This window comes from Methylobacterium sp. 88A (genome assembly GCF_000376345.1).
Taxonomy (GTDB): Bacteria; Pseudomonadota; Alphaproteobacteria; order Rhizobiales; family Beijerinckiaceae; genus Methylobacterium; species Methylobacterium bullatum.
Genome location: NZ_AQVT01000001.1, coordinates 56539 through 422500, shown reverse-complemented (window position 1 = coordinate 422500; position 365962 = coordinate 56539). Strand labels below are relative to the sequence as shown.

Genomic DNA, 365962 nt, shown 5'->3' with positions numbered 1-365962 from the left:
TGCGAAATTTCCGAGCCGGCTCGTCATGCCGTCTCCCCTCCCCTTCGGTGCCCTCGATCCGGCCTCATCCGTCGATTGGCCCGGCCGGGCGTCCGCTCAGCGCCGGTTCGCGAACCGGCGTCGCGCCCATTCCCGGAGCAGTTCGCGTTCATAGGGAAAGCTGCCCGATTGTGCGGAGCGGGCACCGAGCAGGAAGTTGATATCGCTCACCCGCTCCTCGTTCGACGCTATGCGCCGACCACGCCGGTCCGTCAGCGTGTAGCGTAGGCGAAAGGACGGCGGGGTCGCATCGGTGACCACTCGCAGGCCGTAAGGGAAATTGGCACCCGGATTGGGAAACCCCGCCAAGTCCACATCCAAGATTTCGACGACAAGACGCTCGCCGGGGGCAAGGAAGGGTGACGTCACCTGCTCGATGACTCGGCGTAGCTCGGCCAGTGTCGCCTCGGACCCGAGGCCGGAACTGAACCGGTTATTGGCGTCGACGTATTTGTCCGGCTCGATGAAGCGGACCTCCACCGATCCGATGGGGGCGGCGATCGCGGAACCGGCAAAGCCGACGAGAACGAGGGCGAGTTGCAGGAGCAACGGGGGCAAACCTCAGTACCCCCTCTTCACATCCGCCAGTGCCCGCGTCAGTCCCTCGGCGATCCGCTCACGGACGGGGGGCGATGCATCGCGGGCCACCACCACGTATTCCCGGCGCGAGACCAGCGTCAGGGTCTGGAGGCCGTACTCCTCGTCCTCGACCTTGGTCAGCTTGGTCCACAGGGGATTGAAGCGCCATTCACGCCGCTCGCCGCGATGGGTCACGCGGGCGAGCATGACCTCGATGGGCGAAATCATCACTTCCTCGAAGGAGCGCCCGCGCCTGATGCTCGTTTTCAGCGCCACGTAGAGGGCGATCATATCGAGGCCGAAAAAGCCCGCCACCGGCCAGAACCCCGCCTGGACACAGGCGATCGACGTCACCAGCGAGACGACGCCGCAGCCGATCATGACGTTCCGAAAGCCATGATAGGTCAGCGATTGATGCGGGCGAATGGTTGCCTGAAATACCGGGACATCGATGCTGTTCGGGTCGAGCCCGTCGGGATGGGATGGGATCATGTCGCGAACCGTGTTGCCGCTCTCCGTGGGACACATATAACCCACCGATGAAGACCCGACAGTCGAAGCCCCTCAAGAAGTCCGTGACCGCGACGACATCGCCCGCGCCGAAGGAGGCCACACGGGCGGCGACCCTCGCCGCCCCCCTCATAGTCGGGGTGAAGACGGTCCCCTCCCCTGCCGATGCAGAGACGGTCACCGAGATCTTTTCGCGGCTGCGTGCCGCCAACCCGGAACCTCGGGCGGAACTCGACTATCTCAACCCGTTCACGCTTCTCGTGGCGGTGGTACTGTCGGCCCAGGCCACCGACAAAAGCGTGAACCTCGCCACCGCACCCCTCTTTGCCATTGCCGATACGCCGGCGGCGATGCTGGACTTGGGAGAGGAACGGGTGCGCGGCTTCATCCGCACCATCGGCCTGTTAAACACCAAGGCGAAGAACGTCATCGCCCTGTCCCGCATCCTGCTGGAGCAGCATGGCGGCGAGGTGCCGGCCTCGCGCGGGCATCTCGAGATCCTGCCGGGTGTCGGCACCAAGACCGCGAGCGTGGTCATGAACGTCGCCTTCGGCGTGCCCACCATCGCCGTCGACACCCATATCTTCCGGGTCTCGAACCGCATCCCCCTCGTGGTCGCGGCGACGACGGACAAGGTCCAGGCGGGACTGGAGGCGATCGTGCCGGAGCCGTTCCGCCTGAACGCCCACCATTGGCTGATCCTGTTCGGCCGCTACGTGTGCAAAGCGCGCAAGCCCGAATGCCCGACCTGCCTCATCGCCGATCTCTGCCGCTATCCGGACAAGACCGTCGCGGCCTGACGGGACGGCGCTTGCCTCGTCATGCGTATCCGACTCGTACCGCAAGGCCGGGCTGCGGGCGGACGCGTTGTACTGCAAACCCGCTTCGGGTAGTTTGCGCCACGGTCGTCGAGGCTTTCGACAAACGATGTGTTCTCGCGGCCCGGTCTCATCGAGGCCGCCACGCCGCGGATTCCGCACATCGACTGTCCGAAGGAGTCACGGCCCATGGACTTCCTCAAACCACGGTATACGCCTATGAACCGCCGCCGTCGCATCTACGAGGGCAAGGCGAAGGTCCTGTACGAGGGACCCGAGCCGGGAACGCTCATCCAGCATTTCAAGGATGATGCCACCGCCTTCAACGCGCAGAAGCACGAGGTCATCGACGGCAAGGGTGTGCTGAACAACCGGATCTCCGAGTTCGTTTTCCAGCACCTCAACGATATCGGCGTGCCGACCCACTTCATCCGCCGCCTCAACATGCGCGAGCAGCTGATCCGCGAAGTCGAGATCATCCCCCTCGAGGTGGTGGTGCGCAACGTCGCCGCCGGCTCGCTCGCCACCCGCCTCGGCCTCGAGGAAGGCACGCAGCTGCCGCGCTCGATCATCGAGTTCTATTACAAGAACGATGCGCTCAACGACCCGATGGTGTCGGAAGAGCACATCACCGCCTTCGGCTGGGCGACGCCCCAGGAGATCGACGACATCATGGCTCTGGCCATCCGCGTCAACGATTTCCTGTCGGGCCTCTTCCTCGGCGTCGGCATCCGTCTCGTGGACTTCAAGATCGAGACCGGCCGCCTCTGGGAAGGCGACCTGATGCGGATCGTCGTGGCCGACGAGATCTCCCCGGATTCCTGCCGCCTGTGGGATATCAAGAGCCAGGACAAGCTCGACAAGGACCGCTTCCGCAAGGATCTCGGCGGCCTGATCGAGGCCTATACGGAAGTGGCCAAGCGTCTCGGCATCATGTCCGAGAACGAGAAGGTCCAGTCCGGCGGCCCGCGCCTGGTTCAGTAAAAGACTTCACCGAGACGACCTAAAAAAGGGGCCCCGCGCGAGCGGAGGCCCCTTTTTCGTGGCGCATCGACGGGAGAGTGCATGGCGGAGCGCTATTGCGACGCCTCGGGTGCCGCCTCTGCGGGGGCGGCGGCACTTGTCGGAGCGGGCTTGCGCTTGCGCTTCGCCGCAGCCTTGCCAGGCGCTCCGTGCAGCGAGACGCCGATCTCGTAGCTCTCGCTCAGGGGGCGCGGCACCACGAGGTTCTCCTCGATCACCGTGAACAGGCCCTGCGCCTCGCCCGGTCCGATCGACACCGCCACCTTGCGCGCCCGCGCGACGATGGTCTGGTCCCCGGCCTTGATCGTGAAATAGACCGGGGCCTCGAACCGTCCGGGCCGTCCCTGCGGCCCCAGCAGCACCTGCCCCTCGACGCCGACCTTCACGCTCACCGAGCCATCGGCCAGGCGCACACATTCGCGGGCGAGACGACCGAGAGTGATTTGGCTGCGCAGGCTGGCATTGTCGTCGGCCCGGCCGCCATAGCTGCGCAGGGCGGCGCCGTTCTCCGCGACGTCGACCGTGGGGCAATAGACCTCGCCGAGGTCGGCGGGCTGAGACGGCGGAACCGTGGTCCCGCCGTATTTCAGCATGTTGGTGAACCAGTTCCCGTCCTCGGCCAGGGCAGCCCCGGGCATCGTGGCCGCCAAGGGCAGGAATCCCGCAATCAGGGCGATCCCGACCGTTTTCGCGCGTGTCCGCATCCTCAGATCCCGCTGAATCGCCGGCGCGGGGCGCCGGAACAGGCCTATTTCAAGCTGGCGAACCCGTCGCCGAAGCCCTTCATCGACAGGGGGATGCCGACCCCCTCTTCCGGGGTCTGGAACACGATGAACGTGGCCTGCACCCCGGCGCTGAACTGCTTGATGAGGTTGTCGTCCATGACCACCTCCGCGACGCAGCCCGTGGTGAGGCAGCGCACGAACCCGGCCCGGCCGACATCGGTCTTGTCGATCTTCAGGCCGAGCCCGGAGGGCAGCAGCACGCCCAGCGGCGCCACCACGCGCAGCAGGTAGCCGCGATTGTCCGCCGTCTTGAGGACGATGACGACGAGGGTGAGGTTGGGCCGGTCCTCGGCGGCGAGGTACTGGACCAGGGCGCATTGCTCGGCCTTCGCCCCCGCCGGCGTCTCGCAGCGGAGCTGCCAGTCCCCGAAGGTGTTGCGCACCATGCCCTGTGCCTCGGCACGGCCGCCCCCGGCCAGCCCCATGCCGGCGAGTGCGGCCATGCAGATCAGACCGATCCGCGCCGGACGCCCGAGAGAGGTCGCCCGATCCTCGGCGACCCGCCTCGCACGCCCCAGCATTGCTCGAAAACCCACGCGCCGATCCCTCTCGCCTCACCCCTCATGGCTGGGGGGCACCCGATGAAACCCGCGGTGTTCCGACCATGCGCGGCTATTCTGTGTCAAGCGTGACCACTAGTTTACTCTCACGGACTATCGTTACCCAGGATGACGCCCTAGTTCACGGGGCAAAGCCCCAAGCGCCAACGGACCGAGCCCATGCGATTTCCTGCTACCGCCGCGTTCCTGATCCTCGCCGGGATCGCTCCCGCCTCGGCCGAGTCCCTGCCCGTCGACGAGACCACCTATGTGGAGCGGTCGCTCAACCGCGACGGGCCGCTCGTGGTCGAGCACCGGCCGATCCGGCGCATGCCGGGGGGCCGGATCAATTCCAATTCGGCCGAGATCGCCGGCTTCTGCCGCGACGGCGGGTATGTCCGTCGCCTCGACGAGTTCGGCAACCCGACGATCCTGCGCCAGCGCGAAGTCTGCGACAGCGTCGCCCCCCGCACCTTGCGGCCGGGGGACGTGGACGCCCGTCCCACCTGGCCGGTGGAGCAGGTCGAGCGCCGCCGGGTTCTGCGCGCACGCGGGTAGGTCACGATTGGGCAAGGGTCGGACCCGGCCCTTGCCTCAGCCGTAGCGGTGGAGGCTGGCGCCGTTGCGCTTGAGCCAGCGCTCGGCCTCGTCCACATGCGGGCACAGGGATCCCACCAGCGACCAGAACCGCTGGGAATGGTTCATCTCGCGCAAATGGGCCATCTCGTGGGCCACGAGGTAATCGAGCACCAGGGGCGGCGCCAGGATCAGGCGCCAGGAAAAGTTCAGCTCTCCGCGCGCGGTGCAGGAGCCCCAGCGCGAGCGGGTGTCGCGGATGGTGATCCGTTTCGGTCCCTGACCCAACTTCTCCGTATAGACCGACACCGCCTGGGCGAGATCCTTGCGGACCTCCCGCTCCAGGAAATCCCTGACCCGGCGCGGCAGGTGGGGCGCCTCGCACGCCACGGAGAGGACCGGACCGCCCTCCTCCTCCGTGACCAGGGTCACGCCGCCGCGCTCGCTCCGGTGGACGATGCGATGGCCGACACCGCGAAGGGGGAGTTCCGCCCCCGCCTCGAACGCCACACGGTCCGGAACCTTGGCGAGCCGCATGGCGATCCAGCCGCCATGGCTGACCGCGAAGGTGCGCGCCACGGCGAGGGACGTCCGGGCTGGCAGGGTCATCACCACCTCGCCGGTGGCGCTCGAGACGCGCAGGGTCAGCCTGCGGGCCGCCGGGCGGCGGCGCAGGGAGACGCGGAGCTTCGCGCCCTCGTGAAGGATGTCGATATGGTCGGGATCGGACCCGCGCAGCAGGGCGACTCTCATGGCGTCAGCTTAGCGGCAGCCTCCCGCCGCCGCCATCGGGGCGTGGGTCACGTCCAGAACTTTTGCGGGGGCCGATCCCGCACTACGCCGCCGGTCGTCGCTCCAGAGCCGGCAAGGCCTGCATCTCGCGGATGAAGGAGGCGATCCGCGGGGCGATGACCGTGCGATAGCGTGAGCCGTTGAACACCCCGTAATGGCCGACGCGCTCCTGCAGGTGATAGGCCTTGCGCTCGGGCGGCAGGTTCGGGGTCAGGTCGAGGGAAGCCTTGGTCTGGCCGACACCGGAGATGTCGTCGTTCTCGCCCTCGATGGCGAGGATCGCGCAGGTCCGGATCGCGGTGAGGTCCACCCGCTCGCCGCGATGGAGCATCTCGCCCTTCGGCAGGGCGTGGTCGACGAAGACGGTCTTGATCGTCTGAAGGTAGAATTCCGCCGTCAGGTCCATCACCGCGAGATACTCGTCGTAGAAGTCCCGGTGCTTCTCGGCGGAATCGCCGTCGCCGGTGACGAGATGATCGAACATCTCGGTATGGGCGTTGACGTGACGATCGAGGTTCATCGCCATGAATCCGCCAAGCTGGAAGAAGCCCGGATAGACGCTGCGCAGGGCACCGGGATACGCCAGCGGGACCATGGTGATGCAGTTCCGCTCGAACCATGCGGTGCCGCGCTCCTGCGCCAGGCAGTTGACGGCGGTGGGCGAGCGGCGGGTGTCGATGGGGCCGCCCATCAGGGTCATCGAGCGCGGCACCGGCATCGTGCCTTGCGCCTCCATCAACGCCACGGTGGCCAGCACGGGCACCGCCGGCTGACACACGGCCATGACGTGAAGGTCCGGACCGAGGGCGACGAAGATCTCCTTCAGGTAGTCGATGTAGGTGTCGAGATCGAACCGCCCCTCCGTGATCGGCACGAGGCGCGCATCGGTCCAGTCGGTGATGAAGACCTGATGATTGGGGAGCATCGCCTCCACGGTGCCGCGCAGGAGCGTGGCGTAGTGCCCCGACATCGGCGCCACGATCAGGAGCTTGGGCTGCGGCTCGGAGGGGCCGCGCGCGAAGGAGCGGTCGAAGGTCACGACCCGGCAGAACGGCTTCTCCCACACCACCCGCTCGCTCACGGGCACGCTCGCCCCGTCGATCCAGGTTCCGGTGAGCCCGAAGGCCGGCTTGGCGTAGCGCCGGGTTCCGCGCTCGAACATCTCGCAGGCCGCGGCCATGGACTTCGCATAGGGCGAGTAGGCGAGCGGGTTGGCGGGATTCTCCAGGCTGTGCTTGACCATGTCGGCCGCGAGGCGCGCCGGCGCCGTCATCATACGACCGAACTCATACCAGGTGTAGGCCAAGCTCATATCCGCCCCTCCCTCGTCGTCCCGCGTCTCGACTACCAGCGCGACCCGGCGCGGTAGAGAACGCCGCGCCTCGCGAAACGTTCGGTTCGGGACATTCGTACAGGTGCGGAGTGCGCAAGGATGGGCGCAATCGGCGGGCGAACCATGGATTCGCAGCCGTCGAGCGCTATCGTTGAGCGGACATGATCGACATGAGCACCAATGGCTTCGTCCGCGATGCCCGGCACCTTCGGCTCGACACCTTCGTGCGCCTGCGCTGGCTCGCGATCACCGGGCAGAGCGCGGCTGTCGTCGGCGCGCAGTTCGGCCTCGGCCTGCCCCTGCCCTTCGGCTGGTGTTTCCTCGTCATCGCGGCATCCTCCTGGCTGAACCTCGCCCTGCGGATCCGGTTTCCCGCGAGCTACCGCCTGAGCGACGATTCGGCGGCCCTTCTCCTCGCCTTCGATATCATCCAGCTCGCCGCCCTCCTCTTCCTCACCGGCGGCCTGCAGAACCCGTTCTCGCTGCTTTTCCTCGCCCCCGTGCTGATCTCGGCCACGGCCCTGCCCCCGGAGCGGACCCTGGCGCTGGGGCTCCTGGCGGTGGGGCTCGCGACCATGCTGGCGCTGATCCACCGGCCGCTGCCGTGGTTCGCGGACGGGCGGCTCGAACTCCCGTTCCTCTACGTCTCGGGAGTGTGGACGGCGATCCTCCTCGGCACCGCCTTCACCGGGGTCTATGCCTGGAAGGTCTCCGACGAGACCCGGCAGCTCGCCCAGGCCCTCGCGGCCACGGAACTCGTTCTGGCGCGCGAGCAGCACCTCTCGCAGCTCGACGGGCTGGCGGCGGCGGCGGCGCATGAGCTCGGCACGCCTCTCGGCACGATCATGCTCGTCACCAAGGAACTCACGCGCCAGCTCGCCGCCACGGCCTCACCCGCCGTGAAGGACGACCTCGACCTCCTGCGCGACCAGGTCGACCGCTGCCGCGGCATCCTGTCGAAGCTTACCTCCCTCGACGGGGACGAAGCCGGTATCCTCCAGACCGTGACACTGAGCCATCTCGTGGAGGAGTTGGTGGCGCCCCAGCGCGCCATGGGCATCGCGCTCGACGTCACCAGCCGGGGCGACGGAATCGAGCCGGCGTGCCGGCGCAATCCGGGGGTGCTGTTCGGCCTCGCCAACATCGTCGACAACGCCGTGGACTTCGCCACCAGCCGCGTCGTCATCGAGGCGCGCTGGACCGCCGAGCGGGTCTCCCTCGAGATCAGCGACGACGGCCCGGGCTTCTCCAGCGAGATCCTGCTGCGGGCGGGCGAGCCCTACGTCACCACCCGAAGCCCCGACAAAACGCGCGGCGGGAACAGCGTCGGCGCCGGCCTCGGCCTCGGTCTGTTCATCGCAAAGACCCTGATCGAACGCTCCGGCGCGCAGCTTACGCTCTCCAACGTGTCGGGCCACCAAGCAACCGGAGCCGTGGTCCGCGTATCCTGGGCGCGCCACATCTTCGAGCGGGACACGCTTCCCCGGCGCGGCACGGAATTCAACGCCGAGGTGCCCCTGACCGAACGCAGTCCGGCCCCTATATAAGTTGCCAACAACTCGGTTTTGGAAAATGGAGGAGCGTCGGATGCTGACGCAGAGTGTAAGTCCGGGGCTTGCCGCCGATGCGCTGCAGACGTCGGAATCCGATCCGCTGGCGGCCTATGCCGACCGCACCTTGCTGATCGTGGACGACGACAGGCCGTTCTCAACCCGCCTGGCGCGGGCGATGGAAGCCCGCGGCTACGAGGTTCAGGTGGCCGAGAGCGTGGCCGAGGGCGTGTCCCTGGTGGAGAACCGTGCACCCGCCTTCGCGGTCATCGACATGCGCCTCGGCGACGGTAACGGCCTCGACGTGATCGCGCGGCTGAAGGAGAAGCGGCCCGAGGCCCGGGGCGTCATCCTCACCGGCTACGGCAACATCGCCACCGCCGTCACCGCCGTGAAGCTCGGCGCGTTCGATTACCTCGCCAAGCCCGCCGATGCGGACGAGATCCACGGCACGTTGATGGCGCAGCCGGGCGAGCGGGCCGACCCGCCGGAAAACCCGATGTCGGCCGATCGCGTGCGCTGGGAGCATATCCAGCGGGTGTATGAATTGTGCAGCCGCAACGTCTCGGAGACGGCACGCCGCCTCAACATGCACCGGCGCACGCTCCAGCGTATCCTCGCCAAGCGCGCGCCGCGCTGACCCGTCCCTGACGACGACCCCGGCGCCGCGATGTTGCGCGGGACCGGACTGGCGCTGTAAAGCTCCGGCCGCCCGCCGCAATCGCTGCTCCGGGGTCGACGGAGATGCATCCCCGTGAATACGCGCAACCTGATCACGATCGTCAGCATGATGGTGCTGGTGGGCACCGAAGTCTTCGCCGTCGCCATCGCCGCAGGCTGGGCGCTCGCCGGCCTGCTCGATCTCGGCGATACCGTGGGCCATGTCCTCATGGTCCTGTTCAGTGCGATCGCCGTCTGGATCATGGTCCAGCTCTGGCGCCGTGCGGTGAGCATCGAGCCGATTCGCGCCGCCGCACCGGCCGCCCGTCGCTGATCCACGACATAATCCCGAATCGCTCTTGCGGCTGACGGAGCTGGAACAGGCTGGGAAACATCCCCGCCGCGATGGGGCAGCCGCGTTGCATGGTCGGCATTTCCCGACTATCGCCTGACGGGTCGAGCCACAGCACCGAGTCCGAGACCATGAAAGCCCGCATCATCGTCACCCTGAAGACCGGCGTGCTCGACCCTCAGGGCAAGGCGATCGAATCCGCTCTCTCGTCCTTCGGCATCTCCGGCATCGAGGGTGTCCGCCAGGGCAAGGTGTTCGACGTCGAGATCGCCGACACGGATCCGGCCAGCGCCGAAGCGACGCTGAAGAGCGCCTGCGAGAAGCTGCTCGCGAACACCGTTGTCGAGAACTACGAGATCGAGATCGTCTGATGCGCGCCGCGATCGTCGTCTTCCCCGGCTCCAACCGCGACGGCGACGTCGCCCGCGCCCTGCGCCTCGCCGGCGCGGAGGTGGTCAAGGTCTGGCACACCGAGACGGCGCTGCCGGCCGGCACCGACCTCGCGGTGCTTCCGGGCGGCTTCTCCTACGGAGACTATCTCCGCTGCGGGGCCATCGCCGGACGCGCCGCCGCCATGGATGCCGTCCGCGACCACGCCGCCCGCGGCGGTCTGGTGCTCGGCATCTGCAATGGCTTCCAGATCCTGTGCGAATCCGGCCTCCTGCCGGGCGTGCTGATGCGCAACGTCGACCGGCGCTTCATCTGCCACCGCCAACTGCTCCGGGTAGAGCGTGCCGATACGCGCTTCACGTCGTCCTATGCCAAGGGCCAGGTGATCGACGTCTGCGTGGCGCATGGCGAGGGCAATTACTTCGCCGACGCCGACACGGTCGCCCGCCTCGAAGGCGACGGCCGCGTGGCCTTCCGCTATTCCGACGCCTCGGGCGACCTGACCGTGGATGCCAACCGGAACGGCTCGCTGAACTCCATCGCCGGTATCTACAGCGAAAACCTCAACGTGCTCGGTATGATGCCGCACCCGGAGAACTTCGTCGAAGGTCTCATCGGCGGGGTCGACGGGCGCGGATTGTTCGAAAGCCTCGCGGCGTAGTGCGAAAAACCCTCTCCCCCCTGCAGGAGAGGGTGCCTGCAAAGCAGGCGGGAGAGGATAAGACCTCTCCGAAGGTGGCGCTCCCCTCATTCGACCCGCTGGCGCGGGCCCCCTTCTCCCGCACAGGAGAGAAGGACGCGTCGTGCCTTCAATGCCCGTCGAATTCCATCAACGTCCGCACCGGCACATTGAGGTCGCGCAGCTTCTGCGCTCCGCCGATCTCGGGCAGGTCGATGACGAAGCAGGCAGCCACCACCTCGGCGCCGATCTGGCGCAGCAGGTTCACCGCCGCGCAGGCGGTGCCGCCGGTGGCGATGAGGTCGTCCACCAGCAGCACCTTGTCGCCCGGCTTGATGGCGTCCACGTGGATTTCCATCTCGTCGGTGCCGTATTCCAGCGCGTAGGCGATGGAGACGGTCTTGTGGGGCAGCTTGCCCTTCTTGCGGATCGGCACGAAGCCCGAGGAGAGCTGGTGCGCCACCGCGCCGCCGAGGATGAAGCCCCGCGCCTCGATTCCCGCTACCTGATCGATCCGCCCGCCCGCGAAAGGATGGACCAGCGAATCGACTGCACGGCGAAACGCGCGCGGATCGCTCAGGAGCGTGGTGATGTCGCGAAAGACGATACCGGGCTTCGGGTAATCCGGAATCGAGCGGATCGAATCCTTCAGCGCGGAGTGGCGGCGGGCTTCCATTCGGGCGGCTTTCGCGAGGAGATGTCGGGATCGGAGCGGGTTAGGATATGCCGCGCCCCGGCTGGAAAGCCGGGGCCTCGGGCTTCAGGCGTTGGCGCGGCGCAGGAGCTTCACGAGGTCGCCGTGCAGGCTCTCGTTGCCGGCGGCCACCGAGCGTGCGGCCAGGGGCTCCGCACCGCCATCGGCGCTGGTGACGAAGCCGCCGGCCTCGCGGACCAGGATGATGCCGGCCGCGATGTCCCAGGTCTGCAGGTCACGCTCCCAGTAGAGGTCCGAGCGGCCGCAGGCGACGTAGGCGAGGTCGAGGGCGGCCGAGCCGAAGCGGCGGGCACCGCCGGTCACCGCCATCACCGCCGCCACTTCGCGCAGGAGCTTCGGGTGATCGCCGCGCCCGAGATAGGGCGAGCCATAAGCGACGAGAGCGTCGGCGAGATCGGTCCGGCCGGAGACGCGCAGGCGGCGGTTGTTGAGATAGGCGCCCTTGCCGCGCTCAGCCACGAACAGTTCGTCCTTGGCCGGATCGTAGATGACGCCGGCGACGATCTGGCCTTCGCGCTCGAGACCCACCGAGATCGCGAAATGCGGGATGCCGTGGAGGAAGTTGGTGGTGCCGTCGAGGGGGTCGACATGCCAGGTATGGCTCTTGTCCTGTCCTTCGATATTCCCGGATTCCTCGAGGATCAGGCCGTAGCCGGGACGCGCCTTCATCAGGGCGTCGCGCAGCACCTCCTCGGCCTTGCGGTCGGCGGCGGAGACGAAGTTGCCGGGGCCTTTACGCGAAACCTGGAGGTTCTCGATCTCGCCGTAGTCGCGCTTGAGGCCACGGGCGGCCTTGCGGACGGCGTCGACCATGACGGTCATGAGGGGTGAGCTGATCATCGATGCAAAGGTCCGGGTCGATTCAAAGAACGGTCTTGCGCGGCCATAGCATGTTTGCCGCCCGCCTCACCCCTCGCCGATGCGGGGCAGAGGAGAAACGCGCGCAGGCGCCCATGGATGCCGCATCGTCCGCACCAAGCCGCGCGCGGGAAGTCGACGATGAGGTCTCCCCATCGTCGACTGGTATCACTCCACCTTCATCCGCGCCTCGGCCAGTCGCTCGGCCCGGCCGCGCTCCTCGGCGGTGAGGCCGGCGAGGGTCTCGTCGAGCTTCGGGTCGGAGCGCCCCTGGGCGGCGGCGGCGAGATTCCAGGCCGCCGCCTCGACAGGGTTTTTCTGCATCCCCCGTCCGAGGGCATAGAGGATGGCCACGCGATTCTGCGCGATGGCGTTGCCGCGCGACGCCGCGTGGAGGAAGTAGCGGGCCGCGCGGGCCTCGTCTTTCTCGACACCGATGCCGTTGAACAGCAGGATCGCGAACTCGACCTCACCGGCGAGATCGCCGTTATCGGCGGCGCGCCGGAACCACTCGGCCGCCTGTTTAGGATCCTTCGGTACCCCCCTCCCCTGGAGGTAGAGCACGCCGAGATCGTGCTGGGCGGGGCCGATCTCGCCCTCGGCCGCCTTGCGGAACAACTCGGCCGCCTTGGCTTCGTCCGGCTCGGTTCCCGTGCCGATCAGGATCAGGGCGAGGTTGTAGGCGGCCGTGGTGTCGCCCTTGGCGGAGGCCTGTTCGAGCCAGCGGCGCCCGGCCTTCGGGTCCTTCGTGCCGCCACGGCCATCGATCGACATCAGGCCGAGGGAGGCCATGGCGTGGGTGTCGCCCTGGTTGGCGGCCAGACGGTACCATTCGGCCGCCTTCACCGGGTCCTGCTTGACCCCGAGGCCCTGGTTGTAGAGCTCGCCGAGCAGCGTCATCGCCGCAGCGTCCTTGTTGTCGGCGGCGATCCGCTTCGTCGCCTCGCGGAAGGCGGTGGTATATTGGCCGCGCTGGTAGGCACCGAAGGCGATGTCGGGTTCGGTCTTCGAACGGGGCGGCACCGCGCCGGTCGCGCCGATGGAATACGGCGTCGGGAGTTCTCGCAGCTGCCCCTTCAACGTCTCCTTGGGGCGAGGCGTCAGCGATTGGGGGCCGGCCGGGTCGGTCGGCATCACCTTCGGCGCTTCGGCACAGGCAGCGAACGCCAGTCCCTCCGCCAGGGCGAGGGCGAAGGCGGCCCGGCGGACCCGCCTCACGTATCGGCCTCCGACGCCGCGACCAAGGCCTGGATGGCGGCGATATCCGCCCCTTCTCCCATCCACAGGTGGCTTTCCAGCCCGAGGAACTCGGCCCCCGTCGCCAGGAGACCGTCCACCTGGGCCAGATCATGGGCCACGGCGATGCACGGAGTCTCGAAGATTTCGACCCACCATTCCGCGCGCTCGCGCACGGTATCGGCATCGGGCGCGATCCCGTCCGAGTAGATCCCCCCGAACATCACGTAATCGACACCGGCCTCGCCGGCCTCCATCGCCGCGTGCTTCTGCTCATGCCCGCCGGCTCCGAGGATTCGACCGTCGCTGAGGCGTTCGCGCAGATCCTGCAGGGCACCGTCCCGCGCCTTGTCGAGATGAACCCCGTCCGCCCCGCCACGCGCGGCCACGCTGACGACGTCGCCGGCGAAATCGGACACGGTGATGACCAGGGCGGCGCCGGTCGATTGCGCGGCCGGAGCGAGCCGCTTGACGAGGTTCACGAGGCTGCGCTCGTCGGCCGGGGCGAGCCGCAGGAGCACCGCCGCCACGTCCCCCGCCGCGCAGGCGGCGGTCAGCGCTTCGGCGAGGGCATCGGCCCGGTCGGAATCCACCCGATGGGGGGACAGGAGTGCGAGGCGGGTGCGGGGTTCGGCCATTCTTGTCGTCCTAACGGCATCATCCCGAGGCGCGGGCTCCGCGTCTCGGGGACAGGCGATGCGAGATCACCGCGTCACGGCATGGTTCCGGATGCGATCCGGTACCACGGAACAGGGTCTCAGGCGGCGCCGATCTTCGGGTCGAGCGAGCCGTTGGCATAGCGCTTGGCCATCTCGGAGACCGAGATCGGGCGGATCTTCGAGCCCTGACCGGCGGTGCCGAATTCCTCGAAACGCTGGCGGCAGAGCTTCGTCATCGCATCCATGGCGGGCTTCAGATACTTGCGCGGATCGAACTCGGCCGGGTTCTCGGTGAGAACCTTCCGGATCTGGCCGGTCATGGCCATGCGGTTGTCGGTGTCGATGTTGATCTTGCGCACGCCGTGCTTGATGCCGCGCTGGATCTCGGCCACCGGCACGCCCCAGGTGGGCTTCATCTGCCCGCCGTAGGAATTGATGATGTCCTGCAGGTCCTGCGGCACCGAGGAAGAGCCGTGCATGACGAGGTGAGTCGTCGGCAGGCGGCGGTGGATCTCCTCGATCACGTTCATGGCCAGCACGTCGCCGTCCGGCTGGCGGGTGAACTTGTAGGCGCCGTGGCTGGTGCCCATGGCGACGGCGAGCGCGTCGACCTTGGTAGCGGTAACGAACTTCACCGCCTCTTCCGGGTCGGTGAGGAGCTGGTCGTGGCTCAGCACGCCCTCGGCGCCATGGCCGTCCTCGGCCTCGCCCTGGCCGCTCTCCAACGAGCCGAGCACGCCGAGCTCGCCCTCCACCGAGACGCCGGCCCAATGGGCCATGCGGGTGACGTTGCCGGTGATCTCGACATTGTAGGCGTAGTCGGCGGGGGTCTTGCCGTCGGCCTTGAGCGAACCGTCCATCATCACCGAGGTGAAGCCGTACTGGATCGCCGTGGCACAGGTGGCTTCGTTGTTGCCGTGGTCGAGATGCATGCAGACGGGGATGTGGGGGTAGATCTCCACGAGGCCGTCGATGAGCTTGGCCAGCACCACGTCGTTGGCATAGGCGCGCGCGCCCTTGCTCGCCTGCAGGATCACCGGCGAATCGGTGGCATCCGCCGCCGCCATGATGGCCAACCCCTGTTCCATGTTATTCAGGTTGAAGGCCGGAACGCCGTATTCGTATTCGGCGGCGTGATCCAGGAGCTGCCTCAGGGTGATACGTGCCATTGGTGTCTCCTAAAAACGATGGGGCCGACCCGTGGGCCGCCATCCGCTGACAATTCGTCTGCCTTGTCGGACCTTACCGGGTCCGCCGCAACTCCATCGCGAAGACTTCGGCGACAGAACGCTGTGTCGTCATCCCAAGATCCCAGCCAAACACCTCATCCCGAGGTGCCCAAGCGCAGCGAAGGCTTCGAAGGAGCCCTCCGGTTCGCCCGGAGGATGCCGGACCCCTCGTTCGAGGCCCGCTGCCTCAGGCGCCTCAGGATGAGGTGATGGGACCTGGGATGGAGCCGGTCACCCCTTGACGCGCAGGGCCTCGACGCCGGGCAGGACCTTGCCTTCCAGCCATTCGAGGAACGCGCCGCCGGCGGTGGATACGTAGGAGAAGTCGTCGGCGACGCCGGCATGGTTGAGGGCGGCCACCGTGTCGCCGCCACCCGCCACCGAGACGAGCTTGCCGGCCTTGGTGCGTTCGGCCGCGTGGCGGGCCGCCGCCACCGTCGCGGCGTCGAAGGGGGTCAACTCGAAGGCACCGAGCGGACCGTTCCAGACCAGGGTGGCGGCCTCGTCGATGGCGGCATCGATCTCGGCCACCGAGGCCGGGCCGGCATCGAGGATCATGCCGGTCTCCGACACGGCGTCGACGCCCACGGTCTCATGTGCCGCGTTGGCCTTGAACTCGGCGGCGACCACGGCGTCCACGGGCAGGATGATGCGGCACTTGGCGGAAGCGGCGGCGTCGAGGATGCGGAGCGCCGTCTCGGCGAGATCCTTTTCGCACAGGGACTTGCCGACGGCTTTCCCTTGAGCGTGCAGGAAGGTGTTGGCCATGCCGCCGCCGATGACGAGCATGTCCACCTTGGCGACGAGATTCTGCAGGAGGTCGATCTTCGAGGAGACCTTGGCGCCGCCGACCAATGCGATGACCGGGCGGCTCGGCGCCTCCAGCCCCTTGGTGAGCGCGTCGAGCTCCGCCTGCATCAGCCGGCCCGCATAGGCCGGCAGCACATGGGCGAGGCCCTCGGTCGAGGCATGGGCGCGGTGGGCGGCCGAGAAGGCCTCGTTGACGAAGACGTCGCCGTTGGCGGCGAGCGCCGCCACGAAACCGGTCTCGTTTGTCTCTTCGCCGGAGTGGAAGCGGGTGTTCTCCAGGAGGAGGACGTCGCCGTCCTTCAGCGCCGAGACGGCCGAGGACGCGGCCTCGCCGATGCAATCCTCGGCGAAGGCGACCGGGCGGCCGAGACGGTCGGACAGGGCGGAGACCACCTGCTTGAGCGAATCTGCCCCCACCGGCTTGCCCTTGGGGCGGCCGAAATGCGCCAGCAGCACCACACGCCCGCCGCCATCGGCGATCTCGCGGATCGTCGGGACGATCCTCTCGATACGGGTGGCGTCGGTGACGCGTTCCCCCTCCATCGGCACGTTCAGGTCGACGCGGAGAAGCACGCGCTTGCCCTGGAGGGAGCCGGCATCGTCGAGGGTGCGGAAAGCGGTCATCCTGGCCTTCAGTGTCGTCGAGAGAAATGTCAGCGCGGGGTGATGAGCCCGTCGAGATGGAAGCGCTGGGCGGCGATGGTCAGCACCACGGTGAGCACGGCGGTGATGATCGCCGTCAGCACCAGGGCCCCGGAACCGGGCAGCCGGCGCGTGCGGTCGGCGACGGCGCGGACTTCGCTGCGCAGGGCGGCGAGGTCGGACTGGCGCGCTGCCTCGCTCATGCGCGTGGTCGCCCCCTCGATCTTCTCCTCGACGCGGGAGAGCAGGGCCTCGGAGCGGGCGTACTTGTCCTCGATCCGCGCGCACTTGTCTTCGATGCGGGCGAGCTGGTCGCTGCCGGGCGAGGATGGGGCGGGCGCGGATTGAGCCAGGGGCTCGGCCTTGACGACCACGAGCGGCGGCGTCGCCTGCTGGTTGGCGATCGCCTGGGTCTCGGGTACCGGCGACGGCGCCGCACCCGAGAGCGCGGTGCTCTCGGAAGTCTTACTATCAGAAGTCTTGGCGCCCGGGATGAAGCTGGTTCCGGTCGACGGGGTCGGCGAAGGCTCGGTCATGTCGGACGCACCAGTGCTGGTCGATCAAAGGGTGTCGTTCACGAGGCATCCCGGGCGGCCCACGGGCCGCCCGGAAGCGCTGCTCTCAGAGCAGCTTTCCCATCGCCACGGCGGTGTCCGCCATGCGGTTCGAGAAGCCCCACTCGTTGTCGTACCAGGAGAGGATACGCACGAACGTGCCGTCCATCACCTTGGTCTGGTCGAGGTGGAAGGTGGACGAATGAGGATCGTGGTTGAAGTCGATGGAGACGTTGGGCTGGTCGGTATAGGCCAGCACGCCCTTCAGCGGACCGTCGGCCGCGGCGCGGATCGCGTTGTTGATCTCCTCGACGGAGGTCTGGCGCTTGGCGGTGAACACGAGGTCGACGGCCGAAACGTTGGGGGTCGGCACGCGGATCGAGGTTCCGTCGAGCTTGCCCTTCAGCTCCGGCAGGACGAGGCCGACGGCCTTGGCCGCGCCCGTGGAGGTCGGGATCATCGACAGGGCAGCGGCACGGGCCCGGTAGAGGTCCTTGTGCATCTGGTCGAGGGAGGGCTGGTCGTTGGTGTAGGAATGGATCGTCGTCATGAAGCCGCGCTCGATCCCGACGAGATCGTTGAGCACCTTGGCCACCGGCACGAGGCAGTTGGTGGTGCAGGACGCGTTCGAGATCACGAGGTGATCGGCGGTCAGCTGATCGTGGTTGACGCCGTAGACCACGGTAAGGTCGGCGCCGTCGGCGGGGGCCGAGACGATGACGCGCTTGGCGCCGGCGTCGAGATGGGCCTTGGCCTTGTCCTTCGAGGTGAAGATGCCGGTGCATTCCAGGGCGATGTCGACGCCGAGTTCGCGGTGCGGAAGCTCGGCCGGGTTGCGCACGGCGGTGACCTTGATGCGCTGACCGTCGACGACGATGAAGTCGCCGTCCACTTCGACCTTGGCGTTGAAGCGGCCGTGGATCGAGTCGAAGCGCAGCAGGTGGGCATTGGTCTCGACGGGGCCGAGATCGTTGATCGCGACGACCTCGATATCCTTGCGGCCGGCCTCGTGGATGGCGCGCAGGATGTTGCGACCGATGCGTCCGAACCCGTTGATGGCAACCTTCACCGACACGGCGTGAATCCTTCTATGTACCGGGCGCCGACCTCGCGGAACCCGTAAGCAGCAAGAGCGAGACAGCGGGCCGGAGGGGCGGAGCCGCCATTCGGCGTCGCTGTGTCATGTGCACCGTTGAACGTCAGATGAACCGATTGGCCCATCCTCGGACCCTCATGCGTCCGCGAAAGGACCGATGCGGGATCGATGGCCGAACGGGTCACAGGCTCGAATTTCCAATCCGGCGGTCGGTTCGAGGGGCGCGCGGTCTCTAACATGGGGGAAACCGCTGGCAAAGGTTTTGCCCGATCGATTCGTTTTCCTTCCCCGCATATGATGGCAAAGCGTCGATTTCGCGCGCGGATCGACAGAGGTTTGGCTACAAATCCGCGTTTCCGAAACAGATGCGCCAGCTCCTTCATGATCCGGCGGAAGGTAGAACGATGAGCCAGACGCCAGACCGGCCGAACGTGGACCATGCCCTTGCTCGGCTCGATACGGTCCTGACCCGCCTCGAGGCCTCGGTGGCCCATCGCCTCGAGGCCGAGCGCGAACCGGGCGACCTGGAAACGGAGCTCGCGATCATGGCGGAGGATCGCGCGCGCCTCGCGGCGGAACTCGACGCCGCCAGCGCGCGCCTCGCCACGGTGGAGGCGACCACGAGCGATGTCGGCCACCGCCTGGGGCGGGCGATCGAAGCGGTGGAGGGCGTGCTGGCCCGCCCCCGCGTCGCACGCTAGTCTGCCACCTCTCACACCAGCCCTGTCGGACATGCCCCAGATCAGCGTCACCATCGACGGCAAGAGCTACCGGATGGCCTGCGCCGAAGGCGAGGAGGCGCATCTCTCGGCTCTGGCCGCAGAACTCGACACCCGCGTCACCGACATGAGGAAATCCTTCGGCGAGATCGGCGACATGCGCCTGCATGTGATGGCTGCCCTCACCCAGGGGGACGAACTCGCGGAGCTCAAGCGTCGCCTGGCGGATCTCGAGGCCGAAACGGTCACGCTCCGGAAGCGCGTCGAGACTGCGGACTCCCTCCGCGCCAACGAGGAGGCCCGTATCGCCGAAGGGCTCGGCCGGGCGGCGGACAGGATCGAGCGGCTGGCACATGCGCTGGCGGCGGGATGAGCGTTCCGCGAACGATTGCCCGCCCCTCCCCCCTGGCGCGAAACGCCCGCCGACGCTACATGAGTCGAGCGGTGCTGCGGGGTTCGTCAGGAGTACTTTTCCCCGGGGCCTTATCGACTCCCCAGGGAGCTGTCCCTGGCCCTGTCCCTGGACTTGGCCAACACGGCGCCCACCTACACTGTAGGTTTCCCGGGATCGCAACTCCAACGGCTCACGTGGCTCCGCACTCTGATTTCTCCGCCCTGAAAGCCGAGCTTCGCAAGCACGCCCTCGCCCGGCGCGACGGACTCGATCCCGAGACCCGCCGGGCCGGCGGCCTGCGGATCGCGCAGAGCGTCATGCGGGTCGAGGCCCTGGCCGATGCGGCGGTCGTCGGTGCCTTCTGGGCGATCCGCAGCGAGGTCGATCCGCTTCCCCTCATCGAGATGCTGTTCGCGCGTGGCCAGCGGGTCGCCCTCCCCAAGGTGACGCCGGATGGCCTCGTGTTCCGCGAATGGCGGGCGGGAGAAGCGCTGGTGCCGGGCTCCTTCGGCCTCAGCGAGCCGCGCGACGACCTTCCGCCCCTCGATCCCACCGCCCTCATCGTGCCGCTGGCGGCCTTCGACCGGCGCGGGCATCGCATCGGCTACGGGCGCGGCTATTACGATCAGGCCATCGAGCGGCTCTCCCGCAACGGCCCGGTCCTGACGATCGGCATCGCCTTCTCCGTCCAGGAGGTGGGGACCGTGCCCTCCGAGCCGCACGACCAGCCCCTCGACCATCTCATCACCGAAGCGGGACCGGTCCCGCTCGTCCGGGACTGACACCGACACATGCGACTTCTCTTCCTCGGCGATGTGGTGGGCCGCCCCGGCCGCAATGCGGTGATGGACCGGCTGCCGAAACTGCGCGAGCGCTGGCGCCTCGATTGCGTGGTCATCAACGGTGAGAACGCGGCCGGCGGCTTCGGCATCACCGAGGCGATCTGCGACGAACTCCTCCAGGCGGGCGCCGATGCGGTGACGCTGGGCAACCATTCCTTCGACCAGCGCGAAGCCCTCGTCTTCATCCAGCGGCAGACGCGCCTCGTCCGCCCGGCGAACTACCCGCCCGGTACTCCGGGTCGCGGCGCCACCGTGGTGGAGACGCGGGGGGGCGGCCGCGTCCTCGTCCTCAACGTCATGGGCCGCATCTACATGGACGCGCTGGACGATCCCTTCGCCTCCGCCGAGCGCGAACTCTCCGCCTGTCCCCTCGGCGAGGTGGCGGACGCCGTCATCGTCGACGTCCATGCCGAGGCGACCAGCGAGAAGCAGGCTTTCGGGCACTTCCTCGACGGCCGCGCCAGCCTCGTCGTCGGCACTCATACCCACACCCCCACCGCCGACCACCGCATCCTCCCCGGCGGCACCGCCTACCTGTCGGATGCTGGCATGTGCGGCGATTACGATTCGATCCTCGGCATGCAGAAGGACGAGCCCCTGAGGCGCTTCCTGCAGAAGACCCCCGGCGCGCGCCTGGAAGCGGCCCAGGGCAAGGGCACGTTGTGCGGGATCGCCGTCGAGACCGACAATGCGACGGGACTCGCCACCATGGTCTCGGCGGTCCGCCTCGGCCCGCATCTCGAAGAAACCTGGCCTCGCTCCTGGGATTAGGCCCCTTGAGCTGGTGATGAGCCTCACTGCGGCTTGATCGCAGCGGGGCATGAAGCCAAGGTGCGGGCACGGTCGACCCGCCCGTTTCGCGAGCCCGCGCAGAGAGAGTCCCCGACATCCCATGGCGACCCGCTCCGCGACTGCCCCCCTGAGCCGCCCGGGCATCTACCTGATCCGGATGTTGGTCTTCCTGACCCTGGTCGGGTTTCTCGCCTTCGTCCTGTTCCGACAGATCACGCCGGCCTTCCGCGCCAATGCCGGGTTGAACGGGCTGATCCTCGGCGTCCTCCTCATCGCCATCCTGCTCGCCTTCGGCCAGGTGATCCGCCTCTTCCGCGAGGTCGCCTATGTCAACGCGGTCGCGGCCGGTGAGGATTCGGCCAAGCCGCCCTCGCTCCTGGCGCCCCTCTCCCCGGCGATCCTGGCGCGGCGCGAGGGCACGACGCAGGCCGGCATCCGCTCCTATCTCGACACCGTGGCGGCGCGCCTCGACGAGGGCCGCGAGATCCTGCGCTACATCGCCGGGCTGCTGATCCTGCTGGGCCTGCTCGGCACTTTCTGGGGCCTCATCGACACGCTGAGCGCGGTGGGCAGCGTGATCCAGAGCATGCGCGGCGGCGGCGAGGCCAGCGCGATGTTCGACGAGTTGAAGAACGGCCTCGCCAAGCCGCTCTCCGGCATCGGCCTCGCCTTCTCCGCCTCGCTGTTCGGCCTGTCGAGCTCGCTCGTCACCGGCTTCCTCGATCTCCAGGCGGGCCAGGCCCATGCCCGTTTCCACAACGAACTGGAAGATTGGCTGGTCTCCGGCGAGGAGCAGGCCGCGGCGGCGCCTCCTGTGGCGGCGCAGGAGCCGGCCTCGGCCCGTGAACTCACCGAGGCGGTGGACAGGCTGTCGGCCATCATCTCGGAGGGCGCCAACGGCCGCGTGGCGACCCAGGCGATGACCAACCTCGCGGAGGGCATCCAGGGGCTCGTCCAGCACATGCGGGCCGAGCAGCAGATGATCCGCGACTGGGTCGAGGCTCAGGCAACGCGGGAACGTGAACTCAAGCAGGTGCTCGACCGGCTCGGCCGCGAGAAGACCTGATGGCCTCGCTGCGCACGCGCCGGGACCGGAGCCTCAACGTCTGGCCGGGCTATGTCGACGCCCTGGCGACGCTGCTGCTCGCCGTCGTCTTCCTGCTGACGATCTTCGTCGTCGGGCAGTTCTTCCTGTCCCAGGAGATCACGGGCCGCGATTCGGTGCTGAACCGGCTCAACCGGCAGATCGCCGACCTCACCGACCTCCTGGCGCTGGAACGCTCCACCCGCCGGGCGCAGGAGGAGAAGGCCTCGAACCTGCGCACCACGCTGCTGGGCACCGAGGCCGAGCGCGACAAGCTGAAGGAACAGGCCGGCGCCGCCGCGAGCGGCGACAACCGCCAGGGCGAGCTCGACAAGCAGCTGGTGGCCGAGCGCGCCACCAATGCCCGCGCCGCGTCGCAGATCGATCTCCTCAACGAGCAGATCGGCGCCATGCGCCGCCAGCTCGCCGCCCTGGAGGACGCGCTGGCCGCCAGCGAGAGCCGCGACCGCGAGAGCCAGGCCCGCATCGCCGATCTCGGTAGCCGGCTGAACGTGGCCCTCGCCCAGAAGGTTCAGGAACTCGCGCGCTACCGCTCGGACTTCTTCGGCCGCCTGCGCCAGATCCTCGGCAACCGCAGCGACATCCGCGTGGTCGGCGACCGGTTCGTCCTGCAATCGGAGGTGCTGTTCCCGGCGGGTTCAGCGAGCCTGAAGCCCGAGGCGGCGCCCGAACTCGACCGGATCGCTACCGCCATCCTCGATCTGTCGAAGCAGATCCCGGCGGACATTCCCTGGGTCCTGCGTGTCGACGGGCATACCGATGCCCGTCCCATCGCCAGTTCGCAATTCCCGTCGAACTGGTCGCTTTCGGCCGCCCGCGCCATCGCCGTGGTGCAGTACATGGCGGGAAGGGGCATCCCGCCCCAGCGCCTGCTCGCCGCCGCCTTCGGTGAATTCCAGCCCATCGAGGCCGGTACCGGTGACGACGTCTACGCCCGCAACCGCCGCATCGAGCTGAAGCTCACCGAACGTTAAGGCAGGCCCCCTACCGCAGAGGTGCCAGCGCCACCGCCCAGACGACGAACGCGCCGGAGAGCAACCCGAAGGCCATGAATTCCACCGCGCCGGTCAGGATCATCCGCTTGAGCATTGTGATCGCCTCTCGTTGACGTGACGATCTTTGTTCTTGTTTTGTTCTGTGTAAAGCGGTTGTTACGGCCGGCTCGTGATGTGGTTAGCGCGCGGTTAACAAGCGGACTCGGCGCGGCGGCTGCCGCCATGCTTCCGGCCTCGACGGTCTCCTCCGCCCCCCGAAATGCTCCCCTCACACCGGGCGGGGGACCCTCACGATCGCCCGCCGGGCTTTGTGCGAAAGGAGACAAATAGTCCTCCCCGCGCAACCCATGCGAATCTGAAGCACTTGAAAGGTCAATCAGGGCGAAGAACCGCGGACAGCACCCCATTCTTGGCCATTTTCGCTATCCTATGTGAATGGTCGAATGCGAATACACCTGGTCGCAATCGGTTCCCATGGCGACATCCTTCCGTTTCTGGCCATCGGCGCTGAATTTCTCCGTCGTGGACAAGATGTGATCCTGGCCGCCCCCGCCCCCTTCGCGGATCATGCGGCGCGGATCGGCCTGCCCTTCCATTCCCTCGGGGACGATTGCGACTATCGCCGCATCACCGCGGATCCCGAGCTCTGGCATCCGCGCCGGGGGGCCGCCGCCCTGTTCGGAAACATCGCCGCCGCCACGGAGCAGACCTATCGCTGGATCGCCACGAACGCGCGCAAGGGCCACTCGATCGTGGTCGCCTCGACGCTGGCCTTCGGCGCACGCGTGGCACAGGAGAAGCTGCGCCTTCCCGTCATCACGATCCACGCGATGCCACTGCTGATGGAGAGCCGCTACGCCTCCCCGATCCTGCCGGGCGTGCCGCTTCCCGCCTGGACCCCGTCCCGGGTTCGGCACTGGGTCGGCCGGGGCGCCGACAAATACGTGATCGGTCCGGCCGCCCTGCCGACCGTCAACGCGTTTCGGCAGGAACTCGGCCTCAAACCCGTGCGTCGGCTGCGCTACTGGTGGAACAGCCCCTCCCGTGTCCTGCTGCTCTTTCCCGACTGGTTCGCGGCATCGCAGCCGGATTGGCCCCGGCAGGCCATGCATGTGGGCTTTCCCATCGCGGATCGCTTCGGCGATACGGACTGCCTCGCGCCCCGCCTCACGCGGTTCCTGAGGGGCGGGGATGCCCCCCTGGTCTTCACTTACGGATCGGCCATGCGCCAGGCATCGGGCTTCTTCCGAACCGCCCTCGCCATCTGCAAGCGTCTGGGTCGGCGGGGCGTGCTCCTCGCTCCTGAGCATGGTCAGGTTCCCGAGTCCCTGCCGGAGCCCCTGATCCATGTCCCCTACGCGCCGCTCAGCGTCCTGCTGCCCCGGTCGGCGGCGTTGATCCATCATGGCGGGATCGGCACCGTGGCGCAGGCCTTGGCCGCCGGCACGCCGCAGATGATCGTGCCGGTGGCGTTCGACCATTTCGACGAGGCGGCGCGGGTGAAGCGCCTCGGCGCCGGGACGAGCCTGAGCCGTCGCCGTTTCACGCCCGCGCGCGGCGCGCGGCGACTTCGCCGTCTTCTGGCCTCGGCCGAGGTGGCTCGAGCCTGCGGAGATCTGAGGATGCGTCTCGACGGGCTGGACGGGGTCTCCGCCGCCTGCGACGCGATCGAGCAAATGGCGCCCCGCCGGCGGTGACGGAGGCAGGGCGGTCCGGCCTTAGGCCAGCTGCTCGATCAACCCGTCCCGGATGGTGACGCGCCGGTCCATGCGGGCGGCGAGCTCCATGTTGTGGGTGGCCACGAGCGCGGCGAGGCCCGAGGCGCGGACCAGCGAGACGAGGATGCCGAAGACATGCGCCGCCGTGTGCGGATCGAGGTTGCCGGTGGGCTCGTCGGCCAGCAGCAGGCGCGGGCCGTTGGCGACGGCCCGCGCGATGGCGACGCGCTGCTGCTCGCCGCCCGACAATTCGGCCGGGCGGTGGACCAGACGCTCCTTCAGGCCGAGGAAGCTCAGGAGCTCGGTGGCGCGCGCCTTGGCCTCCTTGGCCCCGAGGCCTCGGATGAGCTGGGGCATCACCACGTTCTCCAAGGCCGAGAATTCCGGCAGGAGGTGGTGGAACTGGTAGACGAAGCCCATCTCTTCGCGGCGAAAGCGGGTGCGCTCGGCGTCCGGCATGGCCGCCGTGGGCTGGCCGCCGATATAGACCTCGCCCCCGTCCGGTCTTTCCAGCAGTCCGGCGAGGTGGAGCAGCGTGGATTTACCCGCCCCCGAGGGTGCCACCAGGGCCACGAGTTCGCCGGGCCAGATCGCGAGATCGGCGCCGCGCAGGATGTCGAGGGCTCCCGTTCCCTGCGCGTAGCGGCGTTCGACTTTGGCGAAGAACAGGGCCGGGACCGGCGGCGCACCGGCCTCGTCGGCAGAGGTGGTCATGATGGTTGAATCTCCCCTCAGCCGTAACGCAGGGCCTGCACCGGATCGAGCCGGGCGGCGCGCCAGGAGGGATAGAGCGTCGCCACGAGCGACAGGGCGATGGAGGTGAGAACCACCACCGTGATCTCACCGGAATTCATTTCGGCGGGGATCTCGGCGAGGAACCGCACGGTCGGGTCCCAGGCGGAGGGGAACAGCACCCGCTGGATCGGCTTGATGTTGAGGGTGATGAGCGTGCCCAGTGCCAGCCCGCCCAGCGTCCCGACCACGCCGATGAGCGCCCCGTTGATGAGGAAGACCCGCATCACCGTCCCGGGGGTCGCCCCCATCGTCCGCAGGATCGCGATGTCGCTCGACTTGTCGCGCACCAGCAGGATCAGGCCGGAGACGATGTTGAGGGTCGCCACCACGACGATCAGGCTGAGGATGAGGAACATCACGTTCCGCTCCACCTCCAGCGCCCCGAAGAAGGTTCGGTTACGCTGGCGCCAGTCGGTGAGAAGGACGGGCCGCTCTGCCGCCATCTCGAGATCCGGCCGCAGCTGCGCCACCGCATCGGCATTGTCGAGATAGACCTCGATCAGGCTGACGTCGCTGTCACGGTTGAAGAAGGCCTGGGATTCGGCCAGCGGCATGAACACGAAAGTAGCGTCGAACTCGGTCATGCCGATCTCGAAGATCGCCTTGACCGTATAGGCCTTGGTGCGCGGCGCGGTGCCGAACGGTGTCGTCGCGCCCTTAGGCGTGGACAGGGTGATCTGGTCGCCGGCCTGAAGGCCCAGCGATTCGGCGAGCCTCCGGCCGATGGCGACCCCGGTGCCGTCGTCGAACCCGTCGAGCGTGCCGCCCCGGATGGTCTTGGCGATGGACCCGATGGAATCGATGTCCTCGCCCCTGATGCCGCGCACCAGGACGCCGCTGCCGCCATAGGGCGATGAAGCGAAGGCCTGACCTTCCACAAGGGGAATCGCCGAGCGGACGCCGGCGACCTTGGAGAGGCGGTCGGAGAGATCGACGTAATCGGTGAACAGCTTGTCGATGGGCGTGACGAAGACGTGGCCGTTGATACCGACGATCTTCGAGAGCAGTTCGGTACGGAACCCGTTCATCACCGAGAGCACGATGATGAGGGTGGCGACCCCCAGGGTGATGCCGAGGACGGAGAAGAAGGCGACGACGGAGACGCCGCCGCCGCGCCGCCGGGCGCGGAGATAGCGCCCGGCGATGATCCACTCGAAGGCCGCGAAGGGCGGCGTGCTGCCGCGCTTGAACAGGCCGGAGAGACCCGCCAGCCGTTCCTTCACCGTCTCTGCCAGAGCCATACCGGCCTCAGCTCCGCTTCAGGCGCGAGATCAGATCGATGGGAGCCACGCTCTCGCGCTCGCCGCCGGAGCGCCGCTTGATCTCGACCTTGCCCTCGGCGAGGCCGCGCGGCCCCACCACGACCTGCCAGGGCAGGCCGATGAGGTCGGCGGTGGCGAATTTGGCGCCGGGACGCTCGTCACGGTCGTCGTAGAGCACCGTCAGGCCGCTGGCCTCGAGGTTGGCCTGGATCTCGGCACAGGCCGCGTCGGTGGCCGCGTCTCCGGTCTTGAGGTTGATGAGGGCGACGTCGAAGGGCGCCACGGAATCCGGCCAGATGATGCCGGCCTCGTCGTGCGAGGCCTCGATGATCGCCGCAACCAGCCGGCTCGGGCCGATACCGTAGGAACCCATATGCACGGGGCGGTCGACGCCGTCCGGCCCGGTGACCTTGGCGCCCATGGCCTCGGAATACTTGGTGCCGAAATAGAAGATGTGCCCAACCTCGATGCCGCGCGCGGCCATCTGCTTGTCCTCGCCGACTTCGGCGAAGGCGGCGGGCTCGTGCATCTCTGAGGTGGCGGCGTAGAGCGAGGTCCAACGGTCCACGGTGCCCTGGAGGCCGGCGACGTCGTCGAAATCGGTGGTCACCGGCGGGACATCGAAATCGAGATACTGCTTGTCGCAGAACACCTCACTCTCGCCGGTTTGGGCCAGGATGATGAATTCGTGGCTGAGATCGCCGCCGATCGGGCCGGTATCGGCGCGCATGGGGATCGCCTTGAGGCCGAGGCCGGCGAAGGTGCGCAGGTAGGCGACGAACATCTTGTTGTAGGCGTGCCGGGCCGCCGCCTGATCGATATCGAACGAGTAGGCGTCCTTCATTAGGAACTCGCGCGAGCGCATGGTGCCGAAGCGCGGCCGCACCTCGTCACGGAACTTCCAGGAGATCTGGTAGAGGTTCTTCGGCAGGTCCTTGTAGGAGCGCACGCTGCCGCGGAAGATCTCGGTGATCACTTCCTCGGCGGTGGGGCCGAACAGCATCTCGCGGTCGTGCCGGTCGGAAATGCGCAGCATCTCCTTGCCGTAGGCCTCGTAGCGGCCGGATTCCTTCCACAACTCCGCCGACTGGATCGACGGCATCAGCAACTCGATGGCGCCGGACCGATCCTGCTCCTCGCGGACCACCGCGCAGACCCTGTTGAGCACGCGTAGGCCCAGGGGCAGCCAGGCATAGATGCCCGCCGCTTCCTGACGGATCAGGCCGGCTCGCAGCATCAGGCGGTGGGAAACGATCTCCGCCTCCTTGGGCGTCTCGCGCAGGGTCGGCAGGAAATAGCGGGAGAGACGCATCGGGAACCCTGGATCGTTTTGGAGCGCGATCGTACCGCGCATCGTTGCGGGGCACACAACACATTGCATCGAGAAAAGACAAGCGCCGTGCGGCTTAGCGAAAGCCCCGCATGGTCACGGAACCGGGTCGCAGGCGAAAATGGAGCCCAAACCCTCCAAGTCTTGCAAAAAAACGCCAGGAATCATCTCCGGAGGCGTGACAATGCGCAATCCAGTTCCTATAAGCGCCACCGTGATGGTCGCGACGCCCGGAGAGGCAGCGCGAGGTCCGAGTCTCGGGAGGAAATTTCAGCCGCCACGCCGTCAGAAATGCGTGAGATAAAATAGGCTGACACGTCATCTGTCGTCTCAAAAGCAAGGCTCGCGCCTTGCTTTTTTTATGGCCGAAGCGGACTCGCGGATATGGGGGCAGGCCGAACCGGTCCGCCACCCGATCGCGGCGCTACAGCCCCGACAGCTCGAAGATCGGGATCACCACGAGAAACACGAGGCTGGCGAGCAACGTCGTCCAGATCGCCTTCTCGAGCAGACGCGGCGCCGCGGGCGCCCCCGGATCCTGCCCCGGCACGATCCGCGACGGATCGGTCTCGACCTGATTGCGGAGCGGCAGGATGACGAAGAGCAGCGTCCACCACACCACGAAATACAGGGCGAAGGCCCCGAACACCGTCAGCTTGAACAACACCACGGCCAGAGCCGCCACGGCCGAGACGATGACGACCATGGTGGCCAGCGTGCGCCAGACCGTCGCCGAGACGGTCCGGACGAGGGCGTTCACGCCGCTCACACCTGCTCCAGCTCGACGAGGGTACCGAGGAAGTCCTTCGGGTGGAGAAAGAGAACCGGCTTGCCATGGGCGCCGATCTTCGGCTCGCCGGTGCCGAGGACGCGGGCGCCCTGGGCCTTCAGCTTGTCGCGAGCGGCGATGATGTCGTCGACCTCGTAGCAGACATGGTGCACGCCGCCATTCGGGTTGCGCTCCACGAAGCTCTCGATGGGCGAGCCCTCGCCCAGCGGCGACATCAGCTCGACCTTGCTGTTGGGCAGGTTCACGAACACCACCGTGACGCCGTGCTCCGGCTGCGGCAGGGGCTCGGTGACCGTGGCGCCGAGGGTGTCACGATAGATGGCGCAGGCCGCATCGAGGTCACGCACGGCGATGGCCACGTGGTTCAGGCGTCCGATCATGGTCTGCTCCCTCTTTTGGTTCTTGTGATCCTACCCATCCCCCTCATCCTGAGGTGCCGCGCCAGCGACCTCGAAGGAGCCCTTCAGTGATCGCAACGCGCATTGGAGGGCTCCTTCGAGGCCTTCGCTACGCTCCGGACACCTCAGGATGAGGGTGTGGGGCGGAAGGACGGGTTCATCCGCCGTTCCGCCCCTGCTTGTCTCACACCTCCACCACCTGCACGTGGCAGGCGGGCTTCTTGCCCCAGGCCTCGTTCACGGCCGAGCGGATCGCGCGGTCGACCGCCTTCTCGACGGCCTCGGCATCCTTGCGCTTCTGCTTAGAGAGGCCACCGAGCGTGCGCGTCACCGCCTCGACGGCGACGTCGAGCATCGGCTGGCCGTTCTTGCCGCGATTGGGCAGGCCCATGATGTCGATGGCCGGCTCGCCCAGAACCTCGCCCTGGACATCGATGGCGATGGCGACGGACACGACGCCGGATTGCGACAGCTTGCGCCGCTCGGGGATGGCGCGGTCCTTGGCGTCGATCAGGATGTTGCCATCCTTGAACAGGCGGCCGGCCTTCACGTGCTCGACGATCTCCGGCGTGCCGGGGGCGAGGCGCACGACGCTGCCGTTGCGGGCCTTGACCACGTTGCCGACGCCCTGGGCCAGGGCGAAGCGGGCGTGCTCGTCGAGATGCAGCGCCTCGCCGTGAACGGGGATCGCGGTCCTCGGCCGGGTCCAGGCATACATCTCGGCCATCTCGTCGCGGCGCGGGTGGCCCGAGACGTGGACGAGCTTCGTCCGGTCGGTCACCACCTCGATGCCGGCATTGATCAGGTCGTTGATGATCGCGCCGACCGCCCGCTCGTTGCCGGGAATGGCGCGGGACGAGAAGATCACGCGGTCGCCCGCAGCCAGCGTCACGTCGGGATGATCGTCACGGGAGACACGGGCCAGCGCCGCGCGCTCCTCGCCCTGCGAGCCGGTGAGCAGGCAAACCACCTTGTCGCGGGGAAGGTAGCCGTAGCTGTCGGCGGAACGGAAATCGGGCAGGCCGTCGAGGAAGCCGCATTCGCGGGCGACGCCGATGACCCGGTCCATGGCCCGGCCGACGGCGATGACCTCGCGGCCGCAATCGCGTGCCGCTTCGGCCACCGCCCGCATGCGAGCGACGTTGGAGGCAAAGGTGGTGACGGCGACCCGGTGAGGTGCTTCGGCGATCAATTCGCGCAAGGTGGCGGCGACCTCGGCCTCGCTCGGGCTGCGGCCCTCGCGCACGACATTGGTCGAATCGCTGATCATGGCGAGGATGCCCTCGTCGCCCAGCTTGCGGAACGAGGCTTCCGAGGTGACGTCGCCGAGGATCGGCGTGGCGTCGAGCTTCCAATCGCCCGTATGCAGGACGAGGCCATGCGCCGTGCGGATGGCGACCGCGTTCGATTCCGGGATCGAGTGCGAGACCGGAACGTACTCGATCTCGAACGGGCCGACGGTCACCGGCTTGTGGGCCGCGATCTCGCGCAGGATCACCTTCGGCGCGCCCGGCTCGCTGAGACGGCGCGCCTCGAGCAGGTTCTTGGCAAAGCGCGTGGCGTAGACCGGCGCCTTGAGCTTGGGCCACAGCTCACCGATGGCGCCGATATGGTCCTCGTGCGCATGGGTGATGAAGATGGCGAGGAGGTCGTCCTTGCGCTCCTCGATGAAGCTGAGATCGGGGAACATCAGGTCGATGCCCGGGAAGCCCTCTTCCCCGGCAAAGCCCATCCCGCAATCGACCATGATCCATTTCCGGCGCTTCTCCGGCCCGAAGCCGTAGAGCGCCGCATTCATGCCGATCTCGCCCACGCCGCCGAGCGGCACGAAGACGAGTTCGTCTTGCCCTGTCGTCATCACTGTCAAACCTCAAGCCGCCGTCGCGGCCGAACCCAAATGCACCTCGCCCGCCGTCACGGTCCGTCGCGTCCCATCATCCGATCGGACGACGAGCCGCCCCGCCTCGTCGATCGTCTCGAAAATTCCTTGCACGATCTCGCCGCCGATCCGCACCGAGACCGGTGCGCCGATCCCGGCGGCGTCGTCGAGCCAAAGCCGGCGGATCGTTGAGAATCCGCCGCCCCGGCTCCAGAGTCGCGCTGCAGCGACGATCTCGTCCGACAGGTAATCGAACAGATCCTCGGCGCGCGTTTCGTACGAACTCTGACTGAGGCTTGTCGCGGGATAAGGCAAGTCCTGCGGTGACGCGGCGACGTTGACGCCAAAGCCGATCACCGCCGATCTGCGCCCGCCGGCATGAGTCTCCGCTTCCAGAAGCAGACCCGCGAGCTTCGCGCCGGAGACCAGAACGTCGTTGGGCCATTTCAGCCGGAAGGGGCTCGCACCACCAACTTCCCCACCGCCGACCTCATCCTGAGATGCCGCGCCAGCGGCCTCGAAGGAGGGCTCCAGTGGATCGCGCGAGAACTGGCGTCCTCGTTCGAGACCTCCTCTGCGCTCCGGCGCCTCAGGATGAGGTAATGTGATCGTTCGCTTCAGAGCGGCGATCAGCGCGACGCCTGCCACGAACCCCAAGCTCGGCACCTGGACCGGATCGACGTCCGAGACCGGCCAGAGCAGGCTGGCAGTGAGGTTGCCGGGCAGGGAGGCCCAGGTGCTTCCCCTGCGGCCGCGCCCCGCCTCCTGCCGGAGCGCGACGACCCAGAGCGGCCCCCTCTCGCCCTGGCGCGCGAGTTCCATCGCCTGGGTGTTGGTGGAGCCTAGGCTCTCGTGAACGTGAAGACGATGCCCGGCGGCCTTGGCCGCCGGGCCGAGGCGATATCCCGACACAATCCTAGAACAGCGACTTGGCCGCGGCCCCCGCCGCGCTGACCAGAGGAGACGGCACGAGGAAGAACAGCACCACCACCGCGCTCGACAGGCCGAGCACAATGCGCAGGCCCGGCGCCATGGTCTCGTACGGGGCCTGGGGCTCGTCGAAATACATCACCTTGACGAGGCGCAGGTAATAGAACGCGCCGACCACGGAGGTGACGACACCGATCACCGCGAGACCGACGAGATCGGCCTTTATGGCGGCGGCGAAGACGTAGAACTTGCCGAAGAACCCGGCCAGCGGCGGAATGCCGGCAAGCGAGAACATCATCGCGGCGAGGCAGAAGGCCAGGACCGGATGCGTGCGCGAGAGACCGGAAAGGTCGTCCACGGTCTCGTACATCTGGCCGCCGCGCCGCAGGGACAGGAGCACGGCGAAGGCGCCGAGCGTCATGGCGAGATAGATGATCATGTAGATCACCACGCCGCGGATCCCCTCCTCCGAGGCGGCGGCGAGGCCGATCAGCGCGTAGCCGATATTGCCGATCGAGGAATAGGCCATCAGGCGCTTGATCGAGCGCTGGCCGATGGCCGCGAAGGAGCCGAGCGTCATCGAAGCGATGGCGACGAAGACGATGATCTGCTGCCAGATCGACGTCACATCCGGGAAGGCGCCGATGAAGACCCGCACGGTCATGGCGACGGCAGCCATTTTCGGCGCCGAGGCGAAGAACGCCGTCACCGGTGTCGGCGACCCTTCGTAGACGTCCGGCGTCCACATGTGGAACGGCACGGCGGACATCTTGAAGGCGACGCCGGCGGCCACGAACACGATGCCGAGCACGATGCCGATGCCGGCATTGTCGTTGAGCGCGGAGACGATGCCGGGGAAGGAGACGGTTCCGGTGAAGCCGTAGACCAGCGACGAGCCGTAAAGCAGCATCCCCGACGACAAGGCGCCGAGGACGAAGTATTTCAGCCCGGCTTCCGTGGATTTCAGGTTGTCGCGGTGGAAGGCGGCGATGACATAGGCCGCCAGCGACTGCAGTTCGAGGCCGAGATAGAGGGCGATCAGGTCGTTGGCCGAGGCCATCACCATCATGCCGATGGTGCAGAGCACGATCAGGATCGGGAACTCGAACCGGTCGATGCGCTCGCGCTGGAAATAGTCGCGCGACAGCAGGATCGTGGCCGCCGAGCCGAGCAGGATCAGCGCCTTCATCACCTTCGAGAAATTGTCGACGATGAACGACCCGTTGAGGGTCGTGACCTTCGCGCCCGACTGCGACACGACCACGAAGAAGGCGAGGATCAGCAGGATGAGCGCGCCGACATTGACGGTCTCGACAGAGCGCTCGCCCCGGAAGGCGCCGTAGAGGATCAGCCCCAGCACGCCGATCGCGAGGATCAGCTCCGGCATCACCGGCGAAAGCGAGGGCAGGACGGCCTGGATAGCGGTCATCTGACGTAGACCTTCAGCGCGCCACGGGCGGGATCACCGCCGCGGTCTGCGTGTTCGAGAGCGCGGTCTTCATGCTCTGCATCAGCGCCTCCGTGGAGGGGGCGAAGGTGTCGAGGATGGGCGCGGGATGCACGCCGTAATAGATCGTCAGGGCGACGAGCGGCGCGATGATGATCTTCTCCCGCAGGTCGAGATCGAGGATACCCTGGAGGTTGGGCTTCTCGAGCTTGCCGTAGATCACCCGGGCATAGAGCCACAGGGCGTATCCGGCCGAGAGGATGATGCCGAAGACGGAGAAGAAGGCGACGGTGGGGTTGGCCTTGAAGGCCCCCATCATGGCCAGGAACTCGCCGACGAAGCCCGACGTGCCGGGTAGGCCGACATTGGCCATGGTGAACACCATCATCGCCGCAGCATAGAGCGGCATGCGCTTCACGAGGCCGCCATAGGCCGCGATCTCGCGGGTGTGCATCCGGTCGTAGACCACGCCGACGCAGACGAAGAGCGCGCCCGAGACGATGCCGTGCGAGATCATCAGGAACAGGGCGCCCTGGATGCCCTGCTCGTTGAGGGTGAACAGGCCCAGGGTCACGAAGCCCATATGCGCCACCGACGAATAGGCGATGAGCTTCTTGATGTCGGTCTGCATGAGCGCGATCAGCGACGTGAAGATGATCGCGATGACCGAGAGGGCGAAGACCATCGGTGCGAAATAGGCGCTGGCATCCGGGAACATCGGCAGCGAAATTCGGATGAAGCCGTAGCCGCCCATCTTGAGCAGGATGCCGGCGAGGATCACCGAGCCGGCGGTGGGCGCCTCCACGTGGGCGTCGGGCAGCCAGGTATGGACCGGCCACATCGGCATCTTCACCGCGAAGGAGGCGAAGAAGGCGAGCCACAGCCAGTACTGCATGCCCACGGGGAAGCGGGTGTGCAGCAGGGTCGGAATGTCGGTGGTGCCGGCGTGCCAGTACATCGCCATGATGGCGAGGAGCATCAGCACCGAGCCGAGCAGGGTGTAGAGGAAGAACTTGAAGCTCGCGTAGATCCGGCGCTTGCCGCCCCAGATGCCGATGATGAGGAACATCGGGATCAGTCCGGCTTCGAAGAACAGATAGAACAGCACGAGGTCGAGGGCCTGGAACACGCCTATCATCGTCGTCTCGAGGACGAGGAAGGCGACGAAATACTCCTTCACCCGCGTGTTCACCGAGAGCCACGACGCGCCGATGCAGAACGGCATCAGGAACGTGGTCAGCAGGATCAGCGGCATCGAGAACCCGTCGACGCCGAGCTTGAACTTGATCGTCTCGGCGAGCCAGCCGTGGGTCTCCACGAGCTGGAAGCTCGATGTCGACGGATCGAACCGGCCCCAGGCCACGAGGCTGAGGAGGAAGGTGACGATGGTGGTCGCGAGCGCGGCCCAGCGGGCGTTGCGCTTCACGCTCTCGGATTCATCGCCGAGGGACAGGATGAAGGCCGCGCCGCAGAGCGGTACGATCAGCAGGCCTGAGAGAATGCCGAGGCCGAACATCTAGCGGGCACTCCGATACGGGTTGGCGACCGTCTTTGCGCGAGACATCAGTGTCCGACCTTCGGAAGGCCGGTGAGCATGTACCAGCTGATGATCGCGGCGACGCCGATGAGCATGACGAAGGCGTAGTGGTAGACGTAGCCGGTCTGGAGCCGGACCACGCCGCGGGTGACATCGAGCACGCGGGTGGCGATCCCGTCGGGGCCGAGCCCGTCGATGACGCGCCCGTCGCCCTCCTTCCAGAGGAACTTGCCGAAGTTCTTGGCCGGCCGGACGAAGATGCGGTCGTAGAGCTCGTCGAAATACCACTTGTTGAGCAGGAACCGGTACAGGCTCGGCTGCTGCGCGGCGAGCTGGCCCGGCAGTTCCGGCCGGCGGATATACATCCAGAAGGCCAGCAGGAAGCCGATCACCAGCATGATGAAGGGCGAGTAAGCGACCAACGCCGGCACCGAATGGATGTCGTGCATGATGTGGTTGTCGGGGCCATGGCCGAGGGCATGTCCCCAGAACGACTCCATGCCCTCGCCGATGAAGCGGTTCTTGAAGATCAGACCGGCGAACAGGGCGCCGAAGGCGAGGATCGCCAGCGGGATCGTCATCACCAGCGGGCTCTCATGCGGCGTGTGCGCATGGTCGTGGTGCTCGATGGCGCTCTGCGAGGCGGGCTCGACGTCGTGGCCCTTGTCGTCATGGGCGACGCCTTCGTGATGGCCCGGCGCACCGTCCGCCTGGACCGCCGCGTGCGCCTGCGCCGAGGCCGGTGCCGCGTGATGGTCGTCATGATGGGCGGCGCCGTGGCCCGCCCAGCGCGCCGGTCCTTCGAAGGTCATGAAGAACAGACGCCAGGAATAGAACGAGGTCATCAGGGCAGCGACGACGGTGGCCAGGAAGGCGAGCGTGTGGCCCGGCCGCGTCGAAGCGTAGGCCGCCTCGATGATCGCATCCTTCGAGTAGTAGCCGGCGGTGAAGGGGAAGCCGATCAGAGCCAGGGTGCCGATGGTCATCATCGCCGAGGTGAAGGGAATGTAGCGGCGCAAAGCGCCCATGTTCCGCATGTCCTGCTCGTGGTGCATCGCGTGGATGACCGAGCCAGCGCCGAGGAACAGCAGCGCCTTGAAGAAGGCATGGGTGAAGAGGTGGAAGACAGCGGCCGAATACGCGCCGACGCCGAGCGCCACGAACATGTAGCCGAGCTGCGAGCAGGTCGAGTAGGCGATGACCCGCTTGATGTCGTTCTGCACCATGCCGATCGTGGCCGCGAAGAACGCGGTGATGCCGCCGATGACGGTCACCACGATGAGGGCATTGGGCGCCACCTCGAACAGGGGCGACAGGCGCGCCACCATGAACACGCCGGCGGTGACCATGGTCGCGGCATGGATCAGGGCGGAGACCGGGGTCGGCCCCTCCATGGCGTCGGGCAACCACGTGTGGAGCATGAACTGCGCCGACTTGCCCATGGCGCCCATGAACAGGAGCAGGCACGCCAGGGTCATGGCGTTCCAGTCGTAGCCGAGGAAGTGGAAGGTGGCGTCCTTGAACTCGGCGGCGCGCGGCAGGATGCCGTCGAAGGCCACGGAACCGAACAGGACGAAGACGAGGAAGATGCCGAGCGAGAATCCGAAATCGCCGACGCGGTTGACGATGAAGGCCTTCATCGCCGCCGCGTTGGCCGAGGGCTTCTCGTACCAGAACCCGATCAGCAGGTAGGAGGCGAGGCCGACGCCTTCCCAGCCGAAGAACATCTGCACCAGGTTGTCGGCCGTCACCAGCATCAGCATGGCGAAGGTGAACAGTGACAGGTAGGCGAAGAAGCGCGGCCGGTGCGGATCCTCCGCCATGTAGCCCACGGAGTAGAGGTGGACGAGGGTCGAGACCGTCGTCACCACCACCAGCATCACAACGGTGAGCGTGTCGATCCGGAAAGCCCAGTCGACGACGAGGTCGCCGGCGGTGAACCACGTCGCCACCTGCACGCGGGTGGCGTGGTCCGAGCCCGGTACCTCGAAGAAGGCGCCCCAGGACAGGAGGGCGGAGAAGGCGAGGAAGCCGGTGGTGATGTACTCGCACACGCGAGGGCCGAGCTGGCGGCCGAACAGGCCCGCGAGCAGGGCGCCGATGAGCGGGAAGAAGACGATCGCGTGATACATCGCTGGCTGGCCCGGCCTCCGGAAGCGTGCCGGATGACCGGCCTCGCTCCATTCTCGTCAATGGGATCGCGCGGGGTGCCGCGCGGCTCGGCTTGGGGGAAGATCAGCCCTTCATCATGTTCACGTCCTCCACCGCGATGGAGCCGCGGTTTCGGAAGAAGACGACGAGGATGGCGAGCCCGATGGCCGCCTCCGCCGCCGCCACCGTGAGCACGAACAGGGCGAAGACCTGGCCGGTGATGTCGTTGAGATGGGTGGAGAACGCCACGAGGTTGATGTTCACCGCGAGCAGGATGAGCTCCACCGACATCAAGATGACGATGATGTTCTTGCGGTTCACGAAGATGCCGAGCACGCCGAGCGTGAACAGGATCGCCGCCACCGTGAGGTAATGGCTCAAGCCGATCATGAGCGCTGATCCTTCTGCAGAGCCGACATCAGACCTCGACACCCTGGCGCGAGGGCACCTTGCGGGTCTCCACCGCCATCTCCTGCGTCCGCGCGTTCTGCACGGAGATGTTCTGGCGCTTCACGCCCGGCCTGTCGCGCAGGGTGAGCACGATGGCACCGATCATCGCCACCAGCAGGATGAGCCCGGCCAGCTGAAAGTAGAAGACGTAATCCGTGTAGAGCACGCGCCCGAGCATCTGGGTGTTGGTGACGCCCTCGACATTGGCGAGCGGACCCAGCGGCGCCTGCATCAGGCCGGGATCGATCGTCCAGGAGCCCACCACGAGCAGGAGCTCGATGAGGAAGACGGCCCCGATCAGCGCTCCCACGGGAAGGTATTGCTGGAAGCCCTGGCGCAACTGCGCGAAATCCACGTCGAGCATCATCACGACGAAGAGGAACAGAACGGCGACGGCGCCGACATAGACCACCACGAGGATCATCGCGAGGAACTCGGCGCCCATCAGGACGAACAAGCCCGCCGCGTTGACGAAGGTCAGGATGAGGAAGAGCACCGACGCGACCGGATTGCGCGAGGTGATGACCATGAACGCGGACGCGATAGCGATGCCGGCGAACAGGTAGAAGAAGGCTGCGGCTGCACTCATGCGACTATGGAGATCAGCCGTCCCGAGGACGGCCCCTTCTGCCGAAATTCAAACCAGCCCGTGCAGGCCGCCCGTCTATAGAACCCACCCCTGCGGCGCACAACCGCCGGGGCTCCCGTCATCACCGGTATGGCGCGTCCACCGCGATGTTGCGCGCGATCTCGCGCTCCCAGCGGTCGCCGTTCAGGAGCAGCTTGTCCTTGTCGTAGAGAAGCTCCTCGCGGGTCTCCACGGAGAATTCGAGGTTCGGCCCCTCGACGATGGCATCCACCGGGCAGGCCTCCTGGCACATGCCGCAATAGATGCACTTCACCATGTCGATGTCGTAGCGCGTGGTGCGCCGCGTGCCGTCGTTGCGGCGGGGCCCGGCCTCGATGGTGATGGCCTGCGCCGGGCAGATCGCCTCGCACAGCTTGCAGGCGATGCAGCGCTCTTCCCCGTTGGGATAGCGGCGCAGGGCGTGCTCGCCGCGGAAGCGTGGACCGCGATGCCCCATCTCGAAAGGGTAGTTGATCGTGGCCTTGGGTTTGAAGAAGTAGCGCATGGCGAGGGCGAACCCCGACACGAACTCCTTCAGCAGCAGACCCTTGGCGACCTGATCGAGCTTCATGGCGCGATCTCCCTTATGCGTTGCATCATGCCCCCGGCGCGAGGCCGGTGAGCTTGAGGACGAAGGCGACGACGACGACCGAGACGAGCGAGAGCGGAAGGAACACTTTCCAGCCGAGGCGCATGAGCTGGTCGTAGCGGTAGCGCGGCACCATGGCCTTCACCATGGCGATCATGAAGAACAGGAAACTCGCCTTCAGGGCGAACCAGATCAGCCCCGGCACCCAGGTGAAGGGCGCGAACGGGATCGGCGAGAGCCAGCCGCCGAGGAACAGCACCGTCCCGAGCGCGCACATGGTCATGATCGCCACGTACTCGCCGAGCATGAACAGCAGGTACGGCGTCGAGGAATACTCGACCATGTAGCCCGCCACGAGCTCCGATTCGGCCTCCGGCAGATCGAAGGGCGGGCGGTTGGTCTCGGCGAGCGCCGAGATGAAGAACACCACGAACATCGGGAACAGCCAGAGCCAGTACCAGCCGAGGATGCCCAGCGAGGTGTCCTGCGCCATGACGATGCGCGAGAGGTTGAGCGATCCGGCGCAGAGCAGGACGCAGATGATGACGAAGCCGAGGGACACTTCGTAGGAGATCATCTGCGCGGCGGAGCGCAGCGCGCCGAGGAACGCGTATTTCGAGTTCGAGGCCCAGCCGCCCATCAGCACGCCGTAGACGCCCAAGCTCGAGATCGCGAAGATGTAGGTGATGCCGACATTGAGATCGGCGATGGCCCAGCCTTCGGCCAGTGGGATCACTGCCCAGCCCGCCAGGGCCAGGGTGGCGAAGACCAGGGGCGCCAGCAGGAACAACGCCTTATTGGCGCCGGCCGGGATCACCGGCTCCTTCAGCACGAACTTCAGGAGATCGGCGAAGGATTGCAGCAGGCCCCAGGGCCCGACCACGTTGGGGCCGCGCCGCAGCTGCACCGCCGCCCAGATCTTGCGATCGGCCAGCAGCGCATAGGCGATGAAGACGAGAAGCAGCGCCAGGAGCACGAAGCTCTTGAGCACCAGAAGCAGGACGGTGCCGACGATTTCCAGCATGGTCGGCAGCCCCTATTCCGCCGCTTCGAGCCCGCGCGTCCGCGCGAGGCTCGAACATTCGGCCAGCACGCGCGAGGCGCGGGCGATGGCGTTGGTGAGATAGAAGTCCGGTACCGCCGAGGCGAAGGCCGAGCGGCTCGCCTCGCCGCCGAGGCCCGCCAGGGTCTCGACCGTGTCGGCGACGTCGGCCGGAGCCACCGCGTCGAGGGCGGCGAAATGCGGATATTCCGCATAGAGCGCGCGCCGCAGGGCGCCGAGGGAATCGAAGGCCAGGCGCTTGCCGAGAACGTCGGACAGGGCGCGCAGGATCGCCCAATCCTCGCGGGCGTCGCCCGGCGGGAAGCCGGCGCGGTTCGTCGTCTGCACCCGACCTTCGAGGTTCACGAAGGTGGCGTTCTTCTCGGTATAGGCGGCCCCCGGCAGGATCACGTCGGCGCGGGTGGCGCCACGGTCGCCGTGGGTGCCCTGGTAGATCACGAAGGCGCCGGCACCGATCTCGACCTCATCGGCGCCGAGGTTGAACAGCACGTCCAGGGCACCCGGCTCGGCCATCGCGGCGAAGTCGAGCCCCCCCTCCCCCGGCACGAAGCCGAGATCGAGGGCGCCGACACGGGCGGCGGCGGTCTGGAGCACGGCGAAACCGTTCCATTCCGACGTGACCGCTCCGACGTCCTTGGCGAGCCTGGCTGCCGCCGCGAGGATGGCGGCCCCGTCCGGACGGGACAGCGCCCCGGTCCCGACGATGACCAGGGGACGGCTCGCCCCCTTCAGCACGTCGGCGAAGCTGTGCCGGCCGGCGGCGATGTCGGCCAGGGTCTCGGGGCCGGCGCCGAGATAGGTGTGGGGATAGGTGAGATCCACGGCCTCACCGATGAGGCCCACCGCCAGCGGCGCCATCCGCCAGCGCTTGCGGATGCGCACGTTGAGGAGCGAGGCTTCCAGACGCGGATTGGTCCCGACCAGGAGAATCGCGTCCGCATCCTCGATCCCCGGGATGGTGGGATTGAAGGTGTAGGCGGCACGGCCCCAGGCGGGGTCGATCGCCTCGCCGGCCTGACGGCAATCGAGATTGGTCACGCCGAGCGACCCCATCAGGGTCTTCAGGGCATAGATCTCCTCCACGGCGGCGAGATCGCCGACGATGGCGCCGACGCGCTTCGGATCGGCGGACTTCGTCTTCGCGGCGATGGCCGCGAAGGCCTCCCCCCAGGAGGCGGGCCGCAGGCGGCCGTTCTCGCGCAGATACGGCCGGTCGAGGCGCTGGGCGCGCAAGCCGTCCACTGCGTGGCGGGTCTTGTCGGAGATCCACTCCTCGTTGATGTCCTCGTTGACGCGCGGCTCGATCTGCATGACCTCGCGGCCACGGGCATCGACGCGGATGGCGCAGCCGACCGCATCCATCACGTCGATGGATTCGGTCTTCGACAGCTCCCAGGGCCGCACTTCGTAGCTCTGCGGCTTATGGACGAGCGCGCCTACCGGGCAGAGATCGGCGACGTTGCCCTGGAGCTCCGACCCCATGGCGCTCTCGAGATAGCTCGTGATCTCCATGTCCTCGCCGCGCCCGATGGCGCCGAGATCCGGCACGCCGGCCACTTCCGCCAGGAAGCGGACGCAGCGGGTGCAGTGGATGCAGCGGTTCATGGCGGTCCGCACCAGCGGGCCGATGTATTTCTCTTCGACCGCCCGCTTGTTCTCGCCGTAGCGGGTCGAATCGACGCCATAGGCCATGGCTTGATCCTGCAGGTCGCAATGGCCACCCTGGTCGCAGATCGGGCAATCCAACGGGTGGTTGATGAGGAGGAACTCCATCACCCCCTCGCGCGCCTTCTTCGTGGTTCCCGACCGCGTCAGGATCTCCGGCGGCTCGCCGTTGGGGCCGGGCCGGCAATCCTTCACAGCGTAGGCGCAGGAGGCCACGGGCTTCGGAGCGCCCTTCAACTCCACCAGGCACATGCGGCAATTGCCGGCGATGGACAGCCGTTCGTGGAAGCAGAAGCGCGGGATCTCCGCTCCCGCGACTTCGCAAGCCTGCAGCAGGGTGTACTCGGCCGGAACATCGACCTCGGTGCCGTCGACGATGAGCTTGGTCATGCGTGCTTCTCGGTGTCGAACATCGGTCCGAAAGACATGGCGATCACTCCGCCGCGATCCGCACAGGATCGCTGTGCGGGTTGGCGCTGTAGCGGTCGATGCGCTTCTCGATCTCGGGGCGGAAGTGACGGATGAGGCCCTGGATCGGCCAGGCCGCCGCGTCGCCGAGGGCACAGATCGTGTGGCCCTCGATCTGCTTCGTCACGTCGAGGAGCATGTCGATCTCGCGGCGCTGGGCGCGGCCCTCGGCCATGCGCAGCATCACGCGCCACATCCAGCCGGTGCCCTCGCGGCAGGGCGTGCACTGGCCGCAGCTCTCGTGCTTGTAGAAATAGGCGATGCGGGCAATGGCCGAGACGATGTCGGTGGAGCGGTCGAGAACGATCACCGCCGCCGTGCCAAGGCCGGAGCCGAGGCCGCGCAGGGTGTCGAAATCCATCTTGGCGTCGATGATCTGCTCGGCCGGCACCAGGGGCACCGAGGAGCCGCCGGGGATGGAGCAGAGCAGGTTGTCCCAGCCGCCACGCATGCCGCCGCAATGCTTGTCGATGAGCTCGCGGAAGGTGGTGCCGAGCTCTTCCTCGACGTTGCAGGGCTTGTTGACGTGGCCCGACACGCAGAACAGCTTGGTGCCGGTGTTGTTCTTGCCGCCCAACCCTGCGAACCAGGCGCCGCCCCGGCGCAGGATGGTGCCCGCCACCGCGATGGACTCGACGTTGTTCACCGTGGTGGGACAGCCGTAGAGGCCCATATTGGCCGGGAAAGGCGGCTTCAGCCGCGGCATGCCCTTCTTGCCCTCGAGGCTTTCCAGCAGCGCCGTCTCCTCGCCGCAGATATAAGCGCCGGCACCGTGATGAACGTAGATGTCGAACGGGTAACCGTGGACGTTGTCCTTGCCCACGAGGCGGGCCGCATAGGCCTCGTCCACCGCCTTCTGCAGGGCGTGCTTCTCGGCGACGTACTCGCCGCGGATGTAGATGTAGCAGGCATGCGCGGCCATCGAGAACGAGGCCAGCATGCAGCCCTCGATCAGGAGATGCGGATCGTGCCGCATGATCTCCCGGTCCTTGCAGGTGCCCGGCTCGGATTCGTCGGCGTTGACCACGAGGTAATGCGGCCGCCCGTCCGACTTCTTGGGCATGAACGACCATTTCAGGCCCGTCGGGAAGCCGGCACCGCCGCGCCCGCGAAGCCCGGACGCCTTCATCTCCTCGATGATCCAGTCGCGGCCCATTTCCAGCAGGAACTTGGTGCCGTCCCAGGCACCACGCTTCCTGGCCTCTTCGAGACCGGGGGAATGCAGGCCGTACAGATTGGTGAAGATGCGATCCTGATCGGAGAGCATGTCAGTTCCCCTCCGTCTTCGGAGCGCCGGCGTTCGGGGTCGTCTTCCTCGGCTTGGCGGCCTTCGGAGGCGAAGTCGCATCGTCCGGCCCCAGATCGTCGCTGGCACCCGAGGCGAGAGGCTGCTGCGGCGGCTCGTCCCGGGGCAGGCCCGATTGCGTTCCCGCTTCGGCACCGGCGGCTTCGGCGCGCGCAACCGCCCCCCCGGCATCGGCCGTGGGATGACCCGGCTGGGCCTTGGAATCGTGCGGGTCGGCCGCGTCGGCCTTGTCGCTTGTCTTGACTGGCTCCTCGCCGCCGGCGGAGCGCTGGGCGGGTGCGTCGGTGGGCGGCTTGGCGGAGGCCCGCCCCGCATCCGGCTTGGCCGGCTTCGGATCGGTGGCCGCACGCTGCTCGGACGACGCCGCCTCGGATTTGCCCTCGGTCGTGGTGTCGTCGGCCGCGTGCTCCTCGAAGCGCTTGCGCCAGGCGCCCACGCGGGAGCCGTCGAACAGCGTCGCGTCTGTGAGGGTTTCGGCGCCGCCCTTCGGCTCGGACGAGGTGCGCCCCACCTGCGAACCGACTTTCACCGGGCGGCCGGCCGCCAGATCGTCCATCAGCGTGCCGAGGAGATCCGGCGTCAGGTCCTCGTAGTAATCCTGGTTGATCTGCGCCATCGGCGCATTGCAGCAGGCGCCGAGGCATTCGACTTCGAGCCAGGAGAAGTTGCCGTCGGCGCTCACATGGCCGGGCGCACCGAGGCGTTCGTGAAGGTAATCCTTCAACTCGCGCGCGCCGCAGGAATCGCACGGCACCGTCCCGCAGAGCTGGATCCAGAACCGGCCCACCGGCTCGAGGGCGAACATCGTGTAGAAGGTCGCGACTTCGAGCACGCGGATATGCGGCATGCCGAGTTCGGCGGCCACCGCCTCGATCGCCTTCTGCGGCAGCCAGCCGCCATTCTGCTCCTGCGCCTTCCACAGCAACGGGATCACGGCGGAGGCCTGACGCCCTTCCGGATATTTCTCGATCTGCCCTTTGGCCCAGTCCGCGTTCTCGGGCGAGAAGGCGAAAGAGGCCGGCTGCTCGGAAGCGGGGGCGAGTCTGCGGTTGGCCATCAGTAGGAAACCTCGAATACCGTCACCGGTCCACCTCGCCGAACACGATGTCGAGCGTGCCGAGCACGCAGGACACGTCGGCCAGCATGTGGCCGCGGCACATCCAGTCCATGGCCTGGAGATGGGCGAAACCCGGAGCGCGGATCTTGCAACGGTAGGGCTTGTTGGTGCCGTCGGCGACGAGATAGACGCCGAACTCGCCTTTGGGGGCTTCGACTGCCGCGTAGACCTCGCCGGCCGGGACGTGGAAACCTTCGGTGTAGAGTTTGAAGTGGTGGATGAGCGCTTCCATCGAACGCTTCATCTCGCGGCGCGGTGGCGGGGCGAATTTGCCGTCGGTGGCCGCGATCGGCCCCTGTCCGGCGGGTTCGCGCAGCTTCACGCAGCATTGCCGCATGATCTTGGCCGATTCCCGCATCTCTTCCATGCGGATGACCTGGCGATCGTAGGTGTCGCCGTTCCTGCCCACGGGGACATCGAACTCCATCTCCTCGTAGCACTCGTAGGGCTGCGACTTGCGCAGGTCCCACGGGATGCCGGAGCCGCGCACCATCACCCCGGAGAAGCCCCAGGCCATGGCCTCGTCCACGGTGACGATGCCGATGTCGACGTTGCGCTGTTTGAAGATGCGGTTGCCCATGACGAGGTTGTCGAGGTCGTCCACCACCTGCAGGAACGGGTCGATGAAGGCCTCGATATCGTCGATCAGCGCCGGCGGCAGGTCCTGGTGCACGCCGCCGGGCCGGAAGTAGTTGGCGTGGAGACGCGCACCCGACGCGCGCTCGTAGAAGATCATCAGCTTCTCACGCTCCTCGAAGCCCCAGAGCGGCGGCGTCAACGCGCCCACATCCATGGCCTGCGTGGTCACGTTGAGGAGGTGTGAGAGGATGCGGCCGATCTCGCAGAACAGCACGCGGATGAGCTGGGCCCGGCGCGGCACCTGCAACCCCAGCAGCTTCTCGATGCCGAGGCAGAAGGCATGCTCCTGGTTCATCGGCGACACGTAGTCGAGCCGGTCGAAATACGGCGTGGCCTGCAGGTAGGTCTTGTGCTCGATCAGCTTCTCGGTGCCGCGATGGAGCAGGCCGATATGCGGATCGACCCGCTCGACGATTTCGCCGTCGAGTTCCAGCACGAGGCGCAGCACGCCGTGCGCCGCCGGGTGCTGGGGCCCGAAATTGATGGCGAAGTTGCGGATGTTGTGCTCGGTCATGGCCTCGCTCCGCTGTTCAAGCCGACTTCTTCTCATCGCCCGGGAGCACGTATTCGGTGCCCTCCCAGGGCGAGAGGAAGTCGAAGTTCCGGAATTCCTGCGCCAGCTTCACCGGCTCGTAGACCACGCGGGCCTCGTCCTGGTCGTAGCGGACCTCGACGAAGCCGGTGAGGGGGAAGTCCTTGCGCAGGGGATGCCCTTCGAACCCGTAATCCGTCAGCAGGCGGCGGAGATCGGGATGTCCGGAGAAGAGGACGCCGTAGAGGTCGTAGGTCTCGCGCTCGAACCAGTTGGCGGCCGGGAACACGTCGATGACGGAGGGGACCGGGGTCTGGTCGTCGGTCTGTACCTTCACCCGGATGCGGGCGTTATGGCGCAGGGAGAGCAGGTGATAGACGACGTCGAAGCGCTTTTCGCGGTTCGGGTAATCCGCGCCGCAGATGTCGATGAAGCAGCGGAAGGCGCAAGCGGGGTCGTCGCGCAGATAGGTCAGCGCATAGACGATGTCGCTCGCCTGCACATTCAGCGTGAGTTCGCCGAAGGCGATGGTCCGCGAGACGATGGCCGGTCCGAGCGCCGACCCGACATGGTCGCTGAGCGCCTGGAGGGAGCCGTCGGCCGGGGCCGCGGTATGGGCGAGGATCGATATGCCGTTGCTCATGCCGGACCCTCAGCGCTCGATCGTGCCGGTGCGGCGGATCTTCTTCTGCAGGAGGAGCACGCCGTAGAGCAGCGCCTCCGCCGTGGGCGGGCAGCCGGGCACGTAGATATCCACGGGCACCACCCGGTCGCAGCCGCGCACCACCGAATAGGAATAGTGGTAATAGCCGCCGCCATTGGCGCAGGAGCCCATCGAGATGACGTAGCGCGGCTCCGGCATCTGATCGTAGACCTTGCGCAGGGCGGGGGCCATCTTGTTGGTCAGAGTCCCCGCGACGATCATCACGTCGGATTGGCGCGGCGAGCCACGCGGCGCGAAGCCGAAGCGCTCGCAATCATAGCGCGGCATCGACATCTGCATCATCTCGACCGCGCAACAGGCGAGGCCGAATGTCATCCACATCAGCGACCCGGTGCGGGCCCAATTGATGAGATCGTCCGTCGAGGTGATGAGGAAGCCGCGGTCGGCGAGTTCGCTGTTGATCGACAGGAAGGTCGGATCGTCGGCGCCGATGGGCCGGCCGGTATTCGGATCGATGATCCCCTTCGGCGCGGGTGCGACGGCGGGGATCCGGGTCATGTCGGGACTGAAGGCCATCGGTTTCTCGGGATCCGGCTTCGGGCAATGCGATTGTCAGGTCGACGGGACGGCTAGTCCCATTCGAGGGCGCCCTTGCGCCACTCGTAGACGAACCCGACCGTGAGCACGCCGAGGAAGGCCATCATCGACCACATGCCGAACCAGCCGAGTTCGCCGAATGTGATCGCCCAGGGGAACAGGAACGCGACTTCGAGGTCGAAGATGATAAACAGGATAGCGACGAGGTAGAACCGCACGTCGAACTTCATGCGGGCGTCGTCGAAAGCATTGAAGCCGCACTCGTAAGCAGAGAGCTTCTCCGGGTCCGGGCTGTTGTAGGCGACCAGGAACGGCGCGACGAGCAGAGCCACGGCGATGAACAACGACACGCCGATGAAAACGATGAGGGGCAGGTAATCCGCCAGCAGGCTTGTCATGCGACACCTCTCGTGTTCGTGGCGGGCGAAGCGCCTCGCGAGCGCCGGGATGGTATGGAATTGCTCCAATGCCAGACTGCGCAGGCGCGAGGCTTAGACGACCCCCTTGAGCGAAACAAGGGCGTCGTGCGTCGCACAAATCCGGCCATGCTCAGGAAGTATGGGGCGGATCGTATCCGACAACACGACCGATCCGCGCAGGTCCCCCGACCGGCAGTCCCGCGGTCGCCGCCAAGGCCCGATCTGGCCGGTTTCCTGCATGGCCCCGCCCCTGCTCGATGACCCCGTCCGGGGAGATGGAAACGAGGATTTCGGGGACATCCGGGCGGAGGAGATAGCGAGGAACGGCACTCATGGGGCACACGGAACCAGAACCTTGGCCGTGAGTTCCGTTCATGTCCCACTCAGGCCGGATGGCGTTAGGTCGTCGCAATATTCGACCTTACAGGAGACGTTTCGTGCGCATTGCCCAGATTGCTCCGCTCTCGGAGGCCGTGCCTCCGAAGTTCTACGGCGGCACCGAGCGCGTCGTATCGTGGATCACGGAGGAACTCGTCCGGCAGGGACATGACGTGACCCTTTTCGCCAGTGGCGATTCCGAGACGTCCGCCAAGCTCGCCGCCTGCACGCCCGAGGGTCTTCGCCTTCTCGGTTACCGCGATCACACCGCGAGCCATCTGGCGATGCTGCATACCGTCCACAAACGGGCGCATGAGTTCGACGTGCTGCACTTCCACATCGATCTGCTGCAGTATCCGATGTTCGAAGACCTCTACCACAAGTGCGTCACGACCATGCACGGTCGCCTCGACGTGCCGGATTTCATGCCGGTCTACCGCACCTTCACGGGCATGCCCCTGGTGTCGATCTCCGACAACCAGCGCGAGCCCATGCCGTCGAACTCGAACTGGCAGGCGACGATCCATCACGGCCTGCCGTCCGAGAACTGCCCGTATTATCCGGAAGCCAAGGGCGGCTACCTCGCCTTCCTCGGACGCATCTCCCCCGAGAAGCGCCCCGACCGGGCGATTAAGATGGCGATCCAGTCCGGCGTGAAGCTGAAGATCGCCGCCAAGGTGGACAAGGCCGATCAGGATTATTGGGACGAGGTCATCGAGCCGATGATCCACCACCCGCTCGTCGAGTTCATCGGCGAGATCAACGAAGAGCAGAAGAAGGACTTCCTCGGCAACGCCCTGGCCCTGGCTTTCCCGATCGACTGGCCGGAGCCCTTCGGCCTCGTCATGATCGAGGCTATGTCGGCCGGCACGCCGGTGATCGCATTCCGCAACGGCTCCGTACCGGAGGTCATCGCCGACGGCGTCAGCGGCGTCCTGTGCGACACGATGGACGATGCCATTGCGGCCGTACACAAGGTCAAGACCATGAGCCGCGCCGGCGTGCGCCGCCACTTCGAGACGCAGTTCACCGCCGAGTGCATGGTGAAGAAGTATGTGGCGGTCTACGAGCAGCTGATCGAGAACGAGAAGACCATCATCAAGATGCCGCGCGCCGGGGCGTTCACCCCGCATTACGGCGATCTGAACGGCTCGGCCCGCCCGTCGCTCTCCGCCGCCGCCATGCCGGCCTGAAAATCCTTGCAGAAAGGCTGGTGCCATACGGCATCAGCCTTGCTAACCTCCTCCCGAGTCGGCGGCCCTCATTCGTGAGATCCACCGGTACCGGTTATCGAAGGCCGCTGGATCGCCCTTTCGCGACCGGCGGCCTTTTGATTCGCGATAGACGATCCAGCGCTTCGGGCCAGAGAGCGAACGTCGCTTCATCGAGCCCGTCGACGCGCCCGAGACGATCTGCGACATCGGGCCGGAGAGGCCCGGCTTCGATACCGCGGGTCCGACAGTCCACTTCCCGGAGACGTTCAGGCATGGCGGCGAACACTTCCACGGCGACGACACAGGACGGTCACAGCGGCACGAACGGGCTGGGGCAGGGTTTCCAGGATGCCGACGAGGTGCTGCCGCAATACCATATCGAGGCACAGACCTCGCTGGTGGAGCGCCCCTTACGCTCCCTGAAATACGGCGAGGCCTTCGCCGTCCTCGACAGCTACGGCGATATCGGCGTGCTGCCCGGGCCCGAGGGCCTGTATTTCCAGGATACACGCTACCTGTCGCGCCTCGGCTTCACCATCGAGGACCAGCGCCCGCTGCTGCTCTCCTCGGTGATGCAGGACGACAACGGCGCGCTGAGCGTCGACATGACGACGCCGGACATCCGCATCGATGCCCATGACGAGACCACGATCCCCCGCGAGCTGATCGCCATCGAGCGCACCAAGTTCCTGTTCAAGGGTGCCTGCTACGACCGGATCGGCCTGCGCAACTACGATTCGCGCCATTGGAAGCTCAAGATCGGCGTGACCTTCGACGCCGATTACCGCGACCTGTTCGAGGTGCGCGGCATGGACCGGCCGGTCCGCGGCAAGCGCAGCGTGCAGGTGGCGAACGAATCGGAAGTCCAGTTTCGCTATGTCGGTCTCGACGAGGTGGTGCGCACCACGAGCCTGCATTTCGGTCCGAAGCCGCACCGTATCGAGCCGGGCCGCGCCGAGTTCGAGGTCTCGCTGCCCCCGGGCGGCCGGACGTCCCTGTTCATCCGCGTCGTCTTCGAATCGCACCGCGCCTTCACCAGCGCTCCGGCTGCGGAGAAGGTCGGCGAGGACGCCGCCGCCGGCCTGTCACACGCGGCGGGAAGCAGCGCCGGCGCACGCCATCCCAAGGGCCTCGGCGAGGGCGTGATCTTCGCCCGCGCCTATCGCGACGCGCGCCGGGACCTGCGCCAGCTCACCGCCGGGATCACCACGATCATCTCGTCGAACGACCAGTTCAACGAAGCGGCCTGCCGCGCCACCGCCGACCTCTACATGCTGGCGAGCCGCACGCCCGAGGGCATCTACCCCTTCGCCGGCATCCCCTGGTACTCAACCGTGTTCGGCCGCGACGGCATCATCACCGCGATGATGGCGCTCTGGATCGACCCGAACTTCGCCAAGGGCGTCCTGCGCTACCTCGCCTCGACACAGGCCAAGGCCGTGGACCCCGCCGCCGACGCCCAGCCGGGCAAGGTCCTGCACGAGACCCGGCGCGGCGAGATGGCGATGCTCGGCGAGGTGCCGTTCCGCCACTATTACGGCACCATCGACGGCACGCCGCTCTTCGTCATGCTGGCCTACGAGTATTACGCGGTCACCGGCGACATCGAGACGATCAAGCGCATCTGGCCCGCCCTCGAACTCGCCCTCACGTGGATGAACGAGTACGGCGACCGGGACGGCGACGGCTTCGTCGAATATGCCCGCGACACCGACAAGGGCCTGGAGAACCAGGGCTGGAAGGACAGCCACGATTCGATCTTCCATACCGATGGACAGCTCGCCAAGGGGCCGATCGCCCTGTGCGAAGTCCAGGGCTACGTCTATGCCGCCAAGAACGGCATGGCCAAGCTCGCCACACTGCTCGGGCACGACGACCTCGCCACCCGCCTCGGCAAGGAGGCGCTGGCCCTTCGCGAAAACTTCGACAAGGCCTTCTGGTGCGAGGAGATCGGCACCTACGCGCTGGCCCTGGACGGGGCGAAGAAGCAATGCGCCGTGCGCTCGTCCAATGCCGGCCACGCCCTCTTCACCGGCATCGCCCTGCCGGAGCGCGCCGCGAGCGTCGCCGCCAACCTGCTGTCGAAGGACGGATTCAACGGCTGGGGCGTCCGCACGATCGCGCGCGGCGAGGCCCGCTACAACCCGATGTCGTATCATAACGGCTCGATCTGGCCGCACGACAACGCCCTGGTGGCCATGGGCCTCGCGCGCTACGACCTGAAGCCAGAGGCCTCCCGTATCTTCCAGGGCATGTTCGACACCGCCCTCTACCAGGACCAGAAGCGCCTGCCGGAGCTGTTCTGCGGCTTCATGCGCCGCAACCAGCGCGGCCCCGTCTCTTACCCTGTGGCCTGCTCGCCCCAGGCCTGGGCGGCGGCGGCTCCGTTCGCCTTCCTCTCGGCCTGCATCGGTTTGGAGATCCAGCACGACCGCAACCGCATCCGCCTGCGCAACCCCACCCTCCCGGACTTCCTCGAAGGCGTTTCGATCTTCAACCTGAAGCTCGGCGACTCACGGATCGACCTGCGGGTGCAACGCTACGGCAGCGACGTCACGGTGAACGTGCTGAGGCGGGTGGGCGACGCGCAGGTGTCCGTGGTGAAATAAATCCTGGGACTTGGGGGCGGCTCCCAGGCTGCCCCCTACCCTCGCGGCAAGCACGAAGCTGCCCCGAATCACACGACATTCGAGACCGGCTGTAAGGCGATAAAAAAAAGCCGCCTCCCCGAGGAAGCGGCTTTCAGAACGTCCATGTCCCGTGGTGGGACGAAAGCGACCTCAGCGCGGCGCCAGGATCATGATCATCTGGCGGCCTTCGAGCATCGGCTCGCTCTCCACCTTGGCGATTTCCTGGGTCTCGTTCTTCACCCGTTCGAGCAGGCGCAGGCCGATATCCTGGTGCGCCATCTCACGGCCACGGAAGCGCAGGGTGACCTTCACCTTGTCGCCCTCCTCGAAGAAACGGATGACCGCCTTCATCTTGGTGTCGTAATCGTGCTTGTCGATACCTGGGCGGAGCTTGATCTCCTTGACCTCGACCGTCTTCTGCTTCTTGCGGGCCTCGTTCTGCTTCTTCTGTTCGTTGAAGCGGAAGCGGCCGTAATCGAGAAGCTTACAGACGGGAGGGACGGAGTTCGGCGCGATCTCCACGAGATCGAGGCCCGCCTCTTCGGCAAGGGCGAGCGCGTCGAAGAAGGCGACGACACCGCGGTTCTGCCCGGTATCATCGATGAGCTGCACCTCGCGGACGCCACGGATGTCCCGATTGGCGCGCGGCCCGTCCTTCTGCGGGGCCGGCATGGCTCTCATTGGTCTACGAATGGCTTCAATCTCCTAGTGAACGACGAAACGGCAGCCTGCGGACATCGCCCGGAGGGCTAGACCTGCCACCAATCGCTCCGGCAATCCGGTTGCGGACACCATGTCCGAACTGCGTCCCGTGTCAACAGGCAGGAGCGGGTTTGGTTCACGAACCGGCTCATACAGTGTCAGCGCGGGCGTCGGGCGAGAAGCTCCGCATAGATGTCGAGGGTGGCGCCCACCATGCCATCGAGGGAGAAATGCGCCTCCACATGGGCGCGGCCCCGCCGGGTCATGGCGTCCCGCGCGCTGGCCCCGAGGGTGAGCGCTTCGAGCAGGGCCTCGGCCAGAGCCGGCGCGTCGCCGGGCGGCACCCGCCAGCCGGTGCGCTGGGCCGCCGGCACTTCCGGCGGGGCGAGCACCGTTTCCGGCACCGCGCCGAGATCCGAGACAACCACCGGGGTCCCGAGGGCCTGGGCTTCCACCGCCGAGCGCCCGAAGGCCTCGGGCTCCACGGACGGGACGGCGACCACCGAAGCCGCCCGGAAGGCGGCCGGCATGTCGGTGCAATGGCCAACCCGCAGGACGATGTCGCGGAGGCCGCGTGCCTCGATCAATGTGTCGAGTTCCCGCTCGTAAGCGGAGCGGCCCTGCGGGTCGCCGGCCAGGACGAAGACGACATCGGTGATGCCCCGGTCGCGCAGGAAAGCGGCGGCCTCGATCAGCACGCGCTGACCCTTCCAGGCGGTGAGCCGGGCCGCGAGCAGGACGACGCGCTGGTGCGGCGCCACCCCCCAGGATCGGCGCAGGGCCTCGACGCGGGCGGGCGCCACGGCGCCGGGCGAGAACTGGGCGAGATCGGTGCCGCGATGGACGACCCGGACACGGTTGCCGGCCTGATCGGGGTGAAGCATCCGAATGAGGTCGGCGGTGTAGTGAGAATTGGCGATGACCACGTCGCCGCGCGCCATCACCGAATTGTAGAGCACCTTCACGCCGGTCCGGCCGGAATAACTGCCGTGATAGGTGGTCACATAAGGAATCTTCAGCCGCCGGGCGGCGCCGAGGGCCACCCAGGCGGGAGCGCGCGAGCGGGCATGGACGATCTGGACCCCCTCGCGCCGGCAAAGGCGCGCGAGGCGCCCGACATTCAGCGCCATGGCAAGGGGATTCTTGGAGGCGGCGGGGAATGGAAGCCAGGTTCCGCCCTTGGCCTGCATCTCGCCGACCAGGCGTCCGCCTTCCGTCGCCACGAGGGCCCGCGCGCCCGCGGAGGCGAGGGCTGCGGCCACATCCACCGTGGTACGCTCGGCCCCACCGGCGTCGAGGGCCGGAATGATCTGCAGCACCGTGGCGCCCGCCAGAGGTTGCGCCTCGCTAGGGAATCCGGCCCCGAATCTTTCCTCGCCGCTCATCGAGCCCATCCTTCCGGAGACGGCCGGATCGACGGAAGATGGTCTTCGAAGGGGCGACGGGACTCGTCTCGTGTCTCGATCATGGTCTCCAGCATCGGGGGCACGCTTTACGGCTCGGTAAACGAAATGCGACTGCATCACAGTCAAATGTCGGTTTTACCGGATAAAAGGGACTACGCATGGACTCAGCGCTCATCCAGGCCCCGACCTTCATCACCGTGGGCAAGGGAGACGCCGCCCGTCGCATCGCGGTGCGCAGCCGCGCGGGAGACGGACCCGCTCTGGTCTGGCTCGGGGGCTTCCGCTCCGATATGGGCGCCACCAAGGCGATGGTCCTCGACGCCTATGCGCGGGACCATGGCCGCGCGCTCGTCAGGTTCGACTATACCGGGCACGGCGAATCGGAGGGAGAGTTCGCCGAATCGACGATCTCGACCTGGCTCGAAGACGCCATGGCGGTCCTCGGCGCCACCGTGACGGGGCCGGCCATCCTCGTCGGCTCGTCGATGGGAGGCTGGATCGCCTGCCTCGCGGCGCGCGCGCGGGCGCTCCGGGGCGACGCCCCCCTGGCCGGCATGGTGCTGATCGCTCCCGCCCTCGACTTCACCGAGACCCTGATGTGGGAGCGTTTTCCACCCGATATCCGCGCGACGATGGAGCGGGAGGGCGTGTGGATGCGGCCCACCGACTACGGGCCGGAGCCGGTGCCCACCACCATGGCGCTGATCGAGGACGGGCGCCGGCATCTTCTCCTCGGCGGTCCGATCGATCCGGGCTGCCCGGTGCATATCCTGCAGGGCATGCGAGATCCGGACGTGCCCTACACCCATGCCCTCGCGACGGTGGAACGGCTGCCGGCTCCCGGCACCGTCCTCACCCTCATCGCCGATGGCGACCACCGCCTGTCACGGCCGCAGGATCTCGCACGGCTGCTGGCGGCGGTGGCGGAGATCGGCTGAGCCGCGAGGCGGGTCGTTCTTCAGTGCAGGCTCACGGCGTGCAGATCGTTCGCCACCGCGTTGGCGACGATCACGTCCCGCGAATCGGCCAGCAGGATCGGGCTGCCGCTGGCCGAGAGCAGGGCGAACAGGTCCATGCCCGGGGTCAGGTCAGGCGCCTGCGGAAACAGCCGCTTCACCTCGTCGGAGCGGATCGGCCGGACATAGGCGATGTGCCCTTCGCCGAGGGCCGCGAGATCGGCGGCGTTGAACTCGGCGGGGTCGAGATCGGCCGGGGTGATCGGATTCGGGTTGAAATCGGTCATGATGCCCTCCTTTCGAGGCAGAGCTTGGTCCGGTGCGGTTCCGTTCGCGGGCCGTCACCGGGTGGATAGGTCGCGCTCCTAGACGTCGTCGCGGGATGCGATGGCGATCTTCCGGACGATCCGTTCCGGCTCCGGGCGGGTGAGGTCGATGGAGAGAAGTCCGTTCGAGAGGTCGGCGCCCACCACCTCCATGCCGTCGGCGAGAAGGAAGGCGCGCTGGAACTGGCGCGCAGCGATGCCGCGATGCAGGAACTGGCGCGATTTGTCGTCGACCTGGCGGCCCCGCACCACGAGCTGGTTTTCCTCCAGCATCACGTCGAGTTGGTCCCGCGTGAAGCCGGCCACCGCGAGGGTGATGCGAAGTCGCTCGGGTTCGTCGTCGGAGCGCTGAATGCGCTCGATGTTGTAGGGCGGGTACCCGTCATTGGCCGCCTTCGACACCCGGTCGAGGGCCTGCTCGATCTCGTCGAAGCCGAGAAGAAACGGATGTCCGAACGGAGAAGGCCGTGTCGTCACGTGATCTTGTCCTTCGCGAAGCCCAAGGGTCGATAGAATGAGGCACTTCGAACTGTCGGAGCCCGCCTGCTGCAGCACTCCTCCCGGCGGTCGCCTGCCGGTCATCGCGATATGGAGATGTGGAAAAGCGGCATCAAGGGTTCGGCTCACCGCCGGCTCCTCGCACCGTCCGCCCCCCCAACGGGAGAGGTCCGCCCGGAACACCATCGCATCCGGTGGAGAGGATGATTGCGGTTCGGGAGTAAGCGCGAGAGGTCGGGACGATCAGGCAACTTATTTGGGACGTTTAGGAAATCGACGATGCCCGCGTGGAGCGTCGCAGTAACAGTTTGGAACTGCTCTGATTTTTAGCCCAAAGCTTGATCTTGCCGGATCAATTCGGATACTCCGCGCCACGTCGAACGATGCGGCGGTGCGCAAGCCGGGCGCCACGGGTCAGGCTGGAGCGACACCGGAACGCGAGCGTCGCGCTCATTGCCCGAGGAACCGCCGAAGACGAGCCCTGTCAGGGGTCTCGGCGCTTCCCGTTTGCCATGGCGTTTCGACGCAGGCGACCAGGGACTGCCGCAACCGAGGAGAACCGGACCGTTATGAAAGAGGCGCACTGCGTGATCGACTTCCCAACTCTTTCTCCCGTCCGGGCCGTCGGCGCCGCCCTGGTGGCCACCGCCCTCACGCTGGGATGGGCCGGCTCCGCCGTCGCCCAGGATGCGAAGCCTCCCGCCCTGAAGCTCGAACTCAACCGGCTCGAGCCGGCGGGCGAGGCCTGCCGCACCTATCTCCTCGTGGACAACAGCCGCGGCACCGCGCTGAAATCCCTCAAGCTCGATCTCTTCGCCTTCGATACGGAAGGCGTCGCGCAGAAGCGCCTCGCCGTCGAACTCGGCCCCATCCAGGACCGCAAGACCATGGTTCGGCTGTTCGACTTCCCGTCCCTCGCCTGCCCGAAGATCGGCCGCATCCTCCTCAACGACGTCCTCGCCTGCGAAGGCGGCGAGGCCAGCCGCGAGAGCTGCCTCGACCGGATCGAAACCGAGAGCAAGACGAGCGCGACGTTCACGCGCTGACCCCGCGGGCGGGCCGACGGCCCGTCCGAACGCCGATCCGGTCGCCCCTCGGCGATCGCCACCCAACGAAACCCGAGGAGCCCGCCATGGATCCGACTTCCGCGCCGGCCGCTGCCGCCCACGACTTCTCCTTCATCGGCCTGTTTCTCCAGGCGGACCCGATCGTCAAAAGCGTCATGATCCTGCTGGTGGTCGCCTCGATCGCCTGTTGGACGGTGGTGTTCGAGAAGCTCGTCCGCTTCGCCGCCGCCAAGCGTCAGGCCAAGGCCTTCGATGCCCTGGTCCGCTCCGGCGGTTCGCTCGAAGCGACGGGATCGGGGATCGATGCAGGCATCGTTCAGGCCGGTCTCGATGCCTGGCGCGACCAGGATGCCACCGAGACCCGTGCCGAGCGCCGCGACCGTATCGAGCGCGCCATGCGGGCCGCCCTCACATTGCGGGTCAAGCGCCTCCAGAGCGGCCTGCCGCTTCTGGCGACCTCCGGCTCCACCGCCCCCTTCATCGGCCTCTTCGGCACGGTCTGGGGCATCATGAACTCGTTTTCGTCCATCGCCCAGAGCCAGGACACGTCGCTCGCCGTGGTGGCCCCCGGCATCGCCGAGGCCCTCTTCGCCACGGCCATCGGCCTCATCGTCGCGATCCCGGCGGTGATGGCCTACAACAAGCTGACCAACGATCTCGGCCGGGTGCAATCCGCCTTCGTCGCGAGCATCGGCACCCTCGGCAACCGACTCGCGCGGGACCGCAAGAGCGTGCCGCACGCCGCCGCCGCCGAGTAGCACGGCTCTCTCGACGCTCTGAACATTCCATGGCCGGCGCGGATGCGGCGGCCCGGTGACGACATGCGGCGGGCCATCGAGCCGGCCGCCGATGCCCCGGAGGGCGAACGATGGGTATGGGTTCGGTCCGCGCCAGCGGCGGCGGCGACGACGAGGACGACCTCGACTCGGCGCCGATGTCTGAGATCAATGTCACTCCGATGGTGGACGTGATGCTGGTGCTGCTGATCATCTTCATGGTCGCGGCGCCGCTGATGACGACGGGCGTGCCCGTGCAACTGCCGAAGACCACGGCCGCCAAGGTCGCTCAGGCGAAGAAGCCGCTTGAAATCTCCATCGACAAGGAAGGCAAGCCGTTCCTGGCCAAGGACGAGCTGACGCCCGAGACGATCGTGCCGCGCCTGAAGGCGCTGGCGGCGGAAGACCCGACCCAGGTCATGCTGGTGCGCGGCGACAAGGACGTGCCCTACGGCAAGATCATGGAAGTGATGGGCCTCGTCGGCCAGGCCGGCTTCACCAAGGTGTCGCTCATCGCGCAATCCCCGGGCGGAGCGCTTCCGGCGGCTCCTGCGGCGAGTGGAGCACCGCGGTAGACCCGATGAGCGCCCTCGTTTCGACACGTGAACCCGGACCAAAAGGTCCCACGGGACTCACTGCCGCCTTCCTCGTGGCCTTCGTCCTGCACCTGGCGGTGCTGGCCGGCATGATGCTGTTCGGTCAGCCGCCCAAGGCGCCCCCCGGCGAGAACACGATCACCATCGATCTGGCGCCGCAATCGACGGAGGCCGAAGCCCCGTCGGCTCCCGCCATGACGGAGGCAGTGCCTCCCCCTGCGCAGGAGACCCCGGTCGAGACGCCGGACGTGGTGGAAGAGGTGCAACCGCCCGACATGGCAGAGGTGACGCCGCCCGAGACCGCCGAGATCCCCCCCGACGAGACCCAGCCCGTGGTCACGCCCGACACGATCACGGAGGTGCCGCCGGAAGAGCAGGTGGTGACCTCCACCGCCGAGGTGGCCGAGCCCCTCGTTCCCCCGCCGCCGGTCGTGGCCAAGCCGCCCGAGCCGGTGAAGCCACCCAAGCCCGTCGAGATCGTCAAACCGAAGCCGAAGCCCGATCCCAAGATCGAGGCGAAGCGCCGGGAGGAACTGGAGGCCAAGCGCGAGGCCATCCGCGAGGCGAAGCTGAAGGCGGCCAAGGAAGCCAAGCTCAAGGCCGCGCGCGAGACCAGCAGGCGCGCCGCTCAGGAAGGCGGGCCCAGTAGTTCGGCCTCCTCCGCCCGGCAGGCGAGCACGGGCTCGTCCGCCTCCGGCAACGATCCGAGTGCCCTGCGCCAATGGCAGGGAGCCCTGGCCTCGGCCATCAACGGCCGCATGAATCGCAACGCGGCGGCGGGGACTGCGGGGGGCACCGCCGTGGTGCGCTTCACCGTCTCACGCTCGGGTCAGGTCCTCAGTGCCGGGCTTGCCAGCAGCAGCGGCATCAGCGTCATCGACGGCGCAGCGCTGGCCGCCGTGCGCGGTTCGCTGCCGGCGGCTCCTCCCGGCGTCTCCGTGAGCAGCCTCGCCGTCACCGTTCCCATGCGCTTCCGGCCCGGCGGCTGAGCCGGTCGGGGTCGTGGCGGTTTGGTTCACCAGCGATACGCATTTCGGCGACAGGCGTGCGCTGAACATCGACCGGCGTCCCTATCCGGACCTCGCGGCCCACGATGCCGGTCTCATCGCCAACTGGAACGAGAGGGTCGCGCCGGAGGACACGATCTGGCATCTCGGCGACGTGGCGGTCGGCCCCTCCGACGCGCGCATCGCCGAGATCGTCGGCGCCCTCAACGGCGTTAAGCACCTGATCGTCGGTAACAATGACGGTCCGGGCACGCTCGCCCTGCGGGACTGGGCCTCGGTAGCCCATTATGCCGAGATCGACGTGGAGGGGCGGCGGCTCGTCCTCTGCCATTACGCGTTCCGGACCTGGAACGGCATCGGCCGCGGCGCCCTCAATCTCCACGGCCATTCCCACGGCAAGCTCACGCCGGCCCCACGGCAATACGATGTCGGGGTCGACGTCCATGCCTGTGTACCGGTGCGCCTCGACCAGATTCTGGCCTCTCGCAAGCGCAAGAAACCTGCGGAACCTTCGCCGTGAGTTCGCCGTTTGAACGGCAGACTCGACGATGACGACCGATCACTGGCCTCGAACTTGATCAGGGACCGACCGGACCGAGTCGCCGGGGTCGAAAGACGGACAGCCCACCTTCAACGAGACGCACAATCGGATTTTCCCATGCGCTTCGCTCCTGCAACGCCCATCGCCGCTTTTGGCTTCGTGCTGTGCATGATCGCCCCCACCCTCGCGGCTCCCTCCTGCCTCAAGGGTGAACGGAAGATCCAGGAGGCCGCGGCGCTGCGATACCAGGCTCGTGAGGAAGCACGTCTCGGCAACCGTGACCGGGTCTGCGACACCCTCGACGAAGTCGGCGACCGGTACGAGGACGCGAAGGAAGCCTTCGAGGATTGCGGTGCCGGCATCGTCGCCATCGATCTTCGCAGCGAAACGCGGGCTTTGCGGGCCGCCAAATCGGTGAATCGCTGCGACTGAACGGTGAGGCCGGATGCGGATACTGCGTTCTGGCCTCTTCCAACTGACAATTCGAACTCAAATCGGCATCCGCTCTACTGCGGAGTGCTTCTGTATTCGCCTGTCCGGTGCGGCGACGCACAGCCGCACCGCCATCCCCACGTCACAGCTTCACGAACGACGGAAAGCTTGTCCGTCGGGAGACTTCCGTCATGAACGCGTCCGCACAGCACAGCGATCTCACCCTGCTCTCGTCCCACGCCGCCCACTCGTCGGCGACCGGCCCGTCTTTCGCGGCGGCTCTGTGCGGGTTCCTCTCGACCACCGTGGCGACGACGATGGTGATGTTCCTCCTCAGCAGCCTGTGATCGTCGCCCCCATCACGGGGCCACGAACCAGAAGCGTCGCTTGGAGAACAGCATGTCCGGGTGGCCGATGGTCTGGTCACTCTGAGGACGGGCGGGGATGAGACTGCAAGGGGGCTCGATGCGCGGGGGAGCCGCCGGGAGTAGCAGCGCCGACGAGACGGGATAGAGGCCGAGCTTGGCCTGGACCTCGGGCTGTCGGACGGCGACGATGGTGACGACCCCGGCGATGAGCCCTCCGGCGAGCGTACCGAGCAGAAAATTCATCATGTCTGTGAAAAGTCGTGCCCGCCCGCAGCGCGGCTCTGCTTCGACGCAGCATGACCGCAAAATCTAACTGATACGTTGCACAATGCCGTCCGGCGTCGTTCCCTTGCTGCAGCGCACGCCATCGTGTTGGTCGATCCAGTCGGACAAGGCGAGGTCATTCACCTCACTCCAAGTCCTCCGCCAGCTTATCGGCATGATTGGGGCGAAATCCGTCCGCTACCAGATTTTAACCTTACCCCGTCAACGTCTGCCTCCAGCGGCCCGAATCAGCTCGGCCGCTTCGGGAGAAGGATCGACCATGTCCTACGGAGCCAGTGCCTATGCACGGGTCGCGCAGACCGCGTTGTCGCCTCGGGAGGCGGAGGCAGCCGTCCTTATCAAGGCAGCGGGCCGGCTCCAGACGATCCAGGAAGATTGGCAGAACCAGTCGGGAGCGTTGAACGAGGCCCTGAACTTCAACCAGAAAGTCTGGACGATCATTGCCGGTGCCGCGACGGCTCCCGAGAGCCAGTTGCCGATCGAAATCAAGACGAGCATTGCCGAACTCTCGACCTTCGTCTTCAAGCGGATGATCGACACGATGATCGACCCGAAGGCGGAGAAGCTATCGGCCCTCATCAACATCAATCACCAGATCGCCGCCGGGCTGCGCACCTGACGCACGAGGGTGCCCCTCTGGAAGCGTGCGTACGCCTCGCGACGCATACCGGCACGCTGGATCGGCTGTCGCGATACCATGGCCGCCGGGCAAACCAGTGCCGGTTTCCTCGGCTAACCCGCTGGAGGGGTCTCTCAGCTTCCTGTAAACAACGACGCCGGCTCTACGGGCCAACCACGAAAAGGTCGTAGCCCGAGCTACGACCTTGCTTGCCCACCCTCCCTCGGCTTGTGCTTCCGGCCCCAGTTCCCGTCAGGCCGTTCGATCGAGGGGGTGCTGATCTTCCTTCGCCCGCATCGCCGTCGCCTCCGCATAGGCGCGGGCTCGAAGGATCGTGGCCTCGGGCAACTGAACGACGACATCACCGGAATTCGGGTCCACCACCTGATAAACGAGGCTCTTGGTGTCCTGATCCACCGTTATGCGGCGCTCATCGGCCGTCGGCGCCTCTGTGTCGGGCTTCGGCGCCTGATCGTCGGCGACGGGTGCGTCGTCCAGCCGAACATCGAAGCGCACGGGTGGATCCAACGGCGTGCCGACCGTCGTCGCCGGGCCGGCTTTACGCACCGGAGCCGGGGCATTCACGATCGGAGCGACTGGCGCGACGGTGGGCATCGACATCGGAGAGATACTGAGGATCGTCATTGCACGCCCTTTCGAAGGTGGTCGTGGCATGCAACCAAAAACGACGGCGAGGGTAAACCAGTCTTTAAAACCCGCCGATTACCCACCACTGTCCACGAAGATGAGAAAGGAATTCTCAAGGGGATAGATAGTTTTTTAAGAATCAGGCCGGCGCGCGGTCAGATCTCCACCGCCTCCGGCCTCGCCGTGCCGACGCTCTGGGGATCGAAGGCGACGCTTTTCACCACGGCGTAGACGGCGCGGCCGGGCGCGAGGGCGAGATCGCGCACCGAGGCGCGGGTCAGGCGGGCCGCCAGCAGGGCGCCGTTGCAGTCGATCTCCACCATGGACGCCGCCTCGCCGAGGGCGTGGATCGAGACGACGTGCCCTTCGAACAGGTTGCGTGCGCTCAAACCCAGCGGCGGCTGCGTGGCGAGGAGGACGTCACGCGCCGGCACGCGGATGCGCACCGCCGTGCCGGGGCTCCGCGTCAGGCGGGGAACGGAGAGCCGACCGGCACATCCGCTCAGGCGCGTCAGGCCGGTCTCGGGATCGGTCTCGCCCACGACCATGTCGAGGAGCGCGCCGGCCTCTCCCCCCTGCGCGGCAAGGAGGTCCGCCCGGCGAAGCACCGCATCGGCCGTGCCGACGGCGGCGACACGGCCGGCCTCGAGCACCACGACGGTGCGCGCCAGCCGCGCCACCTCCGAGACCGCATGGCTGACATAGACGATGGGCAAGCCAGCCTCGTCGCGCAGGCGCTCGATATAGGGCAGGATCTCGGCCTTGCGGGCCTCGTCGAGGGCGGCGAGGGGCTCGTCCATGAGCAGGAGCCGGGGCCGGCTGAGCAGGGCCCGGCCGATCGCCACCCTTTGCGCCTCGCCACCCGACAGCCCCGCCGGCCGCCGGTCGAGGAGATGGCCGATGCCGAGGAGATCGACGACGCCGTCGAAGGCGATCCCGTCGCTGCGGCTCCGCGCGAAGGCCCGGCCGTAGCCCAGGTTCCGGCGCACGCTGAGATGCGGCAACAGCCGCGCCTGCTGGAACACCACCCCGATGCGCCGACGATGGGCCGGAACGGCGATCCCCCGCTCCCTGTCGAGAAGCGTCTCGCCCGACACCGCGATGCGGCCCCGATCGGGCCGCGCCAACCCGGCGACGAGATCGATCACCGTGGTCTTGCCCGAGCCCGAACGGCCGAACAGGGCGGTGAGACCGGGGCCGGCGGTGAAGGCGACGTCGAGGCTGAAGGCCCCCCGCGTGAGCGACACGTCGATGTCGAGGGTAACGGAGTCCTGAGTGGCGGAGTCGCGGGTGGCGGACATGGGCCTCCTCACCCCGCGCCGAGGCGGCGCGCGAGGCGCCGGGCCAGCAGATCCGAGACAAGGAGGGCCGCCATCGACAGGGCCACCGAGATCAGGGTGAGGCGCAACGCGGCCCCCTCCCCGCCCGGCACCTGAGTCAGGCTGTAGATCGCGGAGGGCAGCGTCTGTGTCTCGCCGGGGATGTTGGAGACGAAGGTGATGGTGGCGCCGAACTCTCCCATCGCCTTGGCGAAAGCGAGCACCGAACCGGCGAGGATGCCGGGCATGGCGAGCGGCAGGGTGACGGTGAGGAAGACCGCGCTCGGCCTTGCTCCGAGGGTGGCGGCGGCCTGTTCGAGGCGCCGGTCCACGGCCTCGATGGACAGGCGCATGGCCCGAACCATCAGCGGAAACCCCATGATCGCGCAAGCCAGCGCCGCTCCGGTCCAGCGGAACGAGAACACGATCCCGACCTCGGCGAGCGCCGCGCCGAAGGTGCCGCGCCGCCCGAATGACAGCAGCAGGAGATAGCCCGTCACCACGGGAGGCAGGATCAGGGGCATGTGGACCAGACCGTCCAAGAGCGCGCGGCCGGGGAAACGTCCGCGCGCCAGAAGCATGGCGATGCCGAGACCGGGAAAGAGGCTCGCCAGCGTCGCCACGGAGGCGACCTTCAAGCTCAGGCCGATGGCGCTCCATTCGTCGGGGGTGAAATCGAGCACGGGATGCGAATCAGACGCCGGTCTCGGAGGAGCGCATGCCCTTGCCTCGAATGCCGCTAGCCTGGATCATGGAGACGCGCATCCCTCTCGCGGCAATCCGATCCTCGCGAACCGCACCGGCCAATCACAAGCGCGGATAGCACGAATCGCGGCCACCCATGAGGGCATGCGCTCAGGGCGCGGGCGGCTCGTCCTCCGGCTTGATCCGGCGTTCGGCGCGATGGAGCCGGCTCAAGAGAACCAGCATCGAACCCGGAATCGGTTCGAAATGCGGCTCGGAATCGAGCAGACCCGAGGCTCCGCTCGCACGGAGGCGTCTGGCGGTCCTCCTGCCGACGATGGCCACGGGGGCCCGGGTTATGTTTTTCTTCTGGTTCGTACTCAACACCGCACCCTCGAACGCCGCAGGGACGACAGGAGAAGCGCAGAAAAACGCGAAGGTTCGGGTTCGGTTCCGCGACGGTGGCGGGCAATCCCCGCGGATGCTAGAGCCCGCACCATGCTCGAAGGCCTTCATCCCAACCGCCCCACCCATGTGCTGCGCCTCCTCACGGACGAGCGGTCGGCGCGCGCCATGACCGACATCCTCGGCGAGATGTTCGATCCGACGGAGACGGCGGTGGCCGCCTTCGAGGCGGAGGACGGCAAGACCTGGCGGCTGGAGGCCTATTTCGCCGACGCGCCGGACGAGGAGATGGTCCGCGACCTGATCCGCCCCCTGGTGGGCAAACAGGCCGATGCGGCCGTGTTCGAGACCATCGATCAGCAGGATTGGGTCCGCGCCTCCCTGGAAGGATTGAATCCCGTCCGCGCCGGGCGGTTCCTCGTCCACGGCGCGCATGACCGCCACACTGTGCGGCCCAACGATCTGGCCATCGAGATCGAGGCGGCCCTCGCCTTCGGCACAGGCCACCACGGCACGACGCTGGGCTGCCTCAAGGCGCTGGCCGGCATCCTCAAGCAGGGCCGTCCCGCGCATGTGCTCGATGTGGGCACGGGCACCGGCATCCTCGCCTTCGCGGCGGCCAAAGCCCTGCATCAGCCGGTCCATGCCGGCGACCTCGACCCCGAGGCGGTCTCCACCGCCAAGGGCAATGCCCGTTTGAACGGTCTCGGCGGCCTCGTCCGGCTCTATGTCGGACCCGGCGTGCGGCACGCGAGCGCGAACCGGAGCCGGCGCTTCGACGTGGTCTTCGCCAACATCCTCGCTCGGCCCCTGAAGCGCCTCGCGCCGACCCTCACGGCGACGGTGGCGGATCACGGCGTGCTCATCCTCTCGGGGCTGATCGAACGCGACGTGCCCGGCGTCCTCTCCACCTATCGCCATCGCGGCTTCCACCTCGCCCGGCATGGCTTGATCGAGGGCTGGGCGACGCTGGTGCTCAAGCGCGGCGGAGCGGCACCGCGCCCGCTCTGAGGGCGGTTGCCGCCTCGTCCGGCGGCGCGTAACTCTCGGCGCCATGAGCCGCGCCCGCTTCCAGACCTTCGACGATCCGAGCCACCGGGAGGGCGCGACGCGCATCGCCGCCCTGAGGGAGGCGATGCGGCGGGCGGGGATCGACGGGTTCGTGGTGCCCCGCGCCGACGAGCATCAGTCGGAATACGTGCCCGCGAATGCCGAGCGCCTCGCCTGGCTCACGGGCTTCACCGGCTCGGCCGGCACCGCCGTGATTCTCGCCGACGAAGCGGCCCTGGTGGTGGACGGGCGCTACACGCTCCAGGCCCCGGCCCAGGTGGACACCACGATCCTCACCCCGGTTCAGCTCGCAGAGACCAGTGTCGAGGCCTGGATCGGCGAGCACCTGAGGCAGGGCGCCGTACTCGGCTACGATCCCTGGCTCCACACCGCCGAGGGCGTCGCCAAATTGGAGAAGGCGGCGGCCAAGGCCGGGGCCAGCATCTCACCGGTTGCGGAGAACCCCGTCGATGCGGTCTGGGCCGACAGGCCCGCCGCCCCCGCAGGCGCGGTGGTGGCGCATCCCCTCGAACTCGCCGGAGACTCCGTCGAGGCCAAGCTCCGCCGCATCCGCGAAGCGCTCGGGCGCGGCGGCTGCGACGCTCTTGTGATCTCCGATCCGCATAATCTCGCCTGGGCGTTCAACCTGCGCGGCGGCGACGTGGCGCATACGCCCCTGGCGCTGGGCTATGCCGTCGTCCCCCGAACCGGGCGTGCCGCCCTGTATCTCACCTCGTCGGCCATCGATCCCACCATGCGGGACGCGCTCTCGCCCGCTGCGGACATCGCCGGGCGGACGGATTTCGACGCCGCCCTCGCCGCTCTTGCTGCCGGAGCGTCCAGGATCAGGCTCGATTCCGCCACCGGCGCGTCGGCCCTGGCGACACTGGTGGAACAGGCCGGGGGCCGGATCGATCCCGGCCCGGATCCGATCACGCTGATGAAGGCGGTGAAGAATGCGGGCGAGATAGCCGGATCGCGCGCGGCCCATCATCGCGACGGGATCGCAGTCACCCGCTTCCTCGCCTGGCTCTCGCGGCAGGCGCAGGGTGGCCGCCTCACTGAGATCGCCGCCGTGGAGACGCTGGAGAATTTCCGCCGCGAGACCGGCCTTTTGCGGGACATCTCCTTCCCGACCATCTCGGGCAGCGGTCCCAACGGCGCCATCGTGCATTACCGCGTCACCCGCGACACAGACCGGACGGTCGGCGAGGGCGAACTGTTCCTCGTCGATTCGGGCGCGCAATATGCGGACGGGACCACCGACATTACCCGCACCGTCGCGATCGGCACGCCGACGGAGGAGATGCGCGACCGCTTCACGCGCGTGCTCAAGGGCCATGTCGCCATCGCGCGTGCCATATTCCCGAAGGGCACCACCGGCGCGCAGATCGATTCCTTCGCCCGCGCGCCGCTCTGGCAGGCGGGGCTCGATTTCGATCACGGTACCGGCCACGGCGTCGGCGCATTCCTCTCCGTCCATGAAGGCCCGCAGCGCATCGCCAAGACCGGCACCACCGCCCTCTCGCCCGGTATGATCCTTTCCAACGAGCCGGGCTATTACCGGGCCGGCGCCTACGGCATCCGCATCGAGAACCTCGTCCTCGTGGAGGAGCGCGCGGTCCCCGGCGGGGACCGGCCGATGCTCGGCTTCGAGACCCTGACTCTCGCCCCCTACGATGCCAGCCTCATCGACCTCTCGCTGCTGGACGAGGCCGAGATCGCCTGGATCGATTCGTATCACGCGCGGGTGCGGCAGGCCCTGAGCGCCGATCTCGACGGGGAGACGCGGGCGTGGCTCGAGGCGGCGACGCAACCTTTGCAGGCCAGCGGGCGCCGCGCTTGAGGACGAGGCTAACCGACATATCCACACGGGAACAGAACGGATGACCGTCCAGACGGACCTCCACGTGGTCGTCATCGGCTCCGGCGCGGTCGGGACGGTGAGCGCCATCGAATGCCTGCGGGCGGGCCACCGGGTTACCGTGGTCGATCCCGGCCCGCCCGGCGGCGAGCAGGCGTCGAGCTATGGCAATGCCGGCTGGCTCTCGTCGCATTCGGTCATCCCGCCGGCGGAGCCCGGCATGTGGAAGCGGGTGCCCTCCTTCCTCCTCGATCCGCTCGGTCCGCTCTCGATCCGCTGGGCCTACCTGCCCAAGGTCATGCCCTGGCTCACGCAGTTTCTGCTCGCGGCTGCCACCACGCCCCGGATCGAGCGCACCGCCCGCGCCATGCGGACACTCCTCCTCGATGCACCGAAGCTCCACGCGACGCTCGCCGAGGAGGCGGGTGTCCCGCAGCTCGTCGAGCGGCGCGGCGTGCTGCACGTCTATCCCGACCGGGCGGCCTTCGAGCGCGAGGCGCGGTCCTGGGCAATCAGGCGCAAGGTCGGCGTCACGTGGCTCGAACTCTCGGCCGATGAGTTGCGGCAGAGGGAACCCTCCTTGCATCGGCGCTACACGTTCGGCCTCGTGGTCGAGGAGGCCGGCCATTGCCGCGATCCCGGCGGCTACGTCGCCGCCCTGTCCGAACTGGCACAGGCGCGCGGCGCCACCCTGGTCGCCACCCGTGCGACAGGATTCCGACTGGAAGGCGGACGCCTCGCCGCCGTGACGACGGAACAGGGCGAGATCCCCTGCGACCGCGCCGTCGTCGCGGCCGGCGCCCGGTCGAAGCCCCTCGCCGCATCCCTCGGCGATCCGCTGCCTCTGGAGAGCGAGCGCGGCTACCACATCATGGTGGAGGGCGCCGAGGCGGGGCCGCGCACGCCGGTCATGGCATCGGATGCCAAGATGATCGTCAACTTCATGAATGGCGGCCTGCGTGCGGCCGGTCAGGTGGAGTTCGCGGGGCTGGCGGCGGCTCCGAACTGGAAGCGCGCCGAGATCCTGCGCGACCACCTGATCTCCATGTTTCCCGGATTGCCGAACCCGATACCGGCCGATCGCCTAAAAGTCTGGCTCGGCCATCGCCCGAGCATGCCGGATGGGCGGCCCTGCATCGGCCCGGCGCGCAAGACCTCGGATGTCGTCTACGCCTTCGGCCATGGCCATGTGGGCCTCGTCGGTTCGGCGCGAACCGGACGCCTCGTCGCCCAGCTCGTTGGCGGCGCGACACCGGAAATCCCCCTCGCGCCCTTCGACCCCCGGCGCTTCCTGTGAGCCTCGCCGACTCGCGTGAGGCACTGCACCGCGGCGATTCCGTCGCGGGCAATCGCGTGCCGCCGGTTTTACCGCGGCACCAAACGGCCATATCTAGGCGTCAGGGTGCCATGTCCGGTGCCCCGCTCCTCCGCCTCAAGGTTTCGATGATCCGGCCCCTCGCCCTCCTGCTTCTCGCGCTGATCGGTGCCACGGGGGCCTCGGCGCAGGGGCTCAAGCCGCCGGCCGATCTCGTCAAGGCGAACCTCGTAGCCGAGCCGGGGGCGATCCGGGCCGGGGAACCCTTCACCATCGGTATCCGCATGGTGATGCGCCCGCTTTGGCATGTGTACTGGCGCAATCCGGGCGATTCCGGCCTCTCGCCGGAGGTGGCGTGGTCGCTGCCCCAGGGCTTCACGGCGGGCGCGATCCAGTGGCCGACGCCGAGCCGGATCCCGGTGGCGCATCTGGTGAATTTCGGTTTCGAGGGCGAGACGGTGCTGCTGGCGGAGGTGACCCCCCCGGCGGTGCTTCCGCCCGGCAAGCCCGTGACACTGACGGCCAAGCTCACCTACCTCGTCTGCGAGCGCGAATGCATTCCGGGTTCCGCCGATCTGAAGCTCAGCGTGCCGGTGGCCGCTCCGGGCACCAGCGTGAGAAGCTCGGCCGCCAATGTCCTGCTGTTCGAGGATGCCCGTGCGGCCCTCCCCGTTCCCTCGCCCTGGCCGGTGACACTCACGAGCGAGGGCGACAGGCTGGTCCTCACCGCCGACGCGCCCGGCCTGAAACCCGAGGCGATCCGCCAACCGGCCTTCTTCCCCTATTCGGAGACGGCGATCGAGAACGCCGCTCCACAGACCCTGACCATCGACGACAAGGGGTTCCGTTTGAGCCTTGCGCGGGCGACACCCGGCGAGCCCGCGCCAACGGAGCTTCCCGGCGTCCTCACCTTCGACGAGCAGATCGCCGATGGCACGGTCCAGCGCTCCTATGCCATCGGCGACGCGCCGGCCGCCGCACCCACCGGGGTGATTCCCACGGCATCGGACTCCGCATCGCGAAACACTTCGTCGGAGGAGAGCCTGACCCTGTGGAGTGCGGCCGGCCTCGCCTTCCTCGGCGGGCTCCTCCTCAACCTGATGCCCTGCGTCTTTCCCGTGCTGTCGATCAAGGTGCTGAGCCTCGTCAAGCATTCGGGCGAGCCGGCCGCCCGGGTGCGCCTTCACGGCCTCGCCTACACCGCCGGCGTCCTCGCCGCCTTTCTCTCCCTGGCGGGGCTGCTCATCGCCCTCAAGGGCGCGGGCGCCGGGATCGGCTGGGGCTTCCAGCTGCAATCACCCCTCGTGGTGGCGGGCCTCGCCTACCTGCTCTTCGCCATGGGCCTCAGCCTCTCCGGCGTGGTCCATCTGGGCGGCGGCATCGTAGGGCTCGGCGATGGGCTGACCCGGCGGGCGGGGCTCGAAGGGTCGTTCTTCACCGGCATCCTGGCGACGGTGGTGGCCACCCCCTGCACCGCCCCATTCATGGGCTCGGCGGTAGGCTTCGCACTGACGCAGGCACCGCTGGTGAGCCTCACTGTGTTCGCGAGCCTCGGCCTCGGCCTCGCTTTGCCCTTCCTCGTCCTCACCACATGGCCGGCGGCAGTCCGCCGCCTGCCACGGCCGGGGGCCTGGATGGAAACGCTGAAGGGGGCGCTCGCCTTCCCGATCTACGCCACCGTGGCCTGGCTCGTCTGGGTGCTGTCGCAGCAGGTCGGCTCGGCCGGCCTCCTGGCCGCGCTCATCGGCCTCGTCCTCGTAGGCCTCGCCGCCTGGGCCTGGGAGCGGGCCCGCCACGCGGGTGGCATCGGCGCCGGGCTCGCCCGCCTGACCTCCGTCGCGGCCCTGGCGGCGACCCTCGCGCTGACCTTCGGCCTCGACCAGGACCGGGCCTCGGCGGATAGCAAGAATGCGACGGCCGAGGGCATCATCCCGTTCACCCAGGCCCGCCTCGATTCCCTCGTGGCCGAGGGCAAGCCGGTCTTCGTCAACATGACGGCGGCCTGGTGCATCACCTGTCAGGTCAACGAACGCACGGCGCTCCGCACCCAAAGCGTGGAGGCCGCGTTCAAGGCGCGCGACGTGACCTATCTGAAGGGTGACTGGACGAACCAGAACCCCGAGATCACCATGCTTCTGGAGAAGCATGGCCGCAGCGGCGTGCCGCTCTACCTGCTCTATACCGGCACGGGCGAGCCCATCGTGCTGCCGCAGATCCTGACGTCGGGCATCGTCCTCGACGAACTCTCCAAGATCCCGGCGAATGACGCCGACCGCCGCGCCACCCTCGAGACCACGAAAAGGTGACAGCCATGGCCCTGCCCCGCCGGATGATCCTCGCAACCGCGTTCGCCGCCGGGCTCGTCGGGCTCGTCGGGCTCTTGCCCATCGGCGAGGCGATGGCGGCGGGGCCGCAAGTGGGTAAACCCGCCCCCCTCTTCACCGGCACGGATGCCGATGGCCGCACCGTCCGGCTGGAGGATTACAGGGGCAAGACCGTCGTCCTCGAATGGACGAACCACGATTGCCCGTTCGTGATGAAGCATTACGGCGGACAGGCGATGCAGGCCCTGCAGAAAAAGTGGACCGAGGCCGGCATCGTCTGGCTGTCGGTCATCTCGTCTGCTCCCGGCGAGCAGGGCGCGGTGGATGGACAGGCCGCCAACCGCCTGACCCAGACCCGGGGGGCCTCCCCCACCGCCGTGATCCTCGACCCCGCCGGCACGATCGGCCGCGCCTACGATGCCAAAACGACGCCCCACATGTTCATCGTCTCGGGTGACGGCACCCTGCTTTATCAGGGCGGCATCGACGACAAGCCTTCCGCCAATCTCGACGACCTGAAGTCCGCGAAGAACTACGTGGACCTTGCCCTCACCGAGATCGCCGCCGGCAAAGCGGTGAGCGTCAGAACCGCGAAGCCCTATGGCTGCACGGTGAAATACGCCTCGTAGGGACGGCGCCCCGTTACGAGAAATCCTCGGTGACGATCCGGGCCCAGGTCTCGCCTGCGATACCGCCGAGAAACACGTTACCGCCGCGAAGCGTCGCCGCCACCTCCGGATCGCGCGTCCAGGCGATCGTTCCCATGACGTGGTGATAGAGAAGGCCCTTCTGGCGGAAGAGCCCCTTCATCAGGTCGGGTGAGGTCGCCCCGCGCACGGCCACGGCCCCGAATTCAGCCGCATCGGCGAACATCTGGCCGACGACGAGTTCCTCACGGTTGGGCAGTGCCAAGATCTGGAGCGCATAGGCGACGCCGTCCCGGCGGGCGTAGAGGAGATACAACCCGGTCCGGCGGCCGATCCGGTCCACCACCTCGCGGATCCGCAGGGGGCCATACTTGGTCTGGAGACCGGCCTGGTCGACGAACCAGCCGAGTTCGGCCGGGTCCGGCTTGAGATCGTAGTGAGCGAGGAAGGGACGGGCGGCCTCCGCGAAATCGGCGGCGGCGATGGGGCGCGAGACGATACCGTCGGGGCGCGGGGAGCCGGAGGGCAGGAATCGCCGGAGCACGCGATCCGCCGAGCGGGCGATCGGAACGATCCAACGTGCGAGCCGGGGCAGACGCTTGCCGAGGAAATACGCCGCCGTCCCCGCGGGCCGGTGGATCTTCACCCATTCGAGGCTCTGTGCCGGGAGGATCACGAAGCGGGTGGCACGGGCAATATCGAGGGACGTGCGGTTGGCGGTGTCGGTGAAGAGGAGGTCGAAATCGCGGGCGGTGACGCCCCGGATGAGGCTGACGCCGATGCCGGGGTTGTTGTCGGGATCGGCGGCCATGTAGGCGCTGAGGATGCCGGCACGCAGGGTCCGCTCCCCGACGACCATGGTCATGGCGATGACGCCCATGAAGCCGTCCAATACCCCGTTCCGGTCCAGGTGGACGATGGATCCGGTGGCTTCGGTATAGCCCGGCGAATCGAAATAGGTCGCCTCCAGGCAGGCGGCGAGCTTGGCCGCCCGATAGCTCTTGCCCAGGCGGAAGGTCTGCGAAAACAGGTGGCAGACCTGCGGAATATCGCTCCTGTGGAATGCACGGATCGAGCCGCGTGAAGACGAAGCCACGATATTTTGAACGTCAGCCGGAAGCTGAGCTTGGCCTTCCGGGTTCAGCCCAAGGCTAGTTTGGTTCATGCTGGCACAATCCGATGACGCTCCGTACCGACCAGCAATTATTCGGCCGATAGATTAGCAATTCGACAAGGCGGCACTTCGCATGCGGCGTAGCTGCGGCATCACTGTCGCACCCTCGGCCGTGTCGAGACGATGCGGTGCGACTCTCCCTTCACGCCCTTGGCCCATCCCTCATGACAGAACCTGCCGCCCCGCGCTGGTCCGTCTTCCGCAACGGCGATTTCCGCCTTTACGGCGCCGCGCGGTTCCTCACGGGGCTCGCCTATCAGATGCAGGCGGTGGCGGTGGGATGGTTCGTCTACGACCTGACCCGCTCGGCCCTCGCCCTCGGCCTCGTGGGGCTCGCGAGCTTCTTCCCGGCGATGCTCTCCGCCCTGATCACCGGGCATGTGGCCGATACCTACGACCGGCGTCTGGTGACGGCGATCGCCTATGCGACCCTGGCCGCGGCCGATCTCGGCCTCGTCGCCATCGCCTTGTCCGGCACCGGTTCGATCTGGCCCATCTATGCCCTCGTCGTCGTCATCGGCACGTCGCGCGCCTTCGCCAACCCGGCTCTGCAGGCGCTGCTCCCGACCCTGGTCCCGCGCTCTCTGTTCGGCTCGGCCATCGCCTGGAACGCCTCGCTCTGGCAGAGCGCGTCGATCCTCGGCCCGGCCGCCGGCGGATGTCTCTATATGCTGGGGCCCGCCGCCGTGTTCGGGGCGGCGGCGGCGAGCTTCGCCCTGGCGAGCGCCCTCGTGGTCGCGATCCGCTTCCGCCCCGCTGCCGTGACGGAGCGCCCGCCCGTCACCTGGGCCACCCTCTCGGCCGGCCTGTCCTACATCCGCTCGCAGCCGGTGGTGCTCGGCGCCATCAGCCTCGATCTCGTGGCCGTGCTGCTGGGCGGCGCCACCGCCCTGTTGCCGATCTTCGCCGCCGAGATCCTCCATGTCGGCCCCCTCGGGCTCGGCGCCCTGCGCAGCATGCCTGCGGCCGGTGCGGTCGTCACCGCCATCCTGCTGGCCTATCGCCCCCTCGAACGCCATGCCGGTAAGCGGATGCTGCAGGCGGTGGCCGTCTTCGGCGTCGCCATCACGGCGTTCGGCCTGTCCACCTCGCTGCCGCTCTCGATGGCCTGCCTGTTCGTCACGGGGGTGGCCGACATGATCAGCGTCTACGTGCGGCAGACCTTCGTCCAGGGTGAGACGCCCGATGCCATGCGCGGACGGGTCTCGGCGGTGAACACGGTGTTCATCGGCGCCTCCAATGAACTCGGCGAGTTCGAATCCGGCACGCTCGCCGCTCTTGTGGGCGCGGTGCCGGCCGTGGTGGCGGGCGGGCTCGCGACGATCCTCGTGGCAGTGCTGTGGGGCCGCCTGTTCCCGGCCCTCAAGGCGCGGGACCGGCTGCTGCCGGCGGAGTGATGAAAGACAAGATGCAACGGAGCGTGAGCGATGATTCCTTGCCGGACGAATGTTCGTCGCGGAATGAATAAACGCAGTCGGACCAATGGCTTCTCCAGCGCCATCGGCGCATTATCCCTCCGAAGACCGAAATCGGACGCTTGAGGGATAATCTCATGTTTTTCAGAGATTTAAGCGGGGATCAGGCACGACAGACTATCGATGTCGAACAGGTCTTCTCCGGATACGCGATGACGCAGGGAGAGTTGGACCGGCGGTTCTCAGGCTCGATGTCGTGGAAGACGGTTGGCGGACGGGACTATCTCTACCGCAAGCGACGCGACGCATGGAAATCCCTGGGGCCGCGCGGAGCGGAGACAGAGGCGATCGCCCTTCAGTTTCATGATGGCCGCACGAGACTGCAGGAGAGGATGGCCGGTCTTGCCGCACGTCTCGACGCCATGGCCCCGGTCAATCGAGCCCTCAACCTCGGGCGTCTGCCCCTTATCGCAGCGCGCATCCTGCGTGCCTTGGGCAGGGCGAACCTGATCGGCTCAGGTATCGAGGTGGTGGGGACGAATGCCCTGTTCGCCTATGAGCGCTTTGCCGGGGTCCAGATCGCCGGAGCACACCTCGCAACGGCCGATGTCGACCTGCTGTTCGACGCACGCCGCTCCCTCCGATTGATGGCCCCGGAGGTGTCACTCACGGGCGTGGCGGGACTCCTGCGCAGGGTCGACCATTCCTTCGAAGTCATGGGACAGGGCGGTTTCCGCGCCATCAACCGCGATGGCTACATGGTCGACCTGATCACGCCGGCACCGAAAGACCTCATGGTCAAGCGGGGACGGAGCCGGATCGGCGCGGAGGCGACGGACCTGGAAGCCGTCGAGATCGAGGGGCTGGCCTGGCTCGTCAACAGCCCCAAAGCGACAGCCACGGTCATCGATGCCCGCGGATATCCGCTCACGATGATCGTCCCAGACCCGCGCGCCTTCGCTCTGCACAAGCTCTGGCTCGCTGGACGCCAGGACCGTGATCCACTTAAGCGCGAACGCGACCGGGCTCAGGCCCACCTCGTCGCGTCCCTCGTGACGAGCCGCCTACCGCATCTGCGCTTCGACGATCCGGCCCTGGCCGCGCTGCCGCGCGCCCTGCGCAAACAGTCGGCTCTTCTGACAGAGGCAAGACGGGATACGGGTTCCGGTCCGTCTCGCCTCGAACCCGATTGGTAGCCCCTACTTCCCAGCCAATAGCGGTGACCAGGTCGGGTCGGAGGCGTAGGACGGCGTCGGGACGGGCTGTTCCACCTTGCCGGTGATATCGACCATGTAGAGCTTGCCGCCGCCCTGGCCGCCGGGATCGCGGAAGAACAGCACGTACTGGCCGTTGGGCGCGAAGGTCGGCCCTTCGTTGTGGAAGCCTTCCGTGAGCACGCGCTCGCCCGAACCGTCGGGCTTCATCACGCAGATGGCGAAGCCGCCCTTGCGCTGCCGAGTGAAGGCGATGAGGTCTCCCTTCGGCGACCAGGCCGGCTGCGAGGCCGAGCCCTCGCCGAAAGAGATTCGGGTCGGGTTCGAGCCGTCGGCCCCCATCACATAGATCTGCTGCGAGCCGCCGCGATCGGATTCGAACACGATCTTGCCGCCGTCGGGAGAATAGGTCGGCGAGGTGTCGATGGCGTTGCCGTTAGTGATCGGCGTCTGCGCCTTCGAGCCGAGATCCATCTTGACGATGTCGGCGTTGCCGCCCTGCTGCACGCTCATGACGAGGTGGTGACCGTCCGGCGCGAAGCGCGGGCTGGTGCTCATGGAATCCATCCGGCCGATGGCCTGACGCGCGCCGGTCTCCAGGTTGATCACTTGGACACGCGGCTGCTGGCCGGTGGCCTGGGTCATGAATGCGATGTCCTGAGTCGAAGGCGAGTAGCGCGGTGCCACCACGGCGGATTCGCCGTTGGTCAGCGCACGGACATTGGCGCCGTCCTGGTCCATCACCATCAGGCGCTTGCGGCGATTCTCCTTCGATCCCGATTCGTCGACGAAGGCGATGCGGCTGTCGAACCAGCCGCCGAGACCGGTGATCTTGGTATAGACCACGTCCGAGATAAGGTGTCCGGTGCGGCGCGCGTTGGCGACGTCGGCGCCATACTGCTGACCGGTGAGCTGCTGGCCGGAGGTGACGTCCCAGAGCCGGAACTCGACCTTGAGCTTGCCCGAAGGATCACGCCCGACCCGGCCGGTGATGAGGGCCTGAGCACCGGCGGCACGCCACTTGTCGAATCCCGGCACCGCATCGAAGCCGGGATTCTCAGGGAACTTCCCCTTCTCCAGGGGCACGAAATAACCGGACCGGCGCAGATTGTTGGTCACCACGCTCGACACCAGCAGGCCGAGGCTCGGATCGCCGGAGAAATCGGCCACAGCGATGGGCATCGGCTGGAACGAGCCGCCGCCGATCCGCAGGTTCAGCTGCGCCTGTGCGGGCACGGCGAAGGCGAGCACGAGGGCCAGCACCGCGAGGAGCGACGCCAGGGGCGAGGCGGGCCGCCGGTGGAAAGTATCGGTCATGAAGAGATTCCGAAAACCTTGAACAGGGATTCTGGGAGCGTCGGTTCTTCCTATCCTCGACCTCATCCTGAGGTGTCCGCGTCAGCGGGCCTCGAAGGAGGCTTCCAGCCGGCACGAGGGCCCTGGAAGCCTCCTTCGAGGCCTTCGCTCACGCTTCGGCACCTCAGGATGAGGGAGAGGGATTGGACGAATCCGAAGGAAGGATCACCGACCTGTATCACACCCGCGAGAACTCGAATTCCGCGTTGATCGCCTTCCAGTCGTCATAGTACGGCGCGAACTGGGGCGGGATCTTGTAGGGCGCACAGCGCTTCACCGCACGGAGCGCGGCCTCGGCGAGGGAACGGTCCACGGCGTTCGCGCCGCCGCGCATGATCCGCGGCTCGGTGCTCAGCGAACCGTTGGCCGAGAGGCGGATATCGAGCATCGGCAGCACCACGCCCTGCGACGCGCCGGGGGGCGCCGAGTAGCAGCGCTCGATCTGCTGGGTCAGCATCCCGATCAGCGAATCGCGCATGGAGGGCGAGAGGCGCTGCGAGGTACCGCTGGCGGCTCCCAGCGAGGCCGTGCGCTGGACCTCGTGGCCAGTCGCGCCGGTGGATTGCGAGGGTGCCCGCGAGGCGAGCAGCTGCTTGATGTCACCGGAACTGAACTTGTCGGCGAGCTCGGCCTGCTTCTTCGCCTTGGCCTCGGCATCGGCCTTGGCGCGCGCATCCGCCATGGCTTTCGCCTTGGCCTTCGCGGCGGCATCGGCCCTGGCCTTCGCCTCGGCCTGGGCCTTGGCATCCGCAGCGGCTTTGGCTTCAGCGACGGCCTGCTGACGTTCGGCCTCGGCCTTCGCCTTCGCTTCGGCCTTGGCTTCCGCCTCGGCTTCGGCCTTCTCCGCTTTGGCGAGTGCTTCGGCCTTGGCCTTCGCATCGGCCCGCGCCTTCGCTTCCGCCAGAGCTTTGGCTTCGGCCTGGGCCTTGGCTTCCGCCAGGGCCTTGGCCTTCTCGGCCTTGGCGGCCTCCGCCTTGGCGATGGCCTCGGCCTCCTGGCGCTCGATGAGCTCGGCGAGTTTCTCGCGCTTCTCGGCCTCGACCTTGGCGGCCTTCACCGCCTCGGCCTTTGCTTCGGCCTTGGCCGCCTCAGCCTTGGCGGCGGCCTTGGCCTCTGCCTTGGCCTCCGCTGCAGCCTTGGCTTCCGCCGCTTTGGCGGCCTCGGCTTTGGCAGCCTCCTTGGCGAGCTTCGCCGCTTCGGCCTTGGCGGCAGCCTCCGCCGCTTCCTTCTCGGATTCGTGGTCGGGCATGCGCAGGGGCATCTCCTCGGCGCTGGCGACCTTCATGTCGGCCGGGCGTTTCGGGGGCGCGGGCGCATCGACCTTCGCGTTCTCGGGCTCGCGCTCCTCGACCTTCTCCGCGACCTTGTCGGCGCGGGGCTTGGCATCGGGCATCGGCTTGTCGGCGTTCTTCTCGCCCTTGGTCAGTTCCGAGAATTGCTGCTCTGTCATCACCTCCACCGGCACGCCTTCCTGGGCGTCGGGGAGGGCGGGAGCGGCGACGGACATCAGCGCCACGGTGAGCACGGCGACATGCACGCCGCTCGACACCCAGACGCCCGGTTCCCGGAATTTGGAGGGAAGCTTCACGATCCGCCGGGCCCGTTACTTCTGGTCCGGCTCGGTGACGAGGGCGACCTTCTTGAAGCCGCCTCCGGTCACGATCGCCATCACCTGGGCCACGCGGCCGTAATCCACCCGCTTGTCGCCGCGCACGAAGACGCGCTCCTCGAAGCCGGACTTGGAGGTCTCCACGAGCTTCGGCACGATGGTGTCGTCGGTGAGCTCGGCCTCGCCGAGGAAGACCTGGCCGGTCTGGCGGATAGACAGGGTCACCGGCGTCGAATCGGAGTTGAGCGGGCTCGCCTTGGATTGCGGCAGGTCGAGGGGCACGCCCACCGTCATCATCGGCGCGGCCACCATGAACACGATCAGCAGCACGAGCACGACGTCGATGAACGGCGTCATGTTGATCTCGTTGATGGCACCGCCGCGCCGCGCGCGACGCCGCCTGCTGCCACCCTGCGCCGCTCCGTGGGCCATGCCCATGATCGTGCCTCGATGCTTCTAAGAATGCGGGATCAGGCGGCGAGCGACAGGCGCTCGTCGATCTGACGCGAGAGGATGGCGGAGAACTCGTCGGCGAAGCCCTCGAGCCGCGACTGGGCCTTCGACACGTTCGACTGCAGCTTGTTGTAGGCGAGCACCGCGGGAATCGCCGCGAACAGACCGATGGCGGTGGCGAACAGGGCCTCGGCGATGCCGGGTGCGACCACGGCCAGGGACGTGTTCTTCGACGCCGCGATGGCGGTGAAGGATGTCATGATGCCCCAGACCGTGCCGAACAGGCCGACATAGGGGCCGGCCGAACCGATGGAGGCGAGGAACAGCAGGCGCGACTCGAGGCGCTCGACCTCGCGCTGGATCGTCACGTCGAGCACCTTGTCGATGCGCTGGGACAGGCTCTGGATCTGCCGGCCGGAGCCCTCGAACGAGCGCTTCCATTCGCGCATGGCGGCCACGAACAGGGCGCCGAGATTGGTGGCTGGCCGGTCGTTGAACGAGCGGTAGAGCTCCTCCAGGGAGCGGCCGGACCAGAACGCCTCCTCGAACGCATCCATCTCGGTCTTGGTGCGGCGGAACAGCAGGGTCTTGTCGACGATGATGGCCCAGCACCAGACGGAGCAGCCGAGCAGGCCCACCATCACCAGCTTCACCACGAAATGAGCGTGCCAGAACAGGTTGAACAAGCTCATGTCCGGCGGCGGCAGCGCCTGCATGGCATCGGCGGGATTCATGCGTTCGTCCTCGTCCCGGGTCGACCGGGAGGTCGACTCCCGCGCTCCACCTGACCCGGGCGGTATGTTCCCCAGATCGCTGGTGAATCTGTCGAAAGTATGAGGTGCATCGCAAAATGCACGCCGCACCTTCCTCGGCCGTCAAGGTTAATGAACCATGAGGAAGTGCCGGATTCTCTCTCGCCGGACGTCTCGCTGTCCTGGGCACATCGCTTTGCCGACCGAAAGCCGGGCCGGCCCTGCCGGAGCCTAAAGCGACGGAGTCGCGAAACGCTGCGCCATGGCCCGGCGGAGGCTGTCCGGAAGTCGCACGGCGCGGCCATCCCGCACCGCCGCCACGGTGACCTCGGCCTTCAGCAGGACCTCGTCGCCGCGCCGCACTTCCTGGATCATCGGCATCGAAGCGCCGCGCAGTTCGACGACGGTGGTCATGATGGCGAGCATGTCGTCCATCCGCGCCGGCTTCAGAAAGTCGAGCACCATGCGCCGAACGACGAAGATCAGTCCGGCATCGCGCGCGAGGTCGACCTGCTCCATGGCGAGAGCGCGAAGCAGCTCGGTGCGGCCGCGCTCCATGTAGCGCAAGTAATTGGCGTGATAGACGAAACCTGAGAAATCGGTGTCTTCGTAATAGACGCGGATATCGATGCGATGAGAGGTCATGCGATGGCTTCCGAGGATAGGTCGACCACGACGATCTCGGGGGGAACGCCGAAGCGAACCGGCGCGATGCTGTTGCCGAGGCCGCCGGAGACGACGAGATCCGCCTGCTCGCGGACATGGCCGTAGGCGTAACGGTTGGCGTAACGCGACGGAACCACGGGAGAGTAACCGAACAGCCGCACCTGGCCGCCATGGGTATGGCCGGACAGGATCAGCGCCACATGGGCCGGAACCTGCGGAAAGATGTCCGGCTCGTGCGCCAGCAGGACCGTCGGCGCACCCTGAGGTACGGCAGCGAGCGTCTTGTCGAGATCGTCGACCCCGATGCGGGCATGGCCGTGGCGCTTGGCGCCCGGCAGCAGGGCGAGTTGGTCGCCGAGTCCCGCGAGCCAGAACCCGCGCCCGTCCTTTTCCAACCGGATCGCCTCGTTGTCGAGGACACGGATGCCGGCCCGCGTCAGGGCCTGTCCAGCGATGGTTGGGCCGGCCCCTCGTGCCTGCGCTGAACGGTCCTCCCACCAATCGTGATTGCCGAGGATGGCGAAGGTGCCCAGCGGCGCCTTGAGGCGGCCGAGTTCGGGTGCCCATTCGGCTGCCTCGACATAGCGTGTGACGAAGTTCTGCCCGGTGACGTAGTCGCCGAGGAGCACCGTCAGGTCGCCGCCGAGCGCATTGGCGGTCTCGACGATGCCGGCGATGCGGGCGGCACTCATCCACGGCTCGCAGGCATGGATGTCGGCCAGCGCCACGATGCGGAGCTTCAGCCCGGCGGGCCAGTGGCCCTTCGGCGTGATGGCGTAGCGCGTCACCGACAGGCGCATGGGCTCGATGCCGACGCCGTAGGCGGCCGTCGCACCTCCCGCGAGGGCCATGCCGCCGATGCCGGCGAGAACCGTCCGGCGCGTGATCCTCACCGCTCGTGTCCTGGAGGGCAGAGCCTCCTCGCCGATCCGATCGTCACCCGGGTTCATGCCATGGGCTCCTTGGACAGGTCGACCACCACGATCTCGGGGGGAACCCCGAAGCGCACCGGCAGGCCGCTCATGCCTAGGCCACCGGAAACCACGAGGTCGGTCTGCTCGCGCACATGGCCATAGGCGTAGCGCCGCCCATACCGGGAGGGGACGACGGGGGCGTAGCCAAGGAGCCGGACCTGTCCGCCATGGGTATGGCCCGAAAGGGTCAGCGCCACATGGACGGGCACCTGCGGGAAGATGTCCGGCTCATGGGCGAGAAGGATGGAGGGCGCGCCGTCGGGGATCGCCGCGAGGGTGGCCGGCAGGTCGTCGCTTCCCTTCCGGGGGAGACCGTAGCGCCACCATGTGCCCTGGAAGCTCAACTGATCGCCGAGCCCGGCGAGCCAGACCTCGTGTCCCCTCACCCGCAGGGGCAGGGCCTCGTTCTCGAGGAGGCGGATGCCGGCGCGGGTCAGGGCCTCCCCGGCGAAGGTCGGGCCGTGCCCGCGCTCGCAGGCGGCGCGATCGGCCCACCAATCGTGATTGCCGAGGATGGCGTAGGTGCCGAGCGGCGCCTTTAACGCCCCGAGGACGGGTGCCCAATCGGCGGAGTCCACGATGCCGGTGAACCGATGCATGCCCCTCACATAATCGCCGAGCAGCACGATCACGTCGGCGCCAAGGCCATTGGCCGCCTCGACGATCCGCCGGATGTGCTGAGGCGTCATGAAGGGATCGCAGGCATGGACGTCGGAGACGGCAACGATCCGCAGGGTCAGTCCCGCTGGCCACGGCGCCATCGGGGTGATCCGGTAGCGCGTGATGGCGAGACGCATCGGCTCGATACCGATTCCGTAGGCAGCCGTACCGCTGCCCGCGAGCGCCACGGCGCCGAGGCCGAGCACGACGGTGCGGCGGGTGATCCGGACCGGGGAGGATGCGGAGCTCATAGGACGGATGTCGACTTGCGCACCACCCATCCTGTTTCGGCAAGGGCTATTGCGTAGGATCTGATTTTCCGACCGACATCAGCACCCGGCTCTCCCTGCATGCGGGAAGAGGGGATGCGTACACGCCGGCTCGCCTCCGCGGGGAGAAAACCTCCGCCGCCGCCGAGCGACTCAGCCATCGGGATCCTCCGACCCGAACAGCCCGAACTGCGAGGCCGGATCGCGCCGGGGCACGGCAAAACCCATATGCTTGTAGGCGTGTGGGGTCAGCATGCGCCCGCGCGGGGTGCGCTGGACGAATCCCTTCTGGATCAGGAACGGCTCGATGATGTCCTCGATGGCGTCGCGCGGCTCGGAGAGCGCCGCCGCGATGGTCTCGATCCCCACCGGGCCGCCACCGAAGGAAGTGGCGATCATGGTCAGGTATTTGCGGTCCATCACGTCGAGGCCGGCCGGGTCCACGTCGAGAAGCTGGAGCGCGCGGTCGGCGATGGCGCGGGTCACGGTGGGGGCATCCGCCACGATGGCGAAGTCGCGCACCCGGCGCAGGAGGCGCCCGGCGATGCGGGGCGTTCCCCGTGCCCGTTTGGCGATCTCGTTTGCGCCCTCCGCCGACATGCCGATGCCGAGCACCCGCGCGCCACGGGAGACGATGAGTTCGAGCTCGTCGACATCGTAGAATTCGAGGCGGATCGGGATGCCGAATCGATCTCTCAGGGGGGTGGTGAGCAGGCCGGCGCGGGTGGTGGCGCCCACCAGCGTGAATTTCGGCAGCTCGATTTTCACCGAGCGCGCCGCCGGCCCCTCGCCGATGATGAGGTCGAGTTGGTAATCCTCCATCGCCGGATAGAGGATTTCCTCCACCGCCGGGTTGAGGCGGTGGATCTCGTCGATGAAGAGCACGTCGCGCTCTTCCAAGTTGGTGAGTTGCGCCGCGAGGTCGCCGGCCTTGGCGATGACCGGGCCGGAGGTGGAGCGGAAGTTCACCCCGAGTTCGCGGGCCACGATCTGCGCCAGGGTGGTCTTGCCGAGGCCAGGAGGCCCCACGAACAGCACGTGGTCGAGGGCCGAGCCGGTCTTTTTCGCGGATTCGATGAAAATCTGCATGTTTGCCCGCGCCGCGCGCTGCCCGATGAATTCGGGAAGGCTGAGCGGGCGGATCGACTGCTCCACATCGTCCGGCCGCCGCTCCGGCGTCAGGAGCGATTCTGGTAGCGGATGAAGGGTCGGAGATTTCGGCGATCTGGGGAGCTTGCTCACACGGGCTCTCGGTCGGGGCCCGGCACAGGGCCTGCTCCTGTGGGTGGGCGTTTCGCCCGATGTCGCACAACGCCGCCGCGCGCGCTACTTCGCCGGCCGGCAACCGGTGCCCGCCCCCACGAAGGTGGATGCGTGGCCCGAGGGTCCCACGGTGACCCTACTCACCTGACTGCATGACGGATCGGGATCATCTCGCCCTCTCCCCGCAAGTACGGAGCAGAGTGGCCTTGGCCCAGCCCGACCTCGCTCCACGCATCAACGACTAGCAACACCCATGACGGACCCGAACCTTTGGAACGATTATCTTATGTAAACTCAATGCTTGATCCAGGTTAACACCGATTGTTGTTATGTCTGATGCCTGACACAGCGACAGATTTCTGGAACTCTACGTTTCAAAAAGATTTATCAAGCTAGAACAGTGGCGATGGCGACAAGGCAACATGGTCTTGTCCGCAACAACCATGGCAGTTCTGGAGATCGTAGCCGCAGCGGCAATATCTCCGACACATCCGCTCGCGACGTGATGCCAGGAGACCGTCAGCGCTCCGGCCAGGGTCGTGGCTAACGGATTCACCTCTGGCTCAAGGCCGGCCGAACGATTTTACGGTCGCATATATGACTAAATTCCTATTTCTACGACCATTCGTCGGTCAGTTCGCCGATGACTGCTCTATCTCGCTCGAAAGGACCAATCGGCATGTTCTATCTCGACAAGCGCCTGCAATATCCCGTTCGCGTGGAGACTCCCGATCCGGTCTATGCCCGCATGCTGCAGCAGGCCATTGGCGGCATAGAAGGTGAGATCCGCGTTTGTATGCAGTACTTCTTCCAAGGCTGGGGCGCGCGCGGCCCGACGACGAAGTATCGCGACATGCTCCTCAACACCGCGACGGAAGAGATGGGGCATATCGAGATGCTCGCCACCGCCGTCGCCCTCAACTTGGAGACCGCCCCGACCAAGTTACAGGAAGCGGGGGTGAAGGATGCGGTCGTCGGCGCCGTGATGAATGGCGAGAACCCACGACACGTAGTGGAGGGCATGCTCCACCGCCACATTCTCTCCACCGGCATGGCTGCCTTCCCGGCCAATTGCGATGGCGTTCCCTTCGACATGTCCCACATCTACGCTAGCGGAAACCTTGCAGCGGACATGTATTGCAACGTCGCTGCCGAGACGACCGGACGAACCCTCGCCGTGCGCCTCATGACCGCGACCAACGATCCGGGCATGCGTGACATGTGGAGCTTCCTCATCGCGCGCGACACGATGCACCAGCAGCAATGGCTCGCCGTCATTGAGGATATGGGTGGCATGGAAGCGAACCTGCCGATCCCCAACAGCTTCCCGCAGAGCGAGGAAAGTCAGAAGCACAGCTACAGCTTCTTCGTCTCCACAGCAGACGATTCACCTCTCCCCGAAGGACGCTGGACCAGCGGGCCGTCGCTCGACGGCAAGGGGACGTTCAACGTCGTCAAGAATGCCCCCATGGGTGAGGAGCCGGTCCTCGGCCCGGCACGCCCGGATAGCGGCGCCCAGACACAGCAGATGTCCTGAAACACGGGAAAGGCCCGCCCCTCTCACGGCAGGCCTTTCTTTCATCGTTCACGAAGCCCCCGGGAATGCCGCCCGCATTCCCGGACGTTGGCGTGGCGCTAGTCCTTCTCGGGAGCGATCGCTTCCAGGCCGCCGATATGCTTCTGGGCGTAGAGCGCCAGGCCGATCTGAGCGATCAGGGTCTGCTGGGTCTCGAGGAAATCGATATGGCCCTCCTCGTCGGCGGCCAGCTCCTCGAACAGGATCTTCGACACGCGGTCGTTGATCGAATCGCAATACTGCGCGGCTTCGAGATAGAGCGCGCGGGCCTCGGTCTCGGCCGCGAGATCGGAGGCAATGATCTCTTCGATATTCTGACCGATCCGCAGCGGATCGAGCTCCTGCAGGTTCGGAAACCCGTCGAGAAACAGGATCCGGTCGATGAACCGGTCGGCATGGTTCATCTCTTCGATGGATTCCTTACGCCAGAACTTGGCGAGGTCAATGTAGCCCCAGTCGTTCAGCATGCGGAAGTGGAGCCAGTACTGGCTCACGGCCGTCAGTTCGCTGCGCAGACCTCTGTTGAGGTACTCGACGACCTTCGCATCACCCTTCATAAAACTCACTCCCGTCCGGCTATTTCAAGCTCGAAGGGGAGCGTGGGGCCTCGCACAGGCCCTCAGGCGGCGATCCCCTCCCCCGCAGTTTGGAATTGAACCAAACTACAGCTGCTTGCGCAACCCGTTCCGCACGCATGGCCGGCCTCCGCCACCGCGTCTTGCAGAGCACCCTGCAGAGCCGCCTGCATGATCGAACGAATGGTCCGGGCGCAGCGGCCGCATTTCGGGCTGCAGCCGAGGCAGGCCTGGACCTGCGCCGGGGTTCTCGGGCAATCGGGCCCGTCCTTCAGGCAAGCGCGAACGGCACCGTCGGACAACACGTTACAGGAACAGACGATCATGGGAGCTCGCTGAACGAAACAGGAAGCGTCGATCGCGGACGAGACAATTGCGTCATCGGCAAATTCCCCTCCCCGATCATTGGCTTGCGCGCCTCTTTAGAACTTTTAAAATCTACTGCTATCTCAACAACTTAACCGCCATGGGACGAATGCGCAAGGCGCGCGGACGCGTCCTGTGGCCAGAAGGCTCGATCATGGCGAGGCGGGCTCAGAAGACGTGGAACGCGATACCGGCGAGGAAGCTCTTCTCTTCCGTGCCCTTCAGGGTCGCCGTTTCAAGGTTCCCGAACTTGTTCAGCCAGTACTGGAAACCGATGAACACATCGACGCGGTCGGGCCGGTCGTAGACGAGCTTGCCGAGGTCGAGCACGAGATTGGTGCGGAAGACGAATTCGAGCCCCGTCTCCCGGTTGAAGGCGAAGATGACCGGATTGCGGACACCGCGCCCCTTGGGCAGGACGATGTTGTTGATTCCCGTGACGCTGAGCGGCAGACCGGTGAAGGCCAGGGGAAAGTTGTAGGCGATCTCGATCTCGGGGACGGTGTCGTAGCTGATGTCCCGGTTCGAATAGGGATTGAAGCCGTTTCGGTTCCACTCCTTGTAGGCGTGGACCGAGGCGCTGAGGAAACCAGCCGGCACGTCGAAGGCGAAGTTCAGGCCGCCGACGACGTTGCGCTTGCGCGGGCCGAAGGCGGTGTCCTTCGTGTTGGCGTCGAACCCGTAGGAGAGGGAGACGTCCTTGACGAGGCCGGGCACTATGAACGCCTTGGTCCCGGTGAGGGCATTGAGGCTGAGGGTGCCGCGGTAGAGGCCGTAGACCTCCGTCGCGCCATCATCGCGCAGGAAGAGCCCGCCCGGGGCGTTGGTCGTGCCAGCGCGTTCCTGCGAGCCGGATTTCAGGATGTCGAGGGAGAGGAGATTGGTGCCGTAGGCCCAGGCATTGGCATGCGAGAGGGTGAAGATCTGCTTGGGGATGCCCCGCGAGCGGAACGACCCGTCCGCGTTCCGGACCCGCACGCCCGGCTCTGCGGCGGGAAACTGATAGTGGTAGCCCACCTGGGTGTCGGTGAAGAGGAAGAACGGCGAGGGCGCATCCGGAACGGGCGGCGGCGCGCTCGCCGGATCGGCCGCCAGCGCCGGTGCGAGCGCCGCGCCGGAGACCAAAGCGGTCGCCAGGGATGTCCAAAAGCCCGTCATATTCAATCCCGGAGAGCGGTCCGCCCAGTCGGGGCTCAGGTCGATAGCGGATTTGACAGGTCGCCGGAAGGACGAAAGCCGATCCGCCCAGTCAAAGCAGGGGGGGCCATAACGTAGACCATTGATACAGGCGCCGGGCCGGATGGGATTCGCCCGTGGCAGCGCCCGGACTCAGCGGGCGAGTTCGCGGAGCCCGAGGCGGATCAGCGTCTTGGCCTCCGCCCCCTCCCCGGCGCCCTTCATCGCGGCGGCGATGGCGGCGGAGGCCTGGACCGGGGCGTAGCCGAGATTGACCAGGGCTGAGATCGCATCGGCGGCGGGTTGCGGCGCGGTGCGGTCCTCCACCGCGCCGGACAGGGCGAGCACGGCGGGGTCGATGGGCGCGAAGGCCGGCGCCTTGTCCTTCAGTTCTGCGGTGAGGCGGGCGGCCAGGCGCGGGCCGACACCCGGCGCGCGGGCAATGGAGGTCTTGTCCCCCATGGCGATGGCGGTGGCGAGGGCCTCCGGCTCCAGCACCGAGAGCAGGCCGAGGGCCACCTTCGAGCCCACCCCCTGTACGGTCTGGAGCAGGCGGAACCACTCGCGCTCCGCATCCGAGCGGAAGCCGTAGAGCCGGATCATGTCCTCGCGGACATGGGTCTCGATGGCCAGCGAGGCCGCCTCGCCCGCTTCCGGCATCCGCTGCAGGGTGCGGGCGGAGCAATGCACCACGTAGCCAACGCCCTGTACGTCGAGGATCACGAAATCCTCGCCGTAGGAATCCACCACGCCCTTCAACTTGCCGATCATGCGTCATCCCGTCATCACGGACGGGTCTTTACCAGGGACAGGCCCGCCTGTCCGACACGCCACCGAGAGAAAGTGACCGCCCGATGCGCACACCCCTCGCCGCCCTCCTCATGGTGATGGCCACCGCCCACGCCCATGCTCAGACACCGGCCCAGAACCCGGCCCAGGATGCCGCCCCCACCACCGACCCCACCCAGGTCCGGGCCGGCAGCTACGTGCTCGACGCGGCCCACGGCAAGATCACCTGGTCGGTGAGCCACCTCGGCTACTCGACCTATTACGGCCAGATCACCGACGTGTCGGGACAAGCCGACCTCGACCCCAAGGATCCGGGCAAGAACCGGCTCACCGTGACCATCGGCATGGGAAGCATCAACGCCCTGAACGAAACGCTCAACCGCCATCTCCAGGGGCCGGACTTCTTCGACACCCAGAAGTTTCCCACCGCCACCTTCACCGCCACCCTGGTGGAGCCCACGAGCCCGACCACGGCCCGCGTCGCCGGCAGCCTCACCCTGAAGGGCGTGACGAAGCCCGTGGCCTTCGACGCCACCTTCAACCGGGCCGGCCTCAATCCCATCGACAAGCGCTACACCGTGGGCTTCGATGGCTGGGCCGTGATCAAGCGCTCGGATTTCGGCGTCAACGCCTTCCTGCCCGCGATCGGCGACGACGTGTCCCTGCGGCTCGAGGGCGAATTCAAGGCGCAGTGAGCGGTCGCCTCCCCCCGAGCGGGGGAGGCGTTTCAGGTGGTGCGGCCCCCGCCTCTTCCCGCGAGATGGGAGAGGAGAATGCTCACCCCTTCGCCAGGGCCGCCGCGATCCGCGCGGCGGCAAGCCCGCTCACCCCGGCGACGGGGGCGTGGAGCTTCTTCAGGGCATGCGCCCCGCGATGGTTGGCATGGGTGACGGCGATGGCCAGGGCATCCGCCGCGTCCGCGGTCTTGAACTCGGCCTTGGGCATCAGGAACTTCACCATCGCCTGGATCTGCACCTTCTCGGCGTGGCCGGAGCCGCAGACGGTCTTCTTGACCAGGTTGGCGGCGTATTCGGAAACCGGCAACCCGGCCAGGGCCGGCACCAGCAGGGCGATGGCGCGGGCATGCCCGAGCTTCAGGGTGGCCTGCGCATCCTTGTTGACGAAGGTCTCCTCCACGGCGACCTCGTCGGGCGAAAACCCCGACACCACGCGGGTGATGCCCTCGTGCAATTCCCGCAGGCGCAGGGCGAGCGGCAGATCGCCGTCCGAGGTCACCACGCCGCAATCGACGTAAGTCAGCTTCGCCCCGACGACGGAGATCAGACCCCAGCCGGTACGGCGCAGGCCGGGATCGATGCCAAGGATGCGGATGGGGGTCATGGGGGCCTGTATCGCGGTGACTGCCTATGGCGCGCCATCATAGGCCAGACGGCCGGCCGCGGATGCCCCCTCCCTCGCCGACCGCGGCCTTCCGGCCGCCGACATGCTCCACGGCAACACCGGCTTCCAAGCCCGACCTTCGGCATATGTCGCGGCGGTACCCAGCGTCAGGCCCTGACCACTGAGGAGGTTTTTGCCGCAGAACCGGGGGCCGCTTCTGCGAAACCTGCTCAGGATCTGAAAAGGTCCTCCAGCGCTCTCAGCACCGTCGCGACCTCGACCGGCTTCTCCAGGCGGCGAATGTGAGCGTAGGCGTCCGGGACGTCGGCCTGGTCGTATCCCGTGGTAAACACGAACGGCACGGCGCGTGCGATCAAGGCGTCCGCGAGCGGGTAGACGTTATCGCCGCCGAGATTCACATCCAGGCATGCGGCGTCCGGCGCGGCGCCTCGTTCCAGCATGCGCAATCCGCCCTCCACGGAGGCGACCGGACCGAGCATCTCGGCTCCTACCTCCCGCAGCGCGCTGCTCAGCTCGTCCGCGAGAAAATACTCGTCCTCCGCGACGAGGATGCGTCGTGCTTGGAGCGTGTCCTCAGGCATCGGCCATCTTCCCGGACATCATGCGTCCCGATACGGGCAGCGCAATGGTGCAGTGAACCCCATCGGATTCCATCACGTAGGTTGTCCTGGCACCGAGCTGGTAGGGCAAGGCCCGCTCGATCAGCTCGCGGCCCGCCCCATTCCGTTGCGAGCCCGTCTGCAACGGCATGACGACGCCACGCTCGCGCCAGTCCACGTGCAGCCAGGGCCCCTGCTCCGGTTCGGCATGCTCCAAGTGCCAGTTGATCTCGAGGCGCGCTTGCGGTTGCGCGAGGGCGCCGTACTTGACCGCGTTGGTCGCGAGTTCGTGCACGGCCAGCGCGAAAGTCTGCAACGTCGATGAGCGCAGAGCCACGCCGGACGGCCCCTTCAGAACGATCCTCGCGCCCTCCCCGTCGATGGCGGCGACCTCGCTGCGGATCAACTCGTCGAAGGTGATGCGCGCGCCCTCGGCGAGGCGGGAGAGAAGGCCCTGTACCCGGGACAGGGCGGCCAGACGCACGATGTAGCGTGCCTTGAAGTCCGCCAGATCCACGCTGTTCCGCAAGGTCTTTTCAGCCGTGGCGCGCACGATACTCATGAGGTTGCGGGTGCGATGCTGCAGTTCGGCGACGAGCACGCTCATATGCTCGGCCCTCTCCTTCTCCTCGGTGATGTCCCTCCCGACGCCGCCGATCCAACGCACCGTTCCGGACGCGTCACGCATCGGAAAGGCGGTATCGCGCAGCCAGCGGATCTCATCGTTGGTCGGCCGCCGGATGCGGTACTCGAAGCTGACCCGCTCTCCCATCGTGACACGCTGAAGATTGGCGACCGCACCTTCGCGGTCCTCCGGCACGATGAGATCGGCCCAACCCACCATGTTGTCGCCGGAGAGGGCCGCCGTTCGGTCCAGGCCGTAGATCGTTTCGAAGGCGGGAGTGAGATACATCCATTGGAACGTCGCGGCATCGCGCATCCAGAGCACGTCGGAAGAGGCCTCGCCGAACTGGCTGAGGCGCGCCTCGCTCTCGCGCAGGGCCGCTTCAGTACGCTTGCGTTCGGTGATGTCTGAGAACAGAAGCGCCACGGTGCGCGCATTCGGATCGCCGATGCGATAGGCATAGACCGACCACCACCGCCCGAGCAGCTCGGACCCGGCCTCGAACCGCGTGGGTTCTCCCGTCAGGGCGACCCGACCGTAGGCATCGAACCAGAACTGGTCCAGGCCGGGCGTGATGTCACGCATCCACCGGCCAGCCGCATCCGTGATGCCGGTCTGCGCCTCGAAGGCGGGGCTGACTTCCTCGAACCGATAGTCGGTCGGGGTGCCCTCGCCGTCGAACGCTACCCTGATGGTGCAAAAACCCTGGTCAAGGGCATTATAGAGACCGAGATAACGCTCCTCGCTCTCGCGTAACGCCGCCTCCGCGGTTTTCCGTGCCGTCACGTCGCTGGCGGCCCCGAACCACTCGACGATCTCGCCGTTGCCGGCCAGGATCGGAACGGCGCGCGAGTGCGTCCAGCCGACGCTGCCGTCGGTCCGTCGGACACGATGCTCCAGTTCGAAGACCTGCTTGCCACGGATCGCTCCGTCGATGGCAGCGTCGATGGTGGGGCGATCCTCCGGCAGGATGGTGCCGTTCACCCAGCCCTGGCCCAGGCTTCCCTCGTCCGCGAGGAACCCCGGTCCGTCGAGCCGACGCATCTCCGACCAGTCCGGGGTCATTCGATAGATCACGTCCGAACTCGCCGTAACGAAGGCACGGAATCGCTCTTCGCTCTCCTGAAGCGCCACCTCGGCACGGGCACGCTCGATCGCCGACCGCACACGCTCGCCGACGCTGCGGATGAGGAACCGCTCGGCGTCGGTCCATGAACGAGGGATCGCGTGTTGGGCGCGGAGAATGCTCGTCCGCTGACCGTCCCCGAGCAGAACGACATCTGCGAAGGAAGCGATGCTTCGTGACTGGAGTTCGGCTTTCGCGGCAGCGCCGAGACGTGCGTCCGTCTCGACGTCACACACCGCCACGACTTCGCCGATACGGTAGGCCGCGAGAAACTCGGGGTCGAAAGCGTCCAAGGAATACTCGCCGACGATGGAGGAGACACCGCGGCCATGCTCGCGCTCAATCGTCAAGCGGCCCTCGCTGATCTCACCGTAGCAAGCGCGGCTGATATCGAGGTGATCGCCGAGTTGCCGGGCCGCAGCCTCTGCGATCTCGGCCGATGCCTTGAGCGGTCGGAGAATGTCGCTCAAGCGGAGCAGGAACGCATGGTGCTCCTCGCTTTCCCGCAACGCCTTCGTGCGGTCGGTGACGCGCCGCTCCAGATCTTCCCTCGCAGCCTGCGCCTCATCGAGGGCCCCGGTCATGACGTAGGCGGCGGAGGCAAAGCGCGTCAGGCGCGTGAGCAGCCTGAGATCCTCACCATCGAAAGCACGCTCCCCGTCATGGGCACTGACCCACAGGGTACCGACAGGCTCGTCGCGGGCAGGGAAAGGGATCAGTAGAACCTCGTGGATGAAAGGTTCGGCGGCGGCGGGGACGTGGGTGTGCGGACGCGAGAACAGCAGGGGGGTGTTACGGGTCACCACGATGCCGCATGGATTCGCTTCGTATGGCATGATGCCGCCGAGACGCGCCGCCCATAGCCCGGCGACAGCATCCCATCGGAAAGCGCTCACTCCGTTGTGGGATCTCAGGATGCTGATGCCGGCCGATCCGGCGATCCCCCTCTCGACGATCAGGTCGACGAGGCGCTGCAGGATGCTGCCGGGACTGACGGTCAGTTCCAGCGCCAGTTCGGAGAGGACATGGGCTTCCGCCTCGAAGTCGGGAGGGCGGGTGGGACGTCCTGCCAACGCTTCGGTGATCGGGACCTCGTTCAAGTCCAGAAGAACGTCGGGCAAAACCGCCGGTGTCTTCTCTTTACGGTGCTCGACGGTCATTCGCGCCTGACGCTATTGGATGACGCGACGCATGCAACGTCGGCCCGCATCACCGGACTTCATTTACGACCCGGGCGGAGACACGAGCGCAGTATCGTCGCATGGATCGGGGGATGGATGCGGATGTCGTCGTTCCATACCCGTCCGATCGAAGACGAACCAAACCACGTTCGCCTGCCGCCGGACGTCCCGTTCCGGTCCGCGATTTCCCCGCAGCGGTCGGGCGACACGCCACCATGACAGTCCTTCCGGCCGATCCCAGACCTCTGCCCGGTCCGACGATCACGGTCGGGCCGGCCTGACGAGGAGAGGCGGCGAGGCGATGCCTCACGTCGGTGCCGTCGCGCGCGGAGACGAAGGCGTGTGCATCCCCTCGCCCCGCACGCGGGGAGGGTGAATTCCCTCCTCGGTTCGAGGGCGAGGCCATGGACGATCGCTCTTCCCCGACCCAATTCGGATCGATCCGTCTCGGGCAATCCTCAGATCGAGAGGAAGGGTAACGGTGGCCCTTCAGCCTTCGAGCTTGGCCACCAGCGCGTCGGAGAGGGCGAAGTTGACGTAGACGTTCTGGACGTCGTCCTGGTCCTCGATGACCTCCACGAGGCGGATCAGCTTCTCGCCGGTCTCGTCGTCGACCTCGATGGTGTTCTGCGCCTTCCAGACCAAGGCCGTGCGGCGCGGTTCGCCGAACCGGGCCTCCAGCGCCTTCGAGACCTCGCCGTAGGAATCCTGGGCGCAGGTGATCTCGTGGCCGTCCTCGGAGGAGCGCACGTCGTCGGCACCGGCCTCGATGGCGGCTTCCAGCATGGTGTCGGCATCCGCCACCGAGGCGTCGAACTCCACCACGCCGACATGGTCGAACATGAAGGAGACGGCCCCCGTCTCGGCGAGGCTGCCGCCGGACTTGGTGAAGGCCGAGCGTACGTCGGAGGCGGTGCGGTTGCGGTTGTCGGTCTGCGCCTCGACGATGAGGGCGGCGCCGCCCGGGCCGTAGCCCTCGTAGCGGATCTCGTCGTAGCTCTCCGCGTCGGCGCCCGAGGCCTTCTTGATGGCGCGCTCGATATTATCTTTGGGCACGTTCTCGGCCCGGGCCGCGATGATGGCGGCGCGCAGTCGCGCGTTCATCGCCGGGTCGGGCATGCCGAGCTTGGCCGCCACCGTGATCTCTCGGGCGAGCTTGCCGAAGATCTTGGAGCGGACCGCGTCGACGCGGCCCTTGCGGTGCATGATGTTCTTGAACTGGGAATGGCCGGCCATGGCGTGACCTTGGATCGATACGGAGGTGGAACGGAGGGGCACGCATGCGTCGCCGCAGCGGCATTTGGCCGGGTTATAGGCCGGGTCCGCCCAAGGAGGCAACGCGAGCGCGCCCGCCGCGTTGGCGGGACAGGGCTTTTCCGACCCCGGCGGATACGAACATGGCGACATCCCCCCGAGACGACGGGGCCGGGCGACCCTGGTGGCGCCTCGCCCTCACCGCCGGCCTCGGTCTTCTCGCCGGGGCGACGCTGTTCCCCCGGCCGGCGAAGGGGGTCAGCCCGCCCGCCCGTGCCAGGCCGCCAGCCCCACGAGGGTGACGACGCCTCCTGCCCATGGAATTCCCGAGAGGTGGGTATGGGGCGTCCCCGGCTCACCGAGATCCGACACCGCCGAGAAAGCGCCTTCCAGGCTGTGTCCGCCGGTGTAGCGGCTTCGCGTGGCCACCACGGGCAATCCCGCATCCAGCGCCGAGCGGATGCCGGCCACCGAATCCTCGAAGGCGATGGCCTCCCCCGGCGCCACGCCGAGGCGCGTCAGGGCCAGGACGAACACGTCCGGATGCGGTTTCTTGCGCTCAGCCTCGTCGCCGCAGGCAACCACGTCGAAGGGGCTACCCTCGGGAAAGTTGACGGCGAGGAGCGCGTCCACGTTGGGGCGGCTCGTGGTGCTCGCCACCGCGAGGAGCAGGCCTGCGCGCTTGGCTTCCCCCACGAGCCGCGCGATGCCGGGGCGCAGTTCGAGGGCTCCTTTCGTGACGAGGTCACCATAGATCCCGGTCTTGCGGTCGTGGATCTCGCTCATCTGGGCGCGGCGTTCGGCGTCCGGCTCGCCGTGCTCGGTGGCCACGTAATGGGCGAGCCGCTCCTTGCCGCCCATGACGGTGAGGAGGTCGGCATAGAGCTCCGGCGACCAGTGCCAGTCGAGCCCCAGTTCCGAGAAGGCGCGGTTGAAAGCCTGACGGTGCAGGTCCTCCGTCTCGGCCAGCGTCCCGTCGACGTCGAAGATCAGCGCCTTCAACATGCGACGGTGCCGCCGGCGCCCGCCCGGATCGCAGCGATGCGCTCGGCATATCCGGCCGGCCCGCCCTTGAACACGGCGCTGCCAGCCACGAACGCGTTGGCTCCGGCGGCTGCGGCGAGGCCGACATTCTCCGCGGTGATGCCGCCATCCACCTCGATGTCGATGGCACGGCCGGCGGTCATGGCCTTGATCCGGGCGATGGTCTCCAGGGTCGAGGGGATGAAGCTCTGGCCGCCGAAGCCGGGATTCACCGTCATCACCAGGACGAGATCGACCATGTCGATCAGGGGCTCGATAGCGCTCGCAGGGGTGCCCGGATTCAGCGCGATGCCGACGCGCTTGCCGAGGGTTCGGATGGTCTGAAGCGAGCGGTGGATATGCGGTCCGGCCTCCACATGGACCGAGATCGCATCCGCGCCCGCCTCGGCGAAGGCCGCGAGATACGGGTCGGCGGGGGCGATCATCAGGTGGACGTCGAACAGCTTGGCGCTGTGCGGCCGGAGCGCCTTCACCACGTCGGGGCCGAACGTGATGTTGGGCACGAAATGCCCGTCCATCACGTCGAGATGGATCCAGTCCGCCCCGGCCTCGGAGACCGCACGGACCTCCTCGCCGAGAGCCGCGAAATCCGCCGCGAGGATGGAGGGAGAGATGATGGGGCCGGCCGTGCGGGTCGTCATACGGTCTATCTCGTTCACTCTGTCGGTCCGGCAAGTGCCGTCGCGCGGACGTCGGGTCGTTTCAGGCGAGCCGGCGCTTGCGCTCCACGAGCTGCATGATGATCGGGGTCAGGATGAGCTGCATCGCGATGTCGAGCTTGCCGCCCGGAATCACGATGGAATTGGCACGGCTCATAAAGGAGCCCTGGATCATCGAAATCAGATAGGAAAAGTCGATGCCCTTCGGGTCCTTGAAGCGGATCACCACCATCGATTCGTCGGCGGTGGGAATCCAGCGGGCGATGAAGGGGTTGGAGGTGTCCACCGTGGGCACGCGCTGGAAGTTGATGTCCGTCCAGGTGAATTGCGGGCAGATCGTCTGCACGTAATCCGGCATGCGCCGCAGGATCACGTCGGTGACGGCCTCGGTGGAATAGCCGCGGAACGAGCGGTCCCGGTGCAGCTTCTGGATCCATTCGAGGTTGATCACCGGCACGACGCCGATCTTGAGGTCGGCGTAGCGGGCCATGTCGACATTGTCGTCGACGACGCAGCCGTGAAGGCCTTCGTAGAACAGCAGGTCGGAGCCCGGCGGAAAATCCTCCCAGGGCGTGAAGGTGCCCGGCTCGGCGCCGTAGGCCTGCGCATCGGCGACGTCGTGGACGTAGTGGCGCGTGCGCCCGCCGCCGGATTCGCCGTAGCTGCGAAACACCTCCTCCAATTCCAGGAGCAGGTTGGCGCGGGGCGCGAAGTGGCTGAGGGTCGGCTCCTCGGCCATGGCCTTGCGCATGGCGTTGCGATCAAGGGCGTGGAACGCGTCCCCCTCGATGTAGACCGCGCTCACGTCCTCGCGGCGAAAGATCTGCTCGAACGTGTTGCGCACGGAGGTCGTGCCGGCGCCCGACGATCCGGTGACCGAGATGATGGGATGACGCGCCGACATGAACGATACCCGACCGGTTCCAGCCTGTCCCCGGTCAGCTGCGCATCAGCCCGCGCTGGCCGAACAGGGGTGAGCGGCCGGCGGCGGCGTTGCGGCCACCGTAATACTTGGCGACGCAGGCCACGTCCTCGCTCGAACCGAACACCAGCGGCACGCGCTCGTGGATGCCGGTGGCGGAGATGTCGAGGATGCGGTTGGCACCGTCGGTGGCCGCGGCACCGGCCTGCTCCATCAGCATCGCGATGGGCGCGGCCTCGTAAAGGAGGCGCAGGCGGCCCTGCGCGTAGCCCTTCCGGTTGTCGCCGGGATAGAGGAACACACCGCCACGGAGGAGGACCCGCTGCGCGTCGGCAACCAGGGAGCCGAGCCAGCGCATGTTGAAGTTCTTGTCCAGCGGTCCCTCGGAACCGGCCAGACAATCCTCGATATAGGCCTTCACCGGGGTGTCCCAATGCCGGGCATTGGAGGCGTTGATGGCGTATTCCTTGGCGGCGGCCACCACTTCGATCCGCGGGCTGGTGAGGCGGAACACGCGCTCGGCCCGGTCCAGGGTGAAGATCTGTGTGCCGAAGCCGAGCGTCAGCACCAGGGAGGTCGCCGGGCCGTAGGTGACGAAGCCGGCGGCGAGCTGGGCGGTGCCTGGGCTCGTGAACGAGCCGAGGGGGTTCTCCGCCGTCGCGCCCACGGGCCGGATGCCGAAGATCGATCCCACCGCCATGTTCACGCCGATATTGGACGAGCCGTCCAGAGGATCGATGGCGACGGCGAGGGGAGCGCCTGCGTTGAGGAGCATGACGCCCTCGGCTTCCTCGGAAGCGACCTCCGCCACCGGTGCGCCGCGCAGGGCCTCGGTGAAGCGCTGGTGCGCCAGAACGTCGAGGGCCTTCTGCACGTCGCCGTCGCTGTTCTGCTCACCCTGCGCGGCGAGATCGCCGCCGCCCAGAGCGCCGCGGCCGATCACCTCGCTCACATCGACAGCCGCCTCGGCACAGGCTGCGATGACCGCCGCAACGTCGGCGAGTCCCTGATCGGCGGCGACCGCCTGGGCGAGGTACGCGTCGAGCCGCGACCCAATTTCCAGAGACCCCAACGACATCGGCTCACGTCCTCTTCCACAGACCCGCCGGAGACCATCCGGCCGCTCATCTTCCGTCTCGGTTCCGGGCCTTCGAAAGGCCGGAGCACCGCCCTTTGCACGATAGCGCCGGGTTCAACCAGAGCGCCAGACGGGCATTCCCCGTGCAAAGAAGGAATTCTGAAAAAACTTGCGGGCGGTTCCAAAAAAACTAAAAACGCCGGATGCGCAACCTCTCGCTCAAGCAACTCCAGGCCGTCGCAGCGGTCGCCCGCCTCGGAACGATGACCCGTGCGGCCCAGGAACTCAACGTCACCTCGGCGGCGCTCTATGCGCGCATCCGCCAGTTGGAGGAAGAGGCGGGGCTGCTGCTGTTCGACCGGACACCCACGGGCCTGAAGCCCACCGATGCCGGGCGCGAGATGCTGTGGGCGATCGACAGCATCAACACGGTCCTGGAGACCTGCGCCGACCGGCTCCAGACCCTCAAGGGTGGCAGCGGCGGGCGGGTCGCCATGGGGGTGGTGTCCACCGCCAAGTATTTCACGCCCCAGATCATCGCCGGCTTCGTCGACCGTTACCCCGCGGTGGAGATCAACCTCGTCGTCGGCAATCGCGGCGCCATGGTCGAGGCCCTGCGCAACTACGAGATCGATTTCGCCATCATGGGCCGTCCGCCGCGCGACTTCGCCATCGAGGCCGAGATGTTCGGCGCGCACCCACTGGTGATCATCGCGGCGCCAAGCCATCGCCTCAGCACGCGGACCAACCTCACGCGGGCGGATCTGGCCGAGGAATCCTTCCTGGTGCGCGAGGAGGGGTCCGGCACCCGCACGGTGTTCGAAGAGTTCATGTCGGGCATCATGATCCAGCGCGCGAAACTCGGGATCGACTCGGGTTCGAACGAAACGATCAAACAGGCGGTGATGGCCGGGCTCGGCATCGCCCTCATCTCCGGCCATACTGTGGCGGCCGAGGTCGAGAGCGGGCGCATGATCCTGCTCGACGTGCAGGGATTGCCGATCCGTCGCGACTGGTACGTGGTCCGCCGCGCCGACAAGGTGCTCGGGCCGGCGGCGGCGGCGTTCTGGGATTACACGGTGAAGGAAGGCGGTCGGAAGCTGCCGCGCCTGGCCCTGACACCGGCCGTCAGTTCGGTCACCGCGGAGTTCGAGGCGTGAGCGAGACCGGGATCGTCGTCGTCGGTGCCGGTCAGGCCGGCTTGCAGGCTGCGGCCTCCCTGCGCGAGGCGGGCTACGGCGGACTCCTGACGATGATCGGCGACGAGCCGAGCCTTCCCTATCAGCGTCCGCCGCTCTCGAAAGCCTATCTCGCCGGCAAGGTGGATGCCACCGGCCTGTTCCTGCGTGCGCCGGGCTTCTACGCGGACCACGGCATCGCCTGCGAGACCTCGGTCGAGGCCGTTGCGATCGACCGGGCGGCCCGCCGAGTCCGCCTCAGCGACGGACGCGACCTCGGCTACGATCATCTCGTCCTCGCCACGGGATCGCGAAACCGGCCTCTGCCGGTGCCAGGGGCGGAGCTCGCGGGCGTGTATCAGCTGCGCTCGATCGCGGATGCCGACCGGATCCAGGCGGCCATCGGCGAAGCGCGCAGCATCGCCATCGTGGGCGCTGGGTTCATCGGGCTCGAATTCGCCAGCATCTGCGCCGCGCGCGGTCTGTCCGTCACCGTCATCGAGGCCGCCGACCGCCCGATGGCGAGGGCGGTGTCCGAGCCGATCGCCACCTTCTTCCGAGAGGTCCACGAGAGCGCCGGCATCCGTTTCCTGTTCGGCTGCGGCGTGCAAGCCATAGAGGGCTGGGCCGGTCGGGCCGCGTCGATTGTCCTGTCGGACGGCGCCACCTGCCCGGCGGATCTGGTCCTGATCGGGATCGGTGTCCTACCGAACCAGGACCTCGCGGCCGAGGCCGGCCTTCACGTGGAGGACGGCATCGTCGTCGATTCCGTCCTTCTCACCGACGATCCGTCGATCTCGGCCATCGGCGATTGCGCCCGGTTTCCCACACGCTTCGCCGCCCATGGTACGGCGCGCGTCGAATCCGTCCAGAACGCTATCGACCACGGCCGCTGCCTCGCCGCCCGCATCACCGGGCGCCCCGCCCCCTACGATGCCGTCCCCTGGTTCTGGAGCGATCAAGGCGGCCACAAGCTGCAGATGGTGGGATTGCCGGTTCCGAGCGACGTCTCGGTGCGACGCGCCACCGCCGGGGGCTTTGCGGTGTTCCGATATCGCGGTCCGCACCTCACTGGCATCGAGACGGTGGATTCGGCGGCCGAGCATATGGCTGCTCGCCGGATCATCGCGCGCGGTCTATCGCCGACCCAAGACGAGGCCGCCGATCCGACCTTCGACCTGAAGGCCCTCGCGATGGGACGCGGCGGTGCCTGAAGAGGTTCAGAAACGGCCTCGTAACCTCAGTGATCGTTTTCCGTGGTCAGCGAGCCGAGGCGCGTACCCTCGTCTCCGCCCGTCGCGCGCAGGCCGACCCCGCTCTCGCTGCCTTCGTGAAAGACGATGCCGGCGGTCATGAGGACGCTTCTCAAAGCCTCGATCCGGCCCGAGGCCGGATCGCCGGTGCCATTCTCGAAGGCCTTCACGTCCTGCTCGGCCAGACCGACCTTGGCGGCGAGATCCGCCTCCGACCAGCCCAGCATGCCGCGAGCGGCCCGCGATTGCGCCGGGCTCATCGTGTTCGGCCCTGCCCCGCCGCGTCCGTTCTCGTCCAATCCCGACACAGGAAGCTCTCCGTCATGCAATGGCGCTCAACGCACGCCCGCTTCTAAGCTGCTTTAACGAGGCTCGCAGGGGGATTGTTCACGTAGAGTAAGCGTGGAGCGACGTTTGGAAGGGGATGACAAGGAAAACCTGGGATAGACAGTCTTGACCATATTTGTGCTGGAATCTTATCCGAAGGGCGTCCGTACGCCGTCCGCGCGAGCTTCGTCCGACACGGAGCTTCGCATGGAACGCGCGGCCCGAACTCTTGCAACCGGGACGCGGTGCGCGACCATGCGAGTTCGAATGATGATGACGAAGGAGGGCCTGACGATGAGAGCGATGCTGTTCGCCGCGATGGCTTGTGCCGCGACGGCGGGGATGCTGGCGACGGGCGCAATGGCGCAGGGATCCAACGTCACCGGCTTCGGCAAGGACAACCGCGAGAAGCCCGAGAAGAAGCAGTACGTTCCGGCCGCCAAGCCCCAGGAGAAGATGTTTCCCCTCGATGCGACCTGGACCGCCGTGAGCCTGAACGGCAAGCCCTTCAACGGCACCGACCGCCCGAGCTTCATCATCGACAAGCAGTACCGCGCCCGCGGCTACGGCGGTTGCAACACCTTCGCCGCCACGGCCTTCCCCCTGCGCGAGCAGCACCTCGCCGTCGGCCCCCTCGCTCTCACGAAGAAGCCCTGCGACAAGGGTACCGGCGCCAGCGAGCAGGACTTCTTCATCGCCCTGCGCACCGCTGCCCAGTGGGACCTCGTCGGGTCGCAGCTGGTGATCAAGAGCCAGAAGGGCGAGCTGAAGTTCGATCGCGCGCTCTAGATTTCGCTGCAACGCGGCCGGCTACCGGACGCACTCCCTCGGGCGAAGACGCGCTACGATGACCGTTCGCGTTAGACGGACGACTCGACCGGTCGCGAGGAAACCGAGGTCGGAAGGACAGCGATGACGGCGCAGGCGGGGCGGCCCGACGCCCTGCCCACCCCCTCGGTGCAGATTCGTCGGGCGCACTGACGCCGACTGCTTGGAGAAAGTCGACCTCGCTTTAAGACTGCGTTGACGACGATCCGAGGTCTCCGGCCCGGCTTTACCCCTCGTTCAATGCCCCCGTCGCCTTCTGCCAATCGCGGTTGAGGCGAGGGGAAGCGAAATGGTGAAGCGACTGGAATGGGCGACGGGGAGCGTCGTCCGCAGCGGCGTCCGCGAACAGGCCGTCTATACCTGCCCGCCGAGCCTGCATCCGGGAGCCTTCCGGATCGCGCTGTCGACGCCGCTTTGCGCGACTCTGCTCGTGCTGTCCGCGATGGTCCTGTTCTCGTGAACGCCGCCCGATCCCGTCATTGATCGGCACTCGACTGCGCGGAAGATCTGGGATGACAGGCCGCTCGCGGCATCGCGAGAACAACATTCTCCCGATGCCCCACCAAGCAAATCAATATTTCTACTGATGATTCAGACTGTTGAAGACAGAGAAGATTTGTCTTTGACCTGCGGCCATTGCCGATTGCCTCGCCTAGAGCGACGCGATATCCCGGCGCACACCGAGCGCAGGGCCTGTCGAGGCCTTCGCAATGCGTAAGAGCCGATCAGGAGATCTCGTCATGGCCGACACCAGCCCCTCGCAGTCCCGCAAACCCGGCCACGGCCACATCTACGGCTCGATCACCGAGACGATCGGCAACACGCCCCTGGTCCGGCTCAACCGGATCACCAAGGAGCGCGGCGTCGATGCCGAGATCCTGCTGAAGCTCGAATTCTTCAACCCGATCGCGAGCGTGAAGGATCGTATCGGCGTCAACATGATCGACGCCCTCGAAGCCTCCGGCCAGTTGAAGCCGGGCGGCACCCTGGTCGAGCCCACCTCCGGCAATACCGGCATCGCCCTGGCCTTCGTGGCGGCGGCACGCGGCTACCGCCTGATCCTCGTCATGCCCGAGACCATGTCCCTGGAGCGCCGCAAGATGCTCGCTTTCCTCGGCGCAGAACTGGCCCTCACCCCCGGCCCGCAGGGCATGAAGGGCGCGATCAGCAAGGCCGAAGAGCTTCTCAACGAGATTCCCGGCGCGATCATGCCGCAGCAATTCTCGAACCCGGCCAACCCCGAGATCCACCGCAAGACCACGGCCGAGGAAATCTGGAACGACACTCAGGGCCAGCTCGACGCGTTCGTGGCCGGCGTCGGCACCGGCGGCACCATCACGGGCGTCGGCAGCGTGCTGAAGCCCCGCCTGCCCAACCTCAAGGTCGTCGCCGTGGAGCCAACCGATTCGCCCGTCATCTCCGGCGGCCAGCCCGGCCCGCACAAGATCCAGGGCATCGGCGCCGGGTTCATCCCCGGCAACCTCGACCGCGAGGTCATCGACGAGGTGATCACGGTCTCGAACCAGGAAGCCTTCGACACCGCCCGGCTTCTCGCCAAACTCGAAGGTATCCCCGGCGGCATCTCCACCGGCGGCAACGTCGCCGCAGCTCTGAAACTGGCGGCGCGGCCGGAGTTCCAGGGCAAGCGCATCGTCACGGTGGCCTGCTCGTTTGCCGAGCGCTACATTTCCTCGGCGCTCTTCGAGGGGATCTGACCTCCGACGGCCGGCCCTGCCACGGGGCCGACTTTTCCAGGACGACGGCGCTTTCTCCCTGTGGCTTTCGAGCCCCTTTCTGAAGGCCGCCCTTGTCCTCGACTGCCCTGTATCGGATCCGCCGCGCCACCCGCCGCCCCTGGCTGCGGGTGGCTGCATTCTGCGAAGCCGGCGTCGCGGCCGCGCTAGCCTCGGCCTTCGGCGCGCCGCTGATCCCCATCGAGATAGCCCAATCGATCGGCGCCGACGCCGTCGACCAGATCCTGTCCGTGCTCGCGACGAGCATGTTGCCGGTGGCGACATTCTCGCTCTCGATCATGGTGCAGGCCTATGGCGGCGCCACCAGCAACGTGACGCCCCGGGCCGTGACCCTGCTGATGGAGGATACCCGCGCGCAGAATGCGGTGGCGAGCTTCATCGGCGCCTTCGTCTACAGCGTGGTCGGACTGATCGCGCTCAAGACCCATTTCTACGGCGATCAGGGCCGGGTCATCCTGTTTGGCCTCACCCTCGTCGTCCTCGCCTCGGTGGTCGTCACCCTGGTACGCTGGATCGATACCCTGGCCCATCTCGGCCGGGTCGGCGAGACCGTCGACGCCATCGAGGAGGCGGCCTGCGCCGCAATCAGGCGGCGGGCCGAGGCACCCTATCTCGGTGGGCTGCCCTGGTGCCCCGCGCCGGAGGACGCGATCGCCGTGCAAGCGCAGAGCACGGGATACATCCAGCACGTGGATTCCGGGGCGCTGGAGGCGCTCGGCGAGGCGTCGGACCTCGTCCTGCACCTTGCGGTCCTACCAGGCAGCTTCGTCCATCGGGGCCGACTCCTGGTAGAGATCGACGGCAATCCCGACGCCGCGACCCTGGCCGGCATCACCAAGGCCTTCGTCATCGGCGACAGGCGCAGCTTCGACGATGATCCGCGCTTCGGTATCATCGTCCTTACTGAAGTCGCCTCGCGCGGGCTGTCTGCGGCTATCAACGATCCCGGCACGCCGATCGACGTCATCGGGACGCAAGTGCGGGTGCTGACGCTCTGGGCCGAATGCCGGGCCGCCCCGACACGGGGCGAAATCTACCCACGCCTGCGGGTGCCGGGCATCGAGGTGGCGGACCTGTTCGCCGACGCGTTCCGTCCCATCGGCCGCGACGGTGCCGCTTGCGCCGAGGTTGGGGTGCGCCTGCAAAAGGCGCTCGCCGCCCTTCACGCCATTGGCGGCCCCGACTTTCAGGCGGCCGCACGCCGGGAGGCGGACAATGCACTCGCGCGGGCGGAGAAACTCCTCGACTTGCCCGACGATCTCGAAGTCCTGCGAGCCGCTCACGCCCTCGTCGGCCATCGAGGCTGACGCAACCTCGCGGCCCATGGAATGGTTGAACCTCCAACATTGGAGGACACCATGACGGTTGAGCCGCGCCAGCGCCCTTCGCTGAAGAATTTCGACACCTATACCGATCGAAACGGCCAAAATCCCGGCCAGGACAATGCCCGTGATGTCGGCATCCCGTCGCGCACACAAGCCGATCTCAAAGGCGATCCCTCGGGAGAGGCGGAGACTGCCCGTATCGCGTCCGGGACGCCGAGTGAGGACGCCACCGACCAGACGGAGATGGAAGTTCCGGCCGAGAACATCCGGGCCATCGGTGATGCTTCGCAGAAAGCCGAGCCTCAGAGCGCGGCGGCGAAGGATTCCATCGATCGCGCCACCGCGAGCGTCGGCAAGGACGAGGAGAGCTAGATGTCGGATTTTGACAAGCAGCCCACCGATGCCGCGACGCGCAAGCCCAACGATGTCGGATCCCGGGGCGAGCCTGCGTTGGAGGGTGGACACCAGACCGCGCAACAGGCGGCCATCACCGGCATCGATCCGGGCGGCCTCAGCGATGACGACCGGAAGGCGAACTGGAACAAGGACGCCGACAAGGCCGGGCGCAACCCGACTCCCGTGGGCGGTTCGTCGAATGGCCAATCGGACCGCAAGCGGTGAGACGCATCGTCAGGGGACGACGTGACGCTTCGAATAAGGAGAGCAACACCCATGGTGGACGATGTGGACAAGAACGATAAGCCACCGCAGGGAAAGCCGGCCAACTCGGCACCCGATGCCGTGATGGATCCCAATGAGAAGACCGAAGGCAAACCGGGACAAGGGCCGCAGGGCGACAAGTCGTCTGATGACGAGACCGATCCCGGCGGCGGCTGAAGCGTCATGACGATGAAGGGCGTGGTCTTCGATCGAAACATGCCCTTCGTCCACAAATCGCGAAGACCATTGAGCGCACCGGTGAGGCGGGTACTGTGTTCCAAAGGGAGACAGACGCCATGAATGCCCCCGATTCGGTCACCGGAGACGCGACGTCGATCTACGATCGGGACCTCGACCGAAACCCGGCCAATCACCAGCCGCTGACACCGCTGAGTTACCTCGATCGTGCGGCCAGGGTGTTTCCCGACCATGTGGCGGTGATCCACGGTGACTTGCGCCGAACCTATGCCGACCTCTACGAGCGCAGCCGACGTCTCGCGGCGGCGCTCAAAGCGCGCGGCATCGGCCGGGGCGACACGGTGGCTGTCATGCTCGCCAACACCCCCGAAATGATCGAGTGCCATTACGGGGTGCCGATGACAGGCGCCGTGCTCAACACCTTGAACACCCGTCTCGACGCGGCCGGCTTGGCCTTCTGCCTCGACCACGGTGAGGCCAAGGTACTGATCACCGATCGGGAGTTCAGCCGGGTCGTCGGCCCCGCACTGGAGCAGGTCGAAGCAAAGCCCCTCGTCATCGATGTGGACGATCCGGTGTTCACCGGCGAAGGCACCGCCATCGGCACCGTTGACTACGAGGCCCTGCTGGCCGGGGGCGACCCGACGTCCGATTGGGCGATGCCAGCGGACGAATGGGACGCGATCTCGCTGAACTACACCTCGGGCACGACCGGCGACCCGAAGGGAGTGGTCTATCATCACCGCGGCGCGGCGCTCCTGTCTCTCGGCAACGCCATCACCGGAAATCTTGGGCAGCACCCGGTTTATCTCTGGACCCTGCCGATGTTCCACTGCAACGGCTGGTGCTTCCCCTGGACCCTGTCGGTGGTGGCCGGCACCCATGTCTGCCTGCGCCAAGTCCGGGCCGGCGCACTCTACCAGGCACTTGCCGAGCACAGCGTCACCCATCTCTGCGGCGCGCCGATCGTGATGCAGTTGCTGCTCAACGCCACCGATTCCGAGCGCCGCCCCCTGCCCCGGCGCGTCGCCTTCCTGACGGCGGCGGCGCCCCCGCCCCAGGCGGTGCTCGGCGCCATGGGGGCCGCCGGCTTCGACGTCACCCATCTCTACGGCCTCACCGAGACCTACGGCCCGGCCGTCGTGAATGCCTGGCACCGGGACTGGGACGCCCTTGATGCGGACGCGCGTGCGGAGAAAATGGCGCGCCAGGGCGTGCGCTACCCCGTTCTCGAAGGCTTCGACATCCGCGACCCCGAGACCTGCGAAACGGTGCCCGCCGATGGGCAGACCATGGGCGAGGCGATGTTCCGCGGCAACGTGGTGATGCGTGGCTACCTGAAGAACCCCACCGCCACGCAGGCCGCCTTCAAAGGCGGCTGGTTCCGCTCCGGCGACCTCGGGGTCAAGCACCCGGACGGCTACGTCCAGTTAAAGGACCGCTCGAAGGACATCATCATCTCGGGTGGCGAGAATATTTCGTCCATCGAGGTGGAGGACGCCCTGTTCCGCCACCCCGCCGTCTCGGCCGCCGCCGTGGTGGCCAAGCCCGACGCGAAATGGGGTGAAACTCCCGTCGCCTTCGTAGAGCTGAAGCCCGATGCGAGCGTGGAGGCCGACGCCCTCATCGCCTGGTGCCGCGAGCGGCTGGCTGGCTACAAGCTGCCCCGCCACATCGTGTTCGGAGAGTTGCCCAAGACTTCGACGGGCAAGGTGCAGAAGTACCTGCTGCGGGAGCGGGCGAAGACCGAGTGAGGGCGCCGGCTCCGCTCAAAAAAGAAAAGGCCGGGCGATGAGCCCGGCCTTCGTATGGTTCAAATCGTGGGCGCCCCTCAGGCGACGCCGCCCGAGCGCTCGAAGCGCTTGCGCTCGTTCGGGTCGAGGTATGTCTTACGCAGGCGGATCGACTTGGGCGTGACTTCCATCAACTCGTCGTCCTGAATCCAGGCCAGCGAGCGCTCCAGGGTCATGCGGATCGGAGGGGTGAGGCGCACGGCCTCGTCCTTCGAGGTGGTGCGGATGTTGGTGAGCTTCTTGCCCTTGAGCACGTTCACCTCGAGGTCGTTCTCGCGGTTGTGCTCGCCGATGATCATGCCCTGATAGACCTTGGCGCCGGGCTCGATCATCATCGGGCCGCGATCTTCCAGGTTCCACATGGCGTAGGCCACGGCCTCGCCCTTGTCGTTCGAGATCAGCACGCCATTGCGGCGGCCGGGCATCTCGCCCTTGTAGGGCTCGTAGGCCTTGAACAGGCGGTTCATGATCGCGGTGCCGCGCGTGTCGGTCATGAGCTCGCCCTGGTAGCCGATGAGGCCACGGGTCGGCGCATGGAAGACGAGGCGCAGGCGGCTACCGCCTGAAGGCCGCATCTCGATCATCTCGGCCTTGCGCTCGGACATCTTCTGCACGACGACGCCCGAGTATTCCTCGTCCACGTCGACCACGACCTCCTCGACCGGCTCGAGGACGTTGTCGTTCTCGTCCTTGGAGAGCACCACGCGAGGACGCGACACGGCGATCTCGAAGCCTTCACGGCGCATGGTCTCGATCAGGATGGCCAGTTGCAACTCGCCGCGACCGGAGACGAAGAACGAATCCTTGTCGGCCGCTTCCTCGATCTTGAGCGTGACGTTGCCCTCGGCCTCCTTGAACAGGCGGTCGCGGATCATGCGGCTCGTCACCTTGTCGCCCTCGGTGCCCGCCAGAGGCGAATCGTTGACGATGAAGGACATGGTGACGGTAGGCGGATCGATCGGCTGGGCCTGGATCGGGGTCTCGACCTGCGGGTCGCAGAAGGTGTCGGCCACGGTGCCCTTCACGAGGCCGGCGATGGAGACGATGTCGCCCGCCTCGCCGATGTCGATGGGCGCGCGCTCCAGGCCGCGGAAAGCCAGGATCTTCGAGACGCGGCCAGTCTCCACGAGCTTGCCCGTGCGATCCATGACCTTGATGGCCTGGTTCGGCTTCACGGTACCGGACGCGATGCGGCCGGTGATGATGCGGCCGAGGAAGGGGTTGGCTTCGAGCAGGGTGCCGAGCATCCGGAACGGACCCTCTTCGACCTTGGCCTGGGGCACGTGGGAGAGCACGAGGTCGAAGAGCGGCGCGAGGCCATCTTCCTGGGAACCGTCGGGCGACGTCGCCATCCAGCCGGCACGGCCCGAACCGTAGAGGATCGGGAAATCGAGCTGGTCGTCGGTGGCGTCGAGGGCCGCGAAGAGGTCGAACACCTCGTTCACCACCTCGGTGATGCGGGCGTCCGGACGATCGACCTTATTGATCGCCACGATCGGCTTCAGACCGATCTTGAGGGCCTTGCCGACCACGAACTTGGTCTGGGGCATCGGACCCTCGGCGGCATCGACGAGGACGATCACGCCGTCCACCATCGAGAGGATACGCTCCACCTCGCCGCCGAAATCGGCGTGGCCGGGGGTGTCGACGACGTTGACGCGGGTATCCTTCCAGACGACCGAGGTCGCCTTGGCCAGGATGGTGATGCCGCGCTCCTTCTCGAGGTCGTTCGAATCCATCGCGCGCTCTTCAACGCGCTGGTTGTCTCGGAACGACCCCGACTGGGACAGGAGCTTGTCGACGAGCGTCGTCTTGCCGTGGTCGACGTGGGCGATGATGGCGATGTTGCGAAGCTTCATAAGGTATCCGGCAGCGAGAAGAGCCCGTCACGCGACGGGCCGCAGGGATGCGGCCGGCAGCGCCGGGTCACGGGATCGAGCTATCGCGTCGCAATATAAGGTGTCGGGCGTTCCGGCAAGGGGCATGGACCGCGTGTCTGCCACTCATCTCACGCGCACCCGCGTGCCGCAGCAGCGGGGCCGTCGCTTTGATGCGCAAAAACGGCGAGGGCCGGTGACACTGTCCTACGGTCCACATGCAGTCTGCCGCGCAAGAGCAAGACGACCTAAGGCAACCGTTCGCCTCCGGCTCGGCATGAGCAAAGGCGTCGACGACACGAGGAACGCCGGTAGGCCGAAGGACAACGTCCTGCGTCCGTCAGAGAAAATCGGCATTCGCGACGCGAGGTGAGGCGAGGCCCTGGCGGTTACTCGCCTGTCCCGCACGCGCTCGCGTCGATGCTCGATGCGTAGGCGGCCATGATCGCTGCCAGCAGACCCGGAAAGCGAGACTCCACCTCGGCGCAACGCGAGCGGTTCCGCATCTCCACGCCGTGACGTTCGCAGTGGATCAATCCGGCCTCGCGCAGCACCTTGAAATGGCTCGAGAGCGAGGATTTCGGGATGATCTGGTCTCCCATTGCGGACAAGGCCGAGCAAGCCTCGACGCAGCCCGCGCTCCTGATCCGCGCGAAGATCACCGCGCGGCGAGGATCGGACAGGGCGTGGAGGATCGCTTGCGGCTGGACATCCTCGATCGCGGGGTGAAACAGGGGCCTCATAATTTGTCCATATGGGGACTTGATCTTCGTTCGTTTAGTTCCGAAGTTCCGAACTATGGGATAAAGACAGCCAGTCGGCAGCCGGTTCCCGACGAAGGATAGCACACATGTCGAAGCTTGACGGAAAGGTCGCTGTCGTGACCGGCGGATCGAAGGGCATCGGTGCGGCGATCGCCAAAGCCCTGGCGAAGGAGGGTGCGACCGTCGTGGTCAACTACGCATCGAGCAAGGCCGGAGCCGAAACCGTGGTCGCGGACATTACCTCGGCCGGGGGCAAGGCCATCGCAGTCCAGGCGGACGTCTCCAAGGCTGCTCAGGCACAGGAATTGGTCGAGGCAGCAGTGAAGCGGTTCGGCCGGCTCGACGTGCTGGTCAACAATTCCGGCGTCTATGAATTCGCGTCGATCGAGGAAATCACCGAAGAGCATTATCGCCGTCTCTTCGACGTCAACGTGCTCGGCGTCCTGCTGGCGACTCAGGCGGCGGCCAAGCATCTTGGGGAAGGCGGCAGCGTCGTCAATATCTCCTCGGCGATCACCCATGTGCATACGCCGAGCGCGGCGGTCTATTCCGGCACCAAGGGCGCCTTGAACGCGATCTCGGACGTCCTCGCCAACGAGCTTGCCCCACGCAAGATCCGTGTGAACGTGGTCAGCCCCGGCTTCGTGGTGACCGAGGGCACCCACACAGCCGGCATCGTCGGCTCCGATATGGAAGCCGGGTTCGTCGCGCAGACACCGCTCGGCCGGGCCGGCCAGCCGGACGATATCGCCGAGGTCGTCGCCTTCCTCGCTTCAGACGATGCCCGTTGGTTGACCGGCGAGAACATCACCGCCAGCGGCGGCATTCGCTGACGCGAGGCAACACGGCCCGCGCGTGCCCCCTCGCCAGGAGCACGCCCGGGAACACGGGCCGCGACGCCCGCGCCTATCGCCCGAGCGCCTCGGTCCCGCACCATTCGGCCACGAACAGCGCCATCGCGGTGGTGATCCGCTTGACCGAAGCGAGGCTGACGCGCTCGTCGAAACCGTGGATGTTCTCGCTGATCGGCCCGTAGCAGAGGGCCGGAACCCGGTCGTAGAGGGCATGGACGCGGGTATCGAGATAGCTCGGCGACATGAAGCTCCGAAGGTCGGTCCCCGTGGCCCGCCTGTGCGCGGTGGCGAGCACGGCCTCGGCCTCCGAGCCTTCGTCCAGCTCGTAGCCTTCGGAGAAGAAGCCGTTGAAGGCCACCACCGGCGGCGTCTTCGCCAGGAACGCGTCCGTCCGGGCGAAGTCCGCTACCGCCGCCTCGATCTCGCGTGCCGCATCCGCCGCGCCGACGCCTGGATAGATCGCGATCCGGCACGCGATCCGACACCAGGCGGGCACCGACGAGGCCCAATCGCCCCCCTCGATCCGGCCGACATTGAGGTTGATCGGATGCGCTTCACCCTCGAAATGGCGGCGTCCCGTCTTGCGGGCGTTCCACGATTCCTCGAGTTCGCGCAGGGCCCCGATCACCCGGTAGGCCGCGTCGATGGCGTTGGCTCCCGCCCCCATCTCGCGGACATGGACAGGCGTGCCCCGCACCTCGACCGTGAACCACAGCACGCCGGTATTGGCGCGCACGAGCTTCTCGTCCTCGGGCTCGGGGATCAGCACGGCATCGGCCCGGTAGCCATGCAGATGGGCCATCAGAGCACCGTTGCCGGTGGATTCCTCCTCGACCACGGACTGGACCGTCACGGTGGCAGCCGGCTGAAGCCCGATCCGGGCCAGCGCATCGAGAGCGAAAAGGTTGACGGCGTGGCCGGCCTTCATGTCGGCCGCACCCCTTCCGTACATCCAGTCGCCCCGTATCACGGGATCGAAGGGTGGGTGGCTCCACAGGTCGAGGGGACCGGGGGGTACGACGTCCACATGCGCTTGCAGGATCAATGAGCGACCGGTCTCATGCCGGGGCCGGTGGATGCCGACGACGAGGGGCGCATCGGAATGCTCCGGCGTGATCCGCCCCCCGCCGGGATGCGCGCTGATGGCCGCATGGTCCATACGGACCTGCTCCATGGCGTAGCCGCGCTCCCTAAGGCAGCGGAACACGTGGTCCTGGATCGCGTGCTCGGCGCCCCGGACCGAGCCGAACCGGACGAGGGCCTGGATATGGGCCACCTGCTCGGCGAAGCCCAACTCCACCGAGGTGGTAATACGGTCCGCGAGAGCAGGGTCGAGCGCCATCGATCGTCCTCGTGAAAGCCTGTCGAACAGCCCTTCACATAGGCCCATCCGATCGGGCTGGAACCCGCCGCCAGCTCAGATGAAGAAGGCAATGGCCATGGCGAGAGGAAGTGCGGCGATGGCCGCCGGGCGGATCCAGGCCGGACGATAGGACATCAGCGCCACGACGATGAGTGCGGCCCCGGTGAGCGAGCCGAGCCATTGTACCGGACCGAAATTCCAGTCCGCCGTGATGATGGCCGCGGCGAAGGCCAGGGCGATGAAAAGCCAACCCGCCACGCGGAACGCTCTGTCCCGCCGCCGGGAAGGGCGCCCGTGGAACAGGGTCCGGCCATGCCGGTCCATGCTCAGGCAGAGGCAGGCGAGACCGGAGAAGCTCAGGAGTGAGGTGAGGGATACGGCAACGGGCGTCATGCTCGGACGAAATCTCCGGTGGTACGGGCGGCCTCTCTCCGCGTCCCCTCGTGGCGCCCGAGCTTGCGCGCGCCGAAGAGGAAGACCAGCGCGAGCGCCACCATGGCGGCGTCGAAGCCCAGGAAGTCGGCTCGCCATCCCGTCTGCACCCAATCGACCAGAGGAACGGCGAGGAGGAGAAGCGCGGCGGCATAGCTCATTTCGCCCCATGCCCGGCGATGCGGGCGAGCAAGGGGGATCAGTGCGGCGAGGAGCCAGATCCCGAAGAACACGCCGCTTTCCCAGGATTCCCTCGCGGCCCATTCTACCGGAACGAGGCGGTTGGCGAGGAAGAGCGCCGCCATGCCGATGGGTAGGCCGAGGATGGTGCCGATGTTGAGCGCATGAACGAGGCGCCAGCCGGCGGCGGGACGGACGACGCCTTTCGGCGCCCGCGCCACGGTCCACAGGACGAGTCCGGTGGCGATGGCGGCACAGCCCATCAGGCCGGACAGGAAGAACAGGATGCGCAGGGCCGGCCCGGCGAAATGCGCCTCGTGCAGGCCGACGAAGCTCGTATAGGCATGCGCCGCCGGTTTAAGCGGTCCGGTTCGTTCGACAACCTCCCCGGTCACCGCATGGAAGGCGATCTGCGGATGGCGATGGGCGAGCCCATGGGGCTCCTCGAACACCGCCACCACGGTGGCATTGGCATCGCCGGGATTGTTGACCGAGACCATCTCGAGCGGTTCGCTCACCTCGGCCTGGGCGCGGCGGATGAGAGGACCGAGCGGCGCCGGCTCGGCCGGCTTGCCCTCGGCGGCGCGCCAGGCCGGCATCTGGCCGGACTCGACGTAGAAGCGCATCTCGTCGCCCTTGTAGGCGCTCACCATTCCCCACGGCATGTACATGAGCGCGAGCGAGACGATGCCCGTATAGGTGATCATTAGGTGGAACGGCAGCGCCAGAACGCCGGTGACGTTGTGCGCGTCGAGCCAGCCGCGCTGGGCGGATTTCGAACGCCGGAAGGTGAAGAAATCGGCGAAGATCCGGCGATGGGTGACGATGCCGCTGATGAGGGCGACGAGCAGGACCATCGCGCAGATGCCGACGATCCAGCGGCCGAGGGCCGGGAGCATCTGCAATTCGAAATGGAAGCGGTAGAAGAAGTCACCGCCCTGTGTCGCCCGGGCCTCTGTCGGCGCGCCGGTATCCGGATCGAGGAGCGCCTTGCCGAACTCGCCGTCCGGCGTGACCATCCAATAGGCGCCGATATACGGCTTGTCGGGCTGCGGCACGCCCACATACCAAGCCATCGCCTTTGGGGCATGGACCTTGAGATACGCGACCCCGAGTTCGGTCGCCCGGACCACGTCGTATTCCGCCTGCGCGCGTAATTCGGGCCGCATCCAGAGGGAAATGTCGGACTTGTAGTAGGTGGCGGTGCCGGTGACGAAGACGGCGAACATCACCCAGCCGGTGACGAGCCCCGCCCAGGTGTGCAGCCACGCCATCGATTGGCGAAACCCCTGCTTCATGCGGGCTGCACCGCGCTGCCGAGGGCGAGCCAGAGACCGGCGCCCAGGCACAAAGCCGGAAGCGCCAGTCCTATCGCCGCGCGGGCGAGGGTACGGGCGGAAAAGACCCAGATCACCGCACCCGCCATGATCGCGAAGCTCGCCAGAGTGGCAGCGGCGACGGCCTCCGAACGATCAAGGGGCAGGGTCAAAGACAGGAAGGCCGTGGCGATGGCCGCGAGGGCATAGCCTCCGAAGATCGCCAGGAGGGTCCGGCCCGCCACCATCAGACGGTAGCGGCCCTGCGATGGCCGTGCATTCGGCTTGGTCGTATCCGTCATCGGCAGGCAGCACCGGTTTGCGAGGAACGAACGGCAGGCGGGCTCGGCAAGGCAACGCCAGCGAAACGGATGGCCTCGACGCCGTGACGACCAGTATCTTGGCCGAGTTGCCGATCACACAACGCTATACAAAGCCTCGTCTTGCCCGGGCAATCACTATGTTGTGGAACGATTCCAAGTACGCCGAACCACGGGAGTTCAGGCAAACCGTGAGCCCGACGAGCTTCGGTGCGGTCGGCGGGCGAGTCTTGCGGGTGCGAACGCCACGCCTGTAGAACCCTTGCCGAATGGCGGGGAACCGGGCGCGATGGACGATACGCTCGAAGCGTCGGAGGGGGCTCGCACGCGTTGCGGTCTCGCCTGCACGATCGCCGATCATGCCAGCGTCGCATCCTGGCAGAACGGGATTCCCCTCATCCGGGACATCACCGTGACCCATGGCGGCGAGGCCGACCTGTCCGATGTGACGCTCCGCATCTCAGCGATTCCGCCGCTGTTCCGCCCCCTTACCCTGCCGATCCAGCAAATCGGGGCTGGGGGCCTCCAACGTATCGATGCGCCGGATCTGCGGATCGACGGAGCGGTCCTCGCCGGATTGCGGGAGAGCCGGCTCTGTACCGTCACGCTGACGTTGACGGCTCCAACCGAGGGGAGCGATCGGGCGGGCGAGCTCGCCCGGGAGGAGTTCGACCTGCGGCTCCTGCCGCCCTCCCATTGGGGAGGCGCGGATGCGGCGCCCGAACTGCTCGCGGCCTTCGTCAGGCCCAACGACCCGGCCGTGGACGGCATCCTGCGCTCCGCCGCTGCGATTCTGGAACGGGCAAGGCGGAGCACCGCCTTCGACGGCTATCGCAGCGGAAGGAGGGCCAGGGCCTGGGAGATGGCGGAAGCGATCCACGCGGCGATGGCGGCCCTGCGGATCACCTACATCCTACCGCCCGCGAGTTTCGAACGGTTGGGACAGAAGGTCCGCGAGCCCACCGCGATCGTGGAGCGGCGGCTCGCCACCTGCCTCGACCTCACCCTGCTCTGGGCCGCCTGCTGTGAACAGGCCGGGCTCAATCCGCTCCTGATCCTCACCCGCGATCACGCACTTCTCGGGCTGTGGCTCGTGGACGAGACCCTGCCGGAAAGGGTCGGTGACGACGCCCAGGCCTTGCGGAAGCGCCGCGACCTGCAGGAACTGATCCTGATCGAGACCACAATTCTCACCGCCGATCCGCCGGGGAGTTTCGCGGATGCGGTGGCGGCCGGCGCGCGCCTGATCGATGCGGATGCCGAATCCCCCCTGGAGATGGTCCTCGATCTGCGGCGCGCCCGGCTATCCGGCATCTCCCCCCTCGATACGGGCGGGCCCGGCGCGCAGGCGCCGGCTCCGGAGATGGCAGCTGCGCTCGCCCAGGCGCTCGGCGCGCCGCCGTCCTTCGTCGAGGATCTCCCTGCTCCCCGCCTCGATCTACCCCGTCGCGAGCCCCGCGACCGGCTGGAAGCCTGGAAGCTGCGGCTCCTCGACCTGACCCTGCGGAACAAGCTCCTCAACTTCAAACCGGGCAAGGGATCGCTCACCCTCGATTGTCCTGAGCCGGGCGCGTTCGAGGACGCTCTCGCGGCGGGCCGCGCCTTCAGGCTCGTCGCCCGTCCGCCTTCCGAGGCACCGCTCGGCGCGTTGGACGACGAACGCGGCGAGATCACCGTCGATGTCGGATCGGAGGAAGTCGAGGCGCGCCTCACCGACCTGTTCCGGCTCGCCCGCGGCAGCTTCGAGGAGGGCGGTGCCAACGTCCTGTTCCTCGCCTTCGGCTTCCTCACCTGGACACGGGGCAACGGCATGCCGCCCGCCCGCGCACCGCTGCTGCTGGTGCCGGCGGCCCTGACCCGCGCCAGCGTCCGCGCCGGCTTCCGCCTCGTCCGGCACGACGAGGAGGCGCGCCTCAACCCGACGCTGCTCGAGATGCTGCGTCAGGATTTCGACCTCGACATGCCGGATTTCGCCGAGGGCTTGCCGGGCGACGAATCCGGCCTCGACGTCGAGGCCGTCTGGCGGATCGTGCGCACCCATATCCGCGACCTGAAGGGGTTCGAGGTCACCACCGAGGTGGTGCTCTCGGCTTTCTCCTTCACCAAGTTCCTGATGTGGAAGGATTTGAGCGAGCGCACGGACCTCCTGAAGCGCAGCCCGGTGGTGCGCCACCTCCTCGACACGCCGAAACAGGCCTACGGCGACGGGACGGGCTTTCCCGTGCCGGAGCGCCTCGACGCGGAGCATCCGCCCTCCGGCATCTTCACGCCGCTCCTCGCCGATTCCTCCCAGGTCTCGGCGATCCTCGCGGCGGCCTCGGGCAAGGATTTCGTGCTGTTCGGCCCGCCCGGCACCGGCAAGAGCCAGACCATCGCCAACATGATCGCGCAGTGCCTGGCGCTGGGGCGTACGGTGCTGTTCGTGTCGCAGAAGAGCGCCGCCCTGGAGGTGGTGCGCCGGCGCCTCGACGCGGTGGGGCTGGGCGCCTGCTGCCTCGAAGTCCATGCGGCCAAGGCCCAGAAGACGCACGTCATCGCGCAACTCCGCGAGGCCTGGGCCGCGAGGAGCGGCGAGCCCGTCCCCTGGGAGGACGCAGCCACCGATCTCCAGCGCCGCCGGGAGGGCCTGAACGGTGTGGTGGAGAGCCTGCACGCCACCCGGCCGAACGGCCTCAGCGCCCACTCGGCCATGGGGCGGGTCATCGCCGACAGGCAGGCCGGCCGGGACGGGCTCAGCCTCGTCTGGCCGAAGGACGCAGCCTCCGCGCCCGGCCACCGGGATGGCCTGCGGGCCCAGTGCGGTGAGCTTGCCGCCCTTCGCCCCATCGTCGGGGACATCGCGAACCATCCCCTCCGGGGCATCGGTGCCATCGCATGGTCGCCCCTGTGGCGGGCCGAGATGGAGCAGGCTGTTCCCGAACTCGCCCGCACCCTGCCGGACTTCGCGACATCCGGCCAGCGTCTCGCCGAGGCGATGGGCCTGACGCCCCTCGGCCGGACCTATGACGGCCTGCGCGCGCTCTCCTCCCTCGCCGCCGCCCTGTTCCGGCTGGAGGCGCGGATGGGCCTGCGCTTCCTCGGCCCCGGAGGCGCGCCCTTGCGCCAGGCCGTCGAGGCCCGCCGCACCCGACAGGACGCGCTCGCCCGGCTAACCACCCGGCTCTTCGTCGCCTATGCCCCCTCGGTGTTCGGCAGCGATTTCGACCGCCTGCTGGCCGAGTGGCGCGAGGCGAAAGCCTCGAACTTCTTCCTGCGGGGGCGGCGTCTGAGCCGAGTTCGCGACCTCCTCGCCCCCTTCGCGCAAGGGCGCGTACCGGAGGATATCGGGCCGGACCTCGTCACCCTCGCCGAGATCAAGTCCCTGCAGGCGACAAGACCCGCTCTGGCGGAGATTCTGGAGAGCGCCACCGCGGAACTCGGACATCCGTGGTCGGATCCGGCGGCCCCCGCCGACCTGTTCACCGCTCCGATGGCCTGGGCGACGCGGCTCGCACCGGTCATCACCACCATGGCGCCGCTCGTCGGAGGCCCGGACATCGTCCGCGCGAGGCTCGCCGCGTTCCTCGACACCGAGGATGGCAGGCTCGAACCTGGCGGCAGCCTGGCCTTGGCAAAGGAGGATTTCACGACGCGGAGAAGCGCCGCCGTGAAGGCGATCGAGACGCTCGGGCGTCTGGCCGGAAGGGCCAAGCCCGACCGCCCGGTGGAGACGGAGGGCGATTGGGTGGCCGGCACCCTCGCGGTGGCGGAACGCTGGCGGAGGGCGCTACCCAAGGCGCAGGCCTGGGCCAGCTGGCAGAGGGCGGTGAGCGAGGCGACGAAGGCGGGCCTCGGTCCTCTGGTCGCCGAGATCGAGGCGGGAACGCTGCGGGACGACGCCATCCTCCCGGCCTTCGAGGGCGCCTATGCGCGCTGGTGGATCGACCATGCCGTCACCGATGACATCCGCCTGCGCGATTTCATGGGCCAGCGCCACGAAGAGGCGATCCGGGGCTTCGGCGAAGCCGATGCCCGGCTCTCCGGCCTCGCCGGGGCGGCGGTGCGTGCCCGCATCGGCGGCGGCGTGCCGCTCGCCGGCGCCTTCGGCAGCGACCCCGAATGGGGTACCCTGGCGCGCGAAATCACCAAGCGCGCCAGGCACATGCCCCTGCGCCAGCTCTTCGCGCGGATGCCGAACGCGCTGACCCGCCTCACGCCCTGCCTGATGATGAGCCCGCTCTCCATCGCCCAATACTGGCCGGCCGAGGCGAAGCCCTTCGACATCGTCATCTTCGACGAGGCCTCGCAGATCGCCCCCTGGGACGCCATCGGCGCCATCGCGCGGGGCCGGCAGGTGGTCATCGTCGGCGATCCCGAACAATTGCCGCCCACCAATGTGGGCGATCGCGGCGTCGACGAGATTTCGGACGGTCTCGACGTCGCCGATCAGGAGAGCATCCTCGATGAGTGCCTGGCGGCGAACCTGCCGCAGAGGCGCCTCGCCTGGCACTACAGAAGCCGGCACGAGAGCCTCATCGCCTTCTCCAACCGTCACTATTATCGCGGCGGGCTCGTCACCTTCCCATCCCCCGTCACCGAGGACCGGGCGGTGCGGCTTCAGCACGTGGCCGATGGGGTCTACGAGCGCGGCGGGGCGCGGGTGAACCGGCCCGAAGCGCGCGCCCTGGTGGCAGAGGTGGTCGCCCGTCTCTCGGACCCCGCCTTCGCGGCGGAGGAGCGCTCGCTGGGCATCGTCACCTTCAACGGCGAGCAGCAGCGCCTGATCGAGAACCTGCTCGATGCCGAGCGGCGGGGAAGGCCGGAGTTGGAGCGGTTCTTCGACGGGCGGGCCTGGAAAGAGCCGGTCTTCGTGAAGAATCTCGAGACCGTGCAGGGCGACGAGCGCGATGCGATCCTGTTCTCGGTGGCGGCGGGTCCCGACGCGACGGGCCGGATCACCGGTCAGATCAGCTCGCTCAATCGCGAGGGCGGCCACCGGCGCCTCAACGTGGCGATCACCCGCGCCCGGCGGGAGCTCGTGGTCTTCGCGTAGATGCGAGCCGATCAGGTGGATCTCGGCCGTGGCAGCGCCCGCGGCGTGCGCGATTTCAAGCACTTCCTCGCCTTTGCCGAACACGGCGCCCGCGCCCTCGAAACGGCGGCCGCGCCGACGGGGGGCGACATCGAATCGCCGTTCGAGGGCGCGGTGATGGCGGCCTTGGCCGCGCGGGGGTGGAGAATCGTGCCGCAAGTGGGCGTTTCCGCCTTTCGGATCGACCTCGGCATCGTCCATCCCGACGCTCCGGGGCGCTACCTCGCGGGCGTCGAATGCGACGGGGCGACCTATCACCGGGCGGCGACCGCGCGCGACCGTGACCGTCTGCGCGAATGGGTGCTCACCGACCTCGGATGGCGCATCCACCGGGTCTGGAGCACCGATTGGTGGAACGATCCGCAAGGCGCCCTCGACCGGCTCGACACGGCGTTGCGGGCCGATCTCGACGCCGACAGGGCGAAGCCGGAGCCGGAGCCGGTCGTGATCGCGCCGCCCGCCCCCGATATCCCGCAGGTGGAGCCCCCCGGCCTCTATGAACCCGCCGACCTGTCGGGCTTCTCTCCCGATGCCGCGCGGTTCCACGAGGTGGGTTACGAGGCCACGCTGGCGGCGATGGCGGCCGAGGTGGTCGCGCGCGAAGGTCCTGTTTTCGCTGACGTTCTCGCCGAGCGCCTCCTGCGCGCCCACGGCTTTTCGCGGATCACGGCCCGCCTGCGCCAGCGCGCCCTGGGGGCCGTCGATCCCCGCTGCCCCCATACCGGCGAGGGTGAGCGCATCGTGCTCTGGCCGGAGGCCGCCCCTGCCGGGCCGGTGAGGTTTCGGCCGGCTGAAGGAGAGGGGCGAGCCCCCGCCGACATCCCGCTCCAAGAGCTCGCAGGCCTCGCCCGCGACCTCGATCCGGCACCCGGCGTCGAGGGGCGGATGGCCGCGCAGCTGAGCCTCGGCCGGATGAGCGAGGCGGTCCGCGCCCGGTTCGCCGAGGCCGCCTCGCTGGCGCGGGAGAGCGAAGCACCGGCCCCGAAACCCGTCGGATGAGACAGGCGGATCGACCGCCACGCGACCCCCGTTTCGACCGCCATGCGCCGGGATTTATGGCGGTACGCGACGTGAAAAAGCCCCGCCTGGTAAGGCGGGGCCGATGGCGGTGACTGTGAAGCCGTGCGACGTGGATCAGGCGGCGAGCTTCAGGGCTTCGGGAGCGTTGTCGTTCACGAGGACGAGCTCACCGGCCGTGACGGTGGAGGTGCTGGTCGTGGGGGTCAGGCGATCGGCGACGAAGGCCACCAGGGAGATGTTGGCGGCAGCGGCGACGGCGACGGCGGTGAGAATGAGAGCGGTCATATCGGTGTTCCTCGGGGCGATGCGTTTGCGTTGCAGCATGTATGACAGCCTCCCCGCCTTGCTGGTATACCAAACGCCAAATACCACTCATGCAGCCCGCGCATGGAATGCACACTATCCCGCGAAGCCCTGCATTTAACGCACTATGATGCATGTCGGGCAGCACGCCCGATCCACCCTTTTCCTGCCCGAAGGTCCCGGCCCGATGCCCCGCCCCACCTCAGCCGTCCTCGCCCTTCTGCTCGCGGCATGGTCCTTCGACGCACGAGCACAGGATGCGAACCGGGTGCGTGCGATGAACGCGGTGAGCGACCTGGCGCGGGCGCACCGCGAGCAGACGGAGACGCTCCGGCGTATGGAGACGGTCCAGCGCGACCGGGCCAGAGCGGATGACAGGACCCGGCGCAACGCCGAGCGGGACAGCCGTTCGATGCGACGCTTCGACCGCTGAGCCGGCATCGACGGGAAGCCTCCGCCCTCCCCCGCACCCTCCAGTCGTGGGAAGCCGGCGGATGGTCCCGACCTGAGGGGCAGAGCCGGGTGGCGAGGGGACCCTGACGTTTCGGCCCGAAGCCGACGTTTCGCCTCCGACGCGAGAATCCTGAGACATCCGATTGCGGAAGTTTTCAAAGCCGACGCTCGTGCATCTCGCCAGCGCGGGGACAGACTAAACAGCAACATCGTAGCAAGACGCGACGCGATGAGACGCTGCGCCAAGGGTTTCGGTCACCTGGATAGCGTCCGCCCCTATGCGGAAGGTCGAAAAATGGTCAATTGCCCTTAGAATTTTTTTACCGAGGGAAAACTTACAATGGGCAACGGAAAGACGCTTGGCTATTTCGGCGATGTTCTGACAATCGCTAATACAGCCGTCAATTTGATTGGCATGATTCCCGGCCTCGAAATTCCAAGCGAGTTAAAGGCGATCTTTGGCGAAGAAGAGGATCCGACGCAGGCATTTCTTGAGGGAATGGATCAGAAGCTCGATTTGCTTTCTCGGCAAGGCGATGAAATCCTCGCGGAAATCAATCAGCTCGGTGAAGGTATCAATTACGATAATAAGATGGAGATTTCGTCGCTTGCTCAGGCATCGAAATCACATCTCGACCAATACATGAATACGAGCCCCTCCGATCCAAAGCACGCTGATTATCGATCCTTGGCGATCGATAAATCGACCGATGCGCTCTCCATGGCGATCGAGTTCGCCGGGAAACCGGGTGCCGACGCCGGGCTCGTCATGCCAGCCCTCCTGTCTGCGCTGGCCGCTCGGATCAACGTCATTCGCGAGATCGAAGACGGCGCGACATCGGGTGACTTCAAGGAGACACTAAATGCGGGAATCAATGCACTGCATGAAACAGTCGCCTCGTATAAGAATGAAGTTTTAGAATTTGCAAAACAACCCGATCAGGACAAAATCGGTGCCAAAGTCTATTTAATCAATGGCAATGTTCTCCTCGATGTTTGGTACGATAACGGTGAGGCGGGCGGCCTTCGAACATACCAGCAGGAAATTGTGATCGGCGCGCAAGGATCGGCGGATCATAAACTCATGGATACGGCCTTGACGCCCGCGGTACCAATCCCAGGCGCCCCCGGACACTATTATGACCGCGATATAACAAATTACGACGTTATAAAAAGTCTTTTTACGAGCCGCGGATTGGAACAACAATTCAACGATAAGGAAAGCAGCTGGCTGAATGAGTATTTTTACCCACAAAAAGGGGTCACAAACCTTGAAAAGGCCGTCGATACCCTGCGACAGCTGACGAGCGGCCAGCACAAGTTCGATGTCGCCGACTCGATCGGGAGGACGATCGAGATCGATCACCCGACATATGACAAGGCGCCCAACACGCTGGAAGGTTACGCCGGCAACGATACGCTCATCGGGGGTGATGGCAACGACACGCTCAAGGGCGGCGGTGGCAACATCGATTATACGGTCTTCGGCGCCAATGGTGACGGCCACGATACCCTCTACGGCAAGGGTGGCGACGACATCATGCTCGGCGGCACCGGCAACGATGTGCTCGACGGTGGCGCGGGCAACGACCGTCTCGATGGGGGCGCCGGCAGCGACACGGCGAGCTACAAGTCGGCGACCGTTGGCGTGACCGTCTCCCTCGATTTGCAGGGCTGGCAGGAGATCGTCCCCGAAAAGGTGACCGTGTTCCAACCGGACCCTTACCCCGGCGAGGGCCCCGGAGGCATCGTCACCCCCCCTCCCGTCATAACGACGATCCGGGCGGAAAAGGATCGCCTCCTGAGCATCGAGAACCTCGAAGGCAGCAGGTTCAACGACCGTCTCACGGGCAACGTCCTGAGCAACACGATCCACGGCGGCGCCGGCAACGACGACATCGACGGTCATCTCGGTGCGGACCGGATGTACGGCGAGGCCGGCAACGACACCTACGTCGTCGATCAATCCGGCGATCGCGTCTTCGAAGCGAAGGATGCCGGGCAGGACACCGTCAAGACGAGCGTCAGCTACGTCCTCGCCGCCGGACAGGCGATCGAGACCCTGGCCACGGCGAAAGCGACGGGCACGGGCGCGATGAACCTCACCGGCAACGAGTTCGCTCAGGCGCTTGTCGGCAACAACGGCGCCAACCTCCTCGATGGCAAGGGCGGCGCCGACACGATGACCGGGTATGCGGGGAATGATACCTATGTCGTCGACAATGCCGGCGACGTTGTCGTCGAGGCGGCCGATCGCGGCATCGACGCCGTCCGCTCGTCCATCAGCTTGACCTTGGCGGCCAACGTCGAAAACCTCACGCTAGTCGGCACGGCTGCACTCAACGGCACCGGCAACGCTCTCGCCAACACTCTCACCGGCAATGCCGCCGCCAACCTCCTCGACGGCAAGGCCGGCGCCGACATCATGGCCGGCGGCGCGGGATCGGACACCTACATCGTCGACAATATCGGCGACAAAGCCGTCGAAGTGAGCGGCGGCGGTGACACCGACCTCGTCAAGGCATCCGTGTCCTTCTCGCTCGGGGGTTCCTACGTGGAACACCTGACGCTGACCGGCACCGGGAATCTCAGCGCCACCGGCAACTCGCTCGACAACGTCCTCAGGGGCAATGCCGGCGTCAACGTCCTCGACGGTAAGACGGGCGCGGACACGATGATCGGCGGTGCCGGCTCCGACACCTACATCGTCGACAACATTCGCGACAAAGCCGTGGAGGGGAGCGACGGCACCGGCATCGACCTCGTCAAGGCGTCGGTGTCCTTCTCGCTAGGGGGGTCCCACGTGGAGAACCTGACGCTCACCGGGACCGGATCCCTCAACGCCACCGGCAACACGCTCGTCAACGTGCTCAAGGGCAATGCCGGCGCCAACCATCTCGACGGTGGCCTCGGGGCGGATACGCTGACGGGTCTGGCGGGCGAGGATACCTTCGTGTTCAGCACGAAGCTCGGCGCGACCAATATCGACCACATCACCGATTTCTCGGCCGGGATCGACACGATCCAGTTCTCGAAGAGCATCTTCGCGGCGCTCTCGGCCGATGACCTCGCGGCGGCGTTCAAGGACCTGGGTGTGGCCGGCGCGAAGATCGATGCGGACGACCGCATCCTCTACAATCGCGACACCGGTGCCCTGTCCTACGACGCCGATGGCAGCGGCACCACGGCCAAGGCGGTCCAGTTCGCCATCATCGACAACCACGATAAGGCGACGCTGACGCACCTCGATTTCCTGCTGGCGTAAGCGTCCCGACACGCCCTGGCCGAATGAGACTCATTCGGCCAGGGCTGCTCGGACGTTCAGGCCCCATGGTGCCCCCGAGATCATGCCGAAGCGGCCCGTAAAGAGTTCCGGGGTCGAACTCCCGGCCTCGTTGCCCGGTGGCAGCCCGCAGCCGCGGCGACCTCCCGTCGTCGAGATCCGGGCGCTCGTTCCAGGCGGAGCGGCGCGAAGCCGGACCCGCTCTCACTCGTCCGTCGAGAACATCTCGTCGAAGGAATAGCCGGAGCCGCGCACGGTGCGGATCGGGTCGCTTTGGCGCGGGCGGTTGATGGCCTTGCGCAGGCGGCCCACATGCACGTCCACCGTGCGCTCGTCGATATAGACGTCGTGGCCCCAGACCCCGTCGAGGAGCTGCTCGCGCGAGAATACCCGGCCGGGGCTCTGCATCAGGAATTCGAGGAGCTTGAACTCGGTGGGGCCGAGATGGATCTCGCGGCCCTGGCGGCGGATGCGGTGGCTGACGCGGTCGAGTTCGATATTGCCGGCGATGAGCAGGTCCGCCACGTGGCTCGGCTTGGCCCGGCGCAGGAGCGCGCGGACCCGGGCGAGCAGTTCCGGCACCGAGAACGGCTTGACGATGTAATCGTCGGCGCCGGTGCCGAGGCCGCGGATGCGGTCGCCCTCCTCGCCGCGCGCCGTCAGCATGATGACCGGCAGCCGCTCGGTCTCGCGCCGGGCGCGGATGCGGCGGCAGAGCTCGATGCCGGAGAGACCGGGCATCATCCAGTCGAGGAGGACGAGGTCGGGCACCTGCTCCTGAAGGCGCAGATCGGCCTCGTCGCCGCGGGCGGCGGTGTCGACGACGAAGCCCTCCGCCTCGAGGTTGTAGCGGAGGAGAAGGGTGAGGGCCTCCTCGTCCTCGACGATCAGGATGCGCGTACTCATGCGGGTGTTTTCAGGGTGAGGGCGGCCGTCCCGTCACGCACGGGACGGCCGCGCGACGATCGTGCCGGAATGGCCCGACCGGAGGGACGGTCAGGCGCTGGCGGGCAACGACACGGTGGCGTAGTTCGATGCGTCGTTCTTCGGGCGATCCTGTTCGGCCAGTTCGTTCGTGCCGGTGACGAGGTAGTGGATCGTCTCGGCGATGTTGGTGGTGTGGTCGCCGATCCGCTCGATGTTCTTGGCGCAGAACAGCAGGTGCGTGCAGAACGAGATGTTGCGCGGGTCTTCCATCATGTAGGTCAGCAATTCGCGGAAGAGCGAGTTGTAGAGCGCGTCGATGGCGTCGTCACGCTCCCAGACGTCGAGGGCGGCCTTCACGTCCTGGCTCGCATAGGCGTCGAGGACGTCCTTCAGCTGCTCCTGCACCAGGTCGCCCATGTGCTGGACGGCGATGACGATCTTCTGCGGCTGGATCTGCTCGGCGATGGCCACCACGCGCTTGGCGACGTTCTTGGAGAGGTCGCCGATCCGCTCGAGATCGTTCGAGACGCGGATGGCCGAGACCGTCTCGCGCAGGTCGATGGCGAGGGGCTGACGCTTGGCGATGAGCAGGATCGCCCGCTCCTCGATCTCGTGCTGGAGGGCGTCGAGGCGCTTGTCGGCGCCGATCACCGCCTGGGCCAGGGGCACGTCCCGGCGCACCAGGGCGTTGCCGGAATCGGTCATCATCTTCTCGGCGATCCCGCCCATCTCGGAAATCGAGCGGCGCAGGTTTTCCAGTTCCGTGTCGTAGGAACTGACGATGTGGTTGGGCATGCTCGCACTCCTCGACCGAGGCCGCCTCGGGCGGCCTGCATCGCGTAGGATCGGGATCGGGTCCGGTGCCGCGGAACGCGGCCCCGGCGGGCTCAGCCGAAGCGGCCGGTGATGTAGTCCTGGGTCTGGCGCTTCTCGGGGTTCATGAAGATCCGCGTGGTGGGGCCGAACTCCACCAGCTCGCCGAGATACATGAACGCCGTGAACTGCGAGATGCGTGCCGCCTGCTGCATGTTGTGCGTGACGATGACGATCGTGAACTCGGAGCGCAGCTGCTCGATCAGTTCCTCGATGCGGCCCGTGGAGATCGGGTCGAGGGCCGAGGTCGGCTCGTCGAACAGGATCACCTCGGGACGCTGGGCCACGGTGCGGGCGATGCAGAGGCGCTGCTGCTGGCCGCCCGACAGGCCCATGCCGGACTGCTTGAGCTTGTCCTTCACCTCGTCCCACAGGGCGGCCTTGCGCAGGGATTCCTCGACGCGGACGTCGAGATCGGCCTTGGGCAGCTTCTCGTAGAGGCGCAGGCCGAAGGCGACGTTGTCGTAGATCGACATCGGGAACGGCGTCGGCTTCTGGAACACCATGCCGATGCGCGAGCGCAGCTCGTTGAGATCGACCTTGGCGTCGAGGACGTTCTGGCCGTCGAGGAGGATCTGCCCCTCGGCGCGCTGCTCGGGGTAGAGGCTGTAGATCCGGTTGAAGGTGCGCAGGAGGGTCGACTTCCCGCAGCCGGACGGGCCGATCAGCGCGGTGACCTGCCGGTCGTGGAAGTTGAGGTTGACCGACTTCAGGCCGTGGAAGGAACCGTAATAGAAGTTCAGGTCCTTCACGGCGATGCGCACGGGGGCCTGCTCGTCGGCCTTGTGGCGGCCGGTCAGCTGAGCTTGCGTGATCGCGGGAGCGGCGTTCATCGGGTGCGTGTCCTTGTCGAGGGCTGGATGGGACGGGGGCGCGGGGTCAGCGCGCCCGCTCGCTCTTGATGACGAAGCGGGCCACGATCGAGAGGGCGAGGATCGTGGCGGTGATGAGGAGGGCGCCGGCCCAGGCGAGCTGCTGCCAGTTCGAGTAGGGCGAGAGGGCGAACTGGTAGATCATCACCGGAAGGTTCGGGATGCCGCCCATCAGGTTGGGCGAGAACCAGCTGTTGTTGTTGAGCGCGGTGAAGAGCAGCGGCGCGGTCTCGCCGGCGATGCGGGCGAGCGCCAGGATGATGCCGGTGACGATACCGGCGCTGGCACCGCGCCAGGTGATGCTCTTGATGACGACGGAGGGCGGTGCGCCCAAAGCCGCGCCGGCCTCGCGGAGCGTCGAGGGCACGAGGCGGAGCATGTCCTCGGTGGTGCGCACGATCACCGGGGTGGCGATGATGGCCAGCGCCACGCCGCCGGCCCAACCCGAATAGGTCCCCATCGGCCGCACCATCAGGGTGTAGACGAACAGGCCGATCAGGATCGAGGGCGCCGAGAGCAGGATGTCGTTGAGGAAGCGGATCACGTCGGCGAGCTTCGAGTGGCGGCCGTACTCGGCGAGATAGGTGCCGGCCATGACGCCCACCGGCGTCGCGATGACGATGCCGATCAGGGTCAGGACCAGGCTGCCGAGGATGGCGTTGGCGATGCCGCCGCCTTCCGATCCGGGGCCGGGGGTCGGTTCGCTGAAGAGCAGCGGCGAGAAGCCCTTCACGCCCTCGACGATGAGCATGAGCAGGATCGAGCCGAGCACGACGATGCCGATCAGCGTCGCCACGGTGCTTCCGACGATGAGCAGCTTGTCCGCCACGCGGCGGCTCGACCGGACGCGGCTGGCCTTGAGCGGCGGCGCTGCGTTGGTGGTGAGGGTGTTCACGGCGTCCATGGTTCGGGCTCCAGAGGGCTCAGGCGACCTTCACGCGCCGGACGAGCAGGCGTGCGACGATCAGGACGACGAAAGTGATGACGAAGAGGATGCAGCCCAGCGCCATCAGCGAGTTGAGCTGCAGGCCGTCGGCCTCGTTGAACTCGTTGGCGATGCGCGAGGCGATGGTGGAGCCGGGATCGAAGATCGAGCCGGACAGGCGGTTGGCGTTGCCGATGACGAAGGTCACCGCCATGGTCTCGCCGAGCGCGCGGCCGAGGCCGAGCATCACCGCGCCGATGATCGACACGGACGCCTGCGGCACGAGCACGTGGCGGACCACCTCCCAGGTGGTGCAGCCGATGCCGTAGGCGCTCTCGCGCAGCACGGTGGGGATCTGGTCGAGCATGTCGCGGGTGATCGAGGCGACGAAGGGCACGATCATGATGGCGAGGATGATGCCCGCCGTGAGGATGCCGACGCCGGAGGGAACCCGCGCGTAGAACAGCGTGCCGACGATGGGCAGCCCCTCGACGAGGCTCGACACCGGCATCTGCACGTAATGGGCGAAGAGCGGGGCGAAGATGAACAGGCCCCACATGCCGTAGATGATGCTCGGGACCGAGGCGAGAAGCTCGATCGTCATCGAGACGGGCTTCCTCGCCCAGCCGGGGCAGAGCTGGGTCAGGTAGACGGCGATGCCGATGGAGATCGGCACGCCGATGACGAGGGCGAGAAGGGCCGAGACCAGGGTGCCGACGATGGCCACGAGGGCGCCGTACTGCTCCTGGCCGATGTTCCAGGCGCTGGAGGTGACGAAGCCGAAGCCGAACTCCCTGAAGGCCGGCCAGCCGCCATAGGCGATGGAGGCCAGGATGCCCGCGAGGAAGAGGAGGACCAGCAGCGCCGACGCGTAGGAGGCGGCGCGGAAGAGCTGGTCGCCGAGGCCGCCCGGCTTCTTGCGAGCGGGGGAGCCCGTGCGGGCCAGCGAAATCTGTTCAGTCAAGGCGGCCATCCGACGTCTGCTTCTTCACCTTGAGGGCTCGTATAGTGCGAGGTAGCGAGTGGCGAGGTGGAACACCGCGTCCACTCGTGGCGCAGGCCCGGCGTTTTTGCCGGGCCTGCGCGGTTTTCGGAGTTCAGCTGGAAGGCTGCCTTAGAAGACGGGCTTGCCGTCCTTGCCCTTGATCTCTTTCCACTCGGTGTGGACGAGGGAGACGACGTTGTCCGGCAGCGGCACGTAGTCGAGGTCGGTGGCGAGCTTGTCGCCGTTCTTGTAGGCCCAGTCGAAGAACTTCAGCACGTCGGCGGACTTGGCCGGATCGGCCGGGTCCTTGTAGACGAGGATGAAGGTGGCCGCCGTGATCGGCCAGGCTTCGTCACCGGCCTGGTTGACGAGGGAGATGCCGAAGCCCGGGGCGGCCTTCCAGTCGGCGGAGGCGGCGGCGGCCTGGAACGCCTTGTCGTCGGGTGCCGGGAACTTGCCGGCCTTGTTCTGGATCAGCGCGTAGCTGAGCTTGTTCTGCTTGGCGTAGGCCGATTCCACGTAGCCGATGGAGTTCGGGACCTGCTTGACGGTGGCGGTGACGCCCTCGTTGCCCTTGCCGCCCTGGCCGGCGGGCCAGCTGACCGTGGTGGCCGCACCGAATTCCTTCTTCCAGCTCTCGGAGACCGCGCTGAGATAGGTGGTGAAGATGCTGGTCGTGCCGGACGCGTCCGAACGGTAGACCGGGGTGATCGGCGAGTCGGGGAGCTTCAGCCCCTGGTTCACCGCGGCGATCTTGGCATCGCTCCACTTGGTGATCTTGTTGGCGTAGATGTCGGCGATGAGCTCACCGGTGAGCTTGAGCTTGCCCGGCTCGACACCGGCGATGTTCACCACGGTGACGACGCCGCCCATGACGGTGGGGAACTGGACGAGACCGTCCTTCTCCAGGGCCGGGCCCTTGAGCGGCGCGTCGGTGGCGCCGAAATCGACGGTCTTGGCCTGGATCTGCTTGATGCCGCCGCCCGAGCCGATGGACTGGTAGTTGAGGCCCGTGCCGGTCTCCTTGCGGTAGGCTTCCGCCCATTTCGAATAGACCGGGAAGGGGAAGGTCGCGCCGGCACCGGTGATGTCGGCGGCCTGAGCGACGGCGCCGAACTGCGCGGTGGCGAGCCCGATGGCGAGGGCGAAATGGAAGGGTTTCACGGTGGCTCTCCGTAATCTGTCCGGGCGCTGTAGGTGCCGCGCTGCAAGAGCGATCCTGCTGCAGCGCACCGTTACCCGCCCGATCATGCTGGCTCTATGACGGAGCCATGACAGATCGATGACAGGGGCTACCCGTTGACCGCATGAGCGGTGTGGGACAGGGAGAAAGCGGGGTGTGGACCGATGCCCGGACGAGGCGGCACGGTTTTGCGGCCTCGTGCGTTATACGATTCGGCGATGGCGACGACGGAGCAGCCCGTTTCGCCAGCCGTCCTGGAAGGTCAGCACCTTGGAGAACGAATCGAGTGTGACACCCACCGGGGGTGATGGCGATGCCGATTTCCTCGCCCTGCATGCGCGCAGGGAGGATCTGGAGCTCGAGCTCACCCGTGCCGAGCAGCGACGACAGTTCGGGACCGATCCGGACGAGGTCGCGAAAGCCGCCGAGGACGAGCGCGCCCTGCTGGCGGAGCTCGACGCGGTGATGACCCTGATCCGTGGCGCCGAATACCAGCGCATGCCGGGGGCTCGCCGCTGGTAGCGGCGACGGGCCGGCCGGGGTGAAGGAACCGTGACCGTCTCAGCCCACGCGGCGGCGGTCGCGTTCCTTGTGCCGGAGGCGCAGCAGGAGGTCGATCTGGCTGTCCGGAATCGGCTGCGTATCGAACGTGTCTTCGTAGATCGCCCGGAGGGTGCCGCCGAGATGGTGGCGGGTCGGACTCGTCAGAATCGGCATGCCGTCCGACTCGTTCACAGGCCGGGGATCGGTCTCACCGTCTCCCAGATCCATCACGCGAACTCCCGATGTGCCGACGCGTTTCCATAAGATTCTCTGCGTCGTACCCATACCATCGCGCAAGATGGTTAACCGAAGGTTAAGATCGCGCGTCAGGCATCCGTAGATTGAAGCAGGCGTGCGGCCGCCGCTCGGGCCTCGTCGGTCACGGTGGCGCCGGCCAGCATGCGGGCGATCTCCTCCCGGCGGGCGGGCGCTTCCAGGGCGGAGACGCGGGTGGCGACCCGGTCGCGGCCCTTCACCGGGTCCTTGGCGATGAGGAAATGCGTCTCGGCCCGCGCGGCGACCTGGGGCGCATGGGTCACGGCCACGACCTGGACGCCGGCCGCGAGACGGGCGAGGCGGGCGCCGATGGCATCGGCCACGGCGCCGCCGACGCCGGTATCGATCTCGTCGAAGATCAGGGTCGGGGCCGAGCCCTTGTCGGCCAGCACCACCTTGAGGGCGAGCATGAAGCGGGAGAGTTCGCCGCCCGACGCCACCTTCATCATCGGGCCGGGCCGCGTTCCGGGGTTGGTCTGCGCCCAGAACTCGACGCGCTCGTAGCCCGCCGGGTCGCGCGATTCGGGGTCGGTGACGATCTCGGTGATGAAGCGGGCGCGCTCCAGCTTGAGAGGCGGCAACTCGGCCTTCACCGCGAGGTCGAGGGCCTTGGCGGCCTTGCGGCGGCCTTCGCCGAGCTTGGTCGCAGCCTTGGCATAGGCGGCCTCGGCCTGGGCGAGGGTCGCCTCCAGGCCACCGAGCGCCTCCTCGCCGGCATCGATGGCGGCCACATCCGCCTCGTAGCGCTGGCGCAGGGCGGCGAGGTCGTCCACCGGCACCTGATACTTGCGGGAGGCCGCGCGGAGCGCGAAGAGCCGCTCTTCCACCTGCTCCAGTTCGCGCGGATCGAACTCGGATTCGCGCAGGGCCGTGTCGAGGACCGAATGGGCCTCGTCGAGGGCGGACAGCGCGGCGTCGAGGGCGGCGATGCAGGGCTCCACCAGGGCCGGGATCTGGCTCGCCCGCCGCTCCAGCTTGCGCATGGCCGAGGACAGATGGGACACGGCCGAGTTCGGGCCGCCCGCCGCCTCGATCGCCTCGGAGAGCTCGCGGGCCACCTTCTCGCTCTGCTGCATGACCATGCGGCGCTCGGCCAGCGAGGTTTCCTCCCCGGCCTGGGGATCGAGCGACTCGAGTTCCGAGGCCGCATGGCGCAGGAAATCGACCTCCTTGCGGGCGGCCTCCACCCTGGCGCGGTGCTCGGCGAGAGCCGAGCGGGCGGCGCGCACGCGCTTGGCCGCCTCCCCCACCGCCGCCAGGGGAGCCTGCAGGCCGCCGAAGGCATCGAGGATGGCGCGGTGAGTGCCGGAATCGGCCAGCGCCCGGTCGTCGTGCTGGCCGTGGATCTCCACCAGGGTGGCGCCGATGGCCCGGAGGACCTGCACGCCCACGGCCTGGTCGTTGACGAAGGCGCGGGTGCGGCCGTCGGCCATCTGCACCCGGCGCAGGATCAGGTCACCCTCGGTATCGAGATCGGCCTCGGCCGCGAGGCGGCGGGCGGGATGGTCGAGGGGCACGTCGAACACGGCGGTGACGCCGCCCTGCCCTTCGCCATGGCGCACGAGGCCGCCATCGCCGCGCCCGCCCAGGGCCAGGGCGAAGGCGTCGAGCAGGATCGATTTGCCCGCACCCGTCTCCCCGGTCAGGACGCTGAGGCCTTCGCGGAAGTTCAGGGCGAGCTTATCGATGAGAACGATGTCGCGGATCGCGAGCTGGCTCAGCATGCCGCGGGGTGGGCCTCGTTGGATACGGTGGCCACGTCTTACGGCGAAGCGGCGGCCGCTTCACCCGAAAAATGGCCCGCGACCGATATGCGTGTCGTCGCGGGCTGGGTCGATGCGCTTTAGCGCGCGTCCGCGGTGCGGCCGATGACGCCGCGATAGACCTTGCTGAGCCAGGAGGATTTCTCCTCGCGGGGCTCCAGGCCGCCGTTCTGGAGGAGCGCGAACGCATCCTTGTACCAGGGGCTGTCGGGGAAGTTGTGGCCGAGCACGGCGGCGGCGGTCTGCGCCTCGGCTGTGATGCCCAGCGCCATGTAGGCCTCGACCAGACGCTCCAGCGCTTCCTCGGCGTGGCGGGTCGTCTGGTACTTGCTCACCACATCGCGGAACCGGTTGATCGCGGCGGGGAAGTTGCGGCGCTCCAGGTAGAAGCGGCCGACTTCCATTTCCTTGCCGGCGAGCTGGTCGCGGGTGATCTGGATCTTGGCCTTGGCGTCCGCCGCGTATTCGGAGGTCGGGTATTTCTGGACGAGCTCCTGCAGACCGGCCAGCGCCTTCTCGGAGCGGTCCTGGTCGCGGGTCACGTCGGGGATCTGCTTATAATGCGACATCGCCATCAGGTACTGGGCGTAGGCCGCGTCCTTGCTCGCCGGGTGGCGCTGCAGGTAGCGCTTCGAGGCGTTGATGGCGTCGTCGTATTTGGCGCCCTCGTAATTCGAGTAGGCGGTCATCAGCAGCGCTTTGCGCGACCAGTCGGAATAGGCATAGGCCTTGTCGAGTTCGCCGAATTTCTTCGACGCGCCCTCGAAGTCCTTGTCCTCCATCTTGGCCAGGCCCTCGCTGTAGAGCTTGTCGGCCGGGACGTCGGGAATGACCTCGGGCTTGTACTTCTCGGCGAAGGGATTGATCGAGTCGAGGGCGTCGCAGCCGCCGAGGCCGAAGCCACACAGCGTCAGGAGCACGGCTGCCGTCGCCCCGCGGTTACGATCGTTGAGACGCATTCCGGTTCCCCCAACAGATGCGCCCGGCAAGGGGGCCGCATCGTCAAGCCATCACAAATGTCGGTCGAGCGGCTGACGGCACGGTGCCACGGCCCATGTGCCTCGATGGGGCACACGCGACCTCGCCTCTTGTCACGGACGATTTACCAGTGGCGTCCGATTTGGGCGTGAAAGCGGCGGCCGAGCGGCGGACGCATTCGAAGCGAGGATGTTGCTTGTCGGTTACAGGTCGCTGGCGAAGGCGGCGAGGCTGAGGCCGACGCCGAATTCCGGCCGGGTGGTCTCGCGGCGGGCGCCGGGCGCTTCGACGATCGTGTAGTTGGCGCGGTCGGCGAACAGCGCGTCGAGGACGCCGACATTCATCCGGTGGCCGCCGCAATAGGAGCGGTAGGCGCCCTGGATCGGCAGGCCGGCGAGGGCCAGGTCGCCGACGGCATCGAGATACTTGTGACGCACGAACTCGTCGGCGTAGCGCAGGCCCTCGGGATTGACGACGGCGTTGTCGCCGACGGCCACGGTGTTCTCGAGGGAGGCGCCCAGAGCGAAGCCGGCTTTCCAGTAGCGCTCCACGTCCTTCATCATGCCGAAGGTGCGGGCGCCGGCGATCTCGCGGCGGTAGGAGGCGGGGTTCAGGTCCATCGCCTTGCGGCTGCGGCCGATCACCGGGTTGTCGAAATCGATCTCGACGTCGAGGCGGAAGCCCCGGTCGATGGGGCGGAGCTCGGCGAAGGCACGTCCTACCTCGATGCGGACGGTGCGGAGCACCTTGATCCAGCGGCGGGGAGCCCCGCAGGTGGCGATGCCGACGGCGTCGATGGCTTCGACGTAGAGGCGGGCGCTGCCGTCCAGGATCGGCATTTCCGGCCCGTCGATCTCGACGAGGACGTTGTCGATGCCGAGCCCGAAGAGGGCGGACATCAGGTGCTCGATGGTGGCGACCGCGCCGCTCTCCACGTCACCGATGACGGTGCACAACTCGGTGGCGGAGACGCAGGCGTGGTGGGCCTTGATGAGCCGATCGTGGCCCGTGGGCATACCGGTACGGAGGAAGCAGATACCGTGATTGGCCGCAGCGGGGTGGAGAGTGATCTCCACCGGCTTCCCGGAATGGACACCGATGCCACGCAGCGTGGCCGGGCCCTTGAGAGTGATCTGTTGGTTCGTCCGCATTCCCTAGCCCTCGGCCGTGATCAGGCTCGCTCTCCCTGGATTACGGGATTGCGCCGCCTCTTTGACCCGTCCGCTGCTTGAAGCCCCTGCGAGCGCTGACGGCGAAACCGCCGCGCCTTTTTCGTTCCAAAAATCGTATACGCGGCGGCCGAAGCGTTAGCCAAATCACGCTTTCTTACGCTCTGTTACAGACACGCTTTCCGGAGACGTTCTGGATAACCGTTTCCGGACAAGGACTTAAAACGACGTTAAGCCCGGGGTCCTGAGACCCCGGGCTTGTTGCATAAAAACCTCAGCGGCTGTCCGGCGTGGCGTTTCAGTTCGCCTGACGACGCAGGAAGGCCGGGATTTCGAGCTGGTCGTCATCCATCAGACGGGGCTGGGGCGCCACACGTCCCTGTGCATCGAGGTTGCCCTGGGCCGGACGATAGGCCGGGGGAGCCGCCACGGGTGCCCGCTTGGCGTATTCCGGCTGGGGGGCCGGCTGCGGGGCGGGAGCGCGCATGGGCGGCAGCGGGGCGGCCTCGGCCTCCTCGCGGCGTCCGCCGAAGCCGACGGTGGCGAGGCGGCGCAGCAGGGTCATCCGCTTGGAATCCCCGGCCGGCTCGGCCGGCTCCTCACCGCGCTGGGCGCGGAGCTGGGCCTGGCCGGGCATCGGCAGGTCCTGGATCTGCGGCATGCGCGGGGCGCGGGCCACCGCCACGGCCGGACGCGGCGGCACGAACGGGCCGGCGGCCTGCTGCACGGGGGCCGGAGCCTGGACCGGAGCCGGAGCGGGCTCGTAGGCCATGGCGGTGCGCGGCTGCGTCTGGGTCAGGACGACCTCGTCGCGAGCCATCGGGGCGGCGGGGGCGTCCATGCGCAGGGGCTCGGGGGCCATGGCCACCGGCTCGGAGGCCGCGGGGCGCGGGGCCTGCGGCTGGATCTGCGCCTGGGGCGCGGGGGCCTGGGACATGGGGGCCTGGGACATGGGGGCCGGAGCGGTCAGCGGCTGCTCGGGGGCACGAAAGGTGGGGGCGGGCTGTGCCGCCCTGGCCCTCGCTTCCGCACGCAGGCGCTCGGCCACTTCAGCGATCCGCTGCTCGGTCTGGACGATCTCGGGGTTGTTCTGCGAATGCGCGGTGATCAGCGCCGGCTCGATGCCGGTGGCCACCACGGAGACGCGGATGATGCCGTCGAGGCTCTCGTCGAAGGTGGCGCCGAGGATGATGTTGGCGTCCGAATCCACCTCTTCGCGGATGCGGGTGGCGGCTTCGTCGAGCTCGTAGAGGGTGAGGTCGTTGCCGCCGGTGATCGAGATCAGCAGGCCGCGCGCGCCCTTCATCGACACGTCGTCGAGGAGCGGGTTGGCGATGGCGGCTTCGGCGGCGCGGTTGGCGCGCTTCTCGCCCGACGCCTCGCCGGTGCCCATCATGGCCTTGCCCATGCCGCGCATGATCGCGCGGACGTCGGCGAAGTCGAGGTTGATGAGGCCTTCCTTGACCATCAGGTCGGTGATGCAGGCGACGCCCGAATAGAGCACCTGGTCGGCCATGGCGAAGGCGTCGGCGAAGGTGGTCTTCTCGTTGGCGACCCGGAACAGGTTCTGGTTCGGGATCACGATGAGGGTGTCGACGGCGGCCTGGAGCTCCTGGATGCCGGCCTCGGCGGTGCGCATGCGGCGCACGCCCTCGAACTGGAAGGGCTTGGTGACGACGCCGACGGTGAGGATGCCCATGTCGCGGGCGGCGCGGGCGATGACGGGGGCCGCACCGGTGCCGGTGCCGCCGCCCATGCCGGCGGTGATGAAGCACATGTGAGCGCCCGAGAGCTGGTCACGGATCTCGTCGATGACCTCGTCGGCGGCGGCCGAGCCGACCTCGGGGTGCGAGCCGGCGCCGAGCCCCTGCGTCACGCCGAGGCCCATCTGGATCACGCGCTCGGCCTTGGAGGAGGTGAGCGCCTGGGCGTCCGTGTTCGCGACCACGAACTCGCAGCCCAGCAGGCCGGATTCGATCATGTTGTTGACGGCGTTGCCGCCGGCGCCGCCGACACCGAAGACGGTGATGCGGGGCTTGAGTTCGCGGATGTCAGGCGCCTGGAGAGAGATGGCCATGGTGTCGAGCCCTTCGTGCCGTTTTCGCGTTGCCGATGAGCGCCTCCGCAAAGGCGCCGATTGTGTCGTCGCCCCACCCCCTTCCGGGGGCGGGCCTCGTCTCTAGAAACTCTCCCGCAACCAACGGTACACGCGGGGGATGTAGCCGTCGGTTCCGGTGCCCAGGAGGGCGCTGTGCCCCCGCGGCTCGAAATGTTCCGCATGCGCCACCTGCGGGTAGACCAGCAGGCCCACCGCGGCGGAGAAGGCGGGTCCCTTGGCGGCTTCCGGCAGGCCGCGGATGCCCAGCGGCCGGCCGATCCGCACCTGGCCCTGCATCACCCGGCGGGCGACCTCGGGCAGACCGACGAGCTGGCTCGCGCCCCCCGTCAGCACCACCCGGCGGCCGGCCTGGGCGGCGAAGCCCGCGTTGCGGAGACGATCGCGAACGAGTTCGACGATCTCCTCCACCCGCGGCTTGATGATCCGCACGAGCTGCGAGCGCGGCACGTGGGTGGGGGCGTCGCCCTCGTCCTCGCCGACCCCGTGGACCGCGATCATGTCGCGCTCGTCGGAGGCGGTGGAGATCGCCGAGCCGTACAGGGTCTTGAGCCGCTCGGCCGCTACCACCCGGGTGGAGAGGCCGCGGGCGATGTCCATGGTGACGTGGTGGCCACCCACCGCCAGGGCGTCCACGTGGACGAGGTGCCCGCCCTCGAACACGCCGAAGCTGGTGGTGCCGCCGCCCATGTCGACGACGCAGACGCCCATCTCGGCCTCGTCGTCGACGAGGGCGGAGAGCCCGGCGGCATAGGGGGTGGCGATCACCGCCTCGACGCCGAGATGGCAATGTTCCACCGCCAGCATCAGGTTGCGGGCGGCGGCGGCCTCCGCCGTGACCACGTGGAGATCGACGCCGAGGGACTCGCCGATCATCCCGGTGGGGTCGATGACCGCGCCCTGCCCGTCGATGGCGTAGCCGGTGGGAAGGGCGTGGAGCACGGTGCGGCCGGGGCTGACGCCGTGGGCGCTCGCCGTCTCCAGGGCGCGCTCAACGTCGGCGCCCATGACGGTGCCGCTGCGGACGCCGACATGCGCCTCGAAATGCTGCGAGCCGAGGCGGCCGCCGGAGATGTTGACGATGACCGACTGGACCTCGACCTTGGCCATCCGCTCGGCGGCGTGGACCGCCTGGCGGATCGCCCCTTCGGCGGCCTCGAGATCGACGATGGCACCGCCCTTGAGGCCGTGCGAGCGCTGATGCCCGATGCCGATGATGCGGGCGAAATGGGTCCGTCCGCGCAGGGTGGTGAGGGCCTCGGCCGGCTGCAGCTCGGCGATGAGGCAGACTACCTTGCTCGTGCCGATGTCGAGCACCGAGAGGATGGTGCTCCGGCGCGCGGAGAGCGGTTTCATACGCGGCGTGAGGCCGTGTTGCGCGTGCATCGGATTACCGGGCGAAGGAGGCGGGAAGGGCGGGCTGGCGGGACGCGAGAGGCGCCGGACGGATCGTACGGCTCATGTCTCGGTCCCCTTGCCCTTCGGCTTCTTCTTCTGGGATTCGGCGCGCGTGGCGGCCGCCTCCTCCGTGAGCCGCACCACCACCCGGTCGGGCAGCCGCAGGTCCACGGCGATGATGTCCTTCTCGAGGATGCGGCTGTCGCGCTCGAGCTTGACGAGGCGGGCCAGGGCCTCGGCGGCCCCGGTCTCGGGCAGGCGGATGTCGACGCCGTCGAGCTTCAGGGTCCAGCGCCGGCCGGATACGTAGGTGCCGGCCTTGACCCGCTCGCCGAGCTCGCCCGCCGCCTCGATGAGGGCGAGGTAGTCCTTGAGGCGCTCGTTGGCCTCTTCGCCCACCACCAGGGGGAGCGCGGCGTAGCGGTCGTCGCGCATCTCGTCGATGACGGTGCCGTCGGCGGCGATGACCGAGATCTCGCCATTGCGCTGCCACAGGGCGGCGGGCTCGCGCTCGACCTGGTTGATGACGATCTCGTTCGGATAGACCTTGCGCACCGAGACGCTGGAAATCAGCGGCACGTCGAGGAGGCGCTGGCGCGCTTCGGCGACGTCGAGGAAGACCACGGACGAGTGGCCGTCGATGCCGGCCGCCTGCAGCACTTCCCGCTCATAGAGACGGGAGATGCCCGAAATGGTGACGCGCTCGACGCCGAAACCGGCCAGCCGGGCCAGGACGTCCGAGACGTGGCCGTTCTCCAGCACGAAGCGGTCGTAGCGGCCGCTGGCGACGAAACCGGTCACCGACAGGACGGCGAAGGTGACCGCGAGGGTCAGCGTGCCCGCGTGCCGCGGGATGCGCCGCTCGATCGGCTGCCCGAGCCGCGAACGGCGCGAGCGCAGCATGGGGCGCACCAGTCGCGGCAGGCGCGCCGCCAGACCGGCGACGAGCGAGCCCGGACCGGGCGCGGGGGTTCCGTCGACGCCAGCCTGACCGGCGGCGTTCAACGACCCAGAGTAGCGTCCTCCACCATCCATCGGACGAGCTCACCGAAACTCAAGCCAGCGTAGGCTGCGATCTCCGGCACAAGGCTCGTCTTGGTCATCCCGGGCTGCGTGTTGACCTCCAGGACGACGAGGGCACCGGTTCCACCCGGTGTGTCGTCGTATCGAAGGTCCGCACGGCTGATGCCCCGGCATCCAAGTGCTTGATGCGCCGTTAACGACAACTCTTGGACACGCTGGTAAATTTTTGGTTTAATTTCTGCCGGGAGGACGTGGATCGACCCCCCCTCGGCGTACTTCGCATCGAAGTCGTACCACTCCCCCGAGGCGGGCTTGATCTCGATGACCCCGAGGGCCTTGTCCCCCATCACCGCGCAGGTGAGCTCGCGGCCCGCAACGTAAGTCTCCGCAAGGACTTGCTCCCCGTAGACCCACTCGTCCGAGGCGAGAATCTGGGGCGGATGGGAGCGCCCGTCCCGGACGATGATGACGCCCATGGAGGAGCCTTCGGCGATGGGTTTGATCACGTAGGGCGGAGTTAACGGGTGTGACTTCGCGGCATCATGACGGTTAACGACCAGCCCCTCCGGAACGCTCACCCCGGCGGCCTTCATGATCGTTTTGGCACGTTCCTTATGCATCGCCAGGGCCGAGGCCAGGACGCCCGAATGGGTGTAGGGAATGCGCAGGATTTCAAGCAGCCCCTGGATCGTGCCGTCCTCGCCGGCCGGACCGTGCAGGGCGTTGAGGGCCACGTCCGGGCGCAACTCCGTGAGCACGGTGGCGATGTCCGGCCCGACATCGACCTGCGTGACGCGGAACCCCTCCCCTTCGAGGGCGTCCGCGCAGGCGCGGCCCGAGTTCAGGGAGACCTGACGCTCGGAGGACCATCCGCCCATGAGGACGGCGACGTGCTTGGACATGGGCGAAGCTCCAGAATCGGGCGGGGAAACGAATGTGCGGGTGAGCGTCACGCGCCGCCGATCAGCGCGCGGATGCGTGTGAACACGATGTCCGCCGAATCGGCCCGGAGGGAGCCGATCCGGCGAAGGATGCGGGACGGCTCGATGCAGGCGATCTTGATCGGACGCACCACCGATGCGGCGACCAGACCGGCCTCGTCGAGATCCTCGATCGCGAGGTCGCCGGGCATGGCGGCGTTGCGGGCGCTGGTGATCATCGCGACCCAGACGAACCCGGCCCGCGCGACATCCGCGCCGGAGACGACCAGGGCCGGCCGGCGCTTCTCGACGAGGCGATCCGCATAGGGAAAGGGCACGACGATCACCGCTCCGGGCGAGAAGCCGCCCGGATCAGAGGTCGGCATAATCTTCGTCGTCCGCCCTGCCCGCCCATTCCGTGAAGGTCACGAACGGGTCGTCCCCCTCCGGAGGAGCCTTCTCGATGCGGACGCCGTCCTCGGTCAGGACGTAGCGCAGACGATCCCCCGGCCCAACCGCCAGCCGCTCGCGGACTTCCGCGGGCAGCACCGTCTGGCTCTTGACCGAGATCTTCGAATAGGCGGCGCGAACGCTACGATCCAGCATGCATCCCTCCGGCTCTCGCCTTACGTCTTACCGGCTTACGCCCCTGCGTTCAAACCGATCCGCTTGATCTCCCAATGCAGTTCGACGCCCGACGTCTCGCGCACCCGGCGGCGGACTTCCTCGCCGAGTCCCTCGATATCGGCGGCGGTGGCGCCATCGCGGTTGATCAGGAAGTTGCAGTGCATCTCCGAGACCTGGGCGCCGCCCATCGTCAGTCCACGGCAGCCGGCGGCATCGACGAGTTGCCACGCCTTGCCACCCGGAGGGTTCTTGAAGGTCGAGCCGCCGGTGCGCTCGCGGATCGGCTGGGCCGCCTCGCGGGCGGCGGTGACGCGGTCCATTTCCGATTCGATGTCCTGGCGATTGCCGGGACGGCCCCGGAACAGCGCGCTCGTGAAGATCACGTCCTCGGGCGCCTCGCTGTGGCGGTAGGTGAAGCCCATCTCGGCATGGGTGAAGCGCCGCAGCCTGCCCGTGCGGTCGATGCCGCGCGCCTCCACCAGCACGTCGGTCGTCTCCCCGCCATGCGCGCCGGCATTCATGCGCAGCGCGCCGCCGATGGAGCCGGGAATGCCCCGGAAGAAGGCCAATCCGTCGAGGGACGCCTCGGCCGCGGCCTTGGCGAGGCGCATGTCCGGCACCGCGGTCCCGGCCCGCAGGGTCTCGCCGTCGATCTCGACGGACCCGAAGGCCTTGCCGCCGAGCCGGATGGTGATTCCGGGAATGCCGCCGTCGCGGACGATCAGGTTCGAGCCGAGGCCGATCACGGTCACCGGAAGCGCGGGGTCGAGGGCGCTGAGGAGATGGGCCAGATCCTCCTCGTCGGCCGGCGTGAACAGCACCTGCGCCGGCCCGCCGACGCGGAACCAGGTGAGGTCGGACAGCGACGGGTTGGCCAGCAGCCGCCCGCGCAGGGCGGGAGCGGCGGCGCGGATCTCAGGGGTGATGTCGGGAAAGGCGGTCATGGGGATTCTCCTCCTCTCCCCGCACGCGGGGAGAGGGCTGTGCCGACCTCGTCGTCGGCACAGCGAGGCGGCAGCCGAGGGTGAGGGGGCGATTCCTGGGGAGGCTCATCCGGAATCGCCCCCTCACCCTCGCCCTCCGGGCTCACGCCGGCCCCGACGAGGGGGCCGACGTCCTCTCCCCGCGTGCGGGGAGAGGGGGGAAGCGCGGCGATGATAGTGTCTAGGACACCGACGATGTTGTCGTTGATGTCGGAATTCCAAAACCGAAGGACGCGGTAGCCGAGGCTCGTGAGATACGCATCCCTGACTGCATCATAGGTGCTTTCGGCATGCTGGCTCCCGTCGAGCTCGATGATCACCTTGGCCTCGCGGCAACAGAAATCGGCGACATACGGGCCGAACCCCTCCTGGCGGACGAACTTGAAGCCACCTAGGCGCCGGTTGCGCAGACGGGTCCACAATCTCCCCTCGACGTCGGTTTGATTGTGTCGGAGCCGCCGCCTGAAGCCGGTGCGCTCCTCGTCTGCCGAACGCATCCCAAGCTCACCCCTGCAACGCCGCCAATTCGCCCGGCAGGGCGTAGGCCCATTGCGTGATGTTGCCGGCGCCGAGGCACACGACGTAATCGCCGGGCTTGGCGCGGGTCGCCACGAGACCGGCGAGATCTTCGGAGCGCTGCAGCGCGATGGCGTCTCGGTGGCCGCGCGACTTCAGGCCCGAGACGAGGCCGTCGCGGTCCATGCCCTCGATCGGCGCTTCGCCCGCCGCGTAGACGGGGGCGACGATGACCGTGTCGGCATCGTTGAAACAGGTGCAGAAATCGTCGAACAGCGAGGCGAGCCGGGTGTAGCGGTGCGGCTGGACGATGGCGACGACGTTGCCCTCGGTGGAGGCGCGGGCGGCTTTCAGCACCGCCTTGATCTCCACCGGATGGTGTCCGTAATCGTCGAAGATCAGCGCGCCGTTCCATTCTCCGGTCTTGGTGAAGCGGCGCTTGACGCCGCCGAACCCGGCCAGCGCCTTGCGGATCGCCTCCGGCTCGACGCCGAGCTCGTGTGCGACGGCGAGGGCCGCGGTGGCGTTCAGGGCATTGTGCTTGCCCGGCATGGGAAGGACCAGATCCTCCATCTCCATGCGGAAGCCGGGGCGGCGGTCGCGGATCATGACGCGGAAGCGGCTCTGGCCGCCGCGCAGGTCCACGTCGATGAGGCGGACATCGGCCTGCGGGTTCTCGCCGTAGGTGATGATGCGGCGATCCTCGATATGGCCGACGAGATCCTGCACCACCGGATGGTCGATGCACATGACGGCGAAGCCATAGAAGGGGATGTTGTCGATGAAGCGCCGGAACGCGTCCTTCACCGCCTCGAACGAGCCGAAATGGTCGAGATGCTCGGGGTCGATATTGGTGACGATGGCGACATCGGCGGGCAGCTTCAGGAAGGTGCCGTCGGATTCGTCGGCCTCCACCACCATCCACTCGCCCTCGCCCATGCGGGCATTGGTGCCGTAGGCGTTGATGATGCCGCCGTTGATGACGGTGGGGTCCATGTTGCCGGCGTCGAGCAGCGTCGCCACCAGCGACGTCGTGGTGGTCTTGCCATGCGTGCCGGCGATGGCGACGCAGGATTTGAAGCGCATCAGCTCGGCCAGCATCTCGGCCCGGCGCACCACCGGCAGGCGGCGCTCGCGGGCGGCGATGAGCTCGGGATTGTCGCGCCGGATCGCAGTGGAGACCACCACGAGGGCGGCCTCCTCCACGTTCTGCGCGGCGTGCCCGATGAAGGTCTTCATGCCCTTCTCGGCCAGGCGCCGGACGTTGGCGTTGTCGTTGGCGTCCGACCCCTGGACGGTATAGCCGAGGTTCGACATGACCTCGGCGATGCCGGACATGCCGATGCCGCCGATGCCGATGAAATGGATGGGGCCGAGCTTGTCGGGCAGCTTCATGGTGTGAACCAGTCTCGTCGTGTCGCGGAGCGCGTGAGGGCGCCCCGGCTCGGAATCAGGTGCGGGCCGCCGTCTCGAGGACGACATCGGCCAACCGCTCGGCGGCATCGTGGATGCCCGCGCTTTTGGCGGCTGCGGCCGCTTCGGTCAATTTTGCCGGATGGGTGAAGAGATCGAGAAGCTCGGCCGTGAGGCGGTCGGGGGTGAAGGCGCTCTGCTGGATGGCGAGCGCGGCGCCGATGCCGGCGAGGGTCGCGGCATTGGCGGCCTGGTCCTGGTCGAGGGCGCCGGGCAACGGCACCAGGATCGACGGCCGGCCCATGGCGGCGAGTTCCGACACGGTGGAGGCGCCGGAGCGTCCGATGACCAGATGGCTGCGGGCCATGCGGGCGGGCAGGTCCTTGAAGAACGGCGCCGTCTCGAGACCGGCGAGGCCGAGAGACAGGTAGAGGTTCTGGACCTCGGTGAGGTCTTCCGCCCGCACCTGCTGCACCAGCGTCAGCCGGGCGCGGAGGTCGGCGGGCAGCTGGGCGATGGCTTTGGGCACCACCTGCCCCATCACCGCCGCCCCCTGGCTGCCGCCGAAGACGAGGAGATGCAGGCCGTCGGCCTCGCCCAAGGGCGGATAGGGGGTCTCGGCCGCCGTCAGCACGGCGGGGCGCAGGGGATTGCCGGTATGGGTGCGCGGGGCGGTGGCCTTCGGGGGGATGCCGCGCACTTGCCTGAAACCGGTGGCGATGGCGCGCGCACCGCGCGCCAGGAAGGCGTTGGCGCGCCCCATCACGGCGTTCTGCTCGTGCAGGATGGTCGGCACGCGCAGGATCTGCCCGGCGAGAACCGGCGGCACCGTGGGATAGCCGCCGAAACCCACGATGGCGGCCGGGTCGATGCGCCGGATCTCGCGCGCCGCCACGCCGAAGCCGCGCCCGAGGGTGAGGAGCGCCCCCGCCCGCTTGACGATGGAGCGGCCGGACGGCGTCGCCGAGGCGATGGTGACGATCTCGGAAGCCGGAAACTCACTCGCGATGGAATCGACGCGGGCATCGGTGGCGAGCACCACGCGCACACCCCGCGCCCGCAGGGCATGGGCGAGGCTCTCGGCCGGGAAGAGGTGGCCGCCCGTGCCGCCGGCACAGAGCAGGATGGTGGCTGTCCGCACGGTCACCGCATCACTCCGGCGACCGTGGCGGGCGCGGTGCCCGGGGGCTTCTGGCTCAGGGTCGACATGCGCGGCCGCTTGCGGGTGAGCGCCACGAGGAAGCCCATGCCCAGCGCCAGGGAGATCAGCGAGGAGCCGCCATAGGAGACGAAGGGGAGGGTCATGCCCTTGGCCGGCATCAGCCGCACGTTCACCGCCATGTTGATGCAGGCCTGCAGGCCGAACAGGGTGGTCAGCCCGGTGATGGCCAGGCGCGAGAAGGTGTCGTCGGTGCGTCGCGCCAGCTTCAGCCCGCGCATGACGATATAGGCGAAGAGGCAGACGAGGCCGAGGCAGACGAGGACGCCGAATTCCTCGCCGGTCACCGAGAAGATGAAGTCGGTATGGGCGTCGGGCAGGTGGCGCTTGGCCACGCCCTCCCCCGGGCCGGTGCCGAACCAGCCGCCGGAATTGAAGGATTCGCGCGCCCAGTATTCCTGGAAGCTGTCGCCGGAATCCTTGTCGAGGAAGCGGGTGATGCGCTCGCGCACGTGGTGCAGGAACTGGTAGGCGACGCCGACGCCGACGAGGCCGGCGACGCCGAGGCCCGCGACCCAGAACCAGTGCAGGCCCGCCACGAAGAACAGTGAGCACCAGACGATGGTGATCAGCATGGTCTGGCCGAAATCCGGCTGCAGGATCAGCGGCACGATGGTGACGGGCAGGAGCAGGATCGCCAGCAGGCCGCCGGGCATGTCGCGGCGCTGCGCACCCTCGGAGAAGGCCCAGGCGGCGACGACCACGAAGGCGGGCTTCACGAATTCCGAGGGCTGCAGGCCGAAGGGGCCGAACTGGATCCAGCGATGCGCGCCCTTGATCTCAGGCCCGAACTTGCCGGCGAGGATGCAGAGGGTGACGCCGACGATCCACGTGGCCAGGGCCACGCGCCGGATGTGGCGGAGGGACAGGAACGACACCGCGACGATGATGAGGATCGTCGGGGCGAGGTACATCGCTTGGCGGTTGAGGAAGTGGAAGGTCGGCAGGCCGATCTTCTCGGCCACCGGCGGTCCGCCGCCCATGAGGAAGACGAGGCCGGCCACCATCAGGGCGGTGAGGCCGGCCAGCAGGCCGCGATCGACGGTCCACCACCAGTCGGTCAGGGGCGTGCGTTCCGCGCGGGACATCATGGGGCGTCGCTCTCCGTGAGCCTTACGGCGCCCGGAACGAGCAGCCGACAGCCGCCGGCAGCGTCAAGCCGGCTCGGATTCGATCCTGTGCCGGAATGGTAAACCAAGTCTTTCACGACGCTCGACTGAGCGACAGCCATGTGTCGCCGAACGTGGGGCTAGGCGGGACGCGAAGGTTCGCCGCGCTCACCGCCGCATCGACTTGAACCCGCAGGTCGAGCCGTTGTCGCGGAAGCCGGCGGGACAACGGCGGACGCAGGCGCCGGCCGCGAATTTCAGCGGCGGGCGGCAGGCGGTGCGGACGCTCCGCGGCCGGAACCCGTAATCCTGCGCCGGACCGGCCATCGCCTCTCCGCCGAGGGTGAGAGAAGCGGCGAGCAACAGGGCGGCGCGAAGGGCGAGACGCGGGGTCATGGCGGTTTCCGGTCGAGGGAATATCCGCGCACCCCGCCGCGACCTCGCCGATTCGGTCGAGGCCGCTTTGGCGATACGATTGCGGGATCTCAGCGGTTCATGTTCTTGAAGCGGCAATAGCCCCGGCCGGTGTCGCGATAGCCGGCGGGGCACCGCTTGACGCAGGCCCCGGCCGCGAATTTCAGCGGCGGCTTGCACATCCCGCCGAAGCGCTTCTCGCGATCCATGGAATATTTCGCCGCCCCCGGTGTGGAGAGCGCCACGCTTCCCAAGGGAACCGCCACCGTCAGCGCGAGGAGGGAGGCGAAGGCGAAGCGCAAGGTCATCGGGACATCCGGGCGAAAAGGAGACGGGCGGACAATGCGCCCGCCCCCGATCGGTTCGATTCCGGACGAGGCCCGTCAGGCCGCCTTGCAGTCGTAGAACCCTTCGCGGATCGCCTCAGGGTCGAGCTTGCGGCCGATGAAGACGACGCGGGAGACGCGGGCCTCGCCGTCCTTCCACGGCCCCTGGAGGTCGCCGTCGAGGATCTGGTGGACGCCCTGGAAGACGAAGCGCTGGGGCTCGTTCGGGAAGGCGACGATGCCCTTGCTACGCAGGATGTCCGGCCCCTGGACCTGGGTCAGGGTCGAGATCCAGGGCATGAACTTCTCGGGGTCCACCGGGCCGTCGATCCTGGCCGAGACCGACTGCATCTCGTCGTCATGGTGATGGTGGTGGCCTTCTTCGAGGAAGTCCGGCTCGATATCGAGGATGCGTGAGAGGTCGAAGGCGTTGCGGTCCAGCACCTGATCGAGGGCGACGTCGCAGCGGCTGGTGCGGTGGACCTTGGCATAGGGGTTGATGGAGCGGATCAGGCCCTCGACGCGGTCGAGGTCGGCGGGCTCCACGAGGTCGGCCTTGTTGAGCAGGATCACGTCCGCGAAGGCGATCTGGTTCTTGGCCTCGGGCGCGTCCTTGAGCCGGTCGGCGAGCCACTTGGCGTCGGCCACCGTCACCACCGCGTCGAGGCGGGCGGCGGCGCCGACATCCTCGTCGATGAAGAAGGTCTGGGCCACGGGCGCCGGATCGGCGAGGCCGGTGGTCTCCACGATGATCGCGTCGAACTTGCCGCGCCGTTTCACGAGGCCGTCCATGATGCGGATGAGGTCGCCGCGCACGGTGCAGCAGACGCAGCCGTTGTTCATCTCGAACACTTCCTCGTCGGCGCCGATGACGAGGTCGTTGTCGATGCCGATCTCGCCGAACTCGTTGACGATGACGGCGTAGCGCTTGCCGTGGTTCTCGGTGAGGATGCGGTTGAGCAGCGTGGTCTTGCCGGCTCCGAGATAGCCCGTGAGCACGGTCACGGGGATTTTTTGCGAGGCGGTGGTCGGGCTGTCGGACATGCGAGGCTCTTCGGGTTCGCGGGGGGGGCCGCGTCAGCTGTATGGTGGCTGTTATATTGTATCACCCCGCTCCGATGAAAGAGCGTTCGGTCCCCCGATCCGAGGGGGCCTGAGACTCTCGCACAAGGCCGCCAGGGTGAGGCGGAAGCCGGCCGATCCGGCCAGCAGCCGCTCCAGCATGAGCGCGCCCTCCAGGGTCGCCACCACCATCCGGGCCGTGGCGGCCGGATCGAGACCGGGGCGCAGGCTCCCGTCGGCGCAGCCCTCGGCCAGAACCCGCTCCAGCCAGGCGATGTGCTTGTCGAAGAACCGGGCGAGCTCGGCGCGCAGGGCGTCCGGCAGCGTGTCCCTCTCGATGGCGAGCACGGCGCAGAGACAGCCGAGCCCATCCTCGACCCCGGTGAGATAGTGCCGGCCATAGGCCTCGATCCGCGCGATCGCGTCCGGCTGGGCCGCGACGATGGCGGCGAGCGCCGCGTCGTAGCGGGCGTCGTAGGCCTCCACCAGAGCGAGGGCGAGGTCGGTCTTCGTGCGGAAATGGTGATGGATGCTCGCCTTGCGGATGCTCACCGCCTCGGCGAGGTCGCCGTAGCTGAAACCGGAATAGCCCCGGCCCCGTACCAGGATCTCGGCCTGGGCCAGCAGCTCCGCTCTGGTGTCTCTCATGGTCGGTCGATCATGGTCGGGGGCTTCGCGGAACCGGGGAGAGGGGCACGAAGGCGTGATGCGTGCACTCCGCGCGTCAGCACTTATGCCGTTGACGGCGGCAAAAATCTACCTACTAGATGGTAGCCATAAAAACGGGAGGATAATTCATGAAAGGTCGCTTCGCCGGGCGATCGCCGCAGGATATGCCATGATTTCGCAGCCTCTGCGGAGCCTGGCCACGCGCCGTGCCGCTCTGTTCGGCGGGCTGTGCCTGTGCTGTGTGCCGAGAATCGGCCGGGCGGCGGACTCCTTCACCATGGAGGAAGTCGGGCCGGGCATCTTCATGCGGCGCGGCCTCGATGCCGAGGCGACGCCTGAGAACGGCGACGCCATCGCCAATATCGGCTTCGTCGTCGGCGAAAACTCCGTGCTCGTGACCGAATCCGGCGGCAGCCTCGCCGATGGGGAATGGCTGCGCGCCGAGATCGGGAAACGCACGTCGAAGCCGGTGAGCCACGTGGTGCTGACCCATGTCCATCCCGACCATTGCTTCGGCGCGCAGGCCTTCGCGCAGGACAAGCCGGTCTTCATCGGCCACCACGCCCTGCGGTCGGCCCTCGATTCGCGGGGCGACTTCTACAGGACGCGCCTCGTGGAGATCCTCGGGGCCGACAGGGCCGGATCGGTGGTCTACCCGACGATGGAGGTGGCCGACACGGCCGAGATCGACCTCGGCGGACGGAGCCTGCGCTTCACGGCGCACGGCACCGCCCATACCAATTGCGACCTCTCCATGGTCGATGCCCGGACGGGCATCCTGTTCCCGGCCGATCTCCTGTTCGTCACGAGGATTCCGTCCCTCGACGGCAGCCTGCTGGGCTGGCTGAAGGAGGTCGAGACACTGACCGGACTGGGGGCGACGAAGGCCGTGCCCGGCCATGGCCCGACCCTGGTCGATGCCGCGCCCGCCTTCGCCGACCTGACGCGCTACCTCACAATGCTCCGCGACGAGACCCGCAAGGCCATCGCCGCCGATCAACCCATCGACAAGGCGATCGACAGTATCGGCCGGTCGGAGCGCGAGAAATGGGTCCTGTTCGACACCTATCACGGCCGCAACGTCACTCAGGCCTACAAGGAGCTTGAGTGGGAATGAGCCAACGCCACATCATCACGACGAGGAGAGACGCCATGACCACCCACGCGCCGACACCGATCTCCGCGACCAAGCGGTCCTTCACCGCCGCCCTGTGCCTGTCCGCCGCCATGCTGATGGGCGGCTCCGCCCTCGCCGCCGGCGCCAGCGACACCGATACGGAGCGGCTGGAGCGCTGGCGGGACATCGCCAAATCCATCTTCGGCGACCGCACGATCGAGCCGACCGACGCGCTCATCAAGGTCGACGCCCCGCCGCGCGCCCTCGACGCCTCCCTGGTGCCGATCACCCTGATGATGCCGGAGAAGGACAGGATCGCCGCCGTTCATCTCATCATCGACGACAATCCCTCGCCCTATGCCGCCCACATCACCTTCGGCCCCGCCGCCGACCCGAGCGAGGTCAAGCTCCGGGTGCGGATCAACAACTACACCAACGTCCATGCCGTGGCCGAGACCAAGGACGGCAAGCTCTACGAGGCCGTGAAGTTCGTCAAAGCCTCGGGCGGCTGCTCCGCCCCCATGGGGATGAGCGACGAGGAGGCCCTGAAGGGGGCCGGCGACATGAAGATGAAGTTCGCCGACGGCGGCCAGGGCAAGCCGACTGAGGCGACGCTGATGGTCCGGCACCCGAATTTCAGCGGGATGCAGATGAACCAGATCACCCGCGATTACACGCCGGCCCGCTACATCAACACGCTCGACGTCTCCTCGAACGGCAAGCTCGTCTTCTCCATGAACGGCGACATCTCCATCGCGTCGAACCCGGTGATCAATTTCGCCCTCGCGCCCGACGCCAAGGGCCCGATCAAGGTGGTGGCCACGGACAACCAGCAGAGCCGCTGGGAACACAGCTTCAACACGCCGACCCCGAGCAACTGACGATGAGGATGCCGCGCATGATTCAGTCGATCGGAATCGCAGCCATCGCCCTCGCCGCTCTGTCGGGAGCACCGGCCTGGGCGGCGAGCCCCGCCGATTCGCCCGTGAACGTGCCGGAGCCCGATGGGTTCTGGACCGGGCCGCCGAAGGCCTACACCCCCAAGACCCTGACGGGGGCGACGGTGGTCGATATCGACGCCCTGGACAGGCTGGTCGCCGCCGAGAAACCGGTGATGATCGACGTGGCCATGGCCGACCAGAAGCCGGTGGGCTTCCCCACCGACCGGCCGTGGCTGCCCGCCCACCGCTCGATTCCCGGCAGCGTCTGGATGCCCGGCGCCGGCGCGGCGCCCATGGCTCCGGAGCGCGAGGCGCAGTTCCTCGCCCGCGTCGCCGACCTCACCGGCGGCGACAAGACGAAACCGGTGGTGACCTTCTGCCATCCCGAATGCTGGGGGAGCTGGAATGCCGGCAAGCGCCTCATCCAGAACGGCTATACCCGCGTCTACTGGTTCGCCGACGGGGTCGAGGGCTGGCAGGACAGGCACGACACCACGATCCTGAAGGTCGATGCCGCCTGGGCCGCCAAGCCCGCCGGCGAGGCACAAAGGTAGACGCCCGCCGGCGAGGCGCAGCGATAAAGACGGGCGTGAGGAACCGGCCTCGGTAGCGAGGCCGGTTCCTCACGCCGCGCACACCTCACTGTCGAGACAGTCCCGATGATCAGCCGTCGCGCCCTCCTCCTCACGACGGCTCTCCTCGCCGCCGCCCCCTACGGTGCCTCGGCGGCCGAACCGTTCGACGAGGCGGCCTTCGCCGCCGCTCAAGGCGCCGGCCGGCCGGTCATCGTGGAGGTGACCGCCCCGTGGTGCCCGATCTGCAAGGCGCAGCGGCCACTCCTGAAGGCTCTCTCCGAACAGCCGCGCTTCAAGGATCTGGCGGTCTACGAGATCGACTTCGACACGCAGAAGGCGCTCATGCGCCGGTTCGATGCCCGCATGCAGAGCACGCTCATCGTCTTCAAGGGACGCGAGGAGGTCGGCCGCTCCGTGGGCGAGACGCAGGCCGAATGGATCGAGGCGCTGGTGGAGAAGGCCCTTTAGAGCGGCGCCGGGAATCCAGCGGGCATCCCTGTCATGAACACGTCCCTTCCATGAATGCCTCGCTCGGCCTCGCCTTCCTCGCCGGCCTGCTCACCATCCTGTCCCCCTGCGTGCTGCCGCTGCTTCCCATCGTCCTCGGTGCGGCGGCTTCGGAGCACCGTTTCGGGCCGGCGGCCCTGGCGGGCGGGCTCGCCCTGTCCTTCGTGGCGCTCGGCCTGTTCGTGGCGACGGTGGGATTCAGCCTCGGTATCGATGGCGACGTCCTCCGCCCGGTGGCGGCGCTCCTGCTCGTACTCGTCGGAATCGTCCTCATCGTGCCCGCGTTCCAGACCCGCCTCGCCGCCGCGGGCGGCCCTCTCAGCGACCGGCTGGAGCGACGCTTCGGAGGCATCGCGACCACCGGCCTCACGGGCCAGTTCACCGTCGGCCTTCTGCTAGGGGCGGTGTGGAGCCCCTGCGTAGGGCCGACCCTGGGCGCCGCGTCCCTCCTCGCCGCGCAGGGAAAGGACTTGGCGCAGGTCGCCCTCACCATGCTGGTCTTCGGCCTCGGCGCGGCCCTGCCCCTGCTCGGCCTCGGCCTGCTGTCGCGACGGGTGCTGATGGCGTGGCGGGCGCGGATGATGCGGTTCGGCACGGGCCTCAAGGCCGCGCTCGGACTCGTCCTCGTGCTCACCGGGCTCGCGATTCTGACGGGGCTCGACAAGCGTCTCGAGACGGCCCTCGTGACGGCCTCGCCGGACTGGCTGACCGCCCTGACCACCCGTTTCTGAGGTATACCACGCAGTCCGATGCGGAAGACCGCGATGTGCCGACGAATTCAGCACCATCAGGGGCTTATGGACTAAAGTCACCCGTTGACACGGCTCCGATTGTGGCAGAATAAAGCCACCGGAGACGGCCCGACGTCTAGGGAGGAAACGCCCGGCAAGGGTTGCGACGACAGGCGACGCCATCGCCACGTCGTCAGCATAAGATCAGTCAGCCTCTCCGAATTCTTTGCATACACTCGCCCGCGACCGTCATCTCGGCGCGTGATTTCGGCATTCCGAGCGTATAGACATCCCCGACATGCCCCCGGCCTTCGCGCCGCCGGCGAACCGGGTTGAGATCGATGTCGCAAGTCGTTCAGTCACGCCGCATCCGCGCTGTCGACCTCGCCAAGCGCAAGGCCGAAGGCGCCAAGATCATCGCGCTGACGGCCTACCACGCTCACACCGCCAGCATCCTCGATCCCCATTGCGACTTCATCCTGGTGGGCGATTCCCTTGGCATGGTCATGCACGGGATGGAGACGACCCTGCCGGTGACCCTGGAGATGATGATCGTCCAGGCCCAGGCCGTGATCCGCGGCACCTCCAGGGCTCTCATCGTGGTGGACATGCCGTTCGGCTCCTACGAGGCGAGCCCGCAGCAGGCCTTCATGAGCGCCGCCCGCGTGCTGAAGGAGACCGGCGCCGGCGCGATCAAGATGGAGGGCGGCGCCCGTTTCGCCGAGACGGTCAGCTTCCTGGTGGAGCGGGGCATCCCGGTGATGGGCCATATCGGCCTCACCCCCCAATCCGTGAACACGATGGGCGGGTTCCGCGTGCAGGGACGCGGCGAGGACGGCGAGCGCAAGCTGATGCAGGACGCCCAGGCGATCAGCGACGCGGGCGCCTTCGCCATCGTGCTCGAGGGCATCGTCGAGCCGGTGGCTCGCGCCATCGCCACGACCCCCTCCATCACCACGGTGACCATCGGCATCGGCGCCTCCACCGCCTGCGACGGCCAGATCCTCGTCCTCGAAGACATGCTGGGCCTGAGCGACAGGGTGCCGAAATTCGTCAAGCGCTTCGGCTCCCTGCGCGGGCAGATCGAGGGCGCCGTGGAGGCCTATGCCGAAGAGGTCCGCGCCGGCCGCTTCCCGGCGGACGAGCACACCTACCAGCCCAACTGAGCGAGATCGGCACACCGCCTCGGGCTCGCTCGTTGCCGGACGCCTGCGAGCGGGGCCGATGTCGCGCCGAACCCGTTGTCGAAGGCTCACGGGCAGACGGCGTCAGGCTGTGCCGCCGCCCGTTTTCCCATGACGCCAAATTGACGCAGAACACTTATTGTTCATCGCCTGAACGAGCGTTTTTAGAAGATTATAAGCAATTTGCATAGAGTTTGAGCGTCTTGAATGATGCTGTGGACCAATTTGTGGATCCGCGACACCCAATCTGCATAATTTGAAAGCATTCACAATGAAGATGACGATCAAGCTGAGGCTTGTAGCACTTCTAGCTTGTATCGGGCTAGTTCTCCTCGCGACGTCGGGCATCGCTAACCTTGCTTTGCATTGGAGTCACCAAAGCCTCAAAACCACCTTCGACGATCGTGTCATCCCCCTCCGGCAATTCATCGTCATCCGGGATTCCTATGACGACCTGACCAACATCTCGCGCGCGTTGCGCGGCCGGCAGATCGACCCGGCCCAGGCCAGGGAGAAGATCGAGCGAGACCTCTCGAACATCACCACGCAATGGTCGGCCTATCTGGCGACCTACCTCACACCGGAAGAGGAGATCCTCGCCAAGGATCTGCAGGGGCGGATCGACGGGAACGCCGTCATCATGGCCGAGATCCTCAAGCGCATCGCTGCCGGGGGCGGTTCGGAATTCGAGACGACGCATGTGGACTTGCTGAAAGGCCTGCAGGCCACCAACCCGATACTGACGAAACTGGCCACGCTGCAGGTGCATGAGGCGGAGGCGGAATACCAGCGCTCCGAGGCGACGTCCGGTTGGACGCGGCTCACCTTGCTGGCCGCGCTCGGTCTGGCCGCCGTGACCATTGCGTACGGTGTCTATACGATCATCGCGCATGTCATCCGCCCGCTCGGCAACCTCGTCAGCGTTCTTCAGCGCATGGCCCGGGGTGAGATCGATGCGGAGATCAGGGAAGCCGCCCGTGGTGACGAGATCGGCGCCGTCGGCAAGGCCGTCGAGGGCATCAAGGCCATGGTCGCCCGCAAGGCCGCCGAGGAATTTGAGATCAAGCGCCGGGCGGACGAGGCTGCGGCGGCCGAGCGCAAGCGCACGATGATCGAGCTGGCGGACGGCTTCGAGCGTGCCGTCGGCGGTATCGTCGGGACCGTGTCCTCATCGGCCACCGAACTCCAGGCCACTGCCCAGCAGATGACCGCCAGCGCCAACGAGACGGCGGCCCAGTCCTCCACCGTCGCGGCGGCCGCCGAGGAGGCCGCCACCAACGTCAACACGGTCGCGGCGGCGGCCGAGGAATTGGGCTCGTCGGTGCAGGAGATCGGTCGCCAGGTGTCCGGCTCGGCCATGCTCGCTCAATCGGCCGTGGGCGAGGCCGACCAGACCGTGCATCTGGTCCAGGCCCTGCAAACCACGTCGGCCCGGATCGGCGACATGGTGGGCATGATCTCGACCATCGCCAGCCAGACCAACCTGCTGGCGCTCAATGCCACGATCGAGGCGGCGCGCGCCGGCGTGGCGGGGCGGGGCTTCGCGGTGGTGGCGAGCGAGGTGAAGGCCCTCGCCGCCCAGACCGCCAAGGCGACCGAGGAAATCGGCCGCCAGATCGGCGAGGTGCAGGGCGTCACCGCTCAGGCCGTGATGGCGATCGGCGGCATCACCGGGCGGATCCGCGAGATCGACGACATGGCGGCCTCGATCGCCGCCGCGGTGGAGCAGCAGGGGGCGGCGACGCAGGAGATCGTCCGCAACGTCGCCCAGGCCTCGGCGGGCACCAACGAGGTGACCGGCAACATCGCCGGTGTGGCGCAGGCCTCGGAGGAGACCGGGATGGCGGCCGGACAGGTATTGTCCGCCGCCTCCGAACTGTCGCGCCAGTCCGAGCATCTCGGCGCGGAGGTCTCGCGCTTCCTCTCGACCATCCGCGCCGCCTGACCCGACAGGAATGGAACGCGGACCGTCGCCCATCTACTCGGAGCGGCGTTCCGGAGTGAGACCGGGCGCGGGTGTCCCTATCGGACCCCGCCTCCGAAGCCCGCGGCAATCTCAGAAGTGCCGCCGAGCAGGATGTCGAGGGCCAGGATGAGCCCGAGGACCGCGATATAGACGACCGTGAACAGGTCCCTGTCCTCTTTGCCGGCCAGTATCAGGCCGGCGAAGGGAACGGTCTGGAGCGCCAGGATGGCGGGAAGGTGCATGACGGTCCTCGAAGGGTCGGGGGATAGTCCCGGCCCCTCCCCGGGGGCCGGGTCTGCTGAGGCCGGACCGGTGACGCGATCCGGACGGATCAGACGGATGTCCGTGCGAGGTGGGCGGGGCCGGATTCCTCCATCGTGTCCGAAGCGGCCGCCGGGCCTTGCGCGAGGTAGCGCGCCCGCATCGGACGGAGCACGAACATCGCCAGGGCCGCCGCCGCCACGTTCAGCCCGATGATGATCGAGAACACCGCCGACCAGCCGTAGGTTGCCGAAATGACGCTCGCCACCGGCACGAGGAACGAGGCCGTTCCCTTGGCGGTGTAGAGCAGGCCGGCATTGGTGGTGGCGAAGGTGGAGCCGAACGTGTCGCCGCAGGTGGCCGGGAACAGCGAGTAGATCTCGCCGAAGACGCCGAAATAGATCGCCGTGGAGAAGACGAAGACCAGCGGGTTGGTGCCGTAGCCGAGGAGCAGGACGATCGCGGCGGCGGCCGTCGCGAAGGCGATGAACATCGTGTTCTCGCGCCCGATCGTATCCGAGACGAAACCGAAGAACGGACGCCCGAACCCGTCGAAGATCCGGTCGAGCGAGATGGCGAAGGTGAGAGCCGCCATCTGCAGGCCGAACAGGCTGACGGGCACGTCGGCGACCTTGAAGTCATGGGCGATGGGCGCGATCTGCGCCGCCGCCATCAGGCCGCCCGAGGCCACCATCACGAAGATCGCGTACATCACCCAGAAGACGGGGGTGCGCACCACCTCGCGCGGCGTGCGGTCGACCTTGGTCTGGGGCAGGCGCAGGCTCTTGCGCTGCATCGGCACCGCGACGGAGGGCTTGCGCAGCAGGAACGACAGCAGGACCACGATGGCGCCCTGGCCGAGGCCGAAATACAGGAAGGCGTCCTGGTAGCCGCTGCTGGCGATCATCTTGGCGATCGGCACCACCGTCACCGCGGCGCCGGCACCGAAGCCGGCCGCCGTGGCGCCGGCCGCGAGGCCGCGCCGATGCGGAAACCATTTCAGGGCGTTGCCGACGCAGGTACCGTAGACTGACCCGGCCCCGATGCCGCCCACCACCGCCGCGCCGTAGAGCATCCACAGGGACGAGGCCTGGGAGTTGATGAGCCAGGCGAGCGCGATCATCACGCCGCCGAAACACACCACGATGCGCGGGCCGTAGCGGTCGACGAACCAGGCCTCCACCGGCACCAGCCAAGTCTCGGTGGCGACGAAGATCGTGAAGGCGAACTGGATCGCCGCCCGGCCCCAATGGAACTTGGCGTCGATGGGATCGACGAAGAGGGTCCAGCCATATTGCAGGTTGGCGATCATCGCCATGCAGAGGACGCCGAAGGCGAGTTGCCGCCATTTGGCCGACGGCGGGTCCTGACGTTCCGTCGCGGTATCCATTGGTGCCATCCCTGAATCCATTCTTGCTTGGTGATGCGTGGCGTCGCTCCGGCCATCATGCATCAAAATTCAAGGCATACAATATACCAAGGATTAAAATTCAGGCTCGCTCGTACGTGGAGGGCGACACCAGGGCAGCGATACGGGAATGTTGCACGACGGTCACGATCCACATCGAAACGGCGATCCCGCTTCATCACCGAATCGGGGACGGCCGTCCGGACACGCAATCCGCGGTTGGTCCCACAAGCCAGCCGAAGCAGAGCGCAGAGCCTCGATCAGGGTCGAAAATCACTTCACCGGGGCAGACGACTCAGTACCACTGAAAGTATAAAATCGTACTTTAGATCCATACTAATTCCAGAAGATAGCACTTGCGTGCATATTACCTTCTTCGCCAGAAGAATGCAGAACACGAATTAGAGATCAGTCGTTCTTTGTAACGCCTCTGAACTCATCAAGTCCTGGCAAATTGGGTTCCGCCTTGCATCAACTCTCGCTCAATCATCGCGGCCAAGCCGCGGTCTCGTCCGTTCGCGGTCGTGTCCTCCTTGCCATGCTGTCGAGCGTGGCCGTCCTGGCGGTTCTGTCGAAACCCGTCATGGCGCAGGTCTCGGCGCAGGGCGCGGACCACGCGGTGACCCTCGATACTTTGTCGGTCGATGGCGCCGGTGGACGTCCGAGTGCATCGGGCGCGGATGCCGGCGGCCCCGTCGGCCCGGTGAGAGGCTATACAGCCACGCGAAGCGTCGTCGGAACCAAGACGGACACCCCTATTCTCGAAACCGCCCAGTCGATTTCTGTCATTTCCCGCAAGCAGATCGAGGATCAGAACGCGCTCACCGTCAATCAGGCCCTGCGTTACACGCCGAGCGTGACCACCGAGCAACGCGGCGGCTCCGGCTCGACCCGCCTCGAACAGTTCCTGATCCGCGGCTTCCAGGCCCCCCTCTTCCTCGACGGCATGCGCCTACCCGGCAACCGTGACGCCGGCCCGTCCGTCGATCCGTTCCGGCTGGAGCGCGTGGACATCATCAAGGGGCCGGCCTCGGTCCTCTACGGGCAGTCGGGTCCGGGCGGCATCGTCAACCTCGTCAGCAAGGTGCCGTCCTTCGTCCGCCACGGCGAAATCTTCATCCAGGGCGGCGATTACAACACCGTGCGCGGCGGCGTCGATGTCGGCGGCCCGATCGAGGGCCACAGCGTCCTCGCGGACCAGTTCGCCTACCGCATCATCGCGGCGGGCTGGAACGCCGATGGCCCGGCCAAGACCACCTCCATCGAGCGCAGCTTCATCAACCCAAGCGTGACGTGGCGTCCGTCCGCCGACACTTCGCTGACGGTCATCGGCCTGTACCAGCGCGACCCTTATTCCGGCTATTACGGCGCCCTGCCCGCCAAGGGGACGCTGTTCCCGTCGAATTTCGGCGTCGCCAACGGACCGCTCGGCCGCCTGCCGCGCAACTTCTATGACGGCGACCCGAACATCGAGCGCTCCGACCGCACCCAGGCCTCGGCGACCTATATCTTCGATCATCGTTTCGACGATGGGATCCGCGTCCATTCGTCGGGTCGCTTCCTGCGCACCCTCGGCGATTACCGCAGCCTCTACGACGCCACCACGAACAACCTCGCCTGGGGCGGTCGCTTCCTCGGACGGGCCGCCGGCGGCACCAACGTGGCCATCGACGCTTTCACCAACGACAACAACCTCGTGGCCAATTTCGACACCGGCCCGGTCGCCCATACCGTCCTCGTCGGGCTCGATCACCAGACGCTCTACACCAAGACGTTCAGCACCCCGTTCCCGCCCGTTCCCCAGAGCCTCGACTTGCTCAACCCGGTCTACGGGCTGCCCAACATCCCCTTTCCGGCTTTCTCGGGCTATTCCGATATCACCGCGCAGCAGACCGGCATCTACTTCCAGGACCAGATCAAGGTCGATCGCCTGACCTTGACGCTGGGCGGACGGTACGACTGGGCAAGCCAGACCGGGCCGACGAGAGATATGGCCGGCAAGTTGGTGAGCGAGCAGAACGCGCCAAGCGAAGCCTTCACCGGTCGGGCGAGCCTGCTCTACCTCTTCGATAGCGGCGTCGCTCCTTACGTGAGCTATTCGGAGGCCTTCGAGCCCCTCGTCTCCGGGCAGATCTACAACGGTGACCCGACGTTCGGCCGTCTGCCCGACCCGGTCACGAGCCGGCAGTTCGAGGTCGGCGTCAAGTATCAGCCGCCGGGAACCGACATCCTGCTCACGGCCGCCGCCTTCGACATCAAGCGCCAGAACTCGCTTACTCCAGACCCCAACAGACTGAACTTTTCGGTCCAGACCGGCGAGGTGAGCATTCAGGGCGTCGAGTTCGAAGCGCGGGCCAACGTCACCGAGAACCTGACCGTCATCGGCGGATTTTCCCTGATCGACGCCATCAATTCCGGAGGAAGCCCCGAAGTGATCGGCCTGCGCCCGATCCAGGTGCCGGACACCACGGTCTCCCTCTTCGGCAACTATCAGGTCCGCACGGGCATGTTCGCCGGCCTCGGCTTCGGTGGCGGCTTCCGCTATCTCGGGGGCTCGCAGGGTGACGCCGCCAACAGCATCAAGGTGCCGGCGAACCTCGTCGTCGACGCCGTGGCATCTTATGACTTCAGCTACCTGTCGCCGAACCTGAAGGGCGTGCAGTTGCAGGTCAACGCCCAGAACCTCCTCGACGAGACCTACGTGCAATCCTGCGCCTTCCAGGCCTGGTGCTGGTACGGCGCGCCGCGCACCGTGCTCGCGACGCTCCGGTATCGCTGGTAGACCATGGCTTCGCGCCCGCCCGCGCCTCGGCCGAGACCACTCGAGAACGACATGCCTGGAGGATGTGCGGCATGAGGAACGGCCTTCGCCAATCCATGGCCTGGCTGCACGCCTGGTCCGGCCTCGTGGTCGGCTGGGTGCTGTTCGCCGTCTTCGTCACCGGGACGGCGAGCTACTACCGCACCGACATCACGGCCTGGATGCAGCCGGAACTGCGCCGGGAATCGGCGCAGACCGCCCTCGACCTGCCCCGCGCGGCCGAGATCGGGATCGCCCATCTCCAGGCCCATGCCGTGGGCGCGCGGACCTGGTCCATCGGCCTGCCGCAGCCGGACCGGCCGATCATCGACCTGTTCTGGCGGACGAAGCCGGGGGCGCCTCCGAGCATCGTCCAGCTCGACGGGCACACCGGCGAGCCGGCCTCCTTCCGGAAGACCAGGGGCGGCGACTTCCTCTACCGCTTCCATTTCGAGCTGCACATGCCGCCGCTCTGGGGGCGCTGGATCGTCGGCATCTGCGCGATGGTGATGCTGGTTGCGCTCATCAGCGGCATCGTCACCCATCGCCGGATCTTCGCCGATTTCTTCACCCTGCGCCGGGACAAGTCGGCCCAGCGCGGCTGGCTCGACGCGCACAACGTCACCGGCGTGCTGGCGCTGCCGTTCCACCTGATGATCACCTATACGGGCATCGTCACCCTGGCGATGATGTACATGCCCTGGGGCGTCACCGCCGCCTATAAGGGCGATGCGACGCGCTTCTACGCCGAAACATCCCAGATCACGACGCAGCGCCCGCCCCTCGGCCGGCCCGGAACCCTGGCACCCATCGCCCCGATGGTCGCCCGTGCCGTGGCGACGATCCACGAACCGCTGGAGCGCCTGTCCATCGTCAATCCGGGCGATGCCGGGGCCACCGTCATCGCGATCTTCGAGGAGCCGCACGGGCTCGCGCACCAGCACCCGCAGATCGCCTTCGACGGCACCACCGGCGAGATCGTCGAGATCCTGCAGGGCGGGCTGAAGCCGGCGGCCAATACCTTCACCACCATGGTCGGCCTGCACGAGGCCCATTTCGCCGGGCCGGCCCTGCGCATCCTGTTCTTCCTCTGCGGCCTGATGGGATGCGTCATGGTGGCGAGCGGCCTGATCCTGTGGTCCGTCGCCCGGCTGCCGAAACCGGGCGAGACCGCGTTCCTCGGCCTTCGCGTGGTGCAGGCCCTCAACATCGGCACCGTCATCGGCCTGCCGGCGGGAATCGCGGTGTATTTCCTCGCCAACCGGATCCTCCCTCCCGGCCTCGAGGGCCGCCTCGACTGGGAGGTCCGGGCCTTCTTCGCGGCCTGGATCGTGATGGCCGTGGTTCCGCTGTTCCGGCCTCATCGCGCCGCGTGGCGGGAGATGGCCCTCGTCACCGCCGCCCTGTTCCTCGCCGTGGCCCTGGTGGACCTCGCCGCCGCCGCCGCGCCCGGCCCAAGCGCCCTGCTGCGGCACGACCCGCGCTTCCTCTGGTTCGATGCGGCCATGATGGCGCTCGCGGGGCTGTTCGCGCTCGTTGCCCGCAAGGTCGCGCGGTTCCAGACCCGCACGCGCGCGAAATCCGCCCCCGTCGGCGCGCCTAGGACCGCCTGACACCGGATGAGCGAAAGCCGGAGCAAGAACCGGGATGCGATCCCCGGCGCTCCGGGCCAGGATGACGGGAGGAGACGGCGCCCCATCCGCGCACGCCTCGCCCGATGAGGAGATCGCCCCCGTGCCCGTCCGCGAATCCACCTCCTCTCCGGAGGCCCTCTCCGTTTCCCATGCCGGCGACGCGGAGAGATGGGCCGCCCTCGCCGCCCGCGACGGGACTGCGGACGGCCGCTTCGTCTATGCGGTGCGCACCACGGGAATCTATTGCCGGCCGAGCTGCGCGGCGCGTGCGCCGCGACCCGAGAATGTGAGCTTTCACACCACCTGCGCCGAGGCGGAGGCGGCCGGCTTTCGCGCTTGCCGGCGCTGCCGCCCCGACGCGCCGAGCCTCGCCGCGCGCCGGACGGAGGCCGTTGCCCGCGCCTGCCGCCTCATCGACGAATCCGAGACGGTGCCGAGCCTCGGCGCCCTGGCGGAGGCGGCCGGTCTCAGCCCGTTCCATTTCCACCGGGTGTTCAAGGCGGTCACCGGCGTGACGCCGAAGGCCTATGCGGCGGCGCGGCGCGCGGATTTCCTCGCCTCGGGCTTGAGCCAGGCCGGATCGGTGACGCAGGCGATCTACGAGGCCGGCTACGCCTCGCCGAGCCGCTTCTATGCGGACGCGACGGACCGCCTCGGCATGGCCCCGAACGTCTACCGCCTTGGCGGCAAAGGGGTCGCGATCCGGTTCGGCATCGGCCAATGCGCCCTCGGCGCCATCCTGGTGGCGGCGACAGCCAAGGGGCTCTGCGCCATCCTGCTCGGGGACGATCCCGACATCCTCGTCCGCGACCTCCAGGACCGATTCCCGAAGGCCGAACTCTCCGGCGGCGACCCGGCCTTCGAGGCGTGGATGGCGCAGGTGGTGGGGTTCGTGGCTCGCCCCTCGGGCGGTCTCGACCTGCCGCTCGATATCGGCGGCACCGCCTTCCAGCAGCGGGTCTGGGACGCCCTGCGCAAGATCCCCATCGGCACCACCGCGACCTATGCGGAGATCGCCCGCGCCATCGGCGCACCGGCGGCGACCCGTGCGGTGGCGCGGGCCTGCGGCGCGAACCCCATCGCCATGGCGATACCCTGCCACCGGGTGGTCCGTTCGGACGGGTCGCTCTCCGGCTACCGCTGGGGCGTCGCGCGCAAGCGCGACCTCCTCACCCGCGAGGGCGCCGCCCCCTGACCGCGACATTCGCGCACCGATACCGATGACCGCGCTACCCCATCCGGAGGATGTGGCGCGGACCGTCCCATGGCATGACCGTTCCCGGAGAGGGAGAATGCCGTGACGAGCGCCGCGACGCCGGATTTCTACTGGCTGGGTTTCGAAGCCTACGGGCGTGGCGAGACCATCGACCGCGCCCCGGGCGGCGAGGAATCCGCCGAGCGGCTGGATTGGATCGACGGCTGGGAGTTCGGCAAGTTCGCCTCCGCCGCCGACCCCGATCCCGACGATCTCGACGCCGCCGAGCCACCCCTGCTTGCCGCAGCGCATCCGTCGACGCCGCAGGATCGTTTGTTTTGTCGAACGATTTCGGCGGAACGCGCGCGCGGCAGATGACGGCCGGAGCGGGACAATACAGGCCTTCTCCCCTCGCCCATCAGCCTCGGGGAAACGATTTCCGGACCGGGGTGTGGCGGCAGTAAGAGCCTTCTCCGATCAGTCGTTCTTAAAAAAGAACGTTCTCGTTGACAGGACAGGGTTTCGGCGGGACCATCCCGGCACTCGGCCAGGGCCGTCGAGCGGGTCTGTCCCGTGCGCCCGGCCCTCCGATCCGTCCGAAGAATCCTGTCTCCCCCATGATCCTTTCCCCGCCTCTGCGCGACACCGCCGAAGGGCTCGCCCGGCTTTTCGCCGAACGGGCCGAGGGGCACGACCGCGCCGGCCGATTCGCGCATGACAACATCGCAGACCTCCGGAATGCCGGCCTGCCGGGATTGATCGTGCCGCGCCGGCTCGGCGGCGGCGGCGCGGGGCTCGGGGCGGCCGCGATGGTGGTCGGCACCCTGGCGCGGGGCGAGCCCTCCACCGCCCTGGTGGTCACCATGCACTTCCTTCAGCACGGGCTGATCCATGCGCGGGAACACTGGCCTCGGGCGATCGCCGACCGGCTCGGCCGCGCGGCGGTGGAGGACGGCGCGCTCATCAACGCCCTGCGGGTCGAGCCCGAGCTCGGCACCCCCGCCCGGGGCGGCCTGCCGGAGACGGTGGCGCGGGCGACAGTCACGGGCTGGCGCATCAGCGGCCGGAAGATCTATTCCACCGGCAGCCCGGCCCTCACGCACGGCCTCGTCTTCGTCCGCACCGACGAGGCGGAGCCGCGCATCGGCAACATCCTCGTGCCCATGGCCTCGCCGGGCGTGCGGATCGAGGAGACCTGGGACCATCTCGGCCTGCGCGCCAGCGGCAGCCACGACGTCATCTTCGAGGATGTGGAGGTGCCGGCCGACCATGCGGTGGACCTTCGACCGCCCGAAGGCTGGCGCAAGGCCGATACCGACCAGCAGGCCTGGAGCACCACGATGCTGTCGGCCCTCTACGACGGCGTCGCGCGCTCGGCCCAGGCCTGGTTCATCGCCTTCGCCAAGGACCGCAAGCCCGGAAGCCTCGGCCAGAGCCTCGCCACCCTCCCGCGGTTCCAGGATGCCATTGGCGAGAACGAGCGGCTGCTCAGCCTCAATGCCCGCCTGATCCGGAGCGTCGCCGCGGAGGTGGACGGGGGCACCTGCCCCTCGGTCGCCGAATCCGGGTTCCTCAAGGCCACCGTCACCGAGAACGCGATCCAGGTGGTGCAGCGGGCCGTGGAACTCGCCGGCAATCCCGGCCTGTCGCGGGCGAACCCGCTGGAGCGGCACCTGCGCGACGTCCTGTGTGGGCGCATCCACTGGCCGCAGGCCGATTCGGTCCGCGTCTCCGCCGGCCGCACCGCCCTCGGGCTCTGACATCACCGCCCCTTCCGACACGGACAAGGAGATCGCAATGAGCTTCCTTCCAGCCGACGCCGTCGAGTTCATCGGCTTCGCCGCCCCGCGCTACACCTCCGAGACCCATGCGGCTTCGGGACCGGCCATCGACCGCGACTACCTGCGCCTGCTCGCCCAGGCGCATGAATGGGGCGGGTTCGACCGCATCCTGGTGGCCTTCTACGCGACCCAGCCCGACGCGCTGCTGCTCTCCGCTCAGATCGCGGCGGTGACCGACCGGATCGGCCTGATGATCGCCCATCGCACCGGATTCACCGCGCCGACGGTGGCCGCGCGCCAATTCGCGACCCTCGACCAGCTGACCGGCGGGCGGGTCGCCATCCACGCCATCAGCGGCGGCGACGACAGGGAGCTGGCACAGGACGGCGACCACCTGACCAAGGACGAGCGCTACGCCCGCACCGACGAGTTCCTCACCATCGCCCGGCAGGTCTGGACCTCCGAGGCGCCGTTCGACTTTACCGGCGCGCATTACCGGATCGACCGGGGCTTCTCCGAGGTGAAGCCGGTGGACCCGCGCGGCATCCCGGTCTTCTTCGGTGGCGCCTCGCCCGCCGCCATCGGCGTCGCAGGCCGCCACGCCGACACCTACGCCCTATGGGGCGAGAGCCTCGATCAGGTCCGGGAGGCAATTTCCAGGGTCCGGGCGGCGGCCGCCCCCCACGGCCGTGACCCGCGCTTCAGCCTGTCGTTCCGGCCGATCCTGGCGGCGACGGAGGAGGAAGCCTGGGCCAGGGCCGAGGACATCCTGGCCCGCACCCGCGCCACCCGCGCCGCCAGGGGTCTCGGGCCGGCGCCGGTACCGGAGAACGAGGGTTCGCGCCGCCTGCTCGCGGCGGCGTCCCAAGGCTCGCGCCTCGACAAGCGGCTCTACACCGCCATCGCCAGGGAGACAGGTGCTTCGGGCAATTCCACCGCCCTCGTCGGCACGCCGGAGCAGGTGGCCGACGCCCTTCTCGATTACCACGACCTCGGGGTGCGGACCTTCCTGATCCGCGGGTTCGACCCGCTGGAGGACGCCATCGCGTATGGCCGTGACCTGATCCCCACCTTCAAGCGGCTCCTCGCCCGGCATGGCAGGCGGGCGGAGGCAGCCTGATGCGCGCCCTCATCGCCCTCCTCGCCGTGCTGGCGTTCACCGGCATCGCCCGTGCCGACGAGACGGTGCTCCGCGTCGGCGACCAGCGCGGCAATGCCCGCGCGCTCATGGAATCGGCCGGCGTCCTCGCCGACCTGCCCTACCGGCTCGAATGGAGCGAGTTTCCCGCCGCCGCCCCGCTGCTCGAAGCCCTCAATGCCGGGGCGATCGATGCCGGCGGCGTCGGCGACGCGCCCTTCACCTTCGCGGCCGCCGCCGGGGTTCCGGTGAAGGCCTTCGTCGCCTTCCGCAACAAGCAGGACGGCCTGGCGATCCTCGTCGCCAAGGATTCACCGTTCAAGACGGTGGCCGACCTGAAGGGCAAGAGCATCGCCACCAATCGCGGCTCCATCGGCCATCAGGTGGTGCTGGCCGCCCTGGAAGAGGCGGGCCTGCCGGCCAATGCCGTGACCCTGCGCTTCCTGCCCCCGGCGGATGCCAAGATCGCGCTCGCCAGCGGCAGCGTCGATGCCTGGGCGACCTGGGAGCCCTACACCTCCACGGCGGAGCTCGCCGGCCTCGCTCGTGTCGTGCGCGACGGCAACGGCATCACACCGGGCCTGAGCTTCGCAGTGGCGTCCGACGCGGCCCTGAAGACCAAGCGGGCGCAGCTCGCCGATTTTGGCCGCCGCCTCGTGAAGGCACGCGAATGGGCGCTCAAGGACCCTGCGCCCTACGCGGCGGTCTGGTCGAAGCTCATCGGCCTGCCGGAGACCGTGCCCCTGCGCTGGTTCTCGCGTGCGGAGTATCGGGCGGTGCCCATCGACGACGCGGTGATCGCCGACGAGCAGCGCAACATCGACCTCTATGTCCGTTCCGGGCTGATCCCCGCCGCGCGGGCGCCGCGCGCCGACCTCATCCTCGATCGGAGCTTCGAACCGGCCACCGCTGCGGTACGTTGAACCGATTGCCGCCGAGGACCGGACCCATGCACGACCCTTCCGACCACGATCACGCCCATTCCGACCACGCGCACACGCACGACCACGAGGCGGCGCCCGCGACCGAGCGCTGGAAGCATGACGGCGTGCGGGTGATTCCCGGTGACAAGCTCGATTCCAACACCGCCCAGACGCCGGGCATGTTCCGGCAGGCGGCGATCAACCATGCCCGCGTCGGCGCGCAGAAGATCTGGGCCGGCACGGTGGCGATCGCCCCCGACGCCAAGACCGGCGTGCACCATCACGGCGCCCTGGAAAGCGTGATCTACGTGGTCTCCGGCCGCGCCCGCATGCGCTGGGGCGACAAGCTCGAATTCGTGGCCGAGGCCGGCCCCGGCGACTTCATCTTCGTGCCGCCCTACGTGCCGCACCAGGAGATCAACGCCGATCCGGACCAGCCCCTGAACTGCGTCCTGGTGCGCTCCGACAACGAGGCGGTGGTGGTCAACATCACCGATGTGGAACCCGTGGAACGCCCCGAGACGGTCCATTGGGTCGACCCGATCCACAAGCATCCCTGATTCCGCGCCCTAGCGAGAGACGCCGCTCCATGATCCATCGTCGCCACGCGCTGCGGGCCGCCGCCGCGCTGAGTCTTCTCGCCCTCGCTCCGGGACGCGCGCTCGCCGCCGAGCCGAGGACGCTGCGCATCGGCTACCAGAAATCCTCGACGCTGATCGCCCTGCTCAAGCAGGACGGCAGCCTGGAAAAGGCGCTGGAGCCCCTCAAGGTCGGGCTCACCTGGCACGAATTCACCAGCGGCCTGCCGGTGATGGAGGCGCTCAACGCAGGCCAGATCGACCTCTCCGCGGACGTGGCCGACACGGTGCCGATCTTCGCCCAGGCCGCCAATGCGCGGATCACCTACGTGGCGCAGGAGGCCGCCTCGCCGGCTGCGCAGGCCATCGTGGTCGGCGCCGATTCGCCCATCAAGGCGGTGGCCGACCTCAAGGGCCGCAAGGTCGCGGTGACGAAGGGTGCCGGCAGCCACTACCTCCTCCTCGCTGCCCTGAGGGCGGAGGGGATTCCGTTCAAGGCGATCACGCCCGCCTACCTCACCCCCGCGGACGGACGCACGGCGCTGGCCAGCGGCGGGGTCGAGGCCTGGGTCGCCTGGGACCCGTTCCTGTCGGCGGCCGAACTGCAATCGGGCGCCCGTATCCTGAAGGACGGCACCGGCCTGTCGCTCTACAAGCGCTATTACCTCGCCTCGGACGAGTACGCGGCCAAGCACGGCGACATCCTCGACATCGTCTTCGCCAAGCTGCGCGATACCGGAACCTGGGTGAAGGCCAACCCCGACGAGGCCGCCACCCGCCTCGGCGCCCTGTGGAAGCTCGACCCGGCCATCGTCGCCAAGGCCAATGCCCGCCGCACCTACGTCGTCGAGCCGGTGACCCGCGAGGGGCTCTCCGAACAGCAGACCATCGCGGACGCGTTCCGCGCCGAGGGCCTGCTGCCGCGCGCCGTCGATGCCTCGGCGCTCGGCATCTGGGCGCCGACCAAGTCCTGACCGGTGAACGAAAAATCCCGATGAGCCCGGCTCATCGGGATCGGAGCGTCCCTCAGTTCAGGAGAGACGAACTCACCACTTGTAAGAGACGCTCGCGACGATCTTGCGCTGGGTGCCGTAGAAGCAGGAAAAATCGGTCGAGCAGGACGAGACGAAGCGGCGGTCGCCGACATTCAGGATGTTCACCGCAGCGCGCCAACCGACATAGTCGTAATGAACCGACGCATCGAAAGTGACATACTCGGACACTTTCAATGTATTCGCCACGTCGGCGAAAGATCGCCCGACATAGTTCACGCCGCCACCGAAGCCGAATCCTTTCCAATCGCCGAGCGGGATCGTGTAATCGGCCCAGAGAGAGGCCAGCGTCTCGGGGATACCTACGGGTACCTTGCCGAGTTCATCGGCATTGTCGGTCTTGACGTTCTTGAGATCGTAGATGGTGTAGGACGCAACGAGGTTCAGCCCTTCGGCGAGATTGGCCGTCGCCGAAGCCTCGAAGCCGCGCGACCGCACCGCCCCGATCTGACGACCGGTAAGAGCCGTCGCGGGTGTCGGAACATTCGACCGCTCGAGGTCGAAGGCCGCGACGGTGAAGAAGCTGTTCCAGCCGACCGGCTGGAACTTGGCGCCCACCTCGACCTGCTCGCCACTCTCCGACTTGAACGGCTTCTGCGCCGCATCGAAGCCCGGCGTCGGATTGAATGAAGTGCCGTATGTAACGTAGGGCGCGAACCCATTGTCGAAATTGTAGATTAGACCGAGCCGTCCCGTGAACGCGCTCTCGTTTAGGCTCGGCGTGGAAGCGCCGAAGAGCTTGTCCTGGACGTCGGACCTGACGAAATCCTGACGACCGCCGATGAGGAAGGTCAGCCGCTCCGTGAGTGCGACCTGATCCTGAGCATAGAGGCCGGTCTGCTGCAGCTGCTGGTCCATCACGAGATAAGGCGTCGGCCTCGCACTCGACTGATAGTAGCGCGGAGACAGGACGTTGAGCGATGAGACCGGGAAGGTCGAAGCCTGATTATCCGACAGGCTGTAGCGCTTGTAATCGACGCCCATCAGCAGCGTATGGCCGAAATACCCGTCGTTGAAGCGCGCTTGAGCTTGATTGTCGACCGTGAAGAGCCCGGCGCGCGGCGTCGTCAGGAAGCCGTAACGGGAGAGGTTCGTCTGAGCCGCATTCCCGTAGGCAAAAGGAATGTAGCGCTGGTCTGTCACTTCCAGGAAGGAGAAGCGCAGATTCTGGCGCACGGTCCACACATCGTCGAAGTGATGCTCGAACTCGTAGCCGAGATTGGCCTGGTTCCGGGTGTAACGGTCGATGAGCGGGTCGCTGGCGTTGAGCTTGCGGTCGATGCGGAAGCCCGAGGCGTTGTTGCGCACAGTGCCGGCATAGGGAAGGAACTGGCCGGCCCCGCCGGTCTCGTCGCGCTGGAAGCTCGTCAGCACCGTGAAGGTGGTGGCACCGTCGGGCTTATAGGTGAAGCTCGGCGCGATGTAGTAGCGGTCCTCCGGCGCGAAGTTCACCTGGGCGTTGCCGTTCTGGAAACGGCCGGTCAAGCGGTAGAACCAGTGGCCGGACTCGTCCACCGGGCCACCGAGATCGAAGGCGGCGTAGCGCTGGTCGAACGAACCGCCGCCGAGTTCGAGATAGCGCAGGGGCTCGAGAGTCGGACGCTTGGAGACGATGTTGATGAGGCCGCCCACGGGGCTGCCGCCGAACAGGGTGGCGGCGGGGCCGCGCAGCAGCTCGATGCGCTCGGCGCCGAACGGGTCGATGCGGAAATTGGCGAACGATGTCTGGAACAGCTGGAGCCCGTCGCGGAACAGGCCCGTTCCGGTGGCCGAGAAGCCGCGGATCAGGAACCAGTCGAGGCGCGTGTCGGGGCCGAACTGGTTGGCGTAGATGCCCGGCGTGTAGCGCACGGCCTCCGACAGGGTCTGGGAGCCCTGCGCCTTGATCTGATCGGCACCGACGACGCTGATCGATTGCGGCGTGCGGATGATCGGCGTGTCGGTCTTGGTGGCCGTGGCGCTGCGCGTGGCGACGTAGCCGTCCACCGGGCCACGGGCGGTCTCGGGCGCGCGACGACCATTCCCGACACCCGTGCCGTTCCCCGCGCCCGATCCTTCGACGCTCAGCGTATCGAGGGTCACGGCCCGTTCCTGCGCCGAACCGGCTCCCGTCAGGGCGAGGACCATGATCGACACCCCGGCCGCGAGGACGGCGGAACGGGGGAATGGGGACGACGGCATGGACGGCCTGGCTCCGGATGACGGGCAGCAGAACGGGCTCGCGCAAGTGGCGAGACGTGGCCTGCAGTGCTCTTTAGAATTATGATAAACTACTGTAATACAACATGTATTCGCCCTTCCGCCGTAGCTTTCGGCTCAGGCGGTGGCAAGATACCGAACACTCTTCGTCACTCGCCGTTGCTGCTTCGACACAGGCCGCGCAGGTTGCAATGCTTGTTCGCACTCAGCCTGCTGGAGATGCCGGTGGCGGCAACGATGCGGGATTGGGGCGTGAGCCAGCGGATCGAGGGTGTGGACCGGATGAGGGCCGGGGCTCGTTCTCGACGCGACGCTTTGCGTGGCGGAGTGCGGCCTGTTCTGATGACGGCCGACGGAGCCCATCCCCGGCGCGACGGGCCGGGGATGGGGTGACGGGTGAAGACCTTACTTCAGGCGGTCGGCGGCCCAGGCGATATGGTCGTCCATGAAGGTCGAGATGAAGAAGTAGGAGTGATCGTAGCCCTCGCGCATGTTCAGCGTGAGGGGGATCCCGGCCTTCTTGCAGGCCTCTTCGAGGAGCCAGGGGCGCAGGCCGTCTTCCAAGAAGCTGTCGGCCGTACCCTGGTCCACGAGGAACTCCGAGAAGCGCTTGCCGTCCTCGATCAGCGCGGTGGCGTCATGCGCGCGCCAGGCCGCCTCGTTGGTCCCGAGATACTTCTCGAAGGCGGGCTTCGACCATCCGGCCGTGGAGGGCTGGGCGATGGGCGCGAAGGCCGAGCAGGACTTGAAGCGGTCGGGATAGGTGAGCGCGATGGTCAGCGCGCCGTGGCCGCCCATGGAGTGGCCGAAAATGCCCTGGCGCGCCATGTCGGCGGGGAAGTTCTCGGCGATGAGGGCGGGGAGCTCCTCGGTGACGTAGCTCCACATCCGGTAATTGGCGGCGTAGGGCGCCTCCGTCGCGTCGACATAGAAGCCGGCGCCCGAGCCGAACTGCCAGTTGCCGGCCTCGTCGGGGATATCCGCGCCGCGCGGGCTGGTATCGGGCGCCACGATGATCACGCCATGCTCGGCGGCGGCGCGGCGGTACTCGCCCTTGTCCATGACGTTGGCATGGGTGCAGGTGAGGCCGGACAGGTACCAGAGCACCGGCACCGGGCCGTTCTCGGCCTGCGGCGGCACGAACACCGCGAAGGTCATGGGACAGCCGGTGGTCTTGGCATCGTGCTTGTAGACGCCCTGCGTGCCGCCATGGGCGCGGGCCTTCGAGATGGTTTCCATGCGGTGATCTCCTGATGGGGGTGAGTGGATCGTATTTAGCGAATCTCATCGGAAGGTGCGCATGCCCCCTCTCCCCGCACGCGGGGAGAGGGTCGCGGACACCTTGCCGTGTCCGCGACGAGCGGAGGCGAAGCCGAAGCGATGGTGAGGGGGCGGTGTCGGAGGAGTCTCATACGAAGGCGCCCCCTCACCGTCGGCTGCCGCCTCGACGCGCCGACGACGGGGTCGTCGCGTCCCTCTCCCCGCAAGCGGGGAGAGGGGATGCTCACTTACTCAGTAAACCACCACCGAGCGGATCGACTTGCCCTCGTGCATCAGGTCGAAACCGTGGTTGATGTCTTCGAGTGGCATGGTGTGGGTGATCAGGTCGTCGATGTTGATCTTGCCCTCCATGTACCAGTCGACGATCTTCGGCACGTCGGTGCGGCCGCGGGCGCCGCCGAAGGCCGAGCCCTTCCAGACGCGGCCGGTGACGAGCTGGAACGGACGGGTGGAGATTTCCTTGCCGGCCTCGGCCACGCCGATGACGATCGACTCGCCCCAGCCGCGATGGCAGCATTCCAGCGCCTGGCGCATGACGTGGACGTTGCCGGTGCAGTCGAACGAGAAGTCCGCGCCGCCGCCGGTGACGTCGAGGATCGCCGAGACCACGTGATCGTTGCCGACCTCCTTCGGGTTGATGAAGTGGGTCATGCCGAATTTGCGGGCCATCTCCTGCTTGTCCGGGTTGATGTCGACGCCGATGATCTTGTCGGCACCGACCATCCGGGCGGCCTGGAGAACGTTGAGGCCGATGCCGCCCAGACCGAACACCACGACGTTGGCGCCGGGCCAGACCTTGGCGGTGTAGATCACCGCGCCGATGCCGGTGGTGACGCCGCAGCCGATGTAGCAGATCTTGTCGAAGGGAGCGTCTTCGCGGATCTTGGCGAGCGCGATGGCCGGCAGGACCGTGAAGTTCGAGAAGGTCGAGCAGCCCATGTAGTGGAACAGGGTGTTCGCTCCATTCGGGCTGCCGCCGGTGGAGACGCAGGAGAAGCGCGAGGTGCCGTCCGGCATCACGCCCTGGCCCTGCGTGGAGCGGATCGCCGTGCAGAGGTTGGTGCGCTGCGACAGGCAGGACTTACAGCTGCGGCATTCCGGGGTGTAGAGCGGGATGACGTGGTCGCCGACCTTCAGGTCCGTGACCCCGGCGCCGAGCTCGCGGACGATGCCCGCGCCCTCGTGTCCGAGGATCGCCGGGAACTTGCCCTCGGAATCGAGGCCCGACAGCGTATAGGCATCGGTATGGCAGATGCCGGTGGCCATCAACTCGATGAGGACTTCGCCGGCCTTGGGGCCTTCGATGTCGATGGTCTCGATGGTGAGGGGCTTCTTGGCCTCCCACGCGACCGCAGCGCGCGTCTTCATGTCATTATTCTCATGTCTGGACGATCACGGACGGTGTCGAACTGCCGACTCTTCGACTTCGCCTCATCCAGGGGAGGGCAAGCCGAACGGCCCGAAAATCTGTTTCGTGCAATGATGGTTCTGGAGACGAGATGCAACGCCCTCGGGCCGCGCGGGAGGTCGCGTCGCCCCTGTGTTGTCGCGGAAGCATACCCGCCGGCGCCTCAGCGATAGCCGGCGGCCTGCAGTTCGAACAATTCGGCGTAGCGCCCGCCCCTCGCCTGGAGTTCCTCGTGGGTTCCGGCCTCGATGACCCTGCCGCCGTCGAGGACGAGGATGCGGTCGGCCATGCGCACGGTGGAGAAGCGGTGCGAGATCAGCACGCAGCTGCGCCCCCGGCTGAGATCGCGAAAGCGCTGAAACACCTCGAACTCGGCGCGGGCGTCGAGGGCCGCGGTGGGCTCGTCGAGGATCAGGATCTCGGCCTCGCGCATATAGGCCCGGCTGAGCGCGATCTTCTGCCATTGGCCGCCGGAGAGGTCGACACCGTCGGCGAAGCGCTTGCCGAGCGGCTGGTCGTAACCCAGCGGCAGGCGTTCGATCACGCCGTCGGCGAGGCTGCGCCCGGCGGCACGGGCGATGCGGGCGGCGTCGTCACGCTCCTCGATGCGCCCGACGGCGACGTTCTCGGCGGCGGTGAAATCGAAGCGCACGAAATCTTGGAAGATCACGCCGATTCGGGCGCGCAGGTCGTCGAGGTCGTAATCGGAGAGCGGTCGGCCATCGAGCAGCACACGGCCCTCGGTGGGGTCGTAGAGCCGGGTCAGGAGCTTGACGATCGTGGTCTTGCCGGCCCCGTTCTCGCCCACCAGGGCGAGCACTTCCCCGGCGGCGAGGCGGAAGCTCAAGGACCGGACAGCCCAGGTCTCGGTGCCGGGATAACGGAAGCCGACCTCCTCGAAGACGATGCCCTCGGTGATCGGCTGCGGGAACGGCACGGGCCGCTCCGGCGAGCGGATCAGCGGCACCACCTCGAAGAACGAGAACAGGTCTTCGAGATACTGCGCCTGCGAGGAGATCTGCGAGAAGCCGAGCAGCAGGCCCTCGATCAGGCCGCGCAGGCGCTGGAACGAGCCGGCGAGGAAGGCGAGATCGCCGATGGAGAAGGCGCCCGCCACCGTGCGCCAGACGATGGTGGCATAGGCCGCGTAGTAGGCGAGCGTGCCCAAGGCCGCGAAGAGGCCGCCCCAGCCGGCCCGGCGGATGGCGAGGGAGCGGTTGTCGGCCAGGAGCTTGGCGGCCACGATCCGGTAGCGTTCGGCGATATAGGCGTTGAGGCCGAAGAGCTTGACCTCCTTGGCCGATTCCACGCTGGCCCCGAGATAACGCAGATAGTCGATCTGGCGCCGCTCCGGGGTGCGGGTCCAGGCGAGGCGATAGCCCTGCCGGTTGAAGTAGAGCTCGTTGAGGAAGGCCGGGACGAGGGAGCCGGCGAGCAGCAGGATCAGCCAGGGAGCGTAGGCGGCCAGACCGATCCCGAAGGCGACGAGCGTGATGAGATCCTGCCCCTGCCCGAAGAGCTGGAACAGCAGGTTGGAGCGCCCGGTGACCTGCCGGCGCGCGCGCTCCAGCCGGTCCTGCTGGGCGCTGTCCTCGAATTGCTCGAGGTCGAGGGCGGCGGCGTGGCACATCAGCCGCAGGGTGGCGGCATTGGCGTAGCGGTCCGCGACCAGCCCGTCGGTGAGGGTGCTCAGCCGCCCGAGCAGATCGGACAGGATGGCGAGGCCGAGCTCCACCGCGACGAGGCCGGCGAGACGCCTGAGGGCCGGATCCGCCATCCAGCCGGCGATGCCGGTTCCTGCGGGATGGGGCCGGGCGTGTTCGGCGACGATGGCGTCGAGGATGAGCTTGCCGAGATAGAGCATCAACACCGGCAGGCTCGCCCGCGCGAGACGCAGAGCGACGCTCGCCATCAGCAGGCGCGGGCTCGCGGCATAGACGAGGCGAAACAGCGCCGGCAGGTAGCGCAGGGCGCCCACGCGCTCGACGACGAACCGGTTCAGCGAGGCAGCGAGGGAGGCGGTGGACATCGCGGCGGACCATGACCGGAGCGGCCCCGTCCGTCGATGCGTCGTAGAGTGCTCCGTCACCGTCCCCGACGGCGATGCCGCGACCGCCTCATGCGATGCGTGGTTTCAGACGATGCGCTTCGTGACGCAGACGCCTGAGGACATCGGCCAGGACGGCAAGACTTTGGTTTCTCTCCCATGTTAGCGTCTCGCGTGTATTGTGCGCGTGAGGCGGGTTGGATGCTCAGCGGTTCGACTCTTCTACGGGTGGTGGTGCTCTTCGTCGTGGCGGCGGCGCTGGCGGGCCTGGTCCAGGCCTTCTGGCCGCAGGGCAGCGACGATCCGGCGCCGTCGGTGCAGCGCATCGAGCCGACCAAGGTGACTCCGCCACAACCCGCGCCCCCGCCGCCCGAGCGTCGTGCGGAGCCGGCGCCTTCCGCTCCGCAGCCCGCCGCTCCCGCCCCGCAAGCCGTGCTGCCGCCGTCTCCGATCCGGCCGCTGCCGCGGCAAACGCCGCCCGCCCCTCCGGAGGGAGCGAATTCCGCGCTCGACCCGGCCCCCCTCCCCTATGGCGGCCCGGTGACGCCCCTGGCCGAGAGCCCTCCCCTGAACGCGGCCCGGTCCGAGACGCAGCAGGCCAGCGACAATTCGGGTCCGGCGGCGGTCTCCGTGGTGGATCTCAACACCGCCTCGGTGGCGGAACTCAACGGCCTCAAGGGTGGCGGCATGATCGGCCGCGCCATCGCCCAGCGCCGCCCCTATGCCTCGGTGGATCAGCTGCTCTCGAAACGCGTCCTCAGCCGGTCGACCTATGAGCGGATCAAGAACCAGGTGACCGTGCGTTGAGCGATGGAGGCCGGCTTCGTGCTGGCATCGGACGCCGCCGCTTCGTAAGATCGGCGAGAGGGTCGTGGGCGCCAGCCCTGCGATCGACCGAACAGACAACGAGGCGTCGGGGCCGGATGGGTGAGATGCGTGCCACCACGGCTCGGCGAGGAACGGCCCGGTTCGCCGGCATCGCGCGGACCGTTTTCGCAAAGCCCGCTCCGCCAGCCACGGGACAAAGCCGCATCCCACGCGCCCGATGCACCGGAAACGCTTGAAAGGACCCGATATGTTGACACAGCCCAGCAACATCACCCTGCGCGACGATCTCGGGGTGACGGAGACCTCCGAGACCGACAACGTGGTGCGGTGGGACGGCGAACGGCTCTATGTGGAGCACGACATCTATCACAACGGCCAGCTCGTCCATAAGAAGTACCGCAAGAACGTCACCGAACCCGTGGCGAGAGCGCTCCAGGCGCTGATCAATCGCGCCAAGCAATAGGCGGCGACGGGCACGAGCCCGCGTCGGGATCGACGATTTGGTAAGACCGATTCCGTGCATCCCTGGACGACCGTGGAATTCTGCACGATGGTGCGACCGATCGCGCACCGGTCGTCCGCGATGCTCCGTATGATGTCGCTCGCAGCGTGATGCGGTGACGGAGGTTCCCGGCGATGGTCCTGTCTCGATGTGTCGCCGTCTTCGCGGCCCTGTTCGCCGCCCTGCTGATATCCGTTCCGGCGACCGCGCAGCAGGCCGAGACGCGCATCGCCCTCGTGGTCGGAAACGGTGCCTATGAGGGGGCGCCCATCGCCACCGCCGCCAACGATGCCGGCCTCATCGCGCAGACGCTGCAGGCGGCGGGCTTCGACGTGGTGGGGGCGCGCGACCTCGACGAGGATGCCCTGCGCAAGGCCTTGCGCGACTTCCTCGACAAGGCGGCGGCCTCGGGGCCGGACACGGTGGCCTTCGTCTATCTTGCCGGATACGGGCTGCAGCTCGAGGGCGAGACCTTCTTCGCCCCGGCGGATGCCCGCATCGCCACCGCCGTCGATGTTCCCGTCTCGGCCCTGCGCGTGTCGGACTACATCAAGCGCCTCTCCACCGTCCCCTTGAAGGCCCGGTTCGTGGTGCTCGACGCGGCCCGCGCCAACCCGTTCGTGAAGACGGGCGACCCGCTCGCCGGCGGTCTCGCCCTGGTGGAGGCCGAACCCGGCAGCCTCATCGCCTACAACGCGGCGCCCGGCACCGTGGCGCCGCCCGAGACGGGAGCCTATGGCGCCTATGCGCAGGCCCTGGTGGAGATGATCCGCGAGGGCGGTCTACAGCCGGCGGCGTTGTTCGACCGGGTGCGCCTGCGGGTGAGCGAGACCACCGGGGGCGCGGCCATGCCCTGGGACGATTCCAAGATCGAGGTGCCGTTCGTGTTCTTCGAGCGCAACGCCGACGCGCCCGCCCCGGCGCAGCCCGAGCCGATCGCGGCCCTCCGCGACCGCCCGTTAGGCGAGATCGGTGCGCGGGACGCCTATTCGGTGGCGGTCGAGCGCGACACGTTGCAGGGGTACCAGGATTTCCTCGGAGCCTATCCCGATGACCCGATGGCCAAGCGCGTGCGCGCCATCGTGGCCGCCCGGCGCGAGGCGACGACCTGGCGCCGCGCCCTGTCGTCCGGCACGCAGGACGCCTACTGGTCCTACCTTTCGCGCTACCCGCGCGGACCGCACGCGGCGGATGCGCGCCGTCGCCTCGCCCGCCTCTCCGCCCCGCCGCGACCGCCCGAGGCCTTCACGGCGCTCTCCTTCGACCTGCCCCCGCCGCCGCCGGAGGAGGAGAGCTATTTCGACAGGCAGGTCGTCGCCTTCGACGACCCGGCCTATGCCCTGCCCCCGCCGCCCCCCGGCGTGCTGGCACCCCGCCCCGCCTATATCGTGGACATCGCGGCGCCGCCGCCCGAGGACGAGTCGTTCGCCCTCCCCGTCCCCCTCTTCGAGCCGGTTCCGGCCTATGTGAGCGCGCCCGCCTATATCGTCGCGCCGCCGGACAACGTCATCTACCAGAACATCCACAACAGGGTGGTGATCAACGAGATCAACCGGCGCGTCATCGAGCGGCCGCGCGGACCTTCGGCGGCGGCCCTCATAGGCGGTGCCGCCGGTCTCGGAGCGGCGGCTCTCGCCCCTCGGGTGGCGCTGCCGCCCTCCCTGTCGCACCGCGCCGACCGTCACGACGCCGGTCACAACGCCGACGGCCCGCGCCGCGACCGCCCCGGCCTGCCGCCGGGTGCCCGCGACGAAAGACCGAACGGTCCCCGCATCGGCCGCCCGCTCCCCGCGGTGGGCGCCCCAGACCCGAAAGCTTTGCCCGAGCCGAGGCCGGTGGCGAACACGCGCCCATCCGGTGACGTCGGCGGACCGCCCGACCGCGTGCGCCCGGGGGACGGCAAGACCGGGCCCGACCGCAAAGCCGCCATCGACCGTCGTCCCCCGCCCGATGCGGCGAACCCCGCCGGACCCGGAGCCGGACGCGGCAACGCCGATCCCGCCGACCGGGCGGCCTTGCGCCGGGAGCGGATCGAGCGCCGGGAGGCGGCCCGCGCCGCCGCCAAAGCCGAACGACCGCAGCTGCGTCCCGCCCTCGACCAGCCGCAAAGCGACCGCGCCCGCGAGGGGCGTCCGGGCCATGATCGGGTGGCCCGGCCGGGATTCGAGCCGAACGGCCCCGAGCGCGCCAGACGGGAGCCGGCCAATCTCAATCGCGAAGCGGCTGGCCAGCCGCCGCGACGCGGCCCGGATTCCGATGCCCTGCAGCGCCAGCAGCAGAGGCTTCAGATCCAGGAGGCCCGCCAGCAACAGCGGATGCAGATGGAGCAGCAACAGGCCGCCCGGCGCCAGCAGGGGCAGGTCCAGCAGCAGCAGATGATGCAGCGCCAGCAGATCCAGGAGAACCGCCAGCAACAGCGCATGCAGATGGAGCAGCAGCAACAGGCCCAGCGCCAGCAGATGCAGCAGCAACAGATGATGCAACGTCAGCAGATGCAGGCCCAGCAACACCAGCAACAGGCCGCCCAGCGGCAACAGATGATGCAGCAACAGCAGCAGCAACAGGCGGCCCAGCGCCAGCAGAGGCAGGCTCCGCCTTCGGGCGGGAACCCGAACTGCCATCCGGGCCGGCCCTGTCGCTGAGGCGGCTTATCCCGGGAACGGGAGGATGAGCCCGGACCTCGGTGTCGGGCCTCGCTGAGATCGCCTTGCATCGAGCGGCGCCGATCCCGGCCGATGGTCGTCCTCAGCGCGTTCGGCGGAATCCCGCCACGCCCGAGGTCAGTCGAGGTCTTTCGAGAATGCGCGCGCGAGGCGCTCGACCGTTGCATCGTCGACGCCATCGGCGACGAAGTCGGTACGCCAGGAGCGCATGCGGATGGCGAGGGTGGCGACGATGTCTCGGGCCTCGTCCCGCGAGAGGTCGAAATCCTCGACCCGTGTCAGGCAGTTGCCGGTGGTCGGGTAGCTCCCGGATCGACCGACGCCGATGGCTTGCTGGGGATCCATATCCGGTTGGGGGACCACGTCGAAGGCCGGGGACAACCGCCACCCGTCGCCGCATCGGAGGAAGGCGTGGTTCTTGAGGTGATCGTCCCGGTTGCCGCACAGGACGTTGAACACCATGCGGCGGAACAGTTCATGGCGGTCGGACACGTGACGCGCGCCGTGCCGGAGGAGGAACATGGCGAGGTCGGGGTAGGAACCGAAATCGGAGGTTTCATCCAATCCGAGAGCGGTCAATCCGCTCATGTAGTGGCATGTCGGGTGGTAGGGGGCCGCATCGCGGTCGAAGCGCTTCACCAGGACGACCTTGCGAGGCCCGACCGCGAGAACCCGGGTTTCGGCGGCGTCGATCCCGCAACGGAATGCCATACGCATCGTCGCGTGCTCCGCGCCGCATTGGTCGTAGGTGTCGTCCCGCCTTTGGAACTTGGCGATCCATAAGGCACCCTCGTAGTCGATGACGGCCTTCGGTCGGGCGCCGCCCATGCTCATGCCCGCCGTCCAGAGGCGGGCCGCCAGCCCTTCGACCGCCTCGCCTCGTTCGAGACGCTCGAACCCGTCCGCGATGCCGTCGAGATCGGCCGTGGCCGCGTAGCTCGGACGCGGTGACGGGGGAGCCGGGGTTTCGGAGAAGGCGAGGCAGCCGACGCGCTCGTCTCCGGGGGCGAGCAACCAGTCAGACGGCATCATCGGCGGAGAATCGTGAGGCCGACGATGTTCGACGAGCCGTCGCCCCCAACGGTCCGGCGTGGCATCCGCCAGGACGCCCGGAAGTCGGCCACGGATGGTGCTCCTGAATGGCCCCGGCTGAAGCGGCAAGTGTTCCGGGTCCAGGGCGAAAGCCCGGCCATGATTGTTCTTCAGCCAGGACCCGACATAGGCGAATTCGCCATAGGACCGACCGGCCGCCGGCATGACGAGCCGGTAACGGCCGACGAGGTCCGTGGCCCCGTCCTCGCGGCGGACATGGACATAGACGTCAGAGGTCATCGAGATTCAGTTCGCGCGGGCGGCGCACGCGGCTGGGAAGGCGGCTGGTTTCGATGGAAGCGGCCAAGTGGTCGTTCTCGGGGCTGACCGCGCGCCGGACGGCCGGGAACAGGCCGAGGGTCCAGACGGCCCTGGCGAAGACGCCGAGCGACACCGAAGGATCGCCTTTCTCGAGCTTGCGCAAGGTCGGGAGGGAGACCCCCACGCGGGACGCGAGGTCGGATGCGGGCTGACGTCGGCGCAATCGCGCGACCCTTATGGCCTGCCCGATCTCGCGAAGACCCTCCGAAACCTCGAAGGGCGCATGTGCCGAGCGTTCGTTCGTCATGCCGCCATCCTTGCATCTCAGGCGGCCTAGATGAAAGTATGTTTTCTATCTTGGGTCGGTTTTCCTGCGGAAGGGGGATCTGGCGTCTCTCTCGACGGGGAACGAACCGGCATAGGTCCATGCCGCCAGGCTAGGGCGGGGAGACGGTCGGTCAAGTTCGGATCGGTGGCATCGGCTGCGGCAACGTCCGCAGGTCGCCGGGCTGGCTCGGGTCGATCTCACCGACGAGGGCCGGCTTCATGTCATAGAGACCGGAAATGGCTTCGAGGGCGGCGATCGCGTCCTGATTGATGCCCCAGCGCGTCACCGTCGCCACGAAGGCGCGCGTCGTCATCAGCGTCACGGGGAACTCCACGTCGAGGAACAGGGTCGCGACCTTCCGATCTTCGTAGAGCACGACCGCCGAACTCGCCTCGGTCGGGTGCCAATGCGCCACGAACTCGCGCAGAGCCTGCTCGCCGGAATCACGCAGGGCTGACTTGAGCAAGGCATCCCCCGCTGGAGTCCGCGGCCGGGCGCGCAGGGCCGCGACACCGATGCCGACCACGGTCTCGACCCGGAGCGCGGCTTCGCCGAGGCCATCGATCCAGGCGGCGATCTCGGCAGCAAAGGGCTTGGAGAGATCACCGACCACCTCTTCCTCGACCCGGTCCACCAGTACGATGCGCCGGTTGAGACCGCGCAGCGTATCGAGGATGCCCGCTGCGGCGAGTCGGATCAGAGGCCCCGCATCGGCCACGACGATCGGCTGGCGGTCCGAGGGGGCGATCATGGCGACACCGTCCAGGTGGTCGTGCCGTCCTTGTTGTCCTTCACGGTGACGCCCATGGCGGCGAGGGCGTCGCGGGCGCGGTCGGAGGCGGGCCAGTCCTTGGCGGCGCGGGCGGCGCGGCGGGCCTCGATCGCGGCTTCCACCGCCGCCACGTCGACGCCGGCGGCGGCGATGGCACTGTCCGCCCGCGCCGACTGCGTCCGCCCGAGGAGGCCGAGGAGGCCCGCCCCGGCCTTCAGCGTCGCCGGGTCGTCGAGGCGGTGCAACTCGGCGAGGGCGGCGGCGGTGTTGAGATCGTCGAGGAGCGGCTCCACCACCGAGGCCGGCACCTCGGCACCGGCGGCCACGTCGCCCACGATGCCGTACCAGCGGTCGATCATCTTCGCCGCCTCCTCCAGCCCACGTACCGTCCAGTCGATGGGCTGGCGGTAATGCGTCTTCAGCATGGCGAGGCGCACGACCTCTCCGGGCCAATCCTTCAGCACCTCGCGCAGGGTGATGAAGTTGCCCAGCGATTTGGACATCTTCTGCCCCTCCACCTGGAGGAAGCCGTTATGGAGCCAGACATGGGCCATGACGTCGGTGGCAAAGCAGCAGCGGGACTGGGCCACCTCGTTCTCGTGATGGGGGAAGATGAGGTCGAGGCCGCCGGCATGGATGTCGAAGGTCTTGCCCAGATGCTTCCATGACATGGCCGAGCACTCGATGTGCCAGCCCGGCCGCCCCGGCGCGGCGATACCGGCCGGCGAGGGCCATGACGGCTCGCCGGGCTTGGAGGGCTTCCACAGGACGAAGTCGAGGGGCGAGCGCTTGTAGGGGGCGACCTCGACGCGGGCGCCGGCTTCCATCTCGTCGAGGGGCCGCTTCGAGAGCGCGCCGTAATCGGGCATCGAGGGCACGTCGAACAGCACATGGCCTTCCGCCACATAGGCATGGCCCGATGCCACGAGCCCGTCGATGATCGTGTGCATCTCGGCGATGTGGTCGGTGGCGCGGGGCTCGACGAAGCGCGGGCGCTCGCCCGCCACGTTCACGTCCTCGGCCATCAGCACGCCGAGGTCGCGTATGTCGCCGTGGAAGGCTGCGAGCGTCCCGTCGGTGAGTTCGCGGATGGTGATGCCGCGCTCGGCCGCGCGGGCGTTGATCTTGTCGTCCACGTCCGTGACGTTGCGGGCATAGGTGACATGCGCCTCGCCGTAGAGATGGCGCAGCAGCCGGAACAGCAGGTCGAACACGATGATCGGCCGGGCATTGCCGATATGGGCGGCGTCGTAGACCGTCGGCCCGCAGGCATACATCCGCACATGCGTCGGATCGATCGGCACGAAGGGCGCCTTCTCGCGGGTCAGCGTGTTGTAGAGCCGCAACATCGGCGCCATGAAACCGTCTTTCGTAACCCTGGGACGCGACCGCTCCGCCGCCTGCGGATGCCGCCTGTCCCCATGCCCTAAATCCCGAGAACCGATCAACTTTTACGAGTCGCGAGGCACGCGCACCGCAACTGCGACGACCGGATCGGCCGGACGCCAAGCACCCTGCGTGTTGCACGGAGGCGACGGACCCTGCCGACCAACTGGGCTACCCCAAAACGGTGATGAATTCGAGAACGACGCCGGGAGAGCTTCGGTCAAGGTCGCGACGATCCGGAAAGGATTTGTTTACCGACGAGGCCGAGATTTTCCCAAACGCGAATCCTCCCATCCGGTGAATCCAGCCTTTCGCGGATCCCGTCATCAAGGTCACTGCCCATGCGACGCTCGGCTGCCGGTCTCGGCGCTCTCTGCGCCCTCGCGCTCATTTCCTCCGCCGCCCTGGCCGTCGATGACGGCGAGAAGCCCGCCCGCGCGCCGGCACAGGTAGAGAAGACGTTCCTGATTCCCGCCGGCGAAGGCTACGGCGTCGGCGAATGCCTGGTGGCGGGCAGCGGCTCCTGCGGGCAGGTGGTGGCCGATGCCTGGTGCGAGGCGCAAGGCTTCGCCGTCGCCGGCTCCTTCGGCCTGGCCGCTCCCGAGGACTATACCGGCGCGATCGACCAGCCGCCCGCGCCGAAGCCCGTCGAGCCGCCGATCCGCATCACCTGCAAGGACTGATCCGCAGGACTCACACCCGCTCGTTCGAGGCGGCCCGGCCCGATGCCGGCGCCGCCCCCGGGCCGGATCAGCCCTTGAAGAAATCGCCGCAGCGGGGCGGCGCCTCGGCGGTGCCCCACGGCATCAGCGGCACCGCCGTGGTGGAGTTCTTGGGCGAGCCCTGGATCACCTTGTCCGAATAGACCATGTAGATCAGCGTGTTGCGCTTGGCGTCGCAACCGCGGACGATCTGCATCGACTTAAAGATCAGCGACCGCCGCTCGCTGAACACGACGTCGCCCTGCTTGAGCTTGTCCTTCGGATTCTTGAACGATACCGGGCCGACCTGCCGGCAGGCGAGGGAGATGTCGGAGACGTCCTCGGCGAGGCCGAGCGTGCCCTTGATTCCCCCCTTCTCGGGCTGCGTGTACCAGCAGGCGATGCCGGAGACCTCCGGGTCGTCGATGCCGTAGACCACCAGCTTGTCGTTGGGGGTGAGCGGACGCCACACCGTGGATTTGTCGAAGATCCGGTCCGTGTCGTCGGCGCGGACCGCCGTCCCGCCCATCACCAACGCCGCCAATCCGGCCGCCACCGCGCGGCTTGTGAGACTCCGAAGACACATCATCACATCATTCCCCTCAAGTTTGCCGATGGGCATGTGGGAACACTGTCGCGCTCTGGCGAGGGCGGTTAGACACCCTTTGCAAAGGCGTTCTTCCGTACCCTGCCCGAGGGCCGGAACCGCCCAGCTTCACACCCGTTTCTGACAGGTCATGCCGCTGATCCCTCCACAGATCCGCAAGCTCGTCGCAACGCTCGGCGCCGCCATGGCCGCCATCGCGTTCGGGACAGCCGTCCAGGCGCAGGCACCCAACGCCCAGTGCCAGCGATACCGCTTCGAACTCGCGAATCTCAGCGACGGCGCCAACACAGCCCGCGCCCTGCAGAACGAGATCGGCCGGCTGGAGGCCTATTACCGGACCCTGAGCTGCGAAGGCGGCAAGTTCCTGTTCTTCGATTCGCGCCCGCCGCAATGCGGCGCGGTGGAGCAGCGTATCCGGGCGCTCCAGGCCGGCTACGGCGCCGAGAACGGCGAAGTCACCGCCGCCCGGCGGCGCCAGCTCACGGCCGCCATCGCCTCCTCCTGCGCCGAGACCGGTCCGAAGATCGTCGAGGGCGTGGTCGGTGAGCAGCGCGGACGGGGCGGGCCGCAGGTGGTCTGCGTCCGGACCTGCGACGGCGCCTATTTCCCGATGAACAATTTGCCCGATGGTCGCGAGGGCGCCAACGAGCTGTGTCAGGCCCTGTGCCCCGGCACGGAGGCGGTGGCCTATTCGATGCCCAATGGCGATGACGGGCTGAAACAGGCCGCATCGATCAAGGGCAGCCGGGCCTACGTGTCGCTCGCCAACGCCTTCAAGTTCCAGAAGAGCTTCACGCCGGACTGCTCGTGCAAGAAGGCGAACCAGACCTGGGCCCAGTCCCTGGTGAAGGCCGAGAGCATGCTCGTCCGGCACAAGGGCGACATCTTCGTGACACCGATGCAGGCGGAAGCCATGTCGCGGCCGAAGGTGCGCGTCACCCTCGCGGGCCGTGCGGACAAGACCGTGGCGGCCATCGCCGCCGATGCGGCGACCCGGAACGGGGCCATCCTGTCCGATGGGGGCGTGGTTCGCGACGGGGCGGCCACGGAAGCGTCCGCCACCGGCCGCGACGAGCGCGCGGCCATCCGCATCATCGCGCCGAGCATGATCGCGGTCCCGGCTCGCGCCGCCGCGCCCTAGCGGACATTCACGGCGGGCGAGGGAAATCGTCGGTCCCGCCGCGATGTCACGAGCGACCCGGGCGACACGTCCCCTAACCGGTTGAGGGCGAAGGATTTCCTTCGCGCTCGCCTTCGATTCCGCGTCGAGATGGCGGATCGCGGGCGCACGATCCGGGAATGAATTCGGAACCATCCCGGCTCCATTCGGTTCCGATGGCCACATCAACGTTTGTGAGTGACCATCGATGCGGAACCTCCGCCTGCTCTTTCTGACCGGCACCATGTTGCCGGCCTTGATCCTATCGGGCCCCCTTGCGGCCAGCCCCGACAGAGGCGGGCCGGGCGTGATGCTGCTCGCCCAAGCGGGTCCGGGAGCCGAGCGCGGCGACCCGCGCGGAGGCGGCGATGCCCCCCGTGGCGGCGCGGCCAGGCCGGAAAGAGCCGAGCGCCCGGAAAGGGCTGAACGCCCCGAGCGCGCAGAACGGCCGGAGAGGGCCGAGCGCCCCGAGAGAGCGGAGCGTCCCGAACGTCCCGAGCCGCGCCAGGAACGGGCTCCGGTTGAGCGGCCCGAGCGGCCTGATCGTCCCGAGAAGCCCGACCGCGCCCCGGCCGAACGGCCGACCCCTCCGGCCGCGCGCGAGCGCAATCCGGATCCCGCTCCCGCCAAGCCGGCACCGAAGGAGGCTCCGGCCCCGCGCGAGCGTGCCCCGGCCGCTCCCGAGCGCGACGCGACACCCGACCGTCCCGCCCGCCCCGAGCGTGGCGACAGGCCGGACCGGACCGAAAAGCCGGACAGGCCCGACAAGCCCGACCGCGGCGAAAAGCCGGACAGAAGCGCCAAGCCCGAGCGTGGCGAAAGGCCCGATCCGAGCACCAAACCCGAGCGCGGGGACAAGCCCGAGCGTGAGGGCAGGCCGGACCGGAACGAGAAGCCGGACCGGAACGACAAGACCGACCCCGCCCGTCGCGGCGCACCGGACGCGACTCCGGATGCCAAGAAGCCGGATGCAAAGACGCCGGATGCCAAGACGCCGGATGCCAAGACGCCGGATGCTAAGACACCCGATACCAAAGCCCCCGACGCGAAGCCGGCTCCCAACACCCGGCCGGGCGTTCCGGGTAAGCCCTTCGTCCCGCCGGGTCAGGCGCAGGAGAAGAATGACCGTGACGACAAGCGCGGTGCGGACGACCGGCGCGGGCCGGACGACAGGCGTGGCGCGGATGACCGGCGCGGACCGGACGACAGGCGTGGCGCGGATGACAACCGGCCCGGCGGCGCCAACCGCCCGGCGGCGGGCGACACCGAGCGGCGTGGCGAAATCGAGCGCCGCGACCGCGAACGCCGCGAGGCGTTCGAGCGCAAGGACGAGCGGGACCGCCGCGACGTCTTCAACCGTCCGGGCCGGCCCGGCTATGTCGAGGGCGGCTTCCGCGGCAACGACGTGCGCAGCTACGACGAGGTCCGTCGTGACCGGCGTGAGTTCAACGAGGGCGGACGCACCTATATCCGCGAGCCCGGCCGCATCATCGTGCGGGATCGTGACAATTACTTCATCCGGCACGACGAGAACGAGCGCTTCCGCTATCTCGACCGCGGCGCCTACCGCAGCGAGCGCCGCGGCGGCGACACGATCACCTATCTCGACCGTCCGGGCGGCATCCAGATCGTCACCGTGGTGGACGATGACGGCCGCCTCGTGCGCCGTTCGCGCCGGTTCCGCGACGGCCGCGAAGTCGTGATCATCGACAACGGCTTCGGCGGTCCCCAGCGTCCGATCTACGAGGACGTGATCGACCTGCCGCCGCCGGACATCCGCATCCCCCGCGACCGCTACGTCGTGAATTACGAGGGCGCCGACGAGCGGCAGGTCTACGAGGCCCTGTCCGCTCCGCCGGTGGCGGCGGTGGACCGCCGCTACACCCTCGATCAGGTGCGCTACAGCCCGCAGCTGAGGGCACGGATGCGCAGCGTCGACATCGACACGATCACTTTCGATACCGGATCGTTCGACGTGACGCCCGACCAGGCCTCGCGGCTCGGCAACATCGCGGCGGCGATCAACCAGGCTGTGAAGGCCAACCCGCAGGAAGTGTTCCTCATTGAGGGATACACCGATGCGGTGGGCAGCGAGGTCGACAACCTGTCGCTCTCGGATCGCCGCGCCCAGTCGGTGGCGACGGTGCTCAGCCAGAACTTCCAGGTGCCGCCGGAGAACCTGACCACCCAGGGCTACGGTGAGCAATCCCTCAAGGTGAACACCCAGGAGGCCTCGCGCGAGAACCGCCGGGTCACGGTGCGCCGCATCACCCCGCTGATCCAGCAGCAGGGCGAGGCCGCGGAAGCTCCGCCCAAGTGAGCGGGGCAAGTAAGCCGGGCAAGTAAGGCGGCTTGGCCGCATTGTCGTGACGTCACGGGCCGCATGTCTCGAAAGAGGGGTGCGGCCCGCGTCGTTCCGTGCTTCTGCAACACTCCCGCGAGCGCGCGACATCGAGGAGACCGGCGAGCATGGCCGAGGAGAGCGACCGCCTGATCACGGCCGGGACGCCGATCTTTCGTCGGACCACCCTCGCTCTGTTCGCCGCGGGCTTTTCCACCTTCGCCGTGCTCTACGGCGTGCAGCCGCTGATGCCGGTCTTCGCCGACGAGTTCCATGTCTCGCCGGCCGAGAGCAGCCTGTCGCTGTCGCTCCCCTGCGCGATGCTGGCCCTGGCGCTCCTCGTGGTCAGCCCCCTCTCCGAAGTGTGGGGGCGCAAGCCGATCATGGTCGCCTCCCTCTTCGCCTCGGCGATCCTCACCCTCATCGCCGTGATCGTACCGAGCTGGCACGGCTTCCTGGCGTTGCGCGCGCTCACGGGGTTGGCCGCGAGCGGCCTGCCGGCCGTCGCCATGGCCTATCTCAGCGAGGAGATGGATTCCCGCGCCATCGGCCTGTCCATGGGGCTCCTCATCGGCGGCAACGCCATGGGCGGCATGGTCGGGCGGCTGATCGCCGGCATCATCACCGACCATGCCTCCTGGCGCGTGGGTCTCGGCACCATCGGAATCCTGGCGCTCGTCGCCGCCATCCTGTTCTGGCGCGGCCTGCCGCCGTCGCGGCGCTTTCTCGCCAACCGGATGCGCTGGCGTCAGGTGCCGGGCACGTTCGGCCAGCATTTCCGCGATCCCGGCCTGCCCTGGCTCTTCGCCGAAGCGTTCCTGCTCATGGGCGGCTTCGTCAGCGTCTACAATTACGTGGGCTTCCGCCTGCTCGATCCGCCCTACAACCTCAGCCAGTCGGCCATCGGCGCGATCTTCGTGGTCTATCTCGCCGGCACGTTCAGCTCGGCGGTGACGGGCGAGATCGCGAGCCGGCTCGGGCGGCGCCGGGTGCTGTGGCTCGCCATCCTGCTCGGCCTCGTGGGCATCCTCATGACCCTGTCCGAGCGCCTTCCCCTCATCATCGCCGGGATCGTCGTGGTCACGGTGAGCTTCTTCGGCGCCCATTCGGTGGCGAGTTCCTGGATCGGGCGGCGCGCCCTGCGCGACCGGGCGCAGGCCTCCTCGGTCTATCTGTGCCTGTATTACCTCGGGTCGTCGGTGCTCGGCACGGCCGGGGGCTGGTTCTTCGAACATGCGGGATGGTCGGGGGTCGTCGCCTTCTTCGGCGCCCTCTACGGTCTGGCATTGGCCATCGCGCTCCGACTTTCGCGCCTGCCCCCCCTCGTTCCGGGTCCATCGTCCGACCCCGACCGTTGACCAGCCCGGTTCGACAGCCCATCTAGGCGCTCGTCGTCGCTCACCGGAGCGACAGGCGAGCGATCGCCGCAAACTAGGAAGTCCGGCACGCTTGGTCCAAGCGGCTCCGGCTTACGGAACCGAACGTGTTCGAGCTCGCCGTCGCCGTCGCCCTGATCGCCCTCAACGGGGCCTTCGCGCTGTCCGAACTCGCCGTCGTCTCGTCGCGGAAGTCCCGGCTGCGGATGATGGTGGAGGCGCGCCGGCCCGGTGCCCAGGCGGCACTGACCCTCGCCGAAGATCCGGGACGTTTCCTCTCCGCCGTCCAGATCGGAATCACCCTCGTCGGCATCCTGTCCGGCGCCGTCTCCGGCGCGGCGCTCGGCGAACGCCTCACCGAGATCCTGTTCGAGGCGGGCCTGTCGAAACCCGTGGCCGATCCCCTCGGCTACGGGATCGTCATCGCCATCATCACCTATCTGTCGGTGATCATCGGCGAACTCGTGCCCAAGCACGTGGCCCTGCGCGACCCTGAGGGCATCGCCTGTTTCGTCGCCCGGCCGATGCGGCTGATCTCGCGGATCGCGCTTCCGGCGGTCTGGCTCCTCGACGCCTCGACCCGCGCGGTGTTCCGGCTGGTCGGCCAGGAAGCCTCCAGCGCCAGCGCGGTGACCGAAGAGGAGATCCGCACCATCGTGGCGGAGGCCGAGACGGCGGGGGTGATCGAGACCGACGAGCGCAAGATGATCGCCGGCGTTCTGCGCCTCGGCGACCGCGCCGTGCGGGGCGTCATGACCCCGCGCACCGACGTGCACTGGATCGACCTCGACAAGGCGCCGGAGGAGATCCGCGCCATGCTGGTCTCGAGCCCGCATTCGCGCATCCCGGTCGGCGAGGGCAACCCGGACAACATGCTCGGCGTCGTGCAGGTGCGCGAACTGGTCAAAGCGCTCATCGAGAACGAACGGTTCGACCTGCGCGCCTATATCCGCAGCGCCCCGGTGCTCCCCGACACCCTCGACGCCCTCGACGCGCTCACCGCCCTCCAGGCGGCCGACGTTCCGATGGCGCTGGTCCACGACGAGTATGGCCATTTCGACGGGCTCGTGACCCCGGCCGACATCCTCGACGCCATCGCGGGCGCGTTCCATTCGGAGGATTCGGAACCCGAGGCGGTGCAGCGCCAGGACGGGTCCTGGCTCATCGCCGGCTGGATGCCGGTGGACGAGATGGCCGACCAGCTCGGCATCAAGCTCGAATCGAGCCGCGACTACGAGACCGCCGCCGGCCTCGTCATCGCCAAGCTGCAGCGCCTGCCGGAGACCGGCGAGACCTGCGACATCGCCGGCTGGCGCTTCGAGGTGGTGGATCTCGACGGGCGCCGGGTGGACAAGATCCTGGTGTCGCGGATCGCCTGAACATCATCGCCGGATCAGGATGACGCCGCCGATCAGGAGCGCGATGCCGGCGAGGCGCGGCATGTCGAGGGAGCGCTGGACGAGGCCGAGCCAGCCGAAATGGTCGGCCGTCACCGATGCGAGCATCTGCCCGGTGACGAGGAGCGCGATAAAGGTGGCGGCCCCGAGCTTCGGTACGAGGACGATGGAGAGCCCGATGAACAGGGCTCCGAACACCCCGCCGCTCCAGCCCCACCATGGGATGCGCGCTGCGACCCCGAGGGACGGCAGGGGATCGCGCAGGACGACGGCCAACACCGCCATGCAGCCCAGGCCAAGGGCATAACTGACGAAGCCGGACCATGCCGCCGAACCGAGAGCCGCCCTGAGATTGGCGTTGAGAACCTGTTGCGTGACGACGCTGGCCCCGGCCGCCAGGGCCAGGGCCGTGAGGAGGAGGTGTTCAGGCATAGCGCTTGGCCCCCGCCACGCAGAGAACGACGATGCCGGTCACCGCCAGCATGCTCGGGTCGACGGGCTCGTGGAGCAGCAGGCCCGCGAGAGCCAGGCCGAAGAACGGCTGCAGCAGCTGGAGCTGCCCGACGCCGGCGATCCCCCCCAGGGCCAGCCCGCGATACCAGAACACGAACCCCACCAGCATGCTGAAGACCGAGACGTAGGCGAGGCCGATCCAGGCCGGCAGGCCGATGCCGCTCCAGGCCGGGGGCAGGTTCACGAGGGCGATGGCAGCCATGACCGGTAGGGACAGGAGCAGGGCCCAGGAGATGACCTGCCATCCCCCGAGCCGGCGCGACAGGGTGGCGCCCTCCGCGTAGCCGAGGCCGCACAGCACGATCGCGGCCACCATCAGGAGGTCGCCCGTGAGCGAGCCGCCCCCGCTTTGGAACAGCGCGAAGCCCGCCACCGTGAGACTGCCGATGCCGGAGAACAGCCAGAAGGCCGGGCTCGGACGCTCTCCGCCCCGGATCACGCCGAAGATGGCGGTGGCGAGCGGCAGCAGGCCGATGAAGACGATGGAATGAGCCGACGTGATGTGCTGGAGCGCCAGCGCCGTCAGGAGGGGGAAACCGACCACGACACCCACGGCCACGATGGCCAGTGACGCGAGATCGGATCTTTCGGGACGCTTCTGCCGCAGAGCGAACAGCATAGTCGCGCCGAGCAGGGCCGCGATCACCGCCCGCGCCGAGGTCAGGAAGAGCGGCGTGAACCCGCCGACCGCCACCCGCGTCGCCGGCAGCGAGGCGCTGAAGATGATGACGCCCAGGAGGCCGCTGCCCCATCCCGCCGTAATCCGTTGCATCGCGTCGTCTCATCCCGGTTGGTGTCGCGGGATCGAATGGGACCCGGCTCGGGCGCCTTGACAATCATCCCGCGCCCATGTCGTCAAATACCGATTCCTTCAATATCCATGCGAAACAGGCATGATGAACCCAGCTCATCTCGATGTTTTCCGCGCCGTGCTGCGCCATGGTGGGATGACGCGGGCCGCTGCCGCCCTTGGCATCGGGCAACCCCATGTCAGCCGCGCGATGGCGCAGCTCGAGGCCGATCTCGGCTTCGCGCTGTTCGTGCGTGGACATGGCAGCGCCGTGCCGACGCAGGAGGGTGAAGCTTTCGCCCGTGAGGTGGAGCGGACCTATGCGGGGCTCGACCACCTGTCCCAGGCGGCCCGCCAGATCCGCGACCTCGGCACGGGGCCGCTGCGCATCGCCTGCCAACCGTCCCTGGCCTCGCGGCTGCTGCCGCGGGCGATCCGGCGGTTGAGCGAGGAGTTACCGGGCGTCCGGGTCGCGGTCCATGTGCCGGCGCCGGAGACGATCTGGTCCTGGGCCGCCTCCGGTCAATGCGATCTCGGCCTGGTGCGGCCCCGGTCCGGCTATGCGGGCGTGATCGGCGAGCCCTTCCTCGCCATCGATGCGGTCTGCGCCCTGCCCCGGGGGCATTCCCTCACGGCCAGGCGGGCGATCGAGGTGGGCGATCTCGCCGACGAGCCCCTGATCGCGGGTGGAACCGGGGTGTTCCAGCAGGCGATCGAAGCGGCCTTCGCGGCGGCCGGCATCGCCCCGCGCTTCGGCCTCATGGCGCAGTATACGTCCGCGCGCTGCGGCCTCGTGGCCGAAGGGCTCGGGATCGCCATCGTCGATCCCCTTCCCGCCCGCGACCTCGGCGGCCTACCCATCGTGCTGCGACCGTTCCGGCCGCGCCTGCCCATCGAGACGATGCTGATCCGCCCTGCGGGACGACCGCCGGGCCGGGCGGCGGAACGGCTCGTGGGACATCTCCTCCGGGAACGGGACGCACTCCTGCCGAAGGCGGTGGGCGGAGGCGACTGAACCCGAGCCGCGCTGGATCGGGACGGGGCAACCTGGCTGAAGACAGTCGGCGGGACGGAACGCTTCGCCTCCTTGCAGGCTCCCCCATGAGCGACCCCATATCGAGAGCTTAGCTCGGTGACGTTCGCCCGAACGACAAGATCGCTCGCGTCGGACCCAAGTCACGACATATCCCGGTCTTGATATCCGGCATAATCCTGCCGATTGACACAGTGATTCCTTCTCACTTGCTTGATGGATACGGCCGGCGACAAATCGCTTGCCCACAGATGCGCGCTTAAGCTTATCTTTAGACGATCTCTTGTAATCTTGCTTCGCATTCTGCTGCGCCTGAGCGCATATCAATCCGGGGTTTGAGATGAAGGTCGTCAGGCAAGCCAGCGTGATGCTGAAGATCGCCATCCCGCTGGCCCTGATGGGCCTGATGGCTATTGGGTTGGTGGTCTATTCCCGCATCACCCTGAACAGCGTCGCGGAACAGACGAAGTATTACGCGGAAATTCTGAGTGTCCGGCAGGAGACCTATCTGCGGATTCAGATCAAACTCGGCGAAGCAGCTCTCCTGAGCCGCAATATCCTCTTGGTGACCGACAAGGATAAAATGTCCGATTACAAGCAGCGGTATGAACAGGCGGAGAAGGAGACGTTCGAGTCTGTCGACAAATTGATCCAGCTGGCCGAAACGCCGGAGCGTCGCAAGATTGGCCAGGATCTTCGGCAGATGACCGAATCATATTTTGCCGTTGTCCACCGCGCGACTGCGCTCGCTATGCAAGGCGAGACACCCAGGTCGCTACAGATCGTCCAGCAGGAAGCCCAGCCGGCACGGAACAAGCTGAACGGATTCATCGGGCAGCGCACCCAGCGAATCACGGAGGAAATGCAGGCGGGCAAGCTGGCTCTGGAAGCGCAGGTGACCGATACCGTCCGGAGCCTGATCGCCATCGCGGCCATCGGCCTCACCGCCGCCGCGATCCTGGCCGGCCTCATCGTCACGTTCGGCATCACCCGCCCGCTGGGCCATCTCGTCTCGGTCCTGCAGCGGATGGCGCAAGGCGACATCGACGCCGAGATCGAGGAGGCCAAGCGCGGCGACGAGATCGGCGCGGTGGGCAAGGCCGTGGAAGAGATCAAGGCCATGGTCGCCCGGAAGGCCGCCGAGGAAGCCGACATCCGGCGCATCGCCGAGGACGCCGCGCAGGCGGAACGGAAGCGCACGATGATCGCGATGGCCGACAGCTTCGAAGGCGCCGTTGGCGGCATCATTGAGATGGTCTCGGCTTCGGCCACCGAACTCCAGGCCACCGCCCAGACCATGACCTCCACCGCCACGCAGACGGCGAGCCAGTCCATGACTGTGGCGGCCGCCGCCGAGGAAGCCGCCACCAACGTCAACACCGTGGCGGCAGCGGCGGAGGAGCTCGGCGTCTCCGTGCAGGAGATCGGACGGCAGGTCAGCGGGTCGGCCGATCTCGCCCAGGGTGCCGTGACGGAAGCCGACCGGACGGCGGCCCTGGTGCAGACCCTGTCCCAGGCGGCCTCCCGCGTCGGCGACGTCGTCGGCCTGATCTCGAACATCGCCGCCCAGACCAACCTTCTTGCCCTCAACGCCACCATCGAGGCGGCGCGGGCGGGGGAAGCCGGCCGGGGCTTTGCCGTGGTGGCCACGGAGGTCAAGGAACTGGCCAGCCAGACGGCGCGGGCCACCGAGGAGATCTCCAGCCAGATCGCCCAGATCCAGGGTGCCACCGGCGAGGCGGTGTCAGCCATTGCCTCCATCACGTCCCGCATCCGCGAGATCGATTCGGTGGCGACCACCATCGCCGCGGCGGTGGAGCAGCAGGGGGCCGCGACCCAGGAGATCGTCCGCAACGTGGCCCAGGCCGCGACGGGAACGAGCGAAGTGACGAGCAACATCTCCGGCGTCGCGGGGGCCGCCGAGGAGACGGGGGCCGCCGCGTCCCAGGTGCTCGGGGCGGCGGGCGAACTCTCGCGCCAGTCCGAACACCTGAACGGCGAGGTCCGCCGCTTCCTCGACACCGTGCGCGCGGCCTGAGGCCGTCTCCGGCTGCTGCATTCGCTGCCCGGCGAGCGCGCCCCCCCTCTCTTGGAAGGAAAGGGCGCCTGCTCCGGCCATACTGACCGAAGCGATCGACCGGAGGGGAATGAGGCCGGCCGGCATCGGTCTGATACCGGCCGACGATGAGGGGAACTTATCGTCGGCTGCCCGCACGACTGCGCGGCGGCGGCCGTCCGCCGAACCCGCTGAGGACGACCATCGGTCGGGATCAGCGCCTCTTGGTCTGAAAGTCGGAATCCGCTTTTCGGGCCGAGGCCTTCAGTCTCGACCGCCGAGCCGCGCCGCCACGATGTCCCGGCCGATGAGGGGCAGCAGGCCCGAGAGGTCCGGCCCGTGCTCCAGCCCTGTCACCGCGAGGCGGAGGGGCATGAACAGGGCCTTGCCCTTGGCGCCGGTCCGCTCCTTCACCGCATTGGTCCAGGCCTTCCAGGTCTGACCGTCCCAGGGCTCGGGCGGCAGCACGTCCAGGGCGGCGGCGGCGAAGCCCGCATCCGTGATGATGGGAGTCACCTCCCCGGCCACGATCCGCCACCATTCGGCGGCGTCCCCGACCTTGGTGAGGTTGGGCTGGATCACCGCCCAGAACGCTTCCGCCCGCGCCTCCGGGATGCCCAGGGCGAGGAGGCGTTCGCGCGCCTCGTCATAGGGCATGGCGTGGATCAGGCGGGCATTGAGCCCGTCGAGCTCCTGCGGGTCGAACTTCGCCGGCGCCCGCGAGATGTGGGAGAGATCGACCAGGGCAGCGAGGTCGTCGAGGCCAGGCACCGCGCGCACCGCCTCGGCCGAGCCGGTGAGCACGGCGAGCGAGCGCACGGCGCCGGGCTCGTAGCCCGCCTCCCGCAGGCCCCTCAGCGAGAGGTGGCCGAGGCGCTTCGACAGACCTTCGCCGTCGGCGGTGGTGAGCAGATTGTGGTGGCCGAAGATCGGCACCGGCTGATCCAGGGCCTCGAAGATCTGCACCTGCACGCCGGTATTGGTGACGTGGTCCTCGCCGCGGATCACATGGGTGATCCCCATTTCGGCATCGTCCACCACGGAGGGCAGCGTGTAGAGGTAGCTGCCATCGGCGCGGATCAGCACCGGGTCCGAGAGGGAGGCGCAATCCACATGCGCCGGCCCGCGCACGAGATCGTCCCAGGCGACGGTGCGGGCATCGAGCTTGAAGCGCCAATGGGGCGTGCGTCCCTCGGCCTCCAAAGCCGCGCGCTCGTCATCGGTGAGGCTGAGCGCGGCGCGGTCGTAGATCGGCGGCTGGCCACGGCCGAGCTGGCGCCGGCGTCGACGCTCGAGTTCCTCCTGCGTCTCGTAGCAGGGATAGAGCCGGCCCGCCGCCTTCAACCGCTCGGCCGCCGCGTCGTGGATGGCGGAGCGGTCCGACTGGCGGACGAAGAGATCGGGGACGATACCGAGCCAGGCGAGATCCTCCTCGATGGCTTTGGCGAACTCCTCCGTCGAGCGTTCCCGGTCGGTGTCGTCGAGGCGCAACAGGAAGCGCCCGCCATGCGCCCGCGCGAACAAGGCGTTCAAAAGCGCCGGACGGGCATTGCCGATATGGAGATACCCCGTGGGCGAGGGCGCGAAGCGGACGAGAGGGGCAGATGTCATGCCTGCCCTCTAGCCGATTTTCGAGTGTCTGGGGACTGTCGGCCCCGAGAGACTGTCAGTTCAGACGGGCCCGTCAGCTCCAGGCGTGGAACGGCGGGTTCACCCCGTTGAGGGCGTGGTTGCCGATGATCGCGTATTTCCAGCGCACCGGGTCGTGGAGGGTGTGGGTGCGGGCGTTGCGCCAGTGCCGGTCGAGGTTGCTCTCGGCCAGGGTCGAGCGGGTGCCGGCGAGCTCGAACAGCTTGCTGCTCGCCTGCACGGCGATCTCGGTGGTGAGCACCTTCGATTCGGCCACCGCGAGCTGGGCCGCAGCCACCGTTTCGGCACTCGGGTTGGCGACCGCCTCGTCCAGCGCCAGGCCGGCCCTGTCGAGGATGGCCTCGGCCGCATGGAGCCGGATCGTCAGCTCGCCGATGGCCTGGATCGTGTAGGGGTCGTCGGAGGCGCGGTCCTGGCCGCTATCGACCCAGGGGCGGGTCTTGGTGCGGACGAAGGCGATGGTGTCGTCGATGGCCTCGCGGGCGATGCCGGCATCCACCGCCGCCTGGATGATCTGGAACACGGCGCCGTCCGAGCGTGGCTGCTCGTAGCCCTTCCAGGCCGGGACGAGATGGGTCTTGGGCACCCGGACGTCGTCGATGAGAACGGTGCCGCTCGCCGTCGTCCGCTGGCCGAAGGCCGACCAGTCGTCGATGACGGTGAGGCCGGGCGCGCCCCTGTCGGCGATGGCGTACCAGGCGCGGCCCTCGCCATCGAGGGCGACGATGGGGACGAGATGGGCGAGCAATGCCCCCGTGGAATAGAACTTCTTGCCGCGCACGATGACGTGGTCGCCGTGATCGATGAAGTGGGTCTTGAAGTCGGTGGCGCGCGGCGTGCCGATCTCCGAAAAGGCATTGCCGAAGCGGGTGCCCTTCAGGACCTCGCCGAACAGCAGCGCCTGCTGATCGGGGTCGGACACCGTGCGGATCGCCGCCACGATGCCGAGATGGTTCTGAGAGATCTGGCCGATCGAGGGGTCCGCCGCCGAGATGATCGCGACGACCTGTGCCAGGGTCTTGTAGGAGACCTCCGGCCCGCCGAAGGCCTTGGGCACGTTGATCGACCAGAGCCCGCTCTGCGAGAACGCGTCGAGCTCGGCATAGGGCCGCCGGTTGGTCCGGTCGCGTTCGGACGCGCCCTCGCGGAACTCCCTGGCGAGGCCATGGGCGACGCGGATCGCCTCGGCATCGTCGCGGATGACATGGGCGGGGGATGCCGGACGGGGAACCGGCGGCGCGCCCCGGGCGGTTTCGAGCGACTGGGCGCTGACGGCGATGTTCATGGATGGCTCCAGGGTACCGGGCAGACGATGGGCTGGTTTGAACGGGCGTTTGAAGACCTCGGCCGGATCCCCCCTCTCCCCGCCCGCGGGGAGAGGGCCGAGCCCCCCTCGTCGGGGGCGAGGCAAGCGGAGGCGAAGCCGAAGCGAGGGTGAGGGGGCGATTCCGAAGGAGTCTCATCCGGACGAGCCCCCTCACCGTCGGCTGCCGCCTCGCCGCGCCGACGACGAGGTCGTCGCGGCCCTCTCCCCGCGCGCGGGGAGAGGGGAATGCGCGGCTCTCGTCAGCGGGCGTTGAAAGAGGCCGCTCAGGCGGCCTCGGCCCGGCGCTCGCGCGCGGCCTCCAGCGCCCTCACCTTCGGGATGATGTGGGCACCGAAATAAGCGACGTCCTCCTGGAAGTGCAGGAAGGCGAGGAGGGCGAGGTCGACGCCGGCATCCTTCAGGGCGACGATGCGCTCGGCGATCTGGTCGGGCGTGCCGATCAGGTTGGTCTTGAAGCCGTCATTGTACTGGACGAGGTCTTCGAAGCTCGATTTCGCCCAGTTGCCCTCCCCTTCCGGGGAGGCCTTGCCGGCGTTCTTCACCTCGTGGCCGAAGGCCTTCACCGCATCGGGATCGGCGTTGTCGATGATCTCCTGGAGGACGGCGCGGGCCTCTTCCTCGGTGTCGCGGGCGATGACGAAGGCGTTGACGCCGACCTTCACCGAATGCCCGTTGGCCGAGGCCTTGGCCTGGATGTCGTCCACCTGCGCGCGGATGCCCTCCGGGGTGTTGCCGTTGGTGAAGTACCAATCGGAGACGCGGGCGGCCATGTCGCGCGCGGCGCGGGAGGAGCCACCCTGGAAGATCTCGGGCTGCGGGTCGGCCGGCTTCGGCTTCAGCGTGTAGTTGGTGTAGCGGTAGAAATCGCCGCGGAAGGTGAAGTCGTCCTGGGTCCAGATCCCGCGAAGCGAGCGGATGAACTCCTCGGAACGGCGATAACGCTCGTCATGGTCGAGCCAGGGCTCGCCGATGGCGCGGAACTCGCCGGAGAACCAGCCCGACACGACGTTGATGGCGATGCGCCCGTTGGTGAGCTGGCTGATCGTGGCGATCTGCTTGGCGGCGATGGTCGGGTTCCAAGGGCCGGGCAGAAGCGCGGCGATGACCTTGAGCTTCGTGGTCACCGCCAGCAGGGCGTGGCTGAACGCCACCGATTCGTGCTGGAACTCGGCGCCGTAGCCGGCGGTGAAGCGAATCTGCGTCAGGGCGTAGTCGAACCCCGCCGCCTCCGCGATCTGGGCGAGCTTGCGGTTGTAGTCGGCATCCCAGCTGGTGCGCTGCTCGATCTTGCTGATGACGAGGCCGCCGGACACGTTGGGCACCCAATAGGCAAAACGGATCGGCTCCGGGGCGAAATGGTTCGGGAGAGTCATGCATCTATCCGCGAATTCGAGACATCGTGCGGCCCAGTCGACGCCGCGACCGCAAGTGAATACATTATGATATCAAGCATACGACGAAGCTAAGCTTGCGTTATAGCTTTGGTGTGCCGAATGTCTTACGAAGACGAGGCATAGTCAAAGGAAGAGAAATACCTTTTCTTGCGCCATGTCGGGACAATCTTCCGGCAAACCGGCCTCGAACGACACGATCGTGTTCCGGCAGGACCGGGATCGGCGGGGGCGCGGCATCTCGGAAGGGCCGGTCCGCGAGATTTTCCCGGGCGTCGACCTTTCCCGGTCACCGGAGCCTCCCGCACGGCGGCAAACGGCCCTAGCTATCGATGCGCCAGCGATGGTAATCCCCGCACTCGGAGGGCTTCACACACTCCCGGTCACGGTCGTTTCTCGTGCGGAGCACGACTGCGCAGGGGAGTCGTGTGAGAGACGCTCGATGGTGACGGATACGGGCTCCGCCCCGCCCCGAACGGGGCATGGCGGGGCATCTCGGATGACAGGTGGAACCCAGGCGATGACCGGCTTCGACGCTTCGACCTCTCCTTTCGCCGGACCGTCCTTGCCGCGTCCGTCATCGCAGCTCGTCACCGTCTTCGGCGGCTCCGGCTTCCTCGGGCGCCATGTGGTGCGGGCGCTGGCCAAGCGCGGCTATCGCATCCGCGTCGCCGTCCGCCGCCCCGACCTCGCGCTCTTCCTGCAGCCGCTGGGCAAGGTCGGGCAGATCGTCGCCGTCCAGGCGAACCTGCGCTACCCCGATTCCATCGCCCGGGCGGTGGAGGGCGCCGACGTGGTGGTGAACCTCGTGGGCATCCTGCAGGAGAGCGGCAAGCAGAGCTTCCTGGGCCTCCAGGCCGAGGGGGCGGGCGAGATCGCTCGCGCGGCGGCAAGCGTCGGCGCGCCGGTCGTCCATGTCTCGGCCATCGGGGCGGACGAGACGTCCGGGTCCGAATACGCCCGCTCCAAGGCCTTGGGCGAGGCGAACGTCCTGGCGGCCCAGCCCCGCTCGGTGATCCTGCGCCCCTCCCTGGTCTTCGGCCCCGGCGACAGCTTCTTCAACCGCTTCGCGTCGCTCGCCCGCGTACTCCCGGTCCTGCCCCTGGCCGGCGCCGGCACGCGCTTCCAGCCGGTCTTCGTCGGCGACGTGGCCGAGGCGGTCGCCCGCGCGGTTGACGGACAGGCCGAGGCGGGCCGGGTGTTCGAACTGGGCGGTCCCGAAATCGAGACCCTCGACGCCCTCGTCCGCTACATGCTCAAGACCACCATGCGCCGCCGCCTCGTGGTCGACCTGCCCAAGCCCCTCGCCATGCTGCAGGCCCGTGTGATCGAGACCGTGGACACCCTGAGCCTCGGCCTTCTGCCGGACAGCCTCAAGCTCACGCGCGACCAGGTCACCCTGCTGCAGACCGACAACGTGGTCTCGGAGGCGGCCAAGGCAGAGGGGCGGACCCTCGACGGCCTCGGCATCCTGCCCACCGCCATGGCGGCCGTCGTGCCGGGCTATCTCTGGACCTTCCGCAAGGCCGGCCAGTTCGCCAAGGAGACGATCACCATCTCCGAGGAGGAGGCCGCGGAGCCGTCATCCCCGCCGGTCACACGCCCGAGCGGTCCTCCGATCGGCCCCGACGCGACGGCCCCGAGCCGGATGGGCGTGCGGTGGGGGACGCGGGGCTGAGGCGGGCCGCGCTCAACCGATCCGCTTGCGCACATCCGGTTCGGCCAGGGCAGCCTTGCGGCTCAACCCCTTGTGGACATGGACCATCAGGGCGATGCCGAAGAGCGGCGTCAGCAGGTTGAGGACGGGGACCACCATCAGGCCCGCCAGCATGGCACCGGCGGTCATGGTGGTCAGGCCGAAATGGCGGCGCATGGCGCCCGCTTCCTGCATGGGCCGGAAGCGCCCGGCGGCGAGTTCGAAATACTCGCGCCCGAGCAGGTAGGTGTTGGCGAGGAAGAACGCCACGAGGTTCACGCCCGGCACGAAGAACAGGATCAGCGCCACGAGGTTCACCAGCAGGGCGAGGCCCGCGAAGCGCAGGGCGTAGAGCATCGCCGATCCGATCGGCAGCGCCGTGCCCGGCGCGTCTTGGGGAAAGTCGGTGCGCTCCACGATGGCGGCGGCATCGTCGAGGAAGTAGCCCGCCACCAGGATCGAGACCGCCGGCATGACGTAGGCGAGGCCGATGAACAGGCCGGCGCCGGCGAAGAACACCGCCAGGGTATCGAGGAAAGGGTAGCTCGCCGACAGGTGATGGTTCGCGAGGAACCAGTCGATCGCCTTGGTGAGGCCGGCCCAGATCAGGACGAGGAGCCCGAGGGTCAGGGCCAGCGACTTCCACAGGATGGCGCGCAGGGGCGGCGAGAGCACCTGCTTGACCGCAGCGTAGGCCGCCTGAATGAGCATGGCGCCCGAATCCTTGAGTTCCGCGCGAGGGCGGGCGAGCCCCCGTCCGGGAGCCGCCGTCAGCGCCGGGTTCTGGCGGCGCCGGCGTTGCGGCGCAACCCCGGCCGGCCGTACCGCGCTGAACCTTTTTGCCGCTGCCGCGCGTTCCTGCAAGAGATCGGCGACGTTTGAGAGCGTGCGATCCCTTCTCCCGTAACCGTCGGTAGAGACTCGCGGGTCACTCTACCGGCCCTTCGGCCCATCACGACCCGCCCTCCCGGATGCCTGCCCACCGCATGATGCCGACACCCCGTCCCGCCCACGCGCATTTCCGGCCGAGCATCGCCCCGCGCCTCGCGCCACTGCCCGACCACGCGGATGTGATCGTCGTCGGCGCGGGTGCCGCCGGGATCGCCGCGGCGCGGACGCTCATGGAGCGCAGCATCTCCGTGGCCGTGCTGGAGGCGCGCGACAGGGTCGGCGGGCGGCTGATCACCACGATGCTGCGGGGCCATCCAGTGGATCTCGGCGGGCACTGGCTCCATGCCGGCCCGATCAACCCGCTGGTGCGCCTGGGCGAGATCCGGGGCGAACCCTTGAGGATCGCCGCGCAGGAGGGGCATCTGCTGGTATCCGGGCGGAAGGGGCGCCCGGCCGAGGCCGCCGCCCATGCCCGCGCCTTTTCGGTGGCGGATCGCGCCCTGACAACCCAGGCCGGGTTCAGCGGCCCCGACCGCCCGGCTTCGAGCGCACTCCCACCCGGCCTCGGCCCCTGGGCCGAGCGCATCGCCCTCGTCCACGGCCTCGTGTCGGGTCGCCCCCTGACGGACATCTCACTCCATGATTTTCCCAGCATGGAATACGGCGACAACCGTTTCATCGCCGGCGGCTTCGGCGGCTATCTCGCCCGCCTGGCGCAGGGGCTGCCCATCGCGCTGAACACGCCGGTGGTGCGCATCGACTGGTCGGGCGCGGGCGTCACCGTCGAGACGGCGGACGGATCGGTGCGGCGGGCCAAGGCGGTGATCGTGACGATCCCGATGATGGTGCTGCGCGCCGCGCCGCTCTTCACCCCGTCCCTGCCGCCCGAGACGCGCGCGGCCATCGACGGATTCTCCAGCGGGATCTACGAACACGCCGTGCTGCACTGGCCCTCCGCGCCGTTCCTCGGTCGCGACCGCCTCGCCGCCCTGGTCGGCGGACGCCACAAGCCCCCCGGACTGCTCACCCGCGTGGACGGGACGCCGTTCCACTTCTTCGAACTCGACACGCCGATGATCCGGGCCCTCGATGCACGGGGCAGGCACCCGGATACCACCCGCCGCCTCGTCCGCGCCGTCCTGGCGGAGCATCTCGGCCACAGCGCCCTGCACGACCTCGCCATTCCGGCGATCAGCGAATGGCGCCACGACCCCTGGTCGCTCGGTTCATGGGCCGTCGTCCCGCCCGGACACGCTCCGGCACGCGGACAGCTACAGGCCCCGCTGGCCGACAAGGTCTGGTTCGCCGGAGAGGCGCTGTCCCGCCTGCAATGGGGAACCGCCGGCGGAGCCTATCAAGAAGGCATGAGAGCGGCCGCGGAGGCTGCGCATGTCGTTCAGACTTATCTCAAGTTGCGCGAACAGTAACGCCGAGCCTGACAAATGCCACATCCCGATGGTAGTAATCCACCCGGAGATTGGATTAAGCTTCCTTCCATATTTCCAATTTATCACGAACATGCCGAAATCGTGGGACCTCAGGCTTACTCCGAATGTTAGATGGGACAGTCATTCTCATTACGGATCGGCCCGACAGCAGTGAATTGTTGCGACACGAGCTGAGCCTCGTGGCGGACTGCAAGGTCATGAGATTCGATGCGGCAATGGACTTGAAGTCCGTGCCCATCGGTGCGGTGTCGGATGTGACCCTCGACCGGCGCGACGCCGCCTCCGCCATGCGCCGGGCCTTCGCACGGCTGAGGATCGCGGACGTTCCCGTCATCTGCCTCCTTCGGAACATGAGCGAGATCGGCATGCGCAATGCCAGGAATCTCGGTGCGACCTGCTGCCTCTCGGCTCTGACGAACCCCGTCATGGTCGCCCGCACGATGATGACGCAGGTGATCCAGAACCGCGCCGAGAGGCCGGCCCGGAGCATCGAGCGCGGCGTGGCTCGGGCCACCGAAGTCCTGACCCGCCTGTTCGACGTGGCGCGGTCGAACGATCCGGTCTCCCTGACGCGGGTCGATGCCAGCCTCGAACCGATCATCGCGGCGGTTCGCGAAGGTGGGTTGACCCGTTGGCTCGACCGGGTCTGGACGCATGACGACGCCACCTATCAGCACTGCCTTCTGGTGGCGGGCGTGGCCGCCAAGTTCTCGCTTCACCTCGGCTTCTCGGCCAGCGACCGACATCACTTCGTCCGTGCCGCCTTGCTCCACGACCTCGGGAAAGCCCGGATTCCGCTGGAGATCCTCAACAAGCCTGGCCGGCTCGACGATGCCGAGATGGCGATCATGCGCACGCATCCGGTCATCGGCTACGAGAAGCTGAAGGAATCCGGCTGCGATGCCCTCACCCTCGGCGCCGTTCGGCATCACCACGAGATGCTCGACGGTTCGGGCTATCCCGACCGGCTCAGTGGGGATTCCATCGGCGACACCGTGCGGCTGATGACGATCTGCGACATCTACTCCGCCCTGACCGAGAAACGCGCCTACAAGCCGGCCATGCCGAACGCCGTCGCCATGGCGATCCTCTCGGACATGAAGGGTCGGCTGGAGGACAGGCTGGTCCAGTCCTTCGGCGAGGCCATGGGGAACGGCTCGTGACGAAGCCGAAACGAATCCCGGACGCGGCTCGGGACAGGGCGAAGGTCAGCCGAAGCCGCCCCGCTTGAGCCGCACGACGGTCCGGTCGAGCGCGCCGAGATAGGCGGAGCGGTCCCGGGCCGAGAAGGGTCGCGGGCCGCCCGTGACCGTGCCCGCCTCGCGCAGATCCTGCATCAGGTTGCGGGTGGCCAGAGCGAGACCGATGCCGCTCTCGCTGAAGGGCTTTCCGTTGGGTGCCAGGACCTCGGCGCCCGCCTTCACGCAGCGGCTGGCGAGCGGCACGTCCGAGGTGACGACGACCGAACCCGGTCTCGCCCGTTCCGCGATCCAGTCGTCGGCGGCGTCGAAACCGTCGCTGACGACGACGCGCTCGATCCAGGGCTCGCGCGGCAGGGTGATGAAGCTGTTCGCCACCACGTAGACATGCAGGCCGTAGCGGCCGGCGACCCGGTAGGTCTCGTCCTTCACCGGGCAGGCATCGGCATCGATGAAGACGACGATCGAACGGTCGGCGGCCGGCTCGTTCATGCGGACGCCGCCAAGGGCACGGCCGAGGGCGCGGTCACGGTCCGTCCGCCCTCGCTCACCTCGAGCGCCGGAGCCGTGCGCTCCAGGGTCGAGACCGCGAGGGGCTGGCCCCGGCCGCGCAGGGCATGGGCGCCGAGCGAGCGGGCATGAATACCCTCGGGCAGGCGCGGCAGGCGTGCGAGGAGATCATCCGAGATCAGGATCTCGGTGCCCAGGGGCCGGCACAGGGCCTCGATCCGCGAGGTCACGTTCACCGTGTCGCCGAAATACGCGATCTTGTGCCGGTCGACCCCGACTTCCGCCGTGACGATGGAGCCGCCATGCAGCGCCGCCCGCAGGCGGGGCACCACACCGAAACGGGCTTGCCAGGCCGCTGCCTCGGCCTCGATCCTGTCGAGGACGTCGAACACGCAGGCGACGCAGCGGGCGTCCTTGAGGCCCCGCTCCATCGGCCAGGTGATCATGGCCATGTCGCCGATGTAATCGTCGGTGGAGCCGTGATTGCGGCGCACGGGCTCGGCGAGGGCGGCGAAGACCGCGCCGAGATAGGCCTGGGCCTTGAGGTCGCCATGGGTCTCGGCGAAGGCGGTGGAGCCGACGACGTCGAGGAAGAGGAAGATGCGGTCCTCGCGCACCGGCCGATGATAGCGGCCGACGAGGAAGTTCACGAACACCTCGCCGCCGATGAGATCGCGCATGCGGATCACGAAGACGAGCATCGCCGACACCGCCAGCGAATAGGCGAGGACCCGCGGGGTGATCTTGACGGCGTCCCTGAGCGCGTCCCCGGTCAGGCCGAGTGCCCAGACGACGAGGCCGCCGAGCGCGATGCCGCTGGCGATCATCAGGACATAGGCGAGCTCGGCCGTGAGCACGTAGATCTTGGCCGGCAACTGGCGCAGGCGCGCCTGAAGGCCGCCGAAGATCAGTCCACGGTCGAAGGCGAGGGTGGTCGACCCCACCGCGAGGCCATAGATCACCCCGGCCAGCGGCGAGGCACCGTTGGCGAACAGCAGGTCGTAGAGGAGCCCGGCGCCGCTGCAGGCGACGAGAATGAGGATCCAGAACCAGCGGTGCGGCGGCAGCATCAGACACCACCCCGGTCTGGCTCGTCACGAAGACGATGGCGGCGCGCGGGGAGAAGCAAGGCGTGGCATCCTTCGGAAGGCCATCGTCGGAGGGCGCGGACGAGGAACCGCGCCGAGACGACCGGCCCACCCTGAACAACGGTCCATGATGGCGCGATTAAGGCCATGGGCCGTTAAGCCTGCCCTCGAAATTCATTGGCCGCCCGGAAGACCGTGAGATCTCCGTAACCGGGTACGCTTTAGGCTCGTTGTCAGACAGGCAGCCCTCACCGCTGCAATGCGGCTCAACCGCTTCAGAAGGCGCGCATCGCGATGAGCATGACCAGTGCGAACTCAGACCCGACCGCTTCCGGGACGCCGGCCATACGCCCGCTGGTCGCCCCGCGCGACATCCGCGCCATCACGCGCGACCTCGGCTATTCGCCGGACTGGAACTGGAGCTGGGAGAACTACAAGAACACGATCGTCGCCCTCACCAACGAGTACGGCCTTCGCGACCATCTCGAGATCGGCGGCGGGCGCGACCCGGTCTTCCAGCCGCCGGAACTGGTCCGGCATGGGATCAGGGTGACGATCAACGACATCTCGCAGAAGGAACTCGACCTCGCGCCGCCCGAATTCTCGAAACTCTGCTGCGACATCGCCTCGCCTTCCACCCTCGACACCATCGGCCGAAACCGGTTCGACTTCGCCTATTGCTCGATGGTGATGGAGCACGTGCCGGACGTGGCGCAGATGTGGCGCAACATCCATGGCCTCCTCGCGCCGGGCGGCGCGGCGCTGAGCTTCTTTCCAACCCTGTTCGCCCCGCCCTTCGTCGCCAACCAGCTCATGCCGGAGGCCCTGTCGCGCGCCGTGCTCCACACCCTGTTCCCGGACCGCAGGGACGATGGCGGCAACCCGAAATTCCCGGCGCATTACAATTACTGCCGGGGCAGCGAGGCGGCGATCGTGCCGCTCCTGAAGGAGATCGGCTTTCGCGAGATCGTCGTGCTGCCGTTCTACGGCTACAGCTACTTCCACAAGCTGCCCGGCCTGCGCCAGATCGACGACGCGTTCACCCGCCTCGCCCGGAGCCGGGACTGGCGGACCTTCACGAGCTTCGCCTTCGTCATCGCGCGCAAATGACCACCCCCCGGTCCGATGCGGTCATGACCATCATCATCGTCGCCGATCACGCCTTCATCAACGGCGGGCAGGCGAAGGTCGCCATCGAGAGCGCGCTCGGCCTCGCCGGGCGTGGCCATCGGGTCGTGTTCTTCGCAGCCGTCGGCCCGGCCGATCCGCGTCTCGCGGCCGCCGGCATCGCGGTGATCGTGCTTGGCCAGACCGACGTGGCGCTCACCACCTCCCTCGCCAGTTTCGGCGTGCAATGGCTTTGGAACCGGCCGGCGGCGCTCCGCCTCCAAGCGCTCCTCTCCGGCTACGACCCGAGCGACAGCGTCGTCCACGTCCATGGCTGGGCCAAGGCCCTGTCGCCCTCCATCGGACCGGTGCTGAAGGCGACGAGGGTTCCGGTGGTGTTCACCATGCACGAATACTACCTCGCCTGCCCCAATGGCGGCTTCTACGATTACCCGATCTCGGCCGCCTGCCACCGGACCCCGCTCTCGCCCGCCTGCATCGCCTACAATTGCGACTCGCGGAGCTATGCCCGCAAACTGATGCGGGTCGGCCGTCATGCGTTGATGCGGGGGTCGGGGCTGGTGGGCAGCGCGGCCACCGTCATCACCATCAGCCGGCTGCAGAAGACCGTTCTGGCCCCCTACCTGCCGAAACGGACACGCTATTTCGAGGTCTCCAACCCGGTGGACGCGGAGCCCCTCGGCCGGAAGGCGGATCGGCCGCTGGGCGACATCGTCTTCGTCGGGCGGGTCTCCCCCGAGAAGGGCGCGAACGTCTTCGCCGAGGCCGCCCGCCTCGCCGGGCAGACGGCCGTCTTCGTCGGCGACGGCCCGCAGCGGGCGCAGCTGGAGTCGGACTATCCGGAGGCCCGCTTCCTCGGCTGGAAGAACCCGGCCGAGGTCAAGGCGCTGATGCGCGCGGCCCGCGCCCTCGTCTTCCCCTCGGTCTGGTACGAGGGCCAGCCCCTCACCGTACTCGAGGCGCTGGCAGCGGGGACGCCGGTGATCGTCAGCGACATCTGCGCCGGACGGGAGGCGGTGGAGGACGGCGTCAACGGTCTCTGGTTCGCGTCCGGCAAACCGGATTCCCTCGCCGCCGCCCTCATGCGTCTTTCCGACGACGCGGAGGCGCGCCGGATGTCGGATGCGGCCTACGACCTGTTCTGGGCCGATCCGCTGACCCTCGACCGGCATCTCGACGGGATCGAGGCGGTCTACCGAAGCAGCCTCGCTTACGCGCGCTCCCCCTCGACCATCCGGGCCATCCACGCCTGAACCGCCGTGACGTCGGCCTGGCCGAGCCCGTGCCCCGCCGGCTGGATGTCGTGCGCCACATCCGCCCCGGCCCGGCCGAGGATTCCGGCGAGACGCGCGGCGTTCTCGGCCGGCACGATCGGATCGGCCATGCCCGACAGCATCAGCACGGGCGTGCCGGTCAGGTCGGGAACGGGCGGTTCCGCCAGCGGCATCATCGGCCGGAGCAATGCCGCTCCCGCCAGCACGCCCGGATGGAGCAGGAGAAGGGCGGCGGCGATGTTGGCGCCGTTGGAGAAGCCGAGCGCCACCGGTGCGGCGATGCCGTAGGCCTCACGGGCCTCCGCGATGAAATCCGCGAGCTCCCGCGCACGGCGCCGGAGGTCGGCCTCGTCGAAGACCCCCTCGGCGAGACGCCGGAAGAAGCGCGGCATGCCGTTCTCCGGGACGGGTCCGCGCGGCGACAGCAGGGCGGAGCCCGGCGAGACGGCGCGACCCAGGGGCAGCAGGTCGCTCTCGTCGCCGCCGGTGCCGTGGAGCAGCAGGAGCGGAGGCGAGCCGGCCACGGTCGCGGGCTCGAAACGGTGAGTGAAGGACAGCTTGGTCATGACGGCCTCGCGAAGAGTGCGTGGGAACCGCCCCTCCTCGCGGAGGGGCGGCCGTGTCAGGCGATGACGGGGAGAACCTCCTCGATCCGCGCGCGGTGCGCTTCGAGGAAGGCGGGGAGCTTGAGCGCCTCGCCCAGGGCCTCGGCCGGCTCGTCGACGGCAAAGCCCGGGATGTCGGTGGCGATCTCGAACAGCACACCGCCGGGCTCGCGGAAGTAGACCGAGCGGAAATAGGCGCGGTCGCGCTGCTCGGTCACCTGCAGGCCGTGGGTGCCGGTGAGATCGGCCACCATGGCGGCCTGCTCGGCATCGTCCTTCGCCCGGAAGGCGATGTGATGGACCGAGCCGGCTCCGGGCCGTCCGCGCAGGAACTCGCCCACCGCCCGGAGGGTGACGAACCCGCCGAGAGCACCGCCATTGGCGTAGCGGGTCATCGCCCCGTCGCGTCCGGCCTCGGAAAAGCCGAACACCCCGGTGAGGATCCGCGCCGTCGGCTCCGCCTCTTTGAGGAGCAGGGTGACGCCGTGGAAGCCCCGGATGGCGTGCTCGGCCGGAACCTCGGCACCGGTCCGGGAAGACGCCCCCTCGGTGGCGTCGTCGACCCCGACCAGGGCCAGCACCATCCCGTCGGGATCGCGCAGGCGGAGGACCGGCTCGCCGAAGAGCTGAACCAGGGCGTCATGGTCGACGCCCTTCTCGATCAGCCTGTGAGTCCACCAGCCGATGGAGGCGCGGGGAACGCGGAAGGCGGTCTCCTGCGTCTCGCCGATCCCGACCCGTCCCCGCGCGGCATGGGCGACGGGAAAGAACGTCAGGATCGTGCCGGGCCGTCCGGCCTCGTCGCCGTAATAGAGGTGATAGGTCGAGGGATCGTCGAAATTGACGGTCTTCTTCACCAGGCGCAGGCCGAGGACGCGTCGGTAGAAATCGAGGTTGCGCTGGATGTCGCCGGCATAGGCGGTGACGTGGTGCAGGCCGTTATCGGACATGGTCGTGTCTCCCGGACGCGCTGGCCGGTGGATGACCACCGCGCCGCTTCGTGATGACGACAATCTGGGGCTTGGCATGCCGCATGAAAACAGAAACGATGGAAACCTATCGTTTCTGGAACTGCGCCTATGAAACTGCCGGATTTCGAAGCCTGGGCAATCTTCGCCAAAGTCGCGGAGACGGGTGCGTTCGGGCGGGCGGCGGATGAACTCGGCCTGTCGAAGGCCACGGTCTCCAAGGCGATCACCCGCCTCGAAGGCCGGATCGGCGGTCGCCTGTTCCATCGGACCTCACGCAAGATCGCCCTGACGGAACTTGGCCATGCGGCGCGGGAGGGGGCCGCGCGCATCCTCGCGGAGGGTGAAGCGGCGGAAGCCCAGGCCACGGCCTCGTCATCGGTTCCGCGCGGCATGGTGAGGCTCGCCGCCCCCATGTCGTTCGGGATTCTCCACGTCGCCCCGATCCTTCCGGATTTCCTGGGCCAGTATCCGGAAGTCTCGGTGGATCTCCATCTCAGCGATGCGTTGGTCGATCTCGTGGGCGGGGGCTTCGATATCGGCCTGCGCATCGCCGCGCTGGCGGATTCCTCCCTGCGGGCGCGGCGCCTCTGCCTCGTGAACCGCGCCCTCGTGGCATCGCCGGAGTATCTCGACCGGCATGGCCGGCCGGAGCATCCGCGCGACCTCGCCCGCCATCCCTGCCTCGGCTACGCCTACCTGCCGAGCCCGGACCGCTGGATCTTCACCAGCCGCGAGGGCGAGGAAGCGGCCATCGTCCCTGCCGGGCCGCTGCGGGCCAACAATGCCGACGCCCTGACCCCCGCCCTTCGCGCCGGACTCGGTTTCGCCGTCCAACCGGATTTCATGGTCTGGGAGGATCTTCGGGCCGGGCGGCTCGAACGGGTGCTGCACGGTTGGGACCTGCCGCCCATCGCCCTGCATCTGGTCACGCCGCCGGGCGACCCGCGCCCCGCCCGCGTCCTCGCACTCATCGCCTTCCTGGCGGCCCGGTTCGCGGCGGCCCCCTGGTCGAACGGCGCCGCCGTACAGCCCTGAGGCCGCGATCAGAGCACGACATGCGGGCCGACCGCGTCCGCGTGGAGCGGCGAGAGGAAGGCCGCGCCGATGCCGTTGTCGAACCGGCGGGCGACCTTGGCCCTGGTCCTGCCGATGACGATCAGCGTGCCGACGTCGAGGGGCTCTTCCATGGAGACGGCGACCCCCGATGCCGAGATGTTGATGACACGGCCCGGCAGCATCGATCCGGCCTCCGTCGTGACCAGCACGTCCTGGATCTCCGGCACGATGCGCGGAAAGGCGCGCGTCACCAGGGGCGGGGGATTTTGCGATTTCGCGACGCTGAGGAGGCTCTGCACCACGAGCCCGAGGGGATGGTCGGCGCTTAGAACCCGTATGGCGAAGGCGGATGTCTCCGCTCGCACGACGATGGCTTCGATAGATCCGGCATGGCGGATACTGCAGGTCAGTCGCTCATCGACGGCGGGCACGACCGAGGACTTGAAACGAATTCCGTCCGAGGAGAGATCGTCGGTGACCGCATAGAAATTCTGCCGATGCCGCCCCCAGCAAAGAGCTGGCAGGATGACCTTGTATCGCGCCTCCGACCGCCTGTCGCTCATCGCATTCCTTGTTGCGTTGAGCCTTCCTATGCTGGCGAGTCTTCAGGCGAAGCTTTCACGATCGAGAGAATTCGATTCAATATCCTGCATCAACAACTCAGTCTACAGCCATTACACGTAAGGCGAGTGAAGCGGATCGGATCAGGCTCCGCCGCCCGACCGGCCGACCCCCGTCAGGCCATGCACTTTGATGCGGGAGGCGAGCGTCGTCGGCTTGACGCCGAGCAGTTCGGCCGCCCCTCCGGCCCCGAAGACGCGGCCCTTGCTCAAGACCAGGGCGGCCGAGATGTCGGCCCGGTCGCGTGCCCTTCGCTCGGCCTCGGTGGCGGGGGTGGCGCCGGCCGCGACCTCGCCCTGCGGGCGCCGCCCCTCGACGGGACCGCTGCCCTCGGCCTCGGGCAGGTCGAACCGCAACCGCCCGCGCACGGCCAGGATCGCCGCCCGCTCGACGATGTTCTCCAACTCGCGGACATTGCCGGGCCAGTCGTAGCGCGCGAGGCGGCGGACATCGCCTTCCGTGAGACGCAGGTCGGGCATGGCGAGGCGCCGGGCCACGCCCTTCAGGAAGTGCTGGGCGATGAGGGGAATATCCTCGGGCCGCTCGCGCAGGGGCACGGCCGCGATGGGGAAGACGTTGAGGCGGAAGTAGAGATCCTCGCGAAAGCGCCCCCGCTTCACCTCGGCCTTGAGGTCGCGGTTGGTGGCGGCCACGAGGCGGACGTCGACGAGGCGGGTGCGCTCCTCGCCGACCCTCTCGAATTGCCGCTCCTGCAGCACCCGCAGGAGCTTGCCCTGCAGGTCGATGGGGATTTCGCCGACCTCGTCGAGAAACAGGGTGCCGCCATCGGCGAGCTCGAACCGCCCGACCCGGTCGCGCAGGGCGCCGGTGAAGGCGCCCTTGGCGTGGCCGAAGAACTCGCTCTCGAACAGCTCGCGCGGGATCGCCGCGCAGTTCACCCGGATCAGCGGCCGGTCCCGGCGGCGGCTCGCCTCGTGGATGGCGCGGGCGATGAGCTCCTTGCCGGTGCCGGATTCGCCGGTGACGAGGACGGTGGCGTCGGTGCCGGCCACGAGGTCGATCTGCCGGAGGGTCGCCTCGATGGCCGGAGAACGGCCGATGATGCCCTGGTGGTGCCCGCCCTCGCGGATTTCCTCGCGCAGATAGGCGTTCTCGAGCTCAAGGCGCTGGCGCAGGGAATCGACCTCCGCCAGGGCCTGGCGCAGGCGCTCGTCGGCCTCCCGCCGCTGGCTGATGTCGCGGAACACGATGACCGCGCCGAGGAGCCGGCCCCGGTCGCGGATCGGCGTCGAGGTGTATTCCACGAAGATCGGAGTGCCGTCCCGGCGCCAGAACACCTCGGTGTCGACCTGATGCACGGCCCCGTCGCGGAAGGCGGCGTAGATCGGGCAATCCTGGTGCGGGTAATGGCAGCCGTCCGGGTGGCTGTGGTGGACGGTGGCATGCATGTCGCGCCCGACGAGATCGGCCGCGTCCCAGCCCAGCATCCGCTCGGCCGCCGGGTTGATGAAGGTGGTGATGCCCTCGGCATTGACCCCGTAGATGCCCTCGCCGGCCGCGCGCAGGATCAGCTGGTTCTCGCGCTCGATATCGCGAAAGATCCGCTCCATCCGCTGCCACTCGGTCAGGCCGGCGCGCATATGCGCGTCGGCCTCCGTATCCACGAGGCGGCGGCGGCGCTCGTCGAGGTCGAACAGGCTGACGAGGAGGAGCGCCGGCTCACCCGGCAGGATCGTCCCGCTATATTCCACATGGAGGCCGTGCCCCTCGGCGTGCCTCGGCGAGAGGGCGTGGGTCCAGTCGCGGCCCCGCGCCTGCACGGCCTGGGTGAACACGATCAGCGTCGGCACCTGGTCGGAATGAAGGCCGGTGACGCGCATGCCCCGCAGGACATCGGGATCGTAGCCGAGCAGCCGCGCGGCGGCCGGGTTGGCGTCCCGGATCTCGTCGGCCACCGGATCGAGCACCAGCATCGCCTCCGCCGCCCTGTCGAAGGCGGGGCCATAGGGCGAGGCGGTCGGCGCGTCTGATCTTTCCATCACGATATTTCGTAGCACAGGTCACGAAAAACCGTAATCGACGATATTTCGTAGCATGCATCCTTATCTCAAGCCATTGTTTCGGTTGTACTTTTTATTGGAATGGTGGCTGGCACAGCGTTTGCCATGAGAATGGCGTCTCCGCAGAAAGGTCCGCGACATGGCGCTCTTCGACGATCCGTTCAACGCCCGGCTGACCTTGAAGCGCGGGGGCTGCTCCTGCGGAAACCATCGCGATCAAGCCGCGCACGATGCCGAAGCTCCGTCCGGCGACGCCGCGGTCACGCGGGCCGTCGAAGGCGCGGTGATGCGGGCTCTGTTCCCCGAGGATGCGCAGCGGCGCGCCTTCCTCAGGAGCGTAGGAGCGGCGACAGCTTTGGCCGCCGTGAGCCAGTTCTTCCCCACCAAATTCGTGGCGGAGGCCTTCGCGCAAGGGGCGAAGCCCGAGAAGACCGATCTGAAGGTCGGCTTCATCCCGATCACCTGCGCCACGCCGATCATCATGGCGAAACCCATGGGCTTCTACGAGAAGCAGGGGCTGAACGTGGAGGTGGTGAAGACCGCCGGCTGGGCAGTGATCCGCGACAAGACCCTGAACAAGGAATACGACGCCGCCCACATGCTGGCGCCGATGCCCATCGCCATCTCGCTCGGGGTCGGATCGACACCCGTCCCCTACACGATGCCGGCGGTGGAGAACGTCAACGGCCAGGCGATCACCCTGGCGATGAAGCACAAGGACAGACGCGACCCGAAGAGCTGGAAGGGCTTCAAGCTCGCGGTGCCCTTCGACTATTCGATGCACAATTACCTGCTGCGCTACTACCTCGCGGAAGCCGGGATCGACCCGGATACCGACGTGCAGATCCGCGCCGTCCCGCCACCGGACATGGTCGCCAACCTGCGCGCCGACAATATCGACGGGTTCCTGGCGCCCGACCCGGTGAACCAGCGCGCGGTCTATGACGGCGTCGGCTTCATCCACATCCTGTCGAAGGAGATCTGGGACCGGCACCCGTGCTGCGCCTTTGCGGCCTCGCAGGATTTCGTCACCCAGACCCCGAACACCTACGCCGCCCTGCTCCGCGCGGTGATCGAGGCGACGGCCTATGCCTCGAAGATCGAGAACCGCAAGGAGATCGCCGCGCAGATCGCGCCGGCCAACTACCTCAACCAGCCGGTGACGGTGGTGGAACAGGTGCTCACCGGAACCTTCGCCGACGGCCTCGGCAACGTCCGCAAGGTGCCCGACCGCGTCGATTTCGACGCCTTCCCGTGGTCGTCCTTCGCGGTCTGGATCATGACCCAGATGAAGCGGTGGGGTCAGATCAAGGGCGATGTCGATTACAAGGCTGTGGCCGAGAAGGTCTATCTCGCCACCGACGCCGCCCGGCTGATGAAGGAGGCCGGCCTCACCCCGCCGACCGCCACGTCGAAATCCTTCTCGGTGATGGGCAAGGCCTTCGATCCGGCCAAGCCCGAGGAGTATCTGAACTCCTTCGCCATCAAGCGGGCGGGCTGAGCCATGAAGGCCTCCCTCTCGCTCCGCGCCGGCATCGTCTCCCTGGCCGTCCTCGCCGCCTTCCTGCTGCTCTGGCAGATCGCGGTGGGCGGGATCGCCAAGACCGAGGTCATGGACCCGGAATACGCGGCCCTCATGGGTGCGAGCGCCACCACCGGCAAGTCGGCGATGCCGGGGCCTCTCGACGTCGCCGCCACCGCCTGGAAGCACCTGAGGGACCCGTTCTACGATCGCGGCCCCAACGACAAGGGTCTCGGCATCCAGCTCGCCTATTCCATCGGCCGGGTGGCGCTGGGCTACGGTCTCGCGGTGCTGGTGGCCATCCCCATCGGCTTCCTCATCGGCATGTCGCCGCTGATGGGCCGGGCGCTCGACCCGTTCATCCAGCTTTTGAAGCCGGTCTCGCCCCTCGCCTGGATGCCGCTCGCCCTCTACACGATCAAGGATTCCAGCCTGTCGGCGATCTTCGTGATCTTCATCTGCTCGCTCTGGCCGATGCTGATCAACACCGCCTTCGGCGTCGCCGGAACGCGCAAGGAATGGCTGAACGTGGCCCGGACCCTGGAGGTCGGGCCGATCCGGCGCGCTTTCACAGTCATCCTGCCGGCGGCCGCGCCCACGATCCTCACCGGCATGCGCATCTCCGTCGGCATCGCCTGGCTCGTCATCGTGGCGGCCGAGATGCTCGTGGGTGGAACCGGCATCGGCTACTTCGTCTGGAACGAGTGGAACAACCTCTCGATCACCAATGTGATCGTCTCGATCCTGGTCATCGGCCTCGTGGGCATGATCCTCGACCAGCTGCTGGCGCGCGCGCAGCGCCTCGTCACCTTCCCCGAGTGAGGCCGCGCCATGAGCCAACTCCTCCCCTTCGCGCGGCGCTCCGCGAGCGCCGCTCCCGACCCCGCCGCCGGGACCAGCCGCATGTCGTCGTCTGAGAAGTTCATCTCCATCGAGGGGATCGCCCGGCGCTATCCCGCCCCCGGCGGCAAGCCAAACACCGTGTTCGAGAACCTGTGGCTGCCCATGCGGCGGGGCGAGTTCGTTTGCATGATCGGCCATTCCGGCTGCGGCAAGACCACGGTGCTCAACATCCTGGCCGGGCTGGAGGCGCCGAGCGAGGGCGTCGTCATCGTCGACGGGCAGGCGATCGAGGGAACCAGCCTCGACCGGGCGGTGATCTTCCAGGGCCATGCCCTGCTGCCCTGGCGCACGGTGCTCGGCAACGTCGCCTATGCGGTCTCCTCACGCTGGCGCAAGGCGTCCCGCGCCGAGGTGGAGGAGCGCGCCCGCAAGGCCATCGCCACGGTGGGCCTCGCCGGCTCCGAGCATAAGCGCCCGTCCGAACTCTCGGGCGGCATGAAGCAGCGTGTCGGCATCGCCAGGGCGCTCGCCATCGAGCCCAAGATCCTGCTCATGGACGAGCCGTTCTCGGCGCTGGACGCGCTCACGCGGGGCACCCTGCAGGACGAGGTGCGCCGCATCTGCATCGAGACCGGCCAGACCGTCTTCATGATCACCCACGATGTCGACGAGTCGATCTACCTCGCCGACCGCATCGTGCTGATGACCAACGGCCCCGAGGCCAAGGTGGCGGAGATCGTCGAGAACCCGCTGCCCAAGCGCCGCGAGCGCGCGAACCTCCATCACGCGCCGGGCTACTACGCCCTGCGCAACCACCTGATGGACTTCCTCGTCAGCCGCTCGAAGAGCCTGCGGGACGCCATGCCGGCCGGCTACGACCAGCGCCACCCGCCAGTGGTGCGGCCGGGTTCGGACGGGCCGGAGCCGATCCCCGTCCCCGCCGCCTCGTGAATCCGCGGCTCTCGGATCCGCGCGCCGCCTCTCACCCACGTTCCTTCATCGGAGACCTCACATGAAGCGCGAAGACCTCACGGAAAAGCTCCTCGACATCAAGCGCGAGAAGGGCTGGACCTGGAAGCACATCCAGGCCGAGATCGGCGGACTCTCGCCGATCCTCATCACCGCCGCCTGCATGGGGCAGATGAAGCTGCCCAAAGCCCAGGCGAAGAAGGCGGCGGAGCTGTTCGGCCTGACCGAATCCGAGGAGCGGATGCTGAACGAGGCGCCCTATCGCGGCTCGATCCCGCAGATGCCGCCCACCGACCCGCTGATCTACCGCTTCTATGAGTTGGTGATGGTCTACGGCACCACCTGGAAAGAACTGATCCAGGAGGATTTCGGTGACGGCATCATGTCGGCGATCGATTTCAACATGACCATGGAACGAGAGCCAAACAACAAGGGCGACCGGGTGAAAATGAACTTGTCCGGAAAGTTTTTGCCATATAAATATTATGACAACGAAGAAGGCGTGCCGGATTACGGCTTCAAGGAGCCGTAAATCTGGGGCCATGCTTCGCAAGCGTTCTGGACTGTAGCGGCACCGCGGCTTCAAAAGAGGCCGCGGTGACTTTTCTCACGCGCGGCGAGTCGACGGCGGAGGGGGTTTCGTGCTGATTGCGGAGGCTTGGCCGCACGCACGGCCCTCCCCCTCGGAGATTGTTTCCGCATGAACCTCAACGCGATCTCGGCCAACTGGGCACCCCGGCTTCTCAGCGTCCTGCGCATCGTCGCCGGCGTGCTGTTCTTGGAGCACGGCACGCAGAAGCTGTTCGGGTTCCCCGTGCGCATGGACGGCGGGGCGGCACCGGCGCTGTTCACACTCTTCTGGTTCGCGGCCGTCCTCGAAATCGTCGGCGGCGCGCTGATCGTCCTCGGCCTGTTCACCCGGCCGGTGGCGTTCATCCTCTCCGGCCAGATGGCCTTCGCCTATTTCATCGCCCATGCGCCGAAGAGCCAGTTCCCGGCCTCGAACGGCGGCGACGCGGCCATCCTGTTCTGCTTCCTTTTTCTCTACCTCGCCGCGGCCGGCGCCGGTCCGTGGAGCCTCGACGCGCGGCGCCGCGGGCGGTTCTGAGCCGGGGCTCGGGGCTCGCGCCGGCGATGCCCGGCCGGATCGATCGGAGGAGCCGCGCTCCGTCCGATCCAGAGACGATTCCTGCCATACGGCGCCCCCTGAAGCCGGCGGCTGTGTCGCCTTCACGGTCGCACCGGTCGCAGCCGATGCCGGGTCGTAGAGGTGACGGAGGCGGGTCGCATGGCGCCTGACGACACTCCGGGGCCGCGCGTCGGGGGGCCGGCGTGATGACGGAGGAGCCTACCGACGACCGCCGCATCCGCGTCGTCGCCGTGGCCGTGCAGAAGGGCGGCACCGGCAAGACGAGCCTCGCCGCTTCCCTGTCCGTGGCGGCGGCGGAGGACGGCGAACGCGTGATCGCCTTCGACCTCGATCCGCAGGGGTCGCTGGCCGGCTGGGGCGCCCTGCGTCGCAAGGACGGAGTGACCGTCGAGCGCATCCAGGCCTGGGAGATCGGGCAGATGCCCGAGATCCTGGAAGGCTGCCGCGAGAACGGAACCACCCTCGTCGTCATCGACACCGCCGGCACCGCCACGGGTCTGGCCCCGGCCCTGCGCACGGCCGACCTCGTGGTCGTGCCGGTGCGCCCGTCGCGGCTCGACCTCGTGGCCGCGAGGCCGACCCTCCAGACCCTCGTGGGCCTCGGGATGCGGAGCCGGCTGGCCCTCGTCCTCAACCAATGCCCGCCCCCGCCCTCCCCGCGCACGGATGCCTATGCGGCGCAACTCCGCTCGCTGGGCGTGCTTGCCGAACCCAGCATCGTGCACCGGGTGGATCACCAGGACGCCGTGGCCTCCGGCCTCGGCGTCACCGAATACGCGCCCTGCGGCCGGGCCGCCGAGGAGATCCGCGCCCTGTGGGGCTGGCTCGACGCGAAGATGAGCCGATCGGGTGCGGAAGCATCCTGACCGGATTCGCATCGGCGAACCGACCCGTCACAGCGCCTTGATTTTTTTTGAAGCCTGCCTGATCGGCTCGCGGCGGATACTCATGGCAGAGTCGATCATCCAAGCAGACCTCCTCATCCTGAGGCGCCGGAGCGTAGCGGAGGCCTCGAAGGAGGCCTCCAATCGGCGCGCAATCCCTGGAAGCCTCCTTCGAGGCCGCTATGCGGCACCTCAGGATGAGGTGAAGCCTTGGACGAACACCGCAAACGAGCTCTGTCGATGTCTCGGGTTTCAGGACGCGAAACCCGCTCAGCGCTCCCCGAATGCCGCCAGGATGCGCGCCCAGGAGCGGGTGCCCTTGTGGAAGCTCTTGAGGTCGTACTTCTCGTTGGGCGAGTGGATGCGGTCGTCGTCGAGGCCGAAGCCGATGAGGAGCGTGTTGCGGTCGAGCAGCCGCTTGAAATCGCCGACGATGGGGATCGAGCCGCCCGCACCGATGGTCACGGCCGGCACGCCCCATTCCTCGGCGAGCGCCCCCCTCGCGATGTCCAGTTCGGGCATGTCGAAGGGCAGGCTGATGGCGCGGCTGCCCTTGTAGCAGATCACCTCCACCGAGCAGTCCGACGGGATGCGCTCACGCACGAAGGCCTCGAAGGTCTTCGCGAGTTGCTCGGGGTCCTGATCGTCCACGAGGCGGAACGAGACCTTGGCACTGGCCTCTCCCGCGATGACCGTCTTGGTGCCCTCGCCGGTATAGCCGCCGATGATGCCGTTGACGTCGCAGGCCGGGCGCGACTGGATCAGCTCGATCAGCATCCGACCGCGCTCGCCGGCAGGCTCCTTGAGGCCGATTGGGCCGAGGAACTTCTCGGCCGTGAAGTCGAGCCCGCGCCACTGCTCCAGAATGTCGGCGGGCGTCTCGCGCACGCCGTCGTAGAAGCCCGGCAGGGCCACTCTTCCATCCGAATCGTGCAGGTCGGCGATGATTGTCGACAGGACGTGGATCGGGTTGCGCGCGGCACCTCCGAAGAAGCCCGAATGCAGGTCACGGTCGGCGCAGGTGACCTTGACCTCGAAATAAGCGAGCCCCCGAAGCGACGTGGTGATGGCCGGCGTGGTGGAGTTCCACATGCTGGTGTCGCAGACGAGGACGATGTCGGCGGCAAGCTTGTCGCGGTTGGCCGCGACCCATTCGGGCAGGCCTTGAGAGCCGTTCTCCTCGGCGCCCTCGATCAGCAGGGTGACGCCGCAGGGCAGTTCGCCCTCCATGGCGATGAAGGCGCGGCAGGCCTCGACGAAGGTCATGACCTGACCCTTGTCGTCCGAGGCGCCGCGCGCCACGATCTGCTTCTCGCCCTTGGCGTTCAGCGATAGGCGCGGCTCGAAGGGCGGCGTCTCCCACAGGTTCAGCGGATCCACCGGCTGCACGTCGTAATGGCCATAGAACAGCACGTGCGGCTTGCCGGGTTTCGGCGCATGCGCCAGCACCACCGGATGCAGCGAGGTCTCGTGGATGGCCGTCTCGAACCCGAGCGCCGTCAGATTGCCCTCGAGCCACTGCGCCGCATCGCGGCAATGCCCGGCATAGGCTGGATCGGTGGAGATCGACGGGATCCGCAGGAAGGCGAACAGCCGCTCCAGGGCATTGTCGAGGTCGCGGTCGATATCGTTGAGAACCGGGTCGAGGGCGGCCATCGCGCGTCCTTGTGGCAAGCGGGGATGGCGACAGGGTTAGCCGAGGGGATGGGTGGGCGCAAACCGCGGACATGGCCGTTCAGGGCTGCAAACTGGGCTGGAAGGCGTTCGGTTAAGGAGAGTTCAAGGGTCGACACCCCCGAAACCGCAATTTCCGGGGGCATCGAGCAGTGCTCGGACCCGTGTAGACGGCATCTGAGGCCAAGGCGTCGGCCCTGCGTCCGCACCGTCCCGCATGGCTATGAAGCCGTCGGTCGCGGCGCTGGACAAGGATCTCCCCGCTCGCCGAGAAGGCCCGCGCGTCACGCGTGCTGAGCGCAGCCGCATCCCGAAGCGTGGGCCCCGGTAGGCCAACGCGAGCGACGGATCAGGTCGCAAAAGTTGCCCTTGCGGAAGCTCGGTTCCTTGTCGGCGATGACGTCCGCCTTGACGTTGCCGAACGTCGTATCCGGCTTGTGTCGGATGCCGTCGTAGAAGGCTTGGATGATGTCCTCCTTGAATTCGGGCGTCCGCGGGAACGCGGACACCACCGCCTCACGCTCGGCGTCGGAGTATTCTCCGTAGGTCAGGCCGAGCACGTCCATCTCGACGCCGGCGGTGACGAGCGCCACGACCGGATGCATGTGGACCGGGATGCCGGGCGTCGTGTGCAGGGCGATGGCGGTCCAGACCGTGTAGACGTCCGCCTCCGGTACCCCGTGCGCTGTCAGGAAGTCGCGCGCCGCGTTGGCGCCGTCGACCTCGAAGCGCTCCTCCGCGCTGCTGTGGTCCGGCATGAGGCCGACATCGTGGAACATCGCTCCCGCGTAGAGAAGTTCGCGGTCGAAGGTCAGGTCGCGGCGGATGCCTGCCAGGGCGCCGAATTGGTAGACCCGGCTCGAATGATTGAAGAGGAGTTCGGTTTCCGTGTCCCGGACGAACTCCGTGACGGCACGGGCCAATTTGCTGTCCGGAACGGTTGCCAAGGTGGGAATGCTCAAGATCGGGGTTCCTTTGCGCTGAGCCTCCCATCGGGCTACAAAACTCCATAGTTGGCATCAATCGTCGTATGGCGGCGTTTTCTGCCATCGTTCATGCATCTTCAGCCACGGAGCTCCGATGGCGCCCCGCTCCATCGCCATCCTCGCCCTTCCCGGGGTCCAATTGCTCGATGTGGCCGGCCCGCTCGACGTCTTCGCCGAGGCGAACGTCCAGAGCGGCGAGCCCATCTACGATCTCGCCATCGTCGGGACGGCCGCCGATACGATCCTCACATCGTCGGGACGCCGCCTCGTCGCGGATCTCGTGGCTCCCGGTTTCGATCCGATGGGCTTCGACACGCTGCTGGTCGCCGGAGCGCCCCGCATGCACGAGACGGACGTCGATGACGGTCTGGTGGACTGGCTCGTGACGGCTGCGGCGCAGTGCCGGCGCTACGGTTCGGTCTGCAGCGGAGCGTTCCTGCTCGGTCAGGCAGGCCTGCTGGACGGCCGGAGGGTGACGACGCATTGGGCCGTGGCGGAGGTGCTGGCGGCGCGCTACCCGGAGGCGTCGGTCGAGGCCGATGCGATCTGCCTCTTCGACGGCCCGCTGAGGACGGCGGCCGGGGTCACCGCGGGGCTGGATCTCGCGCTGGCCCTCGTCGAGGAGGATCTCGGCGCGGAGATCGCGCGCCGGGTCGCCAGCCAGCTCGTAATGTTCTTTCGACGCGGCGGCGGGCAGATGCAGTTCAGCCGCCGCGGGCTGAGTGCACCGGCCGGCCGCTCGGCCTTGCAGGAAGTCCAGCGCTGGGTGGCCGCATATCCCGCGGAGGATCACGCGGTCGAGAAGCTCGCGGGGCGAGCGGGGATGAGTCCGCGCCATTTCGCGCGCCTGTTCAGGACCGAGACGGGACTGACACCGGCCGCCTACGTGGAGAACGTCCGGATCGAGGCTGTCCGGCGCCTTCTGGAAACGGACGACATCGTTCTCAAGCAAATCGCGAACGCTTGCGGGTTCCTCGACGCCGACACCCTCCGGCGGGCCTTCATGCGGCGTGTCGGGACGACGCCCGCGGAGTATCGTCGACGGCATCTGCATCGCTGAGCCGCCCGCGCATCCGGAGCTGCACGCCCGCTCTACCGTTCAGGCTCCGCTGAATCGGCGCTCGTCCATTCACAAGCCCCACCGAGCACCCGACACCCTTCCCGCAGGAGGAAACCACCCTTCCGGGAACAGGCACAGATTGGAACGGTTATCGAGTGGACCGGCGCGGGGCGTGGACGTTTCTTCCCCTCGTGCCTCCGCCCATTCGAGAAACGCGGCCGGTGCTCTGCCCGGCCCCTGATCCTTCAGGACACGCCCATGCTCATCGACAGCGGATCGCCCGGCGCTCCGGCCACCATCGGCATCAGCCTGACCATCAACGGCGAGGTTCGTGAGCTTCAGGTGGCGCCGTGGACCACCCTCCTCGACCTGCTGCGCGAGGATCTCGACCTCACCGGCACCAAGAAGGGCTGCGACCACGGCCAGTGCGGCGCCTGCACCGTGCTGGTGAACGGCACGCGCATCAATTCCTGTCTCGCGCTCGCCGTGATGAAGGACGGCGCCGAGATCGTCACCGTCGAGGGGCTGGCCAAGCACGGCGGCCAGGATGGCGCGATGCATCCGCTCCAGGCCGCCTTCGTGGAACGCGACGCCTTCCAATGCGGCTATTGCACCCCCGGCCAGCTCTGCTCGGCGGCCGGCATGATCGCGGAAGGTCACGCCACGTCGCGCGAAGAAATCCGCGAGGCCATGAGCGGCAACATCTGCCGCTGTGGCGCCTACACCAACATCGTCGATGCCATCGAAGACGTGATGCACGCGGGAGCCGCCCGATGAACCGCTTCGATTACGTTCGTCCGACCACGGTCGAGGAGGCGGTGCGGGCCATCGGCTCCGCCGCCAATGCCCGCTTCATCGCCGGCGGCACCAACCTCGTCGATCTGATGAAGTACAATGTCGAGCGGCCCGAGCGCCTCGTCGACATCACACGCCTGCCCTTGGAGGCCATCGAGGACCATGACGGGGGCCTGCGCATCGGCGCCCTCGTCACAAACTCGACGGTGGCCTACGACGAGCGCATCAGGAAGCGCTACCCGCTCCTGTCGAGCGCGATCCTGGCCGGTGCCTCGGGCCAGCTGCGCAATGCCGCCACCACGGGCGGCAACCTCAACCAGCGCACCCGCTGCTATTATTTCTATGACGAGGCGACGCCCTGCAACAAGCGGGAGCCGGGCTCGGGCTGTCAGGCGATCGGCGGCGTCAACCGCATCCACGCCATCTTCGGCACCAGCGAGGCATGTATCGCCACCCACCCGTCCGACATGTGCGTGGCGCTGGCGGCCCTCGAGGCTGAGGTCCGCGTCACCGGACCGGGCGGCGAGCGCCGCATCCCCTTCGCCGAGTTCCACCGCCTGCCGGGGGACACACCGCAATACGACACCACCCTGAAGGCGGACGAGATCGTCCTCTCCGTCGATCTTCCAGACGCGGATTTCGCCGGCCACCACACCTACCTGAAGCTGCGAGACAGGCTCTCCTACGCCTTCGCCCTGGTTTCGGTGGCCGCCGTGATGAAGCTCGACGGCGACACAATCACCGAGGCCCGCTTCGCCCTCGGCGGCGTCGCGCACAAGCCTTGGCGCAATACCGAGGCCGAAGCCTCCCTCAAGGGCAAGTCCGCCACCCGCGAGAGTTTCGAGGCCGCCGCCGAGATCGTGATGCGGGAGGCCAAGCCCCAATCCGAGAACGGTTTCAAGATCGAGCTCGCCCGGCGCGCCATCATCCGGGGCCTGACCCAGGCCGCTGCCGGCACGCCCCAGTCGCAATCCGACAAGCGCATCGCCTGAGGACCCGTCCAGACATGGCAAACAGCATCTCCTCCACCGGCACGGACAGCTTCGTCGGCACCGCGCGTAGCCGCGTCGACGGCCCCGCCAAGGTCACCGGCCTCGCGAAATATGCGGGCGAATTCACCGCGGCCGATCTCGCCCATGGCTACGTCGTCTCCGGCGGCATCGCCAAGGGCCGCATCACCGCCATCGACAGCGCAGCGGCGGAAGCCGTACCCGGTGTGCTCAAGGTCTTCACCCACGAGAACCGGCCGCGCACCGCTTGGCTCGACTACAATTACCAGGACGCCGTGGCGCCCCCCGGCTCGCCGTTTCGCGCCCTCTACGACGACAAGATCCATTACAGCGGCCAGCCGGTGGCCCTGGTCGTGGCCGAGGATTTCGGCACCGCCCGCTATGCCGCGTCCCTGGTGAAGGTCTCCTACGAGGCCGAGGAGCCGCTCACCGATGTCGAGCGCCAGCGCGAATTCGGCTACGAGCCGCCGAAGAAGCGCGCCGGCATCAAGCCGCCGCCCAAGCCCTGGGGCGATGCCGATGCCGCCTTCGCCTCAGCCCCGATACAGCTGCGAGGCGACTACACCCTCGCCGTCGAGCACCACAACCCGATGGAGCCACATGCCTCCACCGTGGTCTGGGACGGCGACGGCGCGATCACCGTCTACGACAAGATCCAGGGTGTCTCGAACAGCCAGGGCTACATCGCGGGCGTGTTCGGCATGGACAAGGACAAGGTGCGGGTGCTCAACCCGTATCTCGGCGGCGGCTTCGGCCTCGGCCTGCGCCCGCAATACCAGCTCTTCCTCGCGGTCATGGCCGCGCGTGAGCTCGAACGTTCGGTGCGGGTGACGCTCACACGCGACCAGATGTTCACCTTCGGCTACCGCCCCGACGTGCGCCAGACCATCTCCCTCGGCGCGGACGAGGGGGGCAAGCTCCGGTCGATCAAGCACGATGCCCTGTCGGGCACCTCGCGGTTCGAGGATTACCAGGAGGTCGTGGTCAACTGGTCGGCCATCCTCTACGGGGCCTGCGAGAACGTCTCCCTCGACTACAAGCTGACGCAGATCGACACCTACACCCCCGCTGACATGCGGGCGCCGGGGGCGGTGACGGGGGTGTTCGCCCTCGAGATCGCCATGGACGAACTGGCCCATGCCACCGGCCAGGACCCGATCGCGGTGCGCCTCAAGAACTACACCGACCGCGACCCCACCGAGGACAAGCCCTTTGGCTCGAAGGCCCTGCGCGCTTGCTACGAGCAGGGCGCCGAGCGCTTCGGCTGGTCCGAGCGCAATCCCGAGCCGCGTTCCATGCGCGACGGCAAGGAACTCGTCGGCTGGGGCATGGCCACCGGCGTGTGGGAAGCGCTGATGCAGAAATCCTCGGCCCAGGCGACGCTCACCGCCGACGGCAAGCTGGTGGTCGGTAATTCCACCGGCGATATCGGCACCGGCACCTATACGATCCTCACCCAGATCGCCGCCGATGCCCTCGGCCTGCCGATGGAAGACGTGACGACGAAGCTCGGCGACACCGACCTCGCCGAGGCGCCCGTGGCCGGCGGCTCGTGGACGGCGGCCTCCTCCGGCACTGCGGTGATGAAGGCCTGCCGCAAGATCGCGGCGGACGTCTTCGCCATGGCCCGCGCCATGGACGACTCGCCGCTCGCCAATGTCGATCTCGAGCGCGTCGTCTTCACCGGCGGCCGGATCAAGCTGGCCGGCGACCCGTCCCGTAGCGTCTCCCTCGTGGACGCCATGAAGGCGGCCGGCGTCGACAAGGTGGAGGCGACCGAGAGCGCCGGTCCGGATGCCGGCCACATGAAGGAGTTCTCCTCCTACACCCACTCGGCCGTGTTCGCGGAAGTGAAAATCGACGAGGAGTTGGGCCAGGTTCGCCTGACCCGGATCGTCTCGGCCATCGCGGCGGGCCGGATCATCAACCTCAAGACCGCGCGCAGCCAGATTCTCGGCGGCGTGGTCATGGGGATCGGCTCGGCGCTGGAGGAAGAGTCCATGCTCGACCATACGGTCGGCCGGTTCATGAACCACAATTTCGGCGAGTACCATGTGCCGGTGAATGCCGACATCCACGACATCGACGTGATCTTCGTGGAGGAAGACGACAAGGCCAACCCAATGGGCGTGAAGGGGCTGGGCGAGATCGGCATCGTCGGCACGGCGGCGGCGATCGCCAACGCGGTGTTCCACGCCACCGGCAAACGCATCCGCGACCTGCCGATCACCATCGATAAGATCATCGGGTGATTCGCAGCGGGGCGGCCCGAACCTGAATGGTTCCGGCCGCCCCGTTCGATGGTTTCGGTACGTTTAGACGATAACGAAGTCGGACGCTGTCAAGAGCGGGTGCGTGTCGAGAATGGCGAACACGACGGCTTTGACCGCCCCGCTGCCGTCCGCGTCGTAAGCGATCTCGCCTGTAGTGTGATCGTAGAGGATGCGGTCATTCTTATCGGTGGCGCCACTGGTGACGTCCTTAAATAGCGCCGCCTTGAGGGTGCCGGTGGCGATTCCTTTGAAGACGGCGTCGTCCAGCCTGATCGTGTCGTTGGCGGCGATGAAGTCCATGATCCGGTCGACGTTCTGCGGCCCAAGCTTCGTGTCGAACACGAACGTGTCGTTGCCAAGTCCACCGTTCAAGAGATCGAGATTCAATCCGCCGTTGAGGATGTCGTTACCGCCGAGGCCATAGACGACGTTCGCGCCTGTGTTTCCTGTGACCGTGTTCGCTAGGGCATTGCCGAAGGCGCGCAGGTCATCGGTGCCCGTCAGCAGGATGGTGTCGACATTGTCGTCGGCCGTGTAGTTGACCGATGCCTTGACAAGATCGGCCCCCTTGTTGCGCCCCTCAATGATCGTATCGCCCATATTGTCAAGGACAAAGATGTCGTCTCCGGCACCGCCCTCCATCACGTCGGCTCCCTTGCCGCCATCGAGGATATCGCTGCCGCTGCCACCGAGGAGTTTATCGTTGCCGGTATAGCCGTACAGTTTGTCGTTGCCGTCCAATCCGCTGAGCAGGTCAGCCCTCGCCGATGCGCCGGCGCCCTTCAGAATGTTGTCGCCTGCCGTTGCCCCGGCGACGGCAAAGTAATCCGCCGCATTCGTGGAATACACCTGGACGATCTCTTGCGAGTTAGATCCGTTCGATCCGTAGGAATAGTCAGAGCTGACGATGGCGAACTGGCCATTACTGAGGGCAACGGCATAGCCGCCATCGCTGAAGTAGTTCGATGTGGCCGCATCGGAGAAGAACTCGTATTCGTCGCCCGTCGCCTTGCCGTTCTCGTCGTAGAGGTAACCGTGGAGGCTGGCGAGAGTCACGCTCTGGTCAAGCTCTTGGAAATCGCTCACGACTTGGAGGATCTTCCCGTTCGATAGGGCGATCATGGACTCGAAGTAGGGATCGGTCAGATCCGTGTGCTGAACGAGGTCCGGTCCGTGGGTGAACCCCTTGCTGCCGGCCACCCAGATCGACGATTCGACGGGATTCCGGATGTGCTGAAATGGCGCCTGACCGGTGGGATCGAAATAGTTCTCGGAGGCCTGGAAGCCGAAGACGAAATTCCCGTTGGCGAGGGCCGTCGTCGCGTATTTCACATCGACATCTGCCGGTGTCGCCAGATCGTCGGCATGGCCGAGCACGAACGCGGCGCCTGAAACCTTTCCGGCAGCGGTGATGACCCGCGCCATGATATCGATGCCGGTGGCATCTGCTTCAGCCCATGTTGCGAGATAGCGTCCGTCCGAGAGTGCGGTGACCTTGGTACTGCCATGCACGTCGCCGTTCATGGATCGGTCGATGAGGACAGAGGCCTTCAGATGATGTGCAGCATCGAAGACGTCGACGACCCGGTCGTTGTCGCCATCCGTCGTGGTGGCGGTGATCCGGGCCAGGGCTAGCGTCCCAGTCGAGCCGTGGGCAATGCCGTAATCATTGTGGAAACTAATATCGTTGCCGTCAACCGAGGCGAGCGCGGTCGTGTAGAAGGTCGCGAGTTTCCCTGATGCGCTCATCGTCGCGAGAGCGATCTTGCCGTCGATGTGGAAGCCTGTGTCGTCGAAGCGCTGGGTGCTTTTGTCGATGCCAACGAGGTACGAACCATCGCCAACGGCATGAACGTCGCGCACGAGCGTGGTACCGAGCTTGATTGGATCCCCGACCGCCACTCCGAATGCATCGAACGTCTTTTGATATAGTGCTCGCGTCACGACGCCGGTCGTGAAATCATAACTCTGATCGTATTGTAGTGTCGAGTATCCGCCCCGCGCCGTCAGCACGACACCGTTAAAGAAACTATTCCCGTAGGGACCGCCCGTCTTGACTGGCTCACCAACGTTGACCAACATCGCTCGTACTATCCCTGCTCAAATATGAGATGGCAGAAATAGAAGCGGTTAGACTTTCCGACAAGCGGCGACGGACATGCATCCACCCATTCCGTCTGCGAGTGTTAATTTTCGACCCGCGCTTACTTTCGGGTTGCACCAATTACTGATGTGATTCTTAACCATTAGATCATTTAAAACTATGATCCACCAACATTAAAAAATCTTACATACTAATTGCCTATCAATACAACGATGTGGAAATTCAGGTTAGACGAAAATATCAAATCTACTACAAGTACATTACTGAGCACCCTATTTGACTGTCGAGGCCGCTGAGCACTCATGCTTTCGATCGAAGGCCTCAACTCGCCAGCGACAGCTTCCCCCCGGCTGAGCGTTTCGCCCGCATCTCCACCACCCTCTCCGCCAAATACTCCGTATCCCGCGCAATCCCGGAGAAGCGTCCCGAGCCCCAGGTGTGGAGCCATGGCAGGCCGACGACATAGAGGCCGTCCACCGGGGTCACGCCGCGCGTGTGGATCGGGAGGCCGCGCCCGTCGAAAGCGGGGGCGTCGATGAAGCCGTAATCGGCGCGGAAGCCCGTCGCCCAGATCACGCTGCCGATGCCGGCCGCCTCGGCATCGAGGCTCGGCGCGTGAGGTCCCGGCGCCCAGAGCGGGGTGTAGTGCGCCTGCTCGGGAGCGGCGATCCCCTTGGCGGCGATGTGCCTGTCGATGGCGCCCTGGATGCCGGTATAGACCGCGTCGGCATTGTCGAGGTTCCGGCCCAGGTCGTCGGCGAAACGCAGCACCGGGCCGTCGATGGATTCGAGGCGGCCGTGGAGGCTCATGCCTTCCAGGGCGAAGCGGCGCAGGTCGATGTCGCGGCCGCCATCGCGGCCGGTGAGGTAGTGGTTGGCCTTGCGCCGCACATCCTCCTTGAGCGGATGGTCCTCCACGGGGAGGTCGTACTGGCCCATATCGGCGAGCCAATCGACGGCGTCGCGCCCGCGATGAACGCGCGGGCAGCGCGGAGCCGAGCCCACCACGAGATGGACCTTGCGGCCGGACAGATGAAGGTCCTCGGCGATCTGGCAGCCGGACTGGCCGGAGCCCACCACCAGCACCGCGCCGTCCGGCATCTGACTCGGATTGCGATAGGTCGAGGAGTGGATCTGCCGTAATCCGGCGGGCAGGCGTGCGGCGAAGGCCGGGATCGCGGGCACGTGATAGCCGCTGATCGCCATCACCACCTGATCGGCGGTGTGTTCGCCCCGGCTCGTCGCGACGGTGAAGCCGCCCTTAGGCCTGCGCCGGATCGCGGTCACCGCCACGCCCTCGACCACGGGCGCCTCGATCGCCCTTGCATAGGCCTCGATATAGCCGACGATCTCGTCCCTGGGCATGAAGCCGTGCGGCTCCTCTCCCGGATAGGGGAAGCCCGGCAGCTGGCACTGCCAGTTCGGCGTTACCAGGCAGAAGCTGTCCCAGCGCTGGGTCTTCCAGGCATGGGCGATGGTGTTCTTCTCGAACACGATGTGGTCGATGCCGTGCCGGCGGAGCTGGTAGCTCATCGACAGGCCGGCCTGGCCGCCGCCGACGACGATGACCGAATGGTGCGAGGGGAGCGTCGGGGTCTGGTTCATGGGGGCGTCCTTCCGGCTCGGGCCGCTATTCCTCGAAGGCTTCGACGGTGACGCGGGCGTCGGGCGTGGCGGAGAGCGCCGTCGCGCGCGCCTCGATCCGGGCGAGCTGTCCCAGGGCGAGGCTGCAAGGAAAGCCGTAGCGGGCCTCCACGCGCGCGCTGGCGATGGTCAGCGCCGCCCGGCTGCGGGCGACGAAATCGACGACGGCATAGGTCTCGCCGACCCCGAAATGCTCCTTGATCACGAGGGAGGGCGAGTAGCAGGCCTCGCGTTGGCCATCAGGCCAGCGCACGTGAAAACGCATTTCAGGCATCCGACATCTCCTGTTTGCGGGCGGCGAGGGAGGCGTAGGCGGGCCGGTGCTTCTCGGCGCAGGCGCGCCAGGAATGCGCTTCGGCGACGGCGAGGCCCGCTTTGGCCAACCGCTCCCTGGCGGAGGGCCGGAGGGCCGCGCGCATGCCGTGGAGGACCGATCCCTCGTCCTCCGGGTCGACGAACACCGTGTCCGCGGCCGTGAGATACTCGGTGAAGGGAGCCCGGTCGGAGACGATGGTCGGCGTGCCGCTCGCCATCGCCTCGAGCACGCAGAGGCCGAATCCCTCCCTGAGGGAGGGAAAAACCAGGGCGTCGGCGAGGCGGTAGAGGGCCGGCATCGCGGCCTGGGGCACCGGCCCCGTCTGCACCACCGGACGGCCGGGGCCGACATCGAGGCCGTTGCGGTCGAGGGCCGCGCGGCAGCGGGCCTGGTAGCCGGAATGGTCGAGGAGCGAGGCGCCGCCGACGACGAGGAGCTGCGCCGCCGGCCGCTCCTGCCTCAGCCGGGCGAAGGCCTCGATGATGGCGAGGCTGTTCTTGCGCTCCTCGAACCCGCCGACGCTGAGGAGGATCGGCCCCACGCCGAGGCCCCACTCGCTCCGCAGGGCGGCGTCCCCCTGCCCCGGCTCGGGTCCGAAGGCGCCGGTATCGACACCGTTGCCGACATTGAGGGCGGCGAGCCCGTAATCCCGCGTGAGCGCGCCCTGCCACAGGCTGCTCACGCAGAGCAGCGCGGTGGCGTCGAAGATCGCCCGGTCGTGCCAGTAGGCGAGCTGGGGATCGGAGAAGAGGTCGACGTGGTGGACCGTGCGGACGAAGCCGGGGATCAGGCGGCGGCGGGTGAGGGTGGCGAGCGCGTTGCCGCTGATCGCGTCCTGGGCATGGAAGACGTCGTAATCGCAGGCCGCCGGCGACGCGAAATGGCGCAGGTAATCCTCGATCCGGGTGCGGACGAGGTCCACCGTCGATCCCGAGACCGGCCGCGCCGCCACCGAGATCACCGGACAGGACGTCTTGCGGAAGAAGCCGGTCCCCGAAGGATCCGGCGCATGGACCGTCGCGCTGTGGCCGAGGGCGGCGAGCGCTTCGCCCAGGGCCAGGGCGTGGACTACCCCGCCGCGCGGATGGGTGGAATGCGCGAGGATCGCGATGCGCAGAGGCCCGGTCATTCCCGTCACGTCTCCTGCCCGCAGCCGATGAGGGGGCTCGCGGCGAAGTCCCAGACCACGGCCTCCTCCGTCCCGTCGGACACCGTCGCGATGCGGCCCGCATCCACGCCGCCGATGACGGAGGCGGCGATCCCGCGATCCGTGAAGCGCCGGAGGACCGGCGCGACGTTCGACGGCGACACGCTGAGGAGGTAGCCGAAGCTCGGAAAGGCGGTGAGCCAGCGGGCGAGATCGATCCCCTCGGGGCGCGGGATGCGGTCCAGCCGGATGGCGGCGCCGACGCGGGAGCATTCGAGCAGCATCAGCGCCGTGCCGACGAGGCCGGCCATGCTGATGTCCTTGGCCGCCTTGGCGAGGCCGTCCTCGGCGATGCCGGCGAGGATCGCGGTGTCACAGCGCAGGCGCTCGGCCGGGGCACCGGTGGCCGCATCCCAATAGGGATGCGGATCGCGAAAGCGGCCGCGCAGGTCGATCGCCGCGACGAGGCTGTCGCCGGGCATGGCGTCGAAGCTGGTGAGGAGGCGCTTTGCCCGGCCGAGGATGGCGACGGCGAGATGCTCGCCCGCGTTGCGGGTGTTGCTGTGCCCGCCGACCACTGGCACGCCGAAGGTCTCGGCCCCCGCCCTTAAGCCGGCCAGGACCGGATCGGCATGGGACTGGTCGCGGCTCCACAGGGCATCGACCACCGCGATGGGGCGGCCGCCCATGGCGGCGATGTCGCTGACATTGACCATCACCCCGCAGAACCCGGCGAAATACGGATCGTCGGCCACGAACCCGTCCATGAACCCCTCAATGGCCAGGAGCAGGTAGCCGTCCCCGTCGGGGATGGCGGCGCAATCGTCGCCGAGCGGTACGGCGGCGGCGCGCCCGCCGAGGCCGAGCCGGCCGATCACGGCGTCGATGTCCCGCTTGTGGGCGAGGCCGCGCCCGTGGCGGATGCCGTGGGCGATCTCGGCGAGGGAGGGGGGCAGGGTCATGGTCAGGCCGCCCGCCGGAGGAGCGTGACGAGGCCGCGCTCGGGGTCGGCCATGGGCGGGTAATGCCCGAGATCGGCCTGCATCAGGTGATGGACGCGGCCATGCAGCTCGACCTCGGCGAGGCTCGTCCAGTGCAGCGCCTGGAACAGGGGCGCGTTGGCGCTCTGCACATGGGCGAGGAAGCGGGTGCAGCCCCGCGCATGTGCGGAGGCCACAGCCACATGGATCAGGCCGGCGCCGAGCGCCCCGACCCGGCGGTAGTCGCGGGCCACCGCGAGGCGCGAGCCCCACCATTCGCCGGGCCGGTCGGCGGTCTCGTGGATGCGCACGGTGCCGACGACGGCATCCGGGGCGCCGCCGAGGGTCGAGAGGGCACAGATCGGGATCGCCACCGCGTCGACGGCATCGCGGTCGTCGCCCTCGAAGATCCCCTGCTCGGCGCAGAAGACCTGCCGGCGCAGGGACGCCGTGCCGGCCCGCTCCCAGGGCGCGGTGGCGAACTTGATCCGGAAATAGCTCGACCGGTAGGCGGGAACGGGCTCGAACATCGTCCCGCTCACCGCTCGTAGGTGGAGAGGGCCGAGCAGGCGCCGCAGCGTCCGCAGCCGGCCTTGATGTCGGTGGAGCGCAAACCCGCCCCCGCCAGCATCGCCGCGAGCGGCTGGAGCACGGAATGCATGAAATCCGGCGAGGGGGCGGGATGGTCCTCCAGCGGCGTGCCGGAAATCGGCACGAACGGCACCACGAACGGGTAGACGCCCATGCCGATCAGGCGCTCGGACATCGTCAGGATGGCTTCCGCCGTGTCGCCGAGACCGGCGAGGATGTAGGTCGAGACCTGACCCTTGCCGAAGACCGGCACGGCGGCGGCGAAGGCCTGGACGTAGCGCTCCAACGGCACGCTCGCCTTGCCGGGCATGATCGCGGCGCGCACCTCCGGCGTCACCGCCTCGAGATGCAGGCCGAGCGCATCGACGCCCGACGCCTTCAGCCTGGCGAACCAGCGGTCGTCGTCCGGCGGCTCGCACTGGGCCTGGATCGGCAGGTCGACGGCCGCCTTCACCGCGAAGGCGCTCTCGCACAGGACCGCGGCGCCGCGGTCGGTGGCGTTGGGCGTGCCCGTGGTCATCACCATGTGCTTGACGCCGTCGAGGAGGACGGCGGCGCGGGCAACCTCGGCGAGTTGCTGCGGCGTCTTGTGGGCGATGGTGCGGCCGGCCGCGAGCGACTGCCCGATGGAGCAGAACCGGCAGGTCTTGGTGCGGCTCTGGTAGCGGATGCAGGTCTGCAGCACCGTGGTGGCGAGCACGTCGCGCCCGTGCAGCACGGCGATCTTCGAATAGGGCACCCCGTCGAGGGTCTGGAGCCCGTAGAAGCGCGGCTTGCCCGGAAACGTCACCCGGCCGATCACCGTGCCGTCATGCTCGATCACGCTCGACCCGTCGGCATCGGGCCGGCGCACGAGGTAGGGTGAATCGAAGGCGCCCGCCGTATGGACCGGCACCATCACGGTGCGGCCGGCGATGGTCATCGCCTTGTGGTCGGAGGGCCCGGCCCCGCCCCGGCGGCTGGCGACACCGGCGCGGGTGTCAGCCAGCCTGACTCCGTAGGATTGCAGGGCGTTGATCAGGTGCTCCGTCGGCATCCCCTGGTAGACCGGGGACGGCGCCGGCGAGGAAGCGGCCGGGGAGGTCAGCAGCGGAGAGTCGCTCATGGTCGGTGCTCCGGGGATGCGGGATGTCCGATGCGGGCGTGGTCACCACCGTGCGGGCGGGACGCGCGTCGTGGTTGAGGCTGAGGAGTTCGGGGCGGGCGTAGTGGCCGACCGAATCCATCATCCGCTTGCGCTTGGTGACGAGCGCCATGTCCATGTCGGCGACGAGGATGCCCTCGCCCTCATTCATCGGCGGAACGAGGTGCTTGCCTTCCGGCGAGACGATGGCGGTGCAGTTGCCGCCGCGCAGGGCCCCGCGCATCCGCTCGTCGGGAGAGATCGTGGCGATCTGCGCCTCGGTGAGCCAGCCGGTGGCGTTGACGACGAAGGCGGCGGCCTCCAGGGCGTGGTGCCGGATCGTCACCTCCATCTGGTCGGCGAAGATTTGACCCACCATGGAGCCGGGGAACTGGGCCGCGTGGATCTCCTCGTGCTGCGCCATCAGGGCGTAGCGGGCGAGCGGGTTGTAATGCTCCCAGCAGGCGAGAGCCCCGACCCGGCCCACCGCCGTCTCGACCACCGTGAGCCCGGCGCCGTCGCCCTGCCCCCAGATCATGCGCTCGTGATAGGTCGGCGTGATCTTGCGGCGCTTGAGCAGGAGCGTGCCGTCGGCGTCGAAGATGAGCTGCGCGTTGTAGAGCGAGCCGTGGTCGCGCTCGTTGATGCCGAGCACGATCACCGCGCCATGCCGGCGGGCTGCCGCCGAGACTGCCTGCGTCACCGGCCCCGGCACCGTCACCGCGCCCTCGTAGAGCCGCAGGTGCTCCGGCCCCTGCGCCGCCGGCGGGGCGATGAAGGAGAAGTACGGGTAGTACGGCACGAAGGTCTCGGGGAACACGATGAACCGCGCGCCCTTGCCCGCCGCTTCGTCTGTCGCGGCGAGCACTCTTTCCAGCGTCCCGCCCGGCCGCTCCAGATCGGGGGAGATCTGGACGGCGGCGGCGCGCACGATGCGTGGCTCGGACAAGCGTGACTCGGACATGGGTCCGTTCCTTGGGGATCAGTGGTTGCCATGCCGCCGCAGGGACTGGCACGCCCGACACTCAGCGCAGCGCCCCCTCTCCCCGCCCGCGGGGAGAGGGGGCGGGCGAACCTCAAACCGTCCAGGTGTCGATCACCACGGCGTTGTCGCGCTTGTGCAGGAGGACGAGGTCGAGGACGTCGGTGGGGGCGATGGGGCGGATACCCTCGATCAGCGAGGGTTCGCCGTGGCCATAGAGGGCCTGGAGCGCGAAGCGGCAGGCATAGACCTTGCCGCCTTCGGAGAGGAACTTCACGATCTGATTGTTCATGTTCATGTGGCCTGGGAAGGCCTCGTCGCCGAGCGTCGGGAAGCCGCGCTGGACGCCGAGCGTCACGCCCGGCCCGTAGAGCAGGACGGAGGTCTCGAACCCCTTGCGCAGCAGACGGGTGGCCTGCAGCAGGTTCACGAAACCGATGGAGCCCTCGAACGCCACCGTGTGGAAGGTGACGAGGGCCTTCTGGCCCGGCTCGGCCTTCACGTCCTCGAAGACTTTCTCTTCGTAATCGACGAAGTAATCGCCTTTCTTATGGTGCTCGGCACTGACGGCTGGCATCGGAAACACTCCCTGATATCGCGATGTCCGCCGCGATCATTGCCGGCGACGGCCTATCAGGGGATGGCAATCCGTGTGCCAGCGTCGAAGACAATGCGATCCAGCCAATTCCACGCTGGGCAATTCATACAATCATGCAGTCAATACGCAGCGAGATGCGCCATCTCTCTCGCTCGCGACGATGCCTAAAAACCGAACACCGGATGCATAGATGCTGGACACATGCATCCGGATACTGCCGACTTATTTGACTGTATTGACTGGAATTCCATGCGGAACCAACTCAGAGGTTCGGCGGCACGACGATTGCTATCCATACAATCCAACATGGGATGGACATTGACTGGATCTGCGATGGCGACCGGACGAGGGACGAGGAAGCCGGGCCGCCGCGCCGGGCCGACGACGAGCCCAGCCCCGCCGCCGGACGGCTGGACGCCGGATCTCGGACGCTGGGGCAAGCCGCATTACCTCGCCATCGCCGAGGCCATCGCCGACGATATCCGCACCGGACGGCTCGCGGTCGCCGAACGCCTGCCGCCGCAGCGCGCGCTCGCCGAGCGGCTGGAGCTGAACTTCACCACCGTGGCGCGCGGCTATGTGGAGGCGCAGCGCCGTGGCCTCGTGGAGGCGAGGGTCGGCCAGGGCACGTTCGTGGCCGGTCCGGCGATGCCGGTGCCGGCACCCAGGATCATGGCCCCGCGCCGGCACGGCCCCGTCGACTTCACCATGAACCTGCCACCCGAACCCGACGACCCGGCCCTGCTGGCACGGATGCAGGGCGGCCTCGCTTCGGTCTCGGAGGACCTGCCGAACCTGCTGCGCTACCAGGGCTTCGGCGGCACCCCCGAGGACAAGGACGCGGCGATCGAATGGCTGCGCCGCCGCGGCCTCGAAGCGTCCCGCGACCGCCTGCTGATCTGCCCCGGCGCCCATGCCGCCATCGGCGCCGTGATGAGTCTCGTGGCGCAACCGGGTGACACGATCTGCTGCGAGACGTTGACCTATCCCGGCGCGCGGGCGCTCGCCGCCCATCTCGGCATGCGCCTCGTCGGGTTGCCCATGGATGCGGAGGGGATCGACGCCGCCGCCTTCGCGGCCACCTGCACCCGGCACGCGCCGAAGGCGCTCTACCTCAACCCGACCCTGCAGAACCCGACCACGATCACCATCTCGCCGGCGCGGCGCGCGGACATCGTCACCGTGGCACGACGCTACAACGTGGCGATCATCGAGGACGACGCCTACGGTTTCGTGCCGGTGACGGCGGCGACGAGCTTCTACCATCTGGCACCGGAGATCACCTATCACGTGGCCGGCCTCGCCAAATGCCTCGGCGCCGGACTGCGGCTCGCCTACATGCTGGCGCCCAGCGCGCGGGCGGCGCTCCAGCTGACGGCGGCCCTGCGCGCCTCCACGGTGATGGCCTCGCCGATCACCACGGCCCTCGCCACGCGCTGGATCGGCGACGGCACCGCCGAGGCTATCCTCGCCTTCGTCCGCTCGGAATCCCGGATTCGCCAAGGCATCGCCACCGGGATGCTGGGGCGGCACGGCGCGACCGCCGACCCCGCCGGCTTCCACCTCTGGCTATCCCTGCCCGAGGGCTGGACCCGCTCGGCCTTCGCCAGCCAGGCCCGCGCGGCGGGGATCGGCGCGGTGGCGAGCGACGCCTTCCTCGCCGCCGGCGAAGCCCCGGAAGCCGTGCGGATCTGCCTCGGCGGCCTGGCCGGCCGCGCGGAGATGGCGCAATCGCTGGAAATCCTGGCCCATGCCCTGTCGCACTCGCCTGCGCTGGCTTCGGCTTACATCTAGCGGATCATCTCGGATGCCCCGCGCCCATCCGGAATATCCGTGATGGTTGTTGATGGAGAATCAGTCGCCGGGCGGCTCGAACCATCCGACGAGCGCGGCCCATGCGTTGGCGCCTTCGACAATGATATCGAACACGGGGTCCTTGATATCGTAGTAGGCGTCGGCGTCAGCCGGAAAGCGTTCTGCTAGACGCTGCTTCATCAAACCGTAAGAAGCGGCGGCAACGGGCCGGGCGCGTAGAAAGTCTCGACAAACCAAGGCGAAACGCTGGTTGAAGCGGCCCTTCTGTCGGACGTGCACGTTCGCGGCTCGACCCAGGCCTCGATAGAATCGCTTTTCCAACTCCCGAGCAGGAAGGTCGAGTCTCGGAGGGCAGTGATCGTTGAGGATGCGCGTACTTTGGAAGCCCTCTCGCTCGAATGCCGCGTCTTCCACCCGTTCAAGGTCGTCTACTGTCAGTTGAACGTCGATCACATCCTTTGCCGCCAGCCCTGGCACCGCCGTCGAGCCAATATGATGGATGTACGACCCGGCCGGTGCCGCCCGAAGCAGAGCAGGCTTCAAAGCAGCAAATTCGGCCGACCAGCTGGCCTGAGGAGGGACGATGACGATCTGCATGGCCTGCCATGGTGGAACTGGTGGCTTTGTTCCGCAATCGGAATGTCGTGGTCCAGCTCCGTCGGCTTCCGACCGCCAGCCAAAGCGGGGTCTCGGCAAATCTGCGGTAAGTCGCGCTCAAGATGTTCCTAGCGGATCGCACGATGAGTTCGGAGCAATGTATGAAACAAGACCGATCGGCCCAAATCAGAGCCGGCAACGGATCGGCCCTCATCTTGGCTGATCTCGGGAAATCCTGTGGACAGCGACGACCTGTCCCTGCACGGGGCGGAACCTCCCCGGCGGCGATCGGTTTGCCATGTCCTCCTCGGGGCCAGCCTCGACCGACGACGATCCGGAGCCTCATGCTGTTTCCCACCGACGATTCCGCGCATCCCCTCGCGTTGAAATTCCACGCCTTCATCAAGGATCAGCCCTTCCCTTGCGTCGGCGCGAAATCCGCCCTCGCCAAGGGGCAGCTGAAGGTGCTGGTCGCCCGCGACGTCGCCTCGGGCTGGGACGACACACGGATCTATCCGGCGCTCCTCGCCTTCATCTGTCGCTATCGGGCGAACCCGAAGCTGTTCCAGAGCTTCGCCGTGGTGTTCGAGGACGCGTCGCCCCTGTCGGAGGAGCGGTTCGAGGGGCACCTCTGGGACCGCGTGCAATCCCTGTCCGACAAGGATGCCTTCCTCGGCCAGCGCTACGACAAGCGCGTGCAGGCCGACCCGGACGATCCGCATTTCGCCCTGTCTTTCGGTGGCGAGGCCTTCTTCCTTGTTGGGATGCATCCCGGCGCGAGCCGGCCGGCCCGCCGCTTCTCGCATCCCGTCCTCGTCTTCAATGTGCGCGCACAGTTCGAGCAGCTGCGTGAAGAGGGCCGCTACGAGGGGCTGCGCTCGGCGATCCTCGCCCGCGACGAGGCGCTGGCCGGCTCGATCAACCCCATGCTGGCCCGGCACGGCGATGCCTCCGAGGCGCGCCAGTACAGCGGCCGCGCCGTCGGCGGCGACTGGGTCTGCCCGTTCCAGGGTCGGGCCAAGGGCGACAACGACCGCCTCGCCGAGGATGGCCGCGATGCCGCCTGACACCGCCCTCCCCCCGATCCGTCGCCACGAAATCGCGCCCCGCAGCGGTGTCGCCTTCGAGCTCGCCAAGGGCGACCGCCTGACCATCATCGACCCGAAGGGCGAACAGGTGGCAGACCTCCTCGCCTTCTCCGTGGCCGACCGCGACGAGGTGATCTCGTCGGGCCGCACCCTCGACTACGCCAGCCGCATCTACCTGACGACGGGCGATCCGATCTATTCGAACCGCTCCAACGTCCTCCTGCGCATCGTTGAGGACACGGTGGGGCGGCACGATTTCCTGCTTACCCCGTGCTCGGCCGACACGTTCCGGATCATCTATGGCGACACGCATCCGCACCACGGCTGTTTCGGCAACCTCGCCGCCGCACTCGCGCCCTACGGCATCGAACCGGACCGCATCCCGGTGGCCTTCAACGTGTTCATGAACGTCACAGTGAACGGCGAGACCGGGGAATTGAAGGTCGAGCCGCCCCTGAGCCGGGCCGGCGATCACGTGACCTTCGAGGCCGAGACCGACCTCATCATCGGCCTCACCGCCTGCTCGGCCCTGCAATCGAACAACAATGCGTTCAAGCCGATCCATTACGAGATCCGGCCCGCAGGTGCGGCGCCGCAATCGCCCTGACCCTGCGCCTCGTGCTAGGGGCCCCGCTGCCCCGGACACGAGACCAGCGCCATGACGACCACGAAGCCCGCCCTCGCCCGCGCCGTCGCCTATGCGGATGGCGGCTGCGATCCCAATCCCGGCCCCGGCGGCTGGGGCGTGGTGATCGAGGGTCCGGAGGGCAAGGTCGAGCTCTGCGGCGGTGATCGTGCCACCACCAACAACCGCATGGAACTGACGGCGGCGATCAAGGCCCTGTCGCATTTCCCCCCCGGCTCGGCGATCGAGATGCGATGCGACAGCCAGTACGTCATCAAGTCGGTGACCGAATGGATGCGCGGCTGGAAGGCGAAGGGCTGGCGCACCAGCACCGGGCCGGTGAAGAACGTCGAACTGATGCAGGAACTCGACGCCCTCAACGCCGCCCGCGACGTGAAATGGACCTGGGTGCGGGGCCATACCGGCAATGTCGGGAACGAGCGCGCCGACCGGCTGGCGGCGCAGGGCCGACGGCAGGCTCTGGGACTGGCTCCGGCGAGCGAGCCGGTTCCGTCCCCCGCCGTCCCGGCGGTGGTGCCTCCTCCGGGCGTGGCGGCGGAAGCACCGGCTCCTGCCCCCCGCACGACGCAGGTGGCGATCGATCTCGGCCTCGGCCTCGACGTGTCGCGGGGGGCCAAGCTCGCCGGCCTGACGCCCCAGGCCTTCGTCGAACGGGCGATCCGCGTGGCGCTGAAGCTCGGGCCGGACGGCATCGCCCGCGTGCTGGATGGTGGTTCCGCCAAGCCGTGAGCCTCGGGGCGGATTTCTATGCGCGGCCGGCGGCGGCGGTCGCCTCAGACCTGATCGGATGCCGCCTCCTCGTCTCCGGGATCGGCGGGCTCGTGGTCGAGACCGAGGCCTATGACGGGAGCGACCCCGCCTCCCATAGTTTCAACGGCCCGACCCGGCGCAATGCGAGCATGTTCGGGCCGCCGGGCCATGCCTATGTCTACCGCTCCTACGGCATGCATTGGTGCCTCAACCTCGTCTGCGAACCGGGGAGCGCGGTACTGATCCGCGCGCTCGAGCCGGGGCAAGGGATCGAGACCATGCGCGAGCGGCGCGGGCTCGACGCGCTCCGCCTCCTCTGCGCGGGGCCGGGCCGCCTGTGTCAGGCCCTGGCGGTGACGAACCTGCAGGACGGCCTTCCCCTCGACCGGCCGCCCTTCGAACTTGAGCGGCGAGACGCGACGCCGGAGATCCTGGCCGACCGTCGCATCGGCATCACGCGCGGGGCGGATACCCCGTGGCGCTTCCTCCTCGCGGGATCGGCCTATCTCAGCAAGCCGGTATCGCGCCGGCGGGAATAGGCCGGCCATCGAGAGACACCGGAGCGCGGGGTTGCATCGGTCTCAGTCGGGCGTGGCGGCGGAGCGCCGCCGATAGGCCTCGGCATTCTCGAGATCGGCGATGGGAGACAGGAGCGCGCCGTCGAACTCATCGAGGGGAAGTCCTCCCGCTACGCGGCGCGGCCAGTCCGGATTGGCGAGAGCTCCGCGTCCGAGAGACACGAAGTCCGCTTCGCCAGCAGCCATGAGACCGGCCGCCCGCGATGGCCGGTGAAGACCACCATTGGCAATCACAGGTCGACGGCCGTGGCGCTTGGCCAGAGCCGCCAGACTTGCCGTCGCCTCGAAGGCGGGCTGCCATGCCTCATGCTCTGTCGTGTGCAGATAATCGATGGGCAGGCCGCCGAGGGTACCGAAGATGGCAGCGGCCTCGTCCTCGCCCCCGCTCCATTTATGCGTGAGGTCGTTGACCTTGCCCTGGGAGATGCGGAGGCCCACCACGAAATCGGGCCCCACGGCCTTCCTGACGGCATCCACGACTTCGACGATGAGGCGCATCCGCCGGACGACGTCGCCGCCGTAGCGATCCTGGCGCAGGTTGGTTCCCTCGCTGAGGAACTGGTCCAGGAGGTAGCCGTTCGCCGCGTGGATCTCGACACCGTCGAAGCCCGTATCCCGTGCCCGAACCGCCGCCTCGGCAAAGCCGATCACGACTGCCCTGACGTCCGGTTCCGACATGGCATCGGGGATCGGATACTCGCCGCTTCCGCGATAGAAGATCATCTGCCGGCCCTTGGGCCTCACCGCCGAAGGTCCCCTGGTCCCGGTCCGGAACGCGTTCCCCTGTGAGAGGGCCCCGGCATGCATCAGCTGTGCGATGATCCTCGCACCGTGCCCATGCACGCCCTCGACGATCGGCTTCCAGGCATCGCACTGTTCGGTGTCGGTAAGACCCGGCTGGAACAGGTAACCCTGAGAATGCACCGTGTCGGTGTAGAGGCCCTCGGTGATGACGAGGCCGAAGCCACCGGTCGCGAAGGCGGCATAGTAATCCGCCATGCGCTGCGTCGCACGGCCATCCGACCCGGCGCTGACCCGCGTCATCGGGGCGACCGCCATTCTGTTCCGAAGCGCCATCTGGCCGATGGCCGACGGCGTCAGGAGACGGCGCAGGCCGTCGGGATCCGGCATCGTCGCCAGCGCATCCACCTCAAGCACTCCTGACGCTGACGGCCGCGATGGCCTCGATCTCGATCATGGCCCGGGGATCGTAGAGCGCCTTGACCTCGGCGATGGTGTCGGCGGGATAGGGCGCGGTGAAGTACCGGCCGCGCAATGCCACGACGTCCCGGAAGTGGTCCATGTCGGTCACGAAGATCGTCACCTTCACCACGTCCTTCAGGCTCGATCCGCCAGCCTCCAACACCCTGCGGAGGTTGGAGAAGGCCTGCTCGCCCTGCGCCATGAAGCCACCATCGACGATCCGCCCGTCATCATCCGCCCCGGCCTGGCCGGAGATGAAGAGAAGGCCGCCATACCGAATGCCCTGCGACAGCAGGAAAGGCTCATAATTGTCGGGCTGCGTGATGATGCGTTCCAGCATGGTCGTCTCGCTTTCGATGGACGGGAAAGCGGCATGAACCGATCTTGCCCCAGCCGCTCCGATGGCGGAGAGGTGGGCTCGAATCCGGAGCGCGACAAACTCCAAATCCTTGGGTGATGGATGAGCGGATCTCATCTCGGTCTGCGACGCCGCCTACCGCCTCTCGGCGCTCTGCGTGCTTTCGAAGCCGCGGCGCGACACGGGAGTTTCAAGCTTGCGGCGGCCGAACTCGCGGTGACGCCAACCGCGATCAGTCACCAGATCCGCGGCCTCGAAGAGAATATCGGACTGAGCCTCTTCGAGAGACGGGTCCGCCAGGTGATGCTGACCGAGGCCGGTCTCCAGCTATACCCTGTCCTGCGCGAGGGGTTCGATGCCTTCGAAGCCGCCATTGCCCGCCTGACACGGGTGCGGAACCGCGTACAGATCACCATCACCGCCACGAGCGCGTTCACGGCGAAATGGCTCGTCCCGAGGGTGTTCGGCTTCCGGGCTCTCCATCCGGATATCGACCTGCATCTGCTGGCCTCGGATGACGCCATCGATCTCGATGCCGCCGGCGCGGACCTCGCCATTCGCTACGGGCGCGGCCCCTATCCGGGCCTCTCCGCCGAGGCGATGTTCGCCGATCGTTTCGCGCCTGTGGTCAACCCTCTCCTCCGCAAGATCGCCTTCGACGACCTAACGGGCGACGATCCTGAAGCCGCGCCGCTCATCCATTTCCGTTGGCGAAGGAAGCATCCGCTGAACCCGACCTGGGAAACCTGGTTCGATCGCGCGGGATTGCCCTGTCCATCCCGGCCCGGCCAGATCCGCTTCTCCGACGAAGGGCACGCGATCCAGGCCGCGGTGGCGGGCCAAGGGGTCGCCCTGTTGAGCCTCGCCCTCGTGGAAGCGGAACTGGCGGCGGGCCAACTCGTCCAGCCGTTCGGGCCGGTTCTGGACGGCCATATCTACCATCTCGTCACCAGCGAGGCAGGCCTCTCGAAACCCAGCGTACAAGCCACGACCGAATGGCTGCGCGCGGAGGCCGCCACGTTCCGGGCGCGGATGGAAGGCCATCCTTCGACCTGACATACCTGTCCTCGCGATATCGGGCATTGAACGAGCAAGGCTCTATCTCGGCAGGGCCAGACCATGACCGGGGAGATGTCGCGGGGATTCGACGGAATCTCGGCGCTCTCCGCCCTCGCCACGTCTGATGTTGCGTCCTATACCGCACTCGACCCGCGCGAGCGCCCCGCTTCTGGTTTCGCCGGACGCCCCCGCACCCCATGGAGGGCGCTCCCGCCCAACGAGGGTATTGCCCGAGCCGATGCCGCCCCACCTGCTCCTCGCCATCGCCGCCATCCTGCCCTTCCTCGGCAGTGTCGTGGCGATCTGCCTGCCGGGCCACGCACGCAACGCCGCCGCGATCGTCGCCGGTGTCGTGATGGTGACCTGCCTCGCCTGCATCGGGCTCCTCTACCCCGCCGTCGCCGGCCCAGCCCCCATCGTCTGGGCGGTGGACTGGCTGCCGACGCTGGGCGTCCGATTCGTGCTGCGGCTCGACGGGCTGTCCTGGCTGTTCGCCGTCCTGGTGCTCGGCATCGGCGCGCTAGTGGTCCTCTATGCGCGCTACTACATGGCGGAAGCGGACCCGGTGCCGCGTCTGTTCTCGTATTTCCTCGCCTTCGTCGGCGCGATGCTGGGCATCGTGCTCTCGGGCAACCTGATCCAGCTCTTCGTCTTCTGGGAATTGACGAGCATCGTCTCGTTCCTGCTCATCGGCTATTGGTCCGACAACGCCTCCGCACGGGACGGCGCGCGGATGGCGCTGACCATCACGGCGGCGGGCGGCCTCTGCCTGTTCGTCGGTCTGGTGCTCATCGGGCAGATCGTCGGCAGCTACGACCTCTCGGCGGTGCTCGCCTCGGGCGACGCGATCCGCAACAATCCGCTCTACCTGCCGGCCCTGGTCCTGGTACTGGCCGGCGCGCTCACCAAATCGGCGCAGTTCCCGTTCCACATCTGGCTGCCGCGCGCCATGGCGGCACCGACCCCGATCAGCGCCTACCTGCATTCGGCCACCATGGTGAAGGCCGGCATCTTCCTGATGATCCGGTTCTGGCCGGTGCTGGCCGACACCGAGGCCTGGTACTGGATCGTCGGCACCGCCGGCATGATCACGATGCTGGTGGGCGCGTGGAGCGCGATCTTCCAGCACGACCTCAAGGGTCTGCTCGCCTATTCCACCATCAGCCATCTCGGGCTGATCACCCTGCTCCTCGGCCTCGATTCGCCGCTGGCCGTCGTGGCGGCGATCTTCCACACGGTGAACCACGCGACGTTCAAGGCCTCGCTGTTCATGGCGGTGGGAATCATCGACCACGAGACCGGGACGCGCGACATGCGCCGCCTCAGCGGCCTGTGGTGGGCCATGCCCTATACGGCGACGCTGGCGATGGTCGCCGCCGCCGCGATGGCGGGTGTGCCGCTCCTCAACGGCTTCCTGTCGAAGGAGATGTTCCTGGCGGAGGCGGTGGACAATGCGGACGGCCACCTGCTCAATCTCGCCTTGCCGGTGCTGGCGACGTTGGCGAGCGCCTTCACCATGCTCTATTCCGTGCGCTTTATCCGGCAGGCCTTCTTCGGACCCGCCCCGCACGACCTGCCGCACGCGCCCCACGAGCCGGTCCGCTGGATGCGCATCCCGATCGAGCTGCTCGTCCTCGTCTGCGTCGCCATCGGCCTCGTGCCGAACCTGACGATCGGTCCCCTCCTCGCAGGCGCGGTCCGGGCGGTCCTGGGTGAGCGGACCCCCGATTACGACCTCGCCATCTGGCACGGCTTCAACGCGCCGCTGGCGCTCAGCATGGTGGCGCTGCTGGGCGGCATCGCGCTCTATGTTGTGTTCGGGCGGCGGATCAACACCAACCCCCGCGGCGGACCCTGGCTGATGGACCGGATCGACGGCGGCTGGCTGTTCGAGCGGACCATGACCGGCCTCGTGAACGGCGCGCGCCGCCTGGAAGCCGGGCTCGGCGCCGAGCGCCTCCAGGCGCAGTTGCGCATTCTTTTCCTCACCGTGCTCCTGGCCGCCGTAGCGACGGGAGCGACACGGGGGCTCGACCTGTTCGCGCCGGGCAAGACCACGGAGTTCGACCCGGCCTTCGCGCTGATGTGGCTCGTGGGCGCGGCCTGCGCCATCGGCGCGGCGGAGCGGGCAAAGTACCACCGGCTGTCCGCCGCCATCTTCGTCGGCGGGGCGGGGCTCGTGAGCAGCCTCACCTTCCTCTGGCTCTCCGCCCCGGATCTCGCGGTGACGCAGATCCTGGTGGAGATCGTCACCACCGTGCTGCTGCTGCTGGGCCTGCGCTGGCTGCCCAAGCGCGACGCGGCGATTCCGGCGCCGGCTTGGGAGAAGACGCGGTCCCGCCGTCGACGGATGATCGATCTCGGCATCGCCGCCTTTGCCGGCCTGGGGCTCGCCGGTCTGGCCTACGCGGTGATGACCCGGCCCGCCGTCGACGGGATCGCCCGCTGGTTCATCGAGGAGGCCTACCCGCAGGCGGGCGGACGCAACGTCGTCAACGTCCTGCTGGTGGATTTCCGGGCCTTCGACACCCTGGGCGAAATCTGCGTGCTGGGCATCGTCGGCCTGACGGTGTTCGCGCTCCTTCGCCGCTTCCGACCCGCCTCCGACAGTCTGGGGCCTCCCAAGCAGCAGGTGAACCACGACGCCTATGACGATGCCCGCGAGGGCCGCGAGCTCGGCGACACCACCGCCGATGCTCTCCTCGTCCCACGCGTGGTAATGACGTGGCTGTTCCCCTTCATCGTCCTCCTCGCCCTGCACCTGTTCCTGCGCGGCCACGACCTGCCGGGCGGCGGCTTCGCGGCGGGCATCGCGCTCACCATCGCCTTCATGCTGCAATACATGGCCCAGGGCGCGCAGTGGGTGGAGGAGCGGCTGCGGATCCAGCCGATCTCGTGGATCGGCATCGGCCTGCTGGTCTCCGTCTCGGTCGGCGCCGGCTCCTGGCTGTTCGGGCGTCCGTTCCTGACCGCCTATTTCGCCTATTGGAAGCCGCCCCTCCTGGGCAAGGTCCCGATGGCGAGCGCGCTGCTGTTCGATCTCGGGATCATGGTGCTGGTGGTGGGCGCGAGCGCGCTGATGCTCGTCGCCCTGGCGCACCAATCCCTGCGGCGCACCCGCCCCGCCGAGACGGCGGCGGAGCGGGCCGTCGAGAAGGAGCCCGCCTGATGGAGATCGTGCTGTCCCTGGGGATCGGCGTCTTCGCCGCCTCGGGCATCTGGCTGATGCTGCGTCCCCGCACCTTCCAGGTCGTGCTCGGCATCTCGCTGCTGAGCTACGCCGTCAACCTGTTCATCTTCGCCATGGGCCGGCTGACGGTGGGCGCGCCGCCGGTGCTCGGGGCCGGGGCCGACATCGTCTCCGTGGACGATCCGGTGCCGCAGGCCCTGGTCCTCACCGCCCTGGTGATCGGCTTCGCGCTCACCGCGCTCTTCCTCGTCGTGCTGCTCGCCGCCCGCGGCATCACCGGCAGCGACCATGTGGACGGCCGCGAGCCGCACCTGGCGGAGCCGAATCCAGAGAACCCGCATCCATGAACGCCACGGTTCTGAATGCCCCTCTGGTCAGCGACTGGACCGACCATCTCGTCGTCCTGCCCATCGTTCTGCCGATCGCGGTGGCCGGGGCGATGTTCCTCATGGACGAGCGCCGGAGTCGGCTGAAAGGGGCACTCAGCCTCGCCACGGTGCTGGCCCTCCTCGGCATATCCCTCATCCTCGTCTGGCGCGCGAGCGAGGCGGCGCAGATCTACCGCCTCGGCAACTGGGCCGCGCCTTACGGGATCGTGCTGGTGGCCGACCGGCTCTCGGCCCTGATGCTGGCGCTCGGCAGCGTGCTGGGCCTGTGCGCCCTGGTCTTCTCCTTCGCCCGCTGGGGCCGGGCGGGGCCGCGCTTCCACGGCCTGTTCCTCCTGCTCCTGATGGGCGTGAACGGCGCCTTCCTCACCGGAGACCTGTTCAACCTCTTCGTGTTCTTCGAGGTGATGCTGGCCGCCTCCTACGGTCTCGTCCTGCACGGATCGGGCGAAACGCGGATAAGGGCCGGCCTCGGCTACATCGCGGTCAACCTCGTCGCTTCGCTGTTCTTCCTCGTCGGCGTCAGCCTCATCTACGGCACGATGGGAACCCTCAACATGGCCGACCTCGCCCGGCGGCTCGCGGCGCCGGAGGCGGGGGAACTCGCCCTGTTCGAGATCGGCTGCGCCGTCCTCGGCATCGCCTTCCTCATCAAGTGCAGCGCCTGGCCGCTCGGGTTCTGGCTTCCCACCACCTACGCGGCGGCGAGCGCACCCGCGGCCGCGATTCTCGCGATCCTGAGCAAGGTCGGCATCTACGTGGTGGTGCGCCTGAGCCTGCTGCTGTTCGGGGCCGGCCTGTCGGAGGGGTTCGGACAGACCTGGATTCTCGCCACCGGGCTCGCGACGATGGCCTATGGCGCCATCGGCATCCTGGCCGCGCGCGACCTCACGCGGGCGGCGGGCTATGCGGTGATGATCTCGTCGGGCACGGTGCTGGCGGCTTTGGGGAGCGGCAATGACGGGGCGCTCTCGGGCGCCTTGTACTACCTCCTCGGCTCCACCCTCGCGGCGGGCGCCCTGTTCCTGCTGGCCGAGATCCTCCAGCGCGGCCGCGACCCGCTGGAGGCCGCCCAGGCCGTCTTCGCCGACGAGTACCGCGACCCGTTCGACGATGCCGACGCCACCGAGATCGGCCGGGCGATCCCGGCGGCGGTGGCGCTCCTCGGGAGCGGCTTCCTCGCCTGCACGCTGATGTTGGCGGGGGTTCCCCCGCTCTCCGGTTTCGTCGGCAAGCTCGCGATCTTCACGGGGCTCACCACGGGCACGATGACCGCGTCCGCCTGGTGGCTCATCACCGCGCTGACCCTGTCGAGCTTCGCCACGCTGATGCCGATGGTGCGGCTCGGGATCAAGAACCTTTGGGTTCCGAGCGACGACCCGCCGCCGGTCCTGCGCCTCTCGGAATTCACCGCTCTCGCCGGCCTGCTCGCCGCCTGTGTGGCCCTCGCCGTCTGGGGCGGCCCGGCCCTCGCCTATGCCGACGAGACCGTGCGCTGGCTGGCCCAGCCGCAGGATTACGTTCGCGCCGTCCTCGGGCCGACGCGGGAAGGCGGTGGATCGTGAGCCGCCTCCTGCCCTACCCCATCCTGTCGGCCTGCCTCGCCGCGACCTGGCTCTTGCTGAACGCGCCGCTCTCCCCGGGCAACGTCCTTCTGGCGCTGCTGGTCGGCCTCACGGTTCCCGCCGTCATGCTGGCGCTGCGGCCTCCCTCGGTGCGGGTGCGGGCGCCCGGCATCCTCGCGCGGCTCGCCGTGATCGTGCTCTACGATATGGTGCGCTCGAACATCGATGTCGCCCGCATCATCCTCGGGCTTCGCGGGGGCGAGCGGCGGACCGGTTTCGTCACGATCCCCCTCGACATGCGCGCGCCGTTCGGTCTCGCGATCCTGTCGATCATCCTCACCGGCACGCCCGGCACCCTCTGGGTCCAGTACGATTCCGACACGGGCTGCCTGCTCATCCACGTGCTCGACTACACGGATGGCGAGGAATGGGTGCGGCGGGTGAAGGACCGCTACGAGCGCCCCCTGATGCAGATTTTCGCCCCATGATTTTCTTCATCCCATGAGGTTCCTCCCATGAGCGCCAACACCGTTCTCGACTGGGGGCTCGGCTTTGCCCAGGGGATGCTGGTTCTCGCCATGGCGCTCGCCGCATGGCGGATGCTGCGCGGCCCCCGCGCGCAGGATCGCATCCTCGGTCTCGACACCCTCTATCTCAACGGCATGCTGGCGGTGGTGGTCCACGGCATGCGCACCGGCAGCGGCCTCTATTTCGAGGCCGCCCTGATCCTCGGCATGATCGGCTTCACCGCCACAGTGGCGCTGGCGAAGTTCCTGATGCAGGGCGAGGTGATCCAGTGAACGGCGCCGAACTGCCCGTCTGGGCCGCGTGGCTGGTGGTGGCGCTGGCGATCGTCGGCGCGGGTTTCTCGCTCACCGGCGCCTTCGGCCTCATCCGCCTCCGGACGTTCTACGAGCGCGTCCATGCCCCCACCCTGGGCGCGACACTGGGCATGGCGCTGATCCTCATGAGCTCGATGCTGCTCCTGTCCCTGATCGAGGGCCGCCTCGTCCTGCGCGACGCGCTGATCGGCGTGTTCCTCACCGTGACGACTCCGGTGACGTTGCTGCTCCTCGCCCGCGCGGCGGCGCAGCGCGACCGCCAAGAGCGCAATCCCGACGCTCCGCCGGAGGTGTGAGACCCCACGCCTCAGGCCTCCACCGCATTCCCCCGGATCAGGTCGCGCCCGGCATAGATCCCGCCCACGATCTCCATATCGAGCCGCTCGGCGTCGCGGCGGCGGACTTCGGCCATGACCGCGCTGGCGGAATCCGGCTCGTCACCGATGGCCAGGAGCGCCTGCTCGCCGAAGGCCAGAGCCGATTCCAGCGTTTCCCGGAGCTGGTAGGCGACGCCAGCATGGATGAGCTCGATCGCGTGCTCGCGGTCGCGGGCGCGGGCGAGGACGGGCACGAGGGGGAACTCGGCCTTCGCCAGTTCGGCGATGCGCCGGGCGGCCTCGCGGTCGTCGATGCAGATCAGGATCGCCCGTGCCGTGGCGGCCCCGGCCGCGTGCAGGATGTCGAGGCGCGTGCCATCGCCGTAATAGACCTTGAAGCCGAATTGTTCGGCGACACGGATATAGGCGGGGTTGGTGTCGATGATCGAGACCGAGCAGCCGCGCGAGATCAGCGGCTGGCTCACCACCTGCCCGAAACGGCCGAAGCCGATGATGAGGGCGCTGCCCACGAGGTTCTCCGGCACCTCGACACCCTCCGTGGAGACCGAGGCCTTGGGACCGAACCGGTCGAAGGCCATCACCATCAGCGGCGTGAGGGCCATGGAGAGGATGATCGTCGCCGTCAGGATGGCGTTGGTGGTGCCGTCGATGATGCCGGCGCTCGCGGCGGCGGCATAGAGCACGAAGGCGAACTCGCCGCCCTGGGCCATCAGGGCCGCGCGCTCCATCGCCTCGGGATGCGAAGCGCGCAGGAGGCGGGCGACGGCGTAGATGACGACGCTCTTCACCACCATGTAGGCGGCGACGCCCGTGAGGATGAGCGCCCAGTTCGCGGCGATGACCGTGAGGTCGAGGGACATGCCCACGCCGAGGAAGAACAGGCCGAGCAGGATGCCCCGGAACGGCTCGATATCGGCCTCCAGCTGGTGCCGGAAGCTCGATTCCGAGAGGAGGACGCCCGCCAGGAACGCGCCCATGGCCATGGATAATCCGCCGAGCTGCATGGCCAGGGCCGAGCCGAGCACGACGAGGAGGGCGGCGGCCGTCATCACCTCGCGGGCCTTGGCCGCGGCCAGCAGGCGGAACAGCGGGTTGAGCAGCCAGCGCCCCGCCGCCACCAGGGCGGCCACCGACCCGAGGGCGACGCCGATGCCATAGACGCGGTCCATCGTGCCGGTCGCCTGCCCGCCGGGGGCCAGAAGTGCCACGATGGCGAGGAGCGGCACGATGGCGAGGTCCTCCAGCAGGAGGATCGCCACGATGCGCTGGCCCTTCGGCGTCGAGAGCGACCCGCGCTCTTCGAGAAGCTGCATGACGATGGCGGTGGAGGTGAGGACGAAGCCGGTGCCGGCCACGAACGAGATCGCGGGCGAGAATCCCATGGCGATGCCGACGAGCATGAGCGCGGCGATGCAGACGCCGACCTGGGCGAGGCCGAGGCCGAAGATCTCGCGCCGCATGCCCCAGAGCCGGGACGGCTCCATCTCCAGCCCGATGATGAACAGGAACATCACCACGCCGAGTTCCGCCACGTGCAGGATGGCGTGCGCATCCGAGAACAGGCCGAGGCCGAACGGGCCGATGGCGAGCCCCGCCACGAGGTAGCCGAGGACCGAGCCGAGGCCGATCCGCTTGAACACAGGCACCGCGACGACGCCGGCGGCGAGCAGCGCCACGACCTGGACGAGTTCACTCGCGGCGCCGGATGCTTCAACAGCCATGATGTCGACATGTCCTCTCGGAGGGGATTCGCGGGCGAGGCCCCATCGGCCCCGCCCCGTTTTCACGCATCAGGGGTAGCGCACGGGCGGGGGTGATTCCGGCAAGGGGATGAACTCGGATTCGCCGGGCACGGTGTCGAAACGGGCCTGGCGCCAATCCTCCTTGGCCTGCTCGATCCGCTCCGGCCGCGAGGAGACGAAGTTCCACCAGAGATGGCGCGGCCCGTCCATGGGCTCGCCGCCCAGGACCATGAAGCGCGCGGCCTCGGTGGCCCGCACGCTGATGCGGTCGCCGGGATTGAAAACGAGGAGCTGGCCGGGGCCGAACCCGTCGCCGGCGATGTCGATGGCGCCGGAGACGGTGTAGATCGCGCGCTCGTCATAGGTCGGGTCGAGGGGCAGCACGGCGCCGGCCTCGAGCATCACGTCGGCATAGACCATCGGGCTCGACGTCCGCACCGGCGATCTGGCGCCGAAGGCCTCGCCGGCGATCAGACGGACGATCTTGCCCTCGCCGGAAAGGATCGGCAGCGCATCCGCATCGTAATGTTCGAAGGCGGGGGCGGTCTCCTCGTCCTTGCCGCTGAGCGCGACCCAGGCCTGAATGCCGAACAGCTTCGAGCCGGTCCGGCGCAGCCCGGCGCCGGTCCGCTCCGAATGGGTGATGCCGCGACCGGCCGTCATCCAGTTGAGCTCGCCCGGACGGATCGGCAGTTCGGTGCCCAGGCTGTCCCGGTGCATGATCTCGCCGTCGAACAGGTAGGTGACGGTGGAGAGGCCGATATGCGGATGCGGCCGCACGTCCATGCCCTGGCCGAGGAGGAACTCGGACGGCCCCATCTGGTCGAAGAAGATGAAGGGACCGACCATCCGGCACTCCGTCGACGGCAGAGCCCGCCGGACGGAGAACGAGCCGAGATCCCGCGAGCGGGGAACGATCAGGGTCTTGATCGCATCGCAGGAAAAGTGATCGCCCGGAACCGGGTCGTCCGCACTGTGCCAGCTCATCGCCCGTTTCCCTTCTGCTCGGTCCGACTGAAATGTATCGCGGCTCCCGGAGCAAGCTCGGCCCGGATCCACGCGACCGTCTCCATCGGCCCTCACGATCGGGCCGGGAAATACGCTCGCATGGGGCACCAGGTCTTGAAGAAAGCCGGCATGTCCGCACCGGCATCGTTATCCGGCCCATCCGGACGGAATCAAATAGAAACGATGGAAACCGATCGTTTCCAAAAACGTACTCTTCGATCACGACCGTGGAAACGGTGGGTGAGGTTCAGAGAGCGGCAATCGCGATTCGAGCCGCCACGGCAGAGCGATTAACATTCCGCCATGATCTCAAAACCCGAAAACGATCTGGGTTAGGAACCCTTAAACCCGCCGTATTTACCGTGCGGTACCTGAGCCTCTCGGATCACGGGACGCTCACAGGTTCAGACGAAACGCATGGCGAACGGACGCAAGGGACGCGGGCGGGAGGAGCCGAACTTCGACGTGCCCGAAGGGCGCATCGGTGGGCGCGGCGACCTCGACCTGCGGCTCAGCGGCGACGATCGCGCCGGAGGTGGTGTGGGCAGACGCGCGACGAGCAGCAACGGCCAGGGCGAAGCCCCCCGGCGCCCCTCGGCGCGGGCCAAGACAACGGCCCGCAAGCCGCGCCGGCGCTCGTTCCTGGGCGGTCTCTTCTATGGCACCCTCGTGCTCGGCCTGTGGGGCGTCATCGCCATCGCGGGGCTGGTGGCCTACCACGCCTCGCAACTGCCGCCGATCGACCAGCTCGCCGTTCCGAAGCGCCCGCCCAACATCGCGATCCTCGCCAGCGACGGTTCGCTCCTGGCCAATCGCGGCGAGACCGGCGGCCGGGTGGTGAGCATCGCCGAGCTGCCGCCCTATCTGCCGCGCGCCTTCGTGGCGATCGAGGACCGGCGGTTCTACAGCCATTTCGGCGTCGACCCGGTGGGCATCGCCCGCGCCGTGGCCCAGAACGTCACCCGCCGCGGCGTCTCGCAGGGCGGATCGACCCTGACGCAGCAGCTCGCCAAGAACCTGTTTCTCACGCCCGAGCGCTCCGCATCGCGAAAGATCCAGGAGGCGATCCTCGCCCTGTGGCTGGAGCATCGCTACACCAAGGACGAGATCCTCGAACTCTACCTGAACCGGGTCTATTTCGGCGCCGGCGCCTATGGCATCGAGGCCGCCGCCCAGCGCTATTTCGGCAAGCCCGCCAAGGCGGTGACGCTGGCCGAAGCCGCCATGCTCGGCGGCCTCGTCCAGGCGCCCTCGCGTCTCGCCCCCAACCGCAACCTGCCTGCCGCCCAGGCGCGCGCGGCCCAGGTGCTCGCGGCGATGGAGGAGCTCGGCTTCGCCAAACCCGCCGAGGTGAAGCTGGCTCTGGCGACACCGGCACGTCCGGCGAGCAGCCGTGGCGGCGGCTCGGCCAATTACGTGGCCGATCTCGTCATGGACGTCCTCGACGACTTCCTGCCGAAATTCGACACCGACATCGTCGTCACCACCACCGTGGACACCCGCCTCCAGGGCGCGGCCGAGAAGGCACTGGTGGACGAGCTGAACCAGAAGGGTTCGCGCTACAACGTCGCCCAGGGAGCCGTGGTCTCGATGAGGCCGGACGGCGCGATCCGGGCGCTCATCGGCGGGCGCGATTATTCCCAGAGCCAGTTCAACCGGGCCACCACCGCCAAGCGCCAGCCGGGCTCCTCGTTCAAGCCCTTCGTCTACCTCGCCGCCGTGGAGCGCGGCCTGACCCCGGACACCGTGCGCGACGACGCGCCGATCAGCATCAAGGGCTGGAACCCGGAGAACTATTCGCGCGACTATCGCGGGCCGGTCCCCTTGCGCGAGGCGCTGGCGCTGTCGCTCAACACCGTGGCCGTGCGCCTCGGCCAGGAAGTCGGCCCGAAGGCGGTGGTGCAGGCGGCCCAGCGCCTGGGCATCTCCTCGCCGCTGCAGGGCAACGGCTCACTGGCGCTCGGCACCTCGGAAGTGACCCCGCTGGAAATGGTGGGCGCCTACGCCGCCTTCGCCAATGGCGGCATGGGCGTGAACCCCTACGTCATCGCCAACGTGAAGAGCACGACGGGCAAGGCGCTCTACCAGCGCAAGGACACCAATCTCGGCCGGGTGATGAATGCCGAGACCGTCTCGATGATGAACGCGATGATGCACGAGACCTTCGTCTCGGGCACCGCGAAGAAGGCCGAGGTTCCGGGATGGGACCTCGCCGGCAAGACCGGCACCAGCCAGGATTTCCGCGATGCCTGGTTCATCGGCTACTCGTCGACCCTCGTCACCGGCGTCTGGCTCGGCAACGACGACGGCGAGTCCACCAAGAAGGTTTCCGGCGGCAACCTGCCCGGCGAGATCTGGAAGACCTACATGACCGTGGCCCTCAAGGGCCAGACTCCGACGATGCTGCCGGGCGCCAACCATTGGCGCAACCGCGCCCCGGCGGAGGTTCCCGCCACCACCGGCACCGCACCGGGAGGCCTCATCGGCGCCCTCCTCGGCGAGCCGCAATCCGCCGCCCCGCCGCCCCGCGTCGCCGCCAACCAGCGCGCCCGCGGGCCGAGCCAGGACGACCGGAATTTCCTGGAGAAGCTGTTCGGCGTGGGGGAATAGGCTCTTGGTCGTCTACTCCCCCACGCTTCGATCAGACCGTTTTGGGAATTACCTTGTTTCTAAAGAATGAGAAACGAGTCGTGATCGGATCGGCGTTCCCACCGACATCCGGCGCGCCGGGCCGGCGGACCAGAGGTCCGAACGTATTGTTCGGCGCTCCAGGAACGTTGGGAACATTGGTTGCCTCGACTCTTGTGATTGCCGCGTTGGTCGCACCAATGATGACGTTCTCGCTGACTTCTGCATACCCTCTGGGATCGTCGTCAGCGTAGCCGATGCCAACCGGGCAATTTTTAAGTAGATTACCATACACCAATGCCGCGACCGTATTTTGATCGCGCACTACTCCCGTCGTCGAATTATATGACCCGGAGATCGTCAATGCGACACCGCAGAACGCACAATTTTCGATAGTGTTTCCGCTGACTACGACGTCACAACTCACTGTGATGCCGTTCCCTCCAGTGGTGATCGTGTACTGCGTTGCAGGATCGCGCGATGGCGATGCCCACTGGTCAAACGTTTTTTGAGTCACATTTTTCAGTGTATTTCCAGAAATTGTAGTGCGGCGACTCCCTTTGTTGGGATTGACGACCGTAATACCTTGTCCGGCATCGAAGATCGTATTTCCCGACACCACGATGCCCTCATAAAGCGCTCCGCTTTCGTCGGGCGCCTCGACGAAAATTGCGGTTTCTCTAGCAAGACTTACTTGATTGTTGCAAATAATTGAATTCGAGCTTTGACTAAAGCGCATTGCAGAGTAGTTGCATCCAATCACGTTATTTTCACTTGCGGTAACGTTGTTGCTTTGATAAACAAAGATTGCGTTTCCAAATTCACCTGATCCGCCGCTACTGTTTTGCACGCCAAAAATTTTATTGGATCTCACGATGGTGCCGTCAAACGCTTGATCAGCCCGCCAAATTACAACACCATTGTCTTTGCTATCGCGTATATAATTATCAGAGACGATCAGCCCTGCGGATTTGTTGGAATATACCGAGACCCTACAATCATAAAACTCGTTATTGTTTATCAGCCCCGCGGTTTGAACAAGATCGATGCCAGATCGTTCCGATCGACTGATGAAGCAATCCTTGATGGTCAGTCGGTCAGCATTGACACAACGGATAAGGCCCGGCCGCGTAAGGCCATTAGAAAAAGGTTTAGAGCGCCTAACAGAACGGCACCGAGTCGGATGTCGAGCGTTGGTTTTGCATGGCCAGACCGCTTCTCCCCGATGATCTCTGGGATGAGATCGCTCCGCTCCTCCCGCCGCCTCGGTCCCGTCCCAAGGGCGGGCGTCGTCCGATCGAGAATCGGGCCGCACTGACGGGCATCCTGTTCGTGCTGCGCTCGGGTCTGCCATGGGAGATGCTGCCGGCCGAGATGGGCTGCGGCTCCGGCATGAGTTGCTGGCGGCGGCTGCGGGATTGGCAAGCGGCGGGCGTATGGAGCCGCCTGCATCACGTGCTGCTGGAGCGCCTGCACGCAGCGGGTGAGATCGACTGGAACCGGGCTTGCTTGGACAGCGCGTCTGTCCCGGCTAAAAAAGGGGGCCTGCCACCGGCCCGAACCCGACGGACCGGGGCAAGCCGGGCACAAAGCGCCACCTCGTCACCGACGCGCGCGGCACGCCGCTCGGCTTCTGCCTAAGTGGGGCCAACCGACACGACACCGTCATGATGGCGGCCACCCTCGATGCCATTCCGCCTCTGCGGAGTGGCCGACGAGGGCGACCGCGACGCCGTCCGGACAAGCTGCACGCCGACAAGGCCTACGATGCCCGACCCCGCCGACAGGAGTGCCGGGCGCGGGGGATCGTCCCGCGCATCGCGCGGAAGGGTATCGAAAGCAGCGAGAAACTCGGTCGGCATCGTTGGGTCGTCGAGCGTACCCACGCGTGGTTCAACCGCTTCCGCCGCCTACCCGTCCGCTACGAGCGACGCAGCGACATCTACGAGGCCTTCACGAGCCTCGCGACCAGTCTCATCACTCTCAACCAGATCAAACGGTTCTGTTAGGCGCTCTTATTTTCTCCATCGAGATTGATGCCTTCAATGGTCACATCGGAAATCCGGCTGCCTGAAACTCCAGACTGAACGGTAATATAGAAACAGTTGGCGCCAGACGAAGTGATTGTCACGGAGCCCTTCATGGCAAAAATCTTGACCTTGTCGTCGATCCTGAGGCTTGTGACACTGTACGAACCAGGGCCAATATAGAGAGGTTTTTGGGCGGCAATTGCCTGGTTGATCGCCGCCTGCAACGTGTCGGTGCCTGCAGCCGTCGAATATACGATCAAGTCGCTCTGAATTTCGATCTTCGGCATTGAACTTGGCCCTGCTGTGATCCACGGTCACCCGATCGGCGACCAGGAAATAGGAATATAGATCATTTTAGGATGAAAGTCATGAAAATTCGAAGATACAGCGCGCGGCCCGCGCCCTCACCCGCGACACAATCGGATCGAGGAGAACGTTTCACTTTTCCGAAAAAAATGCGGGCATCCGTTCGCGCGCAGAATCGCGCCTGGGCCGACGCAAGCCCGGCTTGCAGTGGGGCCGCCTTCTCGGAAGGAGGCACTCACTGAGGTCATCACCAACGATGCTCTTTCCACGGGCGGGGTATAGGTGCCCCCCGGCGGCCGGTACCGCACCGACTCGTTGCTGGGGTCAGACACCGTGTCCGCCGTCTTCAACTCCGGGCTCTCGGATACCTCCGGAGCCCGGCGGATTGCCGCCGTTCGGACGCTCGTGCTGACGCCCTATCTCACCAACTCTCCTGCGATGTCCGAAGCCAACCGATCCCGGTCGGCTGCATCGATAAAGGTTTTTGTTCCTATTTGCGCTATTGAATCGGCAAGCCGTGCCCGCTCGTTTCTCGAACGAGGTCCGACCGCCTCATCCTCGGCGAACGATCGCAAGGGCGGCTTCCGGTTGTCAGAGTGGCGACCGGTCCGAATCCGGGCGATGACATCGGATGTCGGGCTTGGTGGCCGCTCGCACGGAGCACCACCCCGGCTCGTCGAACGCTTGACATCGATCGAGCGGATGCCGGATCAGATCCCGGCGATGCCCTTCAGCGCCGCGTTGATCCGGTCCTGCCAGCCTGGGCCGTCCTTCTGGAAATGCTCCAGCACGGCGCGGTCGAGGCGCAGGGACACCATCTCGCGGGCACCGGGCGGGCTGAGCGGCGCGGCGGGGGCGCGTTCGACGGGTTTGGGAGTGTCGGGCGCCTTGGTGGTGGCGGCCTTGAAGGCGGCTTCCGCCGCCTGGCGGGGGTCGCTGGCGCGACGGGTCCGATCGAATGCCATGGGTCGGTTTCCTGGTAAGGCTGTCTGGCTCAGCTCGCGGAGCGCTTGCGTTTGGGGGCCGGCGCGGGAGCAGCAGCCTTCTCCGCGGCCTCGGCGGCTTCCTTGGCGAGGCGAAGGGCGCGCAGCTTCACGGTGCGCTCGTCGATCTCCTTCACCGATTGCAGATGCTCCGCCATCGCCTGCGCGCCTTCCTTGGCCATCCGCTCCGCGCGCTCGGCGCGCTCTTCGGACCGGGTCCTGGCGTCGGTTTCGTCGCTCATCGTCGTCCTTCCTGGCTCCCCTCGCCCCGCCGCCCGCGCAACGACCGCATCATTCGCCAGGGCGGAGGCGGCAGCGGCGGATGAACCGCTCGTGCCCGCTCGCGCGGCGCATCATGTCGACGATCGAGACGAGTGCCGGCGGACGTGAAATTCCGCGATCGGCGGCGAGGAAGGGTGATCCACACACCCTTCGCACGGGACCGGCTTCAGGCGGGATCGCCGGGACATAGCACGTCCGGGCACCAAAAAGCGAACCCTGGCAAGGACTCGCGGGGGTCGCGCAGGTAAATCCCGGTGGATGTCCCCGTCAAAACGCCGCGATGAGGACGATTCCGGCCACCATCAACGCTGCGCCCGCGATCCGTGCCTTGCCGGCGCGGTGCTTCGGCATCCCGAGCCAGCCGAAATGGTCGATGGCCAGCGACGTCAGCAGGTTGGCGGTGATGAGCAGCCCGTTGAAGGCGCCGGCCCCCACCTTGTCGACGAAGAGGAGGCCGCCGAACACCGCCACTGCCCCGGCAATGCCGCCGAGCGGCGCCCACCACGGCATTCCCGCGAGGTCGTCGCGGGTCGGGAGCGGGACCGGACGGATCGCCAGCATCGCGACGAAGACGAAGACGATCGGCAGGAACGAGACCGCCGCCGCGAGCCACGGATTGACGAGCGCGCCGCGAAGCGCCGCGTTCATGGTGACGCCGATGGCCTGAAGGGCGCCGGCGACGAGGATGAAGGGATAGAACAGGGGGCCGGTCATGTGCGTGGGATCTCCATCGGTGCGGACGGGAGGCCTCAGAACCGGGCGATGAGGACGATGCCGCCCACCATCAGGCCGCCGCCGAGGAGGTGCAGCAGCCCCTGCGGGTTCGCCTGCATGCCGAGCCAGCCGAAATGATCGATGGCCAGCGATGTCAGGATGTTGGCGGTGATGAGCAACCCGTTGAACGGCCCGGCTCCGACCTTGTCGACGAAGGCGAGGCCGCCGAACACCGCCACCGCTCCGGCAAGCCCGCCCAACGGTGCCCACCACGGCATGCCGCCGAGCTGTTCCAGGCTGGGCAGCGGCGTCGGCATCACCACAAACAGCGTGACGAAGACGAACACGATGAGCGAGAACGAGACGGAGGCCGCGAGCCACGGATTGACCAGGGCCACGCGCAGGCGCGCGTTCATGGAATTGCCCGCCGCCTGAAGCGCGCCGGCGACCAGGATGAAGGGATAGAGCAGGGCCGCGTTCATGTCGGGTCGACCTCGGAACGGAGGGGGATCAGGGCAGGAGGAGCAGGCCGGCCAGGGCGAGGATGAGGGCCGGCGGCATCACCAGCAGGCCGAGCTTGAGGAAGCGCCAGAAGCCGACATCCTCCCCTTCGCGGCGGATGGCGGTGAGCCACAGGATGGTGGCGAGCGATCCGGTGACCGACAGGTTGGGGCCGAGATCGATGCCGATGAGGATCGCCCCGGCGACCTTCTCGGAGACGTCGGCCTGCTGCACGGCCGCCCCCGCGATCAGGCCGGCCGGCAGGTTGTTGACGAGGTTGGAGAGCACCGCCACCAGGGTTCCGCCGCCCCAGGCCGCGGCATCGGGCGAGGCTTGCGTCGCCCGCTTGAGGTGATCGGCGAGCAGGGTCAGGACACCGGTCTTCTCCAGGGCCTCGACCAGCACGAACAGCCCGGCCACCAGGGGCAGCACGCCCCAGGACACGTCCTTGACGACCTCCACCGCTCCGCCCCGCTTGATCGCCAGGACGAGGAGCGTGGTGGCGAGGCCGGCGACGAAGGTCGGCAGGCCGAGTTCGAGATCGTAGGCCGAGGCGGCGATGAGGGCCCCGGCGGTGGCGACGATGCCGAGACCGGCGACCTTGCCGGTGCCCGAGAGCGGCGTCGCCTCGACGTCCCGGGCGAGTAATTGCTGCCGCAGGACGGAGTTCTGGGTCAGGCGCAGGACGATGTAGGTGGCGACGATGGCCAGGATCGAGGGCAGCGCGAACCGCGCCAGCCATTCGCTGAGCGGCGGCATGTGCGCGGCATAGACGACGAGGTTGGCCGGGTTCGAGATCGGCAGCACGAAGCTCGCCGCATTGGCGATGAAGGCGCAGATGAAGAGGTAGGGCAGCGGCTCGGCCTCCGCCGCCTTGGCCGCGGCATAGACCGCCGGGGTCAGCACGACGGCGCAGGCATCGTTGGAGAGGAACACCGTGACAACGGTTCCGACGAGGTAGACCAGCAGGAACAGGCGCGTCGCCGACCCCCTGGCCTGGCGCACGGCGATGCCGGCGAGCCAATCGAACAGGCCCTCCTTCCTGGCGATCTCTGCGAGCAGCATCATGCCGACGAGGAACAGGTAGACATCCGTCCCCTTGCGCACGCCGTCCCAAGCCGCTTCCGGCGAGATCAGGCCCAGCACCAGCAGCGCCCCGGCTCCGAGCACGGCCCAGACCGCCTCCGGCCAGGCGAAGGGCCGGGTGATGACCCCGACTGTCGCCAGTCCGGCGATGATCCAGGTCGCCAGATGCGGCGTCACGGGGAGTGCGAACATGGGCGGGCGAAATCCTGTCAGGGTCGAGGGAGCGGCGTGACGACTACCAGTGTCGGCCGTTCCGATTGGGGCCGAGCTGAGTACCGAGGAGGCCCTTCGCGGGCCAGGCGCCGATGGAATCCGCGTCGCTGCCGATCCCCTTCGAGACCGGCAAGCGGGACCGGTCGGTGGCGGGCTCCACCACGTCCCGCCCCGTGCCCCCGGCCGCGTCCGAGGCCCGCACGGTGAGGCGGCGCGCCGCCGCGTCCCAGGGGATCGACGCACGGTAACGCCGGTCGCCGTCGGCGCGGGTCATCGCCTGCCACGGCCCGCCATCGACGCTGACCTCGCAAGCGGTGACGGCGGAGGCGCCGAGGACGAGCGCGCGCACCTCCACCGTGTCGCGCACCCGGTGCCCGTCGTCATGGGCGAGGCGCCGGTCGGCGGGGGCGGTGACGAGGACGAAGGGCCAGGGCTCGGCCAGCTCTTTGAAGCGCCAGCTGACGACGCCGCCATCGATCGCGGCGATGGCATAGCCGACCGGCCCTTCCTCGACCTGCCCGGTGGAGCGAGTGGCCGCGAAGATGGTTCGGCCGTCATTGGCGAGCTCGTTGTAATGGGTGTGGCCCATTTCCACGAGGCGCACGCGCGACTGCGAGACGAGATGGCCGACGCGGGCGGCCTCGCCCTCGCCTTTCAGGTCTGCGGGGTAGCTGTGCATGAACAGGGCGCAGTCGAGACCGTCGCACTCGGCCAGCTGGATTTCGCCTTCGAGCCAGGCGAGCTGTGCGTCGCCCAGGCGGAAATCCGGACCGCCGGTTCCCGGCCCGCACATGTCGAGGAAGAGGCAGCGGATGCCGGAGATGTCGGTGGCGTAGGGAAGTGGCCGTGCGCCGAGGCCGGCATGGAAGGCATCGAGGCTGCCGCCCTCCATGTCGTGATCTCCCGTGATGACATGGACGGGGAGCGGGAATCCCAGGAGGCCCTGGCGGACGAGGGCATATTGCTCGGGCAGCCCATTCTCGGCGTTGTCGCCGGGCAGGTACGCGAAATCGAGCCCCTCGACCGCGCCGAGCTGCGCGACGATGGCGAGGAAATCGCGGGCGTTCTCGAGATGCCCTTCGGTGAGGTGCAGATCGCCGATATGGGCGAAGGCGAGGATATCGTCCCGTGCGCTCGCGGGATGGGTCATGGCGGGATGGGTCATGGCATGTCTCGCTTCACGGCCCGTCATGTGACGCGCCCGGCCCCGGTTCGAACGGGCGGGGTGACGAAGAAGGGGGGCGTCGTCTGAAAACTCGGAGGGTTTGGTCGGCTTCGGTCCTGCCGGACGCGCCGTCAGGCGGGAGAGGCCGCCATCGGCTCCGGCCCATTGGCGCCCGGGGGCTTCGAGGCCGTTTTCGGTGGCTCGAACCCGTAGGTCTCCGGCATGGCCACGAGGTAGAGGACGAACCCCGCCGCCGCGATTGCCGCCAGGACCAGGAACGCTGTCGAATAGCCCGCCGACACGATGATGAGACCGGCCAGCGTCGCCGAGAACGAGGCGCCGAGCCCCTGCGTCGTCGCGACGGCGCCCTGCGAGACGTTGAACCGTCCGGTGCCTCGGGTGAGGTCGGCGACGACGATGGGGAAGAGCGCGCCGTAGATGCCGGCACCGATCCCGTCGAGGAGTTGCACGGCGACGAGGTAGAACGGGTTGTCCGAGAAGGTGTAGAGCACGCCCCGGATGGCGAGCACGCCGAAGGCCACGAGGAAGATCGGCTTGCGCCCGATCGCGTCGGCCTTGGCGCCGACGAAGACCGCCACCGGCACCATGACGAACTGGGCGGCCACGATGCAGACCGAGATGAGCGAGGTCGCGCTCTCCTTCCCCGAAAGCTTGGTCAGCAGCTGCCCCACCGAGGTCAGCATCGCCGCGTTGGACAAGTGGAAGATCGCGGCCAACAGGGCGAACAGCATCAAGGTGCGGTTCTGCAGCAGGGCCTTGATCCCGGATGCCTGTTCGCCGCCCTCCCCCGCCGTCTCGTCGAGGCCTCGGGCGAGGTCGTCGTCGATGTCCTTGGCCGGCACCATCAGCATGGCCCCGACGCTCAGCACCGCGAGCACGGCCATCAGCCAGAACACCACGATGGGCCCGAAGAAATAGGCCGTCGATCCGGCGATGGCCGCCGAGACCGCGTTGCCCGCATGGTTGAAGCCCTCGTTGCGGCCGATGCGCTTGGAGAACATCTTCGGCCCCACCACGCCGAGGGTGATCGCGGCGAGCGCCGGCGGGAACACCGCCCCGGCGATGCCGGCGACGGACTGGGTCGCGGCCACCAGATAGAAATTCGTGACGAAGGGAAGGAGCAGGCAGCTCGCCGTGACCGCCAGCGCCCCGGCGATGACGATGGCGCGCTTGTGGTTGGTCCGGTCGATCAGCGCCCCGGCCGGCGTCTGCGCGATCAGCCCGGCAATGCCGGCGATCGTCATGATCATTCCGGTCGTCGCCTCATTCCAGCCCTGGTCGGGACCGCGCACGGCGATGAGATAGATGGCGAGATAGGGGCCGAGCCCGTCCCGGACGTCGGCGAGGAAGAAGTTGAGGGCATCGAGCCCGCGCAGCGTCCGCTGCGACGGGGCGCGACCCCGATCCTGGTCGGCGGCGGGCACGCTCGTCATCCGATCGATCTTTCGAAGCATGTCATGAAGGGGACCGATCGGCGCGTGTCACTGGCTCGGGAGCCAAGGCCTCGGGTCGATCGGAGCGGCAAACCCCAGCCCGAAATGAAGGTTCCTCGGCGGGGATTGAATTCTGCGTGAGCGTCGAAGCCCCGGCACGGCAGACAAGATCAGCAGTGTATTCGGTATGTGGAATACTCGGCTTCTAGACCGCGATACGCTTTTCTGTCCGGATCCCGTGGTCGTCATGGACATGGACGTCGAAGGTCTCTCCGTCCCGGATGCCGCGAATCTCGAAATGTCTCGGCTTGCGAACCAGCGGTCCTTCGACGCGGTAACCGGCATCGCGGACGAGGCGCAGCGCCGTGTCCGGATCGCCCTTGCCGTGCCCCTTTTCCGGCCGCGCGATGATGCGCACCGCGCCGTCGGCGAGGACGAGGCGGGACACCTTGATCTCGCAGGGCGTGACCTCGCCCTCGACGGTGACGGTGTCTCCGACCCTCGGCATCCCTTCCGACACCGCTTTGGGACCGAGATCGGCGAGACTCCTCGTGCCGTTCCCCTCCAGCGCGAGGCGATGGCCGAAGACGGCCCAGACGATTCCAGTGGCGGTCGCGGTCTTTGGCATTGTCGTCGATCCCGATGATGGAGAAGGCCTCAAGCCCTCCCCCGGAGGTCCGAGGGAGGGAAATGTCATCGTCAGAAGCTGCGCTTCTCGCGGATGTCGCCGTCGAACCCGACATGGAGCAGGCGCTCGCGCCCGTCCTGGCCCTTGGCCGCCATGTCGAGATGGCGCGGACCGCGCCCGGTGACGCGGATGTCGGTATAGCCGGCCGCCTCGACCTTCGCGGTGAGCGCGGGTGCATCGATCTCGGGGCCGAGGCCGACCTTGTCCTTCGCCCAGTCGAGGCCACCGGGCTTCGGACCGCGCGCCGGACCGAGCACCACCGTCTTGCCATCGGCCCGGGTGAGGAGGGTAGCGTGGAAAAAGCCGTTCTCGAAGCGGCCCTGCACCGTGACTGCCTCACCCTTGGCGACGAGCGTACCGCCCTCGCCCTGCTTGCCGGTCTCGACCAGGGCACGGCCGGAGCCGTCCTGCAGAATGAACTTGTTGCCGAAGATTTCCGCGACCTCGCCCTTGGCCGCGATGGCGGCGGAAGGAGCGAGCTGTGCGACGGTGACCGGCGCGACGGGAGTGAGGGTCACGCCGGAATTCTGCGCCAGGGAAAGGCCGACGGCCCCGAAGGCCAGGGGAGCGGCGATGGCGCCGACGATCCAGCCGCGGCGCGAGCGGCGCGGGGCGGCGGCGGGGCTCGGCATCTCGGTGGCGGTTCCGTCGATGGTCTTCTCGGTCGTCATGGTGTCGATGTCCTGGAAAAGCGGATCCCCTCTCGGGTTGACGCCGTTCTAGGCTCGCCCCTCCAACCCGATCTGAACCGCGCGGTTCAGCCCCGGTTAAAGCGCGGCGCGTAGGCGCCGGGGCTGCCCCTGCATCCCCAAGGATACGGATTCCGATGAAGCTCCTTCTGGTGGAGGACGATGCGGCCCTCGCCGCCGAGATCGCCAAGACCCTGCGCGCCGAGAACTTCGCCCTCGACCACGCGGTCAACGGCGAGGACGGCCAGCATCTCGGCGAAACGGAGACCTACGACGCCGTGGTGCTCGATCTCGGCCTGCCCAAGCGCGACGGCGTCTCGGTGCTCCAGGCCTGGCGGGCCGCCGGGCGGACCGTGCCGGTGCTGATCCTCACCGCGCGGGACGGCTGGAGCGACAAGGTCGCGGGCTTCAAGGCGGGGGCGGACGATTACCTCGTGAAGCCGTTCCGGGTGGAGGAACTCGTCATCCGCCTGCGCGCTCTGGTGCGCCGCGCCTCGGCGCACGGGGCCAACCGGATCGTCTGCGGACCTCTCACCTACGATGCCGGCCTCGGCACGTTCGAGCGGGATGGCCTGCCCCTCAAGCTGACCGGGCTCGAATGGCGGGTGCTCTCCTGCCTGATCCTGCGCAAGGACGGGGTGGTGCCCCGTGGCCAGCTGATCGAGCGGGTCTATGACGGCGACGCGGAGGTCGATTCCAACTCGGTGGAGGTCATCATCACGCGCCTGCGCCGCAAGATCGCGCCGGCCCGGATCGAGGGCGTGCGCGGCCACGGCTACCAGCTGGTGCCGGGGGAGGCGGCGTGACCCGGCCGCGACCTCCCCACGGACCGGCTCCCCACGGACCGGCTCCCCACGGGCCGCCTCGTCCGCATCGCGGCTCCCTGCAGCGGCGGCTGATCCTCGCCGCCCTCGTCCTCGTCACCGTCGCCCTCGTTGTGGCGGGAATCGCCATCGGCTTCATCCTGCACCGCTTCGTGCGCGGCCAGCTCGACAGCCGCCTCGACAGCCAGATCGTCGCCATCGCATCGAGCCTCGAGCGGGGCCGCGACGGCCGCCTCGCCCTCGGGCGCAACCTCGACGGGCCGCCCTTCGACCGCGACCGGTCGGGCTGGTCCTGGCAGGTCCGGCAGCGCGACACGATCCTCCGCTCCGGCTCCCTGGAAGGCCGCGACCTCACCGTTCCGGAAGACGACCGCCCGGACGGCGGGGGTCGGCACCGCGACCGTCCCCACCCTGCGGACGCCGTCGACCCCTGGGGCAACCCGGTGATCCTGCGCATCCTCGCCCTGCCGGATGCGGCGGGGATCGGCCCGGCGACGATCGTCGCCTCCGCGCCCATGGCGGCCCTGCGCGGCCCCGTCCGCGAGGCGAGCCTCACACTGGCGCTGATCCTCGCCGTGCTCGGCCTCTGTCTTCTCGCCGGCCTCGTCGCGCAGGTGCGCCTGGGCCTCCGACCGCTGGAACGCCTGCGCCGGGACCTCGCCGAGATTCGCGCCGGCAAGCGCGCACAGGTGCCGGAGACGCAGCCGGCGGAGATCCGCCCCCTGGTCCGCGAGGTGAACGCGCTGCTCGGCGAAAACGCGGCGAATCTCGAACGGGCACGCACCCATGTGGCCAACCTCGCTCACGGGTTGAAGACGCCGCTCGCGACCCTGACCATGGCGCTGCGGGACGGGGAGCGCGATCCCGACGGCCGGCTCACGACTCTGGTTTCGGGCATGGACGGGCAGATCCGCCATCATCTGCGCCGCGCCCGCTCGGCGGCTCTGGGCGGGGCCACCCGCGAGAGGACGGCGCTGGAGGCGCCCGTGTCCGATCTCCGCTCCACCTTCGCGCGGCTCTATGCCGAGAAGGGCATCGCCTTTTCGGTGGAGGTGGCGGACGGCATCGCGGTGGCCTGCGACGGCCAGGACGTCGACGAGATGCTCGGCAACCTCATCGACAATGCCTGCCGCTGGTGCCGGGCGCGGGTCCGGATCGCTGCCGCGCTCAACCAACGGGGCGTCACCATCACGGTCGAGGATGACGGGCCGGGCCTCGACGCGGACGCAGCCGCCGGGGTTCTCGGGCGCGGCAAACGCCTGGACGAGACCGTGCCCGGCCACGGGTTCGGCCTGTCGATCACCACGGAACTGGCCGAACTCTATGGCGGCACGCTTCGTCTCGACCGCGGAAGCTTCCATGGTCTTCGCGCGCGGCTCGACTTGCCGAGGTAACTCGCCGACGTAACTTGCCGGCCCGGCTCGAAACGGCAGTGTTAACCGCACGGATTCTTTAGGCTGACGGCGCACCTTGATCGGGACGGAGCGGGCGGCATATGCCCTGCTGCGAGGGGTTGTCCCGACCCGCCTGCGCCGCGAATGCGTGCCAAGATGGCACGGCGGACGCACGGGGGGAGGAGAGGCGGCCCATTCGGGCTCGGGCGGGAGGTTCTGGATGTCTGAGATCCACCACGACGTCATCGTCATCGGAGCAGGCCTCGCCGGGACTACCGCGACCATTGCGCTCACACGGGCCGGTTACGACGCGGCGATCATCGACACTCACGCGGTCTATCCCCCCGACTTCCGGGCGGAAAAGCTCGGCGTGCCGCAGATGGACCTGTTCGAGAAGCTCGGCTTCGGCGAACTGGCGCGGGCCGTGACGACGCCGGTGGACGAGGTCTGCGTCACGCGCTTCGGCCATCTGGTCTCGCGGCATGCCGTGCGCGAATACGGCGTCCATTACACGCCCCTCATCAACGACCTGCGCGGCGCCCTGCCCGCCTCCTCGCCCCTGGTCATCGGGCGCGTGGCGGAAATCGAGACCGGCCCGGAACGGCAGACGGTCACCCTCGCCGATGGCAGCGTGCGCACCGCGCGGCTGGTTCTCCTGGCCACCGGCCTCGGCGACGTGCTCCGGCGCAAGGTCGGTATCGGCAGGACCATGATCAGCGAGAAGCACTCCCTGTGCTTCGGCTTCGACATGGCGGCCCCGCCCTCGTCCTTCGGCTTCGAATCCCTCACCTATTACGGCGAGAGCGCGGACAAGACGGTGGCCTATGTCACGCTCTTTCCCATCGGCGCGACGATGCGGGCCAATCTCTTCGTATACCGCGCACTCTCCGATCCCTGGGTGAAGGAGTTCCGCAAATCGCCCGAGGCGCTGATGCGGCAGGCCATGCCCGGCCTCGCCCGCCTCTGCCCGGACCTCACCGTCACAGGCCCGGTGGAGATGCGCCCCATCGACGTCGTCCAGGCGGCCGATGCGGAACGCGACGGGGTCGTGCTCCTCGGCGACGCCTTTCTGACCCCCTGTCCGATCCCCGGGACCGGGATCGGAAAGGTGCTGACCGATGTCGACCGGCTCTGCTCCGAGCACCTCCCGCGCTGGTTCGCCACCCCGGGAATGGGCAAGGACAAGATCGCCGAATTCTACGCCGACCCGATCAAGCAGACCTCCGACCGGCAATGCCTTCAGGCGAGCCTCTATGCCCGCCAGATCACGGTCGGCAGCGGTGCGGTATGGACCCTGCGGCGCCTGCGCAACCGCGTCGGCCGCTACGGCCTGCACGCCCTCCACCTGCTGCGCACGGCCTTCGCCAAGCCGCGCGGACCGGCGATCGGGCGCACCAAGACCGTCTGAGCCGGGCTATCGCCCCCTGCGCCAACGGGGGGAGCGGGCCGAGCCGTCGATGAACTCGTAGGCCGAGGTCCGGTTGAGGGTGTGAAGACGGGTGCCGGGAAAGAGCGGACCCGAGCGCAGGATCGTCTCCACGGTCTGCGCGTAACCCTCGTCGTCGAGGCGGTCGATCCGCGCCAGCGCCAGGGCCTCGCCATAACCCAGGCGGCAATCCTGGACCGGGCGGATCAAGACCCCATCCCGCTCGACGATGCGTCCCGCCGGCCGCGCGGAGGCGATGTCGATGAGGACCGGGTTGTGCGCATGCGGCGTCCAAGGGCCACGGAAATTCGGGGCCGACCAGAGATGCAGGCTGTCGTGGTAGGAGCCGAGCACCGTCCCTCCGCCGACATCGGCGGCCTGATCGCGCACCGTCGCGAACATCCACCAGCGGCCGTCCCGCTCCAGCAGGGTCGGATCGCTGGCCGTGATGCCGCTGAGCAGCGTCGCTTCCCTAACCCAGCCGCCCGGAAAGGCCGTGGCCCGGTAGAGGTCGACCGTGCCGTTGGCGCAGCTCTCCGGGATCATCCAGAACGACCCGTCGCGCTCGAACACGAACGGATAGGACAGGTGATACGGCTCCTCCAGCACGGGGACCGGCGGTCCAACCGGGCCGTTCCCATCGAAGGCCACAGCCGAGATCAGCGCCTTGCCCGTCGCGTGCGGGAAGTCCTCGACGAAGAGGATGGTACGGCCCTCGTGCTCGATCCCGAACGGATCGGCGTAGAAGCGCAGGCCGTCATCCGCCAGGTCGTGCCAGCCGGACGAGGGATGCGCACGCAGGTCCACGAGATCCGGGCCGGCCAACCGACGCCAGCCGACGCGCCAATGGGGCGCGCGATAGCAGAGGTAGTAGAGGCGCCGGACGACGAGCCGCGCCGCCATCTTCGCGGCGCGGGTGCCGATCGTCTTCACGGTCAGGGCGGGCGCCTCCGGCGACACCGGGACGCCGTCCCGGAGAAGCGGCCGGGCGCCCGACAGCGCGCCGACGATGAGCGTGATGCTGCGGATCAGCCCGTCCTCGAACGCGGTGAGCATGGTGCCGCGATCCTCGGCGCCGAAGCGCCCGGAGGCGATGATCCTCCCATCCGTGGAAAGGGCCGCCACGGGAGAGCGGCCGGCGAGAAGCGCGGCGAGAAGCGCGCCCTCTCCCGCCACGCCGTCGAAGCCGAGGCGCCAGACCGGAAGGTCCGGGCCGCCCTCCGCATCGCCACAGAGATCGAGGATGCATGACGCCCCCGCCGTGGGCTCGGGATAAGCAGCGAATGCGCTTCCCGGGACGGGGGCGGACAGACCGCCGAGGGACAGCCGGTTCAGCAGAGCTTCGAGGCGGAACAGCAGCGCGGCATTGTCCGGTAGGCCCCCCGGCCCCGGCGAGCGGTCGACCTCAACGCCCAGCCCGGGAAGTGCTGCGAGCCGTTCCAGAAGGCGGAGATGCCAGCGGCGGGGAGCGCGTCCATCCAGCCTCAGTCGCAGGCGCATCGTCGTCGGTCCCCGGACAGTCGAAAGCCGAGGCCGAAAGCCACGGAATGGCGGGATCGGTCCGACGCAGGACGCCCCCTCATGTTTTCCCGCTACACCATCACGATTGAGAAACTCTTCATCGCCTTCGGCATAATCACCGGCGGCGGGATTACTTTAATGTTTCGCTAACCATGCCCGACACGAAGGGGGCCGAGATCGGGGAAATCCCCCGGTGTTGGTGAATCGTCAGTAAAGTCGGATCATGCCTGTATCCGAAGGACGGGCTGTATCCCGGCCACGGCCCGAGCATCCGATGGCACAGATCGACAGACATATCGCGGCGGCGGATTGGATCGGTCGATCCAGCATCGACCGGCCGCCCTCCTCCGAGCCCGACAAGAGCGCCGAGATCGGCGATCTCTGGCGCATCCTCACCGTGCGCCGGGCCTGGGTGCTCGGAACCGCCGCGCTGCTCACCTTCATCGCGGTGGCCTACGGCTTCCTCGCACCGCCGCTCTACGCGGCCACGGCCCAGATCCTGATCGACCCGCGCGACAAGCAGATCGTCACCAACGACGTCAATCCCGTCGCCATGGCGCCGGATGGCGGTGTGATGCAGGTAGAGAGCCAGGCGCGGGTGATCGAATCGGATTCGGTCCTGACCCGTGCCGCCCGCGATGCCGGATTGCTCGACGACCCGGATTTCGGCGGCGTCGGCACCGGCTTCCTCAGCTGGACGCTGCGCACCCTCCAGGGCGAAGGCGCCGCACCCGCCACCGATGCCGCAGCCGAGGCCCGGGCCGTCCGCGCCCTGCGGCGCAGGCTCGCGGTGAAGCGCGCCGACAAGGTCTTCGTGGTGGATGTCGTGGTCACCGCGGGCAACCCGGACAAGGCGGCCAGGATCGTCAACGCCATCGCCGCCGCCTACCTCAAGGACCAGACCTCCGCCCGCGCCGACGCGGCCTCGCGGGCCTCGTCCGAGATGGCGTCGCGCCTCGACGACCTGCGCAAGCGCGTCAACGTCGCCGAGAACAAGGTCGAGACGTTCAAGGCCGAGAACGGGTTGATCACGGCGAGCGGCCAACTCATCAGCGAGCAGCAACTGGCCGAGAGCAACAACCGCATCGTGGCCGCCCGCGCCCGCACGGCGGAGGCGCGCACCCGGCTGCAGCAGATCAAGGACGCGCGCGGGAGTACTGCGTTCGGACCGGACACGGCCCCGGAGGCGATCCAGTCCGCGGTGATCGAGCGCTTGCGCAGCCAATATGCGGAACTCGCGAGCAAGGAAGCGGATCTGCGCACCCAGCTCGGCAACCGCCACCCCTTCATCGAGGCGGTGCGGACCCAGATGCAGGACGTCAAACGCCTGACCGAGACGGAGCTGACCCGCATCGCCCGCTCGGCCGAGACGGATTACCAGCGCGCCGTCGCCAACGAGAAAGCGCTGACCGCGAATCTCGACGAGCTGAAGCGGGGCTCCATCGTCACCGGCGAAGCCTCCGTGCGCCTGCGTGAGCTCGAACGTGAGGTGGATACCAGCCGGGCCGTCTACAGCAACTTCCTCAACCGCTCGCGCGAGATCCAGGAACAGACCGGCATCGACACCACCAATGCCCGCGTCATCAGCTGGGCCCGTCCGCCCGCCGAGCGGAGCTGGCCCCTGCGCCTCCTGCTGTTCGTCGGCGGCCTCGTCAGCGGCCTCGGCCTCGGGGCCGGCCTCGCCTTCGTGCGCGAATATCTCGATCCCACCGTCCTGTCCCGGCGCCAGATGGAGCGGCTCTCCCACACCTCCGTGGTCGCCACCTATCCGGAGTTCAAGGCGGGAAGCGAGCGTCCGGCCAGCGTCGCCGCGAGCCTGACCCTCGACCGGCTGGCCAGCGTGCGCGGCCAGATCCACCCGCCGGGCCAGGCGTTGAGCGTGCTCGTCACCTCGGCGGCCTCGGATACGGCGGACCGGCGCTCGACGATCCATCTCCTCGCGGCGGTGGCCACGGCGCGCGGCGAGCGCGTGCTCGTGGTCGAGGCGGACCTCGAAGCGACACCGGAGGAGAACGCCTCCGGCCCCGGCCTCATCGAGGTCTTGCGCGGCGAGGTCGGGATGACGGCGGCGGCCAAGGCGGATGCGGAGAGCGGTGCCGCGCGGATCGGCATCGGCGATCTCGCCAAGGCCTCGCGCGAGGCCCTGAGCCGGGCCAACATCGAGCAGTTCCTCGCCGCCGCCAAATCGAGCTTCGACCTCATTCTCATCGATGGCGGCGTGCTCACCGGCAACCTGCGGATCGGGCCCCTCGCCGCTGCCAGCGACCGGCTGCTGATCGTGGCGAAAAACGGCGCCACGCGCCAGCGCGACCTCCTCGATATCCTCGACATCTCGGAAGTGCTCGGCCGGCCGGTCTCGGGCAGCCTGTTCGTCGATCGCTACGCGGCGGCGGCGTGACGGGCGGACCATGAGGAGCGCGGTTCATTCCCCGGCCCGAGGACGGAAGGAAGCCGGAGCGGCGTCGCGCAGCCCGATGCCGTTCGGCCTGATCGCCCTCACCGTGCTGATCCTCGGCGTGTCGGGCGGCATGTTGTGGAATGTCGGGATCAATTACGACGGGCTCACCGGCGCGGCGCCGCAGAAGATCCATCCCTCGACCTATCTGGTCATCGTCCTGTTCGGTTGGGCCGCGCTGAAGTCGGGCAACCCGGCGGGCTACCTCGTCTATGCCGTGCAGGTGCGGCCGGCAGGAATGCTGCTGGCCGCGTGCAGCATCGGGCTGTTCCTGCACATCGTCCTGCGCAGCGGCCCCGGCATGGCGGGGGCGCTGGACACGTTCCTGCTGCCGGGCCTCTTCGTCGTCCTGCTGGCCGACCGCGACGCGCTCACCTGGAGGCGCCTCGAACTGACGGTTCATGCGGTGCTGCTGGTCAACGCCCTGCTCGGCCTCACGGAATTCGCGACGAAGACCCTGTTCTTCCCATACCGGCTCGACGGTCAGGTCTTCGCAACCGATACGCGCTCGGCCGCACTTCAGGGACACCCCCTCGGCAACGCCACCCTCACTGCCTGCTACGTCCTCGCCCTCATCGGTGGCGGCGGACGCATGACCGTTCCGCAACGGCTCGCGATGATCGGGCTGCAACTCGCCGCCCTCGTCGCCTTCGGCGGGCGCTCGGCCATGGTGGTGACGCTGATCTTCGGCGGCGGCTACGGTCTCTTCGCCCTGCACAAGGTGCTGAGCGCGGGCCGGATCCCGCTCCTGGCGGCGGCGGGGGGGATCTTCCTGTTCACCCTCGTGCCCCTCGGCATCGGCGGCCTCGCGGCCGGCGGGTTCTTCGACGCGCTGCTCAGCCGGTTCATGGCCGATGGCGGCAGCGCCAATGCTCGCGTGGAAATGCTCGACCTCGTCGCCAGCATCCCCTTCCGCGAATTGCTGGTCGGCCCGGATATGAGCCTCGTGGATTCGCTCCGGCGCGTGAGCGGGCTCGAATGGGGCATCGAGAACCCCATCGTCCGGACCCTCGTCTACCAGGGCATCTTCATGACGGTGCTGCTCACCGTAGCGGTGACGCTCTACATGATCGAGCTGGTCCGCCACTGCCGCCCCGGCACGTTCCTGCCCGTCATCGCCTTCGTCATCCTGGTGAACACGTTCGAGGGGATCGGCGGCAAGACCACGCTGCTCGCCAAATTCGCCATCCTCCTCCTCGGCCTGTTCCACGCGGTCAGCGATCGTCCGCCGGGAGGCGCAGACCAAGGGCGGTGACGATGGCCGGATCGAGCCGCTTGGTTGCATCGTCCATCAGCCCCATCCCGTCGAACAGGTTCCAGAACGCCCAGGGGAAACCCTCGGCCTCGGCCGCCTCCCGCACGTCGCGGACGTAGCGCGCCCGGTCCTCCGCATGGGAGGCGACGTAGCGCGCATCGCTGCGCAGGGCGCCGAACTCTCCGAGGACGATATTCGCCGGCGCTATGCCGTGGCGGCGGGCCCATTCCCCCACCATGGCGAGGTGGCGGGCGAGGTATCGTTTGTCCGGCTGGGCGGCGAAGTACTCGCCGAGCTTGGCCTCGGTCAGGGCGTAGGCGTCGCGCTTCGCCTCCGCCGACAGACCGGCATCACCGGCCATCCGGGTCCGCACGGCGGTGAGCGTCGACTCGAGGCGACCGGCGGAGGCGGGCCAGGGCACCGCGTTGAGGGCGCGGTAGACCGGCTCGCGCATCCAGGGCGCCCCCTGATGGCTGAACAGGTAGGGCTCGTAATAGTGGAAGGTGAACAGCAACGGCGCGAAGCGGGCCAGCGGCGCGGGGTCGAGGGCGGTGAGCCCGGTGATCATGCTGCCGCAGGCGCCGCAGGCCACGAGTGTCAGGCGCGGGGCGACCCGGCGGGCCTCGCCGAGGAGGTCGTCCTGGATCGTCAGCCACGATGCCGCGCCGCATCCCTGCGGCGGCTCGTTGACGGGCTCCAGCGCCAGCCGCTCAGGGGCGATCCCCTCCAGCAGTCGGGCGAGGTCGGAGACGAAGCGGCGATAGGCGGGAAACAGCGGCGCGCCGGGATCGCCGTAGAAATTCTGCGGGTTCCAGTGATGGGTCGCGCCATTGGCCTGCACGTTGACGAGGACCGCGAGATCCGCGCGCAACGCTGCCTCCAAAGCGGCCCTGAGGTCGGCCATGAGACGCTCGCGCTCCTCCGGCACAGCGGCGGCGAAGGGGCCGGGATCGACGGGCAGGCGCAGGAAGTCGAACCCGGCCGCTCGCAGACGGGCGAGGTCGCGGCCGGTCGGGACGGGCCGGCCCTCCTGGAACGGCGGCGTCCCGTAATCCGTGCGCGGCGCCGGGAATTCCCGCGTCAGGGAAAACCACGGCCAGGTATTCACGCCGCGCCTCAGGCGGAGCGGCGGCGTGGCGGCGGCGGCCGGGACCCGTACCGCCGTCAAAGCCGCAGCCGCGAGGATCGCCCTGCGCGTGGGCACTGGCCTCACGATGCGCGATCTCGGCTCTGGCCTCCCATCGCCATCGGGGCCGGGGGGAGATGGGCGGACGAGGTGCCGGAGTGCTTCGACTCCTGGCCCGCCGGCGCGGCGAAGCCCCCGAGCGCCGTCGCCTCGGCCTCGTACTGCTTCAGGATCTCCGACCATTCGAAGCGGTCGGCAGCACGGGCGAGCGAGGCGACCCCCGCCCGTCTCGCCGCGCCATCGTCCGCGATCAGGGTTTCGATGTGCCGCTCACAGGCATCCGCATCGGCGAAGTAGAACTGCTCCTCGCCCGCCGTCCCCCGGTTGAACGGATTGTCGTGGGCGACCACCGCGTTGCCGGCCCACAGAGCCTCCACAAGGGACGGGTTGGTGCCGCCCACCGTATGCCCGTGCAGATAGGCCCGCGCATGGAAGCGCAGGGATCTGATCGTCTCGGATTCATAGATGGCGCCGGGAAAGAGCACCTCGTCGCTGGCCGCCTCCCTCACGGCGCGATGATAGGGATTGCTGTCGGAGAGCGTGCCGAGGACCACGAGCCGCATGCCCCGCACCTTGCGCGAGAAGGCATCGACCATGGTGAGGATGTTGTTGTCGGGCTCGATCCGGGCGATCGAGGTCATGTACCGCCCCGGCTTCAGGCCCATGGCCTCGATGGGCCCGGTCGGCGCCGCCGAGATCGGATCGCCGCCATACGGGATGGTGGCGATGGCGGATCGCGGACGGCGCGTGGCCACATGGTCGGCGATGGCGGGGTGGTCGGCCACGAGGCGGTGCGAAGACCAGGCGGCGATCCACTCATTGGTCCAGAACCAGGCGCGCACCGCCATGGACCATTTCGGCCGCTTCCACTCGATGCCGTCCATATTGGTGATGATCTTCGCGCCGGAGAGGCGCAGATACGGCAGGAAGACCGCCCCGTTATAGCCGAGGACGAGGCTGACGCCGCCCCGCCTGGCGGCATCGCGCACGCAATGCCAGTCGAAATCCAGGGTCGCCCGCGGGCCGCTGGTGGAGACGGCCACATGGATGAGCTCGACGCCTTGCCAGGTGGTCGTGCGGAAACGCTCGCTCACCGCCTCGACCTCGTCCTGGCAATAGACCGCCACATGCCAGCCGCGCTTCACGAGAAAGAGCGCGAGCTTCTCGGCGAAGGTTTCAAAGCCGCCATGGGATGCGGGAATGCCACGCGTCCCCAGGATCAGCAGAGAGGGCTTGTGCGACGGCATCCGAGTCTCCTTTAGCCCCCAACCGTCCCGCGACGGGACACGAGAAACATCTCCAGGCAACCATGCCCCATGATTACACTGGGTGAGGTTCTTGCCCGGTAACGATTGAAAACATCGTGGCATGTCATCTTGGGGCAGTTCAGGTCGGGATTAGGGTCGAGTCGGCATGCGCATCACCTGCGTCCACCAGGGATACGAACTCTACGGGTCCGACCGCAGCTTCGTTGAGAGCGTGCGGATCTTTCGCGCGGCCTATCCCGCCGCCGTCATCGACGTCGTCCTGCCCCGCACCGGCCCCATCGTGGCCGCCCTCGAAGGCGTTGCCTCGCGGATCGTGTTCGAGCCGCTCTGGATTCTCCGGCGCCGCGACCTGCCGCGCCTCGCCACCCTCGGCCTGCTGACACTGCCTGTGGCGATGCTGCGCGCCTGGCGGCGGCTGCGCGCGAGCGACCTCGTCTACATCAACACCTCGGTGGTGGCGGATTATCTCCTGGCCGCCCGGCTCTGCCCCGGCCGTGCCATCGTGCATGTCCACGAGATCCCGCAGGGCGCCACCCTGAAGCTGCTGCGCGGGCTGATCCGCTGGAGCGGGGCCGACATCGTGTTCAACTCCCGCGCCACCGCGAAGGCCTTCTCGCTGACCTCCAAGGTCGCCATGCGGGTGGTCTATAACGGCATTGCGGGTCCCGAGACGCCACCGGCCTCGACCTATGACGGCTCGCGTCGCCTGCGCCTGCTGATGCTGGGCCGGATCAGCCGCATCAAGGGCCAGGAGATCCTGGTCGAGGCGATCCGCTCGCTGCCGCCGGAGGTGCGCGCGCGGCTCGAGGTCCGCATCGTCGGCAGCGCCTTCGAGGATACGGCGCGCGAAGAGGCGCTCGGCCGCCAGATCGCGGATGCGGGACTCGGCTCGATCATCCGCCTGTCTCCCTTCGTCGACGATCCATCCGATCTCTATCGCTGGGCCGACGTGGTCACGGTGCCGTCGCGCCTGCCGGAATCCCTCGGCCGCGTGGCGATCGAGGCCATGGCCTATGGCCGCCCCCCCGTCGTGTCCCGCATCGGCGGGCTGACGGAGGTGGTCGAGGAGGGGTCGAGCGGCTGGGTCGTCACGCCCGACGATGCGCGGAGCCTCGCCTCCGCCCTGGAGCGGATCGTGACCGATCCGGCTTCATGGCAGGACTTTCCGGCGGCCGCCCGCGCTCGCTACGCGGCTCTGTTCGGCGAGGCCGCCGCAGCGGAAGGGCTGGTGGCAATGATCCATGCCCGCATCGGCGGTCGCGCGGGCGTCGATGCCAGCGCCGTCGCGGCGAGCTGAATCGTCATGCACGGTCTGAACCGCCTCGCGCGCCGCTTCATCCTCATGCTGGGGGGCGAAGTCACCCAGAGCGCCTTCCATTTCGGGATCAACATCGTCCTCGCGCGAAGCCTGAGCCCGCACGATTACGGACGCTTCGCCATCCTCTTCCTCGTGGGAGGGCTGGCGCTCACCTACATCCGGTCGCTGGCCGGCGTGCCGGCCACCATCGCGATTCCGCCGCGCGCCGGACGACGCGCGGCGCGCGGGTTCGACGTGACCTTCGGTACGGTGGCGGTCATCCTCTCCGCGACGATCGGGGCCGGGGTCTGCGCGGCGCTGATGGCGACCTCGGACATCAATGCCCTCGCGGGGAGCCTTTTCGTCGGCCTCTGGTCGCTCCGCAGCTATCTCCGCCTCGCGCTCTTCGCCAAGCACCGGCCGGCGATCTCGGGGCTGGGAGACGTGGTCTTCGCCCTCTCGGGCACCGCCTTCACCGTGGCGATGATCCATTTCCAGGGCGCGCCCAGCCTCGACGAGACCCTGTTCGCCCTGGCCTGCGCCAACGGCCTCGGCATCGTCGCATCGCTGGCCCTGCTGCGGGAACCGATCCGGCTCAGCCTCGGCCGCTCGGTGCGCCGCCGCTACGGGGCCATGATCCCGACCCTGTCGTGGTCGCTGGTCAACGTCACCACCGCCAATGTCCAGGGCCAGGGGCAGAGCCTTCTCGTGGCCGCCATCGCGGGGCCGGCCGCCTATGCGCCGATGGCCGCCACCTTCGTGCTGTTCTCACCCCTGCGGCTCTCGGCATCCGCCCTCATCAACATGGTCCAGCCCGAGGTGGCGGGCCATCTCGCCCGGGGCGAATTTACCCTCGCCCGCCGCTTCGCCTTCATCTGCTCCGGCCTCCTCGGGCTCGGCTGCATCGCCTACGGCGCCATCATCCTCTGGGCGCTCGAACTCATCGAGCACAAGCTGTTCGCCGGCCAGTTCACGGCGGCGCCGATGACGCTGATCGCGGTGGCGGCCTGGGCCATCGTCACGGTCTCGCTCATCCACGCGCCGATGCGGGTGCTGATGGAGACGATGCAGGACTTCCGTCCCCTCTCGGTCATCGCGGGCGTGAGCGTAGGAATCGGCGCCGTCGCCGTGATCGGCCTGCTGCTGGTGGCTCAGCCGGCCTGGTCGCTCTTCGGCGTCCTGTGTTCGGAAGTCGTGGTCCTGGCGGGTTGCCTGTGGATGCTGAAGCCCTGGCGCTCCGTCCTGCCTCGGATGCGGTCCGACCTCGGCCGCGATACCGAGGCGGGGGTCGGCCGATGACCCGCCTCCCCTTCCGCGAGGCTCCTCGCACCATCCATCCCGACACGTCGGATGCGCGCGCGGGTGTGTCTCGCCGCGCTGCGACAGCCAGGACATCCCAGTCATGAGCGTGATCCAAGACGTCCCCGCACCGACGCGCCCCACCTCCCTCGGCGGTTACCAGGCGCGCCTCCACACGACGATGGCGACGGTCGCCCATCTCTGGAGCAGGCTCGAATCTGATGGCACCGCCACGGCCTATCAGCGCCTCGACTGGGCGACGGCCGTCGTCGAGCGCCTGGGCACCGCCTCCAAGGCCGAGCCGGTCATCGTCGAGGTGACCGACGCCAACGGGCGTTCGGTCATGCTGGTGCCGCTGGCACGTCTGCGCCTTCGCGGCTACCGGACGATCACCTGGCTCGATCTCGGCGTCTGCGACTATGCGGCACCGATCCTCGCCCCCGGCATCGACCTCTCCGCCGACGAGATGGCCCAGGCCTGGAGGGCGATCCGCGACGTGCTCCCCCGGGCCGACCTGATCCAGATCAGCCGCATCCCCGACGACGTGACCGGCCGGCCGAATCCCTTCGCCACCCTGCCCGGCTGCAGCCGGATGGACATGCAGGCCTCGGGCGTCGCCATCGAGGGCGACGCCGAGACGCTGCTCGCGCGCCTGTGCCGTCCCAGCACCCTGAAGGACATGGCCAAGCTGCGCCGGCGACTGGAGCGGGCGGGCACCGTCACCTTCGTGGAGGCGCGAAGCGCCGAGGAGATCGACCGGATCTTCGATGCGCTGGTGGAGCAGCGCCGCTCGCGCTTCGCCGAGATCGGCCGGTTCAACCTGCTCTCGCGGCCCGATGTGGAGGCGTTCTACCGTGAGTGCGCCCATCGGGGCCTCGTCGGCGGACCGGTCCGCCTGTTCGGACTGGCGGTCGATGGGGAATGGATCGCCTGCGCCTACGGCCTCGTCCATGGCGGGACCTTCCATGGTATCCTGCTGACCATGGCGGGAGAGGCCTGGCGCAACACCTCGCCGGGCCTGCACATCGTCGCCGAAACCCTGCGCTGGGCCCGCGCCGAGGGGCTCGGCTATTTCGATTTCACCGTCGGCGTGATGCCCTACAAATCCGATTTCGGCGTTCAGACCCGTGACCTGAGCGAGCTCTACGAGGTCGTGACCCTGCGCGGCCGCCTGGTGAAGCACGCGATCGCGGGAGCCGAGGCCTCGAAGGTCTGGCTGCGCAGCCATCCGGAATGGTTCGCCCGCGCGCAGAAGGCGCGCCGGTGGCTGCGGCGCAAGGTGGCCTGAAACTGCCGCTCCAAGCGCCGGTTGGCCTCCCCGTCCGATGATGCTAGGGAAACGCTTGGTGAGTCTCCGTAGCTCAGCTGGACAGAGCACAGGTTTCCTAAACTTCAATTGGGCGTCGCGAGGGGAAACCACGCGGCGGATCCGCTCAAATTCGGGGAACGCCCACGGCCCGCACGCTTGCTGGTCCGGCCGATCCCGAGCCAAGCCCCGGAGCCATCCGGGGAAGGTGTAGAGACTAGACGGGCGGCGCCTAAAGATCGCGAAGGGTCACTCCCGATCGATCCATGGCGAAGGGATAGTCCAGACCACGAACGCTCCGGCAAGGGGCGGCGGCGGAAGCCGAAGTGGGATGAAACCTGGGGTCGCAGGTTCGAGACCTGCCGGGGACGCCACCATCACCCCATCCTCGACCGATCGCCCGTCTCCCGGCCGAATGCCGGGCAAGGGCGTGGAATAGTGCGGCCGTGCCGTCTTTTTCGGGTTGGGTTGAACAAGGGAACGTGGAAGAAACAGCGACCATAAGAAGCATGAGCGTCGAGGATCCGCCCGAGGGCAAGGTGCGCGGCAAAGCTCATGAGACTGGACGGGATCTGACATGGCTGGGCAAAAGACCGATGCACGCGATGTCCATGTCGGCATGCGCATCGCCGAGCAAAGGAAGAAATCCGCCCTGACCCAGAAACGTGTCGCCCAGAGCTTCGGCATGTCTGCGGCACAACTCCAGAAGTACGAGAAGGGCATCAACCGCATCAGCGCGATCCATCTCGAGATTCTAAGCCGCATGACCGGCATGCCGATCGATTACTTCTTCGATGGCATGAACTGTAGCGACGACGCCCCGCCCCGTGGGCTGAGCGAGGCACCCCAGCAGGCCTTCGTACCCCAGGATGGAGCGCAGGCCGCGTGGAGCGGTCTCGTCGATGTCGTCGCCAAGCACGTGACGGAGCATTTCTCGGACGCCAACCGCCGCGAGTTCGCCGCTGCCATCCATGCCCTCGACGAGAAGCTGAACGGCTGATCTACAGTATGATTCGTTCGTTTTAGCGGATACGTTCGGTTTGTCATCTTGACCGCCTGAGGAGGGAGTGCCAGAAGCTCTCCGTTCCGAAGACCGGGTCGAACGCTGCCGAGGCGAACCCGAAACCGGGGGGCCTCAGATGCCGCGTTCCAACTACCTGTTCACCAGCGAGTCGGTCTCCGAAGGCCATCCGGACAAGGTCTGCGACCGGATCTCGGACACCATCGTGGATGCCTATATTTCTGCGATGCCGGAAGCTCGCCTCGGGGTCGAGACCCTGGCCACCACCAACCGCATCGTCATCGCGGGCGAGGTGCGCGGCCCGGATTCCGTGACCTTCGAGCACCTGGAGCACCTCACCCGTGAAGCGGTGAAGGACATCGGCTACGAGCAGTCGGGCTTCCACTGGAAGAACAACGACATCGCCATCCACCTCCACGCCCAGTCCGCCGATATCGCGCAGGGCGTGGATTCGTCCGGCAACAAGGACGAGGGTGCCGGCGACCAGGGCATCATGTTCGGCTACGCCTCGGACGAGACGCCCGAGCTGATGCCAGCGCCGATCTACTACGCCCACAAGATCCTCAAGGATCTGGCCGACGCCCGCAAGGGTAAGCAGGGCGATGCGGCCAAGCTCGGCCCCGATGCCAAGAGCCAGGTCACCGTCCGCTACGAGAACGGCCGTCCGGTCGGCGTCACCCAGATCGTGCTGTCCACCCAGCACATCGACGAAACCCTCGATTCCGCCGACGTGCGCGCCATCGTCGAGCCCTACATCCTGGCGGCCCTGCCCCAGGGCTGGGTCGGCGAGGAGACCGTCTGGCACGTCAATCCCACCGGCAAGTTCGTCATCGGCGGCCCGGACGGGGATGCCGGGCTCACCGGCCGCAAGATCATCGTCGACACCTATGGCGGCGCGGCACCGCATGGCGGCGGCGCCTTCTCGGGCAAGGATCCGACCAAGGTCGACCGTTCGGCGGCCTACGCCGCGCGCTACCTCGCCAAGAACGTGGTGGCCGCCGGCCTCGCCACCCGCGCCACGATCCAACTCGCCTACGCCATCGGCGTCGCCAAGCCGCTCTCGATCTACGTGGACCTGCACGGCACCGGGACCGTCGACGAGGCCAAGCTCGAGACCGTGCTGATGGATGCCCTCGACCTCTCTCCCCGCGGCATCCGCCTCGCCCTCGGCCTCAACAAGCCGATCTACGCCCGCACCTCCGCCTACGGCCATTTCGGCCGCAAGCCCGAGGATGACGGCGGCTTCTCGTGGGAGCGCACCGACCTCGCCGACAAGCTCAAGTCGGCCCTGTCCTGACCCGTGGCGTACGGGCGGGATGAACTCCCGCCCGACGAGGGCGGGACGGCAATCGAGGGCGCGGACCGCGCCTTCTACGGCCGGCGCAAGGGCAAGCGCCTGCGGGCCGGACAGAAGCAACGTCTGGCCGATCTGCTGCCGCGCCTGCGCGTCGCGCAGCCGGCGGAAGGTGCGAGGCTCGACCTGCCCGCGCTTTTCCCCCATCCGGTGGACGAGGTCTGGCTCGAGATCGGGTTCGGCGGCGGCGAGCATCTGGCCGCCCAGGCTACGCGCCACCCGCAGGTCGGCATCATCGGCGCCGAGCCTTTCGTCAACGGCGTCGTCAAGCTGCTGCGGGCCGTGGATGACGGCGACCTCGCCAATGTCCGGATCTGGGACGAGGACGCCACGCAGCTCCTCGCCGCCATTCCGGATGCGAGCCTCGCCCGCGTCTACCTGCTCTATCCCGATCCCTGGCCCAAGCGCCGCCAGCGCAAGCGGCGGTTCGTCTCGGACGAGACACTGGCCGAGATCGCCCGGGTCCTGAAGCCCGGCGGCGTCTTCCGCTTTGCCAGCGACATCGACGATTATGCGGGCTGGACCCTGGTGCGGGCGGCCCGGTGCGATGCCCTCGACTGGACCGCCGAAGCGGCGGCCGATTGGACGCGACCCTTCCCGGAATGGCCGGGCACCCGCTACGAGGCCAAGGCGATCGCGGCCGGCCGTGGCCCGACCTACCTGGAGTTCCGCCGCCTCGGCTGAACGGGTGCGGTCCAGCACTGCTTTTTCGTCGTAAGCCCTTGCGGCGCAGAGCGTTGCGACCTCAGATGCCGAGGCAACGAGCATCCGGGGTTACCGGATCGAGCGATGATGCCCCATACGAGTCCGGGGCGCCGCCGAGTGAGGGTGCGGAGTGGGCAGCGGATCTGATCGAGGATCGCCAGAGCCAGGGGATGCGCGCTCCCCGGCCGACCCCTATCGGCGCGGCTTCGAGGAGGCCGGGATCGGCCTGGTGATCGTCGATCCCGCCACGAATCGCATCTACGATGCCAACCGGTTCCTGACGACCCTGCTCGGATACGAAGCCGGAAGCCTACCGGGCCAACCCGTCACCGTGTTCGGAGACGATCCCGACGTGCTCTCCGCCGGCATCCGGCGCTGGACCACCACGAGCGGCACGCCCCTGGACGTCCGCATCCGACCTTCGGCGGCCACGGATGAGGGCCACCTTCGAACCTTCGTAGTGGAACGGGTCGACGCCGACGACATCGTGCGCTCGGAGGAGAACCGCGCCGCCCTCACCGCCGCCGGGCTCGGAGAATGGCGGATCGATCTTGCGGACGGGCTCCTCAGAGTGTCGCGGCGGGCGGCCCATATCCTCGGCTTCCCTCCCGGTACGTCACTGACCTGGCCGCAGGTCGCTGGCCTGATGGAGGCACCCGAGGTGGAGAGGGTGAAGGCGACCGCCCGTGCGGCGATGCGCGCCGGCACCCCCTTCGCCATCGAGGCCCGCCTGCGTCGCGCGGGCGACGATATCGAGATCCGGGTCAGTGCCAGGGGGCAGGCGATCGGTGCCGTGGGCGACCGGTCCGGAATCGTGGTGGGCGTGCTGCAGGACGTGACGACGCGGGTGGGCGCGCGCGACGCCCTCCGCGAGAGCGAGGAGCGCCTGCGCATCGCCACGTCGCTGGCCGAACTCGGCATCTTCGAATGGCACATGCTGGACGATCAGGCCGTCTGGGAGAACGAGCGCATGTTCGCGATCTTCGGGCGTCGCCCCGAGGAGGGGGCACTCGGCAAGCGCGAATTCCTGAGTACCGTCCTCCATCCCGACGACCGCCCCGCGTTCCGCCGGGCGATCTCGACGGCTCTGCGCGAGGATTCCACCCTTCAGGCCAGCGGCCGCATCCAACGCGCGCATGACGGCGCGTGGCGCATCATCGACATGGCCGGGCGTTTCGAGAGCGACGCCCCCGACCGCCTCCCCCGCAGGCTCATCGGCGTCGTCGCCGACGTGACCGAACGCAGGATCGCCGAAGAGCGGCAGGCCCTGCTGATCCGCGAATTGCACCACCGGGTGAAGAACACTCTGGCGACCGTCCAGGCCATCGTCGGCTCCACCGCCCGCACGGCGTCGAGCATCGAGAGTTTCTACGAGGCTTTCGTCGGGCGGATCATGTCGCTCGCCCATACCCATTCGGTCCTCACCGAGGATACCTGGCAGACCGCCTCCCTGCGCAACCTCCTGGAGAACGAGCTCAGACCCTATGGCGACGGTGCCTCGGACGGTCCGGGCGCGAGGCGGATCGTGCTCGACGGGCCACCGGTGGACCTCGCCTCCGAGATCGCGGTTCCGATCGGCATGGCGATCCACGAACTGACCACCAACGCGGCGAAACACGGCGCGCTCTCGACGCAGGAGGGACGGGTCACCATCACCTGGAACGTCACGGAGAATGCGGGCGGCAAGACGCTGCATCTCGAATGGTCGGAATCCGATGGGCCCCCGGTGCGACCGCCGACCCGCCAGGGTTTCGGCTCACGCCTGCTACAGCGCGTGCTCACGGCCCAGGTCCGTGCCGACATCGCCACGAGCTATCCGCCCGAAGGGTTTCGCCTGACCATGACGGCGCCGCTGCCCGCCCGGACCGAGGGGCTGAACCCGCTGGCCTGACGGAGCGTCACGCCGCGCCGCGGGCGGCCCCCTCTTCGCCGCCCGCCTCGACGAAGGCCTTGAGCTCGTCGAGAGAATCGAAGGTGAACTGGCCGCGCGGCGTATCCGCCTCGATGGAGCCGTTCGAGTACATCACGTAGGTGTTGCCACCGGAGGCGTAAGTGCCCACCACCGCAAGACCGCCCTTGGCGGGGCTCGTGGCCGGATTGGCTTCCTCGGGCGGCGGCGGGGCGGGCACGGGCTCCGGCGCAGTCTCCGGCTCATCCACGACGGACGATCGCAGGCCCAGGGGCTCCTCCCGATCGGCCTCGCGGGGCGGCGATGGAGGCACCGCGACAGGCGCCGGGGGGGCGTCCGCGACAATGGGCGCGGGCTCCGGTGCCGGAATGACCGTATCGACCATGGCCGTCGGCTTGACCGCCCGCGGCGGCTTGTTCGGCTTGATCCGGCGCGCCGGTGCCGCCTCGGAATCGGGCTCGACCGCGCGGATCGGGCTCTGCCGGGCGTCCTCGACGGGGGGCGGCGGCGGATCGGGCAGGAGATCCGGCAGGAGGGGCGATGCCGGGTCGCTGCCGAGGGGCAATGCGGGCGCGGCATCGTCGGCGAAACGGGGCGGCGACGGCAGCCTCGGCTCGGCGAGCTCCACCGCGCTCGGGCGCTGCCGCCCGGGGGAGACCGCCTCCTCCGCCCCATCGGCCGCGCCGAGCTCCGGCGGCTCGATCCGGCCCCGTGCCTCGAACACCGAAGGATCGACGCCGAGCCCGGCCCCCTGCTCCAGCAGGACCCGCTCCAGGCGCTTCAGGTAGGTGGCGACCACGGCAAGACCGAGGAGGAGCGCGCCCGACGAGGCCGTGGCGGCGCCCGCGATGGTCATCGTCCATCCGCTTTCCAGCCTGACATAGGGAAAGCCCTGGACGACGGAAGCAATGCCGCCGACGATCATGACGACGGCGAGCGCGAACAGCGCGAGGATCATGGAACTCTCTAGATGACGCCTGCACGTAGGAAGTGCGGCGCGCACAGTAAGGCCCGGCCCGGGTTTTGCAAAATCGATCCGTGGAGAAATCCCCGTTCACCGTTCGATATCGGACGCCCGTTGCCCTTGGCGGAGGAGCGACTTAGGTACGAGCGCGTTGGCCGGATGACGGCACGACCCTCGCATCCCTCGGAGCGAGACCCGCCATCCTGTGCCACCAGACCCGGGAGACCTGCCGATGACCTTCACCCTGCCCGAACTGCCCTACGCCTACGACGCGCTCGGCCCCTACATGTCGAAGGAGACCCTCGAGTTCCACCACGACAAGCACCACAAGGCCTATGTCGATACCGGCAACAAGCTGCTCGAAGGCACGGGTCTCGAAGGCAAGACCGTCGAGGAGATCGTCACGGCGTCCTACGGCACCAACCAGCCGCTGTTCAACAATGCCGGCCAGCACTTCAACCACCTCCATTTCTGGAACTGGATGAAGCCCAATGGCGGCGGCGCGGCCCCGGCGGCCCTGGCCGCGAAGATCGACGAGGATCTCGGCGGCTTCGACAAGTTCAAGGCGGACTTCATCCAGGCTGGCGTCAGCCAGTTCGGCTCGGGCTGGGCGTGGCTCGCGGTCAAGGACGGCAAGCTCGCGATCCTGAAGACCCCCAACGGCGAGAACCCGCTGGTGCATGGCGCGAAGCCCATCCTCGGCGTCGACGTGTGGGAGCACTCCTACTACATCGACTACCGCAACCGCCGCCCCGACTACCTCAAGGCGTTCATCGAGAACTTGGTGAACTGGGAATACGTCGAGAAGCTCTACGGCGAAGCCTCCAAGTAAGTCTTTTCGATTCCGGCGCCGCGGGTCTCCCGATCTGCGGCGCTGTCGTGTCCACCTTGTCGGACGTGCGTCCGATCCCTCTCCCCTCTGCGGGAGAGGGTGCCTGCGGAGCAGGCGGGTGAGGGGTCGGCCCCTCCGGATAACGCGTTCCCCTCTCCCGACCCGCTTCGCGGGCCACCCTCCCCCGCAAAGGGGGGAGGGATCGCGACGTCGAGATCGATCCCATCATGATCCGCAGCATCCTCTCCGTCGGCGGCTGGACGCTGGTGTCCCGCGTCACCGGCTTTGCCCGCGACGTGGTGATGGCGGCCGTGCTCGGTGCCGGTCCGGTGGCCGATGCCTTCGTGGTCGCCTTCCGGCTGCCGAACCATTTCCGCGCCATCTTCGGCGAGGGGGCGTTCAACACCGCTTTCGTCCCGGCCTATGCCGGCCTCTCCGAGACCGGCGAGGACGGCGCGGCCAAGCGTTTCGCCACCCGCATCTTCACCCTGATGCTGCTCACGCAGATCGTTCTCCTGGCCGTCGCCCTGCCGGCGATGCCGTGGGTGGTGCGCGCGCTGGCACCGGGTTTCTCGGACGATCCCCTCCGCTTCGATCTGGCCGTTTCGCTGACGCGGATCACCTTCCCCTATCTCCTGTTCATGACCCTGGTGACGCTGCTGTCGGGCATCCTCAATGCCCATCGGCGCTTCGCCGTGGCGGCGGGCGCACCGGTCCTCCTCAACCTCTCGATGCTGGCGGCCCTGGCCCTGGCGGGATTCTTCCCGAACGCCGCCTACGCCGCCGCCTGGGGCGTGTCCGTATCCGGCATCTTGCAGTTCGGCCTCGTCTGGCTCGCCTGCCGGCGCGCGGACATCGCGCCGGGGATGGGCAAGCCGAGCCTGCGCGATCCGGCGATGACGCGGTTCTTCAAGGTCCTCGGACCAGCGGTGATCGGCTCGGCCGGATTTCAGATCGCCTCCTTCGCCGACACGATCATCGCGAGTTTCCTGCCCACCGGCGCGGTCTCGGCCCTCTACTACGCCGACCGGCTGTACCAATTGCCCTTCGGCGTCATCGCCATCGCGGCGGGGACGGTGCTGCTTCCGGAGATGAGCCGGCGGATCGCCAAGGGCGATGTGCCGGGCGCGCATGCGGCGCAGAACCGGGCGGCGGGCTTCTCGCTGGCCCTGTCGGCCCCCTTCACCATCGCCTTCCTCACCCTGCCGGGCCTGATGATGACGGCCCTGTTCCAGCGCGGAGCCTTCCAGGCCGAGGATGCCGCGCGGGCGGCTTCCGTACTCGCCGCCTACGGCCTCGCGCTGCCCGCCGTGGTGCTGGTGCGCAGCGCGGTGGCGAGTTTCTACGCACGCCAGGACACGATGACGCCGCTCATCGCCTCGCTCGCCTCCATCGCCCTCAACGTCGCGCTCAAGATCGTGCTCACCGGCCCTTACGGCGTGACCGGACTGGCGCTCGCCACCGCCATCGGCCAATGGCTGAACCTCGCGCTCCTCGTGGGGCTCGCCTGGCGCCGGGGTTGGACGGCCCCGAGCCGGGGCCTCGGCATCACGATCATCGGCGTGGTCGTCGCCTGCGCCGCCCTCGCCGCCACGGCGATCTACGGTCTGCCGATCGCGGAACGGTCGGTACCGGCCCTGCCGCATTTCCGCGAGATCGTGGTGCTCGGGCTTCTCGGGCTCGTCGGGGCCCTCGTCTACGCCGCCTTGCTGCTGGGGACCCTGCGGGCCTTCGGCCTGCGCCTGCGCCGGGCCTGATCCTCTCCGATCAACAGCCCCGGCATATCCCGTTCAGGACGCGGTCCAGCCGCTTCTGCCGGTCGGTCCGTTCATTGGGATCGACGATGGGGGCGCCGACCGCACCCGGCGGAACGGTCTGGCCCGTCGTCGATGTGTTGGGCGCCGTGATCGTCGTTTCGGGGCCGCCCCCCGTTCCGGTGATGGCGGCCCGTGCTCCAGACAGGCCGACAAGGAACGACAGACCGAGAGCAACGGCGACGATGCGACCGTGGCGTCGCGATCGCTGTGAACCCTCGTATCGATCTCGCATCATTCCTCCCCGAATCGTGTCGGCGGCATGCCAGCACGGCCTGTGATTTCGGCTTGCGCGCCTCTCTCTGTATCGAAACCGAAAAACCGGCGACAAATCAGACGGGTTTCAGAATTAAATCACCGGCGATACGGGGATTAATCTCGTCCGACCGGCAGGTTCTCCGGACCAAGTCGCGCAGGCAAGGTGAGCCGCACACGGCAGCCTCGGCGTTACTGTCAGGCTCGCCCCCGCATCGAGGCCGGCTGGCCGGGCAGGCTCAGCCTGAACCCCGTATCGTGAACCGCGTCTCCCTCTACGCGGTAGACGCCGATGGTCCGGTCCACGTAATTGCCGACATAGACATGCGTGCCCGAGGGACTGAAGGCGATGCCCTGCGTCACGCTTCCGGCCTCGGCCTCTCCCGTGCGGCGGACGAGCCCCGACGGATCGATGGTGAGCAGCGCCACCGCCCCGGTCGGGGTGTAGCCGGGGCCGCTCGCCGGAGCGCTCGATCCGCGCACCACGGCGACAGCCGCGTGCCGGCCATCGGGCGAGATCGCCAGGGTCTCGGGCGTATCGCCGATGCCGAGGTGATCGGTCACCACCGGGCGCGGCGCATCGGCCCGGATCACGCTGACGCTGTCGGCGTGCCCGTCGCTGGGCTCGGGGCCGGTATTGGCGGCGAGCGCCAAACGCCCGTCGGGCGTGACCTCGAGGCCATAGATGCCGGGGCCGACGGGAAGGTCGAGGGCCGGATCGTAGGTGGCTTTGGCGCCGTCGAGGGCGAGGACACCCACCTTGGCCGCCTTGTTCTTGGCCACGAACGCGCGGCGCCCGTCCGGGGCGATGGCCAAAGCCGCCGCCTCGTCGCCGACATCCACGGTGGACACGGCGCGCACGCTCGTCCCCGCGATCGACAGGATCGTGACGCTGCGGCCCTCGCGGTTGGCCACGAGGGCGACATCGCCTGTCCGCGCGATGGCGAGGCCCGAGGGCTGGCGCCCGACGCGGATGGTCTCCACCAGACGCGGCGGGTCCGCGAGGAGGTCGATCACGTGGAGCCGGTCGTCCGCCTGCGCGTACCAGGCCTCGCCCTCCTGCCGCATGAGCACTGAACTCGCCACCAGCCCGAGCCGTCCGTCCGGGGTGATCTGCAGGTTGGTGGGCGGCCCGTAGACGGAATTGTCGAGAGGCAGGACATGGGAGAGGCGGGGGCGGGCCTCGTCGCTCACATCGACGATGGCCAGCGCATCGCTTCCATTGGGGCCGTTCCGGCCGCCCTCGGGCAGGAAGAAGGTTTTTCCATCGAGGCCGACGAGGAGATAGGCCGGCGCGTCGGCGGCGCAGGCGGGCGCGAGGCCGAGGAGCCCCGCCATCAAGATTCCCACGAGGCGCATCGTTCTCACTCCCAGCCGTCGCCGACGAGAGCCGCCGTGCTATGGCACCTGCCGATCCCGATGCGACGAAGGCATAATGATCCAGGACCGGAAAGGTTTACGGCGGATCAGGCGCCCGCTGTCATGCGGCCCGGACCGTGGAGAGGAATTGCGACATCGCGGCATCGAGTTGGTTGAACTGCAGCGACAATTCCGAGGCCGAGGCGAGAACCTGGGCTGAGGCGGCCCCCGTCTCCTCGGCGGCCGAGGCCACGGCACTGACGTTCTGCGTGACCTCCCTGGTCCCGGCCGAGGCTTCGGTGACGTTGCGGACGATCTCCTGGGTCGCCGCGCCCTGCTCCTCCACGGCCGCGGCGATGGAAGCGGACACGTCGTCGATCTCACGGATACGCTGGGTGATGCCGGCAATCGCCGAGACCGCCATGCCGGTGGAAGCCTGGACGCGCGCGATCTGGCCGGTAATCTCCTCGGTCGCCTTGGCGGTCTGGCTCGCCAGTGCCTTCACTTCGGAGGCGACCACGGCAAAGCCCCTCCCCGCCTCGCCCGCGCGCGCGGCCTCGATGGTGGCGTTCAGCGCCAGCAGGTTGGTCTGGCCCGCGATCGTCGAGATCAGGGACACCACATCGCCGATGCGGGCGGTGGACTCGCTGAGATCGCGAACGAGCGCGGCGGTCTCGGCCGCCTCGATGACGGCACGCTGGGAGAGGCTGGCGGAGCCTTGCATCTGGCGGCCGATCTCCTGGACCGACGAGCCGAGTTCCTCGGCGGCAGAGGCCACCGTGGTGACGTTGGCGGCGGCGGTGTCCGCAGCGGTCGCGGCATTGCCGGAGCGTCGGGCGGTCATCGTGGCGGTGGCGCTCATGCTGCCCGCCGTGGCCTGCAACTCCGTGGCGGCGGCGCTGACCTGAGTGGCGATGCCGCCGACCGCGGCCTCGAACCGATCGGCCATGTCGAGCATGACCGCCCTGCGCTGGGCCTCGGAGCCGGCGCGCGCGGCTTCGGTTTCCGCCTCCAGGGCACGTGTGCGAATGATGTTGTCCTTGAACACCATGACGGATTTCGCCATCGCGCCCACTTCGTCCATGCGATCGATGCCGGGGACGTCGATATCCGTGTCTCCCCCAGCCAGAAGCTCCATCGCCGAGGTCATCCGGCGCAAGGGGCGGCTCACGGTGAGTGCCAGCATGATGGCGGCGCCTGAAGCCATGAGCGCCGCGATGGCGACGAGGACCATGGTCGCGATCACCGCACCGTCATAGGTCGCCTGCGCTTGGGCGCCGCTTTCGCGCGCCACGCGTGCTTCGTAGGTGACGAGCTTCTGAAGCTCGGTCAGCACCGCACTGATCCCCGTCGACATGGTCGTGTTGTAAGTGCGCTGGGCCTGGGCGAGATTGCCGGCCTGCGCCTCCATGACGATGCCGTCCTGCAACGCAAGGTAGGCAACCCATTGGGTCTCGAACGCCTTGTACAGTGCCTTCTCCTCGGCCGTGTCCAGGCGAGGCGTGTAGGCGGCCTGGACGTCGCGCATCTCATCGGCCCGCAATTTGAGCGTGGCGGCGGCGCTGGCGCGCAACTCCGGCGTATCCGCGTTGATCAGGCGCCCGCCACTCACCCGCTGCCGCAGGGCGAGAACCTGGATCCTGCCGAGCATCTCGGTGTTTGGCAGGTGATCGTCCCGCATTTCCCGCGCGATGTCATTGACCGCCCGAAGGAAATACAGCGATGCCCCTGCAAGTGCAGCCGACAACAAGAACATGATTCCGAAGCTGGCGACGAGCTTTGCTCGAACAGAAAAAGACTTAGGAAACATGGAAGCGGTGACCTCGAAATCCGAATTTCGGATGGAACACCGATCGTCTTAAGATCCCGTAACGTCGCAGATCGTCACTTGCCACGCCCTGAGCGGCAGAAGCAAATTCGTGTCGCGTCCATTCCTAGACTGAACACAACCGAGGCTGAATGGCGCGAACACTGATAAGAGCGAGCATCGGCCGCCGCCATGATCGGGCGCGAGGTCCGGTCTCACCTGGGCTTGGATTCAATCCGGCGCGCGGCCGAGCGCCCCTCGTATCAGCCGCATGGCATCCTCGCTGCCCCAATCGGCCGGTCCCTTCATCACGCCGAGGATACAGCCCTTGGCGTCCACCAGCATCGTCGTGGGCAGGCCGAGCGAACCTGTCGCCTTCTGCATGGCCGGCAGCACCCGCCCGCCGGGATCGGCATAGTAGGCGAGGTTCGTGATCCCATTCTCCTTCAGCCATTGCGGCGGCTTCTCGAGATTGCGCGTGTCCACATTGATCGCCGCGACGGTGAAGTCCGTCCCCCCCAGCGTCTGCTCGAGCCGGTCGAGGGCCGGCATCTCGGCCTTGCAGGGGGCGCACCAGGTCGCCCATAGGTTCACCAGCGCGAGGCGGCCCTGCAACTGGGCCAGGGTCCGGTCGGTGCCGTCCGGCCCCTTGAACACGAGGTCCGGCGAGGGGCGGGGAACCTTGGAGACTTCCATGGCCGCCACCTCGCCACGGGCGTGGGGCGCGAGGCGCGCGATCGTCTCCACAGCGCCGCGGCACGGCTCGGCCACAGCCTCGCTGTTGCCGCCGGTCGGACGCGTCCCGTATACGGCGAGACCGCCCGCGATCAGGACGGCGACGACGGCTCCCGCAGCCAGGGTCGCCTTGGCTCCGGGCATCATCGTTGCGTCGCCCGACGGGTGGATGGGGCGGCCGAGAGGAACAGTGTCGACATGAGCAACCGGATGTGGGGCGGGCGCTTCGCGAGCGGCCCCGCCGAGATCATGGAGGAGATCAACGCCTCCATCGGATTCGACAAGCGCCTCGCACCCCAGGACATCCGCGGCTCGCTGGCGCATGTGGCGATGCTGGGCAAGGCGGGCATCCTGCCATCGGCCGATGTGGCAGCGATCGAGGACGGTCTCAAGGCCGTGCGCGCGGAAATCGAGGGCGGCGGCTTCGTGTTCAAGCGTGAGCTCGAGGACATCCACATGTCCGTCGAGAGCCGTCTCACCGAGATCGTCGGCCCCACCGCCGGGCGGCTGCACACCGCGCGTTCGCGCAACGACCAAGTCGCCACCGACATGAAGCTCTGGGTGCGCGACACCCTCGACAGCCTCGACGAGCAGGCCGCCGGCCTGCAGCGGGCCCTGGCCGAGAAGGCCCTTGCCCATGCGTCGACCGTGATGCCGGGCTTCACCCATCTGCAATCGGCCCAGCCCGTGACGTTCGGGCACCATTGCCTCGCCTATGTAGAGATGCTGGCCCGCGACCGTGGCCGGTTCCGCGATGCCCGCGCGCGGCTCAACGAATGTCCGCTCGGGGCCGCGGCGCTGGCCGGCACGTCCTTCCCCATCGACCGTCACGCCACGGCGCAAGCGCTCGGCTTCGACCGTCCCACCGCCAACTCCCTCGATTCCGTGGCCGACCGCGACTTCGCCCTGGAATCGCTCTCCGCCGCCTCGATCTGCGCCGTGCACCTGTCGCGCTTCGCCGAGGAACTGGTGGTCTGGACCTCGGCCCAGTTCAACTTCGTGCGCCTGTCGGACGGCTACACCACCGGCTCGTCGATCATGCCGCAGAAACGCAACCCGGATGCGGCCGAGCTCGTGCGCGCCAAGTCCGGCCGCGTCATCGGCGCGCTGACCGGCCTGCTCATCGTGATGAAGGGCCTGCCGCTGGCCTATTCGAAGGACATGCAGGAGGACAAGGAGGGCACGTTCGACGCGCTCCAGGCGCTCTCCCTGTGTCTGGCCGCCATGACCGGCATGGTCCGCGATCTGGAGCCCAATGCCGAGGTGCTCGCCCGCGCCGCCGGCTCCGGCTACGCCACCGCCACGGACCTCGCCGACTGGCTCGTGCGCGAGCTCGGCCTGCCGTTCCGCGAGGCGCACCACGTCACGGGCCGCCTCGTCGGCGCCGCCTCCGCCAAGGGGATCGGGCTGGAGGAACTGTCCCTCTCCGAGATGCAGGAAGCGGAGCCCAGGATCACCGATGCGGTCTATGCGGTGCTGGGCGTGGAGAATTCCGTCACCAGCCGCACCAGCTATGGCGGCACCGCGCCGGACAACGTGAGGGCGCAGGCCACACGCTGGCTGGCGCTGCTCGACGCGCCAGCCGCGACAGCGTGATTCACAGGGCGACAAAAAAGCTCGGCCGGAGCGGATGCGTTCACGGTCGAGCTATGTGATCCTGCCTAAAGCTCGGACCAAGCACGCCGGAGATGTCGATGCCCGTCGAGAGTTGGATGAATCCCGAAGACACCGCCGCCCTCGCGGCGGAAGCCACCACGCTGATCGATGCCGTTCTGGCCCGCCTGCCCGAGGCGGACAGCTCTGCCTTCTGGGCATCGATCCGCAAATGCTACAACACGCCCTACAACGACCCGAAGCCCCGCGTCCTGCCCGTCCGCGACGTGATGGAAGCGACGGCCACCGCACCGCATCTGGCGGCCTCCATCGCCGATCTGTCGACGGTCGGCGTGGCGGTCGCCGAGCCGCCTCGGGTGGAGATGGCGATGGGTGCCATCCTCGCGGGATCGACCTTCGGACCGGAGGCACATCCGGCCTGAATCCTCCGGGCCTGCGGGGCTCTTGCGCGCGGCCCCGATGCTCGATCCGGTCCGACGGGATGCCGTCCCGCCGCAATTCCGGACAATTTGGCAGCATGTGTCGACACCACGACGAACGCCGCCGATGACGCAGGTCCGCCGCGCGCGCTGCCGGCGGCTTTTCTTTCGTATTCGAGAACCTGAACACGATGCCGCATCCTCTCCGCCGCCTCCTCGTCGTCAGCGCCACGGCGGCTGTCCTGCCGATCCTCGGCCCAGCCCATTTCACCGGTCCGTCGCCGGCCATGGCGCAGCAGGAGGCCGCCGCGGAGACCGAGGCTCCGGCGAAATCCCGGGGACGCGGGCGGGAGAGGAAGAAGGCGGTGAGCGCGCCGGGCATGCAGCAGGCGACGCCGGTGGCCATTTTCGGCGACTGGAACGTCTTCGCCAACGGCCAGGGCAAGTCGCGCACCTGCTACGCCATCGCCCAGCCCCAGGCCCGGTCGCCGAAGACCCTCAAGCGCGACACCGCCTACCTGTTCGTGACCATCCGCAAGGGTGACAACGTCCAGAACGAGGTCGCGGTGATGTTCGGCTTCCCGCCCAAGCCCGCCGCCAGCCAGGCAAAGGCCAACGCCACCGCAGCCTCCGATCCGACCCTGAGCCTCGGCACCTCGCAGTACGGCTTGGTGGTGAAGGACGAGAACGCCTGGCTGCAGAACCCGTCCGAGGAAGCCCGCCTCGTCGGCGAGATGGCCAAACTGGCCAAGGTCCAAGTCAAGACGGTGTCCATGCGCGGCACCTCCACCAGCGACGAATACGCGCTGGCGGGATTCGGTGACGCGATGAAGCGCGCCCGCGAGGAGTGCAAGTAAGGGCACCTTCCGCGATACGCCGAGCCGCCGTCCCAGGAGGCCGGCGCGGCGGCGTCAGGCGCCGCCCAGCGCCGCCCGCGTGAACGCGTCGGCCCCGATATCCTGGGTGCCGTTCATGCCCAAAGTCTCGATCAGCCGGCCACGGGCGCGGCTCACGCGGCTCTTCATCGTGCCCACGGCGACGCCGCAGATCTCGGCGGCCTCCTCGTAGGTGAAGCTCTGCGCGCCCACGAGGACGAGGGCCTCGCGCTGGCTAAGCGGCAGCAGGTCGAGGGCGGCCTGGAACTCCCGCATCTCCACCCGGATCTCCTGCTCGGGCAGGCTGGTCAGTCGGCCGGCATGGGCCCCGTCGGCATCCTCGACCTCGCGCTTGCGCTTGCGCTGCTCGGAATAGAACAGGTTGCGCAGGATGGTGAACAGCCACGCCGTCAGGTTCGTGCCGCGAGCGAAGCTGTCCGCCTTGGTCCAGGCGCGCACCAGCGTGTCCTGAACCAAGTCGTCGCTGCGGTCGAGATCGTAGGTCAGCGAATAGGCGAAGGCCCTGAGGGCCGGGATCGCGCCGAGCAGGAGATCGCGCATCTCGGAATCGGCGCCGGCGGGCGTTCCGACGGGATGAAGGAGGCTGGTCATCATGAAGTCTCCCGCGAAGCAGGCTTGGCCGAGAGTTCGGTGAGGAGGGCCTTGAACCGGTCGGGCAGCGGCAGATTCAGGACGTCGCCGTAGAGGATGCGGAGGTTTCGTCCGATCCGGCGCCGGGATTCCGTATCCATGCCGGCTCGCGCTCCGGCCGCGGCGGGGCAGGCCAAGGACGCTGCTTCGGAAGACGACGCTTCGCCGCCGGTGGCGTGGGAGCCGGAGGCCCGCTTCCCCGCGTCCAGCACCTCGAAAGGGCCGTGGATATCGCTGGCGTCGATCGTCATGGTTCTCCACCGTTATGTCGGTGTCGGTCCTAGTGACGAGCGCTTTAACGCGTTCTGAAAAATGTATTCAGAAACCTTTAAGCTTGCACAAGCAGCGTCTCCCCTCGGAATCACATCGTCAATAGAGTTTTCTTTGAGATGTCATGCGCCGACAAGCTGAGCCGTTTAGTGACATTATATTTGCGAAGCTGGACAGGGGCTGAACGAAGACGGTGACTCCTGCGTGTACCGTGAGGAGAAAAGCTGAGTCGATCGTGTTGTCTCGAAGCGTGAGCGCAAAAGCCCGCGACGTCCCCGGACGCATGCTCCAGCCGCTTGCCATGCCAAACACTCGCTCACGCAGCAGGAACCGGAGAGGCCGCGTCGCGCGGCGTAACGCGCCGCCGCCGGGGAATTTCACCCGATCCCCGGTGGTATGGCTCGCCGAGGCCGTCCGTCTGCCCCATAAGGCGAGCGGAAGACCCGAACCACGAGGACGAACCTTGACCGTCACCCAGCTGACCCACCACGACCTCGACGGCTACGGAGCCTCGACCATCGTCGGTGCCTTCCTCGACGTGTCGCGGATCGTCCATATCCCGCGCTATGCCGATGTCGGCCCGGTGGTCGATGCGGAACTGAAGCGGCTGTCCCGCGCCCAGGCGCCCGAATGCCTGATCATGACGGATCTCGGCCTGGAGGCCGTCGCCGTCACCTTCATCACCCGGTTCACTTCCATGAACCTGCGTCGCGACGAGGCCGCGCGGCACCGGCTGATCGTGCTCGACCACCATGCCTCCTCCCTCGACCAGCTGCGCGAGCAGGGCCTCACCCTCGCACCCGTGCCGGAGAGACCCGGCCTGACGCGGGTCGAACTCCCCGACCCGAACGTGATCGTGCTCATCGACGAGGACCGCTGCGCCACCCGCCTCGCCTACGAGCATCGGGAGCTCTACGCCTCACGCGACGTCGAGGGCGAGACGACCGAGGAACTCAAGACGCTTGTCGCCGCCGTCGATGCCCTCGACCTGTGGAAGAAGGAGCGCCCGACCTTCCGGGGCGGCCTCGCCTTGGACGAGATCTTCTGGGACAACGTCGCGACCCTGATCCCCGTGGGCCATCCCTGGCATGACCGCTTCATCAGCGCGCTGCTGCGGGCGGTCTCCGCCCTGTTGCTCGAAGGGGCATCGCCGGCTCGCGTCGAGGCCGAGATCGCCGCGACCCGGCGTCGCCTCGTGGATGCGCTCCTGGCCGACGAGCCCCAGGACGACCCGACCCTCACCACCCGCATGCGCATGGCCCGGGCGCTGGCCCGGTCGGATGCCCTGTTCCAGCGGCTCTCGGATGGGACGCTGCTCTCCTTCGGCCTCGATTCCGGCATGTTCCAGCGCGTGTCCGACCTCGTGATGGAGGGCGGCAGGGCGACCCGCGTGGTCAATGTCCAGCGCACGGGTTCGCTGTCGTTCCGCTCGAACAACGAAACGGCGCTGGACGGCGCGCGCAAGTTCCGTGGCGGCGGCCACAAGGATGCGGCCGGCGGCAAGCTGAATGCCGGATCGGCCTTCTCCCTGGCCGATGCCGTCTCCCAGGTGGAGCCGGTGCTCAACCCGCCACAGCCCGATCCGGCCTCCAGCCCCTTCGCGGCGCTCAAGGCCTGGAAGGGCTGAGCCCGCGCCTCTTCAGCCGACCTTGCCCGTGGTGAGGACGCCGCGGGCCGCCGCCAGCACCTCCTCGCTGAGCGCCTCGTCGTCGATGGCGCGGGCCAGCGCGACGGCTCCGATCATGAGCGACAGGCTCGCCAGGGCCCGCTGCCGCCGCCGCTTCGCCAGGGCCGCGGGAAGCAGGCCCGTCATGCGCTCGATCAGGTCGCGTGCACCATGGAGGAACCGCGCCCGCAACGGAGAACCGGGCGCCTCGCGCGACACGTCGTTGACCATGGCCGCCAGCGGACATCCTACGCCCGGATTTCGAACGTGACCGAGGGTCAGGTAACTCGCCATCCATCCATCGAGATCGTCGGGGCGCCAGTTCTGATTGGCGGCCAGATCGAACGCCTCGACCGCCAGCGCCTCCTTGCTGGCGAATTGACCGTAGAAGCCGCCATGCGTGAGACCCGCCGAGGCCATGATGTCGGCGACGCCGACGCCGTGCAGCCCACGCTCGCGGAACAGGGCGGCGGCGACCTCGACGACCCGTTGCCGGTTCAGCTTGGCCTGCGCCTGTGACACCTTCGGCATCGTCAGATCCTCCTGCTTGACCCTCCGACATATAGATGTTCGGCCTCATGCAAAAGGGACATCACGATGCAGCCCCGGGGCGGAGGATGAAAGTCGCACCTCATCCGCCGTCCCACGGGCTCACCGCACGCGCGGCAGGATCTCCTTCGCAAAGCGCCGCATCTCGGCCTCGAACGGCTGGAACTGCAGCATGAACAGGTCGATGCCGGCGTCATGAAAGGCGCGGATGCGCGCGGCGACGGTCTCGTAGCTGCCCACGAGCCCGGCCGCCGTGCCGCCATTGGTGCCGACATGCTGGGTCGCTGCCGCGTCGGTCTTGGCGAACATCACGCTCGCGGCGTCGGTCCGGGCTCTCGTGGCATTCCGTAACCCCTCGTCGCGCCGGGCCAGGGCGAGGAGCCGGGCATGCTCGGCCTGGGCCTCGGCATCCGTCTCGCGGGCGATCACGAAGGCGGAGAGGCCGTAGCGCAGGGGCGCGTTGGCGGCGGGCCGGCGCGCCACGTCCGCGATCAGGGCTTTGACGTCGTCGAGAGGCTGTCCGTTGATGAACCAGACATCCGCCCGCTCCGCCGCCAGGGCGCGGGCCGGCTCGGATTCGCCGCCGAGATAGATCGTCGGCCGGGGCCGGAAGGTGCCGGCCGGGCGCAACTGGTAATCCTCGATCTGGAAATGCCGGCCCGCATGGGTCACGCGCTCGCCCCGCATCAGGCGGTCCACGAGGCCGATCCATTCCTGGCCATAGGCGTAGCGGTCGTCATGGGCCGGGAAGGGCAGGCCCGCCCGCTCGAACTCGGCCTTGTTCCAGGCATTCACGAGGTTGAGGGCGAAGCGACCCTCGCTCACATACTCGATCTGCAGGGCCATCTTGGCGAGCACGACCGGATGGTAGAGCCCGGGCTTGATCGCCGCGATGATCTCGATGCGACGGGTCAGGGCGGCGAGCGCAGCGGATGCGGTCCAGGCTTCCAGCTGGTCGCGCTCGTCGTCGTAAGGGTTCGCCGTGTGCTGGGCCACCAGGACCGAGTCGAAGCCCAGTGCCTCGGCTTCCAGCACCAGAGCCCGGTTGCGCGTCCAGCTGGCATCGTCCGGCTCGTCCGGATCGTGGTGGGACGCGCGCGAGCCGTGGACGGCCGCCCAGATCCCGAAACGGGGTGCGTCACTCATGGGCCTCGCCTCACCCGCTCGACGGGCGGAATCGTACAACGCCGGTCGCTCCGACGGACGAAGGCGTGGACCGGCGGCGGCCAATCGGCGTCCAACCTGACGCGCGGCGTGTCGTCGGTCATCATCGTCTCCAGAACGGAAAAAGCGGTCCGGCGCGAAACGAGACCCGGCTCAAGCCACGACGAAAGCTTGGTCTCGACTGCGGATCGTCAACCCGTCCGATGAGGAACCACGTTGACGTGCCATGTCTTAGCGAGATGAGTTAGCCGTTCGCAAGAAAATGGTTTTTTGAATTTCAGTGCTTTCGCGGACGAATGTTTTCCAGGTTCTTGCCGACAAGCCGGCGACGCTTGCCGTCGTCGAGAGGTGTAGAACGGTCGACCAGCCTCAGGTAGACCGGTCGGATGACGCTCGGCTGCCGCAGCCTCGATGAATAATCACTATCGATTGATCGTCATTTTAACATACGCGCGCAGACCCTATGCTATCGAAAACAAATATTGAATTTATATAAATAAGATAAATAGCCAATTCATAGATCAATCAAGATATACGGGAGGTCAGATCCTAAGATTAAACCAAGGACATGACCCCAAAGACCACTGCCCCGATCAGAACGACTTCCATCGCAACGCGACAGACCAAGATGGCTTGGATGGCCAAGTGATCGGCAAAATGACGACTCGGCTCGGGCAAATGCCCCTTGTCGAAATGCTGCATTGCCAATATTGCCCCGACGCAAAACTACCGACTAAATTTCAACAATCCATAAACCATTCCGCAACCTTTTAAAGACCCGGCGCCGATGCACGCCTAGGTTGAATATATTGATAATAAATTGTATTGGTGTATGACGACACCTCATGACGAGGCTATTTCACTGCTCGTATCGTCGGACCACCACGAATATGACCAGGCGAGCACTGGATGCAGGCGGTCACTCATTCATAACACGATAGATAGAATGGCTATTCGACCCTCTGTTTACTAATATACCCACGACAGGCACAGCAAGCGGCCGGTCAAAGCACATCATCAGGTCGGGACGATTTGGCAGCGATGCATGCGCGCACCCCACGAGCGAAGAACGATCGGTTCAGGCTCGCCGATATGATGCGGCAAGAGGCCGCCGGTCCGGCATTGACTGCGGATAGGGCTATCGGGGCGAGATCTATCCGTGTGACTATCGTTACGGCGGCGGACGATAGGCTCGCAGGGGCAGGTCGGGAGACAAGCGGTCTTCCGTTTCCACGCTTCTGGGCGCGGGTTTGGGTGCGGCGACGGGAACCGTGGGCGCGAGGGCGGGCGCGGTATCAGTAATGTACCGCGGTGCCCCGGCGGCGGGACCGGCCGGCAGGGGCACGGTGGCGGTGCCGACGGCAGGCTGTGGAACGGTCGGGACGCTGCGCTCCACGGCGGGCGACAGGGGCACCCGCCGGTTGTCCTCGGCCTTCTGAGCCCGCGCGTTCGGCCGCTCCATGGCTCCGGGAGGCTGCGGATCCGCCTTTGAGGGTTTCTCGACCGCTTTCGCGGCCTGGGCGGAGGGACGCTCGCGTCGTGTCTTTGGTGCTGGACGGGTCGACACGCGCGCTCCGCCGCCATCGCGTCCGGCGCCGATGGAGAGGTGCATGCGTTCGACGCCGGAGACGAGATCCGCCAGGGTCGCGGTGGCCGTCCGGCACAGGCTGACCCGCAAGGACGCCGCGCGCTCGGTGCTACCACCGAACAGGCTATCTGGAGCCGATCGCCCGCCCGATCGCGGGGCGAGGTCGATCCATTGCCACGCGTAAAGGCAATTGCTGCCCACCGCGAGGCCCACGGGGCCGTAGGCGTTCCGCTTGGGCACGGTGGAGACGCGCATCACTTCACCGGGAAACCGCGCCAGAAGCTCCGCGGCGATCCCGAGGCGCGTCGGCTTTCCCATGGACAGGGCCGGGCCGAAGCGCGAGCCGGTATCGGTGCCGTTGCGAACGCTGATCTCGGCGTAGTTGCGCGCCCCCCCGGCATAGGTGACGCGCTGGGCGTAGCCATCGCGAAACGCGGTCTGCGCCACATCCGCGATGCGGCCCGCGCCGGGGATCTCGACCACGGACTCCGCCAGCGCCGCCCGTGTCGTGAGCACCAACGGCAGGAGGATCAGGGCGGTGAAAACGCCGGATCGCGGGGCGGCTGCGGACCGATTGGAGCGGATCATGGACGTTGCATCGAACTCGGCGCGGTGTCGGGGTTATCGTAGCCGCGGTTGGCGGCCGGAGAGTTGGGCAAGGTGAAGCGGTCCGTCTCCGACGCCGCCCGTTCCTGCGGGGCACGGGTTCGCGCGGCCTGCTGGGCTCGCCACATCGTGCCCTCGCCCGGCTCCGACAGGGTGGAGGACCGCTCCGAGCCATCATAGCCCGGCATCAGGTTGAAACCATAGCTCTCGTAGGGCATCGGCCCCGCTCCGGATACCCGGCGCGCCACCAGCGGCATGGTCTTCGATACGGGCGGCTCGGCGAGGAAGGCCCCGTCCTGCCGATCCGCCACCACCCGCGCCAGGGACGGGGGAGCGTAGCGCAGGGGGTTCTCCGCCGGCACCGCGAGGGGGAACTCGCTGCGCTGGACCGACAGGGGCTTGGCCTGGCCGTCCCCCGACGAATCCGGTTTGGGCACCCGGCCATAGGCGGCGGTGTTCCGCGCAGGCGCGGCCGGGGCGGAGGCGGGGGCGGGCGCCCCCGGTGCCAGGCGCCCGCCCTGGGGCGGGGATGCGTCCGCCGTGGCCGCGCAGGCCAGGGGCGGTCCGGCCGGTCCCTCGCGGAACAGCAGGTCCACCACCTTCTGGAATAGGCCGTCATAGCGGTTGACGATCGTGAGGTAGTCCTGCTTCCGCTTGAGGCGCTGCAGCGACAGGGCATAGCCGGTCACGGCGGATTCGCTCGGAAGCCAGGCCACCGCGTGCTGGAACCACTCGAGCGCAGCCTCGAACTGGCAGGAATTGTAGGCGTACCAGCCCAGCGCCTCGGCCCCCTCCCCCGACGCCGTGGCCAGGGTCACCTTGGCGTAGCGGTTGATCCGGTCGAGGTCGATGAAGCTCGGATTGGCCTGTGTGAGCTTGCGGCCCATGAGGTCGATGAACAGGATGCTGTTGCCGACATATTTGTCCCGCCAGGCATAGGCGACCTCCTCGGCCTCCCGCAGCATCCCGAGTTCGCGCAGGGTATGAGCGAGGCCGTGGGCGATCATGGCATCGCCGCCACGGCTGATGGCGAGCTTGAACCAGTCGAGGGCCGCCCGGAACTGGCGGTGGTTGTAGGTGTACCAGCCGAGCAGCCCGGTCTGGCTCGAATCGCCGGAGGCGCGGGCATAGGCCTGGAACGCGGCCATATCCGCCGGGCTCGGCTCCTGTGCCGGTGCACCGTGGAGATCGGCGACGATGCGGGCGCGGGTGATGTCGTTGGCGATCGCCTTGAACTCGGAACCTCCCTCGGCATCGCCGCGCCCCATGGCGACGAGCTTCTCCGCCATGGTCATCGGCAGGGTGGCCATCGCCTTCTGGATCGTGGCCAACCGCACGCCGGTGTCGTTGCTGGTGTCGAGCACGGACTTGTAGAGAGCCAGAGCCTCGGCGGTGCCCCCCTCGGAGGCCAGGGCCTCGGCGGTCGTCCAGTAGCTCTCCACGTCGCTGGGATCGAGGGCGGAGGGGTCGGCCCGGTAGAGGGCCACGATGTCCGCCGTCTTGCGCGCGGAGGTCAGGGCCTTCAGGCGGCTGCGGAAACTGGCGCGCAGGAGCTTGCGCGACAGCTCGTCGGACGGGCGCCAGTTCGGGTCCGCCGCGCGCCTTGCCGCGATCGCCGCATCGAGGTCGTCGAAACGCCCGGCGGTGAACAGGTCCCAGAGCGGCGCCTCTTCCGGCGGGCTCGGCTGAAGGGTGTCGAGGTCGGTGGGCTCGACCCAGCCGGGATAGAGCTGCTTCAGCCGGGCGGCCTCGGCCTTCATCCGTGCCGTCTGCTTCTGCGACGCATAATAGCGCAGGGCGCTCTCGTCGACCATGCCGGCGGCGCCGGAACTGCCGGGCGCGGCGATGATCGCGGGCGCGCGCGCCGCCTCGTCCGGGTTCTCGGTCTGCGCCGCCGCCGGGGTGACGAGGAAGAGACCGGCGCCGCATAGCAGCGCCAGCCGGCGCGCGCGCGCCGTCGAGGAAGCGGTGACCGGCCTTTCCCTCACGCGGATCACCGTGCCGGACATGACAGGTTCCTCATCTGCAGCGCCACCATCGACAGGAGGTACAGCGTCGTCGGGTAATAGTTCTCGTTCCCTTGCGGCCGTCCGAACCCGTCGGGCAGCGGCGTGCCCTTCCTGTCGCACAGGAGCAGCGCCGACAGGGCAGTGTAGCCGCTCTCGCTCAAGGACTCGACCGTCCGGCCGTCGGCGGTATCGACGATGGGCAGACGTTCGCGGTCGGGACCCGACCAGAGGGCGACGAAGGGTTCGTAATCGCTGGGGCGCCCGACCCCCGCCCAGACCATGTAGAGCGGGATACGGATGGCGTTGTAGGAAAACAGCGGCGGGAAGCCGTCCGCCGGACGCGGCTCGTCGCCCTTCAGGGAGATCCATTCGGTCGGCAGCTTCGCCGTGCCGAAGCGGGAGCGGCGGATCAGGTTGAGGCCGCTGGCGGTCAGGGCCGCCCAGTCGAATTCGGGGGCCACGATGGGGAGACGCGCGAAGGCCGGGAACACCCAGTAGGAGAGGTTGATCAGCGGCCCGTCCGCGCGCTCCGCGGCGGAGAAGCCGGAGACCGCCGGCAGCAGCAGCGCCCCGTTCTTGTCCTTGAACAGGATGGTCTTGCGCGCGACCTCCACGGCCATGCGCCGCGCGGCCACCCGGTACGAGGGCTCGTCCCAGGCCTCGGCCGCCTCCGTGAGGGCCCAGGCGACGAGGACATCGCCGTCGGAGGCATTGTTGAGATCGGCCACGGCCGGCCGTTTGCCGGGCTCCCAGCGCCAGGCCATCAGCTCGTCGGAGCGGACCATCAGGTTGGCGCGGGTCCATCCCCACAGCCGTTCGAAGGTGACCCGGTCATTGGCGGCCACGGCGAGGAGCATGCCGTAGCCCTGCCCTTCGCTGTGGCTGATCAGGCCGTTGGCGGTGTCCACGACGCGGCCCGCCTCGGTGACGAAGCGGGACCGGTAGGAGCGCCAGAGATCGGGGTTCTTGAGCGAGTCGACGAGAACCGTCGCCTTGGCGGCTCCGGGCATGGCATCGCCTTTCGCGCTGGGGGCGCCGGGGATCGCGGTGGCGGGCGGGACCGGCGAGGCGCCGTCCTGCGCCCTCGCGGGACCGATCCAGGAACTCACGACGGCCAGCGCGGCGCAGAGCGCCAGGCCTGGGAGGGGACGCATGGTGCGGGTCATCCGTTCTTCCGGCCGATATTGCGCACCAGCGATGTCGTCGTCAGGCCGAGGAGCAGGGCGAGACCGAGGGTGAGGGCCACGTAGATCGCCGGGTTCATCGACAGCCACCCGGCGGTGACGAGGCGGATGTTGGAGAGGGAGCGGGTCTTCGTCTCGATGAGGTCCACGTTCCTGGCTCCCACCGTCTCGAGGGAGCCGTCGGACGCATCGAGGAACGCGAAGCGCCCGTCGATCCGCGACCAGACCTCGGGATCCACGAGGCAGGCCGTCGAGGCCTTGAGCAGCAGGGCGTTGGGGGCGGTGACCACGGTGACCGACCCGTCGAAGCCGCTCTGCACCGCCGCCTTCGAGGGAAAGCCCTGGGCCATGAGCAGGCTGGCGCCGGGGGGGACGGTGACGGTGGCGGGCGTCGACGGTGCCGCGCTGAACAACGCGCGGGGATCGCCGACGAGGGAATTGACCAAGGCCCCCGCCCGCTCGACGACGCCGTCCGCCGCCTCGAGGAGGGGATGGCGCGCGCGCAGGGTCTCGTCCCATTTGGTCACGAGATCCCCATCCGACAGCCTGGCCTGGGGCGCACGCCGCGTCTCTCCGGCCGAGGCCACGGGAGGGGTCGATACCGGCGCCGGGCGCAGGATCAGTTCGGGAAGGCTGCAGCGCGGCGGCAGGTTGCGGCGAAGCCGGTCCAGGGTCGGCGCCGGCACCGAGCCCGACTGACCGGGAGCCCGCGCCGTTTCCGCCCGCGCCTGCCAGATCGACTTGATCTGGTCCGGGTCGAGGCCCAGCCCCGACAGGGTCGCGGATGACAGGGAGCGCACCGGGCCGACGACGAGGGTCGGACCGGACGAGCCGCCCTGTAGGTCGCCGGCGAGTTCGAAATCGATCATCCGCCCGGCGGCCCCCGCCAATCTGGCGGCGAGGGTCGCGGCGGCGGCCACCGTATCCTTGTCGAGGGTCGGCAGGACGAGCCGCGGCCGGCGCTCCGACTTGACGAAGGCCAGGGCTCCGCTCGTCGTCGCGGCGAGGTCCGGGATCCTGGCCGCGCGTGCAAGGGTGGGGATCGACAGGCTGGCACGGTCGAGGATCAGGAACCGCTCCCGCTTCGAATCCGTGGCGTTGAGGCCGCAGGTCTCGTCCGCCGGGGTGGGAACCTGGGCCATGATCGCGACCCGGTTGAGGCCCGGACGCCACCGGGCGAGGGGCAGCGGAATCGTGTTGTTCTCGAAGACCTCGCCGCGGGTCTGGGCCAGGGGCACGCTGGCGGCATTGCTGCCGTTGAGATCCACGAGGATGCGGGCTTCCGAGGTCAGGCCGGACGCGTAGGCGCCCGCCAGGTTCAGCATGACCTTGCCGTAGTCGGCGGGCAGAAAGTCGGCCGGCAGGTAGACGTCGAAGGCGGTGCGCAGGAGCCGCCCCGAGAATTCGCGGGTCGAGACGCCGAGGCTCTGCAGCGAGACCGTCTCGTCCCCCTCCATGACGGTGCCGCGCGCCAGGGACGCGGCCTTCAGGCCGGCCGGGGTGCCGTAGACCTCGCCTCCCCGCGCCAGGGACGCGATGGCCTCTTCGATCTCGGCATAGCTGGTGCCGCTGACGACCAGGGTCGGCGCCCGGTCCGGGCGCGGCGGCAGGACCACCAGCCTCGGCCCGCCGGTGGCGCCGATCGATTCGAGATCGGGCATCTCCCGCAGTTCCGCCGCCGTCCCGACGATGAGGTTGAGGCCGGCCCGACCCGTCATGGGCGGGCCGAACTCGACCACGGGGCGAGCGATGCGGCCGATGAGGCCCACCGCTTCCACGGCGTGGATCATGCGTTCGAGCCGGGGCAGGTTCGGCTTGTCGTTCGCCACCACCCGGACCGGCAGGGCACCGCTGTCATCGGGTTCGAGGGCGGGGAGATCCTTGAGTTCGAGGCTGGCGGCGGCGACCGGCGCGATCACGAGGCCTGAGCGCGACGGGTCGATCTGCGTCCAGAGCTCGTATGTAGCGTTGAGCGAGCAATCGACCCGGTGGCGCTGGCTCGCCTGCAGGGAGACGGAATTGTAGCCGAGCTTGAGGCTTCCGTCGGGTATCTCGAACTCCACCACCTTCACCGCGCCCGGCGCCTGGATGCTGGTGCGGCCGACCACGGCGCCGTTGACGCTCACGGTCAGTTCCGAGGCTTCCGGCGCCACCGAGATGGCCGAAAGGTAGGAGATGCGCAGGCGCGGGCGGCCCCGCGTCTGAGCTTCCGTCAGATAGACGGGAAAGCGCAGCGTCGCCTCCTCGCCTTCCATCCGGAACCCGTCGGTGGTGGCCGCCAAGCGCCGCGCCGGCGCGATCCTGGCGGCGGGCGTGTCGCGCCGGGCCTCCTCCGGCGGGGGACTGGCGCGGGGCGGCGGCGGGGCCTCCGGGCGACGCATGGCATCACCCACGGGGGGGACCGAGAAGCGCTCGGTCGGCCCCGATCCGAGAAAACTCTGGGCCCGGCTCTCAGGCGTCGACACGACGAGGCCGAGGGCGGTGAGGCAGGCGAGAATGCGAACGGACTGCATGGCGATCTCCCTCACGTCCGCACGAGTGGGTCGCTGGACCCGCGGTTCGCCTGCTTTCCTGCTCCTTCGAGAAGGCGGTCGTTCTCGAATTCCAGCATCAGCCGGACCCAGTCCGTCGCGGCCTCGCTGCCGGGAATGCGGCTCGATCCCTGGCGGACGACGAGGGGATTGTCGGACGGGCCGGGCGGGGGGGTGGGAGGCGTGTCTCCGGGAGCGGTGAAGGGCGCCGGGCGCTGGACCAGAAGGGGGGCCTTCGCCTCCGGTTTCGGCAGGACGGCGGGCGCCTTGGCGGCCTTGGTTGCGGCCTCCTCCGTCGAGGCGTGCCCGGCCTTGAAGGCGTAGCTCGCCGCGCGGAACGGCTCGACCAGGCCCCACCAGATCAGCTGCAGCGTGCCCGAGAGGATGTTCTTGTGCCGGCGGCGGCTTTGCTGGAAGCGCAGGAGAGCGCCGGCATCGCCGTACATCAGGCTCGCAAGCGCCCCGTAACCCTTGGGATCGAGGGGCTGGAACTGCAGGGTGACCACCACCTCATCGCCCGATTGCGTGATCTCGCCGATCTCCACCGGCAGCGGGACCTGCACGGGCGCGCCGTCGATGGGAACCACGGAGAGCTGGCCCATGCGGTGGGTGCTCCCGGCCCCCGGCGGCAGGCCCTCGGCTCCGAAACGGATGGTGCAGCCGAGCGCCGAGGCGCGCTCGATGGCCACATCGAGGGCGCGGCCCCCGAAGACGAGGCGTCCTTGCCGGTCGATCGCCAACGAAGGGCTCGCCTCGGTGGTCCGGCGCTCGGCCGCCACGCCGAGGGCCACGCCGGCGGTGAGGAGGTTGAAGAAGTTCCACAGGCCCACGACCAGCATCAGGTTGGTGACGCCGGGCTCGAACAGGTAGCGGTAGAGGGCCGTGCCGCAGCCGATGAGCAGGATGAAGTAGACCGCGAAATAGGGCCAGGCCATGGGCGAGAGATGGTCCTGGTCGAGGGCGGCGCCCTTGGCCGTGACGTTGAAGGTCGGCTTGCGCGGCGACACGATCACCGAAATGATCGCGCGGAAGAGATAGAGGCCCTGGACGTATTCGTAGAGCTCCGAGACGAACGGCCAGCGGAACTTGCCGTAGACGTAGTTCTGCATCATCAGGTTGATGACGATATAGGTTGCCGTATAGGCGATCGACTCATCGACGCTGGCGACGAAGATCTTCAGATCGAAGAAAATGTGCAGCATGGGCGCGAACATGAAGATCATGCGCGGCACCGGGAAGAACCAGAATGTCATGCTCGACAGGTAGGCGAGCTTCTGGATCGGGTGGAGCCCGCGCTTGAACAGCGGGTTCTTGAGCATCAGGATCTGAAACATGCCCTGGCACCAGCGCGAGCGCTGGCCGATGAAGGCCACCAGCGTGTCGGGCTGCAGGCCGGCGATGAGCGGCGTGTCCACGTAGATGCTGTTCCAGCCGCGCGAATGCAGCTCGAAGGCGGTCTCGCAATCCTCGGTGATCGTCACGCCGGAGAATCCGCCGGCCTCGTCCAGGGCGCGCCGGCGCAGGAGGGCGGCAGAGCCGCAGAAGAACGACCCGTTCCACTTGTCGAGGCCGCGCTGCGTCACCGAGTAGAACATCTCGTTCTCGGACGGCATGCGGTCGAAGGTGCGCAGGTTCCGCTCGATCGGGTCCGGATTGAGGAAGGCGTGCGGGGTCTGGACGAGGAACAGGCGCGGATCGGCGGCGAAATGCCCGATCGTCTCCCGCAGGAAGGAGCGGAACGGAACGTGGTCCGCATCGAGGACGACGATGATCTCGCCCTGGGAATGCTTGAGGCCGTTGTTGAGGTTGCCCGCCTTGGCGTGCTGGTTGCGCGAGCGGGTCAGGTAGGTGACGCCGAGCGCCATGCACAGGGCCTGAAGCTCGCTCCGCCGCTGGATCGCCTCCTGCGCCTTGGCCGGGTCGGGATCGGCGCATTTCTGGTCGGTGCCGCCGTCGTCGAGCAGCCAGACGTGGAGCTTGTCGGCCGGGTAGTCGATGAGCTTGGCCGCCGACAGGGTGGTCGAGAGGATCCCCGCATCCTCGTTGTAGCTCGGCACGAAGATGTCGACGGTGGGCAGGTCCTCGGGCGCGCCCATGGGCGGCGTGCTGCGGCGCAGGGGATCGGCGTTGATGATGAGGCTGATGAAGAGGATGAAGACGCAGTAGAGTTCGCCCAGCAGCAGGACGAGGCCGAACCCGAAACTCACCGGATCGGATGGGGACGGCAGCGTGTTCGTGACGCGCCAGAACATGTAGCGCAGGACCACCAGGCTCCCGAGGGCCAGGAAGACGAACCGCGCCGGCGGGTTGTCGAAGAAGATCCACAGCACGATCATCGCCGCCATGGCGCACAGGCTCATGGCGAGCTGATCCTGCGTGCTGATCGGCTGACTCAGCAGAGCGAGTACGGCGACCGTGGACACCAGCCACACGGTCCAGCGCAATGCAGATCTCAAAACGAGTATCCCTCTGGGGGCGGGCAATGGGTCGACGTAGGCAAGTATCGCGCGGCTGGATGAAGCTGTCGTGAGGAAGGATGCTTAACTTCACAAATCCCGAAACACGACAGAGCCCGGCGAGCCGCGCGCACAGAGTGCGGCCAACCGGTTGCGATTATCTTGCCAGGCTCGAAATAGAGAAATCGCGTTTTTAATGTGTCGTTTTGGACAGGACCGGCCAGCTGCGACGCCGCGGCCATGCACGAGAGTGCGGTGCACCAAAACGGAACACCGCCTGTGCGACGTCAGAACGCAGCCCGGGCCTCTACGCTGGAATAATAGCCGGCGCCCTGGATCCGGTCCTTCACGTAGCCGACGCCCACGGCCATCTTGATCGGGCCGATGGAGAAGCCGGTGACATGGGCGCCGATGCGATACTGGGTGAAGAAATTGTCGCCCAGGAACATCACCTCGGGGCCGATATACACCCCGTCCGCGACCATGTATCCGGCGCGGAAGCGCGTGTAATAGGCGCTGAACTGCGTCGAGTAGGAGCCGTAGGCCGAGACCATCGTGTTTTCCGAGGGTCTGGCATAGAAATTCGCGGCGAGCTTGGCACCGACGCCGGTTCCGACCACCGGGTTGCCCGGATCGAGGATTGAGAGCTGGTTGCTCCGCACGTTGAAGCCGACGAAGCCGGCCAGGGCGGCATCGCGCCAGATCCACTCGTAGCCGGCGCTGAGAGCGGCTTCCTGCTGGTAGCCGTCGACCCGCTGGCCCACCCCCTGACCGGGATAGCTGTAGGTTCCGGCCACGGCCTCGACCCGGACGCGCGGGCCGCTCTGAAGCAGGGTGCCTTCCGTCGCGAAGGTGCCGGTGACCGAGCCGAAGGCCGAACTGTTCGAGGTCACCGCCGCCGAGGCATCCACGGCCGTCGTCCAGGCATCGTCGCGGGCGACCGGCTCGGCACCCGTGTACCAATCCGCAGCCTGTGCCTGCATCCCACCGAGGAAGGCGGGGATGAGGACAGCGGTAAGACCTGCAAAGCGGTTCATGGCGGCACGACCCTGTTGTCCCGACGCGCCCGGATGCATCCCTCAGCGGGTACCGTTACCATCGACGCGGGTTCCTTTATGTTGCGTCAACGTTAACTGGAACCTAACAGCATCCGAGAATTTACGGCCCCTCGAAACCTTACCGAAATCTTGCGCGGCTTGACTTCATTTCGTGCCGTAATCGGACTCGGACATATCCGTTGCACGGCGGCCGATCCCCGAACCGGGCGCCGTCGCCTCACGGCAGCCCCGAATGGCGCGCGTTACCAGGAACGGCCGGTCGACATGGTGGCAGGCAGGGAACCGGTTGTTCGACACGGGCGATCCGCACGACGCGCTCCGGACGGGGGCGACCATCGGCCCATCTCTTCCTCGGCAAGCGTCCCTCGGATCGACGCCGGCCGATGTCTCCGACCGGCGCTCACGGGACGATGCGGGCGCCGGCCCGTCTCAGGCGGCGGCCGAGGGGGCCTTCCGGGCAGCCTCGCGCATGACGGCAGCGAGTGCGGGATAGCGGAACGGCTTCTCGATATGCAGGAAGGCGCGGGCGCTCGCCGGCAACTGGCCCCCCGGGCTCGCGAGAATGACGCGGATCTGGGGATGACGGTTGGTCATGGTCACCGCGAGCTGGAGGCCGCTCACCACGGGCATGGCCCAGTCGGCGATCATCACGTCGTAATCCTTCGCCTCGTCGATGAGCGCCAGGGCGTGCTCGGCCGAGCCGGCCTGGACGACGACGTGACCGAGATCGACGAGGGCATCGGCGAAGCTCTGGCGCACGAGGCTGTCGCTGTCGACGAGGAGGACCCGAAGGGCGGGCATCCGCGCACCGTCCTCGGACGCCTCGGTTTCCGAGGACGCCTCTCCGGCCCGGAGCCAGAGCTCCGCGAGGAAGCCCGTGCCGCCGCTCCCATCCGAGAGGAGCCGGAAGCCGCCGCCGACCTGGGTGAGGAGGGCCGACACCGCCTTGGTCGCCTCGCTGTCGCTCGAGGGCATCTCGGCGGCATGGCGACCCGGCGTTCCGCTGGCCAGGACGATCCGCACGTAGCGGCCGGAGGCGAGGGCGATGCCCTCGTCGTCCGTCAACACCTTCTCGTCGGCGCCGATGGCGAACCCTTCCGACCCGATGTCGCGGACATGGAAGGCGAGATTGAGGAGGACGGCCTCCAGGACCTTCTCGCTGCACAGCGCCTTGGCCAGCCCCGGGCGGACGCGGGTCTCGACCGTGGTCTGGTGCAGCACGTTGGCGCCGAGGAACGGGCCGAAGGCGCCCAGCGTCACACCGACATCGGTCTCCTGAAGGCCGGTATCGTCACGGCGCACGAAGTTGACGAGCCGCCGGGTCAGGCTCGATCCGCGTTGCGCGCCCGACAGGGCGGCATCGATCAGGCGCCCCTGATCCGAGGGAAGGTCATGACGCCGTTGAAGGGTCGCGAGATTGGCGATGACGATGGTGAGGACGTTGTTGAAGTCGTGGATCACCCCGTCCACCACCTTGCGCAGGACGGTACCGGTGCGGGATTCCGCGGGAGCGTCGCTCTCCCGGCGACGGCGATCGATCGGGGACGCGCTGCCCTCCGCCGGTGAACCGCCGACGCGATCCACGTCCTTCACGGCCTCGCCGACGAATTCGCGGCTCAGCGCATGCAGGATCGTGGGCTTGGCCGTCTGCGTGTCGCCCTCGGCGCGGATGAAGCGAACGAAGAGGCGACGCTGGCCATTCTCCGCCAGGTTCCCGGTGGTGCGCAGAACGACGTCGTGCGGGCCGGGCTGATCCAGCGCCGCCTGCATCGTGAAATCCATGAGGTCGCGGTCGTCCGGGGCGATGCCGCTCTTCAGGTCGGTGAGGGCGACGGCGCGGTCCGGGACCGCATGGGCCGAACGCGTGGCGGGATCGGACCAGGTGACGCTGCCGGCATCGATGTCGATCTCCCAGTAGGTCCAGCCCGACATGGCCTCGAAGGTGCGGAAGCGCTCCCGGATGCGCGAGAGGGCCGAGCGCGTCTCCTGCAGGGCGCGGACGCCGCTGCGCTCCCGCGCGACGAGACGCTCCTCGTGTTCCACCAGTTCGGCGATGCGCGAGGGTGACGAGACGCCCTGCTCACTTTCCCCGATCAGCTTGAGCCGCCGCACGATGCGATCGCCGACGACCCAGCCGGCGCAGGCCGTGAGAACGCACGCCGCCAGCCACAGCGCCAGGCTGCCGTTGTCGGGCAGGGCCGCCTCGAGGCTCCGCGGCAGCCCGGCATTCGGCACCCGCGCCACGGCGAGCCAGCCCGATGGGCCGAGGTCGCGGAATCCAGCGCTCGGCGTGGCCTGTTCCACCACCTCCCGTGCACCGGCCGCCTGTTGCGCCATGAGGCCCGAACCGGGCCGCGCGTCGGCGCCGAGGACGAACAGGCTCATGGCACCGCCCGCGCCGCGAGACGGCCCGAGCACCTTGTCCCCGATATCGCCGAGCCATGCCTCGTTCAGGCGTGCGACGAGGACATCGTCGCCTCCGGACACCGTCGCCGAAACCGGGAGCGCAATGTCGAAGACGGTCTGGCCACTGCCCCCCGGGGACGGGACGGCGACGATGGCCTGGGAGGTCCTGGCCCGCAGGAACCAGGACCGGCCGGACACGTCCCGGCCGAATCCGAGATCGTTGCCGGCGACCTTCACGCGGCCATTCGAGCCCACGAGGTTGAGTTCGGCATAATCGGGGCGCAACCTGAGCCATGCGCTCATCACCGGCTGCAGTTCATCCGCATCGAGGCGCGGGGACGCCTGCTTCAGGGTGATCGCGAGGGTCTTGAGATCCTGGACGACGTCATAGACCCCGCGATCGACCGCGGCGGCGAAGCGCTGGGAGGTCTGCGCGGCATCGAGGGGCTTGCGCGCGTCGGTCCGGCCCAGGCCAGAGATCGTCATGCTGCCCACGACGACGGCGATGCCGACGAGCGCGGAGCCTCCCGCCACCAGGGCATAGAGCGACTTCAGCGACATCAGGCTCAAGCCGGACTTCTTCATCTCATCTCACGCTGATGGTTCTCGACATCACGCCGAGAGAGCGTTCCAGACTGTCGGGCCGAGATCAAACATACCGATCAGCGTTAAAAAATCCTTTAAGCTCGACGCTTAGTGGGTTGCAATCGTTGAGGGGTTTCGAACCGAGCGGGATTTTTTCGCCGGTGCGCCCCGGCCTTTCCCGAGGCCGGGGCGCACCGCGGGTGGCCCTCTGTCGTCACGTGGCGACCGGATGCGCCACGGGGGCCGAGGGTGTTCCGCAGGCCCGGCAGAAACGCTCGAAGGTGCTCTTGCGGTGGTCGCAGACGGGGCAGCGCTCGAAGGCGCCGAGGCCGCAATGCGGGCAGAAATTCAGGCTCGGATCGTCGAGGGCGATGGGCCGCTCGCAGCCCGGGCAGGATTTCTTGGCAAGCCGCTCCAGCGCCTGGTCCGTGGCGATCTCGCCCCGGCGCTCCTCTGTCGGGCGCGTTTCCGCGAGTTTCTGCCGCTCGTTGTAGGATTGCAGGGCACCGATCGCGGCGCGGCCGGCGATGAGGGTCACGAGGACGCCGACACCGTATTGGACGTAGCCGCCATAGCTCGGCAGATAGGGGACGAGCTCCACGAAGAACGCGAAGGTCGCCGCGAAGGCGAAGCCCCAGACGAAGGGCCAGTTGCGGCTCCGCCGTCGCTTGAGCAGCAGCCAACCGGCCAGCGCCAGAAGCGGCAGCGTCAGGGCGAGGCGGTATCCGAAGACGCGCAACTCCTGCTCCCGCTCCGCAGCGCCGAGCTTGACCTCGGCCGCCCTACGCCGTTCGCTCTCCGCCCGCGTGAGCGGCTCCTCCTCCTCGGAGAGATCGAGCCGGGCCTTGGCCAACGCTTCCAGCCGCTCCTCGATAGTCCGCTCGGCCCCCTTCAAGGCATCGAGCGCCTGCGTGCGCGCGATCAGGTCGGGATCCCGATCGACGCGCTGCGTCGCGTCGCGGGTCCTCAGCCAATTGGCGAAGGTCTCGCGGGCCGCCTCCGAGGCCGAGCGCGCGGCATCGAGGGCGAGTTGCTCCTGCTCGGTCCGGCGTCGGTTGTCGTCCTGCTCCCGCCGGATCCGCTTCAGGGACTCGGCCGCCGCCTCGTCCGTCGGCCCGTCGAGGAACTGTTCGAGGGTCTGGCGGTGCTCCACCTGCGGCAGGTCGCCGACGACGAGGGAGCCGAGGCCGATGAGGAACCAGGCAAAGAGGAAGGCGATGAGCCAGAGCCCGAGCGTCAACCAGCGTTCGGACAATCTTCGGCTGGACCGCATGCGATGATTCCTGTCGAAGGCCCCGCCCCCAAATCCGCGACGTCGGGGTTGGTCCGCCACACGTGCGTGACGGTGCCGGAAGCCGGGTGTAGTCGCCTTCGATCCTCGGGAACAGACCCGAGTCGGGGCCGATCACGGATCGGTCGCTGGCCCGAGAGGAGAACGAAAAGTCGAGCGTACCGGAGAAAAGCCCGAGGCTTCACATCGTCGGACTGGAGCGGGCGATCGGGATCGAACCGACGACATTCAGCTTGGGAAGCTGAGACGCACCTTATCGACCCCCTTCCCTGATCCTCTCCACCGTTCGCCAAACCCCTGTGTGAGCTGGGAAAATCCCTGGACCGGGTAGGTATAGAGCCTTGCCGCGGGTGCTTTGGCGTGACTGTTATCAGACCCCGGAGCCCGCATGCCCTCCCCGAACGCCCGCACACGCGAGCGCGCCAAACTCATCGCACGCCACGTCGAGGCCGCACGAAAACTTGTGGCGTCAGGCCGGTTGGAGGGGCGCGGTCACGAGCGGGCCGACGAGCGGGAGCGCGGCCTGGTGCTGCGCGTGGGCAAGCAAGGGGGGCCTGGTACCTCAAGACGGAGACCCGGACGGTCCGCCTCGGAGGGCATGGACCTTCCAGTCGCTGCGGCCCGGGAAGCGGCCCAACGATCCCGCATCGACCTGCGCCAGGGGCGGGTTCCGTCGAAGACGAACCTGCGGGTTTGAGAAGTGGCCCACCGGCGCAGGCTGTCCAACGAGGACGCCCGGCGAGAATAAGCGCGGAAAGATCTCGCTTCTCGCGAAATAGCTTAAAGCATTGATCTATACATTGAATCACACTTCGAGGCGGGGTCACGCTTCAAGGCAGATCCACTTCTGAGGCCGGCGACGAAACCGGGCTGATCAGGGCGATTGTGACCACGTGCACGGCGCAGAATTTTGTACGCGACCTCAAGGAACCTGCCGTCGCACTGCTCTTGCCGACGATGGTCTCTGATCTGGGAGCGTTCCTGACGGCCTCCGGCAATCGACATGGATCAGATCCGATAATCACGGCCGCACCGTTGGAAGCGCACGACCGCCGGAAGCCATGACATCAGACGAACCGCGATCACTTCGGGGGGGTGACGATCTTAGAAATCTTGTCGCAACTCGCCTTCAGAGAAGCGGGATTCGATTGTGTCTCTACGGTCATCGCGTCGAACGCCTTGTCATAGATCCGGGCAAATTCCACCGCCGACAGCCCCTTGGTGGCGAAATCCTGCTGCAGTTTGGAGCGATGTGTCGTTGCTGTGATCCGATCGATTTTGCCACATGCCACTCCTAAGGCATCGAGCTGACCGCCCGCCTCGGCCATGGCTTCGTAATAGCCTTTCGGAGCATTCTGAGCCCACGCCGGAGCGGAAAGAACGAAGCCGAATGCAAACGCCGCAGCGATCAGATACCCTCTATCGATCATATCCTATTCCTTCTCACATTTGGCTGGAACAGCCGGCCCCATCACGCACGCATCCTGATCCGTTGCGAAACGATGACCGACCGTAATTCGGCGGGCCGCACCGGCTTCGACAGGATCGGAATGTCCGGCGCCCCCAGATCCTCGCGTACGCACGCCTGGTCGTGGCCGGTCATCACCAGGGCCGGCACGTCGCGGCCTGAGAGAGTGCGGATCGCCGCGATGCAGTCCGTTCCCGTCACGCCATGTCCGAGATCGAAATCGGTGATCAGGAGATCCAGATCGGCGACGGCGCCCGGGATCGCGAGTTCGGCTCGCACCTGGCACCCCCATCTGCGCAGGAGGCTCGCCGTCGCGATCAAGACGGCCTCGTCATCTTCCACCAGCAGCACCCGCAAGCCCCGCAGCGTCGCAGGCGGATCGAGCGCGTGCCAAGCCTTCGCGGCAACCGGCTCGGGGATGATCGGGAGATTGTCGAAGGTCACGCAGGTTCCGCGCCCCGGTATCGAGCGGAGCTCGACCTCCACGCCCAGGAGCCGGCCGAGGCGCTGGACGATCGGCAACCCCAGGCCGACGCCCTCGATGTCAGAATCGCCCCGTCGGCGAACCTGGTAGAATTCTTCGAAGACCTTGGCCTGATGTTCGACGGGGATGCCGGGCCCGCGATCGTAGACCTGGACGGCGAGCCGGCCATTCCGGCGCCGCCGGCAGGCGACGAGAACCGCGCCGCCCGGCGCATACTTGATCGCGTTGTTGACGATGTTCTGAAGCATCGTCGTGAACAGCGCCCGATCGGTCCTGACGACGACGTTGCAGGGCACGCTGCGCAGTTCGATCCCGTTGATATGAGCGGCCTGCGAATTCTGGCGCAGAACCTCGTCAATGATCTCGTTGATCTCGACCGGTTCGAGGCGAGGCTGCACCTTGCCGCTGTCGAGCGTCGAGATGTCCAGGAGCGATTTGAACAGCCGGGATACGCTTTGCAGAGACCGCTCGATGTTGTCGACCATCTGCAGTTCCCCGGCACCAAGCTTCGCGCTGCGCAGACAGGCGGTGAACAGACTGATGGCGTGGATCGGCTGACGCAGATCGTGGCTCGCCTGAGCCAGGAAGCGCGACTTGGACAGGCTCGCCTCCTGCTCGCGTTCGTAGGCGCCGCGCAGGCGTTTCAGCAGGTCATAGATGTAGGTCGGCACCAAGATGGTGGTGAGGACAAACGTGAGAACGAGGAAGGGGTTGTCGCGCCAGTACGCGTTGACGGAGGTCGTCACCGCGATCGAGACGAGCCCGGCGACCGTCGAGATCTTCAGAGCCGTCAGACCGAACCGCAACCCGTTCCCGACGATCATGCGCAGGACGATGACGTAAAGCGGGAGGAACGGCGCGCCACCGTAGGCCATCGTGTAGGTGATCCCACCGATGTCGAGGGCGAAGGCGAGGCCGCGCCGTCTTGGACTGCTGCCCGGATGTCGCGAGATCCAAAGATACATCGCGACCGCGAGAAGCCAGTGGACCGTCAGGAGAACGGCGATGATCTTCAGGTCGGGGCCGGCGATTCCGGCGAGAACCCGGGTCAGAACGTACAGGTCGACGCATCCCATCACGACGATCCGGATGAACGCCTGCGCCTTCTCGTTACCGGAATCCTCGTCCCGCTCGCGGTTCATGGCGCTCACCGGTGGACCGGCCTCGTCGGGGCGCCCGTCTGGGATCCGCTCATGCGGAAGGTCGTTCGAGAGCGATGAGCGGCCGGGGGCTCGCCATTCGGCATTGGAATCTCCTCGACGAGACGGGACACGAGCGTTGGGCGCATTTCGATGCCCGCGGCCTCCTGCCTATCTCAGCGGTATGCGCCCACGGCCTCGTCGATCCGGTAGACGCGGGCATCCGCGTCCGTAGCGTTGCGCACCTTTCCATCCTGTCCCCTCACCGTGCCCGTGAGCGCGACGCGGATCGGCGGCCAGGACAGGCGCCCCGCAGAATCCTCCGGCAGGATGTCGAGGAGGACCTTGCTCGCACCGAACCGGCAGGCCCCGTCGTCCTCAGGCGGGCAGCTGGCCATCTCGTCGGAACCGGCAGGAACCTCGCCGACGATCGCCCGATGCAGGGGGACCTCCCGGAACCGAAGGAGAAGGAGAAGGAAGGAGAAGCCGTTCGACCCTGCCGTCCCGTAGGACTTGAGGCGAAGTCCCATCAGCAGGCCTTCCGGCTGATCGTCCTGACCACCGACCCGCGGGCTTCGTCGACCTCCTGTGCATCCCCGTTCCCGTTTCCCGTCCCGATCCGTGAAGTCAGCGTTTCCGCGCCCTTCAGCTGCCAGCGAGGGGGCTCGAGGGCGTATGTCACGGCGGCGGATCCCACCAGGGCCACGGCAGCCGCCATGTTTCGACGCGCTGAACGCCCAGCGATTTGACCGGATCGCATCATGGCATCGGGCTTTGCCACAATCCCGGCCAAGCCTACATAGGGCACGTGTACGATCAGGTTCCGGCCCGGCCGCGGCCGGTCATCTCCAGATCCCGGCATGGGCCGCCTTCGCGGCAGCGGCCGAACGAGACGGAACGTTGAGGGCGCGCAACAGGGCCGAGACGTGGATGCGGACGGTGAAGGGAGAGATGTCCAGTTCCCTGGCGATCTCCTTGTTCGTGCGTCCCTTCGCGACGAGGCGCAGAACGTCCCGCTGACGCTGCGTCAGGGACGGAAGGGGGCTGTGCGTCACGGCGATCTCCGAGGTCGCGGCTCGCCGGATCACGAACTCACCCTCGTCGATCGCCGTGATCGCCAGCGCGATTTCGCTGGCGGGCAGCGCCTTGCCGATGAACCCGTCCGCCCCTTCGGCCATCACGGTACGGATCAGCTCCTCGTCGTCGATCATCGAGACGACGACGATCGACGCCTTTTCGAACTCCTCACGCAGGCTGCGGATCGAACAGCGAGGATCGAGGCCGGGAAACAGCAGGTCGAGGATGAAGGTCTTCGGCGGCCGCCCGGCGCGGGCGAGCGCCAGAACCTGCTCCATCGTGGCAGCCTCCTGAATGAGCGCTTCCGGAAAGAGGCGTTCGGCGACGTGCCTCATCCCTTCGCGGAACAGCGGATGGTCGTCAGCGACGATGACGGTCTCGGCTCCTCGATCCGTCATCTCGCGTACGCTCATGTCACTGGGAGCACCTTCCATCGTTCCGTGCCAAGCGTTTGATGGCCGGCATGCCCATCACGGGCCGGGCGCGGCATAGCTCATATGCACTACTAGATCGAATTCCGAGGCCTGACTAGAAGTTTGCTCATGCCTAGCGGCAGGAAAAATCCGTTTCTTTTCATAATAAGAATTATCTACCCTCAGATATTATGGCAAAATATATTTATATAGGCACAGAATTTGTGGCAATAGTTTCCAGAGAGATTAATGATTTTGGATGCTGAGCGCCAAGCGCAGGCAAACACTGCCGGGTCCCGCGAGAAGTCGGCAGCGCCTGTCGCGGCCGGTGCGAAGCTGGGTTTGTGTCCGGCTCTCTTTGCCCTCGGCGGCGGCGTGGTGGCGGCCGGCGGCGAAACGGTGGGAACCGTGGATCGCCCGGCTCTCAATCTCGTCAAGAAGGTCGACATCGAGAAGGCCGCCGAGCCCCTGACGTCGGAAAGGCCAAGGGTCTCTGCGAGTTGCCCAACCCCATGGCCGGCCCCGTGGCCATCACCTGCAGCGCCCAATCGGCCAACAGCACCGACACCGTCCGCTTCCGCACGGATGGCGGCAAGTTGGTCCTGGAGCGGCCCAGCCCCGGCTGAGTGTCCGCCACGACATGCCCTCCCGAAGCCGACGAGAAGCCCCATGAAACACCGTCTCCCGAACTTGGCCTTGCGATCCTTGGCCTTGCGATCCTTGGCGCTCGCCGGCTTGGCCGGCCTCTTCGGGCATGGCTTCGTGCTGCCGGCGCAGGCGGAGACCGAGAACAAGACCGCCCGCCCGGGCCAGCGGATCTTCCTCCAGGGCTTCACGTATTACTTTCCCCAACAGGGGTACCGTTCCAAGGCAGCTTCGGTCAGCCTCGTCTCCCCACCGCGCGGCGGACGCGCCGAAACACGGCGGGAGCTGAGAGTCCTCGGCAACAACATCGACGAGCGAGGCGCCACGATCCGGAAGGTGGATGGCTGCGAGGACGTGAAGAAGGATTCGATGTCGATCTTCTATACGGCTCGACCCGACTTTTCCGGTCTCGACACGCTGTCCGTCGACGTGACCTTCAGTAACGGTACGACGCTCCCCTACACCTTTCGGATCACGGTGCCGGAGGGCGAACGCCGCCAGGCTCCCGCCGTCTCCCAGGCGCCCGCCCCGCGCGGCGACGGCGCGGGCCAGGCCGCCAGCACCGGCGACTTCCTGCGCGACACGGTTCGCGGGGCGACACCCGCGCCCCGGCAGGCGCCGGAATCTCCCCCTGCGAAGGCGGCGAATGTGCCCGGCGCCACCGCCGCCGCGCCGCCCGCGCGGATCGAAGCCCCGACGTCTCCGCCCGCCCCGCGAGAAATGGCGCCCGCGCCCCGCCCACGTCCGCAGGCCATGCCTCAGCTCTAGGTGAGCGCGGATCGCCCCGATCCGGTGGAGGCGCAGCGGCAATCCCCGCGGGGCTGCGCCTTCCGCCCCGGAAGGCCCCGCCAGCCCCGGATGAACGCTTCGTCTCGGAGGCCCGTCCATTCGATTTCGACGCAGAGGAAGGTCCCCATGGAACATCGCCAATCGACCGGCTTCGGCCGTCTGTCGACGCAGGCCGGCCTCGCCGCCCTGCTGGGGCTCTGCCTGGCGGGAGCGGCCCGTGCGGAGACGGTGAACAAGACGGCGCAGCCCGGACAGAAGCGCTTGCTACAGGGATTCAGCTACTCCTCGCCACCACCGAGCTGCCGGTCGCAGGCCGCTCTGATCGAGCTCGTCCGGCCACCGCGCGGAGGCCGGATCGAGCAACGACGGGAATTCGCGATCCTCAATGCCACGGTCGAAGACGACGGCAGCACGAGAAGCAAAGCGGATGGCTGCGAATCCGTGAAGATGGACACGATGTCCCTCTATTATACGGCCTGGCCCGATTTTTCCGGCCTCGATATGCTGTCCGTCGACGTGACCTTCAGCGACGGCACGACGGTCCCCTACACCTTCCGGATCACGGTGCCGGAGGGCAGGCGCCGAGGAGCCCCCGCGGTCTCGCAGGCACCGGCTCCGCGCGACGGCGGCAGCGGCCGGCCGGCCGAAACGGCCGGCGTCGCCCCGACCGGTCGGGCCGCCACCACGGAGGATTTCCTTCGTGACACGGTCCGCGAAGCGGCACCCGCGAACCGGCGGGCGCCCGTCGCCGAGCCCCCGAAGGCCATGGTTCGGACGGAGCAGCCGGCCTCCGCACCCAACGACGTTCCGCCACCCCGCGTGGACACCCCGCCCGCGCCGCGCGAGATGGCCCCTGCCCGCCCGCCATGCCTCAGCTTTAAGGGATCGTAGGCCGATTCCCGTTCCGGAAAGAGACCAGACGAGTATGCGCCTGAAGGAGATGTCGATCGGAACGAAGGCCCTTGCCGTCGGTGCGGCCTTGGCCGTGTCGGCGCCATCCGTAGCCTTGGCGGCGCCCGCGAAACCGTCCTTCGATTGCACGACAGCCGCCTCGCAGGTCGAGAAAGCGATCTGCGCGAGCGTCCCGCCGGCGCAGGCCGACGCCGACCTCACGGACGTCTATCAGGACCGCCGCCGCACCTTGAGCGCAACGGCGGCGGCGCGCCTCACCATGGACGAGAAGCGCTTTCTCGCCGCCCAGGAGCGCGTCTTCGGCTTCGGTGCCAAGGATCCGGCGGCGCTGCTGCTGGGAGAGATCGCAGGGCGCGTGACAGTCTTGCGCAGTCTGCGCATCCCCCCGAGGACGGCCTTGCCGGAACCTGGAGCAACGACTCCGGCACCGTCACGCGGAACGCCGACGACAAGACGGTATTCGAACGAGGCGGGCCTGCGGGAGCCCGTGACCGGATAAGGGAGGTAGCGATGGTGACCTATCAATTGATGCTGGCCGGAAGCCTGATGCTCATGCTCGCCACGGCACCGCCTCTCATGGCGGCGTCGGGCGGCATTCGGGACGTCACGCTGTCGAGCGGTGGACTCGCCGAGGTCACCGTGGCCCGGTCCGTCGAGGGCGACACCACGGTCGCGATCGACGTCCAGGCCGATCAGATCGACGACATCCTCAAGAGCCTCGTGGTGCGCGACCCCGCAGGCTCGGTCGGCGCCATTCGGCTGGACGCGGAGGATCAGGTCGAGGAGATCCTGCGCTCCGCGCCCTTCACCGCAGACGATCTCTCGTCTTCCGCGCAGCTCGCGGGCAAGCTGCAGGGGGTCAAGATCAGGATCGAGAGTTCCGGGCGGGTGCTGGAAGGGCGCGTGCTCGGCCTGTCCACGCGGGACGCCGGATCCGACACCGGAACGGTGCGCGTGCTCTCCGTCCTGACGGAGGCCGGCACCTTGGAATCCGTGAAGGTCGAGGACGGCGTCACGGTGACGATCCGGGATCCCGCCATGGTCGACAGGATCGCGAAGGTGGTCGACGTGGCCGGTAAGGCCAAGGCCGACGGTGCCCGCCGCGTCGAGATCGCCCTGGTCGGCACCGGCAAGCGCGAGGTGCGTCTCACCTATGTGGTTCCCGCGCCCGTGTGGAAGACGAGCTATCGGCTCGTCGATGGCGGAAGCGGGCGGGCGAACCTTCAGGCCTGGGCGATCATCGAGAACGCCCTGGGCGAGGATTGGAAGGGGGTTGCCGTCACCCTCTCGTCCGGATCGCCGGTGGCGCTCCGGCAGCGTCTGCATCGCCGCTATTGGCGCCAGCGTCCGGAGGCCCCGCTTCCCATCGACGAGGTCGGTTTGCCCGACCTCGATCCCGGTACGGTCGCGCCCAGGGCCGCCGCGCGGGCGTTCCAGGACGACGGGATCGCTGCCCCCTCGCCTCCCCGCCCGGCTCCGATTTCGCGAATGGACCGACTGTCATTACCGGATGCGCGCTACGAGGCCGCGCCGGCCGCGGCGGCTGCCGACGCGACGGAAGGGGATGTGGCGGCGAACTTCACGCTCCCCCACCCCGTCGATCTGGGAGTCGGCCGCACATTGTCCGTGCCCATCCTCGACACCGAGATCGAGGCCGCGCGGATCGCGCTCTGGAAACCAGGACAGGGCGTCCACCCGACCGCAGTTCTGATGATCCGCAACGGATCCGCGGCGACGCTGCCGCCGGGCATCATGACGATCTACGACGGCAAGCTCGGCTATGTCGGCGATGCGCGGCTGCCCGCGACTCCCGTCGGCGAACAGCGTTTCGCCGCCTTCGCCGTCGATCGGAAAGTCCGCGTCCAGGCCGAAACGCAGCCGAACCAGGTGCTGACGGAGATTACGGTCGTCGACGGCGCGGTCCGGGCCAAGACACGGTCGCGCGAAGTGACGAGCTACACGGTGAAAGGCGCTCAGGACGCACCGCGCACCGTCGTGATCGAGCATCCACGCCGCAGCGGCTGGACCTTCACGTCCGCGGCGCTCGATACCGAGACCCCGACGGCCTATCGGTTGAAGGTCTCGGTTCCCGCCGCGGGTACGGCCGAGATTCAGGCGGTGCTGGAACGCCTCCACGTCGAGACTTACGCGCTCGTCGACGCCGACGCGTCGATGCTCCTGCATTGGAGTTCCCTTGCCGGCGACGCGAAGCTGGCGGACACCTTGAAAACGCTTTCAAATGCCCACTCCGACAGCGAAGCCGTTGCCCGTGAGATCACGGAGATCAATGACCGGATCGCGAAAGTGAGCACAGAGCAGGAGCGCATTCGCAGCAACCTCGGTGCAGTTCCCAAAGACAGCGAACTTGCCCGGAGGTATCTCGCTCATTTGAGCACGCAGGAAGACGAATTCACCAGTCTCGGCGAGGCTCGATCCAAGGCCGAAAGTCGTCTCAAACTCGCGCAGGAGCGCTTTCGCGCCCTGATCTCGAAATTGTAGGCGCGTATTCCTGCGCCGCATGGCCGAACCGATGCCGGTTTGGTGCATCTCGCAAAACTGTCGATCGCCGGGCCTACCCATCCGATATCGACGGTGCAGCAGGAGTTCGGTGAGAAACGCTCAAAAGATCCGGACATTCTTGGGTCTGAGCGTCTGGCCGGCGAAGAGCCGCCGGTCTCCTGACCATACCGTCCAAAGACGTGACGCGCTCGATTGTCCGATCTCTCAAGGCCTTTCGCAGCACGCCGACGTCGTTGCACCCGGAACGGCATGTCACGCTCCACCAACCAAAGGCTCCTCGTTCATGAGCGCGATCCTCACGACCTGGTCGATCAACCTCAAGATCGGCATCCTGATAGCCGTCGGCGTCAGCGGGGGGATCGGCGCGCTCATCGGCTATCGCATCGGCCGGGATTTTGAGAGCTTCATGGCAGCGGATCGGTCTCCGACCCAGCGAGCGCTTCGCCTCGTCAACCGGGTCGCAATCGAACATGGCCTCTCGCAGGGCGAATTGTTGAAAGCGATGCTGGAAAAGTACGATTCCTCATGCGGCTCGACCTGTGTCGACAAGAAATGATCTGCAGAAGTCTGTAGCGGTGTGGGCTTGTGGCCCTGGCCAAGGCCATGATCGCGATGTTCCATGCGTCCTTCGACGGCGGCATGCCCTTGATCGCGCTCCGGGGATCCGACGTCATCACCGCCGACATCCAGGCCGGTGTGGAGCGCTGGTTCCTGCAATGGGGGGCAAGCACCAGGACGGCCGCGCCGCCATGCACCTGGCGATGGATCTCCTCCACAAGGTGAAGGCGGAGGCCTTCCCTAGGCCGCTCGCCTGAACCCGGACACGATCCACCGGCCGGCGAACCAGATCGCCAGGTGCAGGAGCGGCGGCACCAGGGCGAGCCGTAGGAGACCCGCCTGCCCGCCGAGGGCATCCAGCCGCCGCGGCCAGCGCCGGCCCCGGAAGTTCCTGGCAACCAGATCCTGCTCCGCCTTGTCGAAGGCCGTGTTCGCGTAGAGAAGAGTGTCGTCGGGAAAGTCGACGAAGAGCATGGGACCCGACTTCACCGACGCATCGAATCCGTCCTGGTATCGGTACTCGATCCGGTCGAACCGCGGCGGATGCTTACCCTCGGATGGCTTCCGGAAGACCTCCAAGAACGGCTTGGACATGTTCTCCGTCTCGAAAGGATTGGAGACGCCTTCCTGCATCTCGACGGTGAACTGGTAACGCCCCCGCACCGTGTCCGACACGTTCGCCCAGGTCATCCAGGCAACGAGCGCGATCCAGACGGCCGTCGCCACGAGCCAGAACAGGCCCCGCGTCACGTTCACACCCTGCAAGCCCCCCCGGTTTGCCATCGCGGGCGAACGTGGCAGGCAGCTCTCGATTTCCGGACGTGCCGTCTCGACCCCTTGCACCGCTCATGCGGCAGGCCGCAATCGATGTCCGTCGTATACCCGACCGCGGCGATCCGGCGGCCCGGCGGTAGCGGTGACGGCTGGCCGCCAATTGCCCGCTCGACGCTGTGCAGCGCCGCCATCGGATCGGGCCAGCCGGCCGCCCGGGCAGCGCGCCGTCGACAGAGAAGGGTGTCGTCCTTACCGGAAGGCTGCCAGCTGGGGCCTGAAAGCGAAAGGGCCGCTCCGGCCGGCCAACATGTAAAACGATTCAAGATGTCCGATCCGGGAATCGTTTGACACGTCGGGGGCGTTTTCCTGCCTCGCCAGGCGTCTAATGCGGCCTTGGGCTGGTATCAAGCTGGATCAAGGGGTTCGGACGATACCAGCCTGAGAGCCCAAGCGCCTGTCTACGCTGGGAAAAGGAATGGAGCGGGCGATCGGGATCGAACCGACGACATTCAGCTTGGGAAGCTGACGTTCTACCACTGAACTACGCCCGCGTGCCGACAGACGGAAACGGTCTCGACAGTCGAGTTCCGGCCCTTCAGCGGGGCGGACCATATCAGAGCGGCCCACTTTGTCCACGGTCTCGTCGCGGCGTGCCGCGCGGGTTCACGTTCCCAAGGGGCGGGCTTTCCGATAGCGTATGGCCGGTCCGGCCCATTGATCCGGCCCATCGCGCGACCGGGTCGGCTCGCCCCTTCGGCACGGCGCCCATCCCCAGCATGCGGATTGTCAAAAAGCACCGATGGATATCTCCTCCGCGCAGGGCGGCACGCACGCCACGATGAACGACGCCTCCGGCGGGTCGCCCCGCCTCGGCCCTCGTCTCGTTCTCGCCTCGGCCTCGCCGCGCCGGCTGGCGCTGCTGCAGCAGGCGGGCCTCGAACCCGACGCCCTGCTGCCCGCCGATATCGACGAAACCCCCAACAGGTCCGAAGCACCGCGCGAACTCGCCCGGCGCCTCGCCCGGACCAAGCTCGACGTGGCGGGGGACGCCGCCCGACGTCGCGACGACATGCGCGACAGCTACATCGTCTCGGCCGATACGGTGGTGGCCGTGGGCCGGCGCGTCCTGCCGAAGGCGGAACTGGCCGACGAGGCCACGGATTGCCTGCGCCTGCTCTCCGGGCGCCAGCATCGCGTCTATACGGCCGTGTGCGTGCTCTCCCCCAAGGGCAACCGCCGCGAGCGCGTGGTGGAGACGCGGGTGCGGTTCAAGCGCCTCTCCGGCCGCGACATCGAAGGCTACATCGCCTCGGACGAGTGGCGGGGCAAGGCCGGCGGGTACGCCATCCAGGGCCTTGCCGGTTCCTTCGTGGTCAAGCTCGTCGGCTCGTATAGCGCCGTGGTCGGCCTGCCGCTCTACGAGACGATCAGCCTCCTCGACGGCGAGGGCTTTCCCGTGCGGCAGGCCTGGGGGGCGATGGCATGAGCGGGACCGTTCCCCCCAGGCGCAAGCCGGAGCCATGCCCGGTCTGCGCCAAGCCCGCGCAGGCGGGGTTCCAGCCCTTCTGCTCGACCCGCTGTGCCGATATCGACCTCGGCCGCTGGCTCACCGACCGCTATGCGATCCCCACCGACGATGACGAAACCGAGGACGAGGCCCCGCCGCACTCATCCTGAATCGATCCGATTGCAGGATGCATGAGAAGGAGGCTGGACAGGGCCACACGACCTCACTATACCCCCGCTCCAGTCGACGGCGCCAAGCGCTTCGGCGGAGGCCCAGGTAGCTCAGTTGGTAGAGCATGCGACTGAAAATCGCAGTGTCGGCGGTTCGACTCCGTCCCTGGGCACCATTCGCTTCTAAGTCGTTGAAGCACTGATATCATAGGCAAAATCGGGGCTGACCGGTATACATGACCGGGGTACTAGCTCGATGGGCCTTCGTATGACGACTGCGACAACACGCCGCGACTCAAAATGCCATCAAATACAGAAGCGTGTGCCGGCTGAGGTCGTCGCACGGGCGGGTGGTCGGTCTTATCCCATCACATTGCCAGCATATGGCTCAGCACCGGAATGCCTCGTCGAGATTACGATTCGGCCAGTCATCAAACTCTCTTTGCGTGTACGCGACCCGGCCGCCGCAAAGGCGCGGATTGGTGCGGTCACCTCTCAACTTGAGCGCATCTTCGCTAGCTTGCGCGCCGGCTTGACCGAACTCAGCCATCGGGAGGCGGTTGCGTTGTCGGGAGAAATCTATCGTCTCGTGGTCGAACGCTTCGAGATGGACCCGGGTAACCCTGGAGACTGGGAAGCCTGGAAAGGTTTCCATTGGGCAGCGATGGAAGGCCGTATACCAAATCCACCGTCGATCACGTGGCAGGAAATCATGGACGAGCGCAACGCAGCGCACGGTGTCTTTGGCGTATCACAGGGACCAGTTCTGCTCGACGTAATCGAGAGCTTGCCGCTAGGGGACAGCGATCACAGCCTCGAAGTCCGCTTTGGGCTACTTGCTTCCTGGGTTCTTGCGCGGCACGCCCTGGAGGTAACGCCAAGCAGCCGCCTTAAACTGCTACAGCAGGTGGCGGAAGCGTCACTTGATGCCGGCTGGGCGATGAAGCGGGCGTCGCTGGGAGACTATACTCCTGATCAGAAAGCGAACCGCTTTCCGCCCGTTTCCGCTCATAACCCGGTGCCGGGGGTCAAGCTCACCACTCTGTTCGAGCACTGGCAGAGGGAAACCAAACCCGCACCAGCGACACTCGGGACATGGAAGCCTGTCGTCTCGTCCTTTCGTGAGCACATAGAGGACCAAGTTGTTGCCCGGCTTACCGTTAAAGATATAACGAGTTGGAAAGATAAGTTGATTGCACAAGGCCGCTCTGCGCGCAACATAAACGAAACTTATCTCGCCTGCATCCACGCCCTACTGTCCCACGGCAAGAGAAACGGCTTCGTAAAGGATAACGTGGCGACAGGCATTGGTGTCAAGGTTAAACGCGTTGCTGGTACGGGCAGGCTTCCTTACGAAGATGCGGAAGTTGCTGCACTGCTTGCTATCGCACAGACCCAAACTCATGCAGCAAGGCGTTGGATACCCCTTCTGGCAACTTGCTCGGGGGCACGTGCTGGCGAGCTAGCACAGCTCTGGGCGGAACGGGTGCGTGAGATCGATGGGGTGCTTGCGATGGAACTTCGCCCGGCCGAAGATGGCGGCACATTCAAGAATGCTGGCTCAGAGCGCATCGTGCCGTTGCACCCTCGTCTAGTCGAAGCAGGTTTCCTCGATTTCGTGAAGGCGAAAGGACAAGGTCCCCTCTTCTACGGCCGCGTCACTAAGCGTGGTGAGCTTCATGCTTCAAAAGGCACTGTGAATCACCTCGCGGGATGGATACGGAAGCAGCCAGGCTTCAACAACCTACGCAAAGCCCCGAACCACGCCCTACGCCACTGGTGGAAGACCACAGCGTCGCGGGTAGGGATCTCTGACAGCCGTGCCGATCACCTTCAAGGACACGTAGGTCAGGGAGAGGCGGCAGGATATCGGCACTTTCGAGACCTCAAGTCCCTGGCCGAAGATATAGCGCGCATTCCGATTCCGGGATTCTGAACAGCCTCCAACGCTACCTTCTTTGCTGCCGACACGCATTTTGGGGATGCACACATTCTGCGTCACCGAGGAGCGGCGTATGGATCACTCGATGATCACGACGCGCATCTCATCAGGCGGATCGCCTTTATCAACGCCAACGACAATGTCTGGCATCTCGGCGATTCTGCCGTTGGTGCGAGCCGGGTGCGCTGCGCGGAGATCTTTGAGGCCCTAGATGTTTGGTCCCGGCATGTGGTGTGACGGATCGAGCCTGAAGCGTTCGGGCTCTTTCGTCCAGGTCTGGCAGATAAATTCGTAGGGCGTGAGGCCTCGCAGGTTCTTCAGCCGGCGACCGGAGTTGTAGGCCTCCACGAACAGTTGCAGGTGGCGGCGCTGCTCGTCGTGGTCGGTGTAATGATAGCGTTTGACCGTCGCGTCCTTGATCGTGCGGTTCATTCGCTCGACCTGCCCGTTGGTCCAAGGGTGACGCGGCTTGGTCAGACGATGGTCGATATCGTTGCGGGCGCAGGCGGACTCGAAGCTGTGAGCTCGGAATGTCTCGCCGGCTGCAATCGCCTCCTTGATGACGGAGGCGGCCGAGGCGACGTTGCCGGGCGTGGTGAAGTGGGCGCCGTTGTCGGTGAGCACCGTGTGCATCCGGTAGGGCACGGCCTCAGTCAGATGGCGGAGGAAGTCCCCTGCGACCCGCCGAGTCGCCTTTTCAAGCAACTCGACGAAGGCGAATTTGGTCGTGCGGTCGATGGCGACGAGCAGGTAGAGCCGCCCTTCCGCCGTGTGGACCTCAGCCAGATCGATGTGGAAGTAACCGAGCGGGTAGGACTTGAAGCGCGACCGCTTGGGTTTGGTCGCCGTCGAACTCCGGCAATCGGCTGATGCCGTGGCGCTGCAGGCAGCGATGAAGCGACGAGCGGGTCAGATGTGGGATCGTGGACTGGAGCGCGTAGAGGCAGCCGTAGAGCGGCAGGAGCGTGTGACGGCGAAAGGTGACGACGACCGCCTCGTCCTCGGATGACAGCACCGTCGAACGCGGATCCTTCGGCCCCGTGCGCTGGTCGGCGACCGAGGTCCGCTGCCGCCACTTGGCAACCGTCTTTGGATTGATCCCGTAGCGTTTCGACAGCGCCCTCAGGCTCGCTTGACTTTGCTGGTTCGCTCGACGGATCGCCTCAGTCGTCGTAGCGCTGCCGTGAAGAACCTGGCCCATAGCGCGTCCCTCCACTCCGACGTGAAGTGTGCACCATCAAACCCTGGGATCAACCATCCTAAGGGAAGATCGCCTGTACCTTGATGGGCGCACTGCTACGCATAGGGGCATAATTGGCTCAAGCGACGACACGCCCCAATCGCAGTCATCACCTTTGCCGCGTCGAGCCGAGCGGACGAACGCGCGCACGGAGATGCGGTAGCGCACCGATGAGGGCGGGTATAAAGGCAATTCAAAACCGTCTCCCCCGAGGCGCAGTCTACAACGTATACGAAGGATACTCGCTGAAGGAGGCTTGCAAGAGCCCCGTTGTACACTGCCGCGGGAACGTGCAGAATCCTTTCGGGGACAACGGACACGAGTAGCATGCCGGTAGAGATTGGAAGCCTATCATTAGACGAAGCAACAATTGCTAAGCAACTTCGGAATGATTTCAAGGACGATTGGTTTCCAGATCCAATCGGCTTCGAAGATTACTTCGAGAGTGGGAATCTTTCTGAAATAATAAGAAGCAATTTTGATCAGCATCATGGCCAGTATGAGCCTTCGCAGGCGCTTTTGCTCAATGTGCCAAAGTCAAACTTCACGCTTAGATACGCGCTCGAAACAAGCGTGACTGACCGCGCAATATACCACGCTCTAGCTGCAGAGCTTCTGCCGCTTTTCGACGAGTGCATTAGCTGGCGCGTTTTTAGCCATCGGCGGGATAGTAAGCTAGTCACTGAAGGGCATCGTAGCGATAATAGATATACATTTCGAAATGGCGTTGCTGCTTGGAGCGACTTCCTTGGGTGCGTGGACGCGCAACTAGAACCTAAAAAATTTCTACTATCAACCGATTTGGCAAATTATTTTGAGAATATTACGATCACAAAACTAAAAGAAAGCTTTGTCAACCTGGTGCCTAAATTGAAATGTGACGCGGCGAAAAAGGCAACTGTGCGCGGGCAAATCGATCAGCTATTTCAATATTTAGATAAATGGAGTTATGCGCCTAATAAAGGACTGCCTCAGAATAGAGATGCATCGTCTTTTATTGCTAATATCTATATGATGTCAGTCGATAATGAAATGATAGCCGCTGGCTATGAATACTTTCGATATATGGACGACATCAAAATAGTTTGTGCGAATGAGAGTCAAGCTAGAAGAGCCTTAAAAGCATTGGTACTCGCGCTAAGACCACTAAGCCAATCGGTAAACTCGGGAAAAACTCACATCGTCTCTGCGAGTAATCCCGAGGAAATCAAAAGTTGTCTTGGCAGCGGTTCTCCAGAGATGAAGCGAATTAACTCGGCATGGCAAACAAAGTCGCTCAAACCCATAGTCCGGTCGTTCATCCCATTAAAAGATCTCACGTTGAAAACACTTAAGCAGTGTCGCTACGATAGCAGGGAGTTCCGTTTTTGCATAGGTAGACTTGAGACCTTAGCTAGGTGCATTGAATTCAACGTTCCTAAGGAGTTTTTTGAAGAAATTACGGATCTAGTTATTGAAGGTTTATCCAAATCTCCAGTTTCCACTGATCAAATTTGCCGCTACCTGCGCGCTGTAGAGTTAAACCATCCGCAAATACAGGAGCTTGTACAACACATTGTTGATGATGATAAGACAATTTATAATTGGAAGAACTACCGAGTTTGGGTGCTGTTTGCTCAAAAATCAGTAATGGATGATCGTCTACTGGGAACCGCGAGGGAGTATGTAGCTGTAAGAGCTGATGATCCAAGTCGAGCCGGAGCTACTATATATCTCGGAAAAATGGGGACTCTTGAAGACCGACAGCTCATTGCAGAGAAATTCGGTGACCTTAAATCGTATCTAGGCCAACGGTGCGGCATCATTGGAGCGCATGAAATCCATTTTTCGGCGAAGAAGACGGGTGGCGCAAGCATTAAGACCCATGTCGGCCCCCATTTGCGTGCTGATTTGAAGGGCGTTTACAAAACTTTGAACCGTTCCGGTAGGTACGTTTCTGAATTAGAGCCGATGCTGATTACACGGTATGTCGATACGGAGCGCGACTATGACTGAATATAGTTATCTAATTTACTTTACTGATCCCTATGGAGTCGGCAAGTCCCAATATGTAGTGGCGAATGAAGTTGGTCTTACTAATGTACCTAAAAATACATTGAAAGATTATGATCGATTGATCACATTTGATGTGCACACACTAGTTGACGATCTAAGAATCAATAAAGGTAGTCTGCCGGCGGAACTGATCGACATCAGTGATGCCCTTAGACTTAACGCTGCGGTCTCGCGTTCGGACGGGGGCGAAAAGGTATGGGGGTTCTGGCGCAATATCAAACCTCATTTTAAAAACCAAGCCTCTTGGAAAATCTTAAGTGGCGTTTATTCCGTGCTGGACCCCATACCCGAATCTTCTGACTTACCCGCACTTCTTAGCGAATTTGTTGTTGCTCTTGGTTTGTTGTGGAATGACACAAAAGATAAGCTCGAGTTGAACGGTGAACTGGCTAGATTTCTAGATGTGGAGGTTCCGGTTGCTCAGATATTTTACTACCGGTAATTTGTAGGGATACCGATAGATCGGAATAAGGTCGGTCAATTTACGGCTTTAGCATCGAAAGAAAGGTATAAATATTATCAAGATGTTTCATCGACTCTGGGAATAAGCGCAACAGGGCTCTCTTATTGGAATGTAGGGTCTCGCTTAGAGCTGACTGATTTCACTTTGCCAAGTGCTGAAATCACAGGTTACGCACTACGTGACCAAATGAAGCTTGCTACAAACCATTCTCATTTTGCGACCCAATTTACCCGGTACCTCGACGCATCCCGCGATATGGACATTTTGGCTCGTCTTTCTGGCGAGAGCGACAGAGTCTTTCCTACTTTTCACCCAATCGGTACCGTTAGCTCGCGGATTCTTATTGCCGATCCATATATCCAGGAGTTGAGGCGCAAATACAGAGAGGTAATTTGCTCCGAAAATGACATGGAGCTTGCATATTTTGATTACTCACAGTTCGAGCCCGGTATTATGGCGGCGCTTGCGGGCGATGCTGATTTAATGTCGCTTTATAACCAGGGCGACGTATATAAAGCGCTTAGCATTGCAGTCTATGGTGTTCCGGAGCACCGTCAAATTTGCAAGAGAGTTTTTCTCGCTTATAGCTATGGAATGTCCTTAAAAGGCATCGCTGTACTATTGTGCGGTAAGAATGCAAGTGATGCTGATCGAGAATTCATGGAAAATAAAATTAGGCAATTTTTCGAAAGATACAAATCTCTAGTGTTATTCAAGTCTGGTTTGGAGGATGTGCTGCTGCGGGATGGCAGCGTTAAAACTCTTGAAGGCAATCGACGGCAGCGATTGCAGGGCGGTAAGTTATCTTCGAAAGAGCGTCGCTGGGCAGTAAGTCAAGTCGTACAGGGAACAGCTTCGCTCATATTCAAGCACGCATTGATAAATATCATGAGAAAATTTGGCAAGAATGCACTGCTGATCCCGGTTCACGATGCAATACTTATGCAATTACCTACTGAAGAAATTTATGCGCACCGAGCGGCCGTTGTGGAGATAATGCAAAAAAGCTTTTCTCGTTTTTGTCCAGGTGTAAGTGTCCGAGTAACGTCCGGGTCGTTCCATGAGTAAGTAGTGTATGTTCAACAAGTGTTACCCTGAAGAATTGCTCTTCTCATGTATTGATGTTTAATTTACAATAGAGGAAAAGTGCACGTTTCTGCGCGAAATGATTTTACCACAGGGTGAAACGCTAATCCTACAACATGTCGGAAATCATGTTAAGTCACACTACGGTATACCCTGACGTGACGTAACATGGGCAGCGCCGGTCATCGTAACATCTGGGTTGACACCGGCTATTTGTGACAAGGTAGGCTCGGGCCTAAAGCTTGAGGTTACAAACTATGGCCCGAATCGGTTACGCCCGCGTCAGCACCCTTGACCAAGATCTTGATGGCCAGGTCGCCCGGCTCAAGGCCGAAGGCTGCGGGGTGATCCGCTCGGAGAAGGTCTCCGGTGGCAGCCGTGACGGGCGGGCTGAACTGGCGACGGTGCTTGAGTTCCTACGGCCGGGCGACGAACTGATGGTCACGCGCCTCGACCGCCTTGGCCGCGATACCCGAGACGTCCTGAACCTCATTCACGAGGCCGAGCAGCAAGGTGCGCATGTCACCGTACTCGACCCCCACGTTTCAACGCGGGGCGAAATGGGCCACGTTGTTTTGACGGTGCTCGGTATGGTCGCGCAGATGGAACGACGTTTTATCAAGGAACGTCAGCGCGAGGGCATTGAGCGGGCGAAGGGTAGCGGCGTGTATGCCGGCGGCAAGCGCCGCCTCGACCACGACCGGATTATCTCGTTGTCGAAGGCTGGCAATGGGGCCGCGGCGATTGCTGCGGCCTTGGGCTGCTCCCGCATGCAGGTGTACCGCGTAATCCGCGAGGGATGACGGGCCGGATGTATCAGGCCATCGCTATGTCCCTCATGGATGGATTTTTGCCGATCTGCTTCCGGGTCGCAATGCATGAAAGCGGGCGTTATCGCCGTACCCGCTCACGACCCGTCTCGGACCCTCGGAAGGTCTGCTAAGAGGTAGGTTGGCGGAGGATGGCCCCACGTGTGGGCTGGGTAGAAATGAGACGGTCCGCTTCCACACTCATGTGAGGGCAGAAGCGGACGTCCAAGTAGCGCTCGTGCCTTACCGCGCCTGCCCGAAGCGACGATGCGTGGTTAGGCGGCGCGGACAGTGTGGAGGAAGCGACCTACCTCGGCGGAGAGTTGCTCAGACTGGCGCGACAGCTCCGATGCGGCCGACAGCACTTGGCTGGCCGCTGCTCCCGTCTCTTCCGACGCCCGCGCCACCCCAGACATGTTGCTAGTTACCTCGGTCGTCCCCGTGGATGCCTGGGCGACGTTACGCACGATTTCCTGGGTTGCGGCACCCTGCTGCTCAACCGCGGCGGCAATCGAGGTCGCGACCCCGTTGATCTCGCGAATGCGCGCCGTCATCGATCCGATGGCGGACACCGCCTGCCCGGTGACGCCCTGGATCTGGCCGATCTGGGTACCGATCTCCTCGGTGGCCCGTGCCGTCTGCGAGGCAAGTTCCTTCACTTCGGTGGCGACCACCGCAAAGCCGCGCCCCGCTTCGCCCGCACGGGCTGCCTCGATGGTGGCGTTGAGGGCCAGGAGGTTAGTCTGGCTTGCGATGTTCGAGATCAGCCCGACCATGTCGCCGATCCGGGCCGAGGCCTGGCTGAGGGCCTGGACCAATTGCAAGGTCTGATCTGCCTCGCCGACGGCCGTCTGGGCGAGGTCGGACGAGCCCGAGACCTGCCGCCCGATCTCCTGAACGGATGATCCGAGCTCCTCCGCGGCGGCAGCCACCGTACTCACGTTCGTGGAAGCCTCTTCCGCCGCTGCGGCGACCGTGATCGACTGCGCGGCGGTTTCGGCGGCATTCGAACTCATCTGTTGGGCGGTCGCCTGCAACTCGGTGGCGGAAGACGAGACCATTCCGACGATCCCGCCGACTGCCGCCTCGAACCCGTCGGCCAGTTCGATCATGGTCCGTTTGCGTTCCTCAGCGGCCGCTGCATCGGCAACACGCTTGATCTCTGCCTGTTCGGCCGCCTTTGCCGAGACCATGGCCTTGATGCCTTCGACTGCCTTGCCGACCGCCCCGATCTCGTCCCCGCGTCGCGCTTCCGCGATGGATGTGTCGATCTCGCCTTGCGCCATCCGCTCAAGCACCGCCACCAGGCGACGGATCGGTAGAACGATCAAGCTAAAGACGAGGCCTGTGAGGAAAACGGCAATGATGACACTGGCGATGCTTCCGATGATATTGGTCAGGTAAGCCGTTGAGAAAGAGGTTTTCTGTTCGACCCCTCGCACATGGAGCAGATCGTGCTCAACCTTTGCCATTTCGCCAACGACAGCCCGAATAGCATCCATCGATGCCTTGCCGGCACCACTTCCCTCAAGCGCTCGCGCCTGTTCTAATTTGCTCGACTCAACTAGGCCGATTTCTTTGCTCGCAATGTCAGTTGACCATGATGTGGTAACACGTTGAAGTGCCGTAAGGCGATCTTGCTGGGCCAAGTTGTCAGCAGTCAGATTTTTGACTTGATTGAATTTTTCCTGGAATTGAATCTGACCTGACTTGTAGGGTGCGAGAAAGTGAGAGTCTCCTGAAACGAGATATCCACGCACGCCGGTCTCTTGATTGACCATGGCCATGTTGATGCCATCAAGGGCCTGTAAGACTTTGTATGTGTGCTCAGTCTGGCCGATGCTCGCTTCAATTGAGGACAAGCGCGTGTAGCCAAGCAAGCTGACGCCTATAGTCACTGCAGATAAGGAAACGAAAGCAACCGCAAGCTTGGTAGTTATTTTAATATCAGAAAGAGCACGCATCTCGGGAGCCTCAAACAGATCCACAAGGGCGCGATCTGGTGGGCCGTTCATAAATCTTATAGGTTAATCTCAAGTTTCGCTCAGAGAGCACTATAGAAATCGGAGGGGTTTTCACAAACTTTTGAGCACACGAGCCCCATGGCCGCTGCTGTAAACCTAGCAATGGCCTGTGACTTATCGTTGTATTCCAACCCTGTCTCGCTTCAAAGTTCGGCAGCTGGCAGCCAGATCTGAGCACTGGGTAACGATGAGCAGGCATATGAAACGACAACTCAAAACCGCTAGCATCTACATCCAAATAAGCCGAACCTGGCGGTTGGTATCCGATCACGCATTTTACGAATGGCCACAGTCGGAACGTCCGCTTTAGGGCGAAGCGTCAGGGGCCGCTCACCACCCCGAGCCGAAGTTGCCGAACGGCCAACGAATGGCCGCTTATGGGAGGCGGTCATGGCAATCTGGGCGGCTGGGTTGGGTCGAGACCCGTCCGTCTGCCCAACGGCAGGGTTGGGTAATTTTCTGCCAGTCCGCTTCCGGACGGCATATGCAGCGAAGCGGACATAGTCGCAGGGACCGCTCACGACCGAGGCCGTGTGAGAACGCCGACCGCTCAGGCTTGAGTCGTCCGTGGGGAGCCGCGGGGCAGGTCGAACTGGCGAGCCTCAGGCCCGGATCGCCTCCATCAGCGGACCGACCCTGAAGATCTGGATCATCCGCTTCATGTTGTAGGCCAGAACCTGCAGGCTCATCTCTGTTCTGACCTTGGCCAAGGTCCGGGTCAGGAAGTGGGTCGCTCCCATCCAGGCCTTCAGCGTGCCGAACGGATGCTCGACGGTCTGGCGACGGATCTTCATCGCGTCCGGCAGGCGGCCTGGATGGCCGGGCCGTTGTCCTTACGGAAGTCGGCCAGCGTCTTGAAGTCGGGCATCAGCCCGCCGGTGAGCCAGATCAGCTCGATGTTGCGCTGGCTCTCGCGTTCGAGCCGGCGGCTCGACGGCACGCGGTTGAGGTAGCCGTAGAGATAGATCTTGAGCAGCGTTGCCGGATGGTAGGCCGGACGACCCGTGGCCTCCGGCACCGCGCCCGAGAAGCCCAGCGCGCTCAGATCGAGTTCATCGACGAACACTTCGACGAGGCGAACCGGGTTGTCGGCAGTGATGTAGTCGTCTAGGCAGTCGGGAAGGAGCGTGATCTGCTGACGATCCTCGCCTGCGATGAAGCGCTTCATCCCGACCTCCTCAGATCGGAATTGCTCTACCAGATCAGCACGTTTTCACACAGTCTGGACCCTTCTCGGACGTTCTGTACGGGCGCTAAGCACCTGGCTTCATCCGCCTGTCCCTATCCGGGCCGGGTTGGATCGGCTGAGTTGTCCGTCTGCTAACCAGCCAACCGGCATCCTCCCATCGAGCCAAGTTGCGTATCGGCTCACTGTGAGATGGACGACCCACCCCGCCGGCCCCGTGAGCAGATCGGGGCGGCGGGGCTGTGCCCGCCTCCCTATCGGCGCTGGTTGGGCTCAGGACGGCCTAGGCGCCTTCCATGCATGCCTATCAAGCTGCGGCAGTCTTCCGAGGCCGACCCGCTCGCTTGGGTTTCTCAGGGGTCGGGACGGCCTCTTCCACTGCTGCCTTCGCTGGGACATCATTTGCCTCCGGAGCCGTCTTCTGGCGTATCTGTCCAAGGCCCAGGGATCGGGCAAGCGCCGAGCGCTGCGCTGAGTAGCTGGGTGCGGTCATCGGGTAGTCAGCGGGCAGACCGTACTTCGCGCGGTAGGTCTCCGGGCTCAGACCACGAAGCGTCAGATGCCGCTTCAAGGTCTTATAGGACTTGCCGTCTTCGAAGCTGATCAGCGCGTCCGGTGTAATGGACTTCCTAATCTGAGCCGGCGTCGGCTTCTCGATCTTGTCCGGCGCCGATGCGCTCTCTCCTCCGGCTGTGAGGCCGCTAATCGCGGCATGCACGTTGCTCAGCAAGTCGGCCAATGCAGTGACCGGGACAGAGTTATTGGAAACGTAGGCGGCGACGATGTCGGCCGCGAGTTCGATGTAGTTTGCCTTAAAATCTTGGGTGCTGTCAGTCATAGCGTTTTCTCTGAGGACCATGGACGCCTCATAGAGTAAGATTGGTACGAAACACAACATTTCTAACGAACAGAACCCACGTAGCTTGTTGGATAGCAGCGCCCTGAAGCGATCCACTCCGGTCAGAGCTGCCGAAATCGGCAAGGCATGACGCCTCAGCAAGGCCGGCATCATCGCGACCAACTTCGCACCCATTGCCGAACCTCGGAAGGTCCGCTCCCAGGCTGTTAAGCCAGACGCCGACGTCCGGGGTGGGTGGGGTTCTGCCCGTCCGCTTCTGGACGGAGAATGGGGCTAACGGCCATTCTGATCGGCCAAGTTTTCATTGTCCGCCGCCGCCCGTAAAATGTTGATCGAGTTCACCTTTCGAAGCCGACTGCACGCGAGCGGCTCAGATGCCCGCATACCAAGCGTAGCCCTGGTCCTCCCAGTAGCCACCCTTGCCCTCGCCAAAATGGGCGAAGCTCTCGACCACCTCGATGCGCATTACGTACTTGGCCTGCTTGTAGCCGAGGTTGCGTTCGACCCGTAGGCGCAGCGGGGCGCCGTTCGCGATGGGAAGCGCCTTGCCGTTCATGTCGTAGGCGAGGATCGTCTGCGGATGGAACGCGTCCACGAGGTCGATACTCTCGTAGTACCGGACGGGCGTCCCGCCGCTGGCCGCGGTGTCCTCCGGCGCCTGCTGGCCGCCGGAATCCTTCCTACTCTCCCCACCGCCCGACTGCTTGGTCATGGCCGGGTTGGTATTGCCGGCGGGGGGCGCCTCGTCGGTATCCTCACCGTCTCCGCCGCCTTCGAGCGCACTGCCCTGGTCCATGGTGTCCGCGCAATGAAACACCACGTAGCGCGCCTCGGGCTTCAGCTTGGCGCGGGACAGGAGGTCGGCGAGCGGCACGCCGGTCCATTTGCCGATGGCGCTCCAGCCCTCGACGCAATCGTGCCGGGTGACCTGGGTGCGGGCGGGAAGCGTGCGAAGCTCGGCCAGGGACAGCCGGAAGGGTACCTCCACGAGGCCGCCGACCTCAAGGTGGTACTTGGTGAACTTGCCCTTCGCCAGGGCCTTGTAGTCTTTGTCCGGCGGATCCTCGGTGCCGTTCGGCTTGAACCACGGCGAGATGTCGGACTCGGCGTATTCCGGCGCCAGCGTCCGGTCGGTCAGGAGCAGGCGTTGGACGAACAGGTTGGCGTCCTCGCCGGTCTTGAGCGTGCGCTGGAACCAGTCCGCGTTGCCTAGGCGGTCGCACCCGCCGAGCATGGCCGCCGCGGCCGTGGCGGACGCTCCCGTTAGGAGGGCACGTCGGCTCGGAAGGGAGTTCATGACCGGGGCTCCGCGGCGACGGAGACCGGCTCGACCTTGCGCTCGATCACGAACCAGCCGGTGAGCATGCTGCGCATGTTGTTCCAGAACCCGGAGAGCAGGACGAGTGCGACGTGCACGACGACGAACAGGACCAGCAGCGCCGCCACGACGAAGTGGATCGTACGGGCAGACTGGCGCCCGTCGAACAGGGTCAGCAGGAACGGGAAGGCCGCGTTCATCGCCGGCGACATCGCGAGCCCGGCCAGCACCTGAACCGGCAGGAGCACGAACAACACGACGAGGTAGGTGAGCTTCTGGATGACGTTGTAGCGCTTGGCCTCGTCGCCCTGGGGGAAGCGCAGCGTCAGGTGCTCCCACACCGACGCGCCGAAGTGCCGGACTTGGTCGCGCGACGGGATCACCCGGAACCGAAGCTGTCCGCTGACCAACCCGTAGAGGAGGTAGGCGAGCCCGTTCAGAACGAAGGCCCAGGCGAAGAAGAAGTGCCAGCTACGACCGCCGGTGAGGTCCTGGTCGCTCGGCAGGGTTGTCCAGGCCGGGAAGCCACGGTCGGTCGGCTCGCCGTTCGCACCGACCGAGGAGCCGAGCCAGCCGGTGGTGTCGAAGGTCGTTCCGTAGATCGTGGTGACGCCCTTGGGCGGGTCGTCCTCGGTGGAGGACATTGCCATCAGCGGCGTATCGAAGGTCGAGACGTTGCCCCAGTACAGAGCCGGATGGGCGTTGAAGATCTGCAGGCCGCTCATCAGCAGGACCAGCAGGCAGACCGCGTTGACCCAGTGCGTGACGCGGATGACGGCGGGGTGCCGGAACATCCAACGACGGCGCTCTACCTCGCCGGTCTCGGGCGCGGAACGGGTCAGGTAGGTGCTGGCCAAACGGTCTTCCTTGAAGTCATGGCCATCGGGGTGGAGGCCCCATGCCGGGGCCTCCGAAAGCGCATGCCGCTTGGGATCACATCCCGCGGTTCATCATCCGCTTCTTCATCATGCGGCGCTTCATCATGTTCTTCCGCATCATGCGCTTCTTCATCATCATCCGCTCGCCGCGGTCCATGCGGACCTGGGTGACGCCGCTCTCGGACTGCATGCCGTTGACGGACATTGGGGCGGCCGTGGCCGAACCGGCGGCGAGGGCGATGCCGCCGAGAGCGGTCAAGGCGGTCAGCGCAAGAGTGAACTTCTTCATGTAGGATTTCCTGTGGAGGTGAACATCTTATCCAACCCACACTACAACAGCATGATTGTATCGTTGTTCCTTGCAAATAAATAATGACTTTCCTATGCTATGATAATTAAGCAATAGATATTCCGCGCTCAAATCAAGGCTTTTGGCCTGGGCGCGATCCTATCCTCGGCTATTGATACGGAGTCGGTCCCCGAGAAGTTTCAGCCCCCCGGCAGGAAGCCGCCGAGCCGGATCTCGACCTTGGACGAGTGGGCGACTTCGACCAGACACCATCAAGGCCATTCGCATCAGGGCTCACAGCTGCACCGGAGGCAGCCTATCTCCCGCTTGCAGGCGAAGGCCCGCAGACGTGGCGCTGCTGCCGACATCACAGATCGACGAACGACCGCTTTCGGCGGATGACGTAGGGTAGCTTGAACGGCAAGGTCGGGTCGATAGGAGCCATCCGCCCTACATCTTTCGAAGGATCGAGGCTTTGAGCATCCGGTGTTCGATCTCGTCGATGTGGCCGGCTGTGCGGAGATCGGCGAGGCGTTCGAGTTCCCGCACTGCATCGGCCGGCGAAAAAGCGGATCGCGTGAGGCCGCCCCCTTCGAGGTAGGGGGCCGCCACGATGGCGACCCGCTGGGTGTCGTTGACCAACAGGTTCAGCCCCGACTCACCGCCCTGCGAGGCGCCGGGTGTGTCTGGCCGATGCACCGCGTGAAGCGCCCAGACCAGCGCAACGACCCAACCCACGAGCGTCCCACCAAACAACCCGTTGACCGCCAGGATGACCCAGCGGTTGGGGTGGCGCCGATGGAAAGCGATGATCGACGGCAGGCCGTAGACGGCCACAAAGACAATGACACCGATCAGGAACCAGAACGCGTCGTCGTTCACGCCCCGCGCGCCTGTGACAGGGCTTGCGCCTTCATCACCTCGAACTCGGCCTCCGACAGGTTGCCGCCCGCACGAAGCTGTGCCAACCGCTCGATCTCGGCGATTACATCACACTGCGGCAGCGCGACGGGGGGCGCTGTCACAGGGCCTGAGGCGGCAGCGGCAAGTGAAGCAGGCACGACACCGGCCACCGGGGGCGGCCCGAACCGGTTCGTCCCCGGCGTCCCGGCAAAACAGGCAAAGACCAGTGCCACGGGACTAAGCAACAACCACCAGCTCGAATGGTCGGTGTCGTGCATGCGGCGAACGCCAGCGGCGATCTGCGGTATCAAGTGGCCGAGGTGTACCAGGCCAATGAATAGGCCGCCGTCTTTATTGCCTGTGCCAAGCGCTGAATCGATCATCAACGCAATGAGTGCGATGCCGATGTACACGAGGATGAAGCGCCAATAATCGCCCCGGGAAGTTCGTCCTTGGAACACTGCATAGTTGCGCATGGCATTAGTGTACGAATTTATCATTTTTGCTCCTAAAGATTTTCGTGGTTTATAAGATGCGCCGCGAAACTCATGGCTTCTGTCAGCCAGCAACTAAGGGTTTAGTCGGTCATCATTGGGGCATTTTGTATAACTTATGAAAGGCATTCTGCCTAACTGCGTTCAGATACGCTCTAGTAAATCAATCTTTGATGTTTATAAGTTGTGGCCGAGCCGCGAGAGCCCCGCTTTATTCACTCACTTATTGTGACGAGTATATCACCGCGCTCGGTTCGCTCAGCGATGAAGGTCGCCACGACGCTCTCATTTTGCCGTGTCCCGAGGTAATCAACAGTAATGTTCATCGCGGCACGGCAGGTGGCTGACTGAGAGCTTTGCTGAACGACAATGATATCCGCGACCTTAACCTGAACATCAGCAAGCTGCCGTGACTGCGCGTAAAGCTTGTCGAGTGCACGCTGTAGGGCGGTCTGCACAGGCTGGCTCGCGCAGCTTACGATGCCTGAGCAGGCCGAGACGCCAGCGAAGGTGACCGAGACCACAAACGACGCGAAGGCAGCCCTCCGCCAAAACCGTGTCGCACGATCCCCCATGTTTTTCCTCCTTAGCCACAAGCATGAACTGGAAGCCGCCTCTCACTCTTAATTCATATCATATACGTCATGGATTAAGCGAGGGTATCCGCGTGCCAGTGAGCTATGGATGCGCGGGCTCGCTTGGCTTGGAATGTTAGACATCTGCGTTCGGCGCGAGGGCTGTCGCAGGAGACTCTTTCCCTAGATGCAGCGGTGGCTGCACCTTACCTGAGCGGCATTGAGCGCGGGGTGGTGAACCCTACTGTCGATGTGTTGGATCGGTTGGCAACCGCATTGGGTGTCGAGGTTGATACGCTGTTGCGTTCGTATGACGAAGGAAGCGAAGCGCCGCGACCTCTGCGGGCCGGTCGAAAGCCAAAGGGCGGTCGCAGCCAAAGCACGTTGAAGATTGGCTGAGGCCGGCATGGTCAGTACTCGTCGGCGAGCATAACGGTGAGCACACGGGCCGTAACCGAAGGGTCGGCGGCATCGGGTGAGTGGCCCAGCATGGCAAGGTCGTAGGCGTCGATTTTCCAGTAACACCGGTGACCGCCAACCTCGACCACACCGAAGTCGTGTTCGTCATAGGGGTCATTGCCGGGCTCGAACCCCGTGAACCGCCGCACGGCCAGCAGTACGGCGATGCGGTCGGTATCCCGCATATTGACGACACCGGGCGTCTCTAGCACGGCGCCGCCCCTGAAGGTACGGCGAAAGGCATCGTTAAGGGTGCGAATGGCAGCAGGGGTATCGGCCACCGCCGGATCTTTGAGCGTGCCTTCAGGTCGAGCCGTAGGTGAGATCGCGGTCATGGGCATCGAGCCTACGCCTCGGGGCCGAGCGGGCTGAGCAGCGCGAGCGCGTCTCGATGCCGAACGAAGTGCGCTTCGTCAGGCCAGTCACGCCAGCGCAGTTCGAACAGGCTGTCGGCCTTTGTGTAGACGACAACCGATTCGAACCAACCTTCCTGCGGCCCGGTCGAGGCGAGCACCAGGCTGCCGACCGTGACCGCATCCCAACTGACAGGGCGTGCGAAATCACCGGCAGGTGAAGGGGCATCGCTTGAGGGCGGCGAGCTCGCCATGGCCGACACCAGGCGCGGTGGGGCCTCGCCTGGCCCCGCCAAGGTCGTCAGGCGCTCGTACAGGGCCTTCTTCACGAACGGCACGAACCCACGCCCGCTTTGGGCGAAAATCCGGCCTGCGGGCAACTGAGCGCCGACGTCGCGATGCTCGTCGCTTATGATGTGCAGTACCCGTAACCCCATCAACCCGGCTGCTCGCTCGGCGAGTTCGACCTCGGCCTGGGTGAACGTCGAGGCGTGTGGCTTGCCGCCCTCATCAGTGCCAAACAGTATCACGGCAGGCGTGATTGCAGTGTCGGCGGTATCCGGTGCGGCGTCGTCGTTAGTTTCGTTGGCGGCTTCGTTGGTGGCAGTTGTTGGCGTGTTCATCACAGGGCTCCTGAAACGAAGAAGGCGGCCCGAAGGCCGCCTTGCTGAGTTATTGATGGAGAGGGGTCGAGGCCGACGCCTTCGAGCGTTTGGACAATCATTACGTTGTAGGCGGCTCACGATCATCGTCACTGCCCTGCCGTAAAAGCAGCGACCAACACTGGTATATAGGATTTAAGTCCTGTTGTCAAGCGGCCGCCGATGCAGCAGTTTGGCTCAACAGGGAAGGAGAAGATTCGACGCAATAGTCAGACCTTGACAACATCCTCCACATGGCTCGAAGCCATACCTCAGGGAGGACCACTTTTCAGGAGGCAGGTCACGCCTTCTTCACAGAGACGCCGCTAGGATTGAAGGGAAGGACATCCCCGCCGCACCCAACGCAGATGGATTTCGCTAGGCGATCCGTACGGGTGTCGCGGTCCTTATCCTTCTTGGCCTGGCTTGCCGAATTCTCCACTTGTTGCCGTTGCATGGCCACCATCCGCCGATCCCGATCAGCGTCGGACGCACTCGCTGATGGTTGAGATGATGCGGTCCCAGCAGTCAGCCAGAGGCCTCCCACGACCAACGCAAGGAGAGTGGCGCGTTGAAACGTCGTGGTTCCTCTGGGCATTAGATCGTCCTTGTTTGCCTGCCCGTACGCCTTGATCAGAGATGCACCGAATGATGCTCTTTGAGAGCAGCCCCGCCGCCCCGATCTGCTCACGGGGCCGGCGGGGTGGGTCGTCCATCTCACAGTGAGCCGATACGCAACTTGGCTCGATGGGAGGATAGGCGGCGACGATGCGTGAGACAGTGGGTTCGCTTGGCCAGCCATCCCGGCCGACGCGCTTCATGCCCATTCTGTTAGACGCTAGTGGCCTAAGACCTCAGCGACTCGGCGCCATACCAGGTGCTCCGGGGGCTCCGCCCGGTGTCGCCATGGCGGTGTAGCCCGCAGGAACGTTCAGCCGCGCCGCCTCTACCGGGCCGTAGGCTACCTGTGTCGCTTCCATTACCGTCGTCAGTGTACCGCCCGGTGGCGTGGTCGTCGCCCGCAGCAGAACCCCATCTTCCGTGATGCAAGACGTCCCCCGCCCCGGCCCGGCGGCCACCTCCCACTCCGTGCACGCTGTGCCGGCTACCGTGGCCGTCCCTTTGCGCGTGAAAGTCGCACCCGGTGGCACGCCTTGCGTCATAGCCGCCACCGTCGCCGGTGGCATCGCCATCGTTGCCCGCTGAGCGTCCATCACCATCACGGCTGTGTTCGCCTTCCGGTCTACCAGCATCCATCCCATCCCGCCGGGCGGGTCGATCCGCTGCTTGCCGGCGCTGGCCGAGAACGCCATCTGCATCCCCTGCGGCGGTGCTGCCGTCCCTGGTACGCCGGCCATGCCCGGGGCGTTCATGCGGTAGGTGACCGTAACGTCACGCGTTGGTTGCAGATTCGCCGGTTGGGCGAGGGCGGGCAGCGCGACAAGCGCTAGGGAAGCCACTGCGGTTAGAAGACGGATCATGAGGTTCCTTTCTGCTTCGAAGGCGCGGAAAATGGCCCGATCAGCGAGGCTTGTCCATGGGTTAGCATTCCCGGATGTTAGCGCTCATCAGCATAGGCAAGATGGCGATGCTCTTCTCGGCCTGCCGAGCCACGTTCTGCATGCTCAATCGTTCGGACGAGAGCAGGACAATGCGCGCCCGCAGGATGTGCTTGAGGGGGCGGGATCAATCTCCAGCGATTGCGGACAGCGCTGACTTGGTGGCGTCGTCGAGGAGCGCGCAAACGGTCTGAGCCATCGCCCATACTCGCATGCATCACGCCCTGCGAGAATCCTCCGACCGCGTCAGTGCACTAATTTAGCTTGGGCGCCATACATTTCAGCATGAAGGACAACCCGATCACAGTCTGAGTACGCGGGGCAGTAAACCTGCTTGCAGCCCTCGGTGTCGTCGATCTTGCGGCCGTTACACAGGTTCAGGCCCCACTCGGCACACCATAGCCAGATGGCGTGTTGAACGAAACGTGGGAAGGTCGCAGGGAAGGCAGGGTTGAACTCACGCGCATCGACACGCTCGGCAAGACCTTCAACGATATCAGCGCACCCGCCAGCGGCGTAGCAGCCGGGGCCGTAGGGGTGCTTGGCACCAAAGCGCTGAAGTGCGCCGCTGCGATGTAGGAAGTTGTGTACCAAGCTGTCGATGGCGATCATGCTGGCGCCGGTGCTCACCCAGCGCTCACGGTTCGGGTCGGCGACAAGCAGCAGCTCCGCGAGCATCATGGACCAAAGCTTGTCCGACACGCCAACAATCGACGTGAGGGGGCCCAGAACGGCTGCCCGCATCATTTGGCTTCGGTTGCGCATGCCGATGCCGAGATCGGCCTGAGCAAGTCGCCTGTCGATCCAGCCAATGAAGTCACCGCCACACACATCACGTATGAAAAGGGCGAGGCTGTAGGCTGCTTGGTTCAGCCCGCCCTTCCGCAGCGGCAGGGTCGGTAGCGGGCAGGCCGGGCGATGGCGAGCTTCAGCGCATGTGCCCGCGGTCTTGAGATAGCCGCAGTCCGCAAAAGCCCAGTAGCTGGCAAGGCGGGGGCACGAAGGCGAAGCGCTCAACGTTGCAACCACATCGGCCCACGTAGCCCTTCCATGCTGTTCGGCATAACCGAACGCGATTGCATCAGAGATCCCCTGCAGCGGCACCAGGGTCATCAGCCAATTGTACACCGGCCCGGTATCGCCACGAGCAACGGCATCGATTACACCAGCCTCGGCAAGGCGCGCCGAGATGTCCTCAAACAGGGTTGACGGGGCGAGCACGAGAGCGGGCCGAGTCACCTTGAGTAGGTGGGCATAGGGATCACCCGGCCCAAAGTCTGCAACTGGCAAGTTTGGCAACGTTAGCATGCCAAACGCCGTAGCAGGCCGTCAATAAGCCCCGTCAACCCTAGGACGGTGTTAGGCTCGAAGTTGAACTTATTCTTGCCGGCGTTTCTCGTGTGCTGCCGTCCAAGCACGACTTTTGGCCAGAGCGCGGTAATTGATGCGACTCAGTAGTTTGACTCCTTCGCCGGCAGCAAACGACAGATCATCTAGTCGAAGCCCCCACATGGCATTGCACATCTTTGCCTGTAGGCCAGGGCGATTCAGCAGCGGGCGCTTCCCCTGATAAAACTTCCCTGTAGTGAACTTGCTTATCTCGCCGGTTTCAGTGTCGATTGCCTCTTCCCTGTGTGCCCAAATACGGTACTCGCTTTGCGGGGCCTTAAGCATGTAAATCACTTTCCCCTCGACCTCGGTCGCATTGAAGCTCGCGGCCCTTGCTGCATCCAGCCCAGGTATCAGTGTGCGGTTTGCGCCGTTGATCCGCTTAACGAGCGCCTTTACATCGTCTTGTGCCGGCCCCCACACCAACGCGTGAACGTGCCAGGATACGGCCTGTTTCATACCCTCGCGGATGAGCCCGACATTGGTGTAAAGCGACGCCTCAACCATACCGATGAAATTACAGCCCTTGAGTTGCTCGGCGGCCCACGTCTGCAGCGTTTTTGGGTCAAACGTTGCGGCGTCGGGCAAAGTTGTTACGAATTGTTCGGCGATCAGGGTGACCCAAGACACGCGTTTGCCCGGCGGCAACCGAGCAAGCTGATCTACGATCATTGTGCTCGCGACATCTAGGTAATCGATGCGTGCTTGCATGTTGTTCGCCATGAGGTGTTTGGCAGCTAGCGTCGGGATTTCAGCGCGTACATCGTCCGATAGCGCTTTGGCGCCTACCCGACGTGTGCGCAAATAATCCTTTAGCTTCGCGTGCAGCTCTATGTGCGCCTGCTCGAAAATAGGCCACGTTGTCATGGGCTTGCGGCGATTGGCTTTACGTCGTGTAGGCTGCCAAACTGATGTCTGAGGCGGTTTTGATGGCATAGCGATGCTGCGCCTGTGTTGGGGTTGGGTTGATTGCTGGTGGGCTTACACACTAGCCCACTGACAACGCGCGATGTCGTCAGTGGGCAATTGGTGAGAAATGTATTACAAGCAGTAGGCAATCGTTATAAATTACGTATATAAGCATCTGTCATATATTTTTATAACCTAAACCCATCGCTTGCCAAAATTCGCACTGCACCCTCTTGATATTGCGAAATCACAAGGCCAAGGCGATACCTGTGACTACTCGATTTTTTCCGACGGCTGCAGGCGACGAATCAGAATGTCGCGCATGGGACCGACGTCAGACGCCGTGTAGCGTTCGTTGTTAGGCATCAATTTTGTTGATTTATACGATTGATTAGCAGTTTTACGGATTTCGCATTCGAACTCAGGGGTAAAAATTACTCCTGGGCCGCTTGCCTCGACGAGATCGAACAGGGCACTAATGTTATTGCCCAACAGCTCCATAAATGATGTCTTTATCGGCAATAGAGTCGAATTATCGACAGAGCTCGCATTTTTAGATGCATAAATACCCGGTTCATCCGCGCTTCCGTTGCTTTCTTTTCCGCCATCAAGCTTCACATCCCGAAATCGTTTTAGTGCAGTTCTTATTTCTCCGGTGACCTTTTCGCCAGCCACAACCTTTGGGGCATACTTTTCGCGAATATCAGCTGGTACTGAAGGGGCGGAAAGCAAATAGACAGGCGTAGGGGGAGGCAAATCCGAATCTGGTACGGATTTGAGGAGTGGCCCAAAAACTTCCGCCGCTTGCATCAGCTTTTCAGCGGTACGCTTGCCATATTTTAGGCGTTTCAAGCACCAAGCCTCGAACCCGCCGTGCTGCTGTAATGCTTTCGCCTTGATAAGATCCTGACCATTTTTTAGCCAACAAACGCCAACTTGGATATTTAGTCTCCTGTCTCTATCGCAAATGCCTACTGCGATGGCTTCCAATTCGTTCTCGATAAGATCTGGTTGCTTTGTAAGGTCAGTATGCATGAGATTTATCCTTTCGCGGGTGACCACGGAAGGATGCAAATGTTCGGCGTGAACTCAAGCAATTTCCATAGCTTTTAAAGTTGCCAGAGGGGTACAACACCGGTATACATGACCCGAGGGGTTGGCCCGTAAGCCATTGATATCATTTACGTCGTAGTGGCGCAGTTCCAGTCCGTCCCTGGGCACCATTTCCTTTTATGCCATTTCCGCATTGAGATCGTTGGGCCTTCTCGCCCGCACCGGTTTACGGAAGTGGGGACGCCGCCCCGTCCTTCTGTGGTTTCTGCGGCGCGCCTACCCGCCTGATTGCGCCGCTCACCGTCGCGACGACGAACACCGGCGCTGGCGGGCGAGGTCCACAGGTACCTTCGACGGATCCCCGGTGAGACTCCGAGCGCGCCCGTTGGGACGTGCCGCACAGCGGCCGGCATCACGCCAGAAAAAAGCCCGCCACGGAGTGATCCGGCCGGGCTCGGGTTAGGGGATGGGAACTGAACTTAGGTGAGGAGAAACCCGAAATCGCTCGCATCCAGCGACGAAGCGGCAACATCATGAAGGATGATCTTGTTGCCTGACCCAGCGCCCTCGAATGTGATGAGCGTATTCGCTCCGCCATTCAGTCCGCTGATGTTGATGTCATTGAAGCTGTTGACGAGGGCTGACACGTCAAAATGGTCTGCACCTGACTCGAAGCCATAGACATTGTCGCGTCCAAAGTTCGCTTTGAAAGTGAAGGTATCAGCCCCTGCGCCGGCAGAGAGTTTGTCGCTCCCGGTGCTACCGTCAAGGACCGTGTCACCCGCACCGGCCGTGATGGTGTCGTTGCCCTTGGTGCCCGTCACCGTAGCGAGCGTCGTTGCGGCATTCTGTACGGTGATCGCGACTTTCGTGCTCACACCAGACATATCGAGGGTCAGCGAATCGCGCACATAGACCGCCTCGACCTCCTTGAAGTTGATGTCGATGAACGTGAAGGTTTCCGCCCCCTGAAGGAAGAGCTTGTCGTTGCCGGCATCCCCCTGGACCAGCGTCGGCGCCTCGATAACCACCAGCCTATCGTCGCCGTCTCCCCCGACCAGCGTGTCGGAGCCAGCGTCCCCGCGCAGGGTATCGTTGCCCTCACCTCCGAAAAGCCGGTCGTTTCCCGCGCCGCCAGCAAGGACGTTGGCCGCCGCATCGCCCGTCAGCGTATCGGCGTTCTGGCTGCCGGCAAGGTTCTCGATACTGGTCAGGATATCGCCTTGCGCGTCACCGCCACTGTAGGAGCCCGTCGCTAGATTGACGGTCACACCGAGGAGGGAATGCTCGTAGCTCGCCGTATCGCTGCCACCCGCGCCGAAAAGCTGGTCGGCTTTCGCGCCGCCTTCGAGCACATTGGCCGTCGCATCGCCTGTCAGAACGTCTTCGTATCGACTGCCGCGAAGGTTCTCGATATCGGTCAGGATATCACCTCCAGCGTCGCCACCGGTGTTGGCCCCCGTCGTCAGATTGACGGTCACACCGAAGAGAGAATGCTCGTAGCTCGCCGTGTCGCTGCCACCCGCGCCGAAAAGCTGGTCGGCTTCCGCGCCGCCTTCGAGCACATTGGCTTTTGCATCGCCCGTCAGAGAATCCGCGTAGTCACTTCCGCGAACGTTCTCGATGCTCTCGAGAATATCCCCCCACGCCGCCCCACCATCGCTGACCTTGGTCGTCAGGTTCACATCGACAGAAAAGGCTGACGTCTCGTAGCTCGACGTGTCGTTACCTGCGCCACCTCGGATAACGTCGGCGCCATCGTGTCCTTCCAGGATATTGTCACCCGCATCACCGACCAAGATATCGAGGAAACGAGTGCCGACAACATTCTGAATGTCGATGAGCGTGTCATGAAATCCGAAGCCGTCCCTGTTGTAGGCCTCGCGCTCGTCAAGAAAAACCTGAACGCCCAAAGTATCCGGAACGTTTGGTCCGCTGTATCCCACATAACTGGCGGTATTGTTTCCGGAACCGCCTCGGATGATATTGGTACCCAGATTGCCTATCAAGGTGTCGTCGCCGCCACCGCCATTCAAGACGTCATTGCCCGAGCCGCCGTATAGGAAGTCACCAAGTTTACCACCCTGCAGAACGGAATCGCCAGTCCTGTCGTCATAGGCGAGAATTAACGGTCCGGCCCCATCGGCGACATTCACCTGGGCGCCACCACTTAGATACGTATATTTTACCGAAGGGGCTCCCCCTAAGGACAGGCCCAGGAACCCGCCGGCGAAACCCACCTTGAGAGGCGCGTCTTTGTTTGAGTTCGGATCGGCGTTATTGCTCAAAAAAATCACGCTATTGAGGCGGCCGTCATCAAAAATTGCCAATCCTGCATAATGCATAGTATAAATCTCCGTTTCAGAGCGATTTCAATGCGAAAATTTAACCAAATACCTAAAACATATCGAGGCTCAGCTCAATGGCTGGCAGACATGCCTTTGCGAAGGCCGGGATACAATGAGGTCTGAGACGCCAGGAATAGAAAAAGCGCGGCTCGATTAAGCACTATCTTATGGTGTGCCTGATCTGACCCTCTGGGTCGTCGCGCAAATTGTGAGGCCGCCGGACGCGCTTCGCGCAGCCGATGGATCGTTTCGTTCAATGCCGACGTTTCACATGGTGCGACACAGCATGAGGATGCCGCGATGCCGTCGTTGCTCGAAGCCGCCGAAGACGAGTTGACCGCCATGGCGCAGGCGGCGAGGGAGGCCATCGACCTCCGCTTGCAGATGTCTCCAGGCGAAGACGGGGTCAGCTTCTGGGCAGCCGTCGCCAAGCTCTATGCCCGAGGTCTGGCAGAGCCCGTAGCGGTGCCTGAGGAATGCGCCGCGTAACCTTGGGCTATGACAGCCCGTATTGAGCGAGACGTGCCGCCCTCTTGGCCCGCATCTGCATGGCCCTGATAGCGTGCTGATGGCTCGCTTGGAGCAGGGCGTCTTCCCCTTCGCTCCGCCCGTCGCCCATCGTGCGTGCCGGGCTGCTATGCAGATCGTGTCGCATGAGTGGGGCGATGCGACCGACGGCGCGGAATGAATGCGAGGCGGACCACCGGCAAGACAAGGCGAGAGTCATTCTACAATGACTCGACGATCACTGTAGTCGCCTGATTTCCAGGGCGACGGACCGGCATCGCCGTCCCACATGGGCTGTCTGGACATTCATTGAACCCACGCCGGGGATCGTCGTGTCCCCATCCTCGTGATGTCCTCAGCCGGCCCTACACGATCGACGGTCGATCGGTAGGATCAGTCAGCGGAGTGACCCGCCGAGATCGAAGGCCGCTCGGGGTGAACGATCGAGCAGCTCGCCTTTACGATCCGCCCCTCGCCACGCCGAGTGGATCGCCCGCGATCCTTCGATCAGACCCGCCCCTACCGGTCCCGATCCGCCTCAAGCTGCTTCATGAGTTCGGCAAGGCGCGGGTCCAGCGGCTCGTCGATGACCGGCTCATAGAGGGCCTGCAATTCCTCGCCGAGACGCCGCCGGGTCGTCTCGGTCAATGCGCTGTTCAGATCCGTGGCACGGGGCCTGGGCCAACTGGGCTCGCGGTATTCCTCGATGCGCATCCCAACTCCCTCTCTGACACGAAGACTGTAAACGCGAAGGCCGACGATAGGTTCATATGTCGCGGCTCATGGGGAATGGTCTCCCTCCGGCGGAGAGACCGGGTGCCCTGGACATGAGTCCCTTCGCGACACAGGCAGCCTCGGGCGAGGGCATCTCCGGGCAGAAGTCCGCGCTCTTGTCGATGAGAAAGCCGCAGCGGGATTTTCGTTGGAGGCGCCGAACTGCCATCCCTGCTGTGCCGATGACCATCGAGCGAGCGTTCCACCGGAATAACGAGAGCAACTGGCGAGGTCGAACGATGTCAGCGCGCCCGGCGATCGCGGATGAGCGAAACTTCGACCACGCTCATGGTCCATGAGAATCTATGATTTCTGGCGTTTTAGCCTTGTCTGAAATTTATACAGGCTTGTTATTCGATATAATTTCTCAGCATTTTCTTAATAGATATTTGAGCTGGCGATTTATGCTTGCATTGCCGCCTCGGCGGGTTAGGCTTCGGCGAATCATCCCGCTTCGGAATCGCCGTCCCATCGCCGTATGAGCCTCACCTCCGCGCAAATCCTCGACCTCGCTCCCGATGCGTCGAGCCGCAAGGCCGGGCAGGATCAGGCGAAGGCGGCCAAGTGGAGCGGGCTCGGGCGTGCGGGCGACGTCGTCTGGGGCGAGATCAAGGGAAGCGGAGCGAACCCCTATCGCACGGTGGCCGATCTCTCCGGTCCGGCCTCGAAATGCACCTGCCCGAGCCGAAAATTTCCCTGCAAGCACGCAATCGGCCTGATGCTGGTGGATGCCGCCGCGCCGATCTCCGAGGCCGAACCGCCGGATTGGGTCGCCGCTTGGATCCGGGGCCGCGAGAGCCGCGCCGTCTCGGCCGAAACGCGGTCCCAGCAAGCCTCCGCCCCCGTCGACGAGAAGGGGCAGGCCAAGCGCCGCCAGGCCCGCGAGGACAAGGTCTCGGCGGCCCTCGGCGAACTCGACCTCTGGCTCGGCGACCTGATGCGGCGCGGCCTCGCGACGGTGCGGCGCGAGCCCTATGCCTTCTGGGACCGCATGGCGGGACGCCTCGTCGATGGACAGGCCCCGGGCCTCGCCCGCAGGGTCCGGGCCATGCCGGGCCTCGTCGCGGCCGCGCCCGGCTCTGCCGCACGTCCGGAGGCGACCCTTGCCCTCGCCCTCGGCCGCCTGTCCCTGCTGGCCCGGGCCGCCCGGCGTCTGGACCGGCTCGCGCCCGAACAGGCAGCGGGCGTCCGCGCGGCCATCGGCTATCCCGTGACCGCCGAGGAGATGTCGGCACGTCCGGGTCTCGTCGACGAGTGGGCCGTCCTCGCCCATACGGTGGAGGACGAGGACAAGCTCACCGCCCGCACCGTCTGGCTCGCCGGACGCACGAGTGGCGCCATGGCCCAGGTGGTCGATTACGGCACCTCCGGCTCGCCGCTGCCGCCGGTCCCGGCGGCGGGGCAGGATTTCTCGGGCGCGCTCGCCTTCCATCCCGGCGATCCGCCGCTCAGGGCCGTGTTTCGCGAGGGGCGCGCCGGACCGGCGCAGTCCGGCGCCCTGCCCGGCGCGACGAGCGTCGCCGAGGCCCTCGACGGTTTCGCCGAGGCCCTGGCGCGGGCGCCATGGATCGACCGCTGGCCGGTCAGGCTGTCCGGCCTGCGCCTCGGACATCTCGCGGATGGCGCCATGGGCGCGGGTGACGCCACCGGCTGTTTCACCCTCGCCGATTCCGCACATTTCCCCCCTCTGATGGCGGTGGCGGCGGGCGGCCCTGTCGATCTTTTCGGGCTCTATGACGGGTTCGCGCTCACGCCCCTGGCCATGGTGGCCGAAGGGCACCTCTACGCCGTTCCCGCCCAGGATTCCCGGCCGATCCTGGTGAGGGCGGCCTGATGAGCCTCGACGCATCCGCTCCCGACGATTGGGAATCGGCCCTCGTCTCCGTCCTGCTGGGGGCCGACAGCTCTCCCGCCCCCGCCGACCTCGAGACGGTCGCCGGCGTGCTTCCGCGCGCGGAGCCGGGCATGGCCCTGCTGGCGCGGGTCGCGGTCGCGGGCATCCACCATCTCGCCGGCAGCGGCTTTCCGCCCGACGCCTTCACGCCGGCGCCCCCCTACGAGGCGAAGGGCCGGCCCTGCCCGCCTGCAGCGGCGGCGCGGCTCGGGCTGCTCCTCGCCGGGGGCACAGAGGCGCGGGGCCGCCTGAAGGAGTGGTGTGAGCTCGCCGCGGCAGCAGGGATGCGCGCGCCGCCCTGGCTGCTTCCGGCCCTCGCGCCCTGCCGGCGCGAGTGGGAAGAGATCATCGACGCGGTCGCGGGCGAGGAGCTCGCCTGGCTGGAAGCGGCCTGTTCCGCCCGAAGCGCCGAGGCGGCGACTTCGGCCCCGGACGGCGCGGAGGAGAGCCCCGCCGAACGCCACGCCGCCTTCGCCGACTTCCGCCGGCGCGATCCGGCAGGAGCCCGCGCCGAACTGGAGGCCGGGTTCCGCGCCGAGAAGGCGGACATGCGTGAGCGCCTCGTCCACATCCTGGAGATCGGCCTGTCGGAGGCGGATGCGCCCTTTCTCGAAACCTGCCTGGACGATCGCGCGGGCGGCGTGCGCGCGGCGGCGAGGAGTCTGCTGCCGCGCCTCACCCAATCGCTCCTCGCCTCCCGCATGGCGGCGCGGGCGCGAACCGCCCTCGTGGTCGAGAGCAGCGAGAAGCTCCTCGGCGGGACGAAACACACTCTGGTGGTCACGCTGCCGGAGGAATCGCCGACGCTCGCCCGGGACGGGATCGAGCCGAACGCCTACGAGCGGAGGCGCGGCGGCGCGAGGGCCGGTCTGCTCGAGAGCGTCATCGCCGCCGCTCCCCTCCACGCCTTCGCCGAACATCCGCCGAGGCTCTGGATCGAACTGGCCCTGCGCAGCGAATGGGCGATCCAGATCGTCGATGGTTTTCTCACCGCCGCGCGCCGCGAGCGCGACCTCGACTGGGTACGGACGATGGTGTCGGTGCTGGGCGAGGCGGCCGCCGGGCGCCTCGCCGGCATCGAGCCGGGCGATGCCCTCCGTGAGACCTGGGCCAGCGCCGTGCGGTCGCTTCCCGCTGCGGAATGGGAGGCGACGGTGACGCAGATGCTCGCCAAGGGGGAGATCGATACGATCCTGACCCTTCTGAGGCAGCCGCCCTCCTCCCTGTCCGAGGCCTTCACGGCGGCCCTCCTCGATTGGCTCGCCTCGGTGACGCGGACCTCGCAATCCGACCGCAAGGACCTCGCCTCCGCTTACCTGCTCACCCGCCTCGCCGAACGGGCCTGGCCCGACGAGGACCATGCGGCCTCCGCCGCCGCCATCCTCGCCCGGCTGCCGGACGAGGCCGAGGACAACCTGCGCCGGCAGATCGAGGGTTTCGCCGAAACCCTCGCGCTACGCGCCACCATCCGACGGGAGTTCGCCTGAGGCATGAGCCAGACCAACGGAACCAAGACGACGCAGCTGCGCCGGGCCGCCGAGGATGCCTTCGCCGAGGAGCTGGAGGCGCTGCGCGGCGCCGATGACAGGCCGCGCCCGCCGAACTGGCTGCTCTCGCCGCAGGCGGTCGTCACCTATCTCATGGGCGGGCGGCTCGACTCCGGTTTCGAGGTCACGCCGAAATACATCGGCGACCGGCGCCTGATGGAGGTGGCGGTGGCGACGCTGGCCACCGACCGGGCGCTCCTCCTCCTCGGCACGCCGGGCACCGCCAAGAGCTGGGTCAGCGAGCATCTGGCGGCGGCGATCTGCGGCACCTCGCGCCTCATCGTGCAGGGCACCGCCGGCACCAGCGAGGAATCGATCCGCTACGGCTGGAATTACGCCCTGCTGCTGGCCAAGGGGCCGAGCCGCGAGGCCGTGGTGGCGAGCCCGATCGTGCGCGCCATGGAGGAGGGCAGAATCGCCCGCGTCGAGGAACTGACCCGCATCCCCTCCGAGACGCAGGACAGCTTCATCACGATCCTTTCCGAGAAGACCCTGCCGATCCCGGAACTCAACGAGGAGATCGCCGCCGCCCGGGGCTTCAACCTCATCGCCACCGCCAACAACCGGGATCGCGGCGTCAACGAATTGTCGAGCGCGTTGAAGCGCCGCTTCAACACCGTGGTGCTGCCCTCGCCGGCCACGATCGAGGCCGAGATCGCCATCGTCGAATCCCGCGTGGCCGCCCTCGGGCGCGCCTTCGAGATCCCCGCCGAACCGCCCGGCGCCGACCAGATCCGCCGCGTCGTCACCATCTTCCGCGAGTTGCGGGAGGGTGTGACCGCGGACGGCAAGAGCAAGGTCAAGCAGCCGTCCGGCACGCTCTCCACGGCGGAGGCCATCAGCGTCGTCGGCAGCGGGCTGGCGCTGGCCGCCCATTTCGGCGACGGCCACCTCTCGGCCCACGACCTCGTCTCCGGGATCAGTGGCGCGGTGATCAAGGATCCGGTGCAGGACGCCATCGTCTGGCGCGAATATCTCGAAACCGTCGTGAAGGAACGGCCGGAGTGGAAGGACTTCTACCGCGCCGCCCGCGAGAGCGCGTGACCCGCGCGTCGAGACGCGGGGTGAGCATCCCTCTCCCCGCGCGCGGGGAGAGGGCCGCGACGACCCCGTCGTCGGCGCGGCGAGGCGGCAGCCGGGGGTGAGGGGGCGATTCCGAAAGTGCCTCATCCTGAGCCGCCCCCTCACCCTCGCTCCGCTCATCACAGGCACGACGAGGTGCCTGTGATCCTCTCCCCGCAAGCGGGGAGAGGCGTCGCCCGTCTTCACTCGGCGGCGCCCGTCCCTCGCTGCCTCATCATTCCACCCACGAGACCATTCGTGCCATGAGCCTTCGCCCCACCACCCCCGGCCGCGATGCCTGAGGTTCGGATCTTCGGCATCCGCCATCACGGGCCGGGATCGGCCCGCTCGCTGCGCGCGGCCCTCGATGACTTCCGGCCCGATTGCCTGCTCATCGAGGGGCCGCCGGATGCCGACGCCCTGATCCCCCTCGTCGCCGACCCGGCGATGGCGCCGCCGGTGGCCCTGCTCGTCTACCGGGCGGACCGGCCGCAGACCTGCGCCTTCTTCCCCTTCGCGGCCTTCTCGCCCGAATGGGTGGCCATGCGGCACGGCCTCGACCATGGGGCGACCCTGCGCTTCATCGACCTGCCGCACGCGATCCAGCTCGCCGACGGGTTCGAAACGAGGGGAGAGGCGCCCGAAGGCGAGACGGCGCCGGCCGGGCTCGATACGCCCGCGCCCGCCGAGGCGCCCTCCCTCGCCCTGCGGCGCGATCCCCTCGGCGAACTGGCCGAGGTCGCGGGTTTTCCCGACGGCGAGCGCTGGTGGGACGCCTTCGTCGAGAGCCGCGCGGGCGAGAACGGCGACGTGTTCGCGGCGATCCAGGAGGCCATGACGGCCCTGCGCGAGGGCGCGGAGACCGCTCCCGGCCAGGACACCGATGGGGAGGCGTTTCGCGAGGAGGCGCGCGAGGCGCATATGCGCACCTGCCTCCGCAAGGCGGCGCGTGAGGATTTCGCCCGCATCGCCGTGATCTGCGGGGCCTGGCACGCCCCGGCGCTGGCGCGCCACGATGCCAAGGGACAGGTCGGCCTCGATGCGGCGACTTTGAAAGGGCTGCCCCGGACCAAGGTCGCCGCAGCCTGGGCGCCCTGGTCCTACGAGCGCCTCGCCACCGCCAGCGGCTACCGGGCCGGGGTGCTCTCGCCCGAATGGTACGATACCCTGTGGAACCACGAGGGCCGTGTCGCAGCGCGTTGGCTCGCGCGCGCGGCGGCCCTGCTCCGCGCGGAAGACCTCGACGCCTCGCCGGCCTCCGTGATCGAGGCCGCCCGCCTCGCCGAGGCGCTGGCCGGGTTCCGGGGCCGGGCACGCCCCTCCCTCGACGACCTGCACGAGGCCGCGCAGGCGACCCTGTGCTTTGCCGATCCGGCGCCGATGGTGCTGATCCGGCGCAAGCTCGTCATCGGCGAGCGCCTGGGCGCGACGCCGCCGGACAGTCCCGGCACGCCGGTGGAGGCTGATTTCGCCGCGACCTGCAAGAGCCTGCGCCTCAAGCCGGAGGCGGTCGCGGGCGACCTCGTGCTCGACCTGCGCAAGGAGAACGACCTCGCCCGCAGCCATTTCCTCAACCGGCTCCACCTCATCGGCATCCCCTGGGGCCGGCGTCAGCAGGCGCGCGGGCGCGGCACCTTCAAGGAGGCGTGGTTCCTGTCCTGGCAGCCCGAATGGGTGGTGGATCTGGTCGCCGCCTCGGCCGATGGCGGCACGGTGGCCGAGGCCGCCGCCAGCCGGGTGCGCAGGCGGGCGCACGAAGCGACCCGCGTCGCGGAACTGTCGGGCCTCATCGGCACGCTCCTCGACGCCGATCTCGCCGGAGCCGGGGAGGATGTGATCCGCGCCCTCAACGACCGCGCCGCCGTCTCGGCGGACGTGTTCGACCTGATGGAGGCGCTGCCACCGCTCGCCGAACTGGCGCGCTACGGCTCGGTGCGCTCCTCCGATACGGAGCCGGTGCTCGGCGTGGTGCGCGGGCTCGTGCCGCGCGCCGCCGCAGGACTGACGGCGGCCTGCCAGAGCCTCGACGACGACGCAGCGAGTGCCGCCAAGGCGCGGATCGTCGGCGTCCACGCCGCGATCTCCCTTCTGGAGGAGCCCGACCTGAAGGCCGTCTGGCAGGAGGCCCTTCGCGGCCTGGCCGACCAGAGCCATGTGCATGGCCGCGTCGTCGGACGCGCCGTGCGACTGCTGTTCGATGATCGGGCCCTCGATGCGGAACAGGCCGGCGACCGGCTTCGCCTCGCTCTGTCCCGCGCCTCGGGCACGATGGCGGCGGCCGCCTGGATCGAGGGGTTTTTGGAGGAGAGCGGCACGGCCTTGATCCATGGCGGCACCCTGCTCGCGGTCATCGACGAATGGCTCGCCGGCCTCGACGGAACGCTCTTTGCCGAATTGCTCCCCCTGCTGCGACGCACCTTCGCGACGATCTCGCAGGGCGAGCGACGCGCCATCGGCGAGGCTTTGAACCGCCATGGGACGGGTGTTTCCGAGGGAGAGGGATCGGGCCGCATCCTCCATGCCGAACGCGCCGCCAGGGTGCTGCCGATCCTGCGCCTCCTCCTGGCGCCTGTGGAGAGCGAGACGACGGAGGACACGCCATGAGCGACACCGAGCGCCTGCGCCGCTGGCGCCTCGTCCTCGGCGGGGGCGCGGCGGACGGCACCGGCTGCGGCCTGTCGGGCCGCGATGTCGGCATCGACCGGGCGCTCGGCGCCCTCTACGATTCCGACCGGAAGGGCGGACTCGGCGCCTCGTCCCCTTCCGTGCCCCGCTGGCTCGGCGACATCCGCGATTATTTCCCGGCCTCGGTGGTGCAGGTGATGCAGCGCGACGCCTTCGAGCGCCTCGACCTCAAGCGCATGCTCACCGAGCCCGAAATGCTGGAGGCGGTGGTCCCCGACGTCGCCCTCGTCTCGACCCTGATCTCCATGCGCGGGCTGCTGGGCGGCAAGACCAAGGACACCGCCCGCCTCGTGGTGCGCAAGGTCGTGGACGCTTTGATGCGCAAGCTCGAAGAGCCCCTGCGTCAGGCGGTGACCGGAGCCATCGACCGTGCCAGCGTGAACCGGCGCCCGCGCCATGCGGAGATCGACTGGAACCGGACCATCCGGGCCAACCTGCGCCATTATCAGGCCGAGTACCGCACCATCATCCCCGAGACCCGGTTCGGCCACGGCCGGCGCCAGCGCGCCAGCCTCAAGGACGTGATCCTGTGCATCGACCAATCCGGCTCAATGGCGAGTTCGGTCGTCTATTCGAGCATTTTCGGCGCGGTGATGGCCTCGCTCCCGGCGGTGACCACCCGCCTCGTCGTGTTCGACACCGAGGTGGTGGACCTCTCCGACGAGTTGGAAGACCCGGTGGAGGTGCTGTTTTCGGTCCAGCTCGGCGGCGGCACCGACATCAACCGGGCGATGGGCTATTGCGAATCCCGCATCACCCGGCCCGAGGACACGATCCTGGTCCTGATTTCCGACCTCTACGAGGGCGGCGTCGAGGCCGGGCTCCTGGCGCGCGCGCAGCGGATGGTGGCGTCGGGCGTGCAGGTGGTAGCGCTGCTGGCCCTGTCCGACGAGGGCGCGCCCTCCTACGACCGGGCGCTGGCGGGCCGGCTCGCCGCCTTGGGTGTGCCCGCCTTCGCCTGCACGCCGGACCTGTTCCCCGACCTGATGGCGGCGGCGATCCGGAAATCCGACCTCACCGCCTGGGCCGCCTCGGCCGGCATCGCCGCGATCCCGGCGGCGGGCGCGCCCGGCTGAGAGCTTGTTTGAGTTGTTGTCCAGGGCGTTACCTCAGGATGAGGAGGTCTGCTTGGATGATCGAATTTCGCAGACGATCGACTTTGGCATGAGCATCCGCTGAGGCATCCGATCAAAAGCGCTCTGAGCGGGACGCATTTAATCAGAAGCCGTTTCGTCGGCAGACGCATCGGCGGCGAGCCTGGCTCGCTCCCGAAGCAGGGCCGGGTGGAACGCCCTCGCCCTCCGCAGCCTGCGTTTCAGCATCCGGCGGGTGCGGGAGCGGATCGGCCACAAGGCACGTCGCATGATGTCCCCCTCCCCGATCCGCAGCGATGGCGTGGGCGGGCCGGCCTCACTCAGGCCTGCATGGATGGCGAAGCGGCGGGACGGGAGAAGGGCGAGGGTGCCTATGTCGAAGCTCTCCGCAGAGCGGTCGTCGGCCGTGCGGACCTCTCGATAAGCGTCGGGCTCGGCGGCGAAGGGGGCGAGCATGGTTCGGAAACCTCGGTGCGGAAGACGACGTGGCTGAACATGGCGGCGACACCGCCGAGATGGGCAGCGTCCGGGATCCCGTGCCGGATCTCACCGGGCCGAAGCCTGGCAAAGCAAACCCCGCCAAGCGACGGCGGCGCGCGAAGCAGATCGGAGACGGCTTTCCACGCAGCGCCGATCATGCGGGGGCCGTTTCGGCGAGATCGCCGTAGAACCGCGCCGCCACGTCGGGATGGGAGCGCAGGCGGCCCTTGAGGTAGTTGCGGCCGACCTCGTGGAAGAGCGGGTTGTCGGGGTCGCTCGCCGGCCCGCGCGCCTCCGAAGCGAGGTCGGCCGGCAGGTCGAGGAGGGGCACCGTGGCGTCGTGGCGGGCGCCGAGGAAGAACGCGACGGAGAGACGGTCGCGCCCCGCCGGCGGGGTGACGACCCGGTGGATCGTGGCCCGCAGGTAGCCGTTGGAGGCGAGTTCGAGCAGTTCGCCGATATTGACGACGAAGCTCCCCTCCACCGGCTCGGCCGCGATCCAACCGTCAGGCCTCTCGACTTCGAGGCCGCTCTGCCCGTCCTGGACAAGGAGGGTGAGGAAGCCGCTGTCCTTGTGGGCGCCGACGCCCTGCTCTCCCTGCGTGGCCTCGCGGCCGGGATAGCGGATGATCTTGATGTGCTGGTTCGGCGCGCCCTGGTAGATCGGGGCGAACACGTCCTCGGGCTGGCCCAAGGCGAGGGCGAAGGCGCGCAGCAGGCGGATGCCGAGCTGCGTCACCGCCGCCTGCCAGCGCAGCAGGCCGACGCGGAGGTCGGGCAGGCCGACCGGCCATTGGTTCGGCCCCTGCAGCCGGCTCCAGGGGGGCGAGGCAGCGGTCTGCGGAAGGACTTCGCGCTCGGCGCCGACATCGAATTGCTCGCGCCAATCCGGCGCGCCCCGCGTGATCTCGCGTCCGGCCGCCGTGTAGCCGCGAAAATGCGGTGAGCGCACCATCGCCACCGCCTGCTTCTCCGGAAGAGGCAGGGCGAAGAAGCGCCGGGCCAGGGCCTGGACCTGCGTGATCTCCGCCGCCGGAATGCCGTGGCCGACGAGGTGGAAGAAGCCGACATCACGGGCGGC

The 365962-nt window shown here is 67.1% G+C and carries 336 protein-coding genes, 2 tRNA genes, 1 other RNA gene and 2 pseudogenes (1 of these 341 cut by a window edge); 148 read left to right on the top strand and 193 right to left on the bottom strand.

Translation table 11 applies throughout. The features are described from left to right. Window positions 1-96: 96 nt before the first annotated feature. On the bottom strand, window positions 97-597 hold the full coding sequence (locus A3OM_RS0102000) for a DUF3016 domain-containing protein (RefSeq protein ID WP_157196421.1): 501 nt from the start codon (window positions 595-597) through the stop codon (window positions 97-99). Window positions 598-600: 3 nt separating this feature from the next. Then, window positions 601-1110 carry a DUF2244 domain-containing protein gene (locus A3OM_RS0101995; protein ID WP_018042066.1) on the bottom strand — a complete coding sequence of 170 codons (510 nt, stop codon included), beginning with the start codon at window positions 1108-1110 and terminating at the stop codon, window positions 601-603. Window positions 1111-1157: 47 nt separating this feature from the next. On the opposite strand from A3OM_RS0101995, the gene nth reads away from it, so the two are divergent. Together nth and purC are read left to right on the top strand one after the other, a co-directional pair. Beyond that, window positions 1158-1928: an endonuclease III gene (gene nth, locus A3OM_RS0101990; protein ID WP_018042065.1), complete on the top strand. Its 771-nt coding sequence runs from the start codon at window positions 1158-1160 to the stop codon at window positions 1926-1928. A 207-nt stretch (window positions 1929-2135) separates the two neighbouring features. Then, a complete protein-coding gene (gene purC, locus A3OM_RS0101985) occupies window positions 2136-2930 on the top strand; it encodes a phosphoribosylaminoimidazolesuccinocarboxamide synthase (protein WP_026175628.1) in 795 nt (264 codons plus the stop codon). 92 nt (window positions 2931-3022) lie between these two features. Here purC and A3OM_RS0101980 read toward each other — a convergent pair whose 3' ends face one another. Together A3OM_RS0101980 and A3OM_RS0101975 are read right to left on the bottom strand one after the other, a co-directional pair. Beyond that, window positions 3023-3673, bottom strand: a complete 651-nt coding sequence (locus A3OM_RS0101980) for a hypothetical protein (protein WP_018042063.1) — start codon at window positions 3671-3673, stop codon at window positions 3023-3025. 44 nt (window positions 3674-3717) lie between these two features. Next, window positions 3718-4197: an invasion associated locus B family protein gene (locus A3OM_RS0101975; RefSeq protein WP_043764423.1), complete on the bottom strand. Its 480-nt coding sequence runs from the start codon at window positions 4195-4197 to the stop codon at window positions 3718-3720. A 276-nt stretch (window positions 4198-4473) separates the two neighbouring features. Here A3OM_RS0101975 and A3OM_RS0101970 point away from each other — a divergent pair, with 276 nt between their 5' ends. Next, on the top strand, window positions 4474-4851 hold the full coding sequence (locus tag A3OM_RS0101970) for a hypothetical protein (protein ID WP_018042061.1): 378 nt from the start codon (window positions 4474-4476) through the stop codon (window positions 4849-4851). A 36-nt stretch (window positions 4852-4887) separates the two neighbouring features. Here the strand turns inward: A3OM_RS0101970 and A3OM_RS0101965 are convergent, their stop codons facing one another. Together A3OM_RS0101965 and phaZ are read right to left on the bottom strand one after the other, a co-directional pair. Next, window positions 4888-5622: a SprT family zinc-dependent metalloprotease gene (locus tag A3OM_RS0101965; protein WP_018042060.1), complete on the bottom strand. Its 735-nt coding sequence runs from the start codon at window positions 5620-5622 to the stop codon at window positions 4888-4890. A gap of 82 nt (window positions 5623-5704) precedes the next feature. After that, entirely contained in the window at window positions 5705-6973 is a 1269-nt protein-coding gene (gene phaZ, locus A3OM_RS0101960; RefSeq protein ID WP_018042059.1) for a polyhydroxyalkanoate depolymerase, read from the bottom strand. A gap of 182 nt (window positions 6974-7155) precedes the next feature. Between phaZ and A3OM_RS0101955 the strand changes: the two genes are divergently transcribed. The 5 genes from A3OM_RS0101955 (at window position 7156) to purQ (ending at window position 10607) form a co-directional block, all read left to right on the top strand. Beyond that, a complete protein-coding gene (locus tag A3OM_RS0101955) occupies window positions 7156-8541 on the top strand; it encodes an ActS/PrrB/RegB family redox-sensitive histidine kinase (RefSeq protein ID WP_018042058.1) in 1386 nt (461 codons plus the stop codon). A 40-nt stretch (window positions 8542-8581) separates the two neighbouring features. After that, window positions 8582-9184: an ActR/PrrA/RegA family redox response regulator transcription factor gene (locus tag A3OM_RS0101950; RefSeq protein ID WP_026175626.1), complete on the top strand. Its 603-nt coding sequence runs from the start codon at window positions 8582-8584 to the stop codon at window positions 9182-9184. Window positions 9185-9298: 114 nt separating this feature from the next. Next, complete coding sequence (locus tag A3OM_RS0101945; protein ID WP_018042056.1) at window positions 9299-9538, top strand: hypothetical protein; 240 nt, start codon at window positions 9299-9301, stop codon at window positions 9536-9538. A gap of 149 nt (window positions 9539-9687) precedes the next feature. After that, window positions 9688-9927: a phosphoribosylformylglycinamidine synthase subunit PurS gene (purS, locus tag A3OM_RS0101940; RefSeq protein WP_018042055.1), complete on the top strand. Its 240-nt coding sequence runs from the start codon at window positions 9688-9690 to the stop codon at window positions 9925-9927. Next, window positions 9927-10607 carry a phosphoribosylformylglycinamidine synthase subunit PurQ gene (gene purQ, locus A3OM_RS0101935; protein WP_018042054.1) on the top strand — a complete coding sequence of 227 codons (681 nt, stop codon included), beginning with the start codon at window positions 9927-9929 and terminating at the stop codon, window positions 10605-10607. Before purS ends, purQ begins: the two co-directional genes overlap by 1 nt. A 148-nt stretch (window positions 10608-10755) precedes the next feature. On the opposite strand, the gene A3OM_RS0101930 is transcribed toward purQ, so the two are convergent. The 8 genes from A3OM_RS0101930 to gap all read right to left on the bottom strand — a co-directional run bounded on the left by A3OM_RS0101930 (window position 10756) and on the right by gap (window position 18403). Next, window positions 10756-11301, bottom strand: coding sequence for an adenine phosphoribosyltransferase (locus A3OM_RS0101930; protein ID WP_018042053.1), 546 nt, complete (start codon window positions 11299-11301; stop codon window positions 10756-10758). An 84-nt stretch (window positions 11302-11385) separates the two neighbouring features. After that, on the bottom strand, window positions 11386-12180 hold the full coding sequence (locus A3OM_RS0101925) for an inositol monophosphatase family protein (protein WP_026175625.1): 795 nt from the start codon (window positions 12178-12180) through the stop codon (window positions 11386-11388). A gap of 186 nt (window positions 12181-12366) precedes the next feature. Next, window positions 12367-13332 (bottom strand): tetratricopeptide repeat protein, encoded by a 966-nt coding sequence (locus A3OM_RS0101920; RefSeq protein WP_245257824.1) that lies wholly within the window; start codon window positions 13330-13332, stop codon window positions 12367-12369. Window positions 13333-13412: 80 nt separating this feature from the next. Next, window positions 13413-14072, bottom strand: coding sequence for a thiamine phosphate synthase (locus tag A3OM_RS0101915; protein ID WP_018042050.1), 660 nt, complete (start codon window positions 14070-14072; stop codon window positions 13413-13415). Between the two features lie 119 nt (window positions 14073-14191). Then, entirely contained in the window at window positions 14192-15262 is a 1071-nt protein-coding gene (fba, locus tag A3OM_RS0101910; protein WP_018042049.1) for a class II fructose-bisphosphate aldolase, read from the bottom strand. 291 nt (window positions 15263-15553) lie between these two features. Continuing rightward, complete coding sequence (locus A3OM_RS0101905) at window positions 15554-16756, bottom strand: phosphoglycerate kinase (RefSeq protein ID WP_018042048.1); 1203 nt, start codon at window positions 16754-16756, stop codon at window positions 15554-15556. A 29-nt stretch (window positions 16757-16785) separates the two neighbouring features. After that, window positions 16786-17310 carry a hypothetical protein gene (locus A3OM_RS0101900; RefSeq protein ID WP_018042047.1) on the bottom strand — a complete coding sequence of 175 codons (525 nt, stop codon included), beginning with the start codon at window positions 17308-17310 and terminating at the stop codon, window positions 16786-16788. An 85-nt stretch (window positions 17311-17395) separates the two neighbouring features. Then, window positions 17396-18403 carry a type I glyceraldehyde-3-phosphate dehydrogenase gene (gene gap / locus A3OM_RS0101895; protein ID WP_018042046.1) on the bottom strand — a complete coding sequence of 336 codons (1008 nt, stop codon included), beginning with the start codon at window positions 18401-18403 and terminating at the stop codon, window positions 17396-17398. A gap of 425 nt (window positions 18404-18828) precedes the next feature. Here gap and A3OM_RS0101890 point away from each other — a divergent pair, with 425 nt between their 5' ends. From A3OM_RS0101890 to A3OM_RS0101855, 8 genes are all read left to right on the top strand, one after another. After that, window positions 18829-19125, top strand: a complete 297-nt coding sequence (locus tag A3OM_RS0101890) for a DUF4164 domain-containing protein (RefSeq protein WP_018042045.1) — start codon at window positions 18829-18831, stop codon at window positions 19123-19125. A 31-nt stretch (window positions 19126-19156) separates the two neighbouring features. After that, window positions 19157-19516 carry a cell division protein ZapA gene (locus A3OM_RS0101885; RefSeq protein WP_018042044.1) on the top strand — a complete coding sequence of 120 codons (360 nt, stop codon included), beginning with the start codon at window positions 19157-19159 and terminating at the stop codon, window positions 19514-19516. Window positions 19517-19584: 68 nt separating this feature from the next. Beyond that, window positions 19585-19742: non-coding RNA, 6S RNA (ssrS, locus tag A3OM_RS24960), on the top strand. Continuing rightward, the gene (locus tag A3OM_RS0101880) at window positions 19732-20319 is read left to right on the top strand and encodes a 5-formyltetrahydrofolate cyclo-ligase (protein WP_018042043.1); all 588 of its coding nucleotides are present in this window, start codon (window positions 19732-19734) and stop codon (window positions 20317-20319) included. The genes ssrS and A3OM_RS0101880 overlap by 11 nt, the downstream gene beginning before the upstream one ends. A gap of 9 nt (window positions 20320-20328) precedes the next feature. Next, a complete protein-coding gene (locus A3OM_RS0101875; protein WP_018042042.1) occupies window positions 20329-21150 on the top strand; it encodes a TIGR00282 family metallophosphoesterase in 822 nt (273 codons plus the stop codon). Window positions 21151-21271: 121 nt separating this feature from the next. Then, window positions 21272-22237, top strand: a complete 966-nt coding sequence (locus A3OM_RS0101870; protein ID WP_018042041.1) for a MotA/TolQ/ExbB proton channel family protein — start codon at window positions 21272-21274, stop codon at window positions 22235-22237. After that, on the top strand, window positions 22237-23250 hold the full coding sequence (locus A3OM_RS0101865; RefSeq protein ID WP_018042040.1) for a peptidoglycan -binding protein: 1014 nt from the start codon (window positions 22237-22239) through the stop codon (window positions 23248-23250). The genes A3OM_RS0101870 and A3OM_RS0101865 overlap by 1 nt, the downstream gene beginning before the upstream one ends. 464 nt (window positions 23251-23714) lie before the next feature. Further along, window positions 23715-24968: a glycosyltransferase gene (locus tag A3OM_RS0101855; protein ID WP_026175624.1), complete on the top strand. Its 1254-nt coding sequence runs from the start codon at window positions 23715-23717 to the stop codon at window positions 24966-24968. A 21-nt stretch (window positions 24969-24989) separates the two neighbouring features. On the opposite strand, the gene A3OM_RS0101850 is transcribed toward A3OM_RS0101855, so the two are convergent. The 21 genes from A3OM_RS0101850 to A3OM_RS0101750 form a co-directional block, all read right to left on the bottom strand. Then, window positions 24990-25703 (bottom strand): ATP-binding cassette domain-containing protein, encoded by a 714-nt coding sequence (locus tag A3OM_RS0101850; protein ID WP_018042036.1) that lies wholly within the window; start codon window positions 25701-25703, stop codon window positions 24990-24992. Window positions 25704-25720: 17 nt separating this feature from the next. Further along, window positions 25721-27025: a lipoprotein-releasing ABC transporter permease subunit gene (locus A3OM_RS0101845; RefSeq protein ID WP_018042035.1), complete on the bottom strand. Its 1305-nt coding sequence runs from the start codon at window positions 27023-27025 to the stop codon at window positions 25721-25723. A 7-nt stretch (window positions 27026-27032) separates the two neighbouring features. Continuing rightward, complete coding sequence (proS, locus tag A3OM_RS0101840) at window positions 27033-28358, bottom strand: proline--tRNA ligase (protein ID WP_018042034.1); 1326 nt, start codon at window positions 28356-28358, stop codon at window positions 27033-27035. A 442-nt stretch (window positions 28359-28800) separates the two neighbouring features. Beyond that, complete coding sequence (locus tag A3OM_RS0101835; protein ID WP_018042033.1) at window positions 28801-29145, bottom strand: DUF1467 family protein; 345 nt, start codon at window positions 29143-29145, stop codon at window positions 28801-28803. After that, window positions 29142-29546, bottom strand: a complete 405-nt coding sequence (mce, locus tag A3OM_RS0101830) for a methylmalonyl-CoA epimerase (RefSeq protein ID WP_018042032.1) — start codon at window positions 29544-29546, stop codon at window positions 29142-29144. Before mce ends, A3OM_RS0101835 begins: the two co-directional genes overlap by 4 nt. A 202-nt stretch (window positions 29547-29748) precedes the next feature. Then, window positions 29749-31422, bottom strand: a complete 1674-nt coding sequence (locus A3OM_RS0101825) for a ribonuclease J (protein WP_018042031.1) — start codon at window positions 31420-31422, stop codon at window positions 29749-29751. Between the two features lie 12 nt (window positions 31423-31434). After that, window positions 31435-32355 carry a biotin--[acetyl-CoA-carboxylase] ligase gene (locus A3OM_RS0101820; protein WP_043764289.1) on the bottom strand — a complete coding sequence of 307 codons (921 nt, stop codon included), beginning with the start codon at window positions 32353-32355 and terminating at the stop codon, window positions 31435-31437. A gap of 4 nt (window positions 32356-32359) precedes the next feature. Then, window positions 32360-33802: an NADH-quinone oxidoreductase subunit NuoN gene (gene nuoN / locus A3OM_RS0101815; RefSeq protein ID WP_018042029.1), complete on the bottom strand. Its 1443-nt coding sequence runs from the start codon at window positions 33800-33802 to the stop codon at window positions 32360-32362. Window positions 33803-33815: 13 nt separating this feature from the next. Continuing rightward, window positions 33816-35336: an NADH-quinone oxidoreductase subunit M gene (locus tag A3OM_RS0101810; protein WP_018042028.1), complete on the bottom strand. Its 1521-nt coding sequence runs from the start codon at window positions 35334-35336 to the stop codon at window positions 33816-33818. 47 nt (window positions 35337-35383) lie between these two features. After that, window positions 35384-37489: an NADH-quinone oxidoreductase subunit L gene (gene nuoL, locus A3OM_RS0101805; protein WP_018042027.1), complete on the bottom strand. Its 2106-nt coding sequence runs from the start codon at window positions 37487-37489 to the stop codon at window positions 35384-35386. A 103-nt stretch (window positions 37490-37592) separates the two neighbouring features. Continuing rightward, complete coding sequence (gene nuoK, locus A3OM_RS0101800; protein WP_018042026.1) at window positions 37593-37898, bottom strand: NADH-quinone oxidoreductase subunit NuoK; 306 nt, start codon at window positions 37896-37898, stop codon at window positions 37593-37595. 28 nt (window positions 37899-37926) lie between these two features. Continuing rightward, on the bottom strand, window positions 37927-38547 hold the full coding sequence (locus A3OM_RS0101795) for an NADH-quinone oxidoreductase subunit J (protein WP_018042025.1): 621 nt from the start codon (window positions 38545-38547) through the stop codon (window positions 37927-37929). 121 nt (window positions 38548-38668) lie between these two features. Continuing rightward, window positions 38669-39157: an NADH-quinone oxidoreductase subunit NuoI gene (gene nuoI / locus A3OM_RS0101790; RefSeq protein ID WP_018042024.1), complete on the bottom strand. Its 489-nt coding sequence runs from the start codon at window positions 39155-39157 to the stop codon at window positions 38669-38671. Between the two features lie 25 nt (window positions 39158-39182). Further along, window positions 39183-40199 carry an NADH-quinone oxidoreductase subunit NuoH gene (nuoH, locus tag A3OM_RS0101785; RefSeq protein ID WP_018042023.1) on the bottom strand — a complete coding sequence of 339 codons (1017 nt, stop codon included), beginning with the start codon at window positions 40197-40199 and terminating at the stop codon, window positions 39183-39185. A gap of 12 nt (window positions 40200-40211) precedes the next feature. Beyond that, the gene (gene nuoG / locus A3OM_RS0101780; protein ID WP_018042022.1) at window positions 40212-42293 is read right to left on the bottom strand and encodes an NADH-quinone oxidoreductase subunit NuoG; all 2082 of its coding nucleotides are present in this window, start codon (window positions 42291-42293) and stop codon (window positions 40212-40214) included. Window positions 42294-42336: 43 nt separating this feature from the next. Then, window positions 42337-43638, bottom strand: coding sequence for an NADH-quinone oxidoreductase subunit NuoF (nuoF, locus tag A3OM_RS0101775; RefSeq protein WP_018042021.1), 1302 nt, complete (start codon window positions 43636-43638; stop codon window positions 42337-42339). A 1-nt stretch (window position 43639) separates the two neighbouring features. After that, complete coding sequence (gene nuoE / locus A3OM_RS23380; protein WP_018042020.1) at window positions 43640-44734, bottom strand: NADH-quinone oxidoreductase subunit NuoE; 1095 nt, start codon at window positions 44732-44734, stop codon at window positions 43640-43642. 22 nt (window positions 44735-44756) lie between these two features. After that, window positions 44757-45947, bottom strand: coding sequence for an NADH-quinone oxidoreductase subunit D (locus A3OM_RS0101765; protein WP_018042019.1), 1191 nt, complete (start codon window positions 45945-45947; stop codon window positions 44757-44759). Window positions 45948-45963: 16 nt separating this feature from the next. Then, a complete protein-coding gene (locus A3OM_RS0101760; RefSeq protein WP_018042018.1) occupies window positions 45964-46608 on the bottom strand; it encodes an NADH-quinone oxidoreductase subunit C in 645 nt (214 codons plus the stop codon). 9 nt (window positions 46609-46617) lie between these two features. After that, window positions 46618-47205 carry an NADH-quinone oxidoreductase subunit B gene (locus A3OM_RS0101755; protein WP_018042017.1) on the bottom strand — a complete coding sequence of 196 codons (588 nt, stop codon included), beginning with the start codon at window positions 47203-47205 and terminating at the stop codon, window positions 46618-46620. Between the two features lie 53 nt (window positions 47206-47258). Beyond that, window positions 47259-47624: an NADH-quinone oxidoreductase subunit A gene (locus A3OM_RS0101750; protein ID WP_018042016.1), complete on the bottom strand. Its 366-nt coding sequence runs from the start codon at window positions 47622-47624 to the stop codon at window positions 47259-47261. A gap of 458 nt (window positions 47625-48082) precedes the next feature. On the opposite strand from A3OM_RS0101750, the gene A3OM_RS0101745 reads away from it, so the two are divergent. Next, complete coding sequence (locus A3OM_RS0101745) at window positions 48083-49216, top strand: glycosyltransferase family 4 protein (RefSeq protein ID WP_018042015.1); 1134 nt, start codon at window positions 48083-48085, stop codon at window positions 49214-49216. 293 nt (window positions 49217-49509) lie between these two features. Beyond that, entirely contained in the window at window positions 49510-51846 is a 2337-nt protein-coding gene (locus tag A3OM_RS0101740) for an amylo-alpha-1,6-glucosidase (protein WP_018042014.1), read from the top strand. Between the two features lie 171 nt (window positions 51847-52017). Here the strand turns inward: A3OM_RS0101740 and infC are convergent, their stop codons facing one another. Together infC and A3OM_RS0101730 are read right to left on the bottom strand one after the other, a co-directional pair. Further along, window positions 52018-52539: a translation initiation factor IF-3 gene (infC, locus tag A3OM_RS0101735; protein WP_018042013.1), complete on the bottom strand. Its 522-nt coding sequence runs from the start codon at window positions 52537-52539 to the stop codon at window positions 52018-52020. Window positions 52540-52727: 188 nt separating this feature from the next. Continuing rightward, a complete protein-coding gene (locus A3OM_RS0101730; protein WP_026175621.1) occupies window positions 52728-53954 on the bottom strand; it encodes a glycosyltransferase family 4 protein in 1227 nt (408 codons plus the stop codon). Window positions 53955-54133: 179 nt separating this feature from the next. On the opposite strand from A3OM_RS0101730, the gene A3OM_RS0101725 reads away from it, so the two are divergent. Next, entirely contained in the window at window positions 54134-54913 is a 780-nt protein-coding gene (locus tag A3OM_RS0101725) for an alpha/beta hydrolase (RefSeq protein ID WP_018042011.1), read from the top strand. A gap of 20 nt (window positions 54914-54933) precedes the next feature. Here A3OM_RS0101725 and A3OM_RS0101720 read toward each other — a convergent pair whose 3' ends face one another. Together A3OM_RS0101720 and A3OM_RS0101715 are read right to left on the bottom strand one after the other, a co-directional pair. Then, window positions 54934-55218, bottom strand: coding sequence for a DUF1150 domain-containing protein (locus A3OM_RS0101720; RefSeq protein ID WP_018042010.1), 285 nt, complete (start codon window positions 55216-55218; stop codon window positions 54934-54936). Between the two features lie 78 nt (window positions 55219-55296). Next, window positions 55297-55734, bottom strand: a complete 438-nt coding sequence (locus A3OM_RS0101715; RefSeq protein ID WP_018042009.1) for an Hsp20 family protein — start codon at window positions 55732-55734, stop codon at window positions 55297-55299. Window positions 55735-56324: 590 nt separating this feature from the next. Here A3OM_RS0101715 and A3OM_RS0101705 point away from each other — a divergent pair. The 7 genes from A3OM_RS0101705 (at window position 56325) to A3OM_RS26035 (ending at window position 60521) form a co-directional block, all read left to right on the top strand. After that, entirely contained in the window at window positions 56325-56801 is a 477-nt protein-coding gene (locus tag A3OM_RS0101705; protein ID WP_018042008.1) for a hypothetical protein, read from the top strand. A gap of 86 nt (window positions 56802-56887) precedes the next feature. Next, window positions 56888-57580 carry a MotA/TolQ/ExbB proton channel family protein gene (locus A3OM_RS0101700; RefSeq protein WP_018042007.1) on the top strand — a complete coding sequence of 231 codons (693 nt, stop codon included), beginning with the start codon at window positions 56888-56890 and terminating at the stop codon, window positions 57578-57580. Between the two features lie 110 nt (window positions 57581-57690). Next, window positions 57691-58173: a protein TolR gene (gene tolR, locus A3OM_RS0101695; RefSeq protein WP_026175620.1), complete on the top strand. Its 483-nt coding sequence runs from the start codon at window positions 57691-57693 to the stop codon at window positions 58171-58173. Window positions 58174-58178: 5 nt separating this feature from the next. Beyond that, complete coding sequence (locus A3OM_RS0101690) at window positions 58179-59183, top strand: energy transducer TonB (RefSeq protein WP_026175619.1); 1005 nt, start codon at window positions 58179-58181, stop codon at window positions 59181-59183. Between the two features lie 13 nt (window positions 59184-59196). Beyond that, window positions 59197-59721, top strand: coding sequence for a metallophosphoesterase (locus A3OM_RS0101685; RefSeq protein WP_018042004.1), 525 nt, complete (start codon window positions 59197-59199; stop codon window positions 59719-59721). A gap of 189 nt (window positions 59722-59910) precedes the next feature. Next, window positions 59911-60174, top strand: coding sequence for a hypothetical protein (locus tag A3OM_RS0101680; protein WP_227437903.1), 264 nt, complete (start codon window positions 59911-59913; stop codon window positions 60172-60174). A 191-nt stretch (window positions 60175-60365) separates the two neighbouring features. Further along, the gene (locus A3OM_RS26035; protein ID WP_018042002.1) at window positions 60366-60521 is read left to right on the top strand and encodes a hypothetical protein; all 156 of its coding nucleotides are present in this window, start codon (window positions 60366-60368) and stop codon (window positions 60519-60521) included. Window positions 60522-60533: 12 nt separating this feature from the next. On the opposite strand, the gene A3OM_RS0101670 is transcribed toward A3OM_RS26035, so the two are convergent. Continuing rightward, window positions 60534-60788 carry a hypothetical protein gene (locus A3OM_RS0101670; RefSeq protein WP_018042001.1) on the bottom strand — a complete coding sequence of 85 codons (255 nt, stop codon included), beginning with the start codon at window positions 60786-60788 and terminating at the stop codon, window positions 60534-60536. Window positions 60789-61086: 298 nt separating this feature from the next. Between A3OM_RS0101670 and flaF the strand changes: the two genes are divergently transcribed. Next, window positions 61087-61446, top strand: coding sequence for a flagellar biosynthesis regulator FlaF (gene flaF / locus A3OM_RS0101665; protein ID WP_018042000.1), 360 nt, complete (start codon window positions 61087-61089; stop codon window positions 61444-61446). A gap of 252 nt (window positions 61447-61698) precedes the next feature. Here the strand turns inward: flaF and A3OM_RS23375 are convergent, their stop codons facing one another. The 3 genes from A3OM_RS23375 to modB form a co-directional block, all read right to left on the bottom strand. Then, on the bottom strand, window positions 61699-62067 hold the full coding sequence (locus A3OM_RS23375; RefSeq protein ID WP_056147342.1) for a hypothetical protein: 369 nt from the start codon (window positions 62065-62067) through the stop codon (window positions 61699-61701). 182 nt (window positions 62068-62249) lie between these two features. Then, window positions 62250-63395 (bottom strand): molybdenum ABC transporter ATP-binding protein, encoded by a 1146-nt coding sequence (gene modC, locus A3OM_RS0101655; protein WP_018041998.1) that lies wholly within the window; start codon window positions 63393-63395, stop codon window positions 62250-62252. A gap of 8 nt (window positions 63396-63403) precedes the next feature. Then, a complete protein-coding gene (gene modB, locus A3OM_RS0101650) occupies window positions 63404-64096 on the bottom strand; it encodes a molybdate ABC transporter permease subunit (RefSeq protein WP_018041997.1) in 693 nt (230 codons plus the stop codon). Between the two features lie 499 nt (window positions 64097-64595). On the opposite strand from modB, the gene A3OM_RS0101640 reads away from it, so the two are divergent. From A3OM_RS0101640 to A3OM_RS0101620, 5 genes are all read left to right on the top strand, one after another. Next, a complete protein-coding gene (locus tag A3OM_RS0101640; RefSeq protein WP_018041995.1) occupies window positions 64596-65513 on the top strand; it encodes a 50S ribosomal protein L11 methyltransferase in 918 nt (305 codons plus the stop codon). Window positions 65514-65556: 43 nt separating this feature from the next. Continuing rightward, window positions 65557-67398, top strand: a complete 1842-nt coding sequence (locus tag A3OM_RS0101635; protein WP_018041994.1) for an aminopeptidase P family protein — start codon at window positions 65557-65559, stop codon at window positions 67396-67398. 40 nt (window positions 67399-67438) lie between these two features. Beyond that, window positions 67439-68713: an FAD-dependent oxidoreductase gene (locus A3OM_RS0101630; RefSeq protein ID WP_018041993.1), complete on the top strand. Its 1275-nt coding sequence runs from the start codon at window positions 67439-67441 to the stop codon at window positions 68711-68713. A gap of 146 nt (window positions 68714-68859) precedes the next feature. Further along, window positions 68860-71037, top strand: coding sequence for a protein-disulfide reductase DsbD domain-containing protein (locus A3OM_RS0101625; protein WP_043764420.1), 2178 nt, complete (start codon window positions 68860-68862; stop codon window positions 71035-71037). A gap of 92 nt (window positions 71038-71129) precedes the next feature. After that, window positions 71130-71684, top strand: a complete 555-nt coding sequence (locus A3OM_RS0101620) for a redoxin domain-containing protein (RefSeq protein ID WP_348625457.1) — start codon at window positions 71130-71132, stop codon at window positions 71682-71684. A gap of 13 nt (window positions 71685-71697) precedes the next feature. Here the strand turns inward: A3OM_RS0101620 and A3OM_RS0101615 are convergent, their stop codons facing one another. Further along, entirely contained in the window at window positions 71698-72798 is a 1101-nt protein-coding gene (locus tag A3OM_RS0101615) for a hypothetical protein (RefSeq protein WP_018041990.1), read from the bottom strand. Between the two features lie 242 nt (window positions 72799-73040). Here A3OM_RS0101615 and A3OM_RS0101610 point away from each other — a divergent pair, with 242 nt between their 5' ends. Together A3OM_RS0101610 and A3OM_RS0101605 are read left to right on the top strand one after the other, a co-directional pair. After that, entirely contained in the window at window positions 73041-74273 is a 1233-nt protein-coding gene (locus tag A3OM_RS0101610) for an MFS transporter (RefSeq protein ID WP_018041989.1), read from the top strand. Window positions 74274-74683: 410 nt separating this feature from the next. Beyond that, a complete protein-coding gene (locus A3OM_RS0101605) occupies window positions 74684-75487 on the top strand; it encodes a nucleotidyltransferase domain-containing protein (protein ID WP_018041988.1) in 804 nt (267 codons plus the stop codon). Window positions 75488-75490: 3 nt separating this feature from the next. Here the strand turns inward: A3OM_RS0101605 and tolB are convergent, their stop codons facing one another. The 8 genes from tolB to ruvB all read right to left on the bottom strand — a co-directional run bounded on the left by tolB (window position 75491) and on the right by ruvB (window position 83486). Further along, the gene (gene tolB, locus A3OM_RS0101600; protein WP_018041987.1) at window positions 75491-76822 is read right to left on the bottom strand and encodes a Tol-Pal system beta propeller repeat protein TolB; all 1332 of its coding nucleotides are present in this window, start codon (window positions 76820-76822) and stop codon (window positions 75491-75493) included. A 217-nt stretch (window positions 76823-77039) separates the two neighbouring features. Further along, window positions 77040-78449 carry a cell envelope integrity protein TolA gene (tolA, locus tag A3OM_RS0101595; protein ID WP_018041986.1) on the bottom strand — a complete coding sequence of 470 codons (1410 nt, stop codon included), beginning with the start codon at window positions 78447-78449 and terminating at the stop codon, window positions 77040-77042. Window positions 78450-78464: 15 nt separating this feature from the next. Further along, the gene (locus A3OM_RS0101590) at window positions 78465-78908 is read right to left on the bottom strand and encodes a biopolymer transporter ExbD (RefSeq protein WP_026175616.1); all 444 of its coding nucleotides are present in this window, start codon (window positions 78906-78908) and stop codon (window positions 78465-78467) included. A gap of 32 nt (window positions 78909-78940) precedes the next feature. Beyond that, window positions 78941-79657: a protein TolQ gene (gene tolQ, locus A3OM_RS0101585; protein ID WP_018041984.1), complete on the bottom strand. Its 717-nt coding sequence runs from the start codon at window positions 79655-79657 to the stop codon at window positions 78941-78943. Window positions 79658-79906: 249 nt separating this feature from the next. Then, complete coding sequence (ybgC, locus tag A3OM_RS0101580) at window positions 79907-80320, bottom strand: tol-pal system-associated acyl-CoA thioesterase (protein WP_018041983.1); 414 nt, start codon at window positions 80318-80320, stop codon at window positions 79907-79909. Continuing rightward, the gene (locus A3OM_RS0101575) at window positions 80317-81291 is read right to left on the bottom strand and encodes a metallophosphoesterase (RefSeq protein ID WP_018041982.1); all 975 of its coding nucleotides are present in this window, start codon (window positions 81289-81291) and stop codon (window positions 80317-80319) included. Before A3OM_RS0101575 ends, ybgC begins: the two co-directional genes overlap by 4 nt. Continuing rightward, entirely contained in the window at window positions 81288-82226 is a 939-nt protein-coding gene (locus tag A3OM_RS0101570) for a metallophosphoesterase (RefSeq protein WP_018041981.1), read from the bottom strand. Before A3OM_RS0101570 ends, A3OM_RS0101575 begins: the two co-directional genes overlap by 4 nt. A gap of 171 nt (window positions 82227-82397) precedes the next feature. Next, a complete protein-coding gene (ruvB, locus tag A3OM_RS0101565; RefSeq protein WP_018041980.1) occupies window positions 82398-83486 on the bottom strand; it encodes a Holliday junction branch migration DNA helicase RuvB in 1089 nt (362 codons plus the stop codon). Between the two features lie 700 nt (window positions 83487-84186). On the opposite strand from ruvB, the gene A3OM_RS0101560 reads away from it, so the two are divergent. Beyond that, window positions 84187-85044: a manganese catalase family protein gene (locus A3OM_RS0101560; RefSeq protein ID WP_018041979.1), complete on the top strand. Its 858-nt coding sequence runs from the start codon at window positions 84187-84189 to the stop codon at window positions 85042-85044. A gap of 98 nt (window positions 85045-85142) precedes the next feature. Here the strand turns inward: A3OM_RS0101560 and bfr are convergent, their stop codons facing one another. From bfr to ruvA, 4 genes are all read right to left on the bottom strand, one after another. Next, window positions 85143-85640 (bottom strand): bacterioferritin, encoded by a 498-nt coding sequence (bfr, locus tag A3OM_RS0101555; protein WP_018041978.1) that lies wholly within the window; start codon window positions 85638-85640, stop codon window positions 85143-85145. 62 nt (window positions 85641-85702) lie between these two features. Next, entirely contained in the window at window positions 85703-85984 is a 282-nt protein-coding gene (locus A3OM_RS26255) for a (2Fe-2S)-binding protein (RefSeq protein WP_081612604.1), read from the bottom strand. A gap of 208 nt (window positions 85985-86192) precedes the next feature. Next, entirely contained in the window at window positions 86193-87182 is a 990-nt protein-coding gene (locus A3OM_RS0101550) for a hypothetical protein (RefSeq protein ID WP_026175613.1), read from the bottom strand. Between the two features lie 171 nt (window positions 87183-87353). Then, window positions 87354-87971 carry a Holliday junction branch migration protein RuvA gene (ruvA, locus tag A3OM_RS0101545; RefSeq protein WP_018041976.1) on the bottom strand — a complete coding sequence of 206 codons (618 nt, stop codon included), beginning with the start codon at window positions 87969-87971 and terminating at the stop codon, window positions 87354-87356. Window positions 87972-88054: 83 nt separating this feature from the next. Here ruvA and A3OM_RS0101540 point away from each other — a divergent pair, with 83 nt between their 5' ends. Beyond that, a complete protein-coding gene (locus A3OM_RS0101540; protein WP_018041975.1) occupies window positions 88055-88684 on the top strand; it encodes a YceI family protein in 630 nt (209 codons plus the stop codon). Between the two features lie 82 nt (window positions 88685-88766). On the opposite strand, the gene ruvC is transcribed toward A3OM_RS0101540, so the two are convergent. The 8 genes from ruvC to A3OM_RS0101500 form a co-directional block, all read right to left on the bottom strand. Continuing rightward, window positions 88767-89330: a crossover junction endodeoxyribonuclease RuvC gene (ruvC, locus tag A3OM_RS0101535; RefSeq protein ID WP_018041974.1), complete on the bottom strand. Its 564-nt coding sequence runs from the start codon at window positions 89328-89330 to the stop codon at window positions 88767-88769. 230 nt (window positions 89331-89560) lie between these two features. Beyond that, complete coding sequence (locus A3OM_RS0101530) at window positions 89561-89932, bottom strand: response regulator (protein ID WP_018041973.1); 372 nt, start codon at window positions 89930-89932, stop codon at window positions 89561-89563. After that, window positions 89925-92774 (bottom strand): PAS domain S-box protein, encoded by a 2850-nt coding sequence (locus tag A3OM_RS24705; RefSeq protein ID WP_198290807.1) that lies wholly within the window; start codon window positions 92772-92774, stop codon window positions 89925-89927. Before A3OM_RS24705 ends, A3OM_RS0101530 begins: the two co-directional genes overlap by 8 nt. Before the next feature lie 597 nt (window positions 92775-93371). Continuing rightward, entirely contained in the window at window positions 93372-94118 is a 747-nt protein-coding gene (locus A3OM_RS0101520; protein WP_018041971.1) for a YebC/PmpR family DNA-binding transcriptional regulator, read from the bottom strand. 276 nt (window positions 94119-94394) lie between these two features. Further along, a complete protein-coding gene (locus A3OM_RS0101515; protein ID WP_018041970.1) occupies window positions 94395-95141 on the bottom strand; it encodes an HAD-IA family hydrolase in 747 nt (248 codons plus the stop codon). Then, on the bottom strand, window positions 95135-95821 hold the full coding sequence (gene rpe, locus A3OM_RS0101510) for a ribulose-phosphate 3-epimerase (RefSeq protein ID WP_018041969.1): 687 nt from the start codon (window positions 95819-95821) through the stop codon (window positions 95135-95137). The genes A3OM_RS0101515 and rpe overlap by 7 nt, the downstream gene beginning before the upstream one ends. 61 nt (window positions 95822-95882) lie before the next feature. Next, entirely contained in the window at window positions 95883-96743 is an 861-nt protein-coding gene (locus tag A3OM_RS0101505) for a phosphoribulokinase (protein WP_018041968.1), read from the bottom strand. Window positions 96744-96777: 34 nt separating this feature from the next. After that, a complete protein-coding gene (locus tag A3OM_RS0101500; protein WP_018041967.1) occupies window positions 96778-97839 on the bottom strand; it encodes a class 1 fructose-bisphosphatase in 1062 nt (353 codons plus the stop codon). Window positions 97840-98042: 203 nt separating this feature from the next. Here A3OM_RS0101500 and A3OM_RS0101495 point away from each other — a divergent pair, with 203 nt between their 5' ends. Beyond that, window positions 98043-98999, top strand: coding sequence for a LysR family transcriptional regulator (locus A3OM_RS0101495; protein ID WP_018041966.1), 957 nt, complete (start codon window positions 98043-98045; stop codon window positions 98997-98999). Further along, the gene (locus A3OM_RS0101490; protein WP_018041965.1) at window positions 98996-100231 is read left to right on the top strand and encodes an FAD-dependent oxidoreductase; all 1236 of its coding nucleotides are present in this window, start codon (window positions 98996-98998) and stop codon (window positions 100229-100231) included. The genes A3OM_RS0101495 and A3OM_RS0101490 overlap by 4 nt, the downstream gene beginning before the upstream one ends. Before the next feature lie 26 nt (window positions 100232-100257). Here the strand turns inward: A3OM_RS0101490 and A3OM_RS0101485 are convergent, their stop codons facing one another. Then, the gene (locus A3OM_RS0101485) at window positions 100258-100578 is read right to left on the bottom strand and encodes an XRE family transcriptional regulator (protein WP_238253774.1); all 321 of its coding nucleotides are present in this window, start codon (window positions 100576-100578) and stop codon (window positions 100258-100260) included. Between the two features lie 313 nt (window positions 100579-100891). On the opposite strand from A3OM_RS0101485, the gene A3OM_RS0101480 reads away from it, so the two are divergent. The 8 genes from A3OM_RS0101480 to A3OM_RS0101445 all read left to right on the top strand — a co-directional run bounded on the left by A3OM_RS0101480 (window position 100892) and on the right by A3OM_RS0101445 (window position 107116). Continuing rightward, a complete protein-coding gene (locus A3OM_RS0101480) occupies window positions 100892-101386 on the top strand; it encodes an META domain-containing protein (protein WP_026175611.1) in 495 nt (164 codons plus the stop codon). 328 nt (window positions 101387-101714) lie between these two features. Further along, on the top strand, window positions 101715-101885 hold the full coding sequence (locus tag A3OM_RS26030) for a hypothetical protein (protein ID WP_018041962.1): 171 nt from the start codon (window positions 101715-101717) through the stop codon (window positions 101883-101885). A 280-nt stretch (window positions 101886-102165) separates the two neighbouring features. Continuing rightward, complete coding sequence (cysK, locus tag A3OM_RS0101470; protein WP_018041961.1) at window positions 102166-103140, top strand: cysteine synthase A; 975 nt, start codon at window positions 102166-102168, stop codon at window positions 103138-103140. A gap of 92 nt (window positions 103141-103232) precedes the next feature. Beyond that, window positions 103233-104486: a DUF2254 domain-containing protein gene (locus A3OM_RS0101465; RefSeq protein WP_018041960.1), complete on the top strand. Its 1254-nt coding sequence runs from the start codon at window positions 103233-103235 to the stop codon at window positions 104484-104486. Between the two features lie 51 nt (window positions 104487-104537). Next, complete coding sequence (locus tag A3OM_RS0101460) at window positions 104538-104876, top strand: hypothetical protein (RefSeq protein ID WP_026175610.1); 339 nt, start codon at window positions 104538-104540, stop codon at window positions 104874-104876. Then, complete coding sequence (locus A3OM_RS23365) at window positions 104877-105125, top strand: hypothetical protein (protein WP_018041958.1); 249 nt, start codon at window positions 104877-104879, stop codon at window positions 105123-105125. 51 nt (window positions 105126-105176) lie between these two features. Then, window positions 105177-105341 carry a hypothetical protein gene (locus A3OM_RS26025; RefSeq protein WP_018041957.1) on the top strand — a complete coding sequence of 55 codons (165 nt, stop codon included), beginning with the start codon at window positions 105177-105179 and terminating at the stop codon, window positions 105339-105341. 119 nt (window positions 105342-105460) lie between these two features. Continuing rightward, window positions 105461-107116 (top strand): acyl-CoA synthetase, encoded by a 1656-nt coding sequence (locus A3OM_RS0101445; protein ID WP_018041956.1) that lies wholly within the window; start codon window positions 105461-105463, stop codon window positions 107114-107116. A gap of 77 nt (window positions 107117-107193) precedes the next feature. Here the strand turns inward: A3OM_RS0101445 and typA are convergent, their stop codons facing one another. Continuing rightward, a complete protein-coding gene (typA, locus tag A3OM_RS0101440; protein ID WP_018041955.1) occupies window positions 107194-109014 on the bottom strand; it encodes a translational GTPase TypA in 1821 nt (606 codons plus the stop codon). A 407-nt stretch (window positions 109015-109421) separates the two neighbouring features. Continuing rightward, the gene (locus A3OM_RS0101435; protein ID WP_018041954.1) at window positions 109422-109775 is read right to left on the bottom strand and encodes a helix-turn-helix domain-containing protein; all 354 of its coding nucleotides are present in this window, start codon (window positions 109773-109775) and stop codon (window positions 109422-109424) included. A gap of 107 nt (window positions 109776-109882) precedes the next feature. Here A3OM_RS0101435 and A3OM_RS0101430 point away from each other — a divergent pair, with 107 nt between their 5' ends. Then, on the top strand, window positions 109883-110629 hold the full coding sequence (locus tag A3OM_RS0101430) for a glucose 1-dehydrogenase (protein WP_018041953.1): 747 nt from the start codon (window positions 109883-109885) through the stop codon (window positions 110627-110629). A 73-nt stretch (window positions 110630-110702) separates the two neighbouring features. Here A3OM_RS0101430 and A3OM_RS0101425 read toward each other — a convergent pair whose 3' ends face one another. From A3OM_RS0101425 to A3OM_RS0101410, 4 genes are all read right to left on the bottom strand, one after another. Next, window positions 110703-111992 (bottom strand): ArgE/DapE family deacylase, encoded by a 1290-nt coding sequence (locus A3OM_RS0101425; RefSeq protein ID WP_018041952.1) that lies wholly within the window; start codon window positions 111990-111992, stop codon window positions 110703-110705. Between the two features lie 75 nt (window positions 111993-112067). Next, complete coding sequence (locus A3OM_RS0101420) at window positions 112068-112406, bottom strand: DUF3325 domain-containing protein (RefSeq protein WP_018041951.1); 339 nt, start codon at window positions 112404-112406, stop codon at window positions 112068-112070. Continuing rightward, complete coding sequence (locus tag A3OM_RS0101415; RefSeq protein WP_026175609.1) at window positions 112403-113923, bottom strand: PepSY-associated TM helix domain-containing protein; 1521 nt, start codon at window positions 113921-113923, stop codon at window positions 112403-112405. Before A3OM_RS0101415 ends, A3OM_RS0101420 begins: the two co-directional genes overlap by 4 nt. Then, window positions 113920-114243, bottom strand: coding sequence for a hypothetical protein (locus A3OM_RS0101410; protein ID WP_018041949.1), 324 nt, complete (start codon window positions 114241-114243; stop codon window positions 113920-113922). The genes A3OM_RS0101415 and A3OM_RS0101410 overlap by 4 nt, the downstream gene beginning before the upstream one ends. Window positions 114244-114550: 307 nt before the next feature. Between A3OM_RS0101410 and A3OM_RS23360 the strand changes: the two genes are divergently transcribed. Next, a complete protein-coding gene (locus A3OM_RS23360) occupies window positions 114551-119293 on the top strand; it encodes a DUF4011 domain-containing protein (RefSeq protein ID WP_018041948.1) in 4743 nt (1580 codons plus the stop codon). Next, window positions 119294-120331, top strand: a complete 1038-nt coding sequence (locus A3OM_RS26250; RefSeq protein WP_018041947.1) for a DUF3320 domain-containing protein — start codon at window positions 119294-119296, stop codon at window positions 120329-120331. Window positions 120332-120466: 135 nt separating this feature from the next. Here the strand turns inward: A3OM_RS26250 and A3OM_RS26020 are convergent, their stop codons facing one another. Next, the gene (locus A3OM_RS26020; RefSeq protein ID WP_198290806.1) at window positions 120467-120637 is read right to left on the bottom strand and encodes a hypothetical protein; all 171 of its coding nucleotides are present in this window, start codon (window positions 120635-120637) and stop codon (window positions 120467-120469) included. Between the two features lie 205 nt (window positions 120638-120842). On the opposite strand from A3OM_RS26020, the gene A3OM_RS0101395 reads away from it, so the two are divergent. Both A3OM_RS0101395 and A3OM_RS23350 read left to right on the top strand, forming a co-directional pair. Next, on the top strand, window positions 120843-121088 hold the full coding sequence (locus A3OM_RS0101395) for a hypothetical protein (RefSeq protein WP_056147458.1): 246 nt from the start codon (window positions 120843-120845) through the stop codon (window positions 121086-121088). Window positions 121089-121448: 360 nt separating this feature from the next. Next, window positions 121449-124373, top strand: a complete 2925-nt coding sequence (locus tag A3OM_RS23350) for a calcium-binding protein (protein ID WP_081612602.1) — start codon at window positions 121449-121451, stop codon at window positions 124371-124373. A gap of 222 nt (window positions 124374-124595) precedes the next feature. On the opposite strand, the gene phoB is transcribed toward A3OM_RS23350, so the two are convergent. The 6 genes from phoB to pstS all read right to left on the bottom strand — a co-directional run bounded on the left by phoB (window position 124596) and on the right by pstS (window position 130137). After that, a complete protein-coding gene (gene phoB / locus A3OM_RS0101375; RefSeq protein WP_018041942.1) occupies window positions 124596-125297 on the bottom strand; it encodes a phosphate regulon transcriptional regulator PhoB in 702 nt (233 codons plus the stop codon). Between the two features lie 90 nt (window positions 125298-125387). After that, entirely contained in the window at window positions 125388-126113 is a 726-nt protein-coding gene (gene phoU / locus A3OM_RS0101370; RefSeq protein ID WP_018041941.1) for a phosphate signaling complex protein PhoU, read from the bottom strand. Window positions 126114-126205: 92 nt separating this feature from the next. Then, entirely contained in the window at window positions 126206-127024 is an 819-nt protein-coding gene (gene pstB / locus A3OM_RS0101365) for a phosphate ABC transporter ATP-binding protein PstB (RefSeq protein WP_018041940.1), read from the bottom strand. 46 nt (window positions 127025-127070) lie between these two features. Continuing rightward, window positions 127071-127967 carry a phosphate ABC transporter permease PstA gene (gene pstA, locus A3OM_RS0101360; protein WP_018041939.1) on the bottom strand — a complete coding sequence of 299 codons (897 nt, stop codon included), beginning with the start codon at window positions 127965-127967 and terminating at the stop codon, window positions 127071-127073. A gap of 19 nt (window positions 127968-127986) precedes the next feature. Further along, window positions 127987-128961 carry a phosphate ABC transporter permease subunit PstC gene (gene pstC / locus A3OM_RS0101355; protein WP_018041938.1) on the bottom strand — a complete coding sequence of 325 codons (975 nt, stop codon included), beginning with the start codon at window positions 128959-128961 and terminating at the stop codon, window positions 127987-127989. A 141-nt stretch (window positions 128962-129102) separates the two neighbouring features. Continuing rightward, a complete protein-coding gene (gene pstS, locus A3OM_RS0101350; RefSeq protein WP_018041937.1) occupies window positions 129103-130137 on the bottom strand; it encodes a phosphate ABC transporter substrate-binding protein PstS in 1035 nt (344 codons plus the stop codon). Window positions 130138-130444: 307 nt separating this feature from the next. Here pstS and A3OM_RS0101345 point away from each other — a divergent pair, with 307 nt between their 5' ends. Continuing rightward, on the top strand, window positions 130445-130678 hold the full coding sequence (locus tag A3OM_RS0101345) for a hypothetical protein (protein WP_026175607.1): 234 nt from the start codon (window positions 130445-130447) through the stop codon (window positions 130676-130678). A 39-nt stretch (window positions 130679-130717) separates the two neighbouring features. Here A3OM_RS0101345 and A3OM_RS23345 read toward each other — a convergent pair whose 3' ends face one another. From A3OM_RS23345 to A3OM_RS0101250, 19 genes are all read right to left on the bottom strand, one after another. Further along, window positions 130718-130927, bottom strand: coding sequence for a hypothetical protein (locus A3OM_RS23345; protein WP_018041935.1), 210 nt, complete (start codon window positions 130925-130927; stop codon window positions 130718-130720). 98 nt (window positions 130928-131025) lie between these two features. Then, window positions 131026-132699: a DNA repair protein RecN gene (gene recN, locus A3OM_RS0101335; RefSeq protein WP_018041934.1), complete on the bottom strand. Its 1674-nt coding sequence runs from the start codon at window positions 132697-132699 to the stop codon at window positions 131026-131028. 119 nt (window positions 132700-132818) lie between these two features. Beyond that, window positions 132819-133697, bottom strand: a complete 879-nt coding sequence (locus A3OM_RS0101330) for an outer membrane protein assembly factor BamD (RefSeq protein WP_018041933.1) — start codon at window positions 133695-133697, stop codon at window positions 132819-132821. Between the two features lie 222 nt (window positions 133698-133919). Continuing rightward, on the bottom strand, window positions 133920-134867 hold the full coding sequence (lpxC, locus tag A3OM_RS0101325) for a UDP-3-O-acyl-N-acetylglucosamine deacetylase (RefSeq protein ID WP_018041932.1): 948 nt from the start codon (window positions 134865-134867) through the stop codon (window positions 133920-133922). A 316-nt stretch (window positions 134868-135183) separates the two neighbouring features. After that, the gene (gene ftsZ / locus A3OM_RS0101320) at window positions 135184-136962 is read right to left on the bottom strand and encodes a cell division protein FtsZ (RefSeq protein ID WP_018041931.1); all 1779 of its coding nucleotides are present in this window, start codon (window positions 136960-136962) and stop codon (window positions 135184-135186) included. A 102-nt stretch (window positions 136963-137064) separates the two neighbouring features. Beyond that, complete coding sequence (gene ftsA, locus A3OM_RS0101315; RefSeq protein ID WP_026175606.1) at window positions 137065-138387, bottom strand: cell division protein FtsA; 1323 nt, start codon at window positions 138385-138387, stop codon at window positions 137065-137067. A 72-nt stretch (window positions 138388-138459) separates the two neighbouring features. Then, window positions 138460-139434 carry a cell division protein FtsQ/DivIB gene (locus tag A3OM_RS0101310; RefSeq protein ID WP_026175605.1) on the bottom strand — a complete coding sequence of 325 codons (975 nt, stop codon included), beginning with the start codon at window positions 139432-139434 and terminating at the stop codon, window positions 138460-138462. Next, complete coding sequence (locus A3OM_RS0101305) at window positions 139401-140324, bottom strand: D-alanine--D-alanine ligase (RefSeq protein WP_018041928.1); 924 nt, start codon at window positions 140322-140324, stop codon at window positions 139401-139403. Before A3OM_RS0101305 ends, A3OM_RS0101310 begins: the two co-directional genes overlap by 34 nt. 47 nt (window positions 140325-140371) lie before the next feature. Continuing rightward, entirely contained in the window at window positions 140372-140728 is a 357-nt protein-coding gene (locus tag A3OM_RS0101300) for a type II toxin-antitoxin system PemK/MazF family toxin (protein ID WP_018041927.1), read from the bottom strand. Beyond that, window positions 140715-140948 carry an AbrB/MazE/SpoVT family DNA-binding domain-containing protein gene (locus tag A3OM_RS0101295; protein WP_018041926.1) on the bottom strand — a complete coding sequence of 78 codons (234 nt, stop codon included), beginning with the start codon at window positions 140946-140948 and terminating at the stop codon, window positions 140715-140717. Before A3OM_RS0101295 ends, A3OM_RS0101300 begins: the two co-directional genes overlap by 14 nt. A 35-nt stretch (window positions 140949-140983) precedes the next feature. Further along, entirely contained in the window at window positions 140984-141913 is a 930-nt protein-coding gene (gene murB, locus A3OM_RS0101290) for a UDP-N-acetylmuramate dehydrogenase (protein ID WP_018041925.1), read from the bottom strand. Further along, entirely contained in the window at window positions 141910-142374 is a 465-nt protein-coding gene (locus tag A3OM_RS0101285; protein WP_244478957.1) for a DUF559 domain-containing protein, read from the bottom strand. Before A3OM_RS0101285 ends, murB begins: the two co-directional genes overlap by 4 nt. An 82-nt stretch (window positions 142375-142456) precedes the next feature. After that, entirely contained in the window at window positions 142457-143863 is a 1407-nt protein-coding gene (gene murC / locus A3OM_RS0101280; RefSeq protein WP_018041923.1) for a UDP-N-acetylmuramate--L-alanine ligase, read from the bottom strand. A 55-nt stretch (window positions 143864-143918) separates the two neighbouring features. After that, complete coding sequence (gene murG / locus A3OM_RS0101275; protein WP_018041922.1) at window positions 143919-145028, bottom strand: undecaprenyldiphospho-muramoylpentapeptide beta-N-acetylglucosaminyltransferase; 1110 nt, start codon at window positions 145026-145028, stop codon at window positions 143919-143921. After that, complete coding sequence (locus A3OM_RS0101270; protein ID WP_018041921.1) at window positions 145025-146191, bottom strand: putative peptidoglycan glycosyltransferase FtsW; 1167 nt, start codon at window positions 146189-146191, stop codon at window positions 145025-145027. The genes murG and A3OM_RS0101270 overlap by 4 nt, the downstream gene beginning before the upstream one ends. Window positions 146192-146377: 186 nt before the next feature. Beyond that, entirely contained in the window at window positions 146378-146605 is a 228-nt protein-coding gene (locus A3OM_RS0101265; RefSeq protein WP_018041920.1) for a hypothetical protein, read from the bottom strand. 89 nt (window positions 146606-146694) lie between these two features. Next, entirely contained in the window at window positions 146695-146931 is a 237-nt protein-coding gene (locus tag A3OM_RS0101260) for a hypothetical protein (protein ID WP_018041919.1), read from the bottom strand. 75 nt (window positions 146932-147006) lie between these two features. After that, window positions 147007-147993, bottom strand: a complete 987-nt coding sequence (locus A3OM_RS0101255) for a GTP-binding protein (RefSeq protein ID WP_018041918.1) — start codon at window positions 147991-147993, stop codon at window positions 147007-147009. A 51-nt stretch (window positions 147994-148044) separates the two neighbouring features. Beyond that, the gene (locus tag A3OM_RS0101250; RefSeq protein WP_018041917.1) at window positions 148045-148659 is read right to left on the bottom strand and encodes a TetR/AcrR family transcriptional regulator; all 615 of its coding nucleotides are present in this window, start codon (window positions 148657-148659) and stop codon (window positions 148045-148047) included. 205 nt (window positions 148660-148864) lie between these two features. Between A3OM_RS0101250 and A3OM_RS0101245 the strand changes: the two genes are divergently transcribed. The 7 genes from A3OM_RS0101245 (at window position 148865) to A3OM_RS0101215 (ending at window position 155680) form a co-directional block, all read left to right on the top strand. After that, window positions 148865-149797, top strand: a complete 933-nt coding sequence (locus tag A3OM_RS0101245; RefSeq protein ID WP_026175604.1) for a quinoprotein relay system zinc metallohydrolase 2 — start codon at window positions 148865-148867, stop codon at window positions 149795-149797. A 110-nt stretch (window positions 149798-149907) separates the two neighbouring features. After that, entirely contained in the window at window positions 149908-150678 is a 771-nt protein-coding gene (locus tag A3OM_RS0101240; RefSeq protein ID WP_245257823.1) for a quinoprotein dehydrogenase-associated SoxYZ-like carrier, read from the top strand. An 8-nt stretch (window positions 150679-150686) separates the two neighbouring features. Further along, on the top strand, window positions 150687-151292 hold the full coding sequence (locus A3OM_RS0101235; protein WP_018041914.1) for a rhodanese-like domain-containing protein: 606 nt from the start codon (window positions 150687-150689) through the stop codon (window positions 151290-151292). A 105-nt stretch (window positions 151293-151397) separates the two neighbouring features. Continuing rightward, entirely contained in the window at window positions 151398-151781 is a 384-nt protein-coding gene (locus tag A3OM_RS0101230; RefSeq protein ID WP_018041913.1) for a thioredoxin family protein, read from the top strand. A 50-nt stretch (window positions 151782-151831) separates the two neighbouring features. After that, window positions 151832-152551, top strand: a complete 720-nt coding sequence (locus tag A3OM_RS0101225; protein WP_018041912.1) for a cytochrome c biogenesis protein CcdA — start codon at window positions 151832-151834, stop codon at window positions 152549-152551. A gap of 341 nt (window positions 152552-152892) precedes the next feature. Continuing rightward, on the top strand, window positions 152893-153717 hold the full coding sequence (panB, locus tag A3OM_RS0101220; RefSeq protein WP_018041911.1) for a 3-methyl-2-oxobutanoate hydroxymethyltransferase: 825 nt from the start codon (window positions 152893-152895) through the stop codon (window positions 153715-153717). Window positions 153718-154006: 289 nt separating this feature from the next. Then, entirely contained in the window at window positions 154007-155680 is a 1674-nt protein-coding gene (locus A3OM_RS0101215; protein WP_043764286.1) for a methyl-accepting chemotaxis protein, read from the top strand. Between the two features lie 77 nt (window positions 155681-155757). Here the strand turns inward: A3OM_RS0101215 and A3OM_RS0101210 are convergent, their stop codons facing one another. Then, entirely contained in the window at window positions 155758-155943 is a 186-nt protein-coding gene (locus A3OM_RS0101210; RefSeq protein WP_018041909.1) for a hypothetical protein, read from the bottom strand. Between the two features lie 89 nt (window positions 155944-156032). Continuing rightward, complete coding sequence (gene oxlT, locus A3OM_RS0101205) at window positions 156033-157352, bottom strand: oxalate/formate MFS antiporter (RefSeq protein ID WP_018041908.1); 1320 nt, start codon at window positions 157350-157352, stop codon at window positions 156033-156035. Window positions 157353-157908: 556 nt separating this feature from the next. Between oxlT and A3OM_RS0101200 the strand changes: the two genes are divergently transcribed. The 9 genes from A3OM_RS0101200 (at window position 157909) to A3OM_RS0101160 (ending at window position 168393) form a co-directional block, all read left to right on the top strand. Further along, the gene (locus tag A3OM_RS0101200) at window positions 157909-160152 is read left to right on the top strand and encodes a TonB-dependent siderophore receptor (RefSeq protein WP_081612723.1); all 2244 of its coding nucleotides are present in this window, start codon (window positions 157909-157911) and stop codon (window positions 160150-160152) included. A gap of 71 nt (window positions 160153-160223) precedes the next feature. Beyond that, window positions 160224-161783, top strand: coding sequence for a PepSY-associated TM helix domain-containing protein (locus A3OM_RS0101195; RefSeq protein ID WP_026175601.1), 1560 nt, complete (start codon window positions 160224-160226; stop codon window positions 161781-161783). Between the two features lie 121 nt (window positions 161784-161904). Then, window positions 161905-162999, top strand: a complete 1095-nt coding sequence (gene ada, locus A3OM_RS0101190) for a bifunctional DNA-binding transcriptional regulator/O6-methylguanine-DNA methyltransferase Ada (RefSeq protein ID WP_043764413.1) — start codon at window positions 161905-161907, stop codon at window positions 162997-162999. A 102-nt stretch (window positions 163000-163101) separates the two neighbouring features. Beyond that, window positions 163102-163377 (top strand): hypothetical protein, encoded by a 276-nt coding sequence (locus tag A3OM_RS0101185; RefSeq protein ID WP_018041904.1) that lies wholly within the window; start codon window positions 163102-163104, stop codon window positions 163375-163377. A gap of 239 nt (window positions 163378-163616) precedes the next feature. Further along, on the top strand, window positions 163617-164759 hold the full coding sequence (locus A3OM_RS0101180) for an acyl-CoA dehydrogenase family protein (RefSeq protein ID WP_018041903.1): 1143 nt from the start codon (window positions 163617-163619) through the stop codon (window positions 164757-164759). A 37-nt stretch (window positions 164760-164796) separates the two neighbouring features. Then, window positions 164797-165900, top strand: coding sequence for an LLM class flavin-dependent oxidoreductase (locus A3OM_RS0101175; RefSeq protein WP_018041902.1), 1104 nt, complete (start codon window positions 164797-164799; stop codon window positions 165898-165900). Further along, a complete protein-coding gene (locus tag A3OM_RS0101170; RefSeq protein WP_018041901.1) occupies window positions 165900-166841 on the top strand; it encodes an ABC transporter substrate-binding protein in 942 nt (313 codons plus the stop codon). Before A3OM_RS0101175 ends, A3OM_RS0101170 begins: the two co-directional genes overlap by 1 nt. Window positions 166842-166867: 26 nt before the next feature. Further along, on the top strand, window positions 166868-167401 hold the full coding sequence (locus A3OM_RS0101165; protein WP_018041900.1) for a cupin domain-containing protein: 534 nt from the start codon (window positions 166868-166870) through the stop codon (window positions 167399-167401). Between the two features lie 29 nt (window positions 167402-167430). Further along, window positions 167431-168393, top strand: coding sequence for an aliphatic sulfonate ABC transporter substrate-binding protein (locus tag A3OM_RS0101160; RefSeq protein WP_018041899.1), 963 nt, complete (start codon window positions 167431-167433; stop codon window positions 168391-168393). Window positions 168394-168465: 72 nt separating this feature from the next. Here the strand turns inward: A3OM_RS0101160 and A3OM_RS0101155 are convergent, their stop codons facing one another. The 4 genes from A3OM_RS0101155 to A3OM_RS0101140 all read right to left on the bottom strand — a co-directional run bounded on the left by A3OM_RS0101155 (window position 168466) and on the right by A3OM_RS0101140 (window position 175388). Next, window positions 168466-170652, bottom strand: coding sequence for a TonB-dependent siderophore receptor (locus A3OM_RS0101155; RefSeq protein ID WP_026175598.1), 2187 nt, complete (start codon window positions 170650-170652; stop codon window positions 168466-168468). A gap of 423 nt (window positions 170653-171075) precedes the next feature. Continuing rightward, window positions 171076-171909, bottom strand: a complete 834-nt coding sequence (gene fghA / locus A3OM_RS0101150; RefSeq protein ID WP_018041896.1) for an S-formylglutathione hydrolase — start codon at window positions 171907-171909, stop codon at window positions 171076-171078. Between the two features lie 273 nt (window positions 171910-172182). Further along, window positions 172183-173319 (bottom strand): S-(hydroxymethyl)glutathione dehydrogenase/class III alcohol dehydrogenase, encoded by a 1137-nt coding sequence (locus A3OM_RS0101145; RefSeq protein ID WP_018041895.1) that lies wholly within the window; start codon window positions 173317-173319, stop codon window positions 172183-172185. 203 nt (window positions 173320-173522) lie between these two features. Beyond that, window positions 173523-175388 (bottom strand): ABC transporter ATP-binding protein, encoded by a 1866-nt coding sequence (locus A3OM_RS0101140; protein WP_018041894.1) that lies wholly within the window; start codon window positions 175386-175388, stop codon window positions 173523-173525. Window positions 175389-175607: 219 nt separating this feature from the next. Here A3OM_RS0101140 and A3OM_RS0101130 point away from each other — a divergent pair, with 219 nt between their 5' ends. The 3 genes from A3OM_RS0101130 to A3OM_RS23340 all read left to right on the top strand — a co-directional run bounded on the left by A3OM_RS0101130 (window position 175608) and on the right by A3OM_RS23340 (window position 179378). Next, window positions 175608-176213 (top strand): helix-hairpin-helix domain-containing protein, encoded by a 606-nt coding sequence (locus tag A3OM_RS0101130; RefSeq protein WP_026175597.1) that lies wholly within the window; start codon window positions 175608-175610, stop codon window positions 176211-176213. 268 nt (window positions 176214-176481) lie between these two features. After that, a complete protein-coding gene (locus A3OM_RS0101125; protein WP_018041891.1) occupies window positions 176482-176697 on the top strand; it encodes a hypothetical protein in 216 nt (71 codons plus the stop codon). A 173-nt stretch (window positions 176698-176870) separates the two neighbouring features. After that, window positions 176871-179378, top strand: a complete 2508-nt coding sequence (locus A3OM_RS23340; RefSeq protein ID WP_051074294.1) for a caspase family protein — start codon at window positions 176871-176873, stop codon at window positions 179376-179378. Between the two features lie 138 nt (window positions 179379-179516). Here A3OM_RS23340 and A3OM_RS23335 read toward each other — a convergent pair whose 3' ends face one another. From A3OM_RS23335 to cysS, 4 genes are all read right to left on the bottom strand, one after another. After that, window positions 179517-180731, bottom strand: a complete 1215-nt coding sequence (locus tag A3OM_RS23335) for a type II toxin-antitoxin system HipA family toxin (RefSeq protein WP_018041890.1) — start codon at window positions 180729-180731, stop codon at window positions 179517-179519. Beyond that, entirely contained in the window at window positions 180721-181059 is a 339-nt protein-coding gene (locus A3OM_RS0101110) for a helix-turn-helix domain-containing protein (protein ID WP_018041889.1), read from the bottom strand. Before A3OM_RS0101110 ends, A3OM_RS23335 begins: the two co-directional genes overlap by 11 nt. A gap of 151 nt (window positions 181060-181210) precedes the next feature. Beyond that, a complete protein-coding gene (locus A3OM_RS0101105; protein ID WP_018041888.1) occupies window positions 181211-181831 on the bottom strand; it encodes a hypothetical protein in 621 nt (206 codons plus the stop codon). Further along, the gene (gene cysS / locus A3OM_RS0101100; protein ID WP_018041887.1) at window positions 181828-183210 is read right to left on the bottom strand and encodes a cysteine--tRNA ligase; all 1383 of its coding nucleotides are present in this window, start codon (window positions 183208-183210) and stop codon (window positions 181828-181830) included. Before cysS ends, A3OM_RS0101105 begins: the two co-directional genes overlap by 4 nt. Before the next feature lie 369 nt (window positions 183211-183579). On the opposite strand from cysS, the gene A3OM_RS0101095 reads away from it, so the two are divergent. Continuing rightward, on the top strand, window positions 183580-183921 hold the full coding sequence (locus A3OM_RS0101095; protein WP_018041886.1) for a hypothetical protein: 342 nt from the start codon (window positions 183580-183582) through the stop codon (window positions 183919-183921). A gap of 67 nt (window positions 183922-183988) precedes the next feature. On the opposite strand, the gene A3OM_RS0101090 is transcribed toward A3OM_RS0101095, so the two are convergent. Further along, window positions 183989-184525: a CreA family protein gene (locus tag A3OM_RS0101090; protein ID WP_085984238.1), complete on the bottom strand. Its 537-nt coding sequence runs from the start codon at window positions 184523-184525 to the stop codon at window positions 183989-183991. 151 nt (window positions 184526-184676) lie between these two features. Here A3OM_RS0101090 and A3OM_RS0101085 point away from each other — a divergent pair, with 151 nt between their 5' ends. From A3OM_RS0101085 to A3OM_RS0101070, 4 genes are all read left to right on the top strand, one after another. Then, entirely contained in the window at window positions 184677-185687 is a 1011-nt protein-coding gene (locus A3OM_RS0101085) for a DUF2865 domain-containing protein (RefSeq protein WP_018041884.1), read from the top strand. 226 nt (window positions 185688-185913) lie between these two features. Further along, window positions 185914-188025 carry an OmpA family protein gene (locus tag A3OM_RS0101080; protein WP_018041883.1) on the top strand — a complete coding sequence of 704 codons (2112 nt, stop codon included), beginning with the start codon at window positions 185914-185916 and terminating at the stop codon, window positions 188023-188025. A gap of 149 nt (window positions 188026-188174) precedes the next feature. Next, on the top strand, window positions 188175-189404 hold the full coding sequence (locus A3OM_RS0101075) for an MFS transporter (protein ID WP_018041882.1): 1230 nt from the start codon (window positions 188175-188177) through the stop codon (window positions 189402-189404). Between the two features lie 125 nt (window positions 189405-189529). Further along, window positions 189530-190801: a hemolysin family protein gene (locus A3OM_RS0101070; RefSeq protein WP_018041881.1), complete on the top strand. Its 1272-nt coding sequence runs from the start codon at window positions 189530-189532 to the stop codon at window positions 190799-190801. 3 nt (window positions 190802-190804) lie between these two features. Here the strand turns inward: A3OM_RS0101070 and A3OM_RS0101065 are convergent, their stop codons facing one another. Beyond that, window positions 190805-191251, bottom strand: coding sequence for a DMT family transporter (locus tag A3OM_RS0101065; RefSeq protein ID WP_018041880.1), 447 nt, complete (start codon window positions 191249-191251; stop codon window positions 190805-190807). Next, on the bottom strand, window positions 191244-192104 hold the full coding sequence (locus A3OM_RS0101060; protein ID WP_018041879.1) for a DMT family transporter: 861 nt from the start codon (window positions 192102-192104) through the stop codon (window positions 191244-191246). Before A3OM_RS0101060 ends, A3OM_RS0101065 begins: the two co-directional genes overlap by 8 nt. A 121-nt stretch (window positions 192105-192225) precedes the next feature. Between A3OM_RS0101060 and A3OM_RS0101055 the strand changes: the two genes are divergently transcribed. Together A3OM_RS0101055 and A3OM_RS0101050 are read left to right on the top strand one after the other, a co-directional pair. Then, complete coding sequence (locus tag A3OM_RS0101055) at window positions 192226-193137, top strand: LysR family transcriptional regulator (RefSeq protein ID WP_018041878.1); 912 nt, start codon at window positions 192226-192228, stop codon at window positions 193135-193137. Window positions 193138-193495: 358 nt separating this feature from the next. Beyond that, the gene (locus A3OM_RS0101050) at window positions 193496-195193 is read left to right on the top strand and encodes a methyl-accepting chemotaxis protein (RefSeq protein ID WP_018041877.1); all 1698 of its coding nucleotides are present in this window, start codon (window positions 193496-193498) and stop codon (window positions 195191-195193) included. Between the two features lie 282 nt (window positions 195194-195475). Here the strand turns inward: A3OM_RS0101050 and gltX are convergent, their stop codons facing one another. The 3 genes from gltX to sfnG form a co-directional block, all read right to left on the bottom strand. Continuing rightward, entirely contained in the window at window positions 195476-196822 is a 1347-nt protein-coding gene (gene gltX / locus A3OM_RS0101045; RefSeq protein ID WP_018041876.1) for a glutamate--tRNA ligase, read from the bottom strand. 73 nt (window positions 196823-196895) lie between these two features. Then, the gene (locus A3OM_RS0101040) at window positions 196896-198146 is read right to left on the bottom strand and encodes an SfnB family sulfur acquisition oxidoreductase (protein WP_018041875.1); all 1251 of its coding nucleotides are present in this window, start codon (window positions 198144-198146) and stop codon (window positions 196896-196898) included. Between the two features lie 305 nt (window positions 198147-198451). Beyond that, entirely contained in the window at window positions 198452-199561 is a 1110-nt protein-coding gene (gene sfnG, locus A3OM_RS0101035) for a dimethylsulfone monooxygenase SfnG (protein ID WP_018041874.1), read from the bottom strand. A gap of 538 nt (window positions 199562-200099) precedes the next feature. Between sfnG and A3OM_RS0101030 the strand changes: the two genes are divergently transcribed. Continuing rightward, on the top strand, window positions 200100-201257 hold the full coding sequence (locus A3OM_RS0101030; protein WP_018041873.1) for a complex I NDUFA9 subunit family protein: 1158 nt from the start codon (window positions 200100-200102) through the stop codon (window positions 201255-201257). Between the two features lie 12 nt (window positions 201258-201269). On the opposite strand, the gene A3OM_RS0101025 is transcribed toward A3OM_RS0101030, so the two are convergent. Continuing rightward, entirely contained in the window at window positions 201270-201986 is a 717-nt protein-coding gene (locus tag A3OM_RS0101025; protein WP_018041872.1) for a sulfate transporter family protein, read from the bottom strand. 275 nt (window positions 201987-202261) lie between these two features. Between A3OM_RS0101025 and A3OM_RS0101020 the strand changes: the two genes are divergently transcribed. Continuing rightward, window positions 202262-203593 (top strand): NAD(P)/FAD-dependent oxidoreductase, encoded by a 1332-nt coding sequence (locus tag A3OM_RS0101020; RefSeq protein ID WP_018041871.1) that lies wholly within the window; start codon window positions 202262-202264, stop codon window positions 203591-203593. A 236-nt stretch (window positions 203594-203829) separates the two neighbouring features. Next, the gene (locus A3OM_RS0101015) at window positions 203830-204777 is read left to right on the top strand and encodes an HD domain-containing phosphohydrolase (RefSeq protein ID WP_018041870.1); all 948 of its coding nucleotides are present in this window, start codon (window positions 203830-203832) and stop codon (window positions 204775-204777) included. Window positions 204778-204822: 45 nt separating this feature from the next. Here the strand turns inward: A3OM_RS0101015 and A3OM_RS0101010 are convergent, their stop codons facing one another. Together A3OM_RS0101010 and A3OM_RS0101005 are read right to left on the bottom strand one after the other, a co-directional pair. Next, on the bottom strand, window positions 204823-205305 hold the full coding sequence (locus A3OM_RS0101010; protein ID WP_018041869.1) for a YaiI/YqxD family protein: 483 nt from the start codon (window positions 205303-205305) through the stop codon (window positions 204823-204825). After that, a complete protein-coding gene (locus A3OM_RS0101005; protein WP_018041868.1) occupies window positions 205302-206393 on the bottom strand; it encodes an adenylate/guanylate cyclase domain-containing protein in 1092 nt (363 codons plus the stop codon). The genes A3OM_RS0101010 and A3OM_RS0101005 overlap by 4 nt, the downstream gene beginning before the upstream one ends. Before the next feature lie 312 nt (window positions 206394-206705). On the opposite strand from A3OM_RS0101005, the gene A3OM_RS0101000 reads away from it, so the two are divergent. Together A3OM_RS0101000 and A3OM_RS0100995 are read left to right on the top strand one after the other, a co-directional pair. Beyond that, entirely contained in the window at window positions 206706-207521 is an 816-nt protein-coding gene (locus A3OM_RS0101000) for a methyltransferase domain-containing protein (RefSeq protein WP_245257751.1), read from the top strand. Between the two features lie 23 nt (window positions 207522-207544). Then, the gene (locus tag A3OM_RS0100995; RefSeq protein WP_026175593.1) at window positions 207545-208792 is read left to right on the top strand and encodes a glycosyltransferase family 4 protein; all 1248 of its coding nucleotides are present in this window, start codon (window positions 207545-207547) and stop codon (window positions 208790-208792) included. Here the strand turns inward: A3OM_RS0100995 and A3OM_RS0100990 are convergent. Next, on the bottom strand, window positions 208750-209379 hold the full coding sequence (locus A3OM_RS0100990; protein ID WP_018041865.1) for an alpha/beta hydrolase: 630 nt from the start codon (window positions 209377-209379) through the stop codon (window positions 208750-208752). The genes A3OM_RS0100995 and A3OM_RS0100990 overlap by 43 nt on opposite strands. A gap of 56 nt (window positions 209380-209435) precedes the next feature. After that, a complete protein-coding gene (locus A3OM_RS0100985) occupies window positions 209436-210368 on the bottom strand; it encodes a ring-cleaving dioxygenase (RefSeq protein ID WP_018041864.1) in 933 nt (310 codons plus the stop codon). A gap of 129 nt (window positions 210369-210497) precedes the next feature. On the opposite strand from A3OM_RS0100985, the gene A3OM_RS0100980 reads away from it, so the two are divergent. Then, a complete protein-coding gene (locus A3OM_RS0100980) occupies window positions 210498-211424 on the top strand; it encodes a LysR family transcriptional regulator (protein WP_018041863.1) in 927 nt (308 codons plus the stop codon). A gap of 8 nt (window positions 211425-211432) precedes the next feature. Here the strand turns inward: A3OM_RS0100980 and A3OM_RS0100975 are convergent, their stop codons facing one another. Both A3OM_RS0100975 and A3OM_RS0100970 read right to left on the bottom strand, forming a co-directional pair. After that, window positions 211433-212008 (bottom strand): PilZ domain-containing protein, encoded by a 576-nt coding sequence (locus A3OM_RS0100975; protein ID WP_018041862.1) that lies wholly within the window; start codon window positions 212006-212008, stop codon window positions 211433-211435. Window positions 212009-212149: 141 nt separating this feature from the next. Next, complete coding sequence (locus tag A3OM_RS0100970) at window positions 212150-214066, bottom strand: sigma 54-interacting transcriptional regulator (RefSeq protein WP_018041861.1); 1917 nt, start codon at window positions 214064-214066, stop codon at window positions 212150-212152. Between the two features lie 160 nt (window positions 214067-214226). On the opposite strand from A3OM_RS0100970, the gene A3OM_RS0100965 reads away from it, so the two are divergent. The 6 genes from A3OM_RS0100965 (at window position 214227) to A3OM_RS0100940 (ending at window position 219437) form a co-directional block, all read left to right on the top strand. Then, window positions 214227-215588: a CmpA/NrtA family ABC transporter substrate-binding protein gene (locus A3OM_RS0100965; protein ID WP_018041860.1), complete on the top strand. Its 1362-nt coding sequence runs from the start codon at window positions 214227-214229 to the stop codon at window positions 215586-215588. Between the two features lie 3 nt (window positions 215589-215591). Then, window positions 215592-216431 carry a nitrate ABC transporter permease gene (gene ntrB, locus A3OM_RS0100960; protein ID WP_018041859.1) on the top strand — a complete coding sequence of 280 codons (840 nt, stop codon included), beginning with the start codon at window positions 215592-215594 and terminating at the stop codon, window positions 216429-216431. Window positions 216432-216440: 9 nt separating this feature from the next. Continuing rightward, window positions 216441-217403 (top strand): ABC transporter ATP-binding protein, encoded by a 963-nt coding sequence (locus A3OM_RS0100955; RefSeq protein ID WP_018041858.1) that lies wholly within the window; start codon window positions 216441-216443, stop codon window positions 217401-217403. Between the two features lie 61 nt (window positions 217404-217464). After that, window positions 217465-217953 carry a cyanase gene (cynS, locus tag A3OM_RS23330; protein ID WP_018041857.1) on the top strand — a complete coding sequence of 163 codons (489 nt, stop codon included), beginning with the start codon at window positions 217465-217467 and terminating at the stop codon, window positions 217951-217953. Window positions 217954-218121: 168 nt separating this feature from the next. Beyond that, window positions 218122-218529: a DoxX family protein gene (locus tag A3OM_RS23325; RefSeq protein ID WP_018041856.1), complete on the top strand. Its 408-nt coding sequence runs from the start codon at window positions 218122-218124 to the stop codon at window positions 218527-218529. A gap of 227 nt (window positions 218530-218756) precedes the next feature. Beyond that, entirely contained in the window at window positions 218757-219437 is a 681-nt protein-coding gene (locus A3OM_RS0100940) for a ParA family protein (RefSeq protein ID WP_018041855.1), read from the top strand. 288 nt (window positions 219438-219725) lie between these two features. On the opposite strand, the gene A3OM_RS0100930 is transcribed toward A3OM_RS0100940, so the two are convergent. Further along, window positions 219726-221111, bottom strand: coding sequence for a dipeptidase (locus tag A3OM_RS0100930; protein WP_018041853.1), 1386 nt, complete (start codon window positions 221109-221111; stop codon window positions 219726-219728). A 302-nt stretch (window positions 221112-221413) separates the two neighbouring features. After that, window positions 221414-222091, bottom strand: coding sequence for an HD domain-containing protein (locus tag A3OM_RS0100925; protein ID WP_026175592.1), 678 nt, complete (start codon window positions 222089-222091; stop codon window positions 221414-221416). Between the two features lie 118 nt (window positions 222092-222209). Between A3OM_RS0100925 and A3OM_RS0100920 the strand changes: the two genes are divergently transcribed. The 4 genes from A3OM_RS0100920 to A3OM_RS0100905 all read left to right on the top strand — a co-directional run bounded on the left by A3OM_RS0100920 (window position 222210) and on the right by A3OM_RS0100905 (window position 227232). After that, entirely contained in the window at window positions 222210-223175 is a 966-nt protein-coding gene (locus A3OM_RS0100920; protein WP_018041851.1) for a GlxA family transcriptional regulator, read from the top strand. Between the two features lie 258 nt (window positions 223176-223433). Next, window positions 223434-223952 carry a (2Fe-2S)-binding protein gene (locus A3OM_RS0100915; protein WP_018041850.1) on the top strand — a complete coding sequence of 173 codons (519 nt, stop codon included), beginning with the start codon at window positions 223434-223436 and terminating at the stop codon, window positions 223950-223952. After that, window positions 223949-224962, top strand: a complete 1014-nt coding sequence (locus tag A3OM_RS0100910) for a xanthine dehydrogenase family protein subunit M (protein WP_018041849.1) — start codon at window positions 223949-223951, stop codon at window positions 224960-224962. Before A3OM_RS0100915 ends, A3OM_RS0100910 begins: the two co-directional genes overlap by 4 nt. 14 nt (window positions 224963-224976) lie before the next feature. Beyond that, window positions 224977-227232, top strand: coding sequence for a xanthine dehydrogenase family protein molybdopterin-binding subunit (locus A3OM_RS0100905; protein WP_018041848.1), 2256 nt, complete (start codon window positions 224977-224979; stop codon window positions 227230-227232). Between the two features lie 63 nt (window positions 227233-227295). Here the strand turns inward: A3OM_RS0100905 and A3OM_RS24700 are convergent, their stop codons facing one another. The 9 genes from A3OM_RS24700 to A3OM_RS0100860 all read right to left on the bottom strand — a co-directional run bounded on the left by A3OM_RS24700 (window position 227296) and on the right by A3OM_RS0100860 (window position 236717). Then, the gene (locus A3OM_RS24700) at window positions 227296-229335 is read right to left on the bottom strand and encodes a calcium-binding protein (protein WP_157196420.1); all 2040 of its coding nucleotides are present in this window, start codon (window positions 229333-229335) and stop codon (window positions 227296-227298) included. Window positions 229336-229678: 343 nt separating this feature from the next. Then, on the bottom strand, window positions 229679-230962 hold the full coding sequence (locus tag A3OM_RS23315) for an MSMEG_0569 family flavin-dependent oxidoreductase (protein ID WP_018041846.1): 1284 nt from the start codon (window positions 230960-230962) through the stop codon (window positions 229679-229681). A 25-nt stretch (window positions 230963-230987) separates the two neighbouring features. Beyond that, window positions 230988-231275, bottom strand: a complete 288-nt coding sequence (locus tag A3OM_RS0100890; RefSeq protein ID WP_026175591.1) for an MSMEG_0570 family nitrogen starvation response protein — start codon at window positions 231273-231275, stop codon at window positions 230988-230990. Beyond that, window positions 231268-232446 (bottom strand): MSMEG_0565 family glycosyltransferase, encoded by a 1179-nt coding sequence (locus A3OM_RS0100885; RefSeq protein ID WP_018041844.1) that lies wholly within the window; start codon window positions 232444-232446, stop codon window positions 231268-231270. The genes A3OM_RS0100890 and A3OM_RS0100885 overlap by 8 nt, the downstream gene beginning before the upstream one ends. A gap of 5 nt (window positions 232447-232451) precedes the next feature. Continuing rightward, window positions 232452-233426: a sll0787 family AIR synthase-like protein gene (locus A3OM_RS0100880; protein WP_018041843.1), complete on the bottom strand. Its 975-nt coding sequence runs from the start codon at window positions 233424-233426 to the stop codon at window positions 232452-232454. A gap of 2 nt (window positions 233427-233428) precedes the next feature. Further along, complete coding sequence (locus A3OM_RS0100875) at window positions 233429-233974, bottom strand: MSMEG_0567/Sll0786 family nitrogen starvation N-acetyltransferase (RefSeq protein WP_018041842.1); 546 nt, start codon at window positions 233972-233974, stop codon at window positions 233429-233431. An 8-nt stretch (window positions 233975-233982) separates the two neighbouring features. Beyond that, window positions 233983-235071, bottom strand: coding sequence for an MSMEG_0568 family radical SAM protein (locus A3OM_RS0100870; protein WP_018041841.1), 1089 nt, complete (start codon window positions 235069-235071; stop codon window positions 233983-233985). Next, window positions 235016-236107 (bottom strand): Nit6803 family nitrilase, encoded by a 1092-nt coding sequence (locus A3OM_RS0100865; RefSeq protein WP_026175590.1) that lies wholly within the window; start codon window positions 236105-236107, stop codon window positions 235016-235018. Before A3OM_RS0100865 ends, A3OM_RS0100870 begins: the two co-directional genes overlap by 56 nt. A 127-nt stretch (window positions 236108-236234) precedes the next feature. Then, on the bottom strand, window positions 236235-236717 hold the full coding sequence (locus A3OM_RS0100860) for an MSMEG_0572/Sll0783 family nitrogen starvation response protein (protein ID WP_018041839.1): 483 nt from the start codon (window positions 236715-236717) through the stop codon (window positions 236235-236237). Window positions 236718-237071: 354 nt separating this feature from the next. Between A3OM_RS0100860 and A3OM_RS0100855 the strand changes: the two genes are divergently transcribed. Continuing rightward, window positions 237072-238532 carry a PLP-dependent aminotransferase family protein gene (locus A3OM_RS0100855; RefSeq protein WP_018041838.1) on the top strand — a complete coding sequence of 487 codons (1461 nt, stop codon included), beginning with the start codon at window positions 237072-237074 and terminating at the stop codon, window positions 238530-238532. Between the two features lie 60 nt (window positions 238533-238592). Here the strand turns inward: A3OM_RS0100855 and A3OM_RS0100850 are convergent, their stop codons facing one another. Then, complete coding sequence (locus A3OM_RS0100850) at window positions 238593-239150, bottom strand: GrpB family protein (RefSeq protein WP_018041837.1); 558 nt, start codon at window positions 239148-239150, stop codon at window positions 238593-238595. A 344-nt stretch (window positions 239151-239494) separates the two neighbouring features. Between A3OM_RS0100850 and gntA the strand changes: the two genes are divergently transcribed. From gntA to A3OM_RS0100830, 4 genes are read left to right on the top strand one after another with little or no spacing between them, the layout of a single operon-like run. Next, the gene (gene gntA / locus A3OM_RS0100845) at window positions 239495-240217 is read left to right on the top strand and encodes a guanitoxin biosynthesis heme-dependent pre-guanitoxin N-hydroxylase GntA (RefSeq protein ID WP_018041836.1); all 723 of its coding nucleotides are present in this window, start codon (window positions 239495-239497) and stop codon (window positions 240215-240217) included. Next, complete coding sequence (locus A3OM_RS0100840) at window positions 240198-240845, top strand: urea carboxylase-associated family protein (protein WP_018041835.1); 648 nt, start codon at window positions 240198-240200, stop codon at window positions 240843-240845. The genes gntA and A3OM_RS0100840 overlap by 20 nt, the downstream gene beginning before the upstream one ends. 51 nt (window positions 240846-240896) lie before the next feature. After that, on the top strand, window positions 240897-241613 hold the full coding sequence (gene rnhA / locus A3OM_RS0100835) for a ribonuclease HI (RefSeq protein ID WP_018041834.1): 717 nt from the start codon (window positions 240897-240899) through the stop codon (window positions 241611-241613). Then, window positions 241610-242173, top strand: a complete 564-nt coding sequence (locus A3OM_RS0100830) for a DNA-3-methyladenine glycosylase (RefSeq protein WP_018041833.1) — start codon at window positions 241610-241612, stop codon at window positions 242171-242173. The genes rnhA and A3OM_RS0100830 overlap by 4 nt, the downstream gene beginning before the upstream one ends. 42 nt (window positions 242174-242215) lie before the next feature. Here the strand turns inward: A3OM_RS0100830 and A3OM_RS0100825 are convergent, their stop codons facing one another. Both A3OM_RS0100825 and A3OM_RS0100820 read right to left on the bottom strand, forming a co-directional pair. Then, window positions 242216-243343, bottom strand: coding sequence for an NADH:flavin oxidoreductase (locus tag A3OM_RS0100825; RefSeq protein ID WP_043764402.1), 1128 nt, complete (start codon window positions 243341-243343; stop codon window positions 242216-242218). Window positions 243344-243362: 19 nt separating this feature from the next. Beyond that, window positions 243363-243755 carry a RidA family protein gene (locus A3OM_RS0100820; protein WP_018041831.1) on the bottom strand — a complete coding sequence of 131 codons (393 nt, stop codon included), beginning with the start codon at window positions 243753-243755 and terminating at the stop codon, window positions 243363-243365. Between the two features lie 120 nt (window positions 243756-243875). Between A3OM_RS0100820 and A3OM_RS0100815 the strand changes: the two genes are divergently transcribed. From A3OM_RS0100815 to mnhG, 7 genes are all read left to right on the top strand, one after another. Further along, the gene (locus A3OM_RS0100815; protein WP_018041830.1) at window positions 243876-244829 is read left to right on the top strand and encodes a LysR substrate-binding domain-containing protein; all 954 of its coding nucleotides are present in this window, start codon (window positions 243876-243878) and stop codon (window positions 244827-244829) included. 241 nt (window positions 244830-245070) lie between these two features. Further along, window positions 245071-248001 (top strand): monovalent cation/H+ antiporter subunit A, encoded by a 2931-nt coding sequence (locus A3OM_RS0100810; protein ID WP_018041829.1) that lies wholly within the window; start codon window positions 245071-245073, stop codon window positions 247999-248001. Next, window positions 248001-248369, top strand: coding sequence for a Na+/H+ antiporter subunit C (locus A3OM_RS0100805; protein ID WP_018041828.1), 369 nt, complete (start codon window positions 248001-248003; stop codon window positions 248367-248369). Before A3OM_RS0100810 ends, A3OM_RS0100805 begins: the two co-directional genes overlap by 1 nt. Then, a complete protein-coding gene (locus A3OM_RS0100800) occupies window positions 248366-249973 on the top strand; it encodes a monovalent cation/H+ antiporter subunit D (RefSeq protein ID WP_018041827.1) in 1608 nt (535 codons plus the stop codon). Before A3OM_RS0100805 ends, A3OM_RS0100800 begins: the two co-directional genes overlap by 4 nt. Further along, window positions 249970-250461, top strand: a complete 492-nt coding sequence (locus tag A3OM_RS0100795; RefSeq protein WP_018041826.1) for a Na+/H+ antiporter subunit E — start codon at window positions 249970-249972, stop codon at window positions 250459-250461. Before A3OM_RS0100800 ends, A3OM_RS0100795 begins: the two co-directional genes overlap by 4 nt. Window positions 250462-250488: 27 nt before the next feature. Continuing rightward, the gene (locus A3OM_RS0100790) at window positions 250489-250773 is read left to right on the top strand and encodes a K+/H+ antiporter subunit F (RefSeq protein WP_018041825.1); all 285 of its coding nucleotides are present in this window, start codon (window positions 250489-250491) and stop codon (window positions 250771-250773) included. After that, window positions 250770-251111, top strand: coding sequence for a monovalent cation/H(+) antiporter subunit G (mnhG, locus tag A3OM_RS0100785; RefSeq protein ID WP_018041824.1), 342 nt, complete (start codon window positions 250770-250772; stop codon window positions 251109-251111). The genes A3OM_RS0100790 and mnhG overlap by 4 nt, the downstream gene beginning before the upstream one ends. 11 nt (window positions 251112-251122) lie before the next feature. Here the strand turns inward: mnhG and A3OM_RS0100780 are convergent, their stop codons facing one another. Beyond that, window positions 251123-252874: a monovalent cation:proton antiporter-2 (CPA2) family protein gene (locus A3OM_RS0100780; protein WP_018041823.1), complete on the bottom strand. Its 1752-nt coding sequence runs from the start codon at window positions 252872-252874 to the stop codon at window positions 251123-251125. 69 nt (window positions 252875-252943) lie between these two features. Continuing rightward, window positions 252944-253882, bottom strand: a complete 939-nt coding sequence (locus tag A3OM_RS0100775) for a pirin family protein (protein WP_018041822.1) — start codon at window positions 253880-253882, stop codon at window positions 252944-252946. Between the two features lie 438 nt (window positions 253883-254320). Here A3OM_RS0100775 and A3OM_RS0100770 point away from each other — a divergent pair, with 438 nt between their 5' ends. Continuing rightward, the gene (locus tag A3OM_RS0100770; RefSeq protein WP_018041821.1) at window positions 254321-256513 is read left to right on the top strand and encodes a PBP1A family penicillin-binding protein; all 2193 of its coding nucleotides are present in this window, start codon (window positions 254321-254323) and stop codon (window positions 256511-256513) included. 31 nt (window positions 256514-256544) lie between these two features. On the opposite strand, the gene A3OM_RS24945 is transcribed toward A3OM_RS0100770, so the two are convergent. Then, complete coding sequence (locus A3OM_RS24945; protein WP_081612722.1) at window positions 256545-257846, bottom strand: TIGR03808 family TAT-translocated repetitive protein; 1302 nt, start codon at window positions 257844-257846, stop codon at window positions 256545-256547. On the opposite strand from A3OM_RS24945, the gene A3OM_RS24940 reads away from it, so the two are divergent. Next, a protein-coding gene (locus tag A3OM_RS24940) for an IS5 family transposase (protein ID WP_085984205.1) occupies window positions 257735-258540 on the top strand; the annotation gives its coding sequence in 2 pieces (ribosomal slippage) (window positions 257735-258065 and window positions 258065-258540; 807 coding nt in all). The genes A3OM_RS24945 and A3OM_RS24940 overlap by 112 nt on opposite strands. Here A3OM_RS24940 and A3OM_RS0100760 read toward each other — a convergent pair. The 10 genes from A3OM_RS0100760 to A3OM_RS0100715 all read right to left on the bottom strand — a co-directional run bounded on the left by A3OM_RS0100760 (window position 258537) and on the right by A3OM_RS0100715 (window position 266624). Further along, window positions 258537-258848, bottom strand: coding sequence for a hypothetical protein (locus tag A3OM_RS0100760; protein WP_018041819.1), 312 nt, complete (start codon window positions 258846-258848; stop codon window positions 258537-258539). The genes A3OM_RS24940 and A3OM_RS0100760 overlap by 4 nt on opposite strands. A 729-nt stretch (window positions 258849-259577) precedes the next feature. After that, complete coding sequence (locus A3OM_RS0100755) at window positions 259578-259832, bottom strand: BrnA antitoxin family protein (protein WP_018041818.1); 255 nt, start codon at window positions 259830-259832, stop codon at window positions 259578-259580. Window positions 259833-259861: 29 nt separating this feature from the next. Continuing rightward, the gene (locus A3OM_RS0100750; RefSeq protein WP_018041817.1) at window positions 259862-260092 is read right to left on the bottom strand and encodes a hypothetical protein; all 231 of its coding nucleotides are present in this window, start codon (window positions 260090-260092) and stop codon (window positions 259862-259864) included. 307 nt (window positions 260093-260399) lie between these two features. Continuing rightward, on the bottom strand, window positions 260400-260846 hold the full coding sequence (locus A3OM_RS0100745) for a DMT family transporter (RefSeq protein ID WP_018041816.1): 447 nt from the start codon (window positions 260844-260846) through the stop codon (window positions 260400-260402). Window positions 260847-260881: 35 nt separating this feature from the next. After that, on the bottom strand, window positions 260882-261328 hold the full coding sequence (locus A3OM_RS0100740) for a DMT family transporter (protein ID WP_018041815.1): 447 nt from the start codon (window positions 261326-261328) through the stop codon (window positions 260882-260884). A gap of 28 nt (window positions 261329-261356) precedes the next feature. Further along, window positions 261357-262625, bottom strand: a complete 1269-nt coding sequence (locus A3OM_RS0100735; protein ID WP_018041814.1) for an arsenic transporter — start codon at window positions 262623-262625, stop codon at window positions 261357-261359. 43 nt (window positions 262626-262668) lie between these two features. After that, window positions 262669-263811 carry a metallophosphoesterase gene (locus tag A3OM_RS0100730; protein ID WP_018041813.1) on the bottom strand — a complete coding sequence of 381 codons (1143 nt, stop codon included), beginning with the start codon at window positions 263809-263811 and terminating at the stop codon, window positions 262669-262671. A 131-nt stretch (window positions 263812-263942) separates the two neighbouring features. Then, window positions 263943-265265 (bottom strand): MFS transporter, encoded by a 1323-nt coding sequence (locus tag A3OM_RS0100725; RefSeq protein ID WP_043764400.1) that lies wholly within the window; start codon window positions 265263-265265, stop codon window positions 263943-263945. Between the two features lie 205 nt (window positions 265266-265470). After that, entirely contained in the window at window positions 265471-265893 is a 423-nt protein-coding gene (locus A3OM_RS0100720; protein WP_018041811.1) for a hypothetical protein, read from the bottom strand. Between the two features lie 71 nt (window positions 265894-265964). Continuing rightward, window positions 265965-266624 (bottom strand): hypothetical protein, encoded by a 660-nt coding sequence (locus A3OM_RS0100715; protein WP_018041810.1) that lies wholly within the window; start codon window positions 266622-266624, stop codon window positions 265965-265967. A gap of 155 nt (window positions 266625-266779) precedes the next feature. On the opposite strand from A3OM_RS0100715, the gene A3OM_RS0100710 reads away from it, so the two are divergent. The 3 genes from A3OM_RS0100710 (at window position 266780) to A3OM_RS0100700 (ending at window position 270268) form a co-directional block, all read left to right on the top strand. Then, window positions 266780-267448, top strand: a complete 669-nt coding sequence (locus A3OM_RS0100710) for a response regulator transcription factor (RefSeq protein ID WP_018041809.1) — start codon at window positions 266780-266782, stop codon at window positions 267446-267448. Continuing rightward, window positions 267445-268860, top strand: a complete 1416-nt coding sequence (locus A3OM_RS0100705; RefSeq protein WP_018041808.1) for a HAMP domain-containing sensor histidine kinase — start codon at window positions 267445-267447, stop codon at window positions 268858-268860. Before A3OM_RS0100710 ends, A3OM_RS0100705 begins: the two co-directional genes overlap by 4 nt. 220 nt (window positions 268861-269080) lie before the next feature. Next, window positions 269081-270268: an NAD(P)/FAD-dependent oxidoreductase gene (locus A3OM_RS0100700; protein WP_018041807.1), complete on the top strand. Its 1188-nt coding sequence runs from the start codon at window positions 269081-269083 to the stop codon at window positions 270266-270268. Between the two features lie 6 nt (window positions 270269-270274). Here A3OM_RS0100700 and A3OM_RS0100695 read toward each other — a convergent pair whose 3' ends face one another. Further along, the gene (locus A3OM_RS0100695) at window positions 270275-271786 is read right to left on the bottom strand and encodes a hypothetical protein (RefSeq protein ID WP_018041806.1); all 1512 of its coding nucleotides are present in this window, start codon (window positions 271784-271786) and stop codon (window positions 270275-270277) included. A 295-nt stretch (window positions 271787-272081) separates the two neighbouring features. On the opposite strand from A3OM_RS0100695, the gene A3OM_RS0100685 reads away from it, so the two are divergent. Together A3OM_RS0100685 and A3OM_RS0100680 are read left to right on the top strand one after the other, a co-directional pair. Next, window positions 272082-274205 (top strand): exopolysaccharide transport family protein, encoded by a 2124-nt coding sequence (locus tag A3OM_RS0100685; protein ID WP_018041804.1) that lies wholly within the window; start codon window positions 272082-272084, stop codon window positions 274203-274205. 76 nt (window positions 274206-274281) lie between these two features. Beyond that, window positions 274282-275517 carry a VpsF family polysaccharide biosynthesis protein gene (locus A3OM_RS0100680; protein ID WP_018041803.1) on the top strand — a complete coding sequence of 412 codons (1236 nt, stop codon included), beginning with the start codon at window positions 274282-274284 and terminating at the stop codon, window positions 275515-275517. On the opposite strand, the gene A3OM_RS0100675 is transcribed toward A3OM_RS0100680, so the two are convergent. Both A3OM_RS0100675 and A3OM_RS0100670 read right to left on the bottom strand, forming a co-directional pair. After that, on the bottom strand, window positions 275477-276721 hold the full coding sequence (locus tag A3OM_RS0100675; RefSeq protein ID WP_245257821.1) for a cellulase family glycosylhydrolase: 1245 nt from the start codon (window positions 276719-276721) through the stop codon (window positions 275477-275479). The two genes, A3OM_RS0100680 and A3OM_RS0100675, sit on opposite strands and share 41 nt — an antisense overlap. 5 nt (window positions 276722-276726) lie before the next feature. After that, window positions 276727-277950 carry a DUF1972 domain-containing protein gene (locus tag A3OM_RS0100670; RefSeq protein WP_018041801.1) on the bottom strand — a complete coding sequence of 408 codons (1224 nt, stop codon included), beginning with the start codon at window positions 277948-277950 and terminating at the stop codon, window positions 276727-276729. A gap of 166 nt (window positions 277951-278116) precedes the next feature. Between A3OM_RS0100670 and A3OM_RS0100665 the strand changes: the two genes are divergently transcribed. The 7 genes from A3OM_RS0100665 to A3OM_RS0100635 all read left to right on the top strand — a co-directional run bounded on the left by A3OM_RS0100665 (window position 278117) and on the right by A3OM_RS0100635 (window position 286844). Beyond that, window positions 278117-279268: a glycosyltransferase gene (locus tag A3OM_RS0100665; RefSeq protein WP_018041800.1), complete on the top strand. Its 1152-nt coding sequence runs from the start codon at window positions 278117-278119 to the stop codon at window positions 279266-279268. 6 nt (window positions 279269-279274) lie between these two features. Continuing rightward, window positions 279275-280567, top strand: a complete 1293-nt coding sequence (locus tag A3OM_RS0100660) for a hypothetical protein (protein ID WP_018041799.1) — start codon at window positions 279275-279277, stop codon at window positions 280565-280567. Between the two features lie 103 nt (window positions 280568-280670). Next, on the top strand, window positions 280671-281855 hold the full coding sequence (locus A3OM_RS0100655; RefSeq protein ID WP_018041798.1) for a GNAT family N-acetyltransferase: 1185 nt from the start codon (window positions 280671-280673) through the stop codon (window positions 281853-281855). 595 nt (window positions 281856-282450) lie between these two features. Then, the gene (locus tag A3OM_RS0100650) at window positions 282451-282873 is read left to right on the top strand and encodes a helix-turn-helix transcriptional regulator (RefSeq protein ID WP_018041797.1); all 423 of its coding nucleotides are present in this window, start codon (window positions 282451-282453) and stop codon (window positions 282871-282873) included. A 139-nt stretch (window positions 282874-283012) separates the two neighbouring features. Next, on the top strand, window positions 283013-284191 hold the full coding sequence (metK, locus tag A3OM_RS0100645) for a methionine adenosyltransferase (protein ID WP_018041796.1): 1179 nt from the start codon (window positions 283013-283015) through the stop codon (window positions 284189-284191). A 3-nt stretch (window positions 284192-284194) separates the two neighbouring features. After that, the gene (gene trmB / locus A3OM_RS0100640; RefSeq protein WP_018041795.1) at window positions 284195-284932 is read left to right on the top strand and encodes a tRNA (guanosine(46)-N7)-methyltransferase TrmB; all 738 of its coding nucleotides are present in this window, start codon (window positions 284195-284197) and stop codon (window positions 284930-284932) included. 151 nt (window positions 284933-285083) lie between these two features. After that, window positions 285084-286844 carry an HWE histidine kinase domain-containing protein gene (locus A3OM_RS0100635; protein WP_026175587.1) on the top strand — a complete coding sequence of 587 codons (1761 nt, stop codon included), beginning with the start codon at window positions 285084-285086 and terminating at the stop codon, window positions 286842-286844. A gap of 7 nt (window positions 286845-286851) precedes the next feature. Here A3OM_RS0100635 and A3OM_RS0100630 read toward each other — a convergent pair whose 3' ends face one another. After that, on the bottom strand, window positions 286852-287820 hold the full coding sequence (locus A3OM_RS0100630; RefSeq protein WP_018041793.1) for a hypothetical protein: 969 nt from the start codon (window positions 287818-287820) through the stop codon (window positions 286852-286854). A 238-nt stretch (window positions 287821-288058) separates the two neighbouring features. Between A3OM_RS0100630 and A3OM_RS0100625 the strand changes: the two genes are divergently transcribed. Further along, window positions 288059-288658 carry a superoxide dismutase gene (locus A3OM_RS0100625; protein ID WP_018041792.1) on the top strand — a complete coding sequence of 200 codons (600 nt, stop codon included), beginning with the start codon at window positions 288059-288061 and terminating at the stop codon, window positions 288656-288658. Between the two features lie 227 nt (window positions 288659-288885). After that, window positions 288886-290415, top strand: a complete 1530-nt coding sequence (gene murJ / locus A3OM_RS0100620) for a murein biosynthesis integral membrane protein MurJ (RefSeq protein ID WP_018041791.1) — start codon at window positions 288886-288888, stop codon at window positions 290413-290415. 510 nt (window positions 290416-290925) lie between these two features. Here the strand turns inward: murJ and A3OM_RS0100615 are convergent. From A3OM_RS0100615 to A3OM_RS0100605, 3 genes are all read right to left on the bottom strand, one after another. Next, entirely contained in the window at window positions 290926-292086 is a 1161-nt protein-coding gene (locus tag A3OM_RS0100615; RefSeq protein WP_018041790.1) for a hypothetical protein, read from the bottom strand. Window positions 292087-292207: 121 nt separating this feature from the next. Next, the gene (locus A3OM_RS0100610; RefSeq protein WP_026175586.1) at window positions 292208-293896 is read right to left on the bottom strand and encodes a methyl-accepting chemotaxis protein; all 1689 of its coding nucleotides are present in this window, start codon (window positions 293894-293896) and stop codon (window positions 292208-292210) included. A gap of 228 nt (window positions 293897-294124) precedes the next feature. Further along, entirely contained in the window at window positions 294125-294772 is a 648-nt protein-coding gene (locus tag A3OM_RS0100605) for a TlpA disulfide reductase family protein (protein WP_018041788.1), read from the bottom strand. A 54-nt stretch (window positions 294773-294826) separates the two neighbouring features. Here A3OM_RS0100605 and argH point away from each other — a divergent pair, with 54 nt between their 5' ends. The 3 genes from argH (at window position 294827) to A3OM_RS0100590 (ending at window position 297518) form a co-directional block, all read left to right on the top strand. Next, complete coding sequence (gene argH, locus A3OM_RS0100600; RefSeq protein WP_018041787.1) at window positions 294827-296224, top strand: argininosuccinate lyase; 1398 nt, start codon at window positions 294827-294829, stop codon at window positions 296222-296224. A 116-nt stretch (window positions 296225-296340) separates the two neighbouring features. After that, the gene (locus tag A3OM_RS0100595) at window positions 296341-296664 is read left to right on the top strand and encodes a hypothetical protein (protein WP_018041786.1); all 324 of its coding nucleotides are present in this window, start codon (window positions 296341-296343) and stop codon (window positions 296662-296664) included. A gap of 188 nt (window positions 296665-296852) precedes the next feature. Next, the gene (locus A3OM_RS0100590; protein ID WP_018041785.1) at window positions 296853-297518 is read left to right on the top strand and encodes a hypothetical protein; all 666 of its coding nucleotides are present in this window, start codon (window positions 296853-296855) and stop codon (window positions 297516-297518) included. 54 nt (window positions 297519-297572) lie between these two features. On the opposite strand, the gene A3OM_RS0100585 is transcribed toward A3OM_RS0100590, so the two are convergent. Continuing rightward, window positions 297573-298148, bottom strand: coding sequence for a sigma-70 family RNA polymerase sigma factor (locus tag A3OM_RS0100585; protein ID WP_018041784.1), 576 nt, complete (start codon window positions 298146-298148; stop codon window positions 297573-297575). After that, on the bottom strand, window positions 298148-298438 hold the full coding sequence (locus tag A3OM_RS26245; RefSeq protein ID WP_018041783.1) for a NepR family anti-sigma factor: 291 nt from the start codon (window positions 298436-298438) through the stop codon (window positions 298148-298150). The genes A3OM_RS0100585 and A3OM_RS26245 overlap by 1 nt, the downstream gene beginning before the upstream one ends. Before the next feature lie 482 nt (window positions 298439-298920). Between A3OM_RS26245 and A3OM_RS0100575 the strand changes: the two genes are divergently transcribed. After that, window positions 298921-300084 (top strand): hypothetical protein, encoded by a 1164-nt coding sequence (locus A3OM_RS0100575; RefSeq protein ID WP_018041782.1) that lies wholly within the window; start codon window positions 298921-298923, stop codon window positions 300082-300084. Window positions 300085-300096: 12 nt separating this feature from the next. On the opposite strand, the gene A3OM_RS0100570 is transcribed toward A3OM_RS0100575, so the two are convergent. The 14 genes from A3OM_RS0100570 to A3OM_RS0100500 form a co-directional block, all read right to left on the bottom strand. Next, window positions 300097-300654 (bottom strand): TetR/AcrR family transcriptional regulator, encoded by a 558-nt coding sequence (locus tag A3OM_RS0100570; RefSeq protein ID WP_018041781.1) that lies wholly within the window; start codon window positions 300652-300654, stop codon window positions 300097-300099. Between the two features lie 120 nt (window positions 300655-300774). Beyond that, window positions 300775-301818: an LLM class flavin-dependent oxidoreductase gene (locus A3OM_RS0100565; protein WP_018041780.1), complete on the bottom strand. Its 1044-nt coding sequence runs from the start codon at window positions 301816-301818 to the stop codon at window positions 300775-300777. A 1189-nt stretch (window positions 301819-303007) separates the two neighbouring features. Continuing rightward, window positions 303008-304012, bottom strand: coding sequence for a cellulose biosynthesis protein BcsN (gene bcsN, locus A3OM_RS0100555; RefSeq protein ID WP_018041778.1), 1005 nt, complete (start codon window positions 304010-304012; stop codon window positions 303008-303010). Continuing rightward, window positions 304009-306039 (bottom strand): hypothetical protein, encoded by a 2031-nt coding sequence (locus A3OM_RS0100550; protein WP_018041777.1) that lies wholly within the window; start codon window positions 306037-306039, stop codon window positions 304009-304011. Before A3OM_RS0100550 ends, bcsN begins: the two co-directional genes overlap by 4 nt. Next, window positions 306024-307193 carry a glycosyl hydrolase family 8 gene (locus A3OM_RS0100545; protein ID WP_157196419.1) on the bottom strand — a complete coding sequence of 390 codons (1170 nt, stop codon included), beginning with the start codon at window positions 307191-307193 and terminating at the stop codon, window positions 306024-306026. The genes A3OM_RS0100550 and A3OM_RS0100545 overlap by 16 nt, the downstream gene beginning before the upstream one ends. Window positions 307194-307201: 8 nt before the next feature. Beyond that, window positions 307202-309736 carry a cellulose biosynthesis cyclic di-GMP-binding regulatory protein BcsB gene (locus tag A3OM_RS0100540; protein WP_043764285.1) on the bottom strand — a complete coding sequence of 845 codons (2535 nt, stop codon included), beginning with the start codon at window positions 309734-309736 and terminating at the stop codon, window positions 307202-307204. Window positions 309737-309747: 11 nt separating this feature from the next. Continuing rightward, on the bottom strand, window positions 309748-312210 hold the full coding sequence (gene bcsA, locus A3OM_RS0100535) for a UDP-forming cellulose synthase catalytic subunit (RefSeq protein ID WP_043764284.1): 2463 nt from the start codon (window positions 312208-312210) through the stop codon (window positions 309748-309750). Between the two features lie 287 nt (window positions 312211-312497). Then, entirely contained in the window at window positions 312498-313193 is a 696-nt protein-coding gene (bcsS, locus tag A3OM_RS0100530; RefSeq protein ID WP_051074350.1) for a cellulose biosynthesis protein BcsS, read from the bottom strand. Window positions 313194-313697: 504 nt separating this feature from the next. After that, complete coding sequence (locus tag A3OM_RS0100525) at window positions 313698-316259, bottom strand: response regulator (protein WP_018041772.1); 2562 nt, start codon at window positions 316257-316259, stop codon at window positions 313698-313700. Between the two features lie 214 nt (window positions 316260-316473). Then, the gene (locus A3OM_RS0100520) at window positions 316474-317532 is read right to left on the bottom strand and encodes a zinc ribbon domain-containing protein (protein ID WP_026175583.1); all 1059 of its coding nucleotides are present in this window, start codon (window positions 317530-317532) and stop codon (window positions 316474-316476) included. Between the two features lie 1100 nt (window positions 317533-318632). Then, window positions 318633-318980, bottom strand: coding sequence for a hypothetical protein (locus A3OM_RS0100515; RefSeq protein WP_018041770.1), 348 nt, complete (start codon window positions 318978-318980; stop codon window positions 318633-318635). Window positions 318981-319021: 41 nt separating this feature from the next. Next, window positions 319022-320644, bottom strand: coding sequence for a hybrid sensor histidine kinase/response regulator (locus A3OM_RS0100510; RefSeq protein WP_018041769.1), 1623 nt, complete (start codon window positions 320642-320644; stop codon window positions 319022-319024). 173 nt (window positions 320645-320817) lie between these two features. Next, window positions 320818-321171, bottom strand: coding sequence for a hypothetical protein (locus tag A3OM_RS23310; protein WP_018041768.1), 354 nt, complete (start codon window positions 321169-321171; stop codon window positions 320818-320820). Window positions 321172-321483: 312 nt separating this feature from the next. Then, a complete protein-coding gene (locus tag A3OM_RS0100500; protein ID WP_018041766.1) occupies window positions 321484-322131 on the bottom strand; it encodes a response regulator transcription factor in 648 nt (215 codons plus the stop codon). Window positions 322132-322631: 500 nt separating this feature from the next. Between A3OM_RS0100500 and A3OM_RS26510 the strand changes: the two genes are divergently transcribed. The 7 genes from A3OM_RS26510 (at window position 322632) to A3OM_RS0100460 (ending at window position 327780) form a co-directional block, all read left to right on the top strand. Next, window positions 322632-322757, top strand: coding sequence for a hypothetical protein (locus A3OM_RS26510; RefSeq protein ID WP_274533752.1), 126 nt, complete (start codon window positions 322632-322634; stop codon window positions 322755-322757). Between the two features lie 43 nt (window positions 322758-322800). Then, window positions 322801-323544, top strand: a complete 744-nt coding sequence (locus A3OM_RS0100490) for a hypothetical protein (RefSeq protein WP_081612601.1) — start codon at window positions 322801-322803, stop codon at window positions 323542-323544. A 147-nt stretch (window positions 323545-323691) separates the two neighbouring features. After that, window positions 323692-324456, top strand: a complete 765-nt coding sequence (locus A3OM_RS0100480; RefSeq protein ID WP_051074293.1) for a hypothetical protein — start codon at window positions 323692-323694, stop codon at window positions 324454-324456. 34 nt (window positions 324457-324490) lie between these two features. Next, window positions 324491-324976, top strand: coding sequence for a hypothetical protein (locus tag A3OM_RS24690; protein ID WP_026175580.1), 486 nt, complete (start codon window positions 324491-324493; stop codon window positions 324974-324976). Window positions 324977-324987: 11 nt separating this feature from the next. Beyond that, window positions 324988-326976, top strand: a complete 1989-nt coding sequence (locus tag A3OM_RS0100470; RefSeq protein ID WP_018041762.1) for a DUF4139 domain-containing protein — start codon at window positions 324988-324990, stop codon at window positions 326974-326976. Window positions 326977-327280: 304 nt separating this feature from the next. Continuing rightward, complete coding sequence (locus A3OM_RS23300; RefSeq protein WP_018041761.1) at window positions 327281-327553, top strand: hypothetical protein; 273 nt, start codon at window positions 327281-327283, stop codon at window positions 327551-327553. Window positions 327554-327582: 29 nt separating this feature from the next. Continuing rightward, window positions 327583-327780: a hypothetical protein gene (locus A3OM_RS0100460; RefSeq protein ID WP_018041760.1), complete on the top strand. Its 198-nt coding sequence runs from the start codon at window positions 327583-327585 to the stop codon at window positions 327778-327780. Between the two features lie 15 nt (window positions 327781-327795). On the opposite strand, the gene A3OM_RS0100455 is transcribed toward A3OM_RS0100460, so the two are convergent. Both A3OM_RS0100455 and A3OM_RS0100450 read right to left on the bottom strand, forming a co-directional pair. Then, window positions 327796-328338, bottom strand: a complete 543-nt coding sequence (locus A3OM_RS0100455; RefSeq protein ID WP_081612600.1) for a hypothetical protein — start codon at window positions 328336-328338, stop codon at window positions 327796-327798. 467 nt (window positions 328339-328805) lie between these two features. Next, window positions 328806-328880 (bottom strand) — tRNA-Gly (locus A3OM_RS0100450). Window positions 328881-329167: 287 nt separating this feature from the next. Between A3OM_RS0100450 and A3OM_RS0100445 the strand changes: the two genes are divergently transcribed. The 4 genes from A3OM_RS0100445 (at window position 329168) to A3OM_RS25655 (ending at window position 331942) form a co-directional block, all read left to right on the top strand. After that, complete coding sequence (locus A3OM_RS0100445; RefSeq protein WP_026175579.1) at window positions 329168-329815, top strand: Maf-like protein; 648 nt, start codon at window positions 329168-329170, stop codon at window positions 329813-329815. Then, window positions 329812-330006 carry a DNA gyrase inhibitor YacG gene (yacG, locus tag A3OM_RS0100440; RefSeq protein ID WP_018041757.1) on the top strand — a complete coding sequence of 65 codons (195 nt, stop codon included), beginning with the start codon at window positions 329812-329814 and terminating at the stop codon, window positions 330004-330006. Before A3OM_RS0100445 ends, yacG begins: the two co-directional genes overlap by 4 nt. A 100-nt stretch (window positions 330007-330106) precedes the next feature. Continuing rightward, window positions 330107-330182, top strand: a tRNA-Phe gene (locus tag A3OM_RS0100435). 92 nt (window positions 330183-330274) lie between these two features. Further along, entirely contained in the window at window positions 330275-331942 is a 1668-nt protein-coding gene (locus tag A3OM_RS25655; RefSeq protein ID WP_157196417.1) for a hypothetical protein, read from the top strand. A gap of 213 nt (window positions 331943-332155) precedes the next feature. On the opposite strand, the pseudogene A3OM_RS24930 reads toward A3OM_RS25655, so the two are convergent. Continuing rightward, a pseudogene (locus A3OM_RS24930) lies at window positions 332156-333149 on the bottom strand (IS481 family transposase). A 366-nt stretch (window positions 333150-333515) separates the two neighbouring features. On the opposite strand from A3OM_RS24930, the gene A3OM_RS24925 reads away from it, so the two are divergent. The 4 genes from A3OM_RS24925 to A3OM_RS0100415 all read left to right on the top strand — a co-directional run bounded on the left by A3OM_RS24925 (window position 333516) and on the right by A3OM_RS0100415 (window position 337595). Beyond that, window positions 333516-335183 (top strand): RNA-directed DNA polymerase, encoded by a 1668-nt coding sequence (locus A3OM_RS24925; protein ID WP_081612599.1) that lies wholly within the window; start codon window positions 333516-333518, stop codon window positions 335181-335183. After that, window positions 335176-335685, top strand: coding sequence for a hypothetical protein (locus A3OM_RS25650; RefSeq protein WP_157196416.1), 510 nt, complete (start codon window positions 335176-335178; stop codon window positions 335683-335685). The genes A3OM_RS24925 and A3OM_RS25650 overlap by 8 nt, the downstream gene beginning before the upstream one ends. 207 nt (window positions 335686-335892) lie before the next feature. After that, window positions 335893-336774 (top strand): DNA polymerase, encoded by an 882-nt coding sequence (locus A3OM_RS24920; protein ID WP_081612598.1) that lies wholly within the window; start codon window positions 335893-335895, stop codon window positions 336772-336774. Window positions 336775-337049: 275 nt separating this feature from the next. Continuing rightward, window positions 337050-337595 (top strand): recombinase family protein, encoded by a 546-nt coding sequence (locus A3OM_RS0100415; protein WP_018041754.1) that lies wholly within the window; start codon window positions 337050-337052, stop codon window positions 337593-337595. A 281-nt stretch (window positions 337596-337876) separates the two neighbouring features. Here the strand turns inward: A3OM_RS0100415 and A3OM_RS0100410 are convergent, their stop codons facing one another. From A3OM_RS0100410 to A3OM_RS0100365, 10 genes and pseudogenes are all read right to left on the bottom strand, one after another. Continuing rightward, window positions 337877-339565: a CHASE3 domain-containing protein gene (locus A3OM_RS0100410; RefSeq protein ID WP_026175578.1), complete on the bottom strand. Its 1689-nt coding sequence runs from the start codon at window positions 339563-339565 to the stop codon at window positions 337877-337879. A gap of 662 nt (window positions 339566-340227) precedes the next feature. Further along, on the bottom strand, window positions 340228-340419 hold the full coding sequence (locus A3OM_RS26010; protein ID WP_018041751.1) for a transposase: 192 nt from the start codon (window positions 340417-340419) through the stop codon (window positions 340228-340230). 17 nt (window positions 340420-340436) lie between these two features. Next, window positions 340437-340793: pseudogene (locus A3OM_RS26005) on the bottom strand (transposase); the annotation flags it as partial. Window positions 340794-341118: 325 nt separating this feature from the next. After that, on the bottom strand, window positions 341119-341649 hold the full coding sequence (locus A3OM_RS0100395) for a MucR family transcriptional regulator (protein ID WP_026175577.1): 531 nt from the start codon (window positions 341647-341649) through the stop codon (window positions 341119-341121). A 391-nt stretch (window positions 341650-342040) separates the two neighbouring features. Then, a complete protein-coding gene (locus A3OM_RS0100390) occupies window positions 342041-342967 on the bottom strand; it encodes a molybdopterin-dependent oxidoreductase (RefSeq protein WP_026175576.1) in 927 nt (308 codons plus the stop codon). Then, window positions 342964-343782 carry a cytochrome b/b6 domain-containing protein gene (locus A3OM_RS0100385; RefSeq protein ID WP_051074349.1) on the bottom strand — a complete coding sequence of 273 codons (819 nt, stop codon included), beginning with the start codon at window positions 343780-343782 and terminating at the stop codon, window positions 342964-342966. The genes A3OM_RS0100390 and A3OM_RS0100385 overlap by 4 nt, the downstream gene beginning before the upstream one ends. A gap of 139 nt (window positions 343783-343921) precedes the next feature. Further along, window positions 343922-344155, bottom strand: coding sequence for a hypothetical protein (locus tag A3OM_RS0100380; RefSeq protein ID WP_018041746.1), 234 nt, complete (start codon window positions 344153-344155; stop codon window positions 343922-343924). A 450-nt stretch (window positions 344156-344605) separates the two neighbouring features. Continuing rightward, window positions 344606-345037 (bottom strand): superinfection immunity protein, encoded by a 432-nt coding sequence (locus A3OM_RS23290; protein WP_018041745.1) that lies wholly within the window; start codon window positions 345035-345037, stop codon window positions 344606-344608. Continuing rightward, window positions 345034-345534 (bottom strand): DUF805 domain-containing protein, encoded by a 501-nt coding sequence (locus A3OM_RS24685; RefSeq protein ID WP_018041744.1) that lies wholly within the window; start codon window positions 345532-345534, stop codon window positions 345034-345036. Before A3OM_RS24685 ends, A3OM_RS23290 begins: the two co-directional genes overlap by 4 nt. Before the next feature lie 233 nt (window positions 345535-345767). Next, on the bottom strand, window positions 345768-346127 hold the full coding sequence (locus A3OM_RS0100365) for a hypothetical protein (RefSeq protein ID WP_018041743.1): 360 nt from the start codon (window positions 346125-346127) through the stop codon (window positions 345768-345770). Between the two features lie 105 nt (window positions 346128-346232). Here A3OM_RS0100365 and A3OM_RS24915 point away from each other — a divergent pair, with 105 nt between their 5' ends. After that, window positions 346233-346526, top strand: a complete 294-nt coding sequence (locus tag A3OM_RS24915; protein ID WP_043764283.1) for a helix-turn-helix transcriptional regulator — start codon at window positions 346233-346235, stop codon at window positions 346524-346526. An 11-nt stretch (window positions 346527-346537) separates the two neighbouring features. On the opposite strand, the gene A3OM_RS0100360 is transcribed toward A3OM_RS24915, so the two are convergent. The 7 genes from A3OM_RS0100360 to A3OM_RS24900 form a co-directional block, all read right to left on the bottom strand. After that, a complete protein-coding gene (locus tag A3OM_RS0100360) occupies window positions 346538-346921 on the bottom strand; it encodes a DUF3768 domain-containing protein (protein ID WP_018041742.1) in 384 nt (127 codons plus the stop codon). Between the two features lie 11 nt (window positions 346922-346932). Continuing rightward, on the bottom strand, window positions 346933-347562 hold the full coding sequence (locus tag A3OM_RS0100355) for a hypothetical protein (RefSeq protein WP_018041741.1): 630 nt from the start codon (window positions 347560-347562) through the stop codon (window positions 346933-346935). A gap of 872 nt (window positions 347563-348434) precedes the next feature. Beyond that, window positions 348435-348938 carry a hypothetical protein gene (locus tag A3OM_RS0100350; RefSeq protein ID WP_157196415.1) on the bottom strand — a complete coding sequence of 168 codons (504 nt, stop codon included), beginning with the start codon at window positions 348936-348938 and terminating at the stop codon, window positions 348435-348437. Between the two features lie 447 nt (window positions 348939-349385). Continuing rightward, window positions 349386-350447, bottom strand: coding sequence for a hypothetical protein (locus tag A3OM_RS24680; RefSeq protein ID WP_018041738.1), 1062 nt, complete (start codon window positions 350445-350447; stop codon window positions 349386-349388). 69 nt (window positions 350448-350516) lie between these two features. Further along, window positions 350517-351395, bottom strand: a complete 879-nt coding sequence (locus A3OM_RS0100335) for a hypothetical protein (protein ID WP_018041737.1) — start codon at window positions 351393-351395, stop codon at window positions 350517-350519. A gap of 315 nt (window positions 351396-351710) precedes the next feature. Further along, a complete protein-coding gene (locus A3OM_RS24905; protein WP_081612596.1) occupies window positions 351711-352472 on the bottom strand; it encodes a DUF3102 domain-containing protein in 762 nt (253 codons plus the stop codon). 497 nt (window positions 352473-352969) lie between these two features. Then, window positions 352970-354835: a calcium-binding protein gene (locus A3OM_RS24900; protein WP_081612595.1), complete on the bottom strand. Its 1866-nt coding sequence runs from the start codon at window positions 354833-354835 to the stop codon at window positions 352970-352972. A gap of 303 nt (window positions 354836-355138) precedes the next feature. On the opposite strand from A3OM_RS24900, the gene A3OM_RS0100325 reads away from it, so the two are divergent. Beyond that, window positions 355139-355327, top strand: a complete 189-nt coding sequence (locus A3OM_RS0100325) for a hypothetical protein (RefSeq protein ID WP_018041734.1) — start codon at window positions 355139-355141, stop codon at window positions 355325-355327. 537 nt (window positions 355328-355864) lie between these two features. On the opposite strand, the gene A3OM_RS0100315 is transcribed toward A3OM_RS0100325, so the two are convergent. Then, window positions 355865-356059: a hypothetical protein gene (locus tag A3OM_RS0100315; RefSeq protein ID WP_018041732.1), complete on the bottom strand. Its 195-nt coding sequence runs from the start codon at window positions 356057-356059 to the stop codon at window positions 355865-355867. A gap of 538 nt (window positions 356060-356597) precedes the next feature. On the opposite strand from A3OM_RS0100315, the gene A3OM_RS0100310 reads away from it, so the two are divergent. The 5 genes from A3OM_RS0100310 to A3OM_RS0100290 all read left to right on the top strand — a co-directional run bounded on the left by A3OM_RS0100310 (window position 356598) and on the right by A3OM_RS0100290 (window position 364383). After that, complete coding sequence (locus tag A3OM_RS0100310) at window positions 356598-357953, top strand: SWIM zinc finger family protein (RefSeq protein ID WP_018041731.1); 1356 nt, start codon at window positions 356598-356600, stop codon at window positions 357951-357953. Further along, complete coding sequence (locus tag A3OM_RS0100305; RefSeq protein ID WP_018041730.1) at window positions 357953-359500, top strand: DUF5691 domain-containing protein; 1548 nt, start codon at window positions 357953-357955, stop codon at window positions 359498-359500. The genes A3OM_RS0100310 and A3OM_RS0100305 overlap by 1 nt, the downstream gene beginning before the upstream one ends. Window positions 359501-359503: 3 nt before the next feature. Next, window positions 359504-360604 carry an AAA family ATPase gene (locus A3OM_RS0100300; protein WP_018041729.1) on the top strand — a complete coding sequence of 367 codons (1101 nt, stop codon included), beginning with the start codon at window positions 359504-359506 and terminating at the stop codon, window positions 360602-360604. Window positions 360605-360916: 312 nt separating this feature from the next. Further along, window positions 360917-363226, top strand: coding sequence for a DUF5682 family protein (locus A3OM_RS0100295; protein ID WP_018041728.1), 2310 nt, complete (start codon window positions 360917-360919; stop codon window positions 363224-363226). Beyond that, a complete protein-coding gene (locus A3OM_RS0100290) occupies window positions 363223-364383 on the top strand; it encodes a VWA domain-containing protein (RefSeq protein WP_018041727.1) in 1161 nt (386 codons plus the stop codon). The genes A3OM_RS0100295 and A3OM_RS0100290 overlap by 4 nt, the downstream gene beginning before the upstream one ends. Window positions 364384-364521: 138 nt before the next feature. On the opposite strand, the gene A3OM_RS0100280 is transcribed toward A3OM_RS0100290, so the two are convergent. Then, window positions 364522-364857, bottom strand: coding sequence for a hypothetical protein (locus tag A3OM_RS0100280; RefSeq protein WP_018041725.1), 336 nt, complete (start codon window positions 364855-364857; stop codon window positions 364522-364524). A 178-nt stretch (window positions 364858-365035) separates the two neighbouring features. After that, window positions 365036-365962, bottom strand: partial view of an isopenicillin N synthase family oxygenase gene (locus A3OM_RS0100275; protein ID WP_018041724.1) — the 3' portion only. It continues 135 nt past the right edge of the window; the window shows 927 of its 1062 coding nt (coding positions 136-1062); the start codon falls outside the window, past its right edge — the gene reads right to left on this strand; it ends in the stop codon at window positions 365036-365038.

Excerpts from the sequence above, each read along its gene's own strand:
- A3OM_RS0101995 (WP_018042066.1), bottom strand. The coding sequence starts at position 1,110 with ATGATCCCATCCCATCCCGACGGGCTCGACCCGAACAGCATCGATGTC.
- nth (WP_018042065.1), top strand. The coding sequence starts at position 1,158 with ATGAAGACCCGACAGTCGAAGCCCCTCAAGAAGTCCGTGACCGCGACG.
- purC (WP_026175628.1), top strand. The coding sequence starts at position 2,136 with ATGGACTTCCTCAAACCACGGTATACGCCTATGAACCGCCGCCGTCGC.
- A3OM_RS0101980 (WP_018042063.1), bottom strand. The coding sequence starts at position 3,673 with ATGCGGACACGCGCGAAAACGGTCGGGATCGCCCTGATTGCGGGATTC.
- A3OM_RS0101975 (WP_043764423.1), bottom strand. The coding sequence starts at position 4,197 with ATGGCCGCACTCGCCGGCATGGGGCTGGCCGGGGGCGGCCGTGCCGAG.
- A3OM_RS0101970 (WP_018042061.1), top strand. The coding sequence starts at position 4,474 with ATGCGATTTCCTGCTACCGCCGCGTTCCTGATCCTCGCCGGGATCGCT.
- A3OM_RS0101965 (WP_018042060.1), bottom strand. The coding sequence starts at position 5,622 with ATGAGAGTCGCCCTGCTGCGCGGGTCCGATCCCGACCATATCGACATC.
- phaZ (WP_018042059.1), bottom strand. The coding sequence starts at position 6,973 with ATGAGCTTGGCCTACACCTGGTATGAGTTCGGTCGTATGATGACGGCG.
- A3OM_RS0101955 (WP_018042058.1), top strand. The coding sequence starts at position 7,156 with ATGATCGACATGAGCACCAATGGCTTCGTCCGCGATGCCCGGCACCTT.
- A3OM_RS0101950 (WP_026175626.1), top strand. The coding sequence starts at position 8,582 with ATGCTGACGCAGAGTGTAAGTCCGGGGCTTGCCGCCGATGCGCTGCAG.
- purS (WP_018042055.1), top strand. The coding sequence starts at position 9,688 with ATGAAAGCCCGCATCATCGTCACCCTGAAGACCGGCGTGCTCGACCCT.
- purQ (WP_018042054.1), top strand. The coding sequence starts at position 9,927 with ATGCGCGCCGCGATCGTCGTCTTCCCCGGCTCCAACCGCGACGGCGAC.
- A3OM_RS0101930 (WP_018042053.1), bottom strand. The coding sequence starts at position 11,301 with ATGGAAGCCCGCCGCCACTCCGCGCTGAAGGATTCGATCCGCTCGATT.
- A3OM_RS0101925 (WP_026175625.1), bottom strand. The coding sequence starts at position 12,180 with ATGATCAGCTCACCCCTCATGACCGTCATGGTCGACGCCGTCCGCAAG.
- A3OM_RS0101920 (WP_245257824.1), bottom strand. The coding sequence starts at position 13,332 with ATGCCGACCGACCCGGCCGGCCCCCAATCGCTGACGCCTCGCCCCAAG.
- A3OM_RS0101915 (WP_018042050.1), bottom strand. The coding sequence starts at position 14,072 with ATGGCCGAACCCCGCACCCGCCTCGCACTCCTGTCCCCCCATCGGGTG.
- fba (WP_018042049.1), bottom strand. The coding sequence starts at position 15,262 with ATGGCACGTATCACCCTGAGGCAGCTCCTGGATCACGCCGCCGAATAC.
- A3OM_RS0101905 (WP_018042048.1), bottom strand. The coding sequence starts at position 16,756 with ATGACCGCTTTCCGCACCCTCGACGATGCCGGCTCCCTCCAGGGCAAG.
- A3OM_RS0101900 (WP_018042047.1), bottom strand. The coding sequence starts at position 17,310 with ATGACCGAGCCTTCGCCGACCCCGTCGACCGGAACCAGCTTCATCCCG.
- A3OM_RS0101890 (WP_018042045.1), top strand. The coding sequence starts at position 18,829 with ATGAGCCAGACGCCAGACCGGCCGAACGTGGACCATGCCCTTGCTCGG.
- A3OM_RS0101885 (WP_018042044.1), top strand. The coding sequence starts at position 19,157 with ATGCCCCAGATCAGCGTCACCATCGACGGCAAGAGCTACCGGATGGCC.
- A3OM_RS0101875 (WP_018042042.1), top strand. The coding sequence starts at position 20,329 with ATGCGACTTCTCTTCCTCGGCGATGTGGTGGGCCGCCCCGGCCGCAAT.
- A3OM_RS0101870 (WP_018042041.1), top strand. The coding sequence starts at position 21,272 with ATGGCGACCCGCTCCGCGACTGCCCCCCTGAGCCGCCCGGGCATCTAC.
- A3OM_RS0101865 (WP_018042040.1), top strand. The coding sequence starts at position 22,237 with ATGGCCTCGCTGCGCACGCGCCGGGACCGGAGCCTCAACGTCTGGCCG.
- A3OM_RS0101855 (WP_026175624.1), top strand. The coding sequence starts at position 23,715 with ATGCGAATACACCTGGTCGCAATCGGTTCCCATGGCGACATCCTTCCG.
- A3OM_RS0101850 (WP_018042036.1), bottom strand. The coding sequence starts at position 25,703 with ATGACCACCTCTGCCGACGAGGCCGGTGCGCCGCCGGTCCCGGCCCTG.
- A3OM_RS0101845 (WP_018042035.1), bottom strand. The coding sequence starts at position 27,025 with ATGGCTCTGGCAGAGACGGTGAAGGAACGGCTGGCGGGTCTCTCCGGC.
- proS (WP_018042034.1), bottom strand. The coding sequence starts at position 28,358 with ATGCGTCTCTCCCGCTATTTCCTGCCGACCCTGCGCGAGACGCCCAAG.
- mce (WP_018042032.1), bottom strand. The coding sequence starts at position 29,546 with ATGATCGGACGCCTGAACCACGTGGCCATCGCCGTGCGTGACCTCGAT.
- A3OM_RS0101825 (WP_018042031.1), bottom strand. The coding sequence starts at position 31,422 with ATGACGACAGGGCAAGACGAACTCGTCTTCGTGCCGCTCGGCGGCGTG.
- nuoN (WP_018042029.1), bottom strand. The coding sequence starts at position 33,802 with ATGACCGCTATCCAGGCCGTCCTGCCCTCGCTTTCGCCGGTGATGCCG.
- A3OM_RS0101810 (WP_018042028.1), bottom strand. The coding sequence starts at position 35,336 with ATGTTCGGCCTCGGCATTCTCTCAGGCCTGCTGATCGTACCGCTCTGC.
- nuoL (WP_018042027.1), bottom strand. The coding sequence starts at position 37,489 with ATGTATCACGCGATCGTCTTCTTCCCGCTCATCGGCGCCCTGCTCGCG.
- nuoK (WP_018042026.1), bottom strand. The coding sequence starts at position 37,898 with ATGATCGGCTTGAGCCATTACCTCACGGTGGCGGCGATCCTGTTCACG.
- A3OM_RS0101795 (WP_018042025.1), bottom strand. The coding sequence starts at position 38,547 with ATGAGTGCAGCCGCAGCCTTCTTCTACCTGTTCGCCGGCATCGCTATC.
- nuoI (WP_018042024.1), bottom strand. The coding sequence starts at position 39,157 with ATGAAGCTCGATCAGGTCGCCAAGGGTCTGCTGCTGAAGGAGTTCGTG.
- nuoH (WP_018042023.1), bottom strand. The coding sequence starts at position 40,199 with ATGCTGGAAATCGTCGGCACCGTCCTGCTTCTGGTGCTCAAGAGCTTC.
- nuoG (WP_018042022.1), bottom strand. The coding sequence starts at position 42,293 with ATGACCAAGCTCATCGTCGACGGCACCGAGGTCGATGTTCCGGCCGAG.
- nuoF (WP_018042021.1), bottom strand. The coding sequence starts at position 43,638 with ATGCTCTCCGATCAGGATCGCATCTTCACCAATCTGTACGGCCTGCAT.
- nuoE (WP_018042020.1), bottom strand. The coding sequence starts at position 44,734 with ATGGCCAACCGCAGACTCGCCCCCGCTTCCGAGCAGCCGGCCTCTTTC.
- A3OM_RS0101765 (WP_018042019.1), bottom strand. The coding sequence starts at position 45,947 with ATGACCGAGCACAACATCCGCAACTTCGCCATCAATTTCGGGCCCCAG.
- A3OM_RS0101760 (WP_018042018.1), bottom strand. The coding sequence starts at position 46,608 with ATGAGCAACGGCATATCGATCCTCGCCCATACCGCGGCCCCGGCCGAC.
- A3OM_RS0101755 (WP_018042017.1), bottom strand. The coding sequence starts at position 47,205 with ATGGCCTTCAGTCCCGACATGACCCGGATCCCCGCCGTCGCACCCGCG.
- A3OM_RS0101750 (WP_018042016.1), bottom strand. The coding sequence starts at position 47,624 with ATGACAAGCCTGCTGGCGGATTACCTGCCCCTCATCGTTTTCATCGGC.
- A3OM_RS0101740 (WP_018042014.1), top strand. The coding sequence starts at position 49,510 with ATGGCGGCGAACACTTCCACGGCGACGACACAGGACGGTCACAGCGGC.
- infC (WP_018042013.1), bottom strand. The coding sequence starts at position 52,539 with ATGCCGGCCCCGCAGAAGGACGGGCCGCGCGCCAATCGGGACATCCGT.
- A3OM_RS0101730 (WP_026175621.1), bottom strand. The coding sequence starts at position 53,954 with ATGAGCGGCGAGGAAAGATTCGGGGCCGGATTCCCTAGCGAGGCGCAA.
- A3OM_RS0101725 (WP_018042011.1), top strand. The coding sequence starts at position 54,134 with ATGGACTCAGCGCTCATCCAGGCCCCGACCTTCATCACCGTGGGCAAG.
- A3OM_RS0101720 (WP_018042010.1), bottom strand. The coding sequence starts at position 55,218 with ATGACCGATTTCAACCCGAATCCGATCACCCCGGCCGATCTCGACCCC.
- A3OM_RS0101705 (WP_018042008.1), top strand. The coding sequence starts at position 56,325 with ATGAAAGAGGCGCACTGCGTGATCGACTTCCCAACTCTTTCTCCCGTC.
- A3OM_RS0101700 (WP_018042007.1), top strand. The coding sequence starts at position 56,888 with ATGGATCCGACTTCCGCGCCGGCCGCTGCCGCCCACGACTTCTCCTTC.
- tolR (WP_026175620.1), top strand. The coding sequence starts at position 57,691 with ATGGGTATGGGTTCGGTCCGCGCCAGCGGCGGCGGCGACGACGAGGAC.
- A3OM_RS0101690 (WP_026175619.1), top strand. The coding sequence starts at position 58,179 with ATGAGCGCCCTCGTTTCGACACGTGAACCCGGACCAAAAGGTCCCACG.
- A3OM_RS0101680 (WP_227437903.1), top strand. The coding sequence starts at position 59,911 with ATGATCGCCCCCACCCTCGCGGCTCCCTCCTGCCTCAAGGGTGAACGG.
- A3OM_RS26035 (WP_018042002.1), top strand. The coding sequence starts at position 60,366 with ATGAACGCGTCCGCACAGCACAGCGATCTCACCCTGCTCTCGTCCCAC.
- A3OM_RS0101670 (WP_018042001.1), bottom strand. The coding sequence starts at position 60,788 with ATGATGAATTTTCTGCTCGGTACGCTCGCCGGAGGGCTCATCGCCGGG.
- flaF (WP_018042000.1), top strand. The coding sequence starts at position 61,087 with ATGTCCTACGGAGCCAGTGCCTATGCACGGGTCGCGCAGACCGCGTTG.
- A3OM_RS23375 (WP_056147342.1), bottom strand. The coding sequence starts at position 62,067 with ATGTCGATGCCCACCGTCGCGCCAGTCGCTCCGATCGTGAATGCCCCG.
- modC (WP_018041998.1), bottom strand. The coding sequence starts at position 63,395 with ATGTCCGCCACCCGCGACTCCGCCACTCAGGACTCCGTTACCCTCGAC.
- A3OM_RS0101640 (WP_018041995.1), top strand. The coding sequence starts at position 64,596 with ATGCTCGAAGGCCTTCATCCCAACCGCCCCACCCATGTGCTGCGCCTC.
- A3OM_RS0101635 (WP_018041994.1), top strand. The coding sequence starts at position 65,557 with ATGAGCCGCGCCCGCTTCCAGACCTTCGACGATCCGAGCCACCGGGAG.
- A3OM_RS0101630 (WP_018041993.1), top strand. The coding sequence starts at position 67,439 with ATGACCGTCCAGACGGACCTCCACGTGGTCGTCATCGGCTCCGGCGCG.
- A3OM_RS0101625 (WP_043764420.1), top strand. The coding sequence starts at position 68,860 with ATGATCCGGCCCCTCGCCCTCCTGCTTCTCGCGCTGATCGGTGCCACG.
- A3OM_RS0101620 (WP_348625457.1), top strand. The coding sequence starts at position 71,130 with ATGGCGGCGGGGCCGCAAGTGGGTAAACCCGCCCCCCTCTTCACCGGC.
- A3OM_RS0101610 (WP_018041989.1), top strand. The coding sequence starts at position 73,041 with ATGACAGAACCTGCCGCCCCGCGCTGGTCCGTCTTCCGCAACGGCGAT.
- A3OM_RS0101605 (WP_018041988.1), top strand. The coding sequence starts at position 74,684 with ATGGCCGGTCTTGCCGCACGTCTCGACGCCATGGCCCCGGTCAATCGA.
- tolB (WP_018041987.1), bottom strand. The coding sequence starts at position 76,822 with ATGACCGATACTTTCCACCGGCGGCCCGCCTCGCCCCTGGCGTCGCTC.
- A3OM_RS0101590 (WP_026175616.1), bottom strand. The coding sequence starts at position 78,908 with ATGGGCATGGCCCACGGAGCGGCGCAGGGTGGCAGCAGGCGGCGTCGC.
- tolQ (WP_018041984.1), bottom strand. The coding sequence starts at position 79,657 with ATGAATCCCGCCGATGCCATGCAGGCGCTGCCGCCGCCGGACATGAGC.
- ybgC (WP_018041983.1), bottom strand. The coding sequence starts at position 80,320 with ATGACCTCTCATCGCATCGATATCCGCGTCTATTACGAAGACACCGAT.
- A3OM_RS0101575 (WP_018041982.1), bottom strand. The coding sequence starts at position 81,291 with ATGAACCCGGGTGACGATCGGATCGGCGAGGAGGCTCTGCCCTCCAGG.
- A3OM_RS0101570 (WP_018041981.1), bottom strand. The coding sequence starts at position 82,226 with ATGAGCTCCGCATCCTCCCCGGTCCGGATCACCCGCCGCACCGTCGTG.
- A3OM_RS0101560 (WP_018041979.1), top strand. The coding sequence starts at position 84,187 with ATGTTCTATCTCGACAAGCGCCTGCAATATCCCGTTCGCGTGGAGACT.
- bfr (WP_018041978.1), bottom strand. The coding sequence starts at position 85,640 with ATGAAGGGTGATGCGAAGGTCGTCGAGTACCTCAACAGAGGTCTGCGC.
- A3OM_RS26255 (WP_081612604.1), bottom strand. The coding sequence starts at position 85,984 with ATGATCGTCTGTTCCTGTAACGTGTTGTCCGACGGTGCCGTTCGCGCT.
- A3OM_RS0101550 (WP_026175613.1), bottom strand. The coding sequence starts at position 87,182 with ATGACGGGCTTTTGGACATCCCTGGCGACCGCTTTGGTCTCCGGCGCG.
- ruvA (WP_018041976.1), bottom strand. The coding sequence starts at position 87,971 with ATGATCGGCAAGTTGAAGGGCGTGGTGGATTCCTACGGCGAGGATTTC.
- A3OM_RS0101540 (WP_018041975.1), top strand. The coding sequence starts at position 88,055 with ATGCGCACACCCCTCGCCGCCCTCCTCATGGTGATGGCCACCGCCCAC.
- ruvC (WP_018041974.1), bottom strand. The coding sequence starts at position 89,330 with ATGACCCCCATCCGCATCCTTGGCATCGATCCCGGCCTGCGCCGTACC.
- A3OM_RS0101530 (WP_018041973.1), bottom strand. The coding sequence starts at position 89,932 with ATGCCTGAGGACACGCTCCAAGCACGACGCATCCTCGTCGCGGAGGAC.
- A3OM_RS0101520 (WP_018041971.1), bottom strand. The coding sequence starts at position 94,118 with ATGGCCGGCCATTCCCAGTTCAAGAACATCATGCACCGCAAGGGCCGC.
- A3OM_RS0101515 (WP_018041970.1), bottom strand. The coding sequence starts at position 95,141 with ATGTTGAAGGCGCTGATCTTCGACGTCGACGGGACGCTGGCCGAGACG.
- rpe (WP_018041969.1), bottom strand. The coding sequence starts at position 95,821 with ATGACGACCCGCACGGCCGGCCCCATCATCTCTCCCTCCATCCTCGCG.
- A3OM_RS0101505 (WP_018041968.1), bottom strand. The coding sequence starts at position 96,743 with ATGTCGGCGCGTCATCCCATCATCTCGGTCACCGGATCGTCGGGCGCC.
- A3OM_RS0101500 (WP_018041967.1), bottom strand. The coding sequence starts at position 97,839 with ATGTCGTTGGGGTCTCTGGAAATTGGGTCGCGGCTCGACGCGTACCTC.
- A3OM_RS0101495 (WP_018041966.1), top strand. The coding sequence starts at position 98,043 with ATGCGCAACCTCTCGCTCAAGCAACTCCAGGCCGTCGCAGCGGTCGCC.
- A3OM_RS0101480 (WP_026175611.1), top strand. The coding sequence starts at position 100,892 with ATGAGAGCGATGCTGTTCGCCGCGATGGCTTGTGCCGCGACGGCGGGG.
- A3OM_RS26030 (WP_018041962.1), top strand. The coding sequence starts at position 101,715 with ATGGTGAAGCGACTGGAATGGGCGACGGGGAGCGTCGTCCGCAGCGGC.
- cysK (WP_018041961.1), top strand. The coding sequence starts at position 102,166 with ATGGCCGACACCAGCCCCTCGCAGTCCCGCAAACCCGGCCACGGCCAC.
- A3OM_RS0101460 (WP_026175610.1), top strand. The coding sequence starts at position 104,538 with ATGACGGTTGAGCCGCGCCAGCGCCCTTCGCTGAAGAATTTCGACACC.
- A3OM_RS23365 (WP_018041958.1), top strand. The coding sequence starts at position 104,877 with ATGTCGGATTTTGACAAGCAGCCCACCGATGCCGCGACGCGCAAGCCC.
- A3OM_RS26025 (WP_018041957.1), top strand. The coding sequence starts at position 105,177 with ATGGTGGACGATGTGGACAAGAACGATAAGCCACCGCAGGGAAAGCCG.
- A3OM_RS0101445 (WP_018041956.1), top strand. The coding sequence starts at position 105,461 with ATGAATGCCCCCGATTCGGTCACCGGAGACGCGACGTCGATCTACGAT.
- typA (WP_018041955.1), bottom strand. The coding sequence starts at position 109,014 with ATGAAGCTTCGCAACATCGCCATCATCGCCCACGTCGACCACGGCAAG.
- A3OM_RS0101435 (WP_018041954.1), bottom strand. The coding sequence starts at position 109,775 with ATGAGGCCCCTGTTTCACCCCGCGATCGAGGATGTCCAGCCGCAAGCG.
- A3OM_RS0101430 (WP_018041953.1), top strand. The coding sequence starts at position 109,883 with ATGTCGAAGCTTGACGGAAAGGTCGCTGTCGTGACCGGCGGATCGAAG.
- A3OM_RS0101425 (WP_018041952.1), bottom strand. The coding sequence starts at position 111,992 with ATGGCGCTCGACCCTGCTCTCGCGGACCGTATTACCACCTCGGTGGAG.
- A3OM_RS0101420 (WP_018041951.1), bottom strand. The coding sequence starts at position 112,406 with ATGACGCCCGTTGCCGTATCCCTCACCTCACTCCTGAGCTTCTCCGGT.
- A3OM_RS0101415 (WP_026175609.1), bottom strand. The coding sequence starts at position 113,923 with ATGAAGCAGGGGTTTCGCCAATCGATGGCGTGGCTGCACACCTGGGCG.
- A3OM_RS0101410 (WP_018041949.1), bottom strand. The coding sequence starts at position 114,243 with ATGACGGATACGACCAAGCCGAATGCACGGCCATCGCAGGGCCGCTAC.
- A3OM_RS23360 (WP_018041948.1), top strand. The coding sequence starts at position 114,551 with ATGGACGATACGCTCGAAGCGTCGGAGGGGGCTCGCACGCGTTGCGGT.
- A3OM_RS26250 (WP_018041947.1), top strand. The coding sequence starts at position 119,294 with ATGCGAGCCGATCAGGTGGATCTCGGCCGTGGCAGCGCCCGCGGCGTG.
- A3OM_RS26020 (WP_198290806.1), bottom strand. The coding sequence starts at position 120,637 with ATGACCGCTCTCATTCTCACCGCCGTCGCCGTCGCCGCTGCCGCCAAC.
- A3OM_RS0101395 (WP_056147458.1), top strand. The coding sequence starts at position 120,843 with ATGCCCCGCCCCACCTCAGCCGTCCTCGCCCTTCTGCTCGCGGCATGG.
- A3OM_RS23350 (WP_081612602.1), top strand. The coding sequence starts at position 121,449 with ATGGGCAACGGAAAGACGCTTGGCTATTTCGGCGATGTTCTGACAATC.
- phoB (WP_018041942.1), bottom strand. The coding sequence starts at position 125,297 with ATGAGTACGCGCATCCTGATCGTCGAGGACGAGGAGGCCCTCACCCTT.
- phoU (WP_018041941.1), bottom strand. The coding sequence starts at position 126,113 with ATGCCCAACCACATCGTCAGTTCCTACGACACGGAACTGGAAAACCTG.
- pstB (WP_018041940.1), bottom strand. The coding sequence starts at position 127,024 with ATGAACGCCGCTCCCGCGATCACGCAAGCTCAGCTGACCGGCCGCCAC.
- pstA (WP_018041939.1), bottom strand. The coding sequence starts at position 127,967 with ATGGACGCCGTGAACACCCTCACCACCAACGCAGCGCCGCCGCTCAAG.
- pstC (WP_018041938.1), bottom strand. The coding sequence starts at position 128,961 with ATGGCCGCCTTGACTGAACAGATTTCGCTGGCCCGCACGGGCTCCCCC.
- A3OM_RS23345 (WP_018041935.1), bottom strand. The coding sequence starts at position 130,927 with ATGGATCTGGGAGACGGTGAGACCGATCCCCGGCCTGTGAACGAGTCG.
- recN (WP_018041934.1), bottom strand. The coding sequence starts at position 132,699 with ATGCTGAGCCAGCTCGCGATCCGCGACATCGTTCTCATCGATAAGCTC.
- A3OM_RS0101330 (WP_018041933.1), bottom strand. The coding sequence starts at position 133,697 with ATGCGTCTCAACGATCGTAACCGCGGGGCGACGGCAGCCGTGCTCCTG.
- lpxC (WP_018041932.1), bottom strand. The coding sequence starts at position 134,867 with ATGCGGACGAACCAACAGATCACTCTCAAGGGCCCGGCCACGCTGCGT.
- ftsZ (WP_018041931.1), bottom strand. The coding sequence starts at position 136,962 with ATGGCCATCTCTCTCCAGGCGCCTGACATCCGCGAACTCAAGCCCCGC.
- ftsA (WP_026175606.1), bottom strand. The coding sequence starts at position 138,387 with ATGCACGCGCAACACGGCCTCACGCCGCGTATGAAACCGCTCTCCGCG.
- A3OM_RS0101310 (WP_026175605.1), bottom strand. The coding sequence starts at position 139,434 with ATGGATGGTGGAGGACGCTACTCTGGGTCGTTGAACGCCGCCGGTCAG.
- A3OM_RS0101305 (WP_018041928.1), bottom strand. The coding sequence starts at position 140,324 with ATGTCCAAGCACGTCGCCGTCCTCATGGGCGGATGGTCCTCCGAGCGT.
- A3OM_RS0101300 (WP_018041927.1), bottom strand. The coding sequence starts at position 140,728 with ATGCCGACCTCTGATCCGGGCGGCTTCTCGCCCGGAGCGGTGATCGTC.
- A3OM_RS0101295 (WP_018041926.1), bottom strand. The coding sequence starts at position 140,948 with ATGCTGGATCGTAGCGTTCGCGCCGCCTATTCGAAGATCTCGGTCAAG.
- murB (WP_018041925.1), bottom strand. The coding sequence starts at position 141,913 with ATGACCGCCTTTCCCGACATCACCCCTGAGATCCGCGCCGCCGCTCCC.
- murC (WP_018041923.1), bottom strand. The coding sequence starts at position 143,863 with ATGAAGCTGCCCGACAAGCTCGGCCCCATCCATTTCATCGGCATCGGC.
- A3OM_RS0101270 (WP_018041921.1), bottom strand. The coding sequence starts at position 146,191 with ATGATGTCCCGCGCGGAACGCACGCCCCTGACCGACTGGTGGTGGACC.
- A3OM_RS0101265 (WP_018041920.1), bottom strand. The coding sequence starts at position 146,605 with ATGACCCCGCGTCTCGCCCTTCGCGCCGCCCTGTTGCTCGCCGCTTCT.
- A3OM_RS0101260 (WP_018041919.1), bottom strand. The coding sequence starts at position 146,931 with ATGACCTTGCGCTTCGCCTTCGCCTCCCTCCTCGCGCTGACGGTGGCG.
- A3OM_RS0101255 (WP_018041918.1), bottom strand. The coding sequence starts at position 147,993 with ATGTCCGACAGCCCGACCACCGCCTCGCAAAAAATCCCCGTGACCGTG.
- A3OM_RS0101250 (WP_018041917.1), bottom strand. The coding sequence starts at position 148,659 with ATGAGAGACACCAGAGCGGAGCTGCTGGCCCAGGCCGAGATCCTGGTA.
- A3OM_RS0101240 (WP_245257823.1), top strand. The coding sequence starts at position 149,908 with ATGCTGATGGGCGGCTCCGCCCTCGCCGCCGGCGCCAGCGACACCGAT.
- A3OM_RS0101235 (WP_018041914.1), top strand. The coding sequence starts at position 150,687 with ATGCCGCGCATGATTCAGTCGATCGGAATCGCAGCCATCGCCCTCGCC.
- A3OM_RS0101230 (WP_018041913.1), top strand. The coding sequence starts at position 151,398 with ATGATCAGCCGTCGCGCCCTCCTCCTCACGACGGCTCTCCTCGCCGCC.
- A3OM_RS0101225 (WP_018041912.1), top strand. The coding sequence starts at position 151,832 with ATGAATGCCTCGCTCGGCCTCGCCTTCCTCGCCGGCCTGCTCACCATC.
- panB (WP_018041911.1), top strand. The coding sequence starts at position 152,893 with ATGTCGCAAGTCGTTCAGTCACGCCGCATCCGCGCTGTCGACCTCGCC.
- A3OM_RS0101215 (WP_043764286.1), top strand. The coding sequence starts at position 154,007 with ATGAAGATGACGATCAAGCTGAGGCTTGTAGCACTTCTAGCTTGTATC.
- A3OM_RS0101210 (WP_018041909.1), bottom strand. The coding sequence starts at position 155,943 with ATGCACCTTCCCGCCATCCTGGCGCTCCAGACCGTTCCCTTCGCCGGC.
- oxlT (WP_018041908.1), bottom strand. The coding sequence starts at position 157,352 with ATGGATACCGCGACGGAACGTCAGGACCCGCCGTCGGCCAAATGGCGG.
- A3OM_RS0101200 (WP_081612723.1), top strand. The coding sequence starts at position 157,909 with ATGCTGTCGAGCGTGGCCGTCCTGGCGGTTCTGTCGAAACCCGTCATG.
- A3OM_RS0101195 (WP_026175601.1), top strand. The coding sequence starts at position 160,224 with ATGAGGAACGGCCTTCGCCAATCCATGGCCTGGCTGCACGCCTGGTCC.
- A3OM_RS0101180 (WP_018041903.1), top strand. The coding sequence starts at position 163,617 with ATGATCCTTTCCCCGCCTCTGCGCGACACCGCCGAAGGGCTCGCCCGG.
- A3OM_RS0101175 (WP_018041902.1), top strand. The coding sequence starts at position 164,797 with ATGAGCTTCCTTCCAGCCGACGCCGTCGAGTTCATCGGCTTCGCCGCC.
- A3OM_RS0101170 (WP_018041901.1), top strand. The coding sequence starts at position 165,900 with ATGCGCGCCCTCATCGCCCTCCTCGCCGTGCTGGCGTTCACCGGCATC.
- A3OM_RS0101165 (WP_018041900.1), top strand. The coding sequence starts at position 166,868 with ATGCACGACCCTTCCGACCACGATCACGCCCATTCCGACCACGCGCAC.
- A3OM_RS0101160 (WP_018041899.1), top strand. The coding sequence starts at position 167,431 with ATGATCCATCGTCGCCACGCGCTGCGGGCCGCCGCCGCGCTGAGTCTT.
- A3OM_RS0101155 (WP_026175598.1), bottom strand. The coding sequence starts at position 170,652 with ATGCCGTCGTCCCCATTCCCCCGTTCCGCCGTCCTCGCGGCCGGGGTG.
- fghA (WP_018041896.1), bottom strand. The coding sequence starts at position 171,909 with ATGGAAACCATCTCGAAGGCCCGCGCCCATGGCGGCACGCAGGGCGTC.
- A3OM_RS0101145 (WP_018041895.1), bottom strand. The coding sequence starts at position 173,319 with ATGAAGACGCGCGCTGCGGTCGCGTGGGAGGCCAAGAAGCCCCTCACC.
- A3OM_RS0101140 (WP_018041894.1), bottom strand. The coding sequence starts at position 175,388 with ATGTCCACCGCCTCCCTCGCTGCCTCGCTGAACCGGTTCGTCGTCGAG.
- A3OM_RS0101130 (WP_026175597.1), top strand. The coding sequence starts at position 175,608 with ATGCTCAGCGGTTCGACTCTTCTACGGGTGGTGGTGCTCTTCGTCGTG.
- A3OM_RS0101125 (WP_018041891.1), top strand. The coding sequence starts at position 176,482 with ATGTTGACACAGCCCAGCAACATCACCCTGCGCGACGATCTCGGGGTG.
- A3OM_RS23340 (WP_051074294.1), top strand. The coding sequence starts at position 176,871 with ATGGTCCTGTCTCGATGTGTCGCCGTCTTCGCGGCCCTGTTCGCCGCC.
- A3OM_RS23335 (WP_018041890.1), bottom strand. The coding sequence starts at position 180,731 with ATGACCTCTGACGTCTATGTCCATGTCCGCCGCGAGGACGGGGCCACG.
- A3OM_RS0101110 (WP_018041889.1), bottom strand. The coding sequence starts at position 181,059 with ATGACGAACGAACGCTCGGCACATGCGCCCTTCGAGGTTTCGGAGGGT.
- A3OM_RS0101105 (WP_018041888.1), bottom strand. The coding sequence starts at position 181,831 with ATGATCGCCCCCTCGGACCGCCAGCCGATCGTCGTGGCCGATGCGGGG.
- cysS (WP_018041887.1), bottom strand. The coding sequence starts at position 183,210 with ATGGCGCCGATGTTGCGGCTCTACAACACGCTGACCCGCGAGAAGGCG.
- A3OM_RS0101095 (WP_018041886.1), top strand. The coding sequence starts at position 183,580 with ATGCGACGCTCGGCTGCCGGTCTCGGCGCTCTCTGCGCCCTCGCGCTC.
- A3OM_RS0101090 (WP_085984238.1), bottom strand. The coding sequence starts at position 184,525 with ATGTGTCTTCGGAGTCTCACAAGCCGCGCGGTGGCGGCCGGATTGGCG.
- A3OM_RS0101085 (WP_018041884.1), top strand. The coding sequence starts at position 184,677 with ATGCCGCTGATCCCTCCACAGATCCGCAAGCTCGTCGCAACGCTCGGC.
- A3OM_RS0101080 (WP_018041883.1), top strand. The coding sequence starts at position 185,914 with ATGCGGAACCTCCGCCTGCTCTTTCTGACCGGCACCATGTTGCCGGCC.
- A3OM_RS0101075 (WP_018041882.1), top strand. The coding sequence starts at position 188,175 with ATGGCCGAGGAGAGCGACCGCCTGATCACGGCCGGGACGCCGATCTTT.
- A3OM_RS0101065 (WP_018041880.1), bottom strand. The coding sequence starts at position 191,251 with ATGCCTGAACACCTCCTCCTCACGGCCCTGGCCCTGGCGGCCGGGGCC.
- A3OM_RS0101060 (WP_018041879.1), bottom strand. The coding sequence starts at position 192,104 with ATGCAACGGATTACGGCGGGATGGGGCAGCGGCCTCCTGGGCGTCATC.
- A3OM_RS0101055 (WP_018041878.1), top strand. The coding sequence starts at position 192,226 with ATGATGAACCCAGCTCATCTCGATGTTTTCCGCGCCGTGCTGCGCCAT.
- A3OM_RS0101050 (WP_018041877.1), top strand. The coding sequence starts at position 193,496 with ATGAAGGTCGTCAGGCAAGCCAGCGTGATGCTGAAGATCGCCATCCCG.
- gltX (WP_018041876.1), bottom strand. The coding sequence starts at position 196,822 with ATGACATCTGCCCCTCTCGTCCGCTTCGCGCCCTCGCCCACGGGGTAT.
- A3OM_RS0101040 (WP_018041875.1), bottom strand. The coding sequence starts at position 198,146 with ATGAACATCGCCGTCAGCGCCCAGTCGCTCGAAACCGCCCGGGGCGCG.
- sfnG (WP_018041874.1), bottom strand. The coding sequence starts at position 199,561 with ATGACTCTCCCGAACCATTTCGCCCCGGAGCCGATCCGTTTTGCCTAT.
- A3OM_RS0101030 (WP_018041873.1), top strand. The coding sequence starts at position 200,100 with ATGACCGGCTTCGACGCTTCGACCTCTCCTTTCGCCGGACCGTCCTTG.
- A3OM_RS0101025 (WP_018041872.1), bottom strand. The coding sequence starts at position 201,986 with ATGCTCATTCAGGCGGCCTACGCTGCGGTCAAGCAGGTGCTCTCGCCG.
- A3OM_RS0101020 (WP_018041871.1), top strand. The coding sequence starts at position 202,262 with ATGATGCCGACACCCCGTCCCGCCCACGCGCATTTCCGGCCGAGCATC.
- A3OM_RS0101015 (WP_018041870.1), top strand. The coding sequence starts at position 203,830 with ATGGACTTGAAGTCCGTGCCCATCGGTGCGGTGTCGGATGTGACCCTC.
- A3OM_RS0101010 (WP_018041869.1), bottom strand. The coding sequence starts at position 205,305 with ATGAACGAGCCGGCCGCCGACCGTTCGATCGTCGTCTTCATCGATGCC.
- A3OM_RS0101005 (WP_018041868.1), bottom strand. The coding sequence starts at position 206,393 with ATGCTGCCGCCGCACCGCTGGTTCTGGATCCTCATTCTCGTCGCCTGC.
- A3OM_RS0101000 (WP_245257751.1), top strand. The coding sequence starts at position 206,706 with ATGAGCATGACCAGTGCGAACTCAGACCCGACCGCTTCCGGGACGCCG.
- A3OM_RS0100995 (WP_026175593.1), top strand. The coding sequence starts at position 207,545 with ATGACCATCATCATCGTCGCCGATCACGCCTTCATCAACGGCGGGCAG.
- A3OM_RS0100990 (WP_018041865.1), bottom strand. The coding sequence starts at position 209,379 with ATGACCAAGCTGTCCTTCACTCACCGTTTCGAGCCCGCGACCGTGGCC.
- A3OM_RS0100985 (WP_018041864.1), bottom strand. The coding sequence starts at position 210,368 with ATGTCCGATAACGGCCTGCACCACGTCACCGCCTATGCCGGCGACATC.
- A3OM_RS0100980 (WP_018041863.1), top strand. The coding sequence starts at position 210,498 with ATGAAACTGCCGGATTTCGAAGCCTGGGCAATCTTCGCCAAAGTCGCG.
- A3OM_RS0100975 (WP_018041862.1), bottom strand. The coding sequence starts at position 212,008 with ATGAGCGACAGGCGGTCGGAGGCGCGATACAAGGTCATCCTGCCAGCT.
- A3OM_RS0100970 (WP_018041861.1), bottom strand. The coding sequence starts at position 214,066 with ATGGAAAGATCAGACGCGCCGACCGCCTCGCCCTATGGCCCCGCCTTC.
- A3OM_RS0100965 (WP_018041860.1), top strand. The coding sequence starts at position 214,227 with ATGGCGCTCTTCGACGATCCGTTCAACGCCCGGCTGACCTTGAAGCGC.
- ntrB (WP_018041859.1), top strand. The coding sequence starts at position 215,592 with ATGAAGGCCTCCCTCTCGCTCCGCGCCGGCATCGTCTCCCTGGCCGTC.
- A3OM_RS0100955 (WP_018041858.1), top strand. The coding sequence starts at position 216,441 with ATGAGCCAACTCCTCCCCTTCGCGCGGCGCTCCGCGAGCGCCGCTCCC.
- cynS (WP_018041857.1), top strand. The coding sequence starts at position 217,465 with ATGAAGCGCGAAGACCTCACGGAAAAGCTCCTCGACATCAAGCGCGAG.
- A3OM_RS23325 (WP_018041856.1), top strand. The coding sequence starts at position 218,122 with ATGAACCTCAACGCGATCTCGGCCAACTGGGCACCCCGGCTTCTCAGC.
- A3OM_RS0100940 (WP_018041855.1), top strand. The coding sequence starts at position 218,757 with ATGACGGAGGAGCCTACCGACGACCGCCGCATCCGCGTCGTCGCCGTG.
- A3OM_RS0100930 (WP_018041853.1), bottom strand. The coding sequence starts at position 221,111 with ATGGCCGCCCTCGACCCGGTTCTCAACGATATCGACCGCGACCTCGAC.
- A3OM_RS0100920 (WP_018041851.1), top strand. The coding sequence starts at position 222,210 with ATGGCGCCCCGCTCCATCGCCATCCTCGCCCTTCCCGGGGTCCAATTG.
- A3OM_RS0100915 (WP_018041850.1), top strand. The coding sequence starts at position 223,434 with ATGCTCATCGACAGCGGATCGCCCGGCGCTCCGGCCACCATCGGCATC.
- A3OM_RS0100910 (WP_018041849.1), top strand. The coding sequence starts at position 223,949 with ATGAACCGCTTCGATTACGTTCGTCCGACCACGGTCGAGGAGGCGGTG.
- A3OM_RS0100905 (WP_018041848.1), top strand. The coding sequence starts at position 224,977 with ATGGCAAACAGCATCTCCTCCACCGGCACGGACAGCTTCGTCGGCACC.
- A3OM_RS24700 (WP_157196420.1), bottom strand. The coding sequence starts at position 229,335 with ATGTTGGTCAACGTTGGTGAGCCAGTCAAGACGGGCGGTCCCTACGGG.
- A3OM_RS23315 (WP_018041846.1), bottom strand. The coding sequence starts at position 230,962 with ATGAACCAGACCCCGACGCTCCCCTCGCACCATTCGGTCATCGTCGTC.
- A3OM_RS0100890 (WP_026175591.1), bottom strand. The coding sequence starts at position 231,275 with ATGCCTGAAATGCGTTTTCACGTGCGCTGGCCTGATGGCCAACGCGAG.
- A3OM_RS0100885 (WP_018041844.1), bottom strand. The coding sequence starts at position 232,446 with ATGACCGGGCCTCTGCGCATCGCGATCCTCGCGCATTCCACCCATCCG.
- A3OM_RS0100880 (WP_018041843.1), bottom strand. The coding sequence starts at position 233,426 with ATGACCCTGCCCCCCTCCCTCGCCGAGATCGCCCACGGCATCCGCCAC.
- A3OM_RS0100875 (WP_018041842.1), bottom strand. The coding sequence starts at position 233,974 with ATGTTCGAGCCCGTTCCCGCCTACCGGTCGAGCTATTTCCGGATCAAG.
- A3OM_RS0100870 (WP_018041841.1), bottom strand. The coding sequence starts at position 235,071 with ATGCCGACGGAGCACCTGATCAACGCCCTGCAATCCTACGGAGTCAGG.
- A3OM_RS0100860 (WP_018041839.1), bottom strand. The coding sequence starts at position 236,717 with ATGCCAGCCGTCAGTGCCGAGCACCATAAGAAAGGCGATTACTTCGTC.
- A3OM_RS0100855 (WP_018041838.1), top strand. The coding sequence starts at position 237,072 with ATGGCGACCGGACGAGGGACGAGGAAGCCGGGCCGCCGCGCCGGGCCG.
- A3OM_RS0100850 (WP_018041837.1), bottom strand. The coding sequence starts at position 239,150 with ATGCAGATCGTCATCGTCCCTCCTCAGGCCAGCTGGTCGGCCGAATTT.
- gntA (WP_018041836.1), top strand. The coding sequence starts at position 239,495 with ATGCTGTTTCCCACCGACGATTCCGCGCATCCCCTCGCGTTGAAATTC.
- A3OM_RS0100840 (WP_018041835.1), top strand. The coding sequence starts at position 240,198 with ATGGCCGCGATGCCGCCTGACACCGCCCTCCCCCCGATCCGTCGCCAC.
- rnhA (WP_018041834.1), top strand. The coding sequence starts at position 240,897 with ATGACGACCACGAAGCCCGCCCTCGCCCGCGCCGTCGCCTATGCGGAT.
- A3OM_RS0100825 (WP_043764402.1), bottom strand. The coding sequence starts at position 243,343 with ATGCCGGATCCCGACGGCCTGCGCCGTCTCCTGACGCCGTCGGCCATC.
- A3OM_RS0100820 (WP_018041831.1), bottom strand. The coding sequence starts at position 243,755 with ATGCTGGAACGCATCATCACGCAGCCCGACAATTATGAGCCTTTCCTG.
- A3OM_RS0100815 (WP_018041830.1), top strand. The coding sequence starts at position 243,876 with ATGAGCGGATCTCATCTCGGTCTGCGACGCCGCCTACCGCCTCTCGGC.
- A3OM_RS0100810 (WP_018041829.1), top strand. The coding sequence starts at position 245,071 with ATGCCGCCCCACCTGCTCCTCGCCATCGCCGCCATCCTGCCCTTCCTC.
- A3OM_RS0100805 (WP_018041828.1), top strand. The coding sequence starts at position 248,001 with ATGGAGATCGTGCTGTCCCTGGGGATCGGCGTCTTCGCCGCCTCGGGC.
- A3OM_RS0100800 (WP_018041827.1), top strand. The coding sequence starts at position 248,366 with ATGAACGCCACGGTTCTGAATGCCCCTCTGGTCAGCGACTGGACCGAC.
- A3OM_RS0100790 (WP_018041825.1), top strand. The coding sequence starts at position 250,489 with ATGAGCGCCAACACCGTTCTCGACTGGGGGCTCGGCTTTGCCCAGGGG.
- A3OM_RS0100780 (WP_018041823.1), bottom strand. The coding sequence starts at position 252,874 with ATGGCTGTTGAAGCATCCGGCGCCGCGAGTGAACTCGTCCAGGTCGTG.
- A3OM_RS0100775 (WP_018041822.1), bottom strand. The coding sequence starts at position 253,882 with ATGAGCTGGCACAGTGCGGACGACCCGGTTCCGGGCGATCACTTTTCC.
- A3OM_RS0100770 (WP_018041821.1), top strand. The coding sequence starts at position 254,321 with ATGGCGAACGGACGCAAGGGACGCGGGCGGGAGGAGCCGAACTTCGAC.
- A3OM_RS0100760 (WP_018041819.1), bottom strand. The coding sequence starts at position 258,848 with ATGCCGAAGATCGAAATTCAGAGCGACTTGATCGTATATTCGACGGCT.
- A3OM_RS0100755 (WP_018041818.1), bottom strand. The coding sequence starts at position 259,832 with ATGGCATTCGATCGGACCCGTCGCGCCAGCGACCCCCGCCAGGCGGCG.
- A3OM_RS0100750 (WP_018041817.1), bottom strand. The coding sequence starts at position 260,092 with ATGAGCGACGAAACCGACGCCAGGACCCGGTCCGAAGAGCGCGCCGAG.
- A3OM_RS0100745 (WP_018041816.1), bottom strand. The coding sequence starts at position 260,846 with ATGACCGGCCCCCTGTTCTATCCCTTCATCCTCGTCGCCGGCGCCCTT.
- A3OM_RS0100740 (WP_018041815.1), bottom strand. The coding sequence starts at position 261,328 with ATGAACGCGGCCCTGCTCTATCCCTTCATCCTGGTCGCCGGCGCGCTT.
- A3OM_RS0100735 (WP_018041814.1), bottom strand. The coding sequence starts at position 262,625 with ATGTTCGCACTCCCCGTGACGCCGCATCTGGCGACCTGGATCATCGCC.
- A3OM_RS0100730 (WP_018041813.1), bottom strand. The coding sequence starts at position 263,811 with ATGACCCATCCCGCCATGACCCATCCCGCGAGCGCACGGGACGATATC.
- A3OM_RS0100725 (WP_043764400.1), bottom strand. The coding sequence starts at position 265,265 with ATGACGAGCGTGCCCGCCGCCGACCAGGATCGGGGTCGCGCCCCGTCG.
- A3OM_RS0100720 (WP_018041811.1), bottom strand. The coding sequence starts at position 265,893 with ATGCCAAAGACCGCGACCGCCACTGGAATCGTCTGGGCCGTCTTCGGC.
- A3OM_RS0100715 (WP_018041810.1), bottom strand. The coding sequence starts at position 266,624 with ATGACGACCGAGAAGACCATCGACGGAACCGCCACCGAGATGCCGAGC.
- A3OM_RS0100710 (WP_018041809.1), top strand. The coding sequence starts at position 266,780 with ATGAAGCTCCTTCTGGTGGAGGACGATGCGGCCCTCGCCGCCGAGATC.
- A3OM_RS0100700 (WP_018041807.1), top strand. The coding sequence starts at position 269,081 with ATGTCTGAGATCCACCACGACGTCATCGTCATCGGAGCAGGCCTCGCC.
- A3OM_RS0100695 (WP_018041806.1), bottom strand. The coding sequence starts at position 271,786 with ATGCGCCTGCGACTGAGGCTGGATGGACGCGCTCCCCGCCGCTGGCAT.
- A3OM_RS0100685 (WP_018041804.1), top strand. The coding sequence starts at position 272,082 with ATGGCACAGATCGACAGACATATCGCGGCGGCGGATTGGATCGGTCGA.
- A3OM_RS0100680 (WP_018041803.1), top strand. The coding sequence starts at position 274,282 with ATGCCGTTCGGCCTGATCGCCCTCACCGTGCTGATCCTCGGCGTGTCG.
- A3OM_RS0100670 (WP_018041801.1), bottom strand. The coding sequence starts at position 277,950 with ATGCCGTCGCACAAGCCCTCTCTGCTGATCCTGGGGACGCGTGGCATT.
- A3OM_RS0100665 (WP_018041800.1), top strand. The coding sequence starts at position 278,117 with ATGCGCATCACCTGCGTCCACCAGGGATACGAACTCTACGGGTCCGAC.
- A3OM_RS0100660 (WP_018041799.1), top strand. The coding sequence starts at position 279,275 with ATGCACGGTCTGAACCGCCTCGCGCGCCGCTTCATCCTCATGCTGGGG.
- A3OM_RS0100655 (WP_018041798.1), top strand. The coding sequence starts at position 280,671 with ATGAGCGTGATCCAAGACGTCCCCGCACCGACGCGCCCCACCTCCCTC.
- A3OM_RS0100650 (WP_018041797.1), top strand. The coding sequence starts at position 282,451 with ATGGCTGGGCAAAAGACCGATGCACGCGATGTCCATGTCGGCATGCGC.
- metK (WP_018041796.1), top strand. The coding sequence starts at position 283,013 with ATGCCGCGTTCCAACTACCTGTTCACCAGCGAGTCGGTCTCCGAAGGC.
- A3OM_RS0100630 (WP_018041793.1), bottom strand. The coding sequence starts at position 287,820 with ATGATCCTCGCGCTGTTCGCGCTCGCCGTCGTCATGATCGTCGGCGGC.
- A3OM_RS0100625 (WP_018041792.1), top strand. The coding sequence starts at position 288,059 with ATGACCTTCACCCTGCCCGAACTGCCCTACGCCTACGACGCGCTCGGC.
- murJ (WP_018041791.1), top strand. The coding sequence starts at position 288,886 with ATGATCCGCAGCATCCTCTCCGTCGGCGGCTGGACGCTGGTGTCCCGC.
- A3OM_RS0100615 (WP_018041790.1), bottom strand. The coding sequence starts at position 292,086 with ATGCGCCTCGTGGGAATCTTGATGGCGGGGCTCCTCGGCCTCGCGCCC.
- A3OM_RS0100610 (WP_026175586.1), bottom strand. The coding sequence starts at position 293,896 with ATGTTTCCTAAGTCTTTTTCTGTTCGAGCAAAGCTCGTCGCCAGCTTC.
- A3OM_RS0100605 (WP_018041788.1), bottom strand. The coding sequence starts at position 294,772 with ATGCCCGGAGCCAAGGCGACCCTGGCTGCGGGAGCCGTCGTCGCCGTC.
- argH (WP_018041787.1), top strand. The coding sequence starts at position 294,827 with ATGAGCAACCGGATGTGGGGCGGGCGCTTCGCGAGCGGCCCCGCCGAG.
- A3OM_RS0100595 (WP_018041786.1), top strand. The coding sequence starts at position 296,341 with ATGAATCCCGAAGACACCGCCGCCCTCGCGGCGGAAGCCACCACGCTG.
- A3OM_RS0100590 (WP_018041785.1), top strand. The coding sequence starts at position 296,853 with ATGCCGCATCCTCTCCGCCGCCTCCTCGTCGTCAGCGCCACGGCGGCT.
- A3OM_RS0100585 (WP_018041784.1), bottom strand. The coding sequence starts at position 298,148 with ATGACCAGCCTCCTTCATCCCGTCGGAACGCCCGCCGGCGCCGATTCC.
- A3OM_RS26245 (WP_018041783.1), bottom strand. The coding sequence starts at position 298,438 with ATGACGATCGACGCCAGCGATATCCACGGCCCTTTCGAGGTGCTGGAC.
- A3OM_RS0100570 (WP_018041781.1), bottom strand. The coding sequence starts at position 300,654 with ATGCCGAAGGTGTCACAGGCGCAGGCCAAGCTGAACCGGCAACGGGTC.
- A3OM_RS0100565 (WP_018041780.1), bottom strand. The coding sequence starts at position 301,818 with ATGAGTGACGCACCCCGTTTCGGGATCTGGGCGGCCGTCCACGGCTCG.
- bcsN (WP_018041778.1), bottom strand. The coding sequence starts at position 304,012 with ATGATCCGCTCCAATCGGTCCGCAGCCGCCCCGCGATCCGGCGTTTTC.
- A3OM_RS0100550 (WP_018041777.1), bottom strand. The coding sequence starts at position 306,039 with ATGTCCGGCACGGTGATCCGCGTGAGGGAAAGGCCGGTCACCGCTTCC.
- A3OM_RS0100545 (WP_157196419.1), bottom strand. The coding sequence starts at position 307,193 with ATGCGTCCCCTCCCAGGCCTGGCGCTCTGCGCCGCGCTGGCCGTCGTG.
- A3OM_RS0100540 (WP_043764285.1), bottom strand. The coding sequence starts at position 309,736 with ATGCAGTCCGTTCGCATTCTCGCCTGCCTCACCGCCCTCGGCCTCGTC.
- bcsS (WP_051074350.1), bottom strand. The coding sequence starts at position 313,193 with ATGCAGGCACAGGCTGCGGATTGGTACACGGGTGCCGAGCCGGTCGCC.
- A3OM_RS0100525 (WP_018041772.1), bottom strand. The coding sequence starts at position 316,259 with ATGAAGAAGTCCGGCTTGAGCCTGATGTCGCTGAAGTCGCTCTATGCC.
- A3OM_RS0100520 (WP_026175583.1), bottom strand. The coding sequence starts at position 317,532 with ATGCGGTCCAGCCGAAGATTGTCCGAACGCTGGTTGACGCTCGGGCTC.
- A3OM_RS0100515 (WP_018041770.1), bottom strand. The coding sequence starts at position 318,980 with ATGATCGATAGAGGGTATCTGATCGCTGCGGCGTTTGCATTCGGCTTC.
- A3OM_RS0100510 (WP_018041769.1), bottom strand. The coding sequence starts at position 320,644 with ATGAACCGCGAGCGGGACGAGGATTCCGGTAACGAGAAGGCGCAGGCG.
- A3OM_RS23310 (WP_018041768.1), bottom strand. The coding sequence starts at position 321,171 with ATGGGACTTCGCCTCAAGTCCTACGGGACGGCAGGGTCGAACGGCTTC.
- A3OM_RS0100500 (WP_018041766.1), bottom strand. The coding sequence starts at position 322,131 with ATGAGCGTACGCGAGATGACGGATCGAGGAGCCGAGACCGTCATCGTC.
- A3OM_RS0100490 (WP_081612601.1), top strand. The coding sequence starts at position 322,801 with ATGAAACACCGTCTCCCGAACTTGGCCTTGCGATCCTTGGCCTTGCGA.
- A3OM_RS0100480 (WP_051074293.1), top strand. The coding sequence starts at position 323,692 with ATGGAACATCGCCAATCGACCGGCTTCGGCCGTCTGTCGACGCAGGCC.
- A3OM_RS24690 (WP_026175580.1), top strand. The coding sequence starts at position 324,491 with ATGCGCCTGAAGGAGATGTCGATCGGAACGAAGGCCCTTGCCGTCGGT.
- A3OM_RS0100470 (WP_018041762.1), top strand. The coding sequence starts at position 324,988 with ATGGTGACCTATCAATTGATGCTGGCCGGAAGCCTGATGCTCATGCTC.
- A3OM_RS23300 (WP_018041761.1), top strand. The coding sequence starts at position 327,281 with ATGAGCGCGATCCTCACGACCTGGTCGATCAACCTCAAGATCGGCATC.
- A3OM_RS0100455 (WP_081612600.1), bottom strand. The coding sequence starts at position 328,338 with ATGGCAAACCGGGGGGGCTTGCAGGGTGTGAACGTGACGCGGGGCCTG.
- A3OM_RS0100445 (WP_026175579.1), top strand. The coding sequence starts at position 329,168 with ATGAACGACGCCTCCGGCGGGTCGCCCCGCCTCGGCCCTCGTCTCGTT.
- yacG (WP_018041757.1), top strand. The coding sequence starts at position 329,812 with ATGAGCGGGACCGTTCCCCCCAGGCGCAAGCCGGAGCCATGCCCGGTC.
- A3OM_RS25655 (WP_157196417.1), top strand. The coding sequence starts at position 330,275 with ATGACGACTGCGACAACACGCCGCGACTCAAAATGCCATCAAATACAG.
- A3OM_RS24925 (WP_081612599.1), top strand. The coding sequence starts at position 333,516 with ATGCCGGTAGAGATTGGAAGCCTATCATTAGACGAAGCAACAATTGCT.
- A3OM_RS25650 (WP_157196416.1), top strand. The coding sequence starts at position 335,176 with ATGACTGAATATAGTTATCTAATTTACTTTACTGATCCCTATGGAGTC.
- A3OM_RS24920 (WP_081612598.1), top strand. The coding sequence starts at position 335,893 with ATGAAGCTTGCTACAAACCATTCTCATTTTGCGACCCAATTTACCCGG.
- A3OM_RS0100415 (WP_018041754.1), top strand. The coding sequence starts at position 337,050 with ATGGCCCGAATCGGTTACGCCCGCGTCAGCACCCTTGACCAAGATCTT.
- A3OM_RS0100410 (WP_026175578.1), bottom strand. The coding sequence starts at position 339,565 with ATGCGTGCTCTTTCTGATATTAAAATAACTACCAAGCTTGCGGTTGCT.
- A3OM_RS26010 (WP_018041751.1), bottom strand. The coding sequence starts at position 340,419 with ATGAAGATCCGTCGCCAGACCGTCGAGCATCCGTTCGGCACGCTGAAG.
- A3OM_RS0100395 (WP_026175577.1), bottom strand. The coding sequence starts at position 341,649 with ATGACTGACAGCACCCAAGATTTTAAGGCAAACTACATCGAACTCGCG.
- A3OM_RS0100390 (WP_026175576.1), bottom strand. The coding sequence starts at position 342,967 with ATGAACTCCCTTCCGAGCCGACGTGCCCTCCTAACGGGAGCGTCCGCC.
- A3OM_RS0100385 (WP_051074349.1), bottom strand. The coding sequence starts at position 343,782 with ATGTTCCGGCACCCCGCCGTCATCCGCGTCACGCACTGGGTCAACGCG.
- A3OM_RS0100380 (WP_018041746.1), bottom strand. The coding sequence starts at position 344,155 with ATGAAGAAGTTCACTCTTGCGCTGACCGCCTTGACCGCTCTCGGCGGC.
- A3OM_RS24685 (WP_018041744.1), bottom strand. The coding sequence starts at position 345,534 with ATGCGCAACTATGCAGTGTTCCAAGGACGAACTTCCCGGGGCGATTAT.
- A3OM_RS0100365 (WP_018041743.1), bottom strand. The coding sequence starts at position 346,127 with ATGGGGGATCGTGCGACACGGTTTTGGCGGAGGGCTGCCTTCGCGTCG.
- A3OM_RS24915 (WP_043764283.1), top strand. The coding sequence starts at position 346,233 with ATGGATGCGCGGGCTCGCTTGGCTTGGAATGTTAGACATCTGCGTTCG.
- A3OM_RS0100360 (WP_018041742.1), bottom strand. The coding sequence starts at position 346,921 with ATGACCGCGATCTCACCTACGGCTCGACCTGAAGGCACGCTCAAAGAT.
- A3OM_RS0100355 (WP_018041741.1), bottom strand. The coding sequence starts at position 347,562 with ATGAACACGCCAACAACTGCCACCAACGAAGCCGCCAACGAAACTAAC.
- A3OM_RS0100350 (WP_157196415.1), bottom strand. The coding sequence starts at position 348,938 with ATGGCCGGCGTACCAGGGACGGCAGCACCGCCGCAGGGGATGCAGATG.
- A3OM_RS24680 (WP_018041738.1), bottom strand. The coding sequence starts at position 350,447 with ATGCTAACGTTGCCAAACTTGCCAGTTGCAGACTTTGGGCCGGGTGAT.
- A3OM_RS0100335 (WP_018041737.1), bottom strand. The coding sequence starts at position 351,395 with ATGACAACGTGGCCTATTTTCGAGCAGGCGCACATAGAGCTGCACGCG.
- A3OM_RS24905 (WP_081612596.1), bottom strand. The coding sequence starts at position 352,472 with ATGCATACTGACCTTACAAAGCAACCAGATCTTATCGAGAACGAATTG.
- A3OM_RS24900 (WP_081612595.1), bottom strand. The coding sequence starts at position 354,835 with ATGCATTATGCAGGATTGGCAATTTTTGATGACGGCCGCCTCAATAGC.
- A3OM_RS0100325 (WP_018041734.1), top strand. The coding sequence starts at position 355,139 with ATGCCGTCGTTGCTCGAAGCCGCCGAAGACGAGTTGACCGCCATGGCG.
- A3OM_RS0100315 (WP_018041732.1), bottom strand. The coding sequence starts at position 356,059 with ATGCGCATCGAGGAATACCGCGAGCCCAGTTGGCCCAGGCCCCGTGCC.
- A3OM_RS0100310 (WP_018041731.1), top strand. The coding sequence starts at position 356,598 with ATGAGCCTCACCTCCGCGCAAATCCTCGACCTCGCTCCCGATGCGTCG.
- A3OM_RS0100305 (WP_018041730.1), top strand. The coding sequence starts at position 357,953 with ATGAGCCTCGACGCATCCGCTCCCGACGATTGGGAATCGGCCCTCGTC.
- A3OM_RS0100300 (WP_018041729.1), top strand. The coding sequence starts at position 359,504 with ATGAGCCAGACCAACGGAACCAAGACGACGCAGCTGCGCCGGGCCGCC.
- A3OM_RS0100295 (WP_018041728.1), top strand. The coding sequence starts at position 360,917 with ATGCCTGAGGTTCGGATCTTCGGCATCCGCCATCACGGGCCGGGATCG.
- A3OM_RS0100290 (WP_018041727.1), top strand. The coding sequence starts at position 363,223 with ATGAGCGACACCGAGCGCCTGCGCCGCTGGCGCCTCGTCCTCGGCGGG.
- A3OM_RS0100280 (WP_018041725.1), bottom strand. The coding sequence starts at position 364,857 with ATGCTCGCCCCCTTCGCCGCCGAGCCCGACGCTTATCGAGAGGTCCGC.